The sequence below is a fragment of the Streptomyces sp. NPDC055962 genome (assembly GCF_042270185.1).
Classification (GTDB): domain Bacteria; phylum Actinomycetota; class Actinomycetes; order Streptomycetales; family Streptomycetaceae; genus Streptomyces.
Map to the genome: position 1 here is coordinate 114,740 of NZ_JBHJYN010000006.1, position 344,520 is coordinate 459,259.

The window sequence follows — 344,520 nt, forward strand, 5'->3', positions numbered from 1 at the left end:
CCGCACCTCCCTCGCGGTGAAGAAGGCGCGGCTCATCTTCTGCACCCCGGATCCCGCCCTGCCCAGGACCCCCAGCCCCTGGCCGTACCACTACGACCTGCCTGACGACGTCGGCGCCGTCTCCGGCCGTACCGTCACCAACCACGCCGGGATCTTCTGCGCGGAACGCCTGGACATCGGCACCCGCTTCTTCCTGAAGCACCTCCCGCAGCGGTCGGGGCCCGACCGGGTCGTCGACCTCGGCTGCGGGAACGGCGTCGTGGGCACGTCCGCGGCCCTCGCCAACCCCGATGCCACCGTCACCTTCATCGACGAGTCGTACCAGGCGGTCGCCTCCGCCGAGGCGACCTTCCACGAGAACGCCGGGCCGGACGCCAAGGCCGACTTCCTGGTCGGCGACGCGATGGAGGACGTGCCCCCGGGCAGTGTGGACCTCGTCCTCACCAACCCGCCGTTCCACTCGCACCAGGCGGTCACCGACGCCACGGCGCGGAACATGTTCCACGGGGCGCGTTCCGCGCTGCGCCAGGGCGGAGAGCTGTGGGTCGTCGGCAACCGGCACCTCGGCTACCACACCCAGCTGCGCCGCATCTTCGGGAACTGCGTCACCGTCGCGGGCGACCCGAAGTTCGTCGTCCTGCGGGCCGTCAAGCGCTGACCCGTGTCCGGGTGCCGTGCGGACCGCACCCGGACACGGTCCGCACGGCACCGGCCCTCCCCGGAACGCGCTCGGTTGCGGTATCCATGGAACTGAGTGGAAACGCCCCTCCACGCGTCACGACCGCGCCCCGACGCGTCGACCGACCAGGTCCCGCCGCCGAACGGGAAGGCACGAGCCGATGAACGATCCAGACCCGGGACTGTTCGGTCCGGACTCCGTCACCTGGCAGATGCACGGGGATCCCATGATGTGGGTGGCCGGCGTACGTGCCCTGTACCTCCAGGCCCTCCATCCACGCGCCGTCCGCGGAGTCATGCAGAACTCCGACTTCCGCGACGACGCCTGGGGCCGCCTGATGCGCACCGCCGACTTCGTCGGCACGCTCACCTACGGCACCACACGGTCCGCCGAGAGGTACGGCGCCCGTGTGCGCAAGATCCACCGGCACCTCGCGGCCACCGACCCGGACACCGACGAGGTCTACCGCATCGACGAGCCGGACCTGCTGCTCTGGGTGCACTGCGCCGAGGTCGACTCCTACCTCCAGGTCCAGCTCCGCTCCGGGTTCCCGCTGACCGCGGGCCAGGCCGACCGCTACATCGACGAACAGCGTGAGTCCGCCCGTCTCGTCGGCCTCGACCCGGCGGACGTCCCGGCGACGACCGGGGCCCTCGCCGCCTACTTCGCAGAGGTCCGGCCCGTGCTCGCCGCGGGTCCGGAGGCGTCCGACGTCGACGACTTCCTGCGCGACCCGCCGGTCCCCGCCCTGCTGGTGCCCGCGCGCGCCCTGATCTGGCGGCGCGTGGCCGCACTCGCCTACGACTCCCTGCCCGCCTACGCCCACGAGCTGTACGGCAGAGCCGCCCCGCCCCGGGCCGGGGTCGACCGCCGCCTGCGCCTCACGGGAACCGCCCTGCGCTCCGTTCCCGCCGGCCTCCGCTGGCGGCTGCCGCCCCAGCACATCGTGAAGGCGATGGCACGGCTCGGCCCCGGCAGTCGCCCCGCCCCGTACGAACTCCGCAGACAGGCAGCCATACTGGACGGGCCGGGGAGGGCGCAGCAGCCATAGCGGGCAGTGAGGCAGACGGGGGCGGCAACAGGCGATGGCGGAGACCAGGCTGATTCAGAGCCGGTACCGGCTGCTCGATCTGATCGGGCGCGGCGGCATGGGCGAGGTGTGGCGTGCGCGCGACGAGTCGCTGGGGCGGCAGGTGGCCGTCAAGTGCCTGAAACCGTTGGGTCCGCAGCACGACGAGAACTTCACCCGGGTGGTGCGCGAGCGCTTCCGCCGCGAGGCCCGGGTGGCCGCGGCGCTCCAGCACCGCGGAGTCACCGTCGTCCATGACTTCGGCGAGTCGGACGGTGTCCTCTACCTCGTCATGGAGCTCCTGGAAGGCCGCAACCTCAGCCAGCTCCTGGAGGACAACAAGCAGCACCCGCTGCCGGTGGAGGACGTCGTCGACATCGCGGAGCAGGTGGCCGACGCCCTCGGTTACACCCACCGGCAGGGCATCGTGCACCGCGACCTCAAGCCCGCGAACATCATGCGCCTCGACGACGGGGCGGTGAAGATCTGTGACTTCGGCATCGCCCGGCTCGGCCGTGACATCGGCTTCACCTCCCGCCTCACCGGCACGGGCATCGCGATGGGCACCCCGCACTACATGTCGCCGGAGCAGATCAGCGGCGGGGAGGTCGACCACCGCAGCGACCTCTACTCCCTGGGCTGCGTGCTGTACGAGATCGCCACGGGCGTCCCGCCGTTCGACATGGACGACGCCTGGGGCGTGCTCGTCGGCCACCGCGACACCGTCCCCGAGCCGCCGCGCTCCCACCGTGCCGAGCTCCCCGGGTTCTTCGACGACGTCGTCCTGGACCTGCTCGCCAAGACGCCGGGGGAGCGGCCTGCCGACGCCGGCGACCTGCGCCGGCGCATCACGCTGGGGCGCACCGGTGAACAGCCGGCGGCAGGCAGGACCGTCCTCCCGGCGCCGCCCGTCCCGGTCGCGCAGCCCGGTGGCACGGCGCCCCGGCTGCCCTCCTGGACCCGCAACATGACCACCGGTCACAGGGCGGCACGTGCGGCGTACCCCGGGACGGCGGCCATCGAGCAGGCGGCCGCGCTGACCGGTGCATGGACGACGGGGGCCGGCGGGGCCCTCACCGGCGGCCCCCCGCCCTCGGGGACGGACCGCCCCACCCCGGCCCCCGGACTGCTCGCCACCCTCGCCGGCCGGCACAGCAGCGCGCTCGACCTGGGCCGTCTGGGCCGCTGGGAGGAGGCGGGCGACGCACACCGCGCCGTCGCCGCGGAACGGGAGCGGGCCCTCGGTCCCGACCACCCGGACACCCTCGCCAGCAGGTACGAGGTCGGTTTCAGCCTCAGCCGCACCGGTCACCCGGCGGACGCCCTCCGGGAGTTCGCCCTGGTGGCCGACGGCCGCGAGCGCGTCCTGGGCCCCGACCACCCGCAGACCCTCGCGGCCCGCCAGGAGACGGCGTACGTCCTCGGCCGGCTCGGCCGCCACTTCGAGGCCCACCAGGTCTACGCCGCGGTGCTCGCCTCGCGGGAGCGTTCCATGGGTCCGAACCACCCCGACACCCTGCGCTGCCGTCACAACCTCGCCTTCAACCTCAGCAGACTGGGCCGCCTGGAGGACTCCTGCCGCATGGCCCGCGAGGTGGCGGACGCCCGCGGCCGGCTGCTCGGAGAGACGCACCCGGACACCCTGGTCACGCTCTACGAGGTGGCCTGCACGCTCGGCCGGCTGGACCGCTGGACCGAGGCCCTGCAGACCTACCGTGAGGTGGCTCGGGCACGCGCCACCACACTCGGCGCCGACCATCCCGACACCCTGGCGGCGCGCTACGAGGAGGGGATCAGCCTCGGCAGACTGGGCCGCAGCGCCGAAGCCCTGGAACTCTACGCCGCGCTGGCCGAGGTTCGCGCGCGCGTCAGCGGTCCCACCGACCCCGAGACCCTGCGCGCCCGGCACGGCCTCGGCGTCAACCTGGGCCGCCTGGCGCGCTGGGAGGAGGCGCTCGCCGAGTCGCGGGAGGTCTGCGCGATCCGTGAACGCACCCTGGGGCCCGACCATCCGGACACGCTCGTCAGCCGGCGCGAGGTGGCCGTCGGCCTGGGCTGGCTCGGCCGCTGGGCCGACGCGCTCGTCCACTACCGGGCGGTCGCCGAGAGCAGGGAACGCGTGCTGGGCGCCGACCACGCCGACGCCCTGGCGAGCCGCAACGACGAGGCGCACTGTCTGGAACGGCTCGGCCGCGGCACGGAAGCGGCGGACCTCCACCGGCGCATCGACGACCTGCGGCGGCAGCGGGCGACGCCGCAGCACTGACCCCCAGGTCCCGGTCCAGGGCACCCCGAGCCCGCGCGGTGGCTGCCCGCCGACCGGCCGACGCGCCCCGTCGGAAGGGTGCTCGGGCACCCGTGGACCGGGCGGGCCGGGCGAAGGGCGTGGCCCGGTCGGCTGCCGGCCCCACAGACCGTCAGGCGGCCCTCGGTCTCCGGGGCACGCGTGCCCCCGCCTCGTCGGCCACGGGCCGGCACCCCTGTCCAGCGGCGATCGTCCCGTGTTAGGAAGGGACATGCCCGCAGACGAGACGGCCTCACCCGGCACTCCCGCACGCTCCGCCTACGACACCGTGATCGTCGGCGGTGGCCACAACGGACTGGTCGCCGCCGCCTACCTCGCCCGTGCCGGCCGGTCCGTGCTCGTCCTGGAGCGTCTGGGCAGCACCGGGGGAGCCGCCGTCTCGACCCGTCCCTTCGACGGGATCGACGCCCGGCTCTCCCGCTACTCCTACCTCGTGTCGCTCCTGCCCCGGAAGGTCGTCCGTGAGCTCGGCCTCGACTTCGCCGTGAGGAAACGGACCGTCTCCTCGTACTCTCCGACGGTGCGCGACGGCCGGGCCACCGGGCTGCTCGTCGGCGGGGACGGCACCCGGGACTCCTTCGCCGCGCTGACGGGCGACGACCGGGAGTACGAGGCATGGCAGCGCTTCTACGGCATGACGGCGCGGGTGGCCGGGCGGGTGTTCCCGACGCTCACCGAACCCCTGCCGGCCCGCGGCGAACTCCGGGCACGCGTGGACGACGCGGAAGCCTGGCGCCTGCTGTTCGAGGAGCCCATCGGCGTCGCCGTCGAGGAGAACTTCGCCGACGACCTCGTCCGCGGAGTCGTCCTCACCGATGCGCTGATCGGCACCTTCGCCGACGCCCACGACCCGTCCCTCGTCCAGAACCGCTGCTTCCTCTACCACGTGATCGGTAATTCCACGGGGGACTGGGACGTCCCGGTCGGCGGCATGGGCGCGCTCACCGACGCCCTGGCCGAGGCGGCCCGCTCGGCGGGCGCCGAGATCCGCGTCCTGCACGAGGCGACCCGTATCGAGACCGACGGAACCCGCGCCGAGGTCACCGTCCGCTCACCCGGCGGCGAACACGTCGTCGGCGCGGCCCAGGTCCTGGTCAACGCGTCGCCCCAGGCACTGTCCGAGCTCCTCGGCGAGGAGCCGCCCGCCCCGGCCGAAGGCGCCCAGCTCAAGGTGAACATGCTGCTCACGCGGCTGCCGAAGCTGCGTGACCGTACGGTCGACCCGCACCGGGCCTTCGCCGGCACGTTCCACATCGCCGAGGGGTACGAGCAGCTTGCCACCGCCTACCGTGAGGCGGACGCCGGACGTCTGCCCACCGCCCCGCCCTCCGAGATCTACTGCCACTCCCTGACCGACCCGTCGATCCTCGGTCCGGATCTCGCGGCCCGCGGCTACCAGACCCTCACGCTCTTCGGGCTGCACACCCCCGCGCGGCTCTTCACGGCCGACAACGGCACGACGCGCGCCCGTCTGCTCGAAGCCACCCTGGCCGAACTCGACGCCCATCTCGACGAGCCGATCACCGACTGCCTGGCCCTCGACGCCGAAGGGAGGCTCTGCATCGAGGCGAAGACACCCCTCGACCTGGAGCGGGACCTGAGGCTGCCCGGCGGCCACATCTTCCACCGGGACCTCTCCTTCCCGTACGCCACCGGGGAGACGGGCCGGTGGGGAGTGGAGACCGCCCACGCCAACGTGCTGCTCTGCGGGGCGGGCGCGGTGCGCGGCGGAGGGGTCAGCGGGGTGCCCGGCCACAACGCCGCCATGGCGGTGCTGGGCCGGTGACCACGGCCCCCTGAGACCTCAGGACCTCGGACCTCAGCGCCTCGGCGGCCCCAGTGCCTCCTGCGGTCTCAGTGGCGGAACACTCCGCGCGGCGCGGCCGGGTCGTGCGGCAGGACGTACTCCGCGCCGCCGTCGCGGCCGTTGTACGTGAACACCTCCAGCTCTGCGGGTCCCGCATAGGCGTGGTAGGCCGCGAGCACGGTCGACGACGGGCAGATCCGGTCCATCGGCCCCACGGAGAACCAGGCGGGGGCCGTCGCCCGCGCCGCGAGGTCGACCCCGCCGAAGGAGGAGAGGGTCTCCATGCCGTCCCCGATCCGGTGGCGGTGGGGGACAGCCGGCGGGCGACCTCCGCGTACGCGCCCGAGTCCGTGATCTGCGAGGCGCCCGAGGTGCCGGTACGAGTCCTCGATCCCGCGGGTGAGGAAGCCGGGGGCCGCCCTGCCCCCGGTCGTCCAGGACGAGACGGGCGTGGCCGAGGGCGCTCCTCGTGGTGGGACGCCTCCGTGGAGGGTCCTCTCCCGGAACGCGTCGACGTCGGCGGGCTCCTCGGGCCCCGGCCGGTACGCGCGCAGCCGCCCAGGGGCACGAACAGCATGGGTCCACCTCCACTTCAGGGTGAGGTCGAGGGTCGCGTCGTGCGGACCGGGTGAGGTCGAGGGTCGCGCCGTGCGGACCGGGTGAGGTCGAGGGGCGCGCCGTGCGGACCGGCCGTGCCCGCGGTGATCTACAGGTCCCGGCACGTCGTCATTGCGCGGACTCCGTGGTCCGCGGCGCCGACCGTGAGGCCGGGCCAGGTCGAGCACCACCGAGGGCCGCTGCTGGGGCGGGTCGGAGAGGGCCACCGTGACCGACTTGCAGCCGGGGCGCAGCACGGCCCCGGGCCCGTCGCCGATCAGGTTCTGCGCCGTGCCCGCGACCCGGAAGCCTCCGGCCGAGGGACACGGAACGCTCCGCCCCGCCCGGCCGCACGAAAGGCGGGGGCGGAGCGGAGCGCTTCGAGGGGCGGGGCGGCCGAGCGCGGGCTCGACGCGCCTCCGTCCCGTCCGGCCGGGCCAGGACGGTGAGGGTGCGGGCCTCGCCCGTCCTGTCCCGCCGGGAGCCGGATGCCGGAAGCCGCATCCCGGAGAGCTGGTCGCGGCTTCCGGGTCGCTCAGGAGGCGGTGCAGGTGCCGACGACGGGCGCCGCGGTGCTGCCGTTCGTCGAGACGGTGAATCCGAAGCTGGTCGAGGCGCCGGCCGCGAGTGTCCCGTTCCAGGTGGGCTTGACCGTCATCACGTTGCCCGCGGTCGTCGGTGTGCCGTTCCAGACCGCGGACACGGTCTGGGCCGACGGGATGGTCACCGGAACCGTCCAGGTGGTGATGCCCGCGCTGCCCGCCTTGACGGTCACCTGTCCGTTGTATCCGCCGTTCCACGTCGAGGTCTGCGTGTACGTCGCGGTGCAGGCCCCGGTGCTCCCGCCGCCGTCACCGCCGCCGTCGTCACCACCCCCGCCCGTTCCGCCGAGCGCGGCGAACACCGCGTCGTACGCCGGCTTCTTGTTGTAGTCGCCGTCGAAGAGCAGCGGAGTGCCGCTGCTGCGCCACGAGTACTTGTCCGTCACGCCCCAGACCGTGATGCCCGTGCAGCGCGTGACGGCCAGGCAGGCGTTCACCACCTTGGTGTAGTTCGCGGCCTGCGCCGACCCGGACCCCTCGATGTCCAGCTCGGTGATCTGCACGTCGACACCGAGATCGGCGAAGCGCTGCAGATTGGCCTGGAAGTCGGAGGGGACGGGCGAGTTGCTGTTGAAGTGCGACTGGAAGCCGACGCAGTCGATCGGGACCCCGCGCGCCTTGAAGTCCTTCACCATGGCGTAGACCGCGTTGCTCTTCGCGTTCTGCCCGTCGGTGTTGTAGTCGTTGTAGCAGAGCTTGGCGCCGGCATCGACCGTACGGGCGGTGCGGAACGCCTCCTCGATGAAGCCGTTGCCGAGTTTGTCCTGGAACGGCGAGCTGCGCCGGGCGCCGCTGCCACCGTCCTGGTACGCCTCGTTCACCACGTCCCACGAGTGGATCTTGCCCTTGTAGTGGGTCATCACCTGGGTGATGTGGTTGTTCATGGCCGAGCGGAGGTCGGTCGCGCTCAGGCCGCTCACCCAGCCGGGAAGCTGCGAGTGCCACACGAGCGTGTGGCCCCGGACCTTCATGCCCTTGCTCTGGGCATGGCTGACGATCTGGTCGGCGGCGGAGAAGCTGAACGCGTTGCGGGTGCTCTCGACCGCGTCCCACTTCATCTCGTTCTCCGGCGTGACCGAGTCGAACTGGGCGTCCAGCGTGGACGCGTAGGCCGCTTCGCCGAGGTGGTTGGCCGCCACCGCGGTGCCGAAGTAGCGGCCCTTGGCGGCCGCGGCGTCGCCGAGCGCACCGGTGGCCTCGGCGCTGCCGGCGAGCGCGACGACACCGGCTGCGGCGAGGACACCCGCGGTGACGAGCGACAGGGCGCGTCTGACGCGGGCCGGCGGCTGCGGGCGGGCGGGGACGCCGCCGGGGGGTATCTGGGCCATCACTATTCCAGCCTCTTCTTCCGGTTGCCGGGCGCGTCGAACCGGACGCCCGGGCAGGGGGATCGGACCGTTCGAGGTGCTGTGCAGCTGTCGTCGCACACCCCCGGGGACGTTGCCGCCGACGGGGTGTGAGCTGTGGAACAAGGGGAGCGAGGGAGAGTATGCGCGCAACGTGACGACGCGTCAACGCTGCATTTCCGAAATGTTTCCGAGTGAATGTGCGCTCATATGAGGGGAGTTGGTGACTCTACCTGCGTAGACGGCTCGCGACTTGCGACGGTCGGTGTCCGAGCGTCGTGGATTCCCGTCGTGGAGTTCGGGTCCGGCGAAAGTTTCGACGATGGCGGCGGGGCGGTTGGCCGGGCTTGCCGACCGCTCCCCGGCATCCCGCCCGCAGGCCCGCAGGCCCGCAGGCCCGCATGCGCACGCCCGCTCGGCGGTCACGGGTCCGCGATGTCGAGCGTGACCTTCGACAGGGGGCAGCTCATGCACGTCAGTACGTAACCCTCGGCTCTCTGCCGGGGTGTGAGGCAGTTCGGCTCGCCCTGCGTGACCTCCCCCTCGCGCAGCCGCACCGTGCACTCGCCGCAGTTCCCGATCGTGCAGGAGTGCGGCATCGGCAGCCCCGCGGCGAGTCCGGCGTCGAGCAGCGTCCGGCCGGGCTCGACCACCACCGTGCCGACGGGGCGCCCGTCCTCCTCCACGCTCATCCCGTGCGGCACTGTCGGCACGGTGGTGGTCGAGCCCGGCCGGTGTAGCGCCCCGCGGGCAGGGTCCTGACGTCGCGGGGGCCCATGGGTTCGGACAAGATGGTCGGGTCGGTGCCGGGGGTGACGCCGCCTTGCACCCTTGCCCCCGTACACATGAACGTACCCACCTGTGCACGGAGGGACATGCTCAGCCGGTGAGGTGCTGCGGCCACTGCCTCGCCCGGCGGTACGCGACCCGCGCGAGGGCGCCGATCACCGATCGGCGCCCTCGCGCGGCCGGCTACACCTCGTTGAAGCCACGCGACGCGTCGTAGATGTCGAGCTCGATGAAGACCACGTAGAAGCTCGTCACTACGTACTGGACCATGACGTGGTTCTCCCAGACCGAGCGGGTCACTGTGTCGGTCGTATAGGTGAGATGACTGTCGGCGCCCTCTGGATCGGCTGCGATTCTGCCGACCAGACGCAGGAACGTTTCTCGATCTTCGGTCGGCATGTAGTCACGGAACCGCGCAACCTGCTCGGTGAACTGCACTCGTCTCTTCATCGAGGCAGGACTCTATGGGCACGGTCAACGCCCTCGCCGGGATTTTCCCGGGCGCCTGATCAGGTGCCGTGCCGTGCCGCAGCCGTCCGCGCTCCGCCGTCGACGGTCCCCGGGCGGTGTGCGGATCCGGGCTCGCCGGTCCGCACACCGCCGCACCAGGGGAGTTCAGCGGATGGGAGCGGCTTCGGGCCCTCCGTCCAGCCGCAAGCGGTCATTCGGGCCCGCCGTCCTGCCGCGAGCGGTCAGTCGGCGGAGACCGTCCAGCCCGTCGCCTCGACACGACGGGCGTCGCCGGCCCTCCGCTCGTCGAAGAGTGTGCGGCCGCCGTCCTCGACCCGGATGCCGTCGACGTACACCCCGCGCCCCACGTACAACTGGTCGGTGGTGTAACGCCATCGCAGCCGCGCCTCAGTGCCTCGCAGCGCGCTCAGGTCGGCCTCCAGCCGGTGCCACAGGCGCCCCGACCAGCCCGTCACCGAACCGTCCGGATGCGGGTGGGGCTCCCGGGGGTGTTCGCCCTCCGTCGGCACCGTGGTGAATCCCAGGGGCTGCCACGTCGCTCCGGAGTCCGTCGAGGCCTCCAGCCGGAGGACATCCGAAGCGGGCTCGGTGTCCCACCAGAGGCCGCAGCTCAGTGACGCACGTGAGGACACGGGGCGCAGCGCGGGAAGGGTGAGCGTCGCGGTCGCGGCGCTCGTCATGCCGGAGAACCAGGCGGTGCCGCCCCGGGACGGGCGGACGGGCACCGCCCGTGCCATCCGGTTGGCCGTGGCCACCCGCGGCGCGCTGCCCGAGCGCCAGTTGCGCACCGGATGGACGGAGTTGCCCAGGACGATCAGGAAGGAGTCCGTCGTCGGGTCGAGGACGAGGCTCGTACCCGTGAAGCCCGTGTGGCCCGCGGTGCGCGGGGTGGCCATCGCGCCCATGTACCAGTGCTGGTAGAGCTCGAAGCCCAGACCGTGCTCGTCGCCCGGGAACGCGGTGTTGAAGTCGGTGAACAACAGCTCCACGGATTCCTCGGACAGGATCCGGGACCTTCCGTACGAGCCCCCGTTCAGCAGGGTGCGGGCCAGGACCGCCAGGTCCCAGGCGCAGGAGAAGACGCCCGCGTGCCCCGCGATCCCGCCCAGGCTGTACGCGTTCTCGTCGTGCACCTCGCCATGGATCAACCCGCGCTCCAGTCCCGACCAGGGCAGCCGGGCGTCCTCGGTCGCTGCGATCTTCGGTTTCCAGGAGGCGGGCGGGTTGTACCGGGTGCGGTGCATCCCGAGTGGAGCGGTGATCTCGTCGCGGAGCAGGACGTCCTGGGTGCGGCCGGTGATCTTCTCAAGGATCAGCTGCAGGGAGATGAGATTGAGGTCGGAGTACAGGTACTTCGTACCGGGTGCCGAGGCCGGTACCTCGTCCCAGATCAGACGCAGCTTCCCCTCGCGGGTCGGCTCCTTGTAGAGGGGGATCCAGGCCCGGAAGCCCGAGGTGTGCGTCAGCAACTGGCGGACGGTGACGTCCTGCTTGCCACCTCCGGCGAAGTCGGGGAGGTACGAGGCGACCCGGGCCTCGAGCTCCAGCCGGCCCCGCTCGATCTGCTGCACGGCGAGGATCGAGGTGAACAGCTTGGACACCGAGGCCAGGTCGAAGACCGTGTCCTCGGCCATCGAGATCTGCTGGTCGGGCGGCAACTCCACGCCGGTGTCGGTCGTCTCGTCGTACGCCGAGTAGCGTAGCGCCTTCCCGATCGGCCGGTGCAGCGCCACGGTCCCGCCCCGTCCTGCGAGAAGGACGGCGCCCGCGTACCAGGGATGTGCGGGGGAGGCGTCGAGGTACTTCTCCGCATCGGTGACCAGCAGGTCGAGCTGGTCCGCCAGCAGTCCCGCACGCGCCGGAGATCCGCGGCGCAGTGTCGGCCGGCTCCGCCCTGATCCCATGCCCGTCCCGGTTGCCGATGGTGTCCCGCCGGCGGCCGGCTCCGTGACCCGCCCGGCCCCCGCCGCCGCTCCCGCTGCCCCGGCGAAGGGAATGGGAGCGAGGGCGAATGCCCCGCCCAGCGCCAGTATCCCGCCGCCCAGCCTCCGACGGCTCATTCCTCGCTCCGACACGTCTCCGGCCATCCGGAACCCCTTCCCCTCACGTCGAAAGCACCGTGTGAAAGTAACTTTCGAAATCTCGTACGGTGATGAAACTTCCTGCCGAAGCAGAGGTTACTGTCACCGGCGTCGTCGGCGGGAGGTCCCCGGCGAACAAGAAACTGATACACCGTCAGGCAGGCATCGCTCGCGGACAGCGATCGTCCGGTGCGCTGCGGGTCATAGCCGGCGCCGCCCCCGGGGTCCGGACCGACACAGACGTGCCGGGCCCTTGACCCGTGGCGACCCGCCACACAGGATCACGCCATGACAGGTGTACGCAGCAGCACAGTGGACGGCGTTGTGACGCGCAGCGCACGCCGCACCCCGGGACGGACCGCGGTCCGGTACGCCGAGCGGTCCTGGACCTACGCAGCCCTGGACGAGGCGGTCAGCACGGCGGCCACGGTGCTGACCGCCGGACACGGGCTCGGCCCCGGTGACCGGGTGGCTTCCTACGCCCACAATTCCGACGCGTATCTGATCGCCTATCTGGCCTGCGCCCGGGCCGGACTGGTCCATGTGCCGGTCAATCAGAACCTCACCGGCGAGGACCTGGCGTACATCCTCCGTCAGTCGGGCAGCGCCCTCGTGCTCACCGACCCCGACCTCGCCCCGCGCCTGCCCGAGGGCACTGCCTCGCGGGCACTGCGCGACGCGCCGGACTCGCTCCTCGGCGAACTGGACACGCCGCGCCCCTTCACCCCCGCACGCGAACCGGGCGCCGACGACCTGGTCCAGCTGCTGTACACCTCCGGAACGACAGCCCAGCCCAAGGGCGCGATGATGACGCACGGAGCTCTGGTCCACGAGTACGTCAGCGCGGTCACCGCGCTCGATCTGCGTGCCACCGACCGGCCGGTGCACTCACTGCCCCTCTACCACTCCGCCCAGATGCACGTGTTCCTGCTGCCCTACCTCGCCGTGGGCGCAGAGAACACCATCCTCGACGCCCCGGACGCCGGTCTGATCTTCGACCTGGTCGAATCGGGCCGGGCGGACAGCCTCTTCGCGCCGCCGACCGTCTGGATCGGGCTCGCCAACCACCCTGAGTTCCCCACGCGGCGGCTCGACGGACTGCGCAAGGCGTACTACGGCGCCTCGATCATGCCGGTGCCCGTCCTGGAGCGCCTGCGCGAGCGCCTGCCGGACCTGGCGTTCTACAACTGCTTCGGCCAGAGCGAGATCGGCCCCCTTGCCACGGTCCTCGGACCCGACGAGCACGAGGGGCGGATGGACTCCTGCGGGAGGCCCGTGCTCTTCGTCGAGGCCAAGGTGGTCGACGAGCACGGCAAGGAGGTGCCCGACGGCACGGCGGGGGAGGTGGTCTACCGGTCTCCACAGCTGTGCCAGGGCTACTGGGACAAGCCCGAGGAGAGCGCGGAGGCATTCCGCGACGGCTGGTTCCACTCGGGCGACCTCGCCGTGCGTGACCCCGAGGGCTACTTCACCGTCGTCGACCGTGTGAAGGACGTCATCAATTCGGGAGGCGTGCTCGTCGCGTCCCGGCAGGTGGAGGATGCCCTCTACACCCACCCCGCGGTGGCCGAGGCGGCCGTGGTGGGACTGCCCGACGAGCGCTGGATCGAAGCCGTCACCGCGATCGTGGTGCGCCGCGGTGAGGCGTCGGAAAGCGATCTCATCGAGCACGTCCGCGAGCGGCTCGCCCACTTCAAGGCGCCGAAGCGGGTGCTGTTCGTCGACGAGCTCCCCCGCAACGCCAGCGGAAAGATCCTCAAGCGGGAGCTGCGGGACCAGCTCTCCTGACGGCACCGGGCAGGGCACGGTCCACCGGCAGCGCGGACGGGCCGTGCCCGCGCCGGCCGTGCGCGGCGGGCGCTGTCCCCACCAGGCAGCCTCTCTCACCGCCGTGCGTGGCGGAGCCTGCCCACCGGCGGTGCGCTGAGGGACGGGCCCCACGTCGGTGTGTGGACGGACGGCTCCCACGGGCGTTCGGAGGGACGGCCTCCGTGTCGGTGTGCGGAGGTACGGCCCCCCGTCGGCCGCTCCTCCGGCCGAAGTCTCCCGGCTCAGCAGCCCGCCGGCACGCATCCCACCCCAGTTCCGCCACGAGGCTCCGCGGAAACCGCTCTCCGCTCATGGACGGCAGGCCATGGCCGACGGCCAGGGATCGACGGGCCCGGGAGCACCGCTGGTGCGCACGGCTCCTTAGCCCGTTCGCCGTCCTGGGCGTGACTCTGCCTCAGCTCCGGACCCGGATCGGGTGACCTGCGTAAACGATCGGCGGGTGACGGTACCTCACGCCTGGGTGGGTGACGTGGTGGGCGGGGCCTCGTGTTGCGTGGGTGACGGACTGTCGGTTGCCTCGAAGACACAGCAGAGGAGCCGCCCAGACCGGCCGGACCCTGCTCCCGTTGGAGGATTCCTCATGCGCAACACACGCATCGGTGCGGGTATCTGTCTGGCCGTGGGCTCCCTCGCATTCGCGGCCCCGGTCGCTGAGGCGGCGGCCGAACCCTCAGGCGACCTGACCATTCGCATCAGCCCCGCGAAGGCCTCACCCGGCTCCGAGGTGACCGTCAGCACCAGAGCCTGCGGCAAGGAGACCTACGGCAAGGGCACGTCGGAGGCCGCGGGAGCCTTCCACCTCTTCGAGGGCGACCGCAAGGGCGTGCTCGTCGGTGTGTTCGAGATCCCCAGGGGGACCGAGCCGGGCACCGACACCGTCACCGTGAAGTGCCCTCCGCGGATCAAGATCACGGACACGTACGAGATCGCCGACCGCGCCCCCTCCGGCGGTGTCGACGCCGGTTTCGGATCCCCCACCGACCAGAGCACGCAGCTCGCGTTGGGAAGCGTGCTGCTGGCCGGCGCCGTGGCCGGGGGAGTGCTCAGGCTGCGCCGCCGGACCGCCGAGGCCCGCTCCTGACCGTGCGACACATGTCCGCGGGCCCGAGCACGCCGCACCGGTCCCGCGGGCACCCCACCCCACCCGCTGCGAAGCAGAGGCATACGCGATGGATACCGGACGCAGGGTCAGTACCCCGTCACCCCAGCCGTTCCCGGCGGTCAAGCACCTGGTCTGGGCCCTCGTGGCAGGCACCGCCCTCGTGGTCGGCGGACTGCGTGACGACACACCGCCGCAGCCACCCGCCTCCGGTGCCTCCGCCGCTGAGCCGGCGGCTGCCGTCCCCGCCGCGCCGGCACCGTCCGGGATCCGCCCGGCGGTGTCCGTGCCGTCCTTCCGGGCCCCCGCCTACCTTGTTCCGGAACGCCTCCTCCCCGAGCCTCCCTTCTCGACGGGGCGCCTCTCCGCGCCACCGCTTCTCCTGCCCGGGCCCCCCGTCCGTCCGGCGCCCCTGCGCCCGCTGCCGGCACAGCCCGTCCCGGCCACCCCCGTTCCCACGAGCCCCGCGTCGAAGGCCCAGGGCACCGGTCCGGATCCTGTCGGCACCCCCGCCTCGCGTCCCTCAGTGGACCCGCTCCCGCCCTCGACCCCGCTCCGGATGCGGATCCCGGCGGTCGAGGTGGACGCACCCATGATGGAGCTGGGACTCGACGCTGCGGGAGCCCTGGAGCCTCCGCCCGACAACAACCCCGTGCTCACCGGCTGGTACGCGGGTGGCACCGTACCGGGCGCCACGGGAACCGCCATCACCACGGGCCATGTCGACACGCGCCTGGGGCGCGGGGTATTCCACGAGCTGGGTTCCGTGCGCAAGGGCGCTGTCATCGAGGTCGCGCGGGCCGATCAGCGCACCGCCCTGTTCACGGTCTACGCCGTCGAGGTCTACGACAAGAAGCACTTCCCCGACGCGAAGGTCTACGGCCGCTCGGCCCGGCCCGAACTGCGGGTGATCACCTGCGGTGGCCCGTACAGCAAGAAGGCCGGATATGAGGACAACGTCGTGGTGTTCGCAGCTCTGACCGCGACGCGCTGACCATCCTGACACGCCCGCCTCGGGCGGCCTCCCTCCGGTGATGCCCTCCGGCCATCCCACTCCCGTGATCCCCTCAGGTGCCCTCCCTGAGGTCGACGATCCGCCTGATCTTGCCGACCGAACGCTCCAGAGTCTCCGGGTCGACGATCTCGACCCCCACACTCACGCCGACCCCGTCCTTCACGGCAGCCGCGATCGACAGGGCTGCCGCCTCCCGCTCGTCCGTCGTCGCACCGGTCCGTGCCTCCGCCCGCACGGTCAGCGCGTCCATCCGCCCCTGCCGGGTCAGCCGCAGCTGGAAGTGCGGAGCCACCCCCGGGGTCCGGAGCACGATCTCCTCGATCTGGGTGGGGAAGAGATTCACCCCGCGCAGGATCACCATGTCGTCACTGCGCCCGGTGACCTTCTCCATGCGCCGGAAGGTGCGCGCCGTACCCGGCAGCAGCCGCGTCAGATCCCGGGTCCGGTAGCGGATCACCGGCATGGCCTCCTTGGTGAGCGAGGTGAAGACCAGCTCGCCCTCCTCCCCGTCCGGCAGGACCTCACCGGTGAACGGGTCGACGACCTCCGGATAGAAGTGGTCCTCCCAGATGTGCAGGCCGTCCTTGGTCTCGACGCACTCCTGAGCGACGCCCGGCCCCATCACCTCCGAGAGCCCGTATATGTCGACCGCGTCGATGGCGAACCGTTCCTCGATCTCGCCGCGCATCTGCTCCGTCCACGGCTCGGCACCGAAGATGCCCACCTTCAGTGACGTCGTCCGGGGATCGATGCCCTGGCGCTCGAACTCGTCCAGCAGGGTGAGCATGTAGGAGGGTGTGATCATGATGATCTCGGGGCGGAAGTCCTGGATCAGCTGCACCTGGCGCGCCGTCATGCCTCCGGAGGCCGGAATGACGGTGCAGCCCAGGCGCTCCGCCCCGTAGTGGGCGCCGAGGCCCCCGGTGAACAGCCCGTACCCGTAGGCCACATGGGCCTTGTGCCCCGGTCGCCCGCCCGCCGCCCTGATCGACCGGGCGACCACGTCCGCCCAGGTGTGCAGGTCGCGATCGGTGTATCCGACCACCGTGGGCCGGCCGGTCGTGCCGCTGGAGGCGTGGATCCGCCGCACCTGGTCCTCGGGGACGGCGAACATCCCGAAGGGATAGTTGTCGCGCAGGTCGGCCTTGACGGTGAACGGGAAGCGGGAGAGATCCGCGAGCGTCCGGCAGTCCTCGGGTCGCAGCCCCGCCTTGTCGAAGGACGCACGGTAGAAACCGACGTTCTCGTAGGCGTGCCGCAAAGTCGCCCGGAGCCGCTCCAGCTGCAGGGCTTCGAGCTCTCCGCGGTCGAGCCGCTCGCCGGCGTCCAGCGGTGCGGTCATACGGATCATCCCCTCACCGACCGGCGACCGACCGTTCGGTCGCCTCCTGGTAGCAGTAATTCAGGAGGTGGGGGGTTCTGGCAAGGGGGAGGCGTCGCCTGTGGACAACTCCTGGTCAGAACCCGAGCTCGGTGAGTCCGGAGTAGCCGTCGTGGCCGCGGGGCAGTCGGAGGAATGCGCTGCCGCGATCGTCCGGCGCGCGGAAGGCGCGATCGTCACCGCGGCCCCCTCCGGAACGCCCGAACTCGCACACCAGGCCCGCCGGGCCGCCGCCCCGCTCCTGGCAGGGACCGCGGTCACCTGATTCGCTGAGGGCGTACGCCCCTGCAAAGTGACACCCGCCCTGTTTGGATGACAGCTATGCCGATCTTCAGCACGTACGACGGAACCACCCTCGCCTACCGACTGGTGGGCGAGGGCGAACCACTGATCTGCCTGCCCGGCGGGCCCATGCGCGCCGCACGCTACTTCGGCGACCTCGGCGGTCTGTCCCGCGTACGGCAACTGGTGCTGCTCGACCTGCGCGGTACCGGCGACTCCGCGGTCCCGCAGGACCCGTCGAGCTACCGCGTCGACAGGCTCGTCGAGGACGTCGAAGCCCTCCGCGCGCACCTCGGGATCGAGCAGGCCGATGTGCTGGGCCACTCCGCCTCCGGTGAACTCGCGGCGCTCTACGCAGCGGCGTATCCGCAGCGACTGCGCTCCCTCACCCTCGTCACGCCCGGGACGGGCGTCCTGGGTCTTGCCGCCACCGACCAGGACCGGCGCGAGGCCGCCGAGCTGCGCGCCGGCGAACCCTGGTACTCCGGGGCCAGGGCCGCGCTGGACGAGATCCAGGCCGGCCGTGCCACGCCCGAGGCATGGGCCGGTATCCGGCCGTTCATGTACGGCCGCTGGGATGCCGCGGCCCAGGCGCACGCCGCCGAATCCCCCGCGCAGCGCAACGCCGAGGCCGGGGCGCTCTACTACCCCGAGGACGGACTCGACACCGACGCCACGGTCGCCGCCCTCCGGGAGCTGCCGGTTCCCGTGCTCGTCCTGGCGGGGGAGTACGACGGCGGCCCGAGCCCGGACCGTGCGGCCGCGCTCGCCGCGCTCTTCCCCCACGCCGAGTTCGTCGTCCAGAAGGGCGCGGCCCACTTCCCGTGGATGGACGACCCCGGAGCCTTCGTCCGTGCCGTCACGGCCTTCCTGGACCCGGGCGTCAGCAGCGTGCAGGCGGGCGGCATCCGCCTCGCGTACCGAACCTGGGGCGACCCCTCCGCCCCGCCCGTCGTCCTCGCCCACGGACGGGGCGGCAGCAGCCTGGACTGGGCCGGGGTCGCCGGACAGCTCGCGGCCCGCCACCGGGTCTACGCCTTGGACTTCCGTGGCCACGGCCTGAGCGACTGGCCGGGCCGCTACTCGTTCGAGTTCTTCCGCGACGACCTGCACGCCTTCCTGGAGGCCCGCAACCTGTCCGGGGCCACGGTGATCGGGCACTCCATGGGCGGAGCGGCCGCCCTGCTGCTCGCAGAGCGGCACCCCGCGATGATCGGGACCCTCGTCATCGAGGACGCTCCGGCCCTGCTCCCGCTCGACCCGCCCCGGCCGCGGGCCGAGCGTCCGGAGGGAGAGCTCGACTTCGACTGGCAGGTCGTCCCCTCGATCGACGTCCAGATGAACGCACCGGACCCCGCCGGACGGGAGCGTCTGGGCGACATCATCGCTCCGACGCTCGTCGTCGGTGGTTCCCGGAGCCATATCGACCAGGACCAACTGACCTGGATGGCACAGCAGATACCCGGCGGACAGTACGTGTCCGTCGACGCCGGCCACCTCGTGCACACCGACAACCCGCAGGCCTTCCTCGCGGCCCTCAGGGCGTTCGGCGTCGGCTGACGGGCCCCGGGCGGGCCCGCCGCCGCACCCGTCGTCAGCCGCGGTGGAGCAGGGTCAGCATGACCTCGTACAGCGTGGCCTCCGGGTCCGCCGCCGCGCCCTCGGAGCGCCAGGCCACGAATCCGTCGGGGCGCACCAGCACGGCGCCCTCTGCGGACGTGCCGTGCGCAGCGGCCCAGTCGGCCCCGTTCTCGGGCTGGAGGTCCGCGCCGGGGGCGGAACCGATCCCGAAGGCGTCCAAGGGGATCGACAGGCGCTTCGCCACCGCCTCCGCCGCCGTACGCCACTCCGGGTACCGGGCGTCGCACAGCACCACGAAGGACCTCTCGTACAGGTCCAGCGTCGACAGGCGTCCGCCGTCCCGGACGAGCCACATGTGCGGTGCCCGGGTGCCCGGCTCGCCCGTCAGGCCCATGCCCTCCGGGACCACCGGAAGGTCCGGGTCCACGTCCAGGACGGCACCCCGTACGTAGCGGTAGCCGAGCGCGACCGTGAGCATGCCGCCCTTGCGACCGCCGCCCGGCCCGGGCGCACCGGCGAATCCCGGGTGGCTGTGCTCTCCCGAACGGGCCGACGCACGCGCACTCGTGGCCCGGGCCACCGGCAGCCGCTCCGCCTCGTAGGTCCGCAGAAGCCCCGGCCCGGCCACCTCGTCGAGCACGGCGGCCAGCTTCCACGCCAGGTTGTGCGCGTCCTGGATGCCGGTGTTGGAGCCGAACGCACCGGTGGGGGACATCTCGTGGGCCGAGTCACCGGCCAGGAAGACCCGGCCCGAACCGTACCGCTCGGCCACCCGCTCCGCCGCGTGCCACGGAGCCTTGCCCGTGATCTCGACGTCCAGGTCCGGTGCTCCGACCGCCCTGCGGATGTGGTCCGCACACCGCTCGTCGGTGAAGTCCTCCAGGGTCTCGCCCCGGTCGGGCTGCCACGGGGCGTGGAACACCCACTGCTCCTCGTTGTCCACGGGCAGCAGCGCCCCGTCCGCCTCCGGGGCCGTCAGATAGCAGACGATGAACCGCCGGTCACCCACCACGGCGGCGAGCCGCCGCGAACGGAAGGTGATGCTCACGTTGTGGAAGAGGTCACCCGGACCCGTCTGGCCGATACCCAGCCGCTCCCGGACCGGGCTGCGCGGTCCGTCGGCCGCGACGAGGTAGTCGGCGCGAACCGTGGTCTGCTGCCCGGTCTCCCGGTCCTTCACCACGGCGGTGACCCCGTCCGCGTCCTGCTCGAAGGTGAGCAGTTCGGTGGAGAACCGCAGCTCGCTGCCCTGCGCGCGGGCGTGGTCCACGAGCACGGGCTCCAGGTCGTTCTGACTGCACAGGCACCAGGCGCTCGGGCTGAACCTGGCGAGCCCGCCACCCGGGTCGATCTCCTTGAACAGCCACTCCTGGTCGTCGCCGGTGAGCGACCCGGCCTGGAGGATGCCGTGGTTCTCCGCGAGCACGGATGCGGCGTCCCGGATCAGCTGCTCGGCGCCCGCAGCCCGGAAGACCTCCATCGTGCGGACGTTGTTGCCGCGCCCCCTCGGGTGGGTGGAGGTGCCGCTGTGCTTCTCCACCAGCAGGTGGCGGACGCCGAGCCGGCTCAGGAAGAGGGACGTGGACAGGCCCACCAGGGAGCCGCCCACGATGAGGACCGGTACGCGTAGGTCGACGTTCTCGTTCATCAGTTGCTCCAGCTCGGACGCATGACGGATGCAGTGTCCATGCCCTCGCGGGAGGCCTTCGGCCGGGCTTCGGACGGCGCCTCACCTGAACGGTTCATAAATCTCGCGCCGCCCGTACCAGCGTTCCACGATCAGTCGCGGGAGCGATGCCCGCGATGCGGGGGCGGATGTCACGTGCCGCGGACAGAGACCTGTGCCGCTTCCACCGAAACCGACGGATGACGAGGGACCACGGGATGTGGCCACCGCACCGTCTCGAAGGAGAGCGAAAGATGACAACCCTCTCGGAACGGATATCTCAGTCCGCCTTCGACGGTTCGAGGCTCCGGGTCATACTGCTGCTGGACCTGCACGACGGCGCCCAGAACCAGTTCCTCGAGGCGTACGAGCACATGCGCAACCAGGTGGCCTCGATCCCCGGACACATCAGCGACCAGCTGTGCCAGTCCATCGAGAATCCGTCGCAGTGGCTCATCACCAGTGAGTGGGAGAGCGCACCGCCCTTCCTCGCCTGGGTGAACAGCGAGGAGCACGTCGCCACGGTGCAGCCGCTGCACAGCTGCGTACGTGACACGCGGTCCCTCCGCTTCAGCGTCCTGCGGGAGACCGGCGTCGCGTTCGAGGGCACGCCCCAGCCCGCCAAGCGCAATCTCCAGTCCGCACCGCGGCTGGGCGACGGCGTCGTCCGTCACGCGCTCACCTTCACGGTGAAGCCGGGGACGGAGGAGATGGTCGCGAAGATCCTCTCCGACTACGACTCCCCGCAGGCCCGCGTCGACGAGAACACCCGGCTGCGCCGCACCTCGCTCTTCATGCACGGGAACCGTGTCGTGCGGGCCGTCGAGGTCGAGGGCGACCTCATGGCGGCCCTGCGGCACGTCTCCCGTCAGCCGGAGGTCAGGTCCGTCGAGGAGGCCATCAACCCGTACCTGGAGCAGGACCGGGACCTCAGCGACCCCGACTCCGCGCGGATGTTCTTCACGCGGGCCGCACTCCCGACCGTCCACCACGTGACGGCGGGGCGTCACGCCGCCGACGAAGTCCAGCGGCACTCGCTCTTCTACCAGGCCAAGGAAGGCTGTGGCATGGCCCTGGCCCGGCTGCTCGCCGGCCAGGACGAGGAAGCGGCGAACGACGCGTCCAGCCCCATCGAGAGCAGCACGATCTTCCAGCGCGACGACATCGTGGTCCGGCTCCTCGAAGTGGTCGGCCCGCTCGACGCCAAGCCCGCCCACGCGCTCGGCATCGGCGGTCACCGCAAGGCGGCCATGCTCGGCCGGCTGCTCGACGGCGGTGCGAACGGTCTGCCGACGACCGACGCGGAAGCCGCGCGCTTCCTCGCGCAGGCCGAGATGAACCTGATCACCGACCGTCGGGCCACCGAGACCTGACCGTGTCAACGGCAGCACGGCCTCCCCGTGCTGCCGCCACACCGCACAACGTGCCTGGAGGAGAACAGCCATGACCACCCACCGGCCTCGCATCGTGGACCTCAGCGAGACTCAGCCCAACCGCAGGCGCGGAGGCGACCTGCGCGCCCTGCTCACCCCCACAGCGGTGGGCGCCACCAGCGGTTTCATGGGCCTGGCCATCGTCGCCCCCGGTGACCGCATCGGCGAGCACTACCACCCGTACTCCGAGGAATTCGTGTACGTCGTGGACGGGCTCCTCGAAGTGGACCTGGACGGGGAGCCGCACCCGATGCGGCCCGACCAGGGTCTGCTGATCCCGCCGCACGTCCGCCACCGCTTCCGCAACGTGGGTGACGTGGAGGCGCGCATGGTCTTCCACCTCGGCCCGCTCGCCCCGCGCCCCGAGCTGGGTCACGTGGACACCGAAGTCACGGAGACGGCGACCCCAGGTGACGGCTACGCGCCGCCAGAACGAACGGGGGCCGCCTCATGACCCGGCGCGTGGCCGTCACCGGGGTCGGCGTCGTCGCCCCCGGTGGCATCGGAGCCCCGGCGTTCTGGGACCTGCTGGCGAACGGCCGTACCGCGACACGCGGCATCACCCTGTTCGACCCTGCGGAGTTCCGTTCGCGCATCGCCGCCGAGTGCGACTTCGACCCGGTCGCCCACGGCCTGGACACGGAGCTGATCGCCCGGTCGGACCGGTACATCCAGTTCGCCCTGGTGGCAGCCAGGGAGGCGCTGGGCGACGCCGGCCTCGACCTCGAGAGGGAGGACCCCTGGCGCATCGGGGTCTCCCTCGGTACCGCGGTCGGCGGCACCACCCGACTGGAGCACGACTACGTCGCCGTCAGCGGCAGCGGCTCGCGCTGGGACGTCGACCACCGGCCCGCGGGCGCCCACCTGGAGCGGGCGTTCGCGCCCAGCACCCTCGCCTCCGCTGTCGCGGAGGAGGTCGGCGCGCACGGGCCGGTGCAGACGGTGTCGACCGGCTGCACCTCCGGCCTCGACGCCATCGGGTACGCCTTCCACTCGGTCGAGGAGGGCCGGGTCGACATCTGTGTCGCCGGCGCCTCCGACACGCCGATCACCCCCATCACGGTGGCCTGCTTCGACGCGATCAAGGCGACCTCGGCGAACAACGACGACCCGGAGCACGCCTCCCGGCCGTTCGACGCCCGCCGGGACGGCTTCGTGATGGGCGAGGGCGGAGCCGTCCTCGTACTCGAGGAGCTGGAGCACGCCCGCGCCCGCGGGGCGACCGTCTACTGCGAGATATCGGGCTACGCCACGTTCGGCAACGCCTACCACATGACCGGGCTGACCACCGAGGGACTGGAGATGGCCGAGGCCATCAACACCGCCCTCGCACACGCCCGGCTCGACGGATCGCAGGTCGACTACGTCAACGCGCACGGCTCGGGCACCAAGCAGAACGACCGGCACGAGACGGCAGCGGTGAAGCGGGCTCTCGGCGCCCACGCGTACAAGGTCCCGATGAGCTCGATCAAGTCGATGGTCGGCCACTCCCTCGGCGCCATCGGGGCGATCGAGATCGCCGCGTGCGTCCTGGCCCTCAAGCACCAGACGGTGCCACCGACGGCCAACTACGAGACCGCTGACCCCGAATGCGATCTCGACTACGTACCCCGCACCGCACGGCCTCTCAAGCTGCGCAGCGTGCTCTCGGTCGGCAGCGGCTTCGGCGGGTTCCAGTCCGCCGTCGCCATGACCCGATCAGGCGGGAGGACCTCATGAAAACCCCCGTAAGTCCGGCGCACCGCAGCTCCGTCATCACGGGGATCGGCGTCGTCGCCCCCAACGGGACGGGCGCCGGTGCCTTCTGGAAGCAGACCCAGGAAGGCGTCAGCGTTCTCGACCTCGTGTCACGCGAGGGCTGCGAGAATCTCCCGCTGCGGGTCGCGGGCGAGGTCAGGGACTTCGACCCGGTCGCGTTCATCGAGGAGCGCTTCCTCGTCCAGACCGACCGCTTCACGCACTACGCGATGGCCGCGGCCGACCTCGCCCTGGACGACGCCCGGCTCGGGCGGGCGGACTACGAGGGCGAGCCGTTCAAGGTGGGCGTGGTCACCGCCGCCGGATCCGGCGGCGGTGAGTTCGGCCAGCGTGAACTGCAGAGGCTGTGGGGGGAGGGCTCCCGCTTCGTCGGTCCCTACCAGTCCATCGCCTGGTTCTACGCGGCCAGCACCGGCCAGATCTCGATCCGCGGCGGCTTCAAGGGCCCGTGCGCCGTCGTGGCCAGCGACGAGGCCGGCGGCCTGGACGCGCTCATGCACGCCGCCCGTTCCATCCGGCGGGGCACGGACGCCGTGGTCGTCGGCGCGGCCGAGGCACCCCTCGCGCCGTACTCGGTCGTCTGCCAGCTCGGCTACGACGACCTCAGCCTCTGCGAGGAACCCACCCGCGCCTACCGGCCGTTCACCGCGGACGCCTGCGGCTTCGTGCCGGCCGAGGGCGGAGCCATGCTGGTGGTCGAGGAGGAGACGGCGGCCCGTGACCGCGGCGCCAGGATCAGGGCCGAACTGGCCGGCCACGCCGCGACCTTCACCGGCGCGGCACGGTGGGACGAGTCCCGCGCGGGTCTGGCCCGGGCGATCGAAGGGGCGCTGCGGGAAGCGCGCTGCGCCCCGGAGGAGATCGACGTGGTCTTCGCCGACGGGCTCGGCGTCCCCGCGGCGGACCGGGCCGAGGCGCTGGCGATCGCCGACGCCCTGGGAGCGCACGGACGACGGGTGCCGGTGACGGTGCCCAAGACCGGGACCGGCCGCGCCTACTGCGGAGCCCCCGTGCTGGACACGTCGGCCGCGGTGCTCGCCATGGAGCACGGGCTGATCCCGCCGACGCCCAACGTCTTCGAGGTCTGCCACGACCTCGACGTCGTCACCGGGCGGGCGCGCCCCGCCGAACTGCGCACGGCGCTCGTGCTGAGCCGCGGCCTCATGGGCTCGAACTCGGCCCTCGTGCTGCGCCGTCCCACCGATACCCGCACCGAGAAGGAGTAGTCCCTCATGACCGCTCAGCTGACCTACGAAGAACTGGCCGTCCTGATGAAGAACGGCGCCGGCCTCACGGTCGACCCGGCGGAGATGGCCGGCCGTCCCGGCTCGGCCTTCGACGAGTACGGCCTGGACTCGCTCGGGCTGCTCGGCATCGTGGCCGCGCTCGAGAACCGGTACGGCCGCCCGCTGCCGGCCGACGCCGACCGGTGCAAGACGCCGGGCGAGTTTCTCGACCTCGTGAACAACACCCCAGTGACAGGAGTCTGACGTGTCCGGACACACCGAGAACGAGATCACCATCGCCGCCCCCCTGGACCTCGTCTGGGACATGACGAACGATCTCGAGAACTGGCCGCAGCTGTTCAGCGAGTACGCGGCCGTCGAGGTCATGAAGCGCGAGGGCCAGAAGACGACCTTCCGCCTCACGATGCACCCCGACGACAACGGCAAGGTCTGGAGCTGGGTCTCCGAGCGCACCACGGACCGCCAGGGCCGCAACGTGCGTGCCCGCCGTGTCGAGCCCGGTCCGTTCCAGCACATGGACATCCGGTGGGAGTACTCGGAGGTCCCGGGCGGCACGCGCATGCACTGGCGCCAGGACTTCGCGATGCGCCCCGACGCCCCGGTCGACGACGCGTGGATGACGGACAACATCAACCGGAACTCGCGCGTCCAGCTGGAGCTCATCCGGGACAAGATCGAACAGCGCGACCGTGAGCGCCGCTCCGCGGCGGTCCCCGCCAACTGACGTCCGAAAGGCAGCCGGATGCACCACGCACTGATTGTCGCCCGGATGGCGCCCGGGTCGGCCCCTGACATCGCCGACCTGTTCGCGGCGTCCGACAACACCGATCTGCCCCACCTCGTCGGCGTGAACAGGCGCACCCTGTTCCAGTTCGGCGACGTGTACCTGCACCTGATCGAGTCCGACAGGCCCCCGGGCCCGGAGATCGCCAAGGTGACGGAACACCCGGAGTTCAAGGCCATCAGCGACCGGCTGACCGCCTTCGTCAGTCCGTACGACCCGCAGACCTGGCGCGGTCCGAAGGACGCGATGGCCCAGCAGTTCTACCGGTGGCAGAGCGACGGCTCCGCCTGACACACCGACGATCGCCCCGGGTCCGGTACGTGAGTACCGGACCCGGGGCGATCTCCGTGCTCGCCGGGGCCCGCGTTACGGCACGACGCACTCGAAGGCGTGCAGGTACGCGTTGACGGGGTGGATCTCGCCCACCCGCAGGCCCGCTTCGGACATCCGCCCGACCAGACTCTCCCGGGTGTGCTTCGCGCCCCCGACGTTCAGCAGGAGCAGCAGGTCCATGGCGGTGGTGAACCGCATCGACGGGGTGTCGTCGACGAGGTTCTCGATGATCACCACACGGGCGCCGGGGCGCGCGGCTGCGACGACGTTGCGCAGGGTGCGGCGAGTGCTCTCGTCGTCCCACTCGAGGATGTTCTTGATGATGTAGAGATCCGCCTCGACGGGGACGTCCTCACGGCAGTCCCCGGGCACGATCCGTACGCGGTCGGCGAGCCGGCCGCCGTCGCGCAGCCTGGCGTCCGCGCGTGCGACGACACCCGGCAGGTCCAGGAGGGTCCCGTGCACCGAGGGGTGCTTCTCCAGCAGGCTCGCGAGGACGTGCCCCTGACCGCCGCCGATGTCGACGACCGAGGACACCCCGGTGAGGTCCAGCAGGTCGGCCACGTCCTGGGCGGACTGCGTGCTGGACGTCGTCATCGCCCGGTTGAACACCTGGGCGGACTCGCCCGCGTCCTGGTGGAGGTACTCGAAGAAGCCCTTGCCGAAAGCCTCCGGGAAGACGCTGGCGCCGGAGCGCACGGCGTCGTCGAGCCGGGGCCAGACCTCCCAGGTCCAGGGCTCCGTGCACCAGAGGGCGATGTAGCGGAGGCTGTTCGGGTCGTCCTCCCGCAGCAGCCGGGACATCTCCGAGTGGACGAACGTGCCCTCCGGCGTCTCGCTGAAGATCCCGTAGCAGCAGAGCGCGCGCAGCAGCCGCTGCAGAGGCACCGGCTCGGCGTCCACGACCAGAGCCAGTTCGGCGGCCGATGCCGGCGTCTCGCCCAGCGCGTCGGCGACGCCCAGCCTGGCCGCCGCGCGTACGGCCGCGGCGCAGGCCGCCCCGAACGCGAGCTCCCGCAGCCGCATGGACGGCGGCGGGGTGGCCGGTGCGGCGGACACCTGGGAGGTGGCGAGCGGGGTGGAGGCGGGCGTGGTGTCGGGGGTGGGACTCACGGTGGTCATACCGTCTCGTTTCTCCTTGTGCGGTGGTGAGCCGTCATCCGGCGCACATGCCGGCCGGGACGGACGTCCCGCACGTGTTGCTGACGAAGGTGTTGCCCTTGCCCGCGGTGTCGCGGTTGGCGAGGTCGGCCGGCTTGTTCCCCCGGACGAGGTTCCCGCTGATGTCGTTGTCCGTGTTGAGTGCGCCCACGAAGCTCTTGAACAGGAGGATGCCGCCGGAGAGCGGCGTCGTGCCGACGTTGTCGCGGACGATGTTGTCCCGCACGACCGTGGCCTCGCTGCCGGTGAGGACGATGCCGGAGCCCTGGATCGCGGACAGGCGCGGGGTCGCCGGACAGAACTTGTTGTTCTCGAGGATGCGGTTGCCGCTGATCGTCATCGCCCCGGCAGCGGGCTTGGACTCGTCACCCACGACGAAGACCCCGCTGCAGTTGCCCGCGAGGAGGTTGCCGTCGACGACGAGGTTCCTCACCCGGCGCGCGGTGACACCGATACGGTTCCCGGTCACCGCGTTGTCGAGGACGACCGTTCCCTTGGTGTCGGTCGCCCCGCCCTCCTCGCTGACCGAGTTGGCGACGAAGATCCCCGCGTCCCCGTTGCCCGTGGCGGTGTTGCGACGGAAGTCACCACGGGTCGAACGCTCCTGGGCGATGCCCCAGGTACCGTTCTTCCGGGCGGTCACCCCGCGGACGCTGAGCCCGTCGGTCCAGGACGCCCAGACGCCGCTCTTGGTGAAGCCGGAGACGGTCAGCGCGCGGATCCTCACGTCGTCGACCGTGTGACCCTTGGTGCCGACCACGCAGATGCCGTTGCCGCCGGTGGCGCAGGCGTTGGCGGCCTTGGCCGCCTTCGTGGTCTTCGGGGCCGTGGTCTTCGCGGGTCCGGCCGCCGGCGAGATGACCGTGCGGCCACCGGTGCCCCGCAGGGTCAGACCCGGCGTGGTGATCAGAACGCTCTCGCGGTACGTGCCGGGCTCGACGAGGACGGTGTCGCCGGGCCGTGCCGCGTCCACCGCGCGCTGGATCGAGCCGCCCGGGTGCACCACGAGGTCACGGGGCGCGGACGCGGTGGAGGGGACGGCCGCGAGACCGAGCGCCGTAGCTGCGGAGACGGTGACACCCGCCAGGCATTTCATGTGTCTTTTGCTCATGAGCCGAAGCTATGGGTGATCAACCCCCGGTGCCACGCAAGGTGAGCGTATGGATACATGGCGTGCCTGAATGGGTTACTCGCGCGGGAACCGGAGGGCGCAGGGCCGCGTTCGGGCGGCCGAGGACGCGTCGGCTCCGGCACGGCCGTAGCCTGGCCCCATGACGGGCGAGCGTGATCTCCGAACCCTCCTGCGCGGCCTGCGGCCCGAGCTGAAGCCCGGCCGTTACGCGTGGACGACCGTGCCCGGCGGTGAGGTGCCCGCCGGGGTCGCCCCGGTCGTCACCGTGTCCGAGGAGGAGGGACTGACTCTCGTCGTCCCCGAGGCGCACGCCATGGCGTCAGGACTCGCGTACGAATTCGTCTCCGCCTGGATCACGCTCCGTGTGCACTCCGCCCTGGACGCGGTCGGGCTGACCGCGGCGGTCTCCCTGGCCCTCACGGACGCGGGGATCAGCTGCAACGTGGTCGCCGGATTCCACCACGACCACCTGTTCGTGCCGTACGCGCGGGCGACCGAGGCGGTACGGGTGCTGGAGACGCTGGCCGCGGAGTCCGTGTAGGAGTGCCCGGCTCCGCAACGTGAGCCGGGACACGTAACATGGCCTCATGTCCTTCCTCCGCCGCCGTAGCGCCGCCACACCCGCGGGCCCGGACTTCGACGTCCTGGCCATGGACCCGGGGGACTGGCCCGGCAACCTCGGCGCCGGTCTGCTCCCCGCCCCCGACGGGAGCTGTCAGGGCGTCTTCCTGCGCTACGACCTGTTCGGCGGCCGCGGCCCCGCGATGATCATCGGTAACCTCCCGGAGGGCTCACCGGCCCGCGAGACCGAGGAGGGGCAGGTCCCCTTCGAGGTCGCCCAGCTGCTCCTGGCGCTCGAGAACGACGAGCCGGTCGAAGTGACCGGAGCGGAGGACGTGCCCGTCATGCAGGGCGACAGCCTGCTGATCGTGCGCCGTGTCAAGCTCTCCGAGAGCCGGATCTCCTGCGTCCAGTTCGACCGGAGCGACGGCGTGCTCGTCACCATCGCCAGCTGGGACCGGCCGATCACCGATGATCTGTACGCCCTGCTGAAGCCACTTCCCGCGGAGCTGTTCCAGCAGGGCTGAAACGTCCCTGCGCCGTCAGCGGCAGCGTCACCCGGGCTGCCGAGGTGCCGAACCCCGTGGGGCCTTTGAGGTGCCACGGGGCGGAGTTGCCCCGGCGCAGGTCCTCCTCGCGGTAGCGCCGGCAGTCCCGGTGCCAGATCAGGATCCCCGCCATCCAGTGCTGGAGCTCCAGCACGTAGCCGGCCAGGACCTCTCTCGCCTCCGCGTCCAGATCGAAGTCGTCGTAGAGCACCGGAAGTTCCCGCTCGGCCACATGCTGGAACTGGCGCATCCGCGAGTTCATCAGGTCGTCGACGATGGCGACCCCCGTGGGGTAGTCCACCCCGAAGAAGTTCTGCACGACCAGGACGCCGTTGTGCACCTCGCCCTCGTACTCGATCTCCTTCTGGTACGAGAACAGGTCGTTGAGCAGGCAGGCGTAGTCCGCCGCAGCGTTCTCCAGGGAACGCATCGGGCCGCTGCGGTAGACCGCGTCCGGGACCTTCCTGCCGTGACCCAGCCGGCACAGGCTCATCGTCAGGTCCGAACCGAAGGTCGCGCGGCGCATCTCCATGTAGTCCACCGGATCGGGAATGCGGTTCTGCGCCTGGTTCGCCAGCTCCCACAGCCAGCTCGCCGTCATCGACTCCACCGACTCCCGGAAGGTCCGGCGTCCGCCCTCGTCCATCGGCCCCGCCGTCCGCCGCCAGAGATCGGCCAGACCGCGTTCCAGGGCGTTCACCGGCTCCGGCACCGACGAACCGTCCAGGGGCATGAACAGGGTGAGCCGCTCGTTGGCCAGCCGAGCCCCGGACAGATCCCTGGTCCGCCCGTGCACCACCGGGAACCAGTCGTCACCGTACGTGCCCCAGGTGAGCCATCCCGAGGACAGATCGAGCTCCTCCGCGGTGGCGTCGGGGTGCAGCCCGGCCGCGCAGAGCGGCAGGTCGGCCGCGATCAGCCGCTGCTCGTCCCAGATGTGCGAACCCGGCACACCGGGCTGCGCCTCCAGCAGGCCCATCCGGCGCGACCAGTCCACGATGCGCACGCGCGCGCCGTCCAGATGCGGGCTCAGCGTCGTGCTGAACGGCATGTCGAAGTCCGGCAGCAGCGACGGACCGACGCGCTGGTAGGGGACATGGGTGTGGCTGCGCCGGCGGAGCGATTCGGAGCGGGGTGTGAGCCTGATCGAGGCCGCGGACATGCCGAACCCGGGCACGCTCTCGCCCGCACCGCCGCCGTTCATGTAGCGGCTGGAGCGCAGGTGCCACTCGTGGCCGCCGGACTGCCAGTCCTGGAGCCCCTTCACGTAGGCCAGGACAGCCACCGTCTCGTCGGCGGTCAGCCCTTTCTCCGCGCACAGCGGACCGACTTCGGTGAGGGCGGTGTTCTCGAACTGCTGCAGTCGCGAGGTGAGCAGGTCGTTGACCGCCTCGGCCGCGTCCTGGGTCGAGCAGTGCAGGAACTTCTCCAGGACCAGCACGCCGTTGCTGTTCTCACCCTCGTCCTCGACCTCGCGCTGGTACGAGAACAGGTCGTTGCGCAGGTGCACGCCGTCGGAGAAGGCGTCCCGCAGCACCCGCAGCGCCCGGGAATCCGCCACCGCGGCGGGGACCTCCGCGCCGGCCGCGTACTCCACCAGGCCCGCCGACCAGGGCGCCCCGCCCACCTTGCGGCGCATCTCGATGTACTCGACGGGGTTGGCGATACGCCCCTCGTTGATGTTGGCGAGCTCCCACAGCGACTCGTTGAGCAGATTCTCCGTGGCCTCGGCGAACCGGGCCCGCCAGGCGTCCGACATGGACGGCACGGTCCGGGCCCAGAGGTCGGCCAGCCCCGCCTCCACCGGATTCGTCGGCTCCGGGGCCACCGCGCCCCGCTCCATCGGCATGAAGGCGGGCAGCCGGTCGAGGTACCGCTTCCCGCCGTCACGGTCCGGAGTGCGCTTGAACAGCTCCAGGAAGTGGTCGTCGAAGAAGAAGACCCACACGTACCAGTCGGTGACCAGGGACAAGGCCTCGGCCGAGCAGTCGGGGTGGGTGTACGCGCACAGCAGTGCGTAGTCGTGGGACTCGAGGTCCTCCGCCTCCCAGATGCCGGAGCCCTCCAGCATCCCCATCCCGCGCGCCCACTCCCGCGTATGGCTTCGGGCGGCCTCCAGATGGGGGTTGAGACGTGCCGGGTACGGCACGTAGAAGTCCGGCAGTGAGAAGGGCTGTGCCATGTGCGTCCGGCCTTTCCGAGAACTCCGCGCGGTCCACGCGCGGACCGGTCCTGTCGGCGCCAGCACTACCCTTCGGCCATCCGGGGCACGCACAGCGCGGAATAGTCACACAAGCTCAGGTATCCCTGCACACTGCACTCTTGACTCACCGACACCTCCCGCCACAGAGTGTGCGCCGACCGACCAATGCGGGGAGCGCCCCCGTGCACCGCTCTGCCACCCCAGGCCCAAGAAGGGTTGTCATGACGTCGAAGCAGAGAATCAGACTCGCACTCGCACTGACCACGGCGGGGGCGCTGAGCGTGGCGCTCCTCTCCCCGGCAGCGGCCGGCGCGGACACCGTACGACCGGAATGTCCACGCGGCCTGTCCTGCGACTGGGTCCCCGCGGCCTACCAGCAGACCGGCGACCCGGCCGACAAGGACACCTACGGCAACTACGACACGGCGGACCGTGCCGACAGCAACGCCGTCAAGTTCATCGTCCTGCACGACACCGAGGTCGACTACGACACCACCCTGAAGATCTTCCAGAACCCGGCCAACCAGACCTCCGCCCACTACGTGGTGCGCTCGTCGGACGGCCACGTCACACAGATGGTGAAGAACAAGGACGTCGCCTGGCAGGCGGGCAACTGGTACCTCAACACCCATTCCATCGGCATCGAGCAGGAGGGTGTCGCGGCCGAGGGCGCCAAGTGGTACACCCCCGAGATGTACCGCTCGACCGCACGGCTGGTGCGTCACCTGGCGGCGAAGTACGACATCCCGCTCGACCGGCAGCACATCCTCGGACACGACGGCGTGCCGCCCACCAGTGCCGCCGGGACACCCAACATGCACTGGGACCCGGGACCCTACTGGGACTGGAACCGCTTCATGGCGCTGCTCGGGCGGCCCGCCCTGCCGAGCGCCCCCAGGAGCAGCGAACTGGTCACCGTCAGCGCGGACTTCACCAAGAACCAGCAGGAGTTCCGCGACTGCGAGAAGAAGGTCGACCTGCCCCGGCAGGGCAGCAGTGCGGTCCCGCTGCACACCGGGCCGTCCGCGGACGCGCCGCTCTTCTCCGACCCCGGACTGCATCCCGACGGATCGCCCGGGACGAACTGCGCCGCGGACTGGGGCAGCAAGATCAGCGCCACCCAGCAGGCCGTCGTCGCCGACAGGGCACCCGGCTGGACGGCGATCTGGTGGTACGGCGCGAAGGCGTGGTTCGAGACCCCAGCGGGGACCCGGGTGGTCAGCCCCACCGCCGGGCAGGTCGTGCGCCCGAAGGCGGGCAAGGCCGAAGTGCCGGTGTACGGCGTGGCCTACCCGGAGAAGGGGGAGTACCCGGCGGACTTCGTCAAGCCGACCGTCGGCACACCCCTCGTCTACACGATCAAGGCGGGTCAGGCGTTCCCCGGCGGCGGCGAGGCACCCACCGGCTACTACTACGCCCCGACGATCGACTCCTCGAAGCCGTACGACCACACGTACTTCCGCGGAGCCCAGAGGTACGTGACGGTCCAGATCGGTCACCGGATCGGGTTCGTGAAGGCATCCGACGTCGATGTGGTGCGAGCCGGCTCATGAGCCGCGGCTGAGACCGTGGACGCGCTGCGGGACCCATGTGTCGGCACCGGTCCCGCAGCGCGCTTCCCCCGTCCGTCAGACCGGTCGAGCCGGTGTGGTCAGCGTGTGCCGACGGCCGCCCGGACGGCCCGCCTGGCCATCGCGCAGTCGTCGTGCAGCCTGCGCAGCAGCAGTCGCTGCTCCTCGCCGGAGGACAGCACCCCCTGCCGTGCCTGGCCGCCTCCGGCCGGTGCGCCCTCGCGCATGGCGCGCTGCACGGCCGTCTCGTACGTACGGATCTCCCGTGTCAGCACGATCATGAGGTTGACCAGGAAGGCGTCCCGGGCCGCGGCTCCCGCGGCCTGCGCCAGCTGGCTGATCTGGCGCCGGGCCGCGGGTGCGTCACCGAGCACGGCCCAGAGGGTCGCCAGGTCGTACCCCGGCAGATACCAGCCCGCGTGCTCCCAGTCGACCAGGACGGGGCCGGTGGGCGGCAGCAGGATGTTGGAGAGCAGGGCGTCGCCGTGGCAGAACTGGCCCATGCCCTGCCGGCCGCCCGCGTGGGCCAGGCCGTGCAGCAGCTTCTGCAGGTCACCCAGATCGCGGTCGGTGAAGAGCCCCAACTCGTGGTAGCGGGCGATGCGCGAGGCGTAGTCCAGCGGCGCGTCGAAGAGGCCGGCGGGCGGCCGCCAGGCGTTGATCCGGCTCACCGCGCCGAGAACGGCCCGCAGGTCCGCACGGGGCGGCGCCTCCGCCGGGTGCCTCGTCAGAGCCGCGACCCGTCCGGGCATCCGCTCGATCACCAGGGTGCAGTTCTCCGGGTCGGCGGCGATGAGCCGCGGGGCCCGGACCGGTGGGCGGTGCCTGACGAAGGCGCGGTATGCAGCTATTTCGTGCCTGAACCGCTCCGTCCACGCGGGGGAGTGGTCGAGTAAACACTTGGCCACCGCGGTCGCGCGGCCGGTGGTGCCCACGATGAGCACCGACCGCCCGCTGCGGCGCAGCACCTGCACCGGGTTGAACTCCGGGCAGATGCGGTGCACGGAGGCGATGGCCATCCGCAGCTGCGCGCCCTGGGCGCCGGACAGGTCCAGTCTTCCGCTGAGCGGTTGGGAGCCCGGCCCCGCCGCCCGCCGGGTCCGACCCGTGCCGGACGCCGGATTCACGGCGCGGGGGTCGAGATACGGCCCGCCGCCCGCCCCCGAGGGACGAAGCTGCCGGGGCGGGGCGGACACGGAGGACGATGCTGTGTACATGGGCGAGACAGATCCCTTCGTGCGCCGACAAGTTGCGTGCGCCGCCCCGGCCGGCGGCCGTTCGGCACCCTGGGGAGTACCTAGGGCTGCCGGGCGGGGTGGCGCACTCCTACCTGACACCGACCTGCGGGTAGTGGAACATCTAGCGACCCCTGGCGAACCCTGGCGAATATTCGCCCGGCATCCGCTGGGGGGCTAGGGTCAAGTCAGCCGAGAACCTGGGGGCTTGACGTGACCGGAGAACCCAACACCCGCCTTTCCGACCTGTTCGGCCTCGCCGGCTGGTCCAAGGGTGAACTCGCGAGAATGGTGAACAGGCAGGCGGCGGCCATGGGCCACCTCCAACTGGCCACCGACACCTCGCGGGTGCGGCGCTGGATCGACATGGGGGAGTCACCCCGCGATCCCGTGCCCGAAGTGCTGGCAGCTCTGTTCACCGAGCGGCTCGGCCGTGTCGTGACCATCGAGGACCTCGGGTTCGGCCGGCGCGGGCGTGTGGGGAAGCGGAGAAAAGCCGGGACGGAAGAGAATCCCGACGGATTGCCGTGGGCGCCCGAACGGACGGCAGCGGTCCTCACCGAATTCACGGGAATGGACCTCATGCTCAACCGACGCGGCTTGGTGGGCGCGGGCGCCGCGCTCGCCGCTGGCTCAGCTCTCACCGGCGCCATGTACGACTGGCTGCACTCCGAGCCCGCTCCGGCGGCCCGGGCCTCACGCCTCAACGAACCCCTGTACGCCGACAACGCCGGCTTCGACCTGTACGAGGCGGCCCCCATCGGTTCCGAGGAGATCGAGGCCCTCGAGCGCTCGGTCGAGGTGTTCCGGGCCTGGGACGCCTCCAGGGGCGGCGGGCTCCAGCGCAAGGCTGTCGTGGGTCAGCTCAACGAGGTGGGCGGCATGCTCGCCTACCACCACCCCGACCACCTGCAGCGCCGTCTCTGGGGCGTCGCGGCCAATCTCGCGGTCCTCGCCGGCTGGATGTCCCACGACGTCGGGCTCGAACCCACCGCCCAGAAGTACTTCGTGATCGCCGCCCACGCGGCGCGCGAGGGCGGCGACCGTCCCCGCGCGGGCGAGGCGCTCTCCCGCGCGGCCCGGCAGATGGTCCACCTGGGCCGGCCGGACGACGCGCTGGACCTGATGAAGCTCGCCAAGTCCGGTTCCGGCGAGGAGACCCTGCCGCGTACCCGGGCGATGCTGCACACCATCGAGGCGTGGGCGCAGGCGTCGATGGGCCGCGGGCAGGCCATGCGGCGCACCCTCGGCGAGGCCGAGGACCTCTTCGTGTCGGACAAGGGCGACGTGCCGCCTCCGAGCTGGATGCAGATGTTCGACGAGGCGGACATGCACGGGATGCAGGCCCTGGCCTTCCGTACGCTGGCCGAGCACGACCCGGCCGCGGCGTCCACCGCGCAGCGCCACGCCAAGCAGGCGCTGGATCTGCGGATGAACGGCCGCCAGCGGTCCAAGATCTTCGACTACATCTCGCTGGCCTCGGCGTGCTTCATCGCCGACGACCCGGAGCAGGCCGACCGGTACGCGAGGCTCGCCCTGGTGTCGATGGGGGAGACCTCCTCGCACCGCACGTGGGACCGCCTGCGGGAGATGTACCGGCTCACCGGGCAGTTCGCCGGGTACGCCAAGATCGAGGACCTGCGCGAGGAGATCGAGATGGCCCTGCCCTCGGGTGCCGCCTCCCACAAGAAGGCCAAAGGCTCCCAGGCCTGACCAGGGACCCCCGTCGAGGCGTGGGGAAGGACCTCTGCCCGCGGACCTGGCTGGTGTGCCGTGTCCGAGGGGCCGTACAGGCATGGTTCTGTCCGGACCACCCGAAGAGCTGTACGGGGATGTTTCCGAGGCGACCAGGCACTCCTTCAGCCCTCCACGCGGGCCACCATCACACATGCGTCGTCGAGCCGTTCGGCAGAACCGAGCTCCTCGACCACGATCCTCACGCAGTCCTGTGCCGTGCGGGCCTGCGCGAAACGGGGGGCCAGCTCCAGAAGCATGTCCGGACCGGTTCCGCGGTCGCCGAGGCCTGTCAGCCCGTCGGTGTGCAGGACGAGCACATCGCCGGGGAGCAGGGCCATCTGTTCCTGCTCGTAGGTGACACCGGACGCCGCACCGAGGAGCACCCCGTCCGGTGCGGGCAGAGGGCGCCCCACTCCGTCGCGGAACAGCAGCGGCGAGGGGTGGCCCGCCTGTGCCCAGGTGAGCGTGCCGGTCGCCGGATCGAAGCGGCAGCACACGGCGCTTCCGAGGGCCGGCTGCGCGGAGCATTCGATCAGCTGGTTGAGATGTCCCATGACCGCACCCGGGTCCACTCCGGCCACGGCCATGCCTCGCAGCGCACCGAGCAGCATCGCCATGGCCGAGGTCGCGGGGATCCCGTGGCCGGTGAGGTCACCGACGCTGAGCAGCGTTCTCCCGTCCTGGAGGGGCAGCGCGTCGTACCAGTCGCCGCCGACCAGATCGCTCGACCCGGAGGGCGCGTAGTGGGCGGCGATGTCCAGGCCGCTCGCCCTCCGGCCGGATATCGGCAGCGAGCCGTGCCAGGGGGGCAGAACGGCCTCCTGCAGTTGCACCGCCATCCGGTGCTCGGCCCGGGCCATGTGCTCCTGGCGTTGCAGTGTGTCCTGCGTCCGGCCGACGGCGTGCTGACTGCGCCGCAGTCTGCTGACGTCGCGCAGGACCGCCCACATGGAGGCGGTGCAACCGTCGGCGTCCAGGACGGGTTCGCCCATCATGTGCAGCGTGCGTACGGCGCCGTCGGGCAGCAGGATCCGGAACTCGCCGTCTATCGGCCGGCCGTCGACCAGGCAGTCGGTCACCATGGATGTCAGGAGGGGCTGGTCCTCCGCGAGGAGTACGGACGGCAGTTCGTCCAGCGACAGTGCGCCTGCCCCCGGTTCCCGGCCGAAGATCCGGTACAGCTCGTCGGACCAGCTGACCTCGTCGGTGAGCAGATTCCATTCGGCGCTGCCGACCCTGCTGAGAAGGGAGCCCGTCGGAGGCTCGGGGGGAGTCCCGGCGGGCGCTTCCTCCGCAGGCAGGGGGGCGGGGATGCCGTCCCGCAGCTGTCCGAGGTGCTCGCCGAGATCGTCGAGCTGATGGACGGCGAGCTCGCAGAGTGCGCGCCGCCACCGCAGCCGGGGATCGTCGTCGTCGAGCACGGAGGTGTCGCGCCGCACCGCGTCCACGTCGCCGCGCAGCAGTCGCGTCCGGTCGATCAGGGCGTCGACTGCTTCCCGCTCCGGCGGTTGCGGGGCGGGGCGGTCCGCAAACAGATGGGACGGCATCTGGTACTCCGATACAGGCGGTACGGCCGGTTCGTGGGGTAGGACCGAACACGACTGTTGCACAGGCTGAGAGACCCCGTAAGGGATTTGGCAACACTCGACGCGTCCTTGCTTCTGGCATATGCCATCGGCCGGGTGGAGCGCGGGTCCGCCGAACACCCTTGCCCCTGGTGGGGAGTTGACGCAAGTCAACCGGCGTGAGCCGCCCCGCGTACGCCCGCGCGTGCGGCCCCACGCAGCTCGCACCCGCGCGGATCAGGGCATATGCGGAGTCGTGAGGTGTCGCGAGCCGTGTGCGCGACGCTCCGATCGCGCCGCGGCGTCGAGAGGGTGTTCGGAGGGAGGTGTGGATGTGCGTAGACCGCCTGTTCGGGTGTGTGCACCTCGGTGCGTGGCGCCCCGGATCGGGAATGGTGGCGCGACCTCGCGCGTTGAGCCCGTCAGAAGTGAAAACGACACCCGTTCCCATCCGGGGACGGGGTCGCTGTCCCGTCTGGAGGTGCCTGCCATGGCGCGCAGTGAGACCAGGCCCGTCGTACAGCTCCGGTCCACAGCCGGAACCGGCCACACCTATGTGACACGGAAGAGCCGCCGCAACGACCCCGACCGGCTGGAACTGATGAAGTTCGACCCGGTCGCAGGGCGTCACGTCGTGTTCCGCGAGACCCGCTGACCCGTTGTCGGCGTCACCCTCCCGCCGTCGGCGCAGGCCCGCGGGCCTGCGCGATCGTGGTGTGGATCACATGGGTGGGGGCGGATTCACGGGAACGGCGGATGGTGGTTTATCGTTCATCTATGCGTGGGGGTGAGCGGCCGGAGCCCATCGGCAGACGGTCACTCTTCGCCTCCGCACACAAGCCGCCCCGGCTGGATTCCCCCGATCCGGCCGGGGCTTCCCCTTTGCCGGACCGCGTGGGACGGACTGCCGGGACGGCATGACCGCGGCCCCCACCAGGGAGCGGCCGGCCGCTCCCTGGTGGGGGCCGCGCTCACACGGTCCCGGTGAGATCCGTCGCGTAATGCTCGATCGCGGGACGGTACCGCCGCACGTCCGGGCTGTCGCTCGTCGTCGCCAGCAGGCGCAGCAGAAGCTGCATGGCCTCGTGATGCTCACCGGTGTTGAACAGGGCCATGGACAGGAAGGTCCGCAGCGCCCCGTCGTCCGGGAACTCCGAGACACCCCGGCGGAGCGTCTCGACGGCCTGGCCGAACCTGCCGAGGACCCGATAGGTGCTGCCGAGTCCCAGCAACGCCCCCCGGCGGTCCTCCGGCGCGAGCCCGTCCCCCTGGAGGCTCCGCTCGTAGTAGGGCACGGCCTCGGCCTCCAGGCCGAGCACATCGTGGACCCAGGCGGTCTGGTACGCGACCTCGACCGAGTCGGGGAACGCGGCGGTGAGGGAGAGGAGACGTTCCCTGGCCTGCTCGGGATGGCCCTCTTCACGCAGCCGCACTGCCTCCGCCAGCAGCTCGTCCTTCTTCTGTGCGCTCATGCGCACATGGTCGCACCCATCCCGGGGTGTGGCCGCCAGGGTTGGGGGCATCCGTTCCGCCATGAATGCAGAGGCGGATCGTAGTGCACGACGCAGAAGTACGGGACGTCTTCTGCTGCGCGCGGCCGTGCTGGCCGCGACATTCCTCGCGTTGGTGGCGTTCTCCGTGGTGCTGGCGAAGGTGACGCTCACGCCGTCGCCCGCGTCGGAGGACATCGTCACGTCCAATCTGAGGCCGGGGCGGTCCCTGCGCCAGTACGCCGAGGACTACACCTTCCTCGCCGCGTGCAAACAGGCGGGCGGAAACCTCCTGCTCGGGGCGCCGTTCGGCGTTCTGCTGCCGATCCTGGTGCCGCGCCGTCTCCGTATGCTGCGGATGATCGTGCTGACCGTGCTGGTCATCGCGGTCATCGAGCTCGGGCAGGGTGCGCTCGTGGCGGGACGGGCCTTCGACATCGACGACGTCATCCTCAACACCAGCGGCGCGCTGCTGGGTTACCTGTTCGTGGGACGGCGGGTCAGCCACCGGTACCACGCACTTGCCGACGACCCGGCCCCGGCGAAGGAGGCGAAGACCGCACCGAAGACCGCGTCCCGGACAGCGGACAGGACCAGGAGCGACTCCAGGGGCAAGGCGAAGCCCGGAGCGGATCCGAAGTCCGGCCGGAAGTCCGGGACCAAGGCGAAGCCTTCAGCCGTCACACGGACCGGCATGAGGGCCAGGCTCGGCGGACGGACCAAGGAGCCCGCCGCGCGCGGGAGCGCGTCCGCGCCGATGACTCGCGGACGCGCTCTGTTCGACCGGTGGCGCAGCCGACGGGAGGGCCCGGGCGGGGGAGCGCCCGGAGCCCGTCGGCGCGGAGCCTAGAGCGCCGGGTAGGCGTTCTTCATGAGCTGCTGGAACTGGGCGGAGAACCACTTGCCGGAGACGGGGGCATCGCCCAGGGCTCCCGACATGTTGTTGTTGTTGCGTGCGTTACCGGTGTAGGTCGGGTCGCACATCCGGTCGAATCCCTTGCCCTCGTCGTTCGGGATCGCCTTGCTCGAACCGTCCGACTCCCCCGGGGGCTTCATCCAGACGTACGCGTCGATACCGGCTTCCGGGGCCGCCTTGGGGCGTTCCCCGAGGCCGGCTCCGGCCTGGTTGCACCAGTTGCCGAGATGGATGCGCCGGTCGATCCGTCCGCCGTCCACGTAGGTGTCGACGCTGGTGGTGGCACCCGGGCCGGCCGGCCGGGCCGCGCCGCCCCACCCGTTGCGCGAGGTGTCGATGAGCATGCCGATGTCCGACTTGAAGCCCACCGAGACGAGCTTGGTCCGGAAGGCCTGCGCGAACGAGAGCTCGTCCGTGTACCTGTTCCAGTCGACCCACTTCGACTGGCGTACCGAGGTTCCGTTGACGGAGTCCTCGATCTTGAAGTTCGTCTCCTTCAGCGCGCTGTAGTTGGCCGTGTTGGTGATGAAGCCGTGGACGTCGTCGACCGTCGCGCCCTCGGCGGTCGCGGCCTGGTGGAAGATCTCGGCGGAAGCGCCGAAGTTGTCGTCCCAGCCGATCCATCCGTGGTGGCCGGCGTCGATGTAGTTGTAGACGTTGCCGACGTTGCCGAGCTTGTTGAGCGCGTAGCCGACACCCTTGACGTAGTTGCCGTTGGCCTTCATGACGTCACAGGCCGGGGTGGCCGTGGGGCGGCCGCCGGCGTTGGTGACCAGGTTCGGGAGCGAGTCGATCTCGACGGTGGTGACGATGCGCAGACCCGCGTACTTCGAGTCGGCGAGGATCGCCGCGATCGGGTCGATGTACTCCGTCTTGTACCGGTCGATCTCCGTCGGGCCGAGCTCGCCGTTCGACGCGAGCGCCGCGCAGTCGCGCCCCGGGAGGTTGTAGATGACGAGCTGGACGACGAGCTCGCCGGAGCCCTTCTGGGTCAGGGCGGCGTCCAGGTGGTCGCGCAGGCCCATGCTGCCGTTGGCGCCCTTGATGGCCGCGATGCGGTCGAGCCAGACCCCCGTGGGCTGGTTCGAGACCTTGGTGCCGCCCGGTTCGGCGGCCGCCTTGGTCGACCACTCCGGGTTCACGTAGACCTTGGCGCCCGCGTAGGGGTTGTTCACCTTGCTGCCCGCGGGGGGATCGGTGGGCGGATCGGTCGGGTCCGTCGGATCGGTCGGACCTGTCACGTCACCGGTGCAGGTGACACCGTTCAGCTTGAAGGTCGCCGGGACGGTGCTGTTGCCGTTGCCCGACGCGTTGAAGCCGAAGGAGGCGGAGGCACCGGTGGCGAGAGCGCCGTTGTAGGAGAGGCTCTTCGCGGTGACGGCCGCGCCGGTCTGCGAGACCGTGGCGTTCCAGCCCTGGCTGATCTTCTCGCTGCCGGCGAACGACCACTCCAGCTGCCAGCTGGAGACGGCGTCGCCCTTGTTCGTGACGCTCACCGAGGCGGTCAGCCCGCCGTTCCACTGGTTCTGGATCTTGTAGTCGACGGTGCAGCCTGCCGCCGCCGCGGCAGAGGCTCCGAAGGGGGCCACCGCGGCGGCGGATCCCGCGGCTGCGGCGACGAGTGCCCCCGCGGCGATGAGTGCCGTTCGGGATCGGCGCAGGGTGGTGCGGCTCGTGCGGCTCATGCGAATTCCGTTTCCTCAGCTGTCGAGGGCGCGCGGGTGATCACGCAGCCCGATGTCGTACGGGGTGGGGATTCCGTCGTAGTCGCTGATCGAGGACGGGCTGGGAGAGGTCCCAGATGTTCCCGGTCCGTCCGGTGGCGCGGTGTCCGCGGTCGTCGAACCCCGGCACGACCCGGTGGGGGCAGGGGAGTGCGCCGATCTCGCAGGTGGCGAGGGGGACTTCGGCGCGACCGGTGCGAACGGGGGGTACAGCACGACCCGTTCGCGGGGACGTCGGAGTGGTGCACGTGACACACGACGACGGGCTGTTCTGCGAGCCCGCGGCTCTCGTGTGACCGGAGCCGGGGCGCATGCTGTCGGCGTGGGTGGTGGATCCGGCGACATCGCCGGTGAAGGTAGAGCGGAGCATGGGTGGTCAGGCCAAGCGGGTACTCCTCGTTCGGGAGGTGCGCCTACGGGGACGGGCGGATCCGCCGGACCGGTGGAGCCGGTCGGATCCGTGGTGCGGAGTGTGCTGTCGAGCCTGGAGGCGCCGGGCGCGGAGGCGATCCGCGGCGGAGGCCGGCAGGCCGGCCGCAAGGCCCGCGCTGTACGCACGTGTCCGGACCGGTTTGTCGCCGGTGGGGGTGCCCGCCCTCCGTGTGCCGCCGTCCCACTGATGCGCGGTGCTGTTCCCCACCGTGCGTACGAGGGCGGATCCGGAAGCCGTGACCATGGCGGCGGCAGTACCGCCGGCCATGCCGAGCACCGCTCCGAGGAGCAGCCTGAACAGGTGCGATAAGTGCGGGGTGTGTCGCATGAGCGACTCCTTGCAGATCGGGCGTGCCCCCTACGGCACGTCGACTGATGGAACCGCTCCCACTGGTGTGGCATGACGTTAGAGCGTCAAGTGGTGTCGGTCAACACACCAGTTCCCATCTCTTACTATCGAAATAATTCGACTCTTCAAGTCTCTTGACTCTCTTTTTCCTCCTCCCCATGCTGGGAGCGCTCCCACTGGTTCAAGGCTTGTGCTCAACCCCGCACACCCCCCATGTCGCCGAGCCGCGAGGAGGTACCGCGCATGCCATCGGGACGCGCACGAAGAACTTGGTTACCGGGAAGACCGGGCAGAACCGGAGCCGGAAAGCGTCGGTTGTGGACAGCATTGGTGGCGGCGCTGGCCCTTCCCCTGGGTATGACCGCCGCCGCCGGCACGCCGGCCCAGGCCGCCGCGGTCCAATGCAGCGTCGACTACAAGGTCAATGACTGGGGTTCGGGCTTCAGCACCGAGCTCACCGTCACCAACAGGAGCACCGCCGCGATCAACGGCTGGACCCTGACCTACGACTACGCGGGCAACCAGAGGCTCACCAACGGCTGGAACGGCAGCTGGTCCCAGTCGGGCAGGACCGTCACCGTCAAGAACGCGGCCTGGAACGGGGCCATCGCCGCCGGGGCCGCAGCCACCACCGGCGCGCAGTTCTCCTACAGCGGCACCAACGCCGCGCCGACCGCCTTCGCCGTCAACGGCACGGCCTGCGTGGGTGCGCACCAGCCGCCGATCACCGTGCTGACCAGCCCGGCGGCAGGCTCGGTCTTCTCCGCCGGAGACGCCGTACCCCTGGCAGCGACCGCTGCGGCGGCGGACGGGGCCGGAATCACCAAGGTCGAGTTCTACGACGACACGAAGCTGCTCGGGACCGACACCACGTCCCCGTACACCTTCAGCGCCACAGGACTGTCCGCCGGTGCCCACTCCGTGTATGCCAGGGCGTACGACGGCCTCGGCGCCTCGGCGGAGTCGACACCCGCCGGCATCACTGTCGCCGCCGGGCCGGCCGTCGTCGCCGCACCGGCCCAACTGGGCGTACAACAGGGCAAGTCGGGGACGTTCAACGTCTCCCTGTCCACCGCACCCACCTCGTCCGTCACCGTCTCGGTGGCTCGGAGCGCCGGCAACACCGGCCTGAGCGTCACCGGTGGCGCGAGCCTCACCTTCACCGCGTCGAACTGGTCCGCCCCCCAGAAGGTGACCGTCTCCGCCGCCGCCTCGGGAACGGGCGCCGCGACCTTCACCGTCACGGCACCGGGCCACAGCAAGGCCGAGGTGACCGTCACCCAGCTCGCGGCGGCGAAGGAGTACGACGCCCGCTTCCTCGATCTGTACGGGAAGATCACCGACCCGGCCAACGGCTACTTCTCCTCGGAGGGAATCCCCTACCACTCCGTCGAGACCCTGATCGTCGAGGCCCCCGACCAGGGGCACGAGACGACGTCGGAGGCGTACAGCTATCTGATCTGGCTCCAGGCGATGTACGGGAAGATCACCGGGGACTGGACGAAGTTCAACGGTGCGTGGGCCACCATGGAGAAGTACATGATCCCCACCCACGCCGACCAGCCCACGAACTCCTTCTACAACGCCTCCAAGCCCGCCACCTACGCGCCGGAGCACGACACCCCGAACGAGTACCCGGCCGTGCTCGACGGATCGGCGTCCTCCGGATCGGACCCGATCGCCTCCGAGCTGAAGAGCGCGTACGGCACGGACGACATCTACGGGATGCACTGGATCCAGGACGTCGACAACGTCTACGGATACGGCAACTCCCCCGGAAAGTGCGCGGCCGGACCCGGTGACACCGGGCCGTCGTACATCAACACCTTCCAGCGCGGACCGCAGGAGTCGGTCTGGGAGACCGTCACCCACCCCACCTGCGACAACTTCACCTACGGCGGTGACAACGGCTACCTGGACCTGTTCACCGGGGACGCCTCCTACGCCAAGCAGTGGAAGTTCACCAACGCCCCGGACGCGGACGCGCGCGCCGTGCAGGCCGCCTACTGGGCCGACGTCTGGGCGAAGGAGCAGGGCAAGGGCGCCGAGGTCTCGGCGACCGTCGGCAAGGCGGCGAAGATGGGCGACTATCTTCGCTACTCCATGTTCGACAAGTACTTCAAGAAGATCGGCAACTGCGTCGGCCCGACCTCCTGCCCCGCCGGAAGCGGCAAGGACAGCGCGCACTACCTGATGTCCTGGTACTACGCCTGGGGTGGTGCCACCGACACCTCGGCCGGCTGGTCCTGGCGCATCGGATCCAGCCACGCCCACGGCGGATACCAGAACCCCATGGCCGCCTACGCGCTGAGCTCGGTCGCCGATCTCAAGCCCAAGTCGGCCACGGGCCAGCAGGACTGGGCCAAGAGCCTGGACCGCCAGCTGGACTTCTACCAGTGGCTCCAGTCCGACGAGGGAGCGATCGCGGGTGGCGCGACCAACAGCTGGAAGGGCAGCTACGCCCAGCCTCCGGCCGGAACGCCCACCTTCTACGGCATGTACTACGACGAGAAGCCCGTCTACCACGACCCGCCGTCCAACCAGTGGTTCGGCTTCCAGGCGTGGTCCATGGAGCGCGTCGCCGAGTACTACCACGAGACGGGTGACGCCCAGGCCAAGGCCGTACTCGACAAGTGGGTCGACTGGGCCCTGTCCGAGACGACCATCAACCCGGACGGCACCTACCTCATGCCGTCCACCCTCAAGTGGTCGGGCGCGCCCGACACCTGGAACGCGTCGAGACCCGGCGCGAACTCCGCACTCCACGTCACCGTCGCCGACTACACCAACGACGTCGGGGTGGCCGGTGCCTACGCCAGGACGCTGACCTACTACGCCGCCAAGTCCGGTGACGCCGAGGCGAAGGCCACGGCCGAAGGACTGCTCGACGGCATGTGGAGCCACTACCAGGACGACGCGGGCATCGCGGTCCCGGAGACCCGTGCCGACTACAACCGGTTCGACGACCCGGTCTACGTCCCGAACGGCTGGACGGGCACGATGCCCAACGGGGACACGGTCGACAACGACTCGACGTTCCTCTCCATCCGGTCCTTCTACAAGGACGACCCGAACTGGCCGAAGGTGCAGGCCTATCTGGACGGCGGAGCCGCCCCGGTCTTCACCTACCACCGGTTCTGGGCACAGACCGACGTCGCACTGGCGCTGGGAGCGTACGCCGACCTCCTGGAGTGAGTGACGGGGGTGCCACCAGGGGTTCCGGTCGCCGGCCACCGGTCGGCGGCCGGAACCCCGCCGCCGCGCCGAGCGCCTGACGCGGCCCAACAGCTCACGCCCGTACAGGATCTGGCGTAATCCGTCGTCTCGCCGGAGTGAAATCGCCGGACGGGGTCACACGGAGAGAATGACGTCCACAGACGTAAGAACAGACAGCACCGGGGACCCGGGCCACGGCGGTGCGCCCCGCCGCCGTGCCCGCATGCGAGGGTGCCTGCCGTTCGCCGGCGTGTGCGCCGCCGCTCTGGTCCTGCTGCTCCTGGGATCGAGGCTCAGCCTCCTCCCGGGGCTCGGAGACCTCTTCGAGGAGAAGACCAACGACCGTTCGGGACCCGCGGTGCTCAAGTCCATCCAGGACATGAGCGCGTACGAGGCGGCCTCCGGCAACTTCCAGGTCGTCGTCGACCTGGAGAAGGACGCCAAGTACCTGCCCGACGCCATCCGCGGCACACGGACGCTCTACGTCGGCGCGGGTACCGTCGGAGCCTCCGTCGACCTGGGCAAGGTCGGTGCCGACGGCGTGACCGTGAACGAGGACCGCACCAAGGCCGAACTCGTGCTGCCGCACGCGGTGCTGGGCAAGCCCGCCCTCGACCCCGACCGTTCCTACGCCGTCTCCAAGCAGCGAGGCATCCTGGACCGGCTCGGCGACTTCTTCTCCGACAACCCCGGCAGCGAGCAGGCGGTCAACAAGCTCGCGGCCAAGCACATCGGAGAGGCGGCGGAGGAGAGCGGCCTGACGCAACGGGCCGAGAAGAACACCACCTCCATGCTCCAGGGCCTGCTCGGCTCGCTCGGGTTCGAGACGGTCACGGTCCGCTACACCGATCCGCCCGGCTGACAGGAGCGGCGCGGCCGTGACGGCCGCGTGTCGGAGCCATGGCCCTGTCCGCGGACCGGCCATGGTGGTCGTATGAACAGTGCAGGCATTCTCGCCGACGCGTTCGAGCGCGTCCACGAAGCGGTGCACGCCGCAGTCGAGGGGCTCCCGGCCGAGGACCTCAACGCCAGGCTCGACGCCGACGCGAACTCGATCGCCTGGCTCGTGTGGCACCTCACGCGCGTCCAGGACGACCACGTCGCCGACGCGGCGGGGACCGAGCAGATCTGGTTCACGCGGGACTGGGCCTCCCGCTTCGAGCTGCCCCTGGAGAAGGGGTCGACCGGCTACGGCCACAGCAGCGCACAGGTGGGATCCGTGCGGGTGGCTTCGGGCGGTCTTCTCCTCGGGTACTTCGACGATGTCAGCGGCCGGACGCTCGACTTCGTCCGGGGCCTCGACGGGCGGGCCCTCGACCGCGTCGTGGACGATTCCTGGTCGCCTCCGGTGACCCTCGGCGTACGGCTGATCAGCGTCATCGCCGACGACCTGCAGCACGCAGGTCAGGCTGCGTTCGTCCGAGGGGCACTGGAACGCCGCTGAACGGCCTCGGCTCCGGTGCGGGCGTAGTGTCCGGGACTCGTACCGACCACGCGCTTGAAGTGCCGGGAGAAGTGGGACTGGTCGTAGAACCCCGCCGAGGCCGCGACCTCCGGGCCGCGCATGCCCCCGAGCAGCAGGCGACGGGCCAGATCCACACGGCGCCCCGTCAGGTACTGGTGCGGAGCCATGCCGAACTCCTGGCCGAAGGCCCGCACCAGGTGGGTGTGGTGGGCGTGCAGCCGGTCCGCCGCCTCGCGGAGCGTCAGCCCTTCGACGAAGTGTTCGTCCAGCAGATCCCGGAGGGCGTACGCGACGCGGCGGTCGGGCATCCGGGGGGCGAGGGGCTCGTCGCGCAGGTGCCCGGCCAGCCGCTCGGAGACGAGCGCGAGGCGGCTCTGGGCCTCCAGCTCCTCCCCGGGACGTTCGAGCGTGCGGTGGAGCTGGTGGATCCGTCGGCGCAACAGCGGATCCCGGAGCACCGGCCGGTCCACCGCGCGTCCGACGAGATCAGCGTCGAGCTGTCCGGTGCTCAGGTACAGCACGCGCTTGCGGAACCCGCCGGGGGTCGCCGCGCCGCCGTTGTGCGGGATGTGCGGAGGCAGCAGCGAGACCACCGAGCTGGGCGCCCCGTGCTCATGCCGGTCCAGGTCGTAGCGGACCATTCCCTCGTCGACGATGAGCAGGGTCCACGCGTCGTGCGTGTGCATGGGGTACGCGTGGTCGGCGAAGTGCGCGTGGAAGACCTCGTCGATCCCCTCGACGCGCGGGCGCCACGCGGTGATGTCCGGACGTGCTCCCATGGCCGAAGCGTACAAGAGCGTGCCGGACCGCTGCGGCGTGCAAACTTCGTACAAGACGTCCGGCGGCGGGGCTCGGCAGACTCCTTCCCATGACCGACGACAACGCACCCGTACGCTTCGACACCAAGATCGCCGTGCTGCTCCGCGACGACCTCGAGACCTGGCAGCGGCTGAACGTGACCGCCTTCCTGGTCAGCGGCCTGGGCACCCAGGTACCCGAGGTGATCGGCGAGCCGTACGCCGACGCCGACGGCACCCCGTACCTGCCCATGTTCCGTCAGCCCGTCCTCGTCTTCGCCGGGCCCAAGGAGCTCCTGACGACCGCGCATGGCAAGGCGGTGGGCCGGGGCGTCACCACGGCGGTGTTCACCTCCGACCTCTTCGCCACCGGCCACGACGAGGCCAACCGGGCCGCCGTCCGCGCGGTGGGCAAGGATGCGATGGACCTGGTGGGCCTGGCCGTGCACGGCCCGCGCAACGCCATCGACAAGATCCTCAAGGGCGCTTCCATGCACCCGTGACGGCGTCCCGGAGTCACCGGACGGATACTGACGGACACACCCGTGCGGGTGATGGTTCCCGGTGCCATACTCGACAACAAGTCCGCTAGACAGGCTTGTCATTGTCCCGAAAGGCGACGCGTCATGAACTGGGCATCGTGGACCACCCTCGGTGTCTTCGCGGGAACCGGCGGAGTGCGCACCGAAGAGATAGGTGTCGTGAGCGGTGATCTCACCGTGCACACGACGTGGACCGAGGAACAAGCCGAGGTCGCCGTGCAGTACAGCGGCGCTTCGGACTGGTTCAAAATGGCCGGCAGTCCGGTGCCGTGCCCCTCGGAGGAAGCGAGCAGATCCCTCCACCAGAGCGTCGTGGAGGCGGTACGCGCCGGCGGCGGAGCAACGGTTCCGGCTCCGCACACGGTGGAGTGACCTCCATGACCGGCGCCGCGGCAGCCGGTCAGCCCCCCGCGAAGCGCCTCACGTAACGCCGCTGCCAGGGCGTCTCCACGGCCTTGGGGTGGTAGTTCCGGCGGACGTAGGCGACCGCCTCATCCGCCGGGACCCCGTCCAGCACGGCCAGGCAGGCGAGAGCCGTGCCCGTCCGTCCCCGGCCCCCTCCGCACGCGACCTCGACCCGCTCCTCCGGAGCCCGGCGCCACGCCTCCTCCAGCAGGGAGCGTGCCGCCTCCCGGTCGGCGGGCAGCCGGAAGTCCGGCCAGCGCAGCCACCGTGACTCCCATACGACGGGAGGAGGGGGGCCGCCCAGGAGATGCACGGTGAGGGTGGGCTCGGCCCCCTCGGGAAACGGATGCCGCAGACCGCGGCCCCGCACGCGCCGTCCCGAGGGCAGGCTCAGTACGCCCTCACCCGCAGCCTCCCACAGCTCCGTCACTGTCAGTCCTTGCCGTCGAGGTCCTCGGACAGGAGCGTAGCCAGCGCCTCGACGGCAGCGGGCGCGCTTTCGCCGACGGCGGACAGCACCAGCAGATCGCCGTGCTGCGCTGCCAGGGCGAGCACGGAGAGCATGCTCCGGGCATCGACCGGAGCACTTCCTTCTCGTCCCACGGTGACGGGGACCGGCTGACGCATGGCCGCCTGGACGAAGAGTGAGGCGGGACGGGCGTGGAGCCCGCTACGGGATCCTACGGAGACGGTGCGCCGGTACACGGGTGCACTCCTTCGGTGAAGAGGGATCTGTCGTACGGGGGAGGGGCGGGGGTCAGACGGCCACGGCGACGCCGGACCCCGCGTCGGCCGGGGCGGACGACGCGGGCGTGCGCCGCAGGCCCTTGAGGACGACGACCAGTGCGGTGGAGACCGCGGTGCCGGCGGCGATCGCCAGCAGGTAGAGGAACGGCTCGCCGATGAGCGGGACCACGAACACACCACCGTGCGGAGCGCGGAGCGTACAGCCGAAGGCCATGGACAGTGCGCCCGTGACCGCGCCTCCGGCCATGACCGACGGGATCACCCGCAGGGGATCGGCGGCGGCGAAGGGGATCGCCCCTTCGGTGATGAACGAGGCACCCAGCACCCACGCGGCACGGCCGTTCTCCCGCTCGGTCCGGGTGAACAGTCCGCGGCGCACGGTCGTGGCGAGGGCCATCGCCAGCGGAGGCACCATGCCGGCCGCCATCACCGCGGCCATGACCTTGAGACTGCCGGGCGTCGGGTCGGCCAGTCCTCCCACCGCGAAGGCGTAGGCCACCTTGTTCAGCGGGCCGCCCATGTCGAAGCACATCATCAGGCCGAGGACGACGCCGAGGACGACCGCGTTGGACCCCGACAGCCCGTCGAGCCAGTCGGTGAGGGCGTTCTGGAGCGAGGCGATCGGCTTGCCGACCACGATGAACATCAGGAAGCCGACGGCGACCGACGCGAGCAGGGGGATCACGAGCACCGGCATGATGCCGCGCAGGGTGCGATGCACCTTCACCCGCTGGATCGCCGTCACCGCGGCGCCGGCCAGCAGACCCGCGACCAGGCCGCCCAGGAAACCGGCGTCGACGGTGAGCGCGATGGCGCCGCCGACGAAGCCGGGGACGAGCGCGGGCCGGTCCGCCATCCCGTAGGCGATGTACCCCGCCAGAACCGGGACCAGGAAGCCGAAGGCGGCGGTGCCGATCTGGTTGAGCAGGGCGGCCCAGCCGGCCGCCTCGCCCCAGGCGAAGTGGTCCGCCACCGACTTCGCGCTCGCGATCTCGTACCCGCCGATGGCGAACGAGAGGGCGATGAGCAGGCCTCCGGCCGCGACGAACGGCACCATGTAGCTGACGCCGGACATCAGATAGGTCCGCAGCCGGACGCCGAAGTGCCCGGATGCTCCCGCAGCCCCCTCCGTGCCGGCGCCGGGCTCGTCACCGGTGCCGGACTCGTCACCGGTGCGGGGGAGTACGCCGACCTCTCCCCGTGCGGCCTTGCGCCGGGCCTCCGCGATCATCGGCGGGCCGGTTGATCCCGGCCTTCACCCCGGTGTCGACGACCGGCTTCCCGGCGAACCGGGCCTTCTCGCGCACGTCGACGTCGTGCGCCCAGATGACGGCGTCGGCGGCGGCGACGACCTCGGGGTCCAGCCGTTCGAACCCGGCCGAGCCCTGTGTCTCGACGTGCAGCACGACTCCCTCGGCGCGCGCGGCTGCTTCGAGGGACTCAGCGGCCATGTAGGTGTGCGCGATACCGGTCGGACAGGACGTGACGGCGACGACGCGGAACGGCCCGGACGGCTCCGGGGTCTCGGCGACGGCCTCCTCGACGTCCGTGACCGGTGCTGCCACCTCCTCACCGCGGATCAGAGCCGCGGCAGCCGCCGGCTGGACCTCCGACCGCAGCACCCCTGTGAAAGCGGGGTCCATGAGCCGCCGTGCGAGGCCCGAGAGAAGGGTGAGGTGGTCGTCGTCCGCGCCCGCCGGCGCGGCTATCAGGAAGACGAGGTCCGCGGGCCCGTCGGGTGCGCCGAAGTCGATGCCCCGCGCACTGCGCCCGAAGGCCAGCGTCGGCGCGGTGACGTGCGCGCTCCGGCAGTGCGGGATTCCGATGCCGCCGTCCAGACCGGTCGGCATCCGGGCCTCGCGGGCCGCCACGTCGGCGAGGAAACCGTCGAGGTCGGTGACGCGGCCGGCCGCGACCATCCGTCGGGCCAGTGAACGGGCGGCCGCGCTCTTCGTCTCGGCGGACAGATCGAGGTCGACCAGGTCCGCGGTGATCAGCTCACTCATCGCGGGGCTCCTTGCTCGTGGACCGCCCTGGGGGCGGCTCGGGGGACGGGGGAGTCGTACGGCGGGACAGGTGTGCGGACGTCACGACGCCTGCGCCGGGAGGGGCAGGTCCGTGGGGACGTCGGCGGTGGTGACCACCGCCGACGGATCGAGGTCGGCGGGCGCCGGCATGACGCTCCCGGGCAGTTGCACGGCGGCCGCGCCGTGGGCCACCGCGGCCCGCAGGGCGGTCCGGCCCGTCCCGCCGGTGGACAGGAACCCCGCGAGGGAGGCGTCTCCGGCACCGACGTCGCTCCGGACCGCGTCCACGCGGGCGGTGGCGAAGTACGCCCCGGACGGATCGACCAGCAGTTGGCCCACTGCTCCCATGCTGGCGAGCACCGAGCGCGCCCCGAGCTCGCACAGTTCCTGTGCCGCCTCGAGGACGTCACCCACCGTCGCGAGCGGACGGCCCACGGCCTCGGCGAGCTCCTGCGCGTTCGGCTTGATCACGTCCGGTCGCTCGGGCAGCGCGGCCGTCAGCGCGGCGCCCGAGGTGTCCAGAGCGATCCTGACACCGGCACGGTGGCCGCGGGCCACCAGCTCGGCATACCACTGCGGAGGCAGCCCGCGGGGCAGGCTGCCGCAGCACGCGATCCAGTCCGCGCCCGCCGACCGTACCCGGACGGTGTCCAGCAGGCGTTCGGCCTCGGCGGGCGTGATGGCGGGCCCCGGGGCGTTGACCTTGGTGAGTGTCCCGTCCGGCTCCACCAGGGTGATGTTGACCCGGGTCGAGCCGGCGATCGGAACCCCGGCCGACTCGATGCCGTGTTCGCCGAGGAGCCGGGCCAGCAGGGCGCCCTCCGGACCCCCCAGGGGTGCGACGGCCACGGTGCGGTGCCCGGCGGCGGCGACGGCCCTGGAGACGTTGACCCCCTTGCCGCCGGGGTCGACGCGGTCGGCCGTGGCACGCAGCACGGCGCCGCGGTTCAGACCCGGCAGTTCGTAGGTGCGGTCCAGGCTCGGGTTCGGGGTGACGGTGAGGATCATGCGCGTAGCACTTCCGTGCCCCGGCTCTCGATGGCCCGGGCGTCCTCGGGGCTCAGCCCCGTATCGGTGATCAGCAGGTCGACGTGGGAGAGGTCGCCGAACCGTGCGAAGTGCTCCTGGCCGGACTTGCCCGAGTCGGCCAGGAGCACCACTCTGCGGGCCGCCGCGATCACGGCGCGCTTCACGGCGGCCTCGGCCAGATCCGGGGTGGTCAGACCGCCGTCGGGGGAGAATCCGTTGGTGGCGAGGAAGACGACGTCCGCGTTGATCTCGGCGTACGCACTCAGTGCCCAGGCGTCGACGGCCGCGCGGGTGCGGTGCCGGACCCTGCCGCCGACCAGATGCAGGGCGATCCCGGGGTGGTCGGACAGGCGTGCCGCCACCGGCAGGGCATGGGTGACCACGGTGAGGCGCGAGTCGATGGGGACGGCGGCCGCGAGCCTGACGGTCGTCGTCCCGGCGTCGATGATGATGTTGCCCTCGGCGGGGAGTTCACCCAGGGCGGCGGCGGCGATGCGGTCCTTCTCGTCGGCGGCCACGGTGTCGCGCTCGGCCAGGTCCGGTTCGAAGCCGAGCCGCCCGGCGGGGATGGCACCGCCGTGCACCCTTCGGAGGAGCCCCGCGCGGTCGAGCGCCTTGAGATCGCGCCGGACCGTCTCGGCGGTCACCTGGAACTGCTCGGCCAGGGACAGGACGTCGACCCGGCCGCTCTCGCCGGCGATGCGGAGGATCTCCTGCTGCCGCTCCGGTGCGTACATGTGGTTACGTATCCGTTTCATGCCCGAGTCTGTGGTTTCACCGGCAGACTACGGTCAGGCTTGAGGAAAGTAAACACATTCGGACGAGGGTGGGCATGAACGGGCGCGGAATGCGTCGCCGAGTCGTTCCGAACCCGTCAGTCGGTGCCGTGCGGAGCGGCCCCGGGGCTCAGCGGCCTGGCCAGCAGGGGCGCTCCCAGGACCTGGTGGCCTCCGCTCGCCTGCATGCGGACCTCGCCGCGTTCGCTGATCTCGGCGCGCACGATTCCCGTCTCGTCCTCGTAGACCGGGTAACCGCCGGCGCCTGAACGTGCGGTGAGGTGCACGGCGACGACGTCGTCCTCCGCGCCGCCCGCCTGGAAGATGAGCTCGTAACTCTCCGGATAATCCATGATCGACCTCCCGACCGGGCCCGGCGGCAGCTTCGGGCCCGTCCCCTCCATTGTTTCCCACCCCGGAGTGCGGCGCTCCGGGGCACCGTCTGTGTGACCTTCCGTGACTGCGGATGCGGAATGGGTGAGGCGGAGCGACCATCAACTGCAAGGGACCGGACGCGTGCTGTCAGCTTCGCACGGCCACCCGTGACGCCAGGCGACCCACCGCCGGCGCGATCGGACTTCGTCGGCGCGGGGCTCACGGGCTCCCGGCCGCCCTGTGGAGAGGAACTGCCGTGCTGATGGCCAATCCCGCAACGCTGCGGAATCTCGTCAAGCGCTACGAGTCACTGCGAAGCGCCCATGCACGGCTTGGCACTTCCGAGAGCAGCCGTCAACTCGAGGACGTCTCCTACACCCTCTGCGTGACCACCGGGACCAGGGCCGTGCCCGAGGCCCTGGCCGCGGCGGCGGCGCAGTTGAGTGCCGTTCCGTCGGCGGGATCGCTGGGCGCGGCGGCGGCCCCGGCCGAGGTCCAGCTGACCGCCTGAAGCCGCAGCGCGTCCCGTGTGTATGGCGCCGGTTCGGCAGAACCGGCGCCATACACCTGTGTCCGGAACCTGACCGCGGAGAGTCGCACGACACGCCGAATGGGCGGACGGCGCCGTCGATCGGGTGACACCCGCCGGTCGGACAACATGACTGTTCGCGGAGGCGGCTAGGGATGCCACCATGAGATTCGATCCCCGTCGAAACAAGACCGTTTCCCCGCGTACCCTCCGGCTCCGCGTCGCCGGCGGCGCCCTGTGCGCCGCTGCTCTTGCAGCCACCCTCGTGACCGGTTGTGGCCAGGAGAGCGGCGACAAGACCGCTTCTGAGACCTCCGAGGCCGCGAAGGTCCTTCCGAACCAGACGACCAGCCCCTCCGGGAGCGTTTCGGGCAGCCCCTCCGGAACGGCGCAGCTGACCAAGGACCAGAGTGAGCGCAAGGATCTGCTCTCGATGGTCAAGGTCACCTTCGACAAGGCCGCCACCACGGCGGTCGGTGAGGTGTCGGGAGGCAAGCTGACCGATCTGGACCTCGAAGGCCTGGACGACGAGGACGACGCGAGCGGCAGCCCCAGCCCGAGCGGCAGTCCGAGCCCGTCGGGAAGCGCGAGCCCCTCGGGAAGCGCGAGCGCGTCCGGCAGCCCGAGCCCCAGCGGCAGCTCCGCCGCCCCGAAGTGGGTCGCGGAGGTCGCCGAGGAGGACGGCACGGCGCACAACGTCATCATCGACGCGGTGTCCGGAGCGGTCATCGACTCCGGTCCCGACGCCGATCAGAGCGACGCGGACAAGCAGAAGCTGGCGGACCAGCTCTCGAAGGCCACGCAGACGCCTCAGCAGGCCGCCAAGGTCGCCACGGACAAGACGCCGGGCTGGGTCACCTCCATCGGCCTCGACGAGAACGACAGCAAGGTCCTGGTCTGGCAGGTCGACGTGGTCACCAAGGACTGGAACAAGACCACCTTCGACATCGACGCGGCCAAGGGCACGATCACCGACGAGCAGATCGACGACGACTGACCACCGCGCGAACGGACCCATCGGTGGCGTACCGCGGCCCGCGGTGCGCCACCGGTCTGCTTCCTGGGGCAGGCGGGTGCCGAGGGCCGTCGCGGCTCAGCGGCCGTCCTTCACCAGATCGAGGGTGAAGCGCAGCCCCGGCCTTCCCACCAGCGTGATCGCTCCGGTCTCCACGAATCCCGCTCGGGCCAGCACGGCCCTGGAGCCGGCGTTGTCCACCGTCGTCTCCGCCCGCAGGGCGGTCAGCCCGTACTCCCCGAGCGCGAGCGCACACACCTGGCGCACCCCCGACGTGGCCAGCCCCCGTCCTGCCGCGTGTTCGGCGATCCGGTACCCGAGTTCGGCGGAGCCGCCCGCCACGCCGACGAGGTTGACCCTTCCCAGCACGGAGCCGTCGGCATCCACCAGGACATGGAAGTGGTGTGCCCCTGCCGCCTGTTCGGCGAGCAGCTCGGCGTGGCGAGCGTCGAACTCCGTGAAGAACCCGTCTCCCCGGTCCGGGATCGAAGCGGCGAAGTACGCGCGGTTCCGGCGCTCGAAGGCGAGCAGGGCCGGGGCGTGATCGGGACGGAGACGCTCGAGGACGACCATGTGAGCGACCCTACCCACCGCTTGGCCGTACGGGGCCCCGGACCGTGCGGGCGCATGCCGCCCACCGCCCGGGCGCGGCTCGGAGCGCTCGACCACGGCTGTGCCGGGCGCGGGGCGGCGGCGCAGGCGGTCGAGCGGCCCTCTCGGCGGACGGCGCCCGGGGGTGGTCCGTCCGGACACCCCCGAGCGCACGTGCTGTCCCGCGAGGAGGGGCGGTTCGTGCGGCGTGCCGGCTCGGGGAACCCTAGTTGAACGGGTCCAGAGTGATGTACGCCTGCTGCGGATCTCCGTCGTGCACCAGCGACTCGTGCGCGCCGACGTCGTCGAAGGCGAAGCCGTAGGCCTTTCCGTCGGCCATCTGGGCGTGGATCTTGGCGGAGTAGTGGTTGGTGACCGCGTCCTTGTAGAAGTTCGCGTTGTTCGCGTCGGGCTGGTTGGGGTTGCTCAGCAGCGTCGACCGGTTGTAGCCGGCGCACAGCGTTCGGGAGATGGGCCCGCGGACCAGGTCGTTGGGCGCGTCGAGGAGCTTGTAGCAGCCGAAGATGCTGTCGGAGTCAGGCTTCTGGAAGCTGGTGACGACCGCCCCCGAACTGTTGGTGAAGTTCATGGTGTTGCCCTGGACGCGCCCGAAGTACTTCGTGTTCGGCTGGTCCTTGAACGGCTGGACGGTCAACGTCTGCGAGGCGTACTTGCTCCATACCCGGTTGACGTAGTCGTTCATCACGGAGGCCGGCAGCGCCCCGGCTTCGATGCCGTGGCCGGGGGCGAGCGCGCGCAGGATCGTGCCGTCGGAGCGGGTGCGGATGAGCCCGCCCCAGCCGCCGGACTGGCCGCGCAGGGAGTCGAAGAACGCCTTGTAGCCGCCGGGCTTGAGGTGGCCGGTGGTCAGAGTGGTGCCGTTCGGACGCTTCACTCCGACCGCGTACGGTGCCGAGAACATGTCGACCTGGGTGCTGTTGATCCACAGGCCGGCGTCGTTGAGCGTGTACTCGGTCCAGTTGAAGAGGATGTTCGCGTTCGGGTCGCTCGGGTTCTGCACCGCGGGCTGCACCAGACCGCCGGTGGTGAGCTTGAAGACGAGCTTCTGCCCGTAGGAGAAGTAGACCCGGCCGGAGAACTTCGGCATCCGGATCGTCTTCGACTGTCCGTTGGCCGGGCCCGCGATGGAGGCGTCGGGGGCGGGCGTCGGCGGGTTGCCGCCGACCGGCCAGGGGTGGAAGGTGCCGTTCGCGTCGGCCCAGCCCTGGCGCCCGGACGAGAGTTCGGTACCGATGACGTAGACGTGCACCTGCTCGCCGCGCCCGGAGTTGTTGGTCAGCGTGAGCGGGATGGTGGCGGGGACGGCGGTCGCCTCGGTGGCCGCGGTGACCTGGGTGACGACGAGGCAGCCGCCGGCCAGCGCGAGCGCGGCGACCAGTGCGGCAGGGCGGCGGCGGGAGCGGCGTGCGGGCCGAGCGGAAGGAAGGTTGGCAGACAAGCTCTTCTCCTCATCGGGAAGGCTGTGCGGTGGGGGTGGCCGCGCGAGGACTCTCGAAGCGGTTTTGAGAGCGCTCTCACGAAGCTTTCCGGAGCGTATCGATCGGTCAGGGACGCGTCAACGTTCTGGTCTGGACCATGACGATTCATCGTGAAGCGGCTGCGGGAGTACGGGTGTTGCGGGCCGGCCGGGGTGATGACCCTGCTCCGGGTGCGGCCGCGCCCGGACTCGTGCGTACGGACAGTGACCTCGTGCCCTCACGGTCGTTGTGCAGGGCGTGTCTTCTTCAGTTTCGAGCGCGCCCCCTGTCCAGGCCGCACCGGCGGTGAAGCCGAATCCCTTCCTGCTGACGCCCCGCCAGGGGGAAGCCGCCCGGGCGCTCCTGGCATATCTGGGGTCGCTGCCGCTGACAGGGGCCGACGCGCGACTTCTCGCCGTGGTCGTCGCCATCCGGGCGGCCCGCACGGGCATCGGCAACCTCACCGGCCAGGACGTGAGATCCCTCCGGCTGACCGACCCGGAGGCGGCCGTCACCGCCCTCGCCGCGCTGGGCTGGCAGGGGCAGGAGGCCTTGCTCGGTGGAGATCTCGTCACGCCCGTCGGGGTCACCGTGCCCGACCTCGGCGGCGGGCCGGACCCCCGGCTGCCCTTCGGCAAGGTGATGCGGTCCCGGGTCTCGGGCTGGACGGCCCGGACCCTCGCCGCCAAGCCGGTCAAGAAGGGCTCGTCCGCCGTCCGGCTGGCGGCACTGTTCCTGGCCGCCCACGGGCCTGCCGACGCGTACGGCACGGTCCCCGCGCATCTGCCCGGCGAGTGCCTGGCGGCCCTGCCTGAACTGCTCGCCAAGGGGTTCCTGCAGGAGCTGGACGGCAGCAGGTATCTGCTGGGCGAGGGTGTCCGGCATCTGTCGGGAACCCGTCCCCCGTCCGAGACGCCTCCGGCCCCACGCGCGCCGGAGGAGGAGCTGCCGAGCTGGGACGAGTGGAAGGACCGTGCGAGCGTGGCGCTGCGCCGGCACGTCGAGGCCGTCGAGGGCTGTCCCACGTGCTCCCTGTCCACGGCCCGGGTGTCGGAAGCCTTCATGCGCAAGGCGGTTCCCGCCCAGTTCAAGGAGAAGGTGCGCACGGCCTACGGCGTCTGGGAGGCCAAGTACCCCGACCAGGGACCTGTCGCGGCGGAGTTCGCCGCCGCCTTTCGGGCGGAGCACGGCCACGGCCCCTCCGTCAAGCAGCTCTGCAAGGCGCTGGGCTGGGGCAAGATGTCCCGCGAGCTGCGGATCCACGTCATCCGTCGTCTGATCGACGAGGGGTGGCTGACGAACACCGAGCCGGTGCCATGGACCCTGCGTCCGGGCAAGGCCGCCCAAGCCGCTGGGCCGGGCTCGACACCGCGGGCCACCGCAGCCACGCGTCGCGGCTGAGCGCCCCGGTGCGTGGCGGTCCTCCACGCACCGGACGTCCGATGCCGCGTCAGCCCGCAGGGTTCGATGCGATGGTGATGGGCATGTCAGGCGTAGCGCGCGTGTCCCCCACTCCCACGCGCCGACCGGGAGGACGCAGTGAGAAGCAGCGCACCGATCCGTAGGGCCGCCCTCGTCGTGGGAAGTGCCCTCACGCTCGTCCTCGCCTCGGCGACCAGCGCACTGGCCGCACCGCCGGCCGCGCTGCCCGCGAACGCGGACGTGATGGAGCGGACGTTCCAGCCGGCCTTCGACTACGACACAGACGGCTGCTACCCCACACCGGCCATCGGACCCGACGGGACCATAGCCCCCGGCCTCAAGACCACAGGTGCGGTCAATGGCAGTTGCCGGGACGCGGTCGACCTGGACAACACCAACAGTTACGCCCGCTCCACGTGCAACAACGGTTGGTGCGCGGTCATCTACGGGCTCTACTTCGAGAAGGACCAGGCCGTGGCCGGCAGTGGGCTCGGGGGACACCGGCACGACTGGGAACACGTCGTGGTGTGGATCCAGAACGACGAGGCCCGCTACGTGTCCACCTCGGCGCACGGCAACTTCGACGTGTACGCCCGTGACCGCATCCGGTGGGACGGCACGCACGCCAAAGTCGTGTACCACAAGGACGGTGTGAGCACCCACTGCTTCCGCCCGGCCAACACCAACGACGAGCCACCGGAGAACCACTACCACGAGTGGCGGTACCCCGGGCTCGTCGGCTGGAACGGCTACCCGGCCGGTCTGCGGGACAAGCTGGTCCAGGCCGACTTCGGCAGTGCGGTCTTCGGGCTGAAGGACGGCAACTTCGCCGCCCACCTGGAGAAGGCACTGCCCGCCGGAATCCCCTTCGACCCGCACAGCGTCTGATGCCAGGGACGGTGGCGACGAGCACCGCCGTGACGGAGGGGCAGCATTCCGATACGTCGTCGTGAGGGAGTGTCAGCGTTCCGACAGCTCCGAGGGTGCTTCCTGGACCACCCATCCGTTGCCGTCAGGATCGGCGAAGGACATGAACGAGTTCCAGGTGCCGCCCTTGCCCTCCTCCCAGCCCGTCGCGCCGACGTGCCGGACCGGGGAGACGTCCACCCCCTTGCTCACCAGCTGCTCGCGTGCCGCCTCGATGTCCGTCACGCAGACCTGGAGGCCTTGCAGCGTGCCGGGGGCCATCACCTGTTCGCCGGGGAACGGAGGCATTCCCTGGAGCATGGCGATCGAACACCGCGAGCCGGGCGGCGTCAGCTGGATGATGCGCATCCCAGGGGCGACCTCGTCGTCCAGGTCCAGTCTGAAGCCGGCCTTCTCGGTGTAGAACGCCTTCGCCCGGTCCATGTCGGTGACAGGGACCGGGATGACCTCGAGTGTCCAGTTCATGGATTCTCCTCAGCAGGGCCGGCGTTTCCGTCCGGCCGGAACGTCCTCGGCGCGGCCGGGACGCGGGGCGCCGCAGCGAACGCCGAAGGGGAGATCCACCCTCGCCCAGGAAAGGAGCAGAGGCCGCTTCGAAACGCCCTCACGGCCTGTACTTCGACCATTCATCCCCGCCCGGCCCCGGGGGTCTGCTTGCTGGTGGGGAAGGGCGGGAGAGCGTGAACGCGCCGAACCCCTCCGGGTGGGCCGGCTCCGGCCGTTCCGCTGCGGCCCGGCTCCTCTCGCCCGCGTCGGCCGGCTCGTAGGCGCTGGGGCCCCGGTGCTCCCGGAGCGCCGGCGTCGCCATGAGCACAGCAGGGCGCGCTCCACCTCGTCACGCTCCTCCCGGACGAACGCCACCGTGACGGCCTCGCCGGCCGGACCGGCCGGTCCGAGGACCCTGTTCATCTCGTCGTCGTCCGGAGAACTCACCGCTGCGTCGACCCGAATTCCCATGGAGCCAGAGGCTACTGGCGGGCTCTGACAATCCGGTTCCCGGCAGGACGAGCCCGCGACCCGTCCGAGCGGGCTACGTCGCCGCCTGGGAGCTGTCCCGGAAGCCGCCCCAGCCGTGCCAGCGGTCGATCTCGATCCAGGCGTTGACCCTGCCGCGTTCCCGGTCCGGGTACGGCTGCCCGGTGTAGTTCCGGGACAGCCGGTCGATGCCGGTGAGACCTTCGTCGTCGCTGATCTCGACCACACGTCCGATCAGGGTCACATGGGTGTACCAGTCGGACTCGTCGAGCACCGTCAGGGTGACGCGCGGGTCCTGGCGCACATGGCCGAGGCGTTTGCGGCCCTCGTCCATGTTGACCAGCACCCGTCCTTCGTCCCACAGGTACCAGGTGGCCGTGGAGACCGGCTGGCCGTCGGAACGCAGCGTGGCGATGACAGCCGGGTTGGGCTTGCGCAGCATGGTGACCGCGGCGTCGGGAAGCGGCGGCTTCGACATGTTCTCTCCTCCGTCTCGTGCTGCGTCCTCATGGTGACGGCGAACCACACCAGGTGATCCGGAGGGCGCACGTCCACGCTGCCACACCACGGGTGCGGTGGCGGGGACCGCCCCGCGCCGCGCGTCCACGGCGGATCCGCCGGACGTCCGAGGCGCACGCGCCGCCGGAGCCCGCGCGGACGCGGTCCGGAGGCCGTCAGCCATGTCGCGATCAGCGGCTTCACGGTGTGGCGCCCGCCCCACCGCAGATGGCGGAGCGGGCGCGCCACCTCGCAGGGCCCGCTGTCAGTGGTGGCTGTGATGCTGGAGGCATGGACGAACTCATGAGGCGTCGCGTCTACGGCGCCGACCACGACGACCCCGATCCGGGTCCACAGCCGGGACACGTATACGTGGAACTGGTGGGCGGTCCGCTCGACGGGCTGCTCCTGGACGTCACCGGCTGGCCCGGGGAACGCCTCGCCGTGGGAGCCGCTCTCGGGACGGAGCTCGGGAAGCACGGCGCCGGCGGCCGCGCCGTGTACGGCCCGGTGGAAGCGGACCCGAAGCGCTGGGCCTGGGAGGCGGACAGCCCGTGAGCTGTCCGCCTCCCACGGAGCCGTGGCGGGCCCGGCGGCCGACGGCACGGTCCCCGGGCGCCGGAGTGGAGCCCGGGGCCTTCCCGTCAGCCGCGGTCGCCGGGCGCATCGTGAGGGCGCCGGTGTTGCGGAGCGGGAAGCCGGGGCGCCGATGAGGGTTCCGCTCGTCCCTGTCCCGGCTCGTGGAGCCGTGAAGTGAGGACGAGGAGGCCGCCCATGACCGCGGACGTCGCCAGGACGCCGGCGAAGACAGTCGTCCCGGCGGTCAGCCCCACCGCGTCGCTGAGGTAGCCGACCGACACCGGCAGAATGCCCGCCGGCACATAACCCCCCACGTTCAGGGCGGCGTTGGCCTCGGCGAGCCGCTGCGGGGGGACCGCGGAATTGAGGAGCGACAGCCCGCCGAGCTGTCCCATGCCCTGGCCCGCTCCGGCGAGGAGCACGGAGACGGCGAGCATGGCGACCGATGCGGTGCGTACGGCGGTGACGAGCGCGACCACGCCGAGCGCGATCGTCACCGCTCCTGCGGTCAGGATCGTCCGCCTCTCCAGCCGCCGGACCGCGAACTGCACGCCGGTGGCGGCCAGGAACATGGCGAACGCCATGGCTCCGGCCGTGATGCGGCTGGTGGTTCCCAGCAGCCCGGTGAGCAGCGAAGGCCCCAGGGAGAGGACGAACGACGTCGCCGTGATCCCGGGGGCGAACACGGCGATGCCGAGCCCGAGATGCCGACGGGCGTCGTGGGGGACCGAAGGTATCCGGACCCACGCACCCCGCTCGGGCGCCTCCCGGCGTGGCAGCGGCATCCGCAGGACCACGAGGAACGCGGTGGTGAGCAGCACGATCTCGACCATGAAGACCGTCACCGTGGGCGCGGGTGCCGTCTCGGAGAGCACGCCCGCCAGCAGCGGCCCGAGCCCCGCGCCGAAGACCATGGCGCACGAGGCGAGAAGAGCTGCGGAACGCTCGCGCCCAGGCCCCGCCACATCGGTCACGGCTGCCATGCCCGCGGAGACGACGGCTCCGACGGCGATGCCGCTGAACAGTCGCGCGACCATCAGGGCGGGCACCGTGGTGGCGGTGGCGAAGATCAGGCATGCGGCCACCCCCAGGGCGAGCGCGGGCAGGAGCACCGGCCTGCGTCCGAGCCGGTCCGACGCGATACCCGAGATCAGCAGGGAGCCGAGCAGCCCGACGATGTAGAAGGCGAAGATCACGGTCAGCGTCCCTTGGGAGAAGCCGATCTCGTGCTGCCACACCTGATACAGCGGGGTCGTCGCATTGGAGAGGACGAAGACCGCTGTGACCGGCCAGGCGGCCGGCCAGATCCGCCGGGCGGGAGCCAGCGGGGTAGCCGGTCCCACCGGTTGGTCCGGCGCCGGTTGTTGCCGGTGCCCCGCCGTCGGCGCGGGCACCGCTTCTCGACTCTCAGGCATGGCTGATTCCCTCCGAGGAGTCAGTACGAGTTGAGTCGAACTTAGCATCAAGTACGATTGAAGTCGTACAGGCGATCAGGGATGAGGAGCGGCCATGTCGACGACGGTTTCCGGTGTGCGAGGCGCTTCCCCGATGCCCGAACCATCAGATCTGCCCGATCCGCTTCCCGAGCCGGCGGTCGACGACCTGCGGCTGGAGGTGGTGCTGGGCGCCCTGAGCGATCCGCTGCGCCTCGGCATCGTGCGCAAACTCCTGCTGGAGTCGGAGCGGTTCGACCACTCCTGCGGGTGGTTCGGCCTCGACCGGCCGAAGTCCTCGCTCACCCACCACTTCAAGGCCCTGCGCGAGGCAGGTGTCACGCGCCAACGGCAGTACGGGCTGGAACGCCGCAGTCACGTGCGTGTCGACGACCTCGACGCCCGCTTTCCCGGACTGCTGGACCTGGTCGCGGCATGGGTGCCCGACGCGCCATGAACGTGCCGCATGGTTGCGGGCGCGTCCCGCCGGTGACCCTCCGGCCCGGCGGATCCGTCGGGCCGGAGGCCGTGTTCAGCGGTCGTCGGCCGGCGCCCGAAGCTGCTTCCGCATGAGCACGCACAGGGTCTCGTGGCGGCGGACCGATCCGTCGGGCCCCTCCTCGTCCCAGGAGTCGGGTTCCCTGCCGTAGGCGACGAAGCCCAGCCGCTCGTACAAGGTGCGCGCCCGGAGGTTGTCCTCCTCGACGCCGAGTTCGGCCCTGCGCAGGCCGCGGCCTTCGATCCTCCGTTCGGCGGCCCGGATCAGCAGCGTGCCCAGTCCGTGCGACTGAAGAGCCGGGAGCACGGCGAGCTGCCACAGCGTGCCCGCCCCCTTCGAAACCCGGTAGTCGACGCCGCCGATCGCCACCGGCAGACCGGCGGACGTGCACACGGCCAGGTAGTCCACCTCTCCGGTCGCCGCGCGCGCCAACTCCTGCTCCACATGGCGCAGATGGGTGGCCGAGCCGGACCAGGTGCATGCGGGCAGGTCCTGCGGGAGGAGGTCGCGCACCTCGACAGACAGGACGACGGTGGCCCCGGTGGAACCGTGTGCGGCGGGCATGGCCGCGAGCATGCCGACCGGCGCGGGGGAGCGGCAACCTGTTTTCGCCGGTACGGGGGAGGGGCAGGATGCGGGCCCGGGGTGCATTCCCGGGCGCCGCGTTCACCGGAGAGCGCGTACGGCGGCCCGGATCGCCCCGGGCTGGTCGAGCAGGTCCGTGCTGTCCGCCCACTGGTCGACCCCTCCCACCGGGGCGAGCGTCCGGAGGTCCGGGTCCGTCACCGTGCGCGCCAGGGCGTGGGCGAAACGCTCGGCATGCAGGACCAGGTAGGGGCGTGCGTGGAAGGGCCGGCAGGCGGGGTCGACCGGATCGGTCAGGCCGGACGCGTTGTGCAGGGTGGCGACGGCCTCGTAGGCGGCGCACAGATGCGCCTCCCGGGCGGCATGGTCCGTCGCCGCCAGCGCGCCACGGAGCGCGGGTCCGAGTGGTCCGGCCGCCGCCAGCCTGCTGAACGAACTGCCCAGCCACTTGCCGTACGGCGCGTACCGCCGTTCCAGCAGGTGACAGAGGTGCATCAGGCTCCGCACCAGGCGTGCGGCCACCACCGCCGCGCCGATGTCGTCACCGGCTTCCGCGCAGCGCCCCACGAACGCCTCCTCCTGCGCGATGCGCTGCCACTGGCAGGCCAGCAGGTAGCGCCAGACCTGCTCCGGGTACCAGGCCAGCCTGTGCCGCACGCCGGTCAGGGAGCCGAGCCCGTCGTGGAAGACGGCCCCGCCGGTGGTCTCGGCGAGCCGCTGCTGGGGAAGCGCCAGCCAGTCGCGTACACCCAACTCCGTGTCGGCTGATGCCAGTCCGAGCCGGGCGTCCAGCCATCCGTCGATGTCGTGCACGTCCACCCGGTGATCGACCGGGCCGTCGGTCTCCCGCATGTGCCCGACCGGATCGTGCGGATCGTCGCTCTCCTGGAAGTGGGTGGGCCATCCCCGTACCTGCTTCGGGAGGTGCCCGGCCAGGAGGCGACGGATGTCCGCACCGTGTTCCGCCTTGGCCTCGGCGTCCAGGAAGAGCTCCAGCCTCGGGCCCCATTCGTGATCGGCCGACCTCGGCGAGTCGAACCCCAGTACCTCGGACCCGGCGCCGACCCGGGCGGCCGCGTACGGCAGCCCGGGAAAGGCGTCCCGGAGGAGCGGCCGGACCGCTTCCACGTACAGGATCCTGGAGAGTTCGAGGCCGGGCACGAACCGCGGGCCGGAGATCGTCATGGCTCCACTGTCCCGCATGAGTTCGTCTGGTCCCAGCGGATAAATCTCGTGTCCGGTGCGGGCGTCAGTGCCGAGTGCGAAGCCCGCCGGAGGGTGCGCCGATTCACGTGGCACCGCCCAGGTCTGATCCCGGCGAGCAGGGGCACATGTGTTCCACCAACCTAAGGAGCAACGCCATGCTGGCCCTCGCCGCCGCCGTACTGTTCTTCATCGCCTTCCTCATCAACGCCGCTGACATCGCGACGAACGACATCTTCGCCTCCACGAACGTGATGCTGATCGGCCTGGGTCTTCTGGCCCTGCATGTCGCGGGTATCGGCAACGGGCGGCGCGTCGGCAGACGGTGACCGTCGCCTGCGGGCCGGGACCGGACCGGCAGCCGTCCATCCGCCTGCCGGGTGGGTGCGGCGTCCGGTCCGGGGAGCCGGCCGGGGACCACGGTTGCAACGGCCGGGTCCGTGCGGCAGGAACGTCGGCCCTCCCCACCCCGTGTGCGCCCCCTCCCGATGACATCGGACGGGGGCGCACACGGGGTTGCGCGCGTCCGGGACAATGCGCTCATGCGCATCCGCCCGGTGAACGCCGACGACCTGCCCCGCCTCCAGGACATCGAGAGAGCCGCCGGTCAGTGCTTCCGCGACATCGGCATGGCCGAGATCGCCGAGGACGAGCCGCTCTCCGTGAGCGAGTTGGCCTGCTACCAGAGGTCGGGGCCGGCCTGGGCCGCCGTCGACGCGGCGGACCTCCCGGGGGCCTATCTCATCGCTGAACACGTCGACGGGAACCTGCACGTCGAGCAGGTGTCGGTGCACCCCGACCACGCGCGCCGCGGCATCGGCCGGGCGTTGCTGAACCGCCTCGCGGATGATGCAGTCACCGCCGGAGTACCCGCTCTGACCCTCACCACGTTCACCGACGTTCCCTGGAACGCGCCCTACTACCTGCGCTGCGGATTCCGCGTCCTGGACGACGACGAGATCGGTCCGGGGCTGAGCGAGATCCGGCGACGGGAGACTGCTCATGGCCTCGACCGGTGGCCACGGGTCTGCATGCGCAGAGACCTGTGAACGTGCTCTGTGGGCCAGGCGGCCCGGCCGTCGCCGCGGTGTCGGAACGACGGGCGTGCATCATGGTCGATGACAGAGCTCCGGACCGGGAGTCCTTCTCCCGGCCGGCGCGCGGAGCGGGACTCGTGAAGGAGGCGCGCCGGGATGACTGATGGCGAACCGGTGCTGGGCGGAGGCGGGATCTGGTCGCTGGTCCACTCCGAGCGGGCGGCGTTGGCCGCCGACCTCAGGGGCCTTTCCGACGACCGGTGGGCGACGCCGTCACTCTGCAGCGAACTGACAGTCCGTGAGGTACTGGCTCATCTGACCGCGGGAGCGAGCCTGAACTCCCTGCGCTGGTTCGCCGGCGTGGTCCGGTGCCGGTTCGACTTCGACAAGCAGGTGGCCGAGCGGCTCGCTGAACAGCTCGGTGCGTCCCCGCGTGACACTCTTGAGCGATTCCGGCGTGTCGTGACGAGTACGACGAAACCGCCACTCCCTGTCCTCGCCATGCTCGGTGAGACGATCGTGCACGGGGAGGACATCCGGCGCCCCCTGGGCCTGACCCGGGAGCATCCGATCGCGACGGTCACACGGGTTGCCGACTACTACCGGGGATCGGACCTCGTCGTTCTTGCGAAGGGCCGGATCAAGGGCCTCCGCCTCGTCGCGTGCGACGGACCCTTCACGACCGGCTCGTCCGGTCCCTCGGTGTCCGGGACCACTGTGGCGCTGGTGATGGCCATGACCGGTCGTGCGGCCTTCCTCGACGACCTGGAGGGTGACGGGGTCGAACTCCTCCGCGAGCGCTGCGAAACGGCGTGACGTCGCCCTGTCCGGCCGCCTGGGCACGGTGTACGGACGCGCCGCGCGTCCGTACACCGTGCTGACCGGGTCGGTGAGCGGTGACGCTGCCCGCCTCACCCGTCCAGGCGCATCAGCAGGTGTCCGCGGCGGAAACGCTCCTGCTCACCCGGCTCGCGCAGCATCCGGCCCACCTCCACGAACCCGGCTTCACCGGCCAACTGCGCGAGCTCGTCGATGGGCCACCGGTACGCCGGCGCCACCTTGTGGTCGAACACCGTGACCGGATCGCCCTCCGACTCGAAGAAGGCGAGCAGGAGATGGCCTCCGGGGGCGAGCACCCGCCGGAACTCGTCGACGTACGAGCGGACCTGCCGCGGCGGGGCATGGATCACCGAGTACCAGGAGAGGACCCCGTCCACCGAGGCGTCGGCCATGTCCAGGGCGTCCATGGAACCGACCTCGAACCGCAGGTCCGGGTACTCCGCGCGAGCCAGCTCGATCATCACCGGTGACAGGTCGACGCCGAAGACGTCGAGCCCGAGATCCCGCAGGTGGGCGGTCGTGGGCCCGGGCCCGCAGCCCAGTTCGACGACGGGTCCTCCACCGGTGCTCCGCACGAGGTCGGCGAACGCGGCGAGTACGGCCCGGTCCAGGGGGAGGGAGTCCAGCGCGTCGCGGAAGAGGTCGGCGTAGAGAACGGCGACGGCATCATACGCGTCGGCGGTGGCGAGGAGAGGGGAGGAAGGCTGAGTCACGAGCGAGGAGGATAGTGGGTACCCGTGGTGCCGGTCTCCTTTCCGTCGAGGCCGGATGACGGCGGTCCTCCGGCGCGTGGTCACCCGTCCCGCGCAGGCGCGGGAACAGGATCCAGCAGGCCCCGGCCAGGCGGGAATTCGCCGGTCCGTCTCGCTGCCACCCCGGCCGGGGCGGACAGTGGACAGCAGAGACACGGGGCAACGCCGCACCCGGGGACGGCACATGCCGACCGCGCACGGCGAATGCCGCCTTGCCGACTCACCGTATCGAGTGAAAGAGGGACATGGCCGCGTACGAGATCACGACCGCAGGCGTCCGTGAGATGACGACGTTCCTGCAGTGGGCCGACGACGAGCAGTGGAACCCGGGGAAACAGGACCACCTCCCCTTCCACGCCGCCGACCCGCACGGCTTCCTGCTGGGACGCCTGGACGGAGAACCCGTCACTTCCGTCTCCGCCGTGCGGTACGGGGCGGACTTCGGGTTCATCGGTTTCTACATCGCCCGGCCCGAGGTCCGCGGCCAGGGCTACGGGATCCAGGCGTGGCGGGCGGCCATGAAGGCCCTGGACGGTCGGAACGTGGGGCTCGACGGCGTGGTCGAGCAGCAGGACAACTACCGCAGGTCCGGGTTCCGCACCGCATGGAACCACGTGCGGTACGCGGGAGTGCCCGGTGAGGAGAAGCCTCCCGCGGACATCAGGGTGACCGATGCGGGGTCCGTGCCCTTCGGCCTGCTGGCTTCCTACGACCGCCGATTCTTCCCCGCACGGCGTGACGCCTTCCTCTCGTTGTGGGTGGGGGTGCCCGGGCACACCGCCCTCGTAGCCCTTCAGGAGGGCGAGTTGAGAGGGTTCGGCGTCGTACGCCCGGCCGGGACGGGCGCACGGGTCGGTCCCCTGTACGCGGCCTCCGACGACATCGCCCTCGCCCTGCTGAACGGCCTGTCGGCGTCCCAGCAGGGCGCACCGGTGGCTCTGGACGTGCCGGACGTGAACGTGAGGGCGGTCCGGCTGATGGAGCGCCTGGGGCTCGAACCGACCTTCGAGTGCGCCCGGATGTACACGGAGGGCGTACCCGACGTCGACGGTGCCGGCATCTATGCCGCGACCACGATCGAACTCGGGTAGCGCACCGTCCGCCGCGGTCCGGGCGCTCCCCGGTGGGGAAGCGGGGCCCTACAGTTCGTCCGCGAACACCGAGGCCAGTTCCCGCCATTCGGCCCGCGGCATACGGGTGCCCCGCCCCTCGGCTGCCAGGGCCTGGAGCGCGATGTGATCGGCGCCCGCGTCGAAGTACTCCTGGGCCCGGGCCCTCACCCGGTCGGCGTCACCGAGGGCGAAGAGGGCGTCGAGCAGACGGACGCTGCCTCCGTCCTCGAAGTCGCTCTCCGAGAAGCCCAGGCGCAGGAGGTTGTGGGTGTAGTTGGGGAGCCCGAGGTACGTCGAGAGCATGTTCCGCGCGGTGGTGCGGGCACGGTCGAGGTCGGGGTCGAGCACCACCGACAGCTCCGGGGCGAGAAGCGCGTCCGGGCCGAGGGCGTGACGTGCTTCCGCCGTGTGCTCGGCGGTGACGAGATAGGGATGTGCGCCCAGGGCCCGGCCGGCCGACAGCTTCAGCATCTTCGGGCCGAGCGCCGCGAGGACCCGGTGTCCGGAGCCCAGGGGCGGGGTCGAGGCGTCGAGTGCGTCGAGGTAGGCGACCATCGCGCTGTACGGCTTGGTGTACTGCGGAACCATCGGGCCGTGGCTGACGCCCAGGCCCAGGACGAACCGTCCGCGTGCCTCCGCGTCGATCCCGGTGATCCGTGCGGCCACCTCCTCGGCGGTGTGGTCCCAGATGCTCAGGATGCCGGTGGCCACGGTGATCGTGCGGGTGGCGGCGACGACGGTGGCCGCGTCCTCGGGCGAGGGACTGCCCCCGATCCAGAGAGTGCCGTACTTCAGCTCCTCGAGCTCTGCGACCGCTTCCGCGATCTCCTTCCTGCCCGCGTCGTCCTTGCGCGATGCGGCGAGGTCGCCGCTCCAGATGCCGACCCGCCCGAATGCCCCACGCGTCTCAGAAGTCATGGTGGGGTCAACAACGCCTCGTGACTTCTATTCCCGGCCCGGACCGGTGGTCATCCCATAGAGGGAAGGCAGGACATGGCGGCGCCCGCGCGGATCCGCGGCAGGCCCGGGCGGCCGTTCCCGCCGTCGGGGACGGACGCCGCGCGCAGGTCAGTGGCGCAGAGCCCGGGCGACGGTGTCGGCCATGACGCGGTATCCGGTGTCGTCGGGGTGCAGAGCGTCCTCGGACGCGTAGGCGGGGTCGAGACGGTCCGGGTCCGACGGTGCGGCGAGCGCCGTGTCGAAGTCGACGTACGCGTCGAACTCGCCTGCCCGGCGGATCCAGTCGTTCACCTCGTTGCTGACCCGTGCGGCGTGCGGACCCCAGTGGTCGGATCCCTTGAACGGGAGCAGGGTCGCGCCCACGGCTTCGAGGCCCCTGCTGTGAGCCGCGCGGATCAGTTCGCGGTAGCCGGCGATGAGTTCACGGGAGGACACGGTCGGGGCGGGCTTGTAGGTGGCGGGCGGGTCGGGGCGCGCGGCGGCTTCGCTGAAGCCGATGTCGTTGACGCCTTGGAGGATGACGACCGTGGAGATGCCCGGCTGGTCCAGGACGTCACGCCTGAAGCGGGCGGTGGCCCGCTCGCCGAACCACGCCGAGTCGTTGAGCACGAGGTTGCCTCCGATGCCCGCATTGACGACGGGCCGCCCGGTCAGCTCGGCCAGGGCGTCTGAGTAGCGCCGGTCGGTGCCGGGGGTGGAACCGAAGCCGTCGGTGATGGAGTCCCCGAAGACGACGATGCCGTCCTTGCTCGGACGTCCGCCGGCGTTCCGGGCGGAGGTCCCGCCCTGCGAGGCCCCCGCTTCGACGCCGGAGAGGTAGTACCAGGACGCGGTGCTGCTCGTGTACGCGCTCCCCGCCGTGTCGGACCGGTGGTCGCCGTCCGCTCGATAGGTGTCGGTCCACCCCTGCGCGTGGAAGGTCGCGGGGCCCGTCGTCCCCGCGAAGTAGAGAGTGACCGTGACCGACTCCAGCCTCTTCAGGCGCAGCGTGGTCGAGTCGCTGCGGAGCTCGGCATGCGCCGGGATCCGGGCCGATCCCCTGCCGCCGAAGGTGAGGTGGCGGACGGACCCCTTCTCGATCGCGGCACCCTGCGCCGTGCGGGCGATCGTCGCGCCGGTGAGGTGCAGGGGTGAGGTGCCGTACGCGTTGGAGAGGCGTATCCGGACCATGTCGCCGCTCCCGGTGGCACGGACCACCTGGCGGACGGACTGGTGTGAGAAGCCTTCCTGGGACCAGTTCGGTGTGAAGCCGGTGCTGGGCATCTGAGGAGAGGCGCCCCAGGCCGTGTTCCAGTCGACGGGGGCCGCTCCGACGCCGCCGGGGGCCGCTTCGCCGGGGCCGGCCAGGATGCCCACCGCGAGAGCTCCGGCGACGAGAGGTGCGGCGATGCGGCGTCGCGAGGGCGTGCTCATGAGTTCTCCTAATGGGTTTGTGGTTCCTTTAACCATGGTGAGAACCGTAGCAGGCAGGGCTGGTTAATGGAACTGCGTGCCCATTTATGCTTCCGGGGTGTCCGGAGTGCCCGTGCGGTACCGGTGGGTGGGGTGTGCCGCAGTATGCGGTGGGTCAGGGGGTACGTCCCGGCCGCGGCGTGCCGAGCCGGCCGGGCCGTGCGAGGTTCCAGGTGGTCCCGCCGGGGGCTCGGGCATCCGTCCCGCTTCGACGTCAGGACCCGGCGGGTCCTTCGGTGCTTTCCCGCAGGACCAGACGGTGCGCCACCACGCGGTCCTGCGGTGACAGCACGGCGGGGCCCGCCTCGTCCGTACGCGTGGACGAACCCGTCGCCTCGTCGATGCGACGCTGGAGGAGGTGGATGGCGGTCCGCGCCACCGCTGCCTTGTCCGGTGCCACCGTGCTGAGCGTGGGAACGCTGAACCGGCCGCCCTCCACGTCGTCGAAACCCATCACGGCGACGCCCTCCGGGACACGGATCCCGTGTTCGTGCAGGCTGCGCAACGCGCCCAGTGCCAACTGGTCGTTGAAGCACAGGAGTGCGTCGGGCCGCGCCCCGCGACTCAGTGCGGCCGCCACGGCCTCGGCGCCGTCGGACATCCGGAAGGACTCGACGGGCAGCAGGGCGGAAGGGTCGTAGGGGATGCCGGCTTCCGACAGGGCCGCGCGATAGCCGCGGGTGCGTGCCTCGGCCGTGCCCAGGCCGGCCGCGTCCCGTCCGCCGACCGCCAGGATCGAACGCCGCCCGAGCGCGATCAGGTGCTCGGTGGCCTCACGTGCGGCCTGCTCGTTGTCTATGGCGACGTGGTCGGCGCCCTCCTCCAGCAACTCCCCGATGAGGACGGTGGGGGGAGCGCCAGGATGCTCGCGCAAGTCGTCGGGGGTGAGGGCGAGCGGGCTGAGGATGATCCCGTCGACGAAGTCGGAGCCGAAGCCGGCCAGCGCGGCCAGCTCGTGCTCGCGGTCGGCGCCGGACTGGTGGATCAGGACCGTCAGCGAACGCTGTCCGGCCTCGCGGACCACATGCCGGGCGAGTTCGGCGAAGTACGGGACGTCGAGTTCGGGCACGACGAGGGCGATGATGCCCGTACGGCCCTTGCGCAGGTGGCGGCCTGCCAGATTGACCCGGTAGCCGAGGTGCGCGATGGCCTCCTGGACCACTCGCCTGGTGCGCTCGGAGACATGGGTGTAGTCGTTGATCACATTGGACACCGTCTTCTCGGAGACACCCGCGTGCCGGGCGACGTCCTTGATCCTGGGCCGTGCCACCGCAACCCCTCCCTTCCCTCGCGCGCCGCCGAGTCTATGTCCAGCCGTGCGGCGCGGACGCACCAGGCCGCCGGGACGGGTCCGCCGTCGGCCACGCTTCGGGCAGACGTCTGTACCGAACCCTTTACAGCGAATGTACATCGATGTAAAAACATGCCACCGCACCGTTTCAGCCGGTGCGCCAACCATCTGTCGTCCGCGGTGGGCCCGTTCGTACCCGGGGCCCACCGCCGGTCCGGCATGAGCGTCCGGCCGTCGAAAGGTCCGCGATGAGTTCTTCGTTCCCTGCCCGTCAGGTGCGCCACCCCCGGGAGCGGGGTCCGGCGCACGGTGTCAGCCGCCGCGGGATCCTCCGCTCCGGCCTGGCCGGCGCCGGCGCGCTGGCCGCAGCCGGATCGCTCGCGGGCTGCGCCTCTCCCGCCCGGGCCTCCGGCGCGTCCGAACTGAGCGTCTGGGACCTCTTCCAGGGCGGTGACGGCATGCTGATGGACGAGATGATCGACGCCGTCTCCGCGGGACCGGACGGCTTCGACGTCGAACGCACCATCCTCGACTGGGGGCCGTCCTACTACACCAAGCTCGCCATGTCGGCCGCGGGCGGCAGGGCCTCGGACGTCGCCGTACTCCATCTCTCCCGGCTGGCGGGGTACGCCCCCGGAGGGCTCCTGGACCCCTTCGACCTCGACCTGCTCGCCGAATTCGGCGTGTCGGAGAAGGACTTCACCCCTGCGGTCTGGTCGCGGACCCAGCACGCCGGGACCGTGTACGCGATCCCCCTCGACGTCCACCCCTTCATCGTCTTCTACGACCGCGAGGCGGCGGACAAGGCGGGGCTGCTCGACCCGGCGGGCGAGCTGGCACCGATGGGCTCGCCCCAGGCCCTGCTGGACGCGGGCAAGGCACTCGCCGAGGCCACCGGGGGCTCGGGCATCCTCTTCGGGCACGTCACCGACACGGCCCAGAACTGGCGTCAGTTCGCTGCGCTCTACGCACAGACGGGTGCCTCCTTCACCCTCCCGGACGGCGGACCGCCCGACATCGACGTCGATGCCGCCGTGCGGGTCGTGGACTTCATGAAACAGCTCTTCGACGGAAAGACCAACCCCAACAACCTGGACTACAACGGTGCGATGGCCAACTTCATCGGCGGTCGCGGAGGCATGGTCATGCTCGGCGAATGGGAGCTGCCGACGCTGAAGAAGTCCGGCATCCCCCTCGGCGCCGGGCCGTTCCCCCAGGTCTTCGACCGGCCCGCCGTCTACACGGACTCGCACAGCTTCGTGCTCCCGCACCAGAAGGACCCGGACCCGGCCAGGCGCCGGGAGGCCCACCGCTATGTCGCCCAGATCATCAAGCAGAGCCTCACCTGGGCGGGCGCCGGGCACATACCCGCCTACCAGCCGGTGCTCGCCGAACCCGGGTACACGGCGCTGCACCCGCAGTCGTCGTACGCGGACGCGGGCGAGGTCGCCGTGCTCGACCCTCCGAACTGGTTCGTCGGCGCGGGCTCCAACTTCCAGAACCGGATGTGCCAGCCGCTCCAGGCGGCACTGCTGGGCAACACCTCCGCCGAGAAGGCGGTGCGCCAGATGATCCGCGAAGCGGACGCGCTGCTCCGGCAGCCCAACCCGGTGGCCTGACCGAGAGCCGAAGGAGTCATCCCGTGACCACCACCGCACCCGTAGGTGCCGCCGACATGCCGGCCGGCACGCCTTCCCCCGGAACCGGCGACCCCCGTCCGCCCGGCCGGGGAAGCCGCCGGCCCGGCACCGGACTGCTCTTCGTCCTGCCCTTCCTGATCGTGTTCGCGCTCTTCCTCGTCTGGCCCGTCGTCCACGGCCTCTGGATGAGCTTCACCGACACCTCACTCGCCATCCGTGACACGGCGTTCGTCGGCTTCGACAACTACGCCGAGGCGTTCGGCGACCCGGACGTGTGGAGCAGCCTCGGCAACACCGCCGTGTTCACCCTGATCTCCTGTGTACCGCTGGTGCTGGTGGCCCTCGCCATGGCGCTCCTGGTGCACAGCGGTCTGGCCGGCCAGTGGGTCTGGCGTCTGGCCTTCTTCGCGCCCTATCTGCTGCCCGTCACCGTCGTGACGCTGATCTGGACCTGGCTCTACCAGCCCGACCTCGGTCTGGGGAACCAGCTCCTGACCACGCTGGGCCTCGAACCCGTCGGCTGGCTCTCCGACGAAGCCGTCACCATGTGGGCCGTGGCCGCGCTCACCGTCTGGTGGACGGTCGGCTTCAACTTCCTGCTCTACCTCTCCGCCCTGCAGTCCCTGCCCACCACCTACGACGAGGCCGCGGCGCTCGACGGCGCCGGGGCGTGGCGTCGCCTGTGGTCCGTCACGCTGCCGCAACTGCGCAGAACCACCGTGCTGGTGGCCATGCTCCAGGTCCTCGCCTCGCTCAAGGTGTTCGACCAGATCTACATCCTCACCAAGGGCGGACCCAACGGCTCCACCCGGCCGATCCTCGAATACGTCTACGACGTCGGGTTCACCGGCTACCGCCTGGGCTACGCCTCGGCCGTCTCCTACCTGTTCTTCGCGTTCGTGATCATCGTCTCCGTCGCACAGCTCCGCTTCTTCCGGAAGGAGGACTGACCATGTCCGCCACCGTCACCGCACCCCGCAGGCGCCCTCTGCCACCGCGTGGAGCGACCGGCTCCCCGCTGCTCCTGGGCCACGGCCGCACACCCCGTGTGCTGGCCGGGACCGCACTGGCCGTCCTGGCGGCGATCTGGCTGCTGCCCTTCGTCTGGGCCGTCGCCACCTCCCTCCAGAGCGAGCAGGACGTCTCCACCCCGGGTCTGTCGCCGCTGAAGGGAGCGCTCACCCTCGGGTCGTACGAACAGATCCTCGAACGCGGCAATGTGGCGCTCTGGGCGTTCAACAGCTTCCTCGTGGCCGGCCTGGTCACGCTGCTCACCGTCGTCGTCTCCACCCTCGCCGCCTACGGCTTCGCCCGCGGGACCTTCCGTGGCCGGCGCGTCCTCCTCGCCCTCACCGTCGCCGCGATCATGGTCCCGCCGCAGCTGCTCGTCGTCCCGCTCTTCAAGCAGATGCTTCTCTTCAACCTGGTGGACACCTACGCCGCGGTGATCCTGCCCCAGGTGGTCGCGCCGATGATGGTCTTCATCCTCAAGCGGTTCTTCGAGAGCATCCCCCGGGAGCTGGAGGACGCCGCCCGGATCGACGGGGCGTCCGAGCTGCGGGTGTTCACGTCGATCGTGCTGCCACTGTCCAGGCCCATCGTCGCCGCCGTCGCGATCTTCGTCTTCATCGGGGCGTGGAACAACTTCATGTGGCCCTTCATCGTCACCAACGACCCCTCCCTGATGACGCTGCCGGTGGGACTGGCGACCGTCAAGGACGCCTACGGCATCCAGTACGCGCAGTCCATGGCCTCCGCCCTGCTGGCCGCACTCCCGCTGATCGTGGTGTTCCTCCTCTTCCAGAGGCGCATCGTCAACTCGGTCGCCACCACCGGCCTCGGCGGGGCCTGACCCCCGCGAAGCCCGTCCGTCCGCCGCACCACTTCCCTGCACCACCCTTTCTGCACCACTCGGGAGCGGCCCTCCGCCGCCCCGCCGATCGACTGGAGCACGTGTGTCCACTCACTCCGTACCGCGTCCGGAGTACCCCCGTCCGCAGTTCGTCCGCCGCGACTGGCTCAATCTGAACGGCCCGTGGCAGTTCGAGACCGACCAGGGGGACAGCGGACTGGAACGCGGCCTCCTCGCGCGTGATCTGGACCGGGAGATCCTCGTCCCCTTCCCGCCCGAGTCCGAGCTCTCCGGTATCGGGGAGACGGACTTCCTGGAGGCCGTCTGGTACCGGCGGACGCTGTCGCTGCCGTCCTCCTGGGCCGGGCGCCGCGTGCTGCTGCACTTCGGTGCCGTCGACTACGACACGACCGTATGGGCCGACGGCACGGAGGTCGCGCGGCACCGCGGCGGATTCACCCCGTTCACCGCCGACCTCGGCGACATCGCCGGCTCCGGCGACGACATCGTCGTCACCGTCCGGGCCCGTGACCCCCGTTCCGGCCCGCAGGCCCGGGGGAAGCAGGCGGTCCAGTACGCGAACCACGACTGCAACTACACCCGTGTGACCGGGATCTGGCAGACCGTCTGGGCGGAGCCGGTGTCCGAGGTGCACTTCAGGCGCCCCCGGATCACCCCCGACCTCGGCGGCTCGGCCTTCCACCTCGAACTGCCGCTCTCCGGCAACAGGCCGGGCCACCTCGTACGCGCCGTGCTGAGCGACGCCGACGGCGAGGTCAGCCGTGCCGAGGCCCGCGCCGACCTCGACCTCGCACCGCGCCTCCACCTTCCCGTGGAGGCGTCCAGGCGACGTGAATGGAGCCCCGAGGACCCTCACCTGTACGACCTTCGGCTCGAACTGCTCGACGCCGCCGGCGAGGTGGTCGACCTGGTGGAGAGCTACGCCGGTCTGCGCTCCGTCGGCCTGCGGGGCAAGGCCGTCACCCTCAACGGGCGCCCCGTCTTCCAGCGTCTCGTGCTCGACCAGGGGTGGTACCCGGACGGGCTGATGACGGCCCCGACCGACGAGGCGCTCGTCCGCGACATCGAGCTGGCGATGGAGGCCGGGTTCAACGGCGCCCGGCTTCACCAGAAGGTCTTCGAGGAGCGCTTCCTCCACCACGCGGACCGCCTCGGCTACCTGGTCTGGGGCGAGTTCGGCGACTGGGGATGCGAGACCGGTGGCTCCTCGGGCGACAACCAGCAGCCGGACGCCTCGTACGTGGGACAGTGGCTGGAAGCCGTGGAACGTGACTACTCGCACCCCTCGATCATCGGCTGGTGCCCGCTCAACGAGACGTACCAGAAGCTGCACGACCGCATCACCCAGCTCGACGCCGTCACCCGGGCCATGTTCCTCGCCACCAAGGCCATGGACACCACCCGGCCGGTGATCGACTCGTCCGGATACGCCCACCGGGTCGCCGAGACCGACATCTACGACGCCCACAACTACGAGCAGGACCCCGCCGCCTTCCGGCAGCTCATGGCCGGGCTGGACAAGGACGAGCCCTTCGTCAACGCCTACGAGAACGGCAAGGCCTACTCGCAGCCGTACCGCGGCCAGCCGTACTTCGTCAGCGAGTTCGGCGGGATCTGGTGGGACCCGGAGGCCGCCGCCGCACAGTCGGGCGAGGACCGCACCGCCTCCTGGGGGTACGGCGAACGCGTCCGGGACGAGGACGAGTTCCACGAGCGCTTCGCCGGCCTCACCGGCGTGCTGCTCGAGGACCCCGCCATGTTCGGCTACTGCTACACGCAGCTGACCGATGTCTTCCAGGAGCAGAACGGCGTCTACCGCTTCGACCGCGGCACCAAGCTCGACATCTCCCGCATCCGCGCGGCGCAGCTGCGCGCGGCAGCCATCGAGGAGGGCGGGGGACCGGTGTAGCCGGTCCCGGCACGGAGGCCGCCCCGCCAACGGGGCGGGGCGGCCTCCGTGCGTCAGCCGTTCCACCGGCCGGCTCAGCGCCGTTCGAGCCGCCAGATCTGCGGCTGGAGGCCGTTGCAGGTCCACTGCCGGACATCGCCCCCGGGCTCACGGGATCCGCTCGCCACGTCGAGGCACTGGCCGCTCGACGCGGAGACCAGCCGGAAGTACCCCCGGCCGACGTTCTGGAACCGCCAGTCCTGCGCCGCCTGGCCGTTGCACGACCACTGCCGGACGTCGGCGCCGGGCACCGCCGAACCGTTCTCGACGTCCAGGCAGTGCCCGCTGTTGCGTCCTGTGAGTGTGAAACGGCCCTCGCCGCGCGCCTTCACCACCCAGTCCTGCGGGCCGAGGCCGTTGCACGTCCACTGCTGGACGTTGCCGCCCACCGCACGGGAATCGCCGGCCACGTCGAGGCAGTGCCCGCTGTTCGCGTTCACCAAGCGGTGGACCGCCCCGTCCGTCACTCCCGCCGCGTCACCGCTTCCGGTGGTCCGGCCCGTCGCGAACCAGGGCCGGCACACGGTGCCGTCCCAGTCCGTGGCGATCTGCAGGACCTGCGTGCCGTCCGCCGACGGCACCAGCGGAGAGCTGTAGTTCTGGCAGTAGTTCACACCTGGATCGGTGACCTTCACGGGGGACTCGATCTCGTACCACGGTCCGGTCCCGTTCTCCGTGCTGGCCAGGATCGTCCGGCCACTGTCCGCCGCGGTGCTGCCGTCCCGGTTCAGCAGCCTCTGCCCGATCAGCAGGATCCTGCCGTTGGCCCCGCCGCCCGGTGACGGGGCCCAGGCGATGGTCGGCGCCGCGCGGAAGTACTTGCCGTCGACGGTCTGCGGCCGGAAGCCCAGATGCGCGGGGTCGCCCCAGTTCCAGCCGTCCGCCGAGGTCCGGTAGTGGACCACGCACTGGTACTGGCCGCCGGGATTGCAGATCTCGTAGCTCATGAAGTAGGTGGAGTCCGGGAGTTGCCGGACCACCGGCATGCCCGGCCTGTCGGAGGCCAGGCCACTGGCCACGACGTTCCGCCGGTCCTGCCAGTGGATGCCGTCGTAGCTGCGTACGGCGGAGAGCTTCTGGCTGTGCGCGGGGTCCGTCTCGTCGGCGTAGTGGCAGACCAGAGCCCCGTCCGCCGCCACGGAGAACTCCGGTTCCCACAGACCGCCCGTTCCCGTCGCGGCGGCGCAGGACGACAGATAGGACCAGGTGCGGCCGATGTCGTTGCTGCGCCAGACGCGGATGGCCATGCGGCGGTTGCTCTCGTCCTGCCCGGCGGAGGACGCCCAGAGCAGGGTTCCCGCGGGCAGGCCGCCGACCTGACGGGGAAGCTCGAAGAGCGTGGTGCAGCACAGGCCCTGGCCTCCGGCGGACTCCGGGTCGGAGACCCTGCCGACCTCCCGGAAGGTCGCTCCCGCGTCGGTGCTCTCGTGGAGTGCGCCGATGCCGTTGTTGCCGTCGAAGGTGACGACGCTCGCCAGGATGCGGCCGTTCGCAGCGCCGCTGTGAGCGAGCCGGACGGCGCGCGGGTACAGGCCCGTGCCGTTCCGCAGCGGTGTACCGGTCGCCGTTGCGGAGAGGGCTCCCGCCGGCACGCCGACGGCCGGGGCGGCCGCCGGCCGGGACGCCGGCGCGGTCGTGGGAGCTGCGGACGCCGTCGTGGACCAGGGGAGCGTGAGGACCAGGAGCCCGGCGGACACCGCCGCCCCCCGGACCCACCGCCTGGCCGGGGGAGCGGAACACGTGGTCCGGGTGCGGGCCTCGGAAGGCGCGGCGTCGGGGAGAGCTCCCGCGGGGGACGGGCGGCGCGGACGGAATCGGGGTGCGCGTAGTCGGAACACGAGGTTCTTCCTTCCTCGGGGTGCTGCGCGACGGACGGGCGGTGTGCGTGCCACCCGGCAGGTGCGGTTCACGCGCTGCGGGCAGGCGTCTTCACGGAGCTGTGCGGCGGAAGCCCGGTGAAGACGGGCCGGGCCCGGAGGCGAACCGGAGCAGCCGCTGCCGACGCGGCCTGGGCAGGGCGGGGGAGTTCCGAGCATTGACATGTTCAGGGCTAGTCACGAAGATGTTACGACGCTCTTCCATCGATGTAAATGTCGGCGTCGAAGCGGCGGCGGCCAACCAGGGAACGAGGCCATGAAACGCTTTCGCAGTCTGTACGGTGCCGCGGCCCTCGCGCTGTCCGGCATCCTTCTCCTGGCGATGTCCGTGTCGTCCGCGGGGCCCGCCAAGGCCGAGCAGACCAGCCTCCGGGCAGCGGACCCCAGCGTGCTGCGGGTCGGGAGCACCTATGTCTCGGTGCAGTCCACCGGTGGCGGCATCGCCGTACGGAAGGCCTCGTCGACCGCGGCGCTGGCCTCGGCCACCGCCCGGCAGGTCTGGTCCGACACCCGTGGCCTGGGCGAGGTCTGGGCGCCGGAGGTCGTCGTCGACGGAGGCCGCTACTACATCTACTTCTCCGCCGGCCGCGGAGCGGCCCACCGGATGTACGCGATCAGCTCGACCGCGCCGGACAGCGGATACACCGCCGAGACGAAGCTGGCCCTGCCGGACGACAAGTGGGCCATCGACGGGGCCCTGTTCACCTTCAACGGGCAGCGCTGGTTCGTCTGGTCGGGATGGGCCGGTGACACCAACGTCGAGCAGAACCTCTACATCGCCCGGATGAGCAACCCGACCACACCGACCGGCGCCCGGTACGTCATCTCGCAGCCGAGGGAGAGCTGGGAACGCGTCGTCGGCAACCCGTTCATCAACGAGGGTCCCGAGCCCATCAAGGACCCGAACGGCCAACTGCACATCGCGTACTCCGCCAACGGCAGCTGGAGCGACCAGTACTGTCTGGCCGACCTCAGGCTGCGCGCCGGCGGTGACCCGACCTACGTGTGGGACTGGTACAAGTCCAACGGCTGCCTGTTCGGTTCCAACCGGGCGACGATGATGTCCGGCTGGGACCCGACGCTGCACGTCAACGGCCCCGGCCACCACACCTTCGTCCTGCTCGACGGGGACATCGGCACGAGTCCTCCTGCCGGCCCGAGGTTCCCGTCGATGTTCCACGCGGTGCCGAAGGGCACGCCGTACGCGTGGGAGAACCGGTACTGGTACACGGGCTCGTTCACCTGGTGGGGCAACACCACCTACAGCCGCGCCAACGTACCCGGGCCGAACAACGACACCGGCTGGAGTCTGAAGTTCTTCGAGTAGGCCTGACGTCCCGCCGGGGCCGTACGCGGCGGTGCGCCGCCTTCGTCCGCCGGGGCCGTACGCGGTGAGGCGTGCCGCCGCCGAACTCGGCTCCGCCGCCGGTTCCGGAGCCGAGGTGCCGGCGGCGGCAGGGCGGGGTCAGCCGCGGCCGGCTTCCTTCGCCGTACGCTCCAGACGCTGCCGGTGCTCCGCCCACCAGGCCTGATCCTCGCCCGGAAGGCTGTCCGCGCCCTTCAGGTGCCCGGCCGCCCCGTCGATCAGCTCCCGCACGATGTCGGCGTGGCCCGCGTGCCTCTGGGTATCGGAGATCACGCGTACCAGGATGTGGTGCAGCGTCACCTCCCGGCGCTCCTCCGGCCACCACGGGACGTGACCGGTGTCGTCGAGCGCCAGAGCTTCGATCGTGCTGTCGGAGTGCTTCCACGCCCTGCGGTACAGCCCGACGATCTCTTCCCTCGACTCCTCCGCCGTGGCCCACATGTCCGCGTTGGCCTCGGCGTCCTCCGTGTACCACCAGGGCGGTGGCGGCTGCTCGCCGAAGAAGGGCCGCCCGAACGTGTCGCCGAAGTATCCGAGCTCGACGCCGGCGACGTGCTTGACCAGTCCGAGCAGATTGGTGCCCGTCGGGGTCAGCGGGCGGCGCACGTCGTACTCCGAGAGTCCGTCGAGCTTCCACAGGAGGGCGTCGCGTCCGTCCTGCAGGTAACGCAGGAGATCCGCCTTCGGGTTCGCTTCAGTCATGTCCGGGAGTCTCGCACCTGGCACCGACAGCCCGGCCCTGGGAGGATCCGGACGACCGGTCCGGCCGCACCGGCGGGCGACGTCAGCGGATCTCGGTGGTGCCGCCGTCGATGACGATGGCCTGGCCGTCGCGAAGGGGCTGATGAGGTGTCCCCGCGGCCCGGTAGAGCTCGGCGACCGCGCCCAGGACCTCGCTCTCGGGATGCCCGGGGGAGTCGATGTGCGGCACCACGACGTAGTCGAGCAGCCCGAGCCCGTCGCGACGGGCAGGAGCGCCGTAGGCCGTCATGACCGCCCGAGGGTCGTCGCAGCGCTCCAGGCCGTGCAGGTCGGGCGCGAGGACACACGCTCCGGCGCTGTAACCGGCGTAGACGATCGCGTCGCGCCGCAGCAGGTCGGTCAGCGCCCGGTCCGCGCAGCTGCGGGCGAGCGCGTGGCGCAGGACGAATACGTTCCCTCCGCGGACCCAGACCAGGGGGAACCGGCTCAGCGCCTCCGCCGCCCGGGCGGAGGGCTCGTCGAAGAACTCCCGGAGATCCAGTTCGACCGGGCGCAGGCCGAGTGCGGTGAGCGCGTCGATCTCCTGCGCGAGCGCCGCCTTCCGTTCGTCCCCGGGCAGTGCGTCGACCGCGTTGACGATCACGGCCACGTCGCCCGCTCCGGCCGACTCGTCCAGGAGCGTCAGCAACCGGTCCGGGGCGTCACCGGTGCGGAACGACGAGAGATACATGCGCATCCGCGAACCGTAGACCGTCCGGCCGCCGTCGAGGCGGCCGGGCCGGGACCCGGGAGGGCGGTGGGCCGTGACTACAGGGCGAGCAGGCCGGTGCGGAGCTTGCCGAGCGTCCGCGTGAGCAGACGCGACACGTGCATCTGCGAGACGCCCAGTTCGGCTCCGATCTGCGCCTGCGTCATCTCCTGGCCGAAGCGCATCTCGATCATGCGGCGCTCACGGTCGTCGAGCTGCTCCATCAGCGGGGCCAGGGCGTGCAGGTTCTCCACCGTCTCCAAGGCGGAGTCGGGCTCGCCGAGGATGTCGGCGAAGGTACGCGACGCCGTGCCCGTGGTCTCGCCGGTGCTCGTCGGCAGGTCCAGCGAGCCGGCGGTGTAGCCGTTGGACGCGATGATCCCCTCGGTGACCTCGTCCTCGGTGAGACCCATGTGCTCGGCCAGCTCCCTCGCCGTCGGGTCACGGTCCAGGAGGGTGGCGAGTTCGTCCTTGGCCTTGGCCAGTTCCACCCGCAGCTCCTGCAGCCGGCGGGGGACGTGCACCGCCCACGTGGTGTCACGGAAGAAGCGCTTGATCTCGCCGACGATGTAGGGGACGGCGAAGGTGGCGAACTCGACCTCACGGGAGAGTTCGAAACGGTCGATCGCCTTGATGAGACCGATCGTCCCCACCTGGGTGATGTCCTCCATGTCACCGCTGCCCCGGTTGCGGAAGCGGCGCGCGGCGAACCGGACCAGGGAGATGTTCATCTCGATGAGGGTGTTGCGCGCGTACTGGTACTCGTGCGTGCCCTCTTCCAGGACCTGCAACTGCTCGAAGAACAGTGTCGACAGGGCGCGGGCGTCCTTCGGGGTCACCTTGCCCGTGTCCTCGATCCACGGCAGTTCCCCGACACGCTCGGGCGCGACCTTCGCGGCTGACACGTGGTCAGCCGATATGGTCCCGGCAGTCAGTTCAGCGGTCATTTCTTTCCCACCCTTTGCTCGTGCTGAGCGCGCTTCCTGACGGGCCCCTTCCCTGAGTCGGAAGGCCCATGCGCGATGAGACCAAATTTTCTTGCTGTGTGGAAACAGTTGCCCACGGACATCGTAGGATGAGCAGCGCCGGCCACCGGTGCGACCCCTCGGGCGCGCCGCGCTGGATCGGGCACAGGCCCCGTACGCTGGAGGCCGACGGCCGGGGCCCCTCAAGCGGTCCGGTTCTCGGCGCAGCACGATGAGAAACAGGATCACGTGGACAGATTCGCTGCCGTCGAGCGGGAGCTGCGCAGAGCCGCACCTCATCTGCTCGTCGACGTCGTCACGGCGGCTCTGCGGAAGCAGTACGACGTGCAGAACGTGGAGCTGCGGCTCGCCGACTACGGCATGACCACGCTCCAGGTGGTGTCGGAGACGCCACTCGCCGAGCCGGTCGCCGTCCATGACAGCCCGCAGGGACGGGCGTTCGGGGCCCAGGAGCCCTATGTGGAGCCCCGCACCGCGCCCGGCCCGGCGACCGCGCACCTGCCGGTGACCGTCCGGGGCGACCGGCTCGGTGTCCTCAGTGTCACGGGTCCCGAGGCGAGCTGCTCCGGTGCGGCCCTCGCGGAGATGCAGCAGATCTGCGAGGCGCTGGGCCACGAGATCCTGGTCGCCGAGCGGGACACCGACCTCTATCTTCTCGCCCGCCGCGCCACGAGGCTGACCCTGGCCGCGGAGATGCAGTGGCAGCTGCTGCCGGGCCGCTCCGTGTCCCGCCCCGAGTTCTCCCTGGGCGCCCATCTGGAGCCCGCGTACGCGATCTTCGGAGACAACTTCGACTGGTCGGTGTCCGCCCGCCACCTCACGCTCACCGTCACCAACGGCATGGGCAAGGGGATGGAGGCGGCTCTCCTGACCAACCTGGTCGTCAACGCCCTGCGCAACGCCCGGCGCGCCGGACTCGACCTCCCCGGCCAGGCCAGCCTCGCCGACCAGGCCGTCTACGCCCAGCACCGCGGTGCGCTGTACGCGTCGGTCCTGCTGCTCCGCTTCGACCTCGCCACCGGCGAGGTCGAAGCCGTGGATGCGGGATCCCCCCGCATGTGGCGCCTCAGGGGCCGTGACGTCGAGACCGTCGGCTTCGACGCGCAGCTGCCGCTCGGCATGTTCGAGGAGACCGAGTACGTTACGGAACGGCTGCGTGTGGAGCCGGGCGACCGGCTGCTGATCGGCAGCGACGGCGTCTACGACGGCGCGTCGGCGGCCGGGGAGCGCTACGGGGAACGCGCCCTGGCGCGGTCGCTCTCCGCGCACCGGCTGCTGCCGTCCGAGCAGGTGCCGCTGGCCGTGCTGCGGGATCTGCGGGACTACCGGTCCGCCGTGCCGCTGGACGACGACGCCCTGGTGGTCTGTCTCGACTGGTTCGGCCGGCAGTCCTCCACCGGCGATGCGTCCGCCGTGTGAGGTGTGCCGTTGCCGCGTCGGGCGGTCGGCCGGTCCTATCCGGTCGACCGCAGGGGTCTCGCTCCGCCGCTGTCCTGACCCGAGGCCGCGTTACGGAAGGCCCTGAGCCCTTCGAGGAGTGAACGGCGTGCTTTGGCCGGCATGGCGTCGATCGTGGACATGAGCACCTGTTCCCTGCGCATGCGTAGGTCGGCGAGGTATGCCTTGCCGTGGCTGGTCAGCCGGAGCTCCAGCTCCCGTCGGCTCACCGGGCTGGGTGCGCGCTCCACCAGGCCTGTGGCCTGGAGGCGGTCGCACAGCCTGCTGACGGAGGGGGAGGCCGATCCCAGGGCCTCGGCGAGCATCCGCAGGTTGATGCCCTCCTCCCGGTCCAGCGTGTACAGCACGCGGAGCTGGGAGGGGGAGACCGGGCCGGTCGGGACGGCTTCGCGGCCGTGTTCCCAGAGGACTTCGAGGAGTTCGACGAACTCGGAACCCTCGCGGGCCGCATCCCGGGACCGGTGGTCGGGTTCGGGGCTCAGGCCCATTTTGATGACACTCCGATCCGGCATCGTCCCACTCGTCCGTCTGGCCACCGGACCGAGCAAACGAGCCGGGCATCCGATGCGGTCGTATGGAAAGCCAGAACACAGGTTCCGGGACACGCTGGTGGCCCTGAGTATCGTACCCCCGTCGGCAACAGCTTCCGGGACCGCGATCGGACCCACGGTATGTTTCCGCATGACAATAGTTGCCATGGGGTACGGTTTTGCAGTTGACCTACGACACGTGATCTTCCAGCGGTCACCGCCGCTCCTGCCGGGACGGCGGCCTCCGCCCACCGGCCTGGAGCACTGACACCCATGACGCACAGCTCGCCCCTCACTCTCACCGTCCGGCACCCGGCGGATTCGATCGCGGTCCTCAACGTCTCCGGTGAGATCGACGTGGACAGCGCACCCGTCCTGCGGACCAGGGCCCTGGAACTGATCAGGGAGGGGAGACCGCATCTCGTCCTCGACCTGGAGCCCGTGGAATTCTGCGACTCCTCCGGTCTCAACACCATGATCAGCATCCTGCGGTACGCGAAGGACCGCCACGGCTCCCTGGCCCTGGCCGCAGCGCCACCGCATCTCACCCGGCTGCTGGACATCACGGGGGTCGGCCACGTGATACCCACACTGCCCACCACGGCCGAGGCCCTGCGCCGTATCGTGATGCCCGCCGACACGCCCGGAGGCATCGAAACCCCCTGACCGGGCAGGGCGGACCCTCAGGGGGCGGTGCCGGTGCCGTCGCCGAGGGCCCAGGCCTCGATGTCACGGTAGTGGATCGGCCCGGTGCTGCGGCCGGCATTGCTCCCGACCAGGTGCAGACGTTCCGCGGGCCAGCGCACACCACTGAAGTCGGCGAACCCCGCAGCGACCTCCGCGGCCGAGGAACGGTCGCCCCGCCGGGCGCGGGCCAGCGTCAGGTGGGGGCGCAGGGGCCGGTCCGCGAAGGCGACGCCACACCCCTTGACCACGCGGCGCACATCGGCCGCGAGGGTGTGCAGTCCGTCGAGGTCACCGTCGATCCCGCTCCACACCACCCGGTCGTCGAACGTGCCACCACCGCCCAGCGCCAGGCGGAGCGGCCGGCGGGCCGCCGCGAGGCCGGCGAGAGGCGGACGCAGGAGCGGAACGGCCGTGGCGGGAAGCTCCCCGAGGAACGCCAGCGTGATGTGCCAGTCCTCGATGCGGTTCCACCGCATCCGGGGGTGCGTGTCATAGGCGGGGCGCAGCACCCGGGCGAGTTCCTCCTTCGCGTCGTCGGGCGGGGCGAGGGCGATGAACACGCGAACGGTCGCGGACTGGTTCTGTTCGTTCACACACGACTTCGTACCATCCGCGCGAACGGGGCGAACGCCCAGGTCGGGACTCCCGCGGCCGGAGCCGGCGCCCAGGCCCGCAGAGGCGTTCCGCGGACATTCACCGACTCCTCACACGCGGTCCTCGTGCGGGCCGGATCCGCAGGATTGGCTTGCCGGCGTCCTTCCCGTGCGACAGACGAGGCCCCCATGTCCCTGAGGCACACAGCCGCCGCCCTGGCCCTGCTCCCCGCCCTCGTTCTCCCGGCGACGGCCCAGGCAGCCGGGGCTCCCGCCGAGCACGGGTCGGCCCCGCGGCCGGTGTTCGACCTGCAGGCCCATCGCGGAGGCCTCGGACTCACCACGGAGGAGTCCCTCGAGGGCTTCGGCAAGGCGCTGCGCCTCGGTGTCAGCACCTTGGAGCTGGACACCCAGATCACCAGGGACCGCCGAGTGGTCGTGAACCACGACCGGCAGGTCAGCGCCCAGAAGTGCCAGGACACCGGTCCGCTGACGTCCGGCGACCCGATGTACCCGTACGTCGGCAGGTACATCAAGGACCTGACGCTCGCTCAGATCAGGACCATGGACTGCGGCTATCAGCAGCTTCCCGGCTATCCGGAGCAGGAGCAGGTCAAGGGCTTCCGCATGGTCGAACTCAGGGACGTCCTCGACCTGGTGAAGAGCTACGGGGCCAAGCGCGTCAAGCTGAACATCGAGACGAAGGTGGAGGCGGGAGCCCCCGAGCAGACCGCGCCGCGGAAGCTGTTCGTACGCCGTGTCTTCGAGGAGATCCACCGTTCCGGCATCGAGAAGCAGGTCTCCGTCCAGTCCTTCGACTGGGGTGCACTGAAGGAGATGCACCGGCTCGCGCCGTCCTACCCGCTGGTGGCGCTGACGAACTACGACTTCCTCCAGGTGGGGAAGGAGGGAGCGTCCCCCTGGCTCGGCGGGATCGACGCCGACGACTACGACGGTGACTTCGTCAGGGCCGCCGCAACGATCCCCGGTGTGACCGCACTCTCCCCGAACTACGGATTCCCGCAGAACGGAACGGTCGGGGAGCCCGGATTCCGGTTCTACCCCGACACGAAGATGGTCCACGACGCACACCGGCGCGGGCTGAAGGTCATCCCCTGGACCTGTGACGACCCCGCCACCGTCGAGGCACTCATGGACATGGGGATCGACGGGATCATCACCGACTACCCCGACCGGGTGCGGGACATCATGGCTGCCCGCGGAATGCGCCTGCCCACACCGTATCCGCTGCCGCGCCGCTGACGGACCACGGGCACGTCCCCCCAGCTGTCCTCAGCTCTCCTCGCCGAACGCGAGCTCACTGGCGAGGAACGCCGCGCCCACCACTCCGGCCCGGGGCCCCAGCTCGGACATGACGATCGGAAGATTCCCGGTGGCAAGGGGGAGCGACCGCTTGTACACGACGCTGCGGATCTCGGCGAGCAGTGGATAGCCGAGACCGGTCAGGCCTCCGCCGATCACGATCATCGACGGGTTCATGAAGCTGACGAGGGTGGCGAGGACCTGCCCGACCCGGTGCCCCCCGGCCCGTACGAGGGTGACGCTCGTGGTGTCGCCGCCGGACGCGCACTCCGCGACGTCCAGCGCGGTCAGCGCCCCGCGGGCGGCCAGCCTCTCGGCGAGAGCGGGGGACCGGCCGGACCTCGCGGCCTCCGTGGCGTCCCTGGCCAGTGCCGCCCCGCCGAAGTAGGCCTCGAGGCAGCCGGTGTTCCCGCAGGAGCAGACGGGACCGTCCGCCTCGGCATCCACCTGGACGTGCCCGATGTCCCCGGCGCACCCCTCCGCCCCCCGGTAGATACGGCCGTGGTGCTGCATGCCCGAGCCGATGCCGCTGCCGATCTTCACGAAGAGCAGATGGTCGACGGTCTTCGCGACCCCGCTGTGTCGCTCCCCGATCGACATCACGTTGACGTCGTTGTCGACGACGACGGGGCATCCGTGCGCACGGGCGAGGGTGTCGCGTACCGGGAAGCGGTTCCACCCCACCATGATCGGCGGCGAGACGGGGACACCCTCCCGGAAGCTGACCGGACCGGGCAGACCTATACCGATCGCGTCGAGCCGCGTGTAGTTCCCCTCGGCGGCCAGCGCACGGAGCAGCTCGCTGATGCGGCCGAGCACGGCGACCGGCCCCGACCTGATGTCGGCGGGCTCCGAGCAGGAGGCCACCGGCGTGAGCGTGCCGTCGGTGATCTCGATGTCGACGGAGCTGGCCCCCAGGTCGACGGCGGCGAACCGAAGGCCCGGGTCGAGCCGGACGAGGGTCGAGCGCCGCCCGCCGCGCGACGCCGCGGGGCCCGCCTCACCGACCCGCCGAGCGGCGACCAGACGGTCGAGCTCACCGAGCAGCCGCGGGCGCGGGACGTCCAGCCGGTCCGCGAGCTGGGCGCGGGACATCGGGCCGTTCTCACGCAGCAGACTCAGCACGCGGTACTGGAGGTTCATGGGCTCACTTCCTCTGGGCGCCCCGCACGCGTTCGGCAACGGTCCGCGAGGCGGGACGCGCGGACGGGGGAGCGGTACGGGGCCGCGTGCCGTGCGGTCCGGGCCCCACCTGCCGACGGCGGATCCGCTGTACACGGGCGGCTTGCGGCAACTTTTTCACAGAGCGCCGAAAGGTGTCGCCCTGTTGAGGGAACGCAGGCAGGCGGGACGGGTGCGGCCGGATCGGACCCCGTGCCCGCCGGGCGCCGGATCCGGAAACCCCGCGCCCGGACGGGCACAGGAATGCCCCGCCGGTGAGAGCGGGGCAACCCTGTCCTCCCCGCGTCAGCGGGCGGTCCCTCCCTTCAACGCCCGGGCATCCCGTCCCAGCGCGGCGCCTGCCGCGCCGTCCGGCACCAGGGATGCGTCGGCCGCGTAGGTGGCGAACGACTCCAGCACGGCCGCGGCCTGGCCGGCACGGCCCGCATCGGCGTGCGCCTCGGCCTGGCCGAGCCGTACCGTCAGCCGCTGCTCGCCCTGCGTGGTGACCAGGCCGTCGGAGCTCAACCGGCTGATGAGCGCGCGGATGTCCGCGTAGGAGGTACGGGTGGTGAAGGCCACCGTCTTCGTGGTGGTGTTGCCCGCCCTGTCCCGGGCCCGGACCGTGAGGTCGTGGTTCCCCAGCGGAAGCCGCCAGAGCTCGAGCGCCTGGCCGGAGGTGACGCCCCCGCCGTCCAGCGTGGCCGTCGCGGAGGCCCCGCCGGAGACCGCGTCCGCCGCCGAGAAGACGGGCGCCGGGCGTTCGGAGTCCCCGTGGACGCCCCCGATCCCGGTCACCGCCACCGTGGGTCCGGTGCGGTCGATCCGTACGGTGAGCGAGCCCGTCTCCGAGACGTTGCCGCCGTTGTCGGTGGCGCGGTAGCGGACGGTGGTGGCTCCCTCCGCGGAGAGGGTGACCGCCGCGTCGGCCGGCTTCCAGGTGGTCCCGTTGTCGACCGAGTACTGACGGGTGGCCACGGTGCCGTTGTCGGTCGCCGTGACCGTGAGGGTCACGTTTCCGGTGTACCAGCCGTCGTCACCGTCTGGCCGGGGCGGATTGAGGGTGGCGGTGGCCTTGGGGGCGGTCTTGTCCGCGACACCCGCGCCCTGGAAGGTCAGCGAGTCCAGCTCGACTCCACCTGAGCTGGTGACGAAGAGCTCGCCCGTCCCCGACGGGGCGTCCGGCAGAGCGGTGGCGACCGTCTGCCAGTCCTCTCCCGCCGGGACCTGCACCGTCGCGAACGGCTCGGCGCCGGCGGACTCCCACCGCAGCGACAGGGTTCCGGCGCCCCTTGCCCGGGTCTTGACCCCGCTGATCCCGGAGAACGACACCGGGTCGTACGCGACCCAGTCACCCGCGTCGAAGGAGGTCAGTTTGCGCTGTCCGGACGCCGTGGTGTCGTCCGTGATCGTGACACCCTCCGAGGAGTCGTGGTGCTCGCCCTGCATGAGCGCGGGGTTGAGCACCACCTGGGCGTCACCGGTCGCGGGAGGGACGCCGCCCGCGCCCTTGTCGGTGTAGGTGATCCCGAGGACACCGAAGACGTTCTCCGTGTCACCGTGCCCCGCGTCGGGCGGGGTCACGACGGCCCCCGAGCAGCCGGTGCCGCTGTTGACGGGGTGCCCGTGCTGGTTGTGTCCGAGACCGAAGGTCCAGGCGACCTTGGCACAGTCCGGCGTGGATCCGTCCTCCGGGTCCTCGACGGCGGTGCCGTAGGGCACCGCGTCACCCCAGTTGAAGAATCCGCCGTCGGGCGGGGAGGTGATCCGCACGGTCGGCGCGGTGTTGCCCACGGTGATCTGACGGCTCGACAGCCCGGTCTTGCCCTGGGGGTCGGTGACCTTGAGCCTCGCCTGGAACTGCCCGTTCTCCGGATACGTACGCGTGACCGAGGGTCCGTCGGCGTCGAAGGTGCCGTCACCGTCGAGATCCCACTGGTACGTGAGCGCGCCGTTCTCCGGGTCGCTGGACCCGGTGGCGCTGAAGGAGACCTCGAGGGGTGCCTGGCCGGACGTCCTGTCGGCCTCGATGACCGCGGTGGGCGCCTTGTTGCCCTCGGCGTAGTCGATCCGGTAGAGACCCGCGTCAGGGTTCTGGCGGAAGAAGCCGTCGCCGTAGTCGAGGACGTAGAGCGCACCGTCCGGACCGAACTCCAGGTCCATCGGGTTGTCCCACGGCGGTATGCCGTTCTGCGAGCGCTCGCTGTTGGGCAGCACGTTCTCCAGTTTGCTGATGGGGCCGTCCGGCCCGTCGAGCGTGAGAGCGGCGACGTAGTCCTGGGAGAACTCCGCGAAGAACGCCTTGCCGTCCCAGTACTCCGGGAACTTCCCCGGCGACGCGTTGTCCGCGTCGTAGTGGTAGACCGGACCACCCATCGGTGCCTGGCCACCCGGACCGCCGGGGCCCCGGAAGGCGGTCAGCTCGGGCCAGGGCTGGTCGGTGTCCTTGTCGCCGTACCAGAGGGTGGCCGGCGCGGCAGCGGGCAGCTCGCTCAGACCGGTGTTCCAGCGGGAGTCGTTCACCGGCGCCGCGCAGTCGAAGGCGGGGCCGGGGGTGAGGGTGGCGAAGTCGAAGTCCCGGTACGGCTTGCTGTTGTCACCCGTGCAGTACGGCCAGCCGCTGTTCAACGGTTTGGTCGTGCTCTGCCACTCGACGTAGCCCATCGGCCCGCGGTTCGGGTCTGCCGTACCGGCGTCGGGACCGTAGTCGCCCCACATCACGGCGTTCGTCCGCGGGTCCACCGCGAGGCGGAACGGATTGCGCAGGCCCATCACGAAGATCTCGGGCCGGGTCTTCGCCGTGCCCGGCGCGAAGAGGTTCCCCTCCGGAACGGTGTAACTGCCGTCCTCCCGGACGGCGATCCGCAGGATCTTGCCGCGCAGGTCGTTCGTGTTGCCCGCGCCCCTGCGCTCGTCGAGCCCCGGGTTGTAGCCCGCGGCGTCGTTGATCGGCGTGTATCCGTTGACGTTCGGGCCCGACGCCGGGGTGTTCCCGCCGGTGGCCAGGTAGAGGTTGCCGTCCCCGTCGAAATCGACGTCACCCGCGACGTGGCAGCACTGGCCGCGGTTGGTGTCGACCCGGATGATCTCCTGTGCGGTGGAGAGGTCGAGCTTGTCGCCGGTCCACTTGAAGCGGGTCAGGGTGTCGTACCCCTCCCACTGCTTCCAGTACGCGTCCGTCTGACCGGCCGGCAGCTGCTGCGGCGCGGAGCCGGCCGGGGTCTTCAGCGGCGGCGAGTAGTAGAGGTAGACCCACTTGTTGGAGGCGAAGTCGGGGTCGAGTGTGACCGTCTGGAGCCCCATCTCGGAGTTCTGGTACACGTCGACGTGGTTGACGACCTTCGTCACACCGCTGCCGGGGTCGGTGAGCCGCACATCGCCGTTGCGGGCGGTGTGCAGGACACGGCTGTCGGGCAGTACGGCGAGGTCGATCGGCTCGCCGGTGTCCTTGGTGAGGGTGGCCTTCTCGTAGTTCGACCAGTCCAGTGCGTGTTCGTGGCCCGGGTGCGCCCGGGCGGCGGGCGCCACGGCCACGCTGCCCAGGGCGGGCAGGGCCATGAGCAGGGCACCGGTGATCAGGCGTCTCAAGGTGCGTTGCACGGTGATGCGTCTCCTCGGTCGCTGGCGGTAAGGAGCGGAGAGGGGAGGCGCCTTCGCGATGCGAAGGCGCCCCGCGTGCTTCTGCGGGTGAGGCTCCCTCAGCCGAGGAGCCCCTTGAGCGCCGTGAAGCTGCGCTCCGCCGCGGCGAGCGAACCGGGCGGATTCGGCAGGGTGTTGGGTGCGGTGTCCTGCTCCCAGATGCCGATGTGCGAGGCGCGGGGCCCGATGTCGCGGACGAACCGCTCGTACGGGAGGTCACCGGCGCCGAACTCGACGATGTCGAAGCCGTTGGCGTTGGCCGCGTTCGCGTCGCCGTCCTTCATGTGGAACAGCGGGTAGCGGTAGGGCTGGTTCCGCACGTACGCCGCCGGGTCGAATCCGGGCCAGCGGTACTGGCCCACGTAGGCCCAGTAGATGTCCAGCTCCAGATAGACGTGGCGCGGGTCGGTGTTCTTGAGGAAGACGTCGTACAGCCGTACCGACGGCTGGTCGGTGGCGAAGGCGAACTCGCCCGCGTGGTTGTGCTGGTAGAGCTTGAGACCGCGTGCGGTGGCCGCCGCACCCCAGGCGTTGAACTCGTCGGCGGCGGCGCGGTAGCCGGCGACGGTGTTGAGGTTCGACGGCGCGTTGGCGGTCCCCACGTGCGGCATGCCGAGGATCTGCGCGGCATCCAGCTCTGCCTGGAGGTTGCCGCGCAGGTTGCCGATCCCCACATGGCTGCCGATCGCGCGCAGTCCGTGGTCGTCGAGGAGCGTCCGGATCTCCGGGAGGGTGATCTGACGGCCCAGGATGGACGTGGACTGGGTGTACCCGGCGAACTCGATCTCCTTGTAGCCGATCCGTGCCAGCTCGGCGAGGACGACGGCGAAGCCGAGGGAGCTCACCTTGTCGCGGATGCTGTAGAGCTGGATGCCGATGCGGTCCTTGGGGATGGCCAGACTGCCCGTCGCCGCGGCGGCGGGGGTCGCGCCCGCTCCGGTGACGGCGGCAGCGGCGAGGGCCACGGTGGTGCCGGCGGTGGCGCGCAGGAAGTCCCTGCGGTCGAAGGACTTGCGAACATGACTCACGGTCACTCCTGGGGAATGAGGAGAAGGGCAGGGACCGGGATGTGCGGCGGGGCTGCCGGGCGGTGGCCGGCACCGGCAGCGGAGGAGCACGGCGACGTGCGGGGTACTGCGGCGGCCCGCGGGCCGTGACCCGCCGCCGGGCCTGGCCGGGTCAGAGGGATGTGCCCGCCTCGTGGGCGTCGGCGCGCGCGGCGGCCGCGCGCTCGGCGGCCTTCTCCGCGAGGCCGGCACCGCGGTCCTGCGGCGCGGCCCTCTCGGCGGAGCGGGCCGGCGACGCCCCGGCGGCGGAGGTCTCTCCGGTCACGGCGCCACGGATCCGCGCCGACCCGCCCACCACCAGCACGGGGTCGTTCTCCGTCGCGGTGAGGCCGCCGCGCACGATCGCGTTGTCGAGCACGGCCTTCGCGGTGTTGCCCGTGAACGACACGTCACCGCCGAAGTACGAGGCGCCCGTGCAGGATCCGAGCAGCCCCTCGCCGCCGATCTGGAGGTTGTCCGCATTGCCCGCGTACGTGGCGGCGCCGTACACCTCGCCCGCGCAGAACACGCCGCCGAGTGTGTTCCCGCTGACGGTGAGCGCGCCCTTGACCGTGCTGTCGTACACGTCGCTGTACTGGTTGCCCTCACCGGTCAGCGAGCCGCTCAGCGTGCTGCCGGAGACGTACAGTTCGCCTCCCTCGGTTCTGACGTTCCCGCCGAGCGTCGAGTCGACCGCGTAGACGAATCCCTCCGCGGCGTCGACGGTCTTGACGGTGCTCTCCTCCAGGTGCGTACCGAAGGCGGACCGGGTGGTCAGGGCACCCTTGACGGTGCTGCCGGTGAGGTCGAGATAGCCGTTCTCCTCGACCTTCACCGCGCCGTGGAAGGTGGCGCCCGCGGCGACGAGATCGGCCCCGGCCTCGACGGTCACCGTGCCCTTGACCTTCGTGCCGGTGAGGGTGCAGGACTTCCCGGCGGGAACGACGAGGTCGTTGCTGACGGTGACGGCCCCGCCGTCACCGACGCAGGTGGTGTACAGAGCGGCCTGGGCCGAGCCGGAGAATGCCACCAGGCTCCCGGATGCCACCAGGGACGCCGTGGCGATGAACGTACGGATCTTCATGTCGCTTCCCTTCCGCTGCGGTACGGCGGGGTCGGTGACCCGGCCGGTCGCCCGTCCTCCGACGGGGGTGCTGCACGGTGCGTGGGCGACGACCGCTGTGACAGCGATCGCGCCGCGCCTCGGAACGGGCGGGGGCCCGGCCATGGGGGGAGAGACGTGGAAAGACTCGTGGGGAGAAGGGCGTCCGGGTGAACGCCGATCGGTTGCGGTGTCACTGCGACGAAACACTGGTCTCGATGCGCCGAGACGTTAGGACGCCGCGTCAGGACTGTCCAGAGGTTCGGTACGAATCCACGGAACTTTCTGATGATTCAACAAAAGATGTGCAGTGCCTGCCTGGAAGCCGTCCAGTGCTCGGCTCACTCCGGAACTCGGTTGCGCAAAGCGGCACTTGCGTCCCCGGAGGCTGGGCCGGCGGCACCGCGGTCCGCGGGGGGGCAGACCGATGTCCGATACGCGCTGCGCCCTGACCACCTCCCTGCGTCCGCCGCCCCGACCCGGCGCGAATGACGAGGTGGGGGCCACGAGAAGGTGCGCTCTCGTGGCCCCCGACGGCTGCTGCGGCGGGCGGTGAAGGGTGGTCGGGGTGCCGGTCACCCTTCTGCCGTGGCCCGGTCGTACCCCCTCGGCGTCGGTTCCCAGGCGGCCGCGCACAGCGACTCGGAGACGGCTGATGTGTAGCGGGCGGCGGAGAGCCAGTGGGCGGCGAAGCCGTCGGTGTCGGCGGGGAGGAGCCGGCCGAACGGGTCGCGTCCGCGTCGGGCCGCAGAAGCACGCAGGGCGGCGAGAAGACCGGCGGCCGTGGGAAGGCCCGACCGGCGGAGACGGCGGGTCTCTGCGGACACGTCTCCGAGCAGACCGAGGGCCGCCCGCCCGGCCGTCACCGTCTGCTCGACCCGGCGCTCCAGGAGATGCAGCGGTGAGCGCCCGCCGGAGTCGACGGGCTCGTCCGGGACGGGTTCCAGGCGGGCGTCCGGGACGGGCAGGTCCGCGCGGCGCAGACGGTCGAAGCCCAGGTCGATCCTCCCCTCACCGGTGGGGTGCGAGCAGGCGAGGAGGGTGAGCCTGGGGTGGAGCGCCGGCACCAGACGTCCGATGATCCGCAGACGTGTCCCCGGAGCCGTGGCCAGCAGCATCAGGTTGTCCCGGTGGGCCAGCGCCGGATCGTCGTCGGCGACCGTGAGCCGGACGGCGACGCCGCCGTCGCACCACGCGAGCAGACAGGTGCCGCCCGCCTCCCGTACGGCACCGCGCACCTCGACGTCCAGGAAGAGCAGGTCGCTGCCGCCGCTCCCAGGATCCGCGTACCGCGAGGTGGACCGCAGGGCCCGGGTGGCCTGCTGGAACGGCGGCGTCTCCCACAGGGCGGCGAGCGGTGGCTCCGTCCAGTCCGCGCCCCGGGCCGTGACCGCCTTGACGCCCTTCCCCGCGCCGAGCCTTCCGTCCGGCGAGACCGTCGCACCCGAGACCGCCAGGCCGGCCCGGCCCAGCTCCCGGTGGGTGAGCGCACTCTCCCCGAGGCGCACGGCCCGGTCGGCCACCCCCAGGGCACGCCCGACGCCCCCCGGCGCCACGTCGCCGACCGTGCAGAGCCGCCCGTCCGGGCCGGCGACCCAGGTACGGGCGCCGCCGTGACCCGAGGCGGTGACCACGGGTTCCGTGAAGAGCCCGTACAGGCGCAGCGAGCCGTCCGGGCTGTAGGGGCGGCGTGCCCGCCCCTTGACGGCATCCAGCTCCTCCCCGGAGGCGGTGCCCACCCGGTGCGCGGTTCCCAGGAGTTCGGCCAGAGCTGTGACGAGGTCGGCGGTGCGGTAGGACGGGTCTCCGCCGCGGGCCGCGCGCAGCAGCGTGACGACGGACAGGGCGGCGCCCGCGGCGCGCGGCAGGTGCTGGAGCCGGGCGCTGTGCGCGGCGCGGAGGAGTGATGCTTGGGCGACGGCACCGGCACCGTCGACGCCGGCCTCCAGCACGGCGGCAGCCGCCGACCGCAGGGCGTCGGCCGCGGCGCGCTGGGCGGGGCTCGCGACCTCGGGTGCGGTGGGGTCCGGGTCCGGGTGCGGTGTGGTGCCGGTGCCGGCGGTGCCCGGGAGCGGTGCGCTGTCGGGGTGCGGCGCGGATCCGGTCACCGGCGGGGCCGGTTCCCCGGCGGGTTCGGCGGGCGGGTCCGCTGCGGGGGCGGCGCAGGCTGCCGCTGCCCGGTGCACGCATGCCGGGGAGAGGAGGCAACCACAGGTGATGTCGTCCGCCGTCGTCACCACACCACCGGGGGCGTGCAGCCGCAGATCGGTCTCGTCGTCGACCGCGACCGTCACGGTGTCCCCGTCGCGGTGTGCCGGGCGGGCACCGAGCTTGGTGACCGCCGCGTCCAGCCGCTTGCGCAGCCGGGGCGAGAGGTCTTCCACCAGGGTGGCCGTGACCTCCGGCGCGACAGGCGGCAACTGGGTGGCGGTCATGTCGTCTTCTCCCCTATCCAGCGGGCCAGTTCGAGTGGGCTCAGCGCGGCCACCGGCATACCGGCGGCCACGAGCTGGCCGGCGACGCCCGTCGAGTAGCGGGGCCGGCCCGCGTCGTCGAGGCTCGCGCACCCGAGGACGTGGCTGCCGGTGGCCACCAGGGCCCGCACCTCCGCGAGCAGTCCGCCGAGCGGGGCGCCCTCCTCGAAGTCGCTGATGACGACGACGAGGGTACGGGTGGGCACCGTGATCAGGCTGCGCGCGTGCCGCAGCCCGGCGGCGATGTGCGTGCCACCGCCCACACTCACCTCCAGCAGGAGGGAGAGGGGATCGTGCACATGGCCGGTGAGGTCGACGACCTCCGTGGAGAAGGCGAGGAAGTGGGTGCTCAGGGTCGGTACCCCGGCCAGCACGGAGGCGGTCAGCGCGGACCAGATCGTGGACGCCTCCATGGATCCGGAGACGTCGGTGACCAGGATCAGGCGCCAGTCGGCCGACCGGCGGGCGCGGCTGCGGAACACCGGACTCTCCGGGATCACCTGGACCGTCCCGCCGTCCGTCCGGCGGGCGGTGGCCAGGTTGGCGCGCAGCGTGCGCGGCAGGTCGAGCCGGCCGCCGGGGCGACGGGTGGGCCGGGCCAGCATCGTGCCGGTGAGGGCGGGCCGCAGCCGGGTGGCCAGTTGACGGGTCAGCTCGTCGACCAGGCGGCGGACCAGCGGCCGGAGCGCCGCCAGCCGCGCCTCGGGGAGGCCGCCGGCGTACCGCAGGACCGTACGGAGCAGTTCCACGGAGGGGGTTGCGGCGGCCGGGTCGATCTCGGCGAGGACGTCCTGCCGGCCGGTCGCGGCCGCGGCGGCGAGGACCTCCTCGCGCACGCCGGGCCCGAACAGCGCGGCCAGTTCCTCTGACCACTCGCGGACGCCCGGGAAGGACGCCTCGCGGCCACCGCCCCGGCCGGGCGTGCCGCCGCGCGATCCCTCACCGCGCCCCGCCCCGTACAGCTCGTCGAGAGCGGTCGCCAGACGGGCGGCACCGGACGGCATCCGGTCGGGACGGCGCCCCAGTACGAGCCGCCACCGGTCGACGGGCGCAAGGGTGCGCTCCGGGCCGGTCGGAGCGGGGGAGCCGGGTGCCGGTACGGGGACGGCGGGGACGCCCGCCCCGGTGAGGGATGCCGCGGCCGGCGGTGCTGCGGTGGCGGCCGCATCAGCCGCGGGCGGTGGCGGGACGAGGTGGTCCGGCTGTGGCGGGAACCGGTCGTCGTGGGTGGGAGGAGGGACGGGCAGGCCGAGGCCGGCCAGGAGTTCGCGGGCCGCGAGGTCGGCGGCCGTCCGGGCCGCCAGCTCGGCCGGGTCGTCCGCGTCGAGGCCGTCCACCCGTTCGCCCAGCCTCTCCTCGACCGTGTCCAGCAGCCGCTCCCGGGCGGCCGGGCTGAGGGCATCGAAGCCGCCCCGCAGGGCGGGCAGCCGGGCCAGGAAGCCGGAGTCGTCCAACTCGACGACACGGTGCAGCAACGGGTCCAGGGCGCCGACCCCGACGGTCAGGAGCGGGCCCGCCGCCGTCAGCACGCCGGTGAGACGGGCGGTGAGCGCGGCCCGTGATGCGGCGTCCACGGCGCCGTCCACCCAGGAGGCGACGCGCACACCGAAGACCTCGGCCTCCTCCTGGCCGGTGAGCACCCGGACGGCTCCGGCGGCAGCGGAGATCAGGGGGGTGCCGTCGGCGGCCAGCCGGACGAGGGCGTCGGTGAGCCGGATCCCGCCCACCCGGTCTGCGCGCTGGGCCAGTTCGAGCAGGGCGCGGGCGTCCTCGGGGGCATCGGATCCGGTCAGTCCGTCGACCTGACGGACCGCGGCCGACGTCAGGAGCTCCGCCGTGTCTGCGATGCGTACGGCACGGGCGGACGCTTCTGCGGCGGTGGGATGCAGTCCCTCGGCGGCCTTGGTGGCCTCAGTGGCCTCAGTGGCCTCGGTGGCCTCGGCGGCCGACAGGTCGTCGAGGGCGTCAGGGGCGGAGCCGTGGGTTCTCAGGCCCGGCAGGTGCCCCGCGTCGATGCGTTCCAGGAGGCCGAGCCCGGTCAGGATCTCGGGGAGCGTACCGCCGGCGGGGAGCACGGCCGCCAGTTCCGCGAGGCGTTCGTCGGCCAGGACGGGGAGTCCGCACTCGGCGGCCTCCATGAGACCTCGCACGACCTGGGCGGCCGTGGGCCCGCCTTCCGCACGTTCTGCCGCGTGCCGCTGCCGCAGCACCCCTTCCGCTGCCTGGGCCGGTGTGACGCCGCGCGCCCCGGCCGCGGTGAGCATCGCGGCCGTCGCCGGCGTCCACCGCACCTGCCAGCGGGTCGTCAGTCCCTCCGAGCCCGCCGCACCCGTCACCTCCTGTTCCCGCGCGTACGGGATGCCGCACACCGTCAGCCTGCGCAGCAGCAGTTCACGCCGTGCGTCGAGGGCGGAGCGGGCGGGATCCAGCCGGAGATCGCGCGGCGTCCTCTCGTGCGCGTCCCCCGGGCCGGGGAGCGAGAGAGCCACGGTGTCGGCCTCCACGGCGGGGCCCAGGCCGCTGCGCGGAGCACCGGGCGCGGGCCGCCCGGTCCGGGCGCCGACGAGTACGCGTTCGAGGGCCTGGGCGACGGCGCGGCCCGTGCCGTAGGTCTCGCCACGCCCGAGCACCGTCTGCACGGCTTCCAGGAGTTCCCCCCGGCCCGGGGCGGGCAGGTCGCGCAGACGCGCCAGGTCCCCCGCGACCCGCACCACCTCCCGCCCGTCCGCCGGGCCGTAGGGGTGACCCTGTTCGCGCAGAGCTGCACAGACCCGGACCGCGGTGCGGATCAGCGCCTCGTGCAGCGCGGCCGGGGAGCCGGCGGCCTCCAGGACGGTGTGCTGCCACTCCGGGTCCCGGATTCCGGCCGGGTATCCGGACCGGGAGTCGAGGAGCGGATACGTGTACGGGATCAGGGAGACCGTGCACGCCGCCGTCGGAGCCGCACCGCTCGCCCGGTCGTCCGCGCCCCCCTCGCCCGGGGCGGTGGACGTGACCGCCCCGGGCGGCGAAGGTGCGTAGGTGTTGCCGGGGGCGTACGGCAGCAGCGCAGGGGTGTGGAAGGCACCCACCACCACGGCGGTCCGTCGCCCGCTCGCCAGCGCCTCGGCGACATGTCCACGCATCCAGGCCTCACGCACCAGGTCCGTGTCGTCCACGCCGCCCCGTGCCTCGGCCTCGTACCGCAGTGCCCAGCCGGTGAGGAGCGACGCGCGCCTCAGTGCCTCGGGTGTGGAGCCGGGGGCGGGAGCCTCCACCAGCCGGTCCCACAGGTCGTCGCCCTCGCGGCCGGTGAGCCGGGACACGAGCGCGGCGGACAGGCCGTGCCCCTCTCCCGGTACGGGTGCGGAGCCGGAGCCCTCGGACGGGGCGGGTGAGGGTGTGTCCGGCCCGCCCCGTGCCCAGGCCCGGTCGGCCAGCGGCAGATCGCAGGCCACGGCCGGGACCCCGTTGCGTGCAGCCCAGCGCAGGGCGACCAGTTCGGGCGAGAAGTCCGCGAACGGATAGAACGCGGGCCCTCCTTCGGCTGCCGCAGCCGCTCCGTCGGCGGGCACGGCGGCCAGTGCCACCGGAGCCTCGGTCTCCTCGTGGGCGAGCCAGCCCAGCCAGGGCTGGAACTCGGCGGGCAGTTCGACGAGGAGAACTTCGGGGGCCGCCTCGTCCAGGAGCGCCGGGAGAGCTGCCGCGAGCGAGGGCGCGTGGTGGCGCACCCCGATCAGGAACGGTAGCCCGGGCCCGGCCTCCGCGAGGGCCGCCACCGCGTCCTCCGGGGTGACGGGCCCGCCCCGGCCGGCGGCAGGGCCGTCGGCCGGGGCCTGCGATGCACCGGCGGGCGATGACTCGGTCCGGCGCGACACCTCAGCAGGGCGCAACGCGTCGGCCGTGGGCGGTACGACGGTCGTGTCCCGCGTGTACCGGGAGGTGGTCGACTCGCTCATCCGTCAGCTCTCCAGCACCGAGCGAAGCTCCCACAGGGCACGCCAGGTGGCCGAACCCTGCTCCGCGCGCCGGCGCACCGGCCCGTCCCAGTACCCCAGCAACCGCGCCGCGTCGGCAGGATCGTCCTTGCGTACGACACCGAGCAGATGGCCGGGCAGGAGCGAGAGCACGTCCCGGTCGCCGGGGAAATAGGCGGTGGCCAGGCCCAGGGCTCCCGCGACGGAGACCGCTTCCGCCGTGCTCATCACCGTGGAGGGACGCTCGACCTCCCAGCCCTCCACGGAACGGCCCTCCCTCAGGTCGCGGAAAGCGGTGACGAGGGCCTCGAGGACCGCGTCGTCCACCTGGTAGGCGGCGCCCGCCCGTTCGACGGCCGCCCGGGACTGGCTCCGGACGAGCGCCGTCTCGGCGTCCACGTCCCCGATCGGATGCACGGTCTCGAAGTTGAAGCGCCGCTTCAGCGCGGCGGACATCTCCGAGACGCCCCTGTCCCGCAGGTTGGCGGTGGCGATGAGAGTGAACCCCGGGGCGGCGTGCACCTGGGCGCTGTCACCGCCCGCGAGTTCGGGCACCGCGATCCGCCGCTCGGAGAGCAGCGACACGAGCGCGTCCTGGACCTCGGGCAGACACCGGGTGACCTCCTCGACACGGGCGACGGCGCCCCGGGTCATGGCGGTGAGCACCGGGGAGGGCACCAGGGCCTGCTCGGTGGGGCCCTGGGCGAGCAGCAGCGCGTAGTTCCAGCCGTACTTGAGCTGGTCCTCGGTGGTGCCCGCCGTACCCTGGACGGTCAGCGCGCTCGTCCCGCAGACGGCCGCCGACAGCAACTCGGAGAGCATGGACTTGGCGGTGCCGGGCTCGCCGACGAGGAGCAGCCCACGCTCCCCGGCGAGGGTGACCACGCACCGTTCGACCAGGGCGCGGTCGCCGACGAACTTCTGCTCGATCACGAGACGGCGTGGCACCCCGGTGCCGGGCCGCGCGGACTTCGGCAGCGCGAGCGCCTCGCCCGCGCTGCCCATCACGAAGGTGACGACCGCACGCGGGGTGAGCAGCCAGCCGGGCGGGCGCGGCCCCGAGTCGTGGGCGGCGAGGAAGGCCAGCTCGGTGGCGTACCGGTCCTCGGGCAGGGTGACCTGGCGGCTCCGCCTCCCGGAGGCACCGGCGGGGGGCGTCGCCTGCTCCGGGACGCCGTCCGTGGGGGCGCTGGTGGTCGTGGTGTCGCTCGTCATCGGCGGCGGCCCTTCCGGGGTGCGCGGGTTTCCAGTTCTTCGAAGGCGGGGGCGTCGCCGTCCCGGACCCGTGCCCAGGCTGCGGCGAACAGATCGGGCAAGGAGATGTCCGGAAGGGTCCGTGCGGACCCTTCCACGGGATACAGGCGTTCCTTCCAGGTCTCCAGCGGCAGGCCGGGGGTGCCGCGTTCCAGCCAGCCGCAGGGGAGGAACAGGGTGCGGCCGGCACGGGAGCGCTTGGCCTCCACCACCAGACCGGTGGCGGTGAGCTCCGCCCGGGCCTTCTTGATCCGCGCGGGCTTCCACTCGCTCCAGCGGACGCAGTTGCGGTCCGTCGGGTCGGGCAGGGCCAGCAGCATCAGGTACAGCGCGGCGGCGTCGGCACTCAGCCCGAGGGCCCCGGCAGCCTCGGCCACCAGCTCCGGGACCACCCGGGACGGGTCCTGGCCCGGGCGGAGCGGAGTGCCGTCAGGAGCACCGGCCGAGACCAGGGCGTCGGTCTCCTTGCCCAGCAGGGTGCGCAGGGCACGGAGTTCACCGGACCGGTACCGGGCGACGATGCCCTCGACCAGGCCGAACGCCGGGTCCTCGGGGCCCTCCAGGAGGGCCGGGCGGATCAGCAGCTTCTCGTTCGTGCCGTGGCCGGGTGCGAGGAGCAGCGCCGCACCGGCCCGGACCAGGCCGTCGGGGCCGGCACCGCCGGTCTCGGGAAGGTGGTGGGCGGACCGGATGACGGGGCCGATCGAGCTGCCGTCCTCGGTCCAGTCCAGCCCGAGGTCCAGCACCAGGTCCGGATCGGCGAGGGTCCGGCGCAGAGCCGCGAGCCCTTCGGGCAGGTGCGCCCGCAGGGGGTGCCCGTACGGCAGCGTGTAGGCGAGAGTTCGCAGCGCGGTCAGGGCGGTGGACAGCGAGCCGTACGCGCTCACCCGGCGCAGGCCGGGCCGTCCCGTGCCGTCCTCGACGGGGGAGCCCTGGGCCAGCCATGTCCGGGAGACCGGGTTGAGGATCTGGTCGACGGCGCCGGGGGTGGCGCCCGACAGGTCGAGGTCCAGTTCCTCAGGGACGCGGACGAGGGAGCCGAGGCGTGCCTGCCAGACCTCGGCGGCGGCCCGGACGTCCGGGCCCGTGGACCAGAGTTCGGCCGGGTCGGCGGGAAGCAGCGCCTGGAGCAAGGCGTGCCGGTCGGTGCCGGGCAGAGCCTGCAGCCTGGCCTGTGCCGCCTCGAAGGCACGGGTCTTCGCCCCCAGGAGCCCGAGCGCCGCTGCGCCCGGCTCCTGAACGGCGGCCGACAGCAGGGCGGCGGACTGGAGGAGGCCGATCCCGGTGGCCGTGTGGAAGGCCTCGGCCGCCTCGGGCCGCCAGGGTGCCGGTCCCTCCTCCCGAACCAGGCCGGTGAGCCGGGTGAGCCGGTCCCGGGCGATGCCCTGCCGGTACACGTACTCGTTGTCCAGGGTGAAACCGGCGACGGGACCGAAGGCTCCGGTGGGGTCGTGGTCCAGGGCCAGCCAGCGTGCCGAGTCGTCCCGGAAGTTCCGGCCGCGCTCGGCGAGGACCACGACGGTGCGGGCGCCCTTGCGGAACACCTGCCCGAGGCGGTGCACGGTCTCGGGCCGTGTCCGTGCGGTCGTCCCGGCCACGTACGGCTCGACGAGCGTCACCTGCCGGACCGTGCCCGCCGGGTCCGCCGACGGGCCCTCACCCAGCGTGTCGAGCAGGATCACGAGGGCGGCCCGGTGCTCGGGCGAGGTCGTGGCCGAGGCGGCGCGGTACGCAAGTTCGGGCAGCATGTCGAGCAGCCTGGTCCAGTCCGCGGACTGTCCGGGGACGGTGTACTCGTCCCGCTGCCAGCCGTCCACGGGGACGAACGGCACCTTGGACTGCACGGGCGGACCGAACGCCGGCTCACCGCCGAGGACGTGGTTGACGGCGCGTATCTGCTGGATCACCGTCCACCGGCTCCCGCCTCCCCACCAGCCGCCGTGCATCCGCTCGTTGCCCCAGGCGGTGGCGTGCACCAGGGTGGTGTCGTCACCGTGCTCGGGCGAGTGGTCGAAGAACATGCCCTGGGTGCGGGCGGTGCTCCGAGGGGCCACGGGCTGGGGCGGATCCAGGAAACGCGCGGCCGAGACCGCCCTGTCCACCGCGGTCCGGACGAGACCCGTGACGCCCGAGAGGAGCCGCGCGTCGGAGACCTCGGGCAGCACCCGGGCGACGGCGTCCTGACTCATCTCACGCGACGAGGGCCCCGTGTAGTCCTTCACGGCCCGGAACGCCTCCGCGTGCCGGGCGACCGCCTTGGCGACCTCGTCGAACAGCTCCTCCGCGCGGGAGTCCGCCAGATTCCGCAGGGCGGTGGAGCCCTGTTCGTCCCTCGGGCGCAGGGCGTGCCAGAAGGCGACGGGAGGGACATAGGGCGTTCCCGCGGCGTCGTTCCCGCCGGCGGAGTCGGGGCGGACGGACCAGAGGCTTCCGCCGATGCCCTCCGTGTCCGCAGGGCGGGCCTCGACGGACGATCCGGCGAGGGCCACGACGGGGCGTGATCCGCCGGGGAGGGTGAGGGCCCCGAGCGGCACCGGGGAGCCGCCGCCGGGCAGCGGGTGCGGCAGGCTCACGGTGTGGCCGTCGGGGGTGCCCACGACGACGCGGTGTCCGTCCGCAGGTGCCGCCGTGCCCGGTTCGGAGACCGTTCGGCGGACCCAGCGGCCGAGAACCGTGCCGTCCGTGCCGAACGGGGTGGTCTCCAGGCCGGGCTGGAGGGGCAGGACCTGGCAGTGCTCGGCGAGCAGCCGCGTGCCCTCCCGGACGCCGGAACGGAGGAACGCAGGCAGGGAGGCGCGGCCGTGCGTGCCACTCACCGGGTCGTACTCCAGCCACACCCGCTGCGTGCCCTGGTGGCCGTCCCGCCAGTGACCGGTCCCGTCCGAGAGGACGGCGCGCTGCGGCGGGAGGGTGGTGTCGCCCGCGTGCAGGGCCTTGCCGCCCGTGGCGCGGCCGCCGCCGGGCAGGGGCAGGCAGACCTCGTCCGAGGGTCCGGAGCCGCCCCAGCGGGGGATCTGCTCCCCGCCGACGGTGAACACCTCGGCGGGGCGGTGCGACCAGTAGCCGCGCTGCTTGCCGTCCTCCCACCAGATGACCAGCAGTTCGCCGTCGACGTAACGGAAGGCGGGCGTCCGCCACTGGTCGACGCCTGCGGGCAGCCGCAGGGTGTGCTCCAGCAGCACACCGTCCGGGCCGACCACGACGGCCCGCTCGAAGGTGTTCAGGACCAGCGCGGGCCATGCACCGGTGACACCGACGCCTTCCGACCGGTTGCGGTGCTGCCGCGTGGCGGCGGCCTCCGCGGCCAGCTCGGCGTAGGTCTCGTCCAGTGCGGGCCAGCCCAGCTCGTCGAGGACGCCCGTGCGCAGGGTCGAGGCGAGCAGCGGGACGACGTCGTGGCCCTCGAGCAGCCTCACCGCCTCCGGGGCGACCTCGGTGACCACGGCGCGGAACGCCGAGAGCTTGTTGAGGGCGGTGTGCAGCCCGGGGAGGCCTTGCGCGGCCGTGTACTCCTCGGCGCGGGCCGTGAGCCACTCCCGCAGGACCTCGGAGAGCACGGGGTGCGCCGCGAGCTTCGCCATACCCGAGTCGGCCAGCCGCTGGCCGCGCCCGCCGCCGAGGCTGCCGACGGTCCGGGCCAGCAGGGCACGGAAGACCGGCCGTTCGGCTACTGCGGTCAGAGCGCGCGCTCCGGGCGCGGTGTCGGCGAGCCACGGGCCGAGCGCGACGCCGGGGAGCTGCGCGGTGCCCGTGTCCTGGTCGTCCGGCTCGGCGACGGGGACGCCGGACGCCAGGCAGAGGTCGAGGAGGTCGAGGTCGGCGGTGCGCTGCCAACGCCCCTGGAACAACTCCACGGGGCGCCCGTCGGCGCGCAGCCGGTCCGCCATCCGGCCGACCAGGTCGAGGGTCTGCGGGCTCCGGCCGGAGGTGGCACGGTTGCGACGGCGGTGCGCCTCCCAGCGGGCGAGCCAGTCCGCGGGGGAGACGGACGGGGCACCGGGGTCGGCGGAGCCGGAGGTTCCGGGGAGGGCGGTGAGCATGCTCTCGGCGCCGGATTCCGCCAGCAGCGCGAGCCAGCCGTTCTCGCCGTCCGAGTCCCGGCCGCTCTCGCTGAAGCTCTCCGGAAAGAAACCGAGGAGCCGGGCGCGCACGGCGGTGTCCTGCTGGGCGAGGGTGACGAGTGCGGGTCGGTAGGCGGTCCAGAACGAGGCGGGGGCGCGGACGATTCCCGGCGAGTCGACCAGGTCGGCCACCAGTTCGCGTTCGGCGGCCTCACGGTCCAGCCCCGCGGCCTTGACCAGCGCGCGCACATCCTGCGGCAGTGCCGCGTACGGCGGCATGCCGGCGGCGCAGCGTTCCACCAGCAGACGGCGGTACTGCGCCCAGGCGTCCGCCGGTGCGAGCCGCGCCACCAGGTCACGCACGTACTGCCGGAGTGCCTTGACGGTCAGCGCGCCCGCGAAGGCGAACTCGAGGAAGACGGCACGCTGCCGGTCCTCGTCCACGACCAGCCCGTGCACCCGCTCGGCCTCCCGGGCCTTGCCGAAGAAGGAGGCGGCGTAGCTGGTGTTCTCCGCCTGGAGGAAGAGGCGCGCCACCTGCTCGTAGTAAGTGGGCAGGAAGTGGGGCACGGCCCTGCCGAGCCGGGTGCCGAGTGCGTCGAAGCCTTCCTTGGCCGCTCCGGCACGGGTTCTGGCCTGGCGGCCCAGCCGTTCGATGTCCTTGACCAGGGCCAGGGCGTGGTGCCCGTTGGCCGGATCGTTGACCAGGGCCCAGGCCGGGAAGCCCAGCGTCTCGCGGCGCACCTGGCCCACCACGGGGGCCTCGTCGGTCCGGGCCAGCCCGAGGAACTCCAGGGCCAGGTCCTCGGCTTCACCGAGCGTGCCGGGCACGAGGCGGACGACGGAGCGGTCCCCGAGCGCGGTGTGCGTGTAGGTGCGGGCGGTCAGCACATCGGCGTCGTCCCTGGCGGTGGAGCCGAGGGGGAGGACCGCACCGGCGTCCAGCAGCGCCGTGGCGCGGGCTTCGGAGGCGGAGGCGGAGGTGCCCTCGCCATGTGTCCGGGCGTGGAGGGACGAGGTGTCCGATGCTGTCATGTTCGCTGCCGTCTTGTGCGCCGTGGTGTTGGCCGTCGTGGTCATGCCGCTGTTCGTCGTCGTGGTGTTCGTCGTCGTGGTGTTCATGCCGCCCGCTCCTCGTCCGCCACGTCGCGGCCGGCGTAGAGCGCCGCCGCCATGCGCATGCCCTCGGACCACGTGACGGGTCCGACCTCGGCCGCCGGCACGGCGCGCCCCGAGGGATCGGTCCAGCCCAGGGGACCCGTTTCCGTGCCGTACGCGTCGTAGCCGTCGTGTTCGCCGATCCAGATGCGGGCCTCGACGGTGGCGCCGTTCTCGACGACGGGGCAGACCGCGTACCCGCCGCGCGACCGGTACCCGAGCTGGGTGACGCGGCCGTGCAGGAACCGCAGTTCCTTGAACACACCACCGGCGTAGGTGTCGACGGAGGTGGTGTCCGGGGCGAGACCCGGCGGGCGGTGCCACACCTCGCGGAACAGCTGCTCCACGTTCTGGCGTACCCCCAGTTCGACCGCGAACTCCCGGAGGTCGTCCAGGTCGTCGAGGAGGACGGGGTGAGGGACCCTGACGACGTCCGGGGTGATGCGGACGGTGTCGCCGTCCAGATCGACCAGGCCGAGCCCGCGCTCCGGGTCGACATCCCGGAGGAATCCGGCGACCCCGCCGTCCACGCCGGTCACCACGACGTCCCGCAGGGCGGCCTGCCACGCCGGGTCGGGCCACACCTGGGCGAGGACCGCCGTGGGAACGGGCAGCGAACGCACCATCCACTGCTCGACGTCGGCCAGGCACCGGCGTTCGTGCCGCTCCAGCCACTCGGTGAGTTGCCGGAGGCCCACGACCGCCGGGTCGTCCTTCAACTTCGCCGGGACGGACTTCAGCCGCCGGCCCTTCCCGTTGCGGCACACCACCGTGCCCGCCTCCAGAGCGACTTCGTAGTCGCCCGCCGGAACCCACCCCATGCGCTGTTCTCCCCGATGTTCTTGACGCCGCCGGTCTGCCGGCACGCTGATGAGACCCGTCGACGGCGACGCACCGTGACGAGTGAGAGAGACTCTAGGCGGCACCAGTGACAATGCGTTCGGGGCCCGTCCGTCTGACCGTACGAGCCCGTGCGACCAGCGGTCGAAAGGCATCCGGCGCGCAGGCTTCGCACGTTGCCGCCTGCCGTGAGGGGCCCCTGCCGGCCGGATGGCTCAGTCCGGGCATGGGCCGCGGCTTCGACGGAACCCGGACGAGGCGCGAAGTGCCTGACGTGAACGGCGTGCTCCGAGGGTCCGGGGGTGTCCGGCGCTTCGCGAACCCGCTCGACGACGGGAGTTCGAGCCGCGGATCCAGGAGGCCGCCACCGGTGCATGACGGACGGGCCGCCTCGGCGTCGAGCCGGACGGCCCCTCCCGCGCTTCCGGCCCGGTGATGCTTCATCCGGCTCCCGCCGCCCGGTGGGGCCCGGGTGGAACCGGAGCCGGATCCCTGCACGAGGGCCGTGCCGTGGGCTGAGGAGGCCTTGCGCCTCCTCAGGGCCACGGCACGGGCGCCGTCGAGCCGGCGTTCGGCGTGGATCAGGAAGCGGTGGGGGCCTACGCCGTGCCGTCCGTCGGACGGAGCTTGCGGAAGTAGGTCCAACTGGTCTCGTTCGGCTCGCTCCACCTCTCCGGAGCGTGGGCGAACTCAGGCTGGTGGTCTGCGATGAAGGCGCGGGTGCGCTCCGGGACCTCGGCGTACGAGCCGAGCTTGCGGCCCCGGCAGTGGAAGGTGAGGCCGCCCGGCCGCTGTCCGCGGGCCATCCACGGGAGCCACGGGGACATGCGGGTCCACGACATGGTGGCCGGGACGCCGGGAGCCGGGCCGGCGAGGTCGGCGCGGTCTGCGTAGAACTGGAAGAGTTCCAGCGCCTTGTACGTGTCGCCGGCCGAGTGGACGGGGTACTGCGCCACCGACAGCGGCGAGGGATAGGCGAGAGGGATCTCCAAGCTGAAGCAGACCTGTCCGCCGAGCTCGGTCGTGGGGATCGGGAAGGGACGCCACTTCTGGTTGGCCGGGTCGTTCCAGACGTGCACCACCGGCAGGTCCTGCCAGGTCCGCAGGATGTCCCGGGTGGTGGGGTCGAGGTAGAAGGCGGCTTCGCGGGTGAGCAGTTGGTAGGAGTCGGGCCCGGCTTCGACGTCCTCGACAAGCCGGGCGACATTGAGTCCTTCGAAGCCGAGGATGCGCTGGTAGGGCTCGTCGGGAGCCCAGGAGTAGATGTCGCCGGACCACCAGTACGTGACCTCCTCGCCGTCGAGCGAAGCCCGGGTGCGCGCGAAGGAGCGGAGAAGTTCGGCGGGTGTCGTCATACGGACCACTGTGCGCGATCACCGCGCAGGGCGGGCGGGAAACACCCGGGGCCGGCCCGAAGGGGCCGGAACACCGCTCCTCCCGGCCTGTCACCATGATGCTGCTCCCTCGCGGGAACGCCGGACGCGTATCCGTGTTCGAGCGGACCGACGGGTCGCCTGCGCCTATCGTGGTCCGGAAAGCCGGGATCTTCCTGGTCCGCATCCGGGGTGCCCACCGTGTGCCGCTCGGCCCGGCAACCATCGCCGTCCCGCCCACCTGGAGTCGTACATGACCACAGCCCAGGACTTGTCGATCATCGCCGCAGCTCCGGACACCGACCCCGGCGTCGAGCCGGGCGATGTGTCGCTGGCGCTGGCGGGAGCCGAACTCATCGATCTCATCGGTGCCGGAGCCGTGACCCTCGACGGAGAGCGCCTCGTACCCGGCGCGACGCCCCGGACCGAGAGCGCTCTGCTGCTGGAGGCCGCATCGACCGTCACGGGACGTCCACCTCACGACACGGTGGAGGACTGGCTGTGGCGCCGGGGCCCGGAGCTGGCCGAGCGCTATCGCGCCGACCTCGAAGCAGCGGGCATCGGAACGCCGGCACGTGCCCGGCACCCCTTTCGCAGGGCCCGTCCGGCAGACGCCGACACGTCTGCCCTCACCAGGGCGAACGACCGCTGGACGGCCGGCGAACCCGTCCTCGCGGGCCTCGCGGCCGCCGCCGGGATCGGGGAGGTGTCGGACGACACGCTGGCCGGTCTGGAGGACGACCAGGGTGCCGTACTGACCGCGGTCCACCACGCCATCACCGAACTGGCCGCCGAAAGGCAGCGCAGATCGATCGAAGGGGCGGCCTTCGACAACATCTGGCGCGGCTACTGAGACGGAGGTCCTGCGGGCCGGGTGGGGGAGTCCTGCACCTGTTGCCGGGCCGGGCAGGCGATGGTGCGATGGAAGGGTCCGCCGACGCCCGCCGGGAGCGCGAACTCCGGACGGGAGAGCAGCTCGCGCCTCTCCGACCGGGCGATCCGGCAGCTGTGGCCGAAGCGCCGGGCGAGCGGGTTCCGCCGCCCCCGCGCCGAGCGCTGCCGCTGCCCGCTCCCTTTCCTGATCACGGAGGCAGCCATGGGCACCTACCGAGCCGCGCAGGTCGCTACCGCGAACGGCCCCTTCGAGATCGTCGAACGCGAGGTGCCCGAACCGGGCCCGGGCCACGTACGCCTGTCGGTCGAGGCATGCGGGATCTGCCACAGCGACGACGCCTTCGTCACCGGCGGCATGCCCGGCGTGCGGTTTCCTCTCGTCCCGGGTCACGAGGCCGCCGGACGCATCGCGAAGCTGGGAGAGGGGGCCGGGGAGGCCGGCTGGCAGGTGGGGGACCGGGTCACGGTGGGCTGGTTCGGAGGGAGCTGCCGGCACTGCACCGCCTGCAGACAGGGTGACTTCATCGTTTGCGAGAACCTGAAGGTCCCGGGCTGGGCCTACGACGGGGGCTTCGCCGAGGCCATGATCGCACCGGTGGACGCTCTGGCACGCATCCCGGAGGCGCTGTCGGCGGTGGACGCAGGTCCCCTGGCCTGCGCGGGAGTCACCACCTACAACGGGCTGCGGCGCAGTCCGGCGGTGCCGGGCGACCGTGTCGCCGTGCTGGGCCTGGGTGGCCTGGGGCACCTCGGTGTGCAGTTCGCGGTGGCCATGGGATTCGAGACGGTGGCCATCGCGCGAGGACCTGAGAAGGCCGGTATGGCCGGGGGATTCGGGGCGCACCACTACATCGACAGCACCGGGGCGACTCCGGTGGCGGATGCGCTGCGGTCCCTGGGAGGCGCCAAGGTGGTACTGGCCACCGCAGGCAATTCCGAGGCCATCACGGCGACCGTCGACGGACTGGCGCACCGGGGCGAGCTCGTGGTCATCGGAGTCACACCCGAACCGTTGGGAATCAGCCCGCTCCAGCTCATCATGCCGGGCAGGACCGTGCGCGGTCATCCCTCCGGTACGGCGCAGGACGTGCAGGACACCATGGACTTCAGTGCCCTTCACGGCATCCGTCCCACAGCGGAGACCGTGCCCCTGGCCGAGGTGGGCGAGGCGTACCGGAAGATGCTCTCCGGTGCCGCCCGCTTCCGCATGGTCCTCACCAACGCCTGACGTCCGCACTGCCCCTGCCCGCCTAGCGGCTCCTGGCCGGCGTCAGCACCAGGTGCCTCCGTGCCGCGGGGCGGGCCCGAGCCGGGGAGGTGAGCGGCCCGCAGCATCTCGTTGTCATGTCACGTCCACCATGCAGACCCATGGGGTCGTGTATGTGTAGCGTTCATGTATTCGAGGGGGTGCCGTCATGAGACCCGTGGATGTTCTCGGACATGGACATCCCCCGATTCGGAATTCCCGAGAAGCTCGCCGACCGCATGACCATGGCCGAGCAGCACGCATACCTGCGCGCCCGGCTGACCCGGCGCGGTGTGCTCCGCACGAGTGCGGCCACCGCGGCCGTCGCGGGGGTCGGTGTGGCTTCGGGGATCACCTCGCCGCCCGCCCAGGCCGCCACACCGGCCACGACGAACTCGCGCAGCAGCTCGACGCAGGTGGACGGCTCGCTGGTGGCCCCCTTCGGCCGGCACCTCGCGTACGGGGCCGACGCGAAGACGCAGATGACGGTCTCCTGGCAGGTCCCGTTCGCCGTGAAGCGCCCCTACATCCGGATCGGCCTCGAGCCCTGGGCGCTCAGTCACAGGATCGACGCCGAGATCAGGCACCTGACGACGCCTCTGCTCAACAACGGCAGGATCGCGGCCGCCGAGCAGTTCTACGTACACGCGGCCCTCGAAAGGCTCAAGCCCGGGACGGCGTACTACTACGGCGTGGGTCACGACGGATTCGACCCCGCGGACACCCGCAACCTCGGCACGCTCGGCACGTTCACCACCGCGCCCGAGCGCGCCGAGCCCTTCACCTTCACGGCCTTCGGCGACCAGGGGGTCAGCTACCACGCGCTCGGCAACGACCAGCTGATCCTGGGTCAGAACCCGGCCTTCCACCTGCACGCGGGCGACATCTGCTACGCCGACCCGTCCGGGTCCGGGCAGCCCACCGATTCCTACGACGCCCGCACCTGGGACCAGTTCCTGGCCCAGACGGAGACGGTGGCCAAGACCGTGCCGTGGATGGTGACCACCGGAAACCACGACATGGAGGCCTGGTACTCGCCCGACGGCTACGGCGGCCAGAACGCCCGCTGGACGCTTCCGGACAACGGACCGGATCCCGTCGGACAGCCGGGCGCCTACTCCTTCACGCACGGCAACGTCGGCGTGGTCGCGCTCGACGCCAACGACGTCTCGTACGAGATCCCCGCCAACTTCGGCATCAGTGACGGCAAGCAGACGCGCTGGCTGGACCGGCGGCTGGGAGAGCTGCGTGCCCGCAAGGACATCGACTTCGTCGTGGTGTTCTTCCACCACTGCGCGTTCTCCACGACCAACGCGCACGCCTCGGACGGCGGCGTGCGCGACGCATGGGTGCCGCTCTTCGAGAAGCACCAGGTGGACCTGGTCGTCAACGGCCACAACCACGTCTACGAGCGCACCGACGCGATCCTGAAGAACGCGGTCCGTCGCACGGTCCCCATCGGCGAGCGCACCGACCCGACCCGCGACGGCATCGTGTACGTCACGGCAGGCGGCGCAGGCAAGGCGCTGTACGACTTCCCGGTACCGGACAGCTACGAGGGGCACGTCGCGGACCTGGAGAGCGTGAACACGTACCACGTGGCCAAGGGCGGCGGTAAGGCGGCCGAGACGGTGGAGTGGTCCCGGGTGCGCTACACCGGCTTCTCCTTCCTCGCGGTGGAGGTGGAGCCCGGCCGGCACGCCAGGATGAAGGTCACGGCGCTCGCCGAGTCGGGGGAGCGCATCGACCACTTCGAGATCCGCCGAGGGTGAAGGGCCTCGTGCAGGGGCGGAGTCGTCGTCTGCCGGCTCGTGAGGGGCCGGCGTGCGGGGGAGCGCCGGAGGGGGAGCGGTCCGGGTGCGGACCTCACGCGCGCGGTGGCCGCAGGGCGCCTGCGACGACGCCGTTCACCGTCCTTCGGATGGCGGCGGTCCGGGGCGGGGCGCTCGTCCGGTCGGCGAACAGCAGGTGCGCTGCGCCGACCAGGGTCGGGGCGAGCGTGTCGATGTCGGTGTCGTCGGACAGGCGTCCCAGCTCCCGCTCGGCGGCAAGGTAGGCGGCGAGCGCGGAGGTCGCCTGCATGACCAGCGGGATGCCGGTGAGTCCGGCTCGGCGCAGCCGAGCGCGCAGACCGTCGCGGAAGATGATGAGCGCGACGATCGCCACCGTCACCGGGCCGAACAGGTCCCGCAGTGCTTCGGTCAGGTTCTCCACCACGCTCCCGGTCCCCGCGGCCGCGCTCAGGACCGCGGCCCGGTCCTCGATTCCGTGGACGCGGTCGAGGATCAGTTCGGTCAGGAAGGTGTCGAAGTCGGTGAAGTGCCGGTGGAGCACGCCCTTGGCGCAGTTCGCCTCCTCCGTGACCGCGCGACTGGTCAGAGCCTCGGGCCCGTCCCGGACCAGGACCCGCTCGGCAGCGGCGAACAACTGGCCGCGCACGTTGTGGATGTGTACCCCTGACGGCATCGTGTCTCTTTCCGTTCCGCCCGGTTCCATACGTGGGCATCCGCCCACTAGAGTGGGCGGATGCCCACTCTAGTGCAGGGGCAGCCGGACCCTTCCGGTTCCGAGCCCCACCGCCACCGGAAGGTGGCCCAGTCGTTCGGCGTCGACGCCGAACGCTACGACCGTGCGCGGCCGCCGTATCCGGATGCCCTGGTGGACCGGATCCTCGCGACGAGTCCGGGCCGGGATGTCCTGGATGTGGGGGCCGGGACGGGCATCGAAGCCAGACAGTTTCGGGCGGCCGGCTGCACGGTGCTCGGGATCGAGCCCGACGAGCGGATGGCCGCCTTCGCGCGACGCGGCCGGGTCGAGGTCGAGGTCGCCCGCTTCGAGGACTGGCAGCCGGCCGGACGGCAGTTCGACGCGGTCGTCGCCGGCACCGCCTGGCACTGGGTGGATCCCTTCGCCGGCTCGGCCAAGGCCGCCCAGGTCCTCCGGCCCGGTGGCCTGCTCGCCCCCTTCCACCACGTCCCCCAGCTGCCGGAGGCGGTGGCCGACGCGCTAGCCGAGGCGCACCGGCGCGTCGCCCCCGACTCCCCGGTCGATCTCGGCGCGGTGAAGGGACCGTCCCTGGACGCGGCCCAGCCGCTCTTCGCGAGAATCGCCGACGGGATCCGGCGGACGGGCAGGTTCAGCGAGCCGGACCAGTGGCACTTCGTCTGGGAGCGCACCTACACCCGGGAACAATGGCTGGACCAGCTCCCCACCTTCGGCGCCCTCACCGGACTTGCGGCGGACGAACTGGCCGATGTCCTGGACGGTGTCGGGGCCGTGATCGACGCGCTCGGCGGCGCCGTCACCGTGCCGTACACCACTGTGGCGGTCACCTCGATCCGTTCCGACAGGCCCTGACCGTGACGGCCGGCCCGGCGGGCCGCCGTCGATGACGGGTTGTCCGTGGAGGCGGTGACACGCCCACCGGCCGGTGCGACGCGTCGAGGCGGAGCCCGATCGGTGCCGGGGCAGGCGGCGCTTCGTCCTGAACGGAGCGTCGCTGATGCGACCCCGTACGCGTCGTCCGGTGGTCAGTGGGTACGCGAGGTGCGACACCGGCCGCCCCGCACCAGAGCGGGCGCACATCGACGGGAGCGAAGACATGACCGACCGAAGGCCCTCAGGGATCGCCTACACCGGGGCCGAGCCCAGCCCGCCGCCGATACCCGCAGACATGCCCGACCAGCAGGTCCAGGAGAGCGAGGACGCCCTCGACGTGGTTCTTCCGCCGGGCGTCGAACGCCCCGAGGCGGAGTCGGATGCCGAGCCCGGCCATCCCGACCCGGACGAGGCCGGCTCCGGCCGCACCGCCGCCCGGAATGCCGGAGTCCACCCGGAACAGCCCACCCCGGACGAGTCGACGGGGTGACTCCGGGGCCCTGCCCCGAGTGCCAGTCCCGCCGGAGCGTGGGCACTCGCGCCACAGCGCCGCGTCAGGACGGCGTGGAGCCACGTCGCCCCTGTCTCAGTGAGGCGTGTGTCCGGTGCGCTGCCCGCTTCGGCATCCGCACCGCCGATGCAGTACGCGTTGAGGTAGCCGGGTCCCGCGCCCGGCAGTTGCGTGCGGCTGGGACTGACACAGAGGTGGTAGTCGTTCGCACTGCCGCCCCCTCTGACGTCGACATGGACCATCACTGTCGTCTCGCCGCAGTGGTTGTACCCGGCGGCCGTGCCCTGCGGCTTCTTCCGGTGCAGCATCCGGGAGTCCCAGTGGGCCGCAGCCGCCTCCGCCCTGAAGCACAGCGGAGCAGAGCGCCGACATCGCAGGTGCGGTGACCAGTTCGGAGTCACTGAGAGCGGGTGCGATTCCGGCGGTCCGCCACGTCGGCGGTAAGCGGTAAGGCGTGGTCATGGCGCAGGGCCTGGATGGGCCAGGGTGCACCGGGATCCGAGAGTACGCCCAGTCGCCCGGCCCGCGGCCGTCCGGCTCATCCGGTACGAACGGATCTGCACGTCCACGGCCTCGGCGTGCGCCTCGGCGACGTCCGCCACCGAGGGCTCGCGCTCCTGTACTCGTCGAATCGTGGTCAGGGCCGTACCCGGCTCGCGCAAGGTGCGGAGAAGTTCCAGACGCGGGGGAGAGCCCGCTCGCCGAGGCGCCGAGGCGCCCAGGCGCTGGGGCGCGAACCGGCCGCTCCGGTCGTGTCGGTGGACCCGGTCGAGGCGGCGGTGTGGCGTGCGGGTGTCGCTCGCCGGCTGCCTAGAGATCTCGTGGCCGAGGCCGTGGCCGAGACGGTGTGCCGGTCCTGAGGCAGACGGTGATCGTCGATGCGGTCAACGCGGTCGAGGGGGCACGGGGCAGTGGCGGTCACTGGCGAGTCGTCACGGCATGCCGCTCGTGTCCATCGAGGTGGCCTGTTCGGATCCTGTGGTGCACCGCCGGCGGCCCGAGGGCCGGTCACGGGATATCGAGGGCTCGGCGAGCCGACCTGGGAAGCGGTGGAGCGGCAGCGGGAGGAGTTCGCCCCGTGGGTCGACGAACGACGGTGGGGCGGTCGCTCCCGGTCGTCCGCGGGAACGGGGGACGGCTCGTCGGCAGGCCACCGCCGCGCATGATCCCTCCAGCTGCGCGGCAGCCGGACCCTCCGGTCGGGGCCGACTGCTCGACGGGGTGGCATCCACGGCGATGCTCAGGCGTGGAGGGCGGGCCGGTAGACGAGTTCCTGGATGTGGCCGTCGAGCGTCCGCTGCTCGATCAGTTCGAGGTCGAAGTCGGCCGCGCCCTGGAAGACGGGGTCCAGCCCGCTCCGCCCCGTGATCACAGGAAAGAGCGTCACCTGGACGCGGTCGACCAGTCCGGCGGCCATCAGCGCCCGGTTCATCGACAGGCTGCCGTGCGAGCGCAACGGCACATCCGACTCTTCCTTGAGCCGGGCCACCACCTCCACCGCGTCCCCGCCCACGACCGTCGCGTCCGGCCAGTCGAGAGGGCCCTCCAACGTGGTCGACACCACCGTCGCCGGCATGTTCCTCATCCGCGTGACCCAGGGGTCACGCACATCCGACTCCTCGGTGCTCGCGGCCAGCATCTGTGCGAACAGCCGGTATGTGTGTGCACCGAAGACCATCCGCTGCTCCGCGCCGTACAGGGCGAGGCGGTGGGCGAGGAGTTCCGGTCCTTGCTTGCCCCAGTAGCCGGTCCAGTCGCCTCCGGCTGCGCCGAATCCGTCGAGGCTGGAGAAGACGTCGAACGTGTACGTGGCGGCCATGATGTTCTCCTCACGTGCGGTTGATCATGGGTCGGAGCGGTGTCGGGAGGGGACGCTCAGGCAGGGCGTCCGGCGGTTGGTGTCCGAGGAAGGAGACCGGAAGTCGTGGTGGAACTCATCGCCCATGGACCTCTGGAGGCCTTTTCTTCGATGCGAGCTCCGAGATCCTGTCGTGGAACAGGGTCCCTCGGCCGGGTGAACGTGCCGCCGGAACGGCGCCAGGTCTTCGGCTCCGGGTGCGGATCAGGCGGCGGGACGCCGTGCCGCTGTTCGAAGGCCTGACCGGAGCGGGTGAGAATGCCGCCGTCTCCGGGGCGGCTACCCACGCGCATGCTGTCTGCGCCATTCGATCATGAGGATCGTCGCATCATCGTTCAGGCGATCGTTCTGGTGTTCGAGGATCGAGTGGATGAGTTGGCGCAGTGCCTCCGAGGCGAGCTCTCCGGCGGCCGTGGCCCGGATGATGGATGTCGTGAACCCGGACAGGCCGAACTGCGATCCGCCGGCCAGACGCGCCTCGGTCACGCCGTCCGTGTACAGGATGACGCGGTCCCCGGGCTGCAGTGACACCTCATGGACCACACGGGGCGAACCTCCCAGTCTGGCGGGCGTGCCCATGGGAGGTTCGCCCGGATGGGCGAGAGCGTCTTCGAGGACCTGCTGATCACGGATGAGCAGGGGTGGCGGATGCCCGCAGTTGACCCAGCTCAGGATTCCGCTGGGCATGTCCAGCTCCATGACGATCCCCGTGCAGAACTGCTCGGGGAGCCAGTCGGAGAGTGTGTCGTCGACCGTATGGGTGAGTTCGCGCAGCCCGGACCCCTTACGGCGGGCGCTTCTGCAGCCGGCCATCGCGATCGCGGTGGTCAGGCCGGACGCCAGGTTGTGTCCCATCGCGTCGAGGATCACGGCGTGCAAGGTCGACTCGGTCAGTGCGTGATCGAACGCGTCTCCACCGAGTTCGTAGGCGGGCTCGAGGACCGCGGTCGAGATGGCCCTTTCCTCACCGATCGAACGGGGTGGCAGCAGGGCACGCAGCATCTCCGCGGGCAGTGTCATCGTCCCGGTGCGCGCCTGCTGTACGAACCGGTCGCTGAACGCGCGTTTCGACGTGATCGCCATGGCGACGACGGACGCGATCGTCCTGCAGCGTTCCAGCAGCGCGGTGTCGAGCGATCGCATGTGCATGCCGACGACCCCCAGGCGCTCCACACCGTCCACCAGCGGCAGCCAGATGACCAGTTCGCCGCTGCCGCTGTCCTCCACACGCAGGGACACCGCCCGGAACGCCCAGCCTGCCGGCGAACCGTCCACCGGCAGGCGTCGTTCGCCCGAGAGGAGCGTCAGCTGTCGCTGCTGGAGGTCCACGAGGTAGATGTCGGCCTGGCGCAGTCCCAGGCGGACCGCGAAACGGTTGACCATGGCGGGCAGGTTCGTCGGGGCCGTCGAGTGCACCTCTGCCAGGAACTCGTGCAGCACGCGTTCACCGTCCCCGGCCGGGGCACCGCTCACCGCGGCCGCCGGGGCGGGACATGCTCCGGGCGGTCGGGGACGGTCCGGCGAAGGGGCTTGCCGCAGGTCATGGCCGACTCCATGGCGGTGAGGAGCACCGGACACGCGTGGTCACCGGCACCCACGGTGTCGACTTGGCAGTCGGATCCAAGCCAACAGCGGAGGTGCTCCGGGACGCCACTTCACGGCACCATCTGGCTCAAAGCGTGTGCGCCGTCCCCGTACGACGGATGCGGACGAGTCGTGGGCGCCCCAGGCCGGTGGCCGGTGAGTGGATTCCCGGGTGCTGACAGGCGGATACGGGGACCGCCCTCGTTCCTGAGCGGCTGAAACCGCCCGGCGGTGCCCACCGGTGGGCGGAAACGGGTGTGGCCCCCACCGTGAGGTGGAGGCCACACATCGGCCCGGGGGGAGCGGGGCTCAGGCGTCCTGCTTGGCCCGTGCCATCTCGTTCACGCGGCGTCGGACGAGGAACCAGCCGCCGACCAGCGCGGCGGCGATCAGCGGCAGACACATGACGGTCGTCCTGCCGACCCCGCCGCCCCACCACATCAGGAAGGCCACGCCGAGCAGGAACAGCAGGGTGACGATCTGGGTGTACGGGGCCCAGGGCAGGCGGTAGGCGGGGCGCGAGACCCGGCCGTCCTGCGAGCGGTGCCAGAACACCAGGGAGCAGAGCATGATCATGCCCCAGGTGCCGAGGATGCCGATCGACGCGAAGTTCAGGACGATCTCGAACGCCTGGCCGGGCACGACGTAGTTCAGCCCCACGCCCAGCACGCCGAAGCCCGCGGTCAGCAGGATGCCGCCGTACGGCACCTGCCCCCTGTTCATCAGGCCGGTGAAGCGGGGCGCGGAACCCGACAGGGCCATGGAGCGCAGGATGCGGCCGGTGGAGTAGAGCCCGGAGTTCAGGCTGGACAGCGCTGCGGTCAGCACGACCAGGTTCATCACGCCCGCGGCACCCGGCACGCCGAGCTTGTCCATGACGGTCACGAACGGGCTCTGGTCCCCGCTGTAGGCGGTGTACGGCAGCAGCAGGGCGAGCAGGACCACCGAGCCCACGTAGAACAGACCCACCCGCCACATGATGGAGTTGATCGCCCGAGGCATGATCTTCTCAGGGTTCTCGGTCTCACCCGCCGCGACGCCGCACAGCTCGACGGACGCGTAGGCGAACACGACGCCCTGGATCACGAGCAGCATCGGAAGCGTGCCGACGGGGAAGACGCCGCTGTCCGAGATGGTGGAGAGGCCTGGGGTGTGGCCGTCCACCGGATGCTGGGTGACCACGAGGTAGATCCCGATCAGCATGAACGCGACCAGCGCGGCCACCTTGATGATCGCGAACCAGAACTCCATCTCGCCGAAGTACTTCACCGAGATCAGATTGGCCGTGAGCACCACGGCAAGCGCGATGAGCGCGAGGATCCACTGGGGGACGTCGCTGAACATGCCCCAGAAGTGGGCGTACGTCGCCGCAGCGGTGATGTCCGCGATCGCGGTGGTCGACCAGTTGAGGAAGTACAGCCAGCCGGCCGCGAAGGCCCCCTTCTCGCCCATGAACTCACGGGCGTAGGAGACGAAGGCGCCGGACGACGGGCGGTAGAGGATCAGCTCACCGAGCGCGCGCACGACGAAGAACGCGAAGACACCGCAGACGGCGTAGGCGATGGCCAGGGACGGGCCGGCATCGGCGAGACGGCCGCCCGCACCCAGGAAGAGCCCGGTGCCGATCGCGCCGCCGATGGCGATCATGTTGATGTGGCGGGACTTGAGGTCCTTGCTGTAACCGGCGTCGCCGGCGTCCACGTGGGGGGAGCTCGGCGCGGACGCGTCTGCGCCGAGCTGATCGGCTGCCGTGATGCTGCCGTCACTCATGGAGGAGGGTCGCCTTTGTGAGGGGAAGGTGGTCGATCCCGGCCGGGCGCGTGGGGGAGGCGCCCGGCGATGGCTCGAAGGCGCATGATCAGGAACCCTGTGATTCTGGCAGTGCGCAGTACCTTGCGAAAACAAATCTGAGGTATTTCAGAGGTTTCGGCAAAGTAAAGTAAGTGAACTCTCGTCTGCGGTGCTTGATCGGCCGCGTCTCCCCGGCATGCATGCCGATGTCCGGGGTAGGGGCGACCCGGCATCTCCGCCTGGCGAACCCCAGGCTCCCGTCGTCCTCGAGCATCGAGGGGGTCGCGGCCCGTGCCGGTGCCGGCAAGCACACGATCTACCGCAGATGGCCGTCCAAGGGCGCCCTGCTCCTCGACTCGCTGCTCTCGCTGCACGAGCCGGGCCTGGACTACCCCGACACCGGCGACATCGTCGCCGACCTGCGCGGACAGATCCACGCGGCCGTCGATCTCCTGGGCAATCCGCCCTTCGGCCCGTTGTTCCAGGCGCTGGTCGGCGAGGCCCAGTCCGACCCGGAGCTCGCCTCCGCACTGAACCAGCGTTTCATCTCACCGCAGACCGACAGGACCGTCGCCCGGCTGGAAACGGCTCGGGACCAGGGCCAGTTGTCGCCCGCCTTCGATCTGGGCCTGGCCATGGCGATCCTCTCCGGGCCGCTCTACTTCCAGTTCCTGATCACGCAGGAACCCCTGACCCATGAGTACGTCGACCGGATCCTCACGGCTCTCTTCGACGGCATGGGTGCACCCGCGTGAGCTGATGAGGCCGGCCGGACACAACCTCCGGAGGGCGTCGTGCATCCAACCGGTACCGGCACCCGTCACCGACCGCCCAGGAGCAGACCGTGACCCACAGAACTTCCGGAGCCCTCGCCGCTGCCTCGTTCCTGCTGCTGAGCGGGATGGGCGTCACCGCCGCGCCCGGCGCCTTCGCGGGAACACCCGGCGGCACCTACGCAGAGGACAGCAACTGCGACTTCGACGGCGACGGCTACGACGACGTCCTCACCGGTGCGCCGGGAGGCGCTGACGGCGGGAAGAAGGGCGCGGGGTACGTCACCGTGCAGTACGGCTCCGCCAGTGGGATGGGCACCGCCACGAGCGTTCCCCGGGTCCGGACGGCGGTATTCGGGCAGTCGACCGCGGGTGTCCCGGGTTCCGCCGAACCCGGCGACGGCTTCGGTACGGCCGTGGCCTCGGGCGATCTCGACGGCGACGGTTTCGACGACGCGCTCATCTCGTTGCCGGGTGAGGACGAGGGGTCGGTCAGCGATGCGGGCCGCGTGACGGTGCTCTACGGATCGAAGAACGGTCTGACCACCTCGCGTGCCGCCACTCTGCGGTCCGCCGTCCCCCGGGCGAACGCGCGGTTCGGTCTGGCCCTCGCCGCCGCCCGGCTCAGCGGGGAGGCGGCGGGAGACCAGCTCGCCGTGGCGGACCGTACGGGTGTCGACCTGTTCACGTACGGCGCGGCCTCCCTGCACGGGACGGGCCGCCTCGCCACCGACGGTGCCCCCGGGCGCGAAGGACTGCTGCCGGCCTCCCTGACGACGGGGAACTACGACGGTGACGGGTACGCCGACCTGGTCGTCTCCGGCCGCAGCCTGGAACAGGACGGCAGGGCCTGGTCCGCGGTGTACATGGGCGGTGCCGACGGGCCCGCGTACACCCGTGACCTCGCCGGGGGCACCGCCACCGCCTCCGGGGACGTCAACGACGACGGATACGACGACCTGGTCTTCGGCCGGCCCGACCGGCCGGAGGACGTGAACGAACCGCTCACCGGCGGCATCGTCGGCCTCCACCTGGGATCGGCCGAGGGGATGGCGAACGTGGACGACCTGGGCACCCCCGCGCAGGTGTGGACCCAGGACAGTGCCGGAGTACCCGGTACAGCCGAGCTCGGCGACGGATTCGGTGCCGACGTCTCACTCGCCGACATCGACGGGGACTCCCACGCCGACCTCGCCGTGGGCGTACCGGGTGAGGACGTCGGCACGGTGGCGGACGCCGGTGGGGTACGGGTGCTGCGCGGGGCGGCCGGGGGGCTGACCGCTGCCGGGGCGAAGTCCTTCGACCAGGATTCGGCGGGCGTACCGGGCACGGCGGAGAGGGGGGACCGATGGGGCGGACAGGTGCGCCTCGCCGACACGGATGCCGACGGCCGCTCCGAACTCCTGGCCGCCGCACCCGGGGAGAACACGTCGGACGGGGTCGTCTGGTGGCTCGCCGCGTCGACGACGGGGACCGTGAGCACGGGCTCGTGGTCGTACGGCGGAGGCTCGCTCGGCGCTCCGGGCACCGGCGCGCTCTTCGGCGCGTCGATCGACGAGTGAACGGAGGGCGGTCGGCGGGTATGCCTGGCTGGGGAGGAGCCGGCAGCCAAGGACAACGCCCTCCGGCCTGGGGCCGGAGGGCGTGCGGCAGATATTCGGCGAACCGCCCGGAACGCGGACGGCGGTGCTCAGCGGCAGCGTGCGCTGAAGCCGTTCGCCGTGAGGCCCTGGCAGAAGGACGCCTTGGCCGCCGTGTAGCGGGACAGCCGTCCGTCGACGAACCAGGTGCTGTCCGGCGGGAAGTCGAAGCTCCCGTCGTCGATCCCGTCCCACCCGTAGCGGAAGTCCAGGTTGATGTAGACGACGGAGCGGATCACACCCCGGAGGTCGTACGTGCCCGGCATGTTGGGGATCGGCCCCTGGTAGTTCATGAGGGAGAACAGGCGCTTCACCCACAGGTCGCCGCGCTGCTGCTCCAGGCCGTCGGTGGAGCCCCCGTCAGCGGTGAAGTTCATCATGCCGGCCTCGGAGAGCACGACCGGCTTGCCGTGGTCCTTGGCGAACTTCACGAGCTTGAGCACGTTGGCATCGTGGTCGAAGTTGCGCCAGACCGCCGCCGGATTGCCGTGCTGGTCCGTACCGATGTACGCGTTCCGGCACTGGCTCGCGCCGACGTCGTAGTTCTGCGGGGGTGTGCCGTTGTAGAGGTAGCCCCGGTCGTAGATGGGCAGGCAGAGTTCGTGGGCGAAGACGGAGACCCCCATCCAGTCGACCGCCGCGTCGCCCGGGTACATGGCCTCGAACTCACCCCGGACGGGGTGGAACACGTAGTCGAGGTTGTGCGCGGTCGACCGGCCGTCCAGGTAGGACGCCAGGCGGTTGAACGCGCCCTTGTAGGAGGAGCAGCTCGCGTCGGTGCAGTGGTAGAAGCTGCTGACCTCGTAGTCGAGGCGCAGCTTGAACCGTGCCGAAGGATGGCTGTTGGTGAAGGCCAGCAGCCGGTCGAGGGAAGCGGTGTGGCCGCCCGCGGCGATCTCGGCGGTGACCGCCCGTGAACGGGCCGCCTTCGCGTTCTCGTCCCCGCCGTTGAAACCCGGAGGGTTGTCCTTCCAGCTGATGCCGACCTGGACGGTCTTCCCCTGGTCCGCGAGCAGTGTCGCGAAGTCCCGGTGGGCACTGTTGACCCAGTCGCCGCTGCGGAGTTCGTAGTAGACGGACCCACCGTCGGCGTTCTGCCCGAAGCTGTTGAAGTCGTTCCACGCGCTGCGGGTCGACTGCCCGAGCAGCAGCTCGGGGGGCGTCGCTGCGACGGTGGTGGTGGTCGTGGTTTTCGTGAGGGGGGAGTCCTGCGGGCCGGTGGCACCGGCGCTCGCGGCCCCGGGCCAGATCAGCAGCCCGGCGAGGGCCGCCGTGGCGGCGGACCGCAGGGCGGCCCTGAGTGGTCGTCCGTTCAGCATGTGCGTACCGCTCTCCATGGTGGGGGTGTGGGGAGCGGGCGCCGTACGCGGGGGAGGAGTGCGTACGGCGCCCGCCCTTCCGGCGCCGACGGCTCAGGGAGCCGTCCAGCGGTAGGTGGGTGTCGTCACCTGGCTGGTCTGCGTGGTGGGCTGGTAGTTGAAGGAGTAGGTGAGCGTCTTCCCCGACGGGACGCTGACCGGCAGTTCCCAGCGGCTGTCGGCGGCGTCGTACGTCAGGAAGTAGTTCTGCGGTGCGCCTTGGTCGATGCGGTACTGCACGGTGACGAAGGTCGCCTTGAACCCCTTGGGTGCGAACCACACGGTCCCGCCTGCGGTCACCCCCTGCGTGTAGGCCCCGTTCCCGGGGTCAGTGGGGGTTGGCGTGGGAGTGGGCGTCGGGGTGGGGGTCGGTGTGGGAGTGGGCGTCGGGGTGGGGGTCGGTGCCGGTCCCGAGGCGCCGTTGGTCCACATCGGCTTCTTGATCTCGTTCACGAAGGCGGCCAGCACCGTGGGGTCCGCCTGGACCCGGGAGTCGCCCCAGTTGCCGTTCGCGCAGCCGGTTCCGCCCGCCTGGGCGCCGGCGGCGCACTGCCACTGCGTCTGGGCGTCCCAGTTGGTGTTGATGTAGGCGGCCGAGCGGATGACGTCCTTGTTCCGGTTGATCCAGTCGAAGTAGCCGGCGTGCCAGCCGTCCCAGATCGCCTGGCCGCTGGAGGGCGCCGGGTTGTTGCGGAAGATGCAGCTCGACGTCTTGGCCCCGGTCCGGGACCCCTGCGGTGCGGCCTCGGAGACCATGGCCGGCTTGCCGTGGCTGCGGGCGAAGTCCAGGACGCGGTTCTGCAGGCCCACCGGGTCGGTGTCGTGCGAGCCGCAGCCCCACTGCGTCTGGACCGAGCGGGAGTTGTAGAAGGACGACAGGCCGACCCAGTCGACGTACTCGTCGCCCGGGTACCAGGCGTCGAGGTGGCCCGGGTCGGTGACCATGTAGTGCCACTCGGGGTGGTCCGTGTTGGTGTTCACGGGCCAGGCGGCGCTCTGCCAGACGGTGGCGACGCGGCTCGCTCCGAGGGCGTTGATCCGGCCCTTGATGTAGCGGAACGCGTCCTTGTAGTAGTCGGAGTTGTAGCAGTTCCACGGGCCGTCGAACTCGTACCCGATGCGGAGCAGGATGTCGCGGTCGTAGCTCTTGAACCGCGTGATCATCTCGTCGACCTTGGCGCGGTACTGCGTGATCAGACTGGGGTTGCCCGCGGTCACGTCCGCGTCGTTGCGGCCGATGACCGCACGCAGGGGCTGGTTGTTGCAGCCGGAGGTGGCGTCCGAGAGGTACAGCCCGACGGCGACGGCCGCGCCGGGGTACTCGCGCATGGTCCTGGCGAAGTCGACCGTACCGGCACCCCAGTTGGCGGGGCTGTTCATGCCGGCCAGCGGCTCGGGCGTGCCGCCCAGGACCAGGTTGGTGTACAGGGTCACGCCGCCCGGTGCCGGGGCACCGAGGGAGGTCTTGTCCAGCACGTCGTTGCGGTAGTCGGAGAGCGTGTCGCTGTCCTGGCCCATGACGAGCATGACCTTGCCGTCGGCGGGGACGCCCCGGCCGGTCACGGACGCGGAGGCGGACGCCGTGCCCGCCTCCGCCGACGCGGTCAGTCCGGCGAGTGCGATCAGGGCGGTGGCCGCGGCGACGGCGGCTCCCACCGTTCTTCGGACATGGCGATGTCCCGTGTACCTCATGGGTGTCTCCGGTCTGTACGAGGTGGGGGGCCCACCGGCGGTCGCCGCGGGGCGTTCGCATGGTGGGGGCGGATGCCGGGCTCGGTCAACACTCCGCGAAAGTTTCGTAGCTAGTCCCAGCTCAGCGCACTGCGGTTACGAAACATGGAAAGCGTTCCGCATATGCCCTACTGATTCGTGCAGGTCAAGCCGCCTATGCGCGTCGCTGGCGCGGCGCATCCATTCTTCCCGGTAACGAAACCGCAACTCGCCGATAAGTTTCGCGAAACTCTTGACAGGTGTTTCGGCTGAGCCCCACCGTGGTCGCACTCATCCAGCTCGCCTGTCCGGAGGACCACCATGGGCCGTACGCGTGCCCGCAGAACCGTCGTCGCGCTCGCCGCCGCCACCGCTCTCGTCTCCCTCCCCGCCTGCGGCGCGGGCTCCGACGAAGCCGACGGGAAGATCACCCTCACGGTCGCGACCTTCAGCGACTTCGGCTACAAGCCGCTCATCAAGGAGTACGAGCGCACCCACCCCGACGTCGTGGTCAAGGAGCGCATCTCCCAGTTCGACCAGCACCACAACCAGCTGTCGACCCAGATCTCCTCCGGCAGCGGAGCGGCCGACGTGGTCGCCATCGAGGAGGGCTACCTCCCCAAGTTCCGTTCGGTGAAGGACAAGTTCACCAACCTCGCCGACCACGGTGCGATGGCCCGCAAGGACGAGTACCTCGGCTGGAAGTGGGAGCAGGGCACCCTCGGAAGCCAGGACTTCGTGATGGGGTACGGCACCGACGTGGGCAGCCTCGCCATCTGCTACCGCAAGGACCTGTTCGCCCAGGCCGGCCTGCCGACCGACCGTGCCGAGGTCGCGAAGCTGTGGCCCACGTGGGACGACTACTTCGCCACCGGCAAGCGGTTCCAATCGAAGGTCAAGGACAAGGCCTGGTTCGACAGCTCGGGCAACATCTTCACCGCGATGATGAACCAGACGGAGTTCGGGTTCTTCGACGCGCAGGACGCCTACATCGGAAACAGCAACCCGAAGGTCCGGGAGTTCTTCACGGCCACGGCGAAGGCCACGGCCGACAAGCAGTCGGCCAACCTCCAGCCCTTCAGCCAGCAGTGGAACGCGGGCATCAAGCTCGGCCGCATGGCGACCATGACCTGCCCTGCCTGGATGACCGGCCAGATCAAGACCGCCGCCGGTGAGGCCAACGCCGGCAAGTGGGACATCGCGGCGGTGCCGGGAGGCGGCGGCAACTGGGGAGGTTCCTTCCTCACCGTGCCCAAGCAGAGCAAGCACGTGAAGGAGGCCGCCGAGCTGGCCGACTTCCTGACCTCGGCCGAGTCCCAGAAGAAGATCTTCACCGGACCGGTGGGCGCGCTTCCCTCGCTCGTCCCCGTGCTCGACGACGCCGAGGTCAAGGGCGCGACGCAGGAGTACTTCAACGGGGCCCCGACCGGCGAGCTCTTCGCGGCCTCGGCCAAGAGCCTGAAGCCCAACTACCGGGGGACGAAGGACCAGCAGGCCCGGATCCCGTTCGGCAACGCACTCCAGCTCGTCGAGCAGGGCAAGGCGAGCCCGGACCAGGCCTGGGACAAGGCCCAGGAGGAAGCCGCGAAGAACCTGCGCTGACCCACGGCGCACCGCGCTCCCCGCGTGGCCCGGCCGGCACCCTCCGCCGGCCGGGCCCCCGTCCCCACCTTCCCGACGTTTCGGAGAACCGGCATGGCGCTCCAGGCCACCCGCACGACCTCAGGCACGACCGCGACACCGGCCCGCACACCCCGGCTGCGCGTGGAGCGGCACCTGCTGCCCTACCTCTTCATCGCTCCCTTCTTCGTCGTCTTCGGCGTCTTCGGGCTCTACCCGCTCCTCCAGACCTTCTGGGTCTCCCTCCACGACTGGGACCGGCTCGCCGGACCGGGGGAGTGGGTCGGGTTCGACAACTTCAGCCGGCTGCTGTCGGACTCGGACTTCTACACCGCCACGTACAACACGCTCAGCATCTTCGTGCTCTCCACGGTGCCGCAGCTGGTCGCCGCCCTCGGCCTGGCCTGGCTGCTCGACCGCCACCTGCGCGCGACGAGCGTGTGGCGGGCCCTCGTGCTCGTGCCGCAGTACGTGTCCGTCGTGGCCGTGGCTCTGGTCTTCTCCCAGCTCTTCGGACGGGACTTCGGCATCGTCAACTGGGCACTGGAGGGCCTGGGGCTGATCAGCGACCCTGTCGACTGGACGGCGGACACCTGGAGTTCGCACCTCGCGATCAGCTTCATGGTCATGTGGCGCTGGACCGGCTACAACGCCCTGATCTTCCTGGCCGCCATGCAGGCGGTCCCCAGGGACCTCTACGAGTCCGCCCAGATCGACGGAGCCGGACGCTTCCTGACGTTCCGCAAGGTGACGCTGCCCTCCATCCGTCCCACGATCGTCTTCACCGTCGTGATCTCCACCATCGGCGGTCTCCAGCTCTTCGCCGAGCCCTTCCTCTTCGACCAGCAGGGCAACGCGGAAGGCGGCGCCGAGCACCAGTTCCAGACGCTGACCCTGATGCTCTACAAGTACGGGTTCATCAACAACGACGCCGGCTACGCCTCGGCCGTCTCGTGGGTGCTCTTCCTCGTCATCGCGGTCATCGCCGCAGTCAACTTCCTGCTCGCACGCCGCTCCGACCGCGGCTGACCCGGGCAACCAGGAGAATCTCATGGCCGTCACCACACCCTCCCGGTCCCCCGCCGCGGCACCCGCCACCAGGCTGCGCCGCGCCGGCCGCGCCGTCCCGAGCCGTGGCCCGGGGCGCCTGGACAAGGCAGGACCACTCGCCTACGCGATCCTCGCGGCGATCACCGCGGGCTCCGTCTTCCCCCTCTACTGGAGCTTCGTGGTCGCCTCCCACGACGACAACTCCGTACTCGCCGGCACGACCCCGCCCCTCGTCCCCGGCGGCCACCTGATCGAGAACATCCAGCGTGTCTTCGAACTGTCCGCCTTCTGGCAGGCACTCGGAAACTCCCTGATCGTCGCCGGGACGACCGCCGTGAGCAACGTGCTGCTCGCCTCCCTCGCCGGCTTCGCCTTCGCCAAACTCCGCTTCCCAGGGCGCAACGCGCTGCTCGTCTGCGTCGTCGTCACGGTCATGGTGCCCACGCAGCTCGGCATCATCCCGCTCTACATGCTCGTCACCGACATGGGTCTGTACGGCAAGCTCTCCGCGCTGATCGTGCCCGCCCTCGTCTCCGCGGTCGGCGTGTTCTGGATGCGCCAGGCGGTCGAGGAGAACATCCCGGACGAACTCATCGAGGCCGCCCGCATGGACGGCGCGGGGCTGCTGCGCACCTACTGGCACGTCGTGGTGCCGGGGGTACGCACCACGGCCACCGTCCTCGGGATGTTCACCTTCATGTTCGCCTGGAACGACTACTTCTGGCCCCTGATCGCACTGCCGCCCGAGAACGGCACCGTGCAGATCGCCCTCAACCAGCTGGCCGCCGGCTACTACACCGACTACACGCTGATGCTCGCCGGCGTCGTCGTCTCCGTACTGCCCGTACTCGTCGTCTTCACCGTCCTCGCGCGCCGGATCGTGTCCGGTGTCATGGCCGGCGCCGTCAAGGGCTGAGCGAGCCTTCTACTCCCTGGAGATTCCGATGACCGCCGTGCCCACCGCCCCCGACCAGGACCGGCCCCACCGCCGGACGCATGCGGAGCAGCGCCCCGCGACCATCGTCAACCCGGTGCTGCCCGGGTTCCACCCCGACCCCTCGATCCTGCGCGTCGGAGACGACTACTACATCGCGACCTCCACCTTCGAATGGCTCCCCGGTGTCGCCGTCCACCACTCACGCGACCTCGTGAACTGGCGCTCGCTCGGGGGAATCCTCCGCGAGGAGCGGACGCTCGACCTGACGGGCCGGCCGGACTCCGGCGGGGTCTGGGCACCGTGCCTCTCCTACACCGACGGCCTCTTCCACCTCGTCTACAGCGATGTCACCAACCTCTCCGGCGCCTTCAAGGACGTACGCAACGCCGTCATCACCGCTCCCGCGATCGACGGGCCCTGGTCGGACCCGGCTCCCTTCCCGAGCCACGGCTTCGACCCGTCCCTCTTCCACGACGACGGCCCGGAAGGAGACGGGCGCAGCTGGGCCCTGTGGATGGAGTGGGACCACCGCACCGGCAACCATCCGTTCGCGGGCATCCTCCTCCAGGAGTGGGACCGCGAGCAGCGGCGGGTCACCGGCCCCCTGCACCGCGTCTTCGACGGCACGCCCCTCGCGCACACCGAGGGACCGCACCTGTACCGCACCGGTGGCTGGTACTACCTGATGACGGCCGAGGGCGGCACGTCCTGGACCCATGCCGTCACCGTCGCCCGCTCGCGGACACCGCAGGGGCCCTACGAAGCGGACCCGGCGGGCCCTCTGCTCACCTCCGCCGGGGACGAGACGTGGCCCCTGCAGAAGGCAGGCCACGGCAGTCTCGTCGAGACGCCCGACGGCGAGTGGTATCTCGCCCACCTCACGGCCCGCCCGCTCACCCCCAGGGGCTCCTGCGTGCTGGGCCGCGAGACCGCGCTCCAGCGCATCGAGTGGACCGCCGACGGATGGCCCCGCCTGGCCGGCACCCCGGTCCCCGGCACGTCGGGCGCCCCCGCCTCCGGGGTCGCCTCCCCGCAGGCCGGCGGACACCTGCCGAGGACCGCGGTGCCCGGCCCCGCCCTGCCGCCCGCCCCGGTCGCGGCGGTACCCGCCCTCGACCACTTCGACGGACCCGGGCTCAACACGCCCTGGGCGACGTTGCGCCGCCACCCCGAACCCTCCTGGCTCGACCTCACCGAACGCCCCGGACACCTGCGGCTGCGAGGCGGCCAGTCGCTCGGCTCCACCCATGGCCAGAGCCTCGTCGCGCGCAGACAGCAGGCGACGTCCTTCGACTTCTCCTCCCGGCTCGAGGCCGGACCCCGCTCGCCCCTCCAGATGGCGGGCGTCGTCCACTACTACAACTCCACGCTCTGGCACTACCTCCACCTGACCTGGGACGAACACCTGGGCCGTGTCCTGCGCGTCGGACTGTGCGACCACGGCAGATACCTCGAACCCGCCCCGGCCGTCGCCGTGCCGGACGGCCCGCTGGACCTCCTGCTCACCGTCCGTACGACGCGGGCGCACTTCGCATGGCGCCCCGCCCAGGGCTCCCCCTGGCGGACCATCGGGCCGGACCTCGACGTCACCCGCCTCTCCGACGAGAACGCCACCCAGGGCGATCCGGCCACGGGACACTTCACGTCCTGGGGCTTCACGGGAGCGTTCGCCGGCCTGTGCGCCCAGGACCTCACGGGCGCCGCCCTGGCGGCCGACTTCGCCTGGGCGGAATACCGCGAGACGGACTCCGGCCACCACGAGGAGCGGTGAGGGCGGCGGAGGGGCCATGGCAGACTCGACCATCACGGCCCGGGAACGGCACCGTGCGGACCTCCCAGCTGAACGGACACCTCGGATGACCTCGGACACGCGTGAGAGCCCGGGCAGGGTCACTCTGAACATGATCGCCTCAGAGGCCGGTGTCTCCGTCTCCACCGTCTCCAAGGTGCTCAACGGCCGGTCCGACGTGTCGGCGGACACCAAGGAACGGGTCGAGGCCGTCATGGACCACCTCGGCTACCAGCGGCGCCCGGCCCGCAGACGCGGGGCCGTCATCGACCTCGTCCTCAACGAGCTCGACAGCCTCTGGTCGGTGGAGATCATCCGGGGCGTCGACGAAGTGCTCCACGAAGCGGGGGCCAGCATGGTGCTCTCGGCCGTCCACGGCCGCAGCTCCGACACCCGCGAGTGGATCGACCAGCTCGCGGCCCGCCGCAGCAACGGAGCCATCCTCGTCGTCTCCGACCTCACACAGCAGCAGCGGAAGCGGCTCACCGCGCTCGACGTCCCCTTCGTCCTCCTCGATCCTGTGGGCAGCGTCGACGCCCTCGTGCCCACGGTCGGAGCGACGAACTGGGCGGGCGCCGTGAGCGCCACCGAGCACCTCATCGGGCTCGGGCACACCCGCATCGCCCACCTGGCAGGCCCACGCCAGGTGTTGTGCAGCCGGGCACGTGCCGACGGCTTCCGCGCGACGATGGAGCAGGCCGGACTGCCCATGCCGGCCGGCTGGGTGGTGCACGGGGAGTTCAACGACACCTCCGGCCGCACCGAGACGGCCCGGCTGCTGGACGGGCTCCAGGAGTCCGGGGAGGAACCGCCCACCGCCGTCTTCGCGGCCAGCGACCTCCAGGCGCTCGGCGCCTTCGAGGTGCTGCGCGACCGCGGCTACGCCATCCCCTCCGACATCAGCATCGTCGGCTTCGACGACCTGCCGGTCGCCCGCTGGACGCACCCCCCGCTCACGACCGTCCGCCAGCCGCTCTTCGACATGGCCTCGGTGGCCGCGAACGCGCTGCTCCGGGTGATCGACGGTGAGCCGGCGGACCAGTTCCGGCTGGAACTCGCGACCCAGCTGGTGGTACGCGGAAGCACGGCGCCGCCGCCCGGAGGAGCGCCCCGGACGGCCTGAGGGCCTGGGGTGCCCGTGGGGCCGGCCGCTGCCGGCCCCACGGTTCACCCGGGCGGGATCACTGCCCGTAGACCCGGAACTCGTACAGCGAGACGCCGTACGGGGTCGCCCTGTTCTGGCCCAGCACCCTGACGTAGCGGCCCGTGCCGGAGACGTCGAGGGTGTCGGTGCCGCCGTCACCGGTCGTCGTGGCGTAGAGGTCCGTCCACGTGCCGAAGGCGGGCTCGTCCGAGACCTGCACCCGGTACCCCTTCGCGTACGCGGCCTCCCAGTCGAGCTCGACCCGGGTCACCGCCTTCCGCGACCCCAGGTCCACGTTGATCCACTGGTTGTCCTGGAAGGTGCTGCTCCAGCGGGTCGAGCCGTTGCCGTCGACCGCCTTGTCGGGGGAGGTGGCGCCGCTCTCCGAGGAGGAGGCCCAGGCCGGCTTCCCCTGGGACAGCAGCGTGCCGCTGCCTCCGGCTGCCGTGGTGCTGACCACGAGAGGAGCAGAGGCAGCAGAGGTGTTGCCGGCCACGTCCCGGGCCCTGACCGTGTAGCTGTAGGCCGTGGAAGCGGAGAGGCCCGTGTCCGTGTACGTCGTGCCCGTGGCGGTTCCGACGGCCACCCCGTCACGCAGCACGCTGTAGCCGGCGACGCCGCTGCCGCCCGCGCCGTCGCTGGACGCGTTCCACCGAAGTGACACGCTGGAGGCCGTCCTGCCGGTGCTGACCAGTCCCGACGGGACGCCGGGCGGTGTCGTGTCCGCGGTGCCGCCCGTCTGCGTCGTGACGCTCAGCGCGGCCGACGCCGCCGAGGTGTTGCCCGCCGCGTCCCGGGCCCGGACGGTGTAGGAGTAGGCGGTGCCGGGGGTCAGCCCGGTGTCGGTGTGGCCGGGCGTGGTGACGGTGGCCACCTTGGTGCTGCCGCGGTAGACGTCGTAGCCGGTCACGGCCACGTTGTCGGTGGACGCCGTCCAGCCGAGCGTGACGGAGGTCGACGTCCTGGCCGTCGAGGTGAGTCCGGCCGGGGTGGACGGTGCCTGCTGGTCACCGGCGGGCGGCTGGCCGCCGTAGAGGTCGCCGAGGCTGATGCCGGTGGTGGCCGTGGGGCCGCCGAGCCGGACCTGGTGGTCGAGGCTCACGAACTTGCCCCCGCTCTGCCAGAGCGTGGGCTTCAGCAGCGCGTACTTCGCCTCGTCCCAGGTCTTCCAGTCGTTGAGGAGGAGTCCGCCGGTGTCACCGGAGTTGGGGTTCAGGCACCAGAAGGTCTGGTGGATCCTCTGCTCGGCGATCAGGTCGCGCAGCGCCGTCATCCACTTCTGGTTGGGGCCGTTGTCGAGGAAGCCGCCCCATTCGCCTATCAGCAGGGGCGAGATGTTCTCCTTGTGCAGGTAGAGCCAGTTGGGGTCCCAGACGTCCCGCTCCAGCGTGGTGCGGTTCCACTCACCCTGGAACCAGGGCTGCTGGAACACCAGCGGCCCGTAGTCGTGCGGGGAGTACACCAGCTGGTCCTGCTGGGAGCCGAGGTCGACCGGGTGGTCCTTCGCCCCGCGCAGGTTCCCGCCCCACCAGTTGAAGTGGTAGTCGGCCTCGGTCTGCGACGACCAGGACTTACCGGCCTTCGGGTAGATCTCGATGCCCTCGCACAGGACCAGGACATTCGGGTTGACCGCGAGGATGCGACGGCCGGCCGTCTGGCAGGCGTACTTGAAGTTGTCCTGGTCGGTGGAGCCGTCCCACTTGGCCCGTGGGCTCTCGGTCTGCTTCCCGTGGGGCTCGTTCTTGACGTCCATCGCGACGATCGTGTCGTTGTCCTTGTAGCGGGCGGTCACCCACTCCCAGGCCGTGTAGAACTGCTCGCTGGTGAGGGCGCCCTTCCACCACACCGGGTAGATGTGGCCCGAGTTGTCGGCCTCGGCGCTGTGCACGTCGAGCATCACCTTGATGCCGTACTGCTCGCAGAGGTCGAGCCAGTGGTCGAAGACGCCCAGGCTGGTGAGGTCCTTCAGCTCCGGGTTGGCGTAGGTGTTGACGCCGCTCGGGACCGTGGCCTGGCCGCTCTTCCACTCCAGGAGCAACTGGGTGGAGATGGGGACCCGCACGATGTTGATGCCGCGCTCGGCCATCGACTTCGTGATCTCGGTGATGTTGCCCGACCACAGGCCGTGGAAGACGCGTTCGGTGGCGTTGAAGCCGAACCAGTTGGTGCCGGTCAGCCAGACCTTGTCGCCGTTCGCGTCGACGATCTGATTGCCCTGGGTGTGCAGCCAGTCGTCGGCCGGGGCGGCTGCGGTCGTCCCGCTGCCGGCGGGGGAGGCGGCTGCGGGGGCCTGTTCCGCCGCCGGGACGGCCCGGGCGGCGGCGGGCGGAGCGGCGGCGACGGCCGGTGCGGCTGCCAACAGGCAGGCCACCACGGCCGTGAGTACCGCCAGGGGCGGACGTCTTCTGAGGAAATTCACGGGCACCTTCCGATGTCCAGGAGGACGACAATGTCTGGGAGCGCTCCCATTCGGGTGAACGTTGCATCTCCTCGCCCAGGGTGGAAGCCCTTTGCGTCGGGCAGTGCATTCCCGGAGGAAATGCCGGGAGTTGCGCGGGTGGTTTCGAGACGGGAAGGTCCGATTCCGGCCACTCGGCCTCGATTCGGGGAGGGAGAACACAGAGATGCTCCGCACCCTCCCCGGTGTCGTATACATGCGTGTGGCTCGAAGGCGTCCATCGGGTCGCGAAATCAACTGCTGCTCCTACCGGCAGATCTGTCGAGAATTCGAGGATTTCCGACCGCGACTTCCTCAGCCGGTGGCCGGTGTGCAGAATTCAGGGCGCATGGGAGCGCTCCCTTCCGGAGGAGTGCTTCCCCCTCGCCTCGTTCCTGAGGCATAGCGCAGAGAGGCGAATGCATTGCCGACGCAGCCGCGAAACCCGAGCCGTGCTCCGACCGCCCTCCGTACCTGGGCCGCCCTGCTGTCCCTCCTGGCCGCCGTGTTCGGCACGTACCTCGCGGTGGCGCCCACCGCTGCGGCGGCGACGACCCTGTGCGATCAGTACGCCTCCGCCACCATCCAGCAGGGGCGATACGTCGTCCAGAACAACCGCTGGGGTGCGTCCACTCGCCAGTGCGTCGAGGTACGCGACCGGGGGTTCGCCATCACGGCGGCCGACCACAACAACCCCACGAACAACGTCCCCGCCGGATATCCGTCGATCTACGCGGGCTGCCACTACGGCAACTGCACCACCGGCAGCGGACTGCCGCTCCGGGTCTCCGACGCGGCGGGGGCGCGCAGCTCTGTCGCCATGACACGTCCCGCCTCGGGGGAGTGGAACGCCTCCTACGACCTGTGGTTCGACCCGACCCCCCGTACGGACGGCCAGAACACGGGTGCCGAGCTCATGATCTGGCTCGACCACCGGGGCCGTCCGCAGCCCATCGGCTCGAAGGTCGCCACCACCCGGATCGAGGGCGCCGACTGGGACGTCTGGGTCGGCAACATCGGCTGGAACGTCGTCTCCTACGTCCGCACCGCGGGAACCGGCTCGCTGGACTTCGCCGTACGGTCCTTCACCGACGACGCCGTGGCGCGGGGGCAGATCCAGAGCTCCTGGTACCTGACCAGCGTGCAGGCAGGCTTCGAACCCTGGGTCGGCGGGGCGGGGCTCGCCGTCGACGACTTCTCCTTCTCGGCGAACGGCGCGGCGGGCGGCGCGAAGGCGGTCGTCGGGCGGCAGAGCAAGCGCTGCCTGGACGTCTCGGGCGGCAGCAGCACCAACGGCACCCCGGTGATCCTGTGGGACTGCTGGGGCGGAGCACCTCAGCAGTGGACCCTCGCATCCGACGGGACACTGCGGGCGTTCGGCAAGTGCCTGGAGGTCGCGGGCGGAGCGGGTGCCCGCGCCAACGGCTCCGGCGTCGGGCTGTGGGACTGCTGGGGCGGGGCCAACCAGAAGTGGACGCTGGGCAGCGACGGGACGCTCCGCAACCCCAACTCCGGGCGCTGCCTCGAAGCCGCCGGCCAGGGGACCGGCAACGGCACCCGGATCCAGATCTGGGACTGCTGGGGCGGCGAGAACATGAAGTGGGACGTCGGATGAGCGCCCGCAGCGGACTGAGGCTGACCGCGCTGCTCGCCTCCGCGGTGCTCGCGGTGACCCTCTCCGGCCCTGCGGCCGGCCGGAGCCCCGACCCCGCAGCGGCGGCGGGGGAGCCGGAGGTCATCACCGTGGACACCGGGCAGCAGTCCGGTCCTCTGAAGAAGGCCGGGCTCGGCACCCTCTTCGGAGTCACGACCACCCCGGACACCCCCGCCACGCTCGCCGACGGGTCCCAGGTGCTGCTCTCCCAGCACCAGAGCCTGGACGGGGACACCTCCTATCCGAGCTCCACCGAGGCCGTGGCCGGCCGACTGCGCGGCACGGGGGTGAAGATGGTCGCCCGGTACAACGACCTCATGGGCGGCTGGCCCTACGTCTGGAAGGGCGTCGAGGACTGGATGGGCAAGGTGGACAGTGCGACCCGCTCCGTCCAGAAGTACAAGGACGTGCTCCACTCCGTCGCACCCCTCAACGAACCGGACAACAAGCTGGGCCCCCAGGCGGACAGCCCGTTCATGACCGACCCCAGGGTCCAGGGCGCCACCTACGACGCCAAGGTCAACTGGCTCTGGACCGAGACCGTGCGCCGCATCCGGGCCACCGATCCGACGGTGAAGGTCATGGGCCCCAACTACGAGCACTACAACCCCTGGGAGTCCGCGGACCGCCAGCCCCGAATGCGGGCCTTCCTCGTCAACGCGAAGAACACCGGCACCCTCCCCGACATCATCGGCTGGCACAGCCTGGGACCCAGCCCGGGAGACGTGCCCGAGGCGCTGACCCGCTACTACCGGCCCCTGGAGAAGGAGCTCGGTATCTCGCCCCGCCCCGTGATGATCGAGGAGTACGGCCCGGGCAACGGCGAGTTCGAAGGTGTGCCCGGCACGATGATCAAACACTGGGCGGAGTTCGCGCGCTACGGGGTCGACTCCGCGGCCATGGGCATCTACACCAACCCAGGTCTCCTCGGGAACACCCTGCGCCGCACGGCGGGCGGGCTGCGGCCCAACGGCGGCTGGTACGCGATGAACTGGTTCCGTGAGATGCGCGGGACCCAGCTCGCCGTCAGCCGGTGGGACACCCGTCACTACCAGGCGGCCGACGGTGTCGCCTCCTGGGACCCCGACGCCCGGACCGTGACCGTCCTGGCGGGTGGCGAGGACGGGGACATCGACGTGAGGCTGCTCGGACTGGCCGCCCGTGGCCTGGGGCCGCAGGTCAGGGTCAGCGTGGACTACGCCTTGTGGACCACCGACCCGCTGGCCACCGACACGCGGCCTGACCGCGCCGGAGACCCCCAGAGCGCCCCGTACAACATCTACGACAAGGTGCTCACCCTGGACTCCGGTGGTCACCTGACCGTCCCGATCCGCCGGATGGAACGCCTCAACGGCTACCGGATCACGGTCCGGCCCGCCTCCACGCCCACCGGCCGCCCCGGCAAGTACGAGGCCGAGGACGCACGCGGCACCGGAGTCGTGCCCCATCTGGGCAGTGATACGGCGCTGGCCTCGGGGCGCGGCTACGTCGGCGGGATCGACCGCGCGGACAGTGCCGTCGCCTTCACCGTGGAGGCGGCGAAGGCGGGGATCCACACGATGACCGTGCGCTACGCCAACGGCACCACCGGACCGGCGAGTCACACCGTCACCGTCGGGAGCGAGCGACAGGGGGAGGTGGAGTACGAGGCGACCGGCGGCTGGGCGAACACCACCATGCGCACCGCGACCACACGCGTGGCACTGTCGGCCGGCAGCAACACCGTCACCCTCTCCAAAGGCCTCGGCCACGCCGAGGTGGACTACATCGACGTCCGGGCGGACACCCATCGCTACGAGGCCGAGAACGCCACGGTGACGGACGCGGCCACCCGGCACTACCAGTGGAACGAGTTCCCCGACTACGTCGGAGGTATCGACCGTCCGACGAGCGCGGTGGAGTTCACGGTCGACGCGCCCCGGAGCGGCAGCTTCCTGCTGGACGTCGGATACGCCAACGGCCTGGCGGGCGTCGCCGACCACATCGTCACCGTGAACGGCGTGGACGCGGGCCGGATCAGCTACCCCTCCACGGGGGCGTGGCTCGGGACCGCGCGGCAGGACGCCGTGGCGAGGGCCGCCACCGTGCGCGTCACCCTGAGCGAGGGCACGAACCGGATCCGGCTGACCAAGGGCCAGGGGTACGCCGAGATCGACTGGGCGGCCCTGCGGCCCGGCTGACCGGACGGCGCGGCGGTCCCTGCCTGCCGCGCCGGATCGGTTCGTACTGTGGGCACTCCGGGGGCGGGTCCACGGACGGTAGTGTGGCGGACGCACCGAAGTGACCTTCGGAGCAGGGGAGTCGGACATGGGGGCGTGGATGAGGCCGAGCGCGGGTGAGACGCAGTTCGCCATGCTGTCGGAGGGGCGCACATGACGGACGGAAACGAGACGGAGGAAACCGGTCTGGCCCAGGCCATCGAGGAACTCCGCCGAGAACTGGGAACCGCTCAGGACGCCGGGGCGAACCAACAACTGCGGTTCGAGATCGAAGAGGCCCAGCTGGAGCTGTTGCTGGAACTGCGCAAGGACGTGAAGCCAGGGGTCAAGTTCGCCTTCGGGGTCGTCACCGCAGGCGTCGACGGCAGCGTGGCGAGCGCACGCACGCACCGCCTCACCTTGAAGCTGAAGGTGCGGGACGAGGCGTTGGGCGGGCGCAACGCCGAGGTGAACCGGCAGCAGTCGCGTCCTTGGACCCGATGAGGTGGAGCCACGGCGGCTCGCGGACATCCGGGCAGGCGACGAACGGAGTACCCGTTCCGTCGGGACGGGTTACCTCGTCGCTCCGCGACTGGTCCTGACCGCCCGCCACACTGTGGTCGATGCGGGGACGGGCGAGCCCCACCCTCGCATCGACCTGCGCATCGGCCACCCGCGGCGTGCACCTGCCGTGTGGCGTGACGGCGGGGTCTGCTGGACCGGCGGTGCGGACTCGGACGTCGCCCTGGTGCGGCTGCGTGAAGCCGTGGAGATTCCCGATTCCATGCCCGTCCGCTGGGGACGGCCCACCGGTGTGCGCCCTTTGCCGTACGAGGGCCTGGGCTACCCGCGACTCGCCGAGTACGCCGACGACGAGCGCGGCGTGGAGACTCTGCGTGGCGTTCTGCCGCCCCTGTCGACGGGACCCGGCGGTATGTTCGTCCTGGACCAGGCCGCCGGGCCTCGCGCTCGCCCGGGCGGCGCGGCCGAACGGGCCTGGGCCGGTGTCTCCGGGGCTGCAGTGTTCTGTCACGGCTTTCTCGTCGGCATCGTCGTGCGGGACGACGCCGAGTACGACAACCGGCGTCTGCACGCCTGCCCCACGGAGGCCTTCGCCCTGGACACCGCGTTTGCGTCCTTGCTGAGCCGGTACGGCGCCGGTCCGCTTCGGATCGAGGACATACCGGAAGCCGGCGGCCCAGGCGGCCCGGTCCCGTCCGCCGGCCTCATGTGGCCGCCGACCTCGGACGCAGCGGCCCCGGAGGGCACGGTCGGCGGCCTGTGGTCGGGCCGTGCGGTGGGCGCGGACCCAGCCACAGGGCCGGACACCGGGGCCTTGCCGGACCACCTGCCGGTCACGGCGCGGCGCACACCGGTGCGGCTGCCGCCTGCGCCCACGGCATTTGTCGGGCGGAACGCCGAAGAGCGTACGGTGCTGGAGTTCCTCGAACCCAGGGAGACCGCCGGCCCTTCGGCGACGTCCGTACTGATCACGGGCATGGGAGGGGTCGGCAAGACGGCTCTGGCACTCCACGCGGCCCGTGAGGCACACGGACGCGGATGGTTCCGGGGAGGAATGTGCTTCCTGAACGCTCGCGGGTACGGGCCCGGCCCAGCTGTCGGCGCCACCGACCTGGCGGGACGCCTGCTCGGCGCCTTCGGCCTCGGAGGGGTGGCCGGCGATCCCGAGCACGCAGCGGAGATCTGGCACGAGCTGCTGACCGGGCTCGAGCGCAACGGAACCCCGGTTCTCGTCGTGCTCGACGATGTCGCGGACGTCGGGCAGGTGGCCGAACTGGTGCCCGGCCCGTCGCGTCACCGCATGGTCATCACGTCGCGGGACGTGCTGACCGGGCTGGATGCCGGACTGGTGCAGCTGGCGGTGCTACCAGCAGACGAGTCGGTGACACTGATCGACGTATGTCTGCGCATCGCTCACCCGGCCGACAGGCGCTTCGCCGAGCGGAGCCGGGACACCCTGCGCGTGGCCGAGCTGTGCGGAGGGCTGCCACTCGCCCTGCACACCATGGCCTCATTGCTGGGACCTGAACGGAATCTGACGGCGGGTGACCTGGCCGACGAGCTCGCGGACACACGTATGCGCCTGGACGCCCTCTCCTCGGACGGCATCGACGCACCTGTCCGTGCGGCCTTCGACGTCTCGTACCGGCGTCTCACGGAGGGCCAGGCCCAGACCTTCCGGTCGCTGTCGGTCCACCCTGGATCACACGTGGCCGGCGTGACGGCGGCCGCACTCGTCGACCGCACCCCGCCCGTCGCCAGGCGCGCACTGCGGTCGCTCGCCCGGGCCCATCTCGTTGAGAGTGTGATCGTTCCGGGAGCGACGGACGCCTGGGCCATGCACAGCCTGCTGCGGATCTACGCGCAGGAACAGGCGGGGCGGCATCCCGTGGAGTCCGAGGCCGTCCGTAAGCGGCTCTACGCCTTCTACCAGAGCCGTGTCCATGCCGCGAGCCGCGCGTTGTCCGGTGCGCAAGCGCTCGGGCGGGAGGGGGAGTTCGCGAGCAGCCAGGAGGCCATGAACTGGTTGAACTCGGAACGGACGAACGCCATCGCGGTGGGTCTGCTCGCCCTGTCGGACGGACGGGGCGATGTCGCCTTCGACATCGTCTTCCCCCAGCTCGAGATCATCGCGCACCCCGATCTTGGCAAGGAGTTCCTTCCCCTTACCGAGAGGGTGGTCGAATGGGCACGGGCGGAAGACAACCCTGCTACCCAGCTGAACGCCCTTGTCATCCATACAGGCGCGCTGATCAGCGCAGGCAGACCGCAGGAAGCCGTGGCACCGTTGCGCTCGATGCTGGGGGTCACCCGCAGCATGCCGGAGCGCGAAGGCGTGGTGCGTCTGACGCTCAGCATGGCCTACCGCGGAGCGGGCCGGTTGCCGGAGGCCGTGGCGCAGTCCCGGGCGGCTGTCTCGCTGTTCGACGAAGTGGGAGATCTCGGCAACAAGAGCTCCGCGCTGACCAGCCTCGGCAACTCCTTGCGCCTGCTCGACCGGCCGGAAGAGGCTGCGGAGGCGCACCGCCGCGCGGCGGAAGCAGTGGGCGCCGTGGGGGGCTCCACCTACCTGGAGGCGGTCTGTCTGAACAATCTCGGTAACGCGCTGTCGGACATGGGCGAGAAGGATCAGTCCATAGCCGCTTTCCGGCGGTCGGTGGACCTGTTCCGGGAGTACGGCTTCCCGCACATGGGCATCACGACAGCGGCGAACCTGGGCGGCGTCCTGGCCGCATCGGGCCGTCAGGATGAGGCGGCAGAGGTGTGGAGCGGTGTCGCGGAACTCTGCCACGACGTGGGAGAACCGGCGCGTGAGTTCGTTGCCCTCGCAGAGGCAGGCAGGGCGCTCCAGGAGATCGAGGACTACAGCGCCCTCCTGGATGTCAGCTGCCGTGCCGTCGCCTGCTCCGGAAGTGTCGAGAACCAGACGCACGCCGCCCAGGTGATGAACAACCTGGCCTTCTGCCAATCGCAGACGGGCGCGCTTGCCGAATCGGTCGTCGGCCATGTGCGCGCCGCCGTGCATTTCGCGGCGCATCCCGACGCGGATGAGCCGGATGCCGGGGAGAACCAGATCATCCTGGCGATGCTCGCAGCCGACCGGATCACCGATCGTGGAGATGCCGGGGAGGTGCTCCTGCGGGCGGCCGAACTGGCAGGCGGGGCCCGGCACCCGGACTGGGAAGGAAGACTCCGTTTCAACGCGGGCAACAGCTTCGCGACTGCGGAGAGGTACGACGAATCCGTCGCCGCACTGCGATCCGCGGCGGAGGTCCTGAGGAGCGCGGGTGATGAAGTGAGGCAGGGCTGCGCGCTGAACAACCTGGGCATCGGTCTGCGTGAGCTCCAGCGATACGAGGAGTCGGCGGAGGCGATCCTCGAAGACATCGCCATCTGCAGGGCGGCAGGGGACCAGGCCGGTGAGGCGACATCTCTGCTCAACCTCGCCGAGACCCTGGGCGCCGGCGGCGACACCGAAGGGGCGACGGCCCACCGGCACGAAGCGCTGGACATCCTCATCGACGTCGAAGGGGATCCGGAGACCATTGCGGAGGTGCGCCGGGAGATCGCCCTCGGGGACGGTCCGCGGCCTGGAGGTACCCGGACAGTCTCCGGACCGAAGGCTTGAACCGACGGTTCCTGGGGCCGGTGCGGAGGACGGGCTGAGCAGCGCCCGGTGACTTCGGCTGCTCAGGTGTGACGTACTGTCGTCGCCCCCGGACCTGGCCTCGCACATGGTCCTCGGGTACCAGGGGAGCAGCTCGGGAGCCCGTCGCCTCCCGCTCTCAGTCGAGCACCGCGGCGACAGCCTCGATCTCGACCAGCTGGTCCCTGTAGCCGAGCACGGTGACGCCCATCAGGGTGCTGGGCACGTCGTGGTCGGCGAACGCCTCCCGGACCACCTTCCACGCGGTGACCAGGTCCTCCTGGCGCGACGAGGCGACGAGAACCCGTGTGCAGATGACGTCCTGGAGTGTCGCGCCGGACGCGGCGAGGGCGATCCGCATGTTCTCGACGGCCTTCGCCGCCTGGCCCGCGTAGTCCCCGACCGCCGCCGTGGAGCCGTCCTCGTTCAGCGGGCACGCCCCGGCGAGGAAGATCAGGCGTGATTCGGCGGGCGCCGTCGCCGCGTAGGCGTACTCCGCGACCTGGGACAGGGAGGCGGAACGGATCAGGGTGACGGCACTGGCCACGGTGTGTCGGGTCCTTCCACGGGAGACGAGGGCGTGGCCATCCTGCCAGCGGGGGACCCTCTCCCGCGCTTCCTTTTCCGGTGCACCGAGGATCCGCGCACGTACGCCGACGGACCCGCGCCGGCGCGCGGGTCCGTGATCCGGACGTGAGGGGTCAGCAGTTGGGCACGCCGGGCAGCCAGCTGTCGGCGACATCGATGAAGATGTTCGATATGTATCCGCCGTAGTCCGGCAGGTAGGACCACGCGTCGTTGCTGTGGCCGTCGGCCTCGACGAGCTGGCCGTGCACCTGGCACTGCACGCGCACCGTGGTGGGGCCGGGGAGCTGGGCGACGCGGGTGGAGGCGCTGGTGGCCTGCTGACGGATGTTGACGGCGGTGCCCCAGGTCGGGAACGACTTGGTCGGGGCGCCGGTGCCGGTCCAGAGATACGTGACGGTCACCCAGCCGTTGTTGTTCAGGCCGACGTTGTAGAAGGTCCCGTCGGCCAGGTCTATGCCGGCCGGGTTGAGCACCCGGCGGCCCGACCCGTCCAATCCGCCGTTGTAGCCGTTCTGGTAGGCGGCCTGAGCTTCGGGCCTGCCCTGCGGCAGGTCCTTGAAGGACTCGCGGACGGAGGACGGATTCCAGTAGTCGTCACGGGTGTTCCACGGACCGACGTCCCACACCGGGGCGGTCTCGCAGCGCACCGGCCCGCAGACGCGCACCGAGTACTGCCCGCTGCCCTTCGGGGAGAGGCCACGCCGGGAGGGCAACGCCACGAAGTGGTCGTTCGGAACGATCACATGCCCGTTCGCCGTGGTGCCGCCGACCAGGCCCTCCCGGGTCGCGTACACCGTGGCCGAGAGGGCCTCCGCGGCCTCGGCCTTCCTCGGCGTGCCGTCGAGTCCGGCGGTCAGACGCAGGGAACTGACGACCGGTGCGGCGCCCTTCGGTGCGGCGTTCAGGGTGATCCGGGTCTGCACACGCGTGACCGCCCGGGGCAGCAGGGCGGGGCTGCCGTCGCGCGCCTCGCGCCATTCGGTCCACCGGCCGAGCCCGTCCCGTCCGCGTACGTCGACGGCGACCCGTGCTCCGCCGGGGACGGTGGCCTCGAGGTCGGTCGCGATCCGGTCGACGGCGCGGTCGAGCACACGTACGGGAAGCAGGATCGTGCCCTGCCCCTGAGTGGAGCGGGAGGAAGCGGGCCTCAGGCCGGGGTCGTGGAGACGCAGTCCGCCGTCGGTGCGGCTGAGATTCGTCGTGTCCGCCGCCGGTGCGGACAGGTCCGCCTGCCAGCTGACGGTCCCGAGAGACGCGGTTGCGGGTACGGCGTCGCGGGCGGCGGCCGGTCCGGCCGTGAGGGTCAGAGCCACGACGGCCGACAGCGACGCGAGGACGGCCGCTCCTCGGCGTACGGGGAGAGTGGGGGCGTTCGGTCTCTGGTTGCGGCGCACGGTGCGCCTCCTTCTCGGTGGGGGCGGGGAAGGCGTCATGAGCAGCGGGGCACGCCCGGAAGCGTGTTGCCCGGGGAGGTGACGTAGACGTTGGTGATCCAGCCGCCGTACTGGGGCAGATACGCCCACCAGTCGTTGACGTAGGGCGGCACCGACACCTGACCGCCCTGCTGCTGGCAGGCGACGAGGACGTCCACTCCGGCAGGCAGCGTGGTGAGGGCGGTGGAGGAGGTCGTGGCGGCCGCGCGGACACGGACGCCACTGCCCCAGGTGCTGAACCGGGTGCCGGAAGGGCGTACGGCCCCGGGCACGTTCAGGGAACCGGTGAGGGCGGTGACCTTGCTGTAGGCGGTTCCGTACGGGGTGCCGTCAGGGTGCAGGGTGAGCACCGCGACCACCGTCCGGTCGTCCGGCCCCACGGTGCCGGTGGTGTGGAGCGCCTCGGACGTCAGGTCCACCGCATCGGCGGAGGCGCCCCCGGAGGGCGGCGTGGCACCGGTCCCACGGCGGGTACCGCCTCCCTCGACACCGTTCGCCGGTCTGGACGCACGGGGGTCCTGGCCGGCGACGCGTGAGGGCGCGGGAGTCGGCGTCCCCGAGGAGACGCAGCCGCCGGAGCTGAAGCCGGACCATCCCTGCTTGACGGCCATGGGGCCGTCGAACGCGGACGGCAGCCCGAATCCCTGGTCGAAGCCGTCGGCTGCGCACCGCTCGGAGCGGTGCAGGGCTCCCAGGACGAGATCGCGCACCGGTGCCGGTGCCGTGTCGAGGAGGTAGCGGTAGACGCGGACGGTGTCGGCGGCCGTGGTCGCCGTATAGCCCCAGTAACCCGGGTAGCCGGCCGGCGGCGGTGCCGTACCGGTGAGAGCCAGACGAGGCACCATGCGGGAGATGACCGCGCTGCCGCCACCCGCGGACCAGTAGTGGCCGGCGGCGGCGTCGTCACTCCTGCTCAGCATGGCATCGAGCCTGTCCCGGTCCGCCTGCGGCACCTCGTAACCGGGTCCCCGGTTCCACAGGAAGTCCAGTGCGAGCAGCAACTTGACCACGGACGCGGATCGGAAGGCGCGGTCCGCCTGGACGGATTCGGTGAAGCGGCCGGTGAGCCGGTCGAACACCGCGACGCCCGCTGTGACGTCGGCGGGTATGTCCACGACGCTGTGGTTCTCCGTTCCGGTCGTCGCCGGCTCGGCTTCGGGTCCCGCCAGCGCGGGTCCGGCGGGCGGAGGCGCGGCCGACGGACCGCTGCGGACGGCGGCAGGCGAGGCGGGAGCGGCCGGGGCCACGGCGGGTGAGGCCGCAGCGGCCCCCGTCAGTGTGAGCAGGAGTCCTGCGGTGGTCGTGAGAGCGGCGCCGAGGAACGACGCCCGGCGGGCTGGACGGAGCGAAGGCATGGGGGGCTCCTTCGGGGCACGGACGCACCGGGCCGGCGGTCCGGTGACGCTGTGGCACGTGGACGCCACGGTGGAGCGGCCGGGTGGGAGGCGCAAGGAATTCGTTCCTGGTCGAAGGAGGGCGACGCACGCTTGTCAGCGGGACGGGCCCCCGCTACGTTCCCGACGTCTCACCGCGCCTCGGCCCGGCCGCGTCCGGGCCGCCTCCCCCACCTAGGAGCATTCGTGAGGTTTCTCAGACGTCTTCCCGCCCTGTTCGTCGTGGCCCTGATGGCCCTGACCGGCCTCTCTGCGGTCCCGGCGCAGGCCGGGGAGACCGGTGCCACGGCGGCGCCGGTCTTCAAGGCGCCCTACCCCTGCGGCCAGCGATGGACGTACAGCCACCACTCCGCCGAGGTGCGCCGTGCGCTCGACTTCGTACGCGCCGACGGCGGCACGACGGCGGGCACTCCGGTGCTCGCATCGGCGGCCGGCACGGCGACCCGGTACTCGCAGCCGAGCGGTGCCGGGAACTACATAGCCATCGACCACGGCGGCGGCTGGACGACGTACTACTTCCACCTCTCCGCGTACTCCGTACCGAGCGGCGCGTCCGTGGCCCAGGGGCAGCAGATCGGTGTGACCGGCAGCACCGGAAACTCCTCGGGGGCCCACATCCACTACGAGCAACTGCTCAACGGGGTGGGCCAGAACATCGTCATCAACGGTGCCGGCCTCTCCTACCCCGGCAGCTACAACCAGGCCTACCTCACCAGTGACAACGGCTGCGGCGGCAGTGGCGTGCCGTTCAACACCTGGGGCAGCGGTGTGAACGTCCGTGCCGACGCCCGCGTCAGCGCGCCCGTGGTGACCACCCTCGCCGGACCGACAGCCGTGCGCGTGCTGTGCCAGAAGCAGGGCGACACGGTCAACGCCGAGGGATACAGCAACAACTGGTGGAGCAAGCTGCGCGACCAGAACGGGTTCATCAGCAACATCTACATCGATCACCCCGCCGCGCAGCTGCCCGGCGTGCCGATCTGCTGATCCGCGGCGGTGGTGCACGTGGTCCGGCCGGGGCGAGTTCCGGTCGGGCCGTCGTGCATTCCAGCCGAACGGACACCGCCCCTCGTCTCCACTCGCTGACATGCATGCGTCACTCAAGTGATGCGCGTAGAGTGCCGCTGGGCGGGCCTCACCGAGCGCCCGTGACCACCGGGGGTGCGCTGTGCTACGGGTGGACTTCACGAGCCACGAACTGGCCCGCTTACGCGTCGCGTCCGGCGTGGACCCGCTCTGGGAGACCGCGCTGAGCCTGCACCTCCTCCAGAACCGGCAGGTACCCCTCGCCTACGGGCCGTGGCGCGCCGAAGTGGGCGCCTCCCTGCGGCGCGCCGGTCTCGTCCCCACGACCCGCGCGCTGACACGCCTCTGCCCCGACGGCTCCTACTTCCCCGACTTCCTGACACCGGGCCGCGGGGACACGGACCTGGAGACCGGGCTCGACCGGCTGCTCTCCACACCCCGGCACCGCCTCCGCGCGGAGATCGCCCGGCTCCACGCACACACCGCGGGCCCCGTCCCGGCCGGGCTGCGCACGCTCGCCGAGGGGGCCCCCGAAGCACTGCGCCGCCTCGGCGCGGCCCTGCGCGCCTACCACCAGGTCGCCGTCGAGCCCTACCTCACCGCGATGCGCGCGCAGGCGGCAGCCGACCGGACCGTACGCGCCCAGGCCGTCCTCAGCCACGGCGCGGAGGGCCTGCTCACCGGGTACGACCACCTGCCCGGATGGCGCTACCGGGAGGGCAGGCTCCGCGCCCCGTATCCCGTCGAACGTGAACTGAGCCTGCGGGGACGGACGCTGACACTCGTCCCCGGCTTCTTCTGCGTGCGCGCCCCACTCGCCCTCGTCGACGAAGAACTGCCACCCGTCCTCGTCCACCCCCTCTCGCCGGCGCCCGGCTGGCTCGAACGCAACCGCACCGGAGGCCACGCTCCGTTGGCACAGCTCATCGGTGCCACCCGTGCCGAGCTGCTCCGGATGCTGGACCACCCGATGACCACCATGGACATCGCCGCGGCGCTGCGCCTCGCGCCGTCGACGGCGAGCCGGCACGCCACCGTGCTGCGCGAGGCGGGCCTGCTGCTGTCGCAGCGTCAGGGCGTACGGGTGTTCCACCACCGGACGGGGCTGGGCCGGGCGGTGCTGGAGGCCGCTCCGCAGTGAGCAGCCGTGCAGACGGTCCGGTTCGGTCAGGGTCGGGTCGCGGGGAGCGGGACGGCACACGGATGGACCCTCCGAGCGGGGTGGCGGCGACTGCACCGTCCTCTCGGATCCCAGGCGGACCCCTCCGGCCGAGCCGGCGGTTCCGAGGCGTGCCCGGAACCGCCGGAGTCTCAGTAGGCGTGCCCCATGTGGGCCAGGGCCTGCTTGAGCAGCACGCCGTGGCCGCCCGGCATCTCGTTCTGCACGGCGTGCGAGGCCGCCTCCTGCGGGCTGAACCAGACCAGGTCCAGCGCGTCCTGCCGCGGGCGGCAATCCCCGGTCACCGGCACGACGTAGGCGAGGGAGACCGCGTGCTGGCGCGGATCGTGGAACGGGGTGACGCCCGTGGTGGGGAAGTACTCGGCAACGGTGAAGGGCTGGAGGGACGCCGGAACACGCGGCAGGGCCACGGGGCCGAGGTCCTTCTCCAGGTGGCGCAGCAGGGCGTCACGGACGCGCTCGTGGTGCAGGACGCGGCCGGAGACGAGAGCGCGGCTGATGGTCCCGTCGGTGCCGATCCGCAGGAGCAGCCCGATGCTGGTGACGTCGCCGCTCTCGTCCACCCGCACAGGGACGGCCTCGACGTACAGGACGGGCATCCGGGCCCTGGCCATGTCCAGTTCGTCCGTGGTGAGCCAGCCGGGCGTGGTTTCCGTCATGTCAGACATCGCTTGATCATACTTACCCGGCCGCGATTCCGGACGCGTGTCAGCCGCAGGATCTCGCTCGGGATTATTTCCGTTTCCTGTCGCCGGCCGCCCCGGACCGCCGGGGCCGACCGAGGTCCCGGGCTCGTGCCGGCACGAGGGAGGACGCATGCCGATCCCTCACGCGGTACCTGCGTCGTCCGGGGCTGTCTCGACCAGGACATACATGACGGAACGCTGCTGCTTGTGGCGCCGGATGCGTCCCTTGGCCACGAGCGACTCCAGGGTGTTGCGCACGACCTGCGGTGTCGGCATCCGCCCGGGGTGCTTCTCCAGCAGCTCGTCGCGCAGCTCCCTCGCGAGGCGGGGCTCCTCGTGGGTGCTGAGCAGCTTCAGGAGGACGTCGCCGAGCAGCGGCTGCGGGGGAGCAGCCTTCGCGATGGGCTCCCGGGTCTTCTCGACCGCACCCGCAGCCCCCTTGGACGCGGGGCCCGGCGGGATGGCGGACACCGGTTCGGTCTCGCCTGCGGGCCGCGCGGGTGTGAGGACCGCCCCGCGCTGTGCCTGTCCGGGCAGGCGCGACGTGTCCGACGTGACGTCGTGGCGTTCCGCGAGGTTCAGGATGTCGGAGAGGAGAGCTTCCTCCTGCTTCAACAGCGCCAGCTCTTCGGCCAGTTCCTGCTGTCGGCGGTGGTTCTCCTCCAGGTCCGACGCGGCTTGAGCGACATACCGCGACCGGAGTGTGGTGGCGGATCGGCTGGTCACAACCCATCACTCCTCTTCTTGAACGATGCTGCGCATGCTACTCAGGCCGGCGGACCGGAGAACCGCGCGATGCCCGTTCGGGCGGAACGCCGGGGGCAGGGTGTTCCGAGGGGTGCCACACCGGCCCCGTGCGGTGCCGTGTCCGAACCCGGTTTGCCCTCCGCCGCGCATGCCCTCGAAGCCCGTCCGGTGGTTCGAACCCCGCATACAGCGCACCGGCTCCGCTGCGCAGCCTCCGACAGCCCGGCCTCAACACCCTTCGGGTTTGTGGGCTAGGAAGGTGGCGAACGTCCTTGTGGCTCCCTCGCCGGGTTCCTCCACCAGACGCGCCGTGAGAACGAGTCCGGCCTCCACCAGGAGATCGGCGATCCGGTCGGGCGGCAGCAGATAGGACTCGTAGGACACCGGATTCCCGCCGTAGGCCTGGGTCGGACGCAGATGCTGGTCCGCACCCACGTGACCGGCCAGCATCAAAGAGCCACCGGGAGCCAGAGCACGGTGGAACTCACCGAACAGGAGAGGCAGCAACGGCGGTGGCGTGTGGTGGGTGGAGTAGTACGCGAGGACGCCACCGAGTTCGTCGTCCTGGATGGGGAGCGATGTCATCGAGCCGACGTCGAAACGCAGCTGCGGGTAGGCCCTCCGGGCCGTCTCGACCATGGCGGGTGACAGGTCGATGCCGAACGCATCCACGCGCTGCTCGGCCAGGTAGGCCGTCACCTTGCCGGGCCCGCATCCGAGGTCGGCGACCGGCCCGAGTCCGGCCGTTCGTACCACCTCCGCGAACACGTTCAGCATCCCTCGTGACAGCGGATCCAGCTCGTGCGGGGGCTTGACCCGTTCGCAGTAGTCGGAGGCGACGGTGTCGTAGGACTCCCGGACGGCGGCGAGGTAGGAGAGATCAGGCACGCCGACGACTGTAGGCGAAGGGCTGCCGCTCGATGCCCGGTGTGCGGGACCTGGCCGGAGGTGCGCCGTCGGCCTGCGCCCTCAGTGGGGTGCCGGGGCGGGACAGGGCGGTGGCGGGCGTCCCGTCGTGTCCTTGCGCCGTCCCGCACGGGGGAGGGGAGGACGCAGCCCGTCCGTGCTGCTGGAGCAGGGCCGCCCCGGCAAGCGCCCCGACGCCGGTCCGGTGGGGGGAGGTTGCTGCGCGTTCCTGGCCGACGCACCGTGGCGCGGCGGCTGCTCCGCAGCTCGGTTGCGGGGGAGCGGACCGAGGTTCTCACCGGCACCCGGTCCGCGAGACGGCGGGGAGAGCGTACCGAGACGGGCGGACTCCAGCATGGTCGGCTGCGAGCCGCCTGTGCCCGGGGTGTCCGCTCGCGCCGGATGAGCGCCGAACGGCGCAGACAGAGAGTGGAACACCCATGCCAAGATCCAGAGGCGGGCTCCGCCTCGCAGCGGCGGTATCCGTCGCGCTGGCCGGCCTGCTGGCCGGCACCCTGCAGGCGGCAGCCGCCCCCACCCCCGAGCCGGCCGTGTCCGGCGCCGCCGCGACGGACACCCCCTGGAGCGGCTCACAGGGTGCCGGCGCGCCCGAGCGCCGGCCCGACGCCGCGGAGGCCGGGATACCGGAGAAGAAGCGCGATGCCACGCTCGGCACGGGCTGGCGCACCTCGCGGGACCGGATGTGGACCACCACGGGGGACGCCCAGGGCCTGCACCTGCTGGTCGCCGACGAGCGGTCCGGGTACGCCTGGCGGACGGCCGCCACCCTCGCCGAGCCCGGCTTCGACACCGACGCATGGATCGGCAACGCCTGCGTGACGGAGTCCGGCGAACGGGCCGTGGTGGTCTACGCGCCCCGCACCTTCACCAACAAGGCGGAACTCTTCGCCCGCGGCGCCTTCGCCGCCGTGGTCGACCTCACCACGGGCGAGGTCACCAAGCTCCGTCGCCAGGTCAGCCTGGCCTACTACAACCCCGGCTGCGGCGCCGGCGAGGACGCCGTGCTCACGCAGAGCGGCGGCGAGGACAAGACCTCGACCAGACTGCTGCGTGTGGACGCCGCGACCGGCAAGGTCGCCGCCCCCGTCAAGGTCGCCGGACAGCTCACCTCCGCCGTCCCCGCGGGCGACGGGCGCATGGTGGCGGCCGACACCTCCCGCATCGTCTCCGTCTCCGCCGACGGCCGCCGCTCGACCCTGGCTGCCACCGACGCCGTACCTTTCCGGCTCACTCCCGACCAGGACGGCGGGCTGACCTTCCTGGACCGCTCCGGTGACCGGGCGACCGCCCGGCACCTGACCGCCGGGCAGCTGAAGTCCCCCGACTCCGGGCGCAAGGCCGCGGCGCTGGGGCACGGCAAGCTCGACACGGTCGACGTGACCCGTTCCGCCGACGGCCGGGTCTACCTCACCGGTGCCCAGCGCGGTGCCACCACCGGTGCCCTGCCCAAGGCGGTGCGGCTGCTCGACGCCCCCCAAGGGGCCCGCGTCTCCACCAAGGGCCGGGCCGTCATCACCACGACCGCCTGGGCGGACGGCAAGGACTCCAGGGTGACCTCCGAGGGGGCGGCGGAGCCCCGCCCCGTCACCCTCGGTGTCAGCCTCCCCGCCCGTAAGCGCACGATGACCTTCGTCGTCGACCCCGCCGCGGTCGTCGGCGCCGACGCCGAGCAGGGCGTGGCGCCCACGCCGGGCCTCGGCACGGGCACGGGCACGGGATCGGGGAAGAAGGCGCGGGCGGCGAACGGCCTCGCCGCGGCCGCCTCGCCGAGCAACCCCGTCGAGGACGAGCGCTACTGCTCCGTCCCGCGCAACGACCCCCGCAACCAGGCGATGCAGCCCAAGCCGCGACAGGTGGAATGGGCCGTCGACCAGGCCATCATGGGCACTCTGAACGCCAAGGCGTCGCGACCTGCCAACTGGAAGAACCTCGGCATGCCGGCGTACGCGCCGCAGACCCTCTTCCCGAAGAAGGCGCTCGTCGACGGCGATCACGTCCCGGCGCAGGTGATGCTCGGCATCACCGCCCAGGAGTCCAACATGTGGCAGGCGGCGCGCTTCGCCGTCCCGGGCGTCACCGCCAACCCCCTCATCGGCAACTACTACGGGCTGGAGATCTACAACAGCAGCAGCGCCGACGACTGGGACATCAACTGGGCCGAGGCCGACTGCGGTTACGGCATCACCCAGGTGACCGACCACATGCGCCTCGCCGGCAAGGAGAAGGGGCCCTCCGACACCGCCTGGGCCTACCAGACCCAGCGCGCCGTCGCCCTGGACTACGCCGTGAACGTCGCGGCCGGACTGCAGATCCTCACCGACAAGTGGAACCAGATCCGCAGCGCCGGAATGAAGATCAACAACGGTGATCCGGTCAAGATCGAGAACTGGTTCTTCGCGCTCTGGGCCTACAACTCGGGCTTCTACCCGCAGGCCGACAGCGCCAAGAACAGCGGGGCCTGGGGCGTGGGATGGGCCAACAACCCCGCCAACCCCGAGTACCCGGCCAACCGTGCCTCCTTCATGGACACCACCTACGCCGACGCCGCTCACCCGCAGGACTGGCCCTACCCGGAGAAGGTGATCGGCTTCGCGGGCCACCCGCCGGAGCTGCTGGAGGCCCCCAACACCCCCATCTCCGCGTACCGCCCTGCCTGGTGGAACGGTGACGTGGTCACCGCCCCGCTCAACCGCGCCAACGCCAAGCCGCCCGTGAACCAGTTCTGCGACGCGAGCAACACCTGCGAGCCGGGCAAGTCGTACACGCCCAACGCCCCGGAGGTGGCAGGCTCCAAGGCCGGCCCCTGCGCCCACAAGAACGCCTCCGGCCAGTACGACCTGAAGTGCTGGTACCACCAGAGCAGCACCTGGAAGAGCGACTGCTCCTACTCCTGCGGCAACGAGCTCGTCCGCTTCGACAGCACCTACGCCGAACAGCCCGACGGCACCCCCTACCCGCCCAACTGCTCCACCTCGGGCCTCCCCTCGGGTGCCCTCGTCATCGACGACCTCCCGGACGGCACACCGTCGATCCGGCCCGGCTGCACCACACCCACCAGCAACCAGGGCACGTTCGGCCTCAACTTCGCCGCCGACTCCAAGGGCCTCTATCCCTCGAAGATCGACTTCCACCAGCTGGGAGCGGGCTACGGCGGTCACTTCTCCTTCGCCCACACCCGCCAGGCCGGTGCCGAAGGCGGCAAGATGAAGGTCACCGGGACCTGGACCCTCAACAAGACGCTCAGCCAGCCGGCCCGCGTCCTGGTCCACCTGCCCGACCACGGGGCGCAGACCCAGCTCGCCCAGTACGACGTCACCACCAAGAACGGCGTGCGCTCCCGTATCGTCCGCCAGCCGGGCAACGGCAACCGGTGGGTGTCCATCGGTGCCTTCATGTTCGGCAACGTCCCCAAGGTCACCCTCAGCTCCGTCACCTCCGACGGCACGGGCGACGAGGACATCGCCTTCGACGCCGTGGCGTTCGTGCCCATCACCGGCACCTACGTGGAACGCAGCGTCGACGCCGTGGCCGTCTTCGACGAGGACCAGAACATCGACACCTCCGCCCCCGCGTCCTGGATCGGCGGACCGCTCACCGGACGCCAGAACCTCTACGACTGGGGGATGGACCTGACCGGCCGCATCACCGCCCTGCCCTCGTGCACGGCAGGCCCGACCACCGGGTGCGTGATGCCGGCGACGAAGAGTGCCATGACAGCCTGGCGCTCGCAGGTGACAGCCGCCGGTACCGACCCGGTCAACCACCCCGACGGCACCAGCCAGGGCACCTGGGTGGGCTTCGCCAACCCCTACACCGACCGGCCGACCAGCTCCTCCAAACCGACCCGGTTCGACACCGACGACAACTCCTACAAGATCCGCTCACGGACCACCGTCTCGTTCGTCAAGGACGCCGCCGGCACCGTCATCCCGGGCAGTGAGTACGTCGACTACGGCAACCGCACCGGCAACACGCACCTGCCGAAGTTCATGACGGACACCTTCTCCGCGATCGCCACGGACTACGGCATCGCCAAACCCGACCTGCGCTACTCGGTGAAGAACCTCAACCAGCACGACAACAAGAACCACGCCGCCGACCCCCTGGCCACCGGCGTCCTGCCGGGCCGCTCGTACTCGTACGCGGGTAAGAAGCCGACCGTGGTGAAGGACGACGACACGCCGGTCGACACCGGCGGCACCTGCGTGGCCACCCTGTACGCCTCCGGCGGCTCCATCGGCTACCGGCCCATGCTGAGCGCCGACGCACCGAAGCAGAACGTCGACAACTGGCAGAAGAAGGCCGACAGCGACAGCCGGGTGCCGGACGCCGTGGCCGAACTGGCCCACGGCATCTGGTCCAACTTCTTCCAGACCGAGCTGCTCTCGCCCCTGGTCGGCACAGCCTTCGGCCAGGCGCCCCCCATCTGGCAGGAACTGAGCCTGAAGGTCTGTGCCGACGGATCGGTACGCAAGGTGAGCGGACGCCCCTACCTGCGCTCCAGCCACATGCCCGACCAGTACCTCTACCTGGACGGCAAGGCCATGAACCTGGACGGCTCCGCCGGCGGCGCATCACCCGTGATCAAGGGAGACTTCCAGGACTTCAGCAAGATCCCCGACCCCAACCAGGACTATCCGCTGTGGCCCAACCCCTACGGGCCGTGCAACTTCGGCACCGACCAGAGCGGTAACCCCTGGGACATCACGGCACCGGCGTCCGCCGGTACCGACCCCTCTCCGGCACACTTCTGTCTCGACAAGAGCATTCCGCTCGATGCGGGGTACAGCAGCTACTGACCACCCCGTCCGACTCCGACCCACGACCGGCCGGCCGCCTCGCGCGACCGGCCGGTCCCGTTCCGTCTGGAGGCCCCCCGGCCCATGGGACTCATCCTGCTCGTCCTTCTCATCGGCCTGCTCTGGCTCCTGCTCGCCCTGCTCCCGCTGCGCCGCCGCACCGTCCGACTCGTCTTCGCCTCCGTCCACCTGGCCGCCACCGTGGCGCTCGTCGTCGCGGCGGACCGTTCCTCGCCGGGGCAGCCCGCGCTCTGGGTGCTCCTCCTCGGCCCCGGCGGACTGGTCTCCTTGGTGCGCCTGGGCCGAGCGGCCGCGGGCTCATAGGAGGCAGGCGGGATGCCGGCCGGTCGTCGTGGACCCCGCCGTCACGGTCGTGACGATCTTGGGACAGTCACCGTGGGCTCGCGGGGGCAGAGATCTCATCGACCAGCGGCCCGGGGGCCGACGCCCCGGACCGTCGCACCAGGCAAGGAGCCCTCATGCGTACCGACCGCAGGACCGCCGTCACCATCGTCGCCGTGCTGCTCGCCTCAGCGGCCCCCACGGTCGCTCAGGCCTCCCCGGCGGCGACATCCGGCACCGCACCCTCCGCATGCCGTCCGGCCAACCACACCGCGGAGATCACCGAGGCGCCCGCCGGCTCGGGGCACCACCACTACCGTGTCACGCTGACCGCTCCGCGCGGCTACGACGCCTGCGAACTGGCCGGCTCGCCGACCGGCGTACGGTTCTCCGACCGCGGTACGCAGACCGGTGTCACCGCCGGCCGCTACGGCGACCAGCACACGACGGTGACCTTCGGCCCCGGCCACCCGGTGCACTTCGACGTACAGGTCCCCGACGACGCCCGCCAGATCTCCGCGGACGAAGCGTCGTTCACGCTGCAGGCCCCGGACGGGCAGATCCCCGGCACCTCGTTCGCGGAAGGCAGGCTGAAGGTCGCCGCCGGCACGCTGATCGGCCCTGTGATGCACGGAGCCTGACCACCCTCCGCCCGCCCAGGAACGCCCCCGGAGGTGCTCCGGCGGACGCACGGACGGCCGTCGTGCTGCGTGTCCGGGGCTCAGCGACTCGCGTGCCACGACGGCCCGCGGGCAGGGCCGCGCACACCGCAGCCGGACGGCCGGGGGACCGGGTCCGCGCCCGGCAATCCGTTCGCCTGCCGACCTTCCCGCCGCGTACGGTCTGCGCATGACCAGGACCACACCGGCCAGACCGATCTCCGTGGAGGCCGTCTTCCCTGAACTGGCCGCCTACCGGGGCCGTGTCACGCGGTTGCACCCCCGGCCGGGGGCGCCCGGCATACGGGACAGCCACGTCGGCGGGCCCCTGCTGTGGCCGTACGACGACCCGTGGCCGGTCTGCCACGAGCAGCACCGGATCGAGACCGAGGGCTACGCGCCGGACGAGATCCGCAGTGCCCGGGACTCGGGCGGGTGGCCGCCGAGCCGGCCGTGGCCCGACGCCGAATCGCCCGGGACGGAGGGGCCGGTGCCCTTCGCAGGGCTGGCGCAGTTCTTCCGCCGGGATGTCCCCGGCCTGGCGTCCGGGCCCGACGGAGCGGACCTGGCGCAGATCTTCCGCTGCCCGCTCACACATGGTCCTCATCTCGAGCGCCGCTACCATCTGCGGTGGCGCAAGACGGACGAGACCGAGCACGCTGGACGCTTCCTCGATCCACCGCCCCGAACGCCTCTGCTCCGAGCGGAGCAGGAGCTTCCCGAGCCGTGTGTCCTGCACCCGGAGGAAGTCGACACCTACCCCTGGGCGGAGGACGGCGTGCTGCCGGCCCCACTGATCGCACGCATCGACGCATGGGACGACGCCCAGATCTCGGAGCGCGGCCCTCATGCCCTCAGCTACCAGAGCGACCTGTCGATCCCGCCCGGCTGGCGGGTCGGCGGCTACCCCAGCTGGGCCTCGACAGGGCCGATGGCCGTCGACTGCGACTCCTGTTCGACTCCCATGCGGCTGCTGCTGACTGCTGAGGGCGCGGAGACGGACGCGGGATCGCACAGCTGGGTGCCGTGCGAGGACCGGGATCCGGCTCTCGACGGGAAAGCCTCGATCCAGGACTGGTCCTCTCTTGCCCAGCCCACCCGGCTGCGGTTCGGCCGGGACCGGGACCTGCACGTCTTCGTCTGCCCGGCCGACGGCGAGCACCCGCCCCGGTGGGTGCTCGCCTAGCCTGCTCGACGGACCGTCCGTGTGGCCCGACAGGAGCAGGGCGCACGGGCGGACCGAGCAGGAGGCATGCGTGCCGAATCCTCCCTGCCGGAACCGCTACTGCTCGATGGAGCGACTCGGCCGCACGGCGCGGCCTAGGGCGGAGGGGACGCCGGTCGACTGGAACGACGACGGGGACTACGGCTTCCACTCCACCCCTTCAGCCCCCAGAAGGCTCGGTGCGGCACCAACTGCTCGACGCGGGAGGGGCCGGCACCACGGCCGGACTGCCGGCGCCGGGGCGTAGCCGAACTCGCCGGAGGCAAGCGATGGCTACGCACTGCCGTCCGGCCGGACGGAGCGGCATGCACCAGGCGTCCGCGCGATGGCGTCGTGGTGGAACGCCAGTGTCATCGCGTCCGGTTTGACGGTGACCACGGCCTGGGCCCTTGGTGGGCGTGAGGTGAGTTCCAGCCGGGGCCATGTCTGAAGGATCGTGGCCAGGATGATCTGCAGTTCGATCCAGGCGAAGTTCTCTCCGATGCATTTGCGCCGGCCGTCCCCGAAGGCGAGGAAGGATCCTCGTGTGAGGGGGGCACGCTCAGCTGTCCAGCGGTCCGGGTCGAAGACGTCCGGGTCGGGGAAGCATGCCGGGTCGTGCTGGTGAAGGTAGGGGCTCCATACAACGTCCGCGCCCTGCGGAACGTGGTGCCCCCCAAGAACGACGTCCCGAGTCGCAGTTCGGGTCACCATCCAAGCGGGCCCGTACTTGCGAATGCTTTCCTGCAGAACGCGCCGTGTGTACGGAAGCTGGTCCAGGTCGGCGGGGGCGAGCGGGCGGCCGGGGCAGACGGCGTCGAGTTCTGCGCGGAGGCGCTCCTCGACCCGGGGGTTCTGCGATATCTCGTACAGCGCCCAGGCCAGGGTGGTCCCTGTGGTTTCGATCGCGCCGGTCAGGAGCGTGATCGCCTCGTCCTGGAGCTGTTGGTGCGTCAGTAGCTGCTCCGCGTGGAGCAGGGTGTCGAACAGCCCGGCTTCTTGCTGCTGTCGGGGGACGTGGGGGCACCCTGCAGGTTCTGGCGTTTCGCCGGACGCGGGCGTGGGGGCTGTGCGGTGGTCGATGGCCTGGTCGACTAGCTCGCGGAGTCGCCGGACGCGGTCGGCGTGCGCCCGGTTGGCGGGCAGCGGCAGCCTGGTCATCCAGGACGGGAGGACGGTCTGACGGATGGTCCCCTTCATGATGTCGGGCATGAGTGTGGTGAAGTCGCTCTGCAGATGGTCGGGCAGATCGGTGCCGAACAGGGCGGCGAGGAAGACTGCGAGGGCGACGTCGTTCATGTCCGCGAACACGTCGCGGGGGGTGGCTTCGGGCCAGGCGGTCACCATCGAGCGCACCTGGTCGATCATGGCGGGGCTGCGGGTTCCGATGTGTGCCTTGTTGAACATGGGCTGCATCAGGCGTCGGTTGCGAAGGTGCGTGTCGCCGTCGGCAACGGTGGCGAGGCCGTCCCCGAAGAAGACACGCAAGGCATCGATGATTTTGCCGCCTTTGGCGAAGTCCGGCGCGTCCGTCACCAGCACCTGGCGGGTGAGAGCCGGGTCGGTGACCACGTAGGCGGGCGTCATACCTATACGTATGCGTACGACGCCGCCGTGTTCACGGAGTGAGGTGATGAACGGAAGCGGGTCGCGGGCGAGCCGGTGCACATGGCCGAGCAAAGGAAGGCTGCCGGGCGCGAGCGGCGTGGGGGACGAGATCGCGGTGGGGGGATGCACGGTGTCATCTGCTCCTGACGTGGGGGTCCGGGCTGCGGCCCATGCATTCCCAAGATCACGTCGGCGGATGCGGGTGACTTTTGATCTTTGCGTAGCGCAAGGTTCTTGTGATAAACGCATGCTGCTCTGCCGCGGTCGGCGTCCGGTGCAGCAGTTGCGCGGCAGCCTGCCGTCGCGCTGTCACGGCATCCAGGCCACACCTGTGGGGATGAGGGAGGGCTCTGGAGGCGTGGGATGCCGGGGTATCGTGGCCCGTGGGACGCCAGACGGTGCTGTCCGGCTCCGGAGCACACGCCCCGGCGCTGATCATGCAACTGCTCGCAGCGTCCCACCGGCCCCATCTGCGCCCCTCGCTACTCGGCGCCGTCGAGCACCTCACGCAGTCGTTGTCCGAACTCGTCGGGCTTGCCCGGATAGCCGAACTCCCCGTCGAGGAATCCGCCGTGATGACTCGGGAACGTGGTCACCCGCTGACGAAGCAGTTCGGCGGTCGCGACGGACGTACGCCCGGTCTGCACGCCCTCGGACTCCTCACCCACGGCGATCACCACCCGGGTCGCAGCCGCGGCGATCGCGTCGACGTCCGGCCGGTAGTCGCTGATCGCCCACGACAGGTCGGACAGCAGCGGATCATCGCGTGAGCCGTCGTCCTCGACGGGCATCCCGAACGCGGCGGGATCGGCGTCGGGCCGGGCGAAGTACGCATCGGTGAACTCGCCCTCCCACGAGGTCATGGCCACGAACGCCGCCATCCCCGCCCCCCACCCCCGCGTCTCGTACGCTTCCCGCACGCGGGCCCGCGCCCGCACGGCGGCCGGGCCGTCCGGTGTGAGCGTGACGAGAGGCGGTTCGTGCGCGACCAGAACGGTCACGTCGCCGGGGTACTTCGCCACGACCGCGAGCGCGGTCACCGCGCCGCCGCTGCTGGCGAACATCTCGACAGGACCGGCGCCGAGCGCCTCGATGACGGCGTGTACGTCCTCGGCCTGGGTCTCCGGTCTGTGGTCGGCCCGCCCGTCCTTACGGACGCTGCGGCCCAGCCCTCGCGGGTCGTAGGTGGCGACAGTCCGGTCGGGGAAGCGTGCCGCGAGCGCGGCGAATCCAGTGGCGTCCATGGGCTGCCCGATCATCAGCAGCGGCGGACGTCCGTCGTCGGCTGCTGACGGCCGGCGAACGTCATAGACGAGGTCGGCCCCAGCGGTCTCACATGTGTAGGTCTCCATACCGGTGCAGACCGCTCCCGCCCCGCGAACTCATCGATGCCGGTTCATCTTCCGGGACCCGGTACCACGGGTCCGCACCTCGGATCCGAAAGTGTCCTCCACGGTGGTCCCGGGCGGCTGCTACTGGAAGCTGAGCCGGTGCGGGTGCACCGGATCGCTCGGGCAGGTGTGCACGCGCATCAGACCGCGGCCCAGGTAGACGTCCGTCGGGCTGATCGCGTGCGGGTCGCCGCCGGAGTCCCGGTCCTCGACCGGCAGCCAGCTGCGTGAGGCCCCGTCACACTCCCACTGGTCCACGGTGAGCAGAGGCCGCATCGCAGTTCCGCACACCCGGCAGTCGACCGGAGCGGGATCGGTCAGATGCCAGGAGGCAAAGCCTCCGACCTTCCAGCCGGGGGCGATCGACAGATCGCTCATGTAGTCGATCGCATCCGGCTCCGAGGCCTGTGCCGCGGTCATGGCCGCCGCGTACTCCTCGTACGTGGCGTAACTCGCCTCCGAGGAGGAGCCGTCCTCTTCCCCGGCCTCTCCTGCCTCGTCCAGGAGACTTTCCTCCCATTCGTCGATGGCCGCCCGCAACTCGTCGTCCAGCAGCCCGAGGTACTCGTGCTCCACGACCTGCTCCGGGTGCACGACACACATGGTCGGCACGCACTCCTCGCGGCCGGCCACCGGGGGTTCGGGCTGCGGCATGAGTACGTCGCCGACATCGGCGGAATGCCGCCACTTCAGCACGACGTCGATGGCGCGGCGGTCGCCATGCACCTCGAAGGGGCACCAGAAGACCTGAAGGAGGTCGTGGCCCTCGGGCCCCACGAGATCCGGAATCTCCCGTGCGTACAACTGGGCAACGGCCAGCAGCGGCAGCGGATCGTCGTCACGGAGCCCAGGCGCGTGGCTGCCCACGTCCAAGCCGTCGAGCAGACGCTCCTCGTCCTCGGTGCGCTCCCGCCCCCAGGAGTCCGCCAGGATCCGACGGCGCAGCCTCACATCGGCGAGGCGGTGGCCCGTGCCCTTCGGGTGCACGGCGGTGCACACGGGCCACGGTTCCTCGGCCGGCCACAGCAGGGGGCCCGCCACCGAACTGTCCCGCACCCCGGGGAAGCCGTGACGGGGGTGCAGCCGAGTCGCTGTGCGTCGGTGGGCCGCAAGGGCAGGGAACACCACTTCTGCGTCGAGAGGGCGCGGCGGGGTCGTGCGGGTCATGAGGAGGCCTTCCGAGTACGTCCGGACGGCGATGCTATCCAGCGCACACCGGGCCTCTCCCGGGCAGGAGCGGTGAACGGAGATCGAACCGTTTCTGCCCTGGATCGGGGACGGGAGCGGTGTCCGTGCCGGCTGGTTCCTTCGCCGCCAGACCGAGCCTGGTGATCTAAAGTCACCACATGCGACGAAGGACGGGACTGGCGATGGCCGGGGCTGCGGTCCTGGCGTGGGGTGAGTGGCTGAACCGGAGATGGTCTCGCGCCCTCGTGGGGAGCAGCGAGGGCGTGTCCGAAGCGGTGGTCGTCCTGGGCTACCGGAACCCGCAACCGACGGCGAACGCCATCAACCGCTGGCGCGTCCGTGCCGGAATCCGTTCCCTTTCCGCCGGATGTGCGCGAGACTCGCGCCTGATCTTCAGCGGTGGTGTGACGACCAGTGACGGAGCCGCGGAGTCCCGGCTGATGGCCGCCTACGCGAAGTCGGTGCTCCAGTATCACGGCACGGTGCTCCTCGAAGACCGTAGTTCGACGACATGGGAGAACATCACGAACGTGATCCCGCTCATCGAACATGCCGACCGCATCAAGATCGTCTCCCAGCCGGCGCATGCGCTCAAGGCCCGTGCCTACCTGCGACGGCAACGCCCTGATCTGGCGCGGAGGCTCGTGCCGGCGGACGACTACCGCCTCGGCGAGTGGACGGTCGGCAAACCGCTGCTGGCGCTGTACGGACTGTGGACCCTCCGCGTCCTCGACTCCGAGGAACGGAAGGCCTCGCTGTAGACGACGCGCTCGCACGAGATCTCCGTGCGGGGCCCGACGCACGCTCAGCAGTCGAACACCGACCAGCAGATGTCGTTCCGTACCCGTTGGTCGTCGAGAACGAGCTCGCGAATCCCCTCAGGGAGCTGGTCGCGCTGCCACCGGCACTCGAGTCGCCCTGAGGCCTCACTTTCGCTCGGCGGCGCGGCAGCGCGTACGGCCTTGATCGCGTAAGCAGCCGCCCCGAGTTCATGCGCGGCCACGTGTGCGACGACTCCGGCCTGACCGGCGGCGTACGCGGCATGTCGTGCTGCGCCCCGAAGGTCCCGGGCGGCGCCCATGGCATGTCCGCCCGCCGCACGCGCCTCCATCATCCTGACCTCGCCGCGCGCCCAGGCGCGGGCATGCCGGATCGCCTGCCGGGGTCTCTGGTCCTCGGGCCGGGCCGACTCGAAAAGACCGAGGACGTGCTCCGCGCAATCAGCCGCCCAGAGGGCGAGGAGATGGTGATCCGCATCCGTGAGGGTCCCGCCGCGGCGGATCGTCACGAAGCGAGGATCCCTGACCTTCGGGAGGATCATCGTCGGCGTTCCTTCCTGTCGGCGTGCGGCCACGCCCGCAGACCCGACGGCTAGGCCGCGACGCCGGCCGCCATCACCGGGGCGGGCGGGGCGAGTTCTGCCGCGTCTCGGCGCGGCAGGAGGACAGGGCCCGGGCAGCGGCGACCGGTGACGGTGCCGTCCTCCGCCGTCCTGCCCTGTGACCCTATCCATGGAGCGTTCGGCGATGACAAGGAAGCCCGGCGACGGTCAGGACAGGTCAGGTAAGGTCTGATGGAGTCCGTCCGGCCCGGTCCGGGAGCCGATCACCCGGCCCGCACAGCCTCGGCGGTGCGGACAGCCGCCCGCGGCCCGCGTCGGCCGAGCATACTGCCGCAGGCGGGGCGGAGATTCTTCTGTGAAGACCCATCAGATCGCAGGCGCAGGAACGCATGAGGCGCTCACCGCTCACGTCCGGACGGCAGCACACCGCCGTGCGCGCTTCGGCGGCCCTGCCTCCTGGGAGTCACCTCGTATGAGTACGGTTCCTGTATGAAGATCAACGGGGTGGACCAGCAGCAACGAGGGCATGTACTCCTGATCGCGGGCGACGCCGCCACCCGGCGCCGGACCGTGCAGGTCCTGCCTTCCGCGAACCTCGCGGCGCTGTCGCTCCTCCCCACCTCCGTCCTGCTGGGCAGCAGCGCGCCGAGCGACACGACGTACCTGGACGGCATCCACGACCAGAACGCCCTGCAGGTCCGGCTCCGAGCAGCGGCAGCAACCCCCGGGCCCCTGCTCGTCTACCTCTCGGGACGCCTCACCACCGACCGCCGCGGCAGACAGCTCTACCTCGCACTCTCCCAGACCACCGCGGCCACCACCCGCTACACGGCACTGCCGTGGGAGTGGCTCGGTACCGAGCTGCGCAATCGGCCCCGAGGGCTGACCACGGTGCTCTTCGACCTCGCGGCGGACAAGGGGGCGTGGCCCCTGCTCCAGGAGTACGCCCTGACACCGGCCGCGACGGCGGCGGAGGTCTTCGGTGTGGTGGCCCCACCCGGTTTCTCCGGGACGCCCGGCGTCAGTGAGTACACCCGGCAGTGGATCCAGCAACTCCGCCGCACCCCTGAGCGTCTCACCAACTCCCAGGTGCACGCGTTCACCGTGGCTGCCGCCGCGCTGCCACCCGGTGCCCTGGTCATCCCCTCGTCCCCCGGACTGACGGCCTCGGCGGACCAACCGTCCATGACGGAGCTCAGGCGACTGCTCGCGGAGAACGCCGCACGCATGTCTCGCAACCACCCGGCCGAGGAGGATTCCGGTACGCCGGCGCCCGGGCAGCCGCAGAAATCGCAATCCACCCAGCCGCCCGCCCCGCCCGCCCCGCCCGCCTCGTCCTCACCGGCCAAGGCCCTGGCCCCCGAAGAGGCCCCCGTTCCTCCCGTTCCCCAGCAGGGACGCGAGATGGTCCCCGCGCCGCGTCCCGAGCGGCACCTGCCGACGCAGCCCCCGCTGCCGGTCGACCCGATACACGCCCAGGAACCGGAACAGGACCCTCGCCCGTACATCCACGCTCTCGCACAGGCCGGACGACACCACGAAGCGGCTCAGCTCGCCCAGGTCTGGGAACACCACATCCTCCAGACCAACGGGTACAACTCCCTGCAGGCCACCCAGTGGGCGGAGATCCGAGCCGACCTCGCCAAGATGGCGGGCAACTGGCTGCTCGCGACGCAGCTGTGGGCCGGAGCCGGAAGAACCCGGCTCGCTCAGCAGGCGCCGGACGCCCCCGAACTGCTGGCCGCCGCCCAGAGCGCCCACTACTGCTGGACGCAGATCACCGACTCCGCGAAGGCACAGGAGTGCGGACCCGAACTGATCCTCCTGTTGAGCGCGCTCCCCGCCCTCGACCGACGACACCTGATGATGGCCCAGCAACGCCTCCACTTCCTCAACCGACAGTGACCCACGCCTGTCACCACCAAGAACGGGCCGTCGCACGACCGCCGAGGAGGATCCGCCCCGCACGGAGCGACGGAGGAGCCGAAGGTTCCAGTCTCCCTCGCCGCACCCGTGCTCGGAGGCGCAGAACGTACGTCATCGAGCGGCTGATCGACGGCGGGTATCCGGTCGCCCGAGGAGACGCGCGGATGTCCTGTTCGTCACCCTGGTCTGTCCGTCCGCCCAGCGTCGCCGCCGCAGGGCACCCGGAACCCCTGCACGCACGGCGGGCTCAGGGGAGCCGGACCCGCCTCACGGAGCCTTGAAGTACCTGGGGAAGCGGGGCCCGATCCACGGCTTGCGACCCCAGGCGACGACCCGGCCCCCGGCCATCGCCCGCGTCGGAGCGCAGCGGCCGAGGGCCATCAGCAGGAAGGTCGCCGGCTCGATGGAGATGGTGCAGTCCGGCCGCTCCGGCAGCCGGTGGTCCACGGACACCACGCCGTCGGTGAAGGTCACCCCGAATCGGTCGCCGCCCCGCAGACGGACGGCGTAGCGAGCGTTCAGGCCTGCCGTGGCCGTCGCGTCGGTCACCCGGGGCATGACCTCGATCATGAAGGGCAGGGCCAGCCGCGCCCTGGCCGGGTCGACCATGTGCGGGCGCTTCAGCGCGCGGGCCAGGTCGTAGCCGTGACCCAGCATGTGCGTCAGGAGGTACGACCCCAGTACCTCGCGCGTCATCGGTCCCAGCGGCGTCACCAGCATCTCCTGGGCGGGATGCTGCACTGCCGCGTCGAGGTACGCACCCGCCTGTTCCTCGATCATCGCCGCCAAGGGTTCCGCGCCGCGCTCCCCGAATGCGGCAAGGGCCTGCGCGTTCGCCTGGGCCAGGCTCTGCGGGGTGCCGTCACCGTGACTGCGCGGGTGCCCGGCCGCGATGTCGGCCATCAGCGCGTTGGCCTGCGCGAGGTGTGCCGCGGCTTCGCCCACGGTCCACTCCGACCCGGGGACCGGGCCTCCGGTGCCCGGGGCGCCGCGCAGCAGCCCCGCTATGTCCTCGGCCGTCGTACGTATCGCGTCGGCCAGCCCTTCGGGCAGCACACCCCGTACGTCCCGCCCTGCCACAGGCTCCACCCGGCCACCACTCCCCATACGGGACGCGGCCGCCGGCCGGGGCGGATTCCCCTGCCGGTCCCACGTCGGTTACCTGCGGGTACACAAGAGCAGCTCACACCGCTTCCCGGCAAGGGGCACGGCACCGGCCGTTCGATGCGTGCGACCGGGCACGGCTCCGGCAGGTCACCGCACGCGCAGCGCCTGAGCACAGCTGAGCGGTGCACGGGGAGGTGCGTGGGGCCTGCACCGAATGTGAACCCCCGTCCGTGAGGCGGGTGCCGACGGTGGCGGGGGCGCCGTGCAGGACGGCGGCGAGCTGCTCGGGGATGGTGGTGCCGTCGGCGGGAGTGGCGGCGATCAGGTCCGACGCGCCACGACGTGTGATCCGCCTATCGGCTCCCACGCGCCACGACGTGTGATCCGTCTATCGGCCCCCGCGACCGGCGGCCGGAGGAGGGGTGCGCTGCCGTAGACGCTCGCCCTGCGGCCCGAACATGACCAGGTATTCGACCGGCCCGTCCGATCCGGCGTTCGCGACGCCGTGGGCGGTGCGCGTGTCGAACTCGGCGACCTCTCCGGCGGTCAGGACGAGATCCTGATCGCCGAGCGCGAGCCACAGCCTGCCGTAGAGGACGCACAGCCACTCATAGCCGTCGTGGGAGACCTGCCGGGGCCGCCCGAGAGACTCCTCGACAGCCGGCAGGACGTGCTTGTGCGCGTGCAAGCCGCCTACGTACCGGGTCAGCGGCAGCACCGCTTTGTCGTCCCCGAAGCTCAGGGCCGGCGTGCGGGGGCCGGCGGCCGGGGCGGGCGCGGTGCCGGCCAGTTCGTCCAGCGAGGCTCCGTACTCCTTCGCCAGCTGAAGCAGCACCTCCAGGGTGGGTCTGCGCCGGCCGGTCTCGATCCGCGACAGCGTGCTCGGAGAGATGCCGGTCGCGCAGCTGACGCCGGCGAGCGTGACGCCACGCTGTTCGCGCGCGGCCCGCAGCCGGGTGCCCACCGACGACAGCGTCTCGGCCACGTCGTCGCCTGCCACCGTCCCTGCGCCTCCCGCACGTGCTGTTCCACCACCCTGGCCTGCCAGTTTGCCAGGCCGGCAACGCCGATCGCGTCGACGGGGCGGTGCGCCCCATGATCGGGGGGTACGCGTGTCAACCGGCGAACCGAGGAGAAGCCTCCATGCAGTCCGAACCGTCAGCCGCACTCCGCCACCGCACCGTCGAGGCCCCGGCCGGGCGCCTGCACCTGGTCGAGCACGGCACCGGCCCGCTGGTCCTCCTCCTGCACGGCTTCCCCGAGTCCTGGTACTCCTGGCGCCACCAGCTCCCGGCCCTCGCCGCGGCCGGGTACCGGGCGGTGGCGATCGACGTGCGCGGTTACGGCCGCTCCTCCAGGCCTGCCGCGACCGATGCCTACCGGATGCTCGACCTGGTGCAGGACAACATCGCGGTCGTGCACGCACTGGGCGAGGAGAGCGCAGTGGTCGTCGGCCACGACTGGGGATCGAACATCGCCTCGTCCTCCGCCCTGCTCCACCCCGAGGTGTTCCGGGCGGTCGGCCTGCTGAGCGTGCCGTACGCGCCGCCCGGCGGACCCCGGCCCACCGACGTCTTCGCCCGGATCGGCGGCCCCGAGGAGGAGTTCTACGTCTCCTACTTCCAGGAGCCCGGACGCGCCGAGGCGGAGATCGAGCCCGACGTCCGGGGCTGGCTGGCCGGCTTCTACACGTCCCTGTCCGGGGACACCATGCCTGCCCAGGGCGCGCCCGACCCGCACTTCGTCGCTCACGGTGGCCGTTTGCGCGACCGCTTCCCCGTGACCACCCTCCCGGCCTGGCTGACCCAGGACGACCTCGACGTCTACGCCGCTGAGTTCGAGCGCACCGGCCTGACCGGCGCCCTCAACCGCTACCGCAGCATGGACCGCGACTGGGAAGACCTCGCCCCGCACCGCGGCGCCCCGGTCAGGCAGCCGTCCGTGTTCATCGGTGGCACGCTGGACGCCTCCACCACCTGGATGGCCGACGCCATCGACGCCTTCCCCACCACCCTCCCCGGCCTGACCTCCTCGCACCTCCTGGACGGCTGCGGCCACTGGATCCAGCAGGAACGCCCGGACGACGTCAACCGTCTGCTCACCGAATGGCTCGCCACCCTCCAGGACTGAACAGGACGGGCCACAGGTAGGGCCCGCACCCCCCGGCCGCGCCGCCCTGCCGCACCGCGGATGCGCCTCGCGCCTGTTCGGTGAGGGGGGAAGGGGCTGACGGACATGCCGAACCTCCGGGCGGTCAGCCGGTGCTCAGCGACGGTAGGCGGCTGCCGCGGTCTCGACGAAGGACCGGACCAACGAGTTGGCGTCACCTTCGTTCCACACCGCCACCACCCGGCTCGGCTCCATGTCGACCAGCGGGACCACGGCGAACTCCGCCGGCAGGTCGTGTCCGGACGGCGCCAGACCGATCGTGCCGTTCCACAACACGGCCTGCAGGCACTCCTGAACGGCGCGGACCACAGGACCCTCGCGCAGCGTGCCGCCGTTCCAGTACGACTGCCAGAGAGGATCGGTGCCCTGCGGGAACTGGAACCAGCGGCGGTCGCTCAGCTCGGCCAGCCGCAGTGTCTCGCGGCGGGCCAGCGGATCGTCGGCGCGCAGGACCACGCCGACCGGATCGGACCGCAGCTCACGCACCGTCAAAGCTGTCTCGTCGAACGGTGCCCGGGTGAGAGCGACGTCCACCAGACCCGCGCGCAGCCCGCACGTCGGGTCGGTCAGGTCGGTGTCGCGGATACGGATCTCGATGCCGGGATGGTTCCGGCGGTAGGCGGTGGCGAGCCGGGACACTCCCGGGTCGGTGCCGTCGCCCAGGATGCCCACCGTGATGGTCGCGGTGCCGGCCGCCGCGCTCACCCGAACACGGACGCGGTCGGCATGGTCGAGCAGGGCACGCGCCTCGTCGAGCAGCACCCGGCCCACCGGCGTGAGCGTGACGCCGGTGGGCGAGCGGGTCAGGAGAAGGGCGCCGACGTCGGCCTCCAACTGCTTGATCGCCCGGCTCAGCGGCGGCTGACTCATGTGCAGGCGGGTGGCGGCCCTCCCGAAGTGCAGTTCCTCGGCGACCGCCACGAAGTAGCGCAAGGTCCGTAGCTCCATACTCCGCAGCTCCATGCTGCAACGATACCCATCAGGTATCGGTGCCGCGGGATAAGTCTTGGACAGTGACGGGCCCCGGCGGTGGACTTGTGCCCATGACCGGAGAAGCGAAGACCAGTCGGCCGAAGGCCGGCTCCTCCGTCTCGGCGGTGGGTCCCGGAGACGGCGAGACGATCGTTCCGGGCACCACGCGCATGCGCCTTCTGGAGGACGGGAGCCACACCGGCCACCGCCTCGCGATCGCCGAGTCCGTTCCCGCCCCGCATGCCCAGGGACCGCCCCAGCACCGCCACGCCCGACACGACGAGGGCTTCCACGTCCTCTCCGGCACCGTGCGGTTCACCGTCGGGAACGAGGACCACGACGCAACCGCGGGCACGCTCGTCATGGTTCCGACAGGCGTCCCGCACACCTTCGCCAATCCGGCCGATCAGCCCGCGGTGACGCTCAGCACCTTCACCCCGACCTCTGCGTGCAGTACGTCCGAGACCTCCAAGGGGCCCTCGCCGACGGCCGGCCGTTGACACGGGCGGTCGACATCGACGCGACGAGCCACTACGCGACCGAGCCCGCCACCGACCTCACCTGAGGACGCCCGCCACGACCTCACCTGAGGACAGCGGGACGGAACGGTCCACCCACCCTTCCTCCGCCCCCCGGCGAGACCGCGGCGCCGCCGCCGTCGTGTCCGCCGGCCCTCGGGCCCGGAACCCGAGCCTCCTCCAGGGGATTCCCTGGTCATACGCACATCGACGGCACCGCGCACCGGTGGCCAGGAACGGAAACCATGAACATCGCCTACTGGATCGTCGCCGGACTGCTCGCCCTCTTCTACTGCTACGCAGGGACGCTGAAGGTGACCCGGAGCCGCGACCAACTCCGCCCGATGATGGCCTGGGCCGACCGCATACCCCTGCCTGCTCTCAGAGCGCTGGGCGCGGTCGAAGTACTCGGCGCGGCCGGCCTGATCCTGCCGCCGCTGACCGGCATCGCCCCCTGGCTGGTGCCGGCCGCGGCCATCGGTTTCGTCCTCCTGCAGATGGGTGCGATTCCCGTGCACCTGACCGGCGGAGACCGCCGGATCGCGCTCAACGTCGGACTCCTCGTGGCCGCGGCCGTGACCATCTGGCTTTCCACCGGGCTGTGATGGCGTGCGGTCCTCGATCGCAGGAGGGTTCCTCGCCCGGGGTTCTTGAGCCACGGTGTTCGTCGTGCACCGGGCTGTTCTGGCTCTACTGCCCACCCGCTTGTCGACAGCGCCGAGTCCGGTGGATCCCTGTCCGGGCGATCCACCGGCCATGCGCGTGTGGATGAGCCGTCAAGCGAGCGTGGGCGAGTTGGGACATTCGTATCGTGTCCCCCCCGGCCGTAGACCGTCGTCCGACTCGAAAGCCGAGTCCGGTGCTCCTAGCCCGTGATCTACCGGGCCCCCGACTTCCTGCCGCTGCCCGCTTCCTGCGCGCTGTCCGCGTCGACAGCGGGTGAGGGCGTCGTGCTCGTGGTGTACGCAGCGCGACGGGCACGGATGATGCCCCCTCCCACGAGCGCCGCAGCCAACCCCGTGAGCGTGAGGCCGGCCGAGGTGACCGCCTCGCGGAACTCCGTGGTCTGACCGGTGCTCCAGCGCTGTGCGGTGATGTTGCCGGTGAAGAGCGCGGCGAGGATGGTCCCGCTGACAGCGATGCCGAATCCCGTCGCGACTTCACCGGCGGTGTCCACCAGCGCCGCCCCGATGGTGGTGCGGTTGGGCGGGAGGCCACGCAGGACGTTGGTACCGGCGACGACACCCACGACGCGCATCCCTGCGGCGACGAGCACCAGCGCGAGGGCGACCCACACATACCCGAAGCGGCCCAGCAGCCCGTAGACGGCGAGCCCGCACACGACCGCTCCGGCGCCGAGCCGGGCTGCCCGGTCGAGACCGACGCGCTCGACGACCGGACCGATGAGAGCACCGCCGGCGAGGAGCACGACGACCTGCGGCATCATTCCCATGGCCGCCTGAGCCGGTGTCCAGCCCCAGTCGAGCTGGAGCTGCAGGGTCACGAGGTAGCCGAGGCCGGCGACCGCAAGGCCGGAGGCAGCCTTGAAGGCGAGGCCGCTCGACACGAGAGGGCGAGCGACGAGACCGAGGTCGAGCAGCGGACAGCGCGCAGTGCGCGCGCGGACGACGAACAGCACCGCCATCACGCCGGACGCTCCCGCGGCCAGCCAGGGGAGAGGCGATGCGATGCCCGCATCGACGAACAGCGTCGGAGCGACCAGCGCGAGAACGATCGTGGCGGTGCCGAGCAGGGCGCCCACGCCGTCGACCGGATCGCGGTGCAGTTCCTCCCCTCCGTCAGCCGGGATGCCGCGCCGGATGCAGACGAACGCAAGCGCGGCGACGGGCACGTTCACCAGCAGGAGTACCTCCCACGGCGCCCACGCGAGTACGAAGCCGCCCACGGTGGGGCCGATCGCGAGTCCTGCCAGACCCACCGTCGAGATCAACGTCGTCGCACGGACGCGGAGCCTTTCGTCGTCGAAGAGACGGAACGCCAGGGCAAGGGAGCCCGGTGTCGTCATCGCAGCCGCCACACCCATGACCACGCGTACCGCGATGAGTTGTTCCGCCGTGGTGACGAAAGCTGTCGCCAGACCTGCCACACCCAGCAGCACCAGACCGAACAGCATGATCTTGCGGCGTCCGACCCGGTCGGCCAGCGCGCCGAGCGTCAGCATCAGTCCGCCGAACACGACGGAATACACGCCTGTGACCCACTGCAACACTGTCGTCGATGCCGACAGTTGGCGGCCTATGGTCGGCAACGCGGTGTTGAGGATCGAGTTGTCGAGCATCTCGAACAGAAACACTGCTGACAGCCCTGCCAGCGCCACCCTCGCTTCACGCAGGGAACGCGGCGAACGTGGGGTTCCGGTGGGAGGGTCGACCGTCTCCCCAGGTGTACGACGGACACTCACTGGCACTCCTTCGAGGTGAAGAAGTGGCGGTCCGTCCGGTCCGCGTGTACGCGCGTGTTCCATTTCCGTCAACCAGCGCTGACGCCTGGCAGTGAACACACGTTTCTACTCCGATGCCCCAAGCGTACACAACGTCTGCAGACCCTCTCGGCGCTCCGCCGCTCCGGAGCCTTCCCACCCGCCCCTCCTCCCCGGTGCCCATGCACGCGGTCGTGCTCCCCGTCACCGGCCGGGCTGCGGTCCTGACGGCCGTCCATGCGAACCACCCGGTCGCGTTCAGGCGGCTATGGCCGGCGCGGGGTTCTCGGGGAGCTGCCAGTTGCCTCCGCGGTCCTCCTTGGAGAGGCGCGCGGCCAGGTCAGGGACGTGCAGGAGGCAGGCCAGCGCGGTGGTGGCCTGGAAGGCATCGATCGCGAGCTGGGTCATCGGCATGCCCAGGCGGAGCAGGCGCGGGTTGACTTCCCCCCTGGATCTCGTCGGTGAAGGGCCGCAAGACGCGGTCGTAGTTCGCCAGCGCGGTGGACAGGTCGTCCGGGTGCCGGTTGATCTCGCCGGCCAGGACGTGAGCTCCGACCAGGCCCCCGGAGACGCCCATGCCGCTGTAAGGGGAGGCGCAGTGCGCTGCGTCGCCGGCCAGGACCACGCGGCCCTTGGACCAGGTGTCGGTGCGGACCTGGACGATCTCCTGGGAGTAGAAGAACGGGCTGGCCCTCATGCCCTCGGTGAAACGCCGGGTCTGCCAACCGGCGTCGCGGAACCTGTCTGCCCAGAACTCCTGCTGGCGCTCGACGGGTGCACGGTGGATCGCGGAGGCTTCCTCGGATTCCTCCCGCATCACGAAGTACACCTGGGTCTCGGACGGACTGTGGCTGCGGCGCATGATCTGACGGCCGCCCGGGACCATGTAGGTGTCCCGGACGTTGCTGTCGGACGCGATGCGCGGAACGAACCAGTAGGCCATGTGGATGCCGACGCGCCAGTACGGGTCCGAGCCCTGTGGCAGGAGCGCCCCCCGGATGCGCGATCCCTGCCCGTCCGCTCCGATCAGAAGGTCGAATGCGCCGGACGAGCCGTCGGAGAAGTGCGCGACGACCTGGCGTGCGTCCTGCTCGAAGCCGTCCACGCTCTTGCCGAAAACGTGGTCGGCGTCGTCCCTCGTCGCCTCGTGCAGGATACGTACCAGGTCCCCGCGCATGATCTCGTACTCGGACGTGAGGGTCTGCCGGCCCCGCCCCGAGGTGTTGGCCATGATCGTCGCCTTGGCCCTGCCGCGTGCGTCGACGAAGGCGACCCCCGCCTCGTCCACGAGCTTGCCCCGGACGGCGTCGAGCAGCCCCATCCGCTTGACGGCCTCGATGCCCTGGCCCCGCAGATCGACCTGGGCCCCGGCGGCCCGCAGCGCCGGAGACCGTTCGGCAACGGTCACCCGGTGGCCGCCCCGCGTGAGCCAGAAGGCCAGAGCCTGTCCCGAGATCCCACCACCGGCGACGAGGACCCGCAGGGTAGGTCCTCCCGATCCATGCGTCATGCCCATCCAAAAAATCTATCAGTGAATGATTCCTTTCCAGGTTCGTCTATCAGCGATAGATTGTCAACGTGACGAAGATGAACCGCGCGGCCGTCATCGCTGAGGCGCTCGGCCTGCTCGACGAGGTCGGGCTCGACGCCGTGAGCACGAGGCGGCTGGCTAAACGACTGAACGTGGAGCAGCCATCGCTCTACTGGTACTTCCGCACCAAGAAGGACCTCCTCGCCGCCATGGCGCACACGGCGATGGAGCCGCATGCGACCGCGCCCCTGCCGACGCCCGACGACGACTGGCGTGACTGGTTCGCGGACAACACACGCAGCTTCAGGCGCACCCTGCTGACGCGCCGGGACGGCGCCCGGCTCCACGCCGGCAGCACCCCCACCGGCGACCTCGACCGGATCCGCCACAAGATGGACTTCCTCGTCGCCTCCGGTGTTCCCGAGCGGGAAGCACAGACGGCCATGCTGGCTGCCTCCCGTTTCACGGTCGGCAGCGTCCTGGAGGAGCAGGCGGACACCGGCCCCGGTGAGAAGGCGGACCTACCGGCAGACGTGCCGGTCATCGATCACGAGTCGGCGTTCGAGGCAGGCCTCTCCCTCCTCCTGAACGGCCTCGTGCACCGAACCGTGGAGTAGCGGGTCGACGCCTCCCACAGTCGGGAACCGGGCGGGCGGGGCAGCGCCGACGTGTCCCGGGCGGGCGCGGCAGCGCCGACCTGCCGCAGCATCACAGAGCGCGGAGCCACCCGAGCCGTTCGGCGCGCCGAACGGCTCGGCCGGGACCCACTCAAGGTGATGTTCCGCCGTCGGTGATACGCGGTACGCGAGGTGCGCCCAGGTCACGCAGAGCGACGCGTGAAAGCCGCCCGCCTCGCGGAGGTCGAGCTACCGGTGACACCGGCCGTCCTGGCCGGTGCGGGCGGTCAGCCAGCAGTTCCACCGGTCATCGACGGTCAGGTCGCCCGTCCGCAGCACTGCGCCCGAGCCTCCTGCCGATGCGGCGGCCCGAGGGGGTCTTCCTTCACCCCGGGGTCGACACGTGTCGGCAGGCACGAACGACGGAAGTGTCGGCAGGTGATCCGAACCGGCGTGAACGGCGCGTGGGAAGGGGCGTGGAGGCCACCTCGTAATGATCCGTCCGGTCTGCCGCACGCCCTGCCGACGCCCACGGGCTTTCAGTGATGATGAACGCACCGCACGTGATCCGAACGACTTTGCGCACCTGCCCGTGGGCAGGTGAACACACGGTGGAAGGAACCCACGTTGTTGCTGCTCATCTCACCGGACAGCGTCGAGGAAGCCCTTGACTGCGCGAAGGCGGCCGAACACCTCGACATCGTCGACGTCAAGAAGCCCGACGAGGGCTCGCTCGGGGCGAACTTCCCCTGGGTCATCAGGGAGATCCGCACTGCGGTCCCCGCGGACAAGCCGGTCTCCGCGACGGTGGGGGACGTACCGTACAAGCCCGGCACCGTGGCCCAGGCCGCGCTCGGTGCAGCTGTCTCCGGAGCCACCTACATCAAGGTCGGCCTCTACGGATGCACGACACCGGAACAGGCCGTCGAGGTCATGCGAGGTGTTGTCCGCGCGGTCAAGGAATACCGCCCGGATGCCCTCGTCGTCGCCTCGGGGTATGCCGACTCCCACCGGATCGGGTGTGTCAACCCGCTCGCGCTGCCCGAGATCGCCCGGCGCTCAGGCGCCGACGCCGCCATGCTCGACACCGCTGTCAAGGACGGAACGCGGCTGTTCGACCACGTACCGCCCGAGGCCTGTGCGGAGTTCGTCCGTCTGGCCCACGACGCTGGTCTCCTCGCAGCCCTCGCCGGCAGCATCAAGGTGCAGGACCTGGGTGTACTGACCCGTATCGGCACGGACATCGTGGGGGTACGAGGGGCCGTCTGCGAGGGAGGCGACCGCAACACCGGCAGGATCCGACCGGAACTGGTGGCCGCCTTCCGGGCGGAGATGGACCGGCACGCCACGGAACACGCGACCGCCGTCACCGCCGCGAGCTGAACGCCGGGCATGCCGACACATCCGCCCGAGCGGGCACCTCACGTCCGTGGTGAGCGCCTTCCCGTGCTTGATCCAGCAACGGGCCAGGTGTGCGAAGAGGTCGCCGACCAGCACCCGGACGAACTGGACGCGGTCATCGACCGGGCCCACGCGGCATGGCGCGACTGGCGGGCCGACTCCGCCGCCCGCACCAGCGCACTGCTCACGGCAGCCGACGCCGTGGAGAGGGCAGGGGACGACCTGGCTTCCCTGCTCACGCGTGAACAAGGGAAACCCCTGCCCGAGTCGTACGCGGAGGTGGCCCGCACGTCGGCGCGCCTGCGCTACTTCGCGGAACTGGACCCCGGATCCCAGCAGATCACCGACGGCCGGCCCGTACGGAGTGTGGTCCGCTGGCGTCCGCTCGGGCCCGTCGCCGCGATCGTTCCGTGGAACTTCCCCCTGCAACTCGCCTCGGCGAAGTTCGCTCCGGCGCTAGCCGCAGGCAACACGATGGTGCTCAAACCGTCCCCGTTCACCCCACTCGCCACAAGACTGCTGGGGTCCGTGATCTCCAGCGTCCTCCCGGAGGACGTTCTGACGATCGTCACCGGCCGCGAACCGCTGGGAGCCCGCCTCGCGTCGCATCCCGGCATCCGCCACGTGACGTTCACCGGCTCCACCCTCACCGGACGGGCGGTGGCTGAAGGTGCGGCCGCCGGACTCGCCCGGGTCACCCTGGAGCTGGGCGGGAACGACGCCGCCATCCTCCTGGAGGACGTGGATGTGGAAGGGATCGCCGACCGGCTGTTCTGGGCGGCGTTCCGCAACTGCGGGCAGGTCTGCATGGCGGTCAAACGTGTCTACGCCCCGGCCCGGCTCCACTCCCAGGTGGTCGAAGCCCTCGCACACCGTGCGAAGACCGTGGTCGTCGGGCCCGGGCTCGATCCCGGCTCGGAGCTCGGGCCGGTCAACAACGCGCCCCAACTGGCCCGGGTCGAGCGCTACACGGCCCAGGCCCTGGCAGACGGCGGGCGAGTCGTGGCCGGCGGCCGTCGGCTTGACCGGCCGGGCTACTTCTTCGCCCCCACGGTCCTGGCCGATGTGCCCTCCCACAGTCCGGTGGTGACGGAGGAGCAGTTCGGCCCCGTTCTACCGGTGCTGCCGTACAGAAACCTCGACGAAGCCGTCGAGGCGGCCAACGACACCGGGTTCGGGCTGGGCGGCTCGGTGTGGGGGACCGACGTCGACCAGGCCGAGGCGGTCGCCGACCGGCTGGAGTGCGGAACGGTGTGGATCAACCACCATGCCGAGCTGTCTCTCGCCCAGCCCTTCGCAGGGATCAAGGAGAGCGGTCTGGGGGTCGCAGGTGGGCCGTGGGGACTCTACGGAAACCTCAGACCGTTCGTCGTGCACCGTCCGGAAGACGCGTGACGATGAGGTTCGACGCTGCGGTGCTGCGTGCCTACGAGAGCCCGTTCGCCGTCGAGGAGGTGATCCTGAACGACGGGCCCCTCGACGGCGAGATCCTGGTGAGGATCGCCGGCTGCGGGTTGTGCCGGACCGACCTGGCCGTCCGGCGGTCCGCCGGCCGTTCACCGCTGCCGGCGGTGCTCGGGCACGAGGGTGCCGGGGTCGTCGTGGAGACGGGCGGTCCACACACCGGTCTGAGCGCCGGCGACCACGTCGTGCTGAGCTTCGACTCCTGCGGACACTGCCGTACCTGCATGGGTGCCGCCCCTGCGTACTGCGACTCCTTCGCCGCGCTCAACCTCTTCGGAGGGCGCAGAGAGAACGCGGCCCGCTTCACCGACGCGGCCCGACGCGAACTGGCCCCCCGGTGGTTCGGCCAGTCCTCGTTCGCCCAGTACGCCATGGTCACGGCGCGCAACGCGGTCCGGGTGGATCCCTCCCTGCCCGTCGAACTGCTCGGTCCGCTCGGCTGCGGTTTTCTCACCGGGGCCGGAGCGGTGTTCAACTCCTTCGGTGCCGGCCCCGGCGACACCCTTGCCGTTCTCGGTACGGGGGCGGTGGGCCTGGCCGCGGTCATGGCGGCCACCGCCGCCGGAGCGGTGACCGTGGCCGTCGACCGGCACCCCGAACGGCTGGCCCTGGCCGAGCGACTCGGCGCGATCCCCCTTCACGCCGCTTCACACGGTCTGTCCGACCGCATTCAGCAACTGACCGACGGCGGCGCACAGTACGCGCTGGACACCACCGGCTCCGCCGACCTCATCAACGATGGCCTTCGGGCTCTGCGCCCGACCGGTCACCTCGGTCTGGTGGCGCGGATCCACACGGCGCTTCCACTGCAACCGGGGGCACTGGACCGAGGCCGCACGATTTCACACATCTGCGAGGGGGACGCGATACCCGGACTGCTCGTTCCGCGGCTGACCTCACTCTGGCAGGCCGGACGGTTCCCCTTCGACCAGTTGATCCGTACCTACCCGCTCGCCGACATCAACGAAGCCGAACACGACTGCGAGGCGGGCCGCGTGGTCAAACCCGTCCTGATCCCGTAAGGGACCAGGCGGCAGCCGAGGCGCCGACCCCGCTCACTGCCTCGGGGCCGGCTCTTCCGTCAGGCGCAGCGGAGGTGTCGGGCCCGGAGAGACGGGCCGGGGCGGACCGGCTCGCTCACGGGGGGCCGGGCCGGCAGGAGAGTGCCCGCACACCCGCCCGCCCCGACTCGATCGGGCACGTCTCAGGAACGAGCCGTACGGAGCCCTGGCGTCGTGCACCCACCCCGGAGTGCACGCACTCCGAAGGCGTCGTCGCATCACTCACGTGCATGGTCTCTACTCGTACCAAGGGAGCACACATGGTCGACACAGCGCATCAGAACACCGCTGTGGAAGGCGTGGAAGGCGGTATCGGGGTGACCGCCCTTCTGGTCGCCGCAGCACGCGCAATCGAGACCCACCGCCCCGACAGCCTGGCTCGGGATCTTTACGCAGAACACTTCGTGCTCGCCGCTCCGCCGTCCGCGAAGTGGCCACTTCGCACCGAACACGTTCCGGACGGGGACGCGAACCCGCTGTGGGGGAGATTCGCGCGCTACTTCGGTCTCCGCACGCGGGTCCTCGACGACTTTCTCCTCCAGTCGGTGCACACGGGAGGCGCCCGCCAGGTCGTCCTGCTCGGGGCGGGCCTGGACTCCCGGGCGTTCCGACTGGACTGGCCCGGCGGCTGTGTGATCTTCGAGATGGACCGGGAAGGCGTGCTGGCCTTCAAGCACAAGGTGCTCGACGGTATCCAGGCCACCCCGAAGGCAGCACGCGTGGCGCTGCCCATGGACCTGCGCGGTGACTGGGCCGCGGCGTTGACCGATGCCGGTTTCGACCCGGCCGCACCGACTGTCTGGCTGGCCGAAGGCCTGCTGTTCTATCTGCCCGCCGCCGCCGAAACCTGTCTCATCGACACGGTGGACCGGCTCAGCGCGGGCGGAAGCGCACTCGCTTACGAGGTCAAGCTGGAGAAGGACCTCCTGGAGTACCGGGACAGCCCGCTGTACACCGCGACCAGAGACCAGATCGGCATCGACCTGCTCAGCCTGTTCGACGGCGAGCCTCGGCCCGACTCCGCTGGTGATCTCGCGAGCAGGAACTGGACCACGAGCATCCGTACCCCCTTCGAGTTCACACACCGGCACGGACGTGGCCCGCTGCCTGAACAGAACGACGCGCTGGCGGGCAACCGGTGGGTGTTCGCGAACAAGTCCCCGTCCTGAGGCGGCTCTCTACGAGATCCGGGAGCCGGCCTTCGGGAGCCGGCATCCGGGAGTTGGGCGACACCAGCACGCATCCGGTACGTGACGGGCGTCGTCCTGCCGGTCCCGCTCTACGGCCGTCGCGTGCGGCTCGGCGGTTGCGGGCCTCGCCGTCAGCACCATCGGGTGCGTGGGCAGTTCCAGTTGCCTCCGCTGCCTCCGGAGGAGGATCCGGATCCCTCCGAGCGGTCCGGCACGCCGTTCGGGAAGGTGCTGTTGCGGTTCCGGTCGCCGGGGAACGGGTCGCGATAGTCAGGATCACCGTCGTCGTCCCGGTCCGGAAGCACCGCGGGGTGGCCGTCCTCCCTGTTCGGCTTCGGGCAACCGTTGTCAGGTGCGGTCAGCTCCAGGGTCACCCACATGCTGAGGGTGACCTCCCCGCCCTCGGCCGGGTCGCTCACGCAGACGCGCCAGTTGTCGTACTCGCCCTCGTCGGGCAGCGTGTCGTTGGCGTACGCAGTGCCCGCCCGCACGTGATCGGCCTCGACGATCTTGAGATCGGCGACCTGCTTGCGTGCGGTCTTCCAGGTCTTCCAGACCAGATCCGGCATCGTCGGCCAGGGGATGGCCCCTCCGTCGGTCTCCGGGCATGGCGCGCCGGTCTGCACCGCGCCGAAGTCGACCGTCTTGCTGTCGGACCAGGTCCAGCCCGTCTCCTGGAAACAGACGGTCCAGTTGGACCGCATCCAGATGCTCTTGTGGTCGTCCGACGCGTTGTGGTCGCCCACACCGAACCCGGCGGCCTCAGCCTTGTCCCGCGCCACGTCCAGCCGCAGACCCCGGTAGTCAGCGGCCTTCGGCAGGGGCTTCGGTGTCGGCTCCCCGTCGTCCGCCGCGGGCGAGGGCGTCCGGGCGGTCAGCACGGCCGCGGTCCCTTCCCTCTCCGCCGCTTTCCCGTCCGCCTGCGCCGTGGTCGACTCGGGCTGCTCCGGAACGACCGCGCCGAGCAGCGCCATGGCCGCAATGGTCGTCACCACCTTCACGCCTCTCTGCCAGGGATTGCCCTTCCAGATCAGGACGATCGCCATGACCAGCACGAGGAACCCGAGGAACTCGTTGATCAGCCCGAACAGGGGCACCGCGAGTACGAAGCCGACACGGGCCGGAGTGGTGAGCCACCACCGAGCGCGACGCGGCAGGGCTGGAGGAGTGGGCGGGTGTTGCACAGTCGGTGTTCTTTTCTGAAGCAGGGCTGACGGTTCCGCGAGGTCACTCCGGACGTCTGTCGAGTGAAGGCATCGTACAGAGCATGTGAGAAGCCCATGAACCGAGAGCAATTGGGGGAAGTCGCCGTTCTCGACGTGGCGCTCGAAGCACGGTTCCTCCTTGTGAGGGCATCTGACAACGTGTGGTCCGGCGGCCGTGAACACGTCCCCGGCGAAGGCGATGGGACCGAATCCCATGGTGACCGGCAGCCCTGGACGGCTTCCGGCCGGCCCCGGGTGCGGCAGAGGAACACCGGCCTGGTCGCTGCGGAGCGAAGGCAGCCGAACGTTCTCGTCGACGAGGTGTCCTGGGCGGAAGCGTGGCGGTGCCCGCGAGTTCCGGCTGGTCATGGATATGTGCGGATGGTTCTCACGTCCGTGCGGGGGAGCGGAGCAGGTCCGTCGCGGGAGAGGGCCCGCGCAGGCGTCACCCGAAGCCGCTGGTCCACAGGCCAGGGACCTGAACGAGTCCCCTGCGTGTGGTGACCTGCGCGAGCAGGGGCGTGCCCGGTTCCGCTGAGACGGGGGCCCTTTGTCCTTCGTCAAGGTGTGACCGTGTGCCGCAGCCGGCAACTCTTGAGCACCCTGGCAACCATTCCGGCTCGGCGGGGGTCCTCCATACCGGGCCCCGCTCGGGGCCATCGAGGCGGAGGGGTGGAGCGCCGTGGGGGTCCGCAGGGCAGGGAAAGGCGTTGCGAACTTCCTGGTCGAGACGGTGGGAGAAGCCGTCGCCGAGGTGATCCTCAGCCTGCTCGCCTGTGCCCTGCTCGGCTGCCTGGCTCTGGTCGCCTACCTGAGCTGGTCCCTCAGCCCACGCTTCACCATCGTGGGGGCCGGGTTACTCAGCCTCTTCCTCGCCTACGGCGCCTGGCATACCTTCCGCACCCCTGCGAAGGGGCGCCGTCGGGGCCTCGCGGCCCTGACCGCTGCCGGCTTCACCGTGACCGCTATGACGGCCCTCTTCCTGCTGCTCCATGCCACAGGATGCGACTGCCTGTGAGGTGGTGTGGTTCAGTCGGGCAAGGGGCCTGTCATGCGGTAGCTGTTTCGGGGATGCGTGACTCGTAGAAGGTGCCGTCGCGGAGCACGGCGAACAGGACGCTGATGCGTTGGCGGGCGAGGCGGAGGAGGGCCTGGGTGTGCGGCTTGCCGCGGGCGCGTTGCTCGTCGTAGTAGGTGCGGGAGGCGGGGGCGGCGTTCATGCAGGCGAAGGCGGAGAGGAACATGGCGCGTTTGAGCTGCCGGTTTCCGCCTCGAGGTGCGTGTTCGCCGTGGATGGAGGTGCCCGACTGTTTCGTGGTGGAGGCGAGGCCGGCGTAGGAGGCGAGGTGGGCGGCGGTGGGAAAGCTGGTGCCGTCGCCGACGGTGACCAGCAGGACGGCGGCGGTCCTGACGCCGACGCCGGGCATCGACGTCAGGACCTTCGAAAGAGGGTGAGCGTCCAGCAGGCTGCTGATCTGGGCTTCCATCGCCCGGCGCTGGGTGTGGACGGCGGCGAGCTGACCGGTCAGGGAGGTGATGACGATGTCCAGGGTGCCGGTGCCGGGGACGACGGCGGTCTGCTCGTCCAGGGCGTCGAAGACGTCGTCGATCAGCCGGGCGGCCATGCGCGGGGCCTACGGGCGGATCAGTTCGACGAGTCTGCGGCGGCCCGCCGTGCGCAGGGCAGGCCGCCGCAGCCGTATCGCTCCGGCAGCCAGGTCACGGCCTGGTGGTCGAGGCGCGGCCCGAGGACGCGTTCCAGGCTGGGGTGGAACTGAGTGAGCAGGCCGCGTACGCGGTTGGAGGTGCGGGTGGCCTCGGCGGCGAGGTCCTGATCGAAGCCGGTCAGCACGGTCAGCTCGGCAGTGATCTCGTCGGTCACCTCCAGCGAGCGCAGGGTGCGCGGCATCGTCCGTGCGGCGTCCGCGATGACGGCGGCGTCCTTGGCGTCTGTCTTGGTGGCTCCGTAGGCGAGAAGGAAGAGCAGATGTTGACGGATTTCAGCAGCGGTCCCGGCTCTGAGAGGCTGTAAATGTCGATGAGAAGTAGCAGTACCTGAGTTCACCGGTGCTGTGGGGCCTCGCCGGGAAGTCTCAGTCATCTGAGCCGGCGCTTCCACCAAGGCTCGAAGGCAGGCGCGAAGGGATCTTGCAGTGTCCGCGCCAAGAATCGGTCATCCAGAGGGGCGACCGTCGTGAGGAGCTCGCGACGCGCCTTCCGACCCATGGATGCGGCTGCCCCTTCTAGAAGCGTTCGGGCATGCATGTCTCTCCAGCACGTGGTTCCGTGTCCACGGTTGGATCCATGGTCTGGCCACTCGTGAAGCGCCAAGGCCCATGCCCGGAAGGCGCAGGCGACAGCCCCCGGGGGCAGCCGGTATCGCGTCTCGAACTGCGCGATCTGTCGATTTGTCGCAGCGGACAAGCCAGTGATGACTTGTCTGGTGCCGGCTGCACTGCGTGAGGACTGTTCGGCCCTGATCTCGCCTGGTGAACGGCGAGGCATAAGACTTCCGGGTGGTCAGAAGACAAGTGTCCTGACGATAGACCATCGTCTCGGACGGCCTCAAGAGGGGGCTGCGCGACAGTGGTTAGGCCCTTGAGTCAGCCAGCGGTCGCTTGCTCGGCGCGGGCGCGGGTGGTGGCGAGTCGGTAGGAGTCGGTGCCGGTCTCGATGATGTTGACGCCGAATGTGAGGCGGTCGACGATGGCCGCGCAGAGGCGCGGGTCGGTGAACGTCTTGGTCCAGCCGGAGAACGATTCGTTCGAGGCGATCGCCACGCCGGTCCGGCGAGGGGGCCTGCCCGGCCAGGCCCCGATCATCTGGTGGGCGGCTGTCGGCTGCGGTTCCCGAGCGCTTGCTCGATGCGACGTGTACCGCTCGTGGTCGCAGGAAGGGGGAGGAGGCCGTCGGCGGGCGGCCGGGCCCTGGCAGACTGCTTCGCATGAGCTCCCTGACGCCTGCCCGCGCCCTCCTTCTGGTCACCAGCGGCATAGCCTGCCTGGCCACCGCGGCCGGCGCGCTGGTGGGCCTCGTCGTCGGCGGGCCGCTCGCTGCGCTGGTCCTGGGAATCAGCATGGCGGCCGGAAGCACCGCCGGGGCCCTTCTCGTACGGCGGCGCGCCATGGCAGCCCACCAGCGTGCCAGGGCGGCGGTGATGGCGCAGGGGTACGCCGAGGGCATCGCTCAGTACGTCCTGCTGATCGTCTGTACCTACGAGGCCGCTGTCTTCCCCCGGAGCGGCCCCGGCGGCGTCACCCTCGAGGAACGCGCTGCTCGGCGCACCGAGGCCTACAAGATCGCCGCCGAGGAGGAGGTGCCTCACCGGGTGCGCGAGGCAGCGGCAGGTGTTCTGGCGGCCCTGGACGACCGTGACCGCAGCCGCGCTGCCACTGCTCAGGCTGCGCTCATCATGGCCGTGCACGAGCACGCCAAGCAGCCTGTTCCGCTGCCCCGGGCGCGGCGGTAGCCGCCGCCCGCGTACATCTTCACTTCATCGCTCTGCCGACTCCCCACGGCCTCACCGTCGGCCCGGCCGGCGTGAGCAGGGGCGGGAGACCCCGGGCCAGGGCTCGCGCCGCCGGATCCGGTGAGGAGTGAGGCCTGCCGGGGGAGGGGCTGACTCCGCCGCCTCACGGTTCTCTGGCCTACTGCTTGCGTGCAAGGCCTCCGGCGATGCACCGCTGGGCCACGTTGAGCGGCTTGAGCTGCTGGGCCTCGGGCCTCCAGTCGACGCACCGGACCAGGCCGGGCGCGACCAGCTCCAAACCGTTGAACAACCTCGTGAGTTCGGATGCGGTGGAGAAGGTGCCGCTGCCCATCATGCTGTGCAGGAACACGGCCTCCATCTTCCGGGCCGTCGCGCTGTGCTCGTCCTCCGGGTCCAGGAAATGGCTGATCGCCACGTAGGAACCAGGGGGCAGAGCGTCGATGTAGGAGCGCATGATGTCCTGGCGGGTGCGGGTGTGTTCCCCGTTGTAGTGGTGCAAGGTGCCCATCTGCAGCAGTGCGATCGGCGAGTCCCAGTCCAGGTGGGACCGCACCGCTTCGTCCCGCAGCAATGCCTCGGGATCGAAGATGTCACCGGAGACGATGACGGCGTTCTCGTTCTGCTCCAGCAGCGCGCGGCTGTGAGCCAGCACCAGAGGGTCGTTGTCCACGTAGACGACCCGTGAAGTCGGGGAGCTCCTCTGCACCACGGTATGAGTGTTCTCCGCTGTCGGAAGGCCGGATCCGCAGTCCAGGAACTGTGTGATCCCTGCGTGCTCGGCCAGGAAGCGGCATGCACGGATCAGGAAGCGACGGTTCTCGATGGCCAGATCCGCAGCTTCGGGAGCCGTCTTGAGCACACTGCGGACAACCTGGCGGTCCACCTCGTAGTTGTCCGAGCCGCTGAGGAAGCCGTCGTACACCCTGGCGATACTGGGCTTCGTCGCATCCACATACGGGGGAACGGGCTTACCGGACGTGACATCAGACATGGTGTCCCTCACAAGCGGTCTCGACGAAGCAGATGGGCACCGGCACCTCACATCACGTCGGTCTCACCGACTGCACAGCGGACCGGTCGGCCAGTGGACCTTATGCCGTCGGAGCTCGTGACGCTGTAGTTTCCTGCTTCGAGGGGCATGTGCCACCCATTCGTGCGACCTGAGGCATCGCCGCCAGCGGGTCTGCGCGTCGAAGAGCGGGCGCCCGCACGCATCTCCTGGGTGCGATCGAGGCACCGTGACGGTCCGGACAACGAGGACCTCCGTCCTGGCTTTGGTTCCGCCGCCTGCGGATCCATCGGGAGATACGCGATGAACATCCACGAAGCCTTCCTCAGCCTCGCCTGTGGTCCCATCTGCCGGCGGCGATCGACGAGGCTGCCGGCGTCCTGGCTCTCGGTGCCCGAGGAACCCCGGAAGCCACGATCTTCGACAACCGGGAAGGCCTGCTCGGCGCCCGCCGTCCAGGCATCGATCCGGGCAGGGGAAGACCGGATGGCATTGATCAGTGCCTCAAGTGCATCAAGTTTCTCCTGGCCGATGTTCAGACTCAGGTCCTGCATCGACACCTCGCGGTACGGCATGCTCAGCTGCCACCAGAACCGCATGAGGAAGCGACACTCCTGCGGATCACGGTCGTCTGCCAGGCGGTCATGGATGACCGCCTGGACGCGCCGCCTCTGTTCGTCGTCACGAAAGCCGTTGCTGAGGTCGGTCAGGGTCACGCCCGGACCCTGACAACCCCACGCATCACCCATGACGGGGCTGTCGCGGCGCCCGGGCAGGCGCCCTTCGCGAGGAGTTCCAAGCCCTGTTCATGCCACCGATCTGGCGGCCTGCTCGATCCTCGCGCGGTGGGCCGCTCGGGCTTCCTCGTCGATCTGCTGCTCGTGCTCGGCGCGTAGCCCCGTCCGGCCGTCGAGGCCCTCGCGCAGGATGTCGGCCTGTCCTGCATGCCGGACGGAGTCACTGAGGACATGGACCATGACGGCGAACAGGTTCGTGCGGGAATAGGGCTCCGGCCACCACGGCACGTGGCCGGGGGCGTCGAGGGGAAGCTCGCTGATCGTCGCGTCCGAGTGTTCCCACGTGCGCCTGTAGAACCCGATGATCTGATCGCGCGTCTCGTCCCCGGTCGCCCACAGATCTCCACCGTCGTCGTCCTGCCACCGGGGCAGTGGTTCCGGCGAAGGGCGGTCGAAGACCTCGCCGAAGTACCTGGCCTCCACGCCGGCCACGTGCTTGATGAGGCCGAGGAGGTTGGTCCCCGTCACCGTCAAGGGGCGACGGGCGTCGTATTCGGACAAGCCATCGAGCTTCCAGAGCAGCGCCTCGCGGTCCCGCCTCAGTCTGCTGTGCAAGTTGACTTTCGCGAATTCATCGATCATGCGGTGTGAGCCTGCCATGGGCTGCACGCCACCTCAACATCCCGCACGACGTGCGCCGCGGCTGGCAGAACCGTGAGCACCAGTCGTGCCTGACCTGCTACGAGGAGCAAGGAAGCTGTCCATGAGGGCACCTCATTGCCTGCACCTACGCGATGTGCACGGCACTTCAGACGGGCGCGCCGTCGCCGGCAGGGCGGCGGTCTGCCGGCGAGCCTGACGGCGGTGCTCGCCGCGTAGTCCTCGGTCATGAGCGTGTCGCCTGCGTCCGTGGGCCCACCGGGGAACCGGCGGGCCCAGTGCCAGTCGTGCGGCTGCTGCCGGTGGCCTCAGATAGTCGTGATCACTACACGCCGGGCGTAGGGCGCGCCCTCGCTGTTGTCCACGATCGCCGTGATCTGGACAGGGTCGCCCTCCCCGAACGGGAGATGATCCCCCCATGTGCGGGCGGTGAGCGCCACGGTGCGCTTCTGCCCGTCACATGTCAGTTGGGAGGGCTGCAGGGTCGCGACTCCGCGAGGGCTGTCGAGCTGCGTGTCCCGCTCGTCGGCGAGCCGCCAGGCTATGCCCAGGTAGAGCGTCGGAGTCGGGTCGCAGGAGTAGATCAGGTCGACGGTGATGCCGTCCCCGTCCCGCTTCGTCGCAGGGGCGTACCTGACATCGCCGACAGCAACGGTGTTGTCCTTGCCGAAGATGGTCGAGTCGTCCCCCGCCAGGGCCGGAGGAGCGGCGGCCAGGGTGCCCGCCCCGGCCAGGAGCGCGGCAACGGCGACGACGGAGACGCGACGGCGCAGAGCTAACGAGTGCATGTGAACTCCCCATTTCAGTATACGAGTTGCAGGATCTCCGTCGTGGATCTTCGCAGTCGTCCGGACACGTGTCCAGAGTGCTCCGCACGCCGTCAGCGGCTCTGCCTGGCACGTTGTCGGACGTAGCTTCCGGCATGCTGGGCCGGCCTGCCTCCATGGCCTGTCCCTCTCTCGCGCACGCAGTAGGCAGTCGGATTCCTCGTGGATGACAGTGCGCGGCTTGGCCCTGGCACGTCGACCGGGCCGTGGGCTTTGCGGTGTGCGCTGAAACGGGCCTGGGTCCTCTGCCGGATTCACGCTTCTGCTGATGCTCTCTTCGAACTACCGGACTCTTTTCGGCCGTTCGTGCACGGACTCCCTCGTGTTCCTCGATAGTGGGTGACGTATTGGCCATTGATCGGAAGGAGTTGTTCCATGCGATGGAGAAGGACGGCAGTAACACTGGGTCTGGTAGGGCTGCTCTCTGTGCCGGCGGCCGGGATCTCGGCGGCCGCACCCGCAGCGCCCCAGGCGGCGACCGCCGTGTCATGCAGGCTCTTGGACTTCATCGGTTACTACTGTGGCTACCACCTCAGTAACACCCGTGCGGACCCTGGCAACTCGGGTGCGAAGGTGCAGGAGCTCCAGGCCCTGCTGATCTTCAAGGGATTCTCCGTGGGGTCCACCGGTGTGGACGGCCAGTTCGGTGCCGCCACGGAATCTGCGGTAAGGCGCTTCCAGACGTCCAGAGGGATCAGCGCCGACGGCATAGTCGGCCCGACGACCTGGCATTACCTTCGTACGCCTGGTCTCTGACCGGATCCAGGACAGCTGGACCTCTTGGCGTCTGGCTGTCCTGACGATGGAGGCTGGCCCGGGGCGAAGGAGGAGGGGATCCCGCCTGGTTGCTGCGGGCTCCGGATCGACCTCGGGGGAGCGGGCGACCGACCCTTGCACGGTGATGACGTCGTCCCCGTGCAGCGGCGGGAGTACTGGCGACCCGGGCCCGATCGCTCGACAGGTTCCTGCCGGCTGTACTCCCCTGACCGTCTTCGCGGTGGTCTGCACGTAAGGGGTGAACGTGTCGGCCTGGTCGGAGGGCGGAATGCCTCCGAAGACCGGTTCCCTTCGGCGCCACGTGGTGGCGACGGCTTCCTGTGGGGCGCGGACGGCCGCTGAGGGCTGACGACCATGCCCACAGGTGCAGGCGAACGGCTCCCGGGCGAGGGCGGGACTTCTTGGGTCCGGACCGGAGGCGTTCCGACCTGTGGCTAAAAAGCGGTGTCCGCCGTGTCAGTACCCGCGCGCGAGTGCAAGCGCGTGAGCCGCCGCCGGCTGAGACCGTCTCGTCGGCTGGGAGACCGGCGCCCCTGCGGGCGGGGGTCTCACCTGATCAACCGGTCAAAGTGCCCTGATGGAAATACATCCGCCAGCCCGTCTCCGTCAAACGCCACAAAGAGCTCCGCCATGCCCGACGGCCATGGTGGTCGGTGAGGTATCTCAGATGAACGACGCCCGGAGCGAGGACGACTCCAGACATCTCGCTGACCTCGACCGGAGACTCCGCGGACACCGAGCCGCTGCTCGTGACCGTGAGGATCGACCTCACATCCCACCGGCGGCCAGAAGCCCCGACTTCGGTCCACTCCGGATCCAGAAGCTCCAGGACACGGTCCGGCGAAGCCCGCACCTCGGGATCGAGAAGCTGCATCTCCCCGTCAATGGCCGCTTGCACGGCGCGCTCACGCTCGTCCGTCATGCAGGAACCCTACGGCCGCCGTTTGTCGAGGCACAGCGAATTGATCAGTCGACCGGCGACGGCACGACGGCGCGGGCGAATCCAGCGAGCGTCCTCCGCCGGCGTGATCAACAACTGCCTCGGGAATTCAGGCACACATGCTGCCGCCAGACGTGAACGAAGCCACGCGGCCGATCGTCCGCACAGGGACAGCCAGCAGCGTCCCGCCTTCTCATCGAGGGGAGAACGACCTCCCGGACTGGACGTGTTCACGGACGACGAGGACTTGCCGGTCTACGCGTCCCTTGTAGATGGGCGTAGGGGTTAGGACGTCGAAGCCGCCTGGCCGACGGCTCCCCGATTGCTTCCGGACGCAGCAGGACTGCCTTACTTGGGGTGCCATCACGACGGACGGTTTTCGTTCGGCCGTAGACGATCGCCATCAGGACGTTGCCGAAGTGAGCGAAGGCTCGACGGTGGCAGTCGAGGTACATCCGGAGATCCTGAGGCTCCGGACCCTGTGAGTTGAAGGACAAGTCGCCGAGACCGAGACCGATCGCCCAGCGGGCCAAGAAATTCGCGTCGCAGACCACGTGTCGGGTCCGCGGCTTCGTCAGCCCGGCCTCACATTTCGGGCGGTCTCCATGATCCTGTCGACGGCAGGAGAGTCGGTTTTGCTCGGCAGCGTGCTCAGCTTCAGATCGTCGAAGACGGCCCCGATGTGATGACCTACGCCGTCCTGCCCCGACCCGCCCCAGTGTAGTCCGACGACCTGCCGTTTCTGAGCCGCTGGGGCTGCATTTCCGGGGGAGGAAAGGTACAGCGCTCCCGAGTCCCCGCCCAGAGAGAAGTCGCCGCCCTCGGCATCGATCCAAAGATCGGAGTGCGAGCCGCGGTAATCCGAGTCGAAGTCGATCAGGTCGACGGTGCCGAAGGTGAGTCCCGTCGCACGTCCCGTTTTCTGCACGCGCATATCCAAGGTCGCCTCGGCGATCTCGAAAACCGCCGGCCCTCCCTCGGCGACGGACGCACGGACGATCGACACATCAGCAGGCTCGGCTATCGCAGCGTCGAGTGATCCTGCGCGCAGGACGGTGGCGATGAGATCGTCCGTTGGAACCCCGCCGTCCTCGGCTGAAGGCTGAATGACGCCCACCCCGGAGCGAGAACCGAAAAGATGGGCATTGGACAGCGCAACTACTTGGCGAGTCACGGTGTCCCATACCCATCCCCCCAGGGTGCCCGATCCGACGTGTGTGCCCACGGTGCCGACGCTCACTCCACCGGGAACCGGGCGGATTCTATCCGTCTCCGGAACGGGTTTCGTGTGCTGCTGCACGTCCACGCGTACCGAGACGTCCCGCCCGTCCTCTTGGGTGAAGCACAGCTCTCGGGGCAGCAATCGAGCGGGAGGAATTGCACTTTCCGGATGTTTCTCGCGAAGATGCACGACGACGGCGTACTCGTCCGTCTTTTCTCCGGCCCGCCGACGCCGACCTACCCCCACACCCTCCACGTCGGGGTGGGCCAGCAGCTGAGGGCCGAAGCGCTCCTTCGCCTCCCGGACAATGCGCAGGTCGTCGTTTTCCATCATGTTCCGCCCGCGCGAGTCACTCGGGGCGCGCGCCCGCGTCTCCCGCCCCCGCGTCGCCGCCGCCGACCGGGGTCACGGGAGGACGACCACTGATCGAGTCGCACCCGCATTCAGGAGTGACCACCGCGTCCGAGTGATCGGCCTCTTCCGGAAGGGCACTCCCCTTCGCGGCGACCAGTTCACTGATCACACGGACCGGTCGTATATCCATGGCAACCGTGTCGATTCCAGCTTCGCCGAGTGCGCCTCTCACTTCGTCCCACAGGTTGTGCTTCTCGATGAAACGGATGTGGCTGCGGAACGTGTCGACGGGCACGTCGGCAAGCCGTTCACCGTCACCTTTCGCCTGGTCGGCATAGGTTCCCACGGCGCACTCCTTACTCGCTGCCTGCTGTCAGGATCCCACGCCCTTTCCCTCCGTGCACGTCGGAACGGGGAGTATGCAACTCGGAGTTGGTGTGTCCGTGAAGAGGAATGTGTGCCGAAAAGCAAAAACTGTCATGCCATTACTGTGCCGGAATCATGTGATGTAGATCAATGAGCCGCCTGTCGGGCCACTCATCGGACATTCGGGCCGGGAGAAGACCGATGTGGGGCGTGGTGTGAGCGTCACCTTCTCCTCTCGGCGTGATCCATCCGATCCGTGAGTTCGCACACCGTTCGTGGATGTGCATCAATGGCCCTGGGGACTAAAAACGGTCCAGTCATGGCCGGATGAGATACCTGCTTCCGGGATACGGCCCACGGTGGAGAGCGTTCCAGACAGCAGAGTTCGATCGCCAGGAGGAGGCTCCCCGTGAAGCTCAGCTATGACGAGATTGTGCAGATGCTGCGCGACAGGCCCGAGAAGACCCGAACCTACGAAGTCGAATCCGGTGTCATCGAACGACTCCCGTCAGACACGCCGGCGTGTCTGCGCCCTATGGACGAGGACGAGGTGCGGGAACTGGCGAACTACCTTCAGGTCTCACCCTCCGCTCTGCGCGGGCCGTTCCACGTGGTCGACCACACGTGCTCCTCCTGTGCCCGCACGACTACGTTCCTCGACTTCGTCAAGACCGCGGTCGACGCCCAGTTGCACGGCCGGGACACGTTGCGGTCCGTCCTCACCGATGCCGAAGCGTCGTGGGTCACGGTCCGCGGGCGTGACGGCGGCCGACCGGTGCTGTGCGCCAACTGCGGAAACACCTTGCTGGGCGCACTCAAGTGCGGGGGCGGCGAATACTCCGAGTACTCGTCAGGTACGTACGCCTACGCCTGACGCGTGCGGGGCCGCCGGCGACCGTCATTCGGGCCTTGCTCGATCATCAATGACGGCTACAGCTCGCAAGGCCCGAGGTGAGAGTCCCGTTCACCATGTCCGTCTTCACCCTGGTGGTCTGCCAGCGGCCTGTTCGCCGTCGTCAGTCTGTGGGCAGGTGAGCCTGGCTCACTTCGCGGAGGGCCTTCCAGGCGTCCGCCACGGGACCGATGTGCCTGAGTTTCTCTGGGTTGTTGACCGTGTGGATCGCCTGGATCCGCCCGTCGCACACGTCGAGCACCCAGGCGCTGAGGACCTGGTCGTTCCGGTCGCGGAAGACCGAGCCCGGTTGGCCGTTCACTGGGTGCGGCTCGACAAGTCCACCGCTCCTGATCACCAGCGGGACGAACGTCGCCAACGCCCGAAGCACGTTCCCGGCACCGAGGATGACGGGCTTGAACTGTGGGGCCTTGCCGCCGTTGTCGCCGACCATGCGGACGTCAGCGGCCAGCAGCCCAGCCAGCTCTTCGACATCACCTTCCCGGAAGGCGTCGAAGAACCGTTCGGCGAGATTCTCACGTTCCTTCCGGTCGGCCTCGAACCGGACCTGGCCCGCGTCCATGTGACGGCGTGCCCGCACCGTGAGCTGGTGGCACGCGGCCTCCGACCGGCCCACGGCCGCAGCGATATCCCGGAAGCCGAAAGCGAATACCTCCCTCAGTACGAAGACTGCGTGCTCAAGGGGGGAGAGCCGCTCCAGCAACAGCAGGGCCGCGATCTACAGCGAGTCCGCCAGTTCCGCCGACCGCGCCGGGTCCTCGTACGGATCGGTCAGCAGCGGTTCGGGAAGCCACGGTCCGACATATTCCTCCCGCCGGACGCGGGCCGAGCGCAGCACGTCGATCGAGATGCGAGTGACCACGCTCGACAGAACGCCTTGGCCGACCTCGGCCGGGTGGAGGTGGCCTGATAGCGCAGCCATGTCTCCTGGACTGCGTCCTCGGCCTCGCTCACACTGCTCAGGATCCGGTAGGCGATCGAGAACAGCAACGGCCTCAGTTCCTGGAACTCTTCGGTCTTCGTCACACCGGACCCTCCTTGAATCCACCCTTCCACGACGGCTTCCAGAGCACCCGGCCGGAGAGTCCCGCGCCCCGGCGGCCCATTCCACTGCCTGTGGTCCGGCCCGCACCAGAGGCTGAGCCGTCCTGCCGAGCTGTACAACGCATGTGACCTGGGCTGCTCACCAGGGAACAGGGCCCTCCTCGCTGAAGAATCCGGCGGTCGGACCGTCGGCGCCGAGCGTAGCCAGGCGCACCACCACTGTGGCGCCCTGCGCAATCGTCAGGAACCCGGTGTGGTTGTTGCTGTCCGTGTCGACGAAGCCAGGAGCGGCCACGTTGACCAGGAAGCCGTCCTGCTGCAGTTCCTTGGCGTACTGAACGGTCAGAGCTGTCAGAGCGGACTTGGACGGTGAATACGCGGCCGACGGAGGAGTGCTGTGAAAGGCCCGTCGGGATCGACGGTCAGGGCCAGGGACGCGGCGTGACTGCTCACGTTGACGACGCGGCGCGCTGGTGACCGTCGTAGCAGCGGCAGCGTGGCGTTGGTCACCGCGATCACACCGAAGACGTTGGTCTCGAACACCGCCCGGACCATGTCCAGGTCCACGGAGCTGGGGACTTGGTCGTGGGCATCTTGGGGCGACACGTGCCCGGAGCCGGTGATGCTGGCGTTGTTGATCAGCACGTCGAGCCGACCGAAGCGCTCCCCGACCTGTTTCGCGGCCTCTCGGACCGTGACCTGGTCGGTGACGTCCAAGGTGACCGAGTAGGCCTCGCCGCCGGACGCGCGCAGTGCCGCAGCGGCCTCCTCGCCACGCAGAGGGTCTCTGGCCCCGATCACGACCGTCATCCCCTCCGCGGAGAGTTGCTCAGCAACGCCACGTCCGATCCCCTTGTTCGCTCCTGTGACCAGCGCGACCTTCTGGTGTGCGCTCTCCTCGCTCATGTCCTGCTCCTTGTTGTCGAGGGGGTTCGTGTCGGGACCCCTCTTCACAACCTGAGACGAGACAGCCCGGCTTTCTCTGACACGCAGACGGAAAGAGTCACTCACCACACCGTCAGCACCTTGACCCTCCGGTCGGTCACCCACACCACCCGCGCGACGGCGGCACTGTGGGAACTCGACGGCGGTTCGGCTGCGTCGTGCCACGACTGTTGGAGCTCCTTGACACCACGAGTACCGCGAGGCGGCCGTCATCCTGGGTCGGCCCGGCCCGGCTGTCGCACCGGCCCACTTGCGTCTGCGAAGAAAATGCGCACCGCAGGCTGACGACCATGGGAGCGACCGGCCTCGGGAATGCTGGCCGCCGGGCTCGGTGGACGAGTGCGCATGAGATCTTTCTCCTCATGAGTACACCGCCAGATGGATTGCCAATCTATCGAGTCTTGACCGGCCCGGACGATGCCGCGTTCTGTCATCGTGTGAGCGAAGCGATAGCTCTTGGCTACGAACTGCACGAAGGTCCTGCGGTCACTTTCAACGGTGAGAGGGTCATCGTCGCCCAAGCAGTGGTATGGCCAGCACCGTCATAGGATTTGGGGTCGCGGTCAGCCCGTGGCAAGAGAAGGGCCGCACGGGTCAGGCGAGGTGTGACGCTTGCCTGGGTCCGTGCGGCCTGTCCCATCCTGCCCTTTCCGGGGTCTCCCGTGCACACTGCGGCGAGTTGCTCGAATTTAGGGCTGTTATGCCACTACTGATCGGGGCGGACGCCTCGGACATCTGCGATCCCGTCCGGTCGGCCGAGGCCGGCACGATTGATCCGGCCTCGGCCTCGGATCACGCCGTCTGCGGCCAGCCTCGTCCGTAGTGCGTCGGGGGCCAGCGAGTCTTCGAAGCCCTCACTGAGACCTCGCCCCGTATCTGCGTACTCGTAACGGACTGCGTACATCCTTCCCTTGTGATGCCATTCATAGCGCACCAGAGGTCGCGCGAGGACCCCTTCGAACCACTCTGCTGCCTTGTTCCCCAGCTCGGCAGGGCATCCCACTGCGTCGAAGGTGAACTCACTTGTGGCCTGCTGGACAGTGAGGTCCTGGTTATGGAATTTGCCCCCACGGATGACGGACCCGTCGAAGTGGACGCCCACCGTCAGCACTCCGTAATTGCGACGCGGGTCACCGATGTCCAGATAGGCGATCAACTGGCCGTCGAAGGCCTGTGCTGAGGGCAGCACGACGGTGTCGAGTGGGTCTACCAGCCAGGATCCCGCGCGTTCGGCCAGAACGTCCACGAACGCGCGTTGGGCGACGTCCAGGGCGTCCTCTTCATACTCGAACCAGGGGATCTCGTCCATGACCGCACTCTACGGTCGAACAAGGCTCCCCAGGAGCTGGCGATCACGAAGGTGATGATCTCGGTGTGACTGCTGCGATCACTGTGTCGGAGACCTCCTGGACGGCCCGAGGACCTGCCGAGGGGAAAGAGGCGGACAACCGAGGGGAAAGAGGCGGACAACAAGCCCCACAAGCACGTCCGAGCCCGCGTCGAGCATTCCGGAAGCCTGGACCTGCTGATCAACACCGCAGGGAACTCGGGCTGGGGCGGCCTTGCAGACGCCACGCCGGACAGCCGGGACACATGTTCGCGGTCCACGCTCGAACGCCCTTCTTCATCGTCCAGGCGGCGCAGAGCCGCCTCGTAAATGGCGGACGGGTCATCAACGCGTCCTCCGGTGCCGCCGCACGACGGATACAGACACCCCGTCTACTCCATGGCAAGGCTGGCATCAACAACTTCACCCACGCCCTCGCGATGGAGTTGGGCCCCGAGGCATCACGGTGAAAGTCGTCGCGCCGGGCTGGGTCCGCACCGACATGAACGCGGCGCTCCGCGAGAACGGACATGGCTGCGACGATCGAGGCGGCCACGCCCTGGGACGCTTCGGTGAAGCCTCCGACGTCGCTGCGGTCGTGGCCTTCCTGGCGTCCGACGAAGGCCGCTGGGTGACCGCCCAGGTCATTGAGGCGAGCGGCGGCTACAAGCTCTGACTCATGCAGAGGCAGACGCTATGAGCAACGCATGTCCCGGGCCCGGCCGATGAGGGGCCACCCACACCGGCCGCCCCGCGCGCTCAGGGGACGCCGGAGCTGTCGGTGCTTCGGGTGGCGCTACAAGCGTTGGTGGCAAGCCTGGGACGGCGTTCGCTCGCCACCTCCACACGCACACGTACTCGGGCTCTTTCTCGGACGGATCCCCGCTCGCCGAAGAGCTCTTGATGTCTGTCCCATTACAGCGCCGCCTTCTGGAGCCAGTGAACCCCCCGCGGTCGGCTCCCAGGGGTTCTGAGATGGTGGTGGACCTGACGTCAGCAGAGCGTGCACCCCGTTCCCCGACGACCCTCACCGATGGTTTGAGAGGCCTGTGAGACGGGCGGCTACGCGTTCACCGCCTGGCCTGTACGCGGATCAGTGTCTGCTGGCCGTGGGCTACGAGTTGCCGGGCGCCGTCGTCCTGGATTCCGTGGACCTCGAGCTGGCAGACGGTCAGGGTGCGTCCGGACTTGAGCACGGTGCCGATCGCTTCGAGACGGGTGCCATCGGCGGGCGTGAGCAGGTTGATCTTGTATTCGACAGTGAGGACCTCGGAGTCCTCGTCGAACAGGGTCAGTGCCGCGTAGCCGCCGGCGCTGTCCGCGATCGCGCTGGTGGCTCCGGCGTGGATGTATCCGTGCTGTTGGGTCACCTCGGGCCGGGCCGGGAGCACGATGTGGACGCGGCCGGGGCCGATGTGGGTGACGCGGGCTCCGAGGTGGGCCATGAGGCCCTGTCGGCCGAAGCTGTCCCGGACGCGTTTCTGTATCGCCGGGCTCGCCTGCTCATGGGTCTGCTCTTGCACGTGCGTGCTCTCCTTCGCATGCGTACCGGGGTGGAGCGGGGCGGGGACGGTTGCTCAGGTCGCGAGGCGTTCCACCAGCAGGACCGCGCCGATGACGATCATCACGGCACCGCTGACGCGGGTGACGGCGCGGCCGGCGGAGGGCCGGGTGCTCAGGACCGTGCGGGCCAGGACGCCGACGCCGACATGGACGACAGCGCACGCGGTCAGATGCACCGTACTCCTCGTCATGAAGAGCATCATCGCCAGCCGTCCTCTCCCCGGACAGCCCCGCAAGGCCGACCCCGGCGGTCTTCGGCTCAGGGCTCACCCCCGTGGAAGGCCGCCTCGAGGCGAGCAGCACCGGATCCGCATGGAGGCCGGTGAGTTCCGTCATGACTCCGGCGGCATCCGCCGCTCAGCCGCCGGACATCGCTGCGGGGTCCTGGTGAGGTCTGCCGGTCACGCCGGGGGAGCTGTGCGGGCTCTGCGCACCGGGGCCGGCTCCTGGTCCGCAGAGCTGACCCGGTGTCAGGCGGCGAGGCGGGTGCCACGGCGCCAGACTGCGCGGGTGTTCAGGGTGTCGCCGATGGCGGTGGTGGGGTCGCCGTCGACCAGGAGCAGGTCGGCGCGCAGACCCGCTTCGATGCGCCCGCGGTCCTTCAGGCCGAAGCGATGGGCGGGGGCGTGGGTCGCGGCACGCAGGGCCTGGAGGGGGGTCAGGCCGGCCTGGACGAGGTACTGCAGTTCGTGGTGGATGCTCGCGCCGTGAGCCATGCCGCCCAGGAACGTCTCCGGCAGAGAGACGTCTGTGCCTGCCAACAGGTCCACGCCGGCCTCGTGGAGCGCCTTGACCGAGTCCAGCACGTCCTGGAGGTTGCCCTGAGGGTAGCCGTTGTAGCTGCTGTTCAGGGTGTCCAGCCAGGCCTGGTCCAGGCGGGAGCTGACCCGCGGATCCGCGGCCAGGGAGTGGCCGGTGATGCCCATCATGGAAGCGTTGAGGACCACGCAGGGCACCACGAACGCGCCGGAGGCCGCGATGAGGTCGATGATCTCGTCGGTGTGCGGCTGGTCCATGAACAGGTGGGCCAAGCCGTCGATGCCGGCCTCGATCGCCATGCGTGTGGCATCCACGGTCAGGGTGTGGGCGACGGTGAGCATGCCGTGCCGTTTGGCTTCGGCGACCCCGGCGTTCAAGGTGGCCTGGTCGAGCATGGGCAGGCCGGGGTGACCCTCGACGCTGCCGTCGTCGATCATGAACTTGATGTAGTCCGAGCCCGACGCCACCAGCTGGGGCACGAAGTCGACCGCCTCCTGAGGGGTGCGGGAGAAGGGCATCAGCGGCTTGGCGGCCGGAAGCCGCTGGGGACCCCAGCCACCGCTGGGGCGATAGCCCTCCGGCATCAGCTCGCTGGGGTGTCCGCCGGGCGGGGTGATGCCGAAGCCCGCGGAGCGGACGTCGGCGACCGTGTCGTTGTCGGTGATGTGAGCCCGGTTGGGCAGGGTGTTCAGGCCCTGCATCTCCAGCTCTGTGGTGACCCCGAACCTCAGTGCCAGCGCGAGCGACGGCTCACTGGTGTGAACGTGGGCGTCGAACAGACCCGGCAGCAGCGTCCCGCCCCCGGCGTCGACCACCTGGGCTCCGGCGGGCACCTGACCTCCGACGGCGGCAATCCGCGCTCCCTCGACAACGACGGTCGTCGCTTGCAGAACATGCTCGCCGTCGAAGACGCGGGCGTGGGTGATGGCTGTAGTGGTCATGACCGGATTCCTTGCTCTGGAGACCGCGCCCGCGCCAGGGCCTGGGAGACCCTTGGCGGGATGAATGACTTGCAGCATACATCTGCTTGACGTCATGCTCATGTATGACCTGATCCGGCAGCTCGTTTAGAGTGGGGACATGAGTACCGACGGCACGCCCGAAGACGACACCACCGCGCTGGACCGCATCGGACCGGACTTCTCACGGCTGCGCCGCCACGCCCCCACCTCCCGCAAGGACGCCTCCCGCCTCCTGATCCTCAACGTCGTGGCCGACGCGACCGGCGAGATGACGGTCGGTGCCCTCGCCGGCGAACTCACCACCGACCAGTCGGTCGCCAGCCGGATGGTCTCCGACTGCATCTCCGGCGGCTACCTGCGCCGAGCCGTCTCCCAGCAGGACGGCCGCCGCACCGTCCTGGAGGTCACTCCCGAGGGCCACGCCCTGCGGGTCCACTTCGCGGCCCAGCAGCGTCAGATCTTCGAAAGCATCACCGCGCAGTGGTCCGACACCGAGCGCATCCAGTTCGCCCGCCTGCTGCGCCGGTACGTCGAGGACAGCGCCACCTATCGCCAGGCAGCCAAACCGTAGGCCGACCCGGGGGGCCGCTGGCGTGGACCCGGGCCTGCGCACGTGCGCCCAGGCACCCTGGGGTGTGTCCGGTTCGCACAGCGGCCGCCACCCCCGAGCGGAACGTGAGAGCTGAAACGAGTAGCGGCCGCATCCTGGTAGGCGCCGCGATCGGCACGGCCGTCGGTGCGCCACACCTTCTTCTCCTGCAGGTCCGCCAACTATGGCGTGTGCGCGCCCCCGGCGAGCGTGGCCTTCACACTCTCCTGTCCGGCATCGACCGAGATCGCGACGCGGTCGTCGCCGGCGAAATGCGATGGACGGTCAGCGGGCCGTTCCTGTTACATCGCCCTGCCACCGGCCACCGAGTGGCAGACCTGGTCGTCGGGGAGGGACCGCTTGCATGACGTACTGCTGGGACTGGCCGAGAACCCGGCCCTTCCCGCGAAAGTGTTCGCCCGGCTCGTGGCGAACGGTGACGAGGACGTCCTGTTCACGCTTGCCCGTCGCGACGAGTTGACGCGTCCACAGGTCAGGGACCTTGTTGCCGTCGGCAACCCGTCGCTCACCGGGTTCATGGTCCGGGTCGGGCTGGTGCCGTGGCCCGAGATCCCCACGGAACAGCCCGGACGGCTGCTCGACGCGGTCCTCGGCGGGGTAGCGCCGGCCGCCGTTTGGCGGGCAGTCGCCACTGATCCAAACCCCGAGACACGGCAGGAGGTTGCCTACGTCGACGACGCACCCGCCGACGTCATCACCTCCCTCGCCGGCGACCTGGACCTGCCGGTCGTGGCCGCTGTCGCCGCGAACCCGAACCTTCCGCCCGAGCTGCTTCCCCGCCTCGCCCGCCACCCCAGCACGGTGGTGCGGCAGGCCGTCGCCGAGAACGAGAACGCGTCACCCTCGCTGCTCGCCGCCCTCCTGGCCGACGGCGGGGCGCCGGCCCCGACCCGCTGCGGTGCCTGCCACCGCCGAGAGGCGGCGTGTGCGGACCACGCGCCCGGCGTCCGACGTGTCCGCCTGGCAGCCGCCGGTCACCCGGCCGTGCCGTCCGCGGGCCTCGCTGCGTTTCTGGACGCCCCCGAGAACACGGTCACGACGTTTGCTGCCCGCACCGATCTGCCGGTCGACTTCCTGCACCGGCTCGCCACCCACCCCTGTGACGACGTCCGCGCTGTGATCGCCGCGAACCCCGCCGTCCCCGAAACCCTGCTGCGCACCCTCGCCGCCGACCATGTTCCCGAGGTCCGCCGATCCATCGTGGAGAACCCGTCCGTCCCGCTCGATCTGCTCACCGCTCTCGTTGCCCACGAACGGATGCCCGGCGGACCGGTACCTCGCGTCGAGTCCGCCACCGCGCCCGAACTCCGGACACTGGCCTCGAGCCGAGTGGCGCAGGCCAGGGCGCTCGTCGCCGACCGGACCCAGCTTCCGCGCGTACTCGCCGAACAGCTCGCCACCGACCCGGACATCGCAGTGGCCCAGCGGATCGCCGCCCGCTCGGAACTCGCTCCCGAACGGCTCGCCGAAATCGTCGAGCGGCACGGGCCGCCGGTCTTCGCAGCGGTCGCCCGCCACCCCCGCTGTCCCTCCGCCCTGCTGCAAGGGATGGCGGCCCACCCGGCCGCCACCAGGCGCGTGCTGCAGGAGATCGCCAGTCACCCGGCGGCATGGCCCGAGACACTGCTGCTCTGCCTGGCCTCCGAGGATCTTGACACTCGGCGCCGCGTTGCCGTCCACCCCGCTCTGGCCCTCCCCGTCCTTGAGAGCCTCATCGACGGCCCCGACGGTTTTCTCGCCCAGGACGCCGCGGCAAACCCGGCACTGCCCGAGCGGGTGATGGAGCGGCTCGTCACACGAGCTCTGCGCGAGTAACGACTCGGAGTCGGTCCAATTCCGCACGGCTCGCGTCCGCCGGGACCGCCCGGTCGATCCGGCCCGCCGCGTCCTCGGCCACCCGGTCCGCGACAGCAGGCGGAGGGAGAGAAGCGGAGGGAGAGAAAGCGTCACCGTCACCTCCGGCTGGAGGACCGGTACGTGCGCGGGCACTGGAGGAAGCCGCCACAGAGCGCAACCTTCAGCAGGCCGGCCCTCCGGATCCGGGGTCAGTCCGCGGGCAGCATCCGGGCCAGGGACCGCATCACGGGCTCGCGCCGGATGTCGATGTGGGAGAACGTCAGAGCCTCGGCGAGGCGCGGGCGGCCGGCGCCGATCGCGTCGCAGATCTGCCGGTGCTCGGCACAGTGCTGCCCGGCGCCGCGCTCGGTGCCCGTCAGCCGGAACAGCCAGTGCATCAGGCCGAGGGAGGGCTGGAAGGAGGACTGGAGCAGCCGGTTCCCGGTCATGGTGATGAGCTCCGCGTGAAAGGCGGTGTTGGCGGCCGCGATGCCCGCCGCGTCCCCGCGCGCGGTCGCCGCCGCGGCCTCGTCCAGCACCTTGCGCAGCACGTCGTGGCAACCGCCGCGCGCGACGATCTCGGCCGCCCGCCGCGCGGCGAATACCTCCAGGCTCAGCCGCAGGTCGAAGAGTTCGTCGACGTCGCGGAGGGTGAGCCGGCGCACACGTGCGCCGCGCCGCGGTTCCAGGACGACGAGCCCCTCGGCGGCGAGCCGCATCAGGGCCTCGCGCACCGGGACACGCGAGACGCCGAGCGCCTCCGCGAGTTCGCGCTCACGCAGTCGCGCGCCGGGCATGTACGCCCCGGAGTGGATGCCCGTCCTGATCAGCTCCTCGGTGCGTGCCACGTGGGAGCCGGGAAGTCCGGGCGCCTCGATGCGCGTCACGCACAGGCCTCCCGCTTCGGAGCGCGGAACGCCGGGAAGGTGGCAGGGAAGAGCTCGGCCGTCTCGCGGCGCTCCACGTCGCGTTCGCTGTAGGCCGCGCGCATCCGCTCGAAGAGGGCCTGGGCGTCACGCCGCAGCGCCTCCAGATCGATCCCGGGCAGACCACCGTCCACCAGGACCGGGCGGCCCGCGACGACCGAGTCCGTCGCCTGCCGTGCCGTGCCGTTGAGCAGGAACGTCCGTACCGGGTCGTCCACCACGCCGTCGCGGATGTCGTGGAGCGAGAAGGCGACCAGGTCGGCCTGGGCGCCGGGCGCGATCCGGCCCAGGTCGTCGCGGCCCAGGGCGCGGGCACCGCCCAGGGTGGCAGCCTCCACATACTGTTCGGCCGGTGCGGCGTCCGAGCGTCCCTCGGCGATCTTGGCCAGGTGCACACCGACGTCCATGCCGCGGATCAGGTCGGGAGGGAAGGAGTCCGTGCCCAGGCACAGGTTCACGCCGGCCTCGCGGTACGCGCGGAACGAGTGCAGCATCTCGCCGTAGCGCAGGGATGTCTGCGGGCAGTGGATCACCGAGACGCCGCTGCCGGCGAGCCGTGCCAGATCGCCGCGGTCCTCACCGTGCACCGAGGGATGCCTGTCGATGGTGACGGTGTGCGGGATCAGCAGGTTCGGGTTCAACAGGTCGTGCTTCTGGAGGAGTTCGAGGGACGACAGGCCGTGACGGCGCCGGATGATATCGCGCTCGACCAGGCCCTGAAGTGCGTGCAGCCGGATCAGGACGCCGCGTTCCCGCCCGATCCGCGCCGTCTCGCCGAGCAGTTCTTCGGTGAGCGTCTCGATGCGGCAGGGCAGCAGCACGCCGGTCAGCAGCGGGTCGTCGAGCTCGGCTAGATGGTCGAGGAAGCGGACCGCGTCGCGCAGGCCCGCACGGCCCTCCTCCTCGTCGAAGGCGACGTCGCGGGTGCCGTCGGGCAGGACGACGTTGACGCCCGAACGGTAGGCGGGACCGAGGTATCCGCGCAGTCCGATCCCGCGCGCGGTCCGCGCCATGTCGACCAGTTCCTCGTACGGCTCCGCCCAGCGGCTGTGCACCTCGGAGGCGATCGGCATGAACGTGGTGATGCCGTGCAGCGCGAGCTGGGCGAGGGCGTACGCGCGGATCGTCGCCCGTTCCTGCGGGGTGAACACGTCGCGGCGGCGGTGGGTGAAGTAGTCGAGCGACCACTGCAGGCCCTTGCCCCGCTCGGGGCCGGCCCAGGAGTCGATCACGAGATGGTCGACGTCGGTGAGCGCGTCGAGGTCAATGAGCCCCGGCATGACCAGGGATTCGCCCAGGTCGCGTTCCTCGTCGACGTCGCCTTCGTAGCGCGGCCCGACGTAGACGACGGTGTCGTCCTCCCACACCACCTCGCCGTCCCGCAGCAGCGCGTGGCCGCCGCCCTGGTGGGCGAGGATGTGCCGGGCGCGCCAGCGGGTACGCATGTTGCCTCCTGGGGGTCGGTGTCCGTGTCCGCGGACGCGTGCGGTTTGCCGTCCGTCGGGTCCTGATCGTACGAGTTGGTATACCGAAGTGGAAGAGCGGGTCTGCCGCGGCGATGACCGGAAGCCCTGTTCTGATGAATTGCCCCACTATCTGCACTAGTCGCCCGCTTCGGTATACCAAAAACTGGTCACCTCTTTCGCGCCAGTGGCTTCTTGGTATACCGTCCGGCCAACCTTCCCCCGAGCGCCGAACGGATCTCCCGACGTGACGGATTCCCCTGTGCTGCCCGCGCGGCAGCTCTCCGACGCCGATGCCGAAGACATGCCCGACTCCCCGACGCCTGCTGCGACTTCGGCCCCGCCCGCCATCGTCGCCCGCTCGCTGCTCGGCACGGCATGGCTGCGTATCCGGCGCAGCAAGATCGCGCTTGCCGCGCTCGCCGTGGTGGTCCTCATGATCCTTTTCGCGGCGCTGGCCCCGCTGCTCACCGCGATAGAAGGCCAGGACCCCTACACCACGCGCACCAGCCCGGACGTCCTCGACGACTACCGCACGCCAGGGCTCCCGCTGTCCTACTACCGCTTTCCGTCCGCCGACCACTGGCTCGGCGTCGAACCGGGCCTCGGCCGCGATCTCTTCGCCCGCATGGCGCACGGTGCTCAGGTCTCCCTGGTCATCGCACTGCTCGCGACCGCCGTCTCCGTCGTCCTCGGCACCGTGCTCGGCGCGGCCGCCGGCTACTTCGGCGGCAAGGTCGACATGGTGATCAGCCGGATCATGGACCTGTTCCTGGCCTTCCCGCACCTGCTGCTCGTGCTCTCGCTCACGCCGATCCTGCAGTCCCGGCTCGGCGACACGGCGCTGGGGGAAGGCAGCCTGCTGCCGATCGCCTCGCTCGTGATCATCCTCGGCTTCTTCGGCTGGGCCTATCTCGCACGCGTCGTCCGCGGCCAGGTGTTGTCCATCCGCGAGCAGGAGTTCGTCGAGGCGGCCCGCGCCTACGGTGCCTCGCACCGCTCGATCATCCTGCGCCAGATCGTCCCCAACGTCATGGGTGTCGTCCTCGTCTACGCCACGATGATGATCCCCACGAACATCACCGCCGAGGCCGCGCTCTCCTTCCTCGGCGTCGGCGTGAAGGACCCCACCCCGTCGTGGGGCCAGATGCTCAACGCCGCCCAGGCCGGCAACTGGTACCTGACCGACCCCTGGTTCCTCGCCGTCCCCGCCGGCGCCCTGGTGATCACGGTCCTCGCCTTCAACCTGCTCGGCGACGCGGTCCGCGACGCCCTCGACCCCAAGTCCTCCCGTGGCTGACCCCGGGCGGCACCACCAGGAAAACCAGGAGCAGCAGTGAATCGACGCACCACAGCGGTGCTCGCCCTGGCGGCGGCCACCGGACTGACCCTCACCGCGTGCGGTGGCCCCAAGCCCGCGCCCGGCTCGGGCTCCCGCGCCCCCGCCGACGCCTTCGAGGCCGTCAAGGTCGGCGAGGGCGACACCACCCGGGGCGGCAACGTCAACGTCCTGATGTCCACCGACTTCCAGACCCTCGACCCGGGCAACAGCAACTACGTCCAGACGGCCAACGTCGGCCAGCTCTACTACCGCACCCTCACCATGGCGAAGGAGGAGGCGGGCAAGCCCCCGAAGATCGTCCCCGACCTCGCCACCGATCTCGGCAAGGTGTCCAAGGACGGACTGACCTGGACGTACACCCTGAAGAAGGGGCTCAAGTTCGAGGACGGCTCACCGATCACCGCCAAGGACGTCAAGTACGGAGTCGAGCGGACCTACGCCCGCGACGTCTACACACAGGCCCCGCAGGAACTGAACGCGGCCCTGTCCGACGACGGCTACAAGGGCCCCTACGCCAACGGCTCCGCCGGTGACTTCAAGGGCATCGAGACACCCGACGGCCGTACGGTCGTCTTCAGGCTGAAGCAGCCCTTCGCCGAGTTCCCCGCGCTCGTCTCGCGCTCCAACACCGCCCCCGTGCCCCGGGCGAAGGACACCAAGCTCGACTACACCAACCACCCGGTGTCCACCGGCCCGTACAAGATCAAGCACTACGACCGCGGCCGCTCCATGCAGCTCGTGCGCAACCCCGAATGGGACCCGGCGACCGACCCGAACCGCACCGCGCTGCCGGACACCTTCACCTTCAGCCTCTCCACCGCCCAGTCGACCATCAGCCAGCAGCTGCTCGCCGACTCCGACGCGACAGCGCTCACCCTCGACAGCGCGGGCGGCCTCCAGGCATCCGATGCGGCGAAGCTCGACACGGCGGACGTCGCACGGCGCACCGCCTCCGGGCTGATCGGCTGCACCGACGTCCTGGACTTCAACACCGAGTCCATCAAGGACCCTGTCGTCCGCGAGGCGATCGCTGTCGCCATCGACCGCAAGGCCATCCACCTCCAGTACGGCGGCGCCCGCTTCGGCAAGCTCACCCAGTCGTACATCAACTCCGACCAGCGCGGATACGTCACCCAGCACACGGCCCTCGACCCGTCCGGGCAGCCCCGGGTGGCAGCGGCCAAGAAGCTTCTCAAGGGCCGCGACTATCCGAAGAAGCTCGTCTACGGGTACGCCGACGCGACGCCCCGCTACAAGAACATGGGCACCTCGCTCCAGCAGAACCTGAAGCAGATCGGCATCGACCTCGAACTGCGCGCCATCCCCGCCGCGAACTACTACACGACGCTCGCCGGCGAGAACATGCCGGACATCGCCCGCAGCGGCTGGTGCGGCGGCGCCGACAGCGGCTCGGTGCGCACGACCGTCGACCCGAACCTGGGCCCGAGCGTCGACGGCAAGTCCTTCGGCTTCTCCAACATCCCCCGCTACCACGACCCGGAGATCGCCCGCGCCATGTACGCACTGCGCGGCGAGAACGGTACGAGCGAGGACCTCGGCCGCAAGTGGGCGACGCTCTTCGACCGGGGCATGCAGGACTATCCGCTCGTCCCGCTGATCAGGAGCGTCACCCGCAGCGTCGTCGGATCCCGCATCCGTAACGCGCAAGTCGGCTACTTCTTCGGCTCCATCGACCTGTCGACCGTCTCGGTCGTGTCCAAGAAGGGGTGACCATGCCCGCCTTTCTGCTACGGCGTCTCGGCGCCACCGTCGTCCTGCTGATCGTCATCAGCTTCGTCACCTTCAGCCTGTTCCAGTTCGGGCCCGCCGACCCGGCCGCCGCGGCCTGCGGCCAGGAATGCACACCCGAACGCGTCGCCGAAGCGCGCGTCGCCCTCGGCATGGACAAGCCGTTCCTCACCCAGTACCTGACCTACATGTCCGGCCTGTTCCACGAACGGACGATCGGCGCCGCCGGGGCGCAGTCGCTGTGCGAGTGGCCCTGCTTCGGCAAGTCCTTCCAGACGAACGAGGACGTCACCGCCGTACTGGAACGCGCCCTGCCGTACACGGTCTCCGTCGCCGTCGGAGCGATCGTCCTGTGGACGGTCGCGGGCGTCACCCTCGGTACGCTGGCCGCGCTCCGCAAGAACAAGCTCACCGACAAGGTGATCGTCGGCGCCGCCTCCATCGGTGTGTCCCTGCCGATCCCGGTCACCGGCCTGCTCCTGCTCCTCGTCTTCGTCTCGACGTTCGGCCTGCTGCCGTTCACGACGAACGCCATCACCTCACCGTTCGGCCCCGCCGGGTTCGGCGGCTGGTTCCAGAACTATCTGCTGACCTGGGTCGCGCTCGCCGTCCTGTTCAGCGCCCAGTACATCCGCGTCACCCGCAGCTCCATGCTGGAGACGCTCGGCGAGGACTTCATGCGCACCGCCCGCTCCAAGGGCCTGTCGAAGACCGTGATGGTCGTCCGGCACGGCGCCCGCGCCGGGCTCACCCCCGTCGTCACCATGCTGGGCCTCGACATCGGCCTGCTGCTCGGCGGAGCGGTCCTCACCGAGCAGATCTTCTCCGTACCCGGAGTCGGATTCACCGCCGTACGGGCCGCGCAGGCCGGCGATCTGCCCGTGACCATGGCGATCACCCTGCTCGCCGCCTTCTTCATCATCGTCGCCAACGTCGTCGTCGACGCCGTCTACGCCGTCATCGACCCGCGAGTGAGGGCCGCCTGATGTCCACCTCCACCGAGCAACCCCTGCTCCGTATGACCGACTTGCGCGTCGCGTTCCCCACGGACGACGGACTCGTGCATGCCGTCAACGGCATGGACCTCACCCTGAACCGGGGCGAGACCGTCGGCCTCGTGGGAGAGTCCGGCTCCGGCAAGACCGTCACCAGCCAGGCGCTGATGGGCCTCCTCAAGGAGAGCCGGGCCCAGGTCACCGGCGAGATACTGCTCGACGGCACCGACCTGAACTCCCTGTCCGAGGACCGGATGCGGACCTGGCGTGGCAAGAAGATCGCCATGATCTTCCAGGACCCGCTCTCCGCGATGCACCCCTTCCACACCGTCGGCGCGCAGATCGCCGAGGCGTACCGCGTCCACAACAGGGTGTCGCGCAAGGCCGCGCTCGCCGTCGCCGTCGACATGCTCGGCCGGGTCGGCATCCCCGACCCGAAGCGGCGGGCCGGCGCCTTCCCGCACGAGTTCTCCGGCGGCATGCGCCAGCGCGCCATGATCGCCATGGCCCTCGTCTGCGAACCCGAACTGCTCATCGCCGACGAGCCGACGACCGCTCTCGACGTCACCGTGCAGGCACAGATCCTCGACCTGCTCGGCGAACTCCAGCAGGAGACCGGCACCGCCGTCGTCCTCGTCACCCACGACCTCGGCGTCGTCGCCGAGGTCTGCCACCACGTGGCCGTCATGTACGGCGGACAGTGCGTGGAGCGGGGCAGCGTGCGCGAGCTGTTCCGGGATCCGCGCCACCCCTACACCCAGGGCCTCCTGGCCTCCATGCCGACGCTCGGCGACGACGGCGAACGGCTGCGGCCCATCCCCGGCTTCCCGCCGTCGCTCACCGCACTGCCCACCGGGTGTCTCTTCGCCGACCGCTGCCCGCAGACCCACCTCGTGCCCGACGGACTGTGCCACAGCGAGCGGCCGGCCTTCATCACGGCCGAGGCGGCCGACCATCCCTCCCGGTGCCACCAGGAGCATCTCGCCGCCGCCGGGACAACCACCGGGGACACCGTCGGCGACACCACCGAGGAGGCCGCGCGATGACCACCACCGAGCAGACCCCGCTGCTTGAGGCCGACGGCCTGACCAAGCACTTCCCCGGCAGGGGCGGCCTGATGGGCCGCGGCGGCGCCCCGATCAAGGCCGTCGACGGTGTCAGCTTCTCCGTCGGCGCGGGTCAGACCCTCGGCATCGTCGGCGAGTCGGGATGCGGAAAGTCCACCACGGGGCGGCTGCTGATGCGCCTCCTCGAACCCACCTCGGGCACCGTCCGCCTCGACGGCCGCGACATCGGCGCGATGAAGCGGGCCGAGGCGCAGGAGTACCGGCGCCAGGTCCAGATGGTGTTCCAGAACCCCACCTCGTCCCTCAACCCCCGGCAGACGGTCGGCGCCGCCATCGCCGCCCCGCTGCACGCCCAGGGCATCGACCCGGCCGGCGGGATCAAGACGCGGGTACGGGAACTGATGGACCGTGTGGGTCTGCGCCCCGACCACTACAACCGGTTCCCGCACGAGTTCTCCGGCGGGCAGAAGCAGCGCGTCGGCATCGCCCGCGCCCTCGCACTCGAACCGCGTCTGATCATCTGCGACGAGCCGGTCTCCGCTCTCGACGTCTCGGTCCAGGCGCAGGTCGTCAACCTCCTCCAGGACATCCAGGCCGACACGGGCGTCTCGTACCTCTTCATCGCCCACGACCTGTCCGTCGTCAGGCACTTCGCCGACCGCGTCGCCGTCATGTACCTCGGCAAGGTCATGGAGAGCGGAGCGACCCGGGAAGTCTTCGACCACCCCCGCCACCCCTACACCCGGGCCCTGCTCTCCGCCGTGCCCCAGCCCGACCCGGACGCCGACCGGGGCCGCAGGATCCGGCTCAGCGGAGACCTGCCCACCCCGGCGAACCCGCCCTCCGGCTGCGTGTTCCGTACGCGCTGCCCGCTGCGCCCCACCCTCGGCGAGGCCCAACAGGCGCGTTGTGCGGGGGAGGTGCCGTCATCGGCGAGCGACGAAGGACCCGCCTGCCACTTCGCCGACCGGGCCTGACGCCCGTCACTGACCCGACACCCACCGATTGACCGACAACGTAAGGAAGTTGCACCACATGCTCATCCGTGACGTCCGCCCCTGGGGCGGCGAGCGCAGTGACGTCCAGCTCGACGGCACCCGCATCGCCGCGATCCGCCCGCACGACCCGGTGGCCACGCCCGCCACCGAGGCCGTCGAAGGCCGCGGCCGCCTGCTCCTGCCGGCCTTCAGCGACGTCCATGTCCACCTGGACTCCACCCGCATCGGCCTGCCGTTCCGCCCGCACACCGGAGGCCCCGGCGTGTGGACGATGACGATGAACGACCGCGAGAACTGGCGCGACGCCGAGGTCGCCCTGCCCGAGCGGGTGGCCGGGACCCTGGAGCGCATGATCGCCCGCGGTACGACGCGGGTGCGCACGTACGCGCAGGTCGACGTGGACTGCAAGCTGGAGAAGTTCGAGGCGGTCGTCGCCGCCAAGGAGAAGTTCGGGCACCTCGCCGACGTCCAGATCATGACGTTCCCGCAGGCCGGCATCCTGCGCGAGCCCGGCACCGCCGACTACCTCGAGGCGTCGCTCAAGGCGGGCGCCGACGTGATGGGCGGCATCGACCCCTGCACTCTGGACCGTGACCCCAAGGGCCACCTCGACGTGGTGTTCGGCCTTGCCGAGAAGTACGGGGTCGAGGTCGACATCCACCTGCACGAGCCCGGCGAGCTGGGCGTCTTCTCGACGGACCTGATCCTGGAGCGCGTGCGCGCGCTCGGTATGCAGGGCAAGGTCACCATGTCCCACGCCTATGAGCTCGGCTCGGTGAACGAATCCACCAGCCGTCGCCTCATCGAGGAGTTCGCGGAGCTCGACATCGCCATGGCGACCGTCGCTCCTGCGGGCCGCGGCCAGCTCTCGCTCGTCCAGCTCACCGAGGCCGGCGTCCGCGTCGGCCTCGGCGAGGACGGCCAGCGCGACTACTGGAGTCCGTACGGCAACTGCGACCTGCTCGACCGCACCTGGCAGCTCGCCTTCACCAACAACTTCCGCCGCGACGACCACATCGAGATGTGCCTCGCGGTGGCGAGCATGGGCGGCGCCTCCATCATGAGCCACGACGTCCCGCGCCTCGCCGGGGTGACCGACCGGCCGGGCCTCGCGGTCGGCGACCGCGCCGATCTGCTCCTCGTCGACGGCGAGACGCCCAGCAGCGCCGTCATGGACCGCGGCACCGACCGCACGGTCCTGCACGACGGCCGGATCGTGGCGGACGGCCTCGAAGTGGTCACCGCCGCCAAGTAGGCGTCAGCACCGTCATGCACGGGGCACCACCGTCATATGGGTGACGTGAGGTGCGGGCGCGGGAACCCGGGAGCCTCCGGGTTCCCGCGCCCGCGTCAGCCATCGGCATCGTCCAGGTCCGGGGCCTTCGTCCACGCTCTGCAACCGTCCTTATGGGCGGTGTGGCCGTTCTGTACCCGCGTGGCACACGTCCCGCGACATCGATCGGACGCCTGGGCGCAGGCGCCCGTCGGGCTCGGCCTCGCGACCGCGGAGGCCGCGGAGCGTCCGGCGGCGATCTGGCGGCCGGATCCCGAACTGCCCCTAGACGCAGCAGTGTGGGCCGACGGCGTGGCCGTCGAGGAACGATTCCGGACCGCCGAGCAGGTATGCGGCCCTGACGGCCACCGGGGTCTTCCGGCGGTGCGGCTCGTGCCGCCTTGCGGAGCAGCCCCGGGCCGAGCGGGCCGGACAGCCCTCCAGCCCTAGCCGCCCGGGACAGCCTCATGGCGTCGCCGCAGCAGCTCTCCCGAACGTGCCCGGCGAAGAACGAGGAAGGCTGCCGCAGCGGAGAGAAGTGCCGCCATGGGGAAACTCGTCCACAACCAGCGCGTCCCGAAAGCGCTGAGAAGGAGAAGGACCGGCACCTGAACGATGAGGATGGAGCCGACCGAGATCACGAAGGACGGCACCGGCTCTCCTCGTGCCTGGAAGTAGGTGGACAGCAACGCCGGCACGCCTGCGAAGGGATAGCTCAGGGCCATGACACGCATCACGGCAGCTGCGGTGCTGCGGGTGTCCGGCGCGAAAGCAGCGGCAATCGTGTCCGCTGCGCCGGCCAGCAGCACACAGGCCACTGCTCCGTACAGGACAGTGGCGCGGAGTGCGAGGATGCGAGCGCGCTCGGCCCGTTCGGCCAGGCCACGGCCGACGTTGAAGCCGATGAGCGGCTGCATGCCCTGAGCGATACCGGTCTGCGGCATGAGGACGAACGTGGTGACACGGACAGCCGTGGCGTATCCGGCAAGCGCCGCCGGATCCCCGGACGCCGCCAGGCGGTTGTTGGTGATCAGGGTGACGAGGGTTGCTCCAAGGCCGGTGAGGAACGAGGGCGTACCCACCGCTACCAGTTCACGCAGGGTCGGGCCATGAGGGCGAAGGTCGGCCGGAGTGATGCGATAGGGGCGGTCGCGCTGGACGAAGAAGAACCACAAGCTCATCGCCATGGAGAGCGCCTGCCCGGCGAGGGTGCCCAGGGCGGCGCCGCGTACGCCCCAGCCGAGGCCGAAGATGAACAACGGATCGAGAGTGATCTGGCACAGGACCGGCAGCACCCACAGCATCGTGGAGAAGCGCAGACTGCCCTCGGCCCGGACGAGGCTGGAGAAGCCGGTGAAGGTGATCGCCCCGGCCAGCATGATCAGCGCGTAGTCGTGCGCGAGGCCGCGAACATCGCCCCTGGCCCCGAGGAGGCTCAGGAGTGGGTCGAGGGCGAGCAGGCCGACGAGAGTGATGATCACGGCGGCCGACCAGTAGACGAGGAAGGTGTTGCCGGCTGCGCGGGCAGCGTGGTGGGGGTTCCCACTGCCGAGGCTGCGGGAGACCAGGGACGCGCCCCCGACGCCGACCGTCGTGGAGACCGCACCGAGGATCAGCAGGACGGGCGACACGATGTTCACGGCCACCAGCGCGTCGGGGCCGACACCCCAGGAGACGAACCACGCATTGGTCAGGGCATAGATGCCGTAGGTGGCGACCGACATGGTGGTGTGCGTACTGGTGCTCCACAGCAGGCGTCCGATGGGCTTGGTCCCCAGCGAGTCGGCACGATGGGGCCGTCTGTCGTCCACGGTCGCAGGGGAGGACGTAGGTCCGGTGACGGGTTCGTCATGCGAGTGCGTCACGGCCGTGCCGGGGTGCAGCCGAACTGTTCCATCAGGAGGTCGAGCTGGGTCCGGCCGAAGTCGTAGGTCGTCATGTCCTGATGGCCCCGGTACGTCGTCTCCACGATCATGATGACAGCCAGGTACAGGGAGTACAGGCGCCTCCGGGTGCGCTGTGAGGGGGACAGCGCACCCTGACCGTAGCCGCTCATGAAGTCGGAGGGATCGCCGAATACCGGCAGGTCGATGCCGGTGAATCCGGCCTCCATGAGTGGATCGGCCCAGACCGCACGCTCATGGTCGAGGATGGCGACGATCCGGCCCTCCCTGATCATCGAGTTCTTCGTCCAGAGGTCGAGCTCGACGAACCGCGGCTCAGTGACCTCGTCGAGAACCGCTGCGTTCTCCGCCAGGGCCTTGCGGATGTCGGCGTAGTGCCAGCCGATGTCCACGCCCGCCCGCTGACCGTCCTCAAGAGTGTCCTCGATCATCTGCGTGAACGCCTCGCGCCAGGTCGCGGATCCGGGACCCTGCAGCGGTCCGAAGTGAGGGCCCACGATCGCGTTGAGTTTCCTGTTGAGGGCGCCCAGTTCCCGGCCCCCCGCAGCGACGACCTCGGGCGCAAGACACCCCTCCGCCGTGGCGATGCCGAAGTTGTCCGCATCGATGTACTCCATGAAGAAGTAGTCAGCGTCGACCAGTTCTCGGGACAGATCGGCGTAGTCGACCCGCGGAATCGGAACGTCGGTGCGTTCGCGGACCAGAGCCATCGCAGCCAGCTCGTTGCGCATCATCCCTTTCTCGCGGGTCAGGACCGTCACGCCCGCGGGAGGTGCGATCTTCAGTACTGCCTGCTGCCCGTCTCGCAGCCGGACCCGATAGGCCACGTTGAACCAGCCGTGCGTGATCTCCTCGGCGAAGGCATCACCCTCGGGTATCTGATGACTTCCGTACGCTCGTTCGATCATGGCCCGCAGAACCTGCGAAGGCTGTCGATTCTTGGTGATGCTCTCCGTCACGGCGTCCACCATGCTCCCTCGGATCTGACGTCCCGGGACCAGATCACACCTCCCGGCGCCGAACACCGTAGGACGAAACACCGCCGTCGCAGTAGGACAACGCTTCCACATGGTCGCGCCGGCTCAGTGAGTTCCGCAGCTTTCCCTGAGCAGAGCACGTGACGGCACGACCAGGTCCTGGCGCGGCAGGCGCGGATTCGCCAGACAGGCCTGGAGGACGCCGACTGCAAGCCGCCCCAGATCCGCCACCGGTTGCTCGACGGTGGTCAACCGCGGCGAGCAGGTCCGCGCGCCGTCGATACCATCGAATCCGGTGACTGCCACCTCGCCCGGCACACTCACACCCTCCGCGCTCAGCACGTCGAGAAACCCCAACGCCGTCGCGTCGTTGGTGCACACCAGGGCATCAGGAAGTCGGCGACGTCCGTTCCGGTGGCCGGCCACGACCTCTTCGGCCAGCCGGCGAGCGCCCTCGCGTGTGAAGTCACCGCGCAGCACCGGCTCTGCGGGCACCGAGAGCCCCAGCCTGTGCGCCGCCGCATGGAACCCCCGGAACCGGTCGATGTCATCGGGAGTGCCCGGGGGACCGGCAACGAACTGCAGGTTGCGCAGATGATGCGCGCCGACCAGGTGCTCGACCAGAGCCCGGATCCCCTCACCGTTGTCGACTCCGACATGGTCGTACCCGCCGGACGCACGGCGGCCTGCGACCAGCACGACGGGAACCCGGTGCGCCACATGCTCGAGAAGAGCGTCCGGCAGCGTCCCGGCAACCACCACCAGCCCGTCGACCTTCCCGGCCAGGTCCCGGATGCGCGCTTCTGCCTGTGGCGGCCGAGCCACCGTCACGGCGAGCGCGTACTCAGCCTCCCACGCCGCATACTCCGCCCCGCGCAGGATCTCACCGAAGTACTGGCTTCCCCGAGCAGTCCCTCCGGGCGAAGGACCGAAATCGGCGACCAGCTCGACGTGCGAACGGCGCGGCACCGGCTTCCGCGGAGGATCTGCGGGGCCGGTGTCAGGCAGACACAGGCCCAGAAGCCCGGTCCGCCGGGCCACCAACCCGCGGGCCGCCCCCGACGGTACGAATCCCAGCTCTGCGACGGCCTTCTCGACCAGCAGCCGAGTACGGGCCTTCACGTATCCCGAGGCATTCACCACTCTGGAGACCGTGGACACGGATACGCCGGAGCGCCGGGCCACATCCTTCATCGTGGCCGTCCTGGGTGCAGGCGCAACGGCTGTCGTCTCGGCCGCCGCAGACAGGGAGGTCTGCGCGAGGAAGGCGGCAGTGTGGCCAGGCGGGGGAGTGCGTCCTCCTGCTTCTGGACGGGCACGGGGCGGCTGACTGCGCAGGTCCTCCACCACGATCTCCTCACACCGCCCGGACGACGGTGCCGGCTGCTTCGAGAGCGCTGACTTCAGCCGTAGGCGCCGCGCTGTCCGTGACCAGGGTGTGCAGCTGGGCTGCGGGGCCGACGTAGGCATGGGCGGTGCGGCCCAGCTTGCCGCCGTCAGCAGCGAGGATGACGCGGCGCGAGGAGGCGATACCTGCCTTCTTCACCGCCGCTTCGTCGAGATCGTAGGCAGTCAGCCCTTCTGATGCGCTGAGGCCGCAGCAGCCGATGACGGCGGTGTCGAAGCGCAAGGCTGCCAGCGAAGCGAGCGTGAGGGGGCCGATGAGAGAACCCTCCGCAGAGCGAGGGCTTCCGCCAGGCACCAGCAGTGTGGCCTCGCCCGGCGGGTCACTGAACAGCCGGACAGCTTGGAGTGACAGCGGCATGACGGTCACCTGGCGTCTGCGGAGCAACCGGGCGACTTCCACGCAGGTGGTACCGCTGTCCAGGAGGACCGTCTCGCCATCCGCGACGAGCGAGCACACTTCGGCTGCGATCCGGCGCTTGGCGTCGACCGCCTCGTGGACGCGCATCGCGAAGGGTGGTTCATCACCCCTCAGCAACAGGCTGCGTGCGCCACCGCGCTGTCGCTCGAGAACGCCCTGGGCCGCCAGATGATCAAGATCACGGCGGACAGTCATCTCCGAGGCGCCCGTCAGGACAGCCAGTTCCCCGACCGTAGCCGTCCCCTTCTCGTGCACGGTCCGGGCGATCAAGCGATGACGGTCCACAGTGCTCATACCGTGATTGAACACCATCCCCATCGAACATGAAAGATGTTCGAAACTAGATTGTTCAAACAGCTTAGGTGTTCGCTACGGTGTCCGCATGGAAAAATCGCTGCGCGTCGCCCGTGCTGTGACGTTCGTCTACTTCATACTCAACGGCACGTTGCTGGGCATGTGGGTCGTGCAGATCCCGGCCATCGAGGAACGCGTGGGCATCAGCCACGCCGCCCTCGGAGGATTCCTCGTCCTGCTCGGGGTCGGGGCCTTCTGCGGCATGCAACTCGGCGGCCGCCTGGCCGACCGGTTCGGCCCGCGCACCGTCGTCCCGCTGGCCGGAGTGCTGTGCAGCACCACCCTGATACTGCCGGGACTGGCGGAGCAGCCCTGGGTCCTCGGAGCAGCCCTGCTGATCTTCGGGTTCGGCAACGGCACGCTCGACGTCAGCATGAACGCGCACGCCGTCCAGGTGGAACGCGCCTATAGGCGCCCTGTCATGTCAGCCTTCCACGCCACGTTCTCGGTAGGCGGCGTCCTCGCCGCTCTCGTCGGAGCCGCAGCCATCGGCATCGGCTGGGGCCCAGCACCCACGCTCACCACCGCTGCCGGCCTCGGGATCCTGATCGCCATGGCGTCAGCCTCCGGCCTTCTGCCCGTCGCACCGGAAGAACCTGCGGCCCCCAGTGACACCGAGGCCAGGAAGGCCGCCGTCCCCACCAGGATCTGGCTCCTGGCCGTCCTGGCGTTCCTGGTCATGCTGTGCGAGGGAGCCGCAAACGACTGGAGCGTCCTGCACCTCAAGACGGTCCTGCACGCGCCGGAGAGCACTGCCGCATTCGCCTATGGAACCTTCGCGGCAACGATGACCATCGGAAGGCTCCTGGCCGACCGGGTCTCCGCGCGGTTCGGGTCACTCGCCGTCCTGCGGTACGGCGCGGCCATGGCCGCCATCGGCATCACCCTCGTGGCTCTCGCCCCCTGGATCTGGGCGGCACTGGCAGGCTGGGCACTTTTCGGGCTGGGGCTGTCAGGTACTGTCCCGCAACTGTTCAGTGCAGCAGGACACGCCGACCCCGCAGCCGCCGGCGCCAACGTCTCGCGGGTTGCCGGCCTCGGCTACGTCGGGATGCTCGCCGGCCCCGCGACCATCGGCTGGTTGACCCACCTCGTCGACCTCAACCACACCTTCCTCCTCCCGGCCCTGTTCTGCGCGATAGCCGCCGCCGCTGCCGGAATCCTGCGCACACCCGCTCCGTCCGGGCAGCCGCAGACACTCCAGCAGACGCCCTGAGCTCTGCGCCCCGACCGCCTGTGCGACGCGTCCTGACCACGTGTCGCACAGGCTTCTGCTGACTACCATCCCGCTGGAACCCGTCCAAGGGCCTCGCCGACCACTTCGCCGCGGCCGGCCCCGACGACAAGCCTTCGAGAGAGTGTGCTTCCCCGAGCTGCCACGGCCCATGCCGGTTCGCAGCGGCAAGGGTGCCGGAGTGGTGGTGGCCGAGCATGCGTGCGCGGCAGGTTCGAGCCTCCGCTCGGCGAGGCGCAACTCAGCCGGCTGCGATCAGAGCGGGGCGGTCGCCGAAGCAGGATCCGAAGGTGGTCCCTTCATCGGTCTCACCGTTCCGGTACGCGCCCACGCCAGGGATACGTTCGAACCAGATACCCCAAGAGCTGCCGGTTGAAGGTGCAGGGCGCACCCCTGCTCCTGGGGCCTCTGAGGGAGAGGTGGCGCCGTGTCCCCCCGGCGCCACCGAGCGCCCCGCGCGCTCCCTGCCCGAGCTGCCCTGCCTGACGGACCGTCGATTCACATGGGGGACACGATAGAAGTACCGTGCGCAGCCGGCTGTGGCTGGACAGGGCCAGCCGAAACTCTCACCGAGATGGACGATGGACAGCACCAGTGCGACGAATGCCTTGGCGCGATCGTGGCTCGCTCGTCCATGGACGAGCTTCTGCCGACGACGGACCCCGGCATCACTCGGCCGACAGGCGACCCCGACGATGCCCATCATCGTACCCACGATGTCGCCTGATGTGCCGCGTTCCCCGTAGAGCCTCCGGTCCATGGCTGCTGGTCCTTCGCACCCCTGGGTCGTGGGACTGGGGGAGCCGGCAAGAACTGTGTCACGAGCCCGGTCAGCACGCTACGGACCGGATCCGGCAACCCCGACGCACGCCGATGCGGCGTTTCGGCAGACCACCGTGATCGCGATCTCCTCCCGGCCCTCGGGCGTCGTTTCCTGTGGCCGTTTGCGTGCAGGGCGACCTGCTCGGATGCGTGTCGGTGCCGTGTGAGAGCCTCCGGGCATGAGCTATGACCTGGCTGTCTGGGAAGGCGATCGGCCAGAGGATGACAAGTGCGCTGGCCGGATCTTCACTGACTTGTATGCCCGTTATGTCGACAGCGAGGTCGAGGAGCCTGCCACCGAGCGCATCGCGGCCTACGTCACCGCCCTTCTTGAGCGGTGGTGCGACAACACCGAGGACGATGAGGAGACCTCGCCCTGGTCGACCGGCCCTCTGATCGGCGAGGCCAGAGGCCCGTTCATCTACTTCCCGATGCGGTGGAGCATGGCCGACGAGGCGTCGGCCTGTGCGGCAGCCCTGGCGGAATCGATGGGGCTGGTCTGTTTCGACGTGCAGCAGGACCGACTCAGGCCCTGAGCAGGTTGGCCGGACGGCGACAGACGATGAGGGATGCGGCTGTGCCGACGAATGCAGGGAAGTGTTCGGCCTTGCGTTCGTAGCAGCGGTGGAGCCGGCGGCAGTCGGCGAGCCAGGACACTTCGTCCTCTCGGAACGCCCCCAGCCGGCCGGTTCCGGCCCCGCTCGTATCGTCTCTGAGTGGTTGTCACTTACTTCCTGCGGTGAGGGTCGAAGAGCGGCCAGGGGAGACTGGGGCTAGATTCTGCGCATGCCTTCCCATCTCAGTCACGGTGCTTCTGGAGCCCTCCGACGCTTCGCCGGGTGGCTCGCCCGGGGGTCGGTAGGTCACCCGATGCTTGAAGGAGTCGACTACTGGGAGGAGTTGCACGATTCGCCCTCCCAGATGGAGACCTGTATCGCGATCTTCGCGAACGTCCTCGAACTGGATGAGCAGGGGGAACCGGTCAACGAGAAGCACGCGGAGCGCAGGGCTGCAGTCTGGCTCTACCGATACTGCACCGGGGAGCTTCCTCAGGGGGAGCCGGACATCGAGCCGTGGGAGTGCCGGCTCTACTGACCGCTAAGGGCGAGGTTGCGCAGATGGGAGGTGCCGTGCCTCGCGTGCTGCACTCCATCACCTCCGAGGCGGCGGTCGCGCAGGAGCTTCCAGGTCTTCAACCGGGCGGAAACGTGCTCGACGCAGGCGTGGACCTGCTGGTGGGACTTGTTGTGTGCCTGTCTCCAGTTGGGCAGATCCTCTCCCTCGGGGCGCCGCTCCGGAACCACGAGCGCGGAACCAGGGCAGCCGCCACCGGCGATGGTCATCGTGTTGCCGACGGCAGTCTTCGCACCGGACTATGCCCAGGCACGGCAGTCGCTGCGACTGCCCGGCAGCGATCTGCGGACCACCACGACCAGGCGGGTGTCGGCGTCGATGGCCACCTCGTGGTCGGGGGAGAAGCGATGGTTCTTCGACTGCTCGGCCACCCGGTGGTCCCGAGTGGGAACCAGGGCGCAGTCCACGGTCGGCGCCGCATCCTTGGCGAACCGCTGCCGGGAATGCAGCGCAAACCTCCGGTCGAGGTCGTCGCTCACGCGGCCGCGGCCGACTTCGACACCCCGAACAGGGGGACCAGTTGCCGCATCGTCAAGATCGTCCGTAGGTACGTGGTGTCCAGCAGCACCCGGTCCTCCAACGACAGCTTCCACGGCCGGCCCCTGCGCGGAGAGCCGGCATCCCCGCGACGCAGCGCGATCACCGACGTGGCGGAGATGCGAGGGCTCGGACCGGTGAACGGGGCTGTCCAGGACGGCTCGGACGCCGTGATCACGCCTGACACGGTCGAGATCATCGCAGAGCATGATCACCTGCGGGACAGCCCTCAGCGCGGGCGGATCGCGGCCTCGATGTCGGCGAGATGGGCGGCGAGGATCCCTTCGAAGGCGGCGTGGCGATCCACTCCGAGCGGGCGGACGTCGCGGGCGAAGTGGGCCAGCGTGGGGAAGCGTTCGGGGTCGGCACCGAGTACCGCGACGCGGAACAGCTCCAGGCCCTGCTCATGCTCGTCCGGGGTGATGGTGCTGATTCCGGCCTCGGAGGCGATGAGTGCGGAGAGGAGGACGGCGAGCCGGTGGTAGCGAGCCGGGATCTCCTCATCGGGTAGCCCTGACGCGCGCAGGGCCTGCAGCACCTCTTCCATGACCAGTCGGGAACCGGCACCGCTCGACGCGTACCGTCCCCAGACCGCGGCGAGCTGGGGCTGCCGGCCGAAGGCATCTCTCAGGCGCATGGCCAGGGCGGTGATGCGCTGGTTCCAGTCGCCCTCGGCACGGTAGCCGTCCATGGAGGCCAGGAGGATCCGGTCGGCGACCAGGCGCAGCAGTTCCGTCTTGCTGTGGAAGTGCCGGTAGAGGCTGGAGGAATCGGTCCCCAGCGTCGCGGCGAGCTTGCGCACACTGAACGACTCCGTGCCGCTCGTACGCAGCAACTCCGCCGCGGCCTCAAGGATTTCCTCGGTCGACCAACGCCTGCGACCTGCCATTTCCGCCCCTCTCGTCGGACTCAGTCTACCTATGCACTCACTGTTGCACGCACCGCGTGCATAATGGAGACATGAGTGTGCCGAGTGACCCGGCAGCAGACGGGCCGCCGTGCCGCGCATGCCCCGTCACCCGGTCCGGGTGACAGTCGTGGGGTCGCCCTGAGGCAATGCGAAAGGACGCATGTCGTGAGGAACTCACTGGATTGTGCGGCGCTGGATGCCGCCATGGAACACGTCCACCGCGCCGGGATGCCGGGCCTGTTCGCCGAGGTACGTGACGGCGACCAGGTCTGGCGCGGTGCCGCCGGGGTCGCCGATGTCACCACCGGACGCCCTGTTACCGCCGACATGCGGCACCGCGTCGGCAGCATCACCAAGACCTTCACTGCCGCAGCGGTACTGCAGCAGGTCGAGAGCGGTCAGATCGAGCTCGATGCACCGATCGGCCGCTACCTTCCGACGCCGGTTCCCGGAGAAAGCGGTGACACGACAACGGTCCGGATGTTGATGAACCACACCAGCGGACTCGCCGAGTACCTCCCGTATGCCTACCCCTCTCTCAAGGCCTTCCCGGCCCTCGCCGACACCGGGCCTCAGAGCCTGGACGACCACCGGTTCACACGGTTCGATCCCACTGAACTGATCGAGATGGGGGTCACTGCACCCGCCGTCGGCGCCCCAGGCGGTGCACCGGGGATGTACTCCAACACCAACTACTTGCTCCTGGGTCAGCTCCTGGAACAGGTGACCGGTACAACGGCCGAGCAGTACATCACCCGCAACGTCATCGAGCGAGCCGGGCTCCGGGACACCGAACTCCCTGCCGGGCCATACGTCGACGGCCCGCATGCGCGACTGTACGAAGCGTGGTTCGGAATGATCGACCCGCCGCGTGACTACAGCGAGTACGACATGTCCTGGGTGTGGTCGGCGGCCTCAGCGATATCGACCGTTGCGGATCTCAACCACTTCTACGGCAGGCTGCTGGCGGGGGAGGTCGTCAGCCCGTCGTCACTGGCGCAGATGCAACGCACCGGCCCGGTCATCTCCCAAGAAGGAAGGACGATCGACTACGGCCTCGGCCTGCACCCGATGGACGGGCCCGGTCGGAGCGTCTTCTGGGGGCATGGCGGCACGGTCTGGGGCGGTGGGACGCTGGCCATGACGCGTGCCGACGGCAAGCGGCAGATGGCGGTCGCGGTGAACCTGCAGAGATGGAACAGGCTTGACTCCTCCGGTAGACCGCAGCCTCATCCCATCGATGACGCACTTGCGGCTCTTTACCGCGTGGCGATGCACGGCTGACCGGGTCGGCTGCTGGCCCCCTGGGCCACGACTGCGCGCGCTGAGGGTGACGGCGCGGCCGTCTGCTCGTATCGCGTACCGCTCCCTGGGAACGCTTCGTCCGTCCCGGCGTGCGCGCCCGCCCGGTGTGGCAGGGCCTGAGCGGTCGTGGTGCTGCTGGGCGCGCGGGATGGATTGAAGGCCCGGCCTTGGTCAGGGGTAGCAGAGGACGGTCGTGGACACGCGCTCGAAGCGTGGTGTCGCCAGGTCGTCGCGCTGGATTACCCAGTGGACGGTGGAGCCTTCCCAGTTCTTCACGTTCCGGCCGGCATGCCAGTCCGCGAGACCCAGTCCGCGGAGTCGGCCGAGACCGGCCCGTCCCAAGATCCCGTCTTCAGCGCGTCGACGACGGTGGCGACGGCGACGGGATCGAGATGGACGACCTCCTCGTCTGCGGCACCGCCGATCTGGAACGCCTCCGCAGGAGCGATGTCGTCCGGTGTCTGTCTCCGGACCTCGACCAGTTCCCTGGAACGGGGCCCGGGAAGGGCCGCGGTCCATGGTTCGGCCGGAAGCTCGATCGCTGAATGCTGGGCGAGTGACACGTCGACTCCGGCGCGCGGCGGACAAGGGCGCCGACATCGACACAGCGGCCTCCAGGTCTGTCGGCAACTGCATTCACCATGCTGTCGACGGAGCTTCTTCAGCGGCTGCTGGTGGAACCGGCCCCCGGCTGAACGCAGGGGGACGGTTCGCTGCGGGCGGTTGTGTGGATGCGCGGCCAGAGGGATGGCTGTAGCCCGGGTGGCAGGTGCGAAGCGCCGGGCCACTGGGCGACCAGGGCTGCGCCTTCGGTGCATTTCCGGCCATCCGCTGCGTCGAAAGGCAGCCGCAGAGGAGGAGTGGCCGCGTGGCCGTGCGTGCGTTGACCGAGGTTCGCACCTGCTGCGGGGAGTCCATGACTGTCACACTGCGACGTACTTTGTCGTCTGCTTGGGGGGCACTTCGAGGATGAGGGAAGGCCGGAGCGTGACCAGTAGAGACCCCTGGTTTGCCTGGCGGACTAGGGCGTCGGAGTTGCGCGGTGAGCCGGAGTTCGTCTTCAGGGGGCGAGACCGGTCGTGCACTGAAGACCAGTGCCAGGCCGGGCGGTGATGCTGACCGATTGCCTTGATCGTTGTCGCGGCCTCTGTCGGCCGGTTCGTCGGATGACGTACCCGTGACCGGGGCGATTGCCCGTCCGTACTGGCAGATCTCGGCCGCAGGTGGCGCAGGTTTTGGTCCAGCACCTCAGCCTGTCCTGCAGGGTTTCGAGGACTTGGCAGAGGGGTCGGGCTGAGTGTGGACTACTGGGTCGAGCCGCGTGAGGGTAAGGGATGCCTGGGCGACGGTGGCAAGGGTGGCGTGTAGTCGTATTCGATGATGCGCCGGAGCGCGTCAAGGTCGCGCAGAGTTCGTCTGCCGTCATATGTCTGGAGGACTTGTGCAACGTGGCGAAGTCTGGTGGGTCCAGTTCGACGAGCGGAGGCTGGTCGTACTGCTGTCGGGTGCCGACACGACCGGGATCTGGGTGATGCAGGTCGTGGCTCCGGCGGGCGTCGACATCAGCGGTTTGGGTGTCGAGGTGACGCTCGGCGCCGGCGAAGGGCTGCCGTTCGAAGGCGTGCTGCGGTTCGCGTTCCCGCGTCCAGGCTTTACGCCGTGCACATGGCTGACCACTGTGTCCCGGGACGACCTGATAGAGCGGGCGGCCGTGCTGTCCTCCGCGAAGCTCGGCGAGATCGACGACGCCCTCCGACTGGCTGAGGAAGCGCATGAGAGGACCCCGGCCACGACGGCGAAGCTCAGCCGGATCAGGGATGGCCTCCGTCCCGGTGAACTCGGGTAGACGGTGTAGGGGCCGACGCCCGCGAGGGCGTGCGCGATCTCGAGCGAGATGACCGACGCCGCCCGTCCGGAACACCGGATCACAGGCTCCCGCTCCTTCTTCAAGAGCGGCAACCTCCGTGCGGCAATGGCCCTTCCGGGCTCCCGGTGCGCGCCTTCAGTCCGTCGCGGACGACTCTCGGGCGCGCATCGCGGACTCCGTGGCCGTCCAGGTGCTCCAGCATGCGGCAGGTGCCCCACCAGGATGGCCGTCAGTTCCGGCACCTCCAGGTCCCGTCGCACCACACCGGCCTGCTGGGCGCCGTCGAGGAGCGCGATGAGCACCTCACGCAGTGCATGCCCGGCTTCGGATGCGGCGGCCCGTACGTCGACTCCCGCATCGGCGAGCGCCGCAGCGAAAGCGTTCTTGACCGGAGACTGATGCAGTACCAGGTCGAAGAACGCGAAGAGAGCGTGCGCGGGCCCGGTCTCGGTCATCAGGCGTTGCCCCTCCTCGGCCAGCCGTTCCAATCGCCGGACGAGCACCGCTTCGAGCAGGGCTTCCTTGGTGGGGAAGTGCCGGAACACGGTGGCGATACCGACCTTCGCCTCCCGGGCGATCTCCTCCTACGGGATGGCACGTGCCTTCGTCGGTGGGACAACAGCGTCGACGCACCCGAGCGCGAGGTCCCGTGCAGCCCCAGCCGCCTCACACCGTGTCATCCCCCTGAGCCCGTGGCTGAAGGGATAGTGCGATGGGCAGCCAGCCTCTCCGTGGGACGGTTCTCCGAAACGATCAGTAAGGGACAAGAACCAGGGTGTGCGTGCCGTGATGTGGGAGCGGTTCAGCCGGGGTACGGCTGAACGACTACGGGCAGGCCGGGATGCCATGCATCCGGCGGCCCTTGGCCTGCCACAACAAACATCACAGCGTCGGTGCCGCCCCCATGGACCCGACTGCGTCCCGTGCCTGTCAGAGCACCATCGAGGCTCTGCTGCCAGCATCCCCGCAGCGCATGAACTCATGGAACATTCCGCAGAGCCCGAGGTGGCGCAAAGGCGCGGGGCGTCCGTGGGTCACGTGCCGCAGGTTCCCAGTTCGTGCAGTGTCAAGGCGGAGGCCATGGCGGAGACGACGTGGCTGTCTGCCGTCGCGGATCACATCAGGTGACCGAGGCCGGGCGACGATTCCTAGTGCTGTGACCGGGAAGGTCCGCTGTCGGCTGTGCGGGTCCACCCATGACGTCATCGGGTCGTGAAGCGGCGGTAGAGGTTGCGGGCAACGTGCACGCCCGGGCCGCCGAAGCCGACGATGTCGACGCGTCCGTCACCGGTGATGTCGGCGAGGAAGCGTGGGTGGCGGTCGACCCGCCAGCCACCGGCTTCCTCGTTGTATCCGAAGCCGCGGCAGACCATCTGGGCCTTCTCGAACCCGCCGGCGCCATCATTGTGCGACACCCAGACCCCCTCGTCGCCGAAGGCGACGATGTCCGGGGCGCCGTCTCCTGTCACGTCGGCAAGCACTCGGAGGTGCCTGTTGCTCGACCACCCCTGGGCTTGCCCGAAGTCGTTCCGCACGAGCTTCGCGGGCTCGAATGTGCCGTCGCCCCGTCCACGGGAGACGACAACGCCTTGAGGACCGAATCCAACGATGTCCTTAGGCTCGCCGCTGATGGTGCTGACCAGGAACCGCGGGTGCTCTGCAACGGAGTCCCAGCCCTGGCCGACCCCGAAGTCGTCCAGGACGAAGAGCGGCTCGCTGAATGCACCTTCGTCGTCCTGGAGGGACACCCACACGCCGTCGTCGTGGCAGCCGACGATGTCGAGCCTGCCGTCACCCGTGGTGTCGGAGAAGAAGCGGGGGTGCTTGCCGAGGAGCCAGCCACCCGCTTCGTCGCTGTGCCCGAATGCTCGGAGAGCGGGTTCGTCGCCGATCGGTGTGAATGCGCCTTCGTCGTCCTGGAGGGACACCCACACGCCGTCGTCGTGGCAGCCGACGATGTCGAGCCTGCCGTCACCCGTGGTATCGGCGAGGAGACGGAGGTGCTTGTCAGCAAGCCAATTGCCGGCTTGCTTGCCGTGGCCGAATGCCTTGAGGACCGGATTGCCGACTGCGAATGTGCCTGCCTTGTCCTGTGCAGACACCCGGACACCCTCGGCGGCCAGCACGACGGCACTGGGAAGGCAGCCCTCGCCCGAGAGGCGGGCGAGAGTCCACAGGTCCGCAGGACTCGCAGAGGATGCGGGCGGGTGCAGCACCCGTTCGTCGTCGAACGTCCCGTCCCCTCTGCTGGGTGAGGTGACAGCGCCCTTCGCGGGTTTGAGGCCGACGATGTCTGCCTTCCCTGTTCCGGTGGTGTCGGCGAGGAACCGTTCGCCCAGCCCTGCCCACCACGATCCCTGTCCGGTGGGGCCGAGGCTCGGCCTGACGGGCGTCCATCCGCCGGCGTCCTGGTCGCTGCCGAACTTTGCCAGGACCTGCAGCACGTTGCTGAACGAAGGCGTCGCGTCGGCCGTCGGCCGCAGCGAGGTTCTGGTGTGGGCCAGATGCCAGGACTGCCGACTGTTCCAGTGGCTCAGCGGCGCCCAACGCAGTGCAAGGTCGCTGGTGCGTTCCGGCTCCGCCGGCACGAGGCGCCACCGCTGGCTCTGTGCGCTGTCGTCGTACTCACCGAGGACGATCCGGGTGTTGTCCGTTCCTGGCTCGGCGAGGTCGAGGACGTTTCCGTCGGCCGCGTCCTCGATGAAGTAGAGGCCCGCTTCGCCGTCGACGGAGACGAGGCGCCACTGCTGGCTTTTCTTGTTCGCGGCGGCGTCCCACTGGCGGATCCCGCGGTCCGAGGTGGCGGGGTTGTCGAGCACCTTGCCACTCGACGCGTTGCTGATCACATAGGCCGGATCATCCTGCGTACCTTGCACGGGAGTGAACAGCCAGTGTTCCGGGCCCGGGCCGTTCTCGGGATGGTCGCGGACGACGAGTGCCCCGTCCGGGCTCGGCACGGCCTTCGCGCCGAGGGGCTGCCCCGTGGCGGCGTTGACGATTTCCAGCTTCAGTTCTTGCGTGGGCACGGGCATCGTGATGCCTCTTCCAGGCGAGTTGGAGCGATGACTTGGGACGGCTGCGGAGTGGCAGGGGGATCAGGTGAAGACGTGGTGGTAAGGGACGTTCCACTCATTGGGCAGCCGCGGGTAGAAGGTGTTGATGACCGTGCCGGTGAAGTCTCCACCCCAGTTGTAGGTGAGCCGCACTTCGCTGTCGGCAGTCACGGCGTGGTCCTTGAACCCGAGAATCGCGTCGGGATGGGTGATCGGTACGAAGGTGATCCCTCCCCACGGTGTCACCGTGACGACCCAGAGCTGGGTGTCCTCGATTGCACCGTTCTTGCCCCGCCACTTGTCGCCGACCTTTGCGGGAAGGCCGACCTGGACCGTGTCGGCTGTGCTCTTGGGGGCGTCCTGGTGGGCGGTGATACGCCTGCGCTGCGGCTTCGGCGTGCCGTCGTCCCCGCGTCCGCCGTCGGTTCCGGTCGCGTCGCCGGGTTTGGGTGTCACCTGGCCTGCGGCGCTTTCGATGTAGTAGAGCGGGCGTTGTCCGAAGAAGCCGCCAGGGGTGATGTACCAGAGGTGGCCCTGAGCGTCCTTGGTGGCGGGGTCGAGCGCGGTGGCGAGCTTGACCCCTTTGTCGTGGCTCTCCTCCTTCAGCTCCGCCGGACGCAGATAGCCGCCGTTGAAGGCGTGGACGAGCATGACGGGGCGGTTCTCGACGAGGGCCGCCACGATCGCGTTGTCGTAGCTGTTCACCGCCACAGGGCCGCCGACCACCAAATTCGACATTGCTGTGCGTTCCTGGGTGTACATCGCGGAAACCTCACTTTTCATCGGGAGAGCAACGTTTTGGGTGCTCGGGGCACCGGTTTATCACGATGCAATTCAGAAACCTCAATCGTCCATCATTGAACAGTCCGTGCAAGCGAATATTTGACCGGAGTAAATGCCCTCAAAGCGGCAACGTTCGAGGTCGCACCGTATCCGGCAGGCCTTGATGTGTCATCGATCGGGTGATCAGGGAGGGCGGCAAGGTGTGATCACCCGATGGAGTGCGCAACGTAGATATTTCTTCTCGGGCGGTGGCGGCGCTGATAACTTCACTCGTCGGAACACGTGTGCAAAGACCTGGTTCCATTTCATCGAGCGCGGTTTCGGCCAGATCAGTCGAGGATAGAAATTGCCTTCCAACGCGTACAACCTGGAACGGGCCAAGCGCCAGCCGCTGACGAAGAAGAACCTGCGGGAGCTCAACATCGAGCAGACCTGGCAGTCGGTCCTGGAACACCCCAACCTGGTCTACGTCGACGACTACGGGGTGCGGCACAAGCCCGTCGGGTTCTCCGTCAACAAGTCGAGCTTCGGAGCCTTCCCCGGAACGGCGTTCCAGCTCGGGTGGCTCGCCTACATGAACCTCGGGGAGCCGCTGATCGAAGAGCGGCGGAACATTGCCCAGCCCCCGCCCGACACATTCTCCTCACGCACCTACGTCAACCGCAGCCAGTCCGAGATGACCTTCACCGACGCGGTCGACTTCACCGTGTCCAACGGAGCCACCTGGTCGCTCTCGGGGGACTCCAAGCTCACTTTCGGCGGCAGCCTCAGCGCGCAGCTCCAGCTCCAGCTCCAGAGCAAGCTCGGTCTGAACCTGCAGACACAGCTGGGAACCCAGCTGAAGAACGAGATGGCGAACAAGAACGCGAACACGGTGACGAACAAGAACAGCAAGGACAGCGTGGGGGTCGACAACGCCAACACCGTCGACACGGCGGTGACCAACGGTGCGACGAACTCCGCGTCGGCCTCCATGGCCGGCTCAGTGGATTTCACGACCACAGGCAGCGCTTCTGGTACCGCTGCGCTCAACGCCGCCCTGGCCCTCGGCATCGCGGCATCCGTCGGCGGATCCCTGACCACCAGCTGGGCTTCGAAATCGCAGATCTCCGGCAAGGTCCCACCGGGTGCGCGCGTGGAGACCATCGTCACGCAGCGCCGTGCCCACAAGCAGTACTCCTATGAGATCCCGGTGACCTTCTCAGGGCTGCTCGCGGTGAAGTACGACGTGCCTGTTGCGGTTCTGTCTCCGCCCCAGAGCGGGGACTTTCCCGGGCTCGACCTGTTGGTGGCCCGCGACATCGCCGACCTCGATCTGGCGGGCGGCGGCTTTCGGATGAAGGGACTGGCCGAGGTCGTCTCCGCTCTGGAGGTGCACCACACGATGTTCGACGGCGAGAGCCTGACCGACAGCGACCGCGCACCGTACAAGCAGCCCTGACCCGGCGGGCAGCACAGCCACGACGAGAGGTGACGACCATGGTGTTCAACAACATTTTCGGATCCGCAGGAAAGGGCGCAAGGCTCTTCTCGGTGATCTCTGACCGCGACAAGGATCAGCCGGGGGCAGGTGTCGACTTCGAGGACGCGGACGATGACACGTACGACGACCGCAGCACGAGCCTGTTCGCCAGCGGGATCCACGGCGCCTCGAACCGGGCGAAGGTAGTGCAGGAGCAGTCCCCCGAAGCGAGGGCCGTCCTTGGCTTCCTCGGATCCTTCATCCAGATCACTCAGTCGTCCGCGGACGAGCAGGCCGCCTACGCGCAGAATCCCGGCTCGGTCGCCACGGCCGCCGCCGCCGGCATGCAGGAGTCAAGCACGACTGTGACGGAACACGGCGATCTGCAGAGGGACGAGGACCTGGAGAAGCCGAGGAGAAGCGACTTCAAGGCACCGAAGGCCCCTGCGGCCCCCAAGGCCGAGGAGCCCCCCAAGGCTCCCAAGGCGACGGCCGAGAAGCCGTCGGACGCCAAGTAGGCCGACATGACAGAGGGGTCAGGGACGATGTGCCCCTGACCCCTTTGCCATGCGTCACACGGGGAGCAGTTGCCACTGCCGGTCGCGGTGGTCGCGGTGCGCGCCGTACTGCCTGATCACCGATGGCGCGTTGGTGTCGATGCTCAGAAGCAGGCCGCTGTTCCGGTTCGCAATCTCGTACACCCGGGGAGTGTCGGTTGCCGGGCCTGTGGGGATGAGCCGCCACTGCTGGTGGGCCGCTTCGCTTCCTTCGTAAGCGCGCTGAGCGGTCACGGCCCTGTCCGTCGTCCCGCCTCCGACGACCTCCAGGACCTTGCCGCTGCGGAGGTTTTCGATCCGGTAAAGGACATCGCCGTCATGCTGACCCGTCGCGATCAGCCGCCACCGCTGATGCTCCCTGGGCGAGGCGAGAGACTGGTGAATCTCAGCCCCTTCCTTCGTGGACTCACGCAGAACGCCCATCCGCAACTTGCTGCGCGCGTTCGCCCAGGAGACCACCGTGCCCGACTCCGGCAGCCCGGCCATCTTCTCTGACGTGATCTTCCTGATGCGGTTGTTCACGTGGTCGGCGATGTAGAGAGTGTCGATGCAGTCCACTGCGAGCCCGAACGGATGGTGCAGCTGGGCCGCTGCGGGCGGTCCGTTGTCGCCGCCGAACCCCGCGGTGCCCTTGCCGGCGAATGTAGTGATCACGCCGTCCGGCGCGACCTTCCGGACGCGATGATTGTTGTAGTCGGAGATGTAGAGAGTGCCTGCGCTGTCCACCACCACCCCCAGAGGCAGGTTCAGCTTTGCCGACACTGCGGGACCACCGTCGCCGCTGAACCCCGCGCTGCCCGTCCCGGCGACCGTGGTAATGATCCCGTCGGCCGTGACCTTCCTGACCCGGTGGTTGTCGCCATCGGTGATGTAGAGGGTGTCTTCGCTGTCCACCGCCACGGCGTACGGTCGCCTCAGCTGGGCTGAAGCCGCCGGACCGTCGTCGCCTGTGAACCCCGCCGTTCCGGTGCCCGCGGCGGTGCTGATCTTCCCGTCGGGGGTCACTTTCCGGATGCGGTGGTTGTTGTGGTCGGAGATGTAGAGGTGACCGGCGCTGTCCACCGTCACCCCCAGCGGATAGTTGAGCCGGGCAGCGGTGGCAGGGCCTCCGTCACCGCTGAACCCCGCGGTGCCGGTCCCGGCGACCGTGCTGATCGTTCCGTCGGGTGCGATCATTCGGACCCGGTGGTTGGCGGCGTCTGTGATGTAGAGCGCGCCCTTGCTGTCCACTGCCACTTCGCGGGGGCAGTTCAGCAGGGCGGAGGTTGCAGGGCCGTTGTCGCCCCGGTAGCCGGCCCCGCCTCCAGCGACCGTGTTGACCTTGCCATCTGTGGTGATCTTCCGGACCCGGTGGTTGTTGTAGTCGGAGAAGTAGAGGGTGCCCGTACTGTCGAGCGCGATTCCGTACGGGCGGTTCAGCTGAGCCGACACGGCTGGTTCACCGTCTCCCTTGAACCCCGCCGTTCCGCTCCCAGCGACTGTGCTGATCGGGGAGGTGGGGGCATCGGTGCTTGTGCTGCTCATCGTCGTCCCTTCATCGTTCGCCAACCGCGCTATACCGGCGGTTATCACCCAACTCCACCACGACACAGGGGTATCCGGATGCGGAGATCACTTACGGGTTCTTCTCCGGCGCAGGTTGACGAGACACCGCCTGTTGCACGCGCGAGAACTGGGTACCTCACATGACTTGTTGCAGGGCCCGCATGGCGCTTCCTGGTGACTGGGTCTCTCCGTGGGTACCAGCGCGCCGCGAGGTTCACGCCAATTGCTGGGTCGGCCGGAGTGACCGGTGGCCTGGGAACTGTCGCCGAAGAGGACTGCGGCAAGGGCGGTTCCCATAGCGTCTGCGCATCCGGCCTTCCCTGCACTGGATCAGCCCCGGCCCATTCGATCAACGTGACGAACGCGGGTCGGCGCAAGGGCACCGAAGTGGTCCAGATCTACGCCACGCTGCCCGGGGTGGCAGCGGCGGAGCCACGCCGTCTGGTCGCCTTCCACAAGGTAACCCTGGACGCCGCGGGTTCACAGCGGCTGACCCTCACGGCCGGTCCCGGCACAGGACCTAGGAGGGGACTTGACGGGTCCGAATCCTGTCGGCCGGGGCAAACACGGCTCGAAGATCGACCTGATCACAGAACGGTCCGGTCTGCCCATCTCCGTCGGAATCTCCGGGGCCAACCTGCATGACAGCCAGGCCCTGATCCCTCTCGTGAAGGGCATCTGGCCGATCTGCTCGCGCCGTGGCCGACGGCGGCGCAAGCCTGGCACTGCCGACAAGGGCTACGCATGCAACCAGCTGCGACGATGGGTACGGGGGCGAGGCATTGCCCACCGCTTCTCCCGCAAGGGAGTTGAGTCCTCACAATGCCTGGGCTGCCACCGCTGGACCGTGGAACGCACGACGGCATGGCTCGCTGGATGCCGCCGCCTCCGCCGCCGCTGCGAGCGCAGAGCCGACCACTTCCTGGCCTGCACCCGCATCGCCTGCACCCTCATCTGCTACAGCAGGCTCGCCGAACACGATGGTCTCCAAGCGCTTGCTCAGCCTATGTCAGTCGAAGTTACTCGTCGGTCACCCGGTCTGTCCGGAGTCCGAGTCTGTGATCCAGCGCCCTTCGGCGGAGTCGTGCACGTACGCCGGCCTCCCCTTGGTCCCGCTCGTGCGGAACGGCTGCCCGCCGTCCGTGATCCGCACCGTCCCCGTACGGCCCCCGGCGCTCCACTCCAGCTCCAGGTACCAGCGGCAGTCGCATCCCACCGTCCGCGCGGAGACCAGCAGCTCTTCAGGGTCGGAGGAGGTGACCTTGTACGGGAAGGAGACGGCCGGGATCCTCCGGACCTCGGCGCCGGAGGCGTCAAGGCCGTCGACGGGCCTCGCGAGCGGGCGCGGCCGGTCGAGGTCCACGGCGAAGTGGCGCGGGGTGACGGCGCCGCCACAGCCGTTGTCCATCCGGTACGCGTTCCACGGCAGCGGCGCGGCGCGGTCGACCACGCGCACGTGCAGGGCATGAAGGACGACGGCGTCGGACGGTGACCGGCCCTGGACCGTGATCCGCACCAGCGCCTCCCCGCCGTGCACGGCACCGTGCGTCCCGGCCCACGCCCCGGAGTCGGCCGCGACCGGCGGCGGGGCGACCGCGCGGGGGGCCCGGTCCACGAGGTAGGTGTGCCCGCAGCCGCCCTCCCAGAGTTGGGAACCGATGCTCCAGGTGAAGGGGAGGGGGATCGCGGTCCGCCCTGGAGCGCTGTAAGCGGGAGCGGGGGCGGAAGCCGTACGGGTGGGGTGGCCGAGCAGGGTGGCGGCTAGGGCGAGCACGACGAGGGCGACGGCGGCGGCGACGAGGAGGGGAGCGGGGGCGCCACGACGGGGGCGGGCGCGGTCCGCCTCCGGCGCGGTCGGGTGCGGGGCGGGGCCGGGGCCCGGTCCCGCCTCGGACGGTTCCGGGTTCGATTCCGGCGCGGCCGACACGGCCGGCACAGGCGTGGGCTCGGGCGAGGCCGCTCGGCGGCGGGCGCGGTCCGCCTCCGTCCAGGCCGCCTCCAGGGCCCGCCGTTCCTCCTCGTCCGCCCCGCACAGCAGGGCGAGGCGGTCGACCACGGCGAACTCCTCCGGTACGGTCGCGCCCGAGCAGTAGCGGTGGAGGGTGGACGCGCTGATGCTCAGCCGTCGGCCCAGCGCCTCGTAACTCCTCCCGTCCCGCGCCTTCAGCGCGCACACGAGCCCCGCGAACTCCTCGACGGCGGCGTCCTTCGGCATTCCATCCCCCTCGACTCTGCGTCCCATCCTTCACGTCCTTGCACGTCAGCGGGGGTGGAATGGTTCCGGGACGGCTGGTGGGCGCGTGATCGTTGCAGCGGGCGGGCGCCGGCCCCACGCTGGTCGAGCACTGACCGAACGAACGACCCGACGGGGGATCCACCACCATGAACAAGCTCCGCACCACACTCGCCACCGCAGCGGCTGCCGCACTGGGCCTCGCTGCCCTCGCCACAGCCCCGGCGCAGGCCGCTGCCCAGCCCGCCTTTCTCGCCGCCTCCCAGATGCCGCCGTCGTCGACGCCGTGGACCGCCACCCAGGTCTTCACCGGCGTCCCCGAGAACGGTGGCGTTCTCTGCGCCCCGTACAAGATCCCGGCGCAGAACACCCGCTACCGCGAGTTCAGCACCGAGCTCGACGCCAACGGCGTCCAGGTCACCACCGTCGCCCGTACCGAGGCCGACGCCGTGAAGCTGGTCGACACCCTCCGCGGGGCCCTCGCCGGCTGCGGCCCCCTGCTGGAGCAGCAGAACCCGGGCCTGCAGGCCGTCAGTGCCTCCCACGGCAAGCTCGCCGTCGAGGAGGGCGCCTGGGTCTACAGCCTGGACACCGCCGACCCGCAGATCGGTATCTCCGACATCCACCTGTTCTCCGTCGGCCGCGACGGCCGCACCGTCACCCTCGTCCGCTGGGGCCGGATGGGCGACCTCGCGGACGCCCCGCTGACCGCCTTCCGCACCACGACGAAGACCGCCGTCAACAAGCTCCACTGACCCGGGGGCTGACCAGAGCTCGACAGCGGCGCGGCCGGAACCGGGGCGCGCCGCTGTCGAGCCCACCTGCTCCGCCGGCGACGACCACTTCCCGGCCTTCACCAGCATCGCCTGCACCCTCATCTGCTACCGCGGACTCGCCAAATGAGATGGTCTCCAAGCAGGCGGGGAACGGCCCGCGTCTCTTGTTCCGGCACCACGGTCGCCCACGCGGTGACGTCAGATCACCCCGGAGCCGCCGCGTTCACCACGGCTTGCCAGCGGCTCCCGGCTGCCGCTATCGGGCGACTCGGGCCTTGCTCGCCACACCGGATCCAGAGTTGTCGGATCCCAGAGGCTCGCCCTCTGCGGCGCTGCCGGACCGTCACCGAGTGAACGCCGTCGCTAGTGCGGAACCCGCCTCACGCCGGGCTGTTCTGCTGTCGTCGAAGGGGTGGCGGACGAACTCGTGGATCATCCCCGGATACCGGGACACCGTCACCGGGACGCCCGCCTTCTGCAGGCGCCGCCCATACTCCTCGCCCTCGTCGCGCAGCGCGTCGAACTCGGCGGTGATGATCAGGGCCTGCGGTAGACCGGTCAGGTCGGACGCCAACAGTGGGGAGACGCGGGGGTCCAGCTTGTCCTGTTTGTTGGTGAGGTAGTTGTCCATGAACCAGTGCTGGGCGGCGCGGCTGACGTTGCCGAATTTCCCTGCGAAGGCCTGGATGCTGTGGTTGGTCCTGCGGAAGTCGACGTCCGGATAGATCAGCAGTTGGAAGACCAGTGCCGGGCCGCCGAGGTCGCGTGCGAGCAGTGCGACGACAGCCGCCAGATTCCCGCCCGCGCTGTCGCCGCCGACAGCGATCCGTGCAGGGTCTCCTTGTATGTCGTCCGCGTGCTCGGCGACCCAAGCTGTGGCGGCGAGGCAGGCCTCTGGTGCGACGGGGAACTTGTGCTCGGGAGCCAGCGGGTATTCGACCGAGACCACGACACAGGTCGCGGCATTTGCCAGGCTGCGGCACAGGCCGTCATGGGTGTCCAGGTCGCCCACGACGAAACCGCCGCCGTGGAAGTACACCAGCACCGGGAAGGGGCCGGTTCCGCTGGGAGTGTAGATGCGTACAGAGATCGGGCCGGCCTTGGTGACGATCCGTCGGTCTTCGACAGCCGAAATGGTTTCCGGCTCGCCCAGGAGGGCGATCTGCCGACGCCAGCCCTGTCGCGCCTGCTCAGGGGTGAAGGTGTGCAACTCGCCGACGTTGGCGGCGGCCAGGCGGTCCAGGTAGGCCTGGACCTGTGGGTGCGGGGAGCCGAGTGGTGCTGTCGTGTCAGTCATGCGTTTATGCTCCGACTTGAAGCTAGGTTCAAGTCAAGGAGGGCTTTCATGACCCTGCTGGATATTGCCGAGGTGGCCGAACGGTCCGGACTGGCGCCGTCGGCGCTGCGTTACTACGAACGGCGGGGCCTCATCGCCTCGGAGGGCCGCAATGGCCTGCGTCGCACCTTCCGCTCCGAGGTACTGGGCCGACTGTCCCTGGTCGCATGTGCCCGTGCCTCGGGTTTCACCCTCGCCGAGATCGCCCGATTCCTGACCGCAACCCCCGACGACACCGAACTGCGCGTTCACTTGGCGGTCAAGGCCAAGCAGCTGGACACTGAGATCGACCGGCTCACCCGTATGCGCGACAGTCTCCGCCACGCCGCCGTCTGCACCCGTTCCCCCCTGGTCGAATGCCCCGAGTTCAAGCAAGCCATCTCCGACGACCCGAACAGCTGACACCAGCTCCATAACCATCGCCCTGCGGATCGCGCAAGGGCCTGCTCGCTGCCGGCTCCCTGGGCTCTGGGGCCATGCTTGCGACCTCGTCGCGACCGGATGTCAGAGAGCACCGCGCGGACCGCGCCCTGCGACGCGCGGTCCCACCCTGGGCCAGCTGCGTCACCTCCTGGTCGCGGCGATCAGGACGCTGATGCCGCTGGAGTCGCAGAACGTGATACCCGTGAGATCGAGAACGAGTTGCTGCCCCGGGCACAGCCTGGGAAGGGCGCCGCGAAATTCTGGTGCGTGTCGTGGTTTAGGTCTCCGGCGATCTCCATCACTGTGCCGGTGGCTGTGGCATGAGTGCTGACAGTCAGTTGATTGGTCACATCTGCTGCTAACCGGGCAGCAGTGGCGCGTGCATGGCGTCATCGTCGTTCACGCTGGCGAAGGTGCCGAGGAGGTCACGGACCGTTGTGGGGGAGAGGCTACGACTGAAGTCGACGTCTTCGGCTTGTACTCGCTCTACTACCAGCAGGAACTGAAGCACATCTCGGCGCACCACGGTGACCGCGAGGAGGGCGAGCGCGTCCCCCTGGCCGTCTGCCCCGCACGTCCTGGCGGACTTCGGCGCTCGGGAGCCGAGTAGCGGGCCTGCGTGGAGCACCCGCGGCGGCCGGCGGGTGGTGCGGCACAGCGAAGCTCCGGTGGTTCGAGGCGACGTGGATGTCGCCCCGACCGGAGCTTCGTTGCGTTCACGACGGGACGGGTTCCGCTCCGCGGACCTGCCGTGGCCTGCGAGCTCAGGCAGCCCGCGGACCCCTGGGCGACGGGGGTGGGCGAAGCTCACGTCGACCGGCACGTGCCCGCCGGCGGGAAGGCTGAGCAGCCACTCCTGAACGTACATCCAGGGGAAACAACTAACGGGAGTCCTGTCCGACGCTCCATCCACTGTGCATACCTGTGCGGAGGACGTGGGCCGATGACGCTGCTACTTCGCGCCGATGGCCGCAGCCTGTGTGCGGCATCGTTGCAGCGCTGCATCCACCTCTTCGTGGTCTGTGCGGTCCTGGCCGGCCAGGAGTTCGCCAGCCGCGTTCATTGCTGCCCAAAAGTCGTGTGGTGAGCCGCGTCCGTCCCGGAACCGGGTTTTGGAGAAGTAGAGGAAGATCTTCGTGAGCTCCCCGGTTCGAAACCACCCTAGGAGGCCGCCGGGATAGCCTCCGTGGGCACCAGCAGCGGTTCCCAGGAGATCGCGGATGCGCTCCTCGTGTTCGTCAAGTACGCGGTCCACGATGAAGATGTGCCCGAACCTGAGGAAGAAGGCAAGGTCCTCCTCCTCACCCACCGCGAAGTCTGCGAAGAGTGGCTCGACCTCGCGGAGCCGGGCCTCGGCGTCAGTCCGGGGCACACCCAGGGCCAAGCACACGGCCAACAGACAGACACCCCGTGTGCCGGTCCTTGCGGCCAGCTCGGCGAAGACCTCCTCGTCGCTATGCCCCGCGGCGAGCATCTCCTTCGCCTCCAGAACCAGCATGCCCTCGCTCTCCCTGTGCCCCATGGCGCGAGGCTACCGCGAAGGTGCGATGGCCGAGCCGGCCGTGCTTCCCTCGCTCACCGGGCAGCACGAAGCTTCCTCGGCCAGCGGGGTGTGAAGCGCAACAGAGCCGGATATGCCGGCCGGATCGGCTTCCAGTTCAGCCAGAGCTGTGTGCAGAGCCTGGTCGGCTTCGTCGGCGCGTTGCAGACGAGTAAGACCAGGGCGCAGCGCCCAGGCGTGGAGTTGGGCGCGCCAGCCCGGCCGGGGGGAGGTGGGCGCCGCGTTCGGCGTGTGCGAGGGCGGTGTCGTAGCGGCCGGTGGTTCGGGCGACCCTGCTGTGTGCGCCCCACGCCCATGAGGTCGGGCGGATGTCGCCAGTGCGTACGCCCCAGGCTGCTGCTGCGGACAGATGCGTGCGAGCTCCGGGCACGTCGTCCAGTTGGAATGCCAGGTTCCCCAGGAGCGCCGATGGCCGGCCGACCTGTCGCTGGATGTCGCCCCTGTCCGCGGTGCCGGCGTCGGTGCCGGCCTGGAGGACCGGGGGTGAGGAGCTGGCTGCTCGGGGCTGGGAAAGAAGATCGTGGCCGCACAGCCCTGCATCAGTGCCACGGTGTTCGGAGTGCCAGGGTCCTGGAACTCTATTGGCCGGGTCGACCGATGGCGCGGCACGCTTACTGTCATCGGAGAAGGACGGCTCCGCCTTCCACGAGACGAGACCAGACGGTATGAGCACGCATCCGTGTGAGAGGGGCGCCGAACTTGCGCGCCATGGCGTCGGCCGGCGCCGAATATGCTCCTGCGTCGCCCTGAGGCTGCGCCCATGTGACAGTCGGCGAACCTCCTTCCGAAGCCAGACCCCTCACTGAGTTCGGCCAAACTCTGCAGTGGCCCGCCTGCGCTCTTCCAGCACGTGCGTCGCGTCCAGTCACCACGGGCCACGGGGCGTCGATGCGCCGCCGTGCAGGTCACCGAGTTCGGCAGGGGCGTAGCCAACGTCGGACAGTGTGACAGATGTGGGATGCAACGGTTTCGTCGTCGTCTCGCCGTTTGTGCCTCCAGTGCCAGACGCAACTGTGCCTCCGCCACGCGGCCTCAAGTCCGCCTGGAGAACCGCTTTATGTGGAGCCACCGAGACTGGCCGACCGTTGTCAGCGGGAAGCATCGCGGCAGCATTGTGCAAGGTCGGTAATGCGCCAACAACGGCGTGACGGTCTTGACGCAACCCGTTGAGGTGCAAATGATCTTCACGCAAGATCCACCCAGTGAAGAGAGAAGGCATCATGTTTCGTGCCAACATAATGCGGTCTGCCGCGGTTGTGACCGCTGTGGCCGCAGCCGGGATCCTGGCGACGGCCGGCCCCGCCAGTGCTGCGGCAGCTTCCCCGAGTGCCGTGTGCGGCTCTGGCTACTCGGTCATAGACTCCAAGGACCTGGGTCCCGCGGTTATCTACCTGACCTACAACAGCAGCAACGGTTACAACTGCGTCACAACGATCTTGGACTCCTACGATGGCGGGGCGATGTGGATGGGTTCTTCCATCCAGAAGTCCGGCGGCAGTGAGCTCAAGGACTACGGGGGGTACACCAGGTTCGCAGGGCCCGTTTACGTGTCAGCGCCCGACACCTGTATCAAGTGGGGCGGCGGCGTCCAGGACGTCGTGTGGAAGAGCGGCTGGGAGCACTGCTCCTGACGTACCCGCCAGGAGCACTGCCACCTCCCACGGGCCGGTGGCAGCGCATCCTGCAACATCACGGACACAGCACGTCCCACCGAGCGCACGCTTGCCCGGGACGCGTCGGGACGAGCCGGTGAGGAGCTCTGCCACACCACCCCCCCGGCCGCGCGGAAGCGGGCAGCGCAGAGACGGCCCGTCAGGCCTGAAGGCTGTTGCAGAAGGGTGGGTGTGGGCAGGCCGGGATGGCGTTTGACCTGCTGGTTCAGCGTGTCATGGCGAGGTTGTGCAGGGTGGCGACGGCTTGGACGGCAGGGTGAAGGCCGCCTCCCTTCTGGCAGCGTTCTTCATGCGGGCGAAGGTGTGCTCGACTCGGGCGCGGACGCGTCGGTGTTCGGCGTTGTCCTCCTCCTGGCCGCGCAGGAGTGGGCGTCCGGCTCTTCTGGGGTGCGGGGCGATCAGGCCGGTTTCCAGGTAGGCGCCGTCTGCGATGACCGTTGTCCTGGACGTGACGGCGGGCAGGTCCGGTTCTCGCCAGGCGGGGGCGTCGGCCTTGTTCCCGGGGACGGGGTGGGCTGAGGCGATCACCAGGCGGCTGTCCGCATCGATGATGACCTGCACGTGCGCCGAGAACCGACAGGTGCGGGAGGACGCGGCGACCCCACGGTCGCGGACCGGGACCAGAGTTCCGTCCACGGTCCACAACCGTTCGACGTCCGCGACGGGCCGCGGTGCCGGCTCGATCGCGAGGAGCGGACGCAGGCGATGGATGACCCGGCGGGCGGTGGCCGGGGAGATCCCGAAGAGCGGGGCGAGCCGGCGCATCGTGAGGTTGGACCGGTGGTAGCCGGCCACCAGGAGGACCCGGTCCGCCAGCGGCAAGCACCACGGGCGCCCTCCATCGGGACGGTTTCTCCCCGCTCCCGTACTACCTTCACCAACTTCTCGAACCGGCCCATGCGCAAGCCGATGAACATCTCCACCCACAACGGCTCGGCCCGCAACACCCCATCCATACACGAGGAATGCCCTATCCCAGGTGTTCTGCAACAACCTTTAGGTCGTGTATGGAAAGTGCTGTTCGCGGTGGCTGCGGGCAGCGCTGGATGCACGAGCCGCGGGTACGCGCCCCCTCCAGTCACAGAGTTGAACACGTTCAACGAGTCTGGCAAGGTGTCTTTCCACGGCCCGCTCCTATCGGTTGGCCGATACGGGCTGAGGGTGGGAGGTCCTGGTGGCGGGCGGAAGCAGGCTGCGTGCGTGGGGAGCGACCCTCGGTAGCTTGATGGTGGTTCTGACTGCTCTGACTGCTCTGACTGCCTGCGCCGGCCCCTATCAGTACTACGAGGGAACAGGGATCCACGACACCACGGCGGCCGAAGTCGCCGGAGGCTGGGACAACCTCGGGGGAACCCGCGTGGTGCTTCGCAAGGACGGAACGGCTCTTCTCGAAAAGCTCGACGGGCAGGACTTCGACTTCGAGGACGGCTGGCGCCTCTCCGGTACGGGGACCTGGCAACTGACTGACGATGACGGTGGACAGGCCATCCGACTCGCGCTGACAGCCCGGACCCGAGTGGAGAACCGTTCCACCGCGACGGCCACTGACACCTCGTCCCCTGAACCCCCATCGACATACGCGTGGTCCTTCTACGTGGACCGCGATCAACACGACGAGTTGAAGCTGTTCTTCTTCTATGGCGACCCCGACATCGGGAACACCTACGTGATGACGCGGGAGACAGGGTCATAGCCATCCGTTGATCGCTGCGACCAGCACGGTGGCCTCGTAGCGGGTGGCGACGGCGCGGTTCCCCCTGAGAAGGTTGATCCCACACTCGACCGCATGGCACTCCCGGTACTCGACAGAGTCGAAGCGCGGCGGTCGGCCGCCACGGGAGCCGAGCTTCTGACGATTGCGGGCCTGGTCCGCTTTGTCCGTGATAGTGCAGCGAATCCTGCGGCGGCGCAGGTAGGCGCGGTTCGCGCGGGAGGCGTACGCCGTGTCGGCCCGCATACGGTCAGGGCGGACGCGTGGCCGGCCCTGCCCGAGGTGGGCACGCGGACCTTCTCCAGCACGGGTTCGAACTGCGGCGAGTCCCCGCGCTGCCCGGCGGTCACCACGATCGACATGGGCTTATGGCCCTGCTCCACGGCCAGGTGCAGCTTGGTGGTGAACCCGCCGCGCGAGCGTCCCAGCCCGTGATCGCAGGGCTCGGTGAACACGCCGCCCGGTGGCTCCTTCTGAAGGTCGCCCTGCTTCCGAGCCCCGGCCGCATGCTGATGAGTGCGGCACACCGTGGAGTCGACGCTCAGGCATTGTCCGCACCCGGCGTCGCACCGGAAAGGCCGACCGGCGGAACTACTTCGGCAAACACCGTGACCTCGGCCTGCACTTCCTTGCTCTGACCGACGAGAGAGGTCGCCTGGTCTGGATATCCGCCGCCCGCCCCGGCCGCACCCACGAGGTCACCGCCGCCCGTCACGACCACATCGTGGCCCACCTGCGGGCCGCGGGCCTCGGTGCCCTCGCAGACCACGGATTCCGCGGCCTGAACAACGACGTACTCGACCCTGTGATCGTCACTGGCTTCCACGCCGGCCGCACCCACAAGCTCACCCCCGGCCAGAAGACCGCCAACAGCCCCCGGACGCACACCGGTCGAGCACGGCTTCGCCCACCTCAAGTACTGGCGAGTCCTCGCCGAACTCCGCACCGATCCCGCCCGCGCCCCCCACCTGCTGAGGGCGCTGCTCGTGCTGACGAAGCTCGAAGTTATCCGCTGACAGGCGATCTACGCCGCAGACCGCCGCTCGCTACCAGCGGGAATATGCCGACGGCCAGTCACATTGAACCTTGGAACTGCTACTTCAAGTTGGCCAGGGCTCACTCGTCGCCAACTGAGGGAGATGGGCCTGAGACCCGAAGACAACTGCGGTCCCGTCGCGGTCCTGCGCTGCAACTGGTGGTACCGGCCGCAGTGGTCGTGCAACCATCCACTCGCGGATTCCTGCTCCGCCTCGACCTGACGAAGGTCGAAGCGCGCATTCCGACGCTCGCTCAGGAATGAGCGTTGGACCGCACTATGGCAGCCCGCCAGACATGTCCCCTCGCAGTTGCGGCCGCCGCTACACGTACTGCCTGCCCCTGCGGACTCTTCCTGGTCCGGGTCGGACTCGTGGCCGCAGCAATGTCGGTCCTGGACGGTCATACCGCAGTCACCGGGGCGTGCGCGGCGATGACTTGGGTGGTGTGGTTCCCGGTCAGGGCGACGAACCGGCCGGGCTCAACCTCCCGGACGACAAGGGCCCGGCATGGGCCGTTGTGGCAGAAGCTGGTGAGTCGTCCCGACGTCGCCGCGCATCGCGTTGCCGGGAAACGGCTGGCGGGCGAGTGGGAGCGTCTCGGTGTGCAGGTAGGTTGCCTGGGTCGTCATGGGCTGCATCCCCTGGTCGGCGGAGAGGGCCGCAGAACGATAGAGGCAGGTGGCCGGGCCCACTCTTGCGGTTTGCCGAACAGCAGGGCAGCCAGTGCGGGAAGATGAGATGGCTGTCGTGACACCATCCGGCGCCCGCTCACTGATCGTTCAGGGCCGATATCGAATAAGGAGGGAAATGGATCCCACTGACATTCTCCTTGCGCTCGCGGCGGGAAGCCTCGCCAACGTAGTGGTCCGTCTGGCCGGAACATGGGTTCGGGCGCGCCACCCGAAGCGGGCGACGGTGACGATCGGGAATAAGCGGCTGAAGCTGGATCTGTCGAATCCGAATGAGGCCGAGCGCTACCTGAAGAGCACTCCGCACGGCCCTGAGGACAGGTGACTCGTTGTCTAATCAAGCCACGGGGTCCGGGCATTCGAGCGCAGTAAATGCACTGACAGCCCAGCACCGCCAGGTCTTCAACCACGATCAGATGAGCGCTTCCTTCGGCGGCGCCGGAGGTGGTATCGCCCTTGTTGCGATAGCCGACCACATGGAAAGGGGCAGCCTGTGGAGCGATATTTTTCTGTACCTTGCTCCGGTGGCAGCCATCGCATTCACCCTTCTCACAAGTCTTCTGTTCGCGAAGCTCGAAGAGCGCGAAATCCGCAGCAAGAACACAAAGGCGATAGCCACTATTCGCGACGAGATCGCTGACCCCGACACCTCACTCGAACGAAAAGAGGAGCTAAGGGCGATGCTCAAGTCATTGCGAAACGAGCAGATCGCCTATCGGCTTTAGATGTATTTTCTTTTGGTGTGATCATTCGTTGTTCCGTGCATGACGGATCTGGTCGAACGGCTGGCGCCAGCGGAGTTGTGGGTGCTGTTTCGGCGGGTGGTGCCGCCGGTCGAAGTGAAGTGTCCGCAAGGTGGGGGCGGCGCAGAGCTGGCGACTGGCAAGAACTCGAGTGCCTCCCGACCTCGTCGACAGCACCCATTCATGGAAAGGGGTGCCTCCCAAACCATCGACAAGCGACGTCGCTATGCGGTTCTGGCTCACTTTTCGTGAGGCGTGCACGGTGAGTGACCGCTGACGCTCGGATGAGCCGCTCGAACGTTGCCCGAAAACAAGCACCGGCGACTTTGGCAGTTCGGTGTCATGGAGGGAACGACGCTGTGGCTGAAGGGACTGTTGTTCTCGTCGAGCGCGGACGTGGCAGTGCTGTCGGCAGACATGAACAACGAAGCGATACGCATCGAGGTCCGTGTGACAACGATCGGCTCGGAATATCCGGACTGCGGCGGCTGGTCGAGCCGGGTGGACAGATCCTACCTGCGGTTCCCAGCCGACGTGCCTACTGTGGGGCGGCGGGTGGTCGTCTGTCTGCACGTCCGCCGGTTCTTCTGCCCGGATGCCTCATGCGGACGGCTGAGGATTGTCGAGCAGGTGCTGGGGCTGACCCGACGGCACAGGCGGCGATCAAAAGCCTTGCCGACGCCGCGAGACCCGAAGACCTCTTCCGCGGACAGTGGCAGTACAACCGGCCTCCGCCCTCGACGAGTACAGGCCCTACCTCGACGACCGCTGGGACGAAGGCTGCACCAACGCCTGGAAGCTCTGGGAGGAGATAGTCCCACTCGGCTACCAGGGCAGCTATGGCATCGTCAGCGCCTACCTCAGGAAGAAACGCACCTCACCTCGTCCGGTCACCGCACAGCCTCCAGCACCCCGGGCGGTGACCCGATGGATTCTCAGCCGTGCGGAAATCCCTCACCGAGCTCGAACAGCTACGGCTCAAGGCCGTATTGGCCGAGTTTCCCGAGCTCAATGCACGCGCCGGTCACCTGCGGTCCTTCGCGCGGATGCTCACCGAGCGCCAAGGCGAACGGCTCCCGCAGTGGCTCGACGCCGTCCGCCAAGACGACCTGCCCAGTCTCCACAGCCTCGCCGCCGGCATCGACCGAGACCGCGGCGCCGTCATCGCCGGCCTCACCCTGCCCCGGTGTTGTCGAAGGACACGTCAACCGAATCAAGATGCTCAAGCGTCAGATGTTCGGCCGGGCCGGCTTCGATCTCCTCCGCAAGCGTGTCCTGCTCTACGCATAGGGCCACGTCCCGAGTTGCCAGAGGTACTGGCTGACGAGGCTCAGGGCGCCATGTGTCGGAGAAGATCCCGTGACTTCTGCTCCAGTGCGCCTGTCCACTTGTTTGCATGGGGATCCGAAGCCGTCTTGAGATAGTGACTCTCGGCGTGCTCGGCCCCCCGCCAGCTCACCTTGGTGTTGGCTATCTCAGCCAAGGCCAGCACCATGGCAACGAACACTTCGGACATGGTGGCCATGACGGCGCGCCGGGTTTTGCTATGCCAGGCGAGCAGGGCGTCGACGAACGCTGCGAATGCAACGGGGTCGATCTCACACTCGTCAGCTTCCATGGGGCCGATGCCGGATGGCAGCCCCACTTCGGCTTGATAGACGGTGACCTGGCTCATGAACAGCCGCGACGCCCCGTTGGACGGGTTCCACAGGGTTCGGTCGCCCAAATCGTCGTACTGGCTTACGTCAGCATCCCACCGCTGGTCATAGGAGGTCGATATTACGTTCAGTCAGCCCTCCACGGAAAGTGAGCCGGAACCGCTCTTGCTCGATAAAGCCCCCCCGAGCAGCCGGCAGCTCTGGAGCGGCTTGTGGTCGCCGCACAGCCAGCCCGCCCAGATCGTCTTCGGGTACAGCTCCGAATCGTTGGCGTGCAGCTGCAGCTCTTCTTTAGCTTCACCTTGTTACAGGTGACGGCCTCCAGAGGACCGTATCCGGGGGACGGCATCGCTCCACCGGGCGGGGGTCGGCCCGCCGCTGCAGGCAGGTGATCGGTCAGGTATGAGGGTCAGCCGGGACGGGATTCTCGCGGAGCCAGAACTGAACTGCCTCTGCGGCCTCTGGGCGGCCAAGATGGTCAAGTACCGACGATTGCATCTCCAGCACCTTATGGAGCGCTGGAAGGAGGGTGGGAGTCGTAGCGAGGTGACGGCGGTAGATTTCCACAGCCTCTTCCGTCGTTCCCAGCGCCCTGGACGCGTCGTCCTGCGCTGCATGAAGCCCAGCAATTTCGGACAGCGAACTGGCGAGGTCGAGTTCGTGGGCGGCCGGGTTGTCGGCAACGAGCCTTCGCCTGATGTCCAGGGCCTCCTCTGCTGCGTTCAGGGCCTCTGTGTGACGTCCAAGGGCGCCAAGCCGGACGCTGACACTGGCCAGGGACCGGGCCAGGGCCGGTTCGTGGGCGGCGGGGTTGTCAGCAACGAGTCCTCGCCTGATGTCAAGAGCTTCTTCGGCAGCGGTCAGCGCCTCGGCGTGCCGCCTTACCTCCGACAGTGGACTCGCGAGATTGGACAGCGCGAGAGCGAGGCCAGGTGTGTAGGCTGCCGGGTTGCCGGCGGCGAGTCTTCGCCTGATCCGCACAGCCTCATCCGCTGCGGTCAGCGCCTCGGCGTGCCGTCCCATCTCGGAGAGATCGGCGCTGAGGTTGACCAGGGACCGGGCGAGGTCGGGCTCGTAGGCGGCGGGGTTGTCGGCGGCGAGTCTTCGCCTGATGTCTAGAGCCTCTTCAGTTGCGGCCAGTGCTTCGGCGTGCCGCCCCACCTCCGACAGATCCACGCTGAAGTTGGACAGCGACAGGGCGAGGTGGGGCTCGTGGGCGGCGGGGTTGTCGGCGGCGAGTCTTCGCCTGATCCCCAGTGCCTCCTCCTCGGCGGTCAGGGCCTCGGCGTAACGGCCGACCTCCGACAGATGATTCCCGAAATCGGAAAGTGAGCTGGCGAGGTCGGGCTCGTAGGCTGCCGGGTTGCCGGCAGCCAGTCTTCGCCTGATGTGCAGAGCTTCTTCAGTCGCGGTCAGTGCCTCGGTGTATCGGCCGACTTCCGACAGATGATTTCCGAGGTTGGCAAGGGAGGTCGAGAGGTCGGGTTCGTGGGTGGCGGGGTCGCCGGCGGCAAGCCTGCGCCGAATGCTCACTGCGTCCTCCGCGGCGTCCAGAGCCTCGGTGTGACGTCCCACGTCCCAGTACCGCACACCGAGGTTGGCAAGGGAGGTCGAGAGGTCGGGTTCGTGGGTGGCGGGGTCGCCGGCCGCAAGCCTGCGCCGAATGCTCACCGCTTCCTCCGCGGCGTCCAGAGCCTCGTCTCTACGCCCCACGTCGGAGAGATCCACGCTGAGTTTCGTCAGTGAGGCGGCGAGGTCGGGTTCGTGCGCAGAGGGGTTCTCGACGGCGAGTCGCCGATCCGCCTGAGCGAGCGCGCTGGTGAGTTTCAGCGCGAGAGGGGCTGTGATCCGGGACGGATGCGGAAGGGCTGCGGTGGCTGCTTGGAGAGCCAGGTGAGGCAGAGAGGTCTTGTCAAGAGTGGCGTCGAGGATCTGCAGGACGCGCACGCTGTCCTCGGTGCGGCCGCTGTTGTAGTGGGATATAGCGGCGCGGGCCAGGACGGTGACCGTCTGGACCTGTTGTCCGTTGGAACCCGCGGCAAGGATGGATGGCAGTGGAACGCCGCCGTCATCGACCGCGTGTGAGGCGTGGAACTCGGCTACACGGTCGGGTTGGAGGGAGCCCCAGTAGCGGGTTCCGGTGGCGGGGTACAGGGAGGCTAGCCAAGCCGCGGTAGAGACCGTCTTGTGGGCCGGCAGGCCGGGCAGGGTGCTGATCACTCGGAGTGCTTCGTCCTGGGTGCCGGCGCCACACATGGCAGCGACGGCGACGGCGGCCCCGAGAGTGGCGGCCTCCAGGCCGAGATGGTGAGCGGGCGTTTTCGCGCTGGCTTCCCAGAAGCGGTCCTCGTGCTTGAGGAGAGTGCGCTCAGGCGGGGTTCCGTGGGCCGTGTCGGCGGGTCGCGGTCCTCGCTGCAGGAGGTGGACCAGAGCGGTCATCTGCAGGGTGAGCACGTTGTCGTAGCGACGGTCGTGCATGTCTGCGGGGGGCTGCAGGGCGGCGGCCAGGGATGCCCAGTCGTGTGGAGGCAGGGAGGGAAGCTGAGGAAGCAGGCGGGCCAGGTCGCGGACAGCGGACCCGAAGGCCGTGTGTCGGTCCTCCGGGTGGTCAGCGGGAATGAGCGGGGCGAGCAGGGTGATGGGTGCTTCTTCGAGGAGATCTCGGACAGCGGGGACGGATTGGAAGGACCCGGTACGCCAGTCACCGTCGGCACGGGCCACCAGCAGCAGCCGCACGCGGTGGCGGGAGCCATGGAGATGGGTGATGAGACGGCGCAGGAGCCGAGGGCGGGTTTCGGCGTAATCGACGACGAGGAAAAGGGGGAGGGCGGTGTTCAGGGTGGTGAAGTCGGGTGGGTGACCGTCGATCGCCGGGTCGTCGGTAAGGTCCGAGCGCAGGTGACCGGTGACCCACCCCTCGCGGCTGAGGGTGTCGCTGAGACGTCGGGCGAGGCGGGACTTGCCTTGCCCCCCGGGACCAGTCATCACGCGGATCGCGAGTGCCGCCGTTCCCTTCTCGCACCAGGCGCGCAGGCTGGTGAGCTCGCGGTCGCGGCCCTGGAAGGAAACAGCCTCCGCGTCGGCGCGCAGCAGCGCGGCGGGTGACCGGAAGGTGCGGTCGACGGCGGCGGAGTGGAGCAGGGCGATGGGCTCGATGGGTTCGAGGACAGGTTCCCAGCCTGTGTGCTGGGCAACTAAGGTGCGGAAGCCGGGGTCAGCAAGGAGGCAGGCAGCAGTGGTCGCGGTCAGGCGGGTACCGCCATCGGCGATACGGTCCCGGCGTACGGTGCCACACAGCAGGTCTTGGCCGTAGCCGTCGTCCGCCAAGACCGCAGCACCGGAAATCCCCGACCAGCGGCTGCCGCTCTTGGCGGGCGGGCCGGCAGGGGTGGGGTCGGTGCTAGTGATCTCGTAGCGGTCGGCGAGTGCGCCGGTACCCAGCTTGATGTGGCCGGTCAGGTGTTCGTCTAGGCGGCTACCGAGCAGGTCTTTCTGCAGACGGGGGAAGCCTGTGAGGCCGACCTGGTGGGGGCGGGGGCCGATGAGCTGGCCGAAGCGCTGTGGCGGGCGCGTGAGCAGGTCAGTGAGCGACTCGGGCACTGGCCAGTGGGGCGTATCGTCGATCTCGATCAGCGCTGCGTCCAAGGCATTGCTCTGGCGCCGCCAGCGCACTGTGGCGGGGAACTCGCGGTCGCTCGTGTCCGGCCGGCAAACGGTCACCGTGCCGACCTCGCCAGACGGGTCCATCTCGTTCAGGACATGCTCGGCGGTCAGGACCAGCCTTGGCGCGATCAGGTAACCCGACCCGAATCCACGCGTGTTCCTGCCTGCCCGCCTTACTCGGATCTGCACCCGGCGGTCGAACTCCACGGCTCCCCCTGTTGATCTTCTGCCCTGTGACCCTGCTGACCCGCGGTGCTACTCGTCGTCGCTGACGTCCACGTCCCCGCCTCCGGGCTGGTGCGGGGTGAGCTTCACCGTCATGGTGTGGGTGGCCTTGCGACCGCTCTCCTTCTTGCCGCCCAGGCTGACCACACTCCAGCGGAGGCCACCGCTGACGCCCTTGGTGCCGGTCAACTCCAGGCCCAGGTCCAGAGTGATCTCGCCCATGGTGAAAAGCACACCCTGGTGACCCTGGCCTCGAGGATCGGCGATACGGCGTTGGGACTCCGCGATCTGATCCCGCAGCAGAGTGACCGCGTCCGCCAGATCCATCCAGCCCTCGTCCGAGCCAGTCCTGTTGTCCATCCCCGAGCCCCTCCATCTCATAGCGCTTCTTCCTCCGGATCGAAGTGAGGCGCATCCGCCTATATGCCCGGAAGTAAACCGCACTTGTCGCCAGGCGGTCGGTGGGTTGAGGGAACTGCCGAATGCCTGGCGACGCAGCGGTGCCCTGAGCCTGAGTGCGGGCCTTGACTCCGGATAGGTCACGTGCGAGACGCTGGATCCTGGGGATCGGAAACGGACATCTCGTGGTGATGGACAAGGCTCTCGTGGGAAGGCCCCGTCGAAGGCCCGATGCCCTGCTCGTGAACGCGGGTGTGACCACGACCACCGGCTGATTCTGGGCTGGAGCAGGCCGAGCGGGATCAGGTCTGGGCTCTGGCCGCTGCCCGGGGGGAGGACCAATGACCACCGGCTGGTCAGGAAATTGACCGCAGTACCTGTCCCGCCGGCTGCGGGTCACGCCGGACACGGTCCGCACGTGGCGGCGCCGCTTCCTCGAACGCGGCCTGGACGGCTTGTGCGACGACCCGCGGCCCGGCGTCCCTCAGAAGATCACCGATGCCGACGTCGAGCGGGTGATCGTCAAGACGCTCGAGGGGACCCCGAAGAACGCCACTCATTGGTCCACCCGCTCGATGGCGGCCGCGACGGGCATGTCACAGTCGACCATCTCGCGGATCCGGCGGGCGTTCGCCCTGGCACCGCACCGGTCCCAGACGTTCAAGCTGTCGACGGATCCTCTGTTCATCGACAAGATCCGCAATGTCGTCCGGCTCTACCTTGATCCGCCGCAGAAGGCCCTGGTGCTCTGCGTGGACGAGAAGTCGCAGATCCAGGCCTTGGACCTGTCCCAGCCGGTCCTGCCGATGATGCCCGGCGTCCCCGAACGCCGCAGCCACGACTACATCCGGGCTGGCACCACCACTCTGTTCGCCGCCCTTGAGGTCGCCACCGGCAAGGTCATCGGGTCCCTCCACCGCCGCCACCGGGCAGCGGAGTTCATGAAGTTCCTGACCAAGCTCGACAAGGAAGTCCCGGACGACCTCCAGGTTCACCTGACCCTGGACAACGACGCGACCCACAAGACGCCCGGCATCAAGAAGTGGCTGCCGGCCCACCCGAGGTTCCACCTGCACTTCACCCCGACGAGCGCGTTCTGGCTCAACCTGGTCGAGCGGTGGTTCGCCGAGCTGACCCAGAAGAAGCTCAAGCGCGGCGTCCACCGCTCCGTCCAAGCCCTCGAACGCGACATCCGGTCCTGGCTCACCGACTGCGAGCACCCAAGACCCTTCGTCTGGACCAGGACCGCCGACTAGATCCTCGATAAAGTCGCTGCCTACTGCCACCGAATCTCCGACTCAGGTCACTAGTTGTCACCGTCCGGTTCGGCTACGGCCTCGGGACTGGTGGGCCCGCAAGTTCAGGAGTGGCGTATTCGCCGTGACTGTCGGCCGATCGTCACCCTGTGTCGGTGCTCTGCGGCATGATGATCAGTGTGGAAACCGAGATGTTGATAGACGTCTGGCAGCGGCTTCTCGCCGACCCTCGCAAGTCGTGGGTGCTGTTCGAGCATGGCACTTGTGTCGTGCTGACCGCTCCGGACGGGGAGCTTGCTGAACAGGCAACCGACCTCCTGAAGAAGTTCGGCCCGGCGCATGCCGGATCTTCGGCAGGAGACTTCGGGGTGATCGACGTCAAGGACGTCGAGGGATGGGTTGTCACGGGGCACCACAACGACGTCCTTACCTATGTCGGTGTCGATGAACCTCAGAATGAGTCGCAGATCGCTGTCGGGCTGTTCGGACGTTCCAAGCGCCACCGGGACGGCACCGAGCTGCACGTCGTCCACGTTGAGGACAAGCGAGAATCAGCGGCCCCAGCGTAAGCAGCCGCGCTTCACCGTTGGTGTCGCCCGAGGCGTATCGGCTCCAGGTTCCACCGGCTTCGGTGACCGGGCGGGTTGTGGTCTTGCCGTGGTAGCCGAGTGCATTCGCGATGACAGGGAGGGCGAGTGGAGCGCTGTACAGCCGATCAGCATCGGGTGATTGCGTTCGAGGAGCACGTGCGGGCCTGTCCGGCCATGTACTTCCGTGTGGAGCGGGACAGCCCGGAGCTGCCCACCGAGGTGCTTCAGCGAGTGGCCTGGGACGCGTTGCACCGCCGTGATGGCACGCATGGGCAGATCAGCGTCGAGATCACATCCGACCTCAGCTTCGTGGTGGAGGACGATCAACTGCACAGCGCCGACGAGCGTCAAAGTCCCCTTCCCGGGTTCTACGCATCGCTGCTCGACAAGGACCGATGGGCTCCGGCAGCAGCCGCCGCGCTCAGCGTCCGCACGATCATCGAGGTCTGGCTGGACGGCCGTGGTTACAGCCAGGAGCTGGACCGGGTGGCTCCCACAGGCGCCTGGGAAGAGCGTCTCGCGCGCAGGCCGTACGGAACCAGGACCACGTTCCACCTCGATCCCTCGTACTTCGGCCCGGGCGAGGCCATCGCTTGGGCACTGCGCCCTGAGGAACTGCACGGTGAGGTGTGCGAGGGGCACCCCTCAGGCACGATGTTCGCGATTCACGATCTGCGCTCTGGGGCCGATGGCTCACCGGGCGAGTAAGCCCCGCTTCCTCAGCAGGTCGGAGCCGGCACGTCCATACATCTGGCGTTTGAGCATCTTGATCCGGTTGACATGCCCCTCGACGACACCTGAGTTCCAAGGGGGAGAGGCCGGCGACAACGGCGTCGATGTCGCGTTCGAAGGGCTGGGCGAATCGCTGGAGGCTGGGCAGGCCTGCAGCCGTGGCGGCTTTGATCCATGCCGGCAACTCGTGTCCTCGCAGTTTCGTGAGCATGTGGGCGAAGGCGCGCACGAGCCCGGCGAGTGCCTCCATTTCGAGGCAGTTGGCCAGTACGCCCTTGCGCAGGAGCCGGTCACTCTCGGCCAGAGCGTCAAAGCGAGTGAGGATCAAGCGGAAAACGGTGCGAGCGGATGGCGGCCGACGGCCGATGACCGTACCCGAAGCGACCGGCGCCAGGCCGGATCGCTCCGGCCGGCGCCCCGCGTTCAGCGCTGACGTGCTGACGTGCTGACGTGCTGACGTGCTGACGTGCTGACCTGCTGGCGGTCTGACGTGCCGATGTGCCGGCGTGCCGGCGTGCCGGCGTGCTGGCGGTCTGACGAAGTGAGGTGGGCGTCGGCGAGTGCAGCGGTGAAAGTCTGTTCGAGTCCACGGAGCGGGCCTTCGGGCCCGGTGAACGGCCGGGCGCACGGGCGCCCGGGCCAGCCCGGCCTCTGAGGTCGTCCGGCACACCGAGGAATTGACGAGGTCACCAGCCCTCGGGCCGCCTGCTGGTGAGGCCGGGCGGTTCCCCGTGATTTCAGGGCCTTTGCGTGGGGAATGTGTGGTGGATATGCGGGAACCTCCGCAAGGGCCGCGAATGGGGGGAACAGTGGCTGGTGCGAGATCTCAGTGGCGGCAGGGTGTGGAAGCCGCTCTGTCGGTCGTGCTCGGAGTTCTGGTCGGTGCCGGGGTCAATATTCTGACCGGGCAGTGGAGTTGGACGGTCGCGGCAGGTGTCTTTGCCGTGGTGGTCGCCTGGGCCGCGCTGGAGTGGCGGCGGAGCCTGAGCAGGGGTGCGAACAACCCTCCCGGGCCTCCCGTTCCGCCGGTGCAGCCTTCCGGAGCGGTCCGGCCCGGAGCGGTGGACGTGGACCTGGACGTGAGGGAACTCAAGGGAGAGGCGACGGGCGCGAGGCGCAGTGCCGCTTCCGCGGCCAGCGGGGAGACGTCCGTGCGAGGCAGGTTCGACACCGTGGACGAGAACGGGAAGTTCATCGGATACGAAGAGAAGTGATGGACCCGGTGTCCGCACCGCAGACCACCGTCGGTGCCGGAGAAGCCCTTGCCGCGTTGCGGGCCTGGTGGTCCGCCCCTGCCGGGCGAGTCGCCCCCGTGGTGTGGCTGACCGGCCCTCCGTCGCCCCTCAAGGTGCAGGTGCTCGACGTGCTGGCCGCGGAGGCCGGGGCGGGGACCGAAGTCATCCGGGTCGGGGCACCCGCTGACCCGGCGGCCACGCTCCGGATGAGTGCCCTGCAGGACGCCGTCATGGGCGGCGTCCACGGCCTGCCGGAAGGATCCGGACCGCCGGCGTCCCTCCTGGTGCTGGTCGACGACCTGGACCTGTTGATCCGTAGCTTCGGAGGCCACGGCACGGTGCTCTTCGCTGCCCGTGCGTCGGACGCGCTCGGCCAACTGGGCTGCCGCATGGTCGTCGCGTCAGTGCGGGACACCCATCTGCCCGTCCCTTCGCGTACGTGGACGGTCGAGGTCCGGGAACGGCACCGGCGGGTCTCCCGGCTGGATCGGATCACGGCATGGGCCACCGACCGGTCGGCGCACGCCGTGATGCTGGTGACTGGCGCGTCCGGCACCGGCAAGTCCTTCCTGCTGGACGACGCCGCCGATGCCATTGCCGTGCTGCCGGCTGTCCGGATCGCCCACTGCTCCGTCCGCGACTGGACCCGTCGGGACCCACCGACCTGGACGGCCCCCGTCAAGCTGATCCAGGACATGGCCGACGCGTTCGACGCGGAAGGCATGAGCCTGACCGGCCTGATCGGAAGCCTGTTGACCGGTCGTCCGCAACCGGTCCGGGACATCGACATCTCGGTAGTGAACAACCACGGCTCGGTCGTCGGTGAACAGGTGACCGCGCAGGAGGTAGCAGGGGCGGCGGCGGAGACCCTGTACGCGGCGCTCGCCGCCCGCGCATCACAAGGGCTGGCCGGGACCACACTCGTGATGATCGTCGACGCTCTCGACGAGTGGGAGGCCTTCGGGGCTCCGGCGCTGCGCACGCTGCGCAATCTGCTCGGACAGCATCCGCAGTTCGCCGAGTGGAACCTAAAGGTGCTGGTGGCGAGCCAGTACCGGCCCGATTGGCTGGAGGCCGCGGAGGAGGTCCACCTCGGCGATGGCGACGCGGTCGCCGAGATCGTCGACTTCGCCTCCACCGGCCTGCTGGAAGTTCTGCCTGACGACGAGTCGGACCGCCGGCGGAAGGCCGAGCGTGTGGCCGAGCTCAGCGGCGGGCTCTTCCTCGTGGCGGCAGGGTATCTGCACGAGCTCCGCCAGGGCATTCTCTCCCCGGACGGCCTCGCCGGTGAGCCCGTGGCCGAGAACGCCGTCCAGTACCACCGCGCGGCACTGAGCCGCCTGCGCCGGCACTACGAAGCGCGCCAGGAACTCATCGAGTGGCGTTCGATGGAGCGGTTCCTCGCCATGCTGTCGGTCCTCCCGCACGGACGCCCCCTCGACGACCTCCTCGACGCGTGGGAGGTGGCGGACCTGCCGGTCAACCCCGACGGGCTGAACGCCCTGGATCGCATCGCCGCAGGCCCCCTACGGCCCCATTACACGGTCTCCGGCGAGGAACGGACCTACCGCCTGGGGCACTCCTCGCTCCGTGAGGCCGTGCTGGGCATGGAACCCTCCGACCACCGGACCGGTCCGCACGCCGAACGCCGCCGCTGGATCCTGACACGCACCCCGCTCGGCCCGTCGGGCGCGGCATGGGATCCGGTCGCGGGCCGGGCCGCGTTGGCGGACGTGGGAACGGTGATCGCCGACGCGCTGCGCGACCGGCGGAAGCCCCAGGAGGCCCGCGTCTGGGCAAGGACCCTCCTGGAACGCTGGGACTGGGCGGAGACCTGCGTCGCCCACCCCGGCCCGGACGGGACGCTGCCCCTGGGGCCGGCCAGGGTCGTGCATCAGATCGAAGCGATGGTGGAGGCGGACCCGTCCCTTGCAGAGCAGGAGCTGTGGACGGCCCCGGAGGGCCGGCCCGACAGCGCGCCGGCGCCGCCCGCGGTGCACGCGAGCGCGCCGTCCCGGCCCTCCGGACTCGCGACACAGGCGTCCCGGCCGAAGGTGAAGCGGCCCTCACGGCCCGGGACTTCCAAGCCCTTCTACGCCAGGGCCGGGCACAAGCTGATCGAGGAGATCCTCATCGGCGCCGCCACCTTCGCCACCGAAGCGGAGGCGGTGGACCGCCTGGACAGGATCCGCGCCACCTACACCACGGCGAAGGAGGACGAGGAGAGCCGGAGCAGCGACCACGTGACGCTCTACATCCTGGACCACGGGCTGACAGAGGAGGACCGCAAGGGCCGCGTACGGGGCAAGTACACCCGCCTGTCGGTGCGCCGCGACACAGTCGGGTGGTCCCTCCTGGCAGAGCCGGACACCACGCCGCGGGGTGACCCCTACCCTCCCAGGCCGGACAGCCCCAACCCGAACTGGGGCGCGGACCCGCTCATATCCCGGCTCGAAGGCAACCCCCGTCGCCAGAAGTCCCTGCGTACCTTCGCCACCCACGCCGACGCCCACGACGCGCTGCAGCAGTTGCGCCGGCGCTATCCCAAGGCCGTGGTCGAGCAGACCGGGAAGTTCAGTACGCACGTCTACGATCCGCTGGGCCCGCTGAGTCCGGACACCGGACGCTGCCTGAGCATCACGGAGACCGCCCTGCTGATCGTCCCCGTCCCGGGCGGATTCCAGATCCAGGCCCGGATCATCGGCTACAAGACCGGTCGCAAGGGGCAGCCCGGTTACGAGTTCCACACCGCGTCCGAAGCGGCGCTCTACCCACGCCGGAGGCCTCGTTGACCGTCACCGTCGCGGAGCTGCTCGGGTCGCTCCGGGCCCAGGCCGCGGAACTCGCCTCTCCCGGAGGTTCCCTGGGCCAGCAGGTCCTCGCCCAGCAGCTTCTCCACCAGGCGCGGACGCGGACCGGCGACGAGGCCCTGGCACATCCCGCAGCCAACCGGCTGCGGCGCCTCGCGCGCACCGCGGGCGACCCGGCCCTGAACACGCTGTGGACGTCCAGCCGGGCCCGGCGGCGACTGGCCTCGGGATTCGGAGAGATCACCGCACTTGCTCTGTCGCCCGACGGCGCGCAGGCCGCGTTCGCCGCGGCCGACCACTTCGTCAGGCTCGTGCCGACCACCGGCACGCAGGTGCGGCCGACCCCCCTGGGAGTGCTGCGCCATTGGGTCAGCGCGCTCGCGTGGGGCTCCGACGGCACCTGGTTCGTGACCGGTGACCACGCGGGGGACGTCGTCGAGTGGAGTAGGCGCGGTAGCGCGACCGCAGGGGGATACGAAAGCCGTCTTCTGGGGCGGCACCACGACTACGTACGCTCGGTCGTGGTCGACCGGAACGACGGCTCGATCTACTCGGTCGGCGACGACGGCTTCCTGATGCGCTGGGACCGCGACGGCGGCACAGGCGGTCGCAGGATCGGCGAGCCTGGCCGAGGGTGCCTGGCGCTCGCCGTGGATCCCACGACGGGCCTGCTCTGCACGGGAGGGCGCGGCGGCGAAGTCCGGCGCTGGGACCCGGAGCAGGGTGACGGAGCGTCCATGCTGCTGGGCGTTCACGGACCGGTGCAGATCACCGCGCTCGTCACCGGGCCCGGTTCCAGGACGGTGAGTGTCGGCCGCGACGGAACGCTGCTGGCCTGGGACGCCTCCGCCCCCGGCACGGAACCCCGGCCGATGGGCCGGGCCGGCCCCCTCACGGGAGCGGCCTACCAGTTGGCGGGACCGCTCACCGGTGTGATCTGCGGTACCGCGCAGGGCCGTGTGATGCACTGGACGAGCGATACGGGGGAGGAGCGGCCAAGGGCGCTCGGCACCCATGACCGGGGCGTCACCGCCGTGTCCGCCGAGGCGGGAGTGACCGTGACCGGGGGACGGGACGGCTTCCTCATGGTGTGGGACCGTTCCGACCCCGAGCCTCCCGGCCCCTGGGACATCGAGGTGTGGACGGTCGCGGTCGATCCGACGGGCTCCTCGGTCGTCACCGGTGGTACGGACGGGATCCATCGCTGGACTCCGACGGACAGCGGCCCCGACGGCACGCGGGCTCCCGGGCCGGAGTTGATCTGGGACTCCCCGGTGAGCCATCTGGCGTTCCTCGCCGACGGCAGGCTCGCCTGCGGCGGGGAGGACGGGAGTCTGGTGGTGCGCGACCCGGCTGCTCCCGCTGATCCGCCGGTGGTGGTGCGTCCGCCGGACGGTGCCAGACGAACGGTCCGGCACCTCGCGGCGGTCCTCGGGGGGACCACTCTGCTGACCGGCATGGCAGACGGCGACCTGCTGCTGTGGCCGTCGGGCGATCCACCCGCGGGCGGTGTCGAACCGGTCTGGATCGGACGAGGCAGCGGGAGCGTGCCCGCCGTCGCGCCGGACGGCCGCTGGGTGATCACCGTGGGGGAGACGGGCGAGCTCACACGCTGGGACCTGGAACGCCCGGGGGCGATGCGCACTCTGGGCCGGGTGTGGAGCAGGACAAGAGCGCTGGCGGTGACCGCGGACGGGGCGAGGGTCGTCACCGGGGACGACCGAGGGCGGCTGGTGAGCTGGGACGCCACCGGTCTGGAGCCCGGAGGACGGCTGCTCGGTCGGCGGACCGGCGGTGCCGGACCGGCGGCGGAGCTCACCGCAAAGGACCCCGTCGGCGCCGTCCGGGACGGCAAGGGGCCTTCCAGGATCCGCTCGATCGCCGTCGCGCAGGACGGGTCCTGGGTCGCCTCGGTCAACGACGCCGGTCTGGTGGAGTGCTGGGACACGCGTACGGGCCGTCACACGGGGCTGATGCCCAAAGCACTTCCGCGCGTGGTCACTTCGTGGGACGGGCGGTTGCTGGTGGCCGACCGGCACGGCGGCCTGACTCTGCTGGAGGTGATGGCCGCGGCGGCGGCGACGCCGGCGGTCACACCGCTGCTCTTCACGGACCCCGAGGTCACCCTCGTCGTCGACCAGCAGTGGTGCAACCGGGCGAGCCAGGGGCGGCTTCTCGACTTCGGCGCGCTCCGGGCGGACCTGTCCGGCGGTCGGCCGCATCGCGCCGTCGTACCCTGCCCCGAAGTGTCCGAGCTCGACAAGTTCAGGGGCTATCTGAGGGCGACGGGCTGGAGCGCCCCGCTGGTGAAGCCAGGCCGGTCGTCGCTGCGGGCGGCGATCCTCGCCGAAGTCGCCGAGGCGGTCGCCGCCGCCCGGGTCGTCGTGATCACGGGGGATCCGGAGCTCCGGCGCTCGTTGGGCGCGGTGGGCTCTGCGGAGCGGCTCACCTTCGTGGACTCGGTCGAGCGCTGGCTTGCTCCCGGGGCCGACAGCCCGGTGGTGCCCCTGGAGGCGGAGGGCGGGATCTCCTGACGCCTCCGCGGGAACCGTGGCCCAGGTGCGGGCCACGGCCAGCCCTGCGGACCGACTCCGGGCCAAGACCCGCTGAGGCGGCCAGGGCATGGGCATCGACGTCCTGACGGTGTGGCACGACCTCTCCCAGATACGGATGGTCAACTACATGGACAACCTTGCCCCCTCATGGAGGGGCGGGGCGGCCGTCGGGGCTGTCGGGTGCGAGGGCTCAGGGGGTGTCTGTGCGGGTACAGCAGCCGCGGCAGGAGGCCGGCCTCGATCCGGGGCGCGCTGCTCGGCGAGGACGGGACGTGTCTGTGACCACTACCTGGGCGTCAGCGGACCGGTCCTCGCTCATCAATGAGCACCGTGGGCGGAGACACTCTTGCGGGCGGGCCGCTGGCCGGTGACCGTTCGTTGTCGCCCAGCAGGCGCAGCACACCGTCGTCCTCGTGTTTCGGTTCTGGGAAGGCCGCGCCCGCAACCGGCTGCGGAAGGGGGCTGCCGACGGGATCTGGAAGCGTGTGACTGCTGCCCTGCGTGTACGGGCCGATGCCAGAGGTGACCTCAACCGGGTCGTCGCGGTCGATTCCACCGTCGTCTGTCCTCATCAGCACGCCGCCGGGGCCCGTCACCATGAACCGGGCCGGCGAGCCGCAGCATCGTGCCGCGCGATCCGGGACCGTCTCCGTCGGCGCGGGCCCCCTTCTTGCGGGCTCCGGGATCGTGGCGGCTGCTCCGACCTGCTAGGCGAAGACCCCGGCCCTCGGGTGAATCAGGGCTGCTGCGGATGACTGCCAAGGGGGTGTCCGATGCGGCCGATGAAGTCATTGATGGCTGCGCCGGCAGCCCGCCGGACGTGCGGGACCGCTTCCGGCGGCAGTCCACGATGGCCTGTTCGGTCCTTGTCCAGCATGGCGGCCCTTTGGTGGGGTGGCACGGGCCGGTGTGATCGCACCCGGCCGCTGACCCCGTGCACGTGTCGGCGCCTGGTGTCTCCAGGTTCGCCGCAGCAGGAAGGTGGATCCCATCACCGCTACACCCCTCGACACCACCGACGCCACCTTCGGCGACCAGGTCCTGCACGCCCCCGGACCGGTTCTGGTGCACTTCTGGGCCGAGTGGGCCGGCCCGTGCAGGATGATCAAACCGTACGTCGACGAACTCGCGGCGACCTATGCAGGCCGCCTCGTCGTCGCCCGGCACAACATCGATCAGCATCCGGCCACCGCGCCCCAGCAGAACGTCACAGGCGTCCCGACCCTGATTGTCTTCAAGAAGGGCGTCGAGGCCGCCCGCAAGGTCGGCGCCCTGAGCAAGGGCCAGCTGGTCGAGTTCGTCGACGCCAACCTGTAGATCTCGCCTCCACCGCCCGGCGCGGCACATCAGGCCCGTCTGCCTTTAGCCCCTTATGCCATAGCCCGTGTGCCCGTGTGCCCGGGCGTACGGCTCTGATATGCGGTCAGCCAGGAAGCCCCGCGGTGACGGTCGTTCACTTGAAGGGTCATGGTGACGAGATGGCGGCCCGGGAGGATGCCATCGCAGTCACTCCGGGCGGACTCCGCGAAGCCGCTCCACTGAAAGGACTCCCGCCTTGTCCGCGTTGCCAGAGTTCCGAAACTACGCCGAGATCATCCTCGAGGGCTTGAACGACGACCCGGACGTCCCGGTCCTGATCAGCGGTGAGAACAGGCTGACCGCTGCGGAGTTCCGCTCACTGGTGTACCGGATGGCACGAGTCATGGGTGAGCGGGGAGTGGGACCGGGGCGGACGGTGACCATGCTCTGCGGGAACCTTCCCGAGACGATCGCCGTGCGCTACGCGGTCAACCTGCTCGGCGCGCACTTCAATCACCTCTACAACCGGCTGGCCGCGGGCGTGCAGGCGCTGATGATGACCGACGTCGACACCTACGCGCTGATCGTCGATCCGCGCTTGGCCGAGCGCGCGGCCGAGCTGATCGATGCGGTGGCGCCGATCGAGCAGATCCTGCTGCTCGGCGAGGTACCCGATGCCGGGCCCGGCACGGCGACTCTCGGTGAGAACCTCCTGGCCCTCGCCGACAAGCAGCCGGACGGCCCCGTGCAGAGCGGGGCGGGCCCCAAGGACTTGTGCTTCATCCGGCACTCGGGCGGAACGACCGGTCACCCCAAGGCAGTGAGGTCCACGTTCGGGAGGATGCAGGCCGCCATCACCCTGACCCGGGAGTTGTTCAGCGGGACGGGACGGCGCGACTTGGTGTGCACACCGCTGTCGCACGCGGCGGGGTTCATCGCGGACGGCACCCTGTCCGCGGGCGGCACGGTCGTGCTGCACTACGCCTTCGAACCCGCCGACATCCTGGCCACGATCGCCCGGGAACGGATCACGAACATGATGCTGCTCCCCCCACTGCTCTACCAGGTCCTCGACCACGCAGACGCCGAGCACACCGACACCTCCAGCCTCCGCCAGATCACCTACGGCGGAACCCCCTCCTCCCCGGCCCGCATCGCCGAAGCCGTACGCCGTTTCGGTCCTGTCCTCCAGCAGGGCTACGGCCAGTTCGAGGCCGGCGCCATCAGCGTGCTGCCGGCCGCCGAACATGACCCGGACCGCCCCGGCATCCTGCGCACGGCCGGGCGTCCGGTGCCCGGGGTCGAGGTCGAGATCCGTGACGAGAGCGGCCGGGTGCTGCCGACAGGGGAAGTGGGGGAGATCTGCGTCCGCTCCAGCCAGGTGTTCGAGGGCTACTGGAAGAACCCCGGCCTCACCGCCGAGGTCCTGCGCGACGGCTGGGTCCTCACCGGTGACCTCGGCCTGCTGGACGACCAGGGATTTCTGAGCGTCGTCGACCGGATCAAGGACATGATCGCGGTGGTCGGCGGCCACGTGTACACCACCGAACTGGAGAACTTCCTCGACACCCATCCTGCGGTGCGGCAGTCCGCGGTCTACGGGCTGAAGAGCGACGGCGGCCACGAGGACATCCACGCCACCGTCGTCACCGCCCTCGGTGCCCAGGTGAGCACCGAAGACCTGCGGGCCTGGGTACGGGAGGGCCGGGGCTCGATGTACGAACCCGACCACGTCCACTTCACCGACGCGCTGCCGCTGACCGACGCGGGCAAGCCCGACAAGAAGCTGCTGCGCCTGCAGAGCAGGCAAGGCGACGGCCCTCGCAGGTAGCGTGACTTGAGGTGGCGGCCTCCTGCCTCCTTCTTGCGGAAGCGGGCCAGGACGCCGCCATGGTTGTCCGGGGTGTGCGGGGTGGGCTCAGCAGCTGATGAGCCGCCCGGCGAGGGCGGCGTCGTCCATGTGCTCGGCGGCCGAGCTGACGGGCCGGTGCCCGCCAGTTCCTCGCCATGACGCCGCCTGCTGCGGTCCGCGCGATGCTGCCCGGGGGCCACCGGTGTGGACGTCCGGCTCCAGGCTACGCAGGTCAGAAGCTGGAAGGCTTGTTGACGGCTTCTGGGAGTGACAGCAGTACTCGGTCTCGGCCGGTGTCCGCGCGAAGCAGGAACGGGCGGCTGCCCGTGGACTGCGCGGCGCCAGGAGCATGCGACGCTGCGAGGACCGGGTCCGGCCTCCGGGAAGAACACCACCAGAGCGACTGGCGCTGAGTTCGGACTCGGCCCGGTCGGAACGAGCATGGGGACGCGGCGCACGGGTGCTCTCGCCGGGACTTCCCGGCAGATCGACCACCCGCACCGTCCAGGAGCGCGGACGGCCCGCACGTGGTGCACCACGCGCAGGCCCGCGCACGTTCTTCAAGATGCTGTGAAGGGTCACAGACCGCCGGTGAACAGCAGGCGGTTCGGGCTGCCCGAAGACAGGAAGGACAGCCGGTCCTTCGTGGATTCGGTCGGCAGCGCGCTGATCTCCTCCCATTCGGCCTTCGGTTGCTTCTGCTTGAACGGGGCGGCGGCACCCGCCACGTGCGGGGTGCCCATCGAGGTGCCGTTCAGGGCGATCGAACCGCCCCCGAGGCCTGCCGAGAGAATGTCCTGGCCGGGGGCGTAGAGGTCGACGACCTTGCCGAAGTTGGAGAAGTCGCTCTCGTCGTCGTAACGGTCGCCGGCGCCCACGGTCAGCACACGTTCGACGGAGGCAGGCGAGTAGTTCTCTGCGTTCTTGCTGTCGTTGCCCGCCGAGATGACCGGGAGCACGCCCGCACGCGACAGGTTGTTCGCCGCGTCGTTCACCGTCTGGGAGAAGCCGCCGCCCAGCGAGCCGTTCAGGACGGCCGACTGGATCGCGTTGCGTGCCACCCAGTCGAGGCCTGCGATGATGCCCGAGTACGCACCCCCGTTGTCGCAGCCGAGGACACGGACCCTGACGAGGCTGACCTTGGTGGCCACACCACAGGTCTTGCCACCGCCCGTGCCGGCGACGTGCGTGCTGTTGCAGTCCGCGCCCCGGCGGCCGTCGCCCATCGCGTCGAAGCCGAACGCGCCCCGGCCCCGGTGTTCGTCGTGCTCGTAGTCGATGCCGCTGTCCAGGATGTACGCGGTCACCCCGGCCCCGCTGCCCTGGATGGTGAAGTCGTTGTCAAGGGGCAGGTCGCGCTGGTCGACGCGGTCCAGGCCCAGGAGTTCGACGGGGCACGGGTTGTTCCCGCAGCAGGGACGGGCGTCGCGGACGCCGTGGCGTCCTGCTCGACGGACGTCACGCCGGCAGTCCGGCGGACGGCCTCCAGCTGATGCGGGCTCAGGGCGGCGGCGAAGCCGTGGATGGCCGTGCCGTAGACGAAGGACGGCTTCAGTGGAGCTGCTTCGTCAGCACCGTCGCGTCGGCGCTCATGCTCATGGTGACGACGTACTGGCCCGGCAGGACGTTGCTACCAGCCGACAGCAGCGGGGCGGGCGTGGGCTCCGGGGCGGCGGCGGCACCACCGGCCAGGACGGGGCCGGCCGAAAGGACAGCGGCCACGGTCAGACGGACGAGCATGCGTATGGAGGCAACTCCCTGAAGCGGAGGACGGAGAACGGGCGGGGGACCGGCCGGCCGGGGCGCCCGGGCCCGCGAGGTCGGCCTCCGGCCCATCGGTCACCGGACCTGCCGGGCCTGAGCCGGCTACGTCCACCTGGCCGACGGGCGGCGGGAAGTCGGGCCAGGACCGACTGGCCCTCAGCGGAAATGATCATGCTCAGGGGAGAGCGCCACGTCGGGGCCCCCTCTCGCACACCGTACAGGTGCCCCTTCAGGTCCACGCCTACGGGCGGCGAACCGGCGCCCGGGCCGCAGACTGGACGGCCGGTGGGCGGGGGCGTGCCGACGTACGCGCCGGTGCAGTACCTGGCGTACGTGGGCACGGCCCGGGCCTGGGCTCCGGCTGAGCCCAGGCGATCAGTTGGCGAAATTGTCGCCGAAGTAGGCAATCCCGGCAGGCCCGCCGACCGACCCCGGGCCGAAGGCCGTCGATCCGGTCGCCGTGATGCCGCTGGACCCCGTTTTGAACAGCCAGACCGAACCGACGCCGTTGTTCTCCGCAGCGGCACCGGCCACCAGTTCCGCGCGGCCGTCGTTGTTGCTGTCCGTGACCCATACCGAGCCGCCGAACTCGTCACGGGCCTCGGCTGCGCCGGGCACCCCTGCCGTGTCCTGGGAGAAGCTCTTCGAAGCGGTGCCGGTCAGTCCCTTGGCCGAGCCGCGCAGCACGGTGACCGAGCCGGCCGACTGCTTGGAGCCAAGGGCCTCGCCCGAGGCGCCGACGGCGACATGGGCGTACCCGTCGCCGTTGGTGTCACCTGCAGACACGCTCCACCCGAAGCGGTCGTTCTTCTCGGCTGCGCCCGGAACCGAGGCGGTGTCCTGGGTGATCCGGACAGGGGGCCGGGTGGACAGTCCGGAGGCGCTTCCGTACGTCACGGTGACCGCACCGCCCGGACCGCCGTTCGGTTCCTCGGCGGACTTCTCCATGAAGTTGCCGGTGACGATGTTCCCGTAACCATCCTTGTCGACATCGGCGATGGCCGCCGATACCCGCCCGCGAGTTCGCTCGACGCTCAGAGGCCGGTGGAGCCCCCCTTGTAGAGGACGCTGCGGGTGGCGTACACGCTGCCGCTCTCCCGCTGCCCCATGGCGAGGAGGTCCGCCGCACCGTCCCCGTTGACGTTGCCGGCGACGAGCTTGTCCGGATAGATGCCGGTGGCGGCGGTGGTGTCGATACCGACGAGGGAAGCGGCCTTGCCGGTACGGGAGACGGGGCCCTTGAAGATGTTCAGGCTCGGGGTGGAGTTGTTGCCGGCGGCGAGGTCGGTGTTTCCGTCGCCGTCGCCGTCGAAGTCGCCGGCCGCCAAGGCCCAGCCGAGTTCGTTCCTGTACTCGGGCAGCGGGGCCTGCGCCAACTGCGGGGTCCGGACGCGATCGAGCCGGCCGATTGGCAGACCAGACCCCGGATCGGAGCAGTTCGAGGGCGCTGTCCTGCTGTCCTGGACGACAACGTCTTGCTGCGACGCAAACGGCCGTCCCCGGCCTGGGGCCTGGGGACGGCCGCGTTTGTTACGGCCAGTTGGCGGGGACGGTGCCCTGCTGTACGCGGTTGCTGCCGCTGCACAGCCCGTTGTCGGGATCGCCGAAGATGTTGATGGTGTCGACCTTGTTCGCCCAGGTGCCGCCTTCGGGGTGGTCGTCGCTGCCGAGGTTGGCGGCGGTCTTCGCCGGAATGCAGATGTACCGGTCCGGTTTGGCACCCGTGTCGATCAGCCAAACGGAGTCGTCATTACGCGTGTTGACGACCGCGTCCGGGTCGTTCTGGATCGACAGCGGCATGTTCTGGTAGCCGTTGTCCTGGAACCAGCCGATGATGGTGCCGCTGGCGAAGGAGCCGCCGTACACGCACACGCGCGGGTACGAGCAACCGTACTGGCTGGCGGCCGAGGCGGACGAGGCTGCCAGCGGGACGAGGGCCGAGGCCAGTCCGGCGGACGCGAGCAGGGTCGCCGCCAGCTTCTGGGGCAATTTCACGGGAACGCTCCTGGTGGGATCGCACGGGTGGAGCCGACCGAACTGGCCGGCACAGTGAGACTGCAGGTACGGCGCGATGTCCGGCCACAGTTGAGGTGGAAGTGGCGTCGGCGCGGGACGTCCCAGGCGCTGACCTGCGGGGACGTCGCCCGCCGAGTCGGTACGGCGGGACGACCGCGAGCGGGGGCGGCCGTTTCGGCACCAGGGCGGGGACGCCGTTCCGTACGCACTGTGACGGCTGATGCAGACTGAGGCCGGGGCACGCAGAGCCGGCCCGGCATGCCCGGAGCCAGCGAGGAAGCCATGCCGCGTTGGAAGGCACTGCCGGCGGGCCTGCATCCAAACGTGCACCAGTTGATCGTGCGATTGCGCAGAATGAAGGACCGCAGCGAACTGAGCACGCGACAACTGGCGGCGAAGACGGGGTACAGCGCAAGGTCGTGGCAGCGGTATCTGAACAGCAGGCCGCTGCCACCGAAGAAGGCCGTCGAGGCGATGGCCCACATCGGCGGTGACGATCCGCCCCCGGTTGCTGTTGCGGCACGAGATCGCCACCGAACACTGGGCGAACGGTCGCGTGGCCACCCGCCGGTGCCCCGGAGAGCAGATTTCTGGCGCATCACACTGGCGAGCTGTCCGTGCTGCTCGATCATTCGCCGATCGCGGCACCACCGGTTGCTGACCGTTTCGGCGAGAATTTCCCAGGCTGGCGTCGGCTTTCCGCTGCCGGCGGACTGTTGACCGTATGCTCGATGAAGTTCTTGAGGAGACGTGGTGGCAGTTCAAGCTGGAGACATCCATCCAGATGCTCGCGCTGCAGCTTCGGATCGTTCCGCCGCTGGGGCGAAGTCGTTTCGAGCCGGATGGGCCGCCGTGATCGCCCCTGCGACCTCGGGCGGCCTCTTCATCACTGCAGTCGGGAGCCGACGGAGGTCCGGGGTCGCCGACGCGCCCGACGCTACTGAGGTGAGGGCGGCCGGGTCGTGGCGGCGGCCTCGCCCACGCGGGCCTCGACGCACTCCCGTTCGCCGTCGGCAGGCGTCGGCCGGAAGCAGGCCCGGACGGTGCTGCCGGGGCGTACCTCGGTCATCTCGGTATAGACGAAGGTCGCCGCGTCGTCCTTGTTCCTGATGCGCACGCCGTGAGTCGGGCCGTCTGCCGTGACGTCCACCCGGTCGCCGATCTCGGCCCCCCATACCCGGGCCCAGCTCGCACCGCACTTTCTGCTGTGACGCAGCTCCATGTGGGCACCGGTGGCCGTGCGGTACGAGGTGAGGGTGTCCGGGTCGATGCCGCAGATCAGGCGCATCGGGTCCCGGCCCTCGCAGGCGGCGCCATGGCACTGAGGGGCGAAGGAGAACGGCACGGGGGCCGGTACGGGCTGGGCCTCCTGAGCCTCCGAGTGCGGCAACAGGAGGAACAGCAGGATGGCAACACCACCGACGATCACTGTGTACGCAGACGCCAGCACCACCAGGAGCCTGCTCCCGCCAAGTCGCCGCCACCCGGTCCCGACAGGAGGTGGCGACTCCTGAGGATTCGGCTGCGTAGCCTCGTCCTTCGGATGGGCGGAGGCGAGAGTCACCGCGCGCCCCCTCCAGTGCGACTCGGCGATCTCCCAAAGGGCCAGCGGCCGTCCGTCCGGTTCGTTCGCGAGCCGGCACAACTCCCGCACGGCCTCGCGAGGAGGAAGGCTCTTGCCGTTGAGGTAACGCTCCCACGAAGACTTGCTGTGCAGCGTTCGCTCCGCCAGCGCCGCCAGGCTCAGCCCTGTACGAGCCCGCAACTCCCGCAGCTCCGCGACCAGCCGAGTGTCTTCCGTGGTCACTTGGGCGCCGCCTCCCGTAGAACCTGCCAGGTGGGCGGGTCGATGACTCCGTTCACGATCAGCCCGTTCTGCTTCTGCATGAGCTCGACCGCTCGCCGCGTCTTCGGACCGAAGATGCCGTCGATCTCCCCCGGCGCGGTGCCGGCCCGGCGCAGCAGGCACTGAGCCTCGGCCACTTCGAGCCCCACCTGGGTGTTGGACAGGAGGACGCCCGTGGTCGGGCTCAGGTTCGCGTGCCAGCGGCCGTCGCGCTGCTCCAGCCGACAGGTGTAGATGACCGGCACCAGGGACTCCGACACGGTGGCCGGGGCGGTCGCGACAACATCGCTGCGGTCGTGCGCGAGCCGGGCACGGGCCTCGGTGAGCCGCATGGCCAGCAGGAGTGCCGCAGAGACGGACAGCACCGTGACCACGGCTCCCACCGTGACCGCGGCGCGCAGGTGGCGCCCGTACGGCTGCTGCCTCGTGAGCGTGGGTCCCGGTGTCGCGGAGATGTCCTCGGGGGTGTCGGCGGTGCTGACCGTCTTTCCCTCGGCCCAGAGCTGGGCGGCGATCTCGTGCATGACCAACAGCCGGGCCGGATCGTCTCCGTCCAAGCGGGCCATCGCCTCCACGGCCTCCCGGGGCGGCAGAGACCGGCCGTTCAGATATCGCTGCCACGACTTCGTGCTGTACCCGGTCTGCGCGGCCAGTTGCCGCGTGCTCAGTTCGCTGTGGTCCTTCAGCCTGCGCAGTCGCACGATCAGCCGAATGACGTGTGGATGCAGTCCTGCGGGCAGTTCCTTCCAGCGCGACACGCTTCCCCCACTCGTGTTCGGGACCGCGAGCTCCGCCCTCCGTGTCCGGGCTCATTCTGCACTACCTGCCACGGCACCTGCCGCCACCCGCATCGTGCTGAACGGACTGTCCGTCTGTCGCCGCAGTCCCGCCGCAGGGGATTCGGTGGGCGGTATCTCAGCAGGTCGTCAGCGCGCGGGACGTCCCCGGACGAGGTCACTTCCGTGTCACGTGTGTCCGAAGCTCTCGCCGAACCCGCAGTGGGTCCTGCCCCGAGTACGCTCACTCCGGAGGCCACCATCTCGACGATGCACAAGAGGCCTACACCGTGCCGAACGATGCTGACCTCACGCAGCACCCGCATGCTGTCAAGGAATGGGCGCTCGACCCCGCCACTGCCAAGCGCCTCTGGACCGTCTCGACCGGCCTGCTTCGTCACAGGGGGGGGCGGCCGTCATGTACAGACGCCGCTGCGCGGGGATCCGCGCCTGGGCATGCACGGACGCCCACGCCTTACCCAGGTCACCGGACCTGCGGTGCGCCTCGTCCGTTTTGCCGATCACTGCAGGGTTCGCATTGCCTCCGAAGTGTGGGAACACGTCGCGTAAGTGTTGGCGATGTCAGCGCGGCAGTGTGGAGGATGGCGCCTTCCCGGGCGGTTGAGGTCTGACGACGGGCCTCCTGCCCGTACTCCATTCCAAAGACCGATGGTCGCCGGGGATGAGCGTACGGCGGACCGGGGAGGGGTGTCGGTGCCTGCTCGCAAGCTGGCGGGCGTGCCGAAGACGACTGATGCCTCTTCTCCCTACTCCACTGGTGGGGGCGGTGTCTGGATCATCACGACGAGGGCGACGACGGCCGAGAAGAGCACCATCACCAGGAGCCACAGCGCCCAGGTGGGGGAGGGCGAGACAGGCACGGGCGGCGTTGCGGTCGGGGCAGTCACGGGTTCTGTTCGGATGTTCCGACTCCCGGCTGGCGGCCGAGATATCTTCGACCGCGGTCTGGGCGACCTGTTTGTGGTCCGCACTGCCGGGCACGTGGCCGGTACGGAAGTGCTCGGCAGTGCCGAATTCGGTAGGTGGCTTTGTCGATGACAACGGACAGCAGAGGTTTACCATTTCGGGAGGCACCTGCCTCCAGCGCTGTTCGATATTCAGGACCTGGCAGCACAGCTCCGGAGCAGGGCAGTCGCAATGGGGTGTCAGCCCCTTCTGCCAGCATGCTGCCGTGACAGACACACGTGATCAGCGCCCCGCCGAAGCCACTCTCAACTCCCTGCGCTTCGCGTTTCCGCCGGAATGACGCGAGCCGGCGCTCGGACATGAAGCCGTCGCGGACTGGGAGCAGGAGAACGGGGTGGTTCTCCCGGAGCCGTACAAGACGTTCATCGCGGAGATCAGCAACGGCTCCAGCCTCGGTCCCGCCAGCGACGGCGGTCTTGTACCGCTCGGCTGGCTGCCCGACACATGGCCCGACCTCGGCCCGCGACAGCCAGGAGAATCATTCCCCCTGGAAGCAGCCTGGCCCTGGGAGGACGACGAGAGTGTTGATCCCGAGGACCCACGAATCGACGCCGCATTCAACAAGGGGTCCATCGTTCTCGGGTCCGAAGACGGACAGTCGTTCTGGCTCCTGCTGACCGCCGGCCCCCGCCGCGGCGAGGTGTGGATGATCGCCGACGTCGGCGCCGTCCCGGCACCCGGCGACCAGGCATGGGGCTTCGAGGAATGGGTGCTGCGCTGGCACACCGGCAACGACTGGTGGGACTGAATGCTCCGTACTGACTGGACGCACGTCACGAGCTGTTCGGATCCCGAGTGCCTCCCGAAGTGGTGAACATTCGCTGTTCGTACTCATGGACAAAGCCACCTACCGGCTGGCCGCGGGCAGTACACAGTTCGTCGCCGCCCGCGTCATCAATGCGGGCGGGTCCCTGTCGCGTTCTGAGCGTCCCGTCCCGGTCAAGGCCGCTCACCGGAAGGGGCGGGCCCGATGACGAGGTCCTGCTGCAAGAGCTCGCGCCGCTGGTGCTGCGGCCCTGCTGTTTCACGCGGAGGCGGGACTCGCGGCGGGACCGGGCGTCCACGACGTCCAGGGGCTGGATGGGGTATCCCCGGAAGCCTCAGCGAGTCAGCGCTTGGCGAGCTGACGGCAAGACCGAGCGCGTCCCTGTTGCCACTCTGCCGACTGTGGGGCCGCGCCCTGTGCGGCGACAAGCAAGCGCAGGGGTACGTGGACGCGTGGTCTGACTCGCAAGGGCGCAGTCCGGCGAGGCGATGAGTTCGGGTGAACCGGGTCCCTGACCCGTGACGGCGGGGGTGGCCAGGCGTGTTGAGCCGTCCAGGCGCCGATTGATCATTACTGCTGCCCTGGCCGCCGCCCTCGTCTTCGTGGCCATTGCCCCTGCGGTGTCCGCTCCGACAGCGGTGCGGGCTTACGTGGACAAGCGGGTCCGGGACTGTGCGGGGAGCGTCCTGGCTGCCGGCCGGGGGCCGTTGCCACTACTGGTACAGGTGCGGCTCGACAGCCGGGGGAGTGGGCTGGGTGTACGCCTTGCGGGAGGGTGTGCACTCCAGCAGCGCCCGTTGGCTGGTCAGGAAACCCGGCGGCACGTGGAAGACCGGCGGCGGCTGGAAGCGCGCGGGCCGGGTGGACGGCACGTTCGTGGAGACATCCTGGGGGCCGGGGACGGGCACACGGGCCCGGTGTACCCGCGCGGCACCCGGATCTGCGTGCAGTTCAAGGGCTTGTCCAGCAGGCGTGCGTCTTGCTGAAGTAGCGGGGGTGTCCGACTGGCACCCGATCCTCACCGGCCGGCCACACCCCTTGCGGACATGCGCGATGTCATTGCGGGTAGCCGCACGGATGTACGGGGGAGTGAGGTGAATCCAGTGAATTCTGTGACTGGAAACGGGAGCTGTGGCACACCGCTTGAGTACCTGATGCGCGCAGAGTATCCGCTGGAGGATGTGGACGGTTCCATCGCAACGGCCCGCCACCACGCTCTCGACTTCCTCGATGGAGCCCGGGCCGACCACGGCGTCCTCATCGCGGCGAGGGCGAGGGATCTCACGCAGTTGGTTGTGAGTGAGCTGGTCACCAATGTCCGAAAGTACGCCCCAGGACCGGCCTCGCTGGAGCTGTTCATCACGGTGGAGTGGATCGATGTCGTGGTGCGGGACAGCGAGGCCGCCTTTCCCCTGGGACGGACCGCGGATCCGAGTCGGATTGGCCAGCACGGTCTGGAGATCGTCATGGCCGTCACCACTCACTTGTTCATCAATCAGGACCCAGCGGGCAAACGCGTCACGGCTCGGATTACCTTGACCGACACCTCAGACGCGACAGCACCACCCACCGTCTGATCTGCCCCCCGGCCTTGGCACGGAACGTCGAACCAGTAGGCCCGACCGGGCGCTGCCTGGCCAGAACGGTTGCCGTCGTGCAAGCATGGTTGGACACGAGACCGGCTGGCACCCCGGGTGCCGGCCTTTGAGTTCTGGGCGTTGCCCCCCTCACGGGCATCCAGGTCCCACCATCGTCGGCCCGCCCCCTAGCGAGGGGTGTTTCGTCTTTGGGCTCACCACCCCCGGAAGGGGGCAGCCCACATGCACATCACCACCGCGCTCGACGGCACCACCGCGCGCATCACTCCGCACGGAGCGATCGATCACGACACCGCACCCGCACTGCGCGCGGCCCTCGCCGCACTCCCCATGAGTGTGACCCGGGTCGTGTGGGACTTGCACGGGGTTCCGTTCATGGACTCCGCCGCACTGCACCTGCTCACTGACCCGCAGCCTGCCGACGGCCCCTCTCGTCAGGTAGCGGTGACTGGCCTTGAGCCCCAGGCCGCAGTGCTCCTGCGTACGGCTGCCGGGCTCTTCCCTACTCTCGACATTGCGGACCTGCTTCCCGACGAGCCCGCGCGACGGGCGGCCTGACACCGGCCGGTATCGCGACGGGCGCACTCCTGGCCGCGTGATGCGCGCCTGGTTTCTCGCTGAACGCCCGCATGACGACGGTCTGCCCCGGGGATCGGGGCAGACCGTCGTCATGCGGGCAGGGCACGTCGCCCTCCCACATCCAGGGGCCTCATGGGCTTTCGGAGGTCGGCCTGGAGGGGGCGCGCCCCGCCGGGTCTGTAGGCGCTGTGTGGGGTGATCAGGTAGGCGCCGGCCAGGCGCTCGTGGTCGGTGAGGCCGGTGACGTCCAGCAGCTGCCCGTCCAGCGGTCCGCCGGTCAGCTCGACGTATTCGTGGTCGGCCAGAGTGGCGTAAGGGTCAGGGCTGTCGTGATCGGCCCCGTAGACCGTGGCCGTGTGTGCTCGGTCATCAGCTCAGGCTGCCAGACGTCCCTGAGCGCGCGCACCGGTTCCGGGGATCCGGTGGTGATGACTTGCGGGAGAGTGCCGCGTTGGGCAGGGTGTGCGAAAGATCTTGGTTGCTGCCCTGACCGTCACCATCCTTATCCCAGTTCAGTCCCGAAGGCGGCGCCAGGCCGTCACCCCGGAGCACCCGACCGCTTCGGCCGGGACATCGCGCCAGGCGACGCCGGTCCGCGGTACGTGCATCATCCTGGCGAGGGCCGACCGGTCAGGAACACGCAATCGCCCGGGGTGGCGGCGGCGCCGCTCAGGAGCGGGTGGAAGGAGCGGAGCCACGCGCTCCCACAGGTCATCCGGAACAAGATCAGAACGCACCCGGAAACCCTGCCCACCAAGATCGCTAGACGCGAGACCCGCGGTTCAACTCATTCTGAAAGATCAGTCAGCGCGGCGCCTGCCCCACGGCTCCGCCCGGCTGCGTGACCGACTACGCCGCCAGAACGAACCACGCCCCTCCCGGTCAGGTGCAGTCGGCCGCATCCTCCTTGACGTCGCACCACTGTTAGCGCTCCACCGTGCGGGCGGTTCCGCCAAGGCACCTGCTTATCGTTGACGGGATTCTGATCTCCACCCGTGATCACGCGGTAGCCAATCAGCCCAAGAATTGGTATTCGACCAACCATCAGGTCCTCAGCGACGCCGGTTCGCGTCTCGTCGTCTCCTTCGGCCGCCCTGGTCTTGTAAACCCGCAACGAATGCAATGCGTGGGAACTGCCCGACGCCAAGAACTCACAAGACCGGTGTTACGCCGTACACGCGGGACTCAGGTCATCGGATCCGGTCCCGGGTCTCGGCAGAAGTGTCGAACTGTGCGCGGTTGACGAGCATCCGGGTGGTGACGTCCCGCATCGTCGTTCGGGCAATGGCCGGCAGGCTGCTTTCACACCCGGAAGGCGGTGACGATCTGAGAGGGGTCGGTCACGCGTGGACGGCGGGGGGCCGGAACACTGAAAGTGTTCCGGCCCCCCGCCGTCCATACGGTGCCGAGTCAGGCGCGGCGGTGGCGCCCGTAGTACTCGCCAGTCGTGTGGTGGAAGTCCGCATCGCCGATGTGCTTGTCCTTGTCGAACTCGGGGGAGTTCTTGATCTGGTCCTTCGTGAGGTCGAGGTAGACCTTCTTGTCGTCGCTGTCGATCCGACTGACCGTACCTGCGGGAAGCAAAACGTGCTTTCCGAAGATCCATACGCCGGTGTCGACCACCAGGTACGACGAGGTGACGTCGTCGGAGTGCTTGTCGACCTTGCCGATGCTGCCGTCCGTCGCCTCGACCTTGTAGCCGATCAGGTCGGTTCCGGCGGTGTGGCCGACGCTCGGCTGGTAACCCCACAGGTTGTCACTCATGAAATACTCCTTCGTTCGCGTGAAAAGATCAATGGCCACTTGAATTTAACTTCGAGGTGCGCTCACGGCCTGTTTAGGTAGTCGCTGACAGCCTCGTGCCCTGCATCTGAGTACCTATGTCAGCTGAATGGATCGATTTCGAACCGATGAGCTGGAATTTGGCGCCCAGGGCGGTTTCTTTCATGGGTGCTTTCCGAGGTGGCCAGTTGCCGTGACTTTAGAAGAAGTGTTTGCGTCCACCGACCGCGCGGCCGGTCGCACCCAGGATCCACAGAATGGCGCCCACCAAAATGAGGATGCCGCCGATCGTCGTCAACAGGCCCATACCGACAAGCAGGCCGATGATCAGCAGAATCAATCCAAGAATGATCATTTCAATCCTCTATCTTCAATCCGACTCAGACGCGGGTGTGCGTGCAGCCTCACGACGGCCTGAGTTTGCTTTAGTTGGTAGGTCCCAACCAGCTCCGAGTTCCTGACCTCGGCGCGATAGCCCTTGTGCCCGTCGACACGTTGTCTACACACTCTCCTTGGAATCCGTTGAGCAGGCGGCTTGCGAACTAAGCCGAGGGCACCCGGATCCTCTACTGATAGGCCACCGCAGGCTCACGACCTGATCTGGTCCGAGGCTCTCCGCAGAGAAGGGGGCGAGCCGCCACGACCCGGACCAAGTCCGCACCGAAGCCGGTCCCCCTCACACGCGCCGTGCGCCGCAGTCCACGGCTTCGCCCGCAAGGACGGCGGACGACCTCACCGCACGGACGCGCGGCCGAGGCGGCCTGCTGCTCGTCCGGCCCACCAGGGGCAGCAGTGTCTGCGAGGAGAACTCGCCGTCGGATACGGCGGATGCCCATGGCACGTCAGCGGCGACCAGGGCCGTTGCCGTGCGAAGCCGTACGGGACCCTGGGCTCTCGCCCGTCGACGCGGGGCGGCCCCTGACGGCGAGATGCCCGAGGAATGTTCCGAAGCCGTGGGGTGCGCGTGGTGTCGTACGCCCTGAGGTCGTGACCGGGCAGGCATCGGTACGCAGGATGCGTGTCCCGGCGGGCAGGGCGTCGACGAGCGCGCGGTCCTCGCCGTGCGGCACTGCGGGAAATCCGCCGGCCCGCAGGTAGATGTCTCCCCGGATGCCGAGGTTGGCTCCGTGGATGTGGGGGTGGCTCCAGTCGGGGCCGGTGCGGTCAAAGAAGTAGTGGGCATCGTGCAGGGCCCGCACGGACTCCGCGAGGGGAGGATCGGCAGAGATGCGGACGGTGCCCAGCACGCAGTGCCATCCCCGGTTGGCGCAGTCCAACTGGTGGGCGAGCCAGGAGGGACGCACCACGCAGTCGGCGTCCGTCGTCACGACCCACGTGGCCTCAGGACGGACCCCGCAGGAGCGTAGCCCTTTGGCAACGGCTGCGGCCCGCGCCGCTCCTGCCATCCGGTGCCCGACCTGTACGACGTCCGCGCCCCAGCGTTCGGCGTCGAGGGAGGTGGTGTCGGTGCATGAGTCGGCCGCTACCACCAGCCGGACGGTCAGCGCCCCCGCGTTCCGCGACTCCAGCAGAGCGCGCCGGAGCGAGCGCAGCGCGGCCGGCAGGGTGGCCGCCTCGTTGTGAGCGGGTACGGCGACGACGAGCGCCTCCACGGTGTTCCTCATACCAGGCCCTCGGTCTCCGCGACGGACCGGGGCAGTGAGCCGTCTGGCAGCGGCCGCGTGAAGGTGTGCAGGACGAAGTCGGGGTCGTGGAAGCCCGGCCCCGCCACGAGCCCCGCCTCCGCATGGAGCAGCGGTGTGAGCGCGGAGCCGGTGTGGCGGTGTTCGGGCACGGGGTGGTCCCAGTGCACGGTCACCAGCGTGCCACCGGGCTCCAGCGACTCCGCTGTCCTGCGCATGGCACGCGCCAGTTGTGCGTCGTCGAAGTAGTAGAGCAGTTCGGAGAGGACCACCAGGTCGAAGGTCCCTGACGGCCACGCCTCGGGAATGGTCATGTGCTGGACCTCGACGTGGGGCAGGTCGCGGTTGCGTTCTGCCGCTGCGGCCACGGCGCGGGGCACGCGGTCGGTGGCCAGGACGCGGTCGCAGCGATCCGCCAGGAGACGGGTCAGGACGCCTACCGAGCAACCGGGCTCGAAGGCTCTGCGGTAGCGCGGTCGAGGAAGCGCGGCCAAGGTGAGCGCGTACTTCCGCTGCTCGTACCAGCGGCCCGCCAGATTCCAGGGGTCGGCGGTGTCGGCGTACATCCGCGTGAAGTACGAGTCGGAGGTGGAGGTGTTCAACGTGAGCCCGTTTCTACGATCACGGTCTCGAAGGACCGCTGGTGATGCGCAAGTTCCTCCGGCGGAAGGATCACGGTGGGATCGTCGGCCAGCGGGGCGATCTGAGTCCGGAAGCAGCGCAGGGCCGACGTCTTGAGTGCCAGCTCGGCCGGTGCGAGGGGCAGCCTGCGACAGAGGTGCCAAGGCACCCGGGGACTGCCGGGCACCGCCCAGTGCCACATCCACACGGGGTACTGCCACAGGGCGATCGCGTCGGCGCGGGCGGCAGCGTGGCCTGCTCTGCCGACCGCTTCGTGATCGGCGTGCAGATCACCGCTCCACGGCGTCACGCACAGCGTTGCTCCGCTCGTGCGCAGCAGCTCCCCGACCCACTGGGTCACGGCCGTCTCGTGGATTGCGACCTCGGTGTCCGGCAGGCCGAGCCGGTGACGGCGGCGCCTGTCCACGCCCAGGAGGTCCAGGGCCTCGGACAACTCCTCCCGGCGTCTGCGCGCCAGCGCCGGGGGCGGCATCAAACGGCTTGCCGGGTGCGACGCCTCTCCGTCGGTCACGGTGACGACGTGGACCTCGCGACCCGACGAGGCCAGACGCGCCGCCGTTCCGCCGAATCCGAGGACCTCGTCGTCGGGGTGGGCAGCCAGAACGACCACAGGCCCGTCGGGCAACGGCGCTTCGGGCCAACGGTGCCACCCCTCCCACGCGCTCCAGACGTCCTCGCTCGTGCCCTCTGAGTCGATGGCCTCCGCGGCCTTCTCGCGGACCGTACGCGACTGGCCAGTGAGGGGGCCAGAAGAGCCGTTCACCGGTCCCACTGGGCAGCCTCCGCTCCTCCAGCCGCAGAGAGCAGCAGGGTGCCCAGGTAAGCGAGATCGCGCTCGGCGTGGTGCTGACGGATGTACACGGTGAGATCGGCGACGCGTTGCGCGTGTTCCGGGTCGTGACACAGCGGCCCGGCGCCCAGGGCCCGGCCGACCTCGTCGAGGACGCGCGCGCATACGTCGGCCACCACCGCCCGTACGCGCGCCGTCCGTACGACCGCGCGCTCTCCGCCGTCCAGCGGGGCGGCGTCGATGGCGTCGGCCGCCGCGACCAGCGCGCACATGGCGCTGTGAAGAGCCGCGTCGACGGCGCCCAGGTGTGCGGCCGTCAACTGATCCGGTTCTCGGCGACGCGCGGCCTCCATCAGCGCGTCGGCCACGCCCCGAGCACCACCGAGCCAGCACGCGGCGACTCCTACGCCGCCGTGCAAGAAGCCCGGGCGGCGCAGATAGGCGTCCACCTCGCCCACCGGCAGGGCAGGCACCCCGGTGAAACGCGCGTCGGGTGAGTCACTTCCGGCCGTGCCCACGGCCGGCCAGGTCCCGGTGACCGGTGTGTACCTCGCCGTAGCGGGCACCAAGCGCCACGCCGGGGGGCTGAGCCGCCCACACACCCCAGCGTTCACCGGGGCAAGGCGCCGGCGCTTCCAGCTCCTTCAGGATCGCTACGGCGTCTGCGTGTCCCTCCGCCAGACGCGCCAAGGACAGGTCCGTGCGACCGAGGTCGTGCAGTGTCCGAAAGCGCTGCAGCGTCGCCCCGGAGCCCGGCAGTGGCAGAGCGTCGGCGGCGCCGCCGCTTACCCAGCGACTGAATCGTTCGGCCGAGTCCTGGGGTGTGCCGCGGTCCTGCGTCGTCGATGCAGTGGGAGCTGTCATGGATACCAGCTTTACCTCGCAGACGCCTTCATGCCCGTCGGAGGGCTCCGTCCTCCCTTGACACCCTGGACTCGATCCTGTCCGAGAGCTGTCCCGCCGCTGGCCAGCGCCACCACGGTGCGAATGCCCCGACGGCGGAGGCGCTGTGGCCGTTCCCCGGCGCACTGACGGACAGACCCTGACCGTCGAGGCGCAAGATTTGCTGCCTGTTCTGGAGGCGCGGCGAAGATATTGCCGCTGACCCAGGAGCTCGACGCCTTGCAGTCGGCACTACTTGCCGGTCTGAGCGACGGCTGCGCGCATCAGCGCGGCCATCGATCGGCCGGCCACCCTGAGAGGTTCAGGCGAACGGGCCGAGCGGCTGAGCATGAAAGCGCCCTCCAGCATCATGACCATCGAGTACGCGAGGGACCGTGCCGTCTCCGGTTCGGCCACCCAGCGGCTGAACCAGCTCGTCGCCAAGCCGATCCATTCCTCGAAGACCTCCTCCGTCGCGGTCCGCAGCTCCTCATTGCTGCTCGCGACCTCCAGAGCTACCGTCCCGATCGGGCACGCGTCGGCATAGTCAGCCGCTGCAAGGTCGTCCGCCGCGGCCCCGAAGGCGTGCACGAGGGATTCCACCGGCTCCGGCGCACTGTCGAGGAGGCCCATGACCACGCGGCCGTACTCGGCCCCGGCCGCACGGATCACGTGCCCGGCAAGCTGCTGCTTGCCGCCGGGGAAGAAGTGGTAGATGGAACCGAACGGCGCGTCCGCCTCTGTCGCGATCCGCTTCAGGCCGGTGGCCGCATAACCGTGCCGGCGGAACAGCACCGTGGCGGCGCCCTGGATCCTGGCTCGCGTGTCCGACTGCCCCATTGCCTTCCACCCCTTTCCCGTCCAAGATAGCAGTAGAACGATCTATCAAACAGAGGGTTGAGGATGCCACGTATCGAGTTGTCGTCCGGACCGATCGACTATCAGGACACCGGCGGCGAAGGGCCTGTGCTGGTGTTCGGCCACGGTGCGCCGATGAACGAGACCCAGTGGCGCAAAGTGGTGCCCCTGCTGCACGGATACCGCTGCGTCCTGCCCACGCTGCCTCTGGGCGGTCACCGTCAACCCATGAACCTGGATGCCGACCTCTCCCAGCGAGGTGTCGCCCGGCTCCTGGGCGAGTTCATCGAGAGGCTCGGCCTGGACCACGTGACGCTCGTACTCAATGACTGGGGTGGCGGCCAGTTCCTGGTCTCGGAAGGGCAGGACCAGCGCATCGCACGCCTGGCACTGGTGGCCTGCGAAGCCTTCGACAACTTCCCTCCTGGGCCGGCCAAGACCCTTGCGCATGTGTGCAGAGTTCCCGGCGGCGTCTGGCTCCTGACGAGGCTCATGCGCCTGCCCGCCGTCCGCCATGCCCGGGGCGGTTACGGCGGGATGAGCCTGCGAGGCATCCCCGACGACATCATGGACGACTGGTTTGCTCCCGCCACCCGCAGCAGGGCCATCCGCAGGGACTTCGCCAAGTTCGCCACCGGAGCGCCCGGACGTAAGACCTTGCTTGCCTGGAGCGACCGGCTTCGCAACTTCGACCGCCCGGTACTGGTCGTCTGGGCGACAGAGGACCGGTTGATGCCGCGTGAGCACGGCCCCCGGCTGGCCGAGCTTTTCTCACAGAGCCAGCTGGTCGAGATCGCCGACTCCTCCACCCTGATCCCCGAGGACCAGCCCGAACAACTCGTCCGTGCACTCACCGACTTCCTCAGTCGAACCGGAGCAAAACCGGTCGGTGGCACCTGCTGAGCACGGCTGGCGGACGCAGGGCCCGGCAACCAGCACTCTCCCCATCCACCGCTGGCGTACGTCCTGATCCGTCCTGTTGCTCCCTCACGAGCTGTTGTGGCTCGCGTTGTTGTGTCTCATGGAATTTTCGCTCCGAACGGTGCCGGAGAGGCTTCTGCAGTGAGTCTGCATGCATGAATGGAACTCGTCGAAAACCTCCATGCCCTGGCCCCCTTGCTCAAATCCCTCGACGAGCGGGAGTACGCCATCGTGCAGATGCGCTTCGGCCAGGAGATGACCCAAGCCCAGATCGGCGAGCACCTGGGCCTCTCCCAGATGCACGTCTCACGCCTCATCACCCGCACCCTGACGAAACTGCGGGCCGGCCTCCTTGCCCAGGACTGACATGCGTCCTCGTTCGACCCGACGCTTACAGCAAGGCAGGTGGCACGCTGAGACCGGCTGGTGGAACTGCAGGCTGGGGTCTGCTCGCTGAGGCCAACAGCGCCCAACGTAGCGAATGCCGACCTGCAGGTCTCTGAGCCGGCGTGGTGCGCCGCGTTCGCTGCCCTTCGTCATGAGCGCTCCAGGCTCGTGTGCAACAGCTAGTGTCTGGCGCTGTGGGATACACCTTGGAAGAGTTGATCGAGAAGCAACGTGCGGTGGATGAGGCCCACGGTCATGTAAATGAGCTGCGAAGACGGTTCGGTTCACCTTCGGCCGAGTCCTTGACCCCAGCGCAGGCCGTGGCTCAGGAGACAGCGTGGCGGGCTTGGCGCGATCTGCAACGCGAAATGCAGAAGGCTGTCGCCCAGTACGCGAAAGAATCCGGTAGGCCTCGCCCCGACGTGGAGCACGGCGTGCGAACGGGAGCCGGCCCCACGCCCGACACCCAGAGCTAGGTGATCCCCGCAGCGAGTGGGCCTGGCGACCATGGTGGAGTAGAGGCGCCGGCGCCTGCGTGCTGGACGCACATATCCGCCATCTGCGCGTCACCGTCCCCAGAGACGCGGTGGCACACATCCACAGCGACCTCGCCGGCTCAGCGCTGCACATGATGGAACGCAATATGGGAGCCCTGATCACCTCAGCGGACGGTGTCGCCTTTTGACCGTGGTCGTGAGCACACAACCCACATGGGGCCGCACGGTTCGGTCGAAGACAAGGGCTGTTCCGCAGCTCTGGCCACGATGCAGACGGAACCGGAGCAGAGGGGGAGGTTCGGCCGAGTGGATCTTGCGATGGCCGGACCGGCTCGCAGCCCTCAGGCCTGCGCGCTGTCCGGTTCGAGCTGCCGGATGCGCCCGTCGAGTTCGCGCTGGTAGAAGTCGATGAAGCCATCGGGGTCGGGGCCCGCGTTCTGCATGACCAGCCGGTCGAATCCCGCGTCGACGTAGCTCTGGGCGACCTCGACGTAGCGCTCGGGGTCCGCTCCGCAGGCGAACTTCTCCAGAACGTCCTCCTCGCGCACGGTGGTGGTCGCTGCCTCGAAGTTGACCGGATTGGGCAGTTCGCTCATCACCTTCCAACCAGTCAGCGCCCATCGCGACGTCTCGAGAGCGGCGCGCGCGGCAGTGTGCGCGTCGGGCGCCCAGGCCATCGGCACCTCGCCGTAGCACGGGCCCGTTCCACCGGCGTCACGGTAGTGCTGGACGATGCTCGGCTTGGCTTCCGTCGCGAACAGGCCGTCGCCCAGTTCAGCGGCGATGCGCGTCGACATGGGGCCGCTGGCGGCCACCGCGATCAGAGGCAGCTCGTCGGGCAGGTCGAAGACCCGGGCGTCCTGCACCTGCAGATGCTTGCCCTGGTAGGACCGGTAACCCCCGCCCCACAGCAGCCGGATGATCTCCAGCGCCTCCGTGAGCATTTCGTGCCGGGGCTGGACCACGTCGGGAAATCCAGGACCGACGACGTGTTCGTTCAGCCGCTCTCCCGAGCCGACACCCAGGACGAAGCGGCCGTCCGAGAGGAGGGCGAGCGTCGCGGCCGCCTGAGCGATGATGGCGGGGTGGTAGCGCACGGTGGGGCAGGTGACCCCGGTTGCCAGACCGATGCGCGATGTCTTCGCCGCGATGCTTCCCAGCACCGTCCAGGCGAAGGGCGAGTGACCCTGGTTGTCCAGCCAGGGGTGGTAGTGGTCGCTGATCTCCACGAAGTCGAATCCCGCCTCCTCGGCGAGCACGGCCTGCCTGACCAGTTCTGACGGGCCGAACGCCTCCGCCGCCAGCTTGTATCCCACCTGCATGTGATCCTCTTTTCGTGCGTGTCGTAGCCATTTCGTCCGCACAGGGGTACCCCCTCATATCGCTACATAACGACCAAGGGGTGAAACGGCGAGCCACGGGACCAGACGCCAACGCCTTGGAAGCGGCAGGCCGAGGGACGGCTCCGGCACAGGCCTGCTGCGCAGAGCGCCCGGATGAGTCCCGGGCCACCTGTGCCCGACGCGAGGTCCGAGACCCGTCCGTCAGGCGGGGCCCGGACCGAAAAGGCTGTCGCCGAGCCCGTCGAGCAGACCGGCGACGTCCCTGTAGACCGCTTCCGCTCCCGCCCGCTCCAGGTCGGCACGCGGGATACCGCCCGAGAGCAGGCCCACCGCACGCACCCCCGCGCGGGACGCCGCTTCCATGTCCCACACCGTGTCACCCACGAACACCGCCTGCCCCGGGCCCACACCCGCCAGCCGGCAGGCCAGCTCCACCGGCTCCGGGGACGGCTTGCCCCGGTCGACGTCGTCCGAACTGGCCGTGGCCCGGATCGCGTCATCCGCGTCCACCGCCCGCCGCAGCGCCGCCAGCTCCGCCCCGCTCGCCGAGGTGGCCAGGACCACCCGCCAGCCCTGCCGGTCCAGGGTGCGCAGCAGATCACCCGCGCCCCGGAAGGCCGGGAGGCGGTCGAAGTACGTCGCGTAGAGCACCGTGTGCGCGGAGCTGATGGCCGCATCCTGCCCTGGGTCACGGTCGGGTCCCAGCAGCCGCTCGATCAGATCCCCGGAGCCGAGGCCCACCGCCCGGTGGATGTCCGGCATCGGCACGGTGTGCCCCGCCTGCCGAAAAGCCTCCCACCAGGACACCACGTGAAGGTGATTCGTATCGGTGAGAGTGCCGTCAACATCGAAGATCGCCGCTCTTGCCATGCTCTCCCGCTTTCCCTGGCCGTCAGACCTTGTGTCTCTGGACCCGCCCCGCCGGTGCGGCGGATCCGGGTGGTGAATACCGCCGCCGTGTCCCTCGGCGCACATGTGCTGGGCTTTTGCAGGCGGCCGACGCCGGCGCTCCTGTGAGCGTCAGCGTCCAAGGGCCTTACGGAGCTGTTCCTTGTTCATAGAGGACCGCCCGTCGATGTCCTTCTTCCTCGCCTCCGCGTAGAGCTGGTCCCGCGTCGGGCCCTGTGCACCCTTGTGGGAGCGTTCGCCACCACGTTCATAGGCGGACTTCGTGTCCTGGGTCGACGTGCTGCTCGCCGTTCTCGACTCGCCGGACCGGGCGCGTTGCTTGTTGACGGTCCTGGCCGCGATCTCCTTCGCGCGACCCTCCGAGGCGCCCCGCTCCTCCTGGCCCTCTTTGATGTGCTCGTACTGCCGCTCGCGCTTCTTACTGGATCCAGCAGGCATGACGTACTCCTCGCTCCCTTGGGTGGGCGTCGGGCCCGAGATTGCCCCGGACGCGGGAACGCCCACCGCCTTTCCCGTATGCATCCCACTAAACGACGCACAACGCACAGTCGCCCCCGGAGCGGATTATGTGAGCAAGGCGCGGTGCTGAATGAGGCGCGACCTGCGTTGGCACATGACGCCGCCCGGCCCAGCCCCCGCCTGCCAAGGTAGGACAAGGAGGGCCGCGGCCTGGAATCTCCCCGCTTGATGCGCACCGATCCCCTCCGCGCGCTGGACCGGCTGCCAACTGGCCAGCCCGGGCAGCTGGTCGAAGTCGCTCCAGGACCCCGATTAGCTGACGGAGGTACGAGGATGCAGAACACGAGACTGTCAGTGAGTGCTAAGGAAAAGGGCAGCCAAGCGGGAAGCAAATGGTCAGCGCGCTTCCCTGAAGCCCACCTCAGTCATGCCATTGGTTTGTCCGCCGCGATCTGGCCGGTATCGGGCCGCTCGTCGCGCGGGTCGGCCAGGTTGGGCATCTTGAGTTCGGGGAGGAGCTCCGCAGCCGTGCGCAGGAGCTCTGTGGCCTGGGATTTAAGGCCCGTCACCGCCATCCGACGCGAAGGGGCGTCCACAGGTGGCGGATCGGTGATCAGATGCAGAGCGGCGGAGTCCATGAACGGAACATCGTGCAGGTCCCAAGCGACCCGGGTCACGCTCACTGGAAGTGCGGCAAGCATCATGCGCAGTGCGGGTGCGGTGTCGTGATCGAATGCCCCGTGCGGAGTGATGCGTGCGGTGGTGCCGTCGATCCTGGTCGTGATGTTCATGCGGGCTGCCCCCTTCCGGGGTGGTGAGCCCAAAGACGAAGCCCTCTCGCAAGAGGCGACCGACGATGGCGAGGGCTGGGTGCCCGTGAGGGGGGAACGCCCAGAACCCAAAGGCCGGCACTTGCGTGCCAGCCGGTCTCGCGTCCGACTCATGCTTGCACGGCGACAACAAAGCCGGCCAGTCGTTCCCCGGTCGCGACCAGTGAGCGGAAGGGCCGGGAGTGGCGACGCGGTCAGGCCGCGGCCACCGGCTCCCTGGTGAGGTACTGGACCAGGTCGTAGGGGACCACCTGCGGACCGCGGGATGCTCATCCCCGCCGACGGCATCATTGGCACGCTTCGCGTGTCTGTGCACCACGTCGACACCGACTGAACGGGCACCCAACGGCAAAAAGATCCAACACTACGTCTTCCCCCGTCGGGCGCAATGCCGCGCACATGGTGTATCGGCTGCCTCGTGCAGCTGGAGTCTGGCAGCCGTCACCAGCAGACTCCGGCATGTGAGGGCAGGCGCAGGGCAGAAGGCGTGAGATCCGCTCGGGTAGCGGCGGACTGTAGGCACAATCACGCTGAATGAGGTGGGCGCGCGCCTGGCGAGACGGACAAAGACCTGCACCTGTTCGTACCTCACGGAGGCTCCAGATGACGACCGCTGCCGCACGGCCCGCCGACCTCGGGAAGCTATGGACGCTGCCCGGGGTCTATGCTCCCCAGGCCGACACCCACCTGCTTGCCCAGGCGCTCCAGGCCGAAGGGATAACGGCGGGTACGGACGTCCTCGATGTCTGCACAGGAAGCGGCGCACTCGCCGTACTGGCCGCGCGCATGGGCGCCCAGGTGACGGCGACCGACATCTCCCGGCGGGCAGTGATCTCGGCCAGGTTCAACGCCGCCCGTGCCGGCCAACGCGTCCGAGTGCTGCAAGGCGATCTCACGGGCCCGATCGCCGAAGAGCGCTTCCACCTCGTGGTGAGCAACCCGCCCTACGTCCCCACACCTCTCGCGCACCACTCGCGCAAGCACAGATCCTCCGTGGCCTGGGACGCCGGACACAGTGGACGGCAGGCCCTGGACCGCATCTGCGCCCATGCCCGCGACGTGCTTCACCCGCATGGCGTACTCCTCATCGTTCACTCCGCACTCTGCGGCGCCGACGAAACGCTCAGACGGCTGGACACCACCGGTATGCGCAGCTCCGTGGCACACCGGGCCCGTGTGCCCTTCGGACCCGTCATCACCGGACGGCTGTCATGGCTACGTGCTCAGGGCCTGCTCCACCCCGGCGAGGACACAGAAGAACTGGTGGTCATCCGTGCCGAACGAAGCTGATCGCGCCAGGCGTGTGACCGTCGACGGCAACGGTCCGATCCTCATCGAAGGGCCGGTGGAGATCATGCAGGAGGACGGCACGGTGTCCACCTCCGACCGGTTCGTCGTCGCCGTCTGCACCTGCCGCCGCAGCCGCATGTATCCGTGGTGCGATACCAGCCATCGCCGCCGCGCAAAGTCCTCTGGACCTGCTCGCCGCGAAGACCAAGACCGGCATTCCGGCAACCCGAAGGAAACGTACGACAGTGACGACCACTGACCACCCCATCATCACGCCTCCAGCCCTGCCAGCGCCCAGAGGGCCCCTCTCAGCAGGACTGTTGGCTGCCCTGCCCTCGCCTCAACAGGACGCGCCCGATGCGAGGGACGTAGCAACTGCCGACCCCTACGGAGAGGACCTGCAGCTTGCCCTCTACGTGCTGTACGAGTTGCACTACCGCGGCTTCGCCGGCGTCGCCGAGGACCGCGAATGGGACCCTGCCCTCATGCCCCTGCGCAGGGCACTCGAAATGCGATTCCTTGATGCTATGCGCGCCGACGTCCCTGGGGGCCGCTCGAGCGACGAGGCGTTCACGGAGCTGCTGGTGGAGTCCACCGACCACACAAACAGCGTGGCTCACCATCTCGAGCACGAGGGGCAGCTGTGGCAGATCCGCGAATACGCCGCCCTGCGCTCGCTCTATCACCTCAAAGAGGCAGACCCCCACGCCTGGATCATCCCGCGACTGCGCGGGCGGGCCAAAGCGGGCATGGTCGCCATCGCATACGACGAATTCGGCGCAGGACGCGCCGAGAACATCCACGCGCACCTCTTTGCTCAACTCATGGCAGACCTGAACCTCGACACACGCTACGGCCACTACGTGGATGCGGCCCCGGCACCCGCACTCGCCGTCGTCAACATGATGACGTTGTTCGGTTTGCAACGAGCACTGCGTGGAGCGCTCGTCGGCCACTTCGCCTGCGTGGAGATCACCTCCTCGCCGGGCTCGCGCCGGCTCGCCGCAGCGATGCGCCGCACCGGAGCCGGACCCGCAGCCGAGCACTTCTACACGGAGCACGTCGAGGCAGACGCCGTACACGAACAAGTCGTACGACGTGAAGTGATCGGCGGACTACTCGAAGAGGAACCACACCTCGATACGGAAGTCGCCTTCGGAGCCGACGCCACCGAGCACCTGGAAAGCCGACTCGCCTCCCACCTGCTCAAAAGCTGGCGAGCCGGACAGTCGGCGCTGCTACAGACGTAGCAGCATGCGCCACCGGCCCTCTACACCTGCCATGCGTGCGAAGCCGCCGGCACTGGCAGATGTACAGAACCCGGCCCAGCCCCCGTGGGTGGAGCGAATCGGTGTCCCTCGACCCTGGCTGCGCCTGCCCAGAGCGCGATGCCCTCTGCAAGACCGTGTACGGACCTTCAGGCCGCAGCCGGGATCCCACGGACCCCGCCAGTGACGCCGCGTGAAAGTCGTGCAGAAGCAAAGGACACAGGGCACTGCTGTGAATGGCCTCCCTGCCCTCGATTCGTACGAGGGCACCTGAGCCCTGGGCGATCTCGGCGACCGATCTGATGTGGATGCTTTCAAGAACAAGGCACTGCTGGGGTAGGGCATAGGCCATTTATCCTCAGCGGCGTGGAGCCAGGTCCGTGAGCAGCTGCCGCGTCTCCAGCGACAGCGCCCCTTCCACGGGGGCGGCCGGGCCCTGCTGGTGATGGAAGTTGTCGGCGAGAGTGCGATGCGCAGCCCATGCCTTCTCGAATGCCTGCTCGCGGCAGCGTCTTTCGGCGGAGGCGCCCGGCTGTTCTGCCTCCTCGGCACAGATGCAGGCCGCCTGTTCCAGCACAGCTGCCAGCGCGACTAGGAAGCAGGAAGGTGGCGCCGCGAGGTCTGTGTCCTCGTCATCGATTCCGTTCAAGGTACGTGCGATGGTCAGGATGCGGGTGCAGATCCGGCTCCACCGAATGTCTTCCGCGAAGGGTGGGGGCGGGGGGCCCGTCCGCCGCAACCGTCCGCCCGGGTTCCAGCGCGCTCCTTCCGTTGCCCAGTTCCTGGCATCGGTGACGCTTTGGAGGGACAGCATGAGACGGGACGCCTCGGCGTGCCAGTCCTCTGCCCGGTGCAACGCGTCGTCCTCCCGCAGACCGTCCGCCATGGTGTCGAGCAGGTCCGCGGAGTCCCGCGCGAGACCGCGCAGACGGTCACGGACGCTGCGCAGATGCACGGGCGGCAGAACCAGGGCGTTGACCGAGATGCCCACGATCGCGCCGATCAGAGTTTCCAGCAGCCGATGGCCCACGGTCCAGGTGCTGGATGATCCGTAGGTGATCACGAAAAGGGCCGTGGTTGCCCCGAGGATTCCCTGACTACCGAACCGGCGGTAGTTCCCGAGCAGCGTCATGAACGGCAGGGTGAGCAGCATGGCGGCCATGGTCTGGTCCCGCGTGACGGTCATAGCGGCCGACGCCCACACGGTGCCGACGGCGATCACGGCGAACTGCTGTGCGCCCGTGCGCAGGGATTGGTAGACGGTTCCACTGACCAGGGCGACTGCCGTCCAGGGGGCCAAAAGGGCCATCGGGGCTTCGAGCCACCATCCGGTCAGAGCCCAGGCGACGATCGCCGACGCCGCTGCTTTCAGGGACTGCACAAGAGTGTCGCGTTCAGGCCCGGACTCCTCGAACGCGTTATGGACGGACCGCCGGACCCCGGCCCACTCCCGCCCGGCCCACCACCCGACAGCCAGCCGACGCACGTTCCATGCCAACCTGTTCACCCTTCGTCGCACGGCCCGCCCATGCCGACACCATCCGCTGATCCTCTGGCTTCGTGCCCCCGCGCGGAGTGGATATGTGCCACTCTCCATCAGCCCGAACTCGAATAACACCGGCCCACTACCCGGACCAGGTGGGGCTGATCTCCCGGAGGACGCCATGGTGGCCCTGTCTGAGCCGGACATCGAACCGTGCGCAGTGTGCCAAGACCCGGGATCCGGAGCTGAGGCTGCCAGCTGCGCATCCGCGTACGCGTGAGCCCCGCCCGCCCCGCCTCCCCGTCGGGGGGCAACTGCTCGGCATCCGGTAGCAGGCCACGGCGCAGGAATTCGCTGACGTCCTGGTGCTCTTAGAACTCCTAACGGAATGCATCTTTTTTGGTCCGCACGGTGAGGCAGGGCGGAGCACGAAGAATGGTCGCTGCGCTGCCCGCGTGATCTCATACAACGACCTGACGCCGGCCGAGCGTGCGCTGTGGGACGCGTTCCCTGAGGGGCGCCGCGTGGATCTGCGTGTGGGGACGCCGGAGGACGACCGCGTCTCCAGAGGGGGAGAGTGGGATGCCGAACGTACGGTCCGGGCAGCCGTGATCCTGGCGCTCGTACTGGGCGCGAATACTGTGCAGCCGGGCGCCGTTGCATGCCTCAAACTCGCCGGGGCGCGGATAGCCGGGCACCTCAGCCTGGCCGGTGCGCAGATCGAACATGCCCTGTGGATCGAGGAGTGCTGGTTCGAGGCGGCGGTGGACCTGCTCGGAGCATCGGCCCAGAACATCGTGATGACGGGCTGCAGAGTGCCGGGCATCGAGGCCGATTCGGCACACATCGAGGGCAACCTCGACTGCGGCGCTCCGTCGTGGAGAGCTTGGCTTCCTCGCCCTTCAATAACATCAGCACCGCACTGTCACTCAGTGACGCCAAGGTTGCCGGCGGCATGCTCCTGAACGGAGCTCACCTCAGTGCGCCCGGAGGATTGGCCATGGCCGCCGGTGGTCTGGTCATGGGAGGAGGTATCTACTGCAACCGCGGTTTCGTCGCGCGAGGAGAAATACGGCTGGTCGGAGCACAGCTGCCGCGCGGTCTGTTCATGCGGGGCTCACACCTGCACGACCCAGGACCGCACGGAGTGGCGCTCGCCCTGAATAACGCCGTGGTCTCACGGCTCGACTTCTCCGACGGATTCACCGCGAACGGGACCGTCAAGCTGAGGAGTACCCAGATCTCGGATCGCGTGGGATTCGAAGGAGGAACCCTGAACGGGTCGCCCGACGGTAATGCGCCGGCCTTGCTCTGCCGACTCATGCAGGCCGTCGATGTCGATCTCACCCTGGCCCGGCCACCGACCGGTGCGGTGGATCTGCGCGGGGCGCAGGTGTCTTACCTCTACGACAGCGGGCGGAGCTGGCCGGCCGTGGTGCAGTTGGAGGGCTTCGTCTATGGCTCCCTCAAGAAGGTGGAGTCCGGTGAGCGGCGCGACTCCGTGAACTACCGCTTGGCCTGGATTCGACGCAGCCCGGGCTACAGCCCGCAACCGTACGAGCAATTGGCTAGTTGGTACCGGACGATCGGCCACGACGACGACGCCCGCCGGATCCTCCTGGCAAACAGCGGCACCGGCGCCGCGCCATGCCTTGGCCCGCGCGTATCTGGGGTCACCTGCTCGATCCGACCGTCGGCTACGGCTACCGTCCTTGGCTGGCCGGGATCTGGTTCCTTGCGCTGACCTTGCTGGGCACCCTCGCCTTCCGTACACAGTCTCCGACGCCGGTGAAACAGGGCGAAGGCGCTCCGTTCCAGCCCCTCGTCCATGCCCTCGACCTCCTGATTCCCATTGGTGGTCTGGGTCAGCGCACTGCTTGGTACTGGACGGCCCCCGGCCCTCAATGGTTGGCCTATGCGCTGCTTGCATCGGGCTGGGTGCTGACGACCGCCATCGTCGCGGGTGTCAGCCGCAGCCTGCAGAAGGACTAGCTAGTGGCAGATAGCTGGCCCACTGCATCGGTCGCCAGTGCGCGCAGTCGTCGCCAGCAGATGAGTGCGCATCCGCGGATGAGGAAGGCTTCGTGGATGTCGTCGCGGATCTCCCAGCGGATCCGCAGGCGGCGGACCAGTGCAGGTGGGCGAATGCGCGCTCCACTACCCAGCGCTGGGTGCCCACTCCCGAGCCGTGCTCGGTGCCGGGCCGGGCGATCACCGGCTTCACGCCAAGGTCCCAGACCAGGCGGCGGTACTTGTAGTGGTCGTAGCCGCGGTCACCCAGCACCACATCCGGGCGGCGCCGGGGGCGGCCACGCTTGCCCCGCACGGACGGCACGGCCTGGAGGAGTGGGATCAGCTGGCTGACGTCGTCCACTCTCTGGCTTGCTCGGCTCGGTTCCTGCGGCCTACAGGCCCCGGCTTTCCGGGCTCGTCACTGCCGGCTACGTCCCCACCAATCGAGCGACCAACGGTGTGGTGCGCTTCCCGGCCTCCCTTGTACAACGACGCGCTGGCCCGACCGCGTGGTGCGACGTGCTGCGTCCCAGGCCCCGGGCAGGCGGTTCTGCGAGAGGGCCGTTTGGCGCGCATGGTGGAGGGGGGAGCTTGGTTCCCCCGCCTCCGGGCTGCACCGGCCGGGTGGCGCCTCCTGCCGGAAGGCCGTGAGCTGCGTGAAAGCGCTCGTGTACCAGGGACCTCGGGATGTCGCGGTTGTCGATGTCCCTGATGCCAGGATCGAACGTCCCACGGACGTGATCGTCAAAGTCACCTCGACCAACATCTGCGGGTCCGACCTTCACATGTACGAAGGCCGGACCACGATGGAGACCGGCCGGACCCTCGGTCACGAGAACCTCGGAGAAGTCGTCGAGGTCGGTGACGGGGTGGACCGGGTGAAAGCCGGCGACCGTGTCTGCCTTCCGTTCAACGTCGGCTGCGGATTCTGCGCCAACTGCGAGCGGGGCTTCACCGGCTTCTGCCTCTCGGTGGACTCCGACACTCCTGGCGGGGCCTACGGTTTCGCCGCCATGGGTACGTACGCCGGCGGCCAGGCCGAATACCTGCGCGTCCCCTGGGCGGACTTCAACTGTCTGGTCCTGCCGGAGGATGCCGCGGAGAAGGAGAACGACTACGTCATGCTCGCGGACATCTTCCCCACGGGCTACCACGCCACCGAACTGGCAGCGGTCTCACCGGGAGAGTCTGTGGTCGTCTACGGAGGGGGGCCGGTAGGGCTGATGGCCGCGTACTCCGCGTACCTGCGCGGGGCGAGCCAGGTCCTGGTCGTCGACCGCCAGAGCGACCGGTTGCGACTGGCAGAGGAAGCCGGCGCCACCGCGGTCGACGATTCGCAGGGCGACCATGTCGAGCGGATCCTCGACCTCACCGACGGAGGCGCCGACAAGGGATGCGAGTGTGTCGGCTACCAGGCCCACGATCCGCAGGGCGTGGAACGCCCCGAAGCGACCATGAACGACCTCGTCGCCTCGGTGAAGGCCACCGGCGCCATCGGCGTCGTCGGGGTCTTCCTCCCGCAGGACGACGGCGCCCCCACCCAGCTGACCCAGGAGGGCAAGCTGCCCTTCGACTTCGGTCAGTTCTGGTTCAAGGGACAGCGGATCGGCACCGGTCAGGCCAACGTGAAGGCGTACAACCGCCGACTCGGTAACCTCATCCACCACGGCAGGGCGGCGCCGTCCTTCATCGTCTCGCACGAACTGCCCCTGGCCGAGGCCGCCGATGCCTATCGCCACTTCGACGACCGCGATGCCGGGTGGACCAAGGTCGTGCTCAAGCCCTGACCATGCGCAGCCCACCGCCCGTGCAGTCGACTTGCGGGCAGTGCCGCCAGGCGGTCTCACTGACCGGGCTTGAGCGGTGCTGAGCGTTCGTGGGCGAGCTGGCTTGGGTTGCGCGGCTGAAGCGTCCGCACAACGTGGTTGTACGGGACTTGAATCAGTCTCCAGGCCCGTTCTAGCGCGCCGGTTGCGCATATCTGGGCCGCCACGGCTCGCATCGAAGGCTGCGAGCATCCTTACCGGATACGCCCCCGGACGCCCTTCCGTGCCACGATGGGCTGACACGAGACCGGTCTGCACTCGGTTTGCCGGCCTTTGGGTTCTGGTCATCGCCCCCTTTCCGGGCAGTCAGTTCCCGCCATCGTCGGCCGCTCCTCCTTTTCGGGGCTTTCGCCTTTGGGCTCACCACCCCCGGAAGGGGGCCGCCCGCCATGCGCATCACCACGTCGGTCATCGACACCGCAGCCCGAATCACTCCGCACGGAGAGATCGACCACGCCACGCTGCCCGCCCTGCGCGCCGCAGCCGCCGCTCTGCCGCATCACGTGACCCACCTGACCTGGGATCTGCACGATGCCCGCTTCATGGACGCCGCAGGCCTCCATCTCCTGGCCGACCCGAAGGATCCGGATCACCTTTTTCCTCGGCAGACGACCGTGATAGGCCTGACAGCTCAAGCCCAGCACTTGCTGCGTCTGGCCGCGGAGATGTTTCCTGCCGTGGACTTTGCACACCTACTCCAGGACGCACCCGACCAGAGCGCCGTCTGAAACGCGACGCGCCACTCGGCACGGATGCCTGGCGCTGTGCGACGGGTGTGCGGGGGACAGGGGATCCATGCGATGACGGACGACAACACTGCCCAGCCGGAAGCATCCCGACTGGGCACGGATGAGGGCCTGCCCACCACGGCTGCCGACGCTCGCACCCGTGTGCAAGAACAGATCACCTCGACGTTCGGTGACGTGAACGCCAAGGAAGTCGACGCGCAGGTCCTGGGCGCAGCATTGCTGGTGACCTCGGAGCTCGTCACCAACGCGATCCGGCACGGCGGAGGGCTGAACGCCTTCGACATGTTGGTGACCGGCGATGCGCTTTTCCTCAGCGTTGCCGACGCCAGCACTCGTCTGCCGGTGTCCGTTGACCCAGCAGACCGGGACCGGGGCCGGATCGGCGGGTTCGGGTGGCCACTGATCTGTGGCTTGGCCCGACACGTGGCGATCACCCCCCAACCACACGGCAAGCAGATCACCATACTTATCCCCCTGACCTGACCATCGGGCTGGATGATCCTGCCCCGGCGGCTCGCCGCACACGAGGGGAGGGACCCTCTCGCGTCTGCACTGCGTCTGTATGAACAGCTACCCCGGCTACATGCTGAAAGAGGGCACCAAGCAGGTCCTCCTCAAGACGAACTCAGGACGCCGGGGCGAAGAGCTCCAGAGCGATGTTGTCCGGGTCACGGAATTCCAGGATGGACCCGACGCCGATGTCCTTGATGCCCTCGTGTGGGATGCCCTCCTCGTCGAGCACCCTCACCGCCGACTCCAGCTCCTCGCGGCCCCCGACCGCGAAGCTGAGGTGGTCGAGGCCGGTGCGGTCCTCGTCGAAACGGTCCTCGGAGACCGGGCGCAGCCCGAACAGTGAGTCCCCGAGCTGGTAGATGACGCCGCCGAAGAGGAAGGAAAGCTCCTCGCGAGTCTTCTCATCGGCGTCGGGTGGCAGTTGGAACGCCACCGGCAGCCCGAGGACCTTGTCGTAGAACGCGCGGGAGCGGCCGATGTCCGTCACGGTGAGACGGACGTGGGCGTAGGCGCTGGGGTTGATGGTCATGGTTCTATGCTCCCCCTTCGGCGTGTGCGGGACCGATCCGCCGCGCCGCTCCCGCTCGCGCGCTCCCGCCGGGGTGGTGTCACCCGAGGGTCACCCGGCGAAAGCGCGTGAGCGCCAGCAGCATGAAGGCCCCCGTGATCAAGCACGCGCAGCCGAGGGCGTATGGCAGGGCGTGGACGACGGGCCAGGCGTCGCTCACCGGGACACCGCTGGGTGCCGGGTTGCCGAAGAGGTCCCGGACGGCTGTCGCCGTGGCCGAGACCGGGTTCCACTCGGCCACCGCCCGCAGTGGTCCCGGCATCGTGTGTGTCGACACGAACGCCGAGGACACGAAGGTCACCGGGAAGAGCCATAGCAGGCCGGCGCTCTGTGCCACCTCCACGCTGCGGGCTATCAGCCCGATTGCTGCGCCGACCCATGACATGGCGAAGGCGAAGAGCAGGATGAGGAGGTAGGCGAGCACCGCGTCGCCGGCGGACGCGCCGATGCGCCACCCCACCAGCAGGCCGCACAGAGTGGTGACGACCAGTGTCACGGTGCTCATGAGCAGGTCGGACATTGTGCGTCCCAGCAGCACGGCCATCCTGGGCACGGGCAGCGACCGGAACCGGTCGACTATGCCCTTGTCCATGTCATTGGCCAGCCCCAGGGCGGTGAACGCCGAGTTGAAGGTGACAGCCTGTGCGAAGATCCCGCCCATGAGAAAGGTCCGGTAGTCCGCCCCGCCGAGGCTGCCCCCGAAGACGTACGCCAGCAGCAGTACGAACATCACCGGTTGCACCAAGGCGGCGATCACCGAGCCCGGGGTGCGGCGCAGGTTCAGCAGGTTGCGCCAGGCGACGATGGATGAGTCGCGGGCCAGCCGCCGCACCGACGTCATCGCCCTGCCTCGGATGCGAGCGCGCCGACGGTCTCATCGGCGGTCACCGGCCTCCGGGACGCCTCTGGCTGTCCGGTCAGGGACAGGAAGACGTCGTCGAGGGTCGGCGGCGCGAGTGTCACGTCCCGTACGGCGATATTGGCCAACCGTAGGCATCCCAAGGCGTACTCGAGGCTCTGAGCGCCGTGTTCGGTGGCGACGGTGAAGCGACCCGTACGGGAATCCAGGGTCGGCGCGTGCGGGCCCAGGGCGCCCAGGATCTCGGCTGCCGCCGCGCGGGCTCGGGGTTCGGCGACGGTCAGTGTCAGGCGCTCGCCGCCGACCCGGCCCTTGAGTTCGGACGCCGAACCCCGGGCGACCACACTGCCGTGCTCGATGACGACGATGGTGTCGGCCAGCTGATCGACCTCCTCGAGGTACTGCGTGGTGAGCAGGACCGTCGTACCGCCGTCGACGAGTTCCTGGATGGAGGCCCAGGTGTCGGTCCGGCTGCGCGGGTCGAGCCCCGTGGTCGGCTCGTCCAGCACGACGACCGGCGCGCGGGCGACGAGCGCGCCCGCCAGGTCGAGGCGCCGACGCATTCCACCGGAGTACGTGCCGCTGGGCCGGTCGGCGGCGTCTTCGAGCCGGAAGGTTTCGAGGAGCAGCCCCGCCCTGCGCCGAGCGGCGTGGCGCCCCATCCCGTACAGACGGGCGACCAGGTAGAGGTTCTCGCGGCCGGTCAGTTTCTCGTCGACCGCCGCGTACTGGCCGGAGAGGCCGAGGTTGCGCCGAACGCTCTCGGGGTCTTTGCATATGTCGTGCCCGGCCACCCAGGCCTGCCCGCCGTCCGGCCGGAGCAACGTGGACAGCACGCGCACCGTGGTGGTTTTGCCCGCTCCGTTCGGGCCGAGTACTCCCAGCACGGTGCCGGGCGCCGCCTCAAGGTCCACACCCGCCAGGGCTTGCTTGTCACCGAAACTCTTGGTGAGCCCTTCGGCGCGTATCGCCGCGTCGTTCCGGCGCTCCGTCATCGCTGGCCTTTCGTCGCGCTATGAGTCGTGCTGTGATCTGGGGGCGGCGGGCCTGGATCAGGCCATGGCGACGCGGGCGCTCCTGGGCGTGAGGTCCGTCCAGTGGACATCCACGTAGTCCAGGCAGGCGGCGTGGGCGGCGGGGCCGAATACAGCTTCCCACCCGGCGGGGACGTCGGCGAAGGACGGCCACAGGGCGTGCTGGCCCTCGTCGTTGACGAGGACGCGGTGCTGGGTCTGCGGGTCGTCGAAGGGGTTCGTCATGAGTGGTCTCCTTGTGCGGTGTGGTGGCCGGCGCGCAGTGCGACGGTCAGGGTTGTGCCGATCTGTGCCCGCGCGGCCGGTTGCATCATCTGGGCGTGCGCGCACTCCACGTCGTGGTTCTCGATGTGCCCGTCGATGTAGGGCGCCCACAGTTCGAGTCCGAAGGTGTCGCGGGGGCGGCCTTCGGCGGCGGTGAAGAAGAGGACGGGGCCCCGGAACGTGCGGGGGGTGTACGTGCGCATCAGCCGGGCCTGGCCGGCGAAGTTGTCCACCATCGTGTCGATGGTGGCCGGTTCGAGAGACCCGAGCGGGCTGCCGCTGCGGCGGAACGCGTCCCGTACGGCGGTCGCCTCGACCTCGCCGTCGCCTTCGAGCTCCTCCTCGCCCATGCCGATGTTGGACAGCAGCGCCCGGAACACGGTGTCACGGGCGGCGTTGTCCAGGTCGTCGAGCGGCGCGATCGGGAAGGCGTCGAGGATGGTCAGCAGCGCGACCTGCTCATCGGCCTCCTGAAGCTGTACCGCGACTTCCTGCGCGAGGTTGCCGCCGAAGGACCAGCCGAAGAGGTGGTACGGCCCGCGGGGCTGTACGGAGCGAATCTCGGCCACGTACACGGCTGCCATCGCCTCCATGCTGTCCGGGAAGGGGGCGGTCCCGTCGAGGTTGGGGGTCTGCAGGCCGTACACCGGCTGGTCGGGGTCGAGGTGGGGCAGCAGCCCGCCGTACGACCATGCCAGTCCGCCCGCGGGGTGGACACAGAACAGTGGAGGACGGTCCCCGGTGGTGCGCAGAGGCAGCAGCGTCGCCAGCGCGTTGTCGTCGGTGTCGTCGAGGAGTCGTTGCGCGAGCGCGGCGACGGTCGGCGCCTCGAAGAGACTGCGGATGCTGGCCTGGACGCCCAAGGCGGTGCGGATACGGCCGATGAGCTGGGTCGCGAGCAGGGAGTGACCGCCCAGCGCGAAGAAGTCGTCGTCGATCAGCACCTGTTCGGCGCCGAGCACCTCCGCGAAGAGGGTGCACAGCACGTCCTCACGGGGGTTGCGAGGCGCCCTGCCGGTCCCGTCGGTGCTGCCGGCGGGTGCGGACGGCGCCGGGTCGGGCAGGGCCGTTCGGTCCAGCTTGCCGCTGGGGGTGAGCGGGATGCGGTCCAGGGGCTGCCAGCCTGCGGGGACCATGTACGCGGGCAGGTTGCGGGCCGCGTGGGCCCGTATCGCCGCGAGACCTGCCGCTGTCCCGGCCGCTTCTCTCGCTTCGGTCGCTTCGGACAGGACCAGGTAGGCGGCGAGCTGTGTCCCCGCCGAGCCGCCGTCGCGTGCGATCACGCCGGCCTGGACGACATCGGGGTGGGCTTCGAGCACGGCCGCGATCTCGTCGGGCTCGACCCTGAAGCCGCGCACCTTGACCTGGCTGTCGGCGCGCCCCGCGAATTCCAGCGCGCCGTCGTGGCCGCGCCACGCGCGGTCTCCGGTGCGGTACATCCGTGCTCCGGCCGGGCCATACGGATCGGGTACGAAGCCTCGCGCCGTCTCGGCCGGCCGGCCGTGATAACCGAGTGCGAGACTGTCGCCGGCGAGATACAGGTCGCCGACCACCCCCACCGGCACGGGGCGCAGCCGCGCGTCCAGCAGATACGCGCGGGTGCCGGTGACCGGCGTGCCCAGTACGGGGCGGTCCGTCTCGGCGAGCAGGGCGACGACGGTGTCGACGGTGGCTTCCGTCGGACCGTAGAAATTCCAGGACCGCACCTCGGGCACCTCGCGCAGCGCGGTCCACAACGCCTGCGGGACAGCCTCGCCGCCGAGAACGAGGACCGACGGGCGGTGCTGCGGACCTGGCGCGAGCAGACCGGCGTCCAGCAGTTGGCGCACGTGGGTCGGTGTCGACTCCAGGACGTCGAGGCGCTGATCACGCACCGCTTCGACGAGGGCCTCCGAGTCGCGCCTGGTCAGGTCTTCAAGCACGTGCAACTCGTGTCCGTCGATCATCCACAGTACGGGGTCGAGAGAGGCGTCGAAGGACAGGGCGGAGGTCAGGGCCACCCGAAGCCGCCGGCTAGTGCTCGCGCGCACCGCCGGGGCGAAGACCTGCCGCCGGTGGTGATCCAGCAGCCGGGCCAGCGAGCCGTGCCCGACGAGCACCCCCTTGGGGCGCCCGGTCGACCCCGAGGTGTGGATGAGGTACGCCGCCGAGCCCTGCCTGGGCCGGACGTGGGGCGCGGTAGTGGCCGGCGCCGTCAGGAAGCGGGCCGGTCCGGAGCTGTCGATCAGCAGTTGGGGCCAGACCTCCGCGACCCGGCCGGTCGTGGCGCCGGCGGTGACGACGAGCCGGGGGCGGGCGTCGTCGAGGACAGCATCGATCCGGCCCTGGGGGAGGGACTCGTCGACCGGCGCGTAGACGCAGCCGGTCTTGAGTACGCCGAGCAGGGTCGCGATGGAGTCGACGGACCGGGGCAGCAACACGGCCACCACGTCGCCGGGGTGCGCACCAGATTCCTTCAGCAGGGCGGCGATGCTCTCGGAGCGTGCGTCGAGCTCCGAGAACGAGATCCGGCCGTCGGGCGCGGTGACCGCGATGTCACCGCTGCGGGCCGCGGCGACTGTCTCTGTGAACCGGTCGAGGACGGTCGCCGGACTGGTGGCTGCGTCGCCTCCGTGGCCGAGGGCCAGCAGCCGCGCCTGCTCGTTCTCGTCGATCAGAGCCAGGTCGGCGACCTTGGTGCCCGGCTTGCCCACGGCCTGGTCGAGCAGCCGCAGGAACCACTTCGTGATCCGGCGGGCCGTGCCCTCGTCGAAGAGATCCCGGCTGAACTCCAGGGTGGCGTCGAGAGTTTCCTCACCGGGCGCCGCTCCGGGCTGCTCGGTGAAGCCGAAGGAGAGATCGAACTTGGCGCCTCCTGTGTCGACTCCTTCCATCCGCGCCCGCAGGCCCGGCAGGTCCAGTCGGGGCGCCCGGGTGTTGTTGAGGGTGAGCATCACCTGGAAGAGGGGATGTCGGGCGAGGGAGCGCGTGGGCTGCAAGGCCTCCACGACGCGCTCGAACGGCAGCTCCTGGTGGGCGTAGGCGGCCAGGTCGGTCTCCCTTACCCGGGCCAGCAGCTCTCTGAACGTCGTTTCCGGGTTCACCTCGGTGCGCAGGGCGAGCGTGTTGACGAAGAAGCCGACAAGCGGTTCGAGGGCCTCGTCCGTCCGCCCGGCCACCGGTGTGCCGATGACGACGTCGTCCCCGGCCCCCGCGCGGTGCAGGACGGCCGCCAGCGCGGCGTGCAGGACCATGAACGTGCTGGTCGCGGACATCCTGGCCAGCCGGCCGAGGGCAGCGGTCGTATCCGCCGGTACCTGGAACGTCACGATGCCACCGCTTCCACCGGAGACGGCGGGCCTGGTCCGGTCGGCGGGCAGCGATGTCTCCTCCGGCGCCCCGGACATCTCCGCCGTCCAGTGCGCAAGTTGACGGGCAGCCGGGGAGTCCGGGTCGTCGGCGCGGCCGAGCAGGCCGCGCTGCCACAGGGCGTAATCCGTGTACTGAACCGGCAGCGGCGCCCAGCTGGGCGAGCGTCCGGCCGTCCGCGCCGCGTACGCCCCGGCCAGGTCCTGGGCCAGCGGACCCATCGACCACCCGTCGGCCGCGATGTGATGCACGGTGATCAGCAGGGTGTGCTGGTCCTCGGCGAGCTGGAACAGCTCGGTGCGTATCGGTATCTCCTGCGCCAAGTCGAACGGCCGCCCGCTCGCCTCCCGCAGGGCCCGCGCGAGAGCCGGCTCCTCCAGGGCGATCACCGGCATGCCGGGGCGCGCATCACCGGGGGCGAGCACCGCCTGGAAGGGTTCGCCGCCGCTGACCTTGATGAGGGTGCGCAGGCTCTCGTGCCGGGCCACCACATCGGCGAGCGCCCGGTGCAGCGCCGTACGGTCCAGGACGCCGCTCAGCCGCACCGCGACGGATATGTGGTACGCGGCGGTGTCCGGCTCCAGTTGGTCCAGGAACCAGAGCCGTTGCTGCGCAGGGGACAGCGGGGGCTTGGGCGGCCTGGGGGCCCTGCTCAGCGCGGGACGCGCCGCACCCGCTTGTCCCAGCCGCTCGGCGAGCGCCGCCGGGGTGGTGGACTCGAACAGGGCACGGACCGGTAGCTCGACAGCGAACGCCGAACGGATCCGGCTGATGAGACGGGTGGCCAGCAGTGAGTGCCCGCCGAGTTCGAAGAAGTCGTCGCCTCGGCCGACCTGTTCGTGCCCGAGGCTTTCCGCGAACAGGGCGCAGAGGATCTCCTCCGGAGCGGACCTGGGCGGGTCGGTGTCGGCCGCGCCGGCCCCCGGGCCCGGGGCGGCGTCCGCTGCGGTGGGCAGCGCGGCGAAGTCGACTTTGCCGTGCGCGGTCAGCGGCAGCGCGGCCACAGGTATGACCGCCGTCGGGACCATGTACGCCGGAAGCCGGTCGGCCAGGTAGGCACGCAGTGCGCGGGTGGACAGTTCCTGCCCGTCGCACGCGACGACCCAGCACACGAGCCGCCCTTCGCCCTGCGCGTCCGGCTGTACGGCGACCGCTGAGTGGGCCACGTAGGGGTGTGCGGTGAGCACCGTCCCGATCTCGCCGGTCTCGACGCGAAAGCCTCGCACCTTGACCTGCCCGTCGGCGCGCCCCACGTATTCGAGGCGGCCCTCCTTGCGCCGCACGAGGTCACCCGTGCGGTACATCCGGGTCCCCGGGGCGCCGTACGGGTCTGGCAGGAAACGGGCCGCCGTGGCGGACGGGCGGTTCTCGTATCCGCGGGCCAGGCCGGCGCCCGAGAGGTAGAGCTCACCCGTGACTCCCGGGGCGACCGGGCGCAGCCGTTCGTCGAGCACCCGCGCGCGGGTGCCGGTGACGGCACGGCCCAGGTGGGGGCGGGCACCGGCGGTGACGCGGCCCATCACGCTGTCCACGGTGGTCTCGGTGGGCCCGTACAGGTTCCACACCGTGATGCCCTGGAGTGTTGACAGCTCTTGCCACAGCGACTCGTTCACGGCTTCGCCGCCGAGTGCGAGGACGCGCGGGCGGGGCTGCGCGGGGGCGAACAGGCCGCAGGCCCGCAGCTGTTCGAGGAAGGACGGAGTGGTCTCGACGACATCGATCGAGCTGGCGTGCACGAGAGCGGTGAGCGCTTCGGGGTCGCGGCGCGTCGCGTCGTCCACCAGGTGCAGTTCGTGTCCGGCGACCATCCACAGGAGCGGGTCCCAGGAGGCGTCGAAGGTCATGGCCGCCGTGAGCGCGACTCGCAGCGGGAGGCCGTTGTTTCCTGCCTCGGCCGACTCCATCAGCTTCTCACGGTGACTGGCGAAGAGGTTCGCCAGGGACCGGTGCTCGACGACGACGCCCTTGGGCAGGCCTGTGGACCCCGAGGTGTAGAGCACATACGCGGCGTCCTGGGCGCGCGGCGCCTTCGGTGGCGGACCGCCGGCCGGGCGCCACACCGCCGGGTCGTCGAGGAGCAGACTCTCTGCCGCCGGTGGCAGCGAGTCCTGCACAGCGGCCGTGGTCAGCAGCAGCCGGGGCGCGGCGGTTTCGAGGATCCGCCGGTTGCGGGTACGGGGATGCGAGGGATCGAGGGGCACGTACACGGCTCCGGCGCGCAGCACCCCGAGCAGTGCCACGATGTGCAGCGACGTCCGGGGCAGGGCCACCGCCACCCGGTCACCGCTGCGGACCCCCGCGTCCGCCAGTATGCAGGCCAGTTGTTCGCCGCGGGCCAGCAGGTCACCGAAGCTGAGGCGGCCGTCGGAGGCGACCACGGCAGTACGGCCCGGCTCAGTGGCTGCGCGGGTGGTGAGCACGTCCACCACCGTCCAGCCCTCACCCGGTGCCCCCTGGTGGGCGAGGAAGGACCCGGACATCGGCTTCTGATGGGTTCGGGGCAGTTCGTCCAGTGCTGCGTCGTGCTGGTCCGGCGTCAGGAAGTCGGCGTCGGCCGTGGGAAGGTCGGGGGCGGTGAGGGCCGCCCGCAGCAGCCGCGTGAAGTGCTCGGCGAAGCGCTCGGCGGTGCTCCGGTCGAAGAGGTCCTCGCTGAACTCCAGCTCACCGACCACACCGCCCGGCGCGCCGTCACCGTCGTGCTGTTCGGTCAGGTCCCAGGTGAGGTCGAACTTGGCTCCTGAACGGCCGATGGACGAGTCGTGGCTCACGCTGAGGCCCGCCAGTGCGGGGCGTGGCGCCGGGGTGTTGTTGAGGCTGAGCATGACCTGGAAGAGGGGGTGGCGGGAGAGGGAGCGCGCCGGCGCCACCTTCTCCACGACTCGCTCGAATGGAATGTCCTGGAGTGCGAACGCCGCGAGGTCGGCACGGCGTACCCGCTCCACGAGTTCCCGCAGGCTCGGTTCGCCGGACGTGTCTGCCCTGAGCACCAGTGTGTTGACGAAGAAGCCCACCATGTCCGTGAGTGACTCGTCGGTGCGGCCCGCCACCGGCGTACCGATCGCGATGTCGTCACCGGCGCCAAGACGCGTCATCAGGGCGGCCAGCGCCGCGTGCAGCACCATGAACGTGCTGGCCCCGCAGTCCGCTGCCAGCCGCACCAGGGCGCGGTGCGTGGCGGCGTCGATCCGTACGGGCACCACGCCGCCCCGGCCGGACGACCGCGCCGGGCGCGCACGGTCGGCGGGGAAGGTCAGCTCCTCCGGGAGCCCTTCGAGGAGCTGCACCCATCCGGCGAGCTGGCGTCCCGCGAGACTGCCGTCGCGCCGAGGGTCGCCGAGCAGGTCGCGCTGCCACAGGGCGTAGTCGGCGTACTGCACGGGAAGGGCGTCCCACGACGGAGCCTCGCCGACGGTGCGCGCCGCGTAGGCGGTGGCCAGGTCGTGCATGAGCGGACCCATCGACCATCCGTCCGCCGCAATGTGATGCAGCGTCAGTACCAGCACTTGCTCGTCCGGTCCGGTAGGGAACAGGTGAGCGCGCAGGGGTAGTTCACGCCCCAGAGCGAAGGGGGTGCGGTCGGGTTCGACAGGTGCCCGGCCCTCCGGCATCACCACGAGCGCCGGGCGGGCGGTCTCGGGGGCGAGGACGTGCTGGTGGGGGCCTTCCTCATCGACGGCGAAGAGGGTACGCAGACTCTCGTGCCGCGCAGCCAGATCGGCGAGCGCGTCGGCGAGCGCTTCGCGGTCCAGTGGGCCCGACAGCCTGAGGGCAACCGGCAGATGGTAGGCGGCGCCGGCTTCGCCCAGCTCCTCCAAGAGCCACAGCCTCTGCTGCCCGAAGGACAACGGCAACCGCTCCGGGCGCGGCGACGCGGCCTCGACCGGTGGCCGCGCCGCCGCGGAGGATTCCAGTACGGCGACGAGACCGGCCGGGGTCGGCGACTCGAAGAGGGTGCTGATCGGCATCTCTACGCCGAAGGCCGCGCGTATCCGGCTCACCAGGCGGGTCGCCAGCAGCGAATGCCCGCCCAGCTGGAAGAAGTTGTCGTCCCGGCCGGCCCGGGGCACGCCCAGGCACTCGGCGAAGACCGCGCACATCAGTTCCTCATCGGCGGTGTGCGGTGTGCCACCCCCGGCCGCGACCGGCGTGGCCTGCGGCAGCTGGCCGGTGTCGAGCTTGCCGTTCGGGGTGAGCGGCAGCCGCGGCACGGTCGCCCACGCGGTCGGCACCATGTGCTCGGGAAGCAGGCCGGCCAAGGCGTCCCGTACGTCCGCGAGGCCTTGGGCCCCCTCGAGGCCGTCGGTCACCAGGTACGCGGCGAGCCGTTCCACCTCGTCCACGGAGCCAGTCAGGGCGACCGCCGCCTCGGTGACACCCGGCAGGCTCCGTAGCGCGGACTCGATCTCGCCGGTCTCCACGCGGTAGCCACGTACCTTGATCTGGCGGTCGCTGCGGCCCAGGAACTCCAGGGCGCCGCTCTCGCTCCAGCGGGCGAGGTCTCCCGTGCGGTACATCCGGCTCCCCGGCGGCCCGAACGGGTCCGGCAGGAACCGCTCCGAGGTCAGCCCCGGGCGCCCGGTATAGCCTCGCGCCACGCCCTCGCCGGACAGGTACAGCTCACCGGCCGCTCCGTGCGGAAGCGGATGCAGAGACGGATCGAGCACGTAAGCCCCGGCGCCGGCGACCGGGCGGCCGATGGACGGGGTGTCGCCCGTAATCCGGGTGGTCACGGCGTCGATGGTGGTCTCGGTGGGGCCGTAGTAGTTGAAGACCAGCAGGCCGGACTGGGCGGCGAGCTCGTTCCACAGGTCGTCGTCGACGGCTTCCCCGCCGAGGGCGATCACCAGGGGCCGGTGCTGCGGGGCGGTGAGCAGCCCGGCGGTGAGCATCTGACGCAAGTAGGTGGGGGTGGTCTCGATGGCGTCGATGCGCTGCTCGACCAGGAAGTCCACCAGCGCTTCGGGGTCGCGCCGGATGTCGTCGTCGACGATGTGCAGTTCATGGCCCGCGACCATCCACAGCACCGGGTCCCACGAGGCGTCGAAGGAGGTGGCCGCGGTCAGAGCGACCCTCAGTCGCCGGCCGAGCGTCCGCTCGGCCAGCGCGTGGGTTTCCCGCCGGTGGTGTTCGAGGAGGTTGCTCAGCGATCGGTGCTCCACGACGACGCCCTTGGGCCTGCCGGTGGAACCGGATGTGTAGATGACGTACGCCGCGTCCCGGACGCCTCCCCGTCCCGGTTCGACCACGACCGGCTCCAGGCCAGCCAGGTCGGGGTCCACCAAGGGGAGCGCGCCCTGCGGGTCGATGACGCGGGCGGTCTCCGCCGTGGCGACGAGCGCGATCGGCTGCGAGTCCTCCACCATGAAGGCGAGCCGCTCGGTGGGGTACGAGGGGTCGAGCGGCAGATAGGCGGCACCCGTGCGCATCACCGAGAGCATCGCCACCACCAGATCCGTGGACCGGGGCAGACCGACGGCCACCCGGGTGCCGGGCCCGGCACCCCTGGCGGCCAGTACCCCGGCGAGGGTGTCGACCTGGGCGTCGAGCTCCCCGAAGGTGAGCCGGTCGCCGCCGCAGACCACGGCGGTGTCCGTAGGGGTGGTCTGTGCTTGGTGGGCGAGCTGCTCGGGGAGGGTGGCCCGGTTCTGTCCCGCGGCGTCGGCGGGTAGGGGAGCCGGGGCGCCCAGCCCCAGGACCTGGAGCCGTTCGATGTCGCCGACGACGCGCAGGCTGCCGATCGTCCGCTCAGGGTCGTCGGCGAAGGCCTCGATCAGACGGCACAGACGCTCGTGATGGGCAGCCAGATCCTGCGAGGTGTAGAGGCCGGGGTTGCCGAGCAGGTCGACATGGATCCCGCCGTCGGCGTACGAGGCGTGCACGGCGAGTGCCATGTCCTCCACCGGGCCGATGGACAGGTTGTGAAGCGTCGCCTGGTGCGGGCCGAAGGTGAGTCGGTCGTCGAACGCGAGGACGTTGACCGAAGGTCCGGTCAGTGGGACGTCCGTACCGGTGAGGCCGAGGTCGCGGCGCAGGCTCTCCGACGGGTAGCGCTGGTGCGCCAGGACCTTGCGGGCTTGGGCTGACGCTTGCTTGGCGACGTCCGCAACCCGGTCGGACGGGGATATGCGCAGCCGCATCGGCAGGATGTTGCTGAGCATGCTCGGCGTCGCACGAGCCAGTGAGGTGCGCCGTCCGGTGACCGGCAGTCCCAGTACGACCTCCCCGAGCCCTCGGCTGCGGTGCAGGTAGACGGCCATGGCCGCCATGAACAGCGTGGGCCACCCGGCGCCCGCGTGCTTGGCTGCCGCACGCAGCCGCTCGGCCTCCGGGGCCGTGAACTCCCGGCGTACGCGCAATGCGCCGTAACCGGGGGAGCGCCGCTCCGCGGCCAGTCCGGTGGTAGTGGGGGCGCCAGCCAGATAGTCCGCCCAGAACTCGCCGTCCGCGCAGTGCCTTGTGGAGGTCCGGTACGTCTCCTCCTCCTCGACCAGCGCCCCCAAGGCGGACTCCGGGCAGGGCCCGCTGCTGGCCGCAGCCGGGGTAAGGGAATCGGTGTAGACCTCGGCTATCCGGGCGAGGGCGAGCGCCGCGCCGTACCCGTCGAGCGCCAGATGGTGCACCTGCTGATGGAAGAGGTGGCGTTCCTCGGTCAGGCGGAAGAGCGTCATGCGCACGAGCGGCCCGGTGGCGATGTCCGCCGGCCGCCCCAGGCACTCCTCCATGCGCCGAAGCGCCTCGGCGTGCGGATCGTCGAAGCGCGACAGATCGACCAGCGGAACCTCGATGTCCACACTCGCGTGAACACGCTGAAAGGGAACTCCGTCGCGCTCACCGAAAGTCAGACGCAGCGCTTCCTGCTCGTCCGCGACCCTGTCCACGGCCGCACGCAAGAGCGCCGGGTCCACCCGGCCCCGGATGTCCGCGTACTCGGCCACGTTGTACGACGGGTTCCGCGCGTCCATTCGCTGGGCGAACCAGAGACCGCGCTGTGCCGCGGTCAGCGCGAGTGTGTGGAGAGGAGCCCCGTCGTACGGTGCGTCGGTCACGCGTTCTCACCTCGGTAGAAGACCGCCGGAAGCCAGTTGGCATCGCGGTTGCGAACCTGCGCCACGCCTTACGTATGTACGGTCGCGGACTTCAGATAGTCGTGGTTGCCCCGAATGGGCTCGCACATCAGTCTTTCGGAGCCGTACGGCCACCGGATTGGCGGTGTGATGCACGGCACATCTATGTGTGGCAAGTTTCGGACTTCACAGCCGCACACAAGTCAAAGAGCGATGGGTTCGAGCCAGTCACCAAGCCGCGCGGCGAGCGGCTCCGAAGATCCCACGTCGGAGTTCAGCCGAGATGAGACCTACGAGACCACTGGAGCGTTCATGAATCTCCCCGCCAATGTGCTGCGTTGGGGCGTCGCGACCACTGCCGCCGCCGCACTGTTGATGTCGACCGGGACCGTCGCCGGAGCCACCGAGGGCCGTGGGTCGGCCGCACCCAAGGTGCAGTCGATACGGGCGGACCATCCGCGCGATGCGTCTTCGGCCACCACGTACGCCTACCGAGGGGTCCAGGGCGGCAACCTGTGCCTACTCTCCCGCTGTTCGGTCGGCGGCCCCAATTCCGGAGGTAGCGCCGGACCGAGCAACACCCAGGGCTTCAACCTCTGCCTGCTGGCGATCTGCGGGGTCCGCCCCTGACGCCGGCTTCGGAAGCGCCTGCATCAACTGCAGGTACGACCGCTACGACGACGGCAACGGCCATGACGACGGCAAGGGTGAGGACTACGGCTACCACGAAGGCGACGAGCAGGTAGCGCAGCTTGCGACTCGCTTCCGCCCGGCTGAGCTACCTGGGCTCGGCCGGGCGCAGCAGACTCACTCTCCCCTGAGGTGCCAGTACATACGGACGCCCTGCCGGCTGGCGACTTGGATCGGCGCCGAGGCCTCACACCGACAGCGAGGGCGTGTGCCCGACCGCACGCCACGCCTCCACGGTCTGGGTGAGGAGGGGGAGGGGCTGAACCAGGATGCCGACCGCACCGTGCGGGGCATCCGCAGTGCGGCCACGGTCACCATGATGGTCTTGTCCGAGCCGGTCGACGTGTGCCCCTGCCCGCGTCGCCCCGACGCGGGCACGGTCCCGGTCTGTGACCTTGTACTGCGTGAGGTAGCCAGAGAGCACGTAGCCGTAACAGCGCTGGTGGCCGAGAATGAAGGACCCCGTGGCGCCAGGAATGACTGACAGAGGAGTGATCCGGGATGACCGACCGGTCGCGAAACTCGATCTGCCAGTGGTGTGGACAGCCCGTTCTCGGCGTTTCCGCAATCTGGGACAACCAGCCACAGTGCGGGGACCCGTTCGCCTGCGCCAAGCGCATCAAGGTGGCACGCCTGTGTCCCCAGCTGACGACGAATCGAAGGTATAAATAGGTGCGTAGTTCGATCCAGGTGGGATTTCGGAAGACTTGCCCTCGCAGACATCGCGGGCCCCAAGAGGGTTGGTGGCCTCGTTGAAGACGGCGAGGATGCGGAGGTAGTCCGGGTGTAAGCCCTCGACCACGAACTGCTGCCCAAGGACATCGTGGGCACCCGCGCCAAGCTGAAACGTCTGGTCAAGCCCGGCATCCTCACCGAAGCTGACGCTGGTAGCTTCACTACGAAGCAGGTGGCCTACCGAGCAATACGACCGCAATCGCTGGCCGCGGTTGGCGAGTGAGCAGATGAGTTGGCGACGGCTGCGATCGCTCAGACGCGCATGTCTGGTGTGCCGCGAACTGCATACGCTGGCAGGCGGGCTTCGTTCAGGTAGGCCGGGGAGAGCGAGAGCCCGAATCGCTGCTCGATGACGCCGAGGGTGCGTCGGTAGGCATCCGTGTAGTGCTCCGTTTCGGGGGCGATGAGCGTTTTCCCGTCGGGCTGCAGCACGTGCCCGCTCACAAGGTCGGGGAGCAGCAGGTCAGGCTCCCGGCCCCAGCGCCAAATTTCCTCGCGCAGCCCGAAGCCGCATAGTTCCACACCGTCCCGAGCGTAGAAGACTGTGGCCGGTGGATGCTCTTGTATCGGCACGTAGTGAACGGCTTCGACGCCCTTTCGGGAGATCTCTGCCAAACGGTCCCCGCCGGTAGAGTGCCCGTACGCCAGAGCGAACGCCCAGCCCTCCTGCTCTCCGACGCGTACGACACCGTCACCGTCCTCGCCTGGCCGGTACCACTCATCAAGGACCCAGGCGTCGGCGTCGGTGACCGGCACGGTCGCGGCGTCCCGATTGCCTCCCATGCGTACCGCCAGCTCCTGCGCGGATATCCCGCGTGCGAACACCACACTGGACATCCAGTGCTCCAGACCGACCAGCCACCGAATTCCGTCGCGCACGCCTTCGCCCCTCCCGATAAGCAAGTGATCGTCGGGTAAGGACCCTATGCAGCGGCACTGACAATGCGACCCGGCCGTGCAGCACCGAGTGATCACGCCGCCATCCCGGAAGCGCTAGAAACAGACATAAACCTACTGACTGCCCTGAAAGCTTCCGCACTCGCATCAAAAGCGCGGCACCAGCGGCCCTCCGAGCCGCAGAGCCGCCAACGTCCCCCGCAGGTCCGCCACCGGGAGTTGGTGCGCCCGGACTGGATGCACATCATTCACAGCCAGGCGTACGCGAACCTGTGGGGCAAGGCGTACAAGGCCCATCAGGCCGGGCTCGAGGTCGTCGCGATGATGGGCACCGACGAACTCCACGTCACCGGTGACTGGAGGCAGGTCTTCCCCGAGGGCCGGGGCGTGTCCCAGATGAAGGTCAAGCACAGCGACGTCAAAGCCTCCGGTGAGTACACCGTGGGCACGGTGGGCCGCTGATGGCCGGGCGCTGGATGGACCTGGGTGCGTTCAACGCCCGGGGCCTGCCCGGTGCGGACGCCCTCGGTGTCGCGATCGAGAACATGGTCACCGGCATCGCCTCGCCCGTAGAGAGCGAGCGCGGCCTCGCTGCACGCTTGAACTACCTCACCAAGACGGATGCCGGGTACGAGGCGATGGACCGCGCCGGGATCCACGTCTCCCCCCCCCGCACCCTGATGGCGTGGCTGGCCGAGGAGCGGATCCCGAACAAGGCGAACCGCGGACGGCTAGACGCCGCGTACTGGGACCTGCGGCGCCGCAACGTGGCAGCGGACCTGAAGAAGCGGCTCAACAACAACGGCCGCGGAACGCGTATCGAGATCAACCCCGTCGACCAGACCCGCGTCGAGGGTCGGCATCAGCGGGACCTGTCCAGCCGCAGCCTCAATGTACGCGGCGTGTGGGATCGGGCCGTCGACGCGTGGATGGATGATGACGTGGACGAACTCGATGCGATCTGGGACGACATCATTCAGGATCTCGGCTCCGAGTACGACGCCTACAGCAACGTCTCCTCGGTCGGCTGGGCCGCCTGAGTCCAGCGAAGACGCCACGCCCCCGGCATTGCAGCTGGGCGGATTCCAAGGATCGTCGCAACACGTGATCGCCGTTGTGTGATGGCGAACAGTCTAGACAGCCGCTCCGCCGGGATACCCGGCCGAGCGGCTGTCAGTCGTTCCAGGCCAGGCGCCCCGGCCAGCACTCATTTTGTCTCGGCTGTGGTTTCGCAGTCGCCCAAGGGGCTGATGGACTCACGCCATGACGACATTGATGCCCCGCATCCTGCGAGCACTTGAGCAGTTCCATGCCACCCACCCCTGGGACCACAACGCCCACTACCACCGGTGGATCCTGCGCCAGCTGCCCAGACGTCTCGACAGGGCTCTGGACGTCGGATCAGGCAGCGGTGACCTCGCCAGACTCGTGGCCTCACGGGCGGGAGCAGTGCAGGGTATCGACGTCCATCCCACGATCGTCGATCGCGCGCGGGAGGTCACAGACCCCGCCGCCCCGGTGACCTTCACCGTCGGAGACGCACTGAAGGAGGTGCCACCTGGCCCCTACGACGTCATCACGTGTGTCGCCACCATCCATCACATGCCGTTCAGCGACGCCCTCACCTGCTTCCGTCAGCACCTGGCGCCCGACGGAACGCTGGTCGTCGTCGGCGTCTATCGCCCGCAGTCTCTGAGCGATTACCTGATCGACTCCGTGGCCATTCCGGCGAACGTGGCCATGGCCTGGATCAAGAACAAAGGCCGCAAGGCGCCGCGACCAGCGTCAATGACCGCCCCGACCCGGCCGGCGACTATGACCTTTGCAGAGATCATTCGCGACACCCACCAGGCACTACCCGGTGCACGGCTGCACCGACGACTGTTTTGGCGCTACACGCTGGTCTGGCACCGCTAGCTTGATCTTTAACCATGGAGCCCGAACGAGTCCTCGTACTTGATCACTCGGATTGGTAACTGCCGTACGTGCAGGTGGCCTTCGGCTGAGCATGTGATCCGACCAAGGAACACACAACGCTCAGCACGAAGGCCGTGGGGATGAGTCTGTTGCATCATGCTGTCCGGCAGGATCCGTTTGTGGGACTGTCACGCTTCCGGGGTGAGTTCTACTCCTGTCTGACCAGGCGTGCGGACGCGCTGTTCGAACTCGCGGACGCGGTGTTGTGCGCGGACGGTCCGGTCGCTGGTGGAACTGTCGCTGGTCGGTGAACACCGTCGCGGGCACGGCGGGCTCTACGATGTCCTGTCCGCAGGCCGGGTCGATGTGGCCCGACTGCGACGGGCCCTTGCTGCGGTGCCTCTGCCGCGGGCGGCGGACGGCCGGCTGGTCCTGGCCGCCGACCTCACCTGCTGGCTGCGGCCCAGCGCTCACGCCTCACCGCAGCGGATCCTGTGCCACACCTACGGGCGGGGCAAGGACCAGCACATTCCCGCTCCCGGTTGGCCGTACTCGGTGATTGATCTGCGCACTGGAGACGGGCCGCAGTTCCTGGACCGCGCCGCTCGACGCGCTGCGTCTGGCACCTGGCGATGACGCCGCCGCTGTCACGGCCTGGCAGATGCGCGAGCTCGTCGAGCGGCTGATCGATGCCGGGCAGTGGACGGACGGCGACCCGGAGATCCTGGTCGTGGTGGACGCCGGCTACGACGTTCCCCGCCTGGCCTTCCTTCTGCAGGATCTGCCGGTGCAGGTGCTGGGCCGGATGCGCTCGGACCGCGTCCTGCGACGCACGGTCCCCCCCGTTACCTTTTTCATGGTTCCGCAATGGGGCCTCCGGCCTTCGGGTCCGGCATGACTTTCCCCCCTTGTTGTTGATGATCCGGGGGGTGGTGTCACCGGGTCCGGAGGCATCGACGGACCGCTGATGAGGGGCTTGAGCACCGGCTTCACCCAAGGCCGGAAGAGCTCTCCGTAACGTGGATGTGGCAGCTCGGTGCCCTGGCAAGGCCGGACGAAAGCGTGATGGAGGGGCCTGCACGTGATCGACACCGGCGACATCGACGTCTTCCTCGGCCTGGACGTCGGCAAGGGCGAACACCACGCCACCGCCGTCACACCGACCGGGAAGAAGGCGTTCGACAAGCGCCTGCCCAACACCGAACCCACCCTCCGCGAGCTGTTCGCGAAACTCCAGGCCAAGCACGGAACAGTGCTCGTCGTGGTCGACCAGCCGGCCTCGATCGGCGCCCTGCCACTGGCGGTCGCCCGCGACATGGGCTGTCCCGTCGCCTACCTGCCCGGCCTGACGATGCGGCGGATTGCCGACCTCTACCCTGGCGAGGCGAAGGCGGACGCGAAGGACGCGTTCATCATCGCCGACGCCGCCCGCGCGATGCCCCACACGCTGCGGGCGATCGACGGCGAGGACGAGACGATCGCCGAGCTGGGGATGATCGTGGGCTTCGACGACGACCTGGCAGGCGAGGCCACCCGGGTTGCGAACCGGCTCCACGGCCTGCTGACCCAGGTCCATCCGTCGCTGGAACGGGTGCTGGGACCGCGGTTGCAGCACCCGGCCGTCCTCACCCTGCTGGAACGGTTCGGGTCACCGGACCAGATACGCCAGGCGGGCCGTCGGCGGCTGGTCACCCTGCTGCGACCGAAGGCGCCGAGGATGGCCGAGCGGCTGGTCGAGGAGATCTTCACCGCCCTGGACGAGCAGACCGTGACCGTTCCCGGCACCGAGGCGGCCGCGCTGATCGTCCCGAGCCTGGCCGGATCCCTGGCCGCCGTCCTCGACCAGCGCAAGCTGCTGGCCGGGCGGATCGAGGAACTGCTGGAGGACCACCCTCTTTCGAAAGTCCTGACGTCGATGCCGGGCATCGGTGTCAGGACCGGAGCCAGGATCCTGATCGAGGTCGGCGACGGCAGCACCTTCCCGACCGCCGGCCACCTTGCCGCATACGCGGGACTCGCCCCGGCGACCCGGAGCTCGGGCTCATCGATCCGCGGCGAACAGCCCTCCAGACGGGGAAACAAGCAGCTCAAACGGGCCTTCTTCCTCTCCGCGTTCGCCGCCCTGGGCGACCCGGCATCGCGGGCCTACTACGACAAGAAGATCGCCCAGGGCAAGCACCACACCCAGGCCCTGCTCTGCCTCGCCCGCCGCCGGGCCGACGTCCTCTTCGCGATGCTCCGCGACGGAACCCTCTACGAACCCCGGCCCGCCGCAGTTCGGTGAGGAGTTGAGACCGCTCGATCAGTCTTCCGGCCGCAGCCTCTGACGAGCCGCCTCAAGCCGCTGGTCATAGTCAGATGCGAACAGCTCGGGAAGCGCCTTGTCCAGCGTTCCGGCGATCCGATGGATCGGTGCCCAGACCGCCGGATCGTCCACAACCCGACTCAGATCCGTCATCTGAAGCTTCTCCAGCCAGTGCGACAGCACCAGCGCCTCGTCACTCGTGAGATCGATCGTGACCTGGCCATCACCCATGCACACCCCTACCGCTCGGCCGCCCCCGACCACACGAACCTACTGGCCTTCGACCTTGACCAAACACATAGGGGCACCCCCCCGCGTGAGCCCGGTGCCGGGGGTCGGCCGTCATGGCGGCGAGAGCGAGTTCGGTGACTCGGCCACCTGGGACACTCCCGACGCCCGGACGGTCGCCACGACCGCCTCTACGGCACGGCCACCGCACGGGCATGGGACCGACTCCATCCGCGACTGACTCACCGTTCGGCCTGGACTTCCGAGCTGGGTGCCCTACCGTTGATCGAGGGCACGGTGATCCGTATGCAGGTCGAGCACCTGCCCAGCGGCGCGACGCCGAAGCCGGTCTGGCTGTGGTGGTCAGGCACCGACGCCCCCCTTTGAGACGGAAGTCGACATGCTCTGGCAGGCATTCCTGCGGCGCTTCGACATCGAGCACACCTTCCGCCTGTTCAAGCAGACCCTGGGCTGGACCTGCCCGAAGATCCGCAGCCTCGAAGCCGCCGACCGTTGGACCTGGCTGATCCTCGCCGCTTTCACCCAGCTATGTCTCGCCCGCCCGCTGGCGGCCGACCTCCGACGGCCGTGGGAGAAGCCGGCCCCGCCCGACAGGCTCACCCCCGCACGAGTCCGCTCCGACTTTCGGCACCTCCGCCCGAAGGTCGCCTGCCCAGCCGGAGCACCGAAATGGACGTAGCCCGGTCCAGGACGGCCGCCCGGCCGCAAGAACAGCCAGCCCACCACACGCTACGACGTGCACACCATCGGCAAACCCAGCCGCCCCGCAAAGCGACGAACGAAGAAGACAACGCCCCCCCGCCCACCGCTGCAGGGGTGAGGGATCAGGTTAGGCACAAAGCAGCGAGGCATGGATGCGAGCGATGGCCCGCAGCACCTCGTCACGGTTCCTGGCCTGCTGCATCCATCCGGGCAGGCGGGCCACCACGGTCATCTTCCCGCCTGGCTCGTGCCAAGGAATTCCTTCACGTAGCGGTGCCTGAACGAACCGTCTGATCAAGTCCAGATGTTCCAGGTGGTAGGCCCATACCCACCCGTGCCGGGTCTCGGTCTGCAGCCAGAGCCGGACATCGAAGTACGGGTCTGTGGCCGGCGTGTGTCGGTCCCGGTGCAAGGCCAGAACGCGACGATTCCATTCCTTAGCTATCCCGCAGCTCCGGCAGACGAGACGCCTTGGCGCGAAGAGGCCGTGCAGCCCGGACGAGTCTGGTGCTGTGCCGACGCGGGCTACCTTCCGGCAACCGGGACAGCAGACGAGAACCGACGAAAGGAAGTCGAACTTCGTGCTGCCAGGGTCCCGGAACCGGGGGCGCAAGGGGATCGAACTCATCGAACCAGTATGTGACCCGCCCCCGAAAGCGCCCAGGGGTTAAAAACCAAGCTACTGAAGTTGAATGCGTGATGTCGGTCAGCTACGTGTGATCAGGGGGTGTCCTGGTCCCAGCTGCCACTCGGTTCATGACCACACCCACTACGTCGAACTCCACGTCTGGGTCCGCACTCTCTGACAGGTCAGCATCCTCGGTCGTAGATCGCCCGCAGCCACGGTTCCCTGACGGCGGGCATCCGCGCGAGCGTGTACCGAAACGCCTCCCTGGACGGCTGGAACGGGTACCACGGGTGCGGCGGCAGCGGATCGTCCCGCTCCACCCCTGTCGGCAGCCCACCGATCACCGGTAGCCGGGTCCGGTGTGGCGGGAAGGCTAGCTCGGCCCAGAGCGCGGCATCCATAGGTACCGGCACCGCCCCGGCGCGCGGCTGCCACATATCTCCGGTCTGCGGATGGACCGGCACCAGCACCAGGTCAGTGGCTGGCTCGCCGAACCCCGGTCCCGCCAGGTCCAGCTGCTTCGCACCTTGCTCGGCGGGCAGTAGCGCACCGAGTGCCCGGCCGAGGAGCTCCGCGACCGGCCCGGGCACCACCTCGACCGGAGCGCCTCCGGCGGCCACCACCACCTGGGCGAGAGCCACGCCCGCCGGGATGTCCCGGTACTCGCTCAGCCGGTGCCACAGCGCGCCGGTCGCCAGCAGCTCCGCCCAGTCCATGACCGGCCGCTCCGGCGGGGCGGGCAGCCGCACTACCGCCTGCGGGACGAGCCGGACGACCTGCCAGCACCCACAGTCGTCCATTCTCGTTCCGACCGGCAGATCGCAGCCCAGGCAGGCAAGGTTCGGCCCGTCCCTCCCGTCGATCCCCATGCAGTAGCCCCCGGCCCGCTCAAGGATCAGCCTGGTGCCGCGCATGTCGCCGGGCGTGAGGAGGACGGTGCCCGACGGTCCGTCGGACAGCGCGCCGAACGGCGCGAAGCGCCCCCGCTCCGCCGCCTCGCGCACCCCGACCTCGTCCCACTGCCGCCACGGCGGCCCGTAAGGTGCGGGGTCGACGGCGTAGGACCCGGCCTCCAGCAGTGGCGGGTGCAGCGTCTCCCAGTGGGTATCGGCCAGGTGGATTGGCAACGCCACCTCCGACACCGCCGCCGTCAGGACTGCACCGCAGCCCGCACATCCGAACACCGCCAAGCTGTCCCCTCCTGCCGTCGAAGCCCATGCATCCCACCAAGAGGCGGACCGGGGAGCAAGGGATTTTCAGACAACCAGACATCGTTTCCCTTGGCTGAGCTTCGTACTGTTCACCGGCTAGGTGGGTGTCAGTGCGGTGTGGGAGCCTGCGGGGCATGAGTTAGGACTTGGCTGTCTGGGAGGGCGAGAGGCCGGCGGATGACAAGACTGCCGGTCGGGTCTTCGGCGACCTGTACGACCACTACATCGACAGCGAGGTGGAAGATCCCCCCTCCGAACGGATTGCGGCTTACGTGGCCGCATTGCTTGAGCGGTGGTGTGACATCACCGAGGACGAGGAGGACACCTCGCCCTGGTCGACCGGTCCGTTGATCGGCGAGGCCAGTGGTCCGCTGGTCTACTTCCCCATGCGGTGGAGCATGGCCGAGGAGGCGTCGGCGTACGCAGCGGCCGTCGCGGAGTCCATGGGGCTGGTCTGTTTTGATGTGCAACAGGACCGGCTCAGGCCGTGAGCAGGGACGCCAACCGGCGTTGGTGAACTTGAATTCGTGATGCCGGTCAACCGTCCGTGATCAGGCCGGTGCCGACCAGGCAGCCGTCTACCAGGTCCGGGCGGTACTGGATCTGCTTCAGCCTGCGCTTGACGGCCCGGGTGATCTGGCCGAGGTCGGCTGCGGCGAGGTTGCCGATGTCGCGCTTGACCAGCGACCAGATGCCCTCTTGCGGGTTCAAGTCCGGTGAATAACTCGGAAGTTGGAAGACGGTGAGCCAGTCCGCGTGGTCGGCGATGAACTGGCGCATCGGTTCGACCAGGTGCATGCGCAGGTTGTCCCAGACCAGCACGATCGGGCCGCCGAGCTGGATGTGCGCTCTGACCAGCAGGTCGCACAGGTCGCGCCACCCGATGCCCTTCGGCTCGCCCTTGCGGCCCCGGTACTCGCGGACCGAGTAGAACATCCGGGACCGCTTCCCCGGCTTGTAGCAGGTCAACCCGGCCATGGATACCCGGCCCGAGCCCCGGCCTCGGACCCGCACCACCGGCGTTGAGCCCTTGCGTCCCCAGCTTCTCGCGCGCGGCGGCGTCATCGACTGCCCAGCTTCGTCCTCGAAGACGATCCAGCCGTCACACGCCGCCGCAGTGCTCTTACCCGCGGCCAGGTCTCCTTCTTCCACACCTCGGCTGCCGCGTCGTCACGTTCGATCGCCCGCCGGGCGGGCTGCTGCCAGGACCAGCCGTGCCGCTTCAGCAGCAGCCAGGTGCCCTCCACTGTGTAGCTCACGTGGAACAGGCGGCCGATCAACGTCTTGATCCGGGCCAGCGTCCACCGCTGGTCGGCCCAGCCGTGGGCCAGCGGCCCGCGTTCCAGCTCCCGTTCCAGCCTCGTGATCTGTGCTTCGCTGAGCCTCGGCCGCCCAGGCGACCCCTTCGACAGGACCCCCGCTTCGCCGCGCTCGCGCAACTGGCGGCGCCACCGCTCCACGGACCGCTCGCTGACCCGCAGCGCGGCAGCGATCTCCCTGTTCTTCTGCCCGTCCTCGAAGCGTTCCACGGCCTGCAGCCGGACCCGCTCCCTCGCCGCCCTTCCGGCGTCGGTCAACCCGCCACCCTGCGCGTATCTCACGGTCCAGGGCTACCGGAGCGGACCAGCCGCCGTCAGGCGAACGGCTCCGACATCACCCAATCAAGTTCAGTAGCTATCCCCAGCGTTCGACCGTGAACGATGCCCGCAGGCTACTACCGCGGGCGGGGCTATGGCTCCGGCTCGTCCTTGGGCCTTGACCCGGAATCTTGGACACGGGCTATGCGGCTTGTGCCAGGGTAGTTGATGTTGTGTCGAGTGCTGCTTGTAGGCGACGGGGTTGCGTTGTCCGAGGCGGGAGTGACGGCGTCGGGTGTTGTAGCGGTTGAGCCAGCGGACGCGTCGGGGTCTGCGGCACGGCCATCCGTCTACTCAGCCAGGACCACGGCCCGTGACGCAGTCCTGCCCATGGATAGAGCGGTCCCTAACGTAGTCCAGCCCTGGACTGTGCGCTGTCGCATGGCCGAGTGCATGTGTCGGTGGTCCGAGGTCAGACGACACGGATTGGCACCCCACGTTCTTCCAGTAGGTGCGCCAGCTCCTCGGCCTCTTCGCCGGGCACGGCGATGGCGGCCAGGCGGCGGGCGCGGGTGACGGCGACATGCCAGACACGCAGGACCTCGCCGGTGGCCGGATCGGAGGTGGCCCAGCGCTGGACGCTTACGGCATTGATACAGAGGAGCAATCGAGCACCGCGTTGGGTGCTGGGCCGCAGCGCGTACAGCTACCGCCAGGACCAGAGCCCCGCTGTACACATGGTCATCTTCCCGATCGGTCAGAGTCGCTGCTTGATCGGCACGTCGTCTCCCGCGCGCACAAAATTTCTTGCTGCCGATGTGGAACCGGCTGAGGTGTGCGGACACTACTGGGTGTGAAGTCACTGAACGAGCGGGTTCGATCTGGTGAGCGCGAGGCGTTCGCCGAGATCTTTGATCAACATGCGCGTGTGGTGCACGCTTACGCCGCCCGAAGTACAGGCGACTGGGCTGCAGCAGAGGACGTCATGTCTCTGACCTTCCTCGAAGCCTGGCGGCTGCGGCACAAGCTCCGCGACGAGGTGGTCAGCGTCCGGCCCTGGCTGCTGGGCATTGCCACGAACGTGCTTCGCAACTCTGCCAGAGCGGCACGCCGGCACCGCAAGGCTATGGCCCGCCTGGAGACCAAGGTCGTTCACCCGGACTTTTCAGACGCAGTGGTCGGACAGCTTGCTGACTCCCAACGTCTGGAAGCGGTTTCGAGGGCGCTTCTCCGTCTCAAGCGAAGCGAGCGCGAGGTCTTCACGTTGGTCGTGTGGTCGGGGCTGAGTTATCCAGCGGCCGCTGAGGCCCTTGGGGTACCCACCGGGACGGTCCGATCCCGGCTTTCGAGAGCCCGGGTCAAATTGCGGCAGATGGTGGAAACGGAGCTGGGGTCAGCCGTCTCTACTCCGCAATCTGAGCGCGTAGGCGGACACAGCGTGAAGAACACAGCACTCGAGGTCTCTGCACACCGGAGGAAAGCATGACGAAGCGTTCGCTGTCCGAGGAGACGGAGCGGGATGAGGCGGAAGCAGAATTTCCAGCACCCCCCTATCCGCAGCCGACACCTACAGCCTTCAACCTGCACAAGGAGAACCTGCTCATGGAGATCGACCGCCAGAGCGCAGAGGCGCCAGAACGACCGCGCATGCGGCGGCGCATCACCATTACCGTCCTTTCTGCAGCAGTGGCGTTCGCTGCAATCACCGCAGTCGTGCTGCCCAATCTCGGCACGTCACCTGCCCCGAAGGCTGCGTCGGCATCGACGGCTTCCGTCCAGCTCTTGGAGCAGGCAGCTCTGACCGTTACCACGAATCCGCCCATGTCTCCACAGAACACGCAATTCATGTACGTCAAGGTGACCGGGCACATCACCGCGCTCTCCGAGAATCAGGACGGCGAGACAGAGCGGTCACAACAGAGCGAAAAATATGAACAGTGGACGTCTGTAGACGGCAGCAGCCGCACCGTGCAACGCCAGGACGGTGCCACCGAAACCCTCCTGGACGCCCCGGGTCAGGGAAGCTTTGGCCTGCCCACCTATCGGTTCCTGGAAAAGCTCCCCACCGATCCGACAGAGTTGCTCAAGGTGATCTACCGCGAAGCGGAACTGAATCACGGAGAGGGTTCGGACTCCACCACCGGGCCGGACCAGGAAGCCTTTGTCATGATCGGTGATTTGCTCCGGGCTTCGGTAGCTCCGCCGGAGGTGAGTGCAGCTCTCTACCGCGCTGCTGCTCACATTCCCGGCGTGATCGCGGTTCCGACCGCGGTGGACGCTGCTGGGCGTCGTGGCGTGGCAGTTGCTCGCGTGCACGACGGCGAGCGGAGTGAGTGGATCTTCGACAAGGAGAACACACGCTTCCTTGGCGAGCGCACAGTACTTCTCGAAGACAACGCTTGGGGTAAGGCCGGCACCGCCGTGACCTCAACTGCAGTAACAGCCAGCGGCATCACTGACAAGCCTGGTCAAGCGCCCATGCGCGCCTCCGAGCAGAGCGGCAGCTCGAGCACCTGACCGGCGAGACTGCTCCAGCTCTGACCCTTGCTCTTCATCAATGGAAAACCGGCAAATGAGGAAGGTCCTACACCTGGTCGGCGTGAGGACGGCGGGCCCTGGGGCCGGTCCGGTTCGCTATCACGGGGTATGAGCCAGCACAGGGTCAGGGACTGTTGTGCCGCCGGCTGCGGAGATGCCGAGGCGCAGGGTAAGTGTGCGTTCGCGTCGGAGACGACGTATACCTCGAAGCCGGGCTTGTCTTGGCCCACGAGGGCTCGCGATGAGACTGTCCCGCTTCTTTTCAGCCCCTGGTACGTGGAGTTGATGAAGATTGCATTGGGTAGGTCGACCCGATCTCGCTCATCCGGGAGCTGTGCGACCTGCTCTTGCAGTCGGTCTCCGAACCTTGGGCACGGGACGAGGCAGCACGGCACCGGTACACGGTCGACGACTTCGATGCTCTGACGCGGGGGACACACGAGCCGTCGACGCAAGGGTGAACAGCATGTAGGTGATCACAGCTGAGGCGTCATCATCGATGCCGGCTCTGCTGTCTTGCGGCCGGACGGAAGCCAGCAGCGACCGTAGCGCCTCTGGCATTCCCGTCCAGGCGATCCATCCTTGTCTTTGCCTCTCCGCATCTGACACGGCTGTTAATCAGCCATTCAAGAAATGTCCTGAGTAGGTGCCCCGAAGAGGGTTGGACATACCATCAATGATCACTACTGGGCCGAGGATGGCCTTTTTTGCCAATCCTCGACTCGTTTGCACGCAAGAGAGGCTGCTGATGTGAAGCTCCTGTGTACTGAGCGCTGATCGCTGCCAGCAGTCAGTAATAAGGAGAGTTCATACGTATTGCCCGTTCTGTGGTCGCTCTGTCCGCAGCAGCCTGCGCCGCCCTAATCAGCACATCCGCCGCGGTTGCTGCACCAGCACCGGCGCCGGCGTCGGCATTTGAAACGACGCCCGAGATCGGAATTCTGACCCCTGAAGCTGAAGCGGAATTGTACGAGCAGCTCGAAGAGAGTGCACCCGTCATTGCCGTCTACAGGGGCAAGGAGATCAACCTTGCTAACGGCTGGGAGGGCGCGCAAGCCTGTACTGAAATTCCCAGCGAGGAAATCTACTGCTACGACAGTACCGCTGCGGCGGACGCCGAACTTCCCGCCATCGACCCTGCGCAAGCCTCCCGAATACGTTCCAAGGTTATTTACGGCCCCACAGCTTTCAGCAGCTGCGCTGTGGGCTATGTCTGCCTCTGGGAAAACTCCAATGGAGGCGGCCGCAGACTCCAGTGGTCGGCCAAGGGAACTAAGCAGCTGTCGGACTGGGACTTCCGGGATAAGGCCAGTTCCGGATGCTCGAACCGCAACGCGGGAGGCGTAGAGGTATATGATGCCCGGACCGCCCTGCCGGACCCATACATGATCCTCGGCAGCCCGTACTGCTACAACTTCAGTTCCGCAGCCTACCCGACAGGTGGAACGTTCAACGACAAGGCTGATTACATAAAGATTTTGTGATCAGCTTTCTGCGTTTCCTGAGTACCGAGACTGGCTGAACACGCATCAGTCTTGGAGGACCTGACAGGTTCTCCAAGACTGGTCGAACACGGAACGATACCCGGGCATCACATACATACGGGAAATTTGACGAGCCAGCGTCTCTAATGTCGTCAAGATAATGGTAGGCGGCGTTCCCCGCCTTTCCGGCATGCGCTGCACTGAGCGGGTGGACAGAATATATGTCCGCAAAATCGCCTCCTACCGGCTCGAACCCCCTTGCCATCCCGTGGAATTTTTCCCTGCGAGCGCTTCATCACCAGAATTCGGCCGGCGCGGGCATGCCCGGGCTACGTCGGTGCACCCCTTTCCGCCCTGCAACGCACTGGTTGGAGTAGGTAGTTGAGAGTTTATAGATTAGATCGTGCCGGGATCGCGGGCTTTGCGGCCACCGCGGTCCTGACCGGACTCATACACGCTGCACCGGCGTTCGCCGACGCCAGCACTCCCAGCCCGGATCCTGCACCGAAGCCGCGCAGCAGCCCGTTGTCTGACCTGCCGGCGCGTGTGCCAAACCCCGGCGAAACGCTTGGCAAGAACTGGGGCACCTCGTTGGACCGGGCCGTGACCACAGCGGCAGACGACGGCGGACTCAAAGTCCTCGTGGCAGACAGCAAAGCCGCCTACCAGTGGCGGACCGTTGCCACGCTGGCGGAGCCAGGCATGCCAGCCGACTCGTGGATCGGCAACTCTTGTGTCATGGACCGTGATCACGCTGCGGTCGTCTATGCGCCACGGACGTTCACGAACAAGCCAGACCTGATGCAAGGTGGTGCCTTCACCGCAGTCGTCGACCTGAAGTCAGGCCAGGTGAGGAAGCTCTCCTTCACCGGCTCGCTGGCCTACTTCGACCCGTCCTGCAACCCCGAAACACGCACGGCCGCCTTCACCGCGTTCCGCGAGAGCAAGACCCGGCTCCTCACAGTCGACACCAGCGGCAAGACCACCACTGACACCTCCGTCACCGGTCAGGTGACCTCGGCCGTCCCGACCGCGGATGGTCTCATCGCCGCACATGGCCACCGCCTGGTACGCGTGAACCCGAAGAGCAGCAAGCTCAAGAAGCTGGCTGCAGCGAACGGGGTGCCTTTCGATCTCCGCCCCACCAGCAAGGGAATCGCGTTCCTCGACCGCAGCAACGACACGGCACACGCCAAGCTGTGGAAGAACGGGAGCACACCGTCGCTGCTCGCGTCAGGGAAGCTCGGAGACCTGGCCCTGAAACAAGGCACTGGCGGACAGGCATACCTCACCGGGGACACCACAAACGCGAACCTTGCGGGTACAGGGGTGACCCGCCTGAACGTCCCGGCAGATACGCAAGTCTCAAGCCACGGCAGACTGGCCGTCGATCCCATTCTCATGCCCGGCGTACGTGCAGGCCTGGTACGCATCGGTAACGCAGGCAAGGGCTTCACCACGGAAGAACCTTCGTCCCCGGCTCGTACCACCGAGGACCCTACGAGAAGCGGTGACGCCCCGCTCACCATCACCAGTGTCGCAACCGCCACCGGCGAGAAGATCACCCAGGCAGTCACCGATACGACCAGCAGCACAGGCAAGAACACCTTCTCACCCGCCCTGCCCACAGTCAGCGGATCCGAAAAGGCGTCCAGCAACAACGGGCGAGCCGCACTGGCAGCAGACGCACGGGCGCACAACCCGGTGGACACCGACCGGTGGTGCTCCATCCCCCGCAACGACGTCACGGCACTGGCGCTGCAGCCCACATCAAACCAGGTCGAATGGGCCGTCGACATGGCGATCCGCGGCGAACTGCGCGCCAAGTGGATCACGCAGGGCGGCTGGCGCGCCCAGACAGGCCTGGGCACCGTCGACCCCCAAGGACTGTTCCCGCCCCCCACCCTCAAGGGCGGCGGGCGTATCCCCGCCCAGGTACTCCTGGGCGTGCTCGCCCAGGAATCGAACCTGTGGCAGGCCGAAAGTGGCGCCGTCCCCGGCCAGATGGGCAACCCTCTCGCGGCGATCGCCGGCTTCTATGGACACGAGGGGGATACCTCCGACGCCTACTGGAGAATCCACTGGAACGAGTCCGACTGCGGTTACGGAGTCGGACAGGTCACCGACGGCATGCGCCTGGCAGGCTACGAGAAGGAAGGCGAGACCTCCCTCTCTCCGACAAAGCAGAAGGCCGTCGCCCTGGACTACGCGGTCAATATCGCGGCGTCCATGTACATCCTCGCTGACAAGTGGAACCAACTGCACACCACCGGGCAGACCATCACCGTCAACAACGACGACCCATCAAAGCCAGAGAACTGGTTTGCCGCACTATGGAACTACAATCTCGGCTTCAATGAGAACAAGGGTGACGGCAAGCCGTGGGGCCTTGGCTGGTACAACAACCCCGCGAACCCGATCTACCCGCCCTCGCGACACCCGTTCATGACCGATCCGCGTGACGCCGCAAAGCCCCAGAACTGGCCCTACCAGGAAAAAGTCATGGGCTGGACCGCCTGGTCCATGGACACCGGATACTCCTACGCCACCTCAGGGCGCCAAGACTGGCCCGGCGAGTCCGGGTACGCCAGCGTCGGCTTCCGCCCCGCCTGGTGGAACACCGCTGCCCAGCGCGACCTCATCAAGCCGCCGCTGAACGCATTCTGCAACGCCACCAACAACTGCAACGCCGCCAACCCACCGGACTGCCCCGACGCGAAATGCTACGAAACGTACTGGTGGCGCGGTGCCAACGTCACATGGAAGTCAAGCTGCTCCCTCGACTGCGGCAACGAGAACATCAAGTACGTCACGCTCCGCGAGGAACCAGGCCGCGGCACCAGACTTCAATACGGGACACCGGACTGCACCGCTGCCCCCGCCGGGGCACTGGTCGTGGAGTCTGTTCCCGACAACATCGCGACCTACAGCGACTGCGGATCATCCGGCACGGACGCCGGCGACTTCCAGTTCACATTCCACCCCAACCCGGCAGCGACCGGACCGGGCCTGGGCCAGTACGAAGCCAAGGGAGACCTGCACCAAATCGGCGGTGGACACGGCGGCCACTTCTGGTACACGCACACACGCGACACCGCACACCTCGGCGGTGCTGGTGGCCGGATGACCATCGACGGCACCTGGACCCTCAACCGCAATGTTGAGTGGACCCGCGTCTTCGCCCACCAGCCGGACACAGGAGCACACACCCAGCAGGCCCACTATGTGATCAAGGGAGTCGCCGGCGGCGACCGCCACCGCTACATCAACACTCACTTCAGCACCAACACCTGGGTGGAACTCGGCATCTACCGTTTCACCGGCACGCCACAGGTGGAGCTGACGAACGCCACCGCCGACGGCACCGCAGACGAAGACGTCGCCTGGGACGCCGTCGCCTTCCAGCCGCTCGCCAGCAAACCCAAGCATATGGTCGTCGCCATGGGCGACTCCTACACCTCCGGCGAGGGTGCCGGAGCCTACTCACCCGAGTCCGATAAAGACCACGGGGAAAATGGTTGGAACGCCTGCCGACGCAGCGACAACTCCTGGCCGCGCAAGGTCCTGCTGCCCGGCCAGAGCACCAGCCTCGGCGAGCTATCGGACAACAGAAGCGCCACCGCCGACTTCCTCGACGTCAGCTGCTCCGGCGCCCGTACCTGGCAGCTGAGCACAGGGGACCCCACGCCTTGGGGACTGATCGGCAACTACCGCGAGAAGAGCCAGATCGACTCCGGTGTCCTCAGTCCGGACACCACACTGGTCATGCTTACCATCGGCGGAAATGACGGAGGCAATTTCACCAACGCCGTCACCAACTGTTACATCATCGGAGTGTGCGACCCTGCTGACTACACCGGCAAGGTCGACCAATCAGTCACCGACACCGGTCTCCTCATCCGCCAGATCACAAGTGTCGCGCCGAACGCACAGATTGTGCTCATGGGCTATCCCCGCCTGGTCAGCAGCAGCCCCTGCGTGACCGCGAACTTCGGCGCCCTAAACTCTCTGGCCGACTACGTCCGCGACCAGCAGAAGGCCAAGGCCACAGAGCTTCGCAGCGCGGGGCTCAAGGTGGCGTTCGCCGATCCGATTTCCACATTCCAAGGTCACGGAATCTGCGACAGCAACGAGTGGATCAACCGCATAGTCGCAGGCCCGAACGGGGACGGCGACTGGCACGACGGAGATCCCGCCAACCAGGTTCCCTGCCTACCGTGGCCCGGTGAGAACATCTGTGCCAGCCTTGAGTCGTTCCACCCGAAAAACGCTGGCACCACGGGCTACGCCCAAGTCATGAGCAAGGCCCTGACCGACATGGGGTACAAAGGCAGCTAGTGGAAGCCAACAAGCCCGGCAGCGCGGTGGTCATGAGGCGGGCGAGCCGCCTCGTGACCACCGGCTGTCTGACCACCTTGCTCACGCTGATCATGATCCTCAGCGTCGCCGTCTCCTGGCTGTGGTATGCCGCCTGGAACAACGGAAACATCAACAATGACCGTAGGGAGACGGCACTCGCGTCCGTCATGCAACGCGCCCGGGACATTTCAGACGACACAGCACACGCCCTCGACGTGTCTACCGAAACCGACGCCGGGACACTTACCGCCGTGATATGGCAGCACACCCAAGCTCCCATAATCACCTACGACGAATCCCGCCGCAAGTTCACCGCCACAACCGCAGAATCCGCCATATACGACGAAAAGTCACTTCTTCCCGGAGGAGGGCCCGTCAAGGTGTCACGCTGTCTCGTCTTCACCTACACCCGCCACCCCGGCACGGCCTGGACACCACGGGTCGCCGAGAAGAACGACGAAGCATGCCATCCGGGCACAGACATCAGCGCCCTGGTGCGGCTTACCCAGACACACCTCTCAAGCATGCCCGCCCAGAACCTGACGCGAGCCGCAGTGCAGCACAGCCTCGACCCCACCGGAAACCTGCAGTCCTACGACGTCAAAAGCGTGGTGCGCACAGGAGACACACTGGCCATCTCCATCCTTGTCTCCAGCCCGGGCACAACAGTTGGTCAGTGCTATCGGTTCATCCGGCATGCGCACAACAACAGCCAGAGTCCCACCCCGGCGACCGCGACGCTTTCGTGCTGATGCTTTATCAGGGCCCACCACGCGATACCATTACTGCCTGAGCTTTGTCGCTGAAGAGATCGATGAGCCACGAGGATGAGTATCCGTCGGCTTTGTCCCAGCCCGGGTCCTCAAGACCGTGGCCATCGTGGGTCGCGGCCAGTTCTTCCACAGCCTCGAAGTTGGGGCCATCGCGGCCGGGATCCAGGAAGGTGGCGACCTCGGAACGGGTTAGCGGGCGATCCAGTACATAAGCCATGTAGAGCGGGTCCGGGTCCACGCGCGTGGACGCTGTGAAAGCCGGCCCCTCACGGTCGAGGGTCTCCTCTACCTGTTTTGAGTGGCGTGTCGTCGGCTCGGTTGCGAGGTAGTCCAGAGCGGCTGGGACGAGCCACGCGAGAAGACCAACGACGGCACCGCTCGCCAGAGTCCACAAGACCTTCCGTCGTCTCTGTCCCGGCGGGCTCTCGAGTATGCCCGGCACGAGAGCCTCGCCGACCAGCTCGCGCCGACGTGGCCCGGCCGGACTCGAGTCCGGCGTTGCGGCTGTGGAGGCAGGAGCCGTCTGGTCCGGCACGGGTGAGGTGGCTGGGGGGACGCCCGCGCTCTGCGGGGCTGGTATGGGCCCGGAAGACGATGCAATCCCGGCGGGCGTGTTGCTCGTAGCAGTGGAGGGCGCTGCCGCCGGATCCGTACTGTGCATGGCGCCCTCACGGGGAATCGACCGAGCGGAAAGTGGGCTCATGATGCCCGCTGAGGGGGCTGATTCTCAACGCCCTTTGCCGAAACCAGGTTTCGAGGGATTCCCTGTCCCGGCTCGTCCGGTCTTGCTGCCGAGCCCCTCCCTCTCGCGTGTCCCGCGTTGTGTCGTGCGCTGTGTCCCTGCTTGTGCGGTTGTGCTTTCCCTGGATGCGGTGGAGTAGCTACCGCGCCGTGTGTTTTCTGTGGCTGCGACCGCGCCGCTGCCCTTGGCGCTACTCTGGCTGTCCGGGCACAACTGCAGGAGGGGCATATGGCGCACGAGGACTGGACCGTGGACCGGCTGCACGTCGCGCTGCCCCACTCCGCGTCACGCCAGCAGCTGCTCCAGGACGTCAACCTCACCCCGATCGAGGACCTGCCCGCCGTCCTCGACGGCTGGGCCTTTGCCGCCGAGCAGCTTGAGTCGGCCCGGCCGCTCATCGAGGCCGCCCGCGCCCACATGAAGGTGCGCGGTGTTCTTCCTGACGACCTGGAGACCAGGGATGTCACCGCCGACGTGCTCAGGGACGCCGAGCCGCGCCGGGGCAACCGGGACGACCGCGGCCGGGGAGTGGCGTGACCTACCGGCTCAACTTCCCCACCGACGTCTTTGACACGTACAAGCAGCTCCCCGAGCTCGCCCGGCGGGACCTCGCGCTCGCCCTGGTCGACGCCCAGCAGGATCCCCTCGCGTACTCGGAGCCCTACGGGCAGGACGACGGCATCATTCGCACCGTCGCCCAAGGTCACGTAACCGCGGTGATCCTCCTCGGCCACGACACATCGACTATGACAGTTCTCACCATCGCGTACGCCGGCACGGCCAACTCGTAGTCCGAAGTCAGGACCAGATCGATCACCACGCCCCACCAAGGGCAGCCGGCCAAAGCGGTCGCGAGACCGCTGACGGCGGTGACCGATGCGGGCACCAGGTTCGGGGACACAGCCATGGTCTGACCTCACGTGAGTCATCAGCGACAGCCCAGCGCGTCTGCTGACCACAGAGTTGAGCCAGGGCCGGTGATGCGGGAGAGGTAACAGTCCGTTTCCGGCACTCGTCAACACCCAGCCGACGACGAGATGTAGAGGCTGGCTCACCCTCTCGAGCGCTGTTCGTGGTTGTCCGCCGAGGCACTGCGTGGGCGGGTTCGCGTACGGCGCGAAGACCAGCATCGGGCCGGCCTCTGTACCGGCTGCATGGCGAGTTGGGCGGGGTCGGACGTGCACCGCACATCGAGCGCGTCCAATAGCAGATCGGCGCCGAGGCTCCACACCGACAGCGAGGGCGTGTGCCCGACCGCACGCCACGCCTCCACGGTCTGGGTGAGGAGGGCGAGGGGCTGAACCAGGAGGCCGACCGCACCTTGCGGGATCATTGGCAGTGCGGCCACGGTCACCGTGATGGTCTTGTCCGAGTTGGTCGACGTGTGCCTCTGCCCGCGTCGCCCCGACGCGGGCACGGTCCCGTCTGTGACCTTGTACTGCGTGAGGTAGCCAGAGAGCACGTAGCCGTAACAGCGCTGGTGGCCGAGAATGAAGGACCCGTGGCGCCAGGAATGACTGACAGAGGAGCGATCCGGGATGACCGACCAGTCGCGAAACTCGATCTGCCAGTGGTGTGGACAGCCCGTTCTCGGTGTTCCCGCAATCTGGGACAACCAGCCACAGTGCTGGGACCCGTTCGCCTGCGCCAAGCGCATCAAGGTGGCACGCCTGTGCCCCCAGCTGACGACGAATCGAAGGGGCAAGTAGGTGCCCAATTTGATCCAGGTGGGATTTCGGAAGACTTGCCCTTGGGGTGAGAGTCGCTCTGACGAGGTAATGCCGGTCCCGTGTCCGTGGGTTCGGTTGGAACACGAGGGTGCTGTGCAAGGCGAAGAGCTTCGGCCGTGACCTCGGCGTCGACCTGTGCCTGTGTTCTGTCGCCGTATTCGAGGACGTCGTAGTCGTCATCCAAGTTGGCGAGTTGCTCGGCCAGAGGCAGCTCATGCCCAAATCGCTGATGGATCTGGAACGCCAGCTCGCGTGGTGTCAGTTTGCCGGCCAGCATCCGGGCGGCAAGTGCTCGCGTGGCGGCTTCCTGTCCGGCAACGCTGCCCGCTGGGTGGAAGGTGAGGCCCAATTCGTCGAGTGCCGGCGGAAGGAGGTCGGGAACGTCGTAATCCGCTTCCGCGCGTGTGCACGCGGCCAAGATCCGCAGGGCAGGACTGTCGAGACCGGAAACGAGTGCATCACAGGCAGCGGTGACGACGTCGGTTGCGCGGATCTCGCCCATGCCCCAGAGGGCAGCATGGTCTTCTAGAGCGGTTGCTGCTGCTTCGGTCGAGGTCACTCGCTCATGATTGCCTTCATCGGGTGTCCGGTCGAGCGGGTTTCATCGAAGCTGCTGTTCAGCGGCCTGTTCCAACAGCGTCCGCGCGGAGTCCGTGTAGCGAATCGTGGTCTTCGCGTCGAGTCCGAAGACTTCGGCGAGGTGGAGGGGGTCGGGGCCATGGACGAGGACTTCTTCGAACCGCCGGTCGACGCGGAACTGATGGTGGTGGCCTGGCCGCGAAGCGGTGTGGTCAAGGAGACCGCGCTGATCGGACCGATGCCCAAGGTGGTGAACTTGTTGATCAGCAAAGGCGGGTTAGCAGTGTCGGGCCAGCGGCAGCGTCGGTGGTCCAGCCACTCGCTCGGCGACGTGCAGTGTCAGCGCGTCCAGAGGCCGGACCCGGCCGTCGATCACGAGCTTGCGATTGCCGATGTCGAGGCCGTCGAGTGAAGGCGCCGGATCGCTCCGGATCGCGCGGCGTGCACCGCGGCGAGCGCGAGGACCTCGACCAGTGGCTGTTCCCGGCGATCTTCGGCGAAGGAGCCGGCGCGATGGTCATCGGCCACCCCGACCCGAAGGGGGGTGACTGGGTGGTGGAGGACTGGGCGATCGAGCCGGTCACCGAGGATTGGCGGGTGACGATGCCGCCGGAGCAGGACACCCCGCACATGATGATCCGGGCACGTGGGGTCGGCGCCACCTACCGCACCAAGTTCCCCGCGCCGCACACCGCGGACTCAACGCCCTGGGCCGGGGCACCACCTTCGCCGACCTGCACCGGCTGTGCCTGCACGAGTCCAACCCGCGCATGCTTGCCGAGGTCGCCACCGGCCTCGGCGCACCCGACGAAACGGTGCACAACATCAGCGCCACGGTCGGCACGCTGGCCGGTGTCTCCGCCTTCACCCTCCTCGAAGAAGCCTTCCATTCCCACCGCAACAGACGTCGCCGGATCCGTCGCCGCCGGCCACCTCACCCTGCGCCACCAGACAGCCGGGGTCTCTTCCACGAACGCTTGACCCGAGCGGCCCTCGAACGGAGCCGTGCGCAGGGTTGACACGGTCGTGTCGAGGGCCGCGTCCGGTCGTTGATCAAGAAGCAGGCGCATATGCCAGGCCAGGCAGGGCCCGGCCCCGATACAGGAGTGGACGATGAACAGGGAAACACGGAACACCGGCGCGCGGGCCATGGTGCTGGGAGCGGTCGCCGGGGCGGCTCTGCTCCCCGCCGGCACTGCTGAGGCGAACGTGATCGGCATCGGGAACGCGACGTTCGGCAACACGTGCATGAACCACACCGACGCACGGGCCGAGGGAGCCACAGTCGCCGGGAGCGGCCTGGGCAGCGGCAACCACGCAGGTCTGCCCCTCAACCTGGCCCGCAACCACTGCGGAAACAGCGGCATCATCTGCACCGCGATTTTCAGGGCCGCGTACTGATGCACCGCGCACAGGGGCCGAGGCAGTGAGGGCGAGGGGTGCCGTGGCGGCTGATGTGCCGGTCGGTGAGCGGGCGGTGGCAGAGTTTCTGGCCTTGAGCGGGAAGACGCTGCCGCTGCTGCGGAGGTGGGTGGCCGAGGAACCTGGATGTGGTCTGGCTCGGGGCCTGCTGACGCTCGCGACGTCCGAGCGGATGAGCGACACGGTCCTCAAGCAGCAGCTGCTCACCGCTCACCGGGACGCGCAGGCCATCGGTGAGCGGGAAGCGAGTCTGGTGTACGGAATCTTCCTGCACACCCACCGTCAGTACCGGCTGACCGCAGATCACCTCGTGGCGCACTTCGAGCGCTGGCCGGCCGACGAGGTCGCGACGCTGATGCTTGACGCCTTCCCCGCCGGCGGAGACGCCGCCTACCGCACGTGCGGAGACGTCCTGGTGGAACAGCAGGCCACGCTTGCCGGACCGGACAGCTGGGCGTGGACGAGCTGCCTCGCGGCGGTGAGGGCGGAGCAGGGCCGGGTGCGCGAAGCGCACCGGCTCGCCGAGCACGCCCTGTCCCTCAACGCCCGCTCAGGAGTGGCCGTGCACGCCCTCGCCCATGCCGAGCAAGAACTCGGCGCGGGCCCGGCATCCACCCGGATACTGGACGAGTGGATGGCGCAGGATCCCCAAGCTGTGCAGCTCGGACATCTGAACTGGCACGCCGCCCTGCAGTCCATCGCCTGCGGAGACTTCGCCGATGCCCGACGCCGGGCCGATACGGCGCTGCGGCATGAGGACGTGGGCATGCGGGCGGCAACGAACTGGCGCCTGACGCTCGTCGGCCAGGAGCCGGCCGGCCGCAGCGACCCGGACCACATTCGAGAACTCCTCGCCGCGCCCGGCGGGATGGCGGAGGTCTTCCACACCTTCAACCTGGCCCTAGCCCTGGCCGTCGAAGCCGCGACCGAAGACCTGGAACAGCTGGCCGCCCGGGCGGCCGCCGACCCACGACCCGACTACCGCGAGATCCTGGCCCCCGTGGTCCAGGCGCTGGCCCACATCACCAAAGGCAACCCCCGCGCAGCGGCCGACACACTGGCCGCGCTGGGCGAGAAAGCCGAACGGATCGGCGGCGTACGCGTGGAGCGGGAGATCATCCAGGACACCCTCGCCCGAGCCCTCAACGACTCCGGCAACCCCGCCCGCGCGGCCGACCTCCTGCACTATCGCATCACCAGCCGCCACCATCACAGCTACGAGGACCTCCTTCTGGCGCCACACTGAAAAGAAGCCCGTCCCAGCGCAGCCCGGCCTATCCTCAGGCGACTGCCGCCGCGTGGAACCCCTGCTTGCTCAGTTCTGGTTGAGCATGCCGTGGCGGAGCTTGGCGAGGATGCGGGTGAGGAGGCGGGAGACGTGCATCTGGGAGAGGCCGAGGTGCTCGCCGATCTGGGACTGGGTCATTTCCTGGCCGAAGCGCATCTGGACGATTTCCCGGTCGCGGTCTTCGAGGTCTGCCAGCAGGGGTGCCAGGGCGTGGATGTTCTCCACGAGTTCCATGCCGGGGTCGAGTCCGCCGGTGATGTCGGCGTAGGTGGCGCCGGCGTCGTTGTTCTCGGAGCTGATGGGCAGGTCGATCGAGCCGGCGGTGTATCCGTTGGCGGCGACGAGGCCGTCGATGACCTCTTCCTCGCTGATGTCCAGGTGGGTGGCGAGCTCGGCGACGGTGGGGTCTCGGTCCAGGATCCGGGAGAGGTCTTCCTTGGTTTTGGCCAGGGTGACGCGCAGCTCCTGGAGGCGCCGGGGGACGTGGACGGCCCAGGTGGTGTCGCGGAAGAAGCGTTTGATCTCGCCGACGATGTAGGGGATCGCGAAGGTGGTGAACTCGACCTCGCGGGAGAGTTCGAAGCGGTCGATCGCCTTGATCAGGCCGATGGTCCCGACCTGGATGATGTCCTCCATCTGGCCGTTGCCACGGTTGCGGAAGCGTCGCGCGGCGTACTGCACCAGGGACAGGTTCATCTCGATGAGGGTGTTGCGCGCGTACTGGTGCTCGTGGGTGCCCTCTTCGAGGACCTGCAGCTGTTCGAAGAACAGCTTGCCCAGCGCACGGGCATCCTTCGGGGAGATCTTCGACGGGTCGGCGATCTGCGGAAGTGCTGCCGGTACCGCGGTTCTTCTTGCGCCGGAGGTCGTGAGTGCTGTCGCCATGAGGGTCCTTCCACTGCGCCTGGACGCAGCGGAGATCCGCGCACGTACTTCCGCTACTTCCCTGGATGATGTGCCCCACGCCTGCCGCTGCGACAAGAATGCTGACGGCCCGTCCGGTTGGCGTGAGTCATGGGCCGGGCGTGTTCATCGCGCTGCTTCGCGGGAGGCACGAGGTGTGGAGGGTGAGCTCCGTCTGTTGGCGGGTCAGGTGTCCGTGCCGGGGAGCGCTGTGATGCCGGCCAGGGCCTGGGTGAGTGTGGGATGGATCGTGAAGACGGTCGTGGTGCCGGTGACGGCGAGCCGGTGGCTGAAGGAGGCGCTGAGCGGACCGACGAGGACGGTCCGGTGGCTCAGGCGGGCGTGCAGGAGGAGGCCGAGGAGTGATTCGTCGCCGAACTCGAGAGCTCCGAGGTCCACGATCAGAGGCCGGGCGGCAACGGTGGCCCGGGCGAAGGCTTCCTCGAGGACGCCGCTGTCGCCGGGGCCGGTGATTCCGCGCAGGGTCAGTACGTAGGCGTCGGGACCGTGGAACGTCACGCCGAGCACGCTCAGGCCGTCCTCTATGTCGTCGCCCGGAGCGTCCATCTGGCCAGCATGACAGACGCGGACATAGGGACCGACCCGGTCAGGCGGCCGGGGGGACGCGCAGGGCGAGCAGTGCGGTGTCGTCACTTGCCCAGCCACCGTGATGGGCGGCCAGGACCGCGGTGAGATGTTCGATGGTGGCCGTGGCGTCGAGCGGGTGGGTGGCGGCAAGAGCGGCGACGAGCTCCTTCTCTCCGAACACACCAGGGCCCTTCTGCCCAGCTGTCATCCCGGGACGGGGCCGCGCCTCGCACGCACCGTCGCTGTAGAGCAGCAGCAGGTCCCCGGGAAACAGCTGGTAGTCGACGTCGGTGAGGTGGATCTGCTCCATGACGCCCAGGAGCGTTCCGGCCTGGCCGAGCTCGTGAACCGTTCCGTCCGCCCGGCGTACGAGGGCCGGCGGGTGCCCGGCCAGGGCGATTCGCCCGGACAGGCCGGCGGGAGTGGCGTGGAAGGTGGTGTAGACCGCGGTCAGGAAGCGTGGCGAGTTCTGGGCGAACATCGCGCTGTTCAGCCGGGCCAGCAGCCGCGCGGGGGTTGCGCTCAGCCCGGCGTCGGCGCGCACCGTGTAGCGGGCCATCGCGGTGACTTTCGCCGCTTCCACGCCCTTGCCGCACACGTCACCCAGCACCGCCCCGTAGGCGTCGCCGGTGGTGTGGAAGAGGTCGTAGAAGTCGCCGCCGACTTCCACGTCGCTGGGTCCGATGGCTGAGGCGGGCAGATAGGAGGCGGCCGCGTCCAGGCCGGGCACCGGCCTCAGCGCCGGAGGCAGCAGACCCTGCTGCAGGGAGTGGGCGAGGTCGGCCGAGACCTGTTGCGCCTTCTGCGCGGCGGCCAGGCTCTGACGCAGATGGACTTCCGCGGAGACGGACCGGGCGAGCGTGGCGAGCGTGGTCAGATCGGTCTGCGACCAGGTACGCGGGACGTCATCGATGACGCAGAAACTGCCCAGCACCTGCCCGTCGGGGCTCATCAGCGGATAGCCCGCCCATGCCCCGATGTTCATCGGCCCGACCGAGGGGTGGTCGCGAGTGCGTGGGTCAGCGGCGGCGTCGTTCACGATGAAAGCATCCCCGGCCAGCCCCACCAAAAAGAAGCAGAAGCTCTCCCGAACGGGGTTCTGCCGCTGCGCGAGCCCCGGGGCCTCTACACCGACACACGACTTCCAGAAAGAGCGTTCCCCATCGACCAGCGTCACGAACGCCCGCCCCGATCCGGTCATCCGAGCCGCCAGAGACGCGAGATCCTCGAAGACCTCCTCCGGCCCGGTATCCAGCAGCCCCGTCGCAGCCACAGCCGCCAGCCGCACAGGATCCGACAACGCCGCGGGCAGACCGTCGGCCCGCAGCCCGCCGACAAAATCCACTCCACCACCCACGCCGCCCACTCCTTCACTGACCATTCACATATTGACCACAGTGATTATCCGTACTGGTGCGACCGAAACCAACAGCGGATGTCCCCCGCCACCACCTACGAGTAACCTGCCGAGCACGCGTCCTTGTTCCGGCACGCTCCGCCGGACGGCACGGCCGTTCATTCGGAGGCGATTCGCCAGGCGTCTTCGGCGGCCTGGGCGGTGCGGTGAGTGGGGAAGACGTGGTCCAGGCCGACGATGCGGAAGATCCGGGCGACGCGTTCGGGGACCCCGGCCAGGGCGATGGACGCGTCGCAGGCCAGGGCGTGGTTGCGGGCGGCGATCAGGACGCTGATGCCGCTGGAGTCGCAGAAGGTGATTTCCGTCAGGTCCAGGACGAGCTGCTGGCCGGGTCGCAGGTTGAGCCCGGGGAGGGCGTCGCGGACTTCGGGTGCGGTGTGGTGGTCGAGTTCTCCGGCGAATTCGATGACGGGACCGGCGGTGGTGGTGCGGGTGTGGAGGGTCAGGTGCTTGGTCACTGCTGCTCTTCACTGGGGTTTCGGGGCACGTGGACGGCCAGGACGGCGGTGTCGTCGTCCACTCCGGTGCCGAAGGTGTCCAGCAGGTCGCGGACCGCGCCGATGGCACCGCATGCGGTGGTGGGGGCCAGGGCGCGGCCGAAGTCGAGGAGGGCGTCGTCGCCGTAGCGGCCGTCGTCGCCGCCGGCGACGGTGTGGGCTTCGGTGAGGCCGTCAGTGTGCAGGAGCAGGGTGTCGCCGGGGGCGAGGCGGACGGTGGTGGTGGAGATGTGGGCGTCGGGCAGGACACCGATGAGCTGCCCTCCGGGGGTGGGCAGGTAGTCGGCGGTGCCGTCGGCGCGCATCAGCAGGGCCGGGGGGTGTCCGCCGCTGGCCAGCGTGATCCGGAAGCCGCCCCGCTGGGTGTCGGGGGTGAGCAGGCCGAAGACGACGGTGCAGAAGCGGGGGTCGGTGCCGTTGTACTCGTGGTTCAGGACGGTGTTGAGGTTGCCGAGGACGGCGGCCGGGGCGGGGTCGTAGACGGCGGCGGCGCGCAGGGTGTAGCGGGCCAGGGAGGTGACGGCCGCTGCGGCGGCGCCCTTGCCGCATACGTCGCCGAGGAACATGCCCCAGGTGCCCGCGGCGAGGGGGAAGAGGTCGTAGAAGTCGCCGCCGACCTCGTCTACGGAGGCGATGTGGTAATAGGCGGCGACGTCCAGGCCCGGCACGTTTTCCATCACCGGCGGCAGCAGGGTCTTCTGGAGGGTGGTGTTGAGGAGCTTGAGGCGGTTGCGTTCGCGGTCGGCTTCCTGGCGGGCGCGCAGCAGCTCGGTCTCGTAGGCGCGGCGGTTGCGGGCGTCGAAGATCGTGGTGCGGATCAGCAGCGGTTCGCCGTCGCTGCCGGTCTTCACGGTCGAGGTGACCATGACGGGCAGGCGGGAGCCGTTCGCGGTCTTCAGCTCCAGGGCGATGCCGCTGATCTCGCCCTGCATCCGCAGCAGCGGCGCGAAGTGCGTCTCGTGGTAGAGCCGGCCGCCCACGGTCAGCAGCTCGGAGAAGTTCTTGCGGCCCACCAGGTCGCCGCGCTCGTAGCCGAGCCAGTCCAGCAGCGTGGTGTTGATCTTCGCGATCCGGCCGTCCAGCAGCGTGGACAGGTAACCGCAGGGGGCGTGTTCGTAGAGGTCCTCCGCGCTGTCCTCCAGCAGCTCGGAGAACCGGGCGTCCTGGTCCGCCGGACCCTGGAGGGGGTCCTTGCCGTCCTCGGTGTCGTCGGCCGTGGACATCACCGGGCGGTCCCCGCGAACGCGGCGATCACCGCGGCGGTCTCCTGCGGTGCGGCGAGCTGCGGGCAGTGCCCGGTCGCGTTCAGCGTGACCAGCCGGCTGCCCGGGATCTGTGCGTGGACGAAAGCTCCCACCTCCGGCGGGGCGATCGCGTCGTGGGAGCACTGGGCGACCAGGGTCGGCACCCGCACACCGGCGAGGTCGGCGCGGTTGTCGGACAGGAATGTCACCCGGGCGAAGACCCGCGCGATTTCCGGGTCCGTACGGCAGAAGCTGCTCGTCAGCTCCTGGCCCAGCTCCGGCCGCTCGGGGTTGCCCATGATCACCGGCGCCATGGCCCCGGACCAGCCCAGGTAGTTCGCGTCCAGGGACTCCAGCAGCTCATCGATGTCGGCGGCGCTGAACCCACCCCGGTAGCCGGCGGCCGGGTCGTCGACGAAACACGGCGAGGGGGCGAGCAGCACCAGGCCGGCGAATGCCTCGGGCTCACGGACGGCGGCCAGCACGCCCATCATGGCGCTCACCGAATGACCCACGAACGTGAGCGGGCCCAGCCCCAGGTCCCGGCAGACCTCCAACACGTCGCTCACGTACCCGTCCAGCGAGGAATACCGCGCGCGGCTCCAGGCCGACAGCTGCGAGCTGCCCGCGCCCACGTGGTCGAAGAGGACGACGGTGAAGTCACGCTCCAGAATCGGCACCACCAGACGCCACATGTTCTGATCGCACCCGAAACCGTGCGCCAGCACGACCACCGGTCCACCGGCCCGCCCGGTCACCCTCACATGGTTCCTGCTCCGCACATCCATGCCCGCCATCGTCGCAGACGGTTCCGAGCGCGATCGCGGCGCTATCAAGAGCCTGGCGCTCAGATGGAGAACGTTCGATTCCCGGCCCGTCATCGGGGAGGGGGGCTCGGTGGACCTTTCCTCCATCCATGTGGAAGCTGACGGTCTCCGCCGGCACACCCCGTACTGCCGCATGCACTTCCACCTGCCCACCCTGAGTCGCGAGCCGCTCTCCCACCCCGGCAACGCGACCATCGGCATGGGCGGTGAATGACACGTCCATGGCTATGACGACTTCTTGGGGAGTCGCCTGTCGAGGAGTTCGGGAGGCGTGTGGCCCGGTGTGCAGTGATCAACATCGATGAGTTTTGGTGTCGATCGTGTGTGCGATTCGCGGGTGGTGGGGTCTGCTCCATAATCCAGCTGTGGACATATCCGATGAGGGCCAGCCGCTCGATCCCGCCTGGCATGAGATCAACAACAACGTGTATGGCGGCCTGGCAGGAGCCCCGGGTGCATCGTGGGTGGCCGAGCGGTTCATCGGGGCCGGCTGGAGTTCCAGATCAGGTTCGTCGTGGGAGTCGTATGAGGTCGCTGGTGCCGCATCGAGGTCGACCCGACCGACGGGGACACGCTCCTGAACGGAGTTGTCGATCCTCAACGGTTTGAGGATCTGGCTGCGCTGCTGACCCGGTTCGGTCTGCGGTTCAGTCTTGAGCTCTATGACGATGACGGGGAACTGCTGCGGGAGATCGAGGCTGGAACTCCGTCAGCGCCTCATGACGCAGCTCCGCGGTCTCTCAGCCGGTTGCTCGCTCCGCTTGGGCTCGGGTGGAGGCGAGGCGGTAGGAGTCGGTGCCGGTTTCGATGATGGTGCCGTTGAAGGTGAGTCGGTCGACGATGGCCGCGCAGAGGCGGGGGTCGGTGAAGGTCTTGGTCCAGCCGCCGAAGCGCTCGTTGGAGGCGATGGCGACGCTGTTCTTTTCCTCGCGTTCGGTCAGGACCTGGAAGAGGAGTTCGGCGCCGTGGCGGTCGAGTTCCATGTAGCCGAGCTCGTCGATGCAGAGAAGGTCGACGCGGCCGTAGCGGGCGATGGTCTTGTTCAGCTGCTTCTCGTCGGCCGCCTCGACCAGCTCGTGCACGAGCTTGGTGGCGAGGGTGTAGCGGACGCGGTAGCCCTTCATCGCGGCCTCGGTGCCCAGGGCGATGAGCATGTGGGACTTGCCGGTGCCGGAGTCGCCGATCAGGCAGAGCGGCTGACTCTTCTTGATCCACTCGCAGCTTGCCAGGGTGTGGATGGTGGCCGGGTCGATGTTGGGGTTGGCGTCGAAGTCGAAGGACCGCAGGGACTTCTCGCGGGGGAAGCCGGCTGCTTTGATCCGCCGTTCGGAACGGCGCCGTGCGCGATCGTCGCACTCGGCTATCAGCAGTTCGGCGAGGAAGCCGCGGTAGGTCATCTGATCTTTGGTCGCTGCGGAGGCGATGTCGGGGAACTCGGCACGGATCGTCGGCAGCCGCAGGAGACGGCAGGCGGTGTCGTTGGCGGCGTCGACGGCCCACCGCAGGTTCCTGATCTGGTCCAGGGCCGGTGTCTGGGGCCGGCTGCACGAGGAGATGCTGCACCGCTTGGACGACGCCGGCCTGCTCGACCTGTCCCGGGCCGTGCTCGACTCCGCCCACGTCAAGGCTAAAAATGGGGCGAACTCACAGGTCCGAGCCCCGTGGACCGAGGCAAGCCGGGTTCCAAGATGCACGTCCTGTCGGACGCGAACGGACTGCTCCTCCTCGTCGGCCTCTCCGCGGCCAACACCCACGGCAGCCTCGCCCTGAGCCCATGATCACGGGTCATCAAACGAGACACGGCCCCCACCGCGGCGGCTACTTCAAACCCCAGCGCCTCCATGCGGACAAGGCATACGACGTCCCTCACCTGAGGAAATGGCTATGGAGCAAGCACATCGGCGTCCGCATCGCCCGCAAGGGAGTCGAATCCAGCGAACGGTTGGGCCGCCACAGATGGGTCATCGAACGCACCATGACCTGGCTCACCGGCTACCGTCGACTCAACCACCGATTCGAACGCCAACCCCGCAACTACCTGGCCTTTCTCGGCCTCGCCCCAGCATTCTGCTGCTACAAACGACTCGCCCGACTCACCACATAGGACACGGTCTTAACCATTTGGGGAAGTCCCCCCATTTTCGGGCCTCGCTTCGCTCCTCGACGAGCTCGGCGTCGATGTCGGCGTTCGCATATTGGGGAAGCTCCACGACGTGCACCGCCTTGGCACGCGCGGTGCGGCCGGTTCGACCGGACAAAACACAGTGCAGGAGGACGTCCGCGGCTTTCAACGGCTCCAGCTCGGCGAGGGGTCGTCCGGCCCACCGTAAGGAACCGGCCTTCCCGTGGTGGCGTCCAGGAGGACGCGCTCGTCGAGCGGCCGGTCCAGCTGCACGGTCACACCTTCCTTGTCCAGCTCGGCGGTACAGGGGCCGTCGTTCCGGCCGGTGGAGTAGGCGGACAGCACCACGCTGTCGTCCGTCTCCAGAGCATCCACGGCAGGACCTGTGTCGCAGGAGCCGTGCGCAGCGGCCACAGTGACGGATCGGCCGTCCTCGGCGATCCTGGTGAGGCGGTCGATCGGGGTCAGGACGCGGGAGGAGGGGATCGGCTCGACCGGGCCGACCGGTGGTTCGGGCAGCTTTGAGGGGAGGAGGGCGGCCTGCTTGAGTGGGCCGTCGTAGCCGTCCAGGGTGAACAGCCACGCCGGTACGGTCGCGGGGCCGCGGCTGGTGGCCAGGGTCATTTCGCCGAGTTCCGCACCGGTCACTGTGAGGTGTGGCCCGGCGCCGCCACCGCGGGCCAGGGACTCGTACGCTGTCCGTGCCCCGGTCAGAGGCATCTGGAGCGTGTGGCCGTCCTCCCACTGGGCGTACCCGTCCTGCTGGGGGAGGGCGGGCAGGCCACCGCGCAGCACGAAGTTCTGCCTCTCGTAGGCGCGGGTGTCGGCTCCGTCGCGGAGGCCGCCGTGGGGGAGTTGCACCGCTTCTCCCATCGGGTGGTATCCCTTCCGCCACTCCTCAGCGGCTCGGGATCCGTCCCAGGCGCCAGCGACCCGGTGGGCCCGTGCTTCCCGCTCGGTAGCCGGAGACGGGCCACCGGCCCGGGGGCGGGGAGGGTCAGCACGCTCCTCCCCGCAGCCCGCCAGGGCGAGGACCCCCGCGCCCAGCAGGACGAACGGCGCCAAGAGGCTGGTGGCACGGGCGGTGACGGCAGGCATGGTGGCTCCCAGGAGGCTGACTGGCGGTGAGGAGGCGGATGCGTGTGGTGGCGACGTGCCGGATCGCCACTGTGACGGGGCGGCGGGCGACCGGGTTTCGTGGCGGGCAGTGGGTCAGTAGACCTTGAGGTCGTAAGGAATGATCGCCTTGTACACCGGCTGGTAGAAGGTGACGCGGTCGCTTTGACCGTCGGTGTTGCCACAGGGCTGGTCGACGTAGTTGCCGCCGGACGTGATGCCCAGGGCGGTCGTCCCGGTGAACATCCCCCCGCCGCTGTCCCCAGCGACGTTACAGAGACTGGTCTTGATCATGTTGTAGTAAGTGCTTCCATCGTCACAGTTGACGGTCGTGCTCGGCTCGAGCACCATCCCGTCGAGGTCCTGGCTCATGGTGCCGACGCGCTTGACCTTCTCGCCGTCCACAGCCGGACGCGAGTTGGTGATCTGCGACTCCGAGCCGTCCCGGTACTGGACGACCCCGTACGCGATGACGTTGGGGTTGCTGTGGGCGACGATGGCCCAGTCGCCCGGCTCGGACTGCCAGTGGGTCACCCTGCCCAGCGGAACGTTCCCGGTGCGCCGGTTCCAGTCGTAGTACCCACCGACCATGCAGTGCCCAGCGGTGAGCATGTACCGGTTCCCGGCGTCGTCGGTGACGTTGAACGCGGCGCTGCATATCCGGTTGCTCGAGGTGATACCGAGGCCGCCCCGCATCTCATACGCCGACTTCTCCAGCGCACCTTGGCGCTTGGTGATGCTCACCGCGTCCCCGTGCGCCTCGGCGATCTTCTCGATGCGAGTCCGGTCGGCATCGGAGACTCCGTCGTGGATATCGACGGATATCTTGTTGCTGCTCGGGTCGACGCCCCACGCGGTGTTGGGGATACCGGCAAGCGTGTTCAGGTCAGCCTGTGCGGTGTCCAGCTCGGACTGGCTGTGGGCGACGATCTCCGCCGTCCCTCCCGCAACCCGCACCGTCTCGGCAGCGGCCTGGTCGGTGACAGCGAGGACGGGGCGCCCGTCCTCGTAGTGGACGCCAGCGGTACGATCGTCGCCAAGCCCGGCAGCCAGCGCCACCAACCGAGCGGGGTCGGTGAGCGGCTCCGCAGCGGCCGTCGCCTGCCCGGCAGGCAGCGCGAAAACGGCAAGCAGACTTCCCACGACGGCGACGATCCCTCCGCGGCATGTGTGACGTCTCGGCATGTGTACTCCCCCAGTAGACGAAGACGGCGTCTTCGTGTTCAGCAATGCCAGGGAGGAGCATGCCGCCACCTGGTGGCCGGTCGACGAACGCCGGAAGACCAGCGTGCGGAAATCACTACGACCGTGTCCTATGTGGTGAGTCGGGCGAGTCGTCTGTAGCAGCAGAGTGCTGCGGCGAGGCCGAGAAGGGGGAGGTAGTTGCGGGGTTGGCGTTCGCATCGGTGGTTGAGTCTGCAGTAGCCGGTCGCCCAGGTCGACTGTCTATGCAAGGAGACGGTGGCACACCGCCGTGGCCACGCTCGCCCTGCACGACCGCGTCCGCTACACCGACGGCTGCGCCGCCCACCCCGTTCCGCCCTGGGCGGCCGTGTTCCTG

Annotated in this window: 287 protein-coding genes and 26 pseudogenes (1 of these 313 running past the window's edge); 155 read left to right on the forward strand and 158 right to left on the reverse strand. The window is 69.6% G+C overall.

Going from position 1 to position 344,520, the window contains the following annotated elements; all coding sequences use genetic code 11:
- From ACFC51_RS19105 to ACFC51_RS19120, 4 genes are all read left to right on the forward strand, one after another.
- Positions 1-658: the 3' portion of a methyltransferase gene (locus ACFC51_RS19105; protein ID WP_376380290.1), read on the forward strand. It extends 500 nt beyond the left edge of the window; 658 of the gene's 1,158 nt are visible here — the last part of the coding sequence; the start codon falls outside the window, past its left edge; it ends in the stop codon at positions 656-658.
- A 181-nt stretch (positions 659-839) separates the two neighbouring features.
- Entirely contained in the window at positions 840-1,730 is an 891-nt protein-coding gene (locus ACFC51_RS19110; RefSeq protein WP_376380288.1) for an oxygenase MpaB family protein, read from the forward strand.
- 34 nt (positions 1,731-1,764) lie between these two features.
- Positions 1,765-4,014, forward strand: a complete 2,250-nt coding sequence (locus ACFC51_RS19115; protein ID WP_376529765.1) for a tetratricopeptide repeat protein — start codon at positions 1,765-1,767, stop codon at positions 4,012-4,014.
- A 250-nt stretch (positions 4,015-4,264) separates the two neighbouring features.
- Positions 4,265-5,839, forward strand: coding sequence for a phytoene desaturase family protein (locus tag ACFC51_RS19120; RefSeq protein ID WP_376529767.1), 1,575 nt, complete (start codon positions 4,265-4,267; stop codon positions 5,837-5,839).
- A 68-nt stretch (positions 5,840-5,907) separates the two neighbouring features.
- Here the strand turns inward: ACFC51_RS19120 and ACFC51_RS19125 are convergent, their stop codons facing one another.
- The 5 genes from ACFC51_RS19125 to ACFC51_RS19145 all read right to left on the reverse strand — a co-directional run bounded on the left by ACFC51_RS19125 (position 5,908) and on the right by ACFC51_RS19145 (position 11,752).
- Positions 5,908-6,144: an acetylxylan esterase gene (locus ACFC51_RS19125; protein WP_376529769.1), complete on the reverse strand. Its 237-nt coding sequence runs from the start codon at positions 6,142-6,144 to the stop codon at positions 5,908-5,910.
- Positions 6,145-6,992: 848 nt separating this feature from the next.
- Complete coding sequence (locus ACFC51_RS19130) at positions 6,993-8,387, reverse strand: endo-1,4-beta-xylanase (RefSeq protein ID WP_376529771.1); 1,395 nt, start codon at positions 8,385-8,387, stop codon at positions 6,993-6,995.
- A 440-nt stretch (positions 8,388-8,827) separates the two neighbouring features.
- Positions 8,828-9,097 (reverse strand): 2Fe-2S iron-sulfur cluster-binding protein, encoded by a 270-nt coding sequence (locus tag ACFC51_RS19135; protein ID WP_376529773.1) that lies wholly within the window; start codon positions 9,095-9,097, stop codon positions 8,828-8,830.
- Positions 9,098-9,377: 280 nt separating this feature from the next.
- On the reverse strand, positions 9,378-9,632 hold the full coding sequence (locus ACFC51_RS19140) for a hypothetical protein (protein ID WP_376380015.1): 255 nt from the start codon (positions 9,630-9,632) through the stop codon (positions 9,378-9,380).
- Positions 9,633-9,886: 254 nt separating this feature from the next.
- On the reverse strand, positions 9,887-11,752 hold the full coding sequence (locus ACFC51_RS19145; protein WP_376529775.1) for a serine hydrolase: 1,866 nt from the start codon (positions 11,750-11,752) through the stop codon (positions 9,887-9,889).
- A 282-nt stretch (positions 11,753-12,034) separates the two neighbouring features.
- Between ACFC51_RS19145 and ACFC51_RS19150 the strand changes: the two genes are divergently transcribed.
- The 3 genes from ACFC51_RS19150 (at position 12,035) to ACFC51_RS19160 (ending at position 15,669) form a co-directional block, all read left to right on the forward strand.
- Positions 12,035-13,534, forward strand: a complete 1,500-nt coding sequence (locus ACFC51_RS19150) for an acyl-CoA synthetase (protein ID WP_376529776.1) — start codon at positions 12,035-12,037, stop codon at positions 13,532-13,534.
- A 622-nt stretch (positions 13,535-14,156) separates the two neighbouring features.
- Entirely contained in the window at positions 14,157-14,657 is a 501-nt protein-coding gene (locus ACFC51_RS19155) for a sortase (protein ID WP_376529778.1), read from the forward strand.
- A gap of 88 nt (positions 14,658-14,745) precedes the next feature.
- Positions 14,746-15,669 carry a class F sortase gene (locus ACFC51_RS19160; RefSeq protein ID WP_376529780.1) on the forward strand — a complete coding sequence of 308 codons (924 nt, stop codon included), beginning with the start codon at positions 14,746-14,748 and terminating at the stop codon, positions 15,667-15,669.
- Between the two features lie 73 nt (positions 15,670-15,742).
- Here ACFC51_RS19160 and paaK read toward each other — a convergent pair whose 3' ends face one another.
- Positions 15,743-17,032, reverse strand: coding sequence for a phenylacetate--CoA ligase PaaK (paaK, locus tag ACFC51_RS19165; protein WP_376529782.1), 1,290 nt, complete (start codon positions 17,030-17,032; stop codon positions 15,743-15,745).
- A 100-nt stretch (positions 17,033-17,132) separates the two neighbouring features.
- Between paaK and ACFC51_RS19170 the strand changes: the two genes are divergently transcribed.
- Both ACFC51_RS19170 and ACFC51_RS19175 read left to right on the forward strand, forming a co-directional pair.
- A complete protein-coding gene (locus ACFC51_RS19170; protein WP_376529784.1) occupies positions 17,133-17,336 on the forward strand; it encodes a hypothetical protein in 204 nt (67 codons plus the stop codon).
- A gap of 56 nt (positions 17,337-17,392) precedes the next feature.
- Positions 17,393-18,913 (forward strand): alpha/beta fold hydrolase, encoded by a 1,521-nt coding sequence (locus ACFC51_RS19175; RefSeq protein ID WP_376529786.1) that lies wholly within the window; start codon positions 17,393-17,395, stop codon positions 18,911-18,913.
- 34 nt (positions 18,914-18,947) lie between these two features.
- Here ACFC51_RS19175 and ACFC51_RS19180 read toward each other — a convergent pair whose 3' ends face one another.
- Positions 18,948-20,582, reverse strand: a complete 1,635-nt coding sequence (locus ACFC51_RS19180) for an FAD-dependent oxidoreductase (protein ID WP_376380038.1) — start codon at positions 20,580-20,582, stop codon at positions 18,948-18,950.
- A gap of 272 nt (positions 20,583-20,854) precedes the next feature.
- On the opposite strand from ACFC51_RS19180, the gene ACFC51_RS19185 reads away from it, so the two are divergent.
- The 7 genes from ACFC51_RS19185 (at position 20,855) to ACFC51_RS19215 (ending at position 26,113) form a co-directional block, all read left to right on the forward strand.
- Positions 20,855-21,973 (forward strand): SchA/CurD-like domain-containing protein, encoded by a 1,119-nt coding sequence (locus ACFC51_RS19185; RefSeq protein ID WP_376380040.1) that lies wholly within the window; start codon positions 20,855-20,857, stop codon positions 21,971-21,973.
- 70 nt (positions 21,974-22,043) lie between these two features.
- Complete coding sequence (locus ACFC51_RS19190; protein WP_376380043.1) at positions 22,044-22,487, forward strand: cupin domain-containing protein; 444 nt, start codon at positions 22,044-22,046, stop codon at positions 22,485-22,487.
- Positions 22,484-23,752, forward strand: coding sequence for a beta-ketoacyl-[acyl-carrier-protein] synthase family protein (locus tag ACFC51_RS19195; protein WP_376380045.1), 1,269 nt, complete (start codon positions 22,484-22,486; stop codon positions 23,750-23,752). The genes ACFC51_RS19190 and ACFC51_RS19195 overlap by 4 nt, the downstream gene beginning before the upstream one ends.
- On the forward strand, positions 23,749-25,017 hold the full coding sequence (locus ACFC51_RS19200) for a ketosynthase chain-length factor (protein ID WP_376380048.1): 1,269 nt from the start codon (positions 23,749-23,751) through the stop codon (positions 25,015-25,017). The genes ACFC51_RS19195 and ACFC51_RS19200 overlap by 4 nt, the downstream gene beginning before the upstream one ends.
- Positions 25,018-25,023: 6 nt before the next feature.
- Positions 25,024-25,281 (forward strand): acyl carrier protein, encoded by a 258-nt coding sequence (locus tag ACFC51_RS19205; RefSeq protein WP_329225303.1) that lies wholly within the window; start codon positions 25,024-25,026, stop codon positions 25,279-25,281.
- Between the two features lies 1 nt (position 25,282).
- Positions 25,283-25,762 (forward strand): SRPBCC family protein, encoded by a 480-nt coding sequence (locus ACFC51_RS19210; protein WP_329225302.1) that lies wholly within the window; start codon positions 25,283-25,285, stop codon positions 25,760-25,762.
- Positions 25,763-25,780: 18 nt separating this feature from the next.
- Entirely contained in the window at positions 25,781-26,113 is a 333-nt protein-coding gene (locus tag ACFC51_RS19215) for a TcmI family type II polyketide cyclase (RefSeq protein WP_376380053.1), read from the forward strand.
- 75 nt (positions 26,114-26,188) lie between these two features.
- On the opposite strand, the gene ACFC51_RS19220 is transcribed toward ACFC51_RS19215, so the two are convergent.
- Together ACFC51_RS19220 and ACFC51_RS19225 are read right to left on the reverse strand one after the other, a co-directional pair.
- A complete protein-coding gene (locus ACFC51_RS19220) occupies positions 26,189-27,277 on the reverse strand; it encodes a methyltransferase (protein WP_376375831.1) in 1,089 nt (362 codons plus the stop codon).
- 34 nt (positions 27,278-27,311) lie between these two features.
- Positions 27,312-28,427 carry a nitrous oxide reductase family maturation protein NosD gene (locus tag ACFC51_RS19225; protein WP_376529788.1) on the reverse strand — a complete coding sequence of 372 codons (1,116 nt, stop codon included), beginning with the start codon at positions 28,425-28,427 and terminating at the stop codon, positions 27,312-27,314.
- Positions 28,428-28,587: 160 nt separating this feature from the next.
- On the opposite strand from ACFC51_RS19225, the gene ACFC51_RS19230 reads away from it, so the two are divergent.
- Positions 28,588-28,989: an ACT domain-containing protein gene (locus ACFC51_RS19230; protein WP_376375835.1), complete on the forward strand. Its 402-nt coding sequence runs from the start codon at positions 28,588-28,590 to the stop codon at positions 28,987-28,989.
- A gap of 46 nt (positions 28,990-29,035) precedes the next feature.
- Complete coding sequence (locus ACFC51_RS19235; RefSeq protein ID WP_329225291.1) at positions 29,036-29,536, forward strand: hypothetical protein; 501 nt, start codon at positions 29,036-29,038, stop codon at positions 29,534-29,536.
- On the opposite strand, the gene ACFC51_RS19240 is transcribed toward ACFC51_RS19235, so the two are convergent.
- A complete protein-coding gene (locus ACFC51_RS19240; protein WP_376529789.1) occupies positions 29,475-31,739 on the reverse strand; it encodes a germacradienol/geosmin synthase in 2,265 nt (754 codons plus the stop codon). The two genes, ACFC51_RS19235 and ACFC51_RS19240, sit on opposite strands and share 62 nt — an antisense overlap.
- Positions 31,740-31,981: 242 nt before the next feature.
- Here ACFC51_RS19240 and ACFC51_RS19245 point away from each other — a divergent pair, with 242 nt between their 5' ends.
- Positions 31,982-33,313: an N-acetylmuramoyl-L-alanine amidase gene (locus tag ACFC51_RS19245; RefSeq protein WP_376529791.1), complete on the forward strand. Its 1,332-nt coding sequence runs from the start codon at positions 31,982-31,984 to the stop codon at positions 33,311-33,313.
- 98 nt (positions 33,314-33,411) lie between these two features.
- Here ACFC51_RS19245 and ACFC51_RS19250 read toward each other — a convergent pair whose 3' ends face one another.
- The gene (locus ACFC51_RS19250; protein ID WP_376375843.1) at positions 33,412-34,548 is read right to left on the reverse strand and encodes an aminoglycoside phosphotransferase family protein; all 1,137 of its coding nucleotides are present in this window, start codon (positions 34,546-34,548) and stop codon (positions 33,412-33,414) included.
- 231 nt (positions 34,549-34,779) lie between these two features.
- Here ACFC51_RS19250 and ACFC51_RS19255 point away from each other — a divergent pair, with 231 nt between their 5' ends.
- Positions 34,780-36,279 carry a hypothetical protein gene (locus tag ACFC51_RS19255; RefSeq protein ID WP_376375846.1) on the forward strand — a complete coding sequence of 500 codons (1,500 nt, stop codon included), beginning with the start codon at positions 34,780-34,782 and terminating at the stop codon, positions 36,277-36,279.
- Positions 36,280-36,425: 146 nt separating this feature from the next.
- On the opposite strand, the gene ACFC51_RS19260 is transcribed toward ACFC51_RS19255, so the two are convergent.
- Positions 36,426-37,850 carry a PP2C family protein-serine/threonine phosphatase gene (locus ACFC51_RS19260; protein ID WP_376529793.1) on the reverse strand — a complete coding sequence of 475 codons (1,425 nt, stop codon included), beginning with the start codon at positions 37,848-37,850 and terminating at the stop codon, positions 36,426-36,428.
- A gap of 508 nt (positions 37,851-38,358) precedes the next feature.
- On the opposite strand from ACFC51_RS19260, the gene rpmG reads away from it, so the two are divergent.
- On the forward strand, positions 38,359-38,523 hold the full coding sequence (gene rpmG, locus ACFC51_RS19265; protein ID WP_376529795.1) for a 50S ribosomal protein L33: 165 nt from the start codon (positions 38,359-38,361) through the stop codon (positions 38,521-38,523).
- Between the two features lie 316 nt (positions 38,524-38,839).
- Here rpmG and ACFC51_RS19270 read toward each other — a convergent pair whose 3' ends face one another.
- Positions 38,840-39,340, reverse strand: a complete 501-nt coding sequence (locus tag ACFC51_RS19270; RefSeq protein ID WP_376375854.1) for a tetratricopeptide repeat protein — start codon at positions 39,338-39,340, stop codon at positions 38,840-38,842.
- 61 nt (positions 39,341-39,401) lie between these two features.
- Between ACFC51_RS19270 and ACFC51_RS19275 the strand changes: the two genes are divergently transcribed.
- Positions 39,402-40,208, forward strand: coding sequence for a VanZ family protein (locus ACFC51_RS19275; RefSeq protein ID WP_376529797.1), 807 nt, complete (start codon positions 39,402-39,404; stop codon positions 40,206-40,208).
- Here the strand turns inward: ACFC51_RS19275 and ACFC51_RS19280 are convergent.
- On the reverse strand, positions 40,205-41,959 hold the full coding sequence (locus ACFC51_RS19280) for a glycoside hydrolase family 6 protein (RefSeq protein WP_376375859.1): 1,755 nt from the start codon (positions 41,957-41,959) through the stop codon (positions 40,205-40,207). The two genes, ACFC51_RS19275 and ACFC51_RS19280, sit on opposite strands and share 4 nt — an antisense overlap.
- A gap of 1,177 nt (positions 41,960-43,136) precedes the next feature.
- On the opposite strand from ACFC51_RS19280, the gene ACFC51_RS19285 reads away from it, so the two are divergent.
- The 3 genes from ACFC51_RS19285 (at position 43,137) to ACFC51_RS19295 (ending at position 47,439) form a co-directional block, all read left to right on the forward strand.
- A complete protein-coding gene (locus ACFC51_RS19285) occupies positions 43,137-45,974 on the forward strand; it encodes a glycoside hydrolase family 48 protein (RefSeq protein WP_376529799.1) in 2,838 nt (945 codons plus the stop codon).
- A gap of 169 nt (positions 45,975-46,143) precedes the next feature.
- A complete protein-coding gene (locus ACFC51_RS19290) occupies positions 46,144-46,857 on the forward strand; it encodes a DUF4230 domain-containing protein (RefSeq protein ID WP_376375865.1) in 714 nt (237 codons plus the stop codon).
- Positions 46,858-46,929: 72 nt separating this feature from the next.
- Positions 46,930-47,439, forward strand: coding sequence for a DUF664 domain-containing protein (locus tag ACFC51_RS19295; protein WP_376375867.1), 510 nt, complete (start codon positions 46,930-46,932; stop codon positions 47,437-47,439).
- Here the strand turns inward: ACFC51_RS19295 and ACFC51_RS19300 are convergent.
- Positions 47,400-48,239 (reverse strand): AraC family transcriptional regulator, encoded by an 840-nt coding sequence (locus ACFC51_RS19300; protein WP_376375869.1) that lies wholly within the window; start codon positions 48,237-48,239, stop codon positions 47,400-47,402. The two genes, ACFC51_RS19295 and ACFC51_RS19300, sit on opposite strands and share 40 nt — an antisense overlap.
- Before the next feature lie 89 nt (positions 48,240-48,328).
- Between ACFC51_RS19300 and ACFC51_RS19305 the strand changes: the two genes are divergently transcribed.
- Together ACFC51_RS19305 and ACFC51_RS19310 are read left to right on the forward strand one after the other, a co-directional pair.
- Positions 48,329-48,760, forward strand: coding sequence for a DUF2000 family protein (locus ACFC51_RS19305; protein WP_376529801.1), 432 nt, complete (start codon positions 48,329-48,331; stop codon positions 48,758-48,760).
- Between the two features lie 123 nt (positions 48,761-48,883).
- Complete coding sequence (locus ACFC51_RS19310; RefSeq protein WP_376375872.1) at positions 48,884-49,171, forward strand: hypothetical protein; 288 nt, start codon at positions 48,884-48,886, stop codon at positions 49,169-49,171.
- 28 nt (positions 49,172-49,199) lie between these two features.
- Here ACFC51_RS19310 and ACFC51_RS19315 read toward each other — a convergent pair whose 3' ends face one another.
- The 6 genes and pseudogenes from ACFC51_RS19315 to ACFC51_RS19340 all read right to left on the reverse strand — a co-directional run bounded on the left by ACFC51_RS19315 (position 49,200) and on the right by ACFC51_RS19340 (position 54,136).
- Positions 49,200-49,634 carry a protein-tyrosine phosphatase family protein gene (locus tag ACFC51_RS19315; protein ID WP_376529803.1) on the reverse strand — a complete coding sequence of 145 codons (435 nt, stop codon included), beginning with the start codon at positions 49,632-49,634 and terminating at the stop codon, positions 49,200-49,202.
- A 2-nt stretch (positions 49,635-49,636) separates the two neighbouring features.
- Positions 49,637-49,909, reverse strand: a complete 273-nt coding sequence (locus ACFC51_RS19320) for an HPr family phosphocarrier protein (protein ID WP_376375876.1) — start codon at positions 49,907-49,909, stop codon at positions 49,637-49,639.
- A 52-nt stretch (positions 49,910-49,961) separates the two neighbouring features.
- Positions 49,962-51,957, reverse strand: a pseudogene (locus ACFC51_RS19325) (fructose-specific PTS transporter subunit EIIC).
- An 81-nt stretch (positions 51,958-52,038) separates the two neighbouring features.
- On the reverse strand, positions 52,039-52,986 hold the full coding sequence (gene pfkB / locus ACFC51_RS19330; protein ID WP_376529805.1) for a 1-phosphofructokinase: 948 nt from the start codon (positions 52,984-52,986) through the stop codon (positions 52,039-52,041).
- Positions 52,983-53,744, reverse strand: a complete 762-nt coding sequence (locus tag ACFC51_RS19335; RefSeq protein ID WP_376530064.1) for a DeoR/GlpR family DNA-binding transcription regulator — start codon at positions 53,742-53,744, stop codon at positions 52,983-52,985. Before ACFC51_RS19335 ends, pfkB begins: the two co-directional genes overlap by 4 nt.
- Before the next feature lie 137 nt (positions 53,745-53,881).
- Entirely contained in the window at positions 53,882-54,136 is a 255-nt protein-coding gene (locus ACFC51_RS19340) for a DUF6296 family protein (RefSeq protein ID WP_376375882.1), read from the reverse strand.
- Between the two features lie 278 nt (positions 54,137-54,414).
- On the opposite strand from ACFC51_RS19340, the gene ACFC51_RS19345 reads away from it, so the two are divergent.
- Both ACFC51_RS19345 and ACFC51_RS19350 read left to right on the forward strand, forming a co-directional pair.
- Entirely contained in the window at positions 54,415-54,669 is a 255-nt protein-coding gene (locus tag ACFC51_RS19345) for a DUF5133 domain-containing protein (protein ID WP_376375884.1), read from the forward strand.
- Between the two features lie 181 nt (positions 54,670-54,850).
- Positions 54,851-55,684, forward strand: a complete 834-nt coding sequence (locus ACFC51_RS19350; protein ID WP_376529807.1) for a PepSY domain-containing protein — start codon at positions 54,851-54,853, stop codon at positions 55,682-55,684.
- A 96-nt stretch (positions 55,685-55,780) separates the two neighbouring features.
- On the opposite strand, the gene ACFC51_RS19355 is transcribed toward ACFC51_RS19350, so the two are convergent.
- Together ACFC51_RS19355 and ACFC51_RS19360 are read right to left on the reverse strand one after the other, a co-directional pair.
- The gene (locus ACFC51_RS19355) at positions 55,781-56,275 is read right to left on the reverse strand and encodes a GNAT family N-acetyltransferase (RefSeq protein WP_376375888.1); all 495 of its coding nucleotides are present in this window, start codon (positions 56,273-56,275) and stop codon (positions 55,781-55,783) included.
- Positions 56,276-56,519: 244 nt separating this feature from the next.
- Complete coding sequence (locus tag ACFC51_RS19360) at positions 56,520-57,752, reverse strand: glycoside hydrolase family 64 protein (protein WP_376529809.1); 1,233 nt, start codon at positions 57,750-57,752, stop codon at positions 56,520-56,522.
- 268 nt (positions 57,753-58,020) lie between these two features.
- Between ACFC51_RS19360 and ACFC51_RS19365 the strand changes: the two genes are divergently transcribed.
- Together ACFC51_RS19365 and ACFC51_RS19370 are read left to right on the forward strand one after the other, a co-directional pair.
- Positions 58,021-59,172: a hypothetical protein gene (locus ACFC51_RS19365; RefSeq protein ID WP_376375891.1), complete on the forward strand. Its 1,152-nt coding sequence runs from the start codon at positions 58,021-58,023 to the stop codon at positions 59,170-59,172.
- Positions 59,173-59,310: 138 nt separating this feature from the next.
- Positions 59,311-60,081, forward strand: a complete 771-nt coding sequence (locus ACFC51_RS19370) for an NPP1 family protein (RefSeq protein WP_376529811.1) — start codon at positions 59,311-59,313, stop codon at positions 60,079-60,081.
- Between the two features lie 72 nt (positions 60,082-60,153).
- Here ACFC51_RS19370 and ACFC51_RS19375 read toward each other — a convergent pair whose 3' ends face one another.
- Both ACFC51_RS19375 and ACFC51_RS19380 read right to left on the reverse strand, forming a co-directional pair.
- Positions 60,154-60,585 carry a VOC family protein gene (locus tag ACFC51_RS19375; RefSeq protein WP_376375895.1) on the reverse strand — a complete coding sequence of 144 codons (432 nt, stop codon included), beginning with the start codon at positions 60,583-60,585 and terminating at the stop codon, positions 60,154-60,156.
- 565 nt (positions 60,586-61,150) lie between these two features.
- Positions 61,151-61,573 carry a PPOX class F420-dependent oxidoreductase gene (locus tag ACFC51_RS19380; protein WP_376375897.1) on the reverse strand — a complete coding sequence of 141 codons (423 nt, stop codon included), beginning with the start codon at positions 61,571-61,573 and terminating at the stop codon, positions 61,151-61,153.
- A gap of 311 nt (positions 61,574-61,884) precedes the next feature.
- Between ACFC51_RS19380 and ACFC51_RS19385 the strand changes: the two genes are divergently transcribed.
- Positions 61,885-62,151, forward strand: a complete 267-nt coding sequence (locus ACFC51_RS19385; RefSeq protein ID WP_376375899.1) for a hypothetical protein — start codon at positions 61,885-61,887, stop codon at positions 62,149-62,151.
- An 86-nt stretch (positions 62,152-62,237) separates the two neighbouring features.
- Here ACFC51_RS19385 and ACFC51_RS19390 read toward each other — a convergent pair whose 3' ends face one another.
- On the reverse strand, positions 62,238-63,587 hold the full coding sequence (locus ACFC51_RS19390; RefSeq protein WP_376375901.1) for an MFS transporter: 1,350 nt from the start codon (positions 63,585-63,587) through the stop codon (positions 62,238-62,240).
- Between the two features lie 133 nt (positions 63,588-63,720).
- On the opposite strand from ACFC51_RS19390, the gene ACFC51_RS19395 reads away from it, so the two are divergent.
- Entirely contained in the window at positions 63,721-64,062 is a 342-nt protein-coding gene (locus ACFC51_RS19395; protein ID WP_376375903.1) for an ArsR/SmtB family transcription factor, read from the forward strand.
- 75 nt (positions 64,063-64,137) lie between these two features.
- Here the strand turns inward: ACFC51_RS19395 and ACFC51_RS19400 are convergent, their stop codons facing one another.
- Positions 64,138-64,668: a GNAT family N-acetyltransferase gene (locus ACFC51_RS19400; RefSeq protein WP_376375905.1), complete on the reverse strand. Its 531-nt coding sequence runs from the start codon at positions 64,666-64,668 to the stop codon at positions 64,138-64,140.
- Positions 64,669-64,770: 102 nt separating this feature from the next.
- The gene (locus ACFC51_RS19405) at positions 64,771-65,874 is read right to left on the reverse strand and encodes a DUF4037 domain-containing protein (RefSeq protein WP_376375907.1); all 1,104 of its coding nucleotides are present in this window, start codon (positions 65,872-65,874) and stop codon (positions 64,771-64,773) included.
- A gap of 176 nt (positions 65,875-66,050) precedes the next feature.
- Between ACFC51_RS19405 and ACFC51_RS19410 the strand changes: the two genes are divergently transcribed.
- The 3 genes from ACFC51_RS19410 to ACFC51_RS19420 all read left to right on the forward strand — a co-directional run bounded on the left by ACFC51_RS19410 (position 66,051) and on the right by ACFC51_RS19420 (position 67,745).
- On the forward strand, positions 66,051-66,221 hold the full coding sequence (locus tag ACFC51_RS19410) for a hypothetical protein (protein WP_376529813.1): 171 nt from the start codon (positions 66,051-66,053) through the stop codon (positions 66,219-66,221).
- A gap of 213 nt (positions 66,222-66,434) precedes the next feature.
- Positions 66,435-66,941 carry a GNAT family N-acetyltransferase gene (locus ACFC51_RS19415; RefSeq protein WP_376375910.1) on the forward strand — a complete coding sequence of 169 codons (507 nt, stop codon included), beginning with the start codon at positions 66,435-66,437 and terminating at the stop codon, positions 66,939-66,941.
- 144 nt (positions 66,942-67,085) lie between these two features.
- Positions 67,086-67,745: a maleylpyruvate isomerase family mycothiol-dependent enzyme gene (locus ACFC51_RS19420; protein WP_376529814.1), complete on the forward strand. Its 660-nt coding sequence runs from the start codon at positions 67,086-67,088 to the stop codon at positions 67,743-67,745.
- A gap of 95 nt (positions 67,746-67,840) precedes the next feature.
- Here ACFC51_RS19420 and ACFC51_RS19425 read toward each other — a convergent pair whose 3' ends face one another.
- A complete protein-coding gene (locus tag ACFC51_RS19425) occupies positions 67,841-68,482 on the reverse strand; it encodes a class I SAM-dependent methyltransferase (protein WP_376375913.1) in 642 nt (213 codons plus the stop codon).
- 284 nt (positions 68,483-68,766) lie between these two features.
- Between ACFC51_RS19425 and ACFC51_RS19430 the strand changes: the two genes are divergently transcribed.
- On the forward strand, positions 68,767-69,612 hold the full coding sequence (locus ACFC51_RS19430) for a GNAT family N-acetyltransferase (RefSeq protein WP_376529816.1): 846 nt from the start codon (positions 68,767-68,769) through the stop codon (positions 69,610-69,612).
- Positions 69,613-69,660: 48 nt separating this feature from the next.
- Here ACFC51_RS19430 and ACFC51_RS19435 read toward each other — a convergent pair whose 3' ends face one another.
- The 3 genes from ACFC51_RS19435 to ACFC51_RS19445 form a co-directional block, all read right to left on the reverse strand.
- The gene (locus ACFC51_RS19435; protein WP_376375917.1) at positions 69,661-70,551 is read right to left on the reverse strand and encodes an LLM class F420-dependent oxidoreductase; all 891 of its coding nucleotides are present in this window, start codon (positions 70,549-70,551) and stop codon (positions 69,661-69,663) included.
- Positions 70,552-70,701: 150 nt separating this feature from the next.
- On the reverse strand, positions 70,702-72,006 hold the full coding sequence (locus ACFC51_RS19440; protein WP_376529818.1) for an SGNH/GDSL hydrolase family protein: 1,305 nt from the start codon (positions 72,004-72,006) through the stop codon (positions 70,702-70,704).
- A gap of 253 nt (positions 72,007-72,259) precedes the next feature.
- Positions 72,260-73,315 carry a LacI family DNA-binding transcriptional regulator gene (locus ACFC51_RS19445; protein WP_376375921.1) on the reverse strand — a complete coding sequence of 352 codons (1,056 nt, stop codon included), beginning with the start codon at positions 73,313-73,315 and terminating at the stop codon, positions 72,260-72,262.
- A gap of 269 nt (positions 73,316-73,584) precedes the next feature.
- Here ACFC51_RS19445 and ACFC51_RS19450 point away from each other — a divergent pair, with 269 nt between their 5' ends.
- From ACFC51_RS19450 to ACFC51_RS19465, 4 genes are all read left to right on the forward strand, one after another.
- Complete coding sequence (locus tag ACFC51_RS19450; protein WP_376529820.1) at positions 73,585-74,955, forward strand: extracellular solute-binding protein; 1,371 nt, start codon at positions 73,585-73,587, stop codon at positions 74,953-74,955.
- 23 nt (positions 74,956-74,978) lie between these two features.
- Positions 74,979-75,926: a carbohydrate ABC transporter permease gene (locus tag ACFC51_RS19455; protein WP_376529822.1), complete on the forward strand. Its 948-nt coding sequence runs from the start codon at positions 74,979-74,981 to the stop codon at positions 75,924-75,926.
- A gap of 2 nt (positions 75,927-75,928) precedes the next feature.
- The gene (locus ACFC51_RS19460) at positions 75,929-76,828 is read left to right on the forward strand and encodes a carbohydrate ABC transporter permease (protein ID WP_376375927.1); all 900 of its coding nucleotides are present in this window, start codon (positions 75,929-75,931) and stop codon (positions 76,826-76,828) included.
- Positions 76,829-76,931: 103 nt separating this feature from the next.
- Entirely contained in the window at positions 76,932-78,758 is a 1,827-nt protein-coding gene (locus tag ACFC51_RS19465) for a glycoside hydrolase family 2 protein (protein ID WP_376529824.1), read from the forward strand.
- Between the two features lie 74 nt (positions 78,759-78,832).
- Here ACFC51_RS19465 and ACFC51_RS19470 read toward each other — a convergent pair whose 3' ends face one another.
- Entirely contained in the window at positions 78,833-80,494 is a 1,662-nt protein-coding gene (locus tag ACFC51_RS19470; protein ID WP_376529826.1) for an RICIN domain-containing protein, read from the reverse strand.
- A gap of 436 nt (positions 80,495-80,930) precedes the next feature.
- Here ACFC51_RS19470 and ACFC51_RS19475 point away from each other — a divergent pair, with 436 nt between their 5' ends.
- A complete protein-coding gene (locus ACFC51_RS19475; RefSeq protein ID WP_376529828.1) occupies positions 80,931-82,001 on the forward strand; it encodes a glycoside hydrolase family 43 protein in 1,071 nt (356 codons plus the stop codon).
- Positions 82,002-82,139: 138 nt separating this feature from the next.
- On the opposite strand, the gene ACFC51_RS19480 is transcribed toward ACFC51_RS19475, so the two are convergent.
- The 3 genes from ACFC51_RS19480 to ACFC51_RS19490 all read right to left on the reverse strand — a co-directional run bounded on the left by ACFC51_RS19480 (position 82,140) and on the right by ACFC51_RS19490 (position 84,437).
- On the reverse strand, positions 82,140-82,742 hold the full coding sequence (locus tag ACFC51_RS19480) for a DinB family protein (protein WP_376368992.1): 603 nt from the start codon (positions 82,740-82,742) through the stop codon (positions 82,140-82,142).
- 82 nt (positions 82,743-82,824) lie between these two features.
- Positions 82,825-83,478: a Type 1 glutamine amidotransferase-like domain-containing protein gene (locus tag ACFC51_RS19485; protein ID WP_376368993.1), complete on the reverse strand. Its 654-nt coding sequence runs from the start codon at positions 83,476-83,478 to the stop codon at positions 82,825-82,827.
- Positions 83,479-83,549: 71 nt separating this feature from the next.
- Complete coding sequence (locus ACFC51_RS19490; protein WP_376529830.1) at positions 83,550-84,437, reverse strand: SigB/SigF/SigG family RNA polymerase sigma factor; 888 nt, start codon at positions 84,435-84,437, stop codon at positions 83,550-83,552.
- Positions 84,438-84,704: 267 nt separating this feature from the next.
- Between ACFC51_RS19490 and ACFC51_RS19495 the strand changes: the two genes are divergently transcribed.
- Positions 84,705-85,895 (forward strand): PP2C family protein-serine/threonine phosphatase, encoded by a 1,191-nt coding sequence (locus ACFC51_RS19495; protein ID WP_376368995.1) that lies wholly within the window; start codon positions 84,705-84,707, stop codon positions 85,893-85,895.
- Between the two features lie 35 nt (positions 85,896-85,930).
- Here ACFC51_RS19495 and ACFC51_RS19500 read toward each other — a convergent pair whose 3' ends face one another.
- Positions 85,931-86,422, reverse strand: a complete 492-nt coding sequence (locus ACFC51_RS19500) for a MarR family winged helix-turn-helix transcriptional regulator (RefSeq protein ID WP_376530066.1) — start codon at positions 86,420-86,422, stop codon at positions 85,931-85,933.
- Between the two features lie 315 nt (positions 86,423-86,737).
- Between ACFC51_RS19500 and ACFC51_RS19505 the strand changes: the two genes are divergently transcribed.
- Positions 86,738-87,130, forward strand: a complete 393-nt coding sequence (locus tag ACFC51_RS19505) for an STAS domain-containing protein (RefSeq protein ID WP_376368996.1) — start codon at positions 86,738-86,740, stop codon at positions 87,128-87,130.
- 17 nt (positions 87,131-87,147) lie between these two features.
- Here ACFC51_RS19505 and thpR read toward each other — a convergent pair whose 3' ends face one another.
- Positions 87,148-87,744 carry an RNA 2',3'-cyclic phosphodiesterase gene (thpR, locus tag ACFC51_RS19510; protein WP_376368997.1) on the reverse strand — a complete coding sequence of 199 codons (597 nt, stop codon included), beginning with the start codon at positions 87,742-87,744 and terminating at the stop codon, positions 87,148-87,150.
- Positions 87,745-87,933: 189 nt separating this feature from the next.
- Between thpR and ACFC51_RS19515 the strand changes: the two genes are divergently transcribed.
- Positions 87,934-89,007, forward strand: coding sequence for a glycerophosphodiester phosphodiesterase family protein (locus tag ACFC51_RS19515; protein WP_376529832.1), 1,074 nt, complete (start codon positions 87,934-87,936; stop codon positions 89,005-89,007).
- 30 nt (positions 89,008-89,037) lie between these two features.
- On the opposite strand, the gene ACFC51_RS19520 is transcribed toward ACFC51_RS19515, so the two are convergent.
- The 10 genes from ACFC51_RS19520 to ACFC51_RS19565 form a co-directional block, all read right to left on the reverse strand.
- Complete coding sequence (locus ACFC51_RS19520; protein WP_376529834.1) at positions 89,038-90,210, reverse strand: ROK family protein; 1,173 nt, start codon at positions 90,208-90,210, stop codon at positions 89,038-89,040.
- Between the two features lie 324 nt (positions 90,211-90,534).
- A complete protein-coding gene (locus ACFC51_RS19525) occupies positions 90,535-93,828 on the reverse strand; it encodes a PQQ-dependent sugar dehydrogenase (RefSeq protein ID WP_376529836.1) in 3,294 nt (1,097 codons plus the stop codon).
- A 98-nt stretch (positions 93,829-93,926) separates the two neighbouring features.
- The gene (locus ACFC51_RS19530; RefSeq protein WP_376369001.1) at positions 93,927-94,895 is read right to left on the reverse strand and encodes a sugar phosphate isomerase/epimerase family protein; all 969 of its coding nucleotides are present in this window, start codon (positions 94,893-94,895) and stop codon (positions 93,927-93,929) included.
- A gap of 151 nt (positions 94,896-95,046) precedes the next feature.
- Entirely contained in the window at positions 95,047-95,997 is a 951-nt protein-coding gene (locus ACFC51_RS19535; RefSeq protein ID WP_376529838.1) for a hypothetical protein, read from the reverse strand.
- A gap of 593 nt (positions 95,998-96,590) precedes the next feature.
- Positions 96,591-98,450, reverse strand: a complete 1,860-nt coding sequence (locus tag ACFC51_RS19540) for a hypothetical protein (protein ID WP_376529840.1) — start codon at positions 98,448-98,450, stop codon at positions 96,591-96,593.
- Positions 98,447-102,427: a DUF5682 family protein gene (locus tag ACFC51_RS19545; RefSeq protein WP_376529842.1), complete on the reverse strand. Its 3,981-nt coding sequence runs from the start codon at positions 102,425-102,427 to the stop codon at positions 98,447-98,449. The genes ACFC51_RS19540 and ACFC51_RS19545 overlap by 4 nt, the downstream gene beginning before the upstream one ends.
- Positions 102,428-102,430: 3 nt before the next feature.
- A complete protein-coding gene (locus ACFC51_RS19550) occupies positions 102,431-103,660 on the reverse strand; it encodes an AAA family ATPase (RefSeq protein WP_376529844.1) in 1,230 nt (409 codons plus the stop codon).
- Positions 103,657-108,882 carry a hypothetical protein gene (locus tag ACFC51_RS19555; RefSeq protein ID WP_376529845.1) on the reverse strand — a complete coding sequence of 1,742 codons (5,226 nt, stop codon included), beginning with the start codon at positions 108,880-108,882 and terminating at the stop codon, positions 103,657-103,659. The genes ACFC51_RS19550 and ACFC51_RS19555 overlap by 4 nt, the downstream gene beginning before the upstream one ends.
- The gene (locus tag ACFC51_RS19560; protein WP_376369007.1) at positions 108,879-109,739 is read right to left on the reverse strand and encodes a DUF4132 domain-containing protein; all 861 of its coding nucleotides are present in this window, start codon (positions 109,737-109,739) and stop codon (positions 108,879-108,881) included. The genes ACFC51_RS19555 and ACFC51_RS19560 overlap by 4 nt, the downstream gene beginning before the upstream one ends.
- Positions 109,740-110,357: 618 nt before the next feature.
- Positions 110,358-111,113, reverse strand: coding sequence for a DUF1838 family protein (locus ACFC51_RS19565; protein WP_376369008.1), 756 nt, complete (start codon positions 111,111-111,113; stop codon positions 110,358-110,360).
- Positions 111,114-111,384: 271 nt separating this feature from the next.
- Here ACFC51_RS19565 and ACFC51_RS19570 point away from each other — a divergent pair, with 271 nt between their 5' ends.
- The 3 genes from ACFC51_RS19570 (at position 111,385) to ACFC51_RS19580 (ending at position 115,043) form a co-directional block, all read left to right on the forward strand.
- A complete protein-coding gene (locus ACFC51_RS19570; protein WP_376369009.1) occupies positions 111,385-111,984 on the forward strand; it encodes a GPP34 family phosphoprotein in 600 nt (199 codons plus the stop codon).
- Between the two features lie 243 nt (positions 111,985-112,227).
- The gene (locus ACFC51_RS19575) at positions 112,228-113,253 is read left to right on the forward strand and encodes an alcohol dehydrogenase catalytic domain-containing protein (protein WP_376529847.1); all 1,026 of its coding nucleotides are present in this window, start codon (positions 112,228-112,230) and stop codon (positions 113,251-113,253) included.
- 212 nt (positions 113,254-113,465) lie between these two features.
- Positions 113,466-115,043 carry a purple acid phosphatase family protein gene (locus ACFC51_RS19580; protein WP_376529849.1) on the forward strand — a complete coding sequence of 526 codons (1,578 nt, stop codon included), beginning with the start codon at positions 113,466-113,468 and terminating at the stop codon, positions 115,041-115,043.
- Between the two features lie 94 nt (positions 115,044-115,137).
- On the opposite strand, the gene ACFC51_RS19585 is transcribed toward ACFC51_RS19580, so the two are convergent.
- Positions 115,138-115,737 (reverse strand): TetR family transcriptional regulator, encoded by a 600-nt coding sequence (locus tag ACFC51_RS19585; RefSeq protein WP_376369012.1) that lies wholly within the window; start codon positions 115,735-115,737, stop codon positions 115,138-115,140.
- A gap of 60 nt (positions 115,738-115,797) precedes the next feature.
- Between ACFC51_RS19585 and ACFC51_RS19590 the strand changes: the two genes are divergently transcribed.
- Positions 115,798-116,628, forward strand: a complete 831-nt coding sequence (locus ACFC51_RS19590; RefSeq protein WP_376369013.1) for a class I SAM-dependent methyltransferase — start codon at positions 115,798-115,800, stop codon at positions 116,626-116,628.
- Between the two features lie 244 nt (positions 116,629-116,872).
- Positions 116,873-117,139, forward strand: coding sequence for a hypothetical protein (locus ACFC51_RS19595; protein ID WP_376369014.1), 267 nt, complete (start codon positions 116,873-116,875; stop codon positions 117,137-117,139).
- Between the two features lie 155 nt (positions 117,140-117,294).
- Here ACFC51_RS19595 and ACFC51_RS19600 read toward each other — a convergent pair.
- From ACFC51_RS19600 to ACFC51_RS19615, 4 genes and pseudogenes are all read right to left on the reverse strand, one after another.
- Positions 117,295-117,468: pseudogene (locus ACFC51_RS19600) on the reverse strand (DUF6355 family natural product biosynthesis protein); the annotation flags it as partial.
- A gap of 932 nt (positions 117,469-118,400) precedes the next feature.
- Complete coding sequence (locus ACFC51_RS19605; protein WP_376369015.1) at positions 118,401-118,979, reverse strand: dihydrofolate reductase family protein; 579 nt, start codon at positions 118,977-118,979, stop codon at positions 118,401-118,403.
- Positions 118,980-119,297: 318 nt separating this feature from the next.
- Positions 119,298-120,458, reverse strand: coding sequence for a PP2C family protein-serine/threonine phosphatase (locus tag ACFC51_RS19610; protein ID WP_376369016.1), 1,161 nt, complete (start codon positions 120,456-120,458; stop codon positions 119,298-119,300).
- 453 nt (positions 120,459-120,911) lie between these two features.
- Positions 120,912-122,372, reverse strand: a complete 1,461-nt coding sequence (locus ACFC51_RS19615; protein ID WP_376369017.1) for an amino acid permease — start codon at positions 122,370-122,372, stop codon at positions 120,912-120,914.
- A 227-nt stretch (positions 122,373-122,599) separates the two neighbouring features.
- Here ACFC51_RS19615 and ACFC51_RS19620 point away from each other — a divergent pair, with 227 nt between their 5' ends.
- Together ACFC51_RS19620 and ACFC51_RS19625 are read left to right on the forward strand one after the other, a co-directional pair.
- Positions 122,600-123,148: a TetR-like C-terminal domain-containing protein gene (locus ACFC51_RS19620; protein WP_376529851.1), complete on the forward strand. Its 549-nt coding sequence runs from the start codon at positions 122,600-122,602 to the stop codon at positions 123,146-123,148.
- A gap of 89 nt (positions 123,149-123,237) precedes the next feature.
- Positions 123,238-124,728 carry an FG-GAP repeat protein gene (locus ACFC51_RS19625; RefSeq protein ID WP_376369021.1) on the forward strand — a complete coding sequence of 497 codons (1,491 nt, stop codon included), beginning with the start codon at positions 123,238-123,240 and terminating at the stop codon, positions 124,726-124,728.
- A 128-nt stretch (positions 124,729-124,856) separates the two neighbouring features.
- Here the strand turns inward: ACFC51_RS19625 and ACFC51_RS19630 are convergent, their stop codons facing one another.
- Positions 124,857-126,125 carry a hypothetical protein gene (locus tag ACFC51_RS19630; protein WP_376369022.1) on the reverse strand — a complete coding sequence of 423 codons (1,269 nt, stop codon included), beginning with the start codon at positions 126,123-126,125 and terminating at the stop codon, positions 124,857-124,859.
- Between the two features lie 93 nt (positions 126,126-126,218).
- Complete coding sequence (locus tag ACFC51_RS19635; RefSeq protein WP_376369023.1) at positions 126,219-127,856, reverse strand: endo-1,3-beta-xylanase; 1,638 nt, start codon at positions 127,854-127,856, stop codon at positions 126,219-126,221.
- Positions 127,857-128,195: 339 nt separating this feature from the next.
- Here ACFC51_RS19635 and ACFC51_RS19640 point away from each other — a divergent pair, with 339 nt between their 5' ends.
- From ACFC51_RS19640 to ACFC51_RS19660, 5 genes are all read left to right on the forward strand, one after another.
- On the forward strand, positions 128,196-129,476 hold the full coding sequence (locus ACFC51_RS19640) for an extracellular solute-binding protein (protein ID WP_376529853.1): 1,281 nt from the start codon (positions 128,196-128,198) through the stop codon (positions 129,474-129,476).
- Between the two features lie 93 nt (positions 129,477-129,569).
- Entirely contained in the window at positions 129,570-130,523 is a 954-nt protein-coding gene (locus tag ACFC51_RS19645; RefSeq protein ID WP_376369025.1) for a carbohydrate ABC transporter permease, read from the forward strand.
- 22 nt (positions 130,524-130,545) lie between these two features.
- On the forward strand, positions 130,546-131,460 hold the full coding sequence (locus ACFC51_RS19650; protein ID WP_376529855.1) for a carbohydrate ABC transporter permease: 915 nt from the start codon (positions 130,546-130,548) through the stop codon (positions 131,458-131,460).
- Positions 131,461-131,488: 28 nt separating this feature from the next.
- Complete coding sequence (locus tag ACFC51_RS19655) at positions 131,489-133,252, forward strand: glycoside hydrolase family 43 protein (protein ID WP_376529857.1); 1,764 nt, start codon at positions 131,489-131,491, stop codon at positions 133,250-133,252.
- A gap of 85 nt (positions 133,253-133,337) precedes the next feature.
- On the forward strand, positions 133,338-134,393 hold the full coding sequence (locus ACFC51_RS19660; protein WP_376369028.1) for a LacI family DNA-binding transcriptional regulator: 1,056 nt from the start codon (positions 133,338-133,340) through the stop codon (positions 134,391-134,393).
- Between the two features lie 58 nt (positions 134,394-134,451).
- Here ACFC51_RS19660 and ACFC51_RS19665 read toward each other — a convergent pair whose 3' ends face one another.
- Complete coding sequence (locus ACFC51_RS19665; protein ID WP_376529859.1) at positions 134,452-136,773, reverse strand: cellulase family glycosylhydrolase; 2,322 nt, start codon at positions 136,771-136,773, stop codon at positions 134,452-134,454.
- A gap of 502 nt (positions 136,774-137,275) precedes the next feature.
- Between ACFC51_RS19665 and ACFC51_RS19670 the strand changes: the two genes are divergently transcribed.
- From ACFC51_RS19670 to ACFC51_RS19685, 4 genes are all read left to right on the forward strand, one after another.
- Entirely contained in the window at positions 137,276-138,466 is a 1,191-nt protein-coding gene (locus tag ACFC51_RS19670) for an RICIN domain-containing protein (RefSeq protein ID WP_376529860.1), read from the forward strand.
- Positions 138,463-140,685 (forward strand): CBM35 domain-containing protein, encoded by a 2,223-nt coding sequence (locus tag ACFC51_RS19675; protein WP_376529862.1) that lies wholly within the window; start codon positions 138,463-138,465, stop codon positions 140,683-140,685. Before ACFC51_RS19670 ends, ACFC51_RS19675 begins: the two co-directional genes overlap by 4 nt.
- A gap of 192 nt (positions 140,686-140,877) precedes the next feature.
- Positions 140,878-141,207 carry a trypco2 family protein gene (locus ACFC51_RS19680; RefSeq protein WP_376529864.1) on the forward strand — a complete coding sequence of 110 codons (330 nt, stop codon included), beginning with the start codon at positions 140,878-140,880 and terminating at the stop codon, positions 141,205-141,207.
- A gap of 1 nt (position 141,208) precedes the next feature.
- A complete protein-coding gene (locus ACFC51_RS19685; protein WP_376529866.1) occupies positions 141,209-144,853 on the forward strand; it encodes a tetratricopeptide repeat protein in 3,645 nt (1,214 codons plus the stop codon).
- 157 nt (positions 144,854-145,010) lie between these two features.
- Here the strand turns inward: ACFC51_RS19685 and ACFC51_RS19690 are convergent, their stop codons facing one another.
- The 3 genes from ACFC51_RS19690 to ACFC51_RS19700 form a co-directional block, all read right to left on the reverse strand.
- A complete protein-coding gene (locus ACFC51_RS19690) occupies positions 145,011-145,418 on the reverse strand; it encodes a RidA family protein (RefSeq protein WP_376529868.1) in 408 nt (135 codons plus the stop codon).
- Between the two features lie 154 nt (positions 145,419-145,572).
- Complete coding sequence (locus ACFC51_RS19695; protein ID WP_376529870.1) at positions 145,573-146,853, reverse strand: hypothetical protein; 1,281 nt, start codon at positions 146,851-146,853, stop codon at positions 145,573-145,575.
- Positions 146,854-146,888: 35 nt separating this feature from the next.
- Positions 146,889-148,247: a hypothetical protein gene (locus ACFC51_RS19700; protein ID WP_376529872.1), complete on the reverse strand. Its 1,359-nt coding sequence runs from the start codon at positions 148,245-148,247 to the stop codon at positions 146,889-146,891.
- Between the two features lie 225 nt (positions 148,248-148,472).
- On the opposite strand from ACFC51_RS19700, the gene ACFC51_RS19705 reads away from it, so the two are divergent.
- Positions 148,473-149,273, forward strand: coding sequence for a peptidoglycan DD-metalloendopeptidase family protein (locus tag ACFC51_RS19705; RefSeq protein ID WP_376369037.1), 801 nt, complete (start codon positions 148,473-148,475; stop codon positions 149,271-149,273).
- 190 nt (positions 149,274-149,463) lie between these two features.
- On the forward strand, positions 149,464-150,453 hold the full coding sequence (locus ACFC51_RS19710) for an ArsR/SmtB family transcription factor (RefSeq protein WP_376369038.1): 990 nt from the start codon (positions 149,464-149,466) through the stop codon (positions 150,451-150,453).
- A gap of 170 nt (positions 150,454-150,623) precedes the next feature.
- On the opposite strand, the gene ACFC51_RS19715 is transcribed toward ACFC51_RS19710, so the two are convergent.
- From ACFC51_RS19715 to ACFC51_RS19725, 3 genes are all read right to left on the reverse strand, one after another.
- Positions 150,624-151,160 carry an NUDIX hydrolase family protein gene (locus ACFC51_RS19715; protein WP_376369039.1) on the reverse strand — a complete coding sequence of 179 codons (537 nt, stop codon included), beginning with the start codon at positions 151,158-151,160 and terminating at the stop codon, positions 150,624-150,626.
- Positions 151,161-151,319: 159 nt separating this feature from the next.
- Positions 151,320-151,904 (reverse strand): hypothetical protein, encoded by a 585-nt coding sequence (locus ACFC51_RS19720; RefSeq protein WP_376369040.1) that lies wholly within the window; start codon positions 151,902-151,904, stop codon positions 151,320-151,322.
- 249 nt (positions 151,905-152,153) lie between these two features.
- Positions 152,154-152,813, reverse strand: coding sequence for a class I SAM-dependent methyltransferase (locus ACFC51_RS19725; RefSeq protein WP_376369041.1), 660 nt, complete (start codon positions 152,811-152,813; stop codon positions 152,154-152,156).
- A 458-nt stretch (positions 152,814-153,271) separates the two neighbouring features.
- Here ACFC51_RS19725 and ACFC51_RS19730 point away from each other — a divergent pair, with 458 nt between their 5' ends.
- The 4 genes from ACFC51_RS19730 to ACFC51_RS19745 all read left to right on the forward strand — a co-directional run bounded on the left by ACFC51_RS19730 (position 153,272) and on the right by ACFC51_RS19745 (position 159,838).
- Positions 153,272-157,651: a hypothetical protein gene (locus tag ACFC51_RS19730; protein WP_376529873.1), complete on the forward strand. Its 4,380-nt coding sequence runs from the start codon at positions 153,272-153,274 to the stop codon at positions 157,649-157,651.
- A gap of 84 nt (positions 157,652-157,735) precedes the next feature.
- Positions 157,736-157,975 carry a hypothetical protein gene (locus ACFC51_RS19735; RefSeq protein ID WP_376369043.1) on the forward strand — a complete coding sequence of 80 codons (240 nt, stop codon included), beginning with the start codon at positions 157,736-157,738 and terminating at the stop codon, positions 157,973-157,975.
- 155 nt (positions 157,976-158,130) lie between these two features.
- Positions 158,131-158,634 (forward strand): DUF4232 domain-containing protein, encoded by a 504-nt coding sequence (locus ACFC51_RS19740; protein WP_376529874.1) that lies wholly within the window; start codon positions 158,131-158,133, stop codon positions 158,632-158,634.
- A gap of 208 nt (positions 158,635-158,842) precedes the next feature.
- Complete coding sequence (locus ACFC51_RS19745) at positions 158,843-159,838, forward strand: hypothetical protein (protein ID WP_376529876.1); 996 nt, start codon at positions 158,843-158,845, stop codon at positions 159,836-159,838.
- A 312-nt stretch (positions 159,839-160,150) separates the two neighbouring features.
- Here ACFC51_RS19745 and ACFC51_RS19750 read toward each other — a convergent pair whose 3' ends face one another.
- The 3 genes from ACFC51_RS19750 to ACFC51_RS19760 form a co-directional block, all read right to left on the reverse strand.
- Positions 160,151-161,593, reverse strand: coding sequence for a cytochrome P450 (locus tag ACFC51_RS19750; protein WP_376529878.1), 1,443 nt, complete (start codon positions 161,591-161,593; stop codon positions 160,151-160,153).
- A 353-nt stretch (positions 161,594-161,946) separates the two neighbouring features.
- A complete protein-coding gene (locus ACFC51_RS19755) occupies positions 161,947-162,816 on the reverse strand; it encodes an alpha/beta fold hydrolase (protein WP_376529880.1) in 870 nt (289 codons plus the stop codon).
- Positions 162,817-162,936: 120 nt separating this feature from the next.
- On the reverse strand, positions 162,937-163,854 hold the full coding sequence (locus tag ACFC51_RS19760; protein WP_376529882.1) for a hypothetical protein: 918 nt from the start codon (positions 163,852-163,854) through the stop codon (positions 162,937-162,939).
- Between the two features lie 347 nt (positions 163,855-164,201).
- Between ACFC51_RS19760 and ACFC51_RS19765 the strand changes: the two genes are divergently transcribed.
- Positions 164,202-164,804: a YdcF family protein gene (locus ACFC51_RS19765; protein WP_376529884.1), complete on the forward strand. Its 603-nt coding sequence runs from the start codon at positions 164,202-164,204 to the stop codon at positions 164,802-164,804.
- A 44-nt stretch (positions 164,805-164,848) separates the two neighbouring features.
- Here the strand turns inward: ACFC51_RS19765 and ACFC51_RS19770 are convergent, their stop codons facing one another.
- Positions 164,849-165,364 carry a putative immunity protein gene (locus ACFC51_RS19770; protein WP_376529886.1) on the reverse strand — a complete coding sequence of 172 codons (516 nt, stop codon included), beginning with the start codon at positions 165,362-165,364 and terminating at the stop codon, positions 164,849-164,851.
- 510 nt (positions 165,365-165,874) lie between these two features.
- On the opposite strand from ACFC51_RS19770, the gene ACFC51_RS19775 reads away from it, so the two are divergent.
- Entirely contained in the window at positions 165,875-167,290 is a 1,416-nt protein-coding gene (locus ACFC51_RS19775) for a hypothetical protein (RefSeq protein ID WP_376529888.1), read from the forward strand.
- A gap of 288 nt (positions 167,291-167,578) precedes the next feature.
- On the opposite strand, the gene ACFC51_RS19780 is transcribed toward ACFC51_RS19775, so the two are convergent.
- Complete coding sequence (locus ACFC51_RS19780; protein WP_376529890.1) at positions 167,579-168,400, reverse strand: maleylpyruvate isomerase family mycothiol-dependent enzyme; 822 nt, start codon at positions 168,398-168,400, stop codon at positions 167,579-167,581.
- A gap of 406 nt (positions 168,401-168,806) precedes the next feature.
- Positions 168,807-169,418 (reverse strand): helix-turn-helix domain-containing protein, encoded by a 612-nt coding sequence (locus ACFC51_RS19785; protein WP_376529892.1) that lies wholly within the window; start codon positions 169,416-169,418, stop codon positions 168,807-168,809.
- A gap of 143 nt (positions 169,419-169,561) precedes the next feature.
- Between ACFC51_RS19785 and ACFC51_RS19790 the strand changes: the two genes are divergently transcribed.
- Complete coding sequence (locus ACFC51_RS19790) at positions 169,562-170,548, forward strand: alpha/beta fold hydrolase (RefSeq protein ID WP_376369052.1); 987 nt, start codon at positions 169,562-169,564, stop codon at positions 170,546-170,548.
- Positions 170,549-170,683: 135 nt separating this feature from the next.
- Here the strand turns inward: ACFC51_RS19790 and ACFC51_RS19795 are convergent, their stop codons facing one another.
- Positions 170,684-171,535 carry a LysR family transcriptional regulator gene (locus ACFC51_RS19795; RefSeq protein WP_376530068.1) on the reverse strand — a complete coding sequence of 284 codons (852 nt, stop codon included), beginning with the start codon at positions 171,533-171,535 and terminating at the stop codon, positions 170,684-170,686.
- 95 nt (positions 171,536-171,630) lie between these two features.
- Here ACFC51_RS19795 and ACFC51_RS19800 point away from each other — a divergent pair.
- Positions 171,631-172,124 (forward strand): annotated as a pseudogene (locus ACFC51_RS19800) (cupin domain-containing protein).
- Positions 172,125-172,322: 198 nt separating this feature from the next.
- Positions 172,323-172,682: a DoxX family protein gene (locus tag ACFC51_RS19805; protein WP_376369053.1), complete on the forward strand. Its 360-nt coding sequence runs from the start codon at positions 172,323-172,325 to the stop codon at positions 172,680-172,682.
- Positions 172,683-172,954: 272 nt separating this feature from the next.
- On the opposite strand, the gene ACFC51_RS19810 is transcribed toward ACFC51_RS19805, so the two are convergent.
- Together ACFC51_RS19810 and ACFC51_RS19815 are read right to left on the reverse strand one after the other, a co-directional pair.
- Positions 172,955-174,391, reverse strand: a complete 1,437-nt coding sequence (locus tag ACFC51_RS19810; protein WP_376529894.1) for an MFS transporter — start codon at positions 174,389-174,391, stop codon at positions 172,955-172,957.
- A 466-nt stretch (positions 174,392-174,857) separates the two neighbouring features.
- The gene (locus ACFC51_RS19815; RefSeq protein WP_376529896.1) at positions 174,858-176,033 is read right to left on the reverse strand and encodes an FAD-dependent monooxygenase; all 1,176 of its coding nucleotides are present in this window, start codon (positions 176,031-176,033) and stop codon (positions 174,858-174,860) included.
- A gap of 71 nt (positions 176,034-176,104) precedes the next feature.
- Here ACFC51_RS19815 and ACFC51_RS19820 point away from each other — a divergent pair, with 71 nt between their 5' ends.
- The 5 genes from ACFC51_RS19820 (at position 176,105) to ACFC51_RS19840 (ending at position 181,760) form a co-directional block, all read left to right on the forward strand.
- Positions 176,105-176,665 carry a TetR/AcrR family transcriptional regulator C-terminal domain-containing protein gene (locus ACFC51_RS19820; RefSeq protein WP_376530070.1) on the forward strand — a complete coding sequence of 187 codons (561 nt, stop codon included), beginning with the start codon at positions 176,105-176,107 and terminating at the stop codon, positions 176,663-176,665.
- Between the two features lie 627 nt (positions 176,666-177,292).
- Positions 177,293-178,048, forward strand: coding sequence for a (5-formylfuran-3-yl)methyl phosphate synthase (locus ACFC51_RS19825; RefSeq protein ID WP_376369056.1), 756 nt, complete (start codon positions 177,293-177,295; stop codon positions 178,046-178,048).
- 9 nt (positions 178,049-178,057) lie between these two features.
- Complete coding sequence (locus ACFC51_RS19830) at positions 178,058-179,461, forward strand: aldehyde dehydrogenase family protein (RefSeq protein ID WP_376529898.1); 1,404 nt, start codon at positions 178,058-178,060, stop codon at positions 179,459-179,461.
- 2 nt (positions 179,462-179,463) lie between these two features.
- Positions 179,464-180,552: an NAD(P)-dependent alcohol dehydrogenase gene (locus ACFC51_RS19835; RefSeq protein ID WP_376529900.1), complete on the forward strand. Its 1,089-nt coding sequence runs from the start codon at positions 179,464-179,466 to the stop codon at positions 180,550-180,552.
- A gap of 299 nt (positions 180,553-180,851) precedes the next feature.
- Positions 180,852-181,760, forward strand: a complete 909-nt coding sequence (locus ACFC51_RS19840; RefSeq protein ID WP_376529902.1) for a class I SAM-dependent methyltransferase — start codon at positions 180,852-180,854, stop codon at positions 181,758-181,760.
- A gap of 152 nt (positions 181,761-181,912) precedes the next feature.
- On the opposite strand, the gene ACFC51_RS19845 is transcribed toward ACFC51_RS19840, so the two are convergent.
- Positions 181,913-182,878, reverse strand: a complete 966-nt coding sequence (locus ACFC51_RS19845; RefSeq protein ID WP_376529904.1) for a hypothetical protein — start codon at positions 182,876-182,878, stop codon at positions 181,913-181,915.
- Positions 182,879-183,668: 790 nt separating this feature from the next.
- Here ACFC51_RS19845 and ACFC51_RS19850 point away from each other — a divergent pair.
- Positions 183,669-184,004: a lysine transporter LysE gene (locus ACFC51_RS19850; protein ID WP_376529906.1), complete on the forward strand. Its 336-nt coding sequence runs from the start codon at positions 183,669-183,671 to the stop codon at positions 184,002-184,004.
- Between the two features lie 31 nt (positions 184,005-184,035).
- On the opposite strand, the pseudogene ACFC51_RS19855 reads toward ACFC51_RS19850, so the two are convergent.
- Positions 184,036-184,952: pseudogene (locus ACFC51_RS19855) on the reverse strand (IS110 family transposase); the annotation flags it as partial.
- A 637-nt stretch (positions 184,953-185,589) separates the two neighbouring features.
- A pseudogene (locus ACFC51_RS19860) lies at positions 185,590-185,775 on the reverse strand (ATP-binding protein); the annotation flags it as partial.
- A 155-nt stretch (positions 185,776-185,930) separates the two neighbouring features.
- Between ACFC51_RS19860 and ACFC51_RS19865 the strand changes: the two are divergent.
- Positions 185,931-186,455 carry a hypothetical protein gene (locus ACFC51_RS19865; protein ID WP_376369062.1) on the forward strand — a complete coding sequence of 175 codons (525 nt, stop codon included), beginning with the start codon at positions 185,931-185,933 and terminating at the stop codon, positions 186,453-186,455.
- Positions 186,456-186,633: 178 nt separating this feature from the next.
- Here the strand turns inward: ACFC51_RS19865 and ACFC51_RS19870 are convergent, their stop codons facing one another.
- The 4 genes from ACFC51_RS19870 to ACFC51_RS19885 all read right to left on the reverse strand — a co-directional run bounded on the left by ACFC51_RS19870 (position 186,634) and on the right by ACFC51_RS19885 (position 189,670).
- The gene (locus tag ACFC51_RS19870; RefSeq protein WP_376369063.1) at positions 186,634-187,467 is read right to left on the reverse strand and encodes an SAM-dependent methyltransferase; all 834 of its coding nucleotides are present in this window, start codon (positions 187,465-187,467) and stop codon (positions 186,634-186,636) included.
- 47 nt (positions 187,468-187,514) lie between these two features.
- Positions 187,515-188,201, reverse strand: a complete 687-nt coding sequence (locus tag ACFC51_RS19875; RefSeq protein ID WP_376369064.1) for a hypothetical protein — start codon at positions 188,199-188,201, stop codon at positions 187,515-187,517.
- A gap of 90 nt (positions 188,202-188,291) precedes the next feature.
- Complete coding sequence (locus ACFC51_RS19880; RefSeq protein WP_376369065.1) at positions 188,292-188,864, reverse strand: DinB family protein; 573 nt, start codon at positions 188,862-188,864, stop codon at positions 188,292-188,294.
- 326 nt (positions 188,865-189,190) lie between these two features.
- Positions 189,191-189,670: a hypothetical protein gene (locus ACFC51_RS19885; RefSeq protein ID WP_376369066.1), complete on the reverse strand. Its 480-nt coding sequence runs from the start codon at positions 189,668-189,670 to the stop codon at positions 189,191-189,193.
- Positions 189,671-190,084: 414 nt separating this feature from the next.
- Between ACFC51_RS19885 and ACFC51_RS19890 the strand changes: the two genes are divergently transcribed.
- Positions 190,085-190,465 (forward strand): peptidoglycan-binding protein, encoded by a 381-nt coding sequence (locus tag ACFC51_RS19890; protein ID WP_376369067.1) that lies wholly within the window; start codon positions 190,085-190,087, stop codon positions 190,463-190,465.
- Positions 190,466-191,042: 577 nt separating this feature from the next.
- Here ACFC51_RS19890 and ACFC51_RS19895 read toward each other — a convergent pair.
- The 3 genes from ACFC51_RS19895 to ACFC51_RS19905 all read right to left on the reverse strand — a co-directional run bounded on the left by ACFC51_RS19895 (position 191,043) and on the right by ACFC51_RS19905 (position 193,348).
- Complete coding sequence (locus ACFC51_RS19895; RefSeq protein ID WP_376369068.1) at positions 191,043-191,408, reverse strand: DUF4440 domain-containing protein; 366 nt, start codon at positions 191,406-191,408, stop codon at positions 191,043-191,045.
- A 592-nt stretch (positions 191,409-192,000) separates the two neighbouring features.
- Entirely contained in the window at positions 192,001-192,981 is a 981-nt protein-coding gene (locus tag ACFC51_RS19900; protein WP_376529908.1) for a hypothetical protein, read from the reverse strand.
- Positions 192,982-192,997: 16 nt separating this feature from the next.
- Complete coding sequence (locus ACFC51_RS19905) at positions 192,998-193,348, reverse strand: hypothetical protein (protein ID WP_376529910.1); 351 nt, start codon at positions 193,346-193,348, stop codon at positions 192,998-193,000.
- A gap of 429 nt (positions 193,349-193,777) precedes the next feature.
- Between ACFC51_RS19905 and ACFC51_RS19910 the strand changes: the two genes are divergently transcribed.
- Positions 193,778-194,242 carry a hypothetical protein gene (locus ACFC51_RS19910; RefSeq protein WP_376529912.1) on the forward strand — a complete coding sequence of 155 codons (465 nt, stop codon included), beginning with the start codon at positions 193,778-193,780 and terminating at the stop codon, positions 194,240-194,242.
- A gap of 142 nt (positions 194,243-194,384) precedes the next feature.
- Here the strand turns inward: ACFC51_RS19910 and ACFC51_RS19915 are convergent.
- Both ACFC51_RS19915 and ACFC51_RS19920 read right to left on the reverse strand, forming a co-directional pair.
- Positions 194,385-195,307 (reverse strand): annotated as a pseudogene (locus tag ACFC51_RS19915) (RNA polymerase sigma-70 factor).
- Positions 195,308-195,464: 157 nt separating this feature from the next.
- Positions 195,465-196,231: pseudogene (locus tag ACFC51_RS19920) on the reverse strand (SDR family NAD(P)-dependent oxidoreductase).
- A 401-nt stretch (positions 196,232-196,632) separates the two neighbouring features.
- Between ACFC51_RS19920 and ACFC51_RS19925 the strand changes: the two are divergent.
- Positions 196,633-196,818: a DUF1737 domain-containing protein gene (locus ACFC51_RS19925; RefSeq protein WP_376369074.1), complete on the forward strand. Its 186-nt coding sequence runs from the start codon at positions 196,633-196,635 to the stop codon at positions 196,816-196,818.
- Between the two features lie 158 nt (positions 196,819-196,976).
- Here ACFC51_RS19925 and ACFC51_RS19930 read toward each other — a convergent pair whose 3' ends face one another.
- On the reverse strand, positions 196,977-197,579 hold the full coding sequence (locus ACFC51_RS19930) for a hypothetical protein (RefSeq protein WP_376529914.1): 603 nt from the start codon (positions 197,577-197,579) through the stop codon (positions 196,977-196,979).
- A 253-nt stretch (positions 197,580-197,832) separates the two neighbouring features.
- On the opposite strand from ACFC51_RS19930, the gene ACFC51_RS19935 reads away from it, so the two are divergent.
- A complete protein-coding gene (locus tag ACFC51_RS19935) occupies positions 197,833-198,273 on the forward strand; it encodes an SDR family oxidoreductase (RefSeq protein ID WP_376529916.1) in 441 nt (146 codons plus the stop codon).
- Between the two features lie 394 nt (positions 198,274-198,667).
- On the opposite strand, the gene ACFC51_RS19940 is transcribed toward ACFC51_RS19935, so the two are convergent.
- The 3 genes from ACFC51_RS19940 to ACFC51_RS19950 all read right to left on the reverse strand — a co-directional run bounded on the left by ACFC51_RS19940 (position 198,668) and on the right by ACFC51_RS19950 (position 200,860).
- Positions 198,668-199,042 carry a PaaI family thioesterase gene (locus tag ACFC51_RS19940; RefSeq protein ID WP_376369092.1) on the reverse strand — a complete coding sequence of 125 codons (375 nt, stop codon included), beginning with the start codon at positions 199,040-199,042 and terminating at the stop codon, positions 198,668-198,670.
- Between the two features lie 132 nt (positions 199,043-199,174).
- Positions 199,175-199,351: a hypothetical protein gene (locus ACFC51_RS19945; RefSeq protein ID WP_376529918.1), complete on the reverse strand. Its 177-nt coding sequence runs from the start codon at positions 199,349-199,351 to the stop codon at positions 199,175-199,177.
- 279 nt (positions 199,352-199,630) lie between these two features.
- The gene (locus ACFC51_RS19950) at positions 199,631-200,860 is read right to left on the reverse strand and encodes an amidohydrolase family protein (RefSeq protein ID WP_376529920.1); all 1,230 of its coding nucleotides are present in this window, start codon (positions 200,858-200,860) and stop codon (positions 199,631-199,633) included.
- 139 nt (positions 200,861-200,999) lie between these two features.
- Here ACFC51_RS19950 and ACFC51_RS19955 point away from each other — a divergent pair, with 139 nt between their 5' ends.
- Together ACFC51_RS19955 and ACFC51_RS19960 are read left to right on the forward strand one after the other, a co-directional pair.
- Complete coding sequence (locus ACFC51_RS19955; protein ID WP_376369080.1) at positions 201,000-201,452, forward strand: MarR family winged helix-turn-helix transcriptional regulator; 453 nt, start codon at positions 201,000-201,002, stop codon at positions 201,450-201,452.
- Between the two features lie 378 nt (positions 201,453-201,830).
- Complete coding sequence (locus ACFC51_RS19960) at positions 201,831-203,306, forward strand: hypothetical protein (RefSeq protein ID WP_376529921.1); 1,476 nt, start codon at positions 201,831-201,833, stop codon at positions 203,304-203,306.
- A gap of 230 nt (positions 203,307-203,536) precedes the next feature.
- Here the strand turns inward: ACFC51_RS19960 and ACFC51_RS19965 are convergent, their stop codons facing one another.
- Together ACFC51_RS19965 and ACFC51_RS19970 are read right to left on the reverse strand one after the other, a co-directional pair.
- Positions 203,537-204,214 carry a GntR family transcriptional regulator gene (locus tag ACFC51_RS19965; protein WP_376369082.1) on the reverse strand — a complete coding sequence of 226 codons (678 nt, stop codon included), beginning with the start codon at positions 204,212-204,214 and terminating at the stop codon, positions 203,537-203,539.
- The gene (locus ACFC51_RS19970) at positions 204,211-205,698 is read right to left on the reverse strand and encodes a chlorohydrolase family protein (RefSeq protein ID WP_376529923.1); all 1,488 of its coding nucleotides are present in this window, start codon (positions 205,696-205,698) and stop codon (positions 204,211-204,213) included. Before ACFC51_RS19970 ends, ACFC51_RS19965 begins: the two co-directional genes overlap by 4 nt.
- A gap of 322 nt (positions 205,699-206,020) precedes the next feature.
- On the opposite strand from ACFC51_RS19970, the gene ACFC51_RS19975 reads away from it, so the two are divergent.
- From ACFC51_RS19975 to ACFC51_RS20000, 6 genes are read left to right on the forward strand one after another with little or no spacing between them, the layout of a single operon-like run.
- Entirely contained in the window at positions 206,021-207,016 is a 996-nt protein-coding gene (locus ACFC51_RS19975; protein WP_376369093.1) for an ABC transporter permease, read from the forward strand.
- A gap of 36 nt (positions 207,017-207,052) precedes the next feature.
- Complete coding sequence (locus ACFC51_RS19980) at positions 207,053-208,789, forward strand: ABC transporter substrate-binding protein (RefSeq protein WP_376369084.1); 1,737 nt, start codon at positions 207,053-207,055, stop codon at positions 208,787-208,789.
- A gap of 2 nt (positions 208,790-208,791) precedes the next feature.
- The gene (locus ACFC51_RS19985) at positions 208,792-209,793 is read left to right on the forward strand and encodes an ABC transporter permease (protein ID WP_376529925.1); all 1,002 of its coding nucleotides are present in this window, start codon (positions 208,792-208,794) and stop codon (positions 209,791-209,793) included.
- Positions 209,793-210,848 carry an ABC transporter ATP-binding protein gene (locus ACFC51_RS19990; RefSeq protein WP_376369086.1) on the forward strand — a complete coding sequence of 352 codons (1,056 nt, stop codon included), beginning with the start codon at positions 209,793-209,795 and terminating at the stop codon, positions 210,846-210,848. Before ACFC51_RS19985 ends, ACFC51_RS19990 begins: the two co-directional genes overlap by 1 nt.
- Positions 210,845-211,846: an ABC transporter ATP-binding protein gene (locus tag ACFC51_RS19995; protein ID WP_376529927.1), complete on the forward strand. Its 1,002-nt coding sequence runs from the start codon at positions 210,845-210,847 to the stop codon at positions 211,844-211,846. The genes ACFC51_RS19990 and ACFC51_RS19995 overlap by 4 nt, the downstream gene beginning before the upstream one ends.
- A 58-nt stretch (positions 211,847-211,904) precedes the next feature.
- A complete protein-coding gene (locus ACFC51_RS20000) occupies positions 211,905-213,122 on the forward strand; it encodes an amidohydrolase (RefSeq protein WP_376369088.1) in 1,218 nt (405 codons plus the stop codon).
- 464 nt (positions 213,123-213,586) lie between these two features.
- Here the strand turns inward: ACFC51_RS20000 and ACFC51_RS20005 are convergent, their stop codons facing one another.
- From ACFC51_RS20005 to ACFC51_RS20020, 4 genes are all read right to left on the reverse strand, one after another.
- On the reverse strand, positions 213,587-214,951 hold the full coding sequence (locus ACFC51_RS20005) for an MATE family efflux transporter (RefSeq protein WP_376529929.1): 1,365 nt from the start codon (positions 214,949-214,951) through the stop codon (positions 213,587-213,589).
- A 50-nt stretch (positions 214,952-215,001) separates the two neighbouring features.
- Entirely contained in the window at positions 215,002-215,952 is a 951-nt protein-coding gene (locus ACFC51_RS20010; RefSeq protein WP_376529931.1) for a phosphotransferase family protein, read from the reverse strand.
- Positions 215,953-216,126: 174 nt separating this feature from the next.
- Complete coding sequence (locus ACFC51_RS20015) at positions 216,127-217,215, reverse strand: LacI family DNA-binding transcriptional regulator (RefSeq protein WP_376375225.1); 1,089 nt, start codon at positions 217,213-217,215, stop codon at positions 216,127-216,129.
- Positions 217,216-217,378: 163 nt separating this feature from the next.
- Positions 217,379-218,140 carry a DeoR/GlpR family DNA-binding transcription regulator gene (locus ACFC51_RS20020; protein WP_376529933.1) on the reverse strand — a complete coding sequence of 254 codons (762 nt, stop codon included), beginning with the start codon at positions 218,138-218,140 and terminating at the stop codon, positions 217,379-217,381.
- 88 nt (positions 218,141-218,228) lie between these two features.
- On the opposite strand from ACFC51_RS20020, the gene ACFC51_RS20025 reads away from it, so the two are divergent.
- Positions 218,229-219,416, forward strand: a complete 1,188-nt coding sequence (locus ACFC51_RS20025; protein WP_376375219.1) for an MFS transporter — start codon at positions 218,229-218,231, stop codon at positions 219,414-219,416.
- Between the two features lie 1,019 nt (positions 219,417-220,435).
- Complete coding sequence (locus ACFC51_RS20030) at positions 220,436-220,792, forward strand: hypothetical protein (RefSeq protein ID WP_376529935.1); 357 nt, start codon at positions 220,436-220,438, stop codon at positions 220,790-220,792.
- Here ACFC51_RS20030 and ACFC51_RS20035 read toward each other — a convergent pair.
- Positions 220,782-220,922, reverse strand: a pseudogene (locus tag ACFC51_RS20035) (IS5/IS1182 family transposase); the annotation flags it as partial. The gene ACFC51_RS20030 and the pseudogene ACFC51_RS20035 sit on opposite strands and share 11 nt — an antisense overlap.
- A 204-nt stretch (positions 220,923-221,126) precedes the next feature.
- On the opposite strand from ACFC51_RS20035, the gene ACFC51_RS20040 reads away from it, so the two are divergent.
- Entirely contained in the window at positions 221,127-221,351 is a 225-nt protein-coding gene (locus tag ACFC51_RS20040; RefSeq protein WP_376375213.1) for a hypothetical protein, read from the forward strand.
- Here ACFC51_RS20040 and ACFC51_RS20045 read toward each other — a convergent pair.
- Both ACFC51_RS20045 and ACFC51_RS20050 read right to left on the reverse strand, forming a co-directional pair.
- A pseudogene (locus ACFC51_RS20045) lies at positions 221,345-222,114 on the reverse strand (transposase family protein). The gene ACFC51_RS20040 and the pseudogene ACFC51_RS20045 overlap by 7 nt on opposite strands.
- A gap of 42 nt (positions 222,115-222,156) precedes the next feature.
- Positions 222,157-222,816 carry a TetR/AcrR family transcriptional regulator gene (locus tag ACFC51_RS20050; RefSeq protein WP_376375210.1) on the reverse strand — a complete coding sequence of 220 codons (660 nt, stop codon included), beginning with the start codon at positions 222,814-222,816 and terminating at the stop codon, positions 222,157-222,159.
- 186 nt (positions 222,817-223,002) lie between these two features.
- On the opposite strand from ACFC51_RS20050, the gene ACFC51_RS20055 reads away from it, so the two are divergent.
- On the forward strand, positions 223,003-224,121 hold the full coding sequence (locus ACFC51_RS20055) for a serine hydrolase domain-containing protein (RefSeq protein ID WP_376529937.1): 1,119 nt from the start codon (positions 223,003-223,005) through the stop codon (positions 224,119-224,121).
- Between the two features lie 293 nt (positions 224,122-224,414).
- Here ACFC51_RS20055 and ACFC51_RS20060 read toward each other — a convergent pair whose 3' ends face one another.
- Positions 224,415-224,705: a hypothetical protein gene (locus tag ACFC51_RS20060; RefSeq protein WP_376375207.1), complete on the reverse strand. Its 291-nt coding sequence runs from the start codon at positions 224,703-224,705 to the stop codon at positions 224,415-224,417.
- Positions 224,706-225,583: 878 nt separating this feature from the next.
- On the opposite strand from ACFC51_RS20060, the gene ACFC51_RS20065 reads away from it, so the two are divergent.
- The gene (locus tag ACFC51_RS20065) at positions 225,584-225,988 is read left to right on the forward strand and encodes a type II toxin-antitoxin system PemK/MazF family toxin (RefSeq protein ID WP_376529939.1); all 405 of its coding nucleotides are present in this window, start codon (positions 225,584-225,586) and stop codon (positions 225,986-225,988) included.
- A gap of 293 nt (positions 225,989-226,281) precedes the next feature.
- On the opposite strand, the pseudogene ACFC51_RS20070 reads toward ACFC51_RS20065, so the two are convergent.
- The 3 genes and pseudogenes from ACFC51_RS20070 to ACFC51_RS20080 all read right to left on the reverse strand — a co-directional run.
- Positions 226,282-226,554: pseudogene (locus ACFC51_RS20070) on the reverse strand (TetR/AcrR family transcriptional regulator); the annotation flags it as partial.
- A 657-nt stretch (positions 226,555-227,211) separates the two neighbouring features.
- Positions 227,212-229,041: an FG-GAP-like repeat-containing protein gene (locus ACFC51_RS20075; RefSeq protein WP_376529941.1), complete on the reverse strand. Its 1,830-nt coding sequence runs from the start codon at positions 229,039-229,041 to the stop codon at positions 227,212-227,214.
- 63 nt (positions 229,042-229,104) lie between these two features.
- Positions 229,105-229,824, reverse strand: a complete 720-nt coding sequence (locus tag ACFC51_RS20080; RefSeq protein WP_376375193.1) for a hypothetical protein — start codon at positions 229,822-229,824, stop codon at positions 229,105-229,107.
- A gap of 367 nt (positions 229,825-230,191) precedes the next feature.
- On the opposite strand from ACFC51_RS20080, the gene ACFC51_RS20085 reads away from it, so the two are divergent.
- Both ACFC51_RS20085 and ACFC51_RS20090 read left to right on the forward strand, forming a co-directional pair.
- A complete protein-coding gene (locus ACFC51_RS20085; protein ID WP_376375190.1) occupies positions 230,192-231,286 on the forward strand; it encodes a hypothetical protein in 1,095 nt (364 codons plus the stop codon).
- A gap of 38 nt (positions 231,287-231,324) precedes the next feature.
- Entirely contained in the window at positions 231,325-231,825 is a 501-nt protein-coding gene (locus tag ACFC51_RS20090) for a hypothetical protein (RefSeq protein WP_376529943.1), read from the forward strand.
- A 54-nt stretch (positions 231,826-231,879) separates the two neighbouring features.
- Here ACFC51_RS20090 and ACFC51_RS20095 read toward each other — a convergent pair whose 3' ends face one another.
- The gene (locus tag ACFC51_RS20095) at positions 231,880-233,388 is read right to left on the reverse strand and encodes an RICIN domain-containing protein (protein ID WP_376530072.1); all 1,509 of its coding nucleotides are present in this window, start codon (positions 233,386-233,388) and stop codon (positions 231,880-231,882) included.
- Positions 233,389-233,929: 541 nt separating this feature from the next.
- Between ACFC51_RS20095 and ACFC51_RS20100 the strand changes: the two are divergent.
- Positions 233,930-234,385 (forward strand): annotated as a pseudogene (locus ACFC51_RS20100) (IS5 family transposase); the annotation flags it as partial.
- Between the two features lie 54 nt (positions 234,386-234,439).
- Here the strand turns inward: ACFC51_RS20100 and ACFC51_RS20105 are convergent.
- Entirely contained in the window at positions 234,440-235,624 is a 1,185-nt protein-coding gene (locus ACFC51_RS20105; RefSeq protein WP_376530074.1) for a helix-turn-helix domain-containing protein, read from the reverse strand.
- A gap of 167 nt (positions 235,625-235,791) precedes the next feature.
- Here ACFC51_RS20105 and ACFC51_RS20110 point away from each other — a divergent pair, with 167 nt between their 5' ends.
- Positions 235,792-236,397 (forward strand): hypothetical protein, encoded by a 606-nt coding sequence (locus tag ACFC51_RS20110; protein WP_376529945.1) that lies wholly within the window; start codon positions 235,792-235,794, stop codon positions 236,395-236,397.
- 364 nt (positions 236,398-236,761) lie between these two features.
- Here ACFC51_RS20110 and ACFC51_RS20115 read toward each other — a convergent pair whose 3' ends face one another.
- Positions 236,762-237,715, reverse strand: coding sequence for an alpha/beta hydrolase (locus tag ACFC51_RS20115; RefSeq protein ID WP_376529947.1), 954 nt, complete (start codon positions 237,713-237,715; stop codon positions 236,762-236,764).
- A 48-nt stretch (positions 237,716-237,763) separates the two neighbouring features.
- On the opposite strand from ACFC51_RS20115, the gene ACFC51_RS20120 reads away from it, so the two are divergent.
- The gene (locus ACFC51_RS20120; protein WP_376375179.1) at positions 237,764-238,156 is read left to right on the forward strand and encodes a MerR family transcriptional regulator; all 393 of its coding nucleotides are present in this window, start codon (positions 237,764-237,766) and stop codon (positions 238,154-238,156) included.
- A gap of 162 nt (positions 238,157-238,318) precedes the next feature.
- Here the strand turns inward: ACFC51_RS20120 and ACFC51_RS20125 are convergent, their stop codons facing one another.
- Positions 238,319-238,570 (reverse strand): STAS domain-containing protein, encoded by a 252-nt coding sequence (locus ACFC51_RS20125; protein ID WP_376529949.1) that lies wholly within the window; start codon positions 238,568-238,570, stop codon positions 238,319-238,321.
- 559 nt (positions 238,571-239,129) lie between these two features.
- Positions 239,130-239,699: a hypothetical protein gene (locus tag ACFC51_RS20130; protein ID WP_376529951.1), complete on the reverse strand. Its 570-nt coding sequence runs from the start codon at positions 239,697-239,699 to the stop codon at positions 239,130-239,132.
- Positions 239,700-241,204: 1,505 nt separating this feature from the next.
- On the opposite strand from ACFC51_RS20130, the gene ACFC51_RS20135 reads away from it, so the two are divergent.
- Complete coding sequence (locus ACFC51_RS20135) at positions 241,205-241,369, forward strand: hypothetical protein (RefSeq protein WP_376529953.1); 165 nt, start codon at positions 241,205-241,207, stop codon at positions 241,367-241,369.
- A 247-nt stretch (positions 241,370-241,616) separates the two neighbouring features.
- On the opposite strand, the pseudogene ACFC51_RS20140 reads toward ACFC51_RS20135, so the two are convergent.
- Positions 241,617-242,367: pseudogene (locus ACFC51_RS20140) on the reverse strand (transposase).
- Between the two features lie 269 nt (positions 242,368-242,636).
- Between ACFC51_RS20140 and ACFC51_RS20145 the strand changes: the two are divergent.
- A complete protein-coding gene (locus ACFC51_RS20145) occupies positions 242,637-243,104 on the forward strand; it encodes a hypothetical protein (protein WP_376530076.1) in 468 nt (155 codons plus the stop codon).
- Here ACFC51_RS20145 and ACFC51_RS20150 read toward each other — a convergent pair.
- Positions 243,074-243,649, reverse strand: a complete 576-nt coding sequence (locus ACFC51_RS20150; RefSeq protein ID WP_376529955.1) for a hypothetical protein — start codon at positions 243,647-243,649, stop codon at positions 243,074-243,076. The genes ACFC51_RS20145 and ACFC51_RS20150 overlap by 31 nt on opposite strands.
- Between ACFC51_RS20150 and ACFC51_RS20155 the strand changes: the two genes are divergently transcribed.
- From ACFC51_RS20155 to ACFC51_RS20165, 3 genes are all read left to right on the forward strand, one after another.
- Positions 243,586-244,422, forward strand: coding sequence for a transposase family protein (locus tag ACFC51_RS20155; protein ID WP_376529957.1), 837 nt, complete (start codon positions 243,586-243,588; stop codon positions 244,420-244,422). The two genes, ACFC51_RS20150 and ACFC51_RS20155, sit on opposite strands and share 64 nt — an antisense overlap.
- A gap of 544 nt (positions 244,423-244,966) precedes the next feature.
- Positions 244,967-245,173, forward strand: a complete 207-nt coding sequence (locus ACFC51_RS20160) for a hypothetical protein (RefSeq protein ID WP_376529959.1) — start codon at positions 244,967-244,969, stop codon at positions 245,171-245,173.
- Positions 245,174-245,264: 91 nt separating this feature from the next.
- Positions 245,265-245,573 (forward strand): hypothetical protein, encoded by a 309-nt coding sequence (locus tag ACFC51_RS20165; RefSeq protein WP_376529961.1) that lies wholly within the window; start codon positions 245,265-245,267, stop codon positions 245,571-245,573.
- Positions 245,574-246,562: 989 nt separating this feature from the next.
- On the opposite strand, the gene ACFC51_RS20170 is transcribed toward ACFC51_RS20165, so the two are convergent.
- The 4 genes from ACFC51_RS20170 to ACFC51_RS20185 form a co-directional block, all read right to left on the reverse strand.
- Positions 246,563-246,817, reverse strand: a complete 255-nt coding sequence (locus ACFC51_RS20170) for a hypothetical protein (protein ID WP_376529962.1) — start codon at positions 246,815-246,817, stop codon at positions 246,563-246,565.
- A 104-nt stretch (positions 246,818-246,921) separates the two neighbouring features.
- Positions 246,922-247,380, reverse strand: a complete 459-nt coding sequence (locus ACFC51_RS20175) for a DUF6086 family protein (protein ID WP_376530078.1) — start codon at positions 247,378-247,380, stop codon at positions 246,922-246,924.
- 265 nt (positions 247,381-247,645) lie between these two features.
- Entirely contained in the window at positions 247,646-251,119 is a 3,474-nt protein-coding gene (locus tag ACFC51_RS20180; protein WP_376529964.1) for a tetratricopeptide repeat protein, read from the reverse strand.
- Positions 251,120-251,167: 48 nt separating this feature from the next.
- Positions 251,168-251,497, reverse strand: coding sequence for a trypco2 family protein (locus ACFC51_RS20185; protein ID WP_376529966.1), 330 nt, complete (start codon positions 251,495-251,497; stop codon positions 251,168-251,170).
- 416 nt (positions 251,498-251,913) lie between these two features.
- On the opposite strand from ACFC51_RS20185, the pseudogene ACFC51_RS20190 reads away from it, so the two are divergent.
- From ACFC51_RS20190 to ACFC51_RS20230, 9 genes and pseudogenes are all read left to right on the forward strand, one after another.
- A pseudogene (locus ACFC51_RS20190) lies at positions 251,914-252,792 on the forward strand (IS630 family transposase); the annotation flags it as partial.
- Between the two features lie 167 nt (positions 252,793-252,959).
- The gene (locus ACFC51_RS20195) at positions 252,960-253,361 is read left to right on the forward strand and encodes a hypothetical protein (RefSeq protein ID WP_376375236.1); all 402 of its coding nucleotides are present in this window, start codon (positions 252,960-252,962) and stop codon (positions 253,359-253,361) included.
- 126 nt (positions 253,362-253,487) lie between these two features.
- Positions 253,488-254,090 carry a hypothetical protein gene (locus ACFC51_RS20200; RefSeq protein ID WP_376529968.1) on the forward strand — a complete coding sequence of 201 codons (603 nt, stop codon included), beginning with the start codon at positions 253,488-253,490 and terminating at the stop codon, positions 254,088-254,090.
- Between the two features lie 49 nt (positions 254,091-254,139).
- Positions 254,140-254,547 carry a hypothetical protein gene (locus tag ACFC51_RS20205; protein ID WP_376530089.1) on the forward strand — a complete coding sequence of 136 codons (408 nt, stop codon included), beginning with the start codon at positions 254,140-254,142 and terminating at the stop codon, positions 254,545-254,547.
- A 409-nt stretch (positions 254,548-254,956) separates the two neighbouring features.
- On the forward strand, positions 254,957-255,328 hold the full coding sequence (locus tag ACFC51_RS20210; protein WP_376375147.1) for a hypothetical protein: 372 nt from the start codon (positions 254,957-254,959) through the stop codon (positions 255,326-255,328).
- A gap of 8 nt (positions 255,329-255,336) precedes the next feature.
- Positions 255,337-258,141 carry a hypothetical protein gene (locus ACFC51_RS20215; protein WP_376529970.1) on the forward strand — a complete coding sequence of 935 codons (2,805 nt, stop codon included), beginning with the start codon at positions 255,337-255,339 and terminating at the stop codon, positions 258,139-258,141.
- Positions 258,138-260,693 (forward strand): WD40 repeat domain-containing protein, encoded by a 2,556-nt coding sequence (locus ACFC51_RS20220; protein ID WP_376529972.1) that lies wholly within the window; start codon positions 258,138-258,140, stop codon positions 260,691-260,693. The genes ACFC51_RS20215 and ACFC51_RS20220 overlap by 4 nt, the downstream gene beginning before the upstream one ends.
- A 1,011-nt stretch (positions 260,694-261,704) precedes the next feature.
- A complete protein-coding gene (locus ACFC51_RS20225) occupies positions 261,705-262,031 on the forward strand; it encodes a thioredoxin family protein (protein ID WP_376375233.1) in 327 nt (108 codons plus the stop codon).
- 238 nt (positions 262,032-262,269) lie between these two features.
- Positions 262,270-263,844 carry an AMP-binding protein gene (locus tag ACFC51_RS20230; protein ID WP_376529974.1) on the forward strand — a complete coding sequence of 525 codons (1,575 nt, stop codon included), beginning with the start codon at positions 262,270-262,272 and terminating at the stop codon, positions 263,842-263,844.
- A gap of 599 nt (positions 263,845-264,443) precedes the next feature.
- Here the strand turns inward: ACFC51_RS20230 and ACFC51_RS20235 are convergent.
- The 6 genes from ACFC51_RS20235 to ACFC51_RS20260 form a co-directional block, all read right to left on the reverse strand.
- Complete coding sequence (locus ACFC51_RS20235; RefSeq protein WP_376529975.1) at positions 264,444-265,172, reverse strand: S8 family peptidase; 729 nt, start codon at positions 265,170-265,172, stop codon at positions 264,444-264,446.
- Positions 265,169-265,420, reverse strand: coding sequence for a protease inhibitor I9 family protein (locus tag ACFC51_RS20240; protein WP_376530081.1), 252 nt, complete (start codon positions 265,418-265,420; stop codon positions 265,169-265,171). The genes ACFC51_RS20235 and ACFC51_RS20240 overlap by 4 nt, the downstream gene beginning before the upstream one ends.
- Positions 265,417-265,605 (reverse strand): hypothetical protein, encoded by a 189-nt coding sequence (locus ACFC51_RS20245; protein ID WP_376529977.1) that lies wholly within the window; start codon positions 265,603-265,605, stop codon positions 265,417-265,419. The genes ACFC51_RS20240 and ACFC51_RS20245 overlap by 4 nt, the downstream gene beginning before the upstream one ends.
- 399 nt (positions 265,606-266,004) lie before the next feature.
- Positions 266,005-266,577 (reverse strand): FG-GAP repeat protein, encoded by a 573-nt coding sequence (locus tag ACFC51_RS20250; RefSeq protein WP_376529979.1) that lies wholly within the window; start codon positions 266,575-266,577, stop codon positions 266,005-266,007.
- Positions 266,578-266,663: 86 nt separating this feature from the next.
- Positions 266,664-267,005, reverse strand: a complete 342-nt coding sequence (locus tag ACFC51_RS20255) for a hypothetical protein (RefSeq protein ID WP_376529981.1) — start codon at positions 267,003-267,005, stop codon at positions 266,664-266,666.
- Positions 267,006-267,159: 154 nt separating this feature from the next.
- A complete protein-coding gene (locus ACFC51_RS20260) occupies positions 267,160-267,624 on the reverse strand; it encodes a hypothetical protein (protein ID WP_376529983.1) in 465 nt (154 codons plus the stop codon).
- A 279-nt stretch (positions 267,625-267,903) separates the two neighbouring features.
- Between ACFC51_RS20260 and ACFC51_RS20265 the strand changes: the two genes are divergently transcribed.
- Positions 267,904-268,365 carry a helix-turn-helix domain-containing protein gene (locus tag ACFC51_RS20265; protein ID WP_376529985.1) on the forward strand — a complete coding sequence of 154 codons (462 nt, stop codon included), beginning with the start codon at positions 267,904-267,906 and terminating at the stop codon, positions 268,363-268,365.
- A 4-nt stretch (positions 268,366-268,369) separates the two neighbouring features.
- Positions 268,370-268,501 (forward strand): hypothetical protein, encoded by a 132-nt coding sequence (locus tag ACFC51_RS20270; RefSeq protein WP_376375122.1) that lies wholly within the window; start codon positions 268,370-268,372, stop codon positions 268,499-268,501.
- A gap of 81 nt (positions 268,502-268,582) precedes the next feature.
- Here the strand turns inward: ACFC51_RS20270 and ACFC51_RS20275 are convergent, their stop codons facing one another.
- Positions 268,583-269,452 (reverse strand): DUF2690 domain-containing protein, encoded by an 870-nt coding sequence (locus tag ACFC51_RS20275; RefSeq protein WP_376375119.1) that lies wholly within the window; start codon positions 269,450-269,452, stop codon positions 268,583-268,585.
- The gene (locus ACFC51_RS20280) at positions 269,449-270,249 is read right to left on the reverse strand and encodes a peptidoglycan-binding protein (RefSeq protein WP_376529987.1); all 801 of its coding nucleotides are present in this window, start codon (positions 270,247-270,249) and stop codon (positions 269,449-269,451) included. The genes ACFC51_RS20275 and ACFC51_RS20280 overlap by 4 nt, the downstream gene beginning before the upstream one ends.
- Before the next feature lie 251 nt (positions 270,250-270,500).
- On the opposite strand from ACFC51_RS20280, the pseudogene ACFC51_RS20285 reads away from it, so the two are divergent.
- From ACFC51_RS20285 to ACFC51_RS20295, 3 pseudogenes are all read left to right on the forward strand, one after another.
- Positions 270,501-270,665 (forward strand): annotated as a pseudogene (locus ACFC51_RS20285) (oxidoreductase); the annotation flags it as partial.
- Between the two features lie 491 nt (positions 270,666-271,156).
- Positions 271,157-271,308: pseudogene (locus ACFC51_RS20290) on the forward strand (carbonic anhydrase); the annotation flags it as partial.
- A gap of 259 nt (positions 271,309-271,567) precedes the next feature.
- Positions 271,568-272,002: pseudogene (locus ACFC51_RS20295) on the forward strand (SMI1/KNR4 family protein); the annotation flags it as partial.
- Between the two features lie 731 nt (positions 272,003-272,733).
- Here the strand turns inward: ACFC51_RS20295 and ACFC51_RS20300 are convergent.
- Positions 272,734-272,892: a hypothetical protein gene (locus ACFC51_RS20300; protein WP_376529989.1), complete on the reverse strand. Its 159-nt coding sequence runs from the start codon at positions 272,890-272,892 to the stop codon at positions 272,734-272,736.
- Between the two features lie 174 nt (positions 272,893-273,066).
- Here ACFC51_RS20300 and ACFC51_RS20305 point away from each other — a divergent pair, with 174 nt between their 5' ends.
- Positions 273,067-273,597, forward strand: a complete 531-nt coding sequence (locus ACFC51_RS20305; protein ID WP_376529991.1) for an ATP-binding protein — start codon at positions 273,067-273,069, stop codon at positions 273,595-273,597.
- 243 nt (positions 273,598-273,840) lie between these two features.
- A complete protein-coding gene (locus tag ACFC51_RS20310) occupies positions 273,841-274,176 on the forward strand; it encodes an STAS domain-containing protein (protein ID WP_376375110.1) in 336 nt (111 codons plus the stop codon).
- A gap of 536 nt (positions 274,177-274,712) precedes the next feature.
- Here the strand turns inward: ACFC51_RS20310 and ACFC51_RS20315 are convergent.
- The 8 genes and pseudogenes from ACFC51_RS20315 to ACFC51_RS20350 form a co-directional block, all read right to left on the reverse strand.
- Positions 274,713-274,934: pseudogene (locus ACFC51_RS20315) on the reverse strand (transposase); the annotation flags it as partial.
- Positions 274,935-275,607: 673 nt separating this feature from the next.
- Positions 275,608-275,961, reverse strand: a complete 354-nt coding sequence (locus tag ACFC51_RS20320) for a PRC-barrel domain-containing protein (protein ID WP_376376712.1) — start codon at positions 275,959-275,961, stop codon at positions 275,608-275,610.
- Positions 275,962-276,178: 217 nt separating this feature from the next.
- Positions 276,179-276,334 carry a hypothetical protein gene (locus ACFC51_RS20325; protein WP_010059700.1) on the reverse strand — a complete coding sequence of 52 codons (156 nt, stop codon included), beginning with the start codon at positions 276,332-276,334 and terminating at the stop codon, positions 276,179-276,181.
- Between the two features lie 487 nt (positions 276,335-276,821).
- Positions 276,822-277,604 (reverse strand): glycosyltransferase, encoded by a 783-nt coding sequence (locus ACFC51_RS20330; protein WP_376529993.1) that lies wholly within the window; start codon positions 277,602-277,604, stop codon positions 276,822-276,824.
- Positions 277,601-278,224 carry a class I SAM-dependent DNA methyltransferase gene (locus tag ACFC51_RS20335; RefSeq protein ID WP_376529995.1) on the reverse strand — a complete coding sequence of 208 codons (624 nt, stop codon included), beginning with the start codon at positions 278,222-278,224 and terminating at the stop codon, positions 277,601-277,603. The genes ACFC51_RS20330 and ACFC51_RS20335 overlap by 4 nt, the downstream gene beginning before the upstream one ends.
- Positions 278,221-279,027: a PIG-L deacetylase family protein gene (locus ACFC51_RS20340; RefSeq protein WP_376529997.1), complete on the reverse strand. Its 807-nt coding sequence runs from the start codon at positions 279,025-279,027 to the stop codon at positions 278,221-278,223. The genes ACFC51_RS20335 and ACFC51_RS20340 overlap by 4 nt, the downstream gene beginning before the upstream one ends.
- Positions 279,024-279,918: pseudogene (locus tag ACFC51_RS20345) on the reverse strand (acyl-CoA dehydrogenase). The gene ACFC51_RS20340 and the pseudogene ACFC51_RS20345 overlap by 4 nt, the downstream one beginning before the upstream one ends.
- Before the next feature lie 270 nt (positions 279,919-280,188).
- Entirely contained in the window at positions 280,189-280,776 is a 588-nt protein-coding gene (locus ACFC51_RS20350; protein ID WP_376376706.1) for a TetR/AcrR family transcriptional regulator, read from the reverse strand.
- A 63-nt stretch (positions 280,777-280,839) separates the two neighbouring features.
- Between ACFC51_RS20350 and ACFC51_RS20355 the strand changes: the two genes are divergently transcribed.
- The 3 genes and pseudogenes from ACFC51_RS20355 to ACFC51_RS20365 all read left to right on the forward strand — a co-directional run.
- Positions 280,840-281,697, forward strand: coding sequence for an alpha/beta fold hydrolase (locus ACFC51_RS20355; protein WP_376376704.1), 858 nt, complete (start codon positions 280,840-280,842; stop codon positions 281,695-281,697).
- A gap of 177 nt (positions 281,698-281,874) precedes the next feature.
- A pseudogene (locus tag ACFC51_RS20360) lies at positions 281,875-282,081 on the forward strand (sigma-70 family RNA polymerase sigma factor); the annotation flags it as partial.
- 559 nt (positions 282,082-282,640) lie between these two features.
- Positions 282,641-282,787 (forward strand): annotated as a pseudogene (locus ACFC51_RS20365) (cysteine hydrolase); the annotation flags it as partial.
- Positions 282,788-282,940: 153 nt separating this feature from the next.
- Here the strand turns inward: ACFC51_RS20365 and ACFC51_RS20370 are convergent.
- The 4 genes from ACFC51_RS20370 to ACFC51_RS20385 form a co-directional block, all read right to left on the reverse strand.
- Positions 282,941-283,921, reverse strand: a complete 981-nt coding sequence (locus ACFC51_RS20370; protein ID WP_376376702.1) for a TIGR03557 family F420-dependent LLM class oxidoreductase — start codon at positions 283,919-283,921, stop codon at positions 282,941-282,943.
- A gap of 222 nt (positions 283,922-284,143) precedes the next feature.
- Positions 284,144-284,812, reverse strand: a complete 669-nt coding sequence (locus ACFC51_RS20375) for an HAD family hydrolase (RefSeq protein WP_376376700.1) — start codon at positions 284,810-284,812, stop codon at positions 284,144-284,146.
- A 150-nt stretch (positions 284,813-284,962) separates the two neighbouring features.
- Complete coding sequence (locus ACFC51_RS20380) at positions 284,963-285,289, reverse strand: plasmid stabilization protein (RefSeq protein WP_376376698.1); 327 nt, start codon at positions 285,287-285,289, stop codon at positions 284,963-284,965.
- A gap of 446 nt (positions 285,290-285,735) precedes the next feature.
- On the reverse strand, positions 285,736-286,101 hold the full coding sequence (locus ACFC51_RS20385) for an STAS domain-containing protein (RefSeq protein WP_376529999.1): 366 nt from the start codon (positions 286,099-286,101) through the stop codon (positions 285,736-285,738).
- A 642-nt stretch (positions 286,102-286,743) separates the two neighbouring features.
- On the opposite strand from ACFC51_RS20385, the gene ACFC51_RS20390 reads away from it, so the two are divergent.
- From ACFC51_RS20390 to ACFC51_RS20400, 3 genes are read left to right on the forward strand one after another with little or no spacing between them, the layout of a single operon-like run.
- Complete coding sequence (locus ACFC51_RS20390) at positions 286,744-287,430, forward strand: HemK2/MTQ2 family protein methyltransferase (RefSeq protein WP_376530001.1); 687 nt, start codon at positions 286,744-286,746, stop codon at positions 287,428-287,430.
- Complete coding sequence (locus tag ACFC51_RS20395) at positions 287,414-287,689, forward strand: CDGSH iron-sulfur domain-containing protein (protein WP_376376693.1); 276 nt, start codon at positions 287,414-287,416, stop codon at positions 287,687-287,689. Before ACFC51_RS20390 ends, ACFC51_RS20395 begins: the two co-directional genes overlap by 17 nt.
- A complete protein-coding gene (locus ACFC51_RS20400; RefSeq protein ID WP_376376691.1) occupies positions 287,676-288,680 on the forward strand; it encodes an iron-containing redox enzyme family protein in 1,005 nt (334 codons plus the stop codon). Before ACFC51_RS20395 ends, ACFC51_RS20400 begins: the two co-directional genes overlap by 14 nt.
- Positions 288,681-289,056: 376 nt before the next feature.
- Here the strand turns inward: ACFC51_RS20400 and ACFC51_RS20405 are convergent, their stop codons facing one another.
- Positions 289,057-290,196, reverse strand: coding sequence for an FUSC family protein (locus tag ACFC51_RS20405; RefSeq protein ID WP_376376689.1), 1,140 nt, complete (start codon positions 290,194-290,196; stop codon positions 289,057-289,059).
- Positions 290,197-290,636: 440 nt separating this feature from the next.
- Here ACFC51_RS20405 and ACFC51_RS20410 point away from each other — a divergent pair, with 440 nt between their 5' ends.
- Genes ACFC51_RS20410 through ACFC51_RS20420 form a run of 3 tightly spaced genes read left to right on the forward strand, consistent with a single transcriptional unit; the run spans position 290,637 to position 292,173 of the window.
- The gene (locus ACFC51_RS20410) at positions 290,637-291,146 is read left to right on the forward strand and encodes a hypothetical protein (RefSeq protein ID WP_376376687.1); all 510 of its coding nucleotides are present in this window, start codon (positions 290,637-290,639) and stop codon (positions 291,144-291,146) included.
- A 35-nt stretch (positions 291,147-291,181) separates the two neighbouring features.
- A complete protein-coding gene (locus tag ACFC51_RS20415) occupies positions 291,182-291,925 on the forward strand; it encodes a hypothetical protein (protein WP_376376685.1) in 744 nt (247 codons plus the stop codon).
- 2 nt (positions 291,926-291,927) lie between these two features.
- Positions 291,928-292,173 carry a hypothetical protein gene (locus ACFC51_RS20420; protein WP_376530003.1) on the forward strand — a complete coding sequence of 82 codons (246 nt, stop codon included), beginning with the start codon at positions 291,928-291,930 and terminating at the stop codon, positions 292,171-292,173.
- Here the strand turns inward: ACFC51_RS20420 and ACFC51_RS20425 are convergent.
- Positions 292,170-292,552, reverse strand: a pseudogene (locus tag ACFC51_RS20425) (transposase); the annotation flags it as partial. The gene ACFC51_RS20420 and the pseudogene ACFC51_RS20425 overlap by 4 nt on opposite strands.
- Before the next feature lie 298 nt (positions 292,553-292,850).
- Between ACFC51_RS20425 and ACFC51_RS20430 the strand changes: the two are divergent.
- The 3 genes from ACFC51_RS20430 to ACFC51_RS20440 all read left to right on the forward strand — a co-directional run bounded on the left by ACFC51_RS20430 (position 292,851) and on the right by ACFC51_RS20440 (position 295,252).
- Positions 292,851-293,981 carry a glutathione-independent formaldehyde dehydrogenase gene (locus tag ACFC51_RS20430; protein ID WP_376376681.1) on the forward strand — a complete coding sequence of 377 codons (1,131 nt, stop codon included), beginning with the start codon at positions 292,851-292,853 and terminating at the stop codon, positions 293,979-293,981.
- 428 nt (positions 293,982-294,409) lie between these two features.
- Positions 294,410-294,748 carry a hypothetical protein gene (locus ACFC51_RS20435; protein ID WP_376376679.1) on the forward strand — a complete coding sequence of 113 codons (339 nt, stop codon included), beginning with the start codon at positions 294,410-294,412 and terminating at the stop codon, positions 294,746-294,748.
- A 72-nt stretch (positions 294,749-294,820) separates the two neighbouring features.
- On the forward strand, positions 294,821-295,252 hold the full coding sequence (locus tag ACFC51_RS20440; protein ID WP_376530005.1) for an ATP-binding protein: 432 nt from the start codon (positions 294,821-294,823) through the stop codon (positions 295,250-295,252).
- Positions 295,253-295,394: 142 nt separating this feature from the next.
- Here the strand turns inward: ACFC51_RS20440 and ACFC51_RS20445 are convergent, their stop codons facing one another.
- The 5 genes from ACFC51_RS20445 to ACFC51_RS20465 all read right to left on the reverse strand — a co-directional run bounded on the left by ACFC51_RS20445 (position 295,395) and on the right by ACFC51_RS20465 (position 308,401).
- Complete coding sequence (locus tag ACFC51_RS20445; RefSeq protein WP_376530007.1) at positions 295,395-295,811, reverse strand: VOC family protein; 417 nt, start codon at positions 295,809-295,811, stop codon at positions 295,395-295,397.
- 79 nt (positions 295,812-295,890) lie between these two features.
- Positions 295,891-296,691 (reverse strand): ABC transporter permease, encoded by an 801-nt coding sequence (locus tag ACFC51_RS20450; RefSeq protein WP_376530008.1) that lies wholly within the window; start codon positions 296,689-296,691, stop codon positions 295,891-295,893.
- Positions 296,688-297,704 carry an ATP-binding cassette domain-containing protein gene (locus ACFC51_RS20455; RefSeq protein ID WP_376530010.1) on the reverse strand — a complete coding sequence of 339 codons (1,017 nt, stop codon included), beginning with the start codon at positions 297,702-297,704 and terminating at the stop codon, positions 296,688-296,690. The genes ACFC51_RS20450 and ACFC51_RS20455 overlap by 4 nt, the downstream gene beginning before the upstream one ends.
- 57 nt (positions 297,705-297,761) lie before the next feature.
- The gene (locus ACFC51_RS20460) at positions 297,762-297,968 is read right to left on the reverse strand and encodes an MbtH family protein (protein WP_376376669.1); all 207 of its coding nucleotides are present in this window, start codon (positions 297,966-297,968) and stop codon (positions 297,762-297,764) included.
- On the reverse strand, positions 297,965-308,401 hold the full coding sequence (locus ACFC51_RS20465; protein WP_376530012.1) for an amino acid adenylation domain-containing protein: 10,437 nt from the start codon (positions 308,399-308,401) through the stop codon (positions 297,965-297,967). The genes ACFC51_RS20460 and ACFC51_RS20465 overlap by 4 nt, the downstream gene beginning before the upstream one ends.
- Positions 308,402-308,731: 330 nt before the next feature.
- Here ACFC51_RS20465 and ACFC51_RS20470 point away from each other — a divergent pair, with 330 nt between their 5' ends.
- Entirely contained in the window at positions 308,732-309,049 is a 318-nt protein-coding gene (locus ACFC51_RS20470) for a hypothetical protein (RefSeq protein WP_376530013.1), read from the forward strand.
- A gap of 1,047 nt (positions 309,050-310,096) precedes the next feature.
- Here ACFC51_RS20470 and ACFC51_RS20475 read toward each other — a convergent pair.
- Positions 310,097-310,723, reverse strand: a complete 627-nt coding sequence (locus ACFC51_RS20475; RefSeq protein WP_376530014.1) for a DUF6461 domain-containing protein — start codon at positions 310,721-310,723, stop codon at positions 310,097-310,099.
- Between the two features lie 222 nt (positions 310,724-310,945).
- Between ACFC51_RS20475 and ACFC51_RS20480 the strand changes: the two are divergent.
- The 5 genes and pseudogenes from ACFC51_RS20480 to ACFC51_RS20500 all read left to right on the forward strand — a co-directional run.
- Positions 310,946-311,203 (forward strand): annotated as a pseudogene (locus tag ACFC51_RS20480) (DNA-binding protein); the annotation flags it as partial.
- Positions 311,203-311,781, forward strand: a complete 579-nt coding sequence (locus ACFC51_RS20485) for a transcriptional regulator (RefSeq protein ID WP_376530015.1) — start codon at positions 311,203-311,205, stop codon at positions 311,779-311,781. The pseudogene ACFC51_RS20480 and the gene ACFC51_RS20485, both read left to right, overlap by 1 nt.
- A gap of 223 nt (positions 311,782-312,004) precedes the next feature.
- Positions 312,005-312,658, forward strand: a complete 654-nt coding sequence (locus ACFC51_RS20490; protein ID WP_376530017.1) for a class I SAM-dependent methyltransferase — start codon at positions 312,005-312,007, stop codon at positions 312,656-312,658.
- A 140-nt stretch (positions 312,659-312,798) separates the two neighbouring features.
- Positions 312,799-313,502 (forward strand): annotated as a pseudogene (locus tag ACFC51_RS20495) (transposase); the annotation flags it as partial.
- A gap of 237 nt (positions 313,503-313,739) precedes the next feature.
- Positions 313,740-314,942: an IS110 family transposase gene (locus ACFC51_RS20500; RefSeq protein WP_376530019.1), complete on the forward strand. Its 1,203-nt coding sequence runs from the start codon at positions 313,740-313,742 to the stop codon at positions 314,940-314,942.
- An 18-nt stretch (positions 314,943-314,960) separates the two neighbouring features.
- Here the strand turns inward: ACFC51_RS20500 and ACFC51_RS20505 are convergent, their stop codons facing one another.
- Entirely contained in the window at positions 314,961-315,194 is a 234-nt protein-coding gene (locus ACFC51_RS20505; RefSeq protein ID WP_376376668.1) for a hypothetical protein, read from the reverse strand.
- A gap of 69 nt (positions 315,195-315,263) precedes the next feature.
- Between ACFC51_RS20505 and ACFC51_RS20510 the strand changes: the two are divergent.
- A pseudogene (locus tag ACFC51_RS20510) lies at positions 315,264-316,032 on the forward strand (transposase); the annotation flags it as partial.
- Between the two features lie 9 nt (positions 316,033-316,041).
- On the opposite strand, the gene ACFC51_RS20515 reads toward ACFC51_RS20510, so the two are convergent.
- Positions 316,042-316,542 carry a hypothetical protein gene (locus tag ACFC51_RS20515; protein ID WP_376530021.1) on the reverse strand — a complete coding sequence of 167 codons (501 nt, stop codon included), beginning with the start codon at positions 316,540-316,542 and terminating at the stop codon, positions 316,042-316,044.
- Between the two features lie 182 nt (positions 316,543-316,724).
- Positions 316,725-317,675 (reverse strand): hypothetical protein, encoded by a 951-nt coding sequence (locus ACFC51_RS20520; protein ID WP_376376664.1) that lies wholly within the window; start codon positions 317,673-317,675, stop codon positions 316,725-316,727.
- A 224-nt stretch (positions 317,676-317,899) separates the two neighbouring features.
- On the opposite strand from ACFC51_RS20520, the gene ACFC51_RS20525 reads away from it, so the two are divergent.
- Positions 317,900-318,244, forward strand: coding sequence for a hypothetical protein (locus tag ACFC51_RS20525; RefSeq protein ID WP_376376662.1), 345 nt, complete (start codon positions 317,900-317,902; stop codon positions 318,242-318,244).
- A 46-nt stretch (positions 318,245-318,290) separates the two neighbouring features.
- On the opposite strand, the gene ACFC51_RS20530 is transcribed toward ACFC51_RS20525, so the two are convergent.
- The 3 genes from ACFC51_RS20530 to ACFC51_RS20540 all read right to left on the reverse strand — a co-directional run bounded on the left by ACFC51_RS20530 (position 318,291) and on the right by ACFC51_RS20540 (position 319,997).
- Positions 318,291-318,818, reverse strand: a complete 528-nt coding sequence (locus tag ACFC51_RS20530) for a transposase (RefSeq protein WP_244203635.1) — start codon at positions 318,816-318,818, stop codon at positions 318,291-318,293.
- Positions 318,815-319,354, reverse strand: coding sequence for a winged helix-turn-helix domain-containing protein (locus tag ACFC51_RS20535; protein WP_376376660.1), 540 nt, complete (start codon positions 319,352-319,354; stop codon positions 318,815-318,817). The genes ACFC51_RS20530 and ACFC51_RS20535 overlap by 4 nt, the downstream gene beginning before the upstream one ends.
- Positions 319,355-319,802: 448 nt before the next feature.
- Positions 319,803-319,997: a hypothetical protein gene (locus ACFC51_RS20540; RefSeq protein WP_376530023.1), complete on the reverse strand. Its 195-nt coding sequence runs from the start codon at positions 319,995-319,997 to the stop codon at positions 319,803-319,805.
- 180 nt (positions 319,998-320,177) lie between these two features.
- Between ACFC51_RS20540 and ACFC51_RS20545 the strand changes: the two genes are divergently transcribed.
- From ACFC51_RS20545 to ACFC51_RS20565, 5 genes are all read left to right on the forward strand, one after another.
- Positions 320,178-320,816 (forward strand): RNA polymerase sigma factor, encoded by a 639-nt coding sequence (locus ACFC51_RS20545; RefSeq protein WP_376530084.1) that lies wholly within the window; start codon positions 320,178-320,180, stop codon positions 320,814-320,816.
- Positions 320,813-321,847, forward strand: a complete 1,035-nt coding sequence (locus ACFC51_RS20550) for a CU044_5270 family protein (RefSeq protein ID WP_376530025.1) — start codon at positions 320,813-320,815, stop codon at positions 321,845-321,847. The genes ACFC51_RS20545 and ACFC51_RS20550 overlap by 4 nt, the downstream gene beginning before the upstream one ends.
- Positions 321,848-322,695: 848 nt before the next feature.
- On the forward strand, positions 322,696-323,352 hold the full coding sequence (locus ACFC51_RS20555; RefSeq protein WP_376530027.1) for a peptidase inhibitor family I36 protein: 657 nt from the start codon (positions 322,696-322,698) through the stop codon (positions 323,350-323,352).
- A gap of 603 nt (positions 323,353-323,955) precedes the next feature.
- On the forward strand, positions 323,956-327,690 hold the full coding sequence (locus ACFC51_RS20560) for a hypothetical protein (RefSeq protein ID WP_376530029.1): 3,735 nt from the start codon (positions 323,956-323,958) through the stop codon (positions 327,688-327,690).
- Positions 327,690-328,463: a hypothetical protein gene (locus tag ACFC51_RS20565; RefSeq protein WP_376530031.1), complete on the forward strand. Its 774-nt coding sequence runs from the start codon at positions 327,690-327,692 to the stop codon at positions 328,461-328,463. Before ACFC51_RS20560 ends, ACFC51_RS20565 begins: the two co-directional genes overlap by 1 nt.
- 7 nt (positions 328,464-328,470) lie before the next feature.
- On the opposite strand, the gene ACFC51_RS20570 is transcribed toward ACFC51_RS20565, so the two are convergent.
- A complete protein-coding gene (locus ACFC51_RS20570) occupies positions 328,471-329,019 on the reverse strand; it encodes a hypothetical protein (RefSeq protein WP_376530033.1) in 549 nt (182 codons plus the stop codon).
- 435 nt (positions 329,020-329,454) lie between these two features.
- Here ACFC51_RS20570 and ACFC51_RS20575 point away from each other — a divergent pair, with 435 nt between their 5' ends.
- Positions 329,455-329,763, forward strand: coding sequence for a hypothetical protein (locus ACFC51_RS20575; protein ID WP_376530035.1), 309 nt, complete (start codon positions 329,455-329,457; stop codon positions 329,761-329,763).
- On the forward strand, positions 329,760-330,017 hold the full coding sequence (locus tag ACFC51_RS20580) for a hypothetical protein (protein ID WP_376530037.1): 258 nt from the start codon (positions 329,760-329,762) through the stop codon (positions 330,015-330,017). Before ACFC51_RS20575 ends, ACFC51_RS20580 begins: the two co-directional genes overlap by 4 nt.
- Before the next feature lie 865 nt (positions 330,018-330,882).
- On the opposite strand, the gene ACFC51_RS20585 is transcribed toward ACFC51_RS20580, so the two are convergent.
- Complete coding sequence (locus tag ACFC51_RS20585; RefSeq protein WP_376530039.1) at positions 330,883-331,515, reverse strand: hypothetical protein; 633 nt, start codon at positions 331,513-331,515, stop codon at positions 330,883-330,885.
- A gap of 6 nt (positions 331,516-331,521) precedes the next feature.
- On the opposite strand from ACFC51_RS20585, the gene ACFC51_RS20590 reads away from it, so the two are divergent.
- The 4 genes from ACFC51_RS20590 to ACFC51_RS20605 all read left to right on the forward strand — a co-directional run bounded on the left by ACFC51_RS20590 (position 331,522) and on the right by ACFC51_RS20605 (position 334,203).
- Positions 331,522-331,947: a hypothetical protein gene (locus ACFC51_RS20590; protein ID WP_376530041.1), complete on the forward strand. Its 426-nt coding sequence runs from the start codon at positions 331,522-331,524 to the stop codon at positions 331,945-331,947.
- A gap of 178 nt (positions 331,948-332,125) precedes the next feature.
- The gene (locus ACFC51_RS20595; protein ID WP_376530043.1) at positions 332,126-332,554 is read left to right on the forward strand and encodes a 3-oxoacyl-[acyl-carrier-protein] synthase III C-terminal domain-containing protein; all 429 of its coding nucleotides are present in this window, start codon (positions 332,126-332,128) and stop codon (positions 332,552-332,554) included.
- A 94-nt stretch (positions 332,555-332,648) separates the two neighbouring features.
- Positions 332,649-332,936, forward strand: coding sequence for a chaplin family protein (locus ACFC51_RS20600; RefSeq protein ID WP_376530045.1), 288 nt, complete (start codon positions 332,649-332,651; stop codon positions 332,934-332,936).
- Between the two features lie 94 nt (positions 332,937-333,030).
- Positions 333,031-334,203, forward strand: a complete 1,173-nt coding sequence (locus tag ACFC51_RS20605; RefSeq protein WP_376530047.1) for a hypothetical protein — start codon at positions 333,031-333,033, stop codon at positions 334,201-334,203.
- Between the two features lie 69 nt (positions 334,204-334,272).
- Here ACFC51_RS20605 and ACFC51_RS20610 read toward each other — a convergent pair whose 3' ends face one another.
- The 6 genes from ACFC51_RS20610 to ACFC51_RS20635 all read right to left on the reverse strand — a co-directional run bounded on the left by ACFC51_RS20610 (position 334,273) and on the right by ACFC51_RS20635 (position 339,682).
- Positions 334,273-335,130, reverse strand: a complete 858-nt coding sequence (locus tag ACFC51_RS20610) for an RNA polymerase sigma factor SigF (protein WP_376530049.1) — start codon at positions 335,128-335,130, stop codon at positions 334,273-334,275.
- Positions 335,131-335,334: 204 nt separating this feature from the next.
- Positions 335,335-335,715 (reverse strand): anti-sigma factor antagonist, encoded by a 381-nt coding sequence (locus ACFC51_RS20615; protein WP_376530050.1) that lies wholly within the window; start codon positions 335,713-335,715, stop codon positions 335,335-335,337.
- A gap of 40 nt (positions 335,716-335,755) precedes the next feature.
- The gene (locus ACFC51_RS20620; RefSeq protein ID WP_376530052.1) at positions 335,756-337,093 is read right to left on the reverse strand and encodes a PP2C family protein-serine/threonine phosphatase; all 1,338 of its coding nucleotides are present in this window, start codon (positions 337,091-337,093) and stop codon (positions 335,756-335,758) included.
- Positions 337,094-337,251: 158 nt separating this feature from the next.
- The gene (locus tag ACFC51_RS20625; protein WP_376530054.1) at positions 337,252-337,611 is read right to left on the reverse strand and encodes an STAS domain-containing protein; all 360 of its coding nucleotides are present in this window, start codon (positions 337,609-337,611) and stop codon (positions 337,252-337,254) included.
- Complete coding sequence (locus tag ACFC51_RS20630) at positions 337,608-338,873, reverse strand: PP2C family protein-serine/threonine phosphatase (RefSeq protein ID WP_376530056.1); 1,266 nt, start codon at positions 338,871-338,873, stop codon at positions 337,608-337,610. The genes ACFC51_RS20625 and ACFC51_RS20630 overlap by 4 nt, the downstream gene beginning before the upstream one ends.
- Entirely contained in the window at positions 338,873-339,682 is an 810-nt protein-coding gene (locus ACFC51_RS20635; RefSeq protein WP_376376635.1) for an alpha/beta fold hydrolase, read from the reverse strand. Before ACFC51_RS20635 ends, ACFC51_RS20630 begins: the two co-directional genes overlap by 1 nt.
- A 109-nt stretch (positions 339,683-339,791) precedes the next feature.
- Between ACFC51_RS20635 and ACFC51_RS20640 the strand changes: the two genes are divergently transcribed.
- Positions 339,792-339,935 carry a hypothetical protein gene (locus tag ACFC51_RS20640; RefSeq protein ID WP_376376633.1) on the forward strand — a complete coding sequence of 48 codons (144 nt, stop codon included), beginning with the start codon at positions 339,792-339,794 and terminating at the stop codon, positions 339,933-339,935.
- 526 nt (positions 339,936-340,461) lie between these two features.
- Here ACFC51_RS20640 and istB read toward each other — a convergent pair.
- Positions 340,462-341,244: an IS21-like element helper ATPase IstB gene (gene istB, locus ACFC51_RS20645; RefSeq protein WP_376530086.1), complete on the reverse strand. Its 783-nt coding sequence runs from the start codon at positions 341,242-341,244 to the stop codon at positions 340,462-340,464.
- Here istB and ACFC51_RS20650 point away from each other — a divergent pair.
- Positions 341,201-341,825: pseudogene (locus ACFC51_RS20650) on the forward strand (IS5 family transposase); the annotation flags it as partial. The gene istB and the pseudogene ACFC51_RS20650 sit on opposite strands and share 44 nt — an antisense overlap.
- 183 nt (positions 341,826-342,008) lie before the next feature.
- On the opposite strand, the gene ACFC51_RS20655 reads toward ACFC51_RS20650, so the two are convergent.
- The 3 genes and pseudogenes from ACFC51_RS20655 to ACFC51_RS20665 all read right to left on the reverse strand — a co-directional run.
- Complete coding sequence (locus ACFC51_RS20655; protein ID WP_376376631.1) at positions 342,009-342,716, reverse strand: hypothetical protein; 708 nt, start codon at positions 342,714-342,716, stop codon at positions 342,009-342,011.
- Between the two features lie 339 nt (positions 342,717-343,055).
- Positions 343,056-344,102, reverse strand: coding sequence for a S1 family peptidase (locus tag ACFC51_RS20660; protein ID WP_376530058.1), 1,047 nt, complete (start codon positions 344,100-344,102; stop codon positions 343,056-343,058).
- 170 nt (positions 344,103-344,272) lie between these two features.
- Positions 344,273-344,395: pseudogene (locus ACFC51_RS20665) on the reverse strand (IS5/IS1182 family transposase); the annotation flags it as partial.
- Between the last annotated feature and the right edge of the window lie 125 nt (positions 344,396-344,520).

Excerpts from the sequence above, each read along its gene's own strand:
- ACFC51_RS19110 (WP_376380288.1), top strand. The coding sequence starts at position 840 with ATGAACGATCCAGACCCGGGACTGTTCGGTCCGGACTCCGTCACCTGG.
- ACFC51_RS19115 (WP_376529765.1), top strand. The coding sequence starts at position 1,765 with ATGGCGGAGACCAGGCTGATTCAGAGCCGGTACCGGCTGCTCGATCTG.
- ACFC51_RS19120 (WP_376529767.1), top strand. The coding sequence starts at position 4,265 with ATGCCCGCAGACGAGACGGCCTCACCCGGCACTCCCGCACGCTCCGCC.
- ACFC51_RS19125 (WP_376529769.1), bottom strand. The coding sequence starts at position 6,144 with ATGGAGACCCTCTCCTCCTTCGGCGGGGTCGACCTCGCGGCGCGGGCG.
- ACFC51_RS19130 (WP_376529771.1), bottom strand. The coding sequence starts at position 8,387 with ATGGCCCAGATACCCCCCGGCGGCGTCCCCGCCCGCCCGCAGCCGCCG.
- ACFC51_RS19135 (WP_376529773.1), bottom strand. The coding sequence starts at position 9,097 with ATGAGCGTGGAGGAGGACGGGCGCCCCGTCGGCACGGTGGTGGTCGAG.
- ACFC51_RS19145 (WP_376529775.1), bottom strand. The coding sequence starts at position 11,752 with ATGGCCGGAGACGTGTCGGAGCGAGGAATGAGCCGTCGGAGGCTGGGC.
- ACFC51_RS19150 (WP_376529776.1), top strand. The coding sequence starts at position 12,035 with ATGACAGGTGTACGCAGCAGCACAGTGGACGGCGTTGTGACGCGCAGC.
- ACFC51_RS19155 (WP_376529778.1), top strand. The coding sequence starts at position 14,157 with ATGCGCAACACACGCATCGGTGCGGGTATCTGTCTGGCCGTGGGCTCC.
- ACFC51_RS19160 (WP_376529780.1), top strand. The coding sequence starts at position 14,746 with ATGGATACCGGACGCAGGGTCAGTACCCCGTCACCCCAGCCGTTCCCG.
- paaK (WP_376529782.1), bottom strand. The coding sequence starts at position 17,032 with ATGACCGCACCGCTGGACGCCGGCGAGCGGCTCGACCGCGGAGAGCTC.
- ACFC51_RS19175 (WP_376529786.1), top strand. The coding sequence starts at position 17,393 with ATGCCGATCTTCAGCACGTACGACGGAACCACCCTCGCCTACCGACTG.
- ACFC51_RS19180 (WP_376380038.1), bottom strand. The coding sequence starts at position 20,582 with ATGAACGAGAACGTCGACCTACGCGTACCGGTCCTCATCGTGGGCGGC.
- ACFC51_RS19185 (WP_376380040.1), top strand. The coding sequence starts at position 20,855 with ATGACAACCCTCTCGGAACGGATATCTCAGTCCGCCTTCGACGGTTCG.
- ACFC51_RS19190 (WP_376380043.1), top strand. The coding sequence starts at position 22,044 with ATGACCACCCACCGGCCTCGCATCGTGGACCTCAGCGAGACTCAGCCC.
- ACFC51_RS19195 (WP_376380045.1), top strand. The coding sequence starts at position 22,484 with ATGACCCGGCGCGTGGCCGTCACCGGGGTCGGCGTCGTCGCCCCCGGT.
- ACFC51_RS19200 (WP_376380048.1), top strand. The coding sequence starts at position 23,749 with ATGAAAACCCCCGTAAGTCCGGCGCACCGCAGCTCCGTCATCACGGGG.
- ACFC51_RS19205 (WP_329225303.1), top strand. The coding sequence starts at position 25,024 with ATGACCGCTCAGCTGACCTACGAAGAACTGGCCGTCCTGATGAAGAAC.
- ACFC51_RS19215 (WP_376380053.1), top strand. The coding sequence starts at position 25,781 with ATGCACCACGCACTGATTGTCGCCCGGATGGCGCCCGGGTCGGCCCCT.
- ACFC51_RS19220 (WP_376375831.1), bottom strand. The coding sequence starts at position 27,277 with ATGACCACCGTGAGTCCCACCCCCGACACCACGCCCGCCTCCACCCCG.
- ACFC51_RS19225 (WP_376529788.1), bottom strand. The coding sequence starts at position 28,427 with ATGAGCAAAAGACACATGAAATGCCTGGCGGGTGTCACCGTCTCCGCA.
- ACFC51_RS19230 (WP_376375835.1), top strand. The coding sequence starts at position 28,588 with ATGACGGGCGAGCGTGATCTCCGAACCCTCCTGCGCGGCCTGCGGCCC.
- ACFC51_RS19235 (WP_329225291.1), top strand. The coding sequence starts at position 29,036 with ATGTCCTTCCTCCGCCGCCGTAGCGCCGCCACACCCGCGGGCCCGGAC.
- ACFC51_RS19240 (WP_376529789.1), bottom strand. The coding sequence starts at position 31,739 with ATGGCACAGCCCTTCTCACTGCCGGACTTCTACGTGCCGTACCCGGCA.
- ACFC51_RS19245 (WP_376529791.1), top strand. The coding sequence starts at position 31,982 with ATGACGTCGAAGCAGAGAATCAGACTCGCACTCGCACTGACCACGGCG.
- ACFC51_RS19250 (WP_376375843.1), bottom strand. The coding sequence starts at position 34,548 with ATGTACACAGCATCGTCCTCCGTGTCCGCCCCGCCCCGGCAGCTTCGT.
- ACFC51_RS19260 (WP_376529793.1), bottom strand. The coding sequence starts at position 37,850 with ATGCCGTCCCATCTGTTTGCGGACCGCCCCGCCCCGCAACCGCCGGAG.
- rpmG (WP_376529795.1), top strand. The coding sequence starts at position 38,359 with ATGGCGCGCAGTGAGACCAGGCCCGTCGTACAGCTCCGGTCCACAGCC.
- ACFC51_RS19270 (WP_376375854.1), bottom strand. The coding sequence starts at position 39,340 with ATGAGCGCACAGAAGAAGGACGAGCTGCTGGCGGAGGCAGTGCGGCTG.
- ACFC51_RS19275 (WP_376529797.1), top strand. The coding sequence starts at position 39,402 with ATGAATGCAGAGGCGGATCGTAGTGCACGACGCAGAAGTACGGGACGT.
- ACFC51_RS19280 (WP_376375859.1), bottom strand. The coding sequence starts at position 41,959 with ATGAGCCGCACGAGCCGCACCACCCTGCGCCGATCCCGAACGGCACTC.
- ACFC51_RS19285 (WP_376529799.1), top strand. The coding sequence starts at position 43,137 with ATGACCGCCGCCGCCGGCACGCCGGCCCAGGCCGCCGCGGTCCAATGC.
- ACFC51_RS19290 (WP_376375865.1), top strand. The coding sequence starts at position 46,144 with ATGACGTCCACAGACGTAAGAACAGACAGCACCGGGGACCCGGGCCAC.
- ACFC51_RS19295 (WP_376375867.1), top strand. The coding sequence starts at position 46,930 with ATGAACAGTGCAGGCATTCTCGCCGACGCGTTCGAGCGCGTCCACGAA.
- ACFC51_RS19300 (WP_376375869.1), bottom strand. The coding sequence starts at position 48,239 with ATGGGAGCACGTCCGGACATCACCGCGTGGCGCCCGCGCGTCGAGGGG.
- ACFC51_RS19305 (WP_376529801.1), top strand. The coding sequence starts at position 48,329 with ATGACCGACGACAACGCACCCGTACGCTTCGACACCAAGATCGCCGTG.
- ACFC51_RS19310 (WP_376375872.1), top strand. The coding sequence starts at position 48,884 with ATGAACTGGGCATCGTGGACCACCCTCGGTGTCTTCGCGGGAACCGGC.
- pfkB (WP_376529805.1), bottom strand. The coding sequence starts at position 52,986 with ATGATCCTCACCGTCACCCCGAACCCGAGCCTGGACCGCACCTACGAA.
- ACFC51_RS19335 (WP_376530064.1), bottom strand. The coding sequence starts at position 53,744 with ATGTACGCACCGGAGCGGCAGCAGGAGATCCTCCGCATCGCCGGCGAG.
- ACFC51_RS19340 (WP_376375882.1), bottom strand. The coding sequence starts at position 54,136 with ATGGATTATCCGGAGAGTTACGAGCTCATCTTCCAGGCGGGCGGCGCG.
- ACFC51_RS19350 (WP_376529807.1), top strand. The coding sequence starts at position 54,851 with ATGAGATTCGATCCCCGTCGAAACAAGACCGTTTCCCCGCGTACCCTC.
- ACFC51_RS19355 (WP_376375888.1), bottom strand. The coding sequence starts at position 56,275 with ATGGTCGTCCTCGAGCGTCTCCGTCCCGATCACGCCCCGGCCCTGCTC.
- ACFC51_RS19375 (WP_376375895.1), bottom strand. The coding sequence starts at position 60,585 with ATGAACTGGACACTCGAGGTCATCCCGGTCCCTGTCACCGACATGGAC.
- ACFC51_RS19380 (WP_376375897.1), bottom strand. The coding sequence starts at position 61,573 with ATGTCGAAGCCGCCGCTTCCCGACGCCGCGGTCACCATGCTGCGCAAG.
- ACFC51_RS19385 (WP_376375899.1), top strand. The coding sequence starts at position 61,885 with ATGGACGAACTCATGAGGCGTCGCGTCTACGGCGCCGACCACGACGAC.
- ACFC51_RS19390 (WP_376375901.1), bottom strand. The coding sequence starts at position 63,587 with ATGCCTGAGAGTCGAGAAGCGGTGCCCGCGCCGACGGCGGGGCACCGG.
- ACFC51_RS19395 (WP_376375903.1), top strand. The coding sequence starts at position 63,721 with ATGCCCGAACCATCAGATCTGCCCGATCCGCTTCCCGAGCCGGCGGTC.
- ACFC51_RS19400 (WP_376375905.1), bottom strand. The coding sequence starts at position 64,668 with ATGCCCGCCGCACACGGTTCCACCGGGGCCACCGTCGTCCTGTCTGTC.
- ACFC51_RS19405 (WP_376375907.1), bottom strand. The coding sequence starts at position 65,874 with ATGACGATCTCCGGCCCGCGGTTCGTGCCCGGCCTCGAACTCTCCAGG.
- ACFC51_RS19410 (WP_376529813.1), top strand. The coding sequence starts at position 66,051 with ATGCTGGCCCTCGCCGCCGCCGTACTGTTCTTCATCGCCTTCCTCATC.
- ACFC51_RS19415 (WP_376375910.1), top strand. The coding sequence starts at position 66,435 with ATGCGCATCCGCCCGGTGAACGCCGACGACCTGCCCCGCCTCCAGGAC.
- ACFC51_RS19420 (WP_376529814.1), top strand. The coding sequence starts at position 67,086 with ATGACTGATGGCGAACCGGTGCTGGGCGGAGGCGGGATCTGGTCGCTG.
- ACFC51_RS19430 (WP_376529816.1), top strand. The coding sequence starts at position 68,767 with ATGGCCGCGTACGAGATCACGACCGCAGGCGTCCGTGAGATGACGACG.
- ACFC51_RS19435 (WP_376375917.1), bottom strand. The coding sequence starts at position 70,551 with ATGACTTCTGAGACGCGTGGGGCATTCGGGCGGGTCGGCATCTGGAGC.
- ACFC51_RS19440 (WP_376529818.1), bottom strand. The coding sequence starts at position 72,006 with ATGAGCACGCCCTCGCGACGCCGCATCGCCGCACCTCTCGTCGCCGGA.
- ACFC51_RS19450 (WP_376529820.1), top strand. The coding sequence starts at position 73,585 with ATGAGTTCTTCGTTCCCTGCCCGTCAGGTGCGCCACCCCCGGGAGCGG.
- ACFC51_RS19460 (WP_376375927.1), top strand. The coding sequence starts at position 75,929 with ATGTCCGCCACCGTCACCGCACCCCGCAGGCGCCCTCTGCCACCGCGT.
- ACFC51_RS19475 (WP_376529828.1), top strand. The coding sequence starts at position 80,931 with ATGAAACGCTTTCGCAGTCTGTACGGTGCCGCGGCCCTCGCGCTGTCC.
- ACFC51_RS19480 (WP_376368992.1), bottom strand. The coding sequence starts at position 82,742 with ATGACTGAAGCGAACCCGAAGGCGGATCTCCTGCGTTACCTGCAGGAC.
- ACFC51_RS19485 (WP_376368993.1), bottom strand. The coding sequence starts at position 83,478 with ATGCGCATGTATCTCTCGTCGTTCCGCACCGGTGACGCCCCGGACCGG.
- ACFC51_RS19490 (WP_376529830.1), bottom strand. The coding sequence starts at position 84,437 with ATGACCGCTGAACTGACTGCCGGGACCATATCGGCTGACCACGTGTCA.
- ACFC51_RS19500 (WP_376530066.1), bottom strand. The coding sequence starts at position 86,422 with ATGGGCCTGAGCCCCGAACCCGACCACCGGTCCCGGGATGCGGCCCGC.
- ACFC51_RS19505 (WP_376368996.1), top strand. The coding sequence starts at position 86,738 with ATGACGCACAGCTCGCCCCTCACTCTCACCGTCCGGCACCCGGCGGAT.
- ACFC51_RS19515 (WP_376529832.1), top strand. The coding sequence starts at position 87,934 with ATGTCCCTGAGGCACACAGCCGCCGCCCTGGCCCTGCTCCCCGCCCTC.
- ACFC51_RS19520 (WP_376529834.1), bottom strand. The coding sequence starts at position 90,210 with ATGAACCTCCAGTACCGCGTGCTGAGTCTGCTGCGTGAGAACGGCCCG.
- ACFC51_RS19535 (WP_376529838.1), bottom strand. The coding sequence starts at position 95,997 with ATGAAGATCCGTACGTTCATCGCCACGGCGTCCCTGGTGGCATCCGGG.
- ACFC51_RS19540 (WP_376529840.1), bottom strand. The coding sequence starts at position 98,450 with ATGACCGCCACCCAGTTGCCGCCTGTCGCGCCGGAGGTCACGGCCACC.
- ACFC51_RS19545 (WP_376529842.1), bottom strand. The coding sequence starts at position 102,427 with ATGAGCGAGTCGACCACCTCCCGGTACACGCGGGACACGACCGTCGTA.
- ACFC51_RS19550 (WP_376529844.1), bottom strand. The coding sequence starts at position 103,660 with ATGACGAGCGACACCACGACCACCAGCGCCCCCACGGACGGCGTCCCG.
- ACFC51_RS19555 (WP_376529845.1), bottom strand. The coding sequence starts at position 108,882 with ATGAACACCACGACGACGAACACCACGACGACGAACAGCGGCATGACC.
- ACFC51_RS19560 (WP_376369007.1), bottom strand. The coding sequence starts at position 109,739 with ATGGGGTGGGTTCCGGCGGGCGACTACGAAGTCGCTCTGGAGGCGGGC.
- ACFC51_RS19565 (WP_376369008.1), bottom strand. The coding sequence starts at position 111,113 with ATGACGACACCCGCCGAACTTCTCCGCTCCTTCGCGCGCACCCGGGCT.
- ACFC51_RS19570 (WP_376369009.1), top strand. The coding sequence starts at position 111,385 with ATGACCACAGCCCAGGACTTGTCGATCATCGCCGCAGCTCCGGACACC.
- ACFC51_RS19575 (WP_376529847.1), top strand. The coding sequence starts at position 112,228 with ATGGGCACCTACCGAGCCGCGCAGGTCGCTACCGCGAACGGCCCCTTC.
- ACFC51_RS19580 (WP_376529849.1), top strand. The coding sequence starts at position 113,466 with ATGGACATCCCCCGATTCGGAATTCCCGAGAAGCTCGCCGACCGCATG.
- ACFC51_RS19585 (WP_376369012.1), bottom strand. The coding sequence starts at position 115,737 with ATGCCGTCAGGGGTACACATCCACAACGTGCGCGGCCAGTTGTTCGCC.
- ACFC51_RS19590 (WP_376369013.1), top strand. The coding sequence starts at position 115,798 with ATGCCCACTCTAGTGCAGGGGCAGCCGGACCCTTCCGGTTCCGAGCCC.
- ACFC51_RS19595 (WP_376369014.1), top strand. The coding sequence starts at position 116,873 with ATGACCGACCGAAGGCCCTCAGGGATCGCCTACACCGGGGCCGAGCCC.
- ACFC51_RS19605 (WP_376369015.1), bottom strand. The coding sequence starts at position 118,979 with ATGGCCGCCACGTACACGTTCGACGTCTTCTCCAGCCTCGACGGATTC.
- ACFC51_RS19615 (WP_376369017.1), bottom strand. The coding sequence starts at position 122,372 with ATGAGTGACGGCAGCATCACGGCAGCCGATCAGCTCGGCGCAGACGCG.
- ACFC51_RS19620 (WP_376529851.1), top strand. The coding sequence starts at position 122,600 with ATGTCCGGGGTAGGGGCGACCCGGCATCTCCGCCTGGCGAACCCCAGG.
- ACFC51_RS19630 (WP_376369022.1), bottom strand. The coding sequence starts at position 126,125 with ATGCTGAACGGACGACCACTCAGGGCCGCCCTGCGGTCCGCCGCCACG.
- ACFC51_RS19635 (WP_376369023.1), bottom strand. The coding sequence starts at position 127,856 with ATGAGGTACACGGGACATCGCCATGTCCGAAGAACGGTGGGAGCCGCC.
- ACFC51_RS19640 (WP_376529853.1), top strand. The coding sequence starts at position 128,196 with ATGGGCCGTACGCGTGCCCGCAGAACCGTCGTCGCGCTCGCCGCCGCC.
- ACFC51_RS19645 (WP_376369025.1), top strand. The coding sequence starts at position 129,570 with ATGGCGCTCCAGGCCACCCGCACGACCTCAGGCACGACCGCGACACCG.
- ACFC51_RS19650 (WP_376529855.1), top strand. The coding sequence starts at position 130,546 with ATGGCCGTCACCACACCCTCCCGGTCCCCCGCCGCGGCACCCGCCACC.
- ACFC51_RS19655 (WP_376529857.1), top strand. The coding sequence starts at position 131,489 with ATGACCGCCGTGCCCACCGCCCCCGACCAGGACCGGCCCCACCGCCGG.
- ACFC51_RS19660 (WP_376369028.1), top strand. The coding sequence starts at position 133,338 with ATGACCTCGGACACGCGTGAGAGCCCGGGCAGGGTCACTCTGAACATG.
- ACFC51_RS19675 (WP_376529862.1), top strand. The coding sequence starts at position 138,463 with ATGAGCGCCCGCAGCGGACTGAGGCTGACCGCGCTGCTCGCCTCCGCG.
- ACFC51_RS19680 (WP_376529864.1), top strand. The coding sequence starts at position 140,878 with ATGACGGACGGAAACGAGACGGAGGAAACCGGTCTGGCCCAGGCCATC.
- ACFC51_RS19700 (WP_376529872.1), bottom strand. The coding sequence starts at position 148,247 with ATGCCTTCGCTCCGTCCAGCCCGCCGGGCGTCGTTCCTCGGCGCCGCT.
- ACFC51_RS19715 (WP_376369039.1), bottom strand. The coding sequence starts at position 151,160 with ATGTCTGACATGACGGAAACCACGCCCGGCTGGCTCACCACGGACGAA.
- ACFC51_RS19730 (WP_376529873.1), top strand. The coding sequence starts at position 153,272 with ATGCCAAGATCCAGAGGCGGGCTCCGCCTCGCAGCGGCGGTATCCGTC.
- ACFC51_RS19735 (WP_376369043.1), top strand. The coding sequence starts at position 157,736 with ATGGGACTCATCCTGCTCGTCCTTCTCATCGGCCTGCTCTGGCTCCTG.
- ACFC51_RS19740 (WP_376529874.1), top strand. The coding sequence starts at position 158,131 with ATGCGTACCGACCGCAGGACCGCCGTCACCATCGTCGCCGTGCTGCTC.
- ACFC51_RS19745 (WP_376529876.1), top strand. The coding sequence starts at position 158,843 with ATGACCAGGACCACACCGGCCAGACCGATCTCCGTGGAGGCCGTCTTC.
- ACFC51_RS19755 (WP_376529880.1), bottom strand. The coding sequence starts at position 162,816 with ATGGAGACCTACACATGTGAGACCGCTGGGGCCGACCTCGTCTATGAC.
- ACFC51_RS19765 (WP_376529884.1), top strand. The coding sequence starts at position 164,202 with ATGCGACGAAGGACGGGACTGGCGATGGCCGGGGCTGCGGTCCTGGCG.
- ACFC51_RS19770 (WP_376529886.1), bottom strand. The coding sequence starts at position 165,364 with ATGATCCTCCCGAAGGTCAGGGATCCTCGCTTCGTGACGATCCGCCGC.
- ACFC51_RS19775 (WP_376529888.1), top strand. The coding sequence starts at position 165,875 with ATGAAGATCAACGGGGTGGACCAGCAGCAACGAGGGCATGTACTCCTG.
- ACFC51_RS19790 (WP_376369052.1), top strand. The coding sequence starts at position 169,562 with ATGCAGTCCGAACCGTCAGCCGCACTCCGCCACCGCACCGTCGAGGCC.
- ACFC51_RS19795 (WP_376530068.1), bottom strand. The coding sequence starts at position 171,535 with ATGGAGCTACGGACCTTGCGCTACTTCGTGGCGGTCGCCGAGGAACTG.
- ACFC51_RS19805 (WP_376369053.1), top strand. The coding sequence starts at position 172,323 with ATGAACATCGCCTACTGGATCGTCGCCGGACTGCTCGCCCTCTTCTAC.
- ACFC51_RS19815 (WP_376529896.1), bottom strand. The coding sequence starts at position 176,033 with ATGGGCATGACGCATGGATCGGGAGGACCTACCCTGCGGGTCCTCGTC.
- ACFC51_RS19820 (WP_376530070.1), top strand. The coding sequence starts at position 176,105 with ATGAACCGCGCGGCCGTCATCGCTGAGGCGCTCGGCCTGCTCGACGAG.
- ACFC51_RS19830 (WP_376529898.1), top strand. The coding sequence starts at position 178,058 with ATGCCGACACATCCGCCCGAGCGGGCACCTCACGTCCGTGGTGAGCGC.
- ACFC51_RS19835 (WP_376529900.1), top strand. The coding sequence starts at position 179,464 with ATGAGGTTCGACGCTGCGGTGCTGCGTGCCTACGAGAGCCCGTTCGCC.
- ACFC51_RS19840 (WP_376529902.1), top strand. The coding sequence starts at position 180,852 with ATGGTCGACACAGCGCATCAGAACACCGCTGTGGAAGGCGTGGAAGGC.
- ACFC51_RS19865 (WP_376369062.1), top strand. The coding sequence starts at position 185,931 with ATGAGCTCCCTGACGCCTGCCCGCGCCCTCCTTCTGGTCACCAGCGGC.
- ACFC51_RS19870 (WP_376369063.1), bottom strand. The coding sequence starts at position 187,467 with ATGTCTGATGTCACGTCCGGTAAGCCCGTTCCCCCGTATGTGGATGCG.
- ACFC51_RS19880 (WP_376369065.1), bottom strand. The coding sequence starts at position 188,864 with ATGATCGATGAATTCGCGAAAGTCAACTTGCACAGCAGACTGAGGCGG.
- ACFC51_RS19885 (WP_376369066.1), bottom strand. The coding sequence starts at position 189,670 with ATGCACTCGTTAGCTCTGCGCCGTCGCGTCTCCGTCGTCGCCGTTGCC.
- ACFC51_RS19890 (WP_376369067.1), top strand. The coding sequence starts at position 190,085 with ATGCGATGGAGAAGGACGGCAGTAACACTGGGTCTGGTAGGGCTGCTC.
- ACFC51_RS19895 (WP_376369068.1), bottom strand. The coding sequence starts at position 191,408 with ATGACGGACGAGCGTGAGCGCGCCGTGCAAGCGGCCATTGACGGGGAG.
- ACFC51_RS19900 (WP_376529908.1), bottom strand. The coding sequence starts at position 192,981 with ATGATGGAAAACGACGACCTGCGCATTGTCCGGGAGGCGAAGGAGCGC.
- ACFC51_RS19925 (WP_376369074.1), top strand. The coding sequence starts at position 196,633 with ATGAGTACACCGCCAGATGGATTGCCAATCTATCGAGTCTTGACCGGC.
- ACFC51_RS19930 (WP_376529914.1), bottom strand. The coding sequence starts at position 197,579 with ATGGACGAGATCCCCTGGTTCGAGTATGAAGAGGACGCCCTGGACGTC.
- ACFC51_RS19940 (WP_376369092.1), bottom strand. The coding sequence starts at position 199,042 with ATGGCCCACCTCGGAGCCCGCGTCACCCACATCGGCCCCGGCCGCGTC.
- ACFC51_RS19945 (WP_376529918.1), bottom strand. The coding sequence starts at position 199,351 with ATGACGAGGAGTACGGTGCATCTGACCGCGTGCGCTGTCGTCCATGTC.
- ACFC51_RS19950 (WP_376529920.1), bottom strand. The coding sequence starts at position 200,860 with ATGACCACTACAGCCATCACCCACGCCCGCGTCTTCGACGGCGAGCAT.
- ACFC51_RS19955 (WP_376369080.1), top strand. The coding sequence starts at position 201,000 with ATGAGTACCGACGGCACGCCCGAAGACGACACCACCGCGCTGGACCGC.
- ACFC51_RS19970 (WP_376529923.1), bottom strand. The coding sequence starts at position 205,698 with ATGCGTACCCGCTGGCGCGCCCGGCACATCCTCGCCCACCAGGGCGGC.
- ACFC51_RS19975 (WP_376369093.1), top strand. The coding sequence starts at position 206,021 with ATGCCCGACTCCCCGACGCCTGCTGCGACTTCGGCCCCGCCCGCCATC.
- ACFC51_RS19985 (WP_376529925.1), top strand. The coding sequence starts at position 208,792 with ATGCCCGCCTTTCTGCTACGGCGTCTCGGCGCCACCGTCGTCCTGCTG.
- ACFC51_RS19990 (WP_376369086.1), top strand. The coding sequence starts at position 209,793 with ATGTCCACCTCCACCGAGCAACCCCTGCTCCGTATGACCGACTTGCGC.
- ACFC51_RS19995 (WP_376529927.1), top strand. The coding sequence starts at position 210,845 with ATGACCACCACCGAGCAGACCCCGCTGCTTGAGGCCGACGGCCTGACC.
- ACFC51_RS20000 (WP_376369088.1), top strand. The coding sequence starts at position 211,905 with ATGCTCATCCGTGACGTCCGCCCCTGGGGCGGCGAGCGCAGTGACGTC.
- ACFC51_RS20010 (WP_376529931.1), bottom strand. The coding sequence starts at position 215,952 with ATGATCGAACGAGCGTACGGAAGTCATCAGATACCCGAGGGTGATGCC.
- ACFC51_RS20015 (WP_376375225.1), bottom strand. The coding sequence starts at position 217,215 with ATGAAGGATGTGGCCCGGCGCTCCGGCGTATCCGTGTCCACGGTCTCC.
- ACFC51_RS20020 (WP_376529933.1), bottom strand. The coding sequence starts at position 218,140 with ATGAGCACTGTGGACCGTCATCGCTTGATCGCCCGGACCGTGCACGAG.
- ACFC51_RS20025 (WP_376375219.1), top strand. The coding sequence starts at position 218,229 with ATGGAAAAATCGCTGCGCGTCGCCCGTGCTGTGACGTTCGTCTACTTC.
- ACFC51_RS20030 (WP_376529935.1), top strand. The coding sequence starts at position 220,436 with ATGAGCTATGACCTGGCTGTCTGGGAAGGCGATCGGCCAGAGGATGAC.
- ACFC51_RS20040 (WP_376375213.1), top strand. The coding sequence starts at position 221,127 with ATGCTTGAAGGAGTCGACTACTGGGAGGAGTTGCACGATTCGCCCTCC.
- ACFC51_RS20050 (WP_376375210.1), bottom strand. The coding sequence starts at position 222,816 with ATGGCAGGTCGCAGGCGTTGGTCGACCGAGGAAATCCTTGAGGCCGCG.
- ACFC51_RS20075 (WP_376529941.1), bottom strand. The coding sequence starts at position 229,041 with ATGCCCGTGCCCACGCAAGAACTGAAGCTGGAAATCGTCAACGCCGCC.
- ACFC51_RS20080 (WP_376375193.1), bottom strand. The coding sequence starts at position 229,824 with ATGTACACCCAGGAACGCACAGCAATGTCGAATTTGGTGGTCGGCGGC.
- ACFC51_RS20090 (WP_376529943.1), top strand. The coding sequence starts at position 231,325 with ATGGTGTTCAACAACATTTTCGGATCCGCAGGAAAGGGCGCAAGGCTC.
- ACFC51_RS20095 (WP_376530072.1), bottom strand. The coding sequence starts at position 233,388 with ATGAGCAGCACAAGCACCGATGCCCCCACCTCCCCGATCAGCACAGTC.
- ACFC51_RS20105 (WP_376530074.1), bottom strand. The coding sequence starts at position 235,624 with ATGCCGAAGGACGCCGCCGTCGAGGAGTTCGCGGGGCTCGTGTGCGCG.
- ACFC51_RS20110 (WP_376529945.1), top strand. The coding sequence starts at position 235,792 with ATGAACAAGCTCCGCACCACACTCGCCACCGCAGCGGCTGCCGCACTG.
- ACFC51_RS20115 (WP_376529947.1), bottom strand. The coding sequence starts at position 237,715 with ATGACTGACACGACAGCACCACTCGGCTCCCCGCACCCACAGGTCCAG.
- ACFC51_RS20120 (WP_376375179.1), top strand. The coding sequence starts at position 237,764 with ATGACCCTGCTGGATATTGCCGAGGTGGCCGAACGGTCCGGACTGGCG.
- ACFC51_RS20125 (WP_376529949.1), bottom strand. The coding sequence starts at position 238,570 with ATGACGCCATGCACGCGCCACTGCTGCCCGGTTAGCAGCAGATGTGAC.
- ACFC51_RS20130 (WP_376529951.1), bottom strand. The coding sequence starts at position 239,699 with ATGGGGCACAGGGAGAGCGAGGGCATGCTGGTTCTGGAGGCGAAGGAG.
- ACFC51_RS20135 (WP_376529953.1), top strand. The coding sequence starts at position 241,205 with ATGGGTTCTTCCATCCAGAAGTCCGGCGGCAGTGAGCTCAAGGACTAC.
- ACFC51_RS20145 (WP_376530076.1), top strand. The coding sequence starts at position 242,637 with ATGGTGGTTCTGACTGCTCTGACTGCTCTGACTGCCTGCGCCGGCCCC.
- ACFC51_RS20160 (WP_376529959.1), top strand. The coding sequence starts at position 244,967 with ATGGATCCCACTGACATTCTCCTTGCGCTCGCGGCGGGAAGCCTCGCC.
- ACFC51_RS20165 (WP_376529961.1), top strand. The coding sequence starts at position 245,265 with ATGAGCGCTTCCTTCGGCGGCGCCGGAGGTGGTATCGCCCTTGTTGCG.
- ACFC51_RS20185 (WP_376529966.1), bottom strand. The coding sequence starts at position 251,497 with ATGGACAACAGGACTGGCTCGGACGAGGGCTGGATGGATCTGGCGGAC.
- ACFC51_RS20195 (WP_376375236.1), top strand. The coding sequence starts at position 252,960 with ATGATGATCAGTGTGGAAACCGAGATGTTGATAGACGTCTGGCAGCGG.
- ACFC51_RS20245 (WP_376529977.1), bottom strand. The coding sequence starts at position 265,605 with ATGCTCGTCCGTCTGACCGTGGCCGCTGTCCTTTCGGCCGGCCCCGTC.
- ACFC51_RS20250 (WP_376529979.1), bottom strand. The coding sequence starts at position 266,577 with ATGGAGAAGTCCGCCGAGGAACCGAACGGCGGTCCGGGCGGTGCGGTC.
- ACFC51_RS20265 (WP_376529985.1), top strand. The coding sequence starts at position 267,904 with ATGCCCGGAGCCAGCGAGGAAGCCATGCCGCGTTGGAAGGCACTGCCG.
- ACFC51_RS20270 (WP_376375122.1), top strand. The coding sequence starts at position 268,370 with ATGCTCGATGAAGTTCTTGAGGAGACGTGGTGGCAGTTCAAGCTGGAG.
- ACFC51_RS20305 (WP_376529991.1), top strand. The coding sequence starts at position 273,067 with ATGCGCGATGTCATTGCGGGTAGCCGCACGGATGTACGGGGGAGTGAG.
- ACFC51_RS20310 (WP_376375110.1), top strand. The coding sequence starts at position 273,841 with ATGCACATCACCACCGCGCTCGACGGCACCACCGCGCGCATCACTCCG.
- ACFC51_RS20320 (WP_376376712.1), bottom strand. The coding sequence starts at position 275,961 with ATGAGTGACAACCTGTGGGGTTACCAGCCGAGCGTCGGCCACACCGCC.
- ACFC51_RS20325 (WP_010059700.1), bottom strand. The coding sequence starts at position 276,334 with ATGATCATTCTTGGATTGATTCTGCTGATCATCGGCCTGCTTGTCGGT.
- ACFC51_RS20330 (WP_376529993.1), bottom strand. The coding sequence starts at position 277,604 with ATGAGGAACACCGTGGAGGCGCTCGTCGTCGCCGTACCCGCTCACAAC.
- ACFC51_RS20350 (WP_376376706.1), bottom strand. The coding sequence starts at position 280,776 with ATGGGGCAGTCGGACACGCGAGCCAGGATCCAGGGCGCCGCCACGGTG.
- ACFC51_RS20355 (WP_376376704.1), top strand. The coding sequence starts at position 280,840 with ATGCCACGTATCGAGTTGTCGTCCGGACCGATCGACTATCAGGACACC.
- ACFC51_RS20370 (WP_376376702.1), bottom strand. The coding sequence starts at position 283,921 with ATGCAGGTGGGATACAAGCTGGCGGCGGAGGCGTTCGGCCCGTCAGAA.
- ACFC51_RS20375 (WP_376376700.1), bottom strand. The coding sequence starts at position 284,812 with ATGGCAAGAGCGGCGATCTTCGATGTTGACGGCACTCTCACCGATACG.
- ACFC51_RS20380 (WP_376376698.1), bottom strand. The coding sequence starts at position 285,289 with ATGCCTGCTGGATCCAGTAAGAAGCGCGAGCGGCAGTACGAGCACATC.
- ACFC51_RS20385 (WP_376529999.1), bottom strand. The coding sequence starts at position 286,101 with ATGAACATCACGACCAGGATCGACGGCACCACCGCACGCATCACTCCG.
- ACFC51_RS20390 (WP_376530001.1), top strand. The coding sequence starts at position 286,744 with ATGACGACCGCTGCCGCACGGCCCGCCGACCTCGGGAAGCTATGGACG.
- ACFC51_RS20415 (WP_376376685.1), top strand. The coding sequence starts at position 291,182 with ATGGCCGCCGGTGGTCTGGTCATGGGAGGAGGTATCTACTGCAACCGC.
- ACFC51_RS20435 (WP_376376679.1), top strand. The coding sequence starts at position 294,410 with ATGCGCATCACCACGTCGGTCATCGACACCGCAGCCCGAATCACTCCG.
- ACFC51_RS20440 (WP_376530005.1), top strand. The coding sequence starts at position 294,821 with ATGACGGACGACAACACTGCCCAGCCGGAAGCATCCCGACTGGGCACG.
- ACFC51_RS20445 (WP_376530007.1), bottom strand. The coding sequence starts at position 295,811 with ATGACCATCAACCCCAGCGCCTACGCCCACGTCCGTCTCACCGTGACG.
- ACFC51_RS20450 (WP_376530008.1), bottom strand. The coding sequence starts at position 296,691 with ATGACGTCGGTGCGGCGGCTGGCCCGCGACTCATCCATCGTCGCCTGG.
- ACFC51_RS20455 (WP_376530010.1), bottom strand. The coding sequence starts at position 297,704 with ATGACGGAGCGCCGGAACGACGCGGCGATACGCGCCGAAGGGCTCACC.
- ACFC51_RS20460 (WP_376376669.1), bottom strand. The coding sequence starts at position 297,968 with ATGACGAACCCCTTCGACGACCCGCAGACCCAGCACCGCGTCCTCGTC.
- ACFC51_RS20470 (WP_376530013.1), top strand. The coding sequence starts at position 308,732 with ATGAATCTCCCCGCCAATGTGCTGCGTTGGGGCGTCGCGACCACTGCC.
- ACFC51_RS20485 (WP_376530015.1), top strand. The coding sequence starts at position 311,203 with ATGGCCGGGCGCTGGATGGACCTGGGTGCGTTCAACGCCCGGGGCCTG.
- ACFC51_RS20490 (WP_376530017.1), top strand. The coding sequence starts at position 312,005 with ATGACGACATTGATGCCCCGCATCCTGCGAGCACTTGAGCAGTTCCAT.
- ACFC51_RS20505 (WP_376376668.1), bottom strand. The coding sequence starts at position 315,194 with ATGGGTGATGGCCAGGTCACGATCGATCTCACGAGTGACGAGGCGCTG.
- ACFC51_RS20515 (WP_376530021.1), bottom strand. The coding sequence starts at position 316,542 with ATGAGTTCGATCCCCTTGCGCCCCCGGTTCCGGGACCCTGGCAGCACG.
- ACFC51_RS20530 (WP_244203635.1), bottom strand. The coding sequence starts at position 318,818 with ATGACGCCGCCGCGCGCGAGAAGCTGGGGACGCAAGGGCTCAACGCCG.
- ACFC51_RS20550 (WP_376530025.1), top strand. The coding sequence starts at position 320,813 with ATGACGAAGCGTTCGCTGTCCGAGGAGACGGAGCGGGATGAGGCGGAA.
- ACFC51_RS20575 (WP_376530035.1), top strand. The coding sequence starts at position 329,455 with ATGGCGCACGAGGACTGGACCGTGGACCGGCTGCACGTCGCGCTGCCC.
- ACFC51_RS20590 (WP_376530041.1), top strand. The coding sequence starts at position 331,522 with ATGATTGCCTTCATCGGGTGTCCGGTCGAGCGGGTTTCATCGAAGCTG.
- ACFC51_RS20600 (WP_376530045.1), top strand. The coding sequence starts at position 332,649 with ATGAACAGGGAAACACGGAACACCGGCGCGCGGGCCATGGTGCTGGGA.
- ACFC51_RS20610 (WP_376530049.1), bottom strand. The coding sequence starts at position 335,130 with ATGGCGACAGCACTCACGACCTCCGGCGCAAGAAGAACCGCGGTACCG.
- ACFC51_RS20615 (WP_376530050.1), bottom strand. The coding sequence starts at position 335,715 with ATGGACGCTCCGGGCGACGACATAGAGGACGGCCTGAGCGTGCTCGGC.
- ACFC51_RS20630 (WP_376530056.1), bottom strand. The coding sequence starts at position 338,873 with ATGTCCACGGCCGACGACACCGAGGACGGCAAGGACCCCCTCCAGGGT.
- ACFC51_RS20635 (WP_376376635.1), bottom strand. The coding sequence starts at position 339,682 with ATGGATGTGCGGAGCAGGAACCATGTGAGGGTGACCGGGCGGGCCGGT.
- ACFC51_RS20655 (WP_376376631.1), bottom strand. The coding sequence starts at position 342,716 with ATGGGAGAAGCGGTGCAACTCCCCCACGGCGGCCTCCGCGACGGAGCC.